General features: G+C 67.9%; 425 protein-coding genes, 3 tRNA genes, 1 other RNA gene, 1 pseudogene and 2 riboswitches (2 of these 432 cut by a window edge). Of the genes and pseudogenes, 193 read left to right on the forward strand and 237 right to left on the reverse strand.

Features of this window, described 5'->3' with window-relative positions; translation table 11 throughout:
* From N5I32_RS21335 to tssA, 13 genes and pseudogenes are all read right to left on the reverse strand, one after another.
* A protein-coding gene (locus tag N5I32_RS21335; RefSeq protein ID WP_369414293.1) for a type VI secretion system contractile sheath domain-containing protein crosses the window boundary here: on the reverse strand, window positions 1–1370 show its beginning. 2134 nt of this gene lie to the left of the window's left edge; 1370 of the gene's 3504 nt are visible here — the first part of the coding sequence; it begins with the start codon at window positions 1368–1370; the stop codon falls past the left edge of the window.
* A 60-nt stretch (window positions 1371–1430) separates the two neighbouring features.
* Window positions 1431–1916: pseudogene (gene tssB, locus N5I32_RS08000) on the reverse strand (type VI secretion system contractile sheath small subunit); the annotation flags it as partial.
* A complete protein-coding gene (locus N5I32_RS08005) occupies window positions 1909–2769 on the reverse strand; it encodes an ion transporter (protein ID WP_261494873.1) in 861 nt (286 codons plus the stop codon). The gene N5I32_RS08005 and the pseudogene tssB (N5I32_RS08000), both read right to left, overlap by 8 nt.
* Window positions 2770–2817: 48 nt before the next feature.
* The gene (locus N5I32_RS08010) at window positions 2818–3825 is read right to left on the reverse strand and encodes a hypothetical protein (protein WP_261494874.1); all 1008 of its coding nucleotides are present in this window, start codon (window positions 3823–3825) and stop codon (window positions 2818–2820) included.
* Between the two features lie 21 nt (window positions 3826–3846).
* Window positions 3847–6558: a type VI secretion system ATPase TssH gene (tssH, locus tag N5I32_RS08015; protein ID WP_261494875.1), complete on the reverse strand. Its 2712-nt coding sequence runs from the start codon at window positions 6556–6558 to the stop codon at window positions 3847–3849.
* Between the two features lie 41 nt (window positions 6559–6599).
* Complete coding sequence (gene tssG / locus N5I32_RS08020; RefSeq protein ID WP_261494876.1) at window positions 6600–7622, reverse strand: type VI secretion system baseplate subunit TssG; 1023 nt, start codon at window positions 7620–7622, stop codon at window positions 6600–6602.
* Window positions 7586–9463, reverse strand: coding sequence for a type VI secretion system baseplate subunit TssF (gene tssF, locus N5I32_RS08025; RefSeq protein WP_261494877.1), 1878 nt, complete (start codon window positions 9461–9463; stop codon window positions 7586–7588). The genes tssG and tssF overlap by 37 nt, the downstream gene beginning before the upstream one ends.
* 1 nt (window position 9464) lies before the next feature.
* A complete protein-coding gene (tssE, locus tag N5I32_RS08030) occupies window positions 9465–9962 on the reverse strand; it encodes a type VI secretion system baseplate subunit TssE (RefSeq protein WP_261494878.1) in 498 nt (165 codons plus the stop codon).
* Window positions 9955–10782, reverse strand: coding sequence for a type VI secretion system accessory protein TagJ (locus N5I32_RS08035; RefSeq protein WP_261494879.1), 828 nt, complete (start codon window positions 10780–10782; stop codon window positions 9955–9957). The genes tssE and N5I32_RS08035 overlap by 8 nt, the downstream gene beginning before the upstream one ends.
* Window positions 10783–10860: 78 nt before the next feature.
* Window positions 10861–11388, reverse strand: coding sequence for an Hcp family type VI secretion system effector (locus tag N5I32_RS08040; RefSeq protein WP_261494880.1), 528 nt, complete (start codon window positions 11386–11388; stop codon window positions 10861–10863).
* Window positions 11389–11462: 74 nt separating this feature from the next.
* Window positions 11463–12956, reverse strand: coding sequence for a type VI secretion system contractile sheath large subunit (gene tssC, locus N5I32_RS08045; protein ID WP_261494881.1), 1494 nt, complete (start codon window positions 12954–12956; stop codon window positions 11463–11465).
* 3 nt (window positions 12957–12959) lie between these two features.
* Window positions 12960–13478, reverse strand: coding sequence for a type VI secretion system contractile sheath small subunit (tssB, locus tag N5I32_RS08050; protein WP_261494882.1), 519 nt, complete (start codon window positions 13476–13478; stop codon window positions 12960–12962).
* A 59-nt stretch (window positions 13479–13537) separates the two neighbouring features.
* Window positions 13538–14572 (reverse strand): type VI secretion system protein TssA, encoded by a 1035-nt coding sequence (gene tssA, locus N5I32_RS08055; RefSeq protein ID WP_261494883.1) that lies wholly within the window; start codon window positions 14570–14572, stop codon window positions 13538–13540.
* Between the two features lie 256 nt (window positions 14573–14828).
* On the opposite strand from tssA, the gene N5I32_RS08060 reads away from it, so the two are divergent.
* The 6 genes from N5I32_RS08060 (at window position 14829) to N5I32_RS08085 (ending at window position 22623) form a co-directional block, all read left to right on the forward strand.
* The gene (locus N5I32_RS08060; protein ID WP_261494884.1) at window positions 14829–15254 is read left to right on the forward strand and encodes a hypothetical protein; all 426 of its coding nucleotides are present in this window, start codon (window positions 14829–14831) and stop codon (window positions 15252–15254) included.
* A 2-nt stretch (window positions 15255–15256) separates the two neighbouring features.
* Window positions 15257–15889, forward strand: a complete 633-nt coding sequence (locus tag N5I32_RS08065) for a MotA/TolQ/ExbB proton channel family protein (RefSeq protein ID WP_261494885.1) — start codon at window positions 15257–15259, stop codon at window positions 15887–15889.
* A 21-nt stretch (window positions 15890–15910) separates the two neighbouring features.
* Window positions 15911–16330: an ExbD/TolR family protein gene (locus N5I32_RS08070; protein ID WP_261494886.1), complete on the forward strand. Its 420-nt coding sequence runs from the start codon at window positions 15911–15913 to the stop codon at window positions 16328–16330.
* Window positions 16327–16731: an ExbD/TolR family protein gene (locus tag N5I32_RS08075; protein WP_261494887.1), complete on the forward strand. Its 405-nt coding sequence runs from the start codon at window positions 16327–16329 to the stop codon at window positions 16729–16731. Before N5I32_RS08070 ends, N5I32_RS08075 begins: the two co-directional genes overlap by 4 nt.
* On the forward strand, window positions 16731–18053 hold the full coding sequence (locus N5I32_RS08080; RefSeq protein ID WP_261494888.1) for a DUF4384 domain-containing protein: 1323 nt from the start codon (window positions 16731–16733) through the stop codon (window positions 18051–18053). The genes N5I32_RS08075 and N5I32_RS08080 overlap by 1 nt, the downstream gene beginning before the upstream one ends.
* Window positions 18054–18180: 127 nt before the next feature.
* The gene (locus tag N5I32_RS08085) at window positions 18181–22623 is read left to right on the forward strand and encodes a hypothetical protein (RefSeq protein ID WP_261494889.1); all 4443 of its coding nucleotides are present in this window, start codon (window positions 18181–18183) and stop codon (window positions 22621–22623) included.
* Between the two features lie 69 nt (window positions 22624–22692).
* On the opposite strand, the gene N5I32_RS08090 is transcribed toward N5I32_RS08085, so the two are convergent.
* Window positions 22693–24315, reverse strand: a complete 1623-nt coding sequence (locus N5I32_RS08090; RefSeq protein WP_261494890.1) for an amidohydrolase — start codon at window positions 24313–24315, stop codon at window positions 22693–22695.
* 188 nt (window positions 24316–24503) lie between these two features.
* Between N5I32_RS08090 and N5I32_RS08095 the strand changes: the two genes are divergently transcribed.
* The 9 genes from N5I32_RS08095 (at window position 24504) to mobA (ending at window position 35520) form a co-directional block, all read left to right on the forward strand.
* Window positions 24504–25625, forward strand: coding sequence for an ABC transporter substrate-binding protein (locus tag N5I32_RS08095; RefSeq protein WP_261494891.1), 1122 nt, complete (start codon window positions 24504–24506; stop codon window positions 25623–25625).
* A gap of 74 nt (window positions 25626–25699) precedes the next feature.
* Window positions 25700–26593 (forward strand): ABC transporter permease, encoded by an 894-nt coding sequence (locus N5I32_RS08100; protein WP_261495959.1) that lies wholly within the window; start codon window positions 25700–25702, stop codon window positions 26591–26593.
* Window positions 26594–26595: 2 nt separating this feature from the next.
* Window positions 26596–27399 (forward strand): ABC transporter permease, encoded by an 804-nt coding sequence (locus tag N5I32_RS08105; RefSeq protein ID WP_261494892.1) that lies wholly within the window; start codon window positions 26596–26598, stop codon window positions 27397–27399.
* Entirely contained in the window at window positions 27400–28488 is a 1089-nt protein-coding gene (locus tag N5I32_RS08110; protein ID WP_261494893.1) for an ABC transporter ATP-binding protein, read from the forward strand.
* 101 nt (window positions 28489–28589) lie between these two features.
* Complete coding sequence (locus N5I32_RS08115; RefSeq protein WP_261494894.1) at window positions 28590–29558, forward strand: carbon-nitrogen hydrolase family protein; 969 nt, start codon at window positions 28590–28592, stop codon at window positions 29556–29558.
* A 34-nt stretch (window positions 29559–29592) separates the two neighbouring features.
* Window positions 29593–32340, forward strand: a complete 2748-nt coding sequence (locus N5I32_RS08120) for an aminotransferase class I/II-fold pyridoxal phosphate-dependent enzyme (protein WP_261494895.1) — start codon at window positions 29593–29595, stop codon at window positions 32338–32340.
* The gene (locus N5I32_RS08125; RefSeq protein WP_261495960.1) at window positions 32337–33812 is read left to right on the forward strand and encodes a biotin carboxylase; all 1476 of its coding nucleotides are present in this window, start codon (window positions 32337–32339) and stop codon (window positions 33810–33812) included. Before N5I32_RS08120 ends, N5I32_RS08125 begins: the two co-directional genes overlap by 4 nt.
* 2 nt (window positions 33813–33814) lie before the next feature.
* Complete coding sequence (locus N5I32_RS08130; protein ID WP_261494896.1) at window positions 33815–34792, forward strand: C45 family autoproteolytic acyltransferase/hydrolase; 978 nt, start codon at window positions 33815–33817, stop codon at window positions 34790–34792.
* 62 nt (window positions 34793–34854) lie between these two features.
* Window positions 34855–35520 carry a molybdenum cofactor guanylyltransferase MobA gene (gene mobA / locus N5I32_RS08135; protein WP_261494897.1) on the forward strand — a complete coding sequence of 222 codons (666 nt, stop codon included), beginning with the start codon at window positions 34855–34857 and terminating at the stop codon, window positions 35518–35520.
* Here the strand turns inward: mobA and N5I32_RS08140 are convergent.
* A complete protein-coding gene (locus N5I32_RS08140) occupies window positions 35499–35726 on the reverse strand; it encodes a sulfurtransferase TusA family protein (RefSeq protein WP_261494898.1) in 228 nt (75 codons plus the stop codon). The two genes, mobA and N5I32_RS08140, sit on opposite strands and share 22 nt — an antisense overlap.
* 275 nt (window positions 35727–36001) lie before the next feature.
* Between N5I32_RS08140 and N5I32_RS08145 the strand changes: the two genes are divergently transcribed.
* From N5I32_RS08145 to N5I32_RS08165, 5 genes are read left to right on the forward strand one after another with little or no spacing between them, the layout of a single operon-like run.
* Window positions 36002–37615 carry a peptide ABC transporter substrate-binding protein gene (locus tag N5I32_RS08145; protein WP_261494899.1) on the forward strand — a complete coding sequence of 538 codons (1614 nt, stop codon included), beginning with the start codon at window positions 36002–36004 and terminating at the stop codon, window positions 37613–37615.
* Window positions 37616–37675: 60 nt separating this feature from the next.
* Window positions 37676–38599, forward strand: a complete 924-nt coding sequence (gene oppB, locus N5I32_RS08150) for an oligopeptide ABC transporter permease OppB (RefSeq protein WP_261494900.1) — start codon at window positions 37676–37678, stop codon at window positions 38597–38599.
* Between the two features lie 2 nt (window positions 38600–38601).
* Window positions 38602–39528, forward strand: a complete 927-nt coding sequence (locus N5I32_RS08155) for an ABC transporter permease subunit (RefSeq protein ID WP_261494901.1) — start codon at window positions 38602–38604, stop codon at window positions 39526–39528.
* 3 nt (window positions 39529–39531) lie between these two features.
* Entirely contained in the window at window positions 39532–40500 is a 969-nt protein-coding gene (locus N5I32_RS08160; protein WP_261494902.1) for an oligopeptide/dipeptide ABC transporter ATP-binding protein, read from the forward strand.
* Window positions 40497–41504 (forward strand): oligopeptide/dipeptide ABC transporter ATP-binding protein, encoded by a 1008-nt coding sequence (locus N5I32_RS08165; RefSeq protein ID WP_261494903.1) that lies wholly within the window; start codon window positions 40497–40499, stop codon window positions 41502–41504. Before N5I32_RS08160 ends, N5I32_RS08165 begins: the two co-directional genes overlap by 4 nt.
* Here N5I32_RS08165 and N5I32_RS08170 read toward each other — a convergent pair whose 3' ends face one another.
* The 11 genes from N5I32_RS08170 to N5I32_RS08220 form a co-directional block, all read right to left on the reverse strand.
* Complete coding sequence (locus tag N5I32_RS08170; RefSeq protein ID WP_261494904.1) at window positions 41505–41873, reverse strand: hypothetical protein; 369 nt, start codon at window positions 41871–41873, stop codon at window positions 41505–41507.
* Window positions 41874–41952: 79 nt separating this feature from the next.
* Complete coding sequence (gene rpoD, locus N5I32_RS08175; protein WP_261494905.1) at window positions 41953–43938, reverse strand: RNA polymerase sigma factor RpoD; 1986 nt, start codon at window positions 43936–43938, stop codon at window positions 41953–41955.
* Window positions 43939–44030: 92 nt separating this feature from the next.
* Window positions 44031–45971 (reverse strand): DNA primase, encoded by a 1941-nt coding sequence (gene dnaG, locus N5I32_RS08180; RefSeq protein WP_261494906.1) that lies wholly within the window; start codon window positions 45969–45971, stop codon window positions 44031–44033.
* A gap of 38 nt (window positions 45972–46009) precedes the next feature.
* Window positions 46010–46549: a sarcosine oxidase subunit gamma gene (locus N5I32_RS08185; protein WP_261494907.1), complete on the reverse strand. Its 540-nt coding sequence runs from the start codon at window positions 46547–46549 to the stop codon at window positions 46010–46012.
* Window positions 46542–49478 (reverse strand): sarcosine oxidase subunit alpha family protein, encoded by a 2937-nt coding sequence (locus tag N5I32_RS08190; protein ID WP_261494908.1) that lies wholly within the window; start codon window positions 49476–49478, stop codon window positions 46542–46544. The genes N5I32_RS08185 and N5I32_RS08190 overlap by 8 nt, the downstream gene beginning before the upstream one ends.
* Complete coding sequence (locus N5I32_RS08195) at window positions 49475–49801, reverse strand: sarcosine oxidase subunit delta (RefSeq protein ID WP_261494909.1); 327 nt, start codon at window positions 49799–49801, stop codon at window positions 49475–49477. The genes N5I32_RS08190 and N5I32_RS08195 overlap by 4 nt, the downstream gene beginning before the upstream one ends.
* A gap of 11 nt (window positions 49802–49812) precedes the next feature.
* Window positions 49813–51063, reverse strand: a complete 1251-nt coding sequence (locus N5I32_RS08200; RefSeq protein ID WP_261494910.1) for a sarcosine oxidase subunit beta family protein — start codon at window positions 51061–51063, stop codon at window positions 49813–49815.
* A 147-nt stretch (window positions 51064–51210) separates the two neighbouring features.
* Window positions 51211–52581, reverse strand: a complete 1371-nt coding sequence (locus N5I32_RS08205; RefSeq protein WP_261494911.1) for a pilus assembly protein TadG-related protein — start codon at window positions 52579–52581, stop codon at window positions 51211–51213.
* A 132-nt stretch (window positions 52582–52713) separates the two neighbouring features.
* Window positions 52714–54093, reverse strand: a complete 1380-nt coding sequence (locus N5I32_RS08210) for a pilus assembly protein TadG-related protein (protein WP_261494912.1) — start codon at window positions 54091–54093, stop codon at window positions 52714–52716.
* Window positions 54090–54503, reverse strand: coding sequence for a TadE/TadG family type IV pilus assembly protein (locus N5I32_RS08215; RefSeq protein ID WP_261494913.1), 414 nt, complete (start codon window positions 54501–54503; stop codon window positions 54090–54092). The genes N5I32_RS08210 and N5I32_RS08215 overlap by 4 nt, the downstream gene beginning before the upstream one ends.
* Before the next feature lie 306 nt (window positions 54504–54809).
* The gene (locus N5I32_RS08220; RefSeq protein WP_261494914.1) at window positions 54810–56240 is read right to left on the reverse strand and encodes a Glu/Leu/Phe/Val family dehydrogenase; all 1431 of its coding nucleotides are present in this window, start codon (window positions 56238–56240) and stop codon (window positions 54810–54812) included.
* A 322-nt stretch (window positions 56241–56562) separates the two neighbouring features.
* Here N5I32_RS08220 and N5I32_RS08225 point away from each other — a divergent pair, with 322 nt between their 5' ends.
* The 5 genes from N5I32_RS08225 to N5I32_RS08245 all read left to right on the forward strand — a co-directional run bounded on the left by N5I32_RS08225 (window position 56563) and on the right by N5I32_RS08245 (window position 61391).
* Window positions 56563–58251, forward strand: a complete 1689-nt coding sequence (locus N5I32_RS08225) for a Tad domain-containing protein (RefSeq protein WP_261494915.1) — start codon at window positions 56563–56565, stop codon at window positions 58249–58251.
* Window positions 58248–58805: a TadE family protein gene (locus tag N5I32_RS08230; protein WP_261494916.1), complete on the forward strand. Its 558-nt coding sequence runs from the start codon at window positions 58248–58250 to the stop codon at window positions 58803–58805. The genes N5I32_RS08225 and N5I32_RS08230 overlap by 4 nt, the downstream gene beginning before the upstream one ends.
* Before the next feature lies 1 nt (window position 58806).
* On the forward strand, window positions 58807–59406 hold the full coding sequence (locus N5I32_RS08235; RefSeq protein WP_261494917.1) for a TadE/TadG family type IV pilus assembly protein: 600 nt from the start codon (window positions 58807–58809) through the stop codon (window positions 59404–59406).
* Window positions 59407–59532: 126 nt separating this feature from the next.
* Window positions 59533–60444 (forward strand): pirin family protein, encoded by a 912-nt coding sequence (locus N5I32_RS08240; protein WP_261494918.1) that lies wholly within the window; start codon window positions 59533–59535, stop codon window positions 60442–60444.
* A gap of 107 nt (window positions 60445–60551) precedes the next feature.
* The gene (locus N5I32_RS08245) at window positions 60552–61391 is read left to right on the forward strand and encodes a methyltransferase domain-containing protein (RefSeq protein WP_261494919.1); all 840 of its coding nucleotides are present in this window, start codon (window positions 60552–60554) and stop codon (window positions 61389–61391) included.
* 137 nt (window positions 61392–61528) lie between these two features.
* Here the strand turns inward: N5I32_RS08245 and N5I32_RS08250 are convergent, their stop codons facing one another.
* The gene (locus N5I32_RS08250) at window positions 61529–62413 is read right to left on the reverse strand and encodes a proline iminopeptidase-family hydrolase (RefSeq protein ID WP_261494920.1); all 885 of its coding nucleotides are present in this window, start codon (window positions 62411–62413) and stop codon (window positions 61529–61531) included.
* Window positions 62414–62491: 78 nt separating this feature from the next.
* On the reverse strand, window positions 62492–63079 hold the full coding sequence (locus tag N5I32_RS08255) for a TetR/AcrR family transcriptional regulator (RefSeq protein WP_261494921.1): 588 nt from the start codon (window positions 63077–63079) through the stop codon (window positions 62492–62494).
* 122 nt (window positions 63080–63201) lie between these two features.
* On the opposite strand from N5I32_RS08255, the gene N5I32_RS08260 reads away from it, so the two are divergent.
* The 6 genes from N5I32_RS08260 to N5I32_RS08285 all read left to right on the forward strand — a co-directional run bounded on the left by N5I32_RS08260 (window position 63202) and on the right by N5I32_RS08285 (window position 68837).
* Window positions 63202–63429 carry a hypothetical protein gene (locus N5I32_RS08260; RefSeq protein WP_261494922.1) on the forward strand — a complete coding sequence of 76 codons (228 nt, stop codon included), beginning with the start codon at window positions 63202–63204 and terminating at the stop codon, window positions 63427–63429.
* Window positions 63430–63533: 104 nt separating this feature from the next.
* Window positions 63534–64820, forward strand: coding sequence for a homoserine dehydrogenase (locus N5I32_RS08265; protein ID WP_261494923.1), 1287 nt, complete (start codon window positions 63534–63536; stop codon window positions 64818–64820).
* 92 nt (window positions 64821–64912) lie between these two features.
* Complete coding sequence (gene glpX / locus N5I32_RS08270; protein WP_261494924.1) at window positions 64913–65878, forward strand: class II fructose-bisphosphatase; 966 nt, start codon at window positions 64913–64915, stop codon at window positions 65876–65878.
* Window positions 65879–65997: 119 nt separating this feature from the next.
* Window positions 65998–67710, forward strand: coding sequence for a single-stranded-DNA-specific exonuclease RecJ (gene recJ / locus N5I32_RS08275; RefSeq protein WP_261494925.1), 1713 nt, complete (start codon window positions 65998–66000; stop codon window positions 67708–67710).
* 80 nt (window positions 67711–67790) lie between these two features.
* A tRNA-Glu gene (locus N5I32_RS08280) sits at window positions 67791–67865 on the forward strand.
* Between the two features lie 339 nt (window positions 67866–68204).
* Window positions 68205–68837 (forward strand): NYN domain-containing protein, encoded by a 633-nt coding sequence (locus tag N5I32_RS08285; protein WP_261494926.1) that lies wholly within the window; start codon window positions 68205–68207, stop codon window positions 68835–68837.
* Between the two features lie 234 nt (window positions 68838–69071).
* Here the strand turns inward: N5I32_RS08285 and N5I32_RS08290 are convergent, their stop codons facing one another.
* From N5I32_RS08290 to N5I32_RS08340, 11 genes are all read right to left on the reverse strand, one after another.
* Window positions 69072–69401 (reverse strand): DUF4387 domain-containing protein, encoded by a 330-nt coding sequence (locus N5I32_RS08290; protein WP_261494927.1) that lies wholly within the window; start codon window positions 69399–69401, stop codon window positions 69072–69074.
* Window positions 69402–69409: 8 nt separating this feature from the next.
* Complete coding sequence (locus N5I32_RS08295; RefSeq protein ID WP_261494928.1) at window positions 69410–70768, reverse strand: acyclic terpene utilization AtuA family protein; 1359 nt, start codon at window positions 70766–70768, stop codon at window positions 69410–69412.
* A gap of 161 nt (window positions 70769–70929) precedes the next feature.
* Window positions 70930–71907 carry a sigma-54 interaction domain-containing protein gene (locus tag N5I32_RS08300; RefSeq protein ID WP_261494929.1) on the reverse strand — a complete coding sequence of 326 codons (978 nt, stop codon included), beginning with the start codon at window positions 71905–71907 and terminating at the stop codon, window positions 70930–70932.
* A 39-nt stretch (window positions 71908–71946) separates the two neighbouring features.
* Window positions 71947–73008, reverse strand: coding sequence for a C45 family autoproteolytic acyltransferase/hydrolase (locus N5I32_RS08305; protein ID WP_261494930.1), 1062 nt, complete (start codon window positions 73006–73008; stop codon window positions 71947–71949).
* Window positions 73005–74009 (reverse strand): ABC transporter ATP-binding protein, encoded by a 1005-nt coding sequence (locus tag N5I32_RS08310; RefSeq protein ID WP_261494931.1) that lies wholly within the window; start codon window positions 74007–74009, stop codon window positions 73005–73007. Before N5I32_RS08310 ends, N5I32_RS08305 begins: the two co-directional genes overlap by 4 nt.
* Window positions 74006–74995, reverse strand: a complete 990-nt coding sequence (locus N5I32_RS08315; protein ID WP_261494932.1) for an ABC transporter ATP-binding protein — start codon at window positions 74993–74995, stop codon at window positions 74006–74008. The genes N5I32_RS08310 and N5I32_RS08315 overlap by 4 nt, the downstream gene beginning before the upstream one ends.
* Complete coding sequence (locus N5I32_RS08320) at window positions 74992–75885, reverse strand: ABC transporter permease (protein ID WP_261494933.1); 894 nt, start codon at window positions 75883–75885, stop codon at window positions 74992–74994. The genes N5I32_RS08315 and N5I32_RS08320 overlap by 4 nt, the downstream gene beginning before the upstream one ends.
* On the reverse strand, window positions 75882–76889 hold the full coding sequence (locus N5I32_RS08325; RefSeq protein ID WP_261494934.1) for an ABC transporter permease: 1008 nt from the start codon (window positions 76887–76889) through the stop codon (window positions 75882–75884). The genes N5I32_RS08320 and N5I32_RS08325 overlap by 4 nt, the downstream gene beginning before the upstream one ends.
* A 21-nt stretch (window positions 76890–76910) precedes the next feature.
* Entirely contained in the window at window positions 76911–78452 is a 1542-nt protein-coding gene (locus tag N5I32_RS08330) for an ABC transporter substrate-binding protein (protein ID WP_261494935.1), read from the reverse strand.
* Window positions 78453–78621: 169 nt separating this feature from the next.
* A complete protein-coding gene (locus N5I32_RS08335; RefSeq protein WP_261494936.1) occupies window positions 78622–79944 on the reverse strand; it encodes an RNA polymerase factor sigma-54 in 1323 nt (440 codons plus the stop codon).
* 172 nt (window positions 79945–80116) lie between these two features.
* Window positions 80117–81688, reverse strand: coding sequence for a trimethylamine methyltransferase family protein (locus N5I32_RS08340; protein ID WP_439648179.1), 1572 nt, complete (start codon window positions 81686–81688; stop codon window positions 80117–80119).
* A gap of 92 nt (window positions 81689–81780) precedes the next feature.
* Between N5I32_RS08340 and N5I32_RS08345 the strand changes: the two genes are divergently transcribed.
* The gene (locus N5I32_RS08345; RefSeq protein ID WP_261494937.1) at window positions 81781–82692 is read left to right on the forward strand and encodes a LysR substrate-binding domain-containing protein; all 912 of its coding nucleotides are present in this window, start codon (window positions 81781–81783) and stop codon (window positions 82690–82692) included.
* A 29-nt stretch (window positions 82693–82721) separates the two neighbouring features.
* Here N5I32_RS08345 and N5I32_RS08350 read toward each other — a convergent pair whose 3' ends face one another.
* The 8 genes from N5I32_RS08350 to N5I32_RS08385 all read right to left on the reverse strand — a co-directional run bounded on the left by N5I32_RS08350 (window position 82722) and on the right by N5I32_RS08385 (window position 91366).
* Entirely contained in the window at window positions 82722–84353 is a 1632-nt protein-coding gene (locus N5I32_RS08350; protein ID WP_261494938.1) for a dihydroxyacetone kinase subunit DhaK, read from the reverse strand.
* Window positions 84354–84365: 12 nt separating this feature from the next.
* Window positions 84366–85361 carry an ABC transporter ATP-binding protein gene (locus N5I32_RS08355; RefSeq protein WP_261494939.1) on the reverse strand — a complete coding sequence of 332 codons (996 nt, stop codon included), beginning with the start codon at window positions 85359–85361 and terminating at the stop codon, window positions 84366–84368.
* Window positions 85354–86451 carry an ABC transporter ATP-binding protein gene (locus N5I32_RS08360; RefSeq protein WP_261494940.1) on the reverse strand — a complete coding sequence of 366 codons (1098 nt, stop codon included), beginning with the start codon at window positions 86449–86451 and terminating at the stop codon, window positions 85354–85356. Before N5I32_RS08360 ends, N5I32_RS08355 begins: the two co-directional genes overlap by 8 nt.
* A 2-nt stretch (window positions 86452–86453) precedes the next feature.
* Window positions 86454–86642 (reverse strand): hypothetical protein, encoded by a 189-nt coding sequence (locus tag N5I32_RS08365; RefSeq protein ID WP_261494941.1) that lies wholly within the window; start codon window positions 86640–86642, stop codon window positions 86454–86456.
* 48 nt (window positions 86643–86690) lie between these two features.
* Window positions 86691–87629: a carbohydrate ABC transporter permease gene (locus N5I32_RS08370; RefSeq protein WP_261494942.1), complete on the reverse strand. Its 939-nt coding sequence runs from the start codon at window positions 87627–87629 to the stop codon at window positions 86691–86693.
* Complete coding sequence (locus N5I32_RS08375; protein ID WP_261494943.1) at window positions 87626–88573, reverse strand: carbohydrate ABC transporter permease; 948 nt, start codon at window positions 88571–88573, stop codon at window positions 87626–87628. Before N5I32_RS08375 ends, N5I32_RS08370 begins: the two co-directional genes overlap by 4 nt.
* A 64-nt stretch (window positions 88574–88637) precedes the next feature.
* Complete coding sequence (locus N5I32_RS08380; RefSeq protein ID WP_261494944.1) at window positions 88638–89963, reverse strand: ABC transporter substrate-binding protein; 1326 nt, start codon at window positions 89961–89963, stop codon at window positions 88638–88640.
* A 374-nt stretch (window positions 89964–90337) separates the two neighbouring features.
* The gene (locus N5I32_RS08385; protein WP_261494945.1) at window positions 90338–91366 is read right to left on the reverse strand and encodes a LacI family DNA-binding transcriptional regulator; all 1029 of its coding nucleotides are present in this window, start codon (window positions 91364–91366) and stop codon (window positions 90338–90340) included.
* A gap of 276 nt (window positions 91367–91642) precedes the next feature.
* On the opposite strand from N5I32_RS08385, the gene N5I32_RS08390 reads away from it, so the two are divergent.
* From N5I32_RS08390 to N5I32_RS08400, 3 genes are read left to right on the forward strand one after another with little or no spacing between them, the layout of a single operon-like run.
* On the forward strand, window positions 91643–93064 hold the full coding sequence (locus N5I32_RS08390; protein WP_261494946.1) for a circularly permuted type 2 ATP-grasp protein: 1422 nt from the start codon (window positions 91643–91645) through the stop codon (window positions 93062–93064).
* Between the two features lie 5 nt (window positions 93065–93069).
* Window positions 93070–94008 carry an alpha-E domain-containing protein gene (locus N5I32_RS08395; protein WP_261494947.1) on the forward strand — a complete coding sequence of 313 codons (939 nt, stop codon included), beginning with the start codon at window positions 93070–93072 and terminating at the stop codon, window positions 94006–94008.
* Window positions 94009–94011: 3 nt separating this feature from the next.
* On the forward strand, window positions 94012–94809 hold the full coding sequence (locus N5I32_RS08400; RefSeq protein WP_261494948.1) for a transglutaminase family protein: 798 nt from the start codon (window positions 94012–94014) through the stop codon (window positions 94807–94809).
* Window positions 94810–94843: 34 nt separating this feature from the next.
* Here the strand turns inward: N5I32_RS08400 and N5I32_RS21340 are convergent, their stop codons facing one another.
* Complete coding sequence (locus N5I32_RS21340; protein WP_261494949.1) at window positions 94844–97369, reverse strand: DUF3131 domain-containing protein; 2526 nt, start codon at window positions 97367–97369, stop codon at window positions 94844–94846.
* 172 nt (window positions 97370–97541) lie between these two features.
* Between N5I32_RS21340 and N5I32_RS08410 the strand changes: the two genes are divergently transcribed.
* The gene (locus N5I32_RS08410; RefSeq protein WP_261494950.1) at window positions 97542–100892 is read left to right on the forward strand and encodes a glycosyltransferase; all 3351 of its coding nucleotides are present in this window, start codon (window positions 97542–97544) and stop codon (window positions 100890–100892) included.
* A gap of 6 nt (window positions 100893–100898) precedes the next feature.
* On the opposite strand, the gene N5I32_RS08415 is transcribed toward N5I32_RS08410, so the two are convergent.
* The 3 genes from N5I32_RS08415 to N5I32_RS08425 all read right to left on the reverse strand — a co-directional run bounded on the left by N5I32_RS08415 (window position 100899) and on the right by N5I32_RS08425 (window position 102955).
* The gene (locus N5I32_RS08415; RefSeq protein ID WP_261494951.1) at window positions 100899–101507 is read right to left on the reverse strand and encodes a hypothetical protein; all 609 of its coding nucleotides are present in this window, start codon (window positions 101505–101507) and stop codon (window positions 100899–100901) included.
* 288 nt (window positions 101508–101795) lie between these two features.
* Complete coding sequence (locus N5I32_RS08420) at window positions 101796–102437, reverse strand: ChrR family anti-sigma-E factor (protein ID WP_261494953.1); 642 nt, start codon at window positions 102435–102437, stop codon at window positions 101796–101798.
* Window positions 102434–102955: a sigma-70 family RNA polymerase sigma factor gene (locus N5I32_RS08425; RefSeq protein ID WP_261495962.1), complete on the reverse strand. Its 522-nt coding sequence runs from the start codon at window positions 102953–102955 to the stop codon at window positions 102434–102436. Before N5I32_RS08425 ends, N5I32_RS08420 begins: the two co-directional genes overlap by 4 nt.
* A 225-nt stretch (window positions 102956–103180) precedes the next feature.
* Here N5I32_RS08425 and N5I32_RS08430 point away from each other — a divergent pair, with 225 nt between their 5' ends.
* From N5I32_RS08430 to N5I32_RS08460, 7 genes are read left to right on the forward strand one after another with little or no spacing between them, the layout of a single operon-like run.
* Window positions 103181–104461 (forward strand): NAD(P)/FAD-dependent oxidoreductase, encoded by a 1281-nt coding sequence (locus tag N5I32_RS08430; RefSeq protein WP_261494954.1) that lies wholly within the window; start codon window positions 103181–103183, stop codon window positions 104459–104461.
* Entirely contained in the window at window positions 104458–105213 is a 756-nt protein-coding gene (locus N5I32_RS08435) for a DUF1365 domain-containing protein (RefSeq protein ID WP_261494955.1), read from the forward strand. The genes N5I32_RS08430 and N5I32_RS08435 overlap by 4 nt, the downstream gene beginning before the upstream one ends.
* Entirely contained in the window at window positions 105213–106358 is a 1146-nt protein-coding gene (locus N5I32_RS08440) for an SAM-dependent methyltransferase (RefSeq protein WP_261494956.1), read from the forward strand. Before N5I32_RS08435 ends, N5I32_RS08440 begins: the two co-directional genes overlap by 1 nt.
* Window positions 106351–106869: a hypothetical protein gene (locus tag N5I32_RS08445; protein ID WP_261494957.1), complete on the forward strand. Its 519-nt coding sequence runs from the start codon at window positions 106351–106353 to the stop codon at window positions 106867–106869. Before N5I32_RS08440 ends, N5I32_RS08445 begins: the two co-directional genes overlap by 8 nt.
* The gene (locus N5I32_RS08450) at window positions 106869–108089 is read left to right on the forward strand and encodes an MFS transporter (protein WP_261494958.1); all 1221 of its coding nucleotides are present in this window, start codon (window positions 106869–106871) and stop codon (window positions 108087–108089) included. The genes N5I32_RS08445 and N5I32_RS08450 overlap by 1 nt, the downstream gene beginning before the upstream one ends.
* A complete protein-coding gene (locus N5I32_RS08455) occupies window positions 108086–108634 on the forward strand; it encodes a DUF3833 domain-containing protein (RefSeq protein WP_261494959.1) in 549 nt (182 codons plus the stop codon). The genes N5I32_RS08450 and N5I32_RS08455 overlap by 4 nt, the downstream gene beginning before the upstream one ends.
* Window positions 108631–109365 (forward strand): SDR family NAD(P)-dependent oxidoreductase, encoded by a 735-nt coding sequence (locus tag N5I32_RS08460; RefSeq protein ID WP_261494960.1) that lies wholly within the window; start codon window positions 108631–108633, stop codon window positions 109363–109365. Before N5I32_RS08455 ends, N5I32_RS08460 begins: the two co-directional genes overlap by 4 nt.
* 8 nt (window positions 109366–109373) lie before the next feature.
* Here the strand turns inward: N5I32_RS08460 and N5I32_RS08465 are convergent, their stop codons facing one another.
* From N5I32_RS08465 to N5I32_RS08490, 6 genes are all read right to left on the reverse strand, one after another.
* A complete protein-coding gene (locus N5I32_RS08465; protein WP_261494961.1) occupies window positions 109374–111455 on the reverse strand; it encodes an oxidoreductase in 2082 nt (693 codons plus the stop codon).
* On the reverse strand, window positions 111452–112210 hold the full coding sequence (locus tag N5I32_RS08470; protein WP_261494962.1) for a nitrilase-related carbon-nitrogen hydrolase: 759 nt from the start codon (window positions 112208–112210) through the stop codon (window positions 111452–111454). The genes N5I32_RS08465 and N5I32_RS08470 overlap by 4 nt, the downstream gene beginning before the upstream one ends.
* 89 nt (window positions 112211–112299) lie before the next feature.
* On the reverse strand, window positions 112300–113316 hold the full coding sequence (locus N5I32_RS08475) for an extracellular solute-binding protein (protein WP_261494963.1): 1017 nt from the start codon (window positions 113314–113316) through the stop codon (window positions 112300–112302).
* Between the two features lie 19 nt (window positions 113317–113335).
* Complete coding sequence (locus N5I32_RS08480) at window positions 113336–114136, reverse strand: ABC transporter permease (RefSeq protein WP_261494964.1); 801 nt, start codon at window positions 114134–114136, stop codon at window positions 113336–113338.
* Window positions 114133–115050 (reverse strand): ABC transporter permease, encoded by a 918-nt coding sequence (locus N5I32_RS08485; RefSeq protein ID WP_261494965.1) that lies wholly within the window; start codon window positions 115048–115050, stop codon window positions 114133–114135. Before N5I32_RS08485 ends, N5I32_RS08480 begins: the two co-directional genes overlap by 4 nt.
* Entirely contained in the window at window positions 115050–116105 is a 1056-nt protein-coding gene (locus tag N5I32_RS08490) for an ABC transporter ATP-binding protein (protein WP_261494966.1), read from the reverse strand. The genes N5I32_RS08485 and N5I32_RS08490 overlap by 1 nt, the downstream gene beginning before the upstream one ends.
* Before the next feature lie 81 nt (window positions 116106–116186).
* Here N5I32_RS08490 and N5I32_RS08495 point away from each other — a divergent pair, with 81 nt between their 5' ends.
* The 8 genes from N5I32_RS08495 to N5I32_RS08530 all read left to right on the forward strand — a co-directional run bounded on the left by N5I32_RS08495 (window position 116187) and on the right by N5I32_RS08530 (window position 122401).
* On the forward strand, window positions 116187–116975 hold the full coding sequence (locus tag N5I32_RS08495; RefSeq protein WP_261494967.1) for a helix-turn-helix transcriptional regulator: 789 nt from the start codon (window positions 116187–116189) through the stop codon (window positions 116973–116975).
* Window positions 116976–117046: 71 nt separating this feature from the next.
* Window positions 117047–117418, forward strand: coding sequence for a hypothetical protein (locus N5I32_RS08500; protein ID WP_261494968.1), 372 nt, complete (start codon window positions 117047–117049; stop codon window positions 117416–117418).
* Between the two features lie 80 nt (window positions 117419–117498).
* Window positions 117499–118965, forward strand: a complete 1467-nt coding sequence (locus tag N5I32_RS08505; RefSeq protein ID WP_261494969.1) for a multicopper oxidase family protein — start codon at window positions 117499–117501, stop codon at window positions 118963–118965.
* 35 nt (window positions 118966–119000) lie between these two features.
* Window positions 119001–119471 carry a DUF411 domain-containing protein gene (locus tag N5I32_RS08510; protein ID WP_261494970.1) on the forward strand — a complete coding sequence of 157 codons (471 nt, stop codon included), beginning with the start codon at window positions 119001–119003 and terminating at the stop codon, window positions 119469–119471.
* Window positions 119472–119521: 50 nt separating this feature from the next.
* Window positions 119522–119747: riboswitch (cobalamin riboswitch) on the forward strand.
* Between the two features lie 67 nt (window positions 119748–119814).
* Window positions 119815–120483 carry an energy-coupling factor ABC transporter permease gene (locus N5I32_RS08515; protein WP_261494971.1) on the forward strand — a complete coding sequence of 223 codons (669 nt, stop codon included), beginning with the start codon at window positions 119815–119817 and terminating at the stop codon, window positions 120481–120483.
* Complete coding sequence (locus N5I32_RS08520; RefSeq protein ID WP_261494972.1) at window positions 120483–120797, forward strand: energy-coupling factor ABC transporter substrate-binding protein; 315 nt, start codon at window positions 120483–120485, stop codon at window positions 120795–120797. The genes N5I32_RS08515 and N5I32_RS08520 overlap by 1 nt, the downstream gene beginning before the upstream one ends.
* 3 nt (window positions 120798–120800) lie before the next feature.
* A complete protein-coding gene (gene cbiQ / locus N5I32_RS08525; protein ID WP_261494973.1) occupies window positions 120801–121541 on the forward strand; it encodes a cobalt ECF transporter T component CbiQ in 741 nt (246 codons plus the stop codon).
* On the forward strand, window positions 121538–122401 hold the full coding sequence (locus N5I32_RS08530; RefSeq protein ID WP_261494974.1) for an energy-coupling factor ABC transporter ATP-binding protein: 864 nt from the start codon (window positions 121538–121540) through the stop codon (window positions 122399–122401). The genes cbiQ and N5I32_RS08530 overlap by 4 nt, the downstream gene beginning before the upstream one ends.
* A 23-nt stretch (window positions 122402–122424) precedes the next feature.
* On the opposite strand, the gene N5I32_RS08535 is transcribed toward N5I32_RS08530, so the two are convergent.
* Window positions 122425–123237, reverse strand: a complete 813-nt coding sequence (locus N5I32_RS08535) for a helix-turn-helix domain-containing protein (protein ID WP_261494975.1) — start codon at window positions 123235–123237, stop codon at window positions 122425–122427.
* A 121-nt stretch (window positions 123238–123358) separates the two neighbouring features.
* On the opposite strand from N5I32_RS08535, the gene N5I32_RS08540 reads away from it, so the two are divergent.
* From N5I32_RS08540 to N5I32_RS08555, 4 genes are all read left to right on the forward strand, one after another.
* Window positions 123359–124105 (forward strand): aspartate/glutamate racemase family protein, encoded by a 747-nt coding sequence (locus tag N5I32_RS08540; protein WP_261494976.1) that lies wholly within the window; start codon window positions 123359–123361, stop codon window positions 124103–124105.
* Between the two features lie 96 nt (window positions 124106–124201).
* On the forward strand, window positions 124202–125074 hold the full coding sequence (locus N5I32_RS08545; protein ID WP_261494977.1) for an asparaginase domain-containing protein: 873 nt from the start codon (window positions 124202–124204) through the stop codon (window positions 125072–125074).
* Window positions 125075–125304: 230 nt separating this feature from the next.
* Window positions 125305–126735: an alanine/glycine:cation symporter family protein gene (locus tag N5I32_RS08550; protein WP_261494978.1), complete on the forward strand. Its 1431-nt coding sequence runs from the start codon at window positions 125305–125307 to the stop codon at window positions 126733–126735.
* A gap of 71 nt (window positions 126736–126806) precedes the next feature.
* A complete protein-coding gene (locus tag N5I32_RS08555) occupies window positions 126807–128189 on the forward strand; it encodes an aspartate ammonia-lyase (RefSeq protein ID WP_261494979.1) in 1383 nt (460 codons plus the stop codon).
* A gap of 36 nt (window positions 128190–128225) precedes the next feature.
* Here N5I32_RS08555 and N5I32_RS08560 read toward each other — a convergent pair whose 3' ends face one another.
* The 10 genes from N5I32_RS08560 to N5I32_RS08605 form a co-directional block, all read right to left on the reverse strand.
* Window positions 128226–128489, reverse strand: coding sequence for a hypothetical protein (locus N5I32_RS08560; protein WP_261494980.1), 264 nt, complete (start codon window positions 128487–128489; stop codon window positions 128226–128228).
* Complete coding sequence (locus tag N5I32_RS08565) at window positions 128446–129969, reverse strand: cytochrome D1 domain-containing protein (RefSeq protein ID WP_369414267.1); 1524 nt, start codon at window positions 129967–129969, stop codon at window positions 128446–128448. Before N5I32_RS08565 ends, N5I32_RS08560 begins: the two co-directional genes overlap by 44 nt.
* 88 nt (window positions 129970–130057) lie before the next feature.
* On the reverse strand, window positions 130058–131266 hold the full coding sequence (gene nirJ / locus N5I32_RS08570) for a heme d1 biosynthesis radical SAM protein NirJ (protein ID WP_261494981.1): 1209 nt from the start codon (window positions 131264–131266) through the stop codon (window positions 130058–130060).
* Between the two features lie 3 nt (window positions 131267–131269).
* Window positions 131270–131752, reverse strand: coding sequence for a siroheme decarboxylase subunit beta (ahbB, locus tag N5I32_RS08575; RefSeq protein WP_261494982.1), 483 nt, complete (start codon window positions 131750–131752; stop codon window positions 131270–131272).
* Window positions 131749–132222 carry an Lrp/AsnC family transcriptional regulator gene (locus tag N5I32_RS08580; protein ID WP_261494983.1) on the reverse strand — a complete coding sequence of 158 codons (474 nt, stop codon included), beginning with the start codon at window positions 132220–132222 and terminating at the stop codon, window positions 131749–131751. Before N5I32_RS08580 ends, ahbB (N5I32_RS08575) begins: the two co-directional genes overlap by 4 nt.
* A complete protein-coding gene (gene ahbB, locus N5I32_RS08585) occupies window positions 132219–133205 on the reverse strand; it encodes a siroheme decarboxylase subunit beta (RefSeq protein ID WP_261494984.1) in 987 nt (328 codons plus the stop codon). Before ahbB (N5I32_RS08585) ends, N5I32_RS08580 begins: the two co-directional genes overlap by 4 nt.
* A 2-nt stretch (window positions 133206–133207) precedes the next feature.
* Window positions 133208–134356 carry a cytochrome D1 domain-containing protein gene (locus N5I32_RS08590; RefSeq protein ID WP_261494985.1) on the reverse strand — a complete coding sequence of 383 codons (1149 nt, stop codon included), beginning with the start codon at window positions 134354–134356 and terminating at the stop codon, window positions 133208–133210.
* A complete protein-coding gene (locus N5I32_RS08595; RefSeq protein ID WP_261494986.1) occupies window positions 134353–134655 on the reverse strand; it encodes a c-type cytochrome in 303 nt (100 codons plus the stop codon). The genes N5I32_RS08590 and N5I32_RS08595 overlap by 4 nt, the downstream gene beginning before the upstream one ends.
* Window positions 134648–135439 (reverse strand): uroporphyrinogen-III C-methyltransferase, encoded by a 792-nt coding sequence (gene cobA, locus N5I32_RS08600; RefSeq protein ID WP_261494987.1) that lies wholly within the window; start codon window positions 135437–135439, stop codon window positions 134648–134650. The genes N5I32_RS08595 and cobA overlap by 8 nt, the downstream gene beginning before the upstream one ends.
* A 73-nt stretch (window positions 135440–135512) precedes the next feature.
* On the reverse strand, window positions 135513–137276 hold the full coding sequence (locus N5I32_RS08605; protein WP_261494988.1) for a nitrite reductase: 1764 nt from the start codon (window positions 137274–137276) through the stop codon (window positions 135513–135515).
* Between the two features lie 129 nt (window positions 137277–137405).
* On the opposite strand from N5I32_RS08605, the gene N5I32_RS08610 reads away from it, so the two are divergent.
* The 9 genes from N5I32_RS08610 (at window position 137406) to N5I32_RS08650 (ending at window position 147083) form a co-directional block, all read left to right on the forward strand.
* A complete protein-coding gene (locus tag N5I32_RS08610) occupies window positions 137406–139448 on the forward strand; it encodes a NosR/NirI family protein (RefSeq protein ID WP_261494989.1) in 2043 nt (680 codons plus the stop codon).
* Window positions 139445–140626 carry an NnrS family protein gene (locus N5I32_RS08615; RefSeq protein ID WP_261494990.1) on the forward strand — a complete coding sequence of 394 codons (1182 nt, stop codon included), beginning with the start codon at window positions 139445–139447 and terminating at the stop codon, window positions 140624–140626. Before N5I32_RS08610 ends, N5I32_RS08615 begins: the two co-directional genes overlap by 4 nt.
* A complete protein-coding gene (locus N5I32_RS08620) occupies window positions 140623–141489 on the forward strand; it encodes an FAD:protein FMN transferase (RefSeq protein WP_261494991.1) in 867 nt (288 codons plus the stop codon). Before N5I32_RS08615 ends, N5I32_RS08620 begins: the two co-directional genes overlap by 4 nt.
* A gap of 137 nt (window positions 141490–141626) precedes the next feature.
* Window positions 141627–142079 (forward strand): c-type cytochrome, encoded by a 453-nt coding sequence (locus N5I32_RS08625; RefSeq protein WP_261494992.1) that lies wholly within the window; start codon window positions 141627–141629, stop codon window positions 142077–142079.
* A 12-nt stretch (window positions 142080–142091) separates the two neighbouring features.
* Window positions 142092–143489, forward strand: coding sequence for a cbb3-type cytochrome c oxidase subunit I (locus N5I32_RS08630; protein ID WP_261494993.1), 1398 nt, complete (start codon window positions 142092–142094; stop codon window positions 143487–143489).
* Between the two features lie 5 nt (window positions 143490–143494).
* Window positions 143495–144301, forward strand: a complete 807-nt coding sequence (locus tag N5I32_RS08635) for a CbbQ/NirQ/NorQ/GpvN family protein (RefSeq protein WP_261494994.1) — start codon at window positions 143495–143497, stop codon at window positions 144299–144301.
* 9 nt (window positions 144302–144310) lie between these two features.
* A complete protein-coding gene (locus N5I32_RS08640; RefSeq protein ID WP_261494995.1) occupies window positions 144311–146263 on the forward strand; it encodes a nitric oxide reductase activation protein NorD in 1953 nt (650 codons plus the stop codon).
* Window positions 146263–146814, forward strand: coding sequence for a cytochrome c oxidase subunit 3 (locus N5I32_RS08645; RefSeq protein ID WP_261494996.1), 552 nt, complete (start codon window positions 146263–146265; stop codon window positions 146812–146814). The genes N5I32_RS08640 and N5I32_RS08645 overlap by 1 nt, the downstream gene beginning before the upstream one ends.
* Window positions 146811–147083: a hypothetical protein gene (locus tag N5I32_RS08650; RefSeq protein ID WP_261494997.1), complete on the forward strand. Its 273-nt coding sequence runs from the start codon at window positions 146811–146813 to the stop codon at window positions 147081–147083. The genes N5I32_RS08645 and N5I32_RS08650 overlap by 4 nt, the downstream gene beginning before the upstream one ends.
* Before the next feature lie 86 nt (window positions 147084–147169).
* On the opposite strand, the gene N5I32_RS08655 is transcribed toward N5I32_RS08650, so the two are convergent.
* The 10 genes from N5I32_RS08655 to N5I32_RS08700 all read right to left on the reverse strand — a co-directional run bounded on the left by N5I32_RS08655 (window position 147170) and on the right by N5I32_RS08700 (window position 156407).
* A complete protein-coding gene (locus N5I32_RS08655) occupies window positions 147170–147874 on the reverse strand; it encodes a Crp/Fnr family transcriptional regulator (protein ID WP_261494998.1) in 705 nt (234 codons plus the stop codon).
* Between the two features lie 84 nt (window positions 147875–147958).
* The gene (locus N5I32_RS08660; RefSeq protein WP_261494999.1) at window positions 147959–148972 is read right to left on the reverse strand and encodes a ligand-gated ion channel; all 1014 of its coding nucleotides are present in this window, start codon (window positions 148970–148972) and stop codon (window positions 147959–147961) included.
* 105 nt (window positions 148973–149077) lie between these two features.
* Window positions 149078–149833 carry a class II aldolase and adducin N-terminal domain-containing protein gene (locus N5I32_RS08665; RefSeq protein WP_261495000.1) on the reverse strand — a complete coding sequence of 252 codons (756 nt, stop codon included), beginning with the start codon at window positions 149831–149833 and terminating at the stop codon, window positions 149078–149080.
* Window positions 149834–149914: 81 nt separating this feature from the next.
* Window positions 149915–150853, reverse strand: coding sequence for an AEC family transporter (locus N5I32_RS08670; RefSeq protein ID WP_261495001.1), 939 nt, complete (start codon window positions 150851–150853; stop codon window positions 149915–149917).
* Between the two features lie 4 nt (window positions 150854–150857).
* The gene (locus tag N5I32_RS08675) at window positions 150858–151655 is read right to left on the reverse strand and encodes an MBL fold metallo-hydrolase (RefSeq protein WP_261495002.1); all 798 of its coding nucleotides are present in this window, start codon (window positions 151653–151655) and stop codon (window positions 150858–150860) included.
* A gap of 1 nt (window position 151656) precedes the next feature.
* Window positions 151657–152490: a TatD family hydrolase gene (locus tag N5I32_RS08680; protein ID WP_261495003.1), complete on the reverse strand. Its 834-nt coding sequence runs from the start codon at window positions 152488–152490 to the stop codon at window positions 151657–151659.
* A gap of 7 nt (window positions 152491–152497) precedes the next feature.
* A complete protein-coding gene (locus N5I32_RS08685) occupies window positions 152498–153628 on the reverse strand; it encodes a DNA polymerase III subunit delta' (protein ID WP_261495004.1) in 1131 nt (376 codons plus the stop codon).
* Window positions 153625–154251 carry a dTMP kinase gene (tmk, locus tag N5I32_RS08690; protein ID WP_261495005.1) on the reverse strand — a complete coding sequence of 209 codons (627 nt, stop codon included), beginning with the start codon at window positions 154249–154251 and terminating at the stop codon, window positions 153625–153627. Before tmk ends, N5I32_RS08685 begins: the two co-directional genes overlap by 4 nt.
* A gap of 7 nt (window positions 154252–154258) precedes the next feature.
* Window positions 154259–155419 (reverse strand): D-alanyl-D-alanine carboxypeptidase family protein, encoded by a 1161-nt coding sequence (locus N5I32_RS08695; protein WP_261495006.1) that lies wholly within the window; start codon window positions 155417–155419, stop codon window positions 154259–154261.
* Between the two features lie 19 nt (window positions 155420–155438).
* The gene (locus N5I32_RS08700) at window positions 155439–156407 is read right to left on the reverse strand and encodes an SPOR domain-containing protein (RefSeq protein ID WP_261495007.1); all 969 of its coding nucleotides are present in this window, start codon (window positions 156405–156407) and stop codon (window positions 155439–155441) included.
* 320 nt (window positions 156408–156727) lie between these two features.
* Between N5I32_RS08700 and N5I32_RS08705 the strand changes: the two genes are divergently transcribed.
* A tRNA-Ser gene (locus tag N5I32_RS08705) sits at window positions 156728–156815 on the forward strand.
* A gap of 115 nt (window positions 156816–156930) precedes the next feature.
* Here N5I32_RS08705 and doeB read toward each other — a convergent pair.
* From doeB to ehuR, 10 genes are all read right to left on the reverse strand, one after another.
* Entirely contained in the window at window positions 156931–157938 is a 1008-nt protein-coding gene (gene doeB, locus N5I32_RS08710) for a N(2)-acetyl-L-2,4-diaminobutanoate deacetylase DoeB (RefSeq protein ID WP_261495008.1), read from the reverse strand.
* Between the two features lie 3 nt (window positions 157939–157941).
* Window positions 157942–159123, reverse strand: a complete 1182-nt coding sequence (doeA, locus tag N5I32_RS08715) for an ectoine hydrolase DoeA (protein WP_261495009.1) — start codon at window positions 159121–159123, stop codon at window positions 157942–157944.
* Window positions 159124–159166: 43 nt separating this feature from the next.
* Window positions 159167–160150 (reverse strand): ectoine utilization protein EutC, encoded by a 984-nt coding sequence (gene eutC, locus N5I32_RS08720; protein ID WP_261495010.1) that lies wholly within the window; start codon window positions 160148–160150, stop codon window positions 159167–159169.
* Window positions 160147–161112 carry a hydroxyectoine utilization dehydratase EutB gene (gene eutB / locus N5I32_RS08725; RefSeq protein ID WP_261495011.1) on the reverse strand — a complete coding sequence of 322 codons (966 nt, stop codon included), beginning with the start codon at window positions 161110–161112 and terminating at the stop codon, window positions 160147–160149. Before eutB ends, eutC begins: the two co-directional genes overlap by 4 nt.
* On the reverse strand, window positions 161109–161873 hold the full coding sequence (gene eutA / locus N5I32_RS08730; protein ID WP_261495012.1) for an ectoine utilization protein EutA: 765 nt from the start codon (window positions 161871–161873) through the stop codon (window positions 161109–161111). The genes eutB and eutA overlap by 4 nt, the downstream gene beginning before the upstream one ends.
* The gene (gene ehuD, locus N5I32_RS08735; protein WP_261495013.1) at window positions 161870–162529 is read right to left on the reverse strand and encodes an ectoine/hydroxyectoine ABC transporter permease subunit EhuD; all 660 of its coding nucleotides are present in this window, start codon (window positions 162527–162529) and stop codon (window positions 161870–161872) included. Before ehuD ends, eutA begins: the two co-directional genes overlap by 4 nt.
* A gap of 1 nt (window position 162530) precedes the next feature.
* Entirely contained in the window at window positions 162531–163187 is a 657-nt protein-coding gene (ehuC, locus tag N5I32_RS08740; RefSeq protein WP_261495014.1) for an ectoine/hydroxyectoine ABC transporter permease subunit EhuC, read from the reverse strand.
* A 65-nt stretch (window positions 163188–163252) separates the two neighbouring features.
* Window positions 163253–164071 (reverse strand): ectoine/hydroxyectoine ABC transporter substrate-binding protein EhuB, encoded by an 819-nt coding sequence (ehuB, locus tag N5I32_RS08745; protein WP_261495015.1) that lies wholly within the window; start codon window positions 164069–164071, stop codon window positions 163253–163255.
* A 27-nt stretch (window positions 164072–164098) separates the two neighbouring features.
* Window positions 164099–164884 carry an ectoine/hydroxyectoine ABC transporter ATP-binding protein EhuA gene (ehuA, locus tag N5I32_RS08750; RefSeq protein ID WP_369414270.1) on the reverse strand — a complete coding sequence of 262 codons (786 nt, stop codon included), beginning with the start codon at window positions 164882–164884 and terminating at the stop codon, window positions 164099–164101.
* 109 nt (window positions 164885–164993) lie between these two features.
* Window positions 164994–166367 (reverse strand): MocR-like ectoine utilization transcription factor EhuR, encoded by a 1374-nt coding sequence (gene ehuR, locus N5I32_RS08755; RefSeq protein WP_261495016.1) that lies wholly within the window; start codon window positions 166365–166367, stop codon window positions 164994–164996.
* 69 nt (window positions 166368–166436) lie between these two features.
* Here ehuR and N5I32_RS08760 point away from each other — a divergent pair, with 69 nt between their 5' ends.
* The 3 genes from N5I32_RS08760 to N5I32_RS08770 all read left to right on the forward strand — a co-directional run bounded on the left by N5I32_RS08760 (window position 166437) and on the right by N5I32_RS08770 (window position 169921).
* Window positions 166437–166913 carry an Lrp/AsnC family transcriptional regulator gene (locus N5I32_RS08760; RefSeq protein ID WP_261495017.1) on the forward strand — a complete coding sequence of 159 codons (477 nt, stop codon included), beginning with the start codon at window positions 166437–166439 and terminating at the stop codon, window positions 166911–166913.
* A gap of 121 nt (window positions 166914–167034) precedes the next feature.
* Window positions 167035–168528, forward strand: a complete 1494-nt coding sequence (locus N5I32_RS08765; protein ID WP_261495018.1) for an NAD-dependent succinate-semialdehyde dehydrogenase — start codon at window positions 167035–167037, stop codon at window positions 168526–168528.
* 19 nt (window positions 168529–168547) lie between these two features.
* Window positions 168548–169921, forward strand: coding sequence for an aspartate aminotransferase family protein (locus N5I32_RS08770; RefSeq protein WP_261495019.1), 1374 nt, complete (start codon window positions 168548–168550; stop codon window positions 169919–169921).
* A gap of 271 nt (window positions 169922–170192) precedes the next feature.
* Here the strand turns inward: N5I32_RS08770 and N5I32_RS08775 are convergent, their stop codons facing one another.
* The 5 genes from N5I32_RS08775 to N5I32_RS08795 form a co-directional block, all read right to left on the reverse strand.
* Window positions 170193–170405 (reverse strand): hypothetical protein, encoded by a 213-nt coding sequence (locus N5I32_RS08775; RefSeq protein ID WP_261495020.1) that lies wholly within the window; start codon window positions 170403–170405, stop codon window positions 170193–170195.
* A gap of 305 nt (window positions 170406–170710) precedes the next feature.
* Window positions 170711–172099 carry a cytosine permease gene (locus N5I32_RS08780; RefSeq protein ID WP_261495021.1) on the reverse strand — a complete coding sequence of 463 codons (1389 nt, stop codon included), beginning with the start codon at window positions 172097–172099 and terminating at the stop codon, window positions 170711–170713.
* Window positions 172096–172254, reverse strand: coding sequence for a hypothetical protein (locus tag N5I32_RS08785; RefSeq protein WP_261495022.1), 159 nt, complete (start codon window positions 172252–172254; stop codon window positions 172096–172098). Before N5I32_RS08785 ends, N5I32_RS08780 begins: the two co-directional genes overlap by 4 nt.
* A gap of 72 nt (window positions 172255–172326) precedes the next feature.
* Window positions 172327–174783 carry a GcvT family protein gene (locus N5I32_RS08790; protein WP_261495023.1) on the reverse strand — a complete coding sequence of 819 codons (2457 nt, stop codon included), beginning with the start codon at window positions 174781–174783 and terminating at the stop codon, window positions 172327–172329.
* A 15-nt stretch (window positions 174784–174798) separates the two neighbouring features.
* Entirely contained in the window at window positions 174799–176310 is a 1512-nt protein-coding gene (locus tag N5I32_RS08795; protein ID WP_261495024.1) for an aldehyde dehydrogenase family protein, read from the reverse strand.
* 203 nt (window positions 176311–176513) lie between these two features.
* Here N5I32_RS08795 and N5I32_RS08800 point away from each other — a divergent pair, with 203 nt between their 5' ends.
* Entirely contained in the window at window positions 176514–177086 is a 573-nt protein-coding gene (locus N5I32_RS08800; protein ID WP_261495025.1) for a helix-turn-helix domain-containing protein, read from the forward strand.
* Window positions 177087–177149: 63 nt separating this feature from the next.
* Here N5I32_RS08800 and N5I32_RS08805 read toward each other — a convergent pair whose 3' ends face one another.
* The 9 genes from N5I32_RS08805 to N5I32_RS08845 all read right to left on the reverse strand — a co-directional run bounded on the left by N5I32_RS08805 (window position 177150) and on the right by N5I32_RS08845 (window position 185143).
* Window positions 177150–177761 (reverse strand): autoinducer binding domain-containing protein, encoded by a 612-nt coding sequence (locus N5I32_RS08805; protein WP_261495026.1) that lies wholly within the window; start codon window positions 177759–177761, stop codon window positions 177150–177152.
* 160 nt (window positions 177762–177921) lie between these two features.
* Window positions 177922–178674: a Phenylacetic acid catabolic protein gene (locus N5I32_RS08810; protein ID WP_261495027.1), complete on the reverse strand. Its 753-nt coding sequence runs from the start codon at window positions 178672–178674 to the stop codon at window positions 177922–177924.
* Window positions 178675–178681: 7 nt separating this feature from the next.
* Entirely contained in the window at window positions 178682–179758 is a 1077-nt protein-coding gene (gene paaE, locus N5I32_RS08815) for a 1,2-phenylacetyl-CoA epoxidase subunit PaaE (protein WP_261495028.1), read from the reverse strand.
* 14 nt (window positions 179759–179772) lie between these two features.
* On the reverse strand, window positions 179773–180306 hold the full coding sequence (gene paaD / locus N5I32_RS08820; protein WP_261495029.1) for a 1,2-phenylacetyl-CoA epoxidase subunit PaaD: 534 nt from the start codon (window positions 180304–180306) through the stop codon (window positions 179773–179775).
* Entirely contained in the window at window positions 180303–181094 is a 792-nt protein-coding gene (paaC, locus tag N5I32_RS08825) for a 1,2-phenylacetyl-CoA epoxidase subunit PaaC (protein WP_261495030.1), read from the reverse strand. Before paaC ends, paaD begins: the two co-directional genes overlap by 4 nt.
* Window positions 181094–181378 (reverse strand): 1,2-phenylacetyl-CoA epoxidase subunit PaaB, encoded by a 285-nt coding sequence (gene paaB, locus N5I32_RS08830; RefSeq protein WP_261495031.1) that lies wholly within the window; start codon window positions 181376–181378, stop codon window positions 181094–181096. Before paaB ends, paaC begins: the two co-directional genes overlap by 1 nt.
* Before the next feature lie 65 nt (window positions 181379–181443).
* Complete coding sequence (gene paaA / locus N5I32_RS08835) at window positions 181444–182442, reverse strand: 1,2-phenylacetyl-CoA epoxidase subunit PaaA (RefSeq protein ID WP_261495032.1); 999 nt, start codon at window positions 182440–182442, stop codon at window positions 181444–181446.
* A gap of 181 nt (window positions 182443–182623) precedes the next feature.
* Window positions 182624–183475, reverse strand: coding sequence for a PaaX family transcriptional regulator C-terminal domain-containing protein (locus N5I32_RS08840; protein WP_261495033.1), 852 nt, complete (start codon window positions 183473–183475; stop codon window positions 182624–182626).
* A gap of 150 nt (window positions 183476–183625) precedes the next feature.
* Complete coding sequence (locus N5I32_RS08845; protein ID WP_261495034.1) at window positions 183626–185143, reverse strand: bifunctional metallophosphatase/5'-nucleotidase; 1518 nt, start codon at window positions 185141–185143, stop codon at window positions 183626–183628.
* 142 nt (window positions 185144–185285) lie between these two features.
* Here N5I32_RS08845 and N5I32_RS08850 point away from each other — a divergent pair, with 142 nt between their 5' ends.
* From N5I32_RS08850 to arsC, 3 genes are read left to right on the forward strand one after another with little or no spacing between them, the layout of a single operon-like run.
* Entirely contained in the window at window positions 185286–185624 is a 339-nt protein-coding gene (locus N5I32_RS08850) for a DUF952 domain-containing protein (RefSeq protein WP_261495035.1), read from the forward strand.
* Window positions 185621–186688: a quinone-dependent dihydroorotate dehydrogenase gene (locus N5I32_RS08855; protein ID WP_261495036.1), complete on the forward strand. Its 1068-nt coding sequence runs from the start codon at window positions 185621–185623 to the stop codon at window positions 186686–186688. Before N5I32_RS08850 ends, N5I32_RS08855 begins: the two co-directional genes overlap by 4 nt.
* A complete protein-coding gene (gene arsC / locus N5I32_RS08860) occupies window positions 186673–187020 on the forward strand; it encodes an arsenate reductase (glutaredoxin) (RefSeq protein WP_261495037.1) in 348 nt (115 codons plus the stop codon). The genes N5I32_RS08855 and arsC overlap by 16 nt, the downstream gene beginning before the upstream one ends.
* A gap of 50 nt (window positions 187021–187070) precedes the next feature.
* Here the strand turns inward: arsC and N5I32_RS08865 are convergent, their stop codons facing one another.
* From N5I32_RS08865 to N5I32_RS08875, 3 genes are read right to left on the reverse strand one after another with little or no spacing between them, the layout of a single operon-like run.
* Window positions 187071–188372: an MATE family efflux transporter gene (locus tag N5I32_RS08865; RefSeq protein WP_261495038.1), complete on the reverse strand. Its 1302-nt coding sequence runs from the start codon at window positions 188370–188372 to the stop codon at window positions 187071–187073.
* Complete coding sequence (locus N5I32_RS08870; RefSeq protein WP_261495039.1) at window positions 188365–188874, reverse strand: PaaI family thioesterase; 510 nt, start codon at window positions 188872–188874, stop codon at window positions 188365–188367. Before N5I32_RS08870 ends, N5I32_RS08865 begins: the two co-directional genes overlap by 8 nt.
* A complete protein-coding gene (locus N5I32_RS08875) occupies window positions 188871–189278 on the reverse strand; it encodes a PaaI family thioesterase (RefSeq protein ID WP_261495040.1) in 408 nt (135 codons plus the stop codon). The genes N5I32_RS08870 and N5I32_RS08875 overlap by 4 nt, the downstream gene beginning before the upstream one ends.
* A 181-nt stretch (window positions 189279–189459) precedes the next feature.
* Here N5I32_RS08875 and N5I32_RS08880 point away from each other — a divergent pair, with 181 nt between their 5' ends.
* From N5I32_RS08880 to N5I32_RS08925, 10 genes are all read left to right on the forward strand, one after another.
* Window positions 189460–190602, forward strand: a complete 1143-nt coding sequence (locus tag N5I32_RS08880; RefSeq protein WP_261495041.1) for a putative manganese transporter — start codon at window positions 189460–189462, stop codon at window positions 190600–190602.
* A gap of 47 nt (window positions 190603–190649) precedes the next feature.
* Window positions 190650–191015, forward strand: a complete 366-nt coding sequence (locus tag N5I32_RS08885) for a MerR family transcriptional regulator (RefSeq protein WP_261495042.1) — start codon at window positions 190650–190652, stop codon at window positions 191013–191015.
* Window positions 191016–191227: 212 nt separating this feature from the next.
* The gene (locus N5I32_RS08890) at window positions 191228–191623 is read left to right on the forward strand and encodes a MerR family transcriptional regulator (RefSeq protein WP_261495043.1); all 396 of its coding nucleotides are present in this window, start codon (window positions 191228–191230) and stop codon (window positions 191621–191623) included.
* A gap of 16 nt (window positions 191624–191639) precedes the next feature.
* Window positions 191640–193424 carry an acyl-CoA dehydrogenase C-terminal domain-containing protein gene (locus N5I32_RS08895; protein ID WP_261495044.1) on the forward strand — a complete coding sequence of 595 codons (1785 nt, stop codon included), beginning with the start codon at window positions 191640–191642 and terminating at the stop codon, window positions 193422–193424.
* Between the two features lie 145 nt (window positions 193425–193569).
* Complete coding sequence (locus N5I32_RS08900) at window positions 193570–194208, forward strand: glutathione S-transferase family protein (RefSeq protein ID WP_261495045.1); 639 nt, start codon at window positions 193570–193572, stop codon at window positions 194206–194208.
* 13 nt (window positions 194209–194221) lie between these two features.
* On the forward strand, window positions 194222–195433 hold the full coding sequence (locus N5I32_RS08905; RefSeq protein ID WP_261495046.1) for an acetyl-CoA C-acetyltransferase: 1212 nt from the start codon (window positions 194222–194224) through the stop codon (window positions 195431–195433).
* Complete coding sequence (locus N5I32_RS08910; RefSeq protein ID WP_261495047.1) at window positions 195433–195897, forward strand: cupin domain-containing protein; 465 nt, start codon at window positions 195433–195435, stop codon at window positions 195895–195897. The genes N5I32_RS08905 and N5I32_RS08910 overlap by 1 nt, the downstream gene beginning before the upstream one ends.
* A 5-nt stretch (window positions 195898–195902) precedes the next feature.
* Window positions 195903–196373, forward strand: coding sequence for a cupin domain-containing protein (locus N5I32_RS08915; RefSeq protein WP_261495048.1), 471 nt, complete (start codon window positions 195903–195905; stop codon window positions 196371–196373).
* Entirely contained in the window at window positions 196370–196819 is a 450-nt protein-coding gene (locus tag N5I32_RS08920; protein ID WP_261495049.1) for a cupin domain-containing protein, read from the forward strand. The genes N5I32_RS08915 and N5I32_RS08920 overlap by 4 nt, the downstream gene beginning before the upstream one ends.
* Before the next feature lie 130 nt (window positions 196820–196949).
* A complete protein-coding gene (locus N5I32_RS08925) occupies window positions 196950–199151 on the forward strand; it encodes a 3-hydroxyacyl-CoA dehydrogenase NAD-binding domain-containing protein (protein WP_261495050.1) in 2202 nt (733 codons plus the stop codon).
* A 137-nt stretch (window positions 199152–199288) separates the two neighbouring features.
* Here the strand turns inward: N5I32_RS08925 and N5I32_RS08930 are convergent, their stop codons facing one another.
* Window positions 199289–200212 carry a DMT family transporter gene (locus N5I32_RS08930; RefSeq protein ID WP_261495051.1) on the reverse strand — a complete coding sequence of 308 codons (924 nt, stop codon included), beginning with the start codon at window positions 200210–200212 and terminating at the stop codon, window positions 199289–199291.
* 94 nt (window positions 200213–200306) lie between these two features.
* On the opposite strand from N5I32_RS08930, the gene N5I32_RS08935 reads away from it, so the two are divergent.
* On the forward strand, window positions 200307–201932 hold the full coding sequence (locus N5I32_RS08935) for an AMP-binding protein (RefSeq protein WP_261495052.1): 1626 nt from the start codon (window positions 200307–200309) through the stop codon (window positions 201930–201932).
* Between the two features lie 27 nt (window positions 201933–201959).
* Here the strand turns inward: N5I32_RS08935 and N5I32_RS08940 are convergent, their stop codons facing one another.
* A complete protein-coding gene (locus N5I32_RS08940; RefSeq protein ID WP_261495053.1) occupies window positions 201960–203444 on the reverse strand; it encodes an inorganic phosphate transporter in 1485 nt (494 codons plus the stop codon).
* 157 nt (window positions 203445–203601) lie between these two features.
* Between N5I32_RS08940 and N5I32_RS08945 the strand changes: the two genes are divergently transcribed.
* The gene (locus N5I32_RS08945; RefSeq protein WP_261495054.1) at window positions 203602–204624 is read left to right on the forward strand and encodes a hypothetical protein; all 1023 of its coding nucleotides are present in this window, start codon (window positions 203602–203604) and stop codon (window positions 204622–204624) included.
* A gap of 3 nt (window positions 204625–204627) precedes the next feature.
* On the opposite strand, the gene N5I32_RS08950 is transcribed toward N5I32_RS08945, so the two are convergent.
* From N5I32_RS08950 to N5I32_RS08980, 7 genes are all read right to left on the reverse strand, one after another.
* Window positions 204628–205521, reverse strand: a complete 894-nt coding sequence (locus N5I32_RS08950; protein WP_261495055.1) for an SPOR domain-containing protein — start codon at window positions 205519–205521, stop codon at window positions 204628–204630.
* A 64-nt stretch (window positions 205522–205585) separates the two neighbouring features.
* On the reverse strand, window positions 205586–206218 hold the full coding sequence (upp, locus tag N5I32_RS08955; RefSeq protein ID WP_261495056.1) for a uracil phosphoribosyltransferase: 633 nt from the start codon (window positions 206216–206218) through the stop codon (window positions 205586–205588).
* A complete protein-coding gene (locus tag N5I32_RS08960; RefSeq protein WP_261495057.1) occupies window positions 206211–207200 on the reverse strand; it encodes an adenosine deaminase in 990 nt (329 codons plus the stop codon). The genes upp and N5I32_RS08960 overlap by 8 nt, the downstream gene beginning before the upstream one ends.
* Before the next feature lie 93 nt (window positions 207201–207293).
* Entirely contained in the window at window positions 207294–208502 is a 1209-nt protein-coding gene (locus N5I32_RS08965) for a phosphopentomutase (RefSeq protein WP_261495058.1), read from the reverse strand.
* Window positions 208502–209809, reverse strand: coding sequence for a thymidine phosphorylase (locus tag N5I32_RS08970; RefSeq protein ID WP_261495059.1), 1308 nt, complete (start codon window positions 209807–209809; stop codon window positions 208502–208504). Before N5I32_RS08970 ends, N5I32_RS08965 begins: the two co-directional genes overlap by 1 nt.
* A complete protein-coding gene (cdd, locus tag N5I32_RS08975; protein ID WP_261495060.1) occupies window positions 209809–210222 on the reverse strand; it encodes a cytidine deaminase in 414 nt (137 codons plus the stop codon). The genes N5I32_RS08970 and cdd overlap by 1 nt, the downstream gene beginning before the upstream one ends.
* Before the next feature lie 124 nt (window positions 210223–210346).
* Window positions 210347–211429 (reverse strand): cupin domain-containing protein, encoded by a 1083-nt coding sequence (locus tag N5I32_RS08980; protein WP_261495061.1) that lies wholly within the window; start codon window positions 211427–211429, stop codon window positions 210347–210349.
* Between the two features lie 154 nt (window positions 211430–211583).
* Between N5I32_RS08980 and N5I32_RS08985 the strand changes: the two genes are divergently transcribed.
* Window positions 211584–213863 carry an NADP-dependent malic enzyme gene (locus N5I32_RS08985; RefSeq protein WP_261495062.1) on the forward strand — a complete coding sequence of 760 codons (2280 nt, stop codon included), beginning with the start codon at window positions 211584–211586 and terminating at the stop codon, window positions 213861–213863.
* Between the two features lie 35 nt (window positions 213864–213898).
* Here the strand turns inward: N5I32_RS08985 and N5I32_RS08990 are convergent, their stop codons facing one another.
* From N5I32_RS08990 to N5I32_RS09005, 4 genes are all read right to left on the reverse strand, one after another.
* Window positions 213899–214105, reverse strand: coding sequence for a cold-shock protein (locus N5I32_RS08990; RefSeq protein ID WP_261495063.1), 207 nt, complete (start codon window positions 214103–214105; stop codon window positions 213899–213901).
* A 255-nt stretch (window positions 214106–214360) separates the two neighbouring features.
* Window positions 214361–214446: transfer RNA gene (locus tag N5I32_RS08995), tRNA-Leu, on the reverse strand.
* 221 nt (window positions 214447–214667) lie between these two features.
* Window positions 214668–216032: a hypothetical protein gene (locus N5I32_RS09000; RefSeq protein WP_261495064.1), complete on the reverse strand. Its 1365-nt coding sequence runs from the start codon at window positions 216030–216032 to the stop codon at window positions 214668–214670.
* A 306-nt stretch (window positions 216033–216338) separates the two neighbouring features.
* A complete protein-coding gene (locus N5I32_RS09005; RefSeq protein ID WP_261495065.1) occupies window positions 216339–216803 on the reverse strand; it encodes an Lrp/AsnC ligand binding domain-containing protein in 465 nt (154 codons plus the stop codon).
* Between the two features lie 103 nt (window positions 216804–216906).
* Between N5I32_RS09005 and putA the strand changes: the two genes are divergently transcribed.
* Window positions 216907–220362, forward strand: a complete 3456-nt coding sequence (gene putA, locus N5I32_RS09010) for a bifunctional proline dehydrogenase/L-glutamate gamma-semialdehyde dehydrogenase PutA (RefSeq protein WP_261495066.1) — start codon at window positions 216907–216909, stop codon at window positions 220360–220362.
* A gap of 54 nt (window positions 220363–220416) precedes the next feature.
* Complete coding sequence (locus N5I32_RS09015) at window positions 220417–221160, forward strand: rhomboid family intramembrane serine protease (RefSeq protein WP_261495067.1); 744 nt, start codon at window positions 220417–220419, stop codon at window positions 221158–221160.
* 3 nt (window positions 221161–221163) lie between these two features.
* Here N5I32_RS09015 and N5I32_RS09020 read toward each other — a convergent pair whose 3' ends face one another.
* The 5 genes from N5I32_RS09020 to N5I32_RS09040 form a co-directional block, all read right to left on the reverse strand.
* Window positions 221164–221955: an inositol monophosphatase family protein gene (locus N5I32_RS09020; RefSeq protein ID WP_261495068.1), complete on the reverse strand. Its 792-nt coding sequence runs from the start codon at window positions 221953–221955 to the stop codon at window positions 221164–221166.
* 96 nt (window positions 221956–222051) lie between these two features.
* Entirely contained in the window at window positions 222052–223572 is a 1521-nt protein-coding gene (locus N5I32_RS09025) for an ABC-F family ATP-binding cassette domain-containing protein (RefSeq protein ID WP_261495069.1), read from the reverse strand.
* A gap of 230 nt (window positions 223573–223802) precedes the next feature.
* Window positions 223803–225221 (reverse strand): MFS transporter, encoded by a 1419-nt coding sequence (locus N5I32_RS09030; RefSeq protein WP_261495070.1) that lies wholly within the window; start codon window positions 225219–225221, stop codon window positions 223803–223805.
* A 24-nt stretch (window positions 225222–225245) separates the two neighbouring features.
* The gene (locus N5I32_RS09035; RefSeq protein WP_261495071.1) at window positions 225246–227480 is read right to left on the reverse strand and encodes a molybdopterin-dependent oxidoreductase; all 2235 of its coding nucleotides are present in this window, start codon (window positions 227478–227480) and stop codon (window positions 225246–225248) included.
* Window positions 227481–227539: 59 nt separating this feature from the next.
* Window positions 227540–228445, reverse strand: a complete 906-nt coding sequence (locus N5I32_RS09040) for a LysR family transcriptional regulator (protein WP_261495072.1) — start codon at window positions 228443–228445, stop codon at window positions 227540–227542.
* 90 nt (window positions 228446–228535) lie between these two features.
* Between N5I32_RS09040 and metF the strand changes: the two genes are divergently transcribed.
* Window positions 228536–229399, forward strand: coding sequence for a methylenetetrahydrofolate reductase [NAD(P)H] (metF, locus tag N5I32_RS09045; protein WP_261495073.1), 864 nt, complete (start codon window positions 228536–228538; stop codon window positions 229397–229399).
* A gap of 57 nt (window positions 229400–229456) precedes the next feature.
* On the opposite strand, the gene N5I32_RS09050 is transcribed toward metF, so the two are convergent.
* Window positions 229457–230536 (reverse strand): T6SS phospholipase effector Tle1-like catalytic domain-containing protein, encoded by a 1080-nt coding sequence (locus N5I32_RS09050; RefSeq protein WP_439648180.1) that lies wholly within the window; start codon window positions 230534–230536, stop codon window positions 229457–229459.
* Window positions 230537–230732: 196 nt separating this feature from the next.
* A complete protein-coding gene (locus N5I32_RS09055) occupies window positions 230733–231878 on the reverse strand; it encodes a type III PLP-dependent enzyme (protein WP_261495074.1) in 1146 nt (381 codons plus the stop codon).
* 222 nt (window positions 231879–232100) lie between these two features.
* On the opposite strand from N5I32_RS09055, the gene N5I32_RS09060 reads away from it, so the two are divergent.
* From N5I32_RS09060 to N5I32_RS09075, 4 genes are all read left to right on the forward strand, one after another.
* The gene (locus N5I32_RS09060) at window positions 232101–232532 is read left to right on the forward strand and encodes an Lrp/AsnC family transcriptional regulator (RefSeq protein ID WP_261495075.1); all 432 of its coding nucleotides are present in this window, start codon (window positions 232101–232103) and stop codon (window positions 232530–232532) included.
* A gap of 73 nt (window positions 232533–232605) precedes the next feature.
* Window positions 232606–233223, forward strand: coding sequence for an HD domain-containing protein (locus N5I32_RS09065; protein WP_261495076.1), 618 nt, complete (start codon window positions 232606–232608; stop codon window positions 233221–233223).
* A gap of 75 nt (window positions 233224–233298) precedes the next feature.
* Window positions 233299–236451, forward strand: a complete 3153-nt coding sequence (locus N5I32_RS09070; RefSeq protein WP_261495077.1) for a valine--tRNA ligase — start codon at window positions 233299–233301, stop codon at window positions 236449–236451.
* Between the two features lie 101 nt (window positions 236452–236552).
* Complete coding sequence (locus tag N5I32_RS09075; protein WP_261495078.1) at window positions 236553–236888, forward strand: DnaJ family domain-containing protein; 336 nt, start codon at window positions 236553–236555, stop codon at window positions 236886–236888.
* 4 nt (window positions 236889–236892) lie between these two features.
* Here the strand turns inward: N5I32_RS09075 and N5I32_RS09080 are convergent, their stop codons facing one another.
* Complete coding sequence (locus N5I32_RS09080) at window positions 236893–238572, reverse strand: MFS transporter (protein WP_261495079.1); 1680 nt, start codon at window positions 238570–238572, stop codon at window positions 236893–236895.
* Window positions 238573–238659: 87 nt separating this feature from the next.
* On the opposite strand from N5I32_RS09080, the gene N5I32_RS09085 reads away from it, so the two are divergent.
* Window positions 238660–239766 (forward strand): pyridoxal phosphate-dependent aminotransferase, encoded by a 1107-nt coding sequence (locus N5I32_RS09085; protein ID WP_261495080.1) that lies wholly within the window; start codon window positions 238660–238662, stop codon window positions 239764–239766.
* 64 nt (window positions 239767–239830) lie between these two features.
* On the opposite strand, the gene N5I32_RS09090 is transcribed toward N5I32_RS09085, so the two are convergent.
* The 9 genes from N5I32_RS09090 to N5I32_RS09130 all read right to left on the reverse strand — a co-directional run bounded on the left by N5I32_RS09090 (window position 239831) and on the right by N5I32_RS09130 (window position 247500).
* On the reverse strand, window positions 239831–240523 hold the full coding sequence (locus tag N5I32_RS09090; protein WP_261495081.1) for an FG-GAP repeat domain-containing protein: 693 nt from the start codon (window positions 240521–240523) through the stop codon (window positions 239831–239833).
* Entirely contained in the window at window positions 240523–240846 is a 324-nt protein-coding gene (locus tag N5I32_RS09095) for a 2Fe-2S iron-sulfur cluster-binding protein (RefSeq protein ID WP_261495082.1), read from the reverse strand. The genes N5I32_RS09090 and N5I32_RS09095 overlap by 1 nt, the downstream gene beginning before the upstream one ends.
* A gap of 147 nt (window positions 240847–240993) precedes the next feature.
* Window positions 240994–242490 carry a DegQ family serine endoprotease gene (locus tag N5I32_RS09100; protein WP_439648181.1) on the reverse strand — a complete coding sequence of 499 codons (1497 nt, stop codon included), beginning with the start codon at window positions 242488–242490 and terminating at the stop codon, window positions 240994–240996.
* A 97-nt stretch (window positions 242491–242587) separates the two neighbouring features.
* Window positions 242588–242791: a DUF2065 family protein gene (locus tag N5I32_RS09105; RefSeq protein ID WP_261495083.1), complete on the reverse strand. Its 204-nt coding sequence runs from the start codon at window positions 242789–242791 to the stop codon at window positions 242588–242590.
* A gap of 4 nt (window positions 242792–242795) precedes the next feature.
* Window positions 242796–243665 (reverse strand): protease modulator HflC, encoded by an 870-nt coding sequence (gene hflC / locus N5I32_RS09110; RefSeq protein WP_261495084.1) that lies wholly within the window; start codon window positions 243663–243665, stop codon window positions 242796–242798.
* Window positions 243665–244792: an FtsH protease activity modulator HflK gene (hflK, locus tag N5I32_RS09115; protein ID WP_261495085.1), complete on the reverse strand. Its 1128-nt coding sequence runs from the start codon at window positions 244790–244792 to the stop codon at window positions 243665–243667. Before hflK ends, hflC begins: the two co-directional genes overlap by 1 nt.
* 68 nt (window positions 244793–244860) lie before the next feature.
* Window positions 244861–246219, reverse strand: coding sequence for a glutathione-disulfide reductase (gene gorA / locus N5I32_RS09120; protein ID WP_261495086.1), 1359 nt, complete (start codon window positions 246217–246219; stop codon window positions 244861–244863).
* A 7-nt stretch (window positions 246220–246226) separates the two neighbouring features.
* Window positions 246227–247015: a ribose-5-phosphate isomerase RpiA gene (rpiA, locus tag N5I32_RS09125; RefSeq protein WP_261495968.1), complete on the reverse strand. Its 789-nt coding sequence runs from the start codon at window positions 247013–247015 to the stop codon at window positions 246227–246229.
* A 98-nt stretch (window positions 247016–247113) separates the two neighbouring features.
* Window positions 247114–247500 (reverse strand): VOC family protein, encoded by a 387-nt coding sequence (locus N5I32_RS09130; RefSeq protein WP_261495087.1) that lies wholly within the window; start codon window positions 247498–247500, stop codon window positions 247114–247116.
* A 97-nt stretch (window positions 247501–247597) separates the two neighbouring features.
* On the opposite strand from N5I32_RS09130, the gene N5I32_RS09135 reads away from it, so the two are divergent.
* Both N5I32_RS09135 and N5I32_RS09140 read left to right on the forward strand, forming a co-directional pair.
* A complete protein-coding gene (locus N5I32_RS09135) occupies window positions 247598–248896 on the forward strand; it encodes an adenylosuccinate synthase (protein WP_261495088.1) in 1299 nt (432 codons plus the stop codon).
* Window positions 248897–248900: 4 nt separating this feature from the next.
* On the forward strand, window positions 248901–249134 hold the full coding sequence (locus tag N5I32_RS09140) for a DUF2842 domain-containing protein (protein ID WP_261495089.1): 234 nt from the start codon (window positions 248901–248903) through the stop codon (window positions 249132–249134).
* Window positions 249135–249137: 3 nt separating this feature from the next.
* Here the strand turns inward: N5I32_RS09140 and N5I32_RS09145 are convergent, their stop codons facing one another.
* Complete coding sequence (locus N5I32_RS09145; RefSeq protein WP_261495090.1) at window positions 249138–250832, reverse strand: hypothetical protein; 1695 nt, start codon at window positions 250830–250832, stop codon at window positions 249138–249140.
* 141 nt (window positions 250833–250973) lie between these two features.
* Between N5I32_RS09145 and N5I32_RS09150 the strand changes: the two genes are divergently transcribed.
* Window positions 250974–251684 (forward strand): thiamine diphosphokinase, encoded by a 711-nt coding sequence (locus N5I32_RS09150; RefSeq protein ID WP_261495091.1) that lies wholly within the window; start codon window positions 250974–250976, stop codon window positions 251682–251684.
* On the opposite strand, the gene N5I32_RS09155 is transcribed toward N5I32_RS09150, so the two are convergent.
* The 4 genes from N5I32_RS09155 to N5I32_RS09170 all read right to left on the reverse strand — a co-directional run bounded on the left by N5I32_RS09155 (window position 251602) and on the right by N5I32_RS09170 (window position 255539).
* Window positions 251602–252546 carry a DMT family transporter gene (locus N5I32_RS09155; RefSeq protein ID WP_261495093.1) on the reverse strand — a complete coding sequence of 315 codons (945 nt, stop codon included), beginning with the start codon at window positions 252544–252546 and terminating at the stop codon, window positions 251602–251604. The two genes, N5I32_RS09150 and N5I32_RS09155, sit on opposite strands and share 83 nt — an antisense overlap.
* A gap of 90 nt (window positions 252547–252636) precedes the next feature.
* Entirely contained in the window at window positions 252637–253326 is a 690-nt protein-coding gene (locus N5I32_RS09160) for a helix-turn-helix transcriptional regulator (RefSeq protein ID WP_261495095.1), read from the reverse strand.
* Window positions 253327–253439: 113 nt separating this feature from the next.
* Window positions 253440–254816, reverse strand: coding sequence for an L-serine ammonia-lyase (locus N5I32_RS09165; protein WP_261495097.1), 1377 nt, complete (start codon window positions 254814–254816; stop codon window positions 253440–253442).
* 12 nt (window positions 254817–254828) lie between these two features.
* Window positions 254829–255539, reverse strand: coding sequence for a glutathione S-transferase family protein (locus tag N5I32_RS09170; protein ID WP_261495102.1), 711 nt, complete (start codon window positions 255537–255539; stop codon window positions 254829–254831).
* A 150-nt stretch (window positions 255540–255689) separates the two neighbouring features.
* Between N5I32_RS09170 and secG the strand changes: the two genes are divergently transcribed.
* The 15 genes from secG to N5I32_RS09245 all read left to right on the forward strand — a co-directional run bounded on the left by secG (window position 255690) and on the right by N5I32_RS09245 (window position 269753).
* On the forward strand, window positions 255690–256067 hold the full coding sequence (secG, locus tag N5I32_RS09175; protein WP_261495103.1) for a preprotein translocase subunit SecG: 378 nt from the start codon (window positions 255690–255692) through the stop codon (window positions 256065–256067).
* 159 nt (window positions 256068–256226) lie between these two features.
* Entirely contained in the window at window positions 256227–257870 is a 1644-nt protein-coding gene (gene pyrG, locus N5I32_RS09180) for a CTP synthase (protein WP_261495105.1), read from the forward strand.
* 168 nt (window positions 257871–258038) lie between these two features.
* The gene (locus N5I32_RS09185; protein WP_261495106.1) at window positions 258039–258377 is read left to right on the forward strand and encodes a hypothetical protein; all 339 of its coding nucleotides are present in this window, start codon (window positions 258039–258041) and stop codon (window positions 258375–258377) included.
* 409 nt (window positions 258378–258786) lie between these two features.
* Window positions 258787–259533: a glutathione S-transferase family protein gene (locus N5I32_RS09190; protein ID WP_261495107.1), complete on the forward strand. Its 747-nt coding sequence runs from the start codon at window positions 258787–258789 to the stop codon at window positions 259531–259533.
* Between the two features lie 440 nt (window positions 259534–259973).
* Window positions 259974–260168 carry a hypothetical protein gene (locus N5I32_RS09195; RefSeq protein ID WP_261495109.1) on the forward strand — a complete coding sequence of 65 codons (195 nt, stop codon included), beginning with the start codon at window positions 259974–259976 and terminating at the stop codon, window positions 260166–260168.
* A gap of 40 nt (window positions 260169–260208) precedes the next feature.
* Window positions 260209–260646, forward strand: coding sequence for a tellurite resistance TerB family protein (locus tag N5I32_RS09200; protein ID WP_261495111.1), 438 nt, complete (start codon window positions 260209–260211; stop codon window positions 260644–260646).
* Complete coding sequence (locus tag N5I32_RS09205) at window positions 260643–261392, forward strand: phosphate/phosphite/phosphonate ABC transporter substrate-binding protein (RefSeq protein ID WP_261495112.1); 750 nt, start codon at window positions 260643–260645, stop codon at window positions 261390–261392. Before N5I32_RS09200 ends, N5I32_RS09205 begins: the two co-directional genes overlap by 4 nt.
* Before the next feature lie 118 nt (window positions 261393–261510).
* Window positions 261511–262290 carry an ABC transporter ATP-binding protein gene (locus N5I32_RS09210; RefSeq protein ID WP_261495114.1) on the forward strand — a complete coding sequence of 260 codons (780 nt, stop codon included), beginning with the start codon at window positions 261511–261513 and terminating at the stop codon, window positions 262288–262290.
* A gap of 80 nt (window positions 262291–262370) precedes the next feature.
* Complete coding sequence (locus N5I32_RS09215; RefSeq protein ID WP_261495116.1) at window positions 262371–263087, forward strand: transporter substrate-binding domain-containing protein; 717 nt, start codon at window positions 262371–262373, stop codon at window positions 263085–263087.
* 42 nt (window positions 263088–263129) lie between these two features.
* Window positions 263130–264014, forward strand: a complete 885-nt coding sequence (locus tag N5I32_RS09220) for an ABC transporter permease (RefSeq protein WP_261495117.1) — start codon at window positions 263130–263132, stop codon at window positions 264012–264014.
* Window positions 264011–264817, forward strand: a complete 807-nt coding sequence (locus N5I32_RS09225) for an ABC transporter permease (RefSeq protein ID WP_261495121.1) — start codon at window positions 264011–264013, stop codon at window positions 264815–264817. Before N5I32_RS09220 ends, N5I32_RS09225 begins: the two co-directional genes overlap by 4 nt.
* Before the next feature lie 182 nt (window positions 264818–264999).
* A complete protein-coding gene (locus N5I32_RS09230; RefSeq protein WP_261495122.1) occupies window positions 265000–266334 on the forward strand; it encodes a glutamine synthetase family protein in 1335 nt (444 codons plus the stop codon).
* Window positions 266335–266401: 67 nt separating this feature from the next.
* On the forward strand, window positions 266402–267082 hold the full coding sequence (locus N5I32_RS09235; RefSeq protein WP_261495124.1) for a type 1 glutamine amidotransferase: 681 nt from the start codon (window positions 266402–266404) through the stop codon (window positions 267080–267082).
* 14 nt (window positions 267083–267096) lie between these two features.
* Window positions 267097–268455: a glutamine synthetase family protein gene (locus N5I32_RS09240; protein ID WP_261495126.1), complete on the forward strand. Its 1359-nt coding sequence runs from the start codon at window positions 267097–267099 to the stop codon at window positions 268453–268455.
* Window positions 268452–269753 (forward strand): NAD(P)/FAD-dependent oxidoreductase, encoded by a 1302-nt coding sequence (locus N5I32_RS09245; protein ID WP_261495128.1) that lies wholly within the window; start codon window positions 268452–268454, stop codon window positions 269751–269753. The genes N5I32_RS09240 and N5I32_RS09245 overlap by 4 nt, the downstream gene beginning before the upstream one ends.
* 26 nt (window positions 269754–269779) lie before the next feature.
* On the opposite strand, the gene phaR is transcribed toward N5I32_RS09245, so the two are convergent.
* The 3 genes from phaR to phaC all read right to left on the reverse strand — a co-directional run bounded on the left by phaR (window position 269780) and on the right by phaC (window position 272897).
* Complete coding sequence (phaR, locus tag N5I32_RS09250; RefSeq protein WP_261495132.1) at window positions 269780–270349, reverse strand: polyhydroxyalkanoate synthesis repressor PhaR; 570 nt, start codon at window positions 270347–270349, stop codon at window positions 269780–269782.
* 168 nt (window positions 270350–270517) lie between these two features.
* Window positions 270518–270979, reverse strand: coding sequence for a phasin family protein (locus tag N5I32_RS09255; RefSeq protein WP_261495133.1), 462 nt, complete (start codon window positions 270977–270979; stop codon window positions 270518–270520).
* A gap of 115 nt (window positions 270980–271094) precedes the next feature.
* Window positions 271095–272897: a class I poly(R)-hydroxyalkanoic acid synthase gene (gene phaC, locus N5I32_RS09260; protein WP_261495138.1), complete on the reverse strand. Its 1803-nt coding sequence runs from the start codon at window positions 272895–272897 to the stop codon at window positions 271095–271097.
* Window positions 272898–273001: 104 nt separating this feature from the next.
* Between phaC and phaZ the strand changes: the two genes are divergently transcribed.
* Window positions 273002–274261, forward strand: coding sequence for a polyhydroxyalkanoate depolymerase (phaZ, locus tag N5I32_RS09265; RefSeq protein WP_261495140.1), 1260 nt, complete (start codon window positions 273002–273004; stop codon window positions 274259–274261).
* On the opposite strand, the gene N5I32_RS09270 is transcribed toward phaZ, so the two are convergent.
* Window positions 274258–275004 carry an alpha/beta hydrolase gene (locus N5I32_RS09270; protein WP_261495142.1) on the reverse strand — a complete coding sequence of 249 codons (747 nt, stop codon included), beginning with the start codon at window positions 275002–275004 and terminating at the stop codon, window positions 274258–274260. The two genes, phaZ and N5I32_RS09270, sit on opposite strands and share 4 nt — an antisense overlap.
* A gap of 158 nt (window positions 275005–275162) precedes the next feature.
* Between N5I32_RS09270 and thrS the strand changes: the two genes are divergently transcribed.
* The 6 genes from thrS (at window position 275163) to N5I32_RS09300 (ending at window position 280186) form a co-directional block, all read left to right on the forward strand.
* Window positions 275163–277115 carry a threonine--tRNA ligase gene (thrS, locus tag N5I32_RS09275; RefSeq protein WP_261495148.1) on the forward strand — a complete coding sequence of 651 codons (1953 nt, stop codon included), beginning with the start codon at window positions 275163–275165 and terminating at the stop codon, window positions 277113–277115.
* A gap of 191 nt (window positions 277116–277306) precedes the next feature.
* Complete coding sequence (locus tag N5I32_RS09280) at window positions 277307–277600, forward strand: BufA1 family periplasmic bufferin-type metallophore (RefSeq protein ID WP_261495150.1); 294 nt, start codon at window positions 277307–277309, stop codon at window positions 277598–277600.
* 57 nt (window positions 277601–277657) lie between these two features.
* Entirely contained in the window at window positions 277658–278512 is an 855-nt protein-coding gene (gene bufB, locus N5I32_RS09285) for an MNIO family bufferin maturase (RefSeq protein WP_261495151.1), read from the forward strand.
* Window positions 278509–279237, forward strand: a complete 729-nt coding sequence (locus tag N5I32_RS09290; RefSeq protein WP_261495153.1) for an HvfC/BufC N-terminal domain-containing protein — start codon at window positions 278509–278511, stop codon at window positions 279235–279237. The genes bufB and N5I32_RS09290 overlap by 4 nt, the downstream gene beginning before the upstream one ends.
* A gap of 11 nt (window positions 279238–279248) precedes the next feature.
* On the forward strand, window positions 279249–279803 hold the full coding sequence (locus tag N5I32_RS09295) for a DoxX family protein (protein WP_261495154.1): 555 nt from the start codon (window positions 279249–279251) through the stop codon (window positions 279801–279803).
* Window positions 279804–279979: 176 nt separating this feature from the next.
* Entirely contained in the window at window positions 279980–280186 is a 207-nt protein-coding gene (locus N5I32_RS09300; protein ID WP_261495156.1) for a cold-shock protein, read from the forward strand.
* Between the two features lie 45 nt (window positions 280187–280231).
* On the opposite strand, the gene N5I32_RS09305 is transcribed toward N5I32_RS09300, so the two are convergent.
* Window positions 280232–280642 carry an ArsC/Spx/MgsR family protein gene (locus N5I32_RS09305; protein WP_369414272.1) on the reverse strand — a complete coding sequence of 137 codons (411 nt, stop codon included), beginning with the start codon at window positions 280640–280642 and terminating at the stop codon, window positions 280232–280234.
* A gap of 84 nt (window positions 280643–280726) precedes the next feature.
* On the opposite strand from N5I32_RS09305, the gene N5I32_RS09310 reads away from it, so the two are divergent.
* Entirely contained in the window at window positions 280727–280990 is a 264-nt protein-coding gene (locus N5I32_RS09310) for a hypothetical protein (RefSeq protein ID WP_261495158.1), read from the forward strand.
* A gap of 56 nt (window positions 280991–281046) precedes the next feature.
* Here the strand turns inward: N5I32_RS09310 and N5I32_RS09315 are convergent, their stop codons facing one another.
* Both N5I32_RS09315 and thyX read right to left on the reverse strand, forming a co-directional pair.
* Window positions 281047–281190, reverse strand: coding sequence for a hypothetical protein (locus tag N5I32_RS09315; protein ID WP_261495159.1), 144 nt, complete (start codon window positions 281188–281190; stop codon window positions 281047–281049).
* Window positions 281191–281240: 50 nt separating this feature from the next.
* Window positions 281241–282146: an FAD-dependent thymidylate synthase gene (gene thyX, locus N5I32_RS09320; protein WP_261495161.1), complete on the reverse strand. Its 906-nt coding sequence runs from the start codon at window positions 282144–282146 to the stop codon at window positions 281241–281243.
* 149 nt (window positions 282147–282295) lie between these two features.
* Here thyX and N5I32_RS09325 point away from each other — a divergent pair, with 149 nt between their 5' ends.
* The 3 genes from N5I32_RS09325 to N5I32_RS09335 are packed head-to-tail and all read left to right on the forward strand — an operon-like array spanning window position 282296 to window position 284087.
* Window positions 282296–282724: a VOC family protein gene (locus N5I32_RS09325; RefSeq protein WP_261495162.1), complete on the forward strand. Its 429-nt coding sequence runs from the start codon at window positions 282296–282298 to the stop codon at window positions 282722–282724.
* Entirely contained in the window at window positions 282691–283401 is a 711-nt protein-coding gene (locus N5I32_RS09330) for a DUF1194 domain-containing protein (RefSeq protein WP_261495163.1), read from the forward strand. Before N5I32_RS09325 ends, N5I32_RS09330 begins: the two co-directional genes overlap by 34 nt.
* Window positions 283398–284087, forward strand: a complete 690-nt coding sequence (locus tag N5I32_RS09335; protein ID WP_261495164.1) for a DUF1194 domain-containing protein — start codon at window positions 283398–283400, stop codon at window positions 284085–284087. The genes N5I32_RS09330 and N5I32_RS09335 overlap by 4 nt, the downstream gene beginning before the upstream one ends.
* A 19-nt stretch (window positions 284088–284106) precedes the next feature.
* Here the strand turns inward: N5I32_RS09335 and N5I32_RS09340 are convergent, their stop codons facing one another.
* From N5I32_RS09340 to N5I32_RS09360, 5 genes are all read right to left on the reverse strand, one after another.
* Window positions 284107–284901 carry a DUF2182 domain-containing protein gene (locus N5I32_RS09340; protein WP_261495168.1) on the reverse strand — a complete coding sequence of 265 codons (795 nt, stop codon included), beginning with the start codon at window positions 284899–284901 and terminating at the stop codon, window positions 284107–284109.
* Between the two features lie 46 nt (window positions 284902–284947).
* Window positions 284948–285589, reverse strand: coding sequence for a DUF1326 domain-containing protein (locus N5I32_RS09345; RefSeq protein WP_261495170.1), 642 nt, complete (start codon window positions 285587–285589; stop codon window positions 284948–284950).
* Window positions 285590–285838: 249 nt separating this feature from the next.
* On the reverse strand, window positions 285839–286336 hold the full coding sequence (locus tag N5I32_RS09350; protein ID WP_261495175.1) for a winged helix DNA-binding protein: 498 nt from the start codon (window positions 286334–286336) through the stop codon (window positions 285839–285841).
* Window positions 286337–286411: 75 nt separating this feature from the next.
* Entirely contained in the window at window positions 286412–286687 is a 276-nt protein-coding gene (locus N5I32_RS09355; RefSeq protein ID WP_261495177.1) for an FAD assembly factor SdhE, read from the reverse strand.
* Window positions 286684–287079 carry a helix-turn-helix domain-containing protein gene (locus N5I32_RS09360; protein ID WP_261495178.1) on the reverse strand — a complete coding sequence of 132 codons (396 nt, stop codon included), beginning with the start codon at window positions 287077–287079 and terminating at the stop codon, window positions 286684–286686. Before N5I32_RS09360 ends, N5I32_RS09355 begins: the two co-directional genes overlap by 4 nt.
* A gap of 83 nt (window positions 287080–287162) precedes the next feature.
* Here N5I32_RS09360 and N5I32_RS09365 point away from each other — a divergent pair, with 83 nt between their 5' ends.
* Window positions 287163–288365 (forward strand): pyridoxal phosphate-dependent aminotransferase, encoded by a 1203-nt coding sequence (locus tag N5I32_RS09365; protein WP_261495179.1) that lies wholly within the window; start codon window positions 287163–287165, stop codon window positions 288363–288365.
* A gap of 72 nt (window positions 288366–288437) precedes the next feature.
* Window positions 288438–288851: a hypothetical protein gene (locus N5I32_RS09370; RefSeq protein ID WP_261495181.1), complete on the forward strand. Its 414-nt coding sequence runs from the start codon at window positions 288438–288440 to the stop codon at window positions 288849–288851.
* Window positions 288852–288878: 27 nt separating this feature from the next.
* Here N5I32_RS09370 and N5I32_RS09375 read toward each other — a convergent pair whose 3' ends face one another.
* The 3 genes from N5I32_RS09375 to ppk2 all read right to left on the reverse strand — a co-directional run bounded on the left by N5I32_RS09375 (window position 288879) and on the right by ppk2 (window position 291986).
* Window positions 288879–290255 carry an MATE family efflux transporter gene (locus tag N5I32_RS09375; RefSeq protein WP_261495182.1) on the reverse strand — a complete coding sequence of 459 codons (1377 nt, stop codon included), beginning with the start codon at window positions 290253–290255 and terminating at the stop codon, window positions 288879–288881.
* Between the two features lie 79 nt (window positions 290256–290334).
* A complete protein-coding gene (locus N5I32_RS09380) occupies window positions 290335–290853 on the reverse strand; it encodes a GNAT family N-acetyltransferase (RefSeq protein WP_261495183.1) in 519 nt (172 codons plus the stop codon).
* 119 nt (window positions 290854–290972) lie between these two features.
* Window positions 290973–291986, reverse strand: coding sequence for a polyphosphate kinase 2 (gene ppk2, locus N5I32_RS09385; RefSeq protein ID WP_439648182.1), 1014 nt, complete (start codon window positions 291984–291986; stop codon window positions 290973–290975).
* Between the two features lie 161 nt (window positions 291987–292147).
* Here ppk2 and N5I32_RS09390 point away from each other — a divergent pair, with 161 nt between their 5' ends.
* Window positions 292148–292792: a glutathione S-transferase family protein gene (locus tag N5I32_RS09390; protein WP_261495185.1), complete on the forward strand. Its 645-nt coding sequence runs from the start codon at window positions 292148–292150 to the stop codon at window positions 292790–292792.
* A gap of 32 nt (window positions 292793–292824) precedes the next feature.
* On the opposite strand, the gene N5I32_RS09395 is transcribed toward N5I32_RS09390, so the two are convergent.
* The gene (locus tag N5I32_RS09395; protein WP_261495186.1) at window positions 292825–293418 is read right to left on the reverse strand and encodes an SAM-dependent methyltransferase; all 594 of its coding nucleotides are present in this window, start codon (window positions 293416–293418) and stop codon (window positions 292825–292827) included.
* Window positions 293419–293554: 136 nt separating this feature from the next.
* Between N5I32_RS09395 and parE the strand changes: the two genes are divergently transcribed.
* Both parE and N5I32_RS09405 read left to right on the forward strand, forming a co-directional pair.
* A complete protein-coding gene (parE, locus tag N5I32_RS09400; protein ID WP_261495188.1) occupies window positions 293555–295510 on the forward strand; it encodes a DNA topoisomerase IV subunit B in 1956 nt (651 codons plus the stop codon).
* A 215-nt stretch (window positions 295511–295725) separates the two neighbouring features.
* A complete protein-coding gene (locus N5I32_RS09405) occupies window positions 295726–296247 on the forward strand; it encodes a hypothetical protein (RefSeq protein WP_261495190.1) in 522 nt (173 codons plus the stop codon).
* Between the two features lie 314 nt (window positions 296248–296561).
* Here the strand turns inward: N5I32_RS09405 and N5I32_RS09410 are convergent, their stop codons facing one another.
* The 7 genes from N5I32_RS09410 to N5I32_RS09440 form a co-directional block, all read right to left on the reverse strand.
* Window positions 296562–298571: a putative 2-aminoethylphosphonate ABC transporter permease subunit gene (locus N5I32_RS09410; RefSeq protein ID WP_261495191.1), complete on the reverse strand. Its 2010-nt coding sequence runs from the start codon at window positions 298569–298571 to the stop codon at window positions 296562–296564.
* A complete protein-coding gene (locus tag N5I32_RS09415; protein ID WP_261495192.1) occupies window positions 298564–299694 on the reverse strand; it encodes a putative 2-aminoethylphosphonate ABC transporter ATP-binding protein in 1131 nt (376 codons plus the stop codon). Before N5I32_RS09415 ends, N5I32_RS09410 begins: the two co-directional genes overlap by 8 nt.
* A gap of 76 nt (window positions 299695–299770) precedes the next feature.
* Window positions 299771–300793 (reverse strand): putative 2-aminoethylphosphonate ABC transporter substrate-binding protein, encoded by a 1023-nt coding sequence (locus N5I32_RS09420; RefSeq protein WP_261495193.1) that lies wholly within the window; start codon window positions 300791–300793, stop codon window positions 299771–299773.
* 290 nt (window positions 300794–301083) lie between these two features.
* Window positions 301084–302433, reverse strand: a complete 1350-nt coding sequence (gene pbfA, locus N5I32_RS09425) for a (R)-1-hydroxy-2-aminoethylphosphonate ammonia-lyase (protein ID WP_261495194.1) — start codon at window positions 302431–302433, stop codon at window positions 301084–301086.
* Between the two features lie 62 nt (window positions 302434–302495).
* A complete protein-coding gene (gene phnY / locus N5I32_RS09430) occupies window positions 302496–303944 on the reverse strand; it encodes a phosphonoacetaldehyde dehydrogenase (protein WP_261495201.1) in 1449 nt (482 codons plus the stop codon).
* Between the two features lie 17 nt (window positions 303945–303961).
* Window positions 303962–305212, reverse strand: coding sequence for a phosphonoacetate hydrolase (gene phnA / locus N5I32_RS09435; RefSeq protein ID WP_261495202.1), 1251 nt, complete (start codon window positions 305210–305212; stop codon window positions 303962–303964).
* A gap of 33 nt (window positions 305213–305245) precedes the next feature.
* A complete protein-coding gene (locus N5I32_RS09440; RefSeq protein WP_261495203.1) occupies window positions 305246–306433 on the reverse strand; it encodes a 2-aminoethylphosphonate--pyruvate transaminase in 1188 nt (395 codons plus the stop codon).
* Window positions 306434–306582: 149 nt separating this feature from the next.
* Between N5I32_RS09440 and N5I32_RS09445 the strand changes: the two genes are divergently transcribed.
* The 4 genes from N5I32_RS09445 to N5I32_RS09460 all read left to right on the forward strand — a co-directional run bounded on the left by N5I32_RS09445 (window position 306583) and on the right by N5I32_RS09460 (window position 312557).
* Complete coding sequence (locus N5I32_RS09445; RefSeq protein WP_261495204.1) at window positions 306583–307491, forward strand: LysR substrate-binding domain-containing protein; 909 nt, start codon at window positions 306583–306585, stop codon at window positions 307489–307491.
* A gap of 154 nt (window positions 307492–307645) precedes the next feature.
* Window positions 307646–308917: a hypothetical protein gene (locus N5I32_RS09450; protein ID WP_261495205.1), complete on the forward strand. Its 1272-nt coding sequence runs from the start codon at window positions 307646–307648 to the stop codon at window positions 308915–308917.
* A gap of 23 nt (window positions 308918–308940) precedes the next feature.
* Window positions 308941–311841 carry a hypothetical protein gene (locus N5I32_RS09455; RefSeq protein ID WP_261495206.1) on the forward strand — a complete coding sequence of 967 codons (2901 nt, stop codon included), beginning with the start codon at window positions 308941–308943 and terminating at the stop codon, window positions 311839–311841.
* Window positions 311842–311861: 20 nt separating this feature from the next.
* A complete protein-coding gene (locus N5I32_RS09460; RefSeq protein WP_261495207.1) occupies window positions 311862–312557 on the forward strand; it encodes a CpXC domain-containing protein in 696 nt (231 codons plus the stop codon).
* A gap of 20 nt (window positions 312558–312577) precedes the next feature.
* Here N5I32_RS09460 and N5I32_RS09465 read toward each other — a convergent pair whose 3' ends face one another.
* The gene (locus N5I32_RS09465) at window positions 312578–313219 is read right to left on the reverse strand and encodes a GntR family transcriptional regulator (RefSeq protein WP_261495208.1); all 642 of its coding nucleotides are present in this window, start codon (window positions 313217–313219) and stop codon (window positions 312578–312580) included.
* Window positions 313220–313402: 183 nt separating this feature from the next.
* Between N5I32_RS09465 and N5I32_RS09470 the strand changes: the two genes are divergently transcribed.
* The 3 genes from N5I32_RS09470 (at window position 313403) to N5I32_RS09480 (ending at window position 315653) form a co-directional block, all read left to right on the forward strand.
* The gene (locus N5I32_RS09470; RefSeq protein ID WP_261495209.1) at window positions 313403–314047 is read left to right on the forward strand and encodes a pyrimidine 5'-nucleotidase; all 645 of its coding nucleotides are present in this window, start codon (window positions 313403–313405) and stop codon (window positions 314045–314047) included.
* A gap of 73 nt (window positions 314048–314120) precedes the next feature.
* The gene (locus N5I32_RS09475; protein WP_261495210.1) at window positions 314121–314369 is read left to right on the forward strand and encodes a hypothetical protein; all 249 of its coding nucleotides are present in this window, start codon (window positions 314121–314123) and stop codon (window positions 314367–314369) included.
* A gap of 84 nt (window positions 314370–314453) precedes the next feature.
* Window positions 314454–315653: a UbiH/UbiF family hydroxylase gene (locus N5I32_RS09480; protein ID WP_261495212.1), complete on the forward strand. Its 1200-nt coding sequence runs from the start codon at window positions 314454–314456 to the stop codon at window positions 315651–315653.
* A 4-nt stretch (window positions 315654–315657) separates the two neighbouring features.
* On the opposite strand, the gene N5I32_RS09485 is transcribed toward N5I32_RS09480, so the two are convergent.
* The 3 genes from N5I32_RS09485 to N5I32_RS09495 all read right to left on the reverse strand — a co-directional run bounded on the left by N5I32_RS09485 (window position 315658) and on the right by N5I32_RS09495 (window position 317791).
* Window positions 315658–316788 carry an aminotransferase class V-fold PLP-dependent enzyme gene (locus N5I32_RS09485; protein ID WP_261495971.1) on the reverse strand — a complete coding sequence of 377 codons (1131 nt, stop codon included), beginning with the start codon at window positions 316786–316788 and terminating at the stop codon, window positions 315658–315660.
* An 89-nt stretch (window positions 316789–316877) separates the two neighbouring features.
* Entirely contained in the window at window positions 316878–317336 is a 459-nt protein-coding gene (locus tag N5I32_RS09490) for an Lrp/AsnC family transcriptional regulator (protein WP_261495214.1), read from the reverse strand.
* Window positions 317333–317791 (reverse strand): Lrp/AsnC family transcriptional regulator, encoded by a 459-nt coding sequence (locus N5I32_RS09495; protein ID WP_261495216.1) that lies wholly within the window; start codon window positions 317789–317791, stop codon window positions 317333–317335. The genes N5I32_RS09490 and N5I32_RS09495 overlap by 4 nt, the downstream gene beginning before the upstream one ends.
* A 128-nt stretch (window positions 317792–317919) precedes the next feature.
* Here N5I32_RS09495 and ilvC point away from each other — a divergent pair, with 128 nt between their 5' ends.
* Both ilvC and N5I32_RS09505 read left to right on the forward strand, forming a co-directional pair.
* Complete coding sequence (gene ilvC / locus N5I32_RS09500; RefSeq protein ID WP_261495217.1) at window positions 317920–318942, forward strand: ketol-acid reductoisomerase; 1023 nt, start codon at window positions 317920–317922, stop codon at window positions 318940–318942.
* Window positions 318943–319049: 107 nt separating this feature from the next.
* A complete protein-coding gene (locus tag N5I32_RS09505; protein WP_261495972.1) occupies window positions 319050–319775 on the forward strand; it encodes a formate/nitrite transporter family protein in 726 nt (241 codons plus the stop codon).
* A 21-nt stretch (window positions 319776–319796) separates the two neighbouring features.
* Here N5I32_RS09505 and glmM read toward each other — a convergent pair whose 3' ends face one another.
* From glmM to N5I32_RS09545, 8 genes are all read right to left on the reverse strand, one after another.
* Window positions 319797–321140, reverse strand: a complete 1344-nt coding sequence (glmM, locus tag N5I32_RS09510) for a phosphoglucosamine mutase (protein WP_261495218.1) — start codon at window positions 321138–321140, stop codon at window positions 319797–319799.
* A complete protein-coding gene (folP, locus tag N5I32_RS09515) occupies window positions 321137–322150 on the reverse strand; it encodes a dihydropteroate synthase (RefSeq protein ID WP_261495220.1) in 1014 nt (337 codons plus the stop codon). The genes glmM and folP overlap by 4 nt, the downstream gene beginning before the upstream one ends.
* A gap of 43 nt (window positions 322151–322193) precedes the next feature.
* Entirely contained in the window at window positions 322194–323108 is a 915-nt protein-coding gene (locus N5I32_RS09520; RefSeq protein WP_261495221.1) for a dihydroneopterin aldolase, read from the reverse strand.
* A 73-nt stretch (window positions 323109–323181) separates the two neighbouring features.
* Window positions 323182–323865, reverse strand: a complete 684-nt coding sequence (locus tag N5I32_RS09525) for a cell wall hydrolase (RefSeq protein ID WP_261495224.1) — start codon at window positions 323863–323865, stop codon at window positions 323182–323184.
* Between the two features lie 202 nt (window positions 323866–324067).
* Window positions 324068–326608, reverse strand: coding sequence for a putative PEP-binding protein (locus N5I32_RS09530; protein ID WP_439648183.1), 2541 nt, complete (start codon window positions 326606–326608; stop codon window positions 324068–324070).
* 127 nt (window positions 326609–326735) lie between these two features.
* The gene (glyS, locus tag N5I32_RS09535; protein ID WP_261495225.1) at window positions 326736–328970 is read right to left on the reverse strand and encodes a glycine--tRNA ligase subunit beta; all 2235 of its coding nucleotides are present in this window, start codon (window positions 328968–328970) and stop codon (window positions 326736–326738) included.
* On the reverse strand, window positions 328971–329444 hold the full coding sequence (locus N5I32_RS09540) for a DUF6446 family protein (protein WP_261495226.1): 474 nt from the start codon (window positions 329442–329444) through the stop codon (window positions 328971–328973).
* On the reverse strand, window positions 329441–330361 hold the full coding sequence (locus N5I32_RS09545) for a glycine--tRNA ligase subunit alpha (protein WP_261495228.1): 921 nt from the start codon (window positions 330359–330361) through the stop codon (window positions 329441–329443). The genes N5I32_RS09540 and N5I32_RS09545 overlap by 4 nt, the downstream gene beginning before the upstream one ends.
* 154 nt (window positions 330362–330515) lie before the next feature.
* Here N5I32_RS09545 and N5I32_RS09550 point away from each other — a divergent pair, with 154 nt between their 5' ends.
* A complete protein-coding gene (locus N5I32_RS09550) occupies window positions 330516–332249 on the forward strand; it encodes a trypsin-like peptidase domain-containing protein (RefSeq protein WP_261495229.1) in 1734 nt (577 codons plus the stop codon).
* A gap of 37 nt (window positions 332250–332286) precedes the next feature.
* Here N5I32_RS09550 and N5I32_RS09555 read toward each other — a convergent pair whose 3' ends face one another.
* The 5 genes from N5I32_RS09555 to metZ form a co-directional block, all read right to left on the reverse strand.
* Window positions 332287–333867 carry a 5-guanidino-2-oxopentanoate decarboxylase gene (locus tag N5I32_RS09555; RefSeq protein ID WP_261495230.1) on the reverse strand — a complete coding sequence of 527 codons (1581 nt, stop codon included), beginning with the start codon at window positions 333865–333867 and terminating at the stop codon, window positions 332287–332289.
* On the reverse strand, window positions 333867–335315 hold the full coding sequence (locus N5I32_RS09560; RefSeq protein ID WP_261495231.1) for a TrkH family potassium uptake protein: 1449 nt from the start codon (window positions 335313–335315) through the stop codon (window positions 333867–333869). Before N5I32_RS09560 ends, N5I32_RS09555 begins: the two co-directional genes overlap by 1 nt.
* Window positions 335316–335365: 50 nt before the next feature.
* Window positions 335366–336814 carry a TrkH family potassium uptake protein gene (locus N5I32_RS09565; protein ID WP_261495232.1) on the reverse strand — a complete coding sequence of 483 codons (1449 nt, stop codon included), beginning with the start codon at window positions 336812–336814 and terminating at the stop codon, window positions 335366–335368.
* Window positions 336815–336883: 69 nt separating this feature from the next.
* A complete protein-coding gene (gene folE2 / locus N5I32_RS09570) occupies window positions 336884–337981 on the reverse strand; it encodes a GTP cyclohydrolase FolE2 (RefSeq protein ID WP_261495233.1) in 1098 nt (365 codons plus the stop codon).
* 96 nt (window positions 337982–338077) lie between these two features.
* Window positions 338078–339253: an O-succinylhomoserine sulfhydrylase gene (metZ, locus tag N5I32_RS09575; protein WP_261495234.1), complete on the reverse strand. Its 1176-nt coding sequence runs from the start codon at window positions 339251–339253 to the stop codon at window positions 338078–338080.
* A 44-nt stretch (window positions 339254–339297) separates the two neighbouring features.
* A riboswitch (SAM riboswitch) is annotated at window positions 339298–339376 on the reverse strand.
* 96 nt (window positions 339377–339472) lie between these two features.
* Between metZ and N5I32_RS09580 the strand changes: the two genes are divergently transcribed.
* A complete protein-coding gene (locus tag N5I32_RS09580) occupies window positions 339473–339727 on the forward strand; it encodes a hypothetical protein (protein ID WP_261495235.1) in 255 nt (84 codons plus the stop codon).
* Here the strand turns inward: N5I32_RS09580 and N5I32_RS09585 are convergent.
* The 4 genes from N5I32_RS09585 to ftsY form a co-directional block, all read right to left on the reverse strand.
* A complete protein-coding gene (locus N5I32_RS09585) occupies window positions 339715–340368 on the reverse strand; it encodes an NYN domain-containing protein (RefSeq protein ID WP_261495236.1) in 654 nt (217 codons plus the stop codon). The two genes, N5I32_RS09580 and N5I32_RS09585, sit on opposite strands and share 13 nt — an antisense overlap.
* 49 nt (window positions 340369–340417) lie before the next feature.
* Window positions 340418–341023: an inner membrane-spanning protein YciB gene (locus N5I32_RS09590; RefSeq protein ID WP_261495237.1), complete on the reverse strand. Its 606-nt coding sequence runs from the start codon at window positions 341021–341023 to the stop codon at window positions 340418–340420.
* Window positions 341024–341030: 7 nt separating this feature from the next.
* Window positions 341031–341930 (reverse strand): EamA family transporter, encoded by a 900-nt coding sequence (locus N5I32_RS09595; protein WP_261495975.1) that lies wholly within the window; start codon window positions 341928–341930, stop codon window positions 341031–341033.
* A gap of 81 nt (window positions 341931–342011) precedes the next feature.
* A complete protein-coding gene (gene ftsY / locus N5I32_RS09600) occupies window positions 342012–343178 on the reverse strand; it encodes a signal recognition particle-docking protein FtsY (RefSeq protein ID WP_261495238.1) in 1167 nt (388 codons plus the stop codon).
* A gap of 104 nt (window positions 343179–343282) precedes the next feature.
* Between ftsY and N5I32_RS09605 the strand changes: the two genes are divergently transcribed.
* Window positions 343283–344353, forward strand: a complete 1071-nt coding sequence (locus tag N5I32_RS09605) for an alkane 1-monooxygenase (protein WP_261495239.1) — start codon at window positions 343283–343285, stop codon at window positions 344351–344353.
* 58 nt (window positions 344354–344411) lie between these two features.
* Window positions 344412–344801, forward strand: a complete 390-nt coding sequence (locus N5I32_RS09610) for a hypothetical protein (RefSeq protein ID WP_261495240.1) — start codon at window positions 344412–344414, stop codon at window positions 344799–344801.
* Between the two features lie 4 nt (window positions 344802–344805).
* Here N5I32_RS09610 and xseA read toward each other — a convergent pair whose 3' ends face one another.
* A complete protein-coding gene (gene xseA / locus N5I32_RS09615) occupies window positions 344806–346308 on the reverse strand; it encodes an exodeoxyribonuclease VII large subunit (RefSeq protein WP_261495241.1) in 1503 nt (500 codons plus the stop codon).
* Between the two features lie 65 nt (window positions 346309–346373).
* Here xseA and purD point away from each other — a divergent pair, with 65 nt between their 5' ends.
* The 3 genes from purD to N5I32_RS09630 all read left to right on the forward strand — a co-directional run bounded on the left by purD (window position 346374) and on the right by N5I32_RS09630 (window position 350353).
* Window positions 346374–347636 carry a phosphoribosylamine--glycine ligase gene (gene purD / locus N5I32_RS09620; protein WP_261495242.1) on the forward strand — a complete coding sequence of 421 codons (1263 nt, stop codon included), beginning with the start codon at window positions 346374–346376 and terminating at the stop codon, window positions 347634–347636.
* A gap of 52 nt (window positions 347637–347688) precedes the next feature.
* A complete protein-coding gene (locus N5I32_RS09625; protein WP_261495244.1) occupies window positions 347689–348501 on the forward strand; it encodes a TIGR00282 family metallophosphoesterase in 813 nt (270 codons plus the stop codon).
* 73 nt (window positions 348502–348574) lie between these two features.
* On the forward strand, window positions 348575–350353 hold the full coding sequence (locus N5I32_RS09630; RefSeq protein WP_261495245.1) for an SLC13 family permease: 1779 nt from the start codon (window positions 348575–348577) through the stop codon (window positions 350351–350353).
* A 6-nt stretch (window positions 350354–350359) separates the two neighbouring features.
* Here the strand turns inward: N5I32_RS09630 and N5I32_RS09635 are convergent, their stop codons facing one another.
* Window positions 350360–352129, reverse strand: coding sequence for an SLC13 family permease (locus N5I32_RS09635; RefSeq protein ID WP_261495247.1), 1770 nt, complete (start codon window positions 352127–352129; stop codon window positions 350360–350362).
* A gap of 148 nt (window positions 352130–352277) precedes the next feature.
* Here N5I32_RS09635 and N5I32_RS09640 point away from each other — a divergent pair, with 148 nt between their 5' ends.
* Window positions 352278–353021 (forward strand): YebC/PmpR family DNA-binding transcriptional regulator, encoded by a 744-nt coding sequence (locus tag N5I32_RS09640; RefSeq protein WP_261495249.1) that lies wholly within the window; start codon window positions 352278–352280, stop codon window positions 353019–353021.
* Between the two features lie 36 nt (window positions 353022–353057).
* Here N5I32_RS09640 and N5I32_RS09645 read toward each other — a convergent pair whose 3' ends face one another.
* Entirely contained in the window at window positions 353058–353945 is an 888-nt protein-coding gene (locus N5I32_RS09645; protein WP_261495251.1) for a LysR family transcriptional regulator ArgP, read from the reverse strand.
* Window positions 353946–354029: 84 nt separating this feature from the next.
* On the opposite strand from N5I32_RS09645, the gene N5I32_RS09650 reads away from it, so the two are divergent.
* Window positions 354030–354632 carry a LysE/ArgO family amino acid transporter gene (locus N5I32_RS09650; RefSeq protein ID WP_261495253.1) on the forward strand — a complete coding sequence of 201 codons (603 nt, stop codon included), beginning with the start codon at window positions 354030–354032 and terminating at the stop codon, window positions 354630–354632.
* Window positions 354633–354668: 36 nt separating this feature from the next.
* A complete protein-coding gene (locus tag N5I32_RS09655; protein ID WP_261495260.1) occupies window positions 354669–355574 on the forward strand; it encodes a DMT family transporter in 906 nt (301 codons plus the stop codon).
* A 9-nt stretch (window positions 355575–355583) separates the two neighbouring features.
* Here the strand turns inward: N5I32_RS09655 and choV are convergent, their stop codons facing one another.
* The 3 genes from choV to choX form a co-directional block, all read right to left on the reverse strand.
* Complete coding sequence (gene choV / locus N5I32_RS09660; protein ID WP_261495262.1) at window positions 355584–356642, reverse strand: choline ABC transporter ATP-binding protein; 1059 nt, start codon at window positions 356640–356642, stop codon at window positions 355584–355586.
* Complete coding sequence (gene choW, locus N5I32_RS09665) at window positions 356639–357499, reverse strand: choline ABC transporter permease subunit (RefSeq protein ID WP_261495264.1); 861 nt, start codon at window positions 357497–357499, stop codon at window positions 356639–356641. The genes choV and choW overlap by 4 nt, the downstream gene beginning before the upstream one ends.
* A 95-nt stretch (window positions 357500–357594) precedes the next feature.
* Window positions 357595–358521 (reverse strand): choline ABC transporter substrate-binding protein, encoded by a 927-nt coding sequence (choX, locus tag N5I32_RS09670; protein WP_261495266.1) that lies wholly within the window; start codon window positions 358519–358521, stop codon window positions 357595–357597.
* A gap of 209 nt (window positions 358522–358730) precedes the next feature.
* Between choX and betI the strand changes: the two genes are divergently transcribed.
* The 4 genes from betI (at window position 358731) to N5I32_RS09690 (ending at window position 362622) form a co-directional block, all read left to right on the forward strand.
* The gene (gene betI / locus N5I32_RS09675) at window positions 358731–359306 is read left to right on the forward strand and encodes a choline-binding transcriptional repressor BetI (protein WP_261495268.1); all 576 of its coding nucleotides are present in this window, start codon (window positions 358731–358733) and stop codon (window positions 359304–359306) included.
* Window positions 359307–359311: 5 nt separating this feature from the next.
* On the forward strand, window positions 359312–360331 hold the full coding sequence (locus N5I32_RS09680) for a pyridoxal-phosphate dependent enzyme (RefSeq protein WP_261495270.1): 1020 nt from the start codon (window positions 359312–359314) through the stop codon (window positions 360329–360331).
* A 10-nt stretch (window positions 360332–360341) separates the two neighbouring features.
* Window positions 360342–361997 carry a choline dehydrogenase gene (gene betA / locus N5I32_RS09685; RefSeq protein WP_261495271.1) on the forward strand — a complete coding sequence of 552 codons (1656 nt, stop codon included), beginning with the start codon at window positions 360342–360344 and terminating at the stop codon, window positions 361995–361997.
* A gap of 85 nt (window positions 361998–362082) precedes the next feature.
* Window positions 362083–362622: a DUF1003 domain-containing protein gene (locus N5I32_RS09690; protein WP_261495273.1), complete on the forward strand. Its 540-nt coding sequence runs from the start codon at window positions 362083–362085 to the stop codon at window positions 362620–362622.
* Window positions 362623–362627: 5 nt separating this feature from the next.
* On the opposite strand, the gene N5I32_RS09695 is transcribed toward N5I32_RS09690, so the two are convergent.
* Together N5I32_RS09695 and N5I32_RS09700 are read right to left on the reverse strand one after the other, a co-directional pair.
* Window positions 362628–363254 (reverse strand): aminotransferase class IV family protein, encoded by a 627-nt coding sequence (locus tag N5I32_RS09695; protein ID WP_261495275.1) that lies wholly within the window; start codon window positions 363252–363254, stop codon window positions 362628–362630.
* Window positions 363218–364348 carry an aminodeoxychorismate synthase component I gene (locus N5I32_RS09700; RefSeq protein ID WP_261495277.1) on the reverse strand — a complete coding sequence of 377 codons (1131 nt, stop codon included), beginning with the start codon at window positions 364346–364348 and terminating at the stop codon, window positions 363218–363220. The genes N5I32_RS09695 and N5I32_RS09700 overlap by 37 nt, the downstream gene beginning before the upstream one ends.
* A 196-nt stretch (window positions 364349–364544) precedes the next feature.
* Here N5I32_RS09700 and N5I32_RS09705 point away from each other — a divergent pair, with 196 nt between their 5' ends.
* Entirely contained in the window at window positions 364545–364784 is a 240-nt protein-coding gene (locus tag N5I32_RS09705; protein ID WP_261495279.1) for an HP1242/YdcH family protein, read from the forward strand.
* A 2-nt stretch (window positions 364785–364786) separates the two neighbouring features.
* Here N5I32_RS09705 and N5I32_RS09710 read toward each other — a convergent pair whose 3' ends face one another.
* The 4 genes from N5I32_RS09710 to mgtE all read right to left on the reverse strand — a co-directional run bounded on the left by N5I32_RS09710 (window position 364787) and on the right by mgtE (window position 369507).
* Entirely contained in the window at window positions 364787–366181 is a 1395-nt protein-coding gene (locus tag N5I32_RS09710) for a helix-turn-helix domain-containing protein (RefSeq protein ID WP_261495280.1), read from the reverse strand.
* 63 nt (window positions 366182–366244) lie between these two features.
* Window positions 366245–367459, reverse strand: coding sequence for a multidrug effflux MFS transporter (locus tag N5I32_RS09715; RefSeq protein WP_261495282.1), 1215 nt, complete (start codon window positions 367457–367459; stop codon window positions 366245–366247).
* Between the two features lie 111 nt (window positions 367460–367570).
* Window positions 367571–368125, reverse strand: coding sequence for a 5-formyltetrahydrofolate cyclo-ligase (locus N5I32_RS09720; RefSeq protein ID WP_261495284.1), 555 nt, complete (start codon window positions 368123–368125; stop codon window positions 367571–367573).
* Window positions 368122–369507 carry a magnesium transporter gene (gene mgtE / locus N5I32_RS09725; protein WP_261495286.1) on the reverse strand — a complete coding sequence of 462 codons (1386 nt, stop codon included), beginning with the start codon at window positions 369505–369507 and terminating at the stop codon, window positions 368122–368124. The genes N5I32_RS09720 and mgtE overlap by 4 nt, the downstream gene beginning before the upstream one ends.
* Window positions 369508–369641: 134 nt before the next feature.
* Between mgtE and guaD the strand changes: the two genes are divergently transcribed.
* Window positions 369642–370922, forward strand: coding sequence for a guanine deaminase (gene guaD, locus N5I32_RS09730; protein ID WP_261495976.1), 1281 nt, complete (start codon window positions 369642–369644; stop codon window positions 370920–370922).
* Window position 370923: 1 nt separating this feature from the next.
* On the opposite strand, the gene N5I32_RS09735 is transcribed toward guaD, so the two are convergent.
* The 4 genes from N5I32_RS09735 to N5I32_RS09750 all read right to left on the reverse strand — a co-directional run bounded on the left by N5I32_RS09735 (window position 370924) and on the right by N5I32_RS09750 (window position 375043).
* Window positions 370924–372174, reverse strand: coding sequence for a flavin monoamine oxidase family protein (locus tag N5I32_RS09735; protein ID WP_261495288.1), 1251 nt, complete (start codon window positions 372172–372174; stop codon window positions 370924–370926).
* 148 nt (window positions 372175–372322) lie between these two features.
* Window positions 372323–373660: an 8-oxoguanine deaminase gene (locus N5I32_RS09740; protein WP_261495290.1), complete on the reverse strand. Its 1338-nt coding sequence runs from the start codon at window positions 373658–373660 to the stop codon at window positions 372323–372325.
* 151 nt (window positions 373661–373811) lie between these two features.
* Window positions 373812–374618: a histidinol-phosphatase gene (gene hisN, locus N5I32_RS09745; protein WP_261495292.1), complete on the reverse strand. Its 807-nt coding sequence runs from the start codon at window positions 374616–374618 to the stop codon at window positions 373812–373814.
* A gap of 62 nt (window positions 374619–374680) precedes the next feature.
* The gene (locus tag N5I32_RS09750) at window positions 374681–375043 is read right to left on the reverse strand and encodes a helix-turn-helix domain-containing protein (protein ID WP_261495293.1); all 363 of its coding nucleotides are present in this window, start codon (window positions 375041–375043) and stop codon (window positions 374681–374683) included.
* A 336-nt stretch (window positions 375044–375379) separates the two neighbouring features.
* On the opposite strand from N5I32_RS09750, the gene N5I32_RS09755 reads away from it, so the two are divergent.
* Entirely contained in the window at window positions 375380–376345 is a 966-nt protein-coding gene (locus tag N5I32_RS09755) for an NADPH:quinone oxidoreductase family protein (protein WP_261495294.1), read from the forward strand.
* Here N5I32_RS09755 and N5I32_RS09760 read toward each other — a convergent pair.
* On the reverse strand, window positions 376336–377196 hold the full coding sequence (locus N5I32_RS09760; protein WP_261495296.1) for a LysR family transcriptional regulator: 861 nt from the start codon (window positions 377194–377196) through the stop codon (window positions 376336–376338). The two genes, N5I32_RS09755 and N5I32_RS09760, sit on opposite strands and share 10 nt — an antisense overlap.
* Before the next feature lie 119 nt (window positions 377197–377315).
* Here N5I32_RS09760 and N5I32_RS09765 point away from each other — a divergent pair, with 119 nt between their 5' ends.
* Both N5I32_RS09765 and N5I32_RS09770 read left to right on the forward strand, forming a co-directional pair.
* Window positions 377316–377525, forward strand: coding sequence for a YjiS-like domain-containing protein (locus N5I32_RS09765; protein ID WP_261495298.1), 210 nt, complete (start codon window positions 377316–377318; stop codon window positions 377523–377525).
* Between the two features lie 112 nt (window positions 377526–377637).
* A complete protein-coding gene (locus N5I32_RS09770) occupies window positions 377638–378411 on the forward strand; it encodes a Bax inhibitor-1/YccA family protein (RefSeq protein WP_261495300.1) in 774 nt (257 codons plus the stop codon).
* Window positions 378412–378552: 141 nt separating this feature from the next.
* On the opposite strand, the gene rpmG is transcribed toward N5I32_RS09770, so the two are convergent.
* The 6 genes from rpmG to gatC all read right to left on the reverse strand — a co-directional run bounded on the left by rpmG (window position 378553) and on the right by gatC (window position 382320).
* Window positions 378553–378720 carry a 50S ribosomal protein L33 gene (rpmG, locus tag N5I32_RS09775; protein ID WP_017928995.1) on the reverse strand — a complete coding sequence of 56 codons (168 nt, stop codon included), beginning with the start codon at window positions 378718–378720 and terminating at the stop codon, window positions 378553–378555.
* Between the two features lie 149 nt (window positions 378721–378869).
* An RNA gene (gene rnpB, locus N5I32_RS09780) (RNase P RNA component class A) lies at window positions 378870–379266 on the reverse strand.
* A 12-nt stretch (window positions 379267–379278) separates the two neighbouring features.
* Window positions 379279–379947 carry an N-acetylmuramoyl-L-alanine amidase gene (locus N5I32_RS09785; RefSeq protein WP_261495302.1) on the reverse strand — a complete coding sequence of 223 codons (669 nt, stop codon included), beginning with the start codon at window positions 379945–379947 and terminating at the stop codon, window positions 379279–379281.
* A gap of 2 nt (window positions 379948–379949) precedes the next feature.
* A complete protein-coding gene (locus tag N5I32_RS09790; protein WP_261495304.1) occupies window positions 379950–380516 on the reverse strand; it encodes a hypothetical protein in 567 nt (188 codons plus the stop codon).
* Window positions 380517–380548: 32 nt separating this feature from the next.
* A complete protein-coding gene (gene gatA / locus N5I32_RS09795; RefSeq protein ID WP_261495308.1) occupies window positions 380549–382036 on the reverse strand; it encodes an Asp-tRNA(Asn)/Glu-tRNA(Gln) amidotransferase subunit GatA in 1488 nt (495 codons plus the stop codon).
* Window positions 382033–382320, reverse strand: a complete 288-nt coding sequence (gatC, locus tag N5I32_RS09800; RefSeq protein WP_261495310.1) for an Asp-tRNA(Asn)/Glu-tRNA(Gln) amidotransferase subunit GatC — start codon at window positions 382318–382320, stop codon at window positions 382033–382035. The genes gatA and gatC overlap by 4 nt, the downstream gene beginning before the upstream one ends.
* Before the next feature lie 95 nt (window positions 382321–382415).
* Between gatC and N5I32_RS09805 the strand changes: the two genes are divergently transcribed.
* Window positions 382416–383108, forward strand: a complete 693-nt coding sequence (locus tag N5I32_RS09805; protein ID WP_261495311.1) for a metal-dependent hydrolase — start codon at window positions 382416–382418, stop codon at window positions 383106–383108.
* 41 nt (window positions 383109–383149) lie between these two features.
* On the opposite strand, the gene N5I32_RS09810 is transcribed toward N5I32_RS09805, so the two are convergent.
* Together N5I32_RS09810 and N5I32_RS09815 are read right to left on the reverse strand one after the other, a co-directional pair.
* A complete protein-coding gene (locus N5I32_RS09810) occupies window positions 383150–383380 on the reverse strand; it encodes a hypothetical protein (protein WP_261495313.1) in 231 nt (76 codons plus the stop codon).
* A 383-nt stretch (window positions 383381–383763) separates the two neighbouring features.
* Complete coding sequence (locus tag N5I32_RS09815) at window positions 383764–384219, reverse strand: nucleoside deaminase (RefSeq protein ID WP_261495315.1); 456 nt, start codon at window positions 384217–384219, stop codon at window positions 383764–383766.
* Between the two features lie 106 nt (window positions 384220–384325).
* Here N5I32_RS09815 and N5I32_RS09820 point away from each other — a divergent pair, with 106 nt between their 5' ends.
* Together N5I32_RS09820 and N5I32_RS09825 are read left to right on the forward strand one after the other, a co-directional pair.
* On the forward strand, window positions 384326–385924 hold the full coding sequence (locus N5I32_RS09820; RefSeq protein ID WP_261495316.1) for a pseudouridine synthase: 1599 nt from the start codon (window positions 384326–384328) through the stop codon (window positions 385922–385924).
* A 110-nt stretch (window positions 385925–386034) separates the two neighbouring features.
* Window positions 386035–386991, forward strand: coding sequence for a DUF2927 domain-containing protein (locus N5I32_RS09825; protein ID WP_261495317.1), 957 nt, complete (start codon window positions 386035–386037; stop codon window positions 386989–386991).
* 4 nt (window positions 386992–386995) lie between these two features.
* On the opposite strand, the gene N5I32_RS09830 is transcribed toward N5I32_RS09825, so the two are convergent.
* Window positions 386996–387415, reverse strand: coding sequence for an Hsp20/alpha crystallin family protein (locus N5I32_RS09830; protein WP_261495318.1), 420 nt, complete (start codon window positions 387413–387415; stop codon window positions 386996–386998).
* 146 nt (window positions 387416–387561) lie between these two features.
* On the opposite strand from N5I32_RS09830, the gene N5I32_RS09835 reads away from it, so the two are divergent.
* Window positions 387562–388485 (forward strand): carbohydrate kinase family protein, encoded by a 924-nt coding sequence (locus N5I32_RS09835; RefSeq protein WP_261495319.1) that lies wholly within the window; start codon window positions 387562–387564, stop codon window positions 388483–388485.
* Window positions 388485–388928, forward strand: coding sequence for a D-aminoacyl-tRNA deacylase (gene dtd, locus N5I32_RS09840; RefSeq protein WP_261495320.1), 444 nt, complete (start codon window positions 388485–388487; stop codon window positions 388926–388928). Before N5I32_RS09835 ends, dtd begins: the two co-directional genes overlap by 1 nt.
* Here the strand turns inward: dtd and N5I32_RS09845 are convergent.
* The 4 genes from N5I32_RS09845 to N5I32_RS09860 form a co-directional block, all read right to left on the reverse strand.
* The gene (locus tag N5I32_RS09845; protein WP_261495321.1) at window positions 388925–389395 is read right to left on the reverse strand and encodes a CAP domain-containing protein; all 471 of its coding nucleotides are present in this window, start codon (window positions 389393–389395) and stop codon (window positions 388925–388927) included. The genes dtd and N5I32_RS09845 overlap by 4 nt on opposite strands.
* Before the next feature lie 52 nt (window positions 389396–389447).
* A complete protein-coding gene (locus tag N5I32_RS09850) occupies window positions 389448–390371 on the reverse strand; it encodes a DMT family transporter (RefSeq protein WP_261495323.1) in 924 nt (307 codons plus the stop codon).
* A 130-nt stretch (window positions 390372–390501) separates the two neighbouring features.
* Window positions 390502–391299, reverse strand: a complete 798-nt coding sequence (locus N5I32_RS09855) for a crotonase/enoyl-CoA hydratase family protein (protein WP_261495324.1) — start codon at window positions 391297–391299, stop codon at window positions 390502–390504.
* Between the two features lie 122 nt (window positions 391300–391421).
* Window positions 391422–392354, reverse strand: coding sequence for a LysR family transcriptional regulator (locus N5I32_RS09860; protein ID WP_261495325.1), 933 nt, complete (start codon window positions 392352–392354; stop codon window positions 391422–391424).
* A gap of 116 nt (window positions 392355–392470) precedes the next feature.
* Between N5I32_RS09860 and N5I32_RS09865 the strand changes: the two genes are divergently transcribed.
* Entirely contained in the window at window positions 392471–393697 is a 1227-nt protein-coding gene (locus N5I32_RS09865; protein WP_261495326.1) for a urate hydroxylase PuuD, read from the forward strand.
* Between the two features lie 118 nt (window positions 393698–393815).
* On the opposite strand, the gene N5I32_RS09870 is transcribed toward N5I32_RS09865, so the two are convergent.
* A complete protein-coding gene (locus tag N5I32_RS09870; protein ID WP_261495328.1) occupies window positions 393816–394727 on the reverse strand; it encodes a porin in 912 nt (303 codons plus the stop codon).
* Window positions 394728–395020: 293 nt separating this feature from the next.
* Window positions 395021–395818: a phytanoyl-CoA dioxygenase family protein gene (locus tag N5I32_RS09875; protein WP_261495330.1), complete on the reverse strand. Its 798-nt coding sequence runs from the start codon at window positions 395816–395818 to the stop codon at window positions 395021–395023.
* A gap of 84 nt (window positions 395819–395902) precedes the next feature.
* Between N5I32_RS09875 and N5I32_RS09880 the strand changes: the two genes are divergently transcribed.
* The gene (locus N5I32_RS09880; RefSeq protein ID WP_261495333.1) at window positions 395903–396790 is read left to right on the forward strand and encodes a LysR family transcriptional regulator; all 888 of its coding nucleotides are present in this window, start codon (window positions 395903–395905) and stop codon (window positions 396788–396790) included.
* Between the two features lie 15 nt (window positions 396791–396805).
* Here N5I32_RS09880 and hutC read toward each other — a convergent pair whose 3' ends face one another.
* Entirely contained in the window at window positions 396806–397543 is a 738-nt protein-coding gene (hutC, locus tag N5I32_RS09885; protein ID WP_261495334.1) for a histidine utilization transcriptional repressor HutC, read from the reverse strand.
* A 73-nt stretch (window positions 397544–397616) separates the two neighbouring features.
* On the opposite strand from hutC, the gene N5I32_RS09890 reads away from it, so the two are divergent.
* Window positions 397617–398159, forward strand: a complete 543-nt coding sequence (locus N5I32_RS09890; RefSeq protein ID WP_261495335.1) for a HutD/Ves family protein — start codon at window positions 397617–397619, stop codon at window positions 398157–398159.
* A 7-nt stretch (window positions 398160–398166) separates the two neighbouring features.
* Here the strand turns inward: N5I32_RS09890 and N5I32_RS09895 are convergent, their stop codons facing one another.
* Window positions 398167–399525 (reverse strand): formimidoylglutamate deiminase, encoded by a 1359-nt coding sequence (locus N5I32_RS09895; protein WP_261495336.1) that lies wholly within the window; start codon window positions 399523–399525, stop codon window positions 398167–398169.
* A 78-nt stretch (window positions 399526–399603) separates the two neighbouring features.
* On the opposite strand from N5I32_RS09895, the gene hutI reads away from it, so the two are divergent.
* From hutI to N5I32_RS09945, 10 genes are all read left to right on the forward strand, one after another.
* Window positions 399604–400809 carry an imidazolonepropionase gene (gene hutI / locus N5I32_RS09900; RefSeq protein ID WP_261495338.1) on the forward strand — a complete coding sequence of 402 codons (1206 nt, stop codon included), beginning with the start codon at window positions 399604–399606 and terminating at the stop codon, window positions 400807–400809.
* Window positions 400810–400811: 2 nt separating this feature from the next.
* The gene (hutH, locus tag N5I32_RS09905; protein ID WP_261495977.1) at window positions 400812–402341 is read left to right on the forward strand and encodes a histidine ammonia-lyase; all 1530 of its coding nucleotides are present in this window, start codon (window positions 400812–400814) and stop codon (window positions 402339–402341) included.
* Complete coding sequence (gene hutG / locus N5I32_RS09910) at window positions 402341–403144, forward strand: N-formylglutamate deformylase (RefSeq protein WP_261495339.1); 804 nt, start codon at window positions 402341–402343, stop codon at window positions 403142–403144. The genes hutH and hutG overlap by 1 nt, the downstream gene beginning before the upstream one ends.
* 11 nt (window positions 403145–403155) lie before the next feature.
* Complete coding sequence (gene hutU / locus N5I32_RS09915; RefSeq protein ID WP_261495340.1) at window positions 403156–404859, forward strand: urocanate hydratase; 1704 nt, start codon at window positions 403156–403158, stop codon at window positions 404857–404859.
* 121 nt (window positions 404860–404980) lie between these two features.
* On the forward strand, window positions 404981–406255 hold the full coding sequence (locus N5I32_RS09920; protein WP_261495347.1) for a 3-deoxy-D-manno-octulosonic acid transferase: 1275 nt from the start codon (window positions 404981–404983) through the stop codon (window positions 406253–406255).
* Window positions 406233–407201 carry a threonine dehydratase gene (locus N5I32_RS09925; protein WP_261495348.1) on the forward strand — a complete coding sequence of 323 codons (969 nt, stop codon included), beginning with the start codon at window positions 406233–406235 and terminating at the stop codon, window positions 407199–407201. Before N5I32_RS09920 ends, N5I32_RS09925 begins: the two co-directional genes overlap by 23 nt.
* Before the next feature lie 114 nt (window positions 407202–407315).
* Entirely contained in the window at window positions 407316–407783 is a 468-nt protein-coding gene (locus N5I32_RS09930; protein WP_261495350.1) for an NUDIX hydrolase, read from the forward strand.
* Between the two features lie 53 nt (window positions 407784–407836).
* Window positions 407837–408259, forward strand: coding sequence for a DUF1178 family protein (locus N5I32_RS09935; protein ID WP_261495351.1), 423 nt, complete (start codon window positions 407837–407839; stop codon window positions 408257–408259).
* A gap of 73 nt (window positions 408260–408332) precedes the next feature.
* On the forward strand, window positions 408333–408989 hold the full coding sequence (locus N5I32_RS09940) for an SDR family NAD(P)-dependent oxidoreductase (protein WP_261495353.1): 657 nt from the start codon (window positions 408333–408335) through the stop codon (window positions 408987–408989).
* Between the two features lie 102 nt (window positions 408990–409091).
* Complete coding sequence (locus tag N5I32_RS09945; protein WP_261495354.1) at window positions 409092–410348, forward strand: aspartate kinase; 1257 nt, start codon at window positions 409092–409094, stop codon at window positions 410346–410348.
* Window positions 410349–410365: 17 nt separating this feature from the next.
* Here the strand turns inward: N5I32_RS09945 and N5I32_RS09950 are convergent, their stop codons facing one another.
* The gene (locus N5I32_RS09950; RefSeq protein ID WP_261495355.1) at window positions 410366–410770 is read right to left on the reverse strand and encodes an ester cyclase; all 405 of its coding nucleotides are present in this window, start codon (window positions 410768–410770) and stop codon (window positions 410366–410368) included.
* A gap of 222 nt (window positions 410771–410992) precedes the next feature.
* Between N5I32_RS09950 and N5I32_RS09955 the strand changes: the two genes are divergently transcribed.
* The 3 genes from N5I32_RS09955 (at window position 410993) to yghU (ending at window position 415125) form a co-directional block, all read left to right on the forward strand.
* A complete protein-coding gene (locus N5I32_RS09955; RefSeq protein ID WP_261495361.1) occupies window positions 410993–411868 on the forward strand; it encodes a LysR family transcriptional regulator in 876 nt (291 codons plus the stop codon).
* An 89-nt stretch (window positions 411869–411957) separates the two neighbouring features.
* Window positions 411958–414204 (forward strand): phosphoenolpyruvate--protein phosphotransferase, encoded by a 2247-nt coding sequence (gene ptsP, locus N5I32_RS09960; RefSeq protein ID WP_261495364.1) that lies wholly within the window; start codon window positions 411958–411960, stop codon window positions 414202–414204.
* A 78-nt stretch (window positions 414205–414282) separates the two neighbouring features.
* Window positions 414283–415125 (forward strand): glutathione-dependent disulfide-bond oxidoreductase, encoded by an 843-nt coding sequence (gene yghU, locus N5I32_RS09965; protein WP_261495366.1) that lies wholly within the window; start codon window positions 414283–414285, stop codon window positions 415123–415125.
* A gap of 78 nt (window positions 415126–415203) precedes the next feature.
* On the opposite strand, the gene N5I32_RS09970 is transcribed toward yghU, so the two are convergent.
* The 3 genes from N5I32_RS09970 to N5I32_RS09980 all read right to left on the reverse strand — a co-directional run bounded on the left by N5I32_RS09970 (window position 415204) and on the right by N5I32_RS09980 (window position 417724).
* On the reverse strand, window positions 415204–415977 hold the full coding sequence (locus tag N5I32_RS09970) for an EcsC family protein (protein WP_261495367.1): 774 nt from the start codon (window positions 415975–415977) through the stop codon (window positions 415204–415206).
* A 104-nt stretch (window positions 415978–416081) separates the two neighbouring features.
* A complete protein-coding gene (locus N5I32_RS09975; protein ID WP_261495369.1) occupies window positions 416082–417224 on the reverse strand; it encodes an amidohydrolase in 1143 nt (380 codons plus the stop codon).
* 11 nt (window positions 417225–417235) lie between these two features.
* Window positions 417236–417724 (reverse strand): GNAT family N-acetyltransferase, encoded by a 489-nt coding sequence (locus N5I32_RS09980; protein WP_261495371.1) that lies wholly within the window; start codon window positions 417722–417724, stop codon window positions 417236–417238.
* A gap of 83 nt (window positions 417725–417807) precedes the next feature.
* Here N5I32_RS09980 and N5I32_RS09985 point away from each other — a divergent pair, with 83 nt between their 5' ends.
* Both N5I32_RS09985 and N5I32_RS09990 read left to right on the forward strand, forming a co-directional pair.
* Window positions 417808–418392 carry a flavin reductase family protein gene (locus N5I32_RS09985; RefSeq protein ID WP_261495373.1) on the forward strand — a complete coding sequence of 195 codons (585 nt, stop codon included), beginning with the start codon at window positions 417808–417810 and terminating at the stop codon, window positions 418390–418392.
* Window positions 418393–418462: 70 nt separating this feature from the next.
* Entirely contained in the window at window positions 418463–418882 is a 420-nt protein-coding gene (locus N5I32_RS09990; protein ID WP_261495375.1) for an OsmC family protein, read from the forward strand.
* A gap of 119 nt (window positions 418883–419001) precedes the next feature.
* Here N5I32_RS09990 and N5I32_RS09995 read toward each other — a convergent pair whose 3' ends face one another.
* Window positions 419002–419226 carry a hypothetical protein gene (locus tag N5I32_RS09995; protein ID WP_261495380.1) on the reverse strand — a complete coding sequence of 75 codons (225 nt, stop codon included), beginning with the start codon at window positions 419224–419226 and terminating at the stop codon, window positions 419002–419004.
* Between the two features lie 134 nt (window positions 419227–419360).
* Here N5I32_RS09995 and N5I32_RS10000 point away from each other — a divergent pair, with 134 nt between their 5' ends.
* The gene (locus N5I32_RS10000) at window positions 419361–420884 is read left to right on the forward strand and encodes a winged helix-turn-helix domain-containing tetratricopeptide repeat protein (RefSeq protein ID WP_261495381.1); all 1524 of its coding nucleotides are present in this window, start codon (window positions 419361–419363) and stop codon (window positions 420882–420884) included.
* A gap of 164 nt (window positions 420885–421048) precedes the next feature.
* Here the strand turns inward: N5I32_RS10000 and N5I32_RS10005 are convergent, their stop codons facing one another.
* A complete protein-coding gene (locus tag N5I32_RS10005; RefSeq protein ID WP_261495382.1) occupies window positions 421049–421741 on the reverse strand; it encodes a DUF6639 family protein in 693 nt (230 codons plus the stop codon).
* Between the two features lie 172 nt (window positions 421742–421913).
* Here N5I32_RS10005 and N5I32_RS10010 point away from each other — a divergent pair, with 172 nt between their 5' ends.
* The 3 genes from N5I32_RS10010 to N5I32_RS10020 are packed head-to-tail and all read left to right on the forward strand — an operon-like array spanning window position 421914 to window position 424028.
* Window positions 421914–422792 (forward strand): S-methyl-5'-thioadenosine phosphorylase, encoded by an 879-nt coding sequence (locus N5I32_RS10010; RefSeq protein ID WP_261495383.1) that lies wholly within the window; start codon window positions 421914–421916, stop codon window positions 422790–422792.
* Window positions 422786–423472, forward strand: a complete 687-nt coding sequence (locus N5I32_RS10015; RefSeq protein ID WP_261495385.1) for a hypothetical protein — start codon at window positions 422786–422788, stop codon at window positions 423470–423472. Before N5I32_RS10010 ends, N5I32_RS10015 begins: the two co-directional genes overlap by 7 nt.
* A 22-nt stretch (window positions 423473–423494) precedes the next feature.
* Window positions 423495–424028, forward strand: a complete 534-nt coding sequence (locus tag N5I32_RS10020) for an adenine phosphoribosyltransferase (protein ID WP_261495386.1) — start codon at window positions 423495–423497, stop codon at window positions 424026–424028.
* 153 nt (window positions 424029–424181) lie between these two features.
* Here N5I32_RS10020 and N5I32_RS10025 read toward each other — a convergent pair whose 3' ends face one another.
* The 11 genes from N5I32_RS10025 to coxB form a co-directional block, all read right to left on the reverse strand.
* Complete coding sequence (locus N5I32_RS10025; RefSeq protein ID WP_261495387.1) at window positions 424182–425594, reverse strand: FAD-binding oxidoreductase; 1413 nt, start codon at window positions 425592–425594, stop codon at window positions 424182–424184.
* Window positions 425595–425633: 39 nt separating this feature from the next.
* Window positions 425634–426455 carry an MBL fold metallo-hydrolase gene (locus N5I32_RS10030; protein WP_261495388.1) on the reverse strand — a complete coding sequence of 274 codons (822 nt, stop codon included), beginning with the start codon at window positions 426453–426455 and terminating at the stop codon, window positions 425634–425636.
* Window positions 426456–426521: 66 nt separating this feature from the next.
* The gene (locus tag N5I32_RS10035; protein WP_261495389.1) at window positions 426522–427106 is read right to left on the reverse strand and encodes a GNAT family N-acetyltransferase; all 585 of its coding nucleotides are present in this window, start codon (window positions 427104–427106) and stop codon (window positions 426522–426524) included.
* Complete coding sequence (locus tag N5I32_RS10040) at window positions 427106–428365, reverse strand: M16 family metallopeptidase (RefSeq protein ID WP_261495390.1); 1260 nt, start codon at window positions 428363–428365, stop codon at window positions 427106–427108. The genes N5I32_RS10035 and N5I32_RS10040 overlap by 1 nt, the downstream gene beginning before the upstream one ends.
* The gene (gene thrC / locus N5I32_RS10045; RefSeq protein WP_261495391.1) at window positions 428362–429750 is read right to left on the reverse strand and encodes a threonine synthase; all 1389 of its coding nucleotides are present in this window, start codon (window positions 429748–429750) and stop codon (window positions 428362–428364) included. The genes N5I32_RS10040 and thrC overlap by 4 nt, the downstream gene beginning before the upstream one ends.
* Before the next feature lie 10 nt (window positions 429751–429760).
* Window positions 429761–430444, reverse strand: coding sequence for an SURF1 family protein (locus tag N5I32_RS10050; RefSeq protein WP_261495393.1), 684 nt, complete (start codon window positions 430442–430444; stop codon window positions 429761–429763).
* Window positions 430445–430506: 62 nt separating this feature from the next.
* Window positions 430507–431307, reverse strand: a complete 801-nt coding sequence (locus N5I32_RS10055; RefSeq protein WP_261495395.1) for a cytochrome c oxidase subunit 3 — start codon at window positions 431305–431307, stop codon at window positions 430507–430509.
* Window positions 431308–431328: 21 nt separating this feature from the next.
* The gene (locus N5I32_RS10060) at window positions 431329–431907 is read right to left on the reverse strand and encodes a cytochrome c oxidase assembly protein (protein WP_261495397.1); all 579 of its coding nucleotides are present in this window, start codon (window positions 431905–431907) and stop codon (window positions 431329–431331) included.
* Window positions 431904–432071 (reverse strand): cytochrome c oxidase system small membrane protein, encoded by a 168-nt coding sequence (locus N5I32_RS10065; protein WP_261495399.1) that lies wholly within the window; start codon window positions 432069–432071, stop codon window positions 431904–431906. The genes N5I32_RS10060 and N5I32_RS10065 overlap by 4 nt, the downstream gene beginning before the upstream one ends.
* A complete protein-coding gene (gene cyoE, locus N5I32_RS10070; protein ID WP_261495404.1) occupies window positions 432071–433003 on the reverse strand; it encodes a heme o synthase in 933 nt (310 codons plus the stop codon). Before cyoE ends, N5I32_RS10065 begins: the two co-directional genes overlap by 1 nt.
* Window positions 433004–433054: 51 nt before the next feature.
* The gene (coxB, locus tag N5I32_RS10075; protein WP_261495405.1) at window positions 433055–433918 is read right to left on the reverse strand and encodes a cytochrome c oxidase subunit II; all 864 of its coding nucleotides are present in this window, start codon (window positions 433916–433918) and stop codon (window positions 433055–433057) included.
* Window positions 433919–434093: 175 nt separating this feature from the next.
* On the opposite strand from coxB, the gene tldD reads away from it, so the two are divergent.
* The 10 genes from tldD to N5I32_RS10125 all read left to right on the forward strand — a co-directional run bounded on the left by tldD (window position 434094) and on the right by N5I32_RS10125 (window position 445282).
* Complete coding sequence (gene tldD / locus N5I32_RS10080; RefSeq protein WP_261495406.1) at window positions 434094–435515, forward strand: metalloprotease TldD; 1422 nt, start codon at window positions 434094–434096, stop codon at window positions 435513–435515.
* A 359-nt stretch (window positions 435516–435874) separates the two neighbouring features.
* Window positions 435875–436936 (forward strand): DNA-processing protein DprA, encoded by a 1062-nt coding sequence (gene dprA / locus N5I32_RS10085; protein ID WP_261495407.1) that lies wholly within the window; start codon window positions 435875–435877, stop codon window positions 436934–436936.
* A gap of 133 nt (window positions 436937–437069) precedes the next feature.
* Window positions 437070–437525, forward strand: a complete 456-nt coding sequence (locus N5I32_RS10090) for a hypothetical protein (protein WP_261495408.1) — start codon at window positions 437070–437072, stop codon at window positions 437523–437525.
* Window positions 437507–438046, forward strand: coding sequence for a hypothetical protein (locus tag N5I32_RS10095; RefSeq protein ID WP_261495409.1), 540 nt, complete (start codon window positions 437507–437509; stop codon window positions 438044–438046). The genes N5I32_RS10090 and N5I32_RS10095 overlap by 19 nt, the downstream gene beginning before the upstream one ends.
* 87 nt (window positions 438047–438133) lie before the next feature.
* On the forward strand, window positions 438134–440713 hold the full coding sequence (topA, locus tag N5I32_RS10100; protein WP_261495410.1) for a type I DNA topoisomerase: 2580 nt from the start codon (window positions 438134–438136) through the stop codon (window positions 440711–440713).
* 79 nt (window positions 440714–440792) lie between these two features.
* Entirely contained in the window at window positions 440793–441497 is a 705-nt protein-coding gene (locus N5I32_RS10105) for a CoA transferase subunit A (protein ID WP_261495411.1), read from the forward strand.
* Window positions 441497–442138: a 3-oxoacid CoA-transferase subunit B gene (locus N5I32_RS10110; protein ID WP_261495412.1), complete on the forward strand. Its 642-nt coding sequence runs from the start codon at window positions 441497–441499 to the stop codon at window positions 442136–442138. The genes N5I32_RS10105 and N5I32_RS10110 overlap by 1 nt, the downstream gene beginning before the upstream one ends.
* A gap of 105 nt (window positions 442139–442243) precedes the next feature.
* On the forward strand, window positions 442244–443254 hold the full coding sequence (locus N5I32_RS10115; RefSeq protein ID WP_261495418.1) for a lysylphosphatidylglycerol synthase transmembrane domain-containing protein: 1011 nt from the start codon (window positions 442244–442246) through the stop codon (window positions 443252–443254).
* Complete coding sequence (locus tag N5I32_RS10120) at window positions 443235–444548, forward strand: FAD-binding oxidoreductase (RefSeq protein ID WP_261495420.1); 1314 nt, start codon at window positions 443235–443237, stop codon at window positions 444546–444548. The genes N5I32_RS10115 and N5I32_RS10120 overlap by 20 nt, the downstream gene beginning before the upstream one ends.
* Window positions 444545–445282, forward strand: coding sequence for an SDR family NAD(P)-dependent oxidoreductase (locus N5I32_RS10125; RefSeq protein WP_261495422.1), 738 nt, complete (start codon window positions 444545–444547; stop codon window positions 445280–445282). Before N5I32_RS10120 ends, N5I32_RS10125 begins: the two co-directional genes overlap by 4 nt.
* 3 nt (window positions 445283–445285) lie before the next feature.
* Here the strand turns inward: N5I32_RS10125 and N5I32_RS10130 are convergent, their stop codons facing one another.
* Together N5I32_RS10130 and N5I32_RS10135 are read right to left on the reverse strand one after the other, a co-directional pair.
* The gene (locus N5I32_RS10130) at window positions 445286–446716 is read right to left on the reverse strand and encodes a UbiA family prenyltransferase (protein WP_261495423.1); all 1431 of its coding nucleotides are present in this window, start codon (window positions 446714–446716) and stop codon (window positions 445286–445288) included.
* Between the two features lie 7 nt (window positions 446717–446723).
* On the reverse strand, window positions 446724–447590 hold the full coding sequence (locus tag N5I32_RS10135) for a lytic transglycosylase domain-containing protein (RefSeq protein ID WP_261495425.1): 867 nt from the start codon (window positions 447588–447590) through the stop codon (window positions 446724–446726).
* Between the two features lie 340 nt (window positions 447591–447930).
* Between N5I32_RS10135 and N5I32_RS10140 the strand changes: the two genes are divergently transcribed.
* A protein-coding gene (locus tag N5I32_RS10140; RefSeq protein ID WP_261495426.1) for a Flp family type IVb pilin crosses the window boundary here: on the forward strand, window positions 447931–448051 show its 5' portion. The gene runs 65 nt beyond the window's last position; only the first 121 of its 186 coding nucleotides appear in the window; it begins with the start codon at window positions 447931–447933; its stop codon lies beyond the right edge, outside the window.

Here is a 448051-nt window from a genome sequence, read left to right on the forward strand (position 1 = left end):
TCGGACACGACGTCCTCACTGCCGCCCGAGAGCAGAGCGTCAAGATCGGACGCGGCGTCTGCATCGGTGTCCGAGAAGAGAGCGTCGAGGTCGGAGGTATCCTCCGCTACCGGCTCCGGTGCCGTGTCGAGCAGAGCCACAAGCGCATCGTCTGCGGATGTATCTTCCACAGCCGCCTCGGGTGCCGCCGTCCGCAAAGCCGCAAGCGCGTCGTCGGCAGAGGTATCTTCCGCAGCGGCCTCCGGCGCCGAGTCCAGCAAAGCCGCAAGCGCGTCGGCGGCGGAAGTATCTTCCGCAGGCGTCTCTGGTGCCGAATCCAGCAGCGCCGCGAGCGCGTCGTCGGTGGACGTGTCCTCCTCAGCCGCCTCGGGTGTCGCGCCGAGCAAAGCCGCGAGCGCGTCATTGGCCGGTGTGTCCTCCGCTACCGCCTCCGGCGCCGCCGCACGCAAGGCCGCAAGGGCGTCATCGGCGGAGGTATCTTCCTCAGCCGCCTCCGGCGCCGCGTCCAGCAAGGCCGCAAGCGCATCGTCGGTGGAGGTATCTTCTGCCACCGCCTCCGGTGCCGCGTCCAGAAGGGCGGCGAGCGCGTCGTCGGTCGAAGTGTCCTCCACAACTGCCTCCGGCGCCGACGCTCGCAGGGCCGCTAGGGCGTCGTCGGTCGAGGCGTCATCCACAACCGCCTCCGGCGCCGAATCCAGCAGAGCCGCAAGCGCGTCGTCGGTAGAGGTGTCCTCCTCAGCCGCCTCGGGTGTCGCGCCGAGCAAAGCCGCAAGCGCGTCGTCGGTTGAGGTATCCTCCAAAGCCTCCTCGGGTGCCGCCGTCAGAAGCGCGGCAAGCGCGTCGTCCGTGAAGGTATCCTCCGCAACCGCCTCCGGCGCTGCCGCACGCAAGGCCGCAAGAGCGTCATCGGCAGAGGTATCTTCCGCAGCGGCCTCTGGCGCAGCCGCTCGCAAGGCCGCTAGGGCGTCGTCCGTGGAGTTTTCTTCCTCAGCCGCCTCCGGCGCCGAATCCAGCAAGGCTGCAAGCGCGTCGTCGGTTGAGGTGTCGTCCACAACCGCCTGCGGCGCCGCTGCCCGCAGCGCGGCGAGCGCATCGTCGGTCGAGGTGTCCTCTACAGCCTCCTCGGGTGCCGCCGTCCGCAGTGCAGCAAGCGCGTCGTCGGTTGAGGTGTCGTCCACAACCGCCTCCGGCGCCGCTGCCCGTAGCGCGGCGAGCGCATCGTCGGTTGAGGTGTCCTCCAAAGCCTCCTCGGGTGCCGCCGTCCGCAGCGCAGCAAGCGCATCGTCGGTCGAGGTGTCCTCTATAGCCGCCTCTGGCGCCGACGCTCGCAAGGCGGCCAGCGCGTCGTCGGCCGAGGTGTCCTCTGCCATCGTCTCCGGCGCCGCTGCCCGCAGCCCGGCGAGCGCATCGTCGGCGGAGACATCCTGCACGGCGGGCGCGGCGACGAGAGCGGCCAGAAGGTTGCGGTCGCCCAGAACGCGTTCGATCAGCGCCTCGGCGCCGGCCTTGCCGTCCATGTAGGTCAGGAGGTTCGAAAGCTGCGTGCGCGCTTCCAGCAGCGCGCGCAGCGGCTCCACCCGGGCGGCGATCGCGCCGGGCGAGAAATCCGCCATGCTCTCGAAGGTGAGGTCGACCGCCATGTTGCCCTCGCCGCTCAGCGTGTTCGGCACGGCAAAGCTGACGCGCGGGGCGATGGCGCGCATGCGGTCGTCGAAATTATCGACGTCGATCTCGACGAACTTGCGGTCCTCGATCGACGGCTGCGGCCGGGCGGACTTGCCGGCAAGATCGGACATCACCCCCATGACGAAGGGCAGTTGCACCTTCTTCTCGGCGCCATAAAGCTCCACATCGTATTCGATCTGGACGCGGGGCGCGCGGTTGCGGGCGATGAATTTCTGCGATCCGCTAGCCATCCGCCCTGCCCCGCAGACCCGCGATCTCGCGGCGCAGTGCCGCGATCTCGTCCTTCAGTTCCAGCACATGCGCATCGACCTGGTCGGTCTCGCTTCGCACGAGATCGCGCAGCACCTCGAATTCCTTCTGCTCCTCCGCCTCCACCGCGCCCTGCATGGTGTTGACCAGCAGACCGATGAAGAGGTTGAGGACCGAGAAGGCGGTGATGATGATGAAGGGCACGAAGAACGCCCAGGCATAGGGAAACTCCACCATGACCGGCCGGACGATGCCCATCGACCAGCTTTCCAGCGTCATGATCTGGAACAGCGAATAGAGCGATCGGCCGATGGTGCCGAACCATTCGTCGAAGACCGGGCCGAAGATGATCGTCGCCATCACCCCGAAGACGTAATACACGATGCCCAGCATGATGATGACCGCGCCCATGCCCGGAAGCGCGTCGAACAGCGCCTGCACGACCGCGCGCATCTGCGGCACGATCGAGAGAAGCCGCAGCGCCCGGATGACGCGCAGCGCACGCAGCGCCGAAAGGCTTTCGGTCGCGGGCAGAAGCCCGACGCTGACCACCACGAGGTCGAAGATGTTCCAGGCCGAGCGGAAGAACGAGAGCCGGTAGGCGAAGAACTTGAGCGCCAGTTCGCACACGAAGATGGTCAGGACCAGCCCGTCGATGAGCGAGAGCGCATCGCCGGCATGAGCCTTGGCCCAGCTCGACGTGGAAACCCCGAGCGTGACGGCATTGAAGATGATCACCGCCAGGATCGCGTTGCGCACGCTTTCGCGTTCGATGAACACGCGCACCGCCTCCCTCGCCGATCGGTCCTGCCCTGCGACTGCGTTGCCTTCCATCTTCACCCCCCGGGAAGCCGGGCCGGACCTGCCGGCGCCGGCATCTGTTCAGACTTTCAGTTTCTTCTCGATGCGCTTGAAATGCGCCGCAAGGTCGACGAATTCCTTCCGGGCCTTTTCGCCGGCGCTGTCGTGCTGCCCGGCGTCCTTCTCGAACTTTTCGCGCTTGCGGCCGATGTTGTCGCTGTCGTCCTTGCGGCTGGCGACATCGTTGTGGGCTTCCCCGAGTTCCACGTCGAATTCGTAAAGCTCGCTTTGCAGCTTGTTCAGCGACGAGATCTTCTTGTTCACGTCGTCGGCGAAATCCTGCAGTTCCTTCGCCTCGGCATCTTTCAGACTGTCGCGCAGGCCGACGACGGCATCGATGGCCGACTCGATCTGCTTTCTCGTGGCGCCATACTTCTTCTTGACCTGGTCGATCGAGCGTGCGGAGCGCGCGAAGGCGCTATCGCGCCGCTTGTCCGCCGCCTTGATGAGCGCCTTCTTCTTCTTGTCGTCGCCTTCGTCCTTGGCGAGCGCCTCGTCACGCTCAGCCTTCACAAGCTCCTTGTGGAGCGTGTCGAAGGCGGCGATGACCTCTTTTGCGGGATCGCTGAAGACGTCCTTCAACGAAACCGAGTTCACCTCGCGCACGACGTCGAGCCCTTCCTTCAGAACCTTCTTGTCCGCCCCCGCGCCGGAGGAGGAGGCCAGTTCCTCCAGCGCCGCCTTGCACTTCTTGCGGATCAGTTTCGCGGTGTCGGCCAGGGCCGCCGGCAGGTCCTTGTCGACCGTCTTCTTCATCTTCTCGGGCGACTTTTCCACCGACTTCATCGCCAGCGCGACCGCCGTGGCGATGTACTTGAGCTCGTAAAGCACAAGGCCCTCAAGGGCCTTGGCCAGCTTCTTCTCGCTCCACTTGCCATCATCAAGCTCGAGCGACTGGGAGTATTCAAAGTCCTTGGCAAACAGTTTCACAAGGTCCGAGTCGGACTTGACCCAGTCCTTCGACTTCTTGTCGAATTCCTTGCGCGGACTGACCTTCAGTTCCGCCAGCATCGTCTTCTTGCCTGCCATCGTCCTCTCCCTCCCGTCGTCTCAGTCGAAGGCGTAGGTGAATTCACCGTCCGCCACGCCGATGTCCACCTTGCGCACGTCCTCGCCCGCCATCATCCGCTTCAGGAACTCGCCCGAGATGTCGGGCAGCATCGTGTTGGTGACGATCGCGTCGATCATGCGGCCGCCGCTTTCCAGTTCCTGGCAACGTGAGACAATCGTATCCACCACCGCGTCCGAGTAGGTGAAGGGGACATTGTGGGTGGATTTCACCCGCTTCTTGATCCGGTCGAGCTGCAGCCGCGTGATCGCCGCGATCATCGAGGGCGACAGCGGATAGTAGGGGATCGTGACCAGACGCCCGAGCAGCGCCGCCGGGAAGATCTTCAGCAGCGGGTCGCGCAGCGCCTTCGCGATCTCCTCGGGGTCGGGCATCAGCTCGGGGTCCGCGCACATGTCCATGATCATGTCGGACCCGGCGTTCGAGGTCAGCAGGATCAGGGTGTTCTTGAAGTCGATCACCCGCCCCTCGCCGTCCTCCATCACGCCCTTGTCGAAGACCTGGAAGAAGATCTCGTGCACATCCGGGTGCGCCTTTTCGACCTCGTCCAGAAGGACGACCGAATAGGGCTTGCGCCGGACCGCCTCGGTCAGGACGCCGCCCTCTCCGTAGCCCACATAGCCCGGAGGCGCGCCCTTCAGCGACGATACCGTGTGCGCCTCCTGGTACTCGGACATGTTGATGGTGATGACGTTGTGCTCACCGCCGTAAAGCATTTCCGCCAGCGCCAGCGCGGTTTCGGTCTTGCCGACGCCCGAGGTGCCGGCCAGCATGAAGACGCCGATGGGCTTTGACGGGTTGTCGAGCCCGGCGCGGCTGGTGCGGATGCGCTTGGCGATCATCTTCATCGCGTGGTCCTGGCCGATCACCCGCTTGGCGAGGTGCTCCTCCAGATGCAGGACGGTGTCGATCTCGTCCTTCATCATGCGCCCGACGGGAATGCCCGTCCAGTCGCCGACGACGGTCGCCACCGCCTGCGCGTCGACGATGGGCAGGATCAGCGGGCTTTCACCCTGGATGGCGGTCAGCTCGGCGTTCTTCGCGCGCAGCTCCTCGACCAGCTTTGCGCGTTCCTCCGCGCTCAAGGGGCTGGCCTTCGCCGCTTCCTCGCCCGCCGCGTTGGGGGCGTCGACCGGCGCGCCGCCCTCGCGCAGCTTGGCGCGGATGGCGAGGATCTCCTCGACCACCGCCTTTTCCCGTTCCCAGCGTTCGGTCAGGGCGGCCAGCCGCGCCTCTTCCTCGGCCTTGGCATGGCTGACCGCGGCGCGCCGCTCGGTCACGTCGTAACCCGCGGTCTCGTCCCGGTCGATGATCTCGAGCTCGGTCTGGAGCCCCTCGATCCGCTTGCGGCTGTCGTCGACCTCGGCCGGCACCGCGTGCTGGCTGATCGAGACGCGGGCGCAGGCGGTGTCAAGGACGCTCACGCACTTGTCGGGCAGTTGGCGGGCGGGAATGTAGCGCGCCGACAGCGACACCGCGGCCTCGATCCCCTCGTCCAGAACCTGCACGCGGTGGTGCTTTTCCAGCATCGAGGCGATGCCGCGCATCATCCGGATCGCCTTCGGCACGTCCGGCTCCTCGACCTGCACGACCTGGAAGCGGCGGGTCAGCGCGGGGTCCTTTTCGATATGCTTCTTGTATTCGGCCCAGGTGGTGGCGCCGATCGTCCTGAGCGTGCCGCGCGCCAGCGCGGGCTTGAGCAGGTTGGCCGCGTCGCCCGTCCCGGCCGCGCCGCCCGCGCCGACAAGCGTGTGGGTCTCGTCCACGAACATGATGATCGGCACCGGGCTGGCCTGCACCTCCTCGATCACCTGGCGCAGGCGGTTCTCGAACTCGCCCTTCATCGAGGCGCCGGCCTGGAGAAGACCCACGTCGAGCGACAGGAGCCGCGCGTCCTTGAGCGAGGGCGGCACATCGCCCCGCGCGATGCGCAGGGCAAAGCCCTCGACCACCGCGGTCTTGCCCACGCCCGCCTCGCCGGTCAGGATCGGGTTGTTCTGGCGCCGCCGCATCAGCACGTCGACGACCTGGCGGATCTCCTCGTCGCGGCCCACGATCGGGTCGATCTTGCCGTCGAGCGCCTGCTGCGTCAGGTCGGTGCAGAACTGGTTCAGCGCCTCCTGCTTGCCCATCTGGGCAGGCGAACGCGCGCCCGACGCCTCGCCCGGCTCGACGCCGCCGCCCATGACGGACCCGTCCTGGGCGCGCAGCCCGTCCTCGGGCGAGCCTTCGACGGCGCGGGCGAAGTTCTCGGCAAGGTCGTCGGCCTTGATCTTGCCGAACTCGGGCGAGATCCCGGTCAGGATCGCGCGCAGGTGCTTCGTCCTCAGCATCCCGAGGATGAGAAAGCCGGTGCGGATCTGGCCCGAGTTGAACTGGAGCGAGCCGTAGACCCAGGCCCGTTCGGTGGCGTCGTCGAGGTGTTCGGACAGGTCCGAGATGGCGCTGGCACCGCGCGGCAGCGCATCGAGCGCGCGCGTCATGTCGGCGGCGATCCGGCCCGGATCGAGGTCGAAGTGGCGGATGATACGGTGGATGTCGCTGTCCTGCCCCTGCAGGATCTGGTGCAGCCAGTGGACAAGCTCCACGTAAGGATTGCCGCGCATCTTGCAGAAGACGGTGGCGCTTTCGATCGCCTGGTAGGCCAGGCGGTTCAACTTGCCGAACAGGGCGACCCTGCTGATCTCGCTCATCTCTCTCACTCCCTCCGCCTGGGCCGGATGCGCCGGTCCCGTTATCCCAATCGCGACCGCGGAACGACGCAAAGGTCATCCGCGTTGCCGGTCCTTGTCCGCTTGCCGATCCACGAGGTCTGGCCCAGCTGCGTGTCCGCACCAAGCCGCGCCACCGGAACCTCTTCCGCCTTCAGGATGAGGTTCACATCCCAGTCGAGCGTATCGCCGATGTAGTTCCGCACCACCGCCTCCACCCGCGCCAGCGAGGCGCTGCCGGGCAGGAGCCGCCGGTAGTCCGCAAGCGTCAGGGGGCCGATCAGGACGCGGAACTTGGCGCTGCGCGACCAGACCTTCTGGCCGACGCTCGTCGCCTGGCCCAGTCCCGCGCGCGCGCCAAGCTGCCAGCGGTCGTCGGGCTCGAGGTCGAGCCAGGCGCCGACGAACTGGCGCACATTGACGGGCACGCGGAAGAAGGCCGACAGGACCGAAACCAGCCCTTCGGCGTTCTTCGCGCCGACCGCCAGGTGGCCGGCGAAATAGCGCTTCGCCAGGTCGGGCATCGCGTCGCGTTCGGCCATGCCCTTGCCGACATGGCCCGAGATCGCCGCGACCTTGCGCTGGACGGGATCGTTCTCCGGCCGGTCGAACGAGGGCGCCGGCTGGCCCGCAGACCAGGCGCGGTAAAGCAGGCTCATCAGCCGGTGCGTCAGCATGTTCGCGAAGGCGACGAAGGTCGGATCGCGATGATTGCGCAGGCGGTCGCGGGCGTATTCCGTCATATGCAGCGGCAGCGGCCCGTGCGGGCCGAACAGCCCGAAGAAGCGGTTGGTGAGCCGGCCGGGGCTTTCGCCTGCCGGCGGATCGAATCCGGCGATGGTCGAGGGCGGGAACGCCAGTTCCGCCTCCTGCCCGAGCCTGACGCGGTCCTGCGCCGGGCGCCGGCTTTCGCCCAGCCGGGGCGCCTCGGGGAAGGCCGCCTCGATTACACGCAGCGCGTGGAAGATGTGGAAGGACTGGGGGTTGTCGGCCAGCTGCGCGAGATGCGTCAGATGATCCGGCCCAGTCCCTTTGCCGGACGCCATCGCGCGATCTCTCCTCTCTGGTGGGTGGTCAGCACGGTTTCGGTGAAACTGTTCATGGCCACGTATTTCTCGAAGAACTTCTGCAGGACCGCGCCCAGAAGATAGACGCTCGTGCCCTCGAAGAAGGATTCGTCGAAGTCGATCCTGATCTCGATCCCGCGGACCGCGGTCGACAGCACCTCGTCCTGGATGCGGCGCACGATCGGGCGGCTGGTGACCGACAGGATGCCCTCGAGCTGCTTTTCCATCACCCGGTCGCCCTGGGGCGCGTAGATGCCGATCAGTTCCTTCAGCGCGGCGATGCCACCACCCTGCGCGGTGTCGGCGACCGAGAGGTAATTGAGGCTGAGGTGGCTGATCAGTCGCCAGGCGGTGTCGCCCTGCGCAAGCGTCGGGCGGGGCCGCGTCGGCGGCACCGGCGTGCGCACCGCCTTGACCGGCCCGCCGTCGGGCAGGTGAAAGACGTTGTCCGTCCCTGTCGCCAGCAGAAGCGGCAGGTCGCGGTTGGTGCATTGTGCCGTCACCGCCAGCTGGGTCAGGTTTGCCGCGAAGGGCGCCTGCCGGCTGTCAACGAGGGAAACGTATAGCTCTGAACCGAGATAGGAGGTGCGCACCCCCCGCAGCCGCTCCTTCTCCGACCGCTGCCGCATCCGCCGGTGCTGGGTGTAATAGGCCGGCCAGGTGTCCCCCGCCGCGGTGAAGTCGTCGGAGGAATAGAACGGGCGGAACCGGACGTCGTCCTCGCCCTCGCCGCTGATCCCGGTCACGCTGTCGACGCGGTAGATCTCGTAGTCGAGCGGCGCGGTCCGGTCCGCGACGATGTGCTGTTCGACATCGGTCGCCTTGAGATGGATGCGGTCGCAGCGACGGGTGAAGAGGTTGACGGCGGGCGTCGCGAAAAGCGTGAACGCCGCGGGCGAGATCGCGGGCGCGAGGTTCGCGCGCCCCTCGCGCAACAGGATGTAGAGGTCAAGCTGGTCGTTCGAGGACTTGCGCACCGCCGGCGAAAGCCCGACGAGGTCCACGAAGTGGAACCGTTCGGGCATTGCGAAGTACTCCTGCAACAGCCGGTAGCCGTCGAAGGACCGGCGCGGCGTCGGCAAGAGCGCCTCAGCCCGGTCGAAGCCGCGCGGCTCGGCCCCGCCCTGGGGGAGTTGCAGCGTCCAGTCCGCCCGGCGGTCGGTGGACCGGCCGATCAGCCCGGTGACCTCGGTGCACAGCATCTCGTGCAGTTGCCAGTTCACGCCGGACTGGTTGTTGAGAAACAGCGTCAGCCGGTCGAGCGAGAGATTGGAAATGGGCTGCTGGCCAAGCGTGCGCAGCCTGAGCCGGATACCGGCCTTGGCCTCGACGTCCCTGGCGACGCCCGCCGCCACCAGCTCGCCCCGGCCGTCGATGTATTCCGCCTCGGCAATCTCGATCGGCCAGAGCTTGACATCGTGCGCGGTGCGGAACAGGCAGGCGGTCTGCGCCCCCTCGGCGATCTTGCTGCGCAGGTTGCTGCCGCGCGGAAGGGTGTAGCCGTCCACCATCGGCGCCTTGCCCGGATCGGGCTGGAACGCGGCGACAAGCATCGACGGGGTCGGCGCAAGATAGTGCGGGTAGACGATTTCCAGCAGATGCGAGGTCAGCGCCGGGAACTGAAGTTCCAGCTCCAGCTGGACGCGTGCCGACAGGAACGCCACCCCTTCGAGCAACCGCTCGACATAGGGATCGACGACCTCGATCCCCTCCATCCCCAGCCGGGCGGCGATCTTGGGGAAGGCCCTTGCGAACTCTCCGCCCATCTCGCGCAGGAAGGCAAGCTCCCCCTCGTAGTGACGCAGAAGCCGGGTATCCATCTCAGCCCCTCCGTTCCAGTTTCAGCTCGCCCGTGGTCACGTCCACCTCGGACCTGAGGTAAAGTTCCATCGGAACGGGTTGCGCCCACATGTCGGCGCGGATCTCGAAGGTGACGATCGACTGGCTGGCGTTTTCCTGGGGCAGAAGCTCCACGTCCAGCGATCCGGGCGCGATGCGCGGCTCGAACATCGAGATCGACCGGTTGATCGACGCGCGGATCATCTGGGCCCTTTCGACCGAGGAATATTCGCCCGTCACTTCCTTCAACCCGTAGTTCAGCACGGAGGACGCGGCATTGGGATAGCGCGTGGCGTCGATCAGCGTGTCGGCGTTCTGCGAATTCAGCAGCCAGGACAGGTCGCGCTGGATGATATCGCGCAGGCGACGGACATCGATCACCCGGCTGTCGCGGGTCTCGTTCGGGTTCGAGGGATCGGTGTCTGTCAGCCTGTCGAGCAGAGACGGCTGAAGCCGCTCGGTGATCGTCAGGTCAGCCATCGGCCCCCGCTTCCGCGCCCGCCCCACCGCCTTCGTGGCGGATGGACAGCGTCCTCAGCTCCATGATGGGCGTGTCGCCCGCATCCGTTGCCAGCAGCCGCTGCCCGACGCCGAGGAAGGTATCCGCCCCCGCGTCGCGCCAGTCGGTGGAGCGCGAAAGCCGTGCGGCGTCATCGCCCGCCGCGACCGTGCCCGCGTAGCGCGTGGGGATCAGCGCCACGACATCGCCGCCGTTGCGCAGCGTGAGCGTCGCCGGCATCCAGACGCAGTCGCGCAGATCCTTCGGCGGCTCCACGATCATCGAGCCGATGGCGGTGAAGGGCATCCAGAAGTAGCGCCCGTTGACGATGATCTCGAGCACGGGGCCAAGCCGCATGTCGGCGTCCGCGATCCAGTCGAAGGGCAGGCCGTTCAACTCGCCCGCTGCCGCAGGCGCGGCCTCGAAGGCGCGTTCGCGCAGCGATGCGGCCTCGGCCGGGCGCCCCTGCGCCAGAAGTTTCGTGGCCTCGACCAGAAGCGCCGCCCATTCCTGCGGCTCGCCGAAGATCAGCGGGGCCTTTTCGCCCGCAAAGACCTTTTCGCGGAAAACCTCGCAGATGATCGCCTCGCGGTAGGTCTGGGCCATCGGGACGGCGGACGGGTCAAGCTCGGCGGAAAGTTTCAGCTGCGCGACCGCGCGCGTCCAGTCGCCGCGCACGCACAGAAGCTGGAACAGGAAGATGCGCAGCTTCGGGTCCGAGGCGCGCTTGCGGATGTCGGCCTGAAGCTCCTGCAGGGCGCCGTCGAGGTCCCCCGATTTCAACAACTCTTCGGCGCGCATCCGGCGTCCTTCCCGCAAATTCACATGTCAATCGGCACCGGGCCATCGCAGGTCGCGACAGCCCGGCGCAGGTTTTCGTCAGTCCACAACCGAAGTGTTGTTGTTCTTGACGCGGTTCCACATGGCTTCCTTGGCGGTGCCCATCTTGCCCTTCGCGTCCTGCGGCTGGTACTGGATCTTGATCGCGCCGTACTGAAGGATCACCGTTTCCTCGCAGATGTCATCGCCGTCCGAACCGGACCAGGAAATGTCCTGCACCATCACCAGGCTCATCTCGAACTTCATGAAGACGCCGCCCGACTTGGTGTCCTCGGCGCCCGAGCGGCGCAGTTCGATCGTCAGGTTGGTGAAGTGCTTGCCGGTGCAGAGCGCATGGAACAGGCCGGTCGACGCCGTGTCGGTCTTCTTGGTGATGGTGAATTCCTTGAACGTCGCCTTTCCGGCGCCGCCGCCGCCCGAGATCGAGCCGATGTTGATGGTGTTCTCCGCGCCAAGCTCGAAGGACAGGACTTCGAAGGCACTCTTCGCCTTGTAGATTTCGTCCTGGGTCTCGCCCGGGATCTTGTCGCTGTCGGTGGTGGAGTAGCAGAAGGCGTCAAATGACATTGGGGATTCTCCTGAGGTTCATGGGGTAAGTATTTTCTTGTTGCAGGGCGACCCGGTGAAGGGTCGTCCCGGGTTCAGCCTTTCTCGGACGGCAGCTTCGAGACGAGACGAAGCGACACCGAGAGACCCTCGAGCTGATAGTGCGGTTTGAGGAAGAACTTCGACGTGTAGTAGCCGGGATTGCCCTCGACCTCCTCGACGACGACCTCCGCCGCAGCGAGCGGGCGACGCGCCTTTTCGGTTTCGTGCGAGGTTTCGGCCGAGAAGTCGACATACTGGTTGATCCAGTCCTGGAGCCAGCTCTGCATGTCGTTGCGGCTCTTGTAGGAGCCGATCTTGTCGCGGACGATGCACTTCAGGTAGTGCGCGAAGCGGCAGGTCGCGAAAAGGTAGGGCAGCCGCGCGGCCAGGTTGGCGTTCGCCGTCGCGTCCGCGTCGTCGTATTCGGCCGGCTTGTGCAGCGACTGCGCCCCGATGAAGGCCGCAACATCGGAGTTCTTGCGGTGGATGAGCGGCATCATGCCGTTCTTGGCCAGCTCCGCCTCGCGCCGGTCGGAGATCGCGATCTCGGTCGGGCACTTCTGGTCCACGCCGCCATCGTCGGTCGGGAAGGTGTGCGAGGGCAGGTTTTCGACCGCGCCGCCGGATTCGATGCCGCGGATGCGCGAGCACCAGCCGTACTGCTTGAACGAGCGGTTGATGTTCACCGCCATCCCGTAGGCCGCGTTTACCCAGCCGTACTTGTTGGAATCCGCGCCCTCGGTGTCTTCCTCGAAGGCGAATTCCTCGACCGGGTCGGTCTTGGAGCCGTAGGGCAGACGCCCCAGGAAGCGCGGCATCGCCAGTCCCACGTATTTCGAATCCTCGCTTTCGCGCAAGGACCGCCACGAGGCGTATTCAGGGGTCTGGAAGATCTTGGTCAGGTCGCGCGGGTTGGCGAGTTCCGACCAGCTGTCCATCTGGAAGAGCGTGGGCTTGGCGCCGGTGATCAGCGGCGCATGCGCGGCCGCGGCGATCTTGGCCATCTCGCCCAGAAGCTCGACATCGGGGGGCGAATGGTCGAAGTGGTAGTCGGCGACAAGGCAGCCGTAGGGTTCGCCGCCGAACTGGCCGAACTCCTCCTCGTAGACCTTCTTGAAGATCGGCGACTGGTCCCAGGCGGTTCCCTTGAACTTCCTGAGCGTCTTGTGCATGTCCTTCTTGGAGATGTTGAAGACGCGGATCTTCAGCATCTCATCGGTCTCGGTGTTGTTGACAAGGTAGTGGAGACCGCGCCAGGCGCTTTCGAGCTGCTGGAAATCCTCATGGTGCAGGATCTCGTTGACCTGTTCGGTCAGCTTCCTGTCGATCACCGCGATGATGCTTTCAATCGAGCGCAGCGCGTCATCGGAGATGAGCGCGGTATTCTCGAGCGCCTGCTGGGCAAGCGTCTTGACCGCCTGTTCGACGGCCGACTTGGCCTGGTCGGACTTGGGGCGGAACTCCTTCTGGAGGAGGTTCGCGAAGTCGGACGATCCGAAGGCGGTTTCCGCCGCGGCGCCGGACTGCTGGTGTTCTGCTTCGGCCATGTCTTACTCCGTCCCTTCCGCTTCATCCGCCTTGGGCGCCGGCGCGGCGGCCAGCGCCTTGAGAAGCGCCGGGTCCTGGATGATCTTGCCGATCAGGTTCTCGGCGCCGGTCTTGCCGTCCATGTAGGTCATCAGGTTCGACAGCTGCGTGCGTGCGTCCAGAAGCTTGCGCAGCGGCTCGACCTTGCGCGCGATCGCGGCGGGCGAGAAATCGTCCATGCTCTCGAAGGTGATGTCGACGGCAAGGTTGCCCTCGCCCGTCAGCGTGTTCGGTACGGTGAAGGCTGCCCGCGGCTTCATCGACTTCATGCGGTCGTCGAAGTTGTCGACGTCGATCTCGAGGAACTTGCGGTCCGCCACGCCGGGCTGCGGCGCCTCGGATTTGCCGGAAAGGTCGGACATCACGCCCATCACGAAGGGCAGCTGCACCTTCTTTTCCGCGCCGTAAAGCTCGACGTCATATTCGATCTGCACCCTCGGCGCGCGATTGCGCGCGATAAACTTCTGTGAACTTCCCGCCATCTAGAGCTCCCTCTCACCTTAAGCCGCGTCGGACCTTCCGGCCGGCGGTCAAAATTGCATCAATCGTCGTCCAGGCCACCGATCAGGTTGACGTTCTCGACGCCCCGCGGTGCCATATCCTTCATGATTGTCAGAAAATCGGCGCTGACGAGGCGCTTTGCACGCAACAGCAGCAGCGGCACCGGGCTCGAAGGCTCGCTGCGCTTGTAATAGGCAATGATCCGGTCAAGCGCGTTGGTGACGTCGTTGGGCGAGTTGATCGCCCCGCCCCCCGCAGCGGCCGGTGCGGCCGATCCGCCGCGCGCGGCCGCAACCGGCGCATCCTCCGCCCCGCCGGCGACCTCCTCGGCCGCAGCCTCGCCGCCGCCGCTCGCGCTTCTCAGCCGGGACACGATCTGGCCGACCAGCCGGATCAGCACGTCGAGGTCCGGCCCCTGGCCCGGCGTCTTGTCGTCGAACCGGTCCGAGATCGCCTTGATGTTGGCCGCCGCCGCCTCGGCCGCGGCGCGCAGCGCGCCAAGCTTCTCGGGGCCGGTGTCCTGGAAAGCCGCGCCGACAAGTGCCGTGTCGGGAACGCTCGCCTCGTCCGGTCCGGCGACGATCTCTCCCTCGGCGATCTGGATGTCGCGCAGCGTGATGCGCCCGAAGGCGCGGCTCTCGGTCAGCGGCGCGCGGCGCAGCCCCCGCAGGACGGTGTTCGCATCCGCAAGCGCCAGCACGGCGTTGACGCGCATGGTCGGGTCGTTGTCGTCGTCGGCATCGAGCTGCGGGTGGCAGGTATCCCAGTACTGTTCGAGGCAGCCGCGGATGTAGCCGGTGACATCGGCAAAGCCGGGCAGGCCGCGCAGCGCAAGCTCTGCCGTTGCCAGGTAGACCGCCGCCCGGATGTCGTGGCTCTGCTCCAGCACGGCCGTCGCCTTCTCGGCGACCTCGCGCCAGTCGGGCTCCTCTGCGGCAAGGACGCTGTCGCCCATCTGGCGTTCCTCGCCGGGAGCGGCGGCAAGCTCCATCTCGGTGAAAACCGGATCATACTCCAGGTTTTCGCCGCTGGGCGCCGCATCGCCGAAGCTTCGCAAAAGCGAAGTCACGTCCATGGTCCCTCCACTGGTCAATACATTCTGACGCGGCTGGCTTCCGCGCCACCGTTTCTTCTTACGTAACGTTAATGCCTACTATTGGCGAATTCATGACACGTTGGAAAGCCTTAAATGTGTTAAATTTAAGGCCGAGTCCTGCCTCGACAGCGTCCGTGCGATGGTCCTTGACCGAAGGCATGATCTCGCCGTTTCCTGTTTCGACAAGGGGTCCATCCCCATGAAACGACGCTACGTCACGACCAAGGAGCGAAACATGGGAAAAATCCGGGAAATTCTCACCGGTGCGACGTTGGCGCTGCTTGTGGCAGGTGCCGCTGCCGCCGAGGACGGGCGGCTGACGGTCGAGCTGAACAAGTTCGAACCGGCCGAGGGCGGCGGATGCCGGGCCTTCTTCCTGTTTCGCAACGACACCGACATGGCGCTAGAGGCGTTCGAGATGTCGCTGGCCGTGCTGGATGCGCAGGGCGTCATTGACCGCCTGCTGACGATCGACGCGGCGCCGCTGCCCGCCCGCCGCACCACGCTGAAGCTGTTCGAGATACCGGGCCTGGGCTGCGACCAGATCACCGAGATCCTGATGCACGACATTCCCGCCTGCAAGCCGCAGAACGCCGATCCGGTCGACTGCTATTCCTTCCTCTCGCTCGCCTCGAAGGCCAGCGCGCGCCTGGTGGAATGACCATGACCGGGCTTTCGTTCGAAGTCATCAGATCGGGCGGGCCGCTGATGGTCGTGCTCGCGATGCTGTCGCTGGCTTCGCTGGCGCTGATCGCGGTCAAGGTGCTTGACCTCTGGCACTGCCGGTCGGGCCAGAAGGGGCGCGATCAGGCGATCGCGAAATGGGCCGCGGGCGACACCGCCGGCGCACGCGCCGCGGTCACCGCGGGCCGGGCCCCGGCCGACCGGGTGACCACGGCGGCGATGGCGGCCCTTCAGGCGGGGATGCCGCGCGACCGGCTGATCACCGAGATGACGCGGCGCGGCAATGCGGAGCTTGACCGGATGACCCGCCACATCCGCCTGCTGGAGCTGATCGCCATGATCAGCCCGCTCCTGGGGCTGCTCGGCACCGTCACCGGCATGATCCAGTCCTTCCAGGAGCTTGCCGCGGCCGAGGGGGCGGCCAATGCCTCGGTGCTGGCGGGCGGCATCTGGCAGGCGCTCCTGACCACCGCGGCGGGGCTTCTGGTGGCCATTCCGGCAGCCGTGGCCGCCGCGCTTCTGTCCGGGCGGGCCGAGGGGGCGGCGGCGATGATCGAGCAGTCGGTGGGGGAACTTCTGGTCGCCGCCGACGGGCACCGGCTGGAAACCTGACCCGGCGGCGGGGAGGCGCGGATGGAACTCAGGCGCAGACCACGGGGGCAGCGGCTCATCTCGATGGTGCCGATGATCGACGTCATGCTGATCCTTCTGGTCTTCTTCATGGTGACGTCCAGCTATCTCGACCTCGACATGGTGCCGATGCTGGAACGTCAGGACGATACGGCCCCTGCCCCGGCGGCCACGGCGGCGACCGCAGGCCCCCTCTTCGTGCGCCTCGGCCCCGGGGGGGCGCTCCGGGTCGGCGGGCGCGACCTTGATGCGGCGGGCTTCGGTGGGCTTCTGGCCGGGCGGCTGGCGGCGGACCCCGGGCTGCAGGTACTGATCCTGCCCTCGGGCCATGCGCCGACGCAGGCGCTGGTGTCGGTGATGGACCTTGCGGCGCGCGCGGGCGTTCAACGCCTGCGCATCGTGCGACTGAAGGAGGCGCCATGAAGCTGCGCCGCGCCCGCGCCGGGACCGAGCACGAGACCATCGTCGCGCTGATCGACGTGGTTCTGTTCCTGCTCATCTTCTTCATGCTGATCGGGCGGATGGACGCAACCGCGCCCTTCATGGTCTTCCCCGCCACCTCGCTCTCCGGGCAGGACCTGCCCGCGGGGGGCGAGACGGTGGCGATCGCGCCCGACGGCCGGCTGGCGCTGAACGGGACCGAGATGGACGCGGGGGCACTCTCGGCGGCCTTGGCCGCGGCGGTGGCGCGCGACCCCGCGGTGGTCGTGCGCATCAACGCCCACCGCGACGCGGAACTGCGCCACACGCTGGCCCTGACCGGCGTGCTCGACGACCTCGGGGTGAAGGACATCGTCCTTGTCGTCACCCCGAAGGAGCCGTGATGCGCGGGCCGGCACTCTGGCTGTCCGGCGTGGCGATCTCGGCCGCGCTGCACGCGGGCGCGGTGCTCCTCCTGCCCGGTCTCTGGTCCCCTGAACCGGTCGAGGATCAGCCGATGCCCGAGGCGAAGCTGGAACTGACGAGCTACGAGGTCGCGCGCGGCCAGGCGATCCCGCAGGCGGCCGAGGGCGAGGCGGCGCCGGAGGCGGCGGCCTCCGGCACGCGGGCGCAGTCGGGCGCGGTGCCGCTGGAACGCGCCCGCCCGGCGGAGCCGCGGGCCGAGGTGGCGACGGCCGCGCCGCCGCCCTCAACCGCGCTTCCCCCCGTCGCCCCCCCTGCCCCGACCGCGCCCAGCGCGCCCGAGGCCCCCGTTGCGGCGGCCCTCGCCCCGTCGGGCGAGGCGCCGCCGGAGCTGGCGCCCGACAGCCAACCCCTCGCCGCCGCCGCGCCACCGGCCGAGGCGGCCGCCCAGCCCGAACTTCCCAGCGAACGCGCGACCGCCGCGCTGGCCTGGAGCGGCGGCGAGGGGGCCGCCGTCGATCCCGTCTCGCTCGCCGCGATCCAGTCGTTCATGCGGCCGGGTGATGCCGCCGCCTCGCAGTCGAACGCGGGCGACGTGCGCGACGCGATCGGGCAACTGCTCGCCTCGGTTCCCTGCGCGCGCCTGCAGGCCGCGTTCATCCCCGAGACGGGCGCACTGGAACTGCGCGGCCATGTCCCCGAGGACGGATTGCGCGGGCCTGTCCTCGACGCGCTCAGGGCGCAGGTCGGCGATGCCATTCCGGTCACCGACAACGTGCTGGTCCTGCCGCGCCCGCAATGCGGCGCGCTGGCAGGGATCGACGAAACCGGGCTGCCGCAGTCGACCGACCAGGACACCGACGAACGGCTGGTCGGCGCGAACGCGCATGCGCGGGAATACGGCTATGCCGAGGGCGAGCGGCTGACCTTCGACCTGGTGACGCCGGACTACCCGGCCTATGTCTATGTCGATTTCTTCGATGCCGACGGCAACGTGGTGCACCTTGTGCCCTCGCAATATGCCGCGCTGACGCTTCAGGAACCGGCGCAAAGACTGGTCGTCGGCGGCGACAGCGGGGCCGCCGCCTTCCGCATCACCGTGGCGCCGCCCTTCGGCCAGGAAATCGCGGCCGCCTTCGCCGCATCGGCACCGCTGGGCGAGGGCCTGCGCCCGCCGGTCGAACCCGCCGCGCCCTACCTCGAATGGCTCAAGGCCGCCGTCGCCGATGCGCGCGCGAAGGACCCGGACTTCAAGGGGGAATGGGTCTATTTCTTCATCGCGACCCGGCCCGCGACGAACTGAGGGCAAAACCGCAAGAAATTTCCCCTCTTGCAACGATTGACAGGTCCGGGGGCCGCCCCACAACATCCCGGGCAGAGCGGATGACGCCGCATGAAGCGACGGCGGTCCTGACCGTCGGGGGGGAACAATGGCCTATCTCAGCAAGAGCGACTGGAAGAAGCATCTCAACCTGAAAGAGCACAAGGCGGTCAAGAAGACCGGCATCTCCGACATCCTTGGCGATTACGAGTCGGCCGCGAAGAAGGGCGACAACGCCGCGCAGATTATCCAGCTGGAAAAGCTGCGCGACAAGATCCCCGAGGTGAAGCGCACCTGGTCCGCGCTCAAGACGCTGACGAGCTATCTCGACGGCATGGACCGCGACGCCAAGACCCAGCAGGACAAGATCCGCAACGCGCTCGACAAGGCGGCCGACGACGACGACCTCGAAGGCGTCGACTCGGCGCTGAGCGCCTCGCTCGAAAAGCTGCGCAAGGTGAGCGAGAACAACGCCCACAACTTCGTCCTTGCCCCCGGCCGCCCGTCAAGCGGGCTTGTCGTCAGCCGCAAGTCGGTCAAGCGCGAGCACATCAAGAAGGCGATGGAGATGCGCGGCAAGGCCGGCGTCTACTTCTCGGGCAGCTGCTTCTTCGACAGCGGCAAGTTCATCTTCGTCTTCCCCGAACAGCCCCCGCGCGGCATGGCCAAGGCGATCAAGTCGGCTGCGATGCTGCATGCGGAAATGGGCATCAAGGTGCGCGTGCGCGGCGGCGGGGTGGAGTTCGACGACGACGCGGACGAGGAACTGGGCGAAGCCGGCGAGACCGCGTCGGTCACCCAGGGCGCCTCCAGCTATCCCGATGCCGCGAAGTTCGATCCGCTGATCAACCAGGTGCGCCAGCTTCCGCGCGACAAGTGGGCGGGCGCGTTGTCGGGCATCGTCGGCAAGATCAACCAGCTCATCAAGCAGGCCGAGGGCGACGCGGCCCTGAACGGCACCCAGAAACAGGCGGTCATCGCCCAGCTCGGCATCGCGATGAGCCGGGTGCAGTCGGTGATCAAGGAAGCGGCGAACGGCCCGACCCAGCGAGGCCCCGCGGTCTATCCGACCCAGCAGGCGTGGATGGACCTGCTCGACAGATGCCTTCGCCAGCCCCCCGACAAGCGCCGCATCGCCATCGACACGTTGCAGAAGAAGGTCCTCGAGGTCATCAAGCAGGTTGCCGCCGACCCCGGCCTGACCGACCAGACCCGCCCGGTCGAGCAGAAGAAGCTCGACGATGTGCTGAAGGCGATCCAGGCGCAGGCGCGTGATGAGGCCGAGTCGGGCTCCACCCGCATCGGGCTGGAACTGGTGCGGCGCTTCCGGACGCTGCAGCTCGAATTCGACAAGGTGAAGGTCGACAAGGTCCTGCCCGGCGGCCTGCAGTCCGACATCGCCCGCGCGCTCGACGCCGCGCGCACCGCACTGACGCAGAGCGAGGTGGCGGCGGCCGGCGACGCGATGAACCGGGCCGAGGCGAAGCTGAAGGAGGCCAGGGCCTTCGACCCCCTCGCCAACGCCAGGGCCGACCGCGGCGCCAAGCAGACGCGCATCCACGACAGCGTCAAGCAGGGGGTGGAGGCCTTCCGCAAGGGCGCCTTCGCGGCCGGCACCGCCGACGCCCTGTTCCGCGACACCGGCCAGGTGACGATGGACAAGGGGTTGAAGAAGCTGGGCGAGGACTTCCGCGCCTGCGAGAAGGATCCCAGCCCGCAGAACCTGTCCGCCCTCAGCCGCGACGGCCAGACCTATCTCGCCGGGCTGGCCAAGGCCAAGGGCAAGCTCAAGCCCGAGAAGGACGGTGACAAGATCAAGGCGATCGAGGCGCAGGAGGCGCTTGCGCGCCAGGCGGTCCAGCGCGTGCGGCTGCTGGAACTGGCCAACGAGATGCACGCCATGGGCACCCCGCCCTGGGACGACGCCAAGGAAGAGCGCATGGCCGAATTGCAGGCCGCGTTCTTCTTCGAGGAGGGGGCGATCAAGAAGGGCGTGGCCGATTTCGGCGCGCCCACCTGGAAAGGCGGCGGCGAAGAGGGCGGCGTCAACGACGCCTGGGCGATCAAGCGCGTCGATCCGAAATGGGGCAACCTCACCACCGAGGAACTGAAGAAGATCGAGCGCGGCGAGGTCACGATCAACGGCCCTGACGATCTCGACCGGCTGGAGAAGATCCGCGACGAGACACGCACCTACATCTTCAAGGCCCAGCACCTCGAGGCGACGAACTTCGTCGGCATTCCCAAGAACGGCGGTGTCGCGCGCGAGGTCCTGGCCGCCAAGATCAGCGAGGAGATGAACGCCTTCGGCTTCGACGTCGGCGTCTGCCCCACCCATTTCGTCGAGATCGATTCCGCCAAGCTGGGCGGCATGCCGCAGGAGGAAGACCGCCCGCGCACGCTGGGCGCGATGCAGGAACTGGGGCGCAAGGACGCCGACCTGATCGACCTGCTGCGCGAGAAGGGCACGCAGGCCAAGGCCAACATCGACCACAAGAACATCTCGGACATCGTCGCCTTCGACCTGATGTTCCTCAGCCTCGACCGCCACGCCAAGAACGCGATCGTGAAGAAAGGGCAGAACGGCGAGAAGGACAAGCTGGTGCCGATCGACCACGGCATCGGCCTGCCCGACCCGGACGGCCTGGGCTTTGCGCGGTTCCGGCTTTTCGGCGCACAGAACTCCCTGAACCAGCCGGATCTGCGAAGCGACGAGCCGCTCGCGCCGGAAACGCGCGAGAACCTCAAGCGGATGGACGCGAAGGCGCTGATCGACGGCGTCAAGCGCCGTCAGGCCGATGCCGAGGCGCGCCATCCCGAAACCAAGGGCAAGGTCGACCCGGCCGAGTTCGACCGGATGGAAAAGCGCATCCTGTTCATGCAGGCCGCCGCCGACATCCTGACCGCGTCGGAGATGACCCAGGCCATCGCCTGCCACTTCCGCGAGATCAACGCCACCGCGCCCGACGGCATGGCCGCGCTCGCCACGGCGCTGAAGAAGCGCATCGACGCGACCCGCAAGGGTCTCGACGAATACCGCTCCTTCCAGAACAAGACGGATGCCGCGAACGCCCACGAGCGGCTGACCGACCTTGGCTGGTGCGCCGGCTTCGGTGTGGAAGGGATCAACACCTGGCTGACGGAGAACGCCGATTTCGCGATCAAGGTGCTGAAGGGGAACATCCAGAACCCGAAGGCCCGCGACGAGGTTCGCGAACTGGCCGAAAAGCTGAACGATCCCGCCATCAACCAGCAGCTTCCCGCCCTGACCCTGGGCGCGCGACTGGACCTGCTGCGCAAGGAAAGCGAACGCCGCCGGCGGCCGGCACCGATCCAGCCGGACAACGCGCTGAAGCAGGATGGCGACCGCGCGCAGAAGCTGTTCGAACAACTGGGCGGGCAGGATGAGCTGAACGCGCTTCTGGCCGTCTGCCCCGACACGCCCACGAATACCAACCCCGAGACGATCCTTGCGATGCAGCAATGGGCCGAGGTCAAGAAGCTGGGCGGCGCCGACGCGATCCGGGCGATGTCGGCGGTCTTCATGGAGGATCGGGCGACCGACATCCAGACGAACCTTGCCAACCTGCCGCTCTGGAAGGAATTCAACGACTTGGGCGGGGTGAAGGACTACGTCGCCTGCGGCGGCTGGATGGCGCCGCTGGCGACGGCGGTGCAGATCTTCCGCTCGCTCAAGCCGGTCTCCGGTCAGGGTGGGATCGTCGAGCGCATCCGCCAGATCGACGATGCGCAGATCGACCAGGAGCAGAAGAAGATCCTCGAACGCCTGAAGACCGAGGCCCAGCAGAAGTTCGCCATGTTGCAGGATCCCGACCATATCCAGGAAATCAAGGTGTTCCTGGATCAGGCGCGCGACTATGAGCAGAACGGCGACGCGACCCGGGCGCAGGGCCGGCTGATGGCGATGCTGGAACTGTGGAAGGTCAAGCACAAGACGGAGGCCGACCAGCGCCAGCTTCGCCAGCGCAAGGTCGATGCGGTGAAAAAGCAGATGGTCGACGCCGCCAAGGCGAAGCCCGACTTCGACCCCGGCCCCTACAACCAGCGCATGACCGGGATCGAGGACGAGCTTGTCCGCTACCAGCTGAAGGCGGTCGATGGCGGCCTTGCCAAGATGGAACTCGACATCGACCACGAACTGAACGGGCCCAATTCGCGGCAATCGAAGCTGAACGCCCGGGTTCAGGTCGTGGACAACGGAGTGAACCGGCTGAATGGCCAGCCGGGGGTGGACAAGGCCCAGACGCTGTGGCAGGCGGCCAAGCAGTCGCTGGCCACCTACGACATGGCGCGCTTCAACGCCGGTATCGACACGGTCGAGCTTTACCTCGGCGCGATTGGGCGCATGGCCCGGGTCGAGCAGATCGTGGGCGCGTTCCAGGGCGACCAGGCCGTCAAGAAGAAGCTCGATGATCTGGTGGTGTCGCTGCGGAAGGAACTGACCGACTTCACGCCCGCCGGGTTCAAGGGCAAGATCAACTCTGCCGTCGGCACCCACAAGCAGGTGCTGCCCGACGACTTGAAGATGTAGGATCCGCCCGGCCCCGAGGCGCCCCGGCCGTCGGGCCCGGGGCGCAGCGGGGCGGAAGGGCGGGCCGGCTCAGATGCCGCCGTGCACCGCCTGGCCTGCGAGATAGGTCGCCAGCACCTCGGTATCGCCGATGTCGCGCGGGTCGGTGGCCCAAAGGTCGCGGTCGATGACGATGAAATCGGCCCATTTCCCGGGCGCAAGCGATCCGGTGGTGGCCTCGCGCCAGCCCGCGCGGGCGGCGTTGATCGTGTAGCCCTCGACGCATTCGTCCAGCGTCAGGCGCTGTTCCGGCAGGAACACCGGAAAGTCGCCCTCTGCCTTCGGCGGCTGGCGGGTGATCGCGGTTTCCATGATCTGGAAGGGGTTCAGCGTCGACACCGTCCAGTCGCTCGACAGCACCGGCATCGCGCCGGCATCGACGAGCGAGCGGAAAGCATACATCCACCGGCCCCGCTCCTCCCCCACCAGCGGCAGGGCGACCTCTGCGACCGAGGGCTCCAGCCGCGCCCAGAGCGGCTGGATGTTGGCCACGACGCCCAGTTCGGCAAAACGCGGCACGTCGGCGGGGTCGATGCACTGGATATGCGCGATATGGTGCCAGCTGGGCCAGGGTGCGTTCGCGTGACGGGCGGCCTCCATCCCGTCAAGGGCCGCGCGCACCGCCAGATCGCCGATCGCATGGACGTGGATCTGGAAGCGCGCCGCGTCGAAGGCGGTGAACATGTCGATGATCTGGTTCGGAGAGAACATCAGCGCCGCATTGCCGCCCAGGGCGTCCGAGTAATCCTCGATCATCGCCGCCGTCCGGTTCTCGATCACGCCATCAAGGAAGAACTTGGCCGAATGAATGCGGAACATCTCGGACTGGTGGGCCGCACGCAGGGCCGTCAGCCGCGCCAGCGCGCCCTCGGTCGTCTCCGACGCCTCGACCCGCACGGTGGCCAGGATGCGCGCCGTCAGCGCGTCGCGTTCCACCAGCCGCTTGTAGACGCGCGCGTGCCGTTCGCCGATCGAGGCATCGAGAAGCCCGGTGAAGCCGTTGCGGTTCGCATGCGCCTGCGCGAACAGCACGCCGGCCTCGTAGGACGAGTCGGGCACCGGCGGCATCCGCGCCTCCGCCCACATCGTCGCCGTTTCATAAAGCAGCCCGGTCGGCACGCCGTTGGCATCGACGACGAATTGGCCGTTCTCGGGGTCGGGCGTGCCCTTGACCAGCCCCACCGCCTCGCATCCCCTGGTGTTGAGGCAGCCGTTGTGCCCGTCCGAGGCCATGATCAGGCAGGGACGGTCGGGCACCGCGGCATCAAGCGCCTGGCGGTTCAGGTTGTGCTCTCCCAGCACGCCCGAATAGTAGAAGCCGCCCAGAACCCACTTGCGGTCATGCGTCGCCGCGAAGTCGCGCAGGGTCTGCTGCAGCGCCTCGATTGTCATCGCCGCCGAAAGATCGGCGCTTTCGGCGTAGTGCTGGCCGCCGTCCTGGACGTGGATGTGGGTGTCGTGGAAGCCGGGCAGGACCTGCCGCCCCCCAGCGTCGATCACCTCGGCCCCCGGCCCCGCCAGCACGGTCATCGCCGCCTCGTCCCCCACCGCAAGCACCCGCCCGCCGGCGATGGCAAGCGCGCGGGCGCGCGGGCAGCGCGGGTCCATGGTGCGGATATCGGCGTTCAGAAGGATCAAATCGGCGCGGCGCATGCAGGCTCTCCTGTCGGGGGTCGCCGCATCTTCCGGCGGGAACCCATTGGCAGGCAAGCAAATCATGCGCCTGCCGGAAAGATTTTGAAAATTCCGTCAGAATGACGCGGCGCGGCGCGCAATTTGCACTTCCCAGACCGGATTCCAGTGCTACGCTTTGCACAAAATCACAACGGGGAGACGACGACATGAAGCGGATCAAGTTCATCGACCGGATGTCCCAGGGCAAGGTCAGCCGGCGCGACATGATGAAGGCGGCGGGCGCTTTCGGGGTGGGCACCATGGTTCTGCCGCGCGTCGCGAATGCGGCCGAGGTGCTGACCTGCCTCGAATGGGGCGGCTACGACGCGCCGGAGTACTTTCAGGCCTATGTGGACAAGTACGGCGCGCAGCCCAACTTCTCGATCTTCGCGGGCGAGGAGGATGCGCTGGCCAAGGTGCTGGCGGGCTTTGCCGCCGATGTCATGCACCCCTGCAACTATTCGGTGGCGCGCTTCGTCAACGCCGGCGTGGCGAGCGAGATCGACACCGCGCGCCTCAGCCACTGGAACGACATCTTTCCCGCGCTCCAGTCCGCCGAGGGCGTGATCTGGGAAGGCAAGACGGTGATGGCGCCGGCCGACTTCGGCAACTCCGGGCTGGCCTATCGCCCCGATCTGATCGGCGAGGAATTCCTGGCGAACCCGAGCTGGGGCATCTTCTACGACGAGAAGTATACGGGCCGCGTCGCGATGACCGACAACGAAATGGCGATCATCATCGGCGCCATGGTCGGCGGCATGCCCTATGAGGAGGCCTACAAGCTGGAAGGCGACGCGCTGGTTGCGGCGGCCAAGGAATGGGGCACCAAGGCCGTCAACGTCAGCCGGTTCCTGTGGACGGATTCGTCGGAAGTTCAGCAAGCCATGGCTTCGGGCGAGATCATCGCCTGCTACGCCTGGAACGACCTGATCGCCAACCTCCGGGCCGAGGGCATCCCGGTCGAGTTCGCCAAGACCAAGGAAGGGTCGTTCACCTGGTTCTGCGGGCTCACGCTCCTGAACACCGGCAAGGCGGACGAACAGGCGGCCTACGACTTCATCGACGCCTGGCTCAGCCCTGAAACCGGCAAGACGCTGATCGAGGGATCGGGCTACGGCCATGCCAACGTGAAATCCTTCGAGATCGCCGATCCCGAGGCGATCGCGAACATGGGCATCACCGACCCGGTCGCGATGATGAAGGATACGCTTGTCTTCCGCACGCCGACCGACGCGGTTCAGGAAGGCTTCAACAAGGTCTGGTCGGACACGAAGGCACTCAAGGGCTGACCCGCACCGTGGCCTTCGCTTCCGTACCCGCACGGGCGGGGTCGCAGCGCGACCCCGCCATCCTGCGCAGGCGCATGGCGGGCTTCGGCCTGCTGTCGCCCGCGCTTCTCCTCATGGTGCTGATGCTGGCGCTGCCGGTGATGGCGCTGATCCTGATGAGCTTCTGGACCCAGGACGGGTTCGAGCTTGACCGCACCTTCACGCTTGAAAACTACCGCCAGCTTGTCGCCACGACGGACGAACCCACCATCTGGTTCGGCATCCCCTTTCCCTTCGCCTATCCGGTGCCCGCGATCCTGATGCTGAAGTCGCTGGCGATGTCGCTGGTCGCCACCGTCGCGGTGATCGCCGTCGCCTATCCGATGGCCTATTTCATGGCCTTCCGCATCACCCGCCACAAGGCGCTGTGGATCATCCTCATCACCATCCCGTTCTGGACCAGCTACCTGCTCCGGGTGTTTTCCTGGAAGATCGTCCTTGGCTTCAACGGCGCGATCAACTCGGGCCTGAAATCGCTGGGCCTGATCGAGGAGCCGCTGGAGTTCCTGCTCTACAACCCCACCGCCGTCGTCATTACCCTCGCGCATGCCTGGGTCGCCTTCGCGATCCTGCCGATCTACGTCTCGCTCGAGAAGATCGACCGGACGCTGCTCGAGGCCGCGTCGGACCTTGGAGATTCCCGACTGAAGCGGTTCTTCCGCATCACCCTGCCGCTGTCGGCCCCCGGCACCATCGCCGCCTCGCTCCTGGTCTTCATCCCGACCGTGGGCGACTATGTCACCCCGGCGCTTGTCGGCGGGCCCGGCGGCACGATGATCGGCAGCCTGGTGCAGGACCTGTTCCTGAAGCAGAACAACGCCCCCCTCGGCGCGGCGGTGTCGATCGTGATGATGCTGATCATCGCGACGCTGGTCAGCCTGTTCCTGTGGGCGATCGGCTATCGCAAGCTCAGGTCGCGGAGGGCGTGAGGATGTTGAGGCGCCCCGATTTCCTCTGGGTCTATGCGGTGGTCTTCATCGCGTTCCTCTACGGCCCGGTGCTTCTGATGCCGCTGTTCAGCGTGAACGACGGCAACTTCGCGACCTTCCCGCTGAAGGGTTTCACGCTGCGCCATTACAGCTCCATGGCCACGAATACCTCGATGCTGCTCGCGCTTCAGAACAGCCTGAAGATCGCGGTGATCGTCTCGCTCCTGTCGACCGCGCTGGCGATCCCGGCGGCGCTTGCCATCACCCGTTTCCGCCTGCCCGGCGCCGCACCCATCGTCAGCTTCATGATGCTGCCGCTCGTCATCCCCTCGATCGTGATGGGCGTGGCGCTTCTGGTCATCATCCTGAAGTTCCTCGGCATCCAGCTGTCGCTCTGGACGGTGGCGGCGGGGCACATCCTGATCTGCCTGCCCTATTGCATGTCGGTCCTGATGTCGCGGCTCGAAGGCTTCGACCCCTCGCTCGAGGAGGCTTCGCGCGATCTCGGCTGCAATGCCTGGCAGACCTTCGTCCGCGTGACGCTGCCGCTGGCCATGCCGGGCGTCATCTCCAGCCTGCTGATGGGCTTCATCATCTCGTTCGACGAATTCGTCATCGCCTTCTTCCTCACCGGCACCGAAAACACCCTGCCGGTCTACCTCTACAGCCAGTTGCGCTTTCCGAACCGGCTGCCGGGCACGCTGGCGCTCGGCTCGCTGATCCTGATCGTCTCGGCCGTCCTTGTCGTTCTGGCCGAAATCATCCGCAAGCGCGGCGTGCCCTCGGGCAATCCCGGAGACCTCTGAATGACCGATGCCCCGATCATCGCCATGTCCGGCCTCGTCAAGCGCTTCGGAACGCTGACGGTTCTGCACGACATCACCTTCGACATCGAACGGGGGGAGTTCTTTTCGCTCCTCGGCCCCTCGGGCTGCGGCAAGACCACGCTCTTGCGCATCCTGGCCGGGATCGAGCAGCCGAGCGAGGGCACGCTCCTGATCGACGGGCAGCCAATGGCGGGCGTGCCCGCGAACCGGCGCCCGACCAACATGGTGTTCCAGAGCTACGCGATCTTCCCCCACCTCAACGTCGAGGAAAACATCGGCTACGGGCTGCGCAACATGGCGCTGTCGAAGTCCGAGGCCGCCGCCCGCGTGGCCGAGGCGCTGACGCTCGTCAAGCTCGAGGGGCTGGGCAAGCGCAACGCCCACCAGTTGTCGGGCGGCCAGCGGCAGCGCGTGGCGCTGGCGCGCGCGCTTGTCTGCCGGCCAAAGGTGCTGCTTCTGGACGAACCGCTTTCCGCGCTCGACAAGAAGCTGCGCGAGGAGATGCAGCTTGAACTGCGCGCGCTCCAGCGCACGGTGGGCATCACCTTCGTCTTCGTCACCCACGACCAGGAAGAGGCGCTGACGCTGTCGGACCGGATCGCGGTGATGGACAAGGGCCATGTCCTCCAGATCGACAGCCCGCGCGGGCTGTATGAGCGCCCCGAAAGCCGCACGGTGGCGGAATTCATCGGCTCGATGAACCTGTTTTCCGGCCGCGTTACCCAGGTCGACCCCGGCGGGATGGCGGAGATTGACGGGCCGGCGGGGCGCTTCCGGGGCATCGCCCGCCCCGGCCTGGCGCCGGGCGACGCGGCGGTGGCGGCGATCCGGCCCGAACGCATCCGCATCCTGCGCGCCGCCCCCGCCGACGGGATCAACGCGGTTGCGGCCGCGCTTCAGGCCAGTTCCTATCTCGGCGACCGCAGCCTGCATGTGCTGGTGGGGACCGCGACCGGGCAGCAGATCACGGTGCAAAGCGGGCCGGCCGCCGACGACACGCCAGAGGGCGGCGCGGCGGGGCTCTGGCTGGGCTGGGGGGCCGAGGCGGGGCTGATCCTGCCGGGCTGAGGTCGCGAAACCGTGCAGCTTTCGCGTTCAGCGCCTCTGGCACCCCGTGCCGATGTGTGCAATCACTTGGGAAACAGCGCGCAACCGGAGCAATCCCAAGCATGACGCCCTTCGCCATAGCTGGCATCCAGATGCATGTCGCGGCGGTCCATTCGAACGTCGAGGCCATGCGCCACAGGATCGAGATCGCGATGGCGCGGTTTCCCTGGACGCAGATGATCCTGTTTTCGGAGCTTGCCCCCTTCGGCCCGCTCGACCAGTTCGCCCAGCCCTTCCCGAACCAGGTGATCGACCAGTTCTGCGTCGACGCGCGGCGCTTCGGCATCTGGCTCATCCCCGGCTCGATGTTCGAGAAGGCCCCCGACGGGCGCATCTTCAATACCTCGGTCGTTATCAACCCCGAAGGACAGATCGTCGCCAAGTACTCCAAGATGTTCCCCTTCCGGCCCTATGAGGCGGGAATTTCAGCGGGGACGGAGTTCTGCGTCTTCGACGTGCCCGAGGTGGGCCGCTTCGGCCTGTCGATCTGCTATGACATCTGGTTCCCCGAAACCACGCGGCAGCTGACCAGCCAGGGGGTGGAGGTGCTGCTGCACCCGGTCCTGACCGGCACCACCGACCGCGACGCCGAACTGGCCATCGCGCGGGCGACGGCGGCGCAGTTCCAGTGCTATGTCGTCGACGTGAACGGCCTTGGCGCGGGCGGAGTGGGGCGGTCGCTGGTCGTCGACCCTACCGCCACGGTGCTCCACCAGTCCGCGGGCCAGGAGGACATCTTCCCCATCGAGATCGACCTCGACTACGTCCGGCGCCAGCGCGAGACGGGGATCAAAGGGCTGGGACAGGTGCTGAAAAGCTTCCGCGACCGCGAGGCGGAGTTCTCCGTCTACGACCGCACAAGCGGCACCGACGCCTACCTGCACACGCTCGGCCCGCTGGCGATGCCGCAGAAGGGGTCGCGCCTGGGTGTCCACGCCGGCAATCCGCGCAGCGCGCTTTCGGCGCTGACCGAGCGACAGACCAGCAGCGCGCAGGTGACCTACCTGAAAGAGAGGTCGGCCACCGACTGACCACATCGCCAGCGACGCCACGAAGGGAGGACGGATGAACGCTCAAACCCACGGCCGCAAGATCCCGAGCATCGGCGACTACTACAGCGCCACGCAGCTTCGGGCGGACAGATGGAGCGCGTTGCGCGAAGCGGTCGAGGCGTTGAGCCGACACGGAACCGAGGGGCGGCAGGGCAAGAAGATCCTCGCCACGGTCGAGGAACTGTTCGAGGCGCTGGCCCCGATCGAGCGTTACTGGGCCTTCCCCGGCGCCCATGCCTTCGACCACCTGCGGCGGGTGTTCGAAAACCGCAACTTCGACGACCTGACCACCCTGATACGCCGCGTGGCGCGCGCGCTGACCTCGGGCGCCTACCGCCGGCGGACCGTGCCGCTGATCGCCGAAGAGGTCGACGCGGAGGATTACGAGGACGAAAGCGCCATCGCGCCCGAGGCGCGCGCGCTTGGCCGGCCGTATTTCGAGGTGATGATCGTCGATCACGTCAACGAGCATCAGGAACGCTTCCTGAAGTCGAGCCTTCTGAGGATGCGCCGGCCCGAGGACGCCTTCATCTACGAACCCGTCATCGTCCCCTCGCTCGAGGATGCGCTGATCGGGATTCTCTTCAACCACAACGTCCAGGCCGTCGTGGTGCGCCCCGGCCTCACGCTCAAGTCCCAGAACACGCTGGAGATCCTGAACAAGTATCTGCGCCGGGTGGGCGAGGATGAGGATGTGGACGCGCTCGAACCCGCCGAATACGGGCCGGAGGCCTGCCGGCTGATCGCCAAGGTGCGCCCCGAGCTTGACGCCTATCTCGTCACCGACCGGTCGGTGGAGGAGATCGCGGGGCTGGACCTCGGCCGCTGCCGGCGCGTCTTCTACAACCAGGAAGACTTCCTCGAACTGCACCTGAACATCCTGCGCGGCGTCAACCGGCGCTTCAAGACCCCGTTCTTCAACGCGCTCAAGGAATATTCCAAGCAGCCCACCGGCGTCTTCCACGCCCTGCCGATCAGCCGCGGCAAGTCGATCAGTCGCAGCCACTGGATCCAGGACATGGGCGCCTTCTACGGCCCCAACATCTTTCTGGCGGAAACCTCGGCGACCTCTGGCGGGCTCGACAGCCTGCTGGAGCCGCGCGGGCCGATCAAGGAGGCGCAGGAACTGGCCGCCCGCGCCTTCGGCGCCAAGCAGACCTTCTTTGCCACCAACGGCACCTCGACCTGCAACAAGATCGTCGTACAGGCCCTGGTGCATCCGGGCGACATCGTGCTCATCGACCGCGACTGCCACAAGTCGCACCATTACGGCATGGTGCTGGCGGGGGCGAATGTCGTCTACATGGAAAGCTACCCGCTGCATCCCTATTCGATGTACGGCGCGGTGCCGCTGAGCGAGATCAAGGGCAAGCTGCTGGCCCTGCGCGCGGCGGGCAAGCTCGATCAGGTGCGCATGGTGCTGCTGACCAACTGCACCTTCGACGGCATCGTCTATGACGTCGAGCGGGTGATGTCGGAATGCCTGGCAATCAAGAAGGATCTGATCTTCCTCTGGGACGAGGCCTGGTTCGCCTTCGCCCGCTTCGGCCCCACCTACCGGCAACGCACGGCGATGAACGCCGCCAACAACCTGCGCGAAAGCCTGCGCAAGCCGGAAACCGCGGCGGCGCACGAGGAACAGGCAAAGGCCTTGAAAGGCGCCCCGGACGATGTCTGGATCAAGACCCGGCTGGTGCCGCCGCCCGATGCCCGCGTGCGCGTCTATGCGACCCATTCGACGCACAAGACGCTGACCGCGCTGCGGCAGGGGTCGATGATCCACGTCAACGACCAGGACTTCAAGGGCGAGGTGGAACAGAGCTTCCACGAAGCCTACATGACGCATACATCGACCAGCCCGAACTACCAGATCATCGCCTCGCTCGACGTGGGGCGGCGGCAGGTGGAGCTTGAGGGGTTCGAGTTCGTCCAGCGCCAGATCGAAAGCGCCATGGCGATCCGCCGCGCGGTGGCGACCCATGCGCTGCTGAAGAAATACTTCCGCGTGCTGACCGCGGGCGACATGATCCCGGCCGAATACCGCGAAAGCGGGATGAGCAGCTACTACGACCCCGAACAGGGCTGGCAGGACATCTGGCACAGCTGGGCGCAGGACGAATTCGTGCTCGACCCGACGCGGATCACGCTGGCCGTCGGCGGCACCGGCTGGGACGGCGACACGTTCAAAACCCGCATCCTGATGGACAAGTACGGGATCCAGATCAACAAGACCTCGCGCAACACGGTCCTGTTCATGACCAACATCGGCACCACGCGTTCCTCGGTCGCCTATCTGATCGAGGTGCTGGTGGAGATTGCGCGGGAACTGGACGAATTGCTTGACGACGCCTCGCGGATGGAGCGGCTGGCCTTCGACCGGCGGGTGACGAGCCTGGTCGAGCATGTCCCGCCGCTGCCCGACTTCTCGCGCTTCCACGACGCGTTCCGCAGCGCCGAGGGCACGCCGGCGGGCGATATCCGGGCGGCCTTCTTCCTCGCCTACGATGAAGAGAATTGCGACTATGAGGAACTGAGCGAGGCCCTGGTCGAGCGTGCCGAAGGCGGGGAGGAACTGGTCTCGGCCTCGTTCGTCATCCCCTATCCGCCGGGCTTTCCGATCCTGGTGCCGGGGCAGGTCATCAGCGCCGAGATCCTGGCCTTCATGCGCGCGCTAGACGTGCGCGAGATCCATGGCTACCGGCACGATCTGGGCTTGAGGGTGTTCAACAAGACGGCGCTTGAGCGCGCCGCGAAACGATAAAGCGAGACAGGGAGAACAAGATGTCCAAGAAGGAACTCCGCAACATTTCGGAAATCCGCCGCTTCTTCCACACCAACAAGGACCCGATCTATTTCGTCTCCGCCACCAATTTCAACCTGCTGGGCCTGGACGAATGGGTAAAGAATTTCAAGTACATAACCTACATCGACTGTTTCGACGGGCGCCATCCCAACGTCTTTGTCCCCTCCGAGGCGCCGCATGAGGAATTCCAGTCGATCGAGGACATCAACAACTACCTCCTGTCGCACAAGGAGGTCATCGACCTGATCCGGCGCCGCGGCGGCAAGCCGAAATTCGTCTTCCTGATGTTCAACCAGAAGACCGAGGAACTGGTGAAGCAGCTTGGCGGCGAACTCTGGTTCCCCAAGGCGAAGCTGCGCGAGTTCTGCGACAACAAGATCAACACCGTCCGCATCGGCAACAAGGCGGATGTTCCCTCGGTCCCGAACACGCTCTCCGAGGTCAAGAGCTATGACCACCTCGCCAAGGTGTGCGAGAAGGCGGGGCTCGGCTCCGACCTCGTCCTGCAATCGGCTTTCGGCGACAGCGGCCACACCACCTTCTTCATCAAGACCGCCGCCGACTTCCGCCGGCACGAGCACGAGATCGTCGGACAGGGCGAGATCAAGATCATGAAGCGGATCGACTGCCGGGGATCGGCGATCGAGGCATGCGTGACGAAGGAAGGCACGATCGTCGGCCCGCTGATGACCGAACTGGTGGGGTTCCAGGAACTGACCCCCTATCGCGGCGGCTGGTGCGGGAACGAGATCTTTTCGACCGCGTTCCCGTCGAAGACCCGGCAGAAGGCGCGGGAACTGACCTTCCGCTTCGGCGAACAGCTGAGGAAAGAGGGTTATCGCGGCTATTTCGAGCTCGATTTCCTCGTCGACAAGAAGACCGGCGACATCTGGCTCGGTGAGCTGAACCCGCGCATCACCGGCGCCTCGTCGATGACCAACCACGCGGCCTTTGCGCACGCCGATGCGCCGCTCTTCCTGTTCCACCTGCTGGAGTTCACCGGCAAGAAGTTCACCCTCGACGTCGAGGAACTGAACGGCCGCTGGGCTGACCCCGACATGATCGATTCGTGGTCGCAGATGGTGATCAAGCACACCGAGGATACGGTCGACATCGTCACCCACGCGCCGCAGTCGGGCATCTACCGGATGCTGGAAGACGGGCGCGTGGTCTACGACCGCTTCGACTATCACCGCCGCGCGGTGGAAAGCGAGAACGAGGCGTTCTTCCTCCGGATCGCGCGGCCGGGCGATTTCCGCTACGAAGGCGCGGACCTTGGCATCCTGGTGACGCGCGGTCGCTCGATGACCTCGGGCTTCAAGCTGACCGACCGGGCGCAGCGCTGGATTCACGGCATCAAGCAGGCGTTCTCGGCCCGGCCGCTGCCCGCCGTCAACGCCTTCCAGGACCACGCCTTCAAGATCATGTGACGATGCATCTGGCGTTCCGGGCGATATCGGAACCCCGGCCCGGCCCGCGATGGGCCGGGCTTTTCGCCGAATACTGGCCCGCCTATCGCCGCTGGTGGGCCAAGGACGGGCTGTCAGTGCGTCCCTCCTTCGCCGAGTGCCAGCGCGCGCTCCGGCGCCACATGCCCGAGATCCTGCCGCTGTGGGAGGAGTTGACCGAGCTTGCCGGGGGCGGCGACGACGCCGCCCGGTTTCTCAGCTTCTACGGGCCGCCCGCCTACCTTTCCGCCTGTTCGCAGGCGATCTGGCCGGGGGAGGAGCCGCTGCTGGTCAGAAACTACGACTACAGCCCGCGTGCCTTCGACGCGCTGATCCTGCGCAGCGAATGGCAGGGGCGCGCGGTGCTGGGAATGACCGACGGCCTCTTTGGCCTTGTCGACGGGATGAGCGACGCGGGGCTTGCGGTGTCGCTGACCTTCGGCGGCCGGCGCGAGGTCGGCGAGGGCTTCGGCGTGCCCCTGATCCTGCGCTATATCCTCCAGACCTGCGCGACCACGGCCGAGGCGGGGGCGGTGCTGGCACGCGTCCCCTCGCACATGAGCTACAATGTCACCGTGCTCGACCGCGACCGGCGCTACCTGACCGCCTATCTGGCACCCGACCGCCCGACGATCCTGACCCGCGCGGCGGTCGCCACCAACCATCAGGAGCGGGTCGAATGGGTGGGCTACGCCAACTTCACCGCCACCGTGGAGCGGGAGCGGTTCCTGCTGCAGCGCCTCACGCTCCACGTCGACCCGGAGGACAAGTTCATCGGCGCGTTCCTGCGCCCGCCGCTCTACTCAACCGCGTTCAGCCGCGGCTTCGGCACCCTCTATACCGCTGCCTACCGCCCGGCACGGGGGCTGCTCGACGTGCACTGGCCGGGGTCGGTGTGGCCGCTGAGCCTGGATGCGTTCGCGCAGGGCGGTCGGTCGATCGTGGTTCCCTCGATCGGATGACGGGGGCGCTTGTGGCGCGCGCCGCCGCACGCCAGAGTGGCGCGGACAGCCCGAGGACCGCGATGACCGCTCCAGAATCCCCCGCCCCGCAGACCGGGCAACCCGCGCCCCTTCCCGGCGTGATCCTGGCCGGCGGGCGCGGAACGCGCATGGGCGGAGCCGACAAGGGGCTGCTGCCGCTGGCGGGCGGGCGGCTTCTGGACCATGTGATCGCGGGCCTGGCCCCGCAGTGCGCGCCGCTGGCGATCAACGCGAACGGCGATCTCGCCCGGTTCGCGGACTTCGCCCTGCCGGTCCTGCCCGATCCGCTTCCTGACCATCCCGGCCCGCTGGCCGGGGTTCTGGCCGCGCTGGACTGGGCGGCGGGGCTTGGCGCGGGCGCCGTTGTCACCGTCGCGGCCGATACCCCCTTCCTTCCGCCCGACCTCGCCGCCCGTCTTGGCGCGGCCGCGGGGCCCGAAGGTCTGGCCGTCGCCGCCTCGCCCGACGCCGACGGGGTGGTGCGCGCGCATCCGACCTTCGGGCTCTGGCCGACGGCGCTGCGCCATGACCTGCGGGCCGCGCTTGAGGGCGGGCTGCGCAAGGTCATGGCTTGGGTCGACGGCCACCGTGCTGGTCAGGCCATCTGGCCCTCGCGTCCCTTCGACCCCTTCTTCAACATCAACACGCCCGAGGATCTGGCCGAGGCAGGGCGCATCGCCGCCCTTCAGCCGCGCCGGATCAGGTAGACCTGCGCGCCCGCCTCCTCGCCGGTCGAGATCAGCCGGTGCCCGGCCTCGGCGCAGAAATGGGGCACGTCCACCACCGCGACCGGATCGGTGGCGATGAGCCTGAGCACCGCGCCGGCCGGCATCGCGGCCAGCACCTTGCGCGCCTTGAGCACCGGCAGCGGGCAGAGAAGCCCGGCCGCGTCGATTTCCCTGTCCCAGGTCATGGGCCGGGCATACGCAATGCCGCGCCGGCTGTCCATCCTCGGGATCGGCGGAGAACGGAGGCCCGAGTGCCAGCAACCGCGCACGCCAGAGTGCGGGGTGTCCGCCGCGTTTCGCAGGCGGTCATCAGTCAGAATGCCGGGCAGAACTGGCAGATCAACGAATTGACCTAGGGTGAAGACGTCAGAATGGCCTTGTCTCAAGCGGTGCGGGGACTAGGCTCGGCCCATGTAGCGCGCCGGACACGAAGCCCGGCCAATCCAACAGGAGGGACGACATGAAAACCAACCTGCTGCTTTCCACGATCCTGAGCATGAGCCTCGCCTTTCCGGCACTGGCTGCACAGGTGCAGCCCGGCGAAACGCTGGCCGAGAACCAGGAATACACCTACTGGCTGCTGGACGCGATCAAGTCGATGGACCCCCAGATCAACACCGACGTCGAAGGCTCGGGCATCATGCGCTCGCTCTTCGAGGGGCTCTACAACGAGGATCAGAACGGCGGCCTCGTGCCCGGCGTCGCCACCGACTACGAACTCTCCGAGGACAAGACCGTCTACACCTTCCACCTGCGCGACACCGCCAAATGGTCGAACGGCGACCCGGTGACGGCGGGCGACTTCGTCTATGCCTGGAAGCGTCTGGCCGATCCCGCGACCGCGTCCGAATACGCCTGGTACATGGAACTGATGCAGGTGAAGAACGCCGCCAAGATCATCGCCGGCGAAGCGCCGGTGGACGATCTGGGCGTCAGGGCCATCGACGACCACACCTTCGAGGTGACGATCGACGCGCCCCTGCCCTACTTCCCCAAGATGCTCACCCACTCCTCGGTCTTCCCGGTCCATCAGAAGACCATCGAGACGCTCGGTGACAAATGGACCGAAGCCGGCAGCCTTGTCGGCAACGGCGCCTACGTGCTCAATGAGCACATCCTCGGCGAGAAGGTGGTGATGGAGCGCAACCCGCTTTACTGGGACGATGCGAACACGGTCATCACCAAGGCGACCGCGCTGACCATCAACGACGAGAACGCCGCCCTGACACGCTACCTGTCCGGCGAGCTTGACCGCACCCAGGTTCCCGCCGGCCAGTATCCGCGCCTGAAGTCCGAGTATCCCGACGAAGCGATCTCGGTCCCGCAGTCGTGCTCCTACATCTACATGTTCAACGTCGACACGGCGAAGGGCCCTGCGGCGCTTCAGGACATCCGCGTGCGCAAGGCGCTGTCCTACGCGATCGACCGCGACATCATCGTCAACAACATCCTGCAAGGCGGGCAGGCGCCGTCCTACAACTGGACCCACGCGGCGACCGAGGGCTTCCAGATGCCCCAGATCGACTATGCCAGCTGGACGCAGGAGGAGCGGACGGCGAAGGCGAAGGAGCTTCTGGCCGAGGCCGGATACGGCCCGGACAATCCGCTGAAGCTCACGCTCAACTACAACACGTCGGAAGCGCACAAGAAGATCGCCATCGCGGTCCAGCAGTTCTGGAAGGGCGTCGGCGTCGACCTCACGCTCAACAACATGGAGTGGAAGGTCCACACCGACAAGATGCAGAACCAGGACTTCGAGGTCGCTCGCTACGCCTGGTGCGGCGACTACAACGAGGCCTCGACCTATCTCGACCTGTTCACGAGCTACTCGGGCCACAACAACGGCAAGTTCTTCTCGGAACGCTATGACGAGCTGATGAAGCAGTCCAAGACGGCGGCCGATCCGAACCCGATGTATACCGAGGCCGAGCAGATCCTGGCGGACGAGATGCCGATGGCGCCGATCTACCAGTACACCAAGGTCGAGATGATCAAGCCCGACATGCGCGGGCTCGGCCTGAACAACCTGATGCAGAACTGGTACCTGAAGGACATGTACCGCGTCGCCAACTGACGCCGTCCGGGGGCGTGGTCCTGATGGGCCGCGCCTCCATCCTTGCACGGGTACCCGCAGATGTTTTCCTATATCGCCAAGCGCCTCGCCGTCGCCGTTCCGACACTGCTGCTGCTGATCGTGCTGTCGTTCCTGCTGATGCACGCGGCCCCCGGCGGGCCCTTCACGCAGGAACGCGCACTGCCGCCGCAAATCCTTGCCAACCTCGAGGCGAAGTACGGCCTTGACCAGCCTCTGTGGCGCCAGCTTGCCAGCTATGTCTGGGGGATCGTCGCGCATTTCGACTTCGGCCCGTCGTTCATCTACAAGGACCGGACGGTGAACGAGATCATCGCCCAGGGCTTCCCCGTCACTCTGCACTACGGCACGCTGTCCTTCCTCGTCGCCGTCCTTGCCGGTGTGTCGCTCGGCATCTGCGCGGCGATCTATCACAACAGCTGGCTTGACTATCTGGCCGTCGGCGTGTCGATCGGCGCGCAGGTGCTGCCGAACTTCGTGATGGCGCCGATCCTGCTTTTGACCTTCACCTACTGGCTGCGCTGGCTGCCCGGCGGCGGGTGGGAGGACGGGCAATGGCCCTATCTGGTGATGCCGGTCATCGCGCTTTCCACCTCGTTCATGGCCTCGATCGCACGGATCACGCGCGCCTCTATGCTGGAGGTGCTGACCTCCAACCATATCCGCACCGCCCGCGCCAAGGGCCTGCCGGAACGCCAGGTGATCCTGCGCCACGCGCTCAAGCCCGCGCTTTTGCCGGTGCTGTCCTACCTCGGCCCCGCCTTCGTGACGATGATCACCGGATCGGTGGTGGTGGATTTCTACTTCTCGACCGGCGGCATCGGCAAAAGCTTTGTCGATTCGGCCCTGAACCGGGACTACGCGGTGATGCTGGGCATCACCATCCTCGTCGGCGCGCTGACGATCCTTTTCAACCTCGTGGTCGATATCCTCTACGCCTGGATCGACCCGAAGATCCGGTACTGAGCATGATCACCGACAAGGCACGCCTGCAACGCTTCGGCGATCCAATGGCGGGGGAGGAGGTCCGGGGCCGCTCGCTCTGGGCCGATGCCCGCCGCCGCTTCATGCGCAACCGCGCCTCTCTGGGGGGCGCCATCATCCTGGTGCTGATCACCTTCCTCGCGCTCTTCGGCGACGTGCTCGCCGTCTGGTCGAACGAGGAGCTGGACTTCGCCGTCATGGGCCAGGTCGCCGACCTCGGCGGGCCCTCGATCGCCAACGGCCACTATTTCGGCACCGACGACCTCGCACGCGACCTTTACGCCCGCACACTGCAGGGCACCCGCATCTCGCTCATGGTAGGGATCGTGGGGGCCGCCATCGCGGTCGTCGTCGGCACCCTGTACGGCGCGGTTTCGGGCTATGTCGGCGGCCGGACCGACCAGGTGATGATGCGCATCGTCGACATCCTGCTGGCGATCCCGTTCATGTTCGTGATCATCCTGCTACTGGTCATGTTCGGCCGCTCGATCCTGATGCTCTTCCTCGGCATCGGGCTGCTCAGCTGGCTCAACATGGCCCGCATCGTGCGGGGCCAGACGCTCAGCCTCAAGCACCGCGAATTCGTCGAGGCCGCGCGGGCCACCGGCGTGCCGTCCTTCACCATCATCCTGCGCCACATCGTGCCGAACCTGCTGGGCATCGTCGCGGTCTATGCCACGCTTCTGGTGCCCGAGATGATCCTGATCGAAAGCTTCATCTCCTTCCTCGGGCTTGGCGTGCAGGAACCGCTCACCTCGCTCGGCGCGCTGATCTCGGAAGGGGCGAAGACGATCTACTACGGCACGCTCTGGCAGCTTGGCTTCCCGCTCGTCTTCTTCGTCCTCACGCTTTTCGCCTTCTTCTTCGTCGGCGACGGCCTGCGCGACGCGCTTGACCCGAAGGATCGCTGAGACATGGCCCTGCTTGAGATCACCGACCTGCGCGTCGCCTTCGACACCCCGGACGGAACCGTCAACGCCGTCAACGGCGTGACGCTCTCGCTCGACCACGGCCAGACGCTGGGCATCGTCGGCGAAAGCGGGTCGGGCAAAAGCCAGCTGGCCTTCGCCGTCATGGGACTGCTGGCGAAGAACGGCCGCGCGACCGGATCGGTCCGGCTTGAGGGGCAGGAGATCCTGAACGCGCCCGCCGCCGTCATCAACCCGATCCGCGCCCGCAGGATCGCAATGATCTTTCAGGACCCGATGACCTCGCTCAACCCCTACATGCGCGTCGCCGACCAGATGGCAGAGGTGCTGACGCTCCACATGGGCATGGGCAAGCGCGAGGCGGTGGACGAATGCATCCGCATGCTCGACGCGGTGAAGATCCCCGATGCGAAGGGCCGCATCCGGCTTTACCCGCACGAGTTCTCCGGCGGCATGCGCCAGCGCGTGATGATCGCCATGGCCCTGCTCTGCCGGCCCGAGATCCTGATCGCCGACGAACCCACGACCGCGCTCGACGTGACGGTGCAGGCGCAGATCATGGCACTTCTGGCAGAGCTTCGCCGCGACCTCCGCATGGCCACGATCCTGATCACCCACGACCTTGGCGTGGTCGCGGGATTTTGCGAGGAAGTGATGGTGATGTACGGCGGCCAGGTGATGGAAAAGGCGCCGGTCGATCCGCTCTTCGCCGCCCCCGCGCATCCCTATACGCGCGGCCTTCTGCGCGCCATCCCACGGGTGGACCACCACGGCGCCGACCTCGACGCGATCCCCGGCACGCCACCCAACATGACCCGCGCGCCGAAGGGATGCCCCTTCGCGCCGCGCTGCGATTACGTCCGCGACGCCTGCCTTGATGCGCGGGTGCCGCTGGTCGAATACGAAGCCGGCCGCTTCCGGGCCTGCAACCGGCGGGTGGAGGAACTGGCATGACAGACGCACTTCTGAGGGTCGAGGATCTGCGCGTCACCTTCGCACTTCGCGGCGAGGGCGACATGCCCTGGACCAGCCCGCGCCTTCTGCACGCGGTCAGCGGCGTCAGCTTCGACCTCGCCCCCGGTGAAACCCTGGGCATCGTCGGGGAATCCGGCTGCGGCAAATCCACGCTCGCGCGTGCGCTGATCCAGATGGTTCCGGCCACGGGCCGGGCGATCTGGCAGGGTAGGACCGACCTCCTGTCGCTGTCCCCGCGCGAGATGCTGCGCCATCGCGCCGACATCCAGATGGTCTTCCAGGACCCGCTGGCCAGCCTCAACCCCCGCATGACGGTGGGCCAGATCATCGCCGAGCCGCTCCGGACCCACCAGCACGGCCTGGGCCGCGACGCGGTCAAGGCGCGCGTGCAGGAGATGATGGATCGCGTCGGCCTCTTGCCCAACCAGATCAACCGCTACCCGCACGAGTTTTCCGGCGGACAGTGCCAGCGAATCGGCATCGCCCGCGCGCTGATCGTGCGGCCGAAGCTCCTGATCTGCGACGAGCCTGTCTCGGCGCTCGACGTGTCGATTCAGGCGCAGGTCATCAACCTTCTGGCGGAACTTCAGCGCGACCTTGGCCTGGCGATGATCTTCATCGCGCACGACCTTTCGGTGGTGAAGCATATCTCGGACCGGGTGATGGTCCTTTACCTCGGCCGGACGATGGAGATCGCGCCGAGGCACGACCTTTACGCCAACCCGCAGCACCCCTACACGCAAGCGCTGCTCTCGGCGGTGCCGATCCCCGACCCTGCTGCAGAGCGCGCCAAGCACATCATCCCGCTGGAAGGCGACCTGCCGTCACCGCTGCGCCCGCCCTCGGGCTGCGTTTTCCGCACCCGCTGCGTCCGCGCGCGATCACGCTGCGCCGACGAAGTGCCGGTGCTTCAGGGCGTGGACCATCGCACGGCCTGCCACTTCCCCGGCCCGGCGCCGGCGCTCAGGGCCGAACCCGCCTGATCAGCGGCGCAGCTTGCGAAACTCGCAAAGCGATTGCGCATGCCCGGCGGTGATCCCGCCGCCCTTCGCGCCAAGGACGAAAAGCCCTGACTTTTCAGCCGATTGGGCGGGATCGAGGGTGAAGCGCACAGCCTCGCCCGCGCCCCGCTTGGGCGGCGAGGCGCGATAGATGACTTCGGCCGGGTTCAGGTGAAGCACGCGGATCGCATAGTCGCCCGCCGCGCACCAGAAATCGGACGCCCCGGACCGGCCGCGCCAGGGCACGGTAAAGCCGGAGCCGTCAGGCTGGACCAGCAGGCCGTTCTGGGCGGTGAAGGCCTGGGCCGGCAGGGCGAGTGTCAGGGCAAGCAGAAGGGCAACGGGGCGCATGGGGCGGCCTTTCGGTTGTTCGCCCTGAAGATAGGCGCCGGGGCGGGCATTGCCAAGCGCCAGCGCCCCGTTGCGCCGCTCACTGATCGAGGAAGCTCCTCAGCTTCCGGCTGCGGCTCGGGTGCTTCAGCTTCCGCAGCGCCTTGGCCTCGATCTGGCGTATACGCTCGCGGGTGACGGAGAACTGCTGGCCCACTTCCTCAAGCGTGTGGTCGGTGTTCATGCCGATGCCAAAGCGCATGCGCAGCACCCGCTCCTCCCGCGGGGTCAGGCTGGCCAGGACACGCGTCGTCGTCTCCTTCAGGTTTTCCTGAATCGCGCTGTCGAGCGGCAGGACCGCGTTCTTGTCCTCGATGAAATCGCCAAGCTGGCTGTCCTCCTCGTCGCCGATGGGCGTCTCGAGGCTGATCGGCTCCTTGGCGATCTTCATCACCTTGCGGACCTTCTCCAGCGGCATCTGCAGCTTTTCGGCCAGTTCCTCGGGCGTCGGCTCGCGCCCGATCTCGTGCAGCATCTGGCGCCCGGTCCGCACCAGCTTGTTGATCGTCTCGATCATGTGGACCGGGATGCGGATGGTGCGGGCCTGGTCGGCGATCGACCGGGTGATCGCCTGCCGGATCCACCATGTTGCATAAGTGGAAAACTTGTAGCCGCGGCGGTACTCGAACTTGTCCACGGCCTTCATCAGGCCGATGTTGCCTTCCTGAATGAGATCAAGGAATTGCAAGCCACGGTTCGTGTACTTCTTGGCGATCGAGATGACGAGACGAAGGTTCGCTTCGACCATTTCCTTCTTGGCCTGACGGGCTTCCTTCTCGCCCTTCTGGACCTGGGAGACGATGCGCCGGAACTCCTGGATGTCGACGCCGACGTACTGGCCGACCTGCGCCATGTCCGCGCGCAGATCCTCGACCTTGTCGCGGCTTCTTTCCATCAGCGTCTGCCAGCCGCGGCCCGACTTGTCGGCCATCCGGTCGATCCAGGTCGGGTCCAGCTCGTAGCCGCGGTATTCGTCGACGAACTCGCGCCGGTTGATGCGGGCCGCGTCGGCCAGCTTCACCATGTTCGAGTCGATCTGCATGATCTTGCGGTTGATGCCGTAAAGCTGGTCGATCAGCGCCTCGATGCGGTTGTTGTGGAGGTGCAGTTCGTTGACCAGCAGCACGATCTCGGAGCGCAGCTTCTGATAGGCGGCCTCATCGGCGATCGAGAAGGTGTTGTCCTCGTTCAGCGTGGCCGACATGCGCTGGTCCTGCATCGCGGCCAGCCGGGTGTAGTCGCGTGCGATCACCTCGAGCGTCTCGAGGACGCGCGGCTTCAGCGTCGCCTCCATCGCGGCGAGCGACATGTTGGAGCCATCCTCGTCGTCGTCCTCATCCTCGACGCGCGAGATCGGGTTGCCGTCGGCGTCAAGCTCGGGCTCGTCGGTGGCGGCGCGGCGCGGCTGGGACACCGACACATCGCCCAGCACCGGCTCCTCCATCTCGCCCTCGCCGTCGAGGTTGCGCCCGAAGGTCGCCTCGAGGTCGATGACATCGCGCAGCAGGATCTCTTCGTTCAGAAGTTCGTCGCGCCAGATGGTGATGGCCTGAAAGGTCAGCGGGCTTTCGCACAGGCCCGCGATCATCGTGTTGCGGCCGGCCTCGATCCGCTTGGCGATGGCAATCTCGCCCTCGCGCGACAGCAGCTCCACGCTGCCCATCTCGCGCAGGTACATCCGCACCGGGTCGTCGGTCCGGTCGAGCGTCTCGCCCGCCGAAGTCGCGATCGCCACCTCGCGCGAGGTGGAGACCTCGGCCACCGCGCCGCCGCGGTTGTCGTCCTCCTCGGCCTCTTCCTCCTCGATGATGTTGATGCCCATTTCGGACAGCATCGACATCACGTCCTCGATCTGCTCGGAAGAGACTTGGGCCGGGGGCAGCGCCTGGTTCAGCTGGTCGTAGGTGATGTAGCCACGCTCGCGCGCATCGGCGATCATCTTCTTGACGGCGGCCTGGCTCATGTCGAGCGTGTGCTCGTTGTCGTCGCCTTCCGGTTTCTGATCGTCGATGTCTTTGGCGGCCATGGGCGCTCCTTCGGTCTTCAACGGGCGAATCGCGGCAGGCGAATCGTTCCCGGGTTTCTATCGAATCGCGGTGGCGAATCACAGGGCGGGCGTCAGTGTCGCTTCTTCTCCCACACGGCGCGGTCGATCAGGCTTTGCAACTGGGCCGACAGCGCGGCGCGGTCCTCTCCCATGTCGCTGTCGTCGTCAATCCTCGACCGCTCCGCGCGATGGCGGGCGGCCGCCGCCTGGCTGAGCCGCCAGGTCAGGCCTTCGTCGGCAAGGCCGATCAGATCCTCCATCGCTTCCTCAACCTCTGCCGCAGCGCCCCGGCGGGCCTCGAGCTTGGCCAGTTCCTCGGCCAGGCACATCGTCGCAAGTTCGGTATCCTCGAAATTGCGGACCGGAGGGGCGATGCGGACGTGGGCAAGCGCCATCAGCTTTTCAAGGTCGGCGCCGGCCAAAGCTGCGATTTTGTTACGGAATGCGTCCGGGTCGGCGGCCACGGCGGGCTCATGCGCCGCCCGAAGCAGCGCCTGGCGCAGCCGGTCGTGCCCGGCCTCCCGCATGGCGACGGTCTCAAGCTGGCTTTCGAAGCGGGCGACGCAGGCGGGATGGGTGACGCAGATCGCCAGGATCATCGCCTCGCGCAGGTGTTCCTCGACCTCGGCACCGCCGGCGGCGCCAAGAAGCGAGGTGCGCGTGACCGGCAAGGGGGCCTGCGGTTCGGCCGCGCGACGCGGCATACCGCGCCGCGACGCCGGGCGTGCGGCGCCGAACAGTTCCCACCTCAGCCGCTTGATCTCCTCGCCGTAGTGGGCGCGGATCGAGGGGTCGGCGATGCGGGTCAGCGTCGCGCGCAAGGCCTTGTCGAGCGTCGCGCGGCGTTCAGGGCTGTCGAAGACCTTGCCTTCGGTTTCCCGCTGCCAGAGCAGGTTGACCATCGGCTGCGCGGTTCCCAGCAGGTCGCGCATCGACTGCGCACCGCGCGCGCGGATCAGGTCGTCGGGGTCCATGCCCTCAGGCAGGATCACGAAGCGCAGACCATAGCCCGCCTCGAGCAGCGGCAGCGCCAGGTCGATCAGGCGCATGGCCGCGCGGATGCCCGCCGCATCGCCGTCCAGCATGATCAGCGGTTCGGGGTGGATGCGCCAGATCAGCCGCAACTGGTCTTCCGTGATCGCCGTGCCCAGGGGGGCGACGGCGGCATGGAACCCCGCCGTCACCAGCGCGATCACGTCCATGTAGCCCTCGGCGACGATCAACGGCGCCCCCTTGCCCGCCGCCTCGCGCGCGGGGCCGTGGTTGTAAAGGCTGCGCCCCTTGTCGAAAAGCTCCGTCTCGGGCGAGTTCAGATACTTGGCCCCATCGTTCGGGTCCATCGCGCGCCCGCCGAAGGCGATGCAGCGCCCGCGCGCGTCGCGGATCGGGAACATGATCCGGTTGCGGAAGACGTCGTAGGGCGCCTTGCCCTTGGTCGAGGGCTTGGCAAGGCCGGCGGCCAGGATCAGGTCGTCGGCGATGCCCTTGGCCTTGAGGTGATCCCAGAGCCCCTGCCAGCCGTCGGGGGCAAAGCCGATCTCGAAGCGGTCGCGGTCGGCCTCGGTCAGCTTGCGCCGGGTCAGGTAGTCGCGCGCCGCCGCCCCTGCGGTGGTGCGCAACTGCATCCGGTAATGCTGGACCGCGGCCTCCATCACCTCGGCCAGCTGGCTGCGCCGATCGGCCTTCTGCGCGGCCTGCGGGTCGCGTTCGGGCATCGGCATCCCGGCATCGCGCGCCAGAACCTCGATCGCCTCCATGAAGCCCATGTTCTCGGCCTCGCGCAGGAAGCTGACGGCATCGCCCTTGGCGTGGCAGCCGAAGCAGTAGTAATAGCCCTTGCGGTCGTCGACGTGGAAGCTGGCCGTCTTTTCCTGGTGAAACGGGCACGGCGCCCAGAAGTCGCCCTTGGCCTGGTTGGACTTGCGGTTGTCCCACGTCACCTTGCGCCCCACGACGCGCGAGAGCGTGGTGCGGTTCCTGAGTTCGTCGAGGAATCCGGGGGGCAGACTCATCTGGCGAATATCGGGCCTCGCGGGCCGAACGGCAAGCCTCAGAGGGCGGCGCGCGCGCTGACCGCCTTCATCGCGTGGTGGATCTCGTGCACGGCCGTCTCCGCCATCGAGCGGAACACCATGATGTCGAAGCTGCCCTTCTCCGGCGCGGTGAGGATCGCCATCATGTGGCCAAGCTGCGATCGTGCGGCCTGTCCCGGCGCGAAGCCGCGCAGGTCAAGCGGCACGAGGCGGGCCAGCACATCGGCCGCCCCCGGCCCCTCAAGCCGCATCCGCGCCCAGCCGTCGGACTGGTCGGTCAGCGCGGCCAACCCGTCGAGCCCCTCCGGGTCGGCCCCGATCAGGAACGCCTGGTCGCGCCCGGTCCAGAGAATGGCGGCCGTCGCCGACGCGATCGCGGTGTTGGGCGCGGGCCAACCCAGGCCCAGTTTCTTGAGCGCTGTCGCCAGCTTCGCCCCCTGCCCCTTCAGCGGCGCGACCGAGGTCACGCGGTCGCCCACGATCTCGCGCAGCGTCAGCGCGCCGCAGGTCACCGGCAACAGCGCCTCGCACGGGGTCTTTTCGATCAGCCTAATCACGGGCGCGCCCTCCCTCGGGGTCGAAGAACACCGGGTTCACCACCTCGCACGGGATGTCGGTGCCGCGCAGATGATCGACCAGCCGCACGACCTCGCCATGGCGCGCGCGGCCGTTCTTCAGGAACGCAAGCCCCAGATGCGTCTTCAGCGTCGGCGACCAGCAGACCGAGGTGACATAGCCCTGATCGTTGGCCGAAACCGGCTTTGCGTCCTTTTCGAACAGGTGCGCCCCGGCGCCGAAGCCCTTGGCCGGCTGCACCGGGCGCAGGCCGACAAGCTGTTCGCGCTCCGGCCCCGACAGGCCCGGCCGTTCGCCGGCGGCCTTGCCGATACAGTCCTTCTTCTTCGATACCATACCCTGAAGCCCGATGTCGAAGGCGGTGGTGCGGCCGTGGATCTCGGCGTGGGTGATGAATCCCTTCTCGATCCGGAGGACGTTCAGCGCCTCCATCCCGTAGGCGGCACCGCCCATGCTTTCGGCCCGCGCGACCAGGTCGCGGAACAACCCCTCGCCAAAGCGCGCGGGCACGGCGATCTCGTACCCCGCCTCGCCCGAGAAGGAGATGCGGAAGAGCCGCGCCGAGACGCCGCGAATCTCGATCCCGCCGCAGCCCATGAAGGGAAACGCGCCCTCATCGAGCGGCGCAAGCAGCATGGAGTTCAGAAGGTCGCGCGCGCGCGGGCCGGCGATGGCGAACTGCGCCCATTGTTCGGTGACCGAGATCATCCGCACGTCCCAGTCCGGGCAATGCGCCTGGTGGACGAACTCCAGATGGCGCATGACGAGGCCGGCGGCGGCGGTCGTCGTCGTCATCAGGAAGTGGGTTTCGCCCAACCGCGCCGTGGTGCCGTCGTCCAGCACCATGCCGTCCTCACGCAGCATCAGCCCGTAGCGGACGCGGCCCACCGGAAGGCTGGAGAAGGTGTTGGTATAGACGAAATCGAGGAAGCGGGCGGCATCACGCCCCTGGATGTCGATCTTGCCGAGGGTGGAGACATCGCAGACCCCGACCGCCTGCCGCACCGCCATCACCTCGCGGTCGCAGGCCTCGCGCCAGGTCTTCTCGCCCGGTCGCGGGAAGTAGGAGGGGCGATACCACAGCCCCGCCTCGATCATCGGCGCGCCGCGCTCCACACTCGCCCTGTGCGAGGTGATGAAGCGTTGCGGCGCGAAACCGGCGCCCTGCCCACCGGCCCCCATCGCGGCGATGGAGACGGGGACATAGGGCGGGCGGAAGGTCGTCGTTCCGGTTTCAGGGATCGCGCGGCCCGTCGCGTCGGCCAGAACGGCAAGCGCCGCGATGTTGGAGTTCTTGCCCTGGTCCGGGGCCATGCCCTGCGTCGTATAGCGCTTCATGTGCTCGACCGAGCGGAAGTTTTCCTGCGCCGCCAGCCGCACGTCCTTCGTCGTCACGTCGTTGGCGAAGTCGAGCCAGGCGCGCCCCTTGCCGCCGGTCACTTCCCAGAAGGCGCGGATGCGCGCGCCGCCGTTTTCTGCCTGCGGCAGGTCGACGGCCGCCGCCTCCCGCCCGAGGTCGGACAGCGCGGCCTCGGCGGCGCGGCGGCCGTCCGCCAGCGCCCCGGCGGTCGTCATCACGCCCGCCGCCGCGCCGCAGGCGGTCAGGCCCGGCACCATGCCCGGCTTCGGCACGAAGGCGGCGATGCCCTCGTCCCAGGCCGGGCGGCCGTTCATGTGGCAGGCGAGATGCAGCGCCGGGTTCCACCCGCCCGAGACGGCCAGGCAGTCGACCTCGATCTTCTCCTCGCCCGAGGGGGTGGTGACGGTGATCTCGCGCAGGCCCAGCCGGCCGCGGGTTCCGGTCACCTGCCCGCCCGCGATCAGGCGATAGCCCGCGGGCTGGGGCGCGTCGTCGCGCACGTCGATCAGCGCCGCCACCTCGACCCCCGCGGCAACCAGATCGCGCGCAGTGCGGTGGGCGTCGTCGTTGTTGCCGAATACCGCGACACGGCGGCCCGCGGCCACGCCCCAGCGGTTGAGGTAGGCGCGCACCGCGCCCGCGGTCATGATCCCCGGCCGGTCGTTCAACGGGAAGGCGATCTGGCGCTCGTGCGCGCCCGAGGCGAGGATGGCGCGCCGGGCGACGATGCGCCAGAAACATTCGCGCGGCAGGTCGGCGGGCGCGTTCGCCAGGTGCAGGCCCACCCGTTCCAGCGCGCCGAAGGTGCCGCCGTCATAGGCGCCCGTGACCGTGGTGCGGACCATCAGGCGCACGTTCGGCAGCGCGCCAAGCTCGTCCAGCACCTCCGCCACCCAGGCGTGGCCGGGCTTGCCGCCCACCTCCTCGGTCTCGGCCAGAAGCCGGCCACCCATGCGCGCGTCCTCATCCGCGAGGATCACCTCGGCCCCTGCCCGCGCAGCCGTCAGCGCGGCCATCAGGCCCGCCGGCCCCGCGCCGATCACCAGAAGGTCGCAGAAGGCGAAGGCCTTTTCGTAGGGCTCGTCGTTGTGCCTGCCCGACAGCGCCCCCAGCCCCGCCGCCCGGCGGATCAGCGGCTCATAGAGCTTTTCCCAGAAGGCGCGCGGCCACATGAAGGTCTTGTAGTAGAAGCCCGCGCTGAAGAACGGCGCCAGAAGGTCGTTCACCTCCATCGCGTCGAAGCCGAGCGAGGGCCAGCGGTTCTGGCTCTGCGCCATCAGGCCCTGGAAGATCTCCTGCGTCGTCGCGCGCACGTTCGGGACGGCGCGCGCGCCCTGGCCCACGGTGACCAGCGCGTTCGGCTCTTCCGATCCCGCCGTCATCACGCCGCGCGGGCGGTGATACTTGAACGAACGCCCGAACAGCCGGTTCCCCCCCGCCAGCAGCGCAGAGGCAAGCGTGTCGCCCTGAAACCCGGTGTATTCGCGCCCGTCGAAGCGGAACCCGACGGTCGTGCCCCGGTCAACAAGACCCCTGCCCGCGATCCTCATTCCGGCTTTCCTTTCCTGCGCGGTTTCGGCTCGCCTTCGCCCGAAGGCCCGCCCTCGCCCGTTTGTCCGCGCTCGGCGAGAAGCCGCGTCGCGAGCACCGCGTGGGTGACGGTGTTGCGCGTCACCTCGATCCAGGCCGAACAGCCCATCTCGTGATACCAGAGGTCGCGGGTCTCGCCCGCGGGGTTGTCGCGCAGGTGCAGGTAGGCGTCCCAGGCCTCAGGCGCCGCACCCTCGGCCGGGCGGTCGGCATAGACGGCGTCGCCGTAGTAATAGAACTCGCGCCGGTCACGGTCGCCGCAGAGGGGGCAGGTGATACGCATATCCTTGGCCTTCAATGCAGATTGTGCTGCGACCCGGTGCCTTCCTCGTCAAGAAGATGGCCCGTGGCAAAGCGGTCGAGGCGGAAGCGGCGGGCGACCGCGTGCGGTTCGCCCGTCGCCATCAGGTGGGCCATGCACCAGCCCGAGGCGGGCACGGCCTTGAAGCCGCCGTAGTTCCAGCCGCAGTCGATGTAGAGCCCGTCGACGTGGGTCCGGTCGATGATGGGCGATCCGTCGGGCGTCATGTCCATGATGCCGCCCCAGGACCGCAGGACCTTCGCCTTGCCGATCATCGGCATCAGCGTCATGCCCGCCTCCATGACGTGTTCCACCATCGGCAGGTTCCCCCGCGCGGCGTAGGAGGCGTAGAAATCGAGGTCGCCGCCGAAGACAAGGCCGCCCTTGTCGCTTTGAGAGATGTAGAAATGCCCCATGCCGAAAGAGACGACATGGTCGATGACGGGCTTCAGCCCCTCGGTCACGAAGGCCTGCAGGATGTGGCTTTCGACCGGCAGGCGCATCCCCGCCATCGCCGCGACCTGGCCGGAGCGGCCCGCCACGACGATGCCCACCTTCTTCGCCCGGATCGCGCCGCGCGTCGTCTGCACGCCGGTGACGCGTCCGCCCTCGATGTCGATCCCCGTCACCTCGCAGTTCTGGATCAGATCGACGCCGCGCCGGTCGGCGCCGCGGGCATAGCCCCAGGCGACCGCATCGTGGCGCGCGGTGCCGCCCCTGCGGTGCAAAAGCCCGCCATAGATCGGAAAGCGCGTCTGCTCGAAGTCGAGGTAGGGCAGATGCCGCCGCACCCCTTCGCGGTCCAGCAGTTCGGCATCGTCGCCCTGGTTGATCATCGCGTTGCCGCGCCGGGCGAAGGCGTCGCGCTGACCGTCGGAGTGGAAGAGGTTTATGAGCCCGCGCTGCGAATGCATGACGTTGTAGTTGAGGTCGGCCTCAAGCCCCTCCCACAGCTTCAGCGAGTGGGAATAGAATTCCTGGTTGCCGGGCAGGAAGTAGTTGGCGCGCACGATGGTGGTGTTGCGTCCGACGTTGCCGCCGCCGAGGTAACCCTTTTCCAGCACCGCGATATTGGTCAGCCCGTGGTTCTTCGCAAGGTAATAGGCGGTCGACAGCCCGTGCCCGCCGCCGCCGATGATGACGATATCATATTCCGCCTTCGGCTCGGGGTCGCGCCAGGCGGGGCGCCAGCCCTTGTTGCCGCCCAGGCCCTCGGCCAGGACCCTGAACCCCGAATATCGCATCGCTGCCTCCGCTTCGGCCACTTCAAGAGCCTAGGGCGCAGTGTTCCGTTCTGACAGATGCTTTCAAAAAACTTTGCGACAAATCGTGTCGCTTCCGGCACTCGGCCGGGAAAAACGCCGCGCCAGGGGCCGGCGCGGCGGTTCCTGTCAGTTCACCATCCGGAAATAGGACGCGTCATAGTTGTTGCCCATCCCCGCGCCCGCGCAATAGCCGTAGGCCCCGTTCGAGGTCACGTCGATCTCTCCGCCCGCGACAAGTGAGATGCCTTCGACGCCGTTGGTGTTCGCCGTCAGTGCGATGTCCTGCGCGGAAATCAGCTGGCTGCCGTAGAATTCCACCCCGCTCGTCATCTTGATCGACCCCAGGCTCAGGATCTGCACGTCGCCGCCCGGGGCGCAGCCGTCGTCCTTGCCGATGATGATGTTCTGGGACGAACTGACGGCGTTGTTCTTGTCGGTGTTGGTGGACAGGATCACGGCATCCTCCAGCGTGGTGCCGTTCGCGAACTTGATCTGGCAGTTGGTGACCAGCGCCATCTGCCTGAACCAGTCGCCGTCGATGGTCAGCGTGCCGTTGCCGCCGTTGCAGGTCACCTGGTGCACGCGCCCGGTCTTGAAGCTGGTGGAGATCGACTTGTTGCCCTTGGGTGCTGCGACCGTCAGCAGGCTGGCATTGGTGATGTAGGACCGGTAGTAGGGCGAACCCGGCGTCATGATCCCGTATTTCGGATGGTCGGGGTCCAGAAGCCCCTCCTCTATATGGTTGACGCGGTCGAGGACTCGCAGCGCGTAGGAGGCGTCGCGCAGGGCCCGTTCCAGACCGATGTTCGAATTGAACCCCGACGCGGGCATGACAAGGTTGGCCTTGTCCGGCATCGACACGACCGAGCCGGTCTCGAACACGCTGTTTGAGTTCACCTCGACATGGGTCTGCGAATGGACGCAGAAGCCCGGCAGGTAGGTGTTGTTGCTTTGGGTGTCCACGCGGCCCTCGGCCATGAAGCCCTCGCGCGCGCAGCCCGGCAGATAGGTCTCGAACACAGAGCCGGCGGCGATGTCGAATTCGTCCTGACCGGCAAGGCGCAGGAACCAGGTGCCCAGGCTGTTGTTGCGCGAGGCATAGCGGCGGGTCGAGACGAAGACGGCCCCCTTCGAAGTGGCGCTGGGCGTGAAGGTATCGGTCGCCGCGTTCCAGGAGCCGAAGACGATATCCTCGGGCGTCAGCACGTTGCCGTAGCGCGAGGGCGGCATCATGTTCTCGGCCACCTCGATCGCCTTGGCCTTGGCGGTGTCGGCCGAATTCCATTCCCGTGACCAGAGGGCCGCATGGGCGGCGGAATCCGCCGTCGCCTGCAACTGCGTCCAGGTCTGGAAAGCGTTGCCCACGTCCACGGCGAAGCCGCCGACGATCAGGCTGCACAGAAGCATCTGGAGGCTCAGCACCGAAATGCCGCCCCTGTCCCGCCGTGCCAACCGGCGGGCGTGGCGTCCGGTCCTTGCGGTTACTCCCAGTTGCATAATGTAACCTCCCGCTGCATTACTGTTTCCAACTCGACCCTAGGTAGAGTGATATTCCAGACTGAAGCCCGCCGATCCCATGCACCTTGCAGGGACCGGCGGGCTTAACCTTCTTTTGTTTCGACCCGCCTGTTACCGCACCATGCGGAAGTACGGCGCCTCGTAGTTGTTCGCCATGCCGGCCCCGCCGCAGAAGCCGAAGGAGCCGTTGGACGTGATGCTGGCCTCGCCGCCGGCAACGAAGGACGCGCCCTCGATGCCGTCGTTGTTGGCCGTGGCGTAGATGTCGCCCGCGGCGATGAACTGGCTGCCGTAGACGTAGATGCCCGATGCCAGGTCGATACCGCCCTTGGTCAGGATCTGGACATCGCCGCCGTCAGTGCAGTCGTCGTTCTTGCCGAAGCGCACTCCGGAGCGTCCGTAAAACGACTTGTCGTCCAGGTTCGTGTTCAGGAACACCGCATCCTCGAGCGAGGCGCCCTCGCCCAAGTCCGTCCCGAACTGGATGCGGCAGTTGGTGACGATCACCATCTTGCGCAGCCAGTCGCCCTTGACCTGCTTGTGCTGGTTGTCGTTCCTGCAGTCCAGAACGTGGACGCGCCCCTCTTTGAAGTCGCCGGGGTCAAGCATAGTCTTGCCCTGGCCGTTGACCTTCACGGTGACCTTGCTGGTGATGTAGCTGCGATAGTAGGGCGAATCCGGGTTCATGATCCCGTATTTCGCGTCGCTGGGGTTGAGGATCCCCTGCTCGATCTTGCTCAGGCGGTCGAGGATGCGGATCGCATAGGACCCGTCGCGCAGGGCCTCGAACAGGCCCTGGTTCTGCTCGTATCCGGAATCCGGGATCACCACGTCCGACTTGTCGGGCATGGATACGATGACGCCGGTGTTGAAGACGTTGTTGGAGTTGATCTCGACATGGGTCTGCGAGTGGATGCAGTAGCCGGGCTCATAGGTGTTGTTGCTTTGCGTATCGACACGCTCCTGCGCCACGATGCCTTCGCGGAAGCAGGACGCGTAATAGGTCTCCCAGATCGAGCCGGAGCCGACGTCGAAGGACTCCTGCCCCGCAAGGCGCAGGAACCACGTCCCCAGTTCGTTGTTCTGGGATTCATACCGCCGGGTCGAAACGAAGACCGCATTCTTGGACAGCGAATTGGGCGTGAACTTGCCTGTCGATGCATCCCAGTCGCCGAAGACGATATCCTCGGGCTTCAGCACCGTGCCGTATTTCGAGGCCGGCATCATGTTGGTGGCGACCGTGATCGCCTTGGTCTTCGCCACGCTTGCCGTATTCCACTCGCGCGACCAGAGCGCGGCATGAGCGGCGGAGTCCGCGGTCGCCTGCAACTGGGTGTAGGCCTGGAAGCCGTTGCCCACGTCGACGGCGAAACCGCCGATCACGAGGCTCGCGATCAGCATCTGGAGGCTCAGAACGGTGATGCCGCCGCGCTCGGCGGCGGCGCGGCCGGTCACGGCCCGGGCAAGCGCGGCAAGGCGGGATTTCCTCATTCGCTGAATCCTTCATCCAGTTGATCCGCCGTGACCCGCCAGTCGTTGTTGAAGGCATAGGCGATGCCCAACAGGTCCAGATCGGCCAGCGGCACGGTTACGGTGGTCGTGATCAGCCCGGCAACGTTCGTGGTGACCGCACTCGCGTTGGTGCTGATCGGCGCGATGCGGTTTTCGACATAGGTTTCGGTTTCGGCGTTGGTGGTCAGGCGGCGGATCGAATAGTTGCGGTTGCCGTCCTGGATGATCCGCATGATCCGCGACTGGTTGTTGAAGATCATCGAGATGTCGACCATCAGCGAAAACAGCCCGAGGAAGAACGGCAGCCACAGGATGACCTCGATCGTCGCGGCCCCGTTCTCGCGGTGCCAGAACCTGGCGACCCGACGATCAAGACGAAATGGCAACATCGACGTCTCCTCAAAGCTGCCGTCCTGGCAGCCCCCCACACCCCGTCGATTTGGCGAAGAAAATCTGGCTAAAATTTGTCTAATCCCGGCCGGAGTGACGGCAAGCACCAGAAGAATCCACATATGCGCGGAGAAATCGGAGGATTTGGGTGGGATTGGGGCGAAGTAGGCAACAGTGGATGTAAAGGATTTACAACCTGCAGTTGATACTCAACAACTCAGAGTTGCGCACGGCAGTCCGCGGCCGGGGGCGCGAATCTGGCCCGCCCCCGGCGCCTCTCTCCCCACGATTGAAAAGCGCCCCGATTACAATCCCTTGGAGCGGTATGTTGCGGCGACCCGGCTGATCGCGACGATGTAGGCGGCAACGCGCAGGTCCTGCACGTCCTGCCGCCCATGCCAAACCTCGCGCATCGCCTGGTAGGCGGTGCGCATGGTGTCGTCGAGACCGGAGCGGACCAGTTCCAGCTCGTCCGAGCCGCGCATGAACCTGTCCTTGAAGTCGGGGGCGAGTTCCCAGCCCAGCCCCTTGTCGGCAGACAGCCGCTCCAGCTCCTCCACGATCAGTCGGGAGCGCGCCTCCTCCGCCCGGCGCTGCATCCGGCCGAAGCGGATGTGGCTGAGGTTCTTGACCCATTCGAAGTAGGACACCGTCACCCCGCCGGCGTTGGCGTACATGTCCGGGATGATGACGGCGCCCTTGCGGCGCAGGATCTCGTCGGCGCCGAAGGTGATCGGGCCGTTCGCCGCCTCGATGATGAGGGGCGCCGCGATGCGTTCGGCGTTGCCGAGGTGGATCACGCCTTCCATAGCCGCCGGGATCAGGATGTCGCAGGCCTTTTCCAAGACGCTCGCGCCGTCCTCGACCAGTTCGGCGTCGGGATAGCCGCGGACGGAGCCGTGGCGGGCGATCCACTGGCGGACCGCCTCGACATCAAGGCCGCCGTCGCGCACCAGCGCGCCGTCCCGCTCGATGATCGCGGTGATGATGGCGCCGTCCTCCTCCGAGAGGAACTTCGCGGCGTGGTAGCCCACGTTGCCAAGGCCCTGCACCACCACCCGCTTGCCGTCGAGGTCGCCCGACAGCCCCGCCTTCGCCCTGTCGTCGGGATGGCGGAAGAATTCGCGCAGCGCGTATTGCACGCCCCGCCCCGTCGCCTCCACCCGGCCCTGGATGCCGCCGGCATGGGGCGGCTTGCCGGTGACGCAGGCGCGCGCGTTGATGTCGGTGGTGTTCATCCGCGCATACTGGTCGGCGATCCAGGCCATCTCGCGCTCGCCCGTGCCCATGTCGGGGGCGGGCACGTTCTGGGCCGGGTTGATCAGGTCGCGCTTGATCAGCTCATAGGCGAAGCGGCGGGTGATCTGTTCCAGTTCGTGATCGTCCCAGGCGCGCGGGTCGATGCAGAGCCCGCCCTTCGAGCCGCCGAAGGGCGTCTCCACCAGCGCGCACTTGTAGGTCATCAGCGCGGCCAGCGCCTCGACCTCGTCCTGGCTGACCGACAGCGCATAGCGGATGCCGCCCTTGACCGGCTCCATGTGTTCGGAGTGGACCGAGCGGTAGCCGGTGAAGGTCTCGATCTTGCCGCGCAGGCGCACGCCAAAGCGCACGGTGTAGGTGGAGTTGCAGACGCGGATCTTTTCCTCGAGCCCGGGGCTCAGATCCATCAGCGCCACCGCGCGGTTGAACATCAGGTCGACGGACTGGCGAAAGCTGGGTTCGTTCAAGGGGGACATCGGGCTCTCCTGACCTCGGCACGGGGCGTCGCCTTGGCGCGACAGCCCATCTCTAGCACGCCATCGCCGGAACGGACACAGGCCAAAGAAAATGCGACCGGGGAAGAATCGAGATGTCGTCACTCGCGGTATCGGGAAGGGCGCGGGGTGAGTCGGGGGGCGAGTCGGGGCCGATTCCGGAAGCGGGCGGTGACATTAGGCGCCAATGCGGCGAACCGTTTCCATGCCGACACAAAGCTGCCCTCATGCCACATTTCGGCCTCAATTCGCCGCCCCACTGGCTGCGTGTAGTTTTCCTGTTCACGAGTAACGGCAGTTCGCCATGTCCGACGCATGCCCCCGTGGCCCCCTGCGGGCCCCGCATTTCCCCCGTCACGACCGCCAGTTTCCGCTCGCCGCGCGACTTGCCCGGCGCGCCGCTTCCGAACGCGGCAGCCTCGTGGTCTTCTCGCTTTTCTGCTTTCTCTGCATGCTCATCCTCGCCGGTGTCGCGCTCGACGTGATGTATTTCGAGGAAAAGCGGACGCGGCTTCAGAACACGCTCGACCGCGCGGTTCTGGCGGCGGCAGACCTGAACCAGACCCTGCCGCCCGAGGATGTGGTGAAGGATTACTTCACCAAGTCGGGCCTGCGCGCCCCGCTCGATAGCGAGATCGAGGCGACGACGGGCGCCTCGGACGAATGGCGCTCGGTCCGGGTGAACCTGCGCGAGGGCGTACCCACCATGTTCATGCGGCTGGTCGGCACGCCGACGCTGACCGCGCCCGCGCTTGGCGCGGCAGAGGAACGCATCGGCATGGTGGAAATCTCGCTGGTGCTCGACGTCTCCGGCTCGATGAACTCCAACAGCCGTCTGGTGAACCTCAAGCCCGCGGCCAAGGCCTTTGTAGATCAGGTCTTCGACACGGTCGAACCCGGCCACCTGTCGCTCTCGATCATCCCCTATTCGACGCAGGTCAGCCTGGGGACCGGCTTCTCGGGCTATTTCAACCTGACCGACGAACACACCCTGTCGCACTGCATCGAGTTCGACCGCACCGACTACCAGACCGCCGCCATGGCCCCGAAGACCACGCCCCTTGGCGATGCGGCGGGCGCGGCCGATCGCGTCTACCAGCGCAACGGGCATTTCGACCCGTTCAATTCGGTGGTGCCGCCGTCGCTGACGAACTGCGCCGCCATGGCCAACCGCCGCATCCTGCCCTTCTCGGGCGACCGCGACGCGCTCAAGACCTACATCGACGCGCTGACCGCCTCGGGGAACACCTCGATCGACATCGGCATGAAGTGGGGCGCGGCTCTGGTCGATCCGTCGATTCAGTACACCGTCCGGCAGATGATCGCGGGCGGAGAGGCGCCGGCGGCCTTCGACGGACGGCCCGCGGCCTATTCGGACACGACGACGCTGAAGGTCGTGGTGATCATGACCGACGGCGAGAACACGACCGAATACCGCCTACGCGACGCCTATGACCACGGCCCCAGCCGCCTGTGGCGCAGCAATGACGCGCGCTGGACGAACGACCCCGCCAACCTGAGCCAGTATTCGCTCTTCGATGCGGGCCGCAACCAGTACTACTCCTTCGCGCTGGCCCAATGGCGGAACCTTCCCTACGGCGACGATCCCGCGGACCCCGGCGATGCGGTGCAGATGACCTGGCCCGAGGTCTGGGCGACGATGTCGATCGACTGGTTCGCGAACCGGATCATCTCGCCCATCTATGGCACCACCGTGCGCAACACCTGGCGGTCCGACAGCGTGGCCTCGCCGGTCGCGAACGAATACATCCGCGACGACAAGGACGCCCGCACGATCGAGATCTGCTCGGCCGCGAAGGAACAGGGCATCAAGGTCTTCGCGATCGGGTTCGAGGCGCCGACGCGCGGGCTCAACCTGCTCAGGACCTGCGCGTCCTCGCCCGCCCATTTCTACTCGGTCACCGGTCTCCAGATCGCCGACGCCTTCGCCGGCATCGCAAGCTCCATCAGCAAGCTGAGGTTGACGGAATGAAACGCTTCGCCCTTCGCAGGTTCCGCGCCAGCGCCCGCCGTTTCGCCCGTGCAGAGCGGGGCGCCGTGACCATCCCCTTCGTTCTCTTCGTCCCGGTGTTCATGGTCTTCATCCTGTCGTCGATGGAGCTTGGCTTCGTGATGATGCGCCATGTGATGCTGGAACGCGCGCTTGACATGACGGTGCGCGACCTGCGCCTTGGCCGGGTCGCGAACCCCACGCACGACGCGATCCTGGCCCGGCTTTGCGGCTATTCCGCGTTCCTGGGCGACTGCGAGGATACCGTGCTGCTGGAACTGCGGCCGATCGCGAAGAACAGCTGGACGCCATTCGACACCGGGCCGACCTGCGTCGACCGCGACGCGCCGGTGCAGCCGGTCACCGAATTCGCCGCCGGCGGCAGCGACGAGCTGATGCTGGTGCGCGCCTGCGCCAAGGTCAAGCCGCTGATGCCGACCACGGGGCTTGGCCTGCACATCACCACCGATGGCAGCGGCGACTATGCCCTGATCGCCTCCACCGCCTTCGTCAACGAACCCAGACCGGGGACATGACATGAACATCCTCAGCCTTCTTCGCCAGACCGGGCAACGTTTCCGCAGCAGCGAGCGCGGCACCGCGCCGGTCGAGGCCGTGATCGTCACGCCGTTGCTGTTCTGGTGGTATCTCGCCGCCTACCAGTACTTCGATGCCTTCCGCGAGAAGAACGCCAACCAGAAGGCGGCCTATGCGATCTCCGACATGATCTCGCGCGAGACCGCCGAAATCGACACCGCCTACATCGAGCGGATGGGCGAGGTCTTCGACTATCTGACGATGTCGCGCCAGCCGGGCTGGATCCGGGTGACCTCGGTCTACTGGGACGATGTCGCGGGCGTCTATCGCACCGCCTGGTCGCACGCCACTGACGGGCATGCGCCGCATACCGATGCGACCATCGCGACCGAGACGGCGCGCATCCCGGTGCTACCGGTCGGCGACACGGTCGTCCTGGTGGAAACCTCGACGACCTATCAGCCGTTCTTCCGCATCGGGCTGGAGGCGACGCAGCTCAACAACTTCGTCACCACGCGCCCGCGCTTTGCCAGCCAGATCGTCTTCGAGGGACAGCTCGCCCCCGAGGTCGAGCCGGTGCCGGACGTGGGCGGCGCCTGAGCCGCCCGGTCCCGCATCCGCGGTTGTGCAGCCGCAAACCGACCCTGTGAGCAACGGCGCCGCGCCCGGGGCTCGCGTTGTCGTGATCGCGGCCTATATTCGAGGCAAGCGAACAGGAGGCTTGCCATGTCCATCCGACCCATCCTCGAATCCCGCCGCGCCCAGCCCACGATGGAGGGCGCCGGGGTGAAACTGCACCGCGCCTTCGGGTTCCGCGACCCGAGCGAGCTTGACCCCTTCCTGCTTTTCGACGATTTCCGCAACGAACGGCCCGAGGATTACCTGCGCGGCTTTCCCTGGCACCCGCACCGGGGGATCGAGACGATCACCTATGTTCTGGCCGGCACGGTCGAACACGGCGACAGCCTTGGCAACAAGGGGCGCCTCGGCGCCGGCGACGTGCAGTGGATGACGGCCGGGTCCGGCATCATGCATCAGGAAATGCCGCTCGGGAACGCGAAGGGGCAGATGCACGGCTTCCAGCTCTGGGCGAACCTGCCGTCGCGGCTGAAGATGACGGCGCCGCGCTATCAGGACGTGAAGGCGGCCGACATCCCCGAGGTCATCGATGACGACGGCACGGTGGTGCGCGTGGTGGTCGGCTCCTTCTGGGGCCGGACCGGCCCGGTCGACGGGATTGCCGCCGATCCGCAATACCTCGACATCACGGTGCCCGCCGGGGTCAGGAAGACCTTCAAGGTCGACACCTACCGCCGCGCCTTCGCCTATGTGTTCGAGGGGGCGGGCCGGTTTGCCGACGCCTCGCGCCCCGAGGGGGTGCTGCTCGAGAAGGAGGTGATGGGCGAGGAGGTGAACATCCGCGACCTGTCCGGCGACCGCACGCTGATCCGCTTTGGCAGCGGCGACGAGGTGACGGTGCAGGCGGGTGAGCGGGGGATGCGGTTCCTGCTGATCTCCGGCGCCCCGATCGAGGAGCCGGTGGCCTGGCACGGGCCGATCGTGATGAACACCAAGGCCGAGATCATGCAGGCCATGACCGACCTCCGGAACGGCACCTTCATCCAGCCGGCGCACTGAGGGGACGACGCCCCCCCGTGATCCGGGACGAAGGCGATGAAGATATCCGAAAGCCCCGGAATCGGGTAAGCTCCGCCGCAAAAGCATGGGGGCTTGGGGGTCATCGGATGGCCAACGTGGATGAAAGCGCCGTTGCGGTCCACTACGGCGGCAATGAGCTCAGGTCCCGGCTCTTCGCGGCGATTGCGCGTTCCGGTCTGGACCTGAGCCGCCTTCGGCCTGTCGACCTTGCGCCGGTGGACGAGTTTCACATGGGCGGGCGCGCGGCCACGGCAGAGATTGTCGCGCGTGCCGGCCTGACCCCCGGCGACCGGGTTCTGGACATCGGCAGCGGACTTGGCGGTCTGGTCCGGTATCTGGCCAGCGAAGTCGGCTGCCGTGCCACGGGCCTTGACCTGACGCCGGAATACGTGGCCATCGCGCGGGAGTTCACGGACCTCACCGGACTGTCGGACAAGGCGGACTTCGTCGTCGGAAGCGCGCTAGCCCTGCCGTTCGACGACGCCACATTCACCGCCGCGCTGACGTTTCATGTGGGGATGAACATCGCCGACCGGGAAACGAAGTATCGCGAGGCCTTCCGGGTACTGCGCCCCGGCGCGAAGTTCGTGATCTATGACGTGCTGAAGGGCCCCGAGCCGGGGATGCGCTTTCCGGTCCCGTGGGCACAAACGCAGGAGACGAGCCATCTGGTTTCCGCCGAGGAGATGGGCCGCCTGCTGACGTCCGCCGGATTCTTGATCCTGCATGAGGAAGATCGAACGCCCGTGGTCCTGAAACACCACCGGGCACGGGTGGCGGAGATGTCGGCCGGAACCCCTCCGCCGCCGCTCGGGCTGCATCTCTTGCAGGGGGACACCGCGAAGGTGAAATCCCAGAACATGATCGAGATGGCCGAGGCCGGACAGATCGCGCTTGGGGCGTTCCTTGCCCGGAAGGCCGATTGAAGGACGCGTGCCGTCGGCCACCCCGCCGCCACGATACCTGGTGTTGACGCCGTTTGGCATGGCGATGGCTGCAAGCGCCACCGGCTTGGTGTCGGGCATAGGGGAAGGACCCGCGTCCTGCCCGGCCCGAAAGGCGATCAGGGAAACCGGCGCTCCAGGAAGTTCCGGACGGCGCCCAGAAAGGCGGGTTCGTCCTCGATGAACGACAGGTGCGCGACCTCGGGTAGCTCGACGACGGCGGCATCCTGCATGCGGCCCGCGAATTCCCGCAGCGTCGCGGGTCGGGCCTCGTCGTGCTCGCCGCAGACGTAAAGGACCGGTGCCGACACTTCCGCGAGCCGGGGCGAGCCGTCGTAGTCGCGGATGGTGCCGCGCGCGGTGAACTCGCTCGGCCCCCAGATGTGGGTGTAGAGGGACTGGTTGAACAACTCGCCCGACCTGACGTGATGCGGGGGACGTCCCCCCTTCCGGCGGAGATGCCGTGCCATGAACAGTTCGTTGGCGTGCTGATAGCCGGGGTTGGCGAAGTCGTCGCTGGCCTCGCATTCCCGGATGAGCCGCTGCGCGTAGTCGGGCAGCCCCGCGATCAGGGCGCGCGCATCCTCGGACCAGCGGGCGGCGTCGAGGCACGGGCTGACAAGGATCAGCCCCGCCGTGCTGCCGGGGTGCCTGAGCGCGTATTCATAGGCCAGAAGCCCGCCCCAGGAGTGCCCGGCCAGGATCAGCGCCCCGTGGCCAAGCGCCAGGCGCACCCTCTCGATCTCCTCGACGAAATAGCCGATCGTCCAGTTCGCCGGGTCGCCGGGCCGGTCGGAGTTCCCGGTGTCGAGCTGGTCGTAGAGCACGACCGGGTGACGGTCGCAGAGCGCCGTCAGCGGCATCAGGTAATGATGCGACATTCCCGGCCCGCCGGTAATGCCCACAATCGCCGGCCTTGACTGAGCCAGGCCGTTCTGCCGGAACCATGTGCGCCCGCCGGGGCCATCGACGTATCCGGCAATTTCCGGATCGGTCCAGCTCATCAGACCTCCGCGGCGCTTGGGTGTTCCCTGACAGGTGACACCCGATCGTCCGATGGGTCAACGCAATTCGGCGCGGCGTCACGCCGCGACGGCCTTCCGGGCCATGTCCCAGTAGATATCGCCGATGGCGGCGCGGCCCAGCCGCCCGCCCTCGCGATACCAGGTGTTGACGCCGTTCAGCATGGCGATGATTGCCAGCGTCGCCAGCTTGGTGTCGGGCACGGCGAAGTGGCCCGCGTCCTGCCCCGCCCGCAGGATCGCTTCCAGCCGGTTCTCGTAGTCGCGCCTCAGCCCCTCGATCACCGCGAAATTCTCCGGCCCGAGGTTCCGCAGTTCCATGTAGGACAGGAACACCGCCTCGGCGTGGTCGAGGTTGAAGGCGATGTGGAAGCGCACGAAGGCCTCCAGCCGTTCGACCGGGTCAGCGGAGGGTTCGGCGGCGTCCCAGGCGGCGATCAGTTCGTCCATGTGGTCGCGCAGCAGATCGACCAGCATCGTCTCCTTGTCGGGAGTGTAGAGGTAAAGTGCGCCGGCCTGCACGCCCACCTCGGCCGCGATCTGGCGCATGGAAACGGCAGCGAAGCCGTGACGCGCGAACAGATGCCGCGCCGCCGCGCGGATGCGCGGGCCGGTGATGTCGGAACGGGAGCCGGGTTTGCGTGCCATGGCGGCAGAGTATCTGAACGCCCGTTCAATACAATCCCCCCCGCTTGCCCCCCCGCTTGCGATCCCTCCGCTTGCGAACCCCCGCGGCGCCCCCTATCCTTGCCGCGCAGTCCGGAGGCAGCATGCGCGTCTTCCCGTTTTTCCTTGCGCTCGCCACCCTTTCGGCCTGCGCGCCCGGCGGTGACAGGCCGGCGCCGGCCGAGCGCGCGCCCTACCCCGCTCTTCTGCCGCTGTCCTCCCTCCAGGCGCCTGCGCCGACGCTCGACCCGGAGGCGACCGCCGCGGGCCTTCAGGCCGAAGCCGCGGCCCTTCGGGCCACCGCCGCCAGCCTTGCGGCGGACGGCGGCTGATGCCCCCGCCGCATCGGAAGGGTCCGGCCGGTCGCGGGTGCGTTGCAAGCCCTGCCGCAAACGGCTAACACCCGGCAAAACGCCTCATTCGCAAGGAGCCCCTCATGTCCCAACCGCTGCGTCTTGGCATCGCGGGCCTTGGCACCGTGGGCATGGGGGTGGTCAAGATCGTGCAGGCGCACGGCGACCTTCTGGCGCTGAGGGCCGGGCGGCCGATCGCCATCACCGCCGTCTCGGCGCGCGACCGCACGAAGAACCGGGACGCGGACCTGTCGGGCTATGCCTGGGAAACCGACCCGGTGGCGCTGGCCCGGCGCCCGGACGTCGATATCCTGATCGAGGTGATGGGGGGCGAAAACGGCCCTGCCAAGGCCGCGACCGAGGCGGCGATCGCGGCGGGCAAGGACATCGTCACGGCGAACAAGGCGCTTCTTGCCCACCACGGGCAGGCGCTGGCCGAGGCGGCCGAGGCCGCGGGCCGCGTGATCCGCTTCGAGGCCGCCGTCGCGGGCGGCATCCCGGTGATCAAGGCGCTGACCGAAGGGCTTGCCGGCAACGCCATCCGCCGCGTCATGGGCGTCATGAACGGCACCTGCAACTACATCCTGACGCGGATGGAAAGCGCGGGCCTGCCCTACGACCATGTGTTCGAGGAGGCGCGCCAGCTTGGCTATCTGGAGGCCGACCCGAACCTCGACGTGGGCGGGATCGACGCGGGCCACAAGCTGAGCCTCCTGGCCGCGATCGGCTTTGGCACCAGGGTGTCGTTCGGCGCGGTGGAACTGGAAGGCATCGGCCGCATCTCGATCGACGACATCCGCCGCGCCGCCGACATGGGCTATCGCATCAAGCTTCTGGGCGTGGCGCAGATGACCGGACGCGGGCTGGAACAGCGCATGTCGCCCTGCCTTGTGCCTGCCGACAGCCCGCTGGGCCAGTTGCAGGGCGGCACCAACATGGTCGTGCTCGAGGGCGACAGCGTCGGCCAGATCGTGCTGCGCGGGCCGGGCGCGGGCCAGGGCCCGACGGCCAGCGCGGTCATGTCCGACGTCATCGACATCGCCCGCGGCATTCGCCTGCCGACCTTCGGCCAGCCCGCCACGACGCTGGCCGAGCCGATCCCGGCCAAGGCGGCAGCACCTGCGCCCTTCTACCTGCGCATGGCGCTGGCCGACAAGCCGGGCGCGCTGGCCAAGGTCGCCACCGTGCTGGGCGAGGCCGGGATCTCGATCGACCGGATGCGCCAGTACGGCCACCAGGATCCGACCGCGCCGGTCCTGATCGTGACCCACCGCACCACCCGCGACGCGGTCGATCACGCGCTCTCGCGCCTACCCGCGACCGGCGTCGTGGTGGGCGATCCGGTGGCGATCCGCATCGAAAGCGTCTGATCCCGCGCGGGCGATCGACAGGCATCGCCCTTGCGGCCCCGGCGGCTGAAAGGCTATGCCGGAGGAAGACAGCAGAACCCCGGGGACCGATCATGGCCGACGTCAAGGATTTCAAGGACCGCATGCTCTCGCTCGGGCTTGCGCGCGTGAGCGAGGCGGCGGCGCATGCCTCGGCCCGCCTGATCGGGCGGGGCGACGAGAAGGCCGCCGACCAGGCCGCCGTCAACGCCATGCGCGAGCAGCTCAACATGCTCGACATCGCCGGGACCGTGGTCATCGGCGAGGGCGAGCGCGACGAGGCGCCGATGCTTTACATCGGCGAGGAGGTGGGCACCGGCCACGGGCCGGAGGTCGACATCGCGCTCGATCCCCTCGAAGGCACGACGCTGACCGCCAAGGACATGCCGAACGCGCTGACCGTCATCGCCATGGCCCCGCGAGGCACGCTCCTGCATGCGCCCGACGTCTACATGGACAAGCTGGCCATCGGGCCGGGCCTGCCGAAGGACGCGATCGGCCTTGAGATGAGCCCGACGGAGCGGGTGGTGGAACTGGCGCGCGCGAAGAAGTGCAAGCCCACCGACATCACCGTCTGCATCCTCGAGCGGCCCCGGCATGAGGCGATGATCGCCGAGGTGCGCGCGACGGGCGCGGCGATCCGGCTGATCACCGATGGCGACGTCGCGGGCGTGATCCATTGCGCCGAGAGCGAGATCACCGGCATCGACATGTACATGGGTATCGGCGGTGCGCCCGAGGGGGTTCTGGCGGCCTCCGCGCTCAAGTGCATGGGCGGGCAGATGTGGGGCCGGCTTCTCTTCCGCAACGACGACGAGCGCGCCCGTGCCGCGCGCGCGAGCATCACCGATCTCAACCGGATCTATTCCCGCGACGACATGGTGACGGCCGACGTGATCTTCGCGGCGACCGGGGTGACGAACGGTTCGATCCTGCAGGGGGTCCGGCGCGAGCCGCACTACATCCAGACCGAAACCATCCTGATGCGGTCGAAGACCGGCTCCGTGCGCCGGATGATCTACCGCAACCCGGTGAAGTGAGCGCCGCCGGAAGCGGCGGGAGCGGGGGCGCCGCCCCCGCACCCCCGGAGTATTTGGGCCAGACTGAAAGAGGGGCCGGAACGGAAGGCGGGCGTGCTTTCCTGGGCGTCGAGCGGTCGGTGACGGGGCGGCGTTGGGCCGGCCCCTCTGCCGAGGCCGACCGGCAGGCGGAGCGGCTGGTGCAGGACACCGGCCTGCCGCTGGCGCTGGCGCGCATCCTGGCCGCGCGCGGGGTGACCGCGGCGGAGGCGGCGGGCTTTCTGGAGCCGCAGTTGCGCGACCTCCTGCCCGATCCGCGGTCGCTGAAGGACATGGAGGTGGCCGCCGCACGGTTCCTGGCGGCGGTAAAGGCGGGCCAGCGCATCGCCATCTTCGCTGACTACGACGTCGATGGCGGCGCCTCGGCGGCGCTGCTGATCACCTGGCTGAGGGCGCTGGGCCGGGCGGCGACGCTCTACATCCCCGACCGCATCGACGAGGGCTACGGGCCGAACGTGCCGGCGATGCAGGCGCTGGCCGCAGCGCACGACCTGATCGTCTGCGTCGACTGCGGCACGCTGAGCCATGAGCCGGTGGCGGCGGCACAGGGCGCCGATGTCGTCATCCTCGACCACCACCTGGGTGGCGAAACCCTGCCCCCGGCGGTGGCGGTGGTGAACCCGAACCGGCAGGACGAGACCGGCGCGCTGTCGCATCTGTGCGCGGCCTCGGTCGTGTTCCTGATGCTGGTCGAGGTGAACCGGCGGATGCGCGAGGAGGGCGCGCGCGGCCCCGACCTGATGGCGCTTCTGGACCTCGTGGCGCTGGCGACGGTCGCGGATGTGGCCCCGCTTGTCGGGGTCAACCGCGCCTTTGTGCGTCAGGGGCTGAAGGTGCTGGCCCGGCGCGAGCGCATCGGCCTGAGGATGCTGGCCGACATCGCGCGGATGGACCAGGCGCCGACGCCCTATCACCTCGGCTTCCTCCTTGGCCCGCGGATCAACGCCGGGGGCCGGATCGGCGCGGCGGACCTGGGCGCGCGGCTTCTGGCAACCGAGGACGCGGCCGAGGCGAAGGCGCTGGCCGCGCGTCTGGACGCGCTCAACACCGAGCGGCGCGAGATCGAGGCGCGGGTGCGCGACGCCGCGCTGGCGCAGGCCGAGGCGCGCGGGCTCGACGCGCCGCTGGTCTGGGCGGCCGGCGAAGGCTGGCACCCCGGTGTCGTCGGCATCGTCGCGGCGCGGCTGAAGGAGGCGACGAACCGGCCTGCCATCGTCATCGGCCTCGCCGGGGACGAGGGCAAGGGCTCGGGCCGGTCGGTCGCCGGCGTGGACCTGGGCGCGGCGGTGCACCGCGTGGCGGCGGAGGGGTTGCTGCTTCGGGGCGGCGGGCATCCGATGGCAGCGGGCCTGACGGTCGCGCGCGACCGGATCGAGGCGGCGATGGCGCGGCTTGGCGAGTTGCTCGCCCGCCAGGGCGCGGGGGCGCAGGGCCCCGGCACGCTCCGCATCGACGGGCTGATCATGCCGGGCGCGGTCGGTGTGGAACTGGCCGAGGCGCTCGAACAGGCCGGTCCTTTCGGGCAGGGCGCGCCGGCGCCGCGCTTTGCGCTGCCGTCCGTCGAGATCGGCCACGGCCGCCGCATGGGCGAGACGCACCTGCGGCTGTCGCTGTCGGACGGGCTTTCGGCGCGGCTCGAGGCGGTTGCCTTCGGCGCTTTCGACGGCCCGCTTGGCCCCTTCCTCGAGGGGATGCGGGGCCGGCGCGCCCACCTGGCGGGGCGGATCGAGATCAACCACTGGCAGGGCCGCAGGACGGTGCAACTGCGCATCGAGGACGCCGCCGAGACCTGAGCCAAGCCCCGCGAGAAAATCGCAAAAAACCCCTTGCGAGTCACCCGCGCCTGGCCTAAACACCGCCCCACGCCAAACGTGGCCCGTTCGTCTATCGGTTAGGACACCAGGTTTTCAACCTGGGAAGAGGGGTTCGACTCCCCTACGGGCTGCCAGTTTTCATCACAATGCGTTGATTTCGCTAGGAAATTTCGGAAGGTAATTCCTCTGCCTAAGAAATACCTAGAGTTTTGCGGGGCACATTTCGACCCACAGCACCCCCGGAACCGCTCACGAAAACGTGAAGCGCTTAGCGCATGAAGCCGTACGAAAACAGCATGTTCACGAAAAATCTAGCCTCGCACGTCTGACGTGCATTGACTGTTAATACGCATAGCGTATATATGGCCGCATTAAGACCCGTCGGAAACCTGCCCGCCTTGTCGGTCACAGGGGACCGAACCTAATGACCCCGGGGGCGCGAGAGCGTCCCCGTATTCGTTTGTGGAGTACCTATGACGGCAACCCCGGCGCAGCCTGCTAAACCGCTTAGAGTACGCATCTTCGTAGACTTCTGGAACTTTAGCTTGTCGCTACGTCGTGCGGACAACGGCTTCATGGTCGATTGGCGACCCGTAGGCCCGTTGTTCGCAGCCGAAGCAGGCAAGCTTGTAGACCCTACCGCGCAAGCGGTGTTTGAGGCCATGCACGTCTATGGGTCGTTTGACCCGAACAAGCCGCAGGACGCAAAGCTAAAGAACTGGTTCACCAACACCTTGGACCGGATGCCCGGAACCCATGTGGTGCTTGTTGAGCGTCAACAGAAGATGGGCTATCCGAAGTGCCCACAGTGCCAGAGCGAAGTCACCCATTGTGGATCCTGCAACGCAGACATGCGCGGCACCGAAGAAAAAGGTGTAGATACGCGAATTGTGGCCGACATGATTAGCCTTGCTTGGGCTAACGCGTACGACGTAGCCGTACTCGTATCTTCTGACCGCGACTTCGTACCCGTGGCCGACTTCCTACAGACCAAAGGAATCAAGGTCGTACATGGCGCGTTCCCGCCGAAGGGTAGCAATCTATCTCAAAAGTGCTGGGCCAATTTCAGCATCATCGGGCTAATGCCGCAAATTAAGCGACCGTAGCAATCGTTGCTGCGTTCGGCATGAAAAAGCCCCGACCCGGTTTGGCGACGGGCCGGGGCGAGTAGCCGCACGGAACCCCCGCAACGCACGGCAACGCAAGCAAGGCGAATGAGGGTGCAGAATCCGGGCGGCACCCGCGCCCGCGCTGCACGAACGTCATTGCGGCAGGCGCGGTTGCACCTTCCGGCAACTCCGCGCCACCGGGAACCGGCAGGCAACCCCAAGCTCGCCGCCTTACGCGGATATGTCCACCTCGACGTCGAGAAACGGCGCGTATTGCTGGGCGCCGAAGATGTCTCCGTCGCCGGCGCTGCCCGAGGGGCGGTTGCGCAGGATGGTGAACTTGATCGCGTAGGCCGGGTCGTATTCGACGAAATCGGTCAGCCGCGCCGGATCGACGTTCAGGATGCGGCAGACGCTGTCGCGCGTCAGCACGCCCGCGCGCTTGACCATCTCGTAGGTGTCACGCTCGCGGAAGATGATGTCGAAGGTGATCTTGTCGGTGCCGGCGTTCTTCGACCGGATGGTCTTGGCCAGATCGGAAAGTTTCTTGCGGGTGTTCATCGCGCGCCTCAGCCGACAACGGCGGTATGGGTGGGGAAAAGCTCCAGCGGGTCGCTGACCGCCATCGTGTGGTTCAGCGTCCAGCGGTAGGCGGGGCTGGCCTGCATCACCTCGTCGAGCACGAAGGAGACGCCGCCCGCGGTGCCCTTCACGTCGGGCAGGCGCGCGTAGAACATCTGCCGCGTGCCGGTCATGCAGACCTCCTCGGCCATCTCGCGGGTGGGCGCGACGCCCTGCACCACGACGCACAGTTCGTGCCCCGGCTTGTCCTTCAGGGGCTCCATCTCGCCCATCACGCCGTTGCGGCCGAAGACGCTGTAGTGCAGTTCCCAGCCGTCGGGGCCGAAGCGTTCCTCGGTCTGCCGGCGCGCCCAGTCGATCACCGCGTCGACATTGGCGATCGTGTAGGGGTCGCGGATGCCGGCCATGCCGACGAAACGTTCGCCCACCTTGCCGGAGCCTTCCAGCTTGACCCGGAAATCCTCGGCCGGGACGAAGGCCATGCCGGTCACGCGGGTGGTCTTGTCGCTGACCTGTTCGTAGCGGCAGTCGGTCATGTCCAGTAGGCCGCCCGCGACATATTCGTGGAACGGGTTGGAGCGTTCGTACATCGCGTGCCCCGCGACCGAGGCGACGGTGCAGCGCTGCCAGGGTGCCATGGCGGTGACCGACACCGCCTCGGGCGTGATCTCGCCCATGACGGTTTCCTTGGCGCCGTAGGGTTCGGCGCAGAAGGAGGCGCATTCGAGGACCTTGCCGAGGTAGTAGCTCTGCGCCTCGGGAAACCCCTTGTGGAGCGCGCAGGCCGCGAAGATCGCGCTGTCGGACGACCGGCCGCCGATGATGACGTCGCAGCCCTCTTCCAGGAGCTTGACGAAGGGATGGACCCCCGCCATCGCGACGACGCGCGAGGTGGCGTCCAGTTCCGCCTCGATCAGGTCCTCGCGCGCGTCGAGGCCGCGGATGGGAGAGCCGCCGCGGATCTTCGCGCGGACAAGTTCGCGGTCCACCTCGGAATAGAACCAGCCGAGCTTGAAGGGCGCCAGGCCATGCTTCGCGGCGATGTCGCGGATGATCTGCACATACATGTCGACGCGGCTGTTGCTGCCGGTATCGCCGGCAGACCCGATCAGCATCGGCACACCGATGCGACGCGCGGCCAGCAGCATCTCCTCAAGGTCGTGTTCCTGCCAGGCCCGCGGGCTTGCGCAGCTGTCGTTGCCCAGCGGAACCGGGCCGATGTCGTCGCTGCCGCTGTCGGCGGCGATGAAGTCGGGGCGGGTTTCCACCGCAAGTCGGAAACTTTCGGTCTTGAGGGGCGCAAAGCCCAGGTGCCCGTTCGGGCAGATGATCCTGATGGACGACATGTCTTCCTCTCGCGCAGGGCGTGGTACCCTTTCCTATGCGCAAACCGTGCCAGTACCGCGCCAGATTTGCGGCGCCTGCGCAGGACGGCCGGGGCGCGCGCGCGCGAGACTCGCGCAGAGGTGTGGGGATCACGCGGCGTGGTGCCTGCGGAGGGTGCAGATCAGCCCTTCATGAGACCGAGCTTGATCATCTGGTGGCGCAGCGCATGGCGGGACAGGCCAAGCAGCCGCGCGGCCTCCTGCGGGTTGCCCGACGCGGCGGAGAGCGCCCGTCCGATCAGGTCGCGCTGGAACGCCTCGGTGGCAGCGTGATAGTCGGCGGGGCCTTCGGCCGGCGGCGCGGCGGTCTGGCCCGCCCCGCCGGTCACGCTGCGCAGGATGCGGTCCGGCAGGTGGCGCGGCAGGATCTCGTTCTCGTCCTCGAGGATGAAGATGCGCTCCAGCAGGTTCTCCAGCTCGCGGACATTGCCGGGCCAGCGGTAGCGCTGGAGGATGTCCTCGGCTTCCGGGGTGAGCCCGCGCACCGACCGGCCGTAAGCCCGGTTGAAGCGCGCGATGAAGTGCCGCGCCAGCGTCAGCACGTCGTCGCCGCGGTCCCGCAGCGCGGGCAGGTTCACCGCGACCACCTGAAGCCGGTAATAAAGATCCTCGCGGAACCGCCCCGAGGTCACTTCGGACAGCAGCACCTTGTTGGTGGCGGCGATGAAGCGGACGTCGACCTTCACCGGCTTGACCGCGCCCACCCGGCGGAACTGCTGCGTGTCGAGGAGCGTCAGCAGCTTGGCCTGCAGCGTCAGGTCCATCTCGCGGATCTCGTCGAGGAAGACGGTGCCCTGGTTGGCGGCCTCCACCAGCCCCAGCTTGCGGTCCACGGCGCCGGTGAAGGCACCCTTCTCATGCCCGAAAAGCTCGGACTCGAGAAGGCTCGCCGGCAGGGCCGCGCAGTTGATGTCGACAAAGTCGCGCGCCGCGCGGCTGGACACCTGATGGATCATCCGTGCCACAAGGCCCTTGCCGGTGCCGGTCTCGCCGTAGATCAGGACGGTGCGCGTGGGGCTGCGGCCGATCCGGGCCACCAGCCTGCGCAGGGACTCGATGGCCGGAGAGGTGCCGACCAGTTCATTGCTGTAATCCGCCATTCCGCCTTCCGGGTGCCTGCCCTGCCAGCGCCCGGCCCGTCAGCGGCAGGGCGCCATCGCCTGCCACCGGCCAAGGCAGGGCGTGCCTTCGCTGATCTCCATTTCGCCCAGCCTACACGAATACACGACCGAGGAAATGGTCTCGGCGCCGTCGTCGCCCGCGCCGTGCTGGCAGATCGGCGCGCCGTCGGGGCCGGGGTGGGTGGACATCAGGCGCTTCGCATCGGCGCGGGTCCAGTCACGGCCGGGCAGGACGCGGGCGAGGTGATCGAACCGGCTGTGAGAGTTTCCAGCGATCCGGTCGCCGTCGGCACCCAGCGTCTCGTCCCGGCAGGCGGCGGCGGTGTAGTGGTTGGTGCGCCATTGCAGGCCGCCCTCGGCAATCATCGGACCGCGCGCCGAAAGCTCGACCGAGGCGGTCGCGCCGGAGCGGTCAGCCAGCACCAGCGTGCCGCCGCCCGCATGGGGCAGGCTGCGGATCATCGCCAGCGCCTCGCCGACCGTCCGCGCCCGCGCCAGAAGGCGCGGCAGCAGGAAGTAGCGCAGCCAGCCGACGCGGTGGCGGTTGACCGCGACCTGCGTGTCGGCGACCGCCAGCCCCGCGGCATTGATCCCCGAGGACCAGGCCGACAGGCTGCCCAGGCTGCCAAGGCTCAGCACCTGCCCCGTCGCGATGTCCGGCCCCGCGTGGCGCAGCACGCATTGGATGCCGAGGTGCAGGCCCGAGAAATCGCGGTTCTTGAACACCAGCGGGCCCTCGGGGCCCTGCCCCACGGCCACCGCGCTGCATCCCTCGATCAGCGCCGTGCCGCCCTTCATGTCGCGCAGCGTGCCGAGGTGCAGATGCGCGAAAAGATCGGCCTCGGGCAGGCCGAAGGCATCGGCCACGCCCCGCAACTCCTCAAGCCCCTCGGGGTCGTGCGCGGCGTGAAAGCTCCGCTGCTGCGCCAGGTAGGCCTCGGCCGCGGCGTCGATCAGGCCGTCGGCCCGGGCCCCATCAACACGCGCCACCGTCGCGCGGCGCACGGTGTCCACCGGGGCCGCGCCCTGCTGCGCGCGCCCGCGCTCATAGGCGGTTCCGATGGCGGTGACCTCAATCATCGCGCGGCGTCCAGCAGGCTCAGATTCTCGTCCAGCCGGTAGCAGGCCGCGACATGGCCCGGCCCGACCACCCGGTTTTCGGGGGCTCGCGTCTGGCAGAGCGGGATGGCCAGCGGGCAGCGGGTGTGGAACTTGCAGCCCTTCGGCGGGTTCAGGGGCGACGGCAGGTCGCCCTGCAGACGCACCCGCGCGCGGTCGCGCCGGGGGCCGACCTCGGGCACCGCCGACAGCAGGCTTTGCGTGTAGGGGTGGCGCGGGTTGTCCAGAACCTCGGCCACAGGGCCGGTCTCGACGATCTCGCCCAGATACATCACCGCGACCCGGTCGGCGAGATAGCCGATCACCGAGATGTCGTGGCTGATGAACAGGTAGGTCAGCCCCAGTTCGCGCTTCAACTCCAGCAGGAGCGCGATGATCTGCGCCTGGATCGAGACGTCGAGCGCCGAGACCGGTTCGTCGCAGACGATGAATTCGGGGTTGGAGACCAGCGCGCGGGCGATCCCGATCCGCTGGCGCTGCCCGCCGGAGAACTGGTGGGGGTAGCGGTCAAGCTGGTTCGCGCGCAGGCCCACCCGCTCCAGCACGCGGGCGGTGATCTCCCGCGCCTCCTCGCCCGTGGCGATGCCGTGAAGCGCCAGCGGAAGCCCGACGATCTCGGCCACGGTGCGGCGGGGGTTCAGGCTGGCGTAGGGGTCCTGAAAGATGATCTGCATCCGCCGCCGCATCGCCTTCAGGTCCGGCGGGGCAAGTGCGGTGACATCGGTTCCGTCAAAGACGACGCGGCCGGCGGTGGGTTCGTGCAGCCGCAGGATGGCGCGGCCGAGCGTGGTCTTGCCGCAGCCGGATTCCCCGATCAGGCCCAGCACCTCTCCCCGCTCGACCCGCAGCGACACGTCGTTGACCGCCCGCACGACGCTTTGCCGCGTGCCGGTCAGGCGCTGCGCGAGCGACCGGCGCCCCTCGTATTGCTTGGTCAGGCCATCCACCTGCAACAGGGTCATGCCATCTCCTCCAGCCGCAGGCAGCGGGCGCGACGACCCGGCCCGGCATCCAGCATCGGCACCTCGACCAGGCATTCCGGCCGCGCCAGCGGGCAGCGGGAATGGAACCGGCACTGCGGCGGCAGGCCGACAAGGTCGGGCACCTGCCCGCGGATCGGGGTCAGCGGCTGCCCCCGGAGCGCCGGGCGCGGGATCGAGGCCAGAAGGCCGCGCGTGTAGGGATGGCGGGGCTGGCCGATCACCTGGCCTGTCGGCCCCTCCTCGACCACCTGGCCCGCGTACATCACCATGACGCGGTCGCAATGTTCGGCCACCACGCCCAGGTCATGGGTGATGAGGACGACCGCCATGCCAAGCCGGGCGCGGATATCGGTGATCAGTTCCAGCACCTGCGCCTGGATCGTCACGTCGAGCGCGGTGGTCGGTTCGTCGGCGATCAGAAGCTTGGGCCGGCAGGCCAGCGCGATGGCGATCATGATGCGCTGCCGCATGCCGCCGGAAAACTCGTGCGGATACTGCCGGAGCCGCGTGTCGGGCGACGGGATGCCGACAAGACCCAGCATCTCGACCGACCGTTCCCGGATAGCGGCGCGCCGCGCAAGGCGCCCGGCGGGCAGGGTTTCGTCATGCGCCACAAGCACTTCGGCTAGTTGTTCGCCCACCGTCAGCGCCGGGTTCAGCGCGGTCAGCGCGTCCTGCATCGTCATCGCGATGTCGCGGCCGCGGATCGCGCGCATCTCCTCTGGCGAGAGGTCGCGCAGGTTGCGGCCGTCGAAGAAGATCGACCCCTGGGTGACACGTCCCGGCGCGCGCACAAGCCCCATGACGCTGGAAAACGTCACCGACTTGCCGGAACCGCTTTCGCCCACGACGCCCAGGCATTCGCCCCGCGACACCCGGAGGTTCACACCGTCCACGGCACGGACCAGACCCGCGCGGGCGGTGAACTCGGTTTGCAGGTTGGTGACTTCCAGCAGCACACTCATTCGCTGAACCTCGGGTCGAAGGCATCGCGCAGGCCCTGGCTGGCCACGTTGATGGCCAGCACCAGAAGCAGGATCGCAAGGCCGGGGAAGGTCGAGACCCACCACGCCTCGAGGATGAAGGCGCGCCCGTCCGACACCATGCTGCCCCAGCTTGCGGTGGGCGGCTGCACGCCGAGGCCAAGGAAGGACAGCGAGGCCTCGAGGATGATGACGTTGGCCATGCGGATGGTGGAAACCACGATGACCGGCGACAGGATGTTCGGCAGGATCTCGCGCCACATGATGTGGCGGGGGCCGGCGCCAAGGGCGCGCGCGGCCTCGACGTATTCCAGTTCGCGCACGGCCAGCGTCTCGCCTCGCACGACGCGGCAGGGGATCACCCATTCCTTGTAGGCGAGCGCCAGGACGATGTTCATCAACCCCGGCCCCATCATCGCCATCAGGCCGATCGCGAAGATGAGGTAGGGAAAGCCCAGCAGGATGTCGACCACGCGCCCGATCACCACGTCCACCCAGCCGCGGAAATAGCCCGCGGCGAGCCCCGCGAGGATGCCGACGCCGGTGGCCAGCAAGATCACGGCAACGCCGATGAAGATCGAGATGCGCGCGCCGTAGACGATGCGGGAAAGGATGTCGCGGCCCAGCCCGTCGCAGCCGAGGGGAAAGGCCCAGTCGCCGCCCTGCACCCAGGCGGGCGGTTGCAGGCGCCGGAACAGGTCGGTGGCATTGGGGTCCTGCGGTGCGATCAGGGGTGCGGCGACCGCCATCACCACGAAGGTCAGCACAACGAGGACCGAGGCCATCGCCAGCCGGTTGCGGCGGAAGTCGCGCAGGTTCCGGCGGAACAGGGAATCGGCGCGGGCGGGCATGGCAAGGGTCGCGTCGGTCACAGCTTCACCCTCGGATTGAGCACGGTGTAGAGGATGTCGGCGATGAAGTTCAGCAGGACATAGGTCACCGCGTAGAGCAGCACCGCCGCCTGAACGAGCGGGAAGTTGCGCAGGAAGATGCTTTCCACCACCAGCCGCCCCAGCCCGGGCCAGCCGAACACCGTCTCCACGATCATGTTGCCGCCGAGCAGGCTGCCGGTCTCGATCGCCGCGACCGAGACGGTCGGGATCAGCGCGTTCTTCAGCGCGTGGCGGTAAAGGACGCGGCGGCGCGGCAGGCCCTTGGCCTCGGCGAAGGTGATGTAGTCCTGCCGCATCACCTCAAGCATGGAGGTGCGGGTGACGCGCATCAGGATCGCCGTCATCGGCAGGCCAAGCGTGATCGCGGGCAGGACAAGATAGCGCAGCGCCTCGCCGAAGGCGCCTATGTCGCCGGCAAGGAGCGTGTCGATCAAGAGGAACCCGGTGATCGCGGGCACCTCGCTGGCATAGCCGATCCGGCCCGAGACCGGCAGGATCTGCAGGTGCACGGCAAACAGCATGATCAGCAGGATGCCGAACCAGAACCCCGGCAACGACACCCCCAGAAGCGAACCGACCGTCGCCATCCGGTCGAAGATGGAGTTCTTGCGGATCGCCGCCAGCACGCCCAGCGGGATCGCCGTGGCCAGCGCCACGATCAGCGCGACAAGGCTCAGCTCGATCGTCGCGGGCAGGCGTTCGGCGATCACCTCGGCCACCGGGCGGCCGTGATAGAAGCTCTGGCCGAAGTCGAAGCGCACCGCGTTGGCCACGAACAGGAAGAAACGCTCCACCATCGGACGGTCAAGGCCCAGGTTGTGGCGCAACTCGGCTTCCTGCTCGGGGGTGATCGCCTGTTCGCCGACCATGATCTGCACCGGGTCGCCCGGGGTCAGCGCCAGCATCACGAAGACGATGAGGCTGACCCCGAGAAGGACGGGGACAAGCTGGATCAGGCGCTCCAGCAGCTTTCCGAGGCTCATCCCCGCTCCTCCCGGTTCAGGTCAGTTCAGGCAGGCGTCGTGCAGGTTGATGCGGCTGTCGGCGCTGGGCTGCCAGCCGGTCACGCGCCTGGAAACACCGTAGATGTCCTTCGGAACCCAGAGGTAGACATAGGGCTGATCGGCGTTGATCATCATCTCGGCGTCACGATACATCGCGCGGCGCTTGTCCACGTCCAGTTCCACCGCCGCCGCATCGAGAAGCGCGTCAAGCGCGGGGTTGGCGTAGCCGGCCGAGTTGCCGCGGTCGTTGGTCCGGTGCGTGGGCGTGAAGATGTCGAACGGATCGAGCGAGCCGTTGCCCCAGCTGGTGAAGTACATGTCGCCCGACTTCGGCGCGCCCTTGGTGCGCCACTTGTCGGACAGCTGCGCCCCCTCGCCCACCGCGACGGTGGTGCGGATGCCGGCGTTCGTCAGCATCGAGGCGATCGCCTCGGCGGTGTCCTTGAACGCCCCTTCGGTGTCCATCGTCACGTCGATCCCGTCGGGAAAGCCCGCCTCGGCCAGAAGCGCCTTGGCTTGTTCCGGATTGTAGCCGACCGAGGGCAGTTCGCTGGCGCCGAAGGCGGCGGGCGACAGGATGCCGTCGATGGGGGCTGCATTACCGCCCAGGATCTTGTCGATGATCAGGTTCTTGTCGATCGCCATCGCGGCGGCCTGGCGCACCTTCACGTCGTCGAAGTATTCGCCTTCCATGTTCATCGCGATGAAGAAGCTGCGGGTGCCGTTTACGGTCATCACCTGCGTGCCCTCGTTCGCCTCGACCTGCGCGATCGAGAAGGCGGGCAGTTCGTTGATGATGTGCACCTCGCCCGCCAGCAGAGCGGCGACGCGGCTGGCGCTTTCGGGAATGATCTTGAACACCACGCGGTCGACGCAGGCAGGGCCCACCGGCGGGATGTCGGCGGCGCCGCCATAGTAGTCGTCGAACCGCTCCAGGATCACCGCGTCACCCTTGCGCCATTCCACCAGCTTGAAGGGGCCGGTGCCGTTTTCGGCCGTGGCCACGCCCTCGTTGCCCATCGCCTCGACCCAGGCCTTCGAAACGATCTGCTGGTTGGGCAGCATCGCCGGCAGGATCGGCCAGGGCTCCTTCAGCGTGATCCGCACCGTATCCGGCGCCGTCACCTCGACCGAGGCGATGGGGCCCATCAGGCCCTGGCGCGGGCTGGTCACGCCCTCGCCCATGCCGTTGTCGAGGACCACGCGGTCAAGGGTGAACTTGACGTCCTCAGCGGTCATCTCGCTGCCGTCGTGGAACTTGATCCCCGGCCGCAGCTTGAAATCGTATTCGGTGGCCGAAACCTGGGTCATCGATTCCGCGATCTCGGGCACCACCAGCATGTTCGCGTCCCGCGTCAGCAGGCCGTCGTACATGTTCCGGATGATCGTTTCCGTCTCGCGCTTGCGATGGTTCGCCGGGTCGAGCGTGTCGGCGTCAAGGGTGAAGCCGACGATCAGATCCTCGGCGGCGACGGCGGCGGGAAAGAGGGTGGGCGTGGCGGCCAGCGCAGTGGCCATCAAGAGACGCGGAAGTGCCTTCATCTGATTTCTCCCATGTGATCATGCCCCGCTTTCTGGGTGCGTTGGTCCGGTTGGGGCGGACACCCGATGGGGATGCACAATGCGTGCCACACCCGGGATGCCCCCTGACCCCCGTTCGGCCGATGTCCGCAGCCGGCTCGCGTGATATTCACGCCGGCGTGTTTGACCCTCACGCCCCGCGACGGCGCTTCGCGCGCGGCGGGATTCCGGCAAGCGTCCGGTACTTCGCGACCGTGCGCCGCGCCAGGGCCGCCCCCTCGGGCAGGAGCCGTGCGGCAATCGCGCTGTCCGACAAGGGGCGCGCGGGATCTTCGGCGGCCACCATGGCGCGCATGCGTTCCAGCACCGCCTGAAGCGACAGCGGGTCTTCCTGTTGTCGTGCCAGCGGGACCGGCGCGCACATCAGGTCGCGCAGGCACATCGTGTGCCGCGGGGTCCTGAGGAACAGCGCCGCCGTCACCCGGCTGACGGTGCTCCGGTGCAGCCCCGTCGCGGTGGCGAGGTCGTTGATCGTCAGCGCCGCCAGCGGGCCCTGCCCGCGCAGGTGCGCATCCTGCCGGGACACAATTTCGGCGGTGATCGCCAGCACCGTCGCGTGACGACGTTCCAGCGCTTGAACCAGCGCCTTCGCCTCGCGCAGGGCCCCGGGAGCGACCCCTGACTGGGCCGGCCCGGCCGCCAGCCTCAGCTGCGGGGTTGTCCCGGCGTTCAGCTCGACCAGCCAGCCTTCCCCGTCGCGGCGCAGGATCAGGTCCGGGGCGCGCGCCACGGCAGGGGCCTGGCTGAAGGCGGCGCCGGGCTTGGGGTTCATCCGCCTGAGCGACCGCGCCATGTCCTGAACCGTGTCGGCATCGCAGCCGCAGGCCAGGGCCAGTGCGTCGATGTCGCCCGTGGCAAGAAGGCGCAGATTGTCCAGCAGGCGGTCGAAGGCGGGGGTCAGCAGCCCCTGCTCCTCGGCCTGAAGCCGAAGGCATTCGGCCAGCGAGCGGGCAAAAAGCCCGGTCGGCTCAGCGCCCTGCAACTGCCGCAGCACCCTTTCGGCGCGATCCGGCGTCACCCGCGCCTCCGCGGCGATCTCCGACAGGTCGGCACCCAGCCAGCCGGACGGCTCCAGCGCGCGCAGGAACGCCTGGGCGATCTGCCGGTCCCCCGGATCGCGCACCAGAAGCGGCAGTTGTGCCGCGACATGGGCAATCAGGCCGGGGTCCCCGTCGGCCACGCGCTCCGCCTCCAGGCCGCTGATGCCGGCCTGCGGCACCAGGGGCGGGCGCGATCTGCGCTCCGGCGGGGGGGCGACCTGCCGCATCAGCCCAAGCCAGGCTTCAGGTTCGGCGCCAGTTGCCGGGGCCAGCAGGCCGACTTCGGCCTGAAGGTCCGCGAGACGGGCCGAAAGCTCTGTATTGGACAGGGACAGAAAGCCGATCGCTTGCCGCAGCACCGGTGTCATGGCCAGTTGGCCGCGTTGCTTCAGCCCCAGGCCCAGTTCAAGCACGGTACTCTCCCCTTGCCCCCGTCACGGGGGTGCGCGGCCGCCGCAATGGCGCGGGCCGCCCATGGCGCCCGCATCGGCGCCCGGATCATGGCGTCACCCGATCACGGCCCGTCTGCCACCAGCATGATCGTCATTCGGCCGGCGGGCAACCCTTGACCGCGCCCGCGCGGGATCAGTACCACATGTCCGGCATCGCGGCCTTGCGGCGTGCCATGAAGTCGAGAAGCGCCTCGTCCGTGGCCTCGTCGAGCGGCGGGGCCACATACTCGCGCAGGAGCTTCTTCCAGCGGGCATTGGCGCGCTGGGCATGGTCGATACCGCCCTGTTCGTCCCAGGTTTCCCACGGCTGGTTGTCGTCCAGCGCGCTGTCCCAATAGGCGGTTTCGTAGTGCCGCAGCGTGTGCTGGGTGCTGAACAGGTGCTGGCCGGGCCCAAGCTCTGCCAGCGCATCGAAGCCCAGCGTGTCCTCGTTCACCGCCATCCCGTCGAGATAGGCATGGAGCGCGCCGCACATGTCGGTGTCCATCACCAGCTTCTCGTAGGACATCGACAGGAGCCCGTCGAGGAATCCCGCCGAGTGGAGCACATAGTTCGCGCCGCCCTGCACCGCAGACATCATCGACATCATGCTTTGCTGCATCGCCTGCCCGTCGGGCAGCTTCGACGTGCTGAAGTTCCCCGCGCAACGCAGCGGCAGGTTCAGGCGGCGGGCAAGCTGGCCCATCGCCAGCGATCCGATCGCCGGTTCCGGCGTGCCGAAGGTGGGCGAGCCGGAGCGGAGCGACATCGAGGAGAAGAACGAGGCGAGGATCGCGGGCGCGCCGGGGCGGACAAGTTGGGTCAGCGCACAGGAGGCCATGCTTTCCGCCAGACCCTGCGCCACCATACCGGCGGTGGTCAGCGGCGCAACCGCCCCACCAAGGAGGAATGGGAGGTGGATCGAGCCCTGATTAGCCGCCGCATAGGCGCGGATGCCCGCAGTGGTGACGCCATCGAGGACCAGCGGCGAGGTGGTGTTGAAGTTGCCCATCACCACGCAGTTGCGGTCGGTGAACTCCGTCCCGAAGACGATCCGCGCCATCTCCACGCTGTCCTCCGCCCGTTCGGCGGCGGTGATCGAGCCGAGGAAGGCGCGGTCGGAATAGCGGATGTGGGAATAGACCATGTCCAGATGGCGCTTGTTCACCGGCACGTCGGTCGGCTCGCAAACCGTGCCGCCGGAATGGTGCAGCCAGGGCGATGACTGGGAAAGCTTCACGAAGTTGCGGAAGTCCTCGATCGTGCCGTAGCGGCGCCCGCGGTCGAGGTCCATGACGAAGGGCGACCCGTAGGAGGGGGCGAAGACCACGTTCCGGCCGCCGATCCGAACGTTGTTGGCGGGATTGCGGGCGTGCTGGGTGAACTCGGCCGGGGCGATCTTCAGGATCTCGCGCAGCATGCCGGGCTCGAACCGGATCCGCCAGACATCGGCGGATTGTGCGGTCACCTCGGCCCCGGCCTGCCGGTAAAGGCGCATCGCCTCGGCGTCGTCGCGCAGCTCGATGCCGATCTCGGCGAGGATGCGGTCCGCCGTCGCCTCGATGGCGGTCAGGCTTTCGTCCGACAGGATGTCGTAGGTCGGGATGTTCCGCACGATGTAGGGGCGGTGGATGCCCGGTTCGACGCCGGCACGGGCGTCGCGGCGCTGCTGGCGCCCTCCGCGCTGGCGCCGCGCCTCGTCCCGCATGGTGTCGCCGTCTGCCATGATCCCGCCTTTCGATAAGCCGAAATCAGGCTAGTTTCTCGTTTCTGCGCTGTAATGCTGGAAAATTCTCACAAACTTGATAAGCATGATTTATGGACAATCTGCGCCGCCTGCTGCCTTCGATCAACAGCCTTGTCGTTTTCGAGGCAGCCGGGCGCCTGTCGAGCTTCACCGCCGCCGCGCGCGAACTGCAGATGACGCAGGCCGCGGTTTCCTACGCGATCAACCGGCTTGAGGATCACCTCGGCGCCGCGCTGTTCCTGCGCGAACACCGCCGCGTGCGGCTGAGCGAGGCGGGTGAGCGGTTTCATGCCGACGTCTCGATCGGGCTGTCGCACATCCATCGGTCGGCGCAGGACCTGCGCGCGGTCGCGACGGGCGGGCATGTGACGCTGTCCTGTTCCACCGCCTTCGCGGCCTTCTGGATGGTGCCGCGCATGGCACAGTTCCGAGAGGCGTTGCCGCACATCGACCTCAGGATCCAGACGGCGGATCGCGACCTCGACCTTGTGGGCGAAGGCATCCTCCTTGCCGTCCGCGGCGGCGATCCGGACGACTGGCCGCAGTACAACGCCGAACCGCTGGCGGCCGAGGAAATCTTTCCGGTCTGCGGGGCGGGCTACCTGGCCAACCGCCAAGCCCCCGAAGATGCGGCCGACCTTCTGGCGCACCACCTGATCCACCTGGAGGAGCCGTTCCGGTCGGCCGCGACGTGGCGCGACTGGTTCGCCGCGGCGGGGATCGAGGGGCGGCGCGTGCCGAAGGGCCTGCAGATCAACGACTACGTGCTGGTCGTGCAGTCGGTGATCGCCGGTCAGGGGGTGGCGCTTGGCTGGCGCCACCTGGTCGAGGACCTGGTGAGCACGGGCGTCTTGGTGCGCCTGACCGGGCACATGCTCTCCACCGGCATGAACTTCCACGTCATCTGGCCGCGCGAGGCGGCACTGACGCGTGCGGCGCAGGAGGTGCGCGACTGGCTTCTGGAGCAGCGGGACGCGCCGTGATCGCGCCGCCGGGGACCGGCCCGGCGGCCTCAGGCGGTGTCGATGGCGACCAGACGCTCGAACAGCCGCGCGACCGCCTCGGCGCCGGGGTCGTTGTTGCCTTCGAGCTTCGCGGCGCTGATGTAGCTGGCCCGCCCCGCCTTCGCCTTGGTGATCGTGGCGGTGAAGTCCGCCCCCCTGCGCGCGGCGGCGGCGGCGGCCGCAAGGCCCTGCGGCAGGGCCTCGATCGCGGGCAGCAGCGCGTCGATCATGGTCCGGTCGCCCTGCCGCGCGCCGCCCACCTCCTGTATGCGGTCGAGACCGGACCGCAGCGCGCCGAACGCGTCCTCTCCGCCGGACGAGGCATCGCCGGCGGCGGCGAAGAAGATCGCGAGCAGCACGCCCGACGACCCGCCCATGGTCTGGCTCAGTTCCAGCCCCACCGCGCGATAAAGCTGGGTCAGGTCGGCCAGCGGCATCCGGTCGAGCGCGTCGATGAGCGCACGCGACGCCGTGGCCAGCGTCGTGCCGGTGTCGCCGTCGCCGGATTTCGCGTCGAGCGCGTTCAGGTCGGCCTCCGCCTCGATAAGGATGCGGCAGCAGCGCTCGATGAAGCGGCGTGTCGCGTCGTTCCGCGAGGGCATCGGCAGGATCGGCGTCAGCCCGTCCGGTAGCGGCAATACCTCCACGGGGCCGACCGGCAGGCATCCGGGCCAGGCCGAAGGCGCCACCGGCGCCGACAGCGCGGCCTCGTCGGCCTTGGTGACCGGGAGGAGCGAGACCGAGAACCCCTGCATGTCGAGCGAGGTCATCAGGGGCGCAGGCCCGACCAGCCAGCGGACCTGATCGCCGATGCGCGACTGCACCAGTTCCTCCGCCAGCACCGCCATCTCCAGGGGCGTCGCGCCCCCGAGGTTGTTCAGAAGCGCCACATGCGGCCCCGGCCCGACATGCGGGGCCAGCCGGTCCACCACCATCGCCATCGCGTTGCGCGCATTGACGAAATCGACCTGCTCGATCCCCGCCTCGCCGTGGATGCCAAGGCCAAGCTCGGCCTTGCCCGGCCCGATCCGGTCCACCTTGGGCGAGCCCGGCACCGTGCAGGTGTCTAGCGACATGCCGATCGAGACGACACCCGAGATCACGCGTTCCGCCGCCTCGGTGACCGCCTCGAGCGAGGCGCCCCGGTCCGCCAGCGCGCCGGCGATCTTGTGCACGAACAGCGTCCCCGCCACGCCGCGCGCCTGCGGCAGGTCGGGAAGGGCCACGTCGTCGTCCACGATCACCATGTTGACCCGGCGCCCGAAGGCCCGCGCCCGCTCGGCGGCCAGGCCGAAGTTCAGCCGGTCGCCGGTGTAGTTCTTGACGATCAGCAGGCAGCCCGCCTTGCCCGTCACCGCAAGGATGCCCGCCAGCACCGCGTCGACCGAGGGCGAGGCGAAGACGTCGCCGCAGACCGCCGCCGTCAGCATCCCCTGCCCGACGAAGCCCGCGTGCGACGGCTCATGCCCCGAGCCGCCACCAGAGACGAGCGCGACCCTGGACTTGTCCCAGTCGGTCCGGACCACGACCTTGATATGCGGATACCCGTCAAGCCGCGCCAGCCGCCCGCCGCCGGTCCTGAGAGTGCCGTCGATCGCCTCGGTGACAAGGTTTTCCTTGGTGTTGATGAACTGCTTCATGGCCTGTCCTCCTCAGGCGACGCGCCGGCCGGCGGCGTCGAAATAGAGCGGATCGCGCGGAGCGATCAGGATGCGGTCGCCGGATTCGAGACCGCTGTGGGCGTCGGTCAAGGTCACGATCTCATGCCCGGCAAGCCTGAGATGCAGGCGCGTCTGATCGCCGAGATGCTCCATCCGGATCACTTCGGACGGCTGGCCCGTGCCTTGCAGGATGTGTTCGGGGCGAAGCCCGATGAAGCGCGCGCCCGACGGCGCGCCGGGGAAGAGGTCCGCCGGCAGGGTATTGATGCGCGGCAGCCCGAGGCGGGTCGCGACGTAAAGGCTGACGGGGTCCTCGTATATCTCGCGGGGGGGCGCGAACTGGACCAGCCGGCCCTGGTCAAGTACGCCGACATGGGTCGCCATCGTCATCGCCTCGATCTGGTCGTGGGTCACGTAGAGAAGCGTGGCGCCAAGATCCTCCTGGATCCGCTTCAGCTCGATCCGGAGTTCCGCCCTGAGCCGCGCGTCGAGCGAGGACAGCGGTTCGTCCATCAGATGGATTGCCGGATCGCGCACCAGCGCCCGCCCGATCGAGACGCGCTGCATCTCGCCGCCCGAAAGCTGCGTCGCCTTGTTGTCGAGCTTGTGGGAAATGCGCAGCACCTCCGCCACCGCGCCGACCTTGCGGGCGATCGCGTCCTCCGGCGTGCGCAGGATCGGCGAGCGGAGCGGAAAGGCGAGGTTGTCGCGCACGCTGAGGTGCGGATAGAGTGAATATTGCTGGAAGACCATGGTGACATTGCGCTGCGCGGGCGTCTCTCGCAGGACCGAGCGGCCGTCGATCAGCACCTCGCCCCGGTCGGGCGCCTCAAGCCCCGAGATCAGACGGAGAGTCGTGGTCTTGCCCGCCCCGGTGGGGCCGAGAAGGACCACGAAGGCCCCGTTCGGGATCGCCAGGGACAGGTCCGAGACCGCCTGGGTCTTGCCGAAGGATTTCGACACGTCGCGCAGCGTGACATCAGCCATGGGCCAGCACCCCCTCGTTCAGCTCTGACCTGAGCGCGCGCCCCGACTGCGCATCGAAGAGCGTCACGGTCGCCCCCTCGAACGCCAGCCCGACCATGTCGCCCGGACGCGCCGGCTGGTCAGACGGGATGCGCGCCTTGGCCTCTCCGTTCGGGGTCTCGATGGTCACGATCTGCGTGGTGCCAAGGTATTCGGCCGCGCGCACCCTGCCCCTGTAGCCCGCGCTGTCGGACAGCCGGATGAACTCGGGGCGGACACCATAAACGATGTCGCCCTCGAACGCCTCCCGCGCGGCGGGGATGGGCAGCGCCTGGTGATGGACCGAAACCCGGTCGGCGCCGGGGCGGACCGCACCGTGGAAATGCAGGAAATTCATTGCCGGGGAGCCGATGAAATCCGCGACGAACATCGTGGCGGGCTTGTCGTAGATGTCGCGCGGCGTCCCGAACTGTTCCACCACACCGTGGTTCATGACCACGATCTTGTCGCCCATCTGCATCGCCTCGAGCTGGTCGTGGGTGACATAGACGGTGGTCGCCCCCATGCGGTCGTGCAGCGCGCGCAGTTCCTGGCTCATGTGTTCGCGGAACTCCGCGTCGAGCGCGCCGAGGGGCTCGTCCATCATGAAGGCCTTGGGGTTGCGGACGATGGCCCGGCCAAGTGCCACGCGCTGACGGTCGCCACCCGAGAGCCCGCCCACCGGCCGGTCGAGGATGCCCTCGATCCCGAGGATGCGGGCAATCTCCCCCACCCTCGCGCGGACCTGGCTGCGCGGCATCCCCTGGCTGACCAGCGGGTAGGAAATGTTCCGGCGCACGTTCATGTGCGGGTAAAGCGCGAACATCTGGAACACGAAGGCGATGTCGCGTTCCGATGCCGGTTTCTGGCCCACCTCCTCGCCGTCGATCCAGATCTCTCCGCTGGTCGGCAATTCCAGCCCGGCGATCATCCGGAGCGTCGTCGTCTTGCCGCACCCCGAGGGGCCGAGGAGCATGAAGAACTCCCCGTCCTCGATCTTGAACGAGGACGAGCGGACGGCGGTGAAGGCGCCGAACTGCTTGCAGAGGTTCCTGATGACGATCTCGGCCATGGCTATTCCGGGAAATGGCTGACGATGACGAACATCACCGTTCCGGCCAGCGTGACTAGGAAGGACCAGGTGTAGGCCCAGAGCGCGAAGGGCTGCATCAGCATCACCACGCCAAGCGCGATGAGGATCGAGGCGACCATCTCCCACGGGCCGCGGCGCAGGCGCAGGAGTGCGGCGACAAAGCTAGCCATGGCGGCATTCCTTTCGTTCGGCGCGCGCCATCCGTTCCGGCCGCCCGCTCATTTGCGCACCGCCCCGAAGGTGATCCCGCGCAGGAGATGCTTCCTGAGGAGGATGGTGAAGACCATCACCGGCAGCAGGAACAGCGTCGCCCCGGCGGCCACGGCGGGCCAGTCCTTGCCCACCCCGATGATGGTCGGGATGAAGGGCGGCGCGGTCTGCGCCTGTCCCGAGGTCAGGAGCACGGCGAAGGCGTATTCGTTCCAGGCGAAGATCAGGCAGAAGATCGCGGTCGAGGCGATGCCGGTCGCGGCCTGCGGCAGCACCACCTTGTAGAACGCCTGAAAGCGGGTGTAGCCGTCGATCAGCGCCGCTTCCTCGTATTCGCGCGGGATCTCGTCGATGAAGCCCTTGAGCAACCAGACGGCGAGCGAGATGTTCACCGCAGTGTAGAGCAGGATCATGCCCAGATGCGTGTCCGAAAGCCCGAGCGTGCGGAACATCAGGAAGATCGGGATCGCGACCGCGATCGGCGGCATCATCCGCGTGGACAGGATGAAGAACAGGAGGTCGTCCTTCAACGGCACCTTGAACCGCGAGAACGCATAGGCCGCGAGCGTGCCGAGGAACACCGACAGGAAGGTCGAGCCAAAGCCGATGACGACCGAGTTCAGGAACCGCTCGCCATAACGCGAGGGGCCGGAGATGACCATGCCATACTGCCGGACGATCCCGTCGTACCAGGTTTCGGGCGGCCCCATCGCCTCCAGCGCCTCGGGCGTGGCGCGCGAACGGGTGGTGAAGAGGTTCACATAGCCTTCGAGCGTCGGATCGAACACCACCTTCGGCGGATAGGCGATGGCGTCGGCGGGCGACTTGAACCCGGTCGCGATGATCCACAGAAGCGGCAGGATGGTGATCAGCGCGTAAAGGACGACCAGCGTTCCGGCGATCCATTTCTGCCGGGGCGTGGGTTCGGTGATGGAATAGCCGCTCATCTTTCCTTCACCTTGTTCAGCGCCTTGACGTAGATCGAGGCGAGGCCGAAGACGGTCACGAAAAGGATGATCGCATAGGCCGAGGCATAGCCCGTGCGCCACTTCTCGAACGCCTCGCGCTTGAGGTTGATCGAGGTCAGCTCGGTCGTGGACCCAGGCCCACCGCCGGTCAGCTGCACCACGAGGTCGAACATCTTGAAGTTCTCGATCCCGCGGAACAGCACCGCCAGCATCAGGAAGGGCAGCACCATCGGCAGCGTGATGGTCCAGAACTGCCGCCAGGGCGAGGCGCGGTCGATGGCGGCGGCTTCGTAGATGTAGTCGGGGATCGAACGCAGCCCGGCCAGGCAGATCAGCATCACGAAGGGCGTCCACATCCAGGTGTCGACGATGACGATGGCCCAGGGCGCCAGTTCGACCGAACCGATCATCGAGAAGGACGACGGGTCGATACCCGTCACGAACGAGACCGCGTAGTTGAAAAGCCCGATCTGCGGCTGGTAGAGGAAGGTCCAGAAATTGCCGACCACGGCGGGCGAAAGCATCATCGGCAGCACGATGATCGTGGTCCAGAGGTCGTTGCCGCGGAACTTGCGGTTGATGAGCCAGGCCAGCGTGAAGCCGATCAGCACCTGGAGCAGGATGGTCCAGATCAGGAAATGCGCGGTCGCCTGCATCGTCTGCCAGATGTCCGGGTCGGTCAGGATGCGGGTGTAGTTGCGCAGGCCCACCCATTCGAGTTCCGCCCCCGCGCGGTTGGCGCGGTAGTTGGTCAGGCTCAGCCGGATCGTCCAGACAAGCGGGAAGATGTTGACGGCGAGCAGCAGGAAGATGGTCGGCGCCACGAAGATCCAGGCCAGGGTCCGGTCCGACAACCCCCTGACGCGGGATGCGATGGCCGGCGGCGTGGAGGCGGCAACACGCTCGATCGGGGTGTGGGACATGATGATCTCTCTGGCCGGGGTCGTCGGGGCCACGCGGGCGGCCCCGACGGCGAGGATAGGCGCTTTACAGCTTGCCGTCGTCCTCGAAGGTTTCGGTCCAGTCCTGGACAAGACCGTCCAGCGCCTCCTGCGCGGTGCCCTGCCCCGCGACCACATAGTCGTGGAAGCGCTTCTGCGTGTCCTGGAGGAGCGTCGCATAGGACGGCTCGGCCCAGAAGTCCTTCACGATGGCCATGGAATCGAGGAAGGTCTGCGCATAGGGCTGGCTGGCCGGGAAGTCGGGGGCGAGCGTCACCGCCTTCAGGCAGGAGAAGCCGCCCATCTGCCACCATTTCGCCTGCACGTCCGGCTGGGCGAACCACTTGATGTATTCGAGCGCGGCATCCTGCTTGGTCGAGTAGGACACGACCGAGATCCCCTGCCCGCCCAGCTGGGCGAACTGTTCGCCGTCCGGGCCGGCCGGGTTGGCGAAGTAGCCGGTCTTGCCGCCGCCCACGTTGGCATCGCTTTCAAAGCCGGGCCAGGTGAACGCGAAGTTCATCTGCATCGCCACCTGCCCCGACTTGAAGGCGTCGATCCCCTCGCTCATGTAGCCGTTGGACGACCCCGGCGGCACGCAGCAATCGTAAAGCGCCTTGTAGTATTCGAGGCCGGCAACCGCGCCGGGCGAGTTCACGAAGCCTTCCATATCGTAGGGCTTGTCCGGGTTCTCGTACTTGAAGCCGAAGGAATAGAGCACGTCCATCGCGCCCATGGTGATGCCTTCGGACCCCCGCTCGGTGTAGATCGAGGCGCCGTAGACGGTCTTGCCGTCGATGTCGCGGTTCTGGAAGAATTCGGCGATGTCCTTGAGTTCCGCGAAGGTCTTCGGCGCGGCGAGGTCGTAGCCGTACTTGCCCTTGAACTCCTCCATCAGCTCCGGCCGCTCGAACCAGTCCTTGCGGTAGGTCCAGCCGACCACGTCGCCGAAGGCCGGCAGCGCCCAGTAGTTCGGGGTGTTCTTCGGCCATTCCGAGTAGCCGGTCACGGTGGCATCGATGAAATCGTCCATCTTGATGCCGTTGGCATCGAAGAAGTCGTTGAGCTTGATGTAATGGCCGTTCTCGGCCGAGCCGCCGATCCACTGGCTGTCCCCTATCATCAGGTCGCAGAGCTGCCCGCCGGAGTTCAGCTCGTTCAGCATCCGGTCGGCGAAGTTGGGCCAGGGCACGAATTCGAAGTGCATCGTGTGGCCGGACTGGGCCTCGAAATCCTTGCTGAGCTCGACGAGCGCGTTGGCCGGGTCCCACGCGGCCCAGCAAAGTGTCAGATCCTCGGCCTGAGCCCCCGTCGCCGCGAAGCCCGCCACGGCCGCCATGCCGGTGACCGCCAAGAGTCCCTTGGTCTTCATTCCCTGTTCCTCCCGTTGTGAGGCCGGTCGGCGCACGGACAGCGGCGACTTCCGGTCATGGCAAGACGGTAAATGAGGTGCGTGCCTTCCGTAAAGGGATTTTTGAGGTGCGTACCTCATTTTGAGAATCCCCCGTCGCGACGCACAGGACGTGAATTCATATGTCTGATATTGAAAGACAATTCAGGGCGCCCTGAACCAGGCCAGACCCGCCCCTCCCTCGGCAGGATGTTACAGCCGGCCCGCCCTCCGGTCGCGATCGGGCTTGCGCGGGACGGATCGCAGCCCGGCCACGATCACGCGACAAAGGGATGATTCGCGGCAAACCTCCCGCGTCGACCGGCCGGCGCCCTGCCCCGCCGCGCCGCTGACGCTCAGGGCAGGTTTTCCTTCAGGACGATGTCGATGCGGATGCGTTCCTGCGCCTCGAAGATGGGCACGCCGTCGCACTTGGCGCGCAGGACGCGCAGTGCGCTGCGGACAAGGTGGCCGACGTTCTGGGTGATGACCGCATCGACCTCGTCCTCCAGAAGTGCCCGGTGGGTGACCGGGGTCAGTTCATGCGCGATGACGACCAGTCCCTTCAGGCGACCCGAGGCGCGCAGCGCCTGAAGCAGCGGCCGGTTGCCGGGCCCCATGGAATAGACGCCGACCAGATCGGGATGCGCCGCCGCGGCGCGGGCCACCACCATCTCCATCCGCGCCGGGTCGTCGCGGCTTTCGATCGAGGGAAGGATGGTGAGTTGCGGAAAGCTTTCCGCCATGACGGCATCGAAACCCAGACGCCGTTCGATACTGTCGCGCGCCAGCATGGAATTGGTTACAATCAATATCTTGCCCGGTCTGGCGCCGACGAAACGCCCCATCAGGACGCCCGCCGTGCGGCCCGCCGAAAGGCTGTTGATGCCGACGAAGTGATCCCGCCCCGAGGTGGGCAGGTCGGCCACCAGCGCCACCACCGAAAGCCCCGCCTGCTTCAACCGCGCCACCGCGTCGCGGACCTGCGGCGTCTCCGGCGCCATGATCGCGACACCGTCGAAATGGTCCGCGGACAGCGAGTTCAGCGCGCGCACGACCGAGTGCGGGTCCTGCGCCTGCACCGGGACGATGCGGACGATGACCCGGTCTGCCAGCTGCGCGGCCATCGCCTCGTGCAGCGCGGCCTTCAGCGTGCCGACGAACTGGCTGTCGCCCTCGGGCAGGACGAAGGCGAAGCGGTACTGCGTCTTGCGGGCAAGATTGGCGGCATAGGTGTCGCGCACGTAGCCAAGGCTGCGAACGGCCTCGTTCACCCGCTCGATGGTCTTTTCCCGCACCCCGGGGCGGGCGTTCAGCACCCGGTCCACGGTCGCCAGGCTGACCCCCGCCTGCCTTGCGATATCGTGCACCGTGGGCTTCGACATCATGTCCTCCGTCCAGGCAGGCTAAGGCAGAAGGCTGATGTACGTCAATCATTGCAGCGGCAGGTCCGGACGCAGGCCGGGGCCCGCCGCGGCACGCGCCACCGCGCCGGACCCGCATGCAGACGGCACCCCGACCGGGCGGCGCGCGCCGGTTCTGCCGAAAAATTGTGCATTCCCGCGAAGCGGCGGGCGATATTGCAACGATTTCGGGCGCCCCTGCCCGTCTGCCGCATTGAGCCATGGCCCTTTTCGTCAGGGCGCCGCTAGGATGCAGCCATGGGAAACGGTAGTGTCTTCGACGAGATGTGGGGCAGCGACGGCCAGCTGCGGTCGTCTTACGCGGGCGTCCGGGACTGGCTGGACAGCGAAACCCCCGCCCGGCTGCGCGCCAAGAGCCGCGAGGCGGAGGACCTCTTCCGCCTGACCGGCATCACCTTCAACGTCTACGGCCGGGCCGAGGCGGAAGAACGGCTGATCCCCTTCGACATCGTGCCGCGCGTGATCTCCGCGCGCGAATGGCAGCGCCTCAGCCGCGGGATCGAGCAGCGGGTGCGCGCGATCAACGCCTTCCTGCACGACATCTACCACCGGCAGGAGATCATCCGCGCCGGGCGCATCCCGGTCGAGATGATCGCGCGGAACGAGGCGTTCCTGCCGCAGATGATCGGGGTCACGCCGCCGGGCGGGGTCTACACCCATATCGTCGGCATCGACCTCGTCAGGACCGGCGACGACCAGTTCCACGTGCTCGAGGACAACGCCCGCACCCCCTCGGGCGTCAGCTACATGCTCGAGAACCGGGAAACCATGCTGCAGATGTTCCCCGAGCTTTTCGCCCGCAACCGGGTGCAGCCCGTGCAGACCTATCCGGCGAACCTGCGCCGGTCGCTGGCGGCTTGCGCGCCGCAGGCCAACGGCACGCCCACAGTCGCCGTGCTGACGCCGGGGATCTACAATTCGGCCTATTTCGAACACGCCTTCCTCGCCGACGAGATGGGCGTGGAACTGGTCGAGGGGCACGACCTGCGCGTGGTCGACGGCCGCGTGGCGATGCGCACGACCGAGGGCTACAAGCCGATCGACGTCCTCTACCGGCGGGTGGACGACGCCTTTCTCGACCCGCTCAACTTCAACCCGGAAAGCACGCTCGGCGTTCCCGGCATCATGGACGTCTACCGCGCGGGCGGCATCACCATCGCCAACGCGCCGGGCACCGGGATCGCCGACGACAAGGCCATCTACAGCTACATGCCCGAGATCGTGGAGTTCTACACCGGCGAACGCCCGCTGCTTGAAAACGTGCCGACCTGGCGCTGCCAGGATCCGGAGGCACTGGCCTATGTGCTCGACAACCTCGCCGACCTGGTGGTGAAGGAGGTTCACGGGTCGGGCGGCTACGGCATGCTGATCGGTCCGACCGCCAGCCGGAAGGAAATCGCCGCCTTCCGCGAAAAGCTGAAGGCGCGGCCCGGCAACTACATCGCGCAGCCGACGCTGTCCTTGTCCACCGTGCCGATCTTCACCCGCGCGGGCCTGGCGCCGCGCCACGTCGACCTGCGCCCCTTCGTGCTGGTCAGCCCCGGCAACATTCACATCACGCCGGGCGGGCTGACGCGGGTGGCGCTGAAGAAGGGCTCGCTGGTGGTGAACTCGTCGCAGGGCGGCGGCACCAAGGACACCTGGGTGCTGGAGGACTGACCGCGGTGCTGGGCAAGACGGCGAACGGGCTCTTCTGGATGTACCGCTACCTCGAACGGGCGGAGAACACCGCGCGGCTGATCGAGACAGGCCAGCGCATCGCGCTGACCCGGACGGGGGCGGGCGACGGGGAATGGCGGTCGGTCCTGCAGACCGCGGGCGTCTCGTCAAGCTACGATGCCGGCCACGGCAGCCTGACCAAGGATCAGGCGATCGACTGGATGCTGCGGTCCAAGGACAACCCCTCCTCCGTCCTCTCGTCGCTGGAAGCGGCGCGGCAGAACGCGCGCATGGTGCGCACCGCGCTGACCCATGACGTCTGGGAGGCGACGAACGGCACCTGGATGTGGGCGCGCGACCTGCTGTCGCGCAAGGTGGCCGAGCGTGACCTGCCCAAGGTGCTGCACGGGGTGCGCGAACGCGCGGCCCTTGTCCGCGGCGCCACCGACGGCACGATGCTGCGCAACGACATCTACGATTTCCTCCGCCTCGGCACCTTCCTCGAACGCGCTGACAACACCGCCCGCATCCTCGACGTGAAGTATTACGTCCTTCTGCCCTCGGTCGCGGCGGTGGGCAGTTCGATCGACAACGTGCAGTGGGAAACGATCCTCCTGTCGGTCTCCGCGCGCGGCGGCTTCCGTATGGAATACGGATCGAACGCCACCCCGCGCGACATCGCGCAGTTCCTCATCCTCGACCGGCGGATGCCGCGCAGCCTGCGCTTCTGCATCGGCAAGATGTGTGACAACCTCGGCTACCTCGTCACCAGTTACGGCAGCCGGCCGCCGTCGCACGACAGGATCGACGACCTGCGGGCCTGCCTTGAGGTCGACATCGAGACGATCTTCGACTCCGGCCTGCACGAGTTCATCCAGAAGCTGCTGCGCCGTCTCGGCGACCTCGGCCGCCAGATCGAGATCGACTACAGGTTCACCGAATAGACCATGCGCCTCAGGATCAGCCACACCACCCGCTACCGCTTCGACGAACCCGTGGGCTTCGGCCTGCAGCAACTGCGCAAGACACCGAAATCCAGCCACAACCAGCAGGTCGAGGCTTGGGCGACCACGATTTCTGGCGGCCGGAAGGAGCTTTCCTTCACCGACCACCACAACAACGTGGTCGAACTGATCGGCCTCGACCGCGGCGCCACCACGCTCGAGGTGACGAGCGAGGGCATCGTCGAGGTCGCCCAGACGCATGGCGTGGTCGGCCCCCATGCCGGGCCCGCGCCGCTCTGGCTTTACCGCACGGTCACGCCCCGGACCGAGGCGAAGGCGGGTGTCCGGGCGCTGCTGCGCCGGGTCGAGGGCGGGAACGATCTGGCCCGTCTGCACGGCCTGATGCAGGTGGTCCACGATGCCGTCGTCTACGAGACCGGCGCATCGCAGCCGGACTGGAGCGCGGAGGACGCGCTTTCGGCGGGCCGCGGGGTCTGCCAGGACCACAGCCACGTCTTCCTCGCCGCCGCGCGCGAGATGGGGTTCCCCGCGCGCTATGTGTCGGGCTACCTGATGCTCGACGACCGGGTCGCGCAGGACGCGATGCACGCCTGGGCCGAGGCGCATGTCGACGGGCTGGGCTGGGTGTCCTTCGATGCAGCCAACTGCGTTTCGGCAGACACGCGCTATGTCCGCGTCGCGACCGGGCTCGACTATGCGCAGGCCGCGCCCGTCATCGGCATGCGCACCGGCGGCGCGGGCGAGGCGCTGTCGGTCCAGATCGAAGTGGCCCAGCAATAGGGGCGGCGGCGCGGCGTCCGACCCCTTCGGCGCGTCACCGCGCCCTCGGCTTGCGGCCGCGCAGGATATAGGCGATCGCCTCCAGCACGATGCCGTTGGTGTTCACATCGGCATAGCCCGGCATGCCCAGCCCGCTTGCGGCGAAGACACCGGGCGCAAAGCCCAACCCCTCCAGCCGGGCGCGGTCGCGAACGTGGCGCACCAGCCGCGTCGCATAGGCGCCGGGCCGCGCCGCCGACCAGAGATAGGCCGCCTTGGTATTGACCAGCAGCGTCTCGCGCCGGAACTCCGGCGTGGCAAACCGGGGATCGTCCGAGGTGGCATTGATCAGCCAGCGTTCCCCGTCCGGGGCAAAGCCGAGGCCCTGATAGGTGAACCAGGGCGCGCGATTCAGGGGCGCCTCCGACAGGCAGTAAAGCGTGCCCGTGCCGTCGTATTCCCGCCGCTGCGCGCCGTCGAGCACATCGGCCAGAAGATCGGTCGCGTCCGTGGGACCCATCTCCAGCGCCTCCAGCAGCAAGGGTTCCGCCCCCAGGGGATCAAGCCCGGACAGCGATTCCAGTAGCCGCATCGCGCGGTCGGTCCAGGGCCCCTCGCCCGTCCCCTCATAGGGGGACAGGGCCTGAACGCCCCGGTCGCGGAAGGCGCGCGCGGTGTAATGGGCGCAGTGCGATCCGAAGCGGTCCACCAGCCGGCCACCGGACACGGAATGCACGTGCCCCGCGACCACCACGCCGGCCAGATCCCAGGCCGCGACCTTTTCCGCGGCGATCCCGGCGGTCAGCGGATGGGCGTCCAGCATGCGAAGGACGCTGAGTAGCCGGCCGGTGTCGCAGGCGTTGAAATCGCGCGACAGGACCGCCCCCGTGTCCGAGGAGATGACCGCCCCCGGCAACATCATGCCCCCGATCCGCGTGACCGGAAGCGCATCCACGACCAGCGCCGCCCGCGCGGTGAAATCCGCATCCCCGATCAGGCCCAGTTCATGCGCCGCCATCACCCCGGCCAGGACGCTGCCGATATCCCACATCGTCATTTCCCGGTGCAGCCAGGTTTCGTTTTCCTGCACGTCGACGGTGTCGATGGTCAGCCCCGTCCGGGCGACCGTGAACCGCTCGAAGAAGGCCCAGGCCTGGCGGGCATCCGACATGAGGTCATCGGCCGACAGCGGCTCCGGGTCCGGCCCCTCGGGCCCCTCCCGTCGCGTCTCGCGCAGAAGGGCGAAGACCGGATCGGGCGCGACCGTCGCCGCGTGGAACCCGGCCACGTCGACAAGCCGTGTCCCGTCCTCCTCGCGCAGCCGCGCGAGCGTGGCCAGCAGCGCCTGCCGGTCCGTCTCGGTCGCCACGTCCTCGGGCCCGAGGACAAGGATCGCGTCGCGCATGAGCCCCGCGTCGGACAGCAGGCCCGGCGCCTCAGAAAGGCGGGTTTCGCCGCGCACAAGGACACCCCGCCCGTCGAAGGCCGGATCGGCACCGGGCCAGAGCATCAGGTCGACCCTGTCCGCCTCCTCTGCCTCCAGTCCCGCGCCCGGCGCGTCCGCCGCAAGGCAGGACAGGCCGCGCGGCGGGGCGGCGGCGGCGATCCCGCCTGCCCCCTCCCCCTGCGGCGCGAGGGTTGCGCAGGCCGCGTCCGGCCAGGTCTCCCCCGTTCCGCGCGGCAGCGGAACGGAGCGAGTGTAGGGCAGGCCCAGGCTCTCCAGGTCGGACGCCAGCCGTGCCATGACCGCCTCCGACCCGGCCGGGGCGGAGCGCAGGCGGATCGCCACCTGCCGCAACTGGTCCGCGCCGAACCAGCGCGCGTGGTCGCGCGGCAGCGCCGCAAAGCGGCGGCCCGATTCGAGTTCGCGCGAGATCGCATCGACGGCCCGCAGCGCCCAGAGCCGCGCCTCCTGCGGCGAAAGCGCCGCGATCCCTTCCATCGAGAAGGTCAGCCGCGCCCATCCCGGCTCGGCAAGGGCGCGCTCGATCCAGGGTGTCGGGTCGGGCGTGTCGGCGAACGCCACCCGGCGCCCCCCGCTCAGGCAAACCGTCATCAGCGCGCAGCCCCCCGAAGACAGCGCGGACGCCTCGGGCAGCGCCAGAAGGCTGCGGATGCCCAGCGCGCGCAAGCCGTCGAAGTTCACCGTCTCGGCCCCCTCGGTCGCGATGCTCAGGGCCGCGGCACCGCCGGTCCCGCCAAGGACGCCGCGCAGGCGCCCGATCGCGTCGCTGACCGCCCGGCGCTGGAAATAGGGCGAAAGCCCGGCCAGTCCGGGGGCCTGAACGACCGGCTCGATTCGGGCGGGATCGGCCGCGAAGAGGCTTCGCAACTCGCCCGCCAGCGCCGGGTCCATCGCCGGCGCCGGCGGCAGGCCCGCAATCACGCCCACCGGAATGCGCGCGGCGAGGAAGGGGGCCGCGAAGGCCCTGAGCCGGTCCGCGGGTGTTTCCGGCCCGATTCCGTCCCACAGGACGAACAGCGCCTCGCCCGCACCCTCTGTGCGGGCCGGGCGGATCGGGAACGGCGCGAGCAGGGCCGACACCATCAGCCGCAGAACGGTTCTCCGGTCGATCGTCACGCGCGCCCCCTGCCCCATTCACCCTGACCTGCCCGCGAAGGGCCCCCGCGTCTCGCGATCCGCGCCGGCGCGCTGCAATTCTTCGGGTTGCCTTCCGTCCCGAACTCTATAGCAGTCGGTGAAGGAGGCGGACAGGCGACAATCGCGCGCGCCGAAGGCGACTGAAACACCGATGCCGGAACGATCGAACCACGGGACGATGCGAAGACGGTCGCACCAGCGCCATCCCGTCTTCCAGGACGCGCGCCACCGCCGCGCGCGGGTGCTGAAGATCCTCGCGACGCTGTCGGCCTTCACGCTCCTGACCTGGGTCACGGCCTTCGCCACTGGCATCTATTACATTGATATTCTTCCGGAAAATGCCAAGCTCGACCACATCCGGCTGGGCACCGCGACGGTCGAGGCGCCCGCGGCCCCCGGGCCCGCGCCGGAGTGCGTGGGCGACCCGCTGGCGGCAACCGACCTTCTGGCGGCGGGCGCCCGGGCACCGGTTTCGGCCTATCTCCGGGTCGTTCCGCCCGGCGCGCTGACCGCGCTTGCGGGGCATTGCCAGGACATTGACGGCGTGCTGGCCGAATGGCTCAGGATCGACGCGGCGACGCAGACGGCCGAATGGCTGGGCGAGACGGAGCCCGCGGCCGCGCTGTCGGAGGTGCGACAAAACGCACCCGACATCGGCATCGAACTCGTGGCCGTGCTGGCGTTTCCCGCGGTCGACGATGGCGGAACCGCGGTGCTGGACCAGCCCGCGGCACGGGCCCGCATCGCCACCGAACTGGCCGCGCGTGTCGCGGGCGGCGCCTATGCGGGCGCCTGCCTTTACCCCGCGCCGGGGCAGTATCGCGACCTGACGGGCCTGCGCGCGCTTCTGGCCGAGGTGGGGAAGGCCCTGCCGGACGGGGTGACAAGCTGTCTGGTCACCGATGCAGACGGCACGCTATGGCGCGATGCGGGCCTTGTGGCCGCGGTGGACACGCTGGTCCTGCGCGGCTTCAGCCCGCCCGGACCCGACACTCCGCCCGGCCCGCTGGCGCCGCAAGCCTGGTTCGAGGCGCTTCTGGCCGACGCGCTTGCGGCGGTGGGCCCGGACAAGCTGCGCCTTGCCCTTGGCTCGCTTGCCTATCGCTGGACCGATGGCGTGCCCGACCCGGCCCCGCTGTCCTTCGCCGAGGCGATGCGCCTGGCCCACCAGCACCAGGCGGTTATCGAGACCGACCCCGCCACGCTCAACACCCGCATCGCCTTCACCGACGCGGATGGCCGCAGGTCCGAAATCTGGGCGCTGGACGCCGTTTCCATCCATAACCAATTGCAGGCGCTTGGCGGGCAGGCGTTGGCCGGCATCGCGCTCTGGGGCGTCGGGCAGGAGGATCCGGGCGTCTGGACGCTCCTGCGGCGGGCGCCCGCGCTTCCGCCCGTATCGGCGATCGAGACGGTCTCCTTCGCCGATCAGGTCGTCTATGCGGGCGATGGCCCCTTCCGCCGCATCGCCGAAACCGCGGCCCCCGGCCAGCGCCGCTTCTTCCACGATCCAGCGACCGGCCTGATCACCGGCCAGGCCTGGGACATCCTGCCCCGCCCGGTCACGGTCGAACGCTATGGCGCGCGGACGGACCGGACGGTGGCGCTGACCTTCGACGACGGGCCCGACCCTGTCTTTACCGCCGACATCCTCGACATCCTGCACCGTTCCGGCGTTCCGGCCACGTTCTTCGTGGTCGGCGGCAACATGGCCGGCAATCCCGACATCGTCCGGCGGATGGTGGCGGAGGGGCACGAGGTCGGCTCCCACACCTTCCTCCACCCGGAGGGGGAGGATCTGTGGCTGATCCGGGCCCAGATCGAACTCAACGCCTTCCAGCGCCTGCTTGCGGGCGTGACCGGGCGCACCACCTATCTGTTCCGCACGCCCTACGGCCGCAGCGAGGGCCCCGTCACCGAGGCCGAGGCCACCCAGCAGGCCATCTACGAGACCGAGGGCTACGTCGTCGCCGGTGCCGATGTCGTGCCGCGCGACTGGGAAGGGATGACGGCGGGGGAGATCGCAGGCTATGTCCTGGCCGAGGTCCGCGACGACCGGGGCCAGGTGATCATCCTGCACGACGCCGGCGGCGACCGCTCCTCGACGGTGGCGGCGCTGCCTCTGATCATCGACGGCCTGCGCGAGCGCGGCTTCCGCTTCGTTCCCCTCTCGGCCTTCCTGGGGCTGACGCGGGACGAGGTGATGCCCATCGCCGCCGACCCGCTCACGCCGCTCGACCGCGCGTCCTTCGCCACCGCGGCGGGGATCGGCCATGCGCTGGTCTGGGTGTTCTGGGTCGCGGTCGTCGTCGGCGCCGCGCGCTCCTCGCTCGTCCTGCTGCTGGCGCTTCTCCGGCGCAGGCACCCTGCCCGCCTCTCCGACCCGCCGCCGGGGGTCACCGTCGCCATCCCCGCCTACAACGAGGAACTGGTGATCGCCGAGGCGGTCGGCGCGGCGCTGGCCTCCGGCTACCCCGGCCTCAGGGTGATCGTCGTCGACGACGGATCGACCGACGACACCGCGGGGGCGGTCCTGCGCGGTTACGGGCAGGACCGGCGCGTGCGCCTGATCCGGCAGAAGAATGGCGGCAAGTGGAGCGCGCTGAACGCGGCCCTCGCCGTGGCCGAGACCGAGATCATCGTCGCGGTCGACGCCGATACGCTTCTCGATGCAGGCGCGGTGGCCGCACTCGCGGCCCATTTCGCCGACCCGCGCATCGGCGCGGTCGCGGGCAACGTCAAGGTCGCGAACCGGCGCGGGTTGCTGCCGCGCTTCCAGGCGCTCGAATACATCACCGCGCAGAACATTGACCGCCGCGCCGCCGAACGGCTGAACGCGATCATGGTCGTCCCCGGCGCGATCGGCGCCTGGCGCACCGCTGCCCTGCGCAAGGTCGGGGGCTATTCGCCCGACACCATCACCGAGGACGCGGACCTGACGGTGTCGGTCCTGCGCGCCGGCTACCGGGTGGCGTTCGAGGAACGCGCGCTGTCGCTGACCGACGCGCCCGAAACCCTGCCCGCCTTCATGAAGCAGCGCCTGCGCTGGAGCTTCGGGATGATGCAGACCGCCTGGAAGCACCGCCGCGCGGCGCGCACCGCGCGCGGCGTGGGTCTTTTCACCCTGCCCGACCTCTGGCTGACGGGAATCGGGATGGGGCTGCTGGCCCCGCTGGCGGACGCCGTCCTGATCGCCGCCATCGCGGGCGCGGCGCTGGACGCGCTGCAGGGGCAGCCGCCCGCGCCGGGCGACGGCAGGCTTGCCATGATCCTCGGCTGGGCGATCCTGCCGCTGCTTGACCTTGCCGTCGCGCTGACAGCCTTCCGGTTCGAACGCAGGGAGCGGCTGTCGCTTCTCTTGCTCTTGCCGGTGCAGCGGGTGCTTTACCGGCCGCTCCTCTACATCACCGTCTACCGCGCGGTCGGCCATGCGCTGGCGGGTCGCATCGCCGCCTGGGGCAAGCTTGCGCGCAGCGGCGGCGTGGGAACCACCGCGCGCTGAGCGGGATCAGAGAAATACCTTGCAGCCTTCCGTCGCGATCTCTCCCTCGTGGACAGGCAGATCGCGCGGCGGGTTGATGATCGCCGACTGCACCGCGGTGATCCGGCGCGCGCAGGCGTCTGAGGCCGCGGGCGACACGCCCTTGCCGCCGATCCAGATGTCGAGCCAGGGATGCCCGTTGTGCCCGGTGTGGCAGGGGCCGCCCTGCGGGGTCGGGCCGTCGCCACAGACATCCTCGACGATGGCGTACTTGCGCAGGCGCGGCAGGTAGAACCGGGTGCCGGCCGGGTAGTCGAGCGTCTGGCGCCCGCCCACGATGCTGTGGCCGACCGCGATGGTGATCGGGCTTTGCCACGTCCCGTCGCCGCCGGCCCGCTGGCGAAGCACCGGCCGCGCGATGGCGGATGACCCCGGCGGGGTGTTGTCCCAATAGGTGTAGCCGGTGAGATAGATCGGGAACTGGCGCGATACATCGGCCGATCCGGATGCGGCCGGGGCCGGCGCGGCGGGGTCGATGCCAAGGCCCTTGGCCCGGGTGACCGGTGCGTCGGCACAGGCCGTAAGCGACAGGCAAGCCGCCGCCGTGAGAAGAAGACTGCTCAGATTGGGTCGCATCGCTCGGTCCTTTTTGCCTGTATTGCAGAAAAATCTTTTCTGTACCTGAACTGCCACATGCCAAGCCGGCATATGACTTTGCAACCATGGAAATTCTGTGGCGAAAATCTGGCAAAGTCCGCGAACCCCGGCCTCCGCATCGGCTACGATGTGCATGGTATTGCAGAAAAAGGAGAACTTTGCCGCGCCGCGCCCCTCGACCGGCCCCAAGGGGGTCGGCGAGTTTCCGCCACCGGCCTTTGCAAACCCCTTTCTGCGGGTGTCGGTGGGTGCAGGGCGCTCTGGCGATCAGATCCGGAAGTAGCGCTGCACCAGCCGCGGCAGCCATGCGCGGAATCGCAGCGGCGCGTCTGTGGCGGCCAGGCAGATGCAGGGCATCCCCGCCCCCGCGACCGGCGTATGTTCAAGGCTGCCATCGGCAACCTCCAGATCGCCGACACCGAAGCGGCCGGTCTCGTCGTCGAAGCTGCCCTGCAGCACAAGCGTCAGCTCGGTCCCGCCGTGGCTGTGTTCCGGCACCGCCTGCTCAGGTGGTATCGAGAGGAGCCGCACGCTGCCTGCCGTCCCCTCGTGCAGGATGCACTGGCGCACACCGCCGCCCATCGTCTGCCAGCGCGGCCCCGCGGCCCCCAGCGCGGCGGCGACCGGGCCGGGATAGATCCCCGACCTGCGATGGACGGGCCGGGGCTCCGCCCGAACCGGCCGGTCAAGAGCCGCCAGCGTGCGCGCCTTCAGGTCGCCCGAAACGGGCGCGGCCGCCGCCACCTCGAGCACGACACCACCGGCCGCCTCGTGCGCGGCCAGAAGCGCGCGGCATTCGTCGCACATCGACACATGCGCGGCGACGACAAGCTCGAACGGATAGCCGAGCGTTCCTGCGGCATAGGCCGCGATCATCCCATCGGGAACATGATGCGAGATGGCAGTCATGTCTCACGCAGTCCTTTCAGTTCGTGGCGCAGGCGGTCCAGCCCCAGCCGGATGCGCGACTTGATCGTGCCGAGCGGCAGACCCGTCTCTGCCCTGATCTCGGAATGGCTTAACTCCCCCAGATATGCCCGCTCGATCATCCCGAACTGTTCGGGCTTGAGCCGGCCCAGCGCGTCGCGCAACTGCCGCACCTCCTGGTCCAGCGCCAGGATCTGCGCCGGGTCCTCGCCGTGGCCCTCCTCGGTCTCGATCTCCTCGGGCAGGGGCTGGGCGGGGCGGCGCGACAGGTCGATCTGGCGGTTGCGCGCGATGCGGTAGATCCAGCCCGACACCTGCGACCGCGTCGGATCGAACTGCCCGGCCTTCTGCCAGACCGTCAGCATCGTGTCCTGCACGATGTCCTCGGCCTGCTGGGACCCCGCACCGGAGCGCACCGCCATCGCCTTCAGCCTCGGCGCGTAGAAATCGAACAGCCGCGCAAAGGCCGCGCGGTCGCGACGGTCGCGCACCGCCAGCATCCACACCGTCTGCTCGCTCGGCAGGGCATCGGTCGGGTCGGTCAAAGCTCCTCCGCCGCTCGCACGCAGGCGCGCCGCAAGGGGCGGGCGCACCGGGGCGAGAGTTGCAGGTTTGTCGGCAAGCTTCAACATGACCCGAATACGCACGATCTGCATGATCGGATCAAAAAAAGTGATCCACGCGCGGCGCTGGCCCGTATCCCTTGCAAAACAGGGGGTGACAGCATGTCCTTCGACCACGGGCCCGCGCGTCCGCAACGTATCGCGGTGATCGGCGCCGGCATTTCGGGGCTTGCCTCCGCCTATCTCCTCAGCCCGCTGAACCGCGTCACGGTCTACGAGGCCGAACCCCGGCTGGGCGGCCACGCGCGCACCGTGCTGGCGGGGCTGAGGGGCGATCAGCCCGTCGATACCGGCTTCATCGTCTTCAACTACTGCAACTATCCGCACCTGACGCGAATGTTCCGCGACCTCGACGTGCCGGTAGTGAAAAGCGACATGAGCTTCGGCGTCACCGTCGACGGCGGCCGGGTGGAATACGGCTTTCGCGACCTCGCCGCGATGCTGGGGCAGAAACGCAACGCGCTGCGCCCGCATTTCTTCCGCATGCTGCGCGACATCGTCCGCTTCAACGGGCGCGCCGAGGCGGCGGCGCAGACCGACGCCATGACCATCGCCGACCTGGTCGAGGAACTGCGCCTGGGCCGCTGGTTTCGCGACTACTACCTGATGCCGATCTGCGGCGCGATCTGGTCCACCCCCCCGACCGAGATCGGCGCCTTCCCCGCCCGAACTCTGGTCCGCTTCTTCCGCAACCACGCGCTGCTGGGGATCGCGGGCCAGCACCAGTGGTGGACGGTCGACGGCGGCAGCATCGAATACGTCCGGCGGCTGGAACGGCACCTGCGGCTGATGGGCTGCGACCTCAGGCCGGGAACGCCGGTCCGCTCCGTCCGGCGCGGCACCTCGGGCGTCACCGTCCAGGCCGCCGGCGGCGAGGCGGAGACCTATGACGAGGTCATCTTCGCCTGCCATTCCGATCAGGCGCTGCGGCTTCTGGCCGACCCCACGCCCGGCGAGCGGTCGGCCCTGTCGCGCCTGCGCTACCAGGACAACCGCGTGGTCCTTCACCGCGATATCGCCCAGATGCCGCGCCGGCGCGCCTGCTGGTCAAGCTGGGTCTACCGCGCCGACACCTCCGCGCAGCAGACCCGGCTGGGCGTGACCTACTGGATGAACCGCCTCCAGAACATCCCCGAAAACGATCCGCTGTTCGTCACGCTGAACCCCGCCACCGACATTCCCGACCGGCTTGTCTATGACGACACGGTGTTCCGCCATCCCGTCTTCGACGGCCCCGCGCTTGAGGCGCAGGCGGCGCTGCGGGCGCTGCAGGGGCAGAACCGGACATGGTTCGCCGGCGCCTACACCCGCCACGGCTTTCACGAGGACGGCTTTGCCTCTGCCGCGCGGATCGCGCGCGAACTTGAACGGCAGGACGCATGACGTTCTGGCCCGACCACATCAGCGGAGCCACCACCCATTCGCGGACGGGCAGGGTCAGCCATGTCTTCCGCTACGGGGTCGACTATGTCCTGATCGACCCGGCGTCGGCGAAGGGGCCGCTCCTGTTCTCGCGCAACCGCTGGAACCTCCTCTCCGTGAACGACCGCGACCATGGCGGCCAGCGGCGGCTGGGCCGTGGCGTCGACTGGGCGCGCGACATCCTTTCGGCCCGCGGACTGGCCCTTGGCATGACCGACCGCATCCTGCTGCTGACGCAGCCGGGATTTCTGGGTTACGTCTTCAACCCCGTCAGCTTCTGGCTCGCCTTCAGGGGCGAGGAACTCGTGGCCGTCATCGCCGAGGTCAACAACACCTTCGGCGACCGCCACAGCTATCTCTGCGCCCTGCCCGGCTTCGCGCCGATCGGCCCCTCGGACCGGATCGAGGCGACCAAGGTCTTTCACGTCTCGCCGTTTCAGGACATCGCGGGCAAGTACCGCTTCGCCTTCGATATCCGGCCCGATCGGATCAACATCCTGATCGCCTACCGCAACGGCGACGAGGGGGTGTTCGCCACCCTGTCGGGCCAGCGGCGGCCGCTTTCCAACCGTTCCGCCCTCGGCGCGCTCCTGCGCCGTCCGGCGGGTGCGCTCAGGACGATCCTGCTCATCCACTGGCAGGCGCTCCGTCTGGTTCTCAAACGCGCCGTCTACCGCCCCCGGCCCCTGCCACCGACCGAGGAGGTCAGCTGATGTTCACCCCCACACATCGCCGCCAGGCGGCCTTCCTGGCCGGTTGCGACCGGATCGCCCTGGGCTCGCTCCGCCTGCGCACGCCGGAAGGGGCGTGGCACGACTTCGGCCACGGCGACCCGGCGGCAGAGCTTGTCCTGCACGACTGGGTCGCGGTCACCGCTACGCTTTCCCGCGGAGCCGCGGGGCTTGCCGAAACCTATGCGGCCGGGCTTTGGGACACGCCGTCGGTCGAAAGCCTGGCCGCCCTCGCCTGCCTCAACCGCGACCGGCTTCGCGGCGCGCATCCGGCGGGGTTCTGGCAGGCGCTGCGCAGCCGGACGATGGGCTGGTTCACGCGCCGCGATGCGCGCGGGGCGCGCTTCACGCCCTCGGATGCGGGCAACGAGTTCTTCCAGCTCTGGCTCGATCCGGGGATGAGCTATTCCGCCGCGCTCTTCGCCCCCGGCGACGGCGACCTTCTGCGCGCGCAGAACCGCAAGCACGACCGCATCCTCGACCGTCTTGCCGCAGGGGGCGAGCGTCTGCTGGATCTTGGCTGCGGCTGGGGCGCGCTCGCCGAGCGCGCCGCCGACCGCGGCCATCGGGTCACCGGCTTCACCGCCCTGCCCGGCCAGCGCGGCTTTGCCGATGCGCGTCTCGACGGGCGGGCCGACATCCGGCTGGGCGGCCCGCACCACGCCTCGGGAACCTGGGACGCCATCGTGGCCGTCGAGATCGACACCTCCCTGCCCGGTGCCGACCGGCCCGCCCTGCTTGCCACCCTCAAGGCGTGCCTGGCCGAGGGCGGGCGGGCCGTGCTCCAGACCACCACCACGCGCGCCACGCGCGCCGGGGCCGGGCCGGGCGCCGGGCTTGCCGGCCTGCCGTTCCCCGCCTGGGCGCCACCGGCCGCAGAGGACGACATCCTGCGCGCGGCGGCGGCGGCCGGGCTTGCCTGCCGCGACCGCTTCGCCTTCGGCGCCGACTATGCGCGGACGTGCCGCCTCTGGTCCGAACGGCTTGACACGCAGGCCGGGCGCGCGCTCCGGCACGGCTATGACCAGCCGTTCCTGCGCCGCTGGCGGCTCGCGCTGGGCGCTGCCGCCGCCGCCTTCGCGACCGGAGAGGCCGACGTCGTGCAACTGGAGTTCACCCATGCCTAGAGCCGCCGTCCTCCTCCTGTCGCTGCTCCCGGCGCTTCCGCTTGCCGCCGAAACCGCCCCGTCCGAGGTCCACGCGCACCTCGGCGCGCCGCAGCCGCTGGGCCGGGCGGAATATCGCTTTCTCGGTGCCCGGCTTTACGAGGCGACGCTCTTCACCGCCGGCACCCCGCGCTTCGACTGGAACGCGCCGCTTGCGCTGCAACTGGTCTACGCCCGCAGCCTGAGCGGTCAGACCCTTGTCGACGCGACCATGGCGGAACTGGACCGGATCGAGGGGGCGGCCCCCGACCACGCCGATATCCGCGAAAAGCTGATGGCCTGCTTTCGCGACGTTGGCGACGGCGACCGTTATGTCGCGGTGGCCGAGGATGCCGACACCGTCGATTTCTGGCTGAACGGGCGCAAGACCTGCGGCCTTGCCCATGCCGAGGCCAAGCGGCGGCTTCTGGGGATCTGGCTCTCTGCCGAAAGCCGGTCGGAGCGGCTGGCGCGACAGCTCAGGGGCGAATGATGCTGGCGGGAAAGACCGCGCTCTTCGCCGCCCTGATCGCGGCGGCGGGCTTGCCTCTTTACATCCACCTGCCGCGCTTCGCGACGGCGGAACTCGGCCTGTCGCTCAGCGCAGTCGGAACCATCCTGATCGCGCTGCGCATCGTCGACTTCGTCCAGGACCCGGCACTTGGCTGGCTGGTGGATCGCCTGCCCCGGTGGCGCGCCGCGCTGGCCGCGGCAGCCGCCTTCGGGCTCTCCACCGGCTTCCTGCTTCTCTTCGTGGTCGCGCCGCCCGTCCGCGCCGACCTCTGGATGGCGCTCGCCCTGCTCCTGCTCTTCACCGCCTACAGCCTGGCCACCATCCTGCTTTACGGACAGGGGATCGCGCTGGCCGAGGCCACGGGCGGCTCCGGCCATCTGCGGATCGCCGCCTACCGCGAGTCGGGCATCATCGCCGGGGTGGTCCTGGCCGCGGCAGCCCCGTCGCTGCTGGCCCTGACGGCAGTCGACCCTTACCGCAGCTTCGGCCTGCTTCTTGCCGGGGCGGCGGCTCTGGTCTGGGCGGCGACGCGGGACCTGTGGTCGCTGCCGCGCGCTGTTTCCCCCGGCACCGGCCTTGCCCGGCTGCACGCAGCCGGCGCGGCCCCGCTTCTGCTCCTTGCGCTCGTCAACGCCCTGCCGGTCGCGCTGACCTCGACGCTTTTCCTCTTCTTCGTCGAGGATCGCCTTGCGCTGGCCGGAAGTGCCGGGCTGTTCCTGATCCTGTTCTTCGCCAGCGCCGGGCTTTCGGCCCCGTTCTGGGCGCGGGCGGCCGGCCGTCACGGTGCGCGCACGATCCTGCTGGCGGGAATGTCGCTGTCGGTCGCCGCCTTCATCGGCGCGGCGGGCGTTCCCGCAGGCGCGGCGGCGGCCTTCGCGGCGATCTGCATCGCCTCGGGCGCGGCCCTGGGCGCCGAGATGGTGGTGCTGCCCGCGCTCTTCTCCGCCCGACTGTCTGCCGCCGCGCTTCCCGGAGGGCAGGCCTTCGGTCTCTGGGCCTTCGTCGCCAAGGCCGCGCTTGCGCTGGCGGCGGTCACCTCGCTGCCCTTTCTCGAGGTCAGTGGCTACCGTCCCGGCGGGCCGAACCCTGCCGAGGCGCTCGCGGCGCTGACCTTCGCCTACGCCATCCTTCCCTGCATTCTGAAACTCGCCGCCATCGCACTGGTCGTGCGGCTTCCCGAAAGGGCCATAAAGACATGAAAACGCTTCTCGTCCTCCTGCTGCTGGCTCTGGCGATCCTGGCCGGGCAGCGCCTTTTCTTCAGCTTCGCCGCCCAGCGCGCAAGCGACTACGCCCGCACCGGCCCCGCGTTCGACCTGCGCCGGCACCTCGCGGGGCCGATCCTGTCCGAAGGGGTCATCTTCGGCCCCGACGGCCGCGTCGCCTCGCGCTTCGTGGCCGAGATGCAGGGCGACTGGGACGGCGACACCGGCACGCTTTCGGAACGCTTCCGCTACGCCGACGGCGGCGTGCAGGACCGGAAATGGAACCTCACCATCGGCACGGACGGCCGCTTCACCGCCACCGCCGACGACATCATCGGCACCGGCACGGGCGAACAGTCCGGCGCCACCGCCCGCATCACCTACCGGCTGAGGCTGCCCGAGGCGGCGGGGGGCCACGTCCTTGACGTCACCGACTGGCTTTACCTGATGGAGAACGGCACGATCATGAACCGCTCCGAGATGCGCAAGTTCGGCGTAAAGGTGGCCGAACTGATCGCGACGATGCGGCCTGCGCCGTGACGCGGAAGTTCCGCGGCAAGACCTACTGGATCGTCGGCGCGAGCGAGGGGCTGGGCCGGGCGATTGCCGCGGCCCTTGCCGCCGAGGGCGCGGACCTGATCCTGTCCTCGCGCAACCGCGACAGGCTCGCGGCGCTGGCCCGCGACCTCGGGACCGGGCGCGCCCTGCCGATGGACGTGACCGACAGCGCCTCGGTCAGGCAGGCCGTGGCCGAGGCAGGCGAGGTGGACGGCGTCATCTTCAGCGCGGGGCTTTATGACCCGATGTCCGCCGCCACATGGGACACCGAGGCCGCCCTGCGCATGTGCGACGCGAATTTCCTCGGCGCGATGCGGCTTCTGGGCGGGGTCGTGCCTGCGATGATCGCACGCGGCCAGGGCCATGTGGTTCTGATCGGCTCGCTCGCCGGGTATCGCGGCCTGCCCGGCGCGATCGGCTACGGCGCCAGCAAGGCCGCGCTGATGCACTTGGCCGAGGGCCTGCGGGGCGAGACGCTGGGGACCGGCGTGACGGTGCAACTGGCCAATCCGGGCTTCATCCGCACGCGCCTGACCGCCAAGAACACGTTCCACATGCCCTCGCTGATGACGCCCGAGGGGGCAGCGGCCGAGGTCCTGCGGCTGATGCGCGGCGGCCGCTTCCGGCGCGACTTCCCGCGCCCCTTCGCCTGGCTCTTCACCCTCGGCCGCTTCCTGCCGGAGCGGCTGTTCTACCGGCTGTTCCGGGGGTAGGCCAGGCCTCAGGGCGTGCGGGGATCGTGCGGCAGCAACTCCGCGATCTCGCGCCGGAATGGCAGGTCGTCGCCACGGTCGGGCGCGTCCAGTTCCTCCGCCCAGGTCCGCCCGGCATAGGTCGCCCAGGCGATCGGCCCCGGCGCCGCCGCATCCCCGATCAGCTTCAGCGACCGGATGCCGGCGCCCTGCCAGTCAAGCGCGCGGGTGGCGTGGTATAGCCCGTCGTCCGGGGTGCGCGACGTCACCATGACCACCGCTTCGGCCGCCAGCGCCGACTGCCGCCCCGTCCAGGTGCATCCCAGGATAACCTCTTGCGCGCCAATGACTTCCGGCGCCTTGCTCAGGTGAATCTCTACCCCGATCTCCAGCAGCCGCCGCATGATCGTGCCCTGCTCGAGCGTGTTGTCGGTCCACTCGGCCACCTTGACCGCGGGGGTGACGAAATCAACCTTGCAGCCCTTCGCGACCAGCAGTTCCGCCAGCACAGATCCCATGTAGAAATGATCGTCGTCATAAAGGGTTACGCGGCGATCTTCGGGCGCGTTCCCGGCCATCAGGTCGTCGGGTGTGTAAAGGGCCATCGCCGGGTCGGTCGGGATCGGGTGCAGGTGCAGACGCGCCACCGCATCGCGCCGCCAGCGGCTTCCGGTCGCGATGGCGACGTGTTCGGCGCCCATCGACAGGATATCCTCGGCCGTCAGGCGGCTGTCGCGGTAGATCTCCACGTTCGGCATCGGCGCCATCTGGCCGGTGCGGTAGTCCGCCACCCGACCCCAGGCCGACAGGCCCGGCAGCGCGCGTTCCCGCGCCACCCGCCCGCCCAGCGTTGTCGAGGCCTCCGCCAGCGTGACCTGGTAGCCGCGCCGCGCGGCCTGCAACGCGGCCTCAAGCCCCGTCGGCCCCGCACCGACGATCAGGACGCTTTCCGACGCGCCTTTCGGCCGGGCGCGGTCCGGGTGCCAGCCCTTGCGCCATTCCTCCATGAAGGCGGTGTTCTGGGTACAGCGACTGAGGCCCTGAGTCAGGTCTCCGCTGACGCAGATGTTGCAGCCGATGCACTCGCGGATCTCCTCGTAGCGCCCTTCCTCCACCTTCACAGGCAGGAACGGGTCGGCGATCGAGGGACGGGCGGCACCAATGAAGTCGAGGATGCCCGACCTGATCTGGCGGACCATCGCATCGGGCGAGGTAAAGCGGCCGACGCCGACGACCGGCTTCGGGGTCAGCGCCTTGATCCCCTTGACCAGATCCTCCTGCGCGCCCTCGGGCTTGAAACGCGAGGTGCCGGAACAGTTTTCCCAGGTTCCGTGCGCCAGGTCCCAGATGTCGGGCAGGTCCCCGTGCATCTCGATGAAGTCGCGCAACTCGGCGTTGGAAAAACCGTAGGCGCCCGCCTCGTGCAGCGACATGCGCAGGGAAACGGCCACTTCCCCCCTGGTTTCTTCCCTTGCTTCCTCAACCACTTCGCGCAGGAACCTCGCGCGGTTCTCAAGGCTGCCGCCGTATTCGTCGGTGCGGTGGTTGGTGGCGCGGGAAAGGAAATGCTGAAGGATGCCGAAGCCATGGGCGCCGTACAGGCAGACCAGGTCGAACCCCGCCTGCTGACTGCGGCGGAAGGCGTTGCGGAACCAGCGGCGGAGATCGCGGATATCCTCCCGGTCCATGGTGCGGGCCTGCACCGGGTCGGAGGTGAAGGTCAGGATCGGCCCGCCGGAGACCGCCAGCGGCACCTCGCGCGAGTAGAGGTTCGGCCCGTTGATGCCTGAATAGGCAAGCTGAATCCCGGCGAGCGCGCCGTGGCTCTTCATCGCCTCGGCCATGCGGGCGAGTGCGGGAATGTCGCGGTCGTCCCAGAGGTGCTGTTCGATGAAGGGGGTGATCTCCGAGGTCGGGTGAATCTCGGTCTGTTCGGTGAAGATCACGCCCCAGCCGCCCTCGGCCTTGGTGCGGCGCATCTCGACCACGGCGGAGGGGTCGCGGTAACCGCCGCCGTTGCAGTGCGGCACCTGGTAGAAGCGGTTCTTCGCCGTCTTGGGGCCGATCTGCATCGGCGTGAAGAGGATGTCGTGGGCGGGCAGACGGGTCATGGCAGAAGCCTCAGGTCGGCGGACTGGGTGGAAAGCCGCGCGGGGTCGCGCGGGGGGATGTCGGCGATCAGGAGCGCGGGATGGTCCCCGGCCTGGGCCAGCACCTCGCCATGCGGCCCGGCGATGAGCGAGCCGCCGACGTAAGCCAGGTCGCCCTCCGCCCCGCAGTAGTTCGCGTAGACGATGGAAAGGCCATGGTTTGCGGCCATCGCGGGGACGGTGTGACGCACGACATGGGTGAACGGTGCCATGTTCGCGGTCGGGTTCAGGATCACCGTCACCCCGCGGTCGGCCAGCGCCTTGACATGGGGCGCGAACTCCACGTCGTAGCAGATGAGGAGAGCGGCGGTCTTCCCCGCCAGCGGAAAGGTGACGTAGGCGTCGCCAGGCGTGTAGATCGCGCGTTCGCGCGGACCGTAAAGCTGGATCTTGCGGTAGTTGGCAAGAACCGCCCCGTCCGGCCCGAAACAGACGGCGGAGTTGAAGACGCGGGTGCCATCGCGTTCGGCGTAGCCCACCACCAGCGCGCAGCCGGCGGCGGCAGCCGCCCGCGCCAGCCGGCGCATCGGCGCGCTGTCGGGCGCCAGCGCCTTGCCGGGGATGCCGTCCTGATTGTAGCCGGGCAGCCAGACCTCGGGCAGCACCAGCGCCGCCGCGCCCATCGCCGCGGCCGCGGCCAGCGCCGTCTCGGCCGCGGTCAGGCCGGCTTCCAGATCGGATGCGGGCGAGGTGCCCTGCCAGAGTGCCAGTCGCATGCGTCACACGTCCGGACCGTCGCCGGTCCGGCTTCCCTGAATGAACGGGTGGAGGGTCGGGGGCAGGCCTGTCCCGCCCCCGGGCCGGATCACTTCTTGAGGTTGGTCCAGATCGCGTCGTAAAGCTTTTGCGTTTCCTCGTCGCAGGCCTCGATGAAGAAGCCCTTCTGGTCCGCCGGCGGGTTGTTTTCCGGGCTGTTCTTGATCTCGTCGGCCAGGAAGGGATCGACGCCGGTGACGCCCGAGGTATAGGCGGCGTAGTTGGTGACGGCGGCCGAGTTTTCGGGGTCGAGCAGGAAGTTCATGAACTTCAGCGCGTTGTCGCGGTTCGGCGCGTCCTTCAGCAGGACGACGTTGTCCATCCAGACGACATAGCCTTCCTTCGGGAAGGCGTATTCGACATTCGCGCCCTCGGCCCGCGCCTTGGCGGAGAAGCCGTTGTAGATCATGCCCGCCGCCGCGTCGCCCGAGACAAGCACGTCCTTGGCGGTGTCCGACCCGAACGAGGCCCAGTGCGCCTTCGCCGCGACGAGCATGTCGCTGAGCGCCTTGAGCTGTTCGCGGTCCTGCGAGCACTGCGGGATGCCGAGGTAGATCGAGCCAAGGGCCAGAACCTCGCCCTGGCTGTCGAGGACGTTGATCTTGCCCTGAAGCTCCGCCGGCGGGTTGAAGAGGATGGCAAGGCTGTCGATGTCGCCCTGATAGACGTCGCGGTTCACGCTGAACGCGGTGGAGCCCCACTGGTAGGGGATGGAGGACTTGCGGCCCGGATCGAAGGGCACGTCGAGCCACTGCGGCGCGATGTTGCCGAAGTTCGGCAGGTCTTCGGGCGCGAACGTGTCCAGAAGCCCCTCGTCGCCCATGATCTTGACCATGTAGTCGCCGGGGACGGCCACGTCGTACTGGCCGATCTTGCCGGCCTTGAGCGCGGCCAGCATCGCCTCGTTGCTGTCGTAGGTGTCGATGGTCACGTCGATGCCGGTCTCGGTCTCGAATTTCTGGACCAGCTCCTCGGGGATGTATTCGAACCAGTGGTAGACCTTCAGTTCCCCTTCCGCGAAGGCCGGGGTGGCCAGAAGGCAGGTGCCGAGCAACAGTTTCTTCATCGTGGTCTCCTTGTCGGGATCAGGGGATCTTCTGCCCCTTGCGGTTGACGAGATAGGCGGCGGTGACGAAAAGGACGCTGACGCCCAGCATCAGCGTGGAAATGGCCATGATGTTGGGCTTGATGCCCTGCTTGACGCTGCCGAAGATCGCCGTGGGCAGAGTCTCCATCCCGGCGCCCTTGACGAAGTTCGTGATGATGAAGTCGTCGAGCGAGATGATGAAGGCCAGGAGCCAGCCCGAGACCACGCCCGGCATCATCAGGGGCAGCAGGATCAGCCGGAACGCCTGCGCGCGGGTGGCGTAGAGGTCGCGGGCGGCCTGTTCGTAGGTGCCCTCAATCCCTTCGAGCCGGGCGGCGATGGGCAGGTAGGCGAAGGGGATGCAGAAGGTGATATGGGCCAGAAGGATCGTCAGGTAGCCGGTGGTCAGGCCGACGGTCGAGAAGAAGATGAGCGTCGAGACGGCGATGACGATCTCGGGCACCATCAGCGGAAGGTTGATCAGGGCGAAACTGGCCTGGCGGCCATGGAAAGCGCCGCCTCGGATCATCGCCAGCGCGGCGGCGGTGGCGATGGCCGCCGCCGTGGTCGAGGCGATGAGCGCTATGGTGAGCGAGTTCCATGCCGCCTGACCGAAGCGCCCGGCCTCGGGCCCGGTGAAGACATCGCCGTACCAGCGCAGCGAGAAACCGCCCCATTGCGTGATCGAGGTCGAGCCGTTGAAGGAATAGACCGCGACGACCGCGAGCGGCGCGTAGAGCACCAGAAGACAGGCCAGCGTCATCGCCAGAAAGCCGGGATAGTGGCGCACGCCCTTCATCGCCCCGCCCTCCCCTGTGCGCGGGCATAGGCCAGCAGCACCACCATGACCATGCTCATCAGGATCATGCTGACCGCCGCGCCGAAGGGCCAGTTGCCCTGGCTGCCCTTGAACTGTTCGTCGATCAGGCTGCCGATCATGAAGGTCTTGGCCCCGCCCAGAAGGTCGGGCGCGAGGAAGGCGCCAAGCGAGGGCACGAAGACGAGGATCATGCCGGCGACGATCCCCGGCCTGACCACTGGCAGCACGATCTCGCGCAGCGTCGCCCAGCGGCTGGCGTAGAGGTCGGCGGCGGCCTCGGAGAGCGCGAAGTTGTAGCGCTCGACCGCGGCGTAGATCGGCAGCACCATGAACGGCAGGTAGCTGTAGAACAGCCCGAGTTGCACGGCGAGGTTGGTATTGACCAGCGGCAGCGGGCTGTCGATCAGGCCGATCGCCATCAGGCTTTCGTTCAAGGGCCCGGTCTCGCGGATCAGGAACTTGAGCGAGACGGTGCGGATCAGCAGGTTGACCCAGTAGGGGATGGTGATCAGGAACAGCCACACCCCGCGCGTCCGTGCCGGCCGGGTGGCGATGAACCAGGCGGTCGGGAAGCCGATCAGAAGGCAAAGCCCGGTCGCGAGCGCGGCCTGCCAGATGGACCGGGCGAAGATCGTGATGTAGGTCCATTCGATCTGCGCAGGCTCGTCCCCGAAGAGGCCGCGGGTGACGAAGAACTGGTCATAGGCGGCCAGCGTGAAGTCCCATTCGACGCCGCCGCGGAATTCCTTCGTCAGGAAGGAGTAGACCGCCATGAGCGCCACCGGCACCACCATCAGGATGCCGATCACGACCCAGGTGGGCAGCAGCAGCGGACGGACAAGGCCCGCATAGGCCGCATCGGCCGGTCCGCGCGAGGGGCCTGGGCCAGCCATCAGTCGGCCAGAAGGCGCGCGGCGCCTTCCTCCAGGTGAAGGCCGACGCGGGCGCCGGGTTCGGGGGCGGCGACGCGGGCCGCGTTCTGCAGGCGCAGGGTGAAGGGCGTGCCGCCGTCAAGCCGGGCGATGACCTGAAGATCGGTGCCGAGGTAGACCACGCGTTCGACCGTCGCGGTCAGGTCGGCGTCCTGCGACAGGGTCAGCCGCTCGGGCCGGATCGACAGGTGGTGGCGGCCGGTGGCCGAGGTGGCCGAGGGGCAGGTCAGGCGGTGGCCGCCGGGAAGGGCGACGGTGGCGACCCCGCCGGCCACGGCCTCCACCTCGACCTCCAGCAGGTTGGTCTCGCCGATGAAATCGGCCACGAAGCGGTTCACCGGCGCCTCGTAGATGTCGCGCGCCGTGCCCACCTGCTGCACCCGGCCCTCGGACATGACCGCGATGCGGTCCGACATGGTCAGCGCCTCTTCCTGGTCGTGGGTGACGAAGATGAAGGTGATGCCGGTGTCTTCCTGCAATTGCTTGAGTTCCACGCGCATCGCCTGCCGGAGCTTGAGGTCCAGCGCCGAGAGCGGTTCGTCGAGCAGGAGCACCTTGGGGTCAGGCGCCAGCGCCCGGGCCAGCGCGACGCGCTGCTGCTGGCCGCCCGACAGTTGCGCGGGGCTGCGATCGGCGAAGGCAGAGAGATGCACCATCTCCAGCATCCTGCCCGCGCGGTCGCGGCGGGTGGCGGCGTCCACCCCTTTCATCTTCAGCCCGAAGGCCACGTTGTCGATCACGCTCATGTGCGGAAAAAGCGCGTAGTGCTGGAAGACGGTGTTGACCGGGCGGTGGTTCGGTTCGAGCCGCGCGATGTCGTCGCCGAAAAGCCGGATCTCACCCTCGGTCACGTCCTCGAACCCGGCGATCATGCGCAGGAGCGTTGTCTTGCCGCATCCGGACGGGCCGAGGAGCGTGAAGAACTCGTTGTCCGCGATCGACAGGTCGACCCGGTGCAAGGCTGTCACGCTGCCATAGCGCTTGACGGCACGGCGGATTTCCACGGCTGCGGTCATTGTTGCGTTCATACCCCCCAACTGGCAGAGACAAGGCTAGAACCAAGCGTTCCGGGTGGTATATACCCCTAGAGAGGTATCATGGCCGGCCTGCCGAACATCGCCGAATCCCAGTTGGCCGAAACCATCCGCCGGATGGGCCGGCCGGGCTTCGAAAGCGCGCTTCTCGCGTTCTTCCGAAGGATCGTCGCGCCCGACAACCTGATCATCCTGGCCTACCGCGACGCCGGCCCGCCGCAGGTCCTGTTCCGCCAGACCGAACTGCCGCAGGTCTTCGCCCAGCTTGACGACACCTATCTGGGCGGGGCCTATCTGCTTGATCCCTATCACGATCTGCATGTGAGCCGGGTCGCGGCCGGGGTCTACCGGCTGACCGACATCGCGCCGGACGCGTTCCAGCGCAGCCGCTACTTCACCGAATACTACCGCCAGACGACGCTGATCGACGAGCTGACCTTCATCGCCTATCCGGTCGCGGGCGTGTCGCTGAACATCTGCATCGGCCGCGACGCCGCCTCGGGCCGGGTGTTCTCTGCGACCGAGGCCGCGACCTGCCAGCGCATCGCGCCCGTGGTCGTGGCGCTGGCCGAACAGCACTGGGCGGGGCTTGCCGCCGAAACCGGGCCCGCCGACGACGTGGCGGGCGACCTGATCGCCGCGCTGAGAGAGCACGGCATCGACATCACGCCGCGGCAGGCGGAGGTGGCGCTCCTGATCCTGCGGGGGCATTCCACCGCCTCGATCGGGCTGCGGATGGGTTTGTCGCCGCAGACGGTCAAGGTCTTCCGCCGCCAGCTTTACGCGCGCTGCGGCCTGAGCTCGCAGGCAGAGTTGTTTGCCCTGATGCTGCCCCTGCTGCGGGGGTCGTGAGGGCAGGCGACTGCGAGAGGCCCCCCGCGCGCAGGGGTCGCAGGGGGCCACAGTGGACAGGGGGCCGGAGCGTGTCTATCTTCGCTGCCATGGTCCGGCGTCTTGTCACCCTGATTGCGGTCATCGCCATTGCCATCGTCTCGGTGGCGACGGTGGCGCATGCCGCGCGCGTGCCGGCCGATCCCGGCATGGCGCAGGGTCACGTCACCGCCGCCGCAGCGGCGGACGCGCACGATTGCTGCCCCGACACTCCGACCCGGCAGCCGCCGCACGACGCGCTCTGCGCGCTGTCCTGCGCCGGCCTCGTCGGGAACCTTCCGGTGGAACCGGATCAGCCGGCGCGCGCGCCGGCGCTGGTGCAACCGCCGCTGCTGCCCGCGGCGCTGGCCCGCGGGCTGAGCCCCGGGTCGGACGAACGCCCGCCAAGGGCGCCTCTCCTCTGATGTCACCGGGGTGCGGGTTCGCCGTGCCCAGAACGATCCGATGACGCGGGGCGCGCGCACTGCCCCACTTGGAGAGACCCATGACCATCCTGTCCCGACGCGGCTTTCTGGCCGCAGGCGCCTCGGCGCTGACCCTTCCCTGCCTGCCCCGCCCGGCTTTGGCGCAGACGCCGCCGATTTCCCTTGCAGCCGCGCGCCGGACCCTTGACATTGACGGGCGCGCGGCGACCGTCTTCGGCCTTTCCGGTCCGGCGGGTCAGGGCCTGATCCTCGACCCCGGCCAGCGGTTCCGCGTGGACCTGACCAACACGCTGGACGTGGCGACCATCGTCCACTGGCACGGCCAGATCCCCCCGAACGCCCAGGACGGCGTGCCCGACGCGCCGATGCCCGCGCTCGCGCCTGGCGAGACGCGGTCCTACGACTTCGACCCGCGGCCCGGCACCCACTGGATGCATTCCCACATCCCGACGCAGGAGATGCAGCTTCTGGCCGCGCCGCTGATCGTGCGCGCGCCGGAAGACCTGGCCGAGGACCGGCAGGAGGTGGTCCTGTTCCTGCACGACTTTTCCTTCAAGGCGCCCAAGGAGGTGCTGGAGGAGATCACCGGCGGCCACGGCATGGCGCATGCCCACGGCAGCGCCGGGGGCGGCGGCGAACCCGGCGCCGCGGGCGGCGGGATGGAGGGCATGGCCATGGGCGACATGGCCATGGGCGGGATGGCGATGGACCTGAACGACTACGACTGGGACGCTTACCTGGCCAACGACCGCACCCTGACCGATCCCGAGGTGGTGCCGGTCGAGCGGGGTGGGCGCGTCAGGTTGCGCGTCATCAACGCGGCGGCGGCGACCGTCTTCTGGATCGACACCGGCGGACTGCCGGCGCGGCTTGTCGCGGTGGACGGGCACGGGGTGGAGCCGGTCGCGGGCACGCGATTCGGCCTGGCGATGGGGCAGCGAATGGACCTGCAGATCGACCTGCCCGCCGAGGGCGGCGCCTGGCCGGTCCTTGCGCTGCGCGAGGGCGCGCGGGAGCGCACCGGGATCGTCCTGGCCACGCCGGGTGCCGAGGTGCGCCGGATCGAGCCGCAGGCCGAGGCGGAGGCACCGGCCTTCGACACCGACCTGGCGCAGGAATCGCGGCTGGTGACGCGCGACCCGCTGCCCGTCCGCGCGGCCGACCGCAGCCGGGTGCTGATGCTCGGCGGCTCCATGCAGCCCTATGTCTGGACCATCGACGGCGCCACCTGGGGCCGGCATTCTCCGGTCGAGGCGGCCAGTGGCGAGCGGGTGGACCTGTCGTTCCACAACATGTCGATGATGGGTCATCCGATGCACCTGCACGGCCACGCCTTCCAGGTCATCGGCGTCAACGGCAAGGCCATCGCCGGCGCGCGGCGCGACACCGTCTATGTGCCGCCGATGTCGATGGTCACCGTCGCCATCGACGCGGGCGAGGCCGCGCGCTGGATGCTGCACTGCCACCACATGCCCCATCTCGCCACCGGCATGATGACCGAATTCGTCGTCACGGCCGCTGCCTGATCTCCGGGCACTGAGATACCCCGAAAGGAAACCCGATGAAACCGTTTGAACTTTCCCGCCGCGCCGCCCTTTTCGGCGCCTGTGCCGCGCTGGCGCTGCCCGGCATTGCCCGGGCGGCAGGCCCGGTGATCCACGTCCTCAAGGACCCCGACTGCGGCTGCTGCGGCGCCTGGGTCGCCATCCTGCAGCAGGCGGGCTTCGACGTGACGGTCGAGATGAGCGCGGGCACCGCCCTGATGCGATACAAGCAGGACAGCGGCATTCCGGAGACGATGATCTCCTGCCACACCGCCCGGGTGGACGGCTACATGATAGAGGGCCACGTGCCGGTCGCCGACATTCGCCGCCTGCTGGACGAGCGCCCCGACGCGGTGGGCCTTGCCGTGCCGGGCATGCCCTACGGATCGCCGGGCATGGGACCGGAGGAGGAGCGCGACGCCTATGACGTGTTCCTGATCCGGCGCGACGGCACGACCGAGGTCTTCAGCCACTACGACGCCGCCTGAGGCGGCGGCATGCGCGCCGGGCCGTCCTTGCTTGACAGGCAGGGGTCCGGCGCCATAGTTGATCCGATGGTTCCCGAAGCAAGGGATTAATAGGGAACACGGTGAGGATTACCCATCAGGGGCCGAATCCGTGGCTGCCCCCGCAACTGTGAGCGGCAAGAAGACGGTCGATATGCCACTGGCTGCCCCTGCTTCCACGGGGGGAACCGAGCCGGGAAGGCGACCGGACTTCCACGACCCGCGAGTCAGGAGACCTGCCATCCGGTTGTGCGCGTGAGCCAGTTCGGGCGGGGCGTCCGGATTTGCAGGATCACGCCACTTTTGACGTGGAAGGACCATTCACATGCATATCATGGAAGGCTATCTCCCCGCCTCCCACAGCCTGGCCTGGTATCTGGCCTCGGCCCCGTTCGTCGTCGCCGGCACAAAGCGCGTGCGCACCATCGTGCGCGAGCGTCCGGAGGCGCGGATGACGCTGGCCGCCTCCGGCGCCTTCGCCTTCGTCCTCTCGGCGCTGAAGATCCCCTCGGTGACCGGGTCGTGCTCGCACCCGACGGGCACCGGCCTTGGCGCGGTAATTTTCAGGCCGTCGGTCATGGCGGTACTCGGGGTCATCGTGCTCCTCTTTCAGGCGCTGCTCCTGGCCCACGGCGGGCTGACGACGCTGGGCGCCAATGCGTTTTCCATGGCGATCGTCGGGCCCTGGGTCGCCTGGGGCATCTGGCGGCTGGGCCGGTCGGCGGGGCTGTCGATGGCTTTGACGGTGTTCCTTGCGGCAGCACTCGGCGATCTTTCCACCTACCTCTTCACCTCGTTCCAGCTGGCGCTCGCCTATCCCGACGCGGTGTCGGGCGTCCTCGGGGCGATGGTGAAGTTCGGCGGCATCTTCGCCATTACGCAGATCCCGCTCGCGATCGCCGAAGGGCTGCTGACCGTCGTCGTGATCGACGCGCTGACGGGCAAGGTGCGCGACGCCGACAAGATCGGCGTGCTGGCGGGGGAGGTGCGCTGATGCGGTTCTCGCGGTCTTCCTGGATGCTTCTGGGCGTTGCGGCCCTGGTCATCGTCCCGCTGCTGATGGGCGGGGAGTTCGCCGGCGCGGACGGTCAGGCCGCCGCCGCGATCGAGGAAGCGAACCCCGGCTTCACCCCCTGGTTCACGCCGATCTGGACCCCACCCAGCGGCGAGGTCGAGGGGCTGTTCTTCGCGCTGCAGGCCGCCCTCGGGGCGCTGATCGTCGGCTATGCCATCGGGCGCCGTCACGGCCGCGCCCAGGCCGAGGCTGAGCGGGACGGCCCCACTCCGCCCGAAACGCAGAAAAGCTGAGCCATGTCGATTTCCCTGATCGACCGCGCAGCGGCGCTCAGTCGCTGGCGGCGCCGGCCGCTTGCCGAGAAGGTGACGACCGGCCTGGGCTTCCTGGCCCTCGCCATCGTGCTGCCGCCCTGGCCGGGCGCGGCGATGGTCGCGGCCGTCATGCTGGCCCTCACCTTCGGCGGGGCACGGGTGCCCTTCCGCCTCTGGCTTCCGGTGACGCTGTTGCCCTTGGGGTTCCTTGCCACGGGCGCGCTGGTGCTGCTGGTCGAGTGGGGGCCGGTTGGCCTTGCCCCCGCGGCGGGCGGCGTGGCGGCGGCGGTGCAACTGGTGCTGCGGTCCGGCGCGGCGGTGACCTGCCTGCTGTTTCTCGCCTTCACCACGCCGGCGGCGGACCTGCTGTCCGGCCTGCGCCGGGTCGGCGTTCCGGCCGAGATCGTGGAGATCGCGCTGCTGACCTACCGCTTCGTCTTCCTTCTGGGCGACGAGGCGGTGGCCATGACAACCGCGCAGCGCGCGCGGCTTGGCCATGCGACCCGGCAGCGCTGGCTGCGCTCGACCGCGATGGTGATCGCCAACCTGCTGCCCCGCGCGATGGACCGCGCGCGGCGGCTGGAAACCGGGCTGGCCGCGCGCGGCTGGCAGGGGGAGATGCGGGTACTGCACGACCGCCCGGCGGCCTCTCCCCGCATCCTGGGGCTGATCGTGGCGCTTCAGGGCGCGGTCGCGATCCTGGCACTGGCGGTGGCGCCATGACCCCGATCCTGACCGCCGAAGACCTGCGCTTCTCCTTCCCCGGAGAGGTCGCGGCGCTGCGCGGCCTGAGCCTTGCGGTGCCGGAGGGGCGGAGCCTTGCGATCCTCGGCCCCAACGGGGCGGGCAAGTCCACGCTGCTTCTGCACCTGAACGGCACGCTCCGCCCCGGATCGGGCCGGATCACGATGGCGGGCCAACCGGCGGACTATTCGCGCAAGGGGCTGGTCCGCTGGCGCGAGCGCGTCGCCCTGGTCCTTCAGGACGCCGACGATCAGCTTTTCGCCGCCACCGTGTTCGAGGACGTGTCCTTCGGCCCGCTCAACCTCGGCCTTGGCGAGCCCGAGGCGCGCGCCCGGGTCGAGGAGGCGCTGGCCGCCCTTGGCATCGCCGACCTGCGCGACCGGGCGACGCACATGCTGTCGGGCGGGCAGAAGAAGCGGGTCGCGATCGCGGGTGCGCTGGCGATGCGGCCCGAGGTGCTGCTGCTGGACGAGCCGACCGCGGGGCTGGACGCGGAAGGGGCGGCGCAACTGGTGACGACGCTGAAGACGCTGGCCGCGGACGGCGTGACGCTGGTCTTTTCGACGCATGACGTGGAACTGGCCTGGATACTGGCCGACGACGTGGTGCTGTTTCGCGACGGTCAGGCCATGGCGCAGGGGGAGGCCACGGCGATCCTGACGGACCGGGCGATGCTGGCGCGCGTCGGGCTGCATCCGCCGATCCTGGCCGACCTTGCGCTTCATGCGCGCGACAGCGGCCTGATCGCCCCCGCCGAGGCCCTGCCCCGCTCACGCGAGGGGCTGAAGCAGGCGATGGCGGGCTGGCAGCGCAAGCCCGGCACCCCCGGCGGGGCGTAGAAGCCCCCGGGGTCCGGGCCGGGTCAGTCCGGCGCGTCGGCGAAGGCCTCGAACACGTGGGGGCCGGACCGGCTGTTGTCGATCATCGGCAGGACGCGCGCGGGGATCTCGGCGCTGTCGGGGTCGAACAGCCCGCACCGGCGCAGCGCGCCGAACAGCGGCAGGCGTGGCGGCGTCCGTTCCATGTAGGTGCGGACGCAGCAGGGAACGTGATCGCGATTGGCGGAGACCCCGACCTTGACGCCATGAAGCCGGGTCCAGCGGTGCGAGTAATCCGGGTAGAGGACGGTCTGGGTGATCTCGATCCCGGCGGAATACTCGTAATCGTTCAGGAACACCCGGTCGCCGGTCATCAGCGCCGCGCCCTGATAGCGGTAGTGCCGCGCGCAGGGGCGGTCGGCCGGGCCCATCCGTTCCAGCCGCCGGTAGAAGATGTGATCCTCCTCGATCGAGAAGACGACAAGCGCGCGCACGATCTGCCCGCGCGAGGACATCGAGGCGTAGTATTCGAAGAACATCCCCGATAGGTTGAAGATCCGCGGATCGTTGCGGGCGAAGATGCGGTCGAAATGCTGGCGCAGGGTGCGCGTCACGCTGTCCGACGACAGGCCGCGCAGCTTGACGATGCGGGCGAATTCCTCTTCGGGCAGCAGAAGTTCGTAGGGTTCGACGCCGAAGTAGTCGCAGATGCGGCGCATCAGACCTTCGCGCGGGTAGGAAGTGCCGGCGAGGTAGCGGTTGAGCTGGCTGCGGTTCAGCTTGAGGTCCAGCGCCACCCGCGAGATCGAGGGCCGGTAGCCGCAAAGCAGTCTCAGGTTCTGGCTGAAGGGCTGCATGATGCATTCCGATGCTTTTTCGGCGTCTTGTTGCGCCAGTTCATGCATCTCTGCATACTTGTCCCAAGTCTCGCCGGTCAAGAGATTAGGGCATGCAGCGGCGTAGAGACGGGGAAGAGCGATGCGGATCGGAAAGGCGGAAAGGCGCGCAACCATCGGCATCGTCGCCGGGTCGGGGCCGGAGGCGGGGCTTGACCTCTGGGCCAAGGTTCTCAGGCACAATCAGGCCGCCTTCGGGGCGGCGTTTCGCGGCGATCTCGATGCGCCGCGCGTCGTCGTGGTGTCGGAGCCGGACCTGGGCCTGTCGATGGACCTTGCGGCCAACGACGCGGCCGTGTGGGCGGCCTTGCAGCGGGTGCTTTCGGCGCTGTCGCCGCAGGTCGATGCCTTCGCGATCGCCTGCAATACGCTGAACTGGTACGCCCCGCGCATCGCCGCGCTGGATCTCGGCGCCGAGTTCATATCGTTCCAGTCGGCGATCGCGGACTGGATCACGCGCACGGGCACTGCGCGCGTGGCGCTGCTGGGTGCCGCGCCGGTGACCGCGATGGGCGACTGGTCGGCCTATCGCGACCTGCGCGACCTGGTGGAGGTTGAGGTGCCCGCCGACAGCGCGGCGCTGCACCGCCTGATTGAGGATGTGAAACGGCTTGGCAGTGCGGAGGCGACGTTGCGGCCGCGCTTCCGGGCGCTGGTCGAGAACCTTTCGGCCGATGTCGTGCTTCTGGCCTGCACCGAACTGCCGCTGATCGCGGATATCGGCACCGACCGGACGCTGGTGGACGTGACCGATCTTGTCGCCGCGAAACTGGCGGAACGGTCGCTGGCACCCACGAAACTCCGGGTGGGGGACGCGGGCTTGCGGTGACGTCGGGGCGCGGTGCGCATGGCAAGGATTGCGCCGCCGGGGCGCGTGGTGAAAGCTGGCAAGGCGCGGAATGGAAGCGAGACAGGGGATGCGTTGGTGACGGAGATTCTGGTGATTCATACCGGCGGCACCATCGGCATGGCGCCGGGTCCCGAGGGCCTTACCCCGCAGGCGGGCGTGGTGGAGCGGGCGCTGGGAAGCCTTGCGCCCGAGGGCGCGCGGATCACGGTCAATGCCTTCGACCCGCTGGTGGACAGCGCCGAGATGGGCCCGGTGGAGTGGAACCGGATCATCGCGGCCGTACAGGGGTTCCGGGGTGCCGGGGTCATCGTCACCCATGGCACCGACACGATGGCCTACACGGGTGCTGCGCTGAGCGAGGCGCTGGCGGGGATCGCGGTGCCGGTCGTGCTGTGCGGAGCGATGCAACCCCTGAACACCGGGGGCGACGCCGAGGCCAACCTGGCCCTCGCCCTCGACATCGCGCTGAAGGGGGCGGCCGGGGGTGGGGCAGGCGTCTGGCTGGCCTTCGCCGGCCGGCTTCTGCCGGGGGCGGGGTTGGTCAAGCACGATTCCCACAAGGCCGATGCCTTCCGTGCCGTGCCGCAGGTGCCGACGCCCGGGCCGATGCGGCCGCGCCGCTTCGCCGACCGGCGGGTGGCGATCCTGACGCTGTCGCCGGGGATGCCGGTCCCCGCCCTTGCGGCGATGCTGGACAACCTGGACGGCGCCGTGCTGCGCGTCTTCGGCGCGGGCACGGCGATGTCCGACCCCGCGCTGCACGCCACCCTTTCCGCAGCCATCGCGCGGGGCTGCCGCCTCCGCGCGGTCAGCCAGTGCGAGAGCGGCGGGCTGGAGCCAGGCGCCTACGCCGCGGGCGCCGCGCTCTGGCGCGCGGGCGTCGAGAACGGCGGGGCGGAGACGCCCGAAACCGCGCTGGCGCGGCTTTGGCTTGCCCTGTCGGAGTGACCGGGCCGCGCGCCTTCGGTGCCGCCTTCCCTGCCCTTCCCCACGGCCCCGGCTCCAAAACGGGGCGTGCACCGGGCTGATCCCACCCCGCATTGATGCTATTTGGCGCATTTAATGACTGCAACCGCATCCATCTGACCCGCTTAGCGCAATAGGGAATGGCGGCCCCATGCGTTACCATGCGCGAAAGGGAGAACCGCGGCAGACGCCGCATCCAGAGGGAGGGACAGATGGAATTCCTGCAATCGCTGTTCGGCTATGTCGACAGCCTGACCTGGGGGTGGTCGCTCATCCCCATCCTGGTCGTCTTCGGCGTGTTCATCACCATCATGTCGGGCTTCGTCCAGATCGAGTTCTTCGGGCGCATGTTCCGCGTGCTGTCGGGGCGCAACCAGAACACCGACCCCAACGCGATCAGCGCGCGCGAGGCGCTGCTGGTTTCGGTCGGGGGGCGCGTCGGCGGCGGCAACATCGCGGGCGTCGCGGTGGCGATCACGCTGGGCGGGCCAGGCGCGGTCTTCTGGATGTGGTGCATCGCGCTCGTGGGCATGGCGACGAGCCTTGTCGAATGCACGCTCGCGCAGATCTACAAGCGCACCGACGGCGAGCATTCCTTCCGCGGCGGGCCGGCGGACTATATCCGCCACGGGCTTGGCGCGCGCTACCGGTGGCTGGCCATCGTCTATGCCATCTGCCTTCTGGCGGCCTTCGGGCTGGGCTTCAACGCCTTCCAGGGCAACACCGTGGCCGGCGCGGTCCATGACTCGCTCGGCATCAGCCGCCTGATCACCGGGGCGGCGCTGACCGCCGTGACCGGCATCGTCATCTTCGGCGGCATCAAGCGCATCGCCAAGGCGGCCGATGTCGTCGTGCCGGTCATGGCGATCGGCTACCTTGCCCTGGCGCTTGTCGTCATCCTGATGAACATCGGAGAGATTCCGGGCGTCATCGCGCGGATCGTCTCGGGCGCCTTCGGCTATGAGGAGGCCATCGCCGGCGGCATGGGTGCCGCGATCGCGCAGGGGCTGCGCCGCGGCCTTTTCTCGAACGAGGCGGGCCTTGGTTCGGCGCCGAACGTCGCCGCCACCGCGCTGGTGCGCCACCCGGTCAGCCAGGGCGTCACGCAGTCCTTCTCGGTCTTCATCGACACCATCGTGATCTGTTCGTGCACCGCCTTCATCATCCTGCTGGGCGATGTCTACGTGCCGGGCGCCGAGGGCGTGGACGGCGTGGCGCTGACGCAACAATCGCTGGCCAGCCACTTCGGCGAATGGTCGCGCTATGCGCTGACGCTGGCGATCCTGCTGTTTGCCTTCTCCTCGATCATCTACAACGTCTACCTGGGCGAGAACGCGCTGGCCGCGATCACGCCGGCGCCGCAGGCGATCCTCGTGCTGCGCGTCCTCATCCTCGGCCTGGTGTTCATGGGGGCGGCCGCGCCCTCGGCGACCTCGGTCTTCTTCTTCTCCGACCCGATGATGGGGGTGCTTGCGCTCGTCAACCTGGTCGCGATCCTGATGCTGTTCCCCGTCGCGATGCGCGTCGTGGACGACTTCCGCGCGCAGTTGCGTGCGGGCGTCGAGCGGCCGATCTTCGACCCGTCGAAGTTCCCCGACCTCGACCTTGACCGTGAGGCCTGGAACCCGGGCCGCTGGAAATGACAGAAAAGGGGCCGCCTTCGGGCGGCCCTTCCATCAGGCGGGAGCGATCGCCCGCCATACCGGAGACAGACATGACGACCGACCTGCGCACCGAAGAAGACAGCCTGGGCACGATGGATCTGCCGAAGGACTGCCTCTGGGGCATCCACACCCAGCGCGCCATTGACAATTTCCCGATCTCGGGCATCCCGCTGTCGCATTTCCCCGAATTCGTCCGCGCGCTCGCCTGGGTGAAGAAGGCCGCGGCCGGGGTGAACCGCGCGCTTGGCGCGCTCGATGCGGGCAAGGCCGAGACCATCGCGGCGGTCTGCGACGAGATCATCGGCGGGGCGCATCACGACCATTTCCGCGTCGACATGATCCAGGGCGGCGCCGGCACCTCGACCAACATGAACGCGAACGAGGTGATCGCGAACCTCGGCCTGATTCGGATGGGGCACTGCCCCGGCGACTACGCGCGGCTGCATCCCAACGACGACGTCAACCGATCCCAGTCGACCAACGACGTCTACCCGACGGCGATGCGGCTGGCCATCGTCAGCCAGTGTGCGCCTTTCCAGGCGGCGCAGCGGCGGCTTTCGGCGGCCTTCAGCGAACGCGCGGGCGCCTTCGCGCAGGTGCACAAGATCGGCCGCACGCAGCTGCAGGACGCGGTTCCGATGACGCTTGGCCAGGAATTCGCGGGCTTTGCGGCCACCATCGACGAGGATGTGGAGATCATCGGCCGCCTGTCGCAACTGCTGCTGGAGGTGAACCTCGGCGGCACCGCGATCGGCACCCGGGTCAACACGCCCGAGGGCTATCCCGAACGCGCGATCGCCGAACTGGCGCAGGTGTCGGGCTTCGAGGTGAAGCTGGCCGCGAACCTGATCGAGGCATCGTCGGACGCGGGCGCCTATGTCACCTTCTCGGGCGTCTTGAAGCGCATTTCGGTGAAGCTGTCCAAGATCTGCAACGACCTCAGGCTGCTGTCCTCGGGCCCGCGCTCGGGCTTCAACGAGATCCGCCTGCCCCCGGTGCAGGCCGGGTCATCGATCATGCCGGGCAAGATCAACCCGGTGATCCCCGAGGTGGTCAACCAGGTCGCCTTCCAGGTCATCGGCAACGACCTGACGGTGACCATGGCGGCCGAGGCGGGGCAGTTGCAGTTGAACGCGATGGAGCCGATCATCATCCTGAACGTGCTGCAGTCCATGCGCATCCTGATGCAGGCGATGGACACGCTGGCCGAACGCTGCGTGAAGGGGATCGAAGCGAACGTGGCGCAGTGCGAGGGGATGCTGGAAAACAGCCTCGTGCTGGCGACGATGCTGGTCCCGCACATCGGCTACGCCAAGGCCGCCAAGGTCGCCAAGACCGCGCTGGCCAAGGGGCAGAGCGTCACAGAGACCGCCGTCGAACTGGGCTTCGGCACGCGCGAGGAGATCGCGGCGATGATCGCGGCGCAGATGTAGCGATCCTGACGCGGGGGGCCGGGCGGGCCCCCTGCCCTACCCTTCGGCCTCGTCGATCAGGTGGCGGACCCAGCGCGCCGCGGCCCAGGTCGCGGGCAGGCCGAGCGGAATGGACAGGATGAGTGCGGCATGGGGCGACAGCGCGGGCAGGCCCAGCGCCTGCCCCATCAGGCCCAGCAGGAAGAGGTTGATCGCCACGGCCGCCGCCGTGAACGGATAGAGCACGACCCCGAGCTTCCAGAGCGGCCAGCGCCCCTCAGTGGGATGTGCCTTCCTCGAAACGGGTCTTGTTCCAGACATTGTATTTCCCCGAGGGCTTGCGCATCGGCAGGCGCCTGACTTCTTCCAGCGTGCGGGCGTCATAGACGATCACCGCGCCGTCATCCTCCCAGACCGAGACCAGCGCATGCGATCCGTCGCGGGTGAATTCCACATGCGCGACGGTCTTGCCCGGCGCGGGGTCGAGCGTCCTGACGATCTGGAGCGTTTCCTTGTCGATGACGTGCATCTTGTCCTTGTTCGGGCCGAAGAAGACATCGGCCCAGACATAGGGCGAATTTTCATGGCTGCGCAGGAAGAAGCCGGGGCCGGCGGTCGGGATCGTGGCGACGACCTTCCAGTCGGCCACGTCGATCACGCTCAGCATCCCCTCGCGAAGGTGGGGCGTGGCCATGACCCGGCGCCCGTCGCGCATCCAGCTGATGCCCGACCCCAGATGCGGCATGCCCGGCAGCGGTAGTTCAGCGATCTCTCGCCCGACGTCGAGGTTGACGACCACGCCCTTGTCGCCCTCGCGGTTGGTGCCGATCAGGTTGCGGTAGGCGGGGCCGAAGAAGAAATCGTCGATCGGCGCGCCGACCATGATCCGGCGGCGGGCGAACAGGCCCTGCTCGGCGGCCAGGCTTTCCTCCATCCCGGCCTCGTGGCTGTGCACGAAGCCGTCGTGATAGGGGCCGGCGTCGGGATCGGTCGCCACCTCCCATATCTCCGGCACGTCCTTCAGCGCGAGGACGAAGCTCTTGCGGTCGGGGGCCTGATAGACGGCGGAGACACGGCTGGGCGTGCCATCGCGCCCGGTGACGTCGATCACCCGCGCCACGCTCAGGTCGGCGGTGGACAGGATGGTGAGCGTCCGCGGCAGGTAGTTGGCGACCGCCAGCCACTGTCCGTCATGGCTCATCGCGATGTTGCGGCTGTTCAGGCCCGCGCGGACGCGACCGACCTCGTGCAACGACCAGATATCGTATTTCTGCACCCAGCCGTCGCGCGACATGATGAAGACGAAACGGCCGTCGGGGGTGAACTTCGGCCCGCCATGCACCGCGAAGGGGGTGGCGAAGCGGTCGAGCACGTCGAAGCTGTCGCCGTCGAGCACGCTCACATGATGGTCGCCGGTTTCCACGACAAGGGTGATGTTCAGCGGGTCGGCGGTGAAGACGGGGGCATCGGCGGCGACGTAATCCGCCCGGAACTCGCGCGTGGCGTCGATGTCGGCGGTGGTCCAGTCCGGCGTTTCGGCCAGGGGTTCGGAGATGTAGGCGGCAAGGGACGCGATCTCTTCCGGCGTCAGTTCGCCCGCGAAGGCCGGCATCTGCGTGGCCACCCGGCCCTCGGCGATGATCGCGGCCAGATCCTCGCCCTTGATCCGGCCCAGCGCCTCGGGGATCAGGGCCGGGCCGGTCCCGCCCAGGCGCGTTTCAGCGTGGCAGGCGGCGCAATGCTCCGAAAAGAGCGCGGCGGCATCGGGCGCGGCCTGCGCGGGCGCGGCGAGAAGTGCCACGGCGGTCGCCAGAACGCGCAGGGCGCCGGCACAAGGCGCTTCCCTCCCCACGGGGCGGGGCGGCGGCGCAGAATGGCGACGGCGCGGGTCAGAAGAAACGATGTGCCGGATCATGGCTCTTGCCCCGGAAGGGGGTGACGGCCAGGCGGCCTGCCTCCTCCACCCCGATTTCCTCGTTCGAGAGATAGCAGGCGGGATCTTCGGCCCAAGGGTCGCCCGTGACCTGCAGGGCGCGGATGCGGGTGTTGCCGCCGCAGACCGACTGGAAGGCGCAGGCGCCGCAGCGCCCCTTCAGCGGGCGCGGGCGCTGGCGCAGCGTTGCCAGCATCGGATCGGACCCGGTCCAAAGCTCGGAGAACGGGCGCTCCTTGACGCTGCCCACGGTGTAGTCCGACCAGTAGGTGTCGGGATGGACCTTCCCCTGCGGGTCGATATTGGCCACGCCCAGGCCCGAGGAATTGCCGCCCCAGGCCTCCAGATGTTCGCGCAGATGGGCCACGCGGCGGGCGTCGAACCTGTCTTCGGCCCAGCGCAGGAACCAGACCGCGTCGGCGTCGTTGTTGCCGGTCACGATGTCGAGCGGGCGGCCGCCTTCCACCGCGTCCCAGGCGCGTTCGATCAAAAGGTCCATCGCGGCCCTTGTCCGGGCGTGCGCCGTATCCTCGCCCCGGTGCTTGTCGCCGCGCCCGGCATAGACGAGGTGGGAGAGGTAGAACTTGTCCACCCCCTCGCCCTCGCAGAGGTCGAGCATGTCGGGAAGGGTGTGGGCGTTGTCCTCGGTGATGGTGAAGCGCAGGCCGACCTTCACGCCGCGCGCCTTGCAGGCCCGGACCCCGGCCAGCGCCGCGTCGAAGGCGCCGTCGACGCCGCGGAACCAGTCGTTGACCGCGCCGATCCCATCGAGCGAGATGCCGACATAGTCGAAGCCCAGCGCCTCGATCCGGTCGGCATGCTCGGCCACCCGCGTGCCGTTCGTGGACAGGCTGAGGTGGCGGAAGTTGAGCGCGCGGGCGCGTTCGGCCAGTTCGAAGAAGTCGAAGCGGCTGAGCGGTTCGCCGCCCGACAGGATCAGCGCGGGGATGCCGAAGGCCGCGAGGTCGTCGAGCACGCCCATCGCCTGCGCGTGGTTGAGTTCGCCGGGAAACTGCACGTCGGCCGAGGTGGTGTAGCAGTGCCGGCAGCGCAGGTTGCAGCGCCGCGTCAGGTTCCAGATCACGACCGGCTTGACCGGCCCGGTGCGGCGGCGCACCGACGTCGGTTCCACCAGTTCGTGCATGTATTGCGTCAGCCGGAACATGTCCTAGCCCTCCCTCAGCCGCAGGCCGGTCTTCTTCAGGATCCGGGTTGAATAGAGGACATCGGAGGCCCGGCAGGCGTCGCCCAGAAGGGCCGCGATCTCTTGCCGCTTCGCCTCCACCGCGGCGCGGTCGTGGCCGTGGATCATGGCGAAGAGATTGTAGGGCCAGTCGGGCAAGGCGCGCGGGCGCAGGTAGCAGTGGCTGACGAAGTCGAGCGCGCCGACCCGTTCGCCCAAGGCCTCGGCCCGGTCGTCGTCGATGTCCCACACGCTCATCCCGTTCGCGGTCACGCCCAGCGCATAGTGGTTGGGCGCCAGCGCGATGCGGCGGATGACGCCGCTTGCCTGCATGGCGGAAAGCCGTGCGATCACCTCGGCCTCGTCCAGGCCAAGCCAGCGCGCGACCTCGGCATAAGGTGCGGGCGCCAGTGGCAGCCCGCCCTGCGTGGCGGCGATGATGCGGCGGTCGATGGCGTCCAAACTCATGCCTGCACCCGGAATCCGATGAAGAATTCCCTCAGTTTCGGAAAGCGCAGGACCTTGAGACCGGTTTCGCCCTCGATCGCCCGCGCGGTGGTTTCGATGCCCTTGAGACTGTCGGTGGCCAGAACGAACCACATGTTCAGCCGGTGGGCACGTTCATAATTGTGCGCGACCTCGGGATGCGCATTGACCAAAGTCACGACCTCGTCGAAGCGGTCGGCGGGCACGGCCATGGCGCAGAGGCAGAAGGCCCCGCCCATCGCCTCGGCGTCGAAAAAGGGGCCGAAACGGGTGATGGCGCCCTCTTCCCGCAGGTTCTGGATGCGCGCGATCAGGTCCGATTCGTCGATGCCAAGGGCGGCGGCTGCGTCGCGGAAGGGGCGCGGCGTCAGCGGGAACCCGTCCTGCAGCGCGTTCAGGATCGCGCGGTCGGTCGCGTCGAGTGCATCGGCGGGAAGCGGCGCGCGTCTCATGCCGCGTCCCCCTGCAGGAGCGCGCCCTGCTGCTTGAAGCAGCGGGTGGAGAAGAGGACGCGGTGGCTGGCCCCGGCCAGGTCCGGCAGGGCCACGGCGCCGGCGAGGGTGTCAAGCGCCTCGGCCCGGCTCTGGGCGTGGATCATGGAGTAGAGCGGAAAATCCCAGACGCCGGGCACCGTTTCCCGCCGGTAGCAGAGCGTCACGCCCCGGTGGCTAGCCAAGGCGCGGCCCGCCGCCTCGATCCGGCCCTCGGGCAGGGACCAGACCACCATCGCATTCGCCGTCCAGCCGATTGCGCGGTGGCGGACGATGATGCCGACGCGGGTCAGGAGGCCCGCATCGGCAAGGCGCGCGACGGTCGCGATCACGCCGGATTCGGTGCGGCCCAGCGCGTCGGCCACGGCCAGGAACGGGCGCGGCACCAGCGGCAGGCCCGCCGCCAGCGCCTGAAGGATCGGGCGATCGCCCGCATCCAGCGCGTCAAGCCGCACCGTCCGCGCCTCGGGCATCGGCGCGCGTCCGCCGGCGCCCAGCCGGAAGCCGAGGTCGATGTTGAACGGCCGCACGAGCCGCAGGTCGAGCACGCGAATGCCGGTCCGGCGCGCGATCCGCGCCAGCGCGGCGTCAAGTTCGGCTCGGTCGGGCGCGGTGGCGACGAACCAGAGGTTCCAGTCATCCTCGCGCAGGTAGGAATGGTTGACGCCGGGTTCCGCACCGACGATGGCCGCGACCTCATCGATCCGCGCCTCCGGAACGGCCATGGCGGCAAGCGTGGAGGCGCCCGCGGTGTTGGGCCGCACGGTGGCGCCCACGCGCGACACCTTGCCCTGCGCGTGTAGCGCCCGAAGCCGCGCGATCACCTCGCCCTCGGCCACCCCAAGCACGTCGGCGAGGACGGCGAAGGGGCGCGGGACCAGCGGCAGGTCGCGCTGGAACTCGTCCATCAGGCGGCGGTCGACGGGGTCGAGGCGGTCGAACATGGTCAGAGCCCCGTCCGGTGCGCGCGCGCGGTGAAGAAGATGCCCGACGGGCTTTCGGCCGCGATCTCGCCCACCCTCTCGAAGGTGCGGGTGTCGTAGATGGCAACGGTGTTGTCGTCGCGCGCGGAAATCCAGACCTCTGCCCCGCGCGGGGCGAATTCCATGTGCAGGACCGCCGCGCCGGGGGTCAGGGTCTGCACCACCTCGTGCGTGCGGCTGTCGACCACCTGCACGGTGTCGTTCAGGGGCGTGGCGAAGTTGACCCAGACGTAAGGCGAGGCCGGCTGTTCGACGATGAAGACCGGCTGGCCGTGGACGGGTGTGCGCGCGACCTCCTCAAGGCTCTCGCTGTCGACCCACAGAAGCTCATGCCGGCCCACAGCGGGCAGGACATACTGGCCTTCGGTGAAGGCCCAGCCCTGAAGGTGCGGCATCTTGTAGACCGGCAGGTCGTCCTCGGTCTTGCCGTAGTCCTGCAGGAAGCGGACGGGTTTCGGCACCTCGTCCCAGAGGTCGATCGCGGTCACGCCCTTTTCGCCGAAAAGCCCGATCAGATAGGTATGGGCATCCTCGGTCAGCACCGCGTCGAAGGGGTTCTTGCCGACGTCGCCCAGTTTGTTCACCACCATCTCGGGGCCGGAGAAGTCGGCCAGGAACGCCTCGCCGGTTTCCCAGGTGGTCCAGGCGAAGCGGCGGCCGGGCACGTCGACCAGTCCGATGGTCTTGGCACCCGCCGGGATGTCGGCGATCTGCTCCAGGGTCTCCGCGTCGAAGACCTTGACGCCGCCCGGCTCGTAGTTCGAAACCGCAACCAGCCTGCCATCGTCCGAGATTGCCCCGCCGATGGAATTTCCGCCCTGCACGATGCGCTTGACGATCTTCTGCGCCAGGATGTCGATCTTGGTCAGCCCGCCGTCGCGGCCGAAGACATAGGCGAAGCGTTCATCGGGGCTGTAGGTCAGCGCCGCGTGGGACAGGTCGCCCAGCCCGTCGATCCGGCCGATGGCGGCACGGTCGGAGCGGTCGACGATCAGCACCGACCCGGTCGCCCGTTCGATCACCACGCCAAGGTCGCCGGTGGCGCGAAGGCCGTCGAGCGCGAGGGCGGGACTTGCCGTGACGAGCGCGAGCGTGAGGATGAGCGCCTTCATTCCGCACCTTCCTTCAGATAGTTGGCGATCCAGAGCGCGTCCGCCTCGCTCAGCACCGGGCGCCAGGACGGCATCGCCGTGCCGGGAACGCCGTCGAGGATGATGAGCGCGAGGCCATCGGGTTCGGCATGGGCCAGCGCGTCGGGCGTGAGCGGAGAGCCGAGGCCGCCCCGCATCGTCAGCCCATGGCACGACCCGCAGTCCTGGATGAGCATGTGTTCAAGGGTTGCCGCCCGCTCCGGGCCGACCTCTGCCATCGCGGGCAGCGTCAGGAGGAGAAGGGCCGCAAGGCTACGCATAGGCCGCCATCCCCGCGCCCTCGCAGGCCAGCGCGTCGGCCAGCGCGACGCTGTCGTAAAGCGACACGACCCGGCCGATGACGAAGAGGACCGGCGCCTCGGGTTCAGTCGTGGCGATGTCGGCCGCGATGGAGCCGAGCGTGCTGGCGATGCGCTGTTCGGCCGGGGTCGTGGCCGAGGCCACGGCGAGGACCGGCAGGCTCGCCGGGAGCCCATGGCGCATCAGCTGGAAGGCGATTTCGGCGATGTTCGCAGCCCCCATGTAGACGACGAGCGTCGTGTCGAGGCTGGCCAGAGAGGCCCAGTCAAGGTCGAGCCGCGCGTCGCGCGCCCGGTGGCCGGTGACATAGCGCACGCCCGTCGCCAGGCCGCGATGGGTCAGCGGCACGCCGGTCGAGGAGGATGCGCCCTGCGCGGCGGTGATGCCGGGCACATAGCTGACGGCGATGCCTGCGGCGCGCAGCACCTCCGCCTCTTCCGAGCCGCGCCCGAAGATGAGCGGATCGCCGCCCTTGAGCCGCACCACCGTCAGCCCCTCGAGCGCGAGGTCGACGAGGATCCGGTTGATGGCGTCCTGCGAGACGCGGTGGCAGCCGGGCATCTTGCCGACGTCGATGCGGCGCACGCCCGCCGGGACAAGCGCCATGATCTCCTCGGACACCAGCCGGTCGAAGACCACGACATCGGCCGATTGCACGAGCTTGAGCGCCCTGAGCGTCAGAAGGTCCGGGTCGCCGGGTCCGGCGCCGACGAGGAAGACCTTGCCGGGAATGAGATCTTTCATGGCCGTCATCCTGTGAGAGGGAACGGGCGAGGGGTTCGAAGGGACATAAGAACCCCCCGCCCGCCAGTCGGCGTCAGTAGACGTCGTTCCGCGTGTTGTAGACGTTGAACTTGCCGGTCGGCGTGACCAGGCGCGGATCCTTGATCACGGTCTTCAGCTCAAGCGTCTTGTCGTCGACCACGACGATGGCCGATTCCTTCTCCTTGCCGTTCCAGACAGAGAACCAGATCTCCGATCCGTCCTTGTTGAACTCCGGCTGCACCACGCGCGGCTGGCCGTCCGCGATGCCCGCCCACTCGCCGATCGGCAGGGTGGTGAATTCGGGGTCCACGTTCGGATCGCCGCCCATCGCGGCGATGTCGAAGACCGCCACACTGGCCGAGATTTCCGCATCCGGGTTCAAGGGCGCGTCGACGTAGAGGTGCTGGCTGTTCGGGTGGGTCTTGATGAACAAGGACCCGCCGCCCAGCGCATAGAAGCTGTCGACGATCTTCCAGGCCTGGTCGGCATGCCCTTCCGGGTCGGTCCCGAGCAGCGCCACGCTTTCGTCGCCAAGGTGCGAGGTCGCCCAGACCGGCCCGTAGACCGGGTGGGTGAAGTTCGCGCCGCGGCCCGGGTGCGGGGTCGCCCCGCCGGTTTCCACCAGCGCGGTCAGCTTGCCTTCCTTGGTGTCGACGACGGCGATCTTGCCGCGCGCGTTGGCCGCCACCATGAAGTAGCGGTGCGTGCTGTCGAGCCCGCCGTCATGCAGGAAGCGTTCGGCCTCGATCTCGGTGGTCTTGAGGTTCTTCAGGTCGGAGTAGTCGACCATCAGGATCTTGCCGGTTTCCTTCACGTTGACGATGAATTCCGGCTTGAAGTGCGAGGCGAGGATGGAGGCCACCCGCGGTTCGGGGTGATAGATCTGCTCGTCATAGATGTTGCCGCGGGTCGAGACGATCTTGAGCGGCTCAAGCGTGTCGCCGTCCATGATCACGTACTGCGGCGGCCAGTAGGCGCCGGCGATGGCGTACTTGTCCTCGAAACCCTCGAACTTGGAGGTTTCGATCGAGCGCGCCTCGGAGCCGATGCGAATTTCCGCAACCGGGGCCGGGGTTTCCATCCACAGGTCGATCATCACCACCTTGGCGTCGCGGCCGATGACGAAGAGATAGCGGCCCGAGGCCGAGATGCGGCTGATGTGCACCGCATAGCCGGTGTCGATCACGGCCTTGATCTCGTAGGTGCCGCCGTCGATGAGGGCGATCTGCCCGGCATCGCGCAGCGTCACCGACATCAGGTTGTCGATGTCGATGTCGTTCATCTTCTCGGTCGGGCGCGCGCTCGGCTCGACAAGAACCTTCCACGAGGCGCGCATCTCGGGCATGCCGAATTCCGGCGGTGCCGGCGGCTCGAGCAGCAGATAGCGCGCCATCAGGTCGACGTCGGCTTCGGACAGTTCGCCCGAGGTGCCCCAGTTCGGCATCCCCGCGGGCGAGCCGTAGGTGATGAAACTTTGCAGGTAGTCGTAGCCGTTCTCGCGCGTGATGTCGGGCGTCAGCGGCTTGCCTGTCGCGCCCTTGCGCAGGACGCCGTGGCAGCCGGCGCAGCGCTCGAAGTAGATCTGCGTGCCGCGCTGGAATTCCTCCTGCGTCATCACCGGGTCGTCGGCCTTGCGACCCGGAATCTCGACCTGGATCTGGCCCAGGGTGGTCATCGACGGCTCGTAGGCCGCGGCCGGCCCGTCGGTATGGTCCTTCGGCTTGTCCTGGGCAAGCGCGGGGCCTGCGATCAGGGCAAGCGCCAGCGCGGCGCTGCTGAGCAGCACGCGTCTGGCACGGTTGGCTCGGAATGTCATGGGGTTTCTCCGTTCCGCTGGTGAGGCTGAGGGGACCATGCGGCGGCGGCGGGCGATCTTCCTTGACTTTCGTTAAGGCGGCGGAACGATTGCCGGGACAGGGTTCCGGGCAGGATCCGGACCCCTGACATGCGCGCGCTCATCCTCCTCCTCCCGTTTCTGGCCTGGCTTGGCTTGCCCGCCTTCGCGGGGGGCATCGGGCTGTCGCCCGCCGCGCTGGAGCCCGCCGCCCCCGACGCGGCCCTGGCCGGCGGGATGTTCGGGCGCGAGGGGGTGGTTGTGCAGCGCGTGGAGGCGGGCGTGCCGGGCTGGACCGTGCGCGCCGAGGGCCGCATCGTCGGCCATATCGGATCGACCTGGGAAATCGCCGGGTCGGTGGGTTATTCCGGCCGCCCGCTTGATGTCCTGGTCGCGATCACGCCGGAGGCGCGGATCGCGGGCGCGCGCCTCATGGTGCACAACGAGCCGGTGCTGACGCTCGGCATCTCGGACGCCGACATCGCCGCCTATGTGGACGGGTTCGCGGGCTACGACCTGACCCGGCCGCGCGACGCGGCGCTGGCGGGCACGCCCGGCCTGCCCGACGTGATCTCGCGCGCGACGGTCTCGACCGGGGTCATCCGCGACGGCATCCTGCGCACCGCCCGCACGCTGGCGATCGGGCGGGGCCTTCTTTCGGCGGGCGACCGCATCGACCGGCTGAGCTTTGCCCCCGCCGACTGGCCTGCCCTCGTGGCCTCCGGCGCGCTGTCCGAAGTCCGCGTCGGCATGGACGAGGCCGCCGGGCGCCTGGAAGGCGCGAAGGTGCCGGTGACGCCCGGCCCCGGCGATTTCCTGCACCTCTGGACCGGGCTGATCGACCCGCCGACGGTCGGACAGAACCTTCTGGGCCAGCAGGGCTACACCGCCGCCGTCGGCGCGCTTGGCGCGGACGAGACGGTTCTGGCCGTCATCTCCTCGGGGCTTCAGTCCCACCGCGGCACCGACTGGCGCAAGACCGGCGTCTTCGACCGGGTGTCGGTCGTGCAGGGCGAGGCGCGCATCAACCCCGCGTCCGAAAGCTACAGCATGGTGAAGAAACTCGCCATCGTCGGCGCACCCGAGGTGAAGGAGATCAGCCTGTTCCGCCTGCCCGCCGCGATCGACCCGATGCAGCCCTTCCGGGTCGAGGTCACGGCGACGCGCCCGACCGAGGGCGGCAGCGTTTCAATGGTGGTGGCCGCCGACTACCGCCTGCCCGACGCCTACCGCCTGGCCCCCCCGCCCGAACCCGCCCCGCTCTGGCGCGAGATATGGGAGGAGAAGCGGGTGCAGACCGGCATCGTCGCAACGATGCTCGCCGTCCTCACGCTCATCCTTTTCGCGCAGGAATGGATCACGCGGCGGCCGAAGCTCTGGCTGCTCAGCCGGGTCGGGTTCCTGTCCACCACGCTGGTGGTGCTGGGCTGGGGGCTGAACGGTCAGCTTTCGGTCGTGCAGGTCGTCGCCTTCGTGCATTCGCTGCTGACCGGCTTCCGTTGGGAGACGTTCCTGATCGAGCCGGTGATCTTCCTGCTCTGGTCCTTCACCGCGCTCGGGATGCTGTTCTGGGGGCGCGGGGTCTATTGCGGCTGGCTCTGCCCCTTCGGGGCGGCGCAGGAACTGGCCAACCTTGCCGCGCGGCGGCTGGGGGTGCGGCAGGTCGCGGTGCCGCAGGCGCTGCACGAGCGGCTCTGGGTCATCAAGTACACGCTCTTCATGGCGCTGATGGCGCTGTCGTTCTACTCGATGCACGACGCGCTGGTGCTGGCCGAGGCGGAGCCCTTCAAGACCGCGATCTCGCTGCGCATGGTGCGCGCCTGGCCCTTTGTCGCCTATGTCCTTGTCCTGATCGGGGCGGGGCTGTTCATCGAACGCTTCTACTGCCGCTATCTCTGCCCGCTGGGCGCGGGCATCGCAATCCCGGCCAAGCTGAAGATCTTCGACTGGCTGAAGCGCCGCCCGCAATGCGGCCGCGAATGCCGCCTGTGCGAGACGAAATGCACCGTGGGCGCCATCGACCCGCTGGGCCGGATCAACGCCAACGAATGCGTCCTCTGCCTGCGCTGCCAGGTGATCATGAACGATGCCGGCATCTGTCCGGTGCTGAAGCGCCGCGCCCGCGGTGGTGCGACCGAAGGAGCGATGCCATGAGCGCTTTCATCCGCCTTCTGGGCGAGGGGTTCCGGGTCTTCTTCCTGTCGGCGGGCCTCTACGCGGTGGCGGCCATCGGCCTCTGGCTGGTCTGGCTGACCACACCCCTGACGCTGCCGACCGCGGCGCCCCCGGCCGACTGGCACGCGCACGAGATGGTGTTTGGCTACGGCGCGGCGGCGCTGGGCGGGTTCTTCCTGACGGCGGTGCCGAACTGGACCGGCGCGAAGGCCGCGCGGCATGTCTTCATCGGCGCGGCTGCGGCGATCTGGCTGGCCGGGCGGATCGCGGTCGCGTGGTCGGGCCACCTGCCGCCCGCGCTGGTCGCGGCAGCGGACCTTGCGTTCCTGCCCGTCCTCGGCGCCAAGATCGCGACGCAGCTGATCCGCCGGCCTAAGCCGCAGAACGTGATGTTCCTGGCCCTGCTCGCGATCCTGTGGGCCGCGAACCTGTCGGTCCACCTCGAATGGACCGGCGTGACCGGGGACACGGCGCGGCGCGGCCTTTACGCGGGGCTTTACCTTCTGGCGGCGATGATCGCGGTTCTGGGCGGGCGGATCACCCCCGCCTTCACCCGCAACGCAATGACCCGGACGGGGCGTGAGGCCGGGCTTCCCCGCTCCTTCGCGCCGCTTGACGCGGTGGCCATCGCGACCGCGATCGCCCTGCCCGTGGCAACGCTTGCCGCGCTGCCCGAAGCCGTCACGGGTGCCATCGCCCTGGTGGGGGGTGCGGCGCAGATCGCGCGGCTTGCCTTCTGGCGGCCGGGTTTCACCTGGGGCCAGCCGATCCTGTGGTCGCTGCACCTGTCGTTCGCGCTGGTCGGCCTTGGCCTTGTCCTGACCGGCCTTGCCGCCTTCGGCCTTGGCAACCCGGTGGCGGCGGTTCACCTCCTGGCGATCGGCGGGGTCGGTGGCATGACCCTTGCGGTGATGTCGCGGGCAAGCCTTGGCCACAGCGGCCGCCCCCTGATCGCGCCGCGCCCGGTGGCGATCGCCTACCTTTGCCTGCCGCTCGCGGGCCTCTCCCGCTGGGCCGCCTCGACCTTCGCCGTCCTCTACCTGCCCGCGACGCTGACGGCCGGGGTGCTGTGGACGGCGGCCTTCGTGCTTTACGTGGCGGCGCTCTGGCCGGTCTTCTGGGGGCCGCGCCTGCCCGCGGAGCGGGGCGCGCCATGAACCGCCGCCGCTTCCTGACTATCGCCGCCGCCTTCGCCGCCTGCCCGGCGCGGGCCGGGGTGCCGCAGGTCTGGACCGGCCGCGCGCTCGGGACCGAGGCGCGGATCGTCCTTCACGGGGCCGACCGGCAGACCGCGGCAGGGATTTTCGCGCGGGTCGAGGCGGAGCTTGCCCAAATCGAATCGCATTTCTCGCTCCACACCGATTCGGCGCTGGTGCGGCTGAACCGCGACGGCCGCCTTGGCCATCCCGCGCCCGAGGTCACGGAGCTTTTCGCGCTGGCCGGGCGCATCCACGCGGCGACCGGGGGCGCCTTCGACCCGACGGTCCAGCCGCTGTGGCTGGCGACAGCGACCGGGGGCGACACCGAGGGCGCGCGGCGGCTGATCGGCTGGCACCGCGTCCGCGTGGCGCCCGAGGAGATCCGCCTGTCGCCCGGCATGGCGCTGACCTTCAACGGCATCGCCCAAGGTCACGCCGCCGACCGCATCGCCGCACTTCTGCGGGGCGCGGGCTTCGGGGACGTGCTGATCGACGTGGGCGAGGTCGCCGCACTGGGCCGCAATGGCGCGCGTGAATGGGAGGCGCTGATCGCGGCGCCTGACGGGGCGGAACTGGCGCGGATCGGACTTTGCGACCGCGCCCTTGCCACATCGTCGCCGATGGGCACGCGGATCGGCGGCGGTGCCGCACACATCCTGGACCCGAGGGGCGGCAGGCCGCACTGGTCAACCGTCTCGATCTCGGCCCCCGACGCGGCGACGGCGGACGGGCTGTCGACCGCGTTCTGCGTCATGGACCGCGCCGCCATCGACCGGGCGCTGGCGGGATTCCCCGGCGCACGGATCGAGGCCATCGCCTGACTTTCCCCGCCCGACCTTCCCCACCCGACCTTCCCCACCCGACTTTCCCGCGCTCGTTTGACTTTCGTTAAGGACCGCGGGCCCCGTCGCGGCGATGGTGCCGGCACGATCAACCGCTCCGCGAAGGAGAATGCGCAATGCGCGAAGTCATGACCAAGAGCATGGCCCGCAATATCTTTTATGGCGGCTCCCTGTTCTTCATCATCATCTTCGTCGGATTGACGGCGCAAAGCCACCGTTACATCCGCACGACATCGACCGACGCGGCCGGGCTGACCGACAGCGTCGCGGCAGGCAAGCACATCTGGGAAGAGAAGGCCTGCATCAACTGCCACACCATCCTTGGCGAAGGCGCCTACTTCGCGCCCGAGCTTGGCAACGTGATGACCCGCTGGGGCGTCGCGGACGACCCGCAGGCCGCCTTCGAAACCCTCAAGGGCTGGATGGACGCCATGCCCACGGGCATCGAGGGCCGCCGGCAGATGCCGCAGTTCAACCTGAGCGACGAGGAATACCGCCAACTGGCCGACTTCCTGCTGTGGACGAACAAGATCCGCGCCCAGGACTGGCCGCCGAACGACGCGGGCTGAGGAGACACGCCGATGAAATACCAGACACAGAAAATCGCGCTCGCCTACTTCGTCGTGGCGATGGCGCTCTTTGCCGTGCAGGTCTCGCTGGGGCTTGTCCTCGGCTGGATCTATGTCGACGGCAACTTCCTGTCGGAAATCCTGCCCTTCAACATCGGCCGCATGCTGCACACCAACAGCCTGATCGTCTGGCTGCTGCTGGGCTTCTTCGGCGCGGCCTACTATCTGCTGCCCGAGGAAAGCGAACGCGAGATCTATTCGCCGACGCTGGCCTGGATCCAGCTTGCGATCTTCGTCCTCGGCACCGCGGGCGTCGTCGTGACCTATTTCTTCAACCTGTTCGAGGGCAACTTCCTGCTCGGCAAGCAGGGGCGGGAGTTCCTTGAGCAACCGCTCTGGGTCAAGGTCGGGATCGTCGTCGCGGCGCTGATCTTCCTCTTCAACGTCTCCATGACGGTGCTGGCGGGGCGCAAGACCGCGATCACCAACATCCTGCTGCTCGGCCTCTGGGGGCTGGCGCTGCTGTTCCTCTTCGCCTTCTACAACCCCTCGAACCTCGCGCTCGACAAGATGTACTGGTGGTATGTCGTCCACCTCTGGGTGGAAGGCACCTGGGAACTGATCATGGCCTCGATCCTGGCCTTCCTGATGCTGAAGCTGACGGGGGTGGACCGCGAGGTGGTGGAGAAATGGCTTTACGTCATCGTCGCCGCCGCGCTCTTCTCGGGCATCCTCGGGACCGGGCACCATTACTACTGGATCGGCACGCCCGGTTACTGGCAGTGGATCGGCTCGATCTTCTCAAGCCTCGAAGTGGTGCCGTTCTTCGCGATGATGGCCTTCGCCTTCGTCATGGTCTGGAAAGGCCGGCGCGATCACCCGAACAAGGCGGCACTCCTCTGGAGCCTTGGCTGCGCCACGCTCGCCTTCTTCGGCGCCGGCGTCTGGGGCTTCCTGCACACGCTGCACGGGGTGAACTTCTACACCCACGGCACGCAGATCACCGCCGCCCACGGGCACCTCGCCTTCTTCGGCGCCTATGTGTCGCTGAACCTCGCGATCATCAGCTATGCCATGCCGATCCTGAAAGGGCGCGACCCCTACAATCAGGTGCTCAACATGGCGTCCTTCTGGCTGATGTCGGGCGGCATGGTCTTCATGACCTTCACGCTGACCTTCGCGGGCACCGTGCAGACGCACCTGCAGCGGGTGATGGGCGAGGCCTACATGGACGTGCAGGACCAGCTCTGGATCTTCTTCGCCATGCGCTTCGGCTCGGGCGTGGCGGTCGTGCTCGGCGCGGTGCTGTTCATCTACGCCGTGCTGGTCCCCCGGCGCGAGATCATCGAGCCTGGCCCGCTGGAACAGGACCGGATCGCGCATGATCCCGACCACATGGCCGCGGAGTGAGAACGATGGATGGAACCTTTGACCTGAAGGGGGCGGCGGACGCCCCCTTCTACCTGCCGCAGGGCGACGAGTGCGACATCTTCGCCGCCGCCTACCGCAACTGCCTTCCGGTTCTCCTGAAAGGGCCGACCGGCTGCGGCAAGACCCGCTTCGTCGCCCATATGGCCGCGCGACTGGGCCGACCGCTCTACACGGTGGCCTGCCACGACGACCTTTCCGCCGCCGACCTGATCGGGCGCTATCTGCTGAAGGGCGGCGAGACGGTGTGGGTCGACGGCCCCTTGACCCGCGCGGTGCGCGAGGGCGCGATCTGCTACCTCGACGAGGTGGTGGAGGCGAGGAAGGACGTCACCGTGGTCCTGCACCCGCTGACCGACGACCGGCGCATCCTGCCGATCGACCGGACCGGCGAGGAGCTGGAGGCCGCACCCGGCTTCATGCTCGTCGCCTCCTACAACCCCGGCTACCAGAACATCCTCAAGACGCTGAAACCCTCGACCCGCCAGCGTTTCGTCAGCCTCGACTTCACCTTCCCGAAGCCCGAGCACGAGATCCCCGTCGTCGTCCGCGAAAGCGGCCTTGCCGAGGACCGCGTGAAGCCCCTTGTCCGGCTCGCCAACAAGTTCCGCGCGCTCAAGGGCCAGGACCTGGAGGAAGGCACCTCGACCCGCCTCGTCGTTTATGCGGCCACGCTCATCGCGCAAGGCATGGCGCCCGACCGCGCCATCCGCGCGGCGATGATCGAGCCGCTGACGGATGACGAGGATACAAGGCGCGGGCTCCTCGATCTCGTCACCGCCGTTTTCGGGTGAGGCCGGCAGATGTCCGGGATCGACTTCGAGCCATGGGAACCCGAGGAAACCGTCGGGAAACTGTGGCACGCCTATGCCAGCCGTCTTGACGCGCCAAGCGTCCACGACGGAGCCCGTGTCGGCCTTTCCGAGGTCGGCGGACGGCTGGCAGTCCTTTTCCGCGGCCTCGGCGGCAGTCCGGCCGTCGAGATCAAGCCGGTGGCGCCGGAACGATCCGCGCACCGGCTGTCGCTGCGCCGCCGCCTCGGCACCGAGGCTGAGGAAACCCCGCGCGCGAGCTTCGACGGCGAGGCGTTGCGCCTGCCCGAAAGCCTGGCCGTGTTTCCGGCCGCAGAGGCGAACGCCGCGCTCTACATCTGGTTGACGGCTGCCGCCGCCCATGCCGGCGCTCCGCGGACCGAGGATGACCCCCTTCGCGCCGACCTTGCCGCGCTGATCGCCGCGCAGGAGATGACGCGCGCGACGCTTGCCGACACGCCGGGCTTCGCCGGCCTTCACGCCGACCTCTGCAAGGCCCATCTCGTCACCCGCCGCGTGCCGCATCTGCCCGAGGCCGAGCGGACGATGGAGGCGGTGATCCGCCACCTGCTTGGCGATCCGGCGGCCCTGTCGCCCAAGGCGGAGCGGATGCGCCGCGCGCTTGAAACCGGCGATCTCGCCCCCTGGCGGGCACCCCGCGGCTACCGCCCCTTCCGCCCCGTGGCCCTTTGGCCGGACCTGCGCCCCCTCGCCTTCTCGGCCGCCACCGCCGTCGAGACGCGCGACACCGAGGGCGCGCCGGAACAGGGCGAGGGCCGCGCCCACCGCGCCCGCCGGCGCAAGTCCGACCAGATCGAACGCAACGACAGCTTCATCCTGCACAAGTTCGAGGCGATCCTGTCCTGGGCCGAGTTCATCAACCTCAACCGCCGGGTCGAGGAGGACGACAATGACGATGCGAAGAAGGCCGCCGACGACATGGACGAGATCGGCCTTGGCCAGATTTCCAAGGCGCCTGCGACGCGGCTGAAGCTGCACCTCGACCTCGCGCCCGAGGACGTGGACCGCGAGGCGCTTTCGGGCACCGCCACCTATCCCGAATGGGACGCCCGCACCGGCGCCTACCTGCCCGCCCATGTCCGCGTCCTGACCTCGGCCGTGGAGGCGAGCGATGCGGAGCCGGCGTTCCGCTCCGATCCCAGGGCGGCAAGGCGCATCCGTGCCGTCCGCCGCCAGTTCGAGGCGTTGCGCCCCGCCCGCATCCTGACCGCCGGCCACCGCGACGGGGACGAGTTGGACACCGACCGCGCGATCCGCGCCCGCGTGGACCTGCTGGCCACAGGCGAGGGCGACGACCGTGTCTGGCTCCAGAACCGGAGCGAGAAGCGCGACCTTGCCGTGTCGATCCTTCTCGACGTCTCGCGCTCGACCGAGGCGGCGGTGCCGGGCCACGGCCACGAGGGCCGCGCCGTCATCGACATCGAGCGCGAGGCGCTGGCTGCACTCTCCTGGGGTCTCGACGCCTGCGGCGACGATTTTGCCATCCACGCCTTTTCCTCGCTCAAGCGCGACCGCGTCTATCTCCAGACCGCCAAGCGCTTCGGCGAGCCGATGTCGGCCACGGTGGAAGCCCGCATCGCGGGGCTGAAGCCGGGCTTCTACACCCGCCTCGGCGCCGCGATCCGCCATGCCTCGGCCGGGCTTTCGCGCGAGGCGCGCAGGCGCAGACTCCTCCTCGTCATTACCGACGGCAAGCCCAACGACCTTGACCACTACGAGGGGCGCCACGGGATCGAGGACAGCCGCAAGGCGATCGAGGAGGCGCGGCGGATGGGCCACGCCGTCTTCGGCATTACCGTGGACCGCGACGGCAAGTCCTGGTTCCCGCGGCTGTTCGGCCAGGGCGGCTATGCGCTGATCCCGCATCCCGAAAAGCTGACGCAGGCGCTGCCGCAGATCTACCGCCAGCTTGTCGGCGCCTGATGGACGAGGCGCGGACCCCGTTCGACGACCTTCCCGGTGACCTGATGATCTGGGTGCTGATCGTCTCGGAACTCCTTGTCTTCGGCGCGGGGCTTGCGGCCTTTCTCGCGGTGCGCCTGACCGACCCCGCCGGTTTCGCCGCAGCACAGGACCACCTCCACCGCGCCGGGGCGGGCTTCAACACGCTCGTCCTCGTCACCTCGGGCTGGCTCGCGGCCCTGGGCGCCCGCGCGGTCGAGGTCGGGCACATCGCCCGCGCCCGCTGGCAACTGGCCGCCGCCGCGGCACTCGGCCTTGTCTTCCTCGCCATCAAGGGCGTCGAATATGCCGACAAGGCGGCACAGGGGATCGGGGTGGAGACGCATCCCTTCTTCACGTTCTACTACCTCATCACCGGCTTTCACGCGGCCCATGTCGCGGCGGGCGTCCTCGTCCTTCTTCTTGTCGCGCTCCGTGGCCGACCTCGCGAGGTCGAGGCGGGGGCCGCCTTCTGGCACATGGTCGACCTCGTCTGGGTGCTGGTCTTCCCGGTCATCTACCTGCTGCGATGAGACATCCCTCCCCCACCCGCGCCTGGGCCACGCTCATCGCGCTTTCCGCCGGATCGACCGCACTTGCGGTCGCCGTCACCGGGGGCGGCCTGGCCGGCGCGCCGCTTGCCGCGGCGGGCGCGGCGATCCTGACGCTGGCCTGGGCCAAGGCGCGCACGATCCTGAACGCCTATCTCCGCCTTGAAGAGGCCCCGGCCTTCCGCCGCGGCTTTGGCCTGACGCTCGCGCTCTACGCGGCGCTTCTCCTCGGGCTCTACCTCGCGGGTTGAGCCGCCTTCGCCGGGGCGAAGGCTGCGAGGGGAAAGGCATGCATCGGGCCCGCGGCCCGATGCGCCGCAGGATCCCCAGGACAGGGTCAGGCAGGCCGGTTCCAGGCCAGCGCCGGGTCTTCCTCGGCATAGTCGCGCAGGCGCGAGACATCGGCGATCTTCGCATGGTTCTGGTGCACGCTGACGCCGAAGCTCCTGAGCTTGGCGAATGCGCGGCTCAGGCTTTCGGGCTTCATCCCGAGGCGTCCGGCGATCAGCACCTTGTCATAGGGCAGCGTCACCGTGCAGGCGCCCTCGCGGCAGTCCGACAGTTCCAGCAGGAATTCGGCCACCCGCTGCGCCCCGGTCTGCGCCTTGAGCTGTTCGATCTGTTCCACCAGCCCGTGCAGATGGGCGAAGGTCGCGGCCAGGATCGACACCGCGATGCCGGGATTGTCCTGGAGAAGGCGCAGGACGCTGTCGGCCTCGATCCGGATCACCTCGCAGTCGGTGACGGCCTCGGCCGCGACCGGATAGACGTCATGGCGGAAGGCCACCGCCTCGCCGATGCTGCGGCCCTTGGTGAAGACGCCCACCACCGCCTCGGTGCCATTCGGGGCGATGCGGTAGAGTTTCACCCAGCCGCTGACCACGATGTAGATGGCACTCGCCCGCTCGCCCTGAAGGAAGATGGTGGCGCCGCGGTCGAAGCTGCGCAACCGCGCCTGCGACAGGACCTGCGCCGCGATCTCCTCCGACATCCCCCGGAAAAGCGTTGCGCGGCGCGCGATTTCCATCAGTTCGGGCTTCATCTGCGCTCCTTGCCTGTGCGGCGCCTCCGGGCTGCCCGCGCGCCACGGTTGACCCGAAGGCGCAGGGCAGGCTCGCCCCGCTACCTACACGAAGTGCAGCAAAAGGACCACCGCATTCAGGAGCACATAGCCCACGCCGATGATGACGAGCGACCAGTTGTCGAGCGTGACGGAGGCCTCGTCGCGTTCGACATAGCGCAGCCGCAGCGACCAGATCGAGATGAAGACGGTCAGGAAGATCGCCCCGACCGCGATCAGGTTGATCTGTTCGGCCAGCGTGATGTGGGTCGTCTCGGGCAGGCTGTCGGAAATCACGAAGGCGTTGGCAGAGGCGGCGAAGATGGAGCCCACGCCCATGCCGAAGCGCGCGTCGAGGTCGTCCGATTTCACCTTGAACGCCAGAAGGCCGAGGACGACCGCGAGGAACGAGATCCAGAACAGCTTGAAAAGCGGCGCGAAGCTTGTCCGTTCCAGCGTGATCGGCACAGAGAAGCGGGAATAGGCTGACTCGGCCACGCCTGAGCCTTGCAGGCCGTAGTTGGTGGGATAGACGTGGTTCGCCGCGCTCGGGCGGCCAAGGCCGACCTGCCAGCCCGCCACCTCGACCGTGGGGTCGAGCGCGGTGCTCGCATCCGGCACGTAGACGAGGTTGGAGGCGTCGTACTGCGCGTCCTCGATGTCGATGGTCAGAACGTGGTTGTCGAGCGGAAATTCCCGCACGTCGAACTGCTGGTAGATCGTCCCCTGCACGCGGACGGTGGCGTAGTTGAAGCCGTTGTCGTTCAGCACCTCGGTATCCGACCGGTTGGAGATCACGCCATTCGCAAGCTCGAAGGTCTGGTCGGGGCGCACATCGGTCCCCTGCCAGCGGAACCAGATCCAGAAATCGACGTCGAAACTGCCGTCGCGCGGGGAGACATTGGTCAGTCGCAGGACATAGATGCCGGTCTGCACCTCGGTCAGGCTGTCGCCCAGCGTCACGGCATCGGCGACCAGCGCGCCTTCAGTGGTTCCGTTCGTCTGCGCCAGACCGGGCAGCGCCGTCGCAAGCACCAGCCCCACCAGCGACAGAAACGCCAAGAAGCGTCTGAAAATCATGATTTCCCCCCTCGTGCCGCTTTCCTGCGGCCTCCCCTCGCGATCGGACTATGCCCTGCGACCGTATTTTCTTTCAAGCGGCTTGATCGCGGGGCGCTGACGCCACTAGCTGGCGTAGGCACTGCCCTCGGCGTCCAGAATGGCCTTGATCTCGCGCAGGTGCGCCTCGGCCTGGCCGGGGTAGTCGTCAAGCTCCTGCGCGGTCTTTTCGGCGATCTCGTGGCTGAGCACGCGCAGCGGCCGCCCGGTCTGGAGCGCGCGGATATAGGTCTCGGCAGCGCGCTCGAAGTAATAGAGCCGGTTGAAGGCGTCGGCCGGGTCGCGCCCGATGACAAGGACGCCGTGGTTACCCATGATCATCACCCTGATCTTCGGGTCGCAGAGCATCTTCGCACAGCGTGTCCCCTCCTCCTCGAAGGCGAGGCCGCCGTAGGCGTCATCGATCACGTAGCGCCCGTAGAACGTAGCGGTGTTCTGGTCGATCGGCGGCAGGGTGCTGTCGGCGAGGCTCGCCAGCACGGTCGCGTGGATTGAATGGACATGCATGACGCAGCGGGCGTGCGGGCAGTGCCGGTGGATCGACCCGTGCAGACCCCAGGCGGTGGGGTCGGGCGCATCGGGACGGTCGAGCGTGGCGGGATCGTTGGCGTCGAGCAAAAGCAGGTTCGACGCGGTGATGCGCGAGAAATGCATCTGGTTGGCGTTCATCAGGAAGCGGCTGCCATCGTCATTGACCGCCAGGCTGAAATGGTTGGCCACGCCTTCGTGCATGTTCAGCCGCTCGGTCCAGCGGAAGGTGGCGGCCAGGTCCACCCGTTCCTGCCAGTGGTCGATGTTGGCCTTCGGTCGCGTCACGCTCATCGCTCGTCTCCCTTGCCGTTGCGGCAAGTGTGGAACGGATCGGCCGCACTGGCCACGCCGAAAGCGACCGGTGCTGTCGTCTCAGGGCAGGATTGTCAGCCAGAACCACACCGTCAGGATGGCCAACCCGGTCCCGATCAGGACCGAGGAGGCCGCGACCCGCCGGGCAGCGCCGTACATCGCCGAGAAGAGGAAGGCGTTTACGCCGGGTGCGGCCGAGGCCGTGACCACCGCCGAGCGCAACTGTTCGACCGTCAGGCCGAAGACATGGCGGCCCAACCCCCAGGTGATCGCCGGATGCACCAGCAGCGACAGCGCGCAGACCATCAGGATGGTCTTCATGTCGCCTTCCGGGCGGTAGCGGACAAGCACGCCGCCAAGGCCGAACAGCGCCGCCGGCAGCGCCGCGCGCGCCATCATGCCGACCGCGGCCATGAAGGGTTCCGGCATCGGCACCCGGGCAAGGTTCACCGCCAGCCCGAGGGTGATGCCGATGACCAGCGGGTTGCGCACCAGCGACCCGCCGATCTGGCGCGCAAGCCGGCGCGCCGGAAGGCCGGTGCCATGGCTGCGAGCCAGTTCCATCGCGGTGACTCCCACCGCGTAAAGCATGGGCGCGTGGATCGAGATGATCGCGAAGTTGCCCGCCAGCGACTCGGTCCCGTAGGCGCGCTCCATGATCGGCAGGCCCAGAAGCAGCGTGTTGGAGAAGAGGCAGCAGAACCCGATGGCCACCGCATCGACGGGCGAGCGCCCGAAGAGCCGCCGCGCGCCGACATATCCCAGCCCGAAGCAGGCCATCGCCCCGGCGTAGAAGGCCGAAAGCAGGCCAAGGTCGAACTCCGCCCCCAGGTCGAGCGCGGCCATCGACTGGAACAGCAGGCACGGCACCGCGAAGTTCTGTGCGAAACGCATCACCCCGTCGACCGCATCGTCCGCGATCCAGCGCCGCCAGTTGGCGAGATAGCCGAACCCCACCAGCAGGAACACGGGCACGATGACCTCGAAAAGCGCCTGCACCCGGTCAGACCTCGTAGTCGATGGTCATGCCGTCGAAGGCCACCTCGACATGGTCGGGCGTTTCGGCGGTGACCGCCGCGTGATCGAGGTCGATGTGCACGTTGGTCAGGACCGCCCGGCGCGGCCGCGCGCGGGCAATCCATTCGAGCGCCCGGTCAAGGTGGATATGCGTCGGATGCGGCTTGCGGCGGAGCGCGTCGAGCACCCAGCAGTCGAGCCCCTCGACCGCGGCCCAGGCCTCCGCGTCCATGTCCGACACATCGGGCAGATAGGCGAGATCGCCGATGCGGAAGCCGAGCGCGTCGATCGCGCCATGTTCGACCCGGAAGGGGGTCAGCGTGACCGCGCCACCCGCGCCGTCGATGGTGAAGGACCCCGCGATCGTGTGCATGTCGCAGATCGGCGGATAGGACGACCCCGCGGGCTGCACGAAGGCATAGCCAAAACGGGAAATCAGCGCGTCCTGCGTCGCCCCGTCGGCCCAGACCGGCATCCGGCGGCGGGTGTTGAAGACGACCTGCCGGATGTCGTCGATGCCGTGGACATGGTCGGCGTGGGCGTGGGTGTAGACGACCGCGTCGAGTTCCCCCACGCCCACGGCCAGAAGCTGTTCGCGCATGTCGGGCGAGGTGTCGATCAGCACCCGCGTGGTGCCCTCGCCCGCGGTCCGCTCGATCAGCATGGAGCAGCGGGTGCGGCGGTTCTTCGGGTTGGCTGGGTCGCACTCTCCCCAAAGTCCGCCCAGCCGCGGCACGCCCCCCGACGATCCGCAGCCGAGGATGGTGAAGCGAAGCCGCGCCATCTCAGGCCGCCCCGGCCAGCGAGGAGGCACGCGCGGCCCTGGAAAAGAGACGCTCGAAATTCCGCTCGGTCTGCGCCGCGAAATCGGCGAGCGTCATCCCGAAAACCTCGGCCCCCGCCTTGGCGGTGTGGGCGGTATAGGCGGGTTCGTTCCTTCGGCCGCGATGAGGGGGCGGCGCCAGGTAGGGTGCGTCGGTCTCCAGCAGGATGCGGTCGACGGGGGCGGCGGCGAAGATGGCGCGCAGGTCGCCGCTTTTCGGAAACGCGGCGATCCCGGACATCGACAGGTAGAAGCCGAGGTCGAGCGCCGCCCGCGCCAGCCCCGCGCCCGAGGAAAAGCAGTGCATGACGCAGGAATAGGCCCCTGCCCGGTGCTCCTCTGTCAGGATGCGGGCCATGTCCTCGTCCGCGTCGCGGGCGTGGATGATGAGCGGCAGGCCGGTTTCGCGCGCCGCCGCGATGTGGATGCGCAGCGAGGTCTGCTGCACCTCGGCGCTGTCGGCGGTGTAGTGGTAGTCGAGCCCGGTTTCGCCGATGCCGACGAACTTCGGATGCCGCGCCAGCGCCACAAGTTCGTCCACCGTCGCCATAGGCTCTTCGGCCGCGCTCATCGGGTGGGTGCCGGCGGCGTAGAAGACGCCGTCATGCGCCTCGGCGATCGCGCGCACCTGCGGTTCGTTCCTGAGCCGGGTGCAGATCGTCACCATCCGGTGCACGCCGGCCGCCCGCGCCCGCGCCACGATCTGCCCCGTCTCGCCCGCGAAATCGGGGAAATCGAGGTGGCAATGGCTGTCGGTGATGCGCGGGGCGTCATGGGGGGGCGTGGGTTCGGTCATGGCTGCCTCATCGCGCGGCAAGCCTGCCTGCCGTCTCGTCGATCTTCAGGATCATATCGAGGAGAAGCGCGGCGGGGTCAAGGTTGACCGCCCGGCCGTGACGGGCGCGCGCGCCCAGGCTCTGATGCAGGTCCGCCCAGGCCCGACCTGCCGCGGGATCGGGGGAAAGGCGCGCACAAAGCGCCCCCTCGCCCGGTGCTGCCTCGGGCGCGGGCGGACCGGCGACCCCGGCCCGCGCCAGCCGCGCGAGGAACAGGTCGATGAGCGTCAGGAGAAGGTCGAACCGCGTCTCCCCCCCGCGCCCCGCGGCGCTGTCGGACAGACGGATCGCCGCCATACGGTCAAGCCGGGGCAGGCCCTCGAACAGCGCGACGATGGCGCCATAAGCCTCGATCCCGTCTAGGTTGATCAGCCGGACCGCCGCCCCGGCCGAACCGCCCGAAAGGGCCGCAAGCGCGTCGACCGAGGGCGTTTCGGCCCCGGCCTGAGCCAGCGCGGCGGCCAGATCGGCGGGCAACAGGGGGGCCAGCCGCAGTTCCCGGCAGCGCGAGCGGATGGTGGGCAGCAGGCCCGAAGGCTGATGCGACACCAGCAGGAACGTCACCCCGGTCGGCGGCTCCTCGAGCATCTTCAGAAGTGCGTTGGCGGCGTTCGGGTTCATCTCGTCGGCGGTATCGACGATGACCACGCGCCGCCCGCCATCGGCGGATGACAAGGACAGGAAGGACCTCAGCTTGCGCACCTCGTCGACGGTGACGACGGTCTTGAGCTTCTTCTTGTCCTCGTCCCAGGCGCGGCGCAGAAGGAAGAGCCGCCCTTCGGACCCCGCCGCGAGGCGCCGCGCGACGGGATGGTCCGGCGCGATGTCAAGGGTCGTGGGGGCCGCGGGCGCATCGCCGAACAGGCCGCCGCCGCCGGGTTCGGGCGTGGCCAGCAGGAACCGCGCGATGCGCCAGGCGAGCGTTGCCTTGCCGACGCCATGCGGCCCGGTCAGAAGCCAGCCATGATGGAGCCGCCCGCTGCCGTAGACATCGAGAAAGGCACGCTCCGCCGCATCCTGCCCGAAGATACGTGCCGTCTCGCGCGGGTGCGGCGCGCCCTCCACCCGGTCGGGCTCGGGGATGGCATCCTCGCTCATCGCGCGGGTGTCCAGGCGAGCGACTTCTGCGCGATGGCGGCAATCTCCGCGGCCACCGCCGCGGGGGGGCGGTCGCCGTCGATCACCCGGCAGCGGCCGGGGAATTCCCGTGCGAGCGCCAGGAAGCCCGCGCGCATCCGCGCCTGCAGCCCCTCGCCGAAATCCTCGAACCGTTCCTCGCTCCCGCCCCGCCCCTTCGCGCGCGCCAGACCCTTGGCCGGGTCCATGTCGATGACGAAGGTCAGGTCGGGCTCGCGGCCGATCATCAGGGCGTGGAGTTGGTCCACGATGGCGCGCAGGTCGCCCCGCGACAGGCCCTGATACATCCGCGTCGAATCGGCGAAGCGGTCGGTGATGACGACCTTCCCCGCCGTCAGCGCCGGCAGGATCGTGCGTTCCATGTGGTCGCGCCGCGCCGCGGTGAAAAGGAGGATCTCGGTCTCCGCCGACCAGCGGTCGGGGTCGCCCTCGAGCACGAGCCGGCGAATCTCCTCAGCCCCCGGACTGCCGCCCGGCTCGCGCGTGAGCACGACCTCGCGCCCCCCGGCGCGCAGGGTCTCCGCCAGGAGCCGCGCCTGCGTGGACTTGCCCGAACCGTCGATCCCCTCGAAGCTGATGAACATCGGCCGGTCAGTTGGCGAATTCGGTCATGGCGCGGGCCGAGAGGATGCCGAAGGCCGTCTTCAGCCGCGTCGCGAAGCCGCCTTTCGCCACCGCCTCCTCGGCCACCAGGGGGACCACGACCGGATCATGTCCGGGAATCTCGATCGTCATCCGCGCCAGTTCCTGTCCGGCCTCGACCGGCGCCTCGACCGGCGCGGCATAACTGATCTCGGCCTTCAGGCTGTCCTGCGCCAGCGACGGCAGGAGAAGCGTGAGGTCCTCCTGCACGACAAGGCCCACCTGCGATTTCGAGCCCATCCAGATCGGCGCGTCGGCGATCCGGGTGCCGGCCGTGGCGACCGTCTTCTGGACGAACTCGCGAAAGGCCCAGGACACGATCCGCTCCGCCTCCTCCGCCCTCTGCTGCTCGCTCTCGAGGCCCGAGACGGCGAAGACGACGCGCCGCCCGTTCTGCACGGCCGAGCCGACAAGGCCGTAGCCCGCTTCCTGGGTATGGCCGGTCTTGAGGCCGTCCGCACCGATGCCGAGCTTAAGGAGCGGGTTGCGATTGAAGCGGTTGTCGGGCGCGCGGTTGTCGAACGGATATTCGGCCAGCGCGAAATAGCCGTAGTATTCCGGAAACTCGGTGATCAGGCGCACCGCCAGAACGCCGAGGTCGCGCATGCTCATCCGCTGGTTCGGATGCGGCCAGCCCGAGGCGTTGGCGAAGGTGGACTGTTCCAGACCCAGCGCCCGCGCGCGTTCGTTCATCTTCTTGGCAAAATCCTCTTCCGTCCCGGCCAAACCCTCGGCCACGACGACGCAGGCATCATTGCCCGACAGCACGACGATGCCCTTGATCAGTTCCTCGACCGTGGGGCGGTCGGTCTCGTTCAGGAACATGGTCGAGCCGCCCATGGCCTTGGCGCGCGAGGATACCGCGAACCGGTCCTGAAGCGAGACGCGGCCATCGCGCAGCGCCTCGAACAGCATGTTGACCGTCATCAGCTTGGACATCGAGGCCGGCGGCACCGCCTCCTCCCCGGCCTTGTCCAGAAGGACGGTGCCGGTCGTCACGTCATAGACCCAGGCATGGCGCGCGCGGGTCTCGAAGGCCTCGCCACGGCCGGCAAGCGCCACCGCGACAAGGGCAAGCGCGATCACGAGCAGGCTGCGCAGAGGTCTCATTCGTGGTCCTTTCCAGTATTCAGCCGCCGACAGCGAAGGCGTCGGGGTATCCTGCCGACTTGACCCGCTCCAGCAGCGCGTCGCGTTCCGCGGCGCTGAGCGCGGGGCCGACGATCACGCGCCAGACCGAACCCTCGCCGGACTTGCGCACCACCGCGGACATGCCCGCCTTGGACAGATCCAGCGCCGCACGCTTTGCATTCTCCTCGCTGCTGAAGGTGCCGATCTGCACATAGGGTTGCTTCAGCACCCCCGAAAGCGGCGCCCCCTCCGCGGCCGGGGCCGCGGGTTCCGCCGCCGTTTCGGGCACGGGCGTCGCCGCCGCGGGCTTGGCCGGGGCGGGTTCAGGCGCGGGTGCAGGCGCGGCAGCCGCCGCCGGTGCCGCCGCGGGCGCGGCTTTCGCCGGCGCGGGTGCGGCCGCCGCGGGTTTGCGCGGGCGTGCCACCGGGCGGGCGTCCGCCTCGGCCTTGGCGATGGCGGCGGCGGCCGTGGCCGCGACCGGGTCGATCGCCTTTGTCTCGATCGCGTCCCCATCCTCGGGGGCGGCCGGCGGCGGCGCGACTTCTTCCATCCGCAGGGCGATGACGCTCACCTTGACCGGCTGGCCCGCCAGCGCGCCGAGCGCGGCGGCGGCATCCGAGGACATCTGGATCGACGGCCCCGGAAACTCCCGCTCGCGCCGGAAGAGCGCGCCCTTCACCGACTTGCCGTTTTCGGTGTTGCGGATGATCACCCGCTCCGGCGTGGTGACCGAGCCATGCGCGACCCAGATCCCGCCCAGCGACGGCCGCCCGTCCCAGAGTGCGGTGTCGGTCAGGCTGAAGGCCTCCGGCGCCTCGCGTTCCTCGGTCTTGCCCGGCCGTGCCGGTGCCTGCACCGTGGTCGGCTCGTCCCCGCCGCCGCCGAAGGGAGAGGTTCCCCCCACGCAGCCTGACAGCAAGACCGCCATCCCCGTCAGGGCCACCGCAATCCTTGAACTCACCGGCATCCTTGCCCCCATGTCGCGCGTGCCAGTTGCCACGCCGCCTGCCTCTTTGCCAAGGGACCGGTACCCGGCTGTTCCCGCCCGGGTCCGTCCGCTTCGTTCTGCCTCGCGCGGCATACTAGCCGCACGACGCGGGCAAGGAAAGACTGCGGCCGGCCGAGAGGGCCGGCCACGGGCGGATTTCGGCCTTTCAGAATCGCCGCGCGCGCCGTAAGTGCCGCGGAGGGTGCGCAATCCCGCTGCGCGCCCGCTCGCACCCGCGTCGGCACCGGACCGGAAGCCAGGCCGCACGGGTGAAGTCACTGGTTTCGAAGGCCAGCGACGGAAGGGTGGCAGAGTGGTCGATTGCAGCGGTCTTGAAAACCGCCGATGTGCAAGCATCCGTGGGTTCGAATCCCACCCCTTCCGCCAATGATTTGAATGGCATGCCATCGACATCAGCCCATCGCGCGGCCCCCGGAGCCGTCGCTCTGCTGACGGCGACGATCGGCAGGGCCCGGTCGTGGCCCTGCCTGCCCTGACAGGCTCAGCCCGCGATTTCGTCCGCGATCACCGCAACGCAATCGCCGGGCTTGACCAGTCCGGGGAAGTGCCGCGCCGTGAAAAGCCCCGCCCGGCGGGCCTTCAACTCCACCGGGTCGAGGCCGGTGCGGCCGGTCGGATAGATCATGGCCACAACCTGACCCTTTTCCACCCGTTCGCCCAGATCGGCCAGAAACCGGATCATCCCGGCATCTTCCGAGAAGGTGAAGCAGTCGCCGTCGGGCATGTCGAGCCACTGCGTCGGCCGGGCGTCGAGCTTGCCTTGCAGGATCCCCGCCGCGATCAGCAGGTTGCGGCACCCCGTCAGGGCGATGCCGGCCGTGCGCGCGCTCGCCGTGCCGCCGCCGCCCAGCTCGGTGGTGACGAAGACCTTGCCCATTTCCTCGGCCGCGGTGTCATACATGCCGACCGCGTCGATCTCGAGCATCCTGACGCTGTAGGGGGCGCCGAACGCGCGGACCAGGTCGAAGGCGCGCGCCTCCTGCACCTTGTCGGGCAGGATGTGGGCGGCGCAGAACGGCAGGAAATCCAGCGTCTTGCCGCCCGAGTGGAAGTCGAGCACCACATCCGCCATGGGCAGCAGAACGCGCTGGAAATAGTCGGCGATCTTTTCCGTCACCGTACCGTCGGGGCGGCCCGGAAAGCTGCGGTTCATGTTGCCCCGGTCGATGGGCGAGGTGCGGGTGCCGGCGGCGAAGGCGGGCTGGTTCATCGCCGGAACGATGATCACCCGGCCCGTCACCCGAGCGGCCTGCAAGGATCGCGCCAGTTCGAACAGCGCGATCGGCCCTTCGTATTCGTCGCCGTGATTGGCCCCGGTCAGCAGGGCCGTGGGGCCCTTGCCGTTCTTCACCACCGTCACCGGGATCATGACCGATCCCCAGGCCGCATCGTCGCGCGAGTAGGGCAGGCGCAGGAAGCCGTGCTGCACCCCGTCTGCGTCGAAGTCCACCGTCGCCGAGATCGGCGACGGTTTCAGGGTCTGCGTCATGGTTCAGTCCTTCACGAACAGCTTGCGGGGCACGTTCGACAGGCATTCCACCCCGGTTTCGGTAATCAGGATGGATTCCGTCAGCTCGAACCCCATGTCCTCCAGCCAGAGGCCGGTCATGAAGTGGAAGGTCATGCCGGGTTCCAGCACGGTGCGGTCGCCGGGGCGCAAGGACATGGTGCGTTCGCCCCAGTCGGGCGGGTAGCTGACGCCGATCGGATAGCCGGTGCGGTTGTCCTTGAGGATGCCGTGTTTTGCCAGCACGTCGAAGAAGCCGCGCGCGATGTCCTCGCAGGTGTTGCCGGGCTTCGCGGCGGCAAGGCCGGCCTCCATCCCCTCGAGCGTCGCCTGTTCGGCATCGAGGAAGGCCTGCGTCGGCTTGCCCAGAAAGACGGTGCGCGACAGGGGCAGGTGATAGCGGTGATAGCATCCGGCGATCTCGAAGAAGGTGCCCATGCCGGATTGCATCGGCCGGTCGTCCCAGGTCAGGTGCGGGGCTGAGGCATCGCGGCCCGAGGGCAGAAGCGGCACGATCGCCGGATAATCGCCGCCGAAGCCGTCGGTGCCGCGGATGCCGGCATCGTAGATCTCGGCCACCAGGTCGCATTTGCGCATGCCGACCTCGATCTTGTCGAAGATGCGGGCGTGCATCGCCTCGACGATACGGCCGGCCTTGCGCATGTAGTCGATTTCCTGCGCCGACTTCACCGCGCGCTGCCAGTTCACCAGCGCGGTCGCATCGACGAAGCGGGCGTTGGGCAGGTGCCGCGTCAGGCTGGCGAAGGCCGCGGCCGAGAAATAGTAGTTGTCCATCTCGACGCCGATGCGCAGGCCGCCCCAGCCCCGGTCAGCGAGGATGCCCGAGAGGTAGTCCATCGGGTGCCGCTCGGTCGATTGCACGTAATGGTCGGGATAGCCGAGGATGTTCTCCTCGCGCAGCCAGGCGGTCAGCCGGGCGCCGTTGGCATCCTGGCCCCGGCCGAACCAGATCGGCTCTCCCGCGGGCGGCACGATCACGCATTGGTGGACATAGAAGGACCAGCCGTCATAGCCGGTCAGCCAGTTCATGTTGGAAGGATCGGTCACGATCAGAAGATCGACCCCCTTCTGATCCATCGCGCGACGCGTCTTTTCCAGACGGGCGGCGAATTCGGCGCGGGTGAAGCGCAGGTCCACATCGGGCATGGGTCGGTCCTCCTCTGGGCGCGGGCGCCCGGTCTTTCGGGTCTCAGACGGTGAAACTCTGGCCAGCCCCCGCCGCGCGGGCGCGGGCGAAGGCAAGGGCGGCGATGGCGGTATCCTGGATGCCGGTGCCGGTCAGGTCGGCAAGCGTGATCTGGTCGGGGCGGCTGCGGCCGGGGGCGAGGCCGGCGATGACCTGGCCCAGTTCAAGGAAAACGCGGTCGGCCGGCACGGCGCCTGTGGCGATGGCGTGGTGCAACTCGCCCAGGCGACGGGTCTGCGACAGGCGGTCGGCGACATAGGTCGCGCGGGCCAGCAGCGCGGGCGCGACCTCGTTCTTGTGTTCGGCGTCCGAGCCCATGGCGGTGATGTGCTGGCCCGGCGCCGCGTCGTGCAGGACGGGCGAGGGCGCGGGCGTCGTCGTCACGATCACGTCCGCGCCCGATGTCGCATCCTCGACCGTCGTGGCGGGGGCCGCGGCAAGCCCGCGTCCGCGCAGCCGGTCGCAAAGTGCCGTTGCCTTGCCCGGATCGCGCGCCCAGATGCGGAAGGCCTGCACCGGGCGCACCAGCGACAGCGCGACCGCCTGCATCTCCGCCTGCATCCCCGCGCCGAGGATCGCCGCCGTCCGGCAGTCGTCGCGCGCCAGGTGCCGCGCCGCGACCGCCCCGGCGGCGGCGGTGCGCACGTCGGTCAGGTAGCCGTTGTCCAGGAGCAGCGCCTGCACCAGGCCGGTGCGCGCCGACAGCACCACCATCATCCCGTTGGTCGAGGGCAGGCCGATCTCGGGGTTGCTGAAGAAGCCGGGGCTGATCTTGATGGCGAAGGTATCGAGACCCGGCACATAGGCCGTCTTCACGTCGACCTCGCCCCGGTGTTCGGGAATGTCGAGCCTGAGGATCGGCGGCATCGCCACAGGTTTCGTCGCCAGCGCGCGGAAGGCGTCCTCGACGCAGTCGACGGCGGCCAGGTCCAGCGGCACCAGCGTGCGCAGATCGGCTTCGGTCAGAAGGATGACGGGGTCTCTCATGCGGCTTGGCCTTCCAGGATGCGGGCAAAGGTGGCAGGCGCGACATTGGCGCCGGAGAGGAGGCAGACGGTGCCGGCCACGGGGGCGATCCGGCCGGACAGAAGCGCCGCATGGCCCACGGCAGCGGCGCCTTCGACGGCATCGCCCGTGACCGCGTGGATATGGCGCATCGCGGCGGCGATCTCGTCCTCGCTCACCAGCACCACGTCATCCAGAAGGGCGCGGCACATGTCGAAGGTCACGCTGTTGTGCAGGCCGATGCCGCCGCCCAGCGAGTCAGCCAGCGTGGCCTGTTCCTGCACCTCGACCGGGCGACCTGCCGCGAGGCTTGCCGCCATCGCCGCACCCCGTTCCATGCTCACGCCGATCACGCGGGTCGCGGGTGAAAGCGCCTTGACGGCGGTGGCCACGCCCGCGGCCAGCCCGCCCCCCGAAAGCGGCACCAGGACGGCGGCGGGGGCAGGAAGATCGTCAAGGATTTCAAGGCCAAGCGTGCCCTGCCCCGCCACCACGGCCGGGTGGTCGAAGGGCGGCACCTCGGTCAGCCCTTCCCCGGCGACGGCGCGGGCGACCTCGTCCATCGCCTCGTCCTGGCTCTGGCCGGTGATCCGCACTTCGGCGCCCAGATCGCGCACCGCCTGCACCTTGTTCGCGGGCACCAGATGCGACAGGCAGACCACCGCCCGCACCCCGGCGGCCCGCGCCGCATGGGCCAGCGCGCGGCCATGGTTGCCGGTCGAGGCGGTGACGACACCCCGGACGAGCCTCTCGGGTGGTAGCGAGAGGAGCGCATTTGTCGCTCCACGCAGCTTGAAGGCGCCGGTTTCCTGCCGATAGTCCTGCTTCAGCCAGACGCCGGGAAGGCGCGGATCGGCCAGCATCGGGGTGCGCCGCACCCGGCCTGCAATCCGCTCCGCCGCGGCGCGGATATCGGCCAGCGTGACGGGCAGGGGCGCGGTCATGTCGGCAGGCCCAGCCGCATCAGATGGCCCGGCGCCAAGGCGCCATCAAGCCCGCAGATCCGCGCCACGTTCCAGGCCGCAGCATAGTTCGACGACAGCGCCGGGCGGCCTGTCGCGGCCTCGATCCGGTCGATCACGCCCGCCGCGCGAACCGCGGTGCAGGAGATGAAGAGCGCGTCGGAGGCCGGATCGGCGGCGCCGGCGGCAAGGTCCACCAGATCGTCCAGCGCGATCCGCGCCATGTCGCGGTCGTCGGTCATGTTCAGGCAGGTCACCCGGTCCAGCGCGAAGCCCTCGGCCTCGAACATCGCGGCCATCGGCCGGGTGGTTTCGACCGTGTAGGGCGTCAGCACCGAGAGGCGACGCGCGCCCATCGCGGTGAGCCCGTTCAGCGCGCCAGAGATCGGCGTCACCACCGGGCAGCCGGGCTTGCCCTTGGCCACCTGCGCCCGCACCGCCGCGTCCCCGATGCAGACCGAGGCCGAGGTGCAGCCGTAGATCACCGCGTCCAGCGCCTCGCCCGGCAGGATCAGGGCGGCGCCCTCGGCCAGGTCGCCCTCCATCGCGCGGAGCGTCTCGGGCGTGACGGGATTGGCGAAGGGAATGCGGTTCACGTAGATACCCACCCCCGCCGGGGCCAGGATGCGGGCGTAGTCCACCTCCGACGTGTGGTCGGTGGAAAGTGCCACCAGCCCGACGCGATGCGCCACCGGGCGCGGATCAAGGCGCGGGGCACGCGGGGAAACGACGATCTCGGTCATTTGCCAAGCCTTCCGTAGCGGCGTTCCAGCCAGCGCAGCATGACCACGGAAACCAGGCTCATGGCGAGGAAGAAGACGCCGACCAGCGTCATCGGCTCGACATAGCGATAGCTGGAGTTGGCGACCGATTTGGCCTGGTTCATCAGTTCCAGCACGGTGATGGCGGAGAGAAGCGGCGTTTCCTTGAACATCGCGATCAGGTAGTTCGCCAGCGCCGGGATCATCGGCGGCACCGCCTGCGGGATGACGACATGCACCCAGGTCTGCCGCATCGTCAGGTTGGTGGCCCGCGCGGCCTCCCACTGGCCCTTCGGCACATTCTCGATGCCGGCGCGATAGACCTCGGCGGTGTAGGTCGCGTAGTGCAGGCCCATCCCGATCACGCCCGCCACCAGCGGCGGAAGCAGGATGCCCGCGTCGGGCAGGACGTAGAAGATGAAGTACAGTTGTACCAGCAGCGGCGTGCCCCGGATGAATTCCACGAAAGCGCCCGTCGGCCGTGCGACCAGCCGGTTCGGAGAGCGGCGGGCGATGGCGAAGGCAAGCCCCAGGGCCGCCGCAACCATGGCCGACAGCAGCGTGATCAGCAGCGTCAGTTTCAGCCCGCTCAAGAGGGTCGGCGTGATCTCTGCGACGAAGGCCCAGTCCCACTGCATCCTAGCGTACCCCGTCCAGGCCGCGCGTCAGGCGGCGTTCGAGGGCGCGCACGCCCGTGGTGATGATCATGGCCATCGCGAAGTAGAGGATCAGGATCGTCGCAAAGGGGATCAGCGTGCTGCCCGTCTGGGCGCGCACGACCTGGGCCTGGAAGGTCATGTCGGTCAGCGAGATCAGCGAGACGACGGCAGTGGCCTTCAGAAGCTCGATCGCGTTGTTGCCGAAGGTGGGCAGCATCAAGGGCAGCGCCTGTGGCAGGATAACATGACGCATCCGCTGGAGCTTCGTGAGGTTCAGCGCGATGGTCGCCTCGTACTGGTCCTTCGGCACCGACAGGATGGCGCCGCGCACCACCTCGGCCGCGTAGGCGCCGACGTTCAGGCCCAGCGCCAGCACGCCGGCCATCAGGGGCGACAGGCTGATGCCGGCGAAGGGCAGCACGAAGTAGACCCAGAACAATTGCACGAAGATCGAGGTGCCGCGGAAGAATTCGATGTAGACCGTGGCCAGCCAGCGGACCGGCGCGAGCGGCGCGATCCGGCCCAGGCCGGCCGCAAAGGCCGCGACCAGCGCCAGGGCAGAGCCCATGACCGTCAGCTGCGCCGTCACCAGCGCGCCCTGAAGGATCAGGGCCAGATATCCGGACCAGTCGCCCATCGTTTCAGTGTTCCTTGCAAGGGGCGGACGGCGCGGGGGGTGCCGCGCCGTCCCCGATCAGGCCGTCACTCGCCGCAAAGCTGGGCGCGGCTCGTCGACATCGCCGCCGCGGCGGAGAAGCCGTAGGGCTCGATGATGGCGGCGAATTCGCCCGATTCCTTCATCTTGGCCAGCTCCACGTCGAAGGCATCGCGCAGGGCCGCGTCCTCCTTGCGGAAGGCCGCGCCGTCGCAATAGACCGGCGCGCCGATGACGGGGGCGACCATTTCAAGGTTCGCGTCCCCCGACTTGGCCATCAGGTCCGAGATCGACAGGACCGGCAGCGAATAGACGTCGATGCGGCCGTCCTGCACCATCTTCAGCCCCGACTGCCCATCGGGCACCACGATCACGCGATCACGCGGCACGCCGGCTTCCAGCGCCAGCTTCTCTTCCGTGCCGCCGCCGGGCGCGCCGATGGTGGCGGTGGCGTCGGCCGCGATGTCGGCATAGGAGGTGAAGCCCTTCGGGTTGCCCTTCGGAACCAGGAAGGCCTCGGCGTCGCAGAGGACCGGTTCGGAATAGGCGACGGCCTGGCACCGCTCGGGCTTCATGAAGAGGCCGGCGGTGATGGCGTCGTGGCGGCGGGCCTGAAGGCCGGGGATCATCGCGCCATATTCGCTGATCGAGGCCACGACCTCGGGCACGCCCAGCCGCTTGAAGATCTCGCGCGCGACATCGGGGGCGGCGCCCGAAACGGTGCCGTCGGCGGCCACCGCGGTGAAGGGCGGCTCGTTGGCGATGGCGATGCGGGCAAAGCCCTGCGCCTTCAGGTCATCGAGCGTATCGGCCATGGCGGCGGCGGGCGCGGCCAGCAGGGCAAGGGTCAGCAGGGTCTTTTTCATCTTTGGTCCTCTCTGTCGGTTTCGGGTTCAGACACGGTGCCCCGCGGCGATGATCTTGCGCAGGAAGGTTTGGGTTCGCTCCTGTGTCGGGTTTCGGAAGATCTGGTCGGGCGGGCCCTGTTCGACGATGCGGCCCTTGTCGAAGAACAGGACCCGGTCGGCGAATTCATGGGCGAAACCCATTTCGTGGGTGACCAGAAGCATGGTCATGTCGGTCTCGGCGGCCAGTCGCTTCATCACCAGCAGCACCTCCTCGACCAGTTCGGGGTCGAGCGCGCTGGTGACCTCGTCGAAAAGCATGATGCGCGGCTGCAGGGCCAGCGCGCGGGCGATGGCGACGCGCTGCTTCTGGCCGCCCGAAAGCTGGCTGGGCATGGCCCCGGCCTTGTCGGACAGCCCCACCATCTCCAGCAGTTCCCTTGCCCGTGCCTCCGCCTTTGCCTTCGGCTCACCCTTGGTCAGGACGGGCGCGAGGGTGATGTTGTCCAGCACCGACTTGTGCGGAAACAGGTTGAAGTGCTGGAAGACCATGCCGATGTGGCTGCGCATGTGGTGCAGGTGCGCCTCGTCCGCCGGCAGTTCCCGGTCGCCCCGCCGCATGTGGTAGAGCTGTTCGCCGCAGACTTCGATATGGCCGCCGCTTATGGTTTCGAGCGTCATCAGGATGCGCAGGATGGTCGTCTTGCCCGACCCGGACGGGCCGATGAGCGCGAGCTTTTCGCCGGGCATGACGTCGAAGGACAGCCCGTCCAGGACTTTCAATGTCCCGAAGACCTTGTCCAGCCTGTCGATGCGGATGATCGGTGCCGTCACGTCCAACTCCCCGGTGTTTGGTGCGGGGACAATTGTATCGACTTAAAATCATGTCAATTAATATATAATATCATGACAATTTTTCCCGCCTGCGGTTCGCTTGCGGAAATCAAATGGTCGGCAACAGCACTTCGGGGACATCGGAAAGCATCCCCGCGATGGTGGAAAGACCGCGGCGCAACTCCTCGGTGCGGGTGGAGCCCAGCGAAATGCGAATCGCATCGCGGCGCCAGCGCTCCGAGGCGCGGAAGGCATTGCCCGCCGCAACGGCCACGCCGCGATGGCGAGCCTGGGTCACGAATGTCTCCTCCGGCCAGTCTTCGGGCAGCGGCAGCCAAAGGTGCAGGCTGTTGTCGTGGCACACAGGCATGGCCGACCCGAGGACCGCGGATGCCAGCGCGTGGCGTTCGGACATGGCGCGGGCCTGCCAGGCGGCCAGATCCGCCACGGTCCCGTCCTCGACCCAGTGCGACAGGAGGTCGGCCATCGGCGGGGTAGCCATCCAGTTCGCGGCCAGATGCCGGTTGGCCATGGCCGTGGCATAGCGCTGCGGCGCGTGAAGATAGGCCATGCGCAGTCCGGGAACGGTGATCTTGGTAAAGCCGGATATGTGGAGCGTGCGCTCCGGGGCAAGCGCGGCGAAGGCCGGGGGCCGCTCCGGGATCATCACGTTCAGGATGTCGTTCTCGATGATGGCAAGGTCGTGCTGGCGCGCGATCTCGACCAGTTCCGCGCGGCGATCGGACGGCATCACCATGGCCAGAGGATTGACAACGTTGGGTTGCAGGTAGACGGCCCGGATCGTGCCCTTGCGCGCCACCTCGTGAAGGCCGGCGGGCAGCATTCCGAACTCGTCCATCGCCACTCCTTCCAGGTGAAGGCCCAGGTAGGTGCAAAGCGGCATCAGCAAATGGTGGGTCAGGGCCTCTGCCGCCACCCCCGCCCCTGGCGGCGCGACGCTCATCACGGCGGCCGCTATGGCCGGCGTGGCCCCATTCGTCAGCACGATGCCCTTTGCCTCGACCGGAATGCCCTGCCGCAGCAACCAGTCGGCCGCCACCTCGCGGTGATGCGGCATCACCATGTTCGGCCGGAAGGACAAGGCCGAAGGCGCGGTCAGGTTCTCGGCCAGCCAGGCGAACCCCTCGCGCATCCTGTCGAGGTGCATCGCCTCGACCACAGGCTTCAGGATCGACATATCGATCAACTCGCCCGGCCGTTCCGGCAGGTAGGGTTGCCGCGCCTCCGCGCCCGGACCAAGCACGAACGAGCCGCGCCCGACCTCGCCCGAGACCAGGCTGCGGCGGATCAGTTCATCATAGGCGCGGCTGACAGTCTGGACCGAAAGCCCCAGCGCGTCGGCAAGCTTCCGGTGCGGCAGGAGACGACACCCGATGGGCAGGGATCCATCCTCGATGGCACGGACGAACTGCTCGGCCAGCGACAGATAGACCGGTCGAGAAAGGGCTGCGGGATCAGGCATCCAGATTGTCATGATTGCCAATCTGAACAAATTCATATCAATCTGCAAACAGAGAGTTGCGAGGCGCCGATGAAACTGGACGCGATCGACCTGCGTATCCTTGATGCCGTGCAGAGGGATGGACGCATCACCAAGCTGAAGCTGGCCGAAGTGGTCGGACTTTCGCCCACGCCCTGCTGGCTGCGACTTCGCAGGCTGGAGCGGGCGGGGATCATTGCGAGTTGGCACGCGCGGCTTGCGCCACGTCGCATCGCCCCCTTCGCCACCGTCCTGGTGGAGGTGACGCTCGCCAACCACCGCCAGGCCGACTTCGAAAGGTTCGAACGCGCAGTGGCGGAGATGGAGGAGATTGTCGCCTGCTGGTCGGTCGGCGGCGGGGTGGACTATTTCCTGAAGGTGGTTGCCAGGGACATCGACGCCTACCAGCGTCTGGTCGACCGGATGCTGGCGCAGGAAATCGGGATTGATCGCTACTTCACCTATATCGTGACCAAGGTGGTGAAGGAGGACGGGGCGCTGCCGATGGCCCTTTTCGGGGGGGAATAGAGAATCTCTCCATGACGCGCCCGCTTCGCAGGTGTTTCGGGCCAGGGCGGAGGGGCAGATTGGTCCCCTTCTCTGCGCCGGCTGCGGCAGTCTGTGGGCACGCCATTCAGGAGCCTGCCCGATGAACACCTGCGTCCCGCTCTCTACCCATGCAGCCTTGTCGCGCCTGTCGGACCGATCGCTGCTGCGCACGCTCGGCCATATCGGCGGGCGCTGGACCGCTTCCCCCGATGCGGCGGACTTCGTCGTGACCGACCCGGCGAGCGGCGCGCCCGTGGCGCGCGTGGCATCGTTGGGATTGACCGAGACCGATGCCGCCATCGGTGCCGCAACCGCCGCCTTTCCGGGCTGGCGGGATCGGCTGCCGCAGGAGCGCGCCCGCATTCTTCGCAGGTGGGGCGAACTGATGCTGGCTGCGACCGAGGATCTGGCGCTGATCATGACGCTGGAGCAGGGCAAGCCGCTTGCCGAGTCGAGGGGTGAGATTGCCTATGCCGCCGAGTTCCTGGACTGGTACGCCGGCGAGGCGCCGCGCGTGAACGCCGAGGGGGTCACGCCGCATCTGCCGCAGGTCGAGATGATCGTCCGGCGAGAGGCGCTGGGGCCGGTCGGCGTAGTGACGCCGTGGAACTTTCCCTCTGCGATGATCACCCGCAAGGTGGCCGCGGCGCTGGCCGCGGGATGCACCTGCGTCGTCCACCCCTCGGCCGAAACGCCGCTCTCGGCGCTGGCACTGGCCGAACTGGCCGAACGCGCGGGCCTGCCGGCGGGTGTCCTGAACGTGGTGCCCGGCGATGCGGCAACCATCGTCGGCGCCATGTGCGCGGACAGCCGGCTTCGGGCGATGTCCTTCACCGGCTCGTCGGGAATCGGCCGCCTGATCGCCGCGCAGTGCGCGCCCTCGATGAAGCGCCTGGTGATGGAGCTTGGCGGCCACGCCCCGCTGATCGTCTTTGCCGATGCCGACATCGACCGGGCCGTGGCGATTGCGATGGATGCCAAGTTTGCCACCTCCGGCCAGGACTGCCTCGCGGCGAATCGGATCTATGTCGAACGCCCTCTGCTGGCCGCCTTCACCGAACGGCTGGCCGCGCGGATCGCGGCGCTGAAGGTCGGCCCCGGCCTTGACCCGGCAACCGAGGTCGGCCCCCTGATGCACGACCGCGCGCTGGCCAAGGTCGCCGCACAGGTCGAGGATGCGCGCCGCCACGGCGGGAGGATCGTCGTCGGCGGCCATGTCCACGCCGAGATGCCGCTGGCCTACATGCCCACGCTGATCACCGGGGCGGGGGAAGGCGCGCTGATCCATCGCGAGGAAACCTTCGGCCCCGTCGCCTCGATCCTGCCCTTCGACAGCGAGGCCGAGGTGATCGCCCGCGCCAACGACACCGAATACGGTCTTGCCGCCTATGTCGTCACCCGTGACGGCGCCCGCGCGCTGCGCCTGTCGCGCGCGCTGGAATTCGGCATGGTTGCCGTCAACCGCGTGAAGATCACCGGCGGCCCGATCCCCTTTGGCGGCTGGAAACAGTCCGGACTTGGCCGCGAGGGATCGCGCCACGGGCTGGAGGCCTTCACCGAACTGAAATACCTTTGCATCGACACCGCCGCCTGAGCGCGGGAAAGGAACCACCATGCTTGACCGCGACAACGAACTGAACGCCTGGGACCGCGATCACTTCTTCCACCCGTCGACCCACATGGGCGCCCACGCCCGGGGCGAGACCCCGCGCCGGGTTATCGCCGGGGGCGAGGGCTGCCACATCACCGACATGAGCGGCAAGCGCAGCCTTGACGCTTTCGCCGGGCTTTACTGCGTGAACGTGGGCTATGGCCGGACCGAGATCGCCGAGGCCATCGCCGAGCAGGCGCGTGAACTCGCCTATTACCACGCCTATGTCGGTCACGGCACCGAAGCCTCGATCACGCTCGCCCGCATGATCATCGAACGCGCCCCCGAACACATGAGCCGGGTCTACTTCGGCCTGTCCGGGTCGGACGCGAATGAAACCAACATCAAGCTGATCTGGTATTACAACAACATCCTTGGCCGGCCCGAGAAGAAGAAGATCATCTCGCGCTGGCGCGGCTATCACGGGTCGGGCGTGATGACCGGCTCTCTGACCGGGCTCTCGCTCTTCCACAACGCCTTCGACCTGCCGCGCGCGCCGATCCTGCACACCGAGGCGCCCTATTACTTCCGCCGCGAAGACCGCAGCATGAGCGAGGAGCAGTTCAGCGCCGATTGCGCGGCCAAGCTGGAGGAGATGATCCTTGCCGAAGGCCCCGACACCATCGCGGCCTTCATCGGCGAGCCGATCCTGGGCACCGGCGGCATCGTGCCGCCGCCCGCGGGCTATTGGGCGGCGATTCAGGCGGTTCTGAAGAAATACGATATCCTTCTGGTCGCGGATGAGGTCGTCACCGGCTTCGGGCGGCTGGGCACCATGTTCGGATCGGTCCACTACGGGATGGAGCCGGACCTTATCACCATCGCCAAGGGCCTGACCTCGGCCTACGCTCCGCTGTCGGGGTCGATCGTGTCGAACCGGATGTGGGAGGTGCTGGTGCAGGGTTCGGATCAGCTTGGCCCCATCGGCCACGGCTGGACCTATTCGGCCCATCCTGTCTGCGCCGCGGCCGGGGTGGCGAACCTCAGGCTGATCGACTCGTTGGGACTGGTGAAGAACGCCGGGGAAACCGGGGCCTACTTCCGCAAGGCGCTGACCGATGCGCTTGCCGGTCACCGCAACGTCGGCGAGGTGCGTGGCGACGGGCTGATGGCGGCGGTGGAATTCGTCGAGGACAAGGACGACCGCCGCTTCTTCGATCCTGCGCGCAAGGTCGGCCCGGCGATCTCGGCGGCCCTGCTGGAGGAAGGCGTCATCGGCCGCGCCATGCCGCAGGGCGATATCCTGGGCTTCGCCCCGCCGCTCTGCCTGATGCGGGAGGAGGCCGATCAGGTGGTCGCCGCCGCAACCCGCGCGGTGCGCAGGGTGCTTGGCTGAAAGGTGGCGATCTGCCATCGCGCCGATTGAAAGGCCCCTTCGGGGTCGGCGTTCCGGGCGGTTACACCTGCGGCAGGGGGGGACGGCCCCCCTGCCCGAACCGCCGAGCGCCGATCTTTTCCGCCCCTGCCGGCCGGCGCCCGAAAGGCGCCACCTGAAGCGACCTGAGCGTGCCGGCCCTCGATGCCCACATCGTCAATGTGCCCTTGCGTTTCAGATTGGGCGCGAATGCCGGCGTCGCGCGCGCCGTGCCGATGGCCCTGGTCGATCTTCAGACCGAACAGGGTATCGCCGACCGAAGCTGCACGTTTGACTGCACCGACGCCGCCACGACCGCATCGCTTCCGCGGGAGGTGAACGTCGCTTGCGGCGGGGTCGCCTGCCGGAAATGGTCCCCGTAGTCCCGCAGCGGGCGGAATATTCGCACCCGCGCGGCGGACCCGATCAGCGCCGGAAGGCCCGCCGCCGTTGGCACCGTCTTCATCCAGTGCCTGCCCGCCAATTCGAGCCTAGGGTGGGTGGCGTGCTTTCCGGGTAACTCAACCTTCTCCGGGCGACACGGGCGGACGCCGCTTTCATCGCGCGGCAGCAAGGTTCACGATGCCACGCGCCGGGCTTCCTGCCGGTCGCGGAGGGGCGGGCCTGGCGCAACCCGCCGGGGTGCGGCCGGGCCTTGCGCCCGCCCCCCGGGGGGCCGGGCTGCGGGTTCGGGTCGCGCGATGACCTGCCGCCGCGATGATCCCTTCCGGCGGAAAGAGATGCTCTCCGCCGGAAGGGACAGTGCCGTTCTCAGTACCCGCCCTTGCCGGCGGGCTTGTTCACCAGAAGCGTGACCGCGGCGTAGACGACCCCTGCCACGACCGCCGTCGGCAGCGAGGCGGTGAGGATGTCATAGGGCGCGCGGCTGGCATAGGAGACGGGGTTGAGCAGGTAGAGGTAGGTGAAGAACCCCGCGACCATGGCCAGGATCGCCGCCGGGTTGAACCCGGCCCAGTAGTGATAGTCCGTGCCCGGCCCGCCGACGAAAACCGCCCGGATCGAGATGCGCTGGCGGCGCAGGATCAGGTAGTCGGTGATCTGGATCGCGCAGATCGGCGCGAAGAAGACGCCGATGAAGGCGAGGAACGTGCCGAAGTTCGAGAAGAAGAGGTCCGGCACGACGAGGCTGACGAAGGCGACGGGGACCAGCGCGAAGAGCATAAGCGTGCTCCACCGCGACTTGGCGAGCGCGGGCACCTGCCTCAGCCCCACGGCAGTGGCATAGACGCCCGCAAGCGTGGTCCCGAGGTTGGCCGCGATCACGAAGACAAGCGCGATCACCCCGTAGGTCGACCCGCCCAGTGTGATGAGCCAGGCAGAGGGGTCCGACACCTGCAGCGCCAGGATCGCGGCAAGGCCGACGATGCTGAGCACCGGAACCGGCAGGCCCATGCCCAGCATCGCGGGCAAGGTGGCGGAATGGGCGTTCGGGGCCTTGCGGACCATGGCGCCGATATAGGGCCACCAGCTCAGCAGGCTGACGATCCCGATCTCGATCCCGGTAACGTAGTCCCAGCGCAGGCTTCCCGAGGCATAGGCGGGCGTGGCCGCAGCGATGGTGTCGGACTGGTTGGCCAGAAGCACCCAGACCATCCAGACGCCGATCCCGACGATGACGAAGAACAGGATCTGCGACACCCGCTCAAGCCCGGTGCCGCCGCGCATGAGGACAAGGTAGACCAGCGCACAGGCCAGCACGGTGACGATGCGCAGCACCCAGTCGACGCTGGCCGGGTCGATCACGCCGATGGCTTGCAGAAGCTGGCCCACCGACTTGCCGAAGAAGATCATCAGGAGGCAGTTCCAGCCGATGATCGAGGCGTATTGCAGGAAGACGGTGATGATCCAGCCGCGGTCGCCGAACTGCGGGCGGGCGGCGGCGATGCTGTCGATGCCGTAGCGGGTGGCGGTGGGCACGACGGCGAGCGTGACCATCAGCATCCCGATCATGGAGCCCGCCGTCATCGCGGCGATGCCCATCTTGAGGTTCAGGTAATACCCCACATACTCCCCGATGATGTAGCACCAGGTTGCGGCGGCGGTGACGAGGAGCACGGCGAAAAGCTGCCACTGGTTCCAGTCGCGCTCTGTGTGGGTCAGCGGCCAGCCGCTTTCGTCAGAGGTGTCGGGCGTGCTCATGACCACCCCCAGAGCAGAAGGAGCGCGGGGCCAACGACGCCAAGAACCATCAGCCAGACCCAGTCGATGCCGCCGAAGCCTGCCCCCTGGTTTTCGGGTTTCTCCAGAACGGCAAGCCGCCGTTCAAGCTCCGGATGGAGCGTCTCTCGTGCCATGTCATTCCCTCCTGTCCTGGTTGCGTGTTGTTGCGCCCGGATCGCGTGCACCCCGGGCGCGGGTGCATCCTGTCATCCCTTGATCCGCACCCCCTCCGGGTCGTACCAGGGGCGAAACTGCACGGCGACGGGGTGGCGTTGCCAGGCGATCTCCACCTCCCACCGGCCCGAGGCGAGCCAGGCGCCGCTGACGCCCTCCGGGTGGGCGACGTAGCCCATCCCGAGCGAGGCGCCGACCCGGTGGCCATAGGCGCCCGAGGTGACGGAGCCGACGATCTGCCCGTCCCGCAGGATCGGTTCGTTGTGGTAGAGATGCGGCGGGATGCCTTCGCCGGTCAGGCGAAGCTGCACCAAGCGGCGCGTCAGCGGGCCTTCCGCCTTCTGCCGCAGCAGTGCCTCGCGCCCGATGAAGCCGCCGGGCTTGTCCATCGCCACCGCAAAGCCGACACCGGCCTGAAGGGGCGTGTCCTCCTCGCCCATGTCATGGCCCCAGTGGCGGTAGCCCTTTTCCATCCGCATCGCGTTGATCGCGAAGAAGCCGCCCATCCGCAGCCCGAACGGGCCACCTGCCTCCGCCAGCCGGTCAAAGACATGGGTCGCGAATTCGGCGGGCATGAACAGCTCATAGCCCTGTTCGCCGACGAAGGTCAGGCGGCTGGCGCGGACGCGGGCGAAGCCAAGGTCGATCTCCCGGCTGGTGGCAAAGGGGAAGGCTGCGTCGGACAGGTCCGCGGGCGTGAGCGTGGACAGGAGCGCCCGCGCCTTCGGCCCCATCAGGGCGAGCATCGGCAGGCCCGAGGTCACGTCATGGGCAAAGCAATGCGCCCCTTCGGGGATGTGGCGCATCAGCCAGGCGAGGTCGCGGCGCTGCGAGACGGCGATGGTGACGACAAGAAAGGCGGTCTCGGACAGGCGCGTCACGGTGACGTCGGCCTCGATCCCGCCAAGCTCGTTCAGCCACTGCGTGTAGACCACGCGGCCCACCGGAACGTCGATCTGGTTGGCCGAGACGCGGTTGAGGACCGCCAGCGCATCGCGCCCCTCGACGCGGTACTTCACGAAACAGCTCTGGTCGAACAGCGTGACGTTCTCCGCGGTGTTGCGGCATTCCTCGCCGCAGGCGTCGAACCAGCTTTGCCGGCCGTAGGAATAGCCGATCTCCGGCGTCGTGCCGGGGGCGCCGAAGAAGCCGGGGCGTTCCCAGCCCGCGGCCTCGGTCATGGAGGCACCCAGCGCCTTCAGCCGGTCGTGGAACGGGCTGAGGCGGATGTCGCGGGCGGTGGCGAACTGGCGATAGGGCCAGTGCATGTCGAAGAGAAGGCCGAGCGTTTCGGTCGTGCGCTCCTCCAGATAGGCGCGGTTGCCCTGAAAGGACTGCATCCGCCGCACGTCCACATCCATCAGCTCGACCGGCGGGCGGCGGTCGCGGATCCAGTCCGCCAGCGCCTTGCCCACCCCGCCCGAAGACAGGATGCCGATGGAGTTGAAGCCGGTGGCGCAGAAAAGCCCCGGCACCTCGGGCGTTTCGCCCAGAAGGTAGCGGTCGTCGGGGGTGAAGCTTTCCGGGCCGTTGAAGAAAAGCTGGATGCCGGTGCGCTCAAGCACCGGCACGCGGCGTGTCGCCGCCTCGAGCAGCGGGGCGATGTGGTCGACATCCTCGGGCAGTGTCCCGAAGGCGAAATCCTCGGGGATGCCCTGCTGGCCCCACGGCTTCGCGTTCGGCTCGAAGAAGCCGACCAGGAGCTTGCCCGCGTCTTCCTTGTAATAGGTCCATTCGTCGCCGAGAAACAGCACCGGCAGATCGCGGGGCAGGCCCTCGACAGGTTCGGTGACGATGTAGAAATGTTCGGCGGCATGGAGCGGCAGGGTCACGCCGATCGCTGCGGCCAGGTCGCGCGACCACATGCCGCCGCAGATGACGACCGTGCTGGCGCGGATCGGCCCCTTGTCCGTCATCACCCCGGCGGCCTTGCCGTTTTCCACCAGGATGCGCGTGACCGCCGTATGCTCCAGGATCCGCGCGCCGCGCATCCGCGCGCCCTTGGCGTAGGCCTGCGTCACGTCGGCGGGGTTGACCTGCCCGTCCTGCGGGAACCAGAAGCCGCCGACGATCCCCTCGGTGCTGATCGGCGCCCAGCGTTCCTTGATCTCGCCGGGCGTGACCGGCTCGACCGGGAGGCCGAAGGTCCGGCCCATCGAGGCGCCGCGCGCCAGTTCCTCGTAGCGCGCGGGCGTGTTGGCGACACGCAGCGAACCGCGCCGCTTGAACCCGGTTGCCTGCCCGGTCTCCTCCTCCAGCGTGCCGAAAAGTTCGCCCGTATACTGCGCAAGCTCGGTCATGCGGCGGGTGGCGCGCAACTGCGTCACGAGCCCTGCCGCGTGCCAGGTCGTGCCGGAGGTCAGTTGCTGGCGCTCGCAGAGCACCACGTCGGTGATGCCGATCTTCGTCAGGTGATAGGCGACCGAACAACCGGCGACGCCGCCGCCGATGATGACGACCTCGGCACGATCGGGGAAATCTGCGGCCATCGCTGCCCCCTGCCCTCAGCGCGTGCCCGGATAGCTTTCCGCGCGCGGATAGGGGAACCACCAGAAGTCCTGCGTGCTGGCGCCGGGGTCGATCATCACGAACTTGGTGTTCTGGAACTGGTTCAGCCCCTCGGGGCCAAGCTGGCGGCCGTTGCCCGAAAGCTTGCGCCCGCCGAAGGGCAGCGCGTCGTTGTCCAGGAGCGGCGCGTTGATCCAGAGGATGCCCGACTGGATCTCGCGCACGGCGCGGAAGGTCTCGTCGGTGTCGCGGGTGTAGAGGTTGGCGCCAAGGCCGTAGTCGGAGCGGTTGGCCAGTTCGATCGCCTCGTCGAAGCTTTGCACCCGGCAGATCGGGGCGACCGGGCCGAAGGATTCGTTGCGCAGGATGTCCATGTCCGGCGTGACCTCTGTCAGCACCGCCGGTTCGACGAACCAGCCGGAGTTCAGGTCTGCGGGGCGTCCGCCGCCGGTCGCGACCTTTGCGCCCTGGCGGCGGGCATCCGACATCATCGCCTCGAACCGCTCGCGCTGGCGCCGCGTGGCCATCGGCCCCATGTCGACCTCGTGCAGGCCGTTGCCGATACGCAGTTTCCGCGCCTCCTCCACCAGCAGGCGGACGAAATCGTCGTGGATCGCGTCGTGGACGTAGAAGCGTTCCGCCGAGGTGCAGACCTGCCCGCAGTTCAGATAGGCCGCAAAGGCCGCGCCGCGCGCCGCGATGTCGAGCGGGGCCGAGGGCATGACGATGAAGGGGTCGTTGCCCGAGGCCTCGATCAGGCAGGGCTTGAATGTTTCGGCACAGGTGCGCGCGACGGCCTGCCCCACCGCGACCGAGCCGGTGTAGGCCACGCCATGCGTCTTGCGGCTGGCGATCAGGCGCTGGGCCACGCGCGGGCCGCCGGTCAGGCATTGCATCAGCCCGTCGGGCAGACCCCGGAACACCTCCATGAACTTCAGCGTGGTGATGCTGGTCTGTTCATGCGGCTTGACGATGACCGCGTTGCCGGCGGCCAGCGCGGCGGCGGCTTCCCAGCACAAGAGGACGAGCGGGTAGTTGAACGGCAGGATGATGACGACGGTCCCGAGCGGTTCCTTGACGGCAAAGTGGAACTGCCCCGGAACGGTCGTGCCGGCGATGCGGCCGGCCTCGTGCCGGGCAATCTCGGCGTAGTAGTCCATCGCGGTGGCGCACCACGACACCTCGTCGAGCGCTTCCTTGAAGGGCTTGCCCTCCTCGCGCGTCAGATACTCGGCATAAAGCGCCTTGTCGCGGCGCATTACCGCCGCGATCTCGTGCATCACCACGGCGCGCGAGCGCATGTCGATGGCGTTCCAGGCCCTGCCCGCGCCCAGCGCCACGTCCATCGCCTCGTCCACCTCGGCGTCGGTGGCGTCGGCGATCTGGCCGATACGGTCCTCGGTCGCGGGTTCGACCACGTCGAGATGGTCGGAGGCTTCGCTGCGGCGGTAGGCGCCGCCCACGAAAAGCTTGCCTGACAGGGCGGCGAAGGTTTCAATGGCGTTCATCGGCGGCGTCCCGTCTGTTTGAAATTTTATGAACTCTGTCACTAAAAATTTTACATTACAACAGATTTGTTGTCTCTTGGGTGCAGGCTGCCGGGCGGTTGACGCGATCCGGGGTTGCATGCATATCGCAAGGCGGTCGGCGGAATGGCGGAGAGCGGCGGGCGATGAACGAGCAAGGGCAGGCTTCCAGGCGGACAAGGACCGTGTCGCGGTCCAGCAAGGAAGCGTCCGAGCTTGACATCGGCGCCCGGCTTCGCGCGGTGCGCGAGAGGGCGGGGCTGAGCCAGCGCGACCTGGCCAAGCGGGCCGGGGTGACCAATTCCACGATCTCTCTGATCGAGCAGGAGGCGCATGCCCCTTCGCTCGCCTCGCTGCACAGGATCCTGTCTGCGGTGCCGATTTCGATCGCGGATTTCTTCGCCCTGCCCTCGTCGCAGCAGAACGTGCTGTTCTATGACAGCGACGGCCTCGCTGTCCTGACGCGGGGCGAAGCGGACCTGCGGGTGCTGGCGGCGGAGCGCGGCGACAAGACGCTGCAGATGTTCATCGAACGCTACCAGCCCGGCGCGGGAACGGGGGACGATCCGATCTCGCACGACGGGGAGACGGCGGCGGTGATCCTGCGCGGCACGGTCGAGGTGACGGTGGGCGATGTCACCCGGGTGCTGCGGCGGGGCGGTGGTTTCCAGCTGATCGGGCGCCAACCCTACACGCTGCGCAATATCGGCAAGACCGTGGCCGTGGTCGCCTGCGCCTGCACGCCGCCGATGTTCTGAAACCCTGGGGCGGCCCTCGGCGCAGGGGTGGTGCGGGCGCCTCTGGCGCCGCGCCGGACGATCTCAGATCAGTTTCGCGTCCCGTGCGCGGCGCAGCGCCTCTTCGGGCGTCGCCGCGAAGAGAACCGTGCAGAGGTCCCGGATCCGCGCCCGCGCCGCCGCCTCGGAGATGCCGAGCTCACGCGCAAGCCGGTCCGCGCCGCCGCCCGCGGCCAGCACCCCGAGCGCGGCAGTCAGCGGCGCGTCCAGCGCCTTCGGCGGCTCGGTCAGGGCGTGCAGGCGCAGCACGATCTCGCGCGCCTGGGCAATTTCCTCCTGCGTGGGCTCACGGTCCTGCCGGCAGATCGAACAGAGCGTCAGCGCGGTCCGCGGCCCGTGCGCGATCGAGGCGCCGTAGGTCAGACCGTGGCGCGCGGCATCGCGCAGGACGCCGAAGGGGTCGGGCAGGAAGGGCGAACTCCAGCGGATGGTGCCACCGATGGTCAGCGCCCAGGTCGTCACCGGGTCACGCATCATGTAGCCGTTTTCCATGTAGGTATCGAGCCAGTCCTGCGGGAAGGTCTTGAACACCATGAGCGGCGAGGCGCCGCGCACCCGAAGTGCCAGGAAATAGCCCGCAGGTGCAAGTTCGCCCAGTTTGGCAACCTCGCTGTCGATGCTTTCGATCGTGTTCACCATCGCCTCCGCCCGCCAACCGCCCGCAAATCGCCCACCCCCGCGAGGGCGGCGCCGGGCAACCTGCCGCCACCGTGAAAGCTCTACCCCCGAAACCCGCGGCGGTCCATGTTTCCGATCCCGGATCTGCGCGGCCCTTGTCCGGGGTTGGCGGGCGCCGTCAGAGCCCGATGGCGGCCAGGCGGTCCGCGGCAAGGGTTTCCCAGCGGGCCAGCAGGTCCTCGTTCGGGCAATGGCGCAGGCCAAGCGCGCGCAGCGCCGCGAACCGGGTCGAGCCGGCCAGCCCGAAGGTGGCCGCGACCCGCGGCCGCCAGTAGGCAAGCGCCGCCTGCGCCGCGTCACGTCCCGCGCCGGTCGCCACGATGCGCTCCAGCCCCTCCAGCCCCAGTTCGGCATGGCGCGCCTCGCGCGGGGCGATGTCGCGGAACACATCGGCGAGGGGGCCATAGGAAACGCGGGTCAGTTCGGTCATCTGGACGCCTGTCGCGATGCCCTGCAGCACGTTCATCACCACCGCGTCCACCCAGCCGGCGATCGGGTAGTGGAAGACCGAAAGCCGCATGTCCCCCGCCAGCCGGCTGCTGCCGAGGTCGGTGTCGCGGGCGACCCGCGCCGCCCAGTCGTGCTGGGACTGGTAGCGGAGGGCATCGGTTCCGAAGGTTTCCATCACCGCAAGGACACGCCCGGCATGGTCGGCCTTTTCCAGCGTGATACGGCTGGCCGCGATGCGTTCCTTGATGCCCGGCGCGAGGTTGATGGCATCGGCAAAGCCCGCAGAGGCCGCAAGTTCGCTGTCGACGAAGGTCGCCATCATCTGCATCAGCATGGCGCGGTAGCGGGCCGGGGCGTTTTCGGGCGCGGTCAGGACGCCGCCGCGGGCAAGGTATTCCTCGACGTTCATGGCTGCGGTCACGGTGCCCTCATTCGTCATAGGTGACAACGACACGGTCGCCAAGCGGGACCGCCTGGCACGACAGGACATAGCCCGCGCGCACCTCGTAATCCTCGAGCGCGTGGTTGACACGCATCTCCGCCTCGCCCTGCAGTACCTTGCAGCGGCAGGTGGAACAGACCCCGGCCCTGCAGGAATAGGGTGCGTCCATCTCTGCCGCGAGCGCGGCCTCGAGGATGGTCTGACCCTTCCCCGACATCGCGACGCTGCGGGTGGTGCCGTCCAGCGTGACGGTCGCCAGGATGCCGGTTCCCGGCGCCACCGGCACGGACGCGGCGGGGCGCGGCCGCGTGTGGCCGGGCTGGCCGGTCGCGAACAGCTCGAACCTGATCTGGGCGTCGCTCAGCCCGTGCGCGCGCAGGCTTGCCGCGATGTCGAGCATCATCGGCTCCGGCCCGCAGATGAAGGCGGTGTCGACGGTCGAGGCGTCGATCCAGCCGGACAGCAGCGCCTCGACCTTCGCCGCGTCGATGCGCCCGGTGAACAGGTCGATCTCCTGCGCCTCGTGCTTGAGGATGTGGATCACGGACAGGCGGCCCAGGTGCTGGTTCTTCAGATCCTCCAACTCCTCGCGGAACATGATCGAGCTGATCTGGCGGTTGGCATAGACCAGCGTGAAGCGCGACTTCGGCTCCCGCACGAGGACGGTGCGGATGATCGACAGGACCGGCGTGATGCCCGACCCTGCCGCGAAGGCCAGGTAGTGCCGCGCCGCGCCGGGGTCGACCGGCGCGTGAAAGCGGCCCGTCGGCGGCATCGCCTCGAGCACGTCGCCCGGCGCCAGCGCCTCGTTCGCCCAGGTCGAGAAGGCCCCGCCCTCGACCCGCTTGATGCCGACCCTGAGCACGCCGTCGTCCCGGCCCGAGCAGATCGAGTAGGAGCGGCGCAGTTCCTCGCCCCCGAAGATGCGGCGGAAGGTCAGGTACTGACCTTGGGTGAAGTCGAAAAGCGCGCGGTCCTCGTCGCCGGGCGCAAGCGTCACCACCACGGCATCGCGCGTCTCGCGGCGGACATCGGTCACTTTCAGCGGATGGAAGCGGGCCATGCGGGTGTCGTTCCTCAGATGCATTTGAAGTAATCGAAGGGTTCCAGGCAGTCGGTGCAGCGCCAGCTGGCCTTGCAGGGGGTGGAGCCGAACTGGCTGATCCGCTCGGTGCGGGTCGAGCCGCAACGCGGGCAGGCGACGGCGAGGTTGCCGCCGCCTGCCAGGCGCGCGATGCGCCCGGCGATCCGTCCGTCGGCGGCGGTGCCGTCGACGGGGGGCGCGATGCCGTAGCGGCGCAGCTTCTCGCGCCCTTCCCGCGTCAGCCAGTCGGTCGTCCAGGGCGGCGCGAGGCGGCGTTCGAGGCGGAGCCGTTCGACCCCCTTCGCGCGCAGCGCAGCCTCGATGTCAAGCGCGATCACCGACGTCGCCGGGCAGCCCGAATAGGTGGGCGTCACCGTCACCACCAGCGTCTCCCCCTGCCATTCCACCTCGCGGACGATGCCAAGGTCGGTGACGCTGATCACCGGGATCTCCGGGTCCGGCACCTCGGCCAGCCAGCGCCAGACCTCGGCCAGGTCGGGATGCGATCCTGCCGGCAAGGCAGTCACCAGACCGCCCCGGGATAGGCGCGCTGCAGGAACTGCATCTCGGCGAGGATATAGCCGAGGTGTTCGGAGTGGACGCCGCGCCGGCCGCCGCCCGCGCCGGACACGCCGTGCTGCCAGACCTCGCCCGGATGGTCGAGCGTCGCCGCCGCCAGCACCTCGGCCACCGTCGCCGCCCAGGCGGGCTTCAGGCCGGACGGCAGCGGCGCGATACCGGCAGCTGCCATGGCGCGATCCACCGCATCGTCCGCGAACATCTCTCCGGTATAGGGCCAGAGCGCCCTGAGCGCGGCGGCCATGCGGTCGTGGCTTTCCGTGCTGCCGTCGCCCAGCGCGATCACGAGGTCGGCGGAGCGTTCGAGGTGATAGGCGACCTCCTTCCCGGCCTTCGCCGCGATCGCGGCCACGCGCGGATCGGCGGAGCCTTCCAGCGCGCGCAGCATCTCGAAGTGGAAGGCGTCGAACAGGAACTGCCGCATCAGGGTATGGCCGAAGTCGCCGTTCGGGCGTTCGACCAGCAGCAGGTTCCGGAACTGCGCCGCATCGCGCAGATAGGCAAGGTCGTCGGCGCTGCGCCCCCTGCCCTCGACCTCGCCGGCGAGGGAAAGCCAGAACTGGCACTGCCCGATCAGGTCCAGTGCCTGGTTGGCCAGCGCGATATCCTCTTCCAGCACCGGGGCATGGCCGCACCATTCCGAGACGCGGTGGCCCAGCACCAGGCAGCTGTCGCCCATCCGGCAGAGCCAGTCGAAGAACGCGGCCCGGTCGACCGCTGTCGCCGCCTCGGCCATCACATGTGCCCCACTTCGTCTGGGATGTCGAAGAAGGTCGGATGCCGGTAGACCTTGCTGTTCGAGGGCTCGAACAGCGGCCCCTTGTCGGAGGGGCTGGAGGCGGTGATGTCGTTCGACCGCACCACCCAGATCGAGACGCCTTCGTTGCGGCGGGTGTAGACGTCGCGGGCGTGGCGGATGGCCAGTTCGGCGTCGGGCGCGTGCAGGCTGCCGACGTGGCGATGGTTCAGGCCATGCTGGCCGCGGATGAAGACTTCCCAAAGGGGCCATTCGCTCGACATCGGTTCCTCCCGGTTGTGGGTGCGGGGAGGCGGGCCGCCGGCCCGCCGCCATCATCAGGCAGCCGTCATTCGGCCGCGGTTCGCTCGGCGCGGCGGGACTCGGCCTTCCTCGCGTGCGCCATCAGCCCCTCACGGAACCAGGCGCCATCCTCCCAGGCCTTGACCCGGGCGCCCAGCCGTTCCTCGTTGCAGGGGCCATTGCCGCTGATGACCTCGAAGAACTCCGACCAGTCGGGTTCGGAGAAGTCGTAGCCGCCCTTGTCCGCGTTCCATTTCAGGTCCGGATCGGGGATGGTCAGGCCCAGGTATTCCGCCTGCGGCACGGTCTGGTCGACGAACTTCTGGCGAAGCTCGTCGTTGGTGTTGATCTTGATCTTCCACTGCATCGACTGCGCGGAATGGACCGAGTCCTTGTCGGACGGGCCGAACATCATCAGCGAGGGGTACCAGAAGCGGTTCAGCGCGTCCTGCGCCATGTCCTTCTGCGCCTGCGTGCCCTGAAGGCACATCTTCATCAGGATGTCGTAGCCCTGCCGCTGGTGGAAGCTCTCCTCCTTGCAGATGCGGATCATGGCGCGGCTGTAGGGTCCGTAGGAGGTCTTTTGCAGCTGCACCTGGTTCATGATCGCGGCGCCGTCGACCAGCCAGCCGACCGCGCCAATGTCGGCCCAGTTGAGCGTCGGGTAGTTGAAGATCGAGGAATATTTCATCCGGCCCGAATGCAGCAGCGCCAGAAGCTCGTCGCGGCTGACGCCCAGCGTCTCGGCGGCGGAGTAGAGGTAAAGCCCGTGCCCGGCCTCGTCCTGCACCTTGGCGAGCAGGATCTGCTTGCGTTCCAGCGTGGGCGCGCGGGTGATCCAGTTGCCCTCGGGCAGTTGGCCGACGATCTCGGAATGGGCGTGCTGGCCGATCTGGCGGATCAGCGTCTTGCGGTAGCCTTCGGGCATCCATTCCTTCGGCTCGATCTTCTCGCCACGGTCGATGCGGTCCTGAAACGCGCGTTCCTCGGGTGTCATCTCCTCGCGCGGGCGGGCGCCTTCGGCCTTGACCATCTGGGCATACACGGCGTCGTTCCTCCCTGTTCGGACGCTGCGAAGATCGCCGGAGTCCGGATCCGGCCCGGCGATTCCCAAGTTCGCCGACCGATTGGTCGATATATACGACAGAAAGCGTCACAGAGATAGTCACTTTCTTCGCTTTGGCGTGATGCATCTCACCCCCGCCCCACCGGAGGCGTGGACGGCGTCAGGCCATCCCGGCCAGGCGCGCCGCGCTTTCGGCGGTCCGGGCGGGTAGCGGGCCGGCCTCGCCCAGCAGGCGGGCGGCGATGTGGCGCTCGGCGCCCGGTGTCAGCCGCAGATAAAGACGGCGGAACAGGGCGCGGGCCTCCTGCCCCTTCCAGCCGCGGGGCAGTGCTGCCGGCGGCAGGCGGGGGTCGCGCAGGAGGACATGCCGGTAGGCGTGCACCAGCAGAAGCCGCGCCACCAGCGCATCGGCATCGACGTCCGCGTTCGCATCGGCCAGGGGCCGGGCCGGCAGGGCCGTGTCCAGCGGCAGGAACCGCGACAGCATCGCCTCATACCCCTGCTGCAGGCTCGACAGGTCCCAGAACTGCGCCAGCGGCGCGGGGTCGTCCGGTGCCGCGGCGTGCAGCAGGATCGCCCCGGGCGGCGGCGGCTGGCCACGGTCCGGCCGCAGGAACACCGACCCGCCCATATGCCCCATGCGGAGCCTGCGGCCCTCGTCCGGGGTCAGGCCGGGGATGTGGAGCACCTGCCATCCGCGCACCGGCAGGTCCGACCCGTAAAGAAGCGCCGCCGCCTGGTCGAAGACCGCCCTGGCCGAGGCGTCAAGCCGGTAGTAGCTGCGCCGCCCGACCCGCTCTCCCTGCAACTGATGCGCCGCCACCAGCCGGGACACCGCCGTCCGCACGAGTGATTCATTGATGCCAACGCGGGCGCAAAGCTCGATCAGCGTGCCGGTCCACAGCACCCCGCCGCGCGGCACGACGATGTCGCCATAGACCGTGACGATGAAGGCCGCCGCGTTCAGCCGCATGTCGCGGGAAATGGCGGCGATCCAGTCCGGCTTCGACATCAGTTCGGTCCTTTGGCGCGTCGTGAGGGGATCAGGGCGAGCTGATCGCCAGGAATGCGGCCCCGCCGCGGTCGGCCCGGATACGCGGAAAAGGGCCCGCAAGGGCCCTTCCCGGTCTTCCCCGGACCGCGCGCCGGTGCAGCGGCGGGCTTACTGGCCGAGCTTCTTGATCCGGCCCTCGACCGCCGCCTTGGCGCCGCCCTGGGCCTCGATATAGGCCATCACGTCGTTGGCCACGAGCTTGCCCTCGCTCACGTTGGTCAGGATGCGCCCGCCGCCAAGGGCGGCATAGCCATCGCCGCCACCGAGCACATAATCGTTGGTCGCCAGCGTGTAGAGCTTGTCCATCTCGAGCGGCGCGCCCGCCACGGTGACCGACGACACGCGGCTGCCCGGTTCGGCCGAGGGGTCGTAGACCACCTCCATCCCCGAAACGTGCGGGAAGCGGCCGGCGCCCTTCTCCACCTGGCTGAAGCCGTTTTCCAGGGCGGCCAGGATCTGCGAGCCCGGCAATTCGGTCACCTGGGTGACGTTGCCGAACGGCAGTTCCGTCAGGATGTCGCGGCGCGTCAGCATCGTGCCCGCGTCATAGGTCCGGTCGGCCCGGATGCCGCCGCCGTTCATGATCGCAAGATCTGCCCCCACCGCGGCCCGCATCGCGTCGGCGATCAGGTTGCCCATGGCCGATTCCTCGCCCCGCACCACGTTGCGGCGGCTGTCGAGCGGCCCTTCGGTCGCGCCGATTTCCACGTTCAGTGCCGCGTCGAGATCGGCGGTCAGCTTGTCGACGATCGCCTGCGTCTCGGGGTCGGGCTCCACCGTCGCGGTATCGATGAAGCGGAAGTTCGGCGTCCACTTCACCGTCTTCTTGCCGTCCTTCTCGCCGATCTCCACCGTCAGGTCGAGCGGCGCGACGATGCGCGCGTCAACCGAGGTGTCGATATAGGCGGTGATGCCGTCATAGGAGGTCGCATAGAAGTGGTCGTCCCCCGACAGGATCACGTCGAAGGCCTTGGAGGTGACCAGCTTGCGGTCGTTGTTGAGGTCGGTCTGCACCACGCCGATCACCAGATCCGCGCCCCCCTCGCGCGCGGCGCGGGCCGCATCGACCGCGGTTTCCACCGTCGGCAGGAACTTCAGGTCGCCGGTCGAAGAGACCTCGGGCGAGGTGTCCTGCGCCACCGGGATGAGCGCGATGTTGAGCCCGGCGATCTCCTTCATCGTGACCCCGCCCAGCCCCTCGATGGGCGTGCCGTCGGCATTGGTCACGTTGATCGCAGCCCAGGGGTAGTTCGACGCCTTCATCTTCTCGATGAAGTTCTCCGGCCCGAAGTCGAACTCGTGGTTGCCCGGAACCGCAAGGTCGAAGGGGACGACGGCCGTCAGGTCGATCGTGTTCTGACCCTTGTCGAAGCCGGAAATCAGCGAGGGCGACAGCATGTCGCCATCGAAGAGGTAAAGCGTGTTCGGGTTGGCCGCCCGCTCGGCCTTGACGATGGCGTTGAGACGCGCGAAGCCGCCCCGGGTGCCGTCGCCGTCATAGTCGTAGATGTCGCCGATGCCGATGATGGTCAGCTTCACGGTTTCCGCCGCGGCGCTCCCCGCGGACATCGCTGCAAGGGCGGCCGCCCCGACGAGCGTTGCGATTCCCTGTCTCTTGATCTGCATGTGGCACACTCCCGGTCTGACGATACGGGCGGGACTCTGCGCCGACACCCCGCTGGTGTCAAAGCCCTTTCGGCCACCAAGACACAGCTCGCGCGACGCGGCAGGCATTGACCCTGCCCCCGCCACAAGGCATGTCTTTGCCATGCTGATCCTGAAGATCTTCCGCCGCCACGAATGGGATGCCTTCCGCAGGGCGGGGGAAACCGTCGGCGCGCCGGTCGATCTCGCCGACGGATTCATCCACTTCTCGACCTCGGCGCAGGTGGCCGAGACGGCCGCGAAGCACTTCGCCCGCGAAAGCGACCTTGTGCTCGTCGCGGTCGAGGCCGACCGTCTCGGGCCGATGCTGAAATGGGAGCCCTCGCGCGGGGGCGCGCTGTTTCCCCACCTCTACCGCCCGCTCCGGCTGGACGAGGTGGTGTGGGACAAGTCGCTGCCGCTCGGCAAGACCGGCCACATCTTCCCGGAGGGAGTGCCGTGAATCCGCTGGAATGCGCGGGGCTCGCCGCGCTCCACCGGCTCGACCCGGAACGGGCGCACGGGCTGGCGATCCGCGCGCTGTCGCTCGGCCTTGTCCCCCTCGCCGGCACCGTCACCTCGCCCCGCCTCGCCACCCGCCTCCCGGGCCTTTCGCTGCCCAACCCTGTGGGCCTCGCCGCCGGCTTCGACAAGAACGCGACGGCCGCCGGTCCGCTCACCCGCGCGGGCTTCGGATTTGTCGAGGTCGGCGCCGCGACCCCCCGCCCGCAGCCCGGCAACCCGAGGCCGCGGCTCTTCCGCCTGACCGCGGACCGTGCCGTCATCAACCGCTTCGGCTTCAACAACGACGGCGCGGCCGCCATCGCCGCCCGCCTCGCGCGGCTGGACCGGCGCGGCGTGCCCCTCGGCATCAACCTCGGCGCCAACAAGGACAGCGCCGACCGCGCGGCCGATTTCGCCACCGTGCTTGCCGCCATCGGCCCGCATGTCGATTTCGCCACCGTCAACGTCTCCTCCCCCAACACCGAACGGCTGCGCGACCTGCAGGGGAAGGATGCGCTCTCCGCGCTGCTCACCGGCGTGCTGGCCACCCGCGACGGCCTCGCGCGGCGGATCCCCCTCTTCCTCAAGATCGCGCCCGACCTCACCGAGGCCGAACTTGCCGACGTGGCCGAGGCGGCGATGGCCGCGGGCATCGACGGGATCATCGCCACCAACACCACGCTCTCGCGCAAGGGGCTGACAAGCCCCCAGGCGAACGAGGCCGGCGGCCTGTCCGGCGCGCCGCTCTTCGAAAGATCGACCCGCGTCCTCGCGCGCCTGTCGATCCTGACCGGGGGCCGGCTGCCGCTGATCGGCGTCGGCGGCATCGCCTCGGCCGAGGACGCGCGGCAGAAGATCCTCGCCGGCGCCTCGGCGGTGCAGCTTTACTCCGCCCTCGTCTACGGCGGGTTGTCGCTGGCCGCGCGCATCGCCCGAGACCTCGACGCGATGCTCGCCCGCGACGGCATCGCCAATATCGCCGACCTCATCGGCCAGGGACGGGACCGATGGCTGAAACCGTGATCTGGCACAACCCGCGCTGCTCCAAATCGCGCGAGACGCTGCGGCTGCTGACGGATCGCGGCCTTGCGCCCGTGGTGCGTCTCTACCTCCAGGACCCGCCCGACGCGGACACGCTCGCCGCGGCCCTCGCCGCCCTCGGCCGTCCGGCCGCCGACCTCGTCCGCTGGGGCGAGCCTGCGGCGCGCGACCTCGGCCTGACCCGGTCAACGCCGGCGGCGGCCCTTGTCGCCGCGATGGCCGCGCACCCCGCCCTCATCGAGCGTCCCCTCGTCCTGCACCGCGGCAAGGCCGCGATCGGCCGCCCGCCGACGGCCGTCCTTTCCCTCTTCTGACCTTTCATTCTGGCTTAAATACTCCGGGGTCCGGGGCAGCGCCCCGGCCCTCAGGCCGCCGCCCGCTCGACCCGCCCGTAGACCGCTCCCAGCGTCACCGCCCGCGTCACGTTCATGACCATGAGCGCGGCCCAGAGCCCGTGGTTGCCGAAGCCCCACAGCGCCACCACGGCCACGGCGTAGACCAGGACCGAGATCGCCGCCGAATTGCGCATCTCGCGCGACCGGGTGGCGCCGATGAAGATGCCGTCGAACATCCAGCTGGCAATACCGATGACCGGTGCTGCGGCCGCCCAGGCCAGGTAGGCCCGCGCCTCGGTCCGGACGCCGGGTTCGGTCGTCATCAGGTCGATGATGGCAGGCCCCGCGGACCAGAAGAACAGCCCCAGCGCCAGCGCCCCGGCCACGCCCCACTGGCTGGTCACGACCGAGGCGCGGCGCACGCCCGGCGCCGAGCGCGCGCCCACCGCCTGCCCCACCAGCGATTCGGCGGCGAAGGCAAACCCGTCGAGCCCGTAGGCGGTGATCTCGAGAAACTGGAGCAGCACCTGGTTGGCGGCCAGCGTCACGTCGCCCTGCCCCGCCGACAGGAAGATGAAGCCGGTGAAGGCGCCCTGCAGCAGGATCGAGCGCAGCATGATGTCGCCGTTCACCTGCATCATCCGCCGCACCCGCACCCGGTCGAAGACGCGCGCCCAGTCGCACCACTGCCCGCCCGCGAAGGCACCGCGGCAGAGCCAGAGGCCCAGTCCCAGCCCCGACCATTCCGCGATGAGCGAAGCGGCGGCCACCCCCTCGATCCCCCAGCCGAGGCCCAGCACGAACCAGAGGTCGAGCGCGACGTTCACCCCGTTGATCCAGAGTTGCAGGACCAGGACCGCCCGCGTCCGCTCGACCGCGATGAGCCAGCCGGTAACGGCGTAAAGCGCGATGGTCGCCGGCGCCCCCCAGACCCGGATCGACAGGTACAGGTCCGCCAGCCCCTCGACCTCGCCCGAGGCGGGGGCGAGCGCGAAGGCAGCCGCGAAGAGAAGCGGGTGGGTCAGGACGAAGACCACCCCCGCCGCCAGCCCGATCAGAAGCGCGCGCATCAGGATCGCGCCGGTCTCAGCCGGGTCCTTCGCGCCGTGGGACTGCGCCACAAGGCCCGATGTGCCCATCCGGAGAAAGCCGAAGATCCAGTAGATCGCCGCCAGGATCACCGCGCCGACCCCAACCGCGCCGATCGGTGCGGCCTGCCCCATCTGGCCGACCACGCCGGTATCGACCGCCCCGATCAGGGGCACGGTCGCGTTCGACAGGACGATCGGCAGCGCGATCTTCAGGACCCGGCGGTGGGTGATCTCATCCATCGCGGCCCGACATCAGGAAATGACCCGTCGCCTGCGCGAAAAGACGCGCGCGGTTGTCCTGCCAGGCCTCGACATGCACACTGGCGTAGCGCCGGCCGGAGCGGTTGACCCGCGCCCGTGCATAGGCGTCGCGCGGCAGGCCCGAGCGCAGGTAGTCCACGGTGAAGTCGATCGTCTTCGGCAGCCGCGGCAGACGCCCCTCGCCCAGCGCCGCGGCGTCGAGCCGCCCGCTTTCCATCTCTTCCCAGATCATCGACCAGGCAAGCTCGATGATCGCCGTCACCTCAAGGAACGCGGCCGTCACCCCGCCGTGCAACGCGGGCAGGAACGGGTTGCCGATCAGCCGGTCGTCGAAGGGCAGGATCGCGGTCAGCTCGTCGCCGCGGCGATCGAACTCGATCCCGAGGAACTGGATATAGGGCACGCCGTGTACCAGCGCCTTCAGCGCCGCGTCGCGCCGCTGCTTGACCACCTGCACGGGTTCGGGGCGCTGCCGGGTCATGCGGATTTTTCCCGCTCGACCGTGAAGGCGCCCGTCGCCGTGGCCACCGGGCGGTCCGGATCCTCGTCATGCGCGGTGGCGCGGACGAAGGCGACCGAACGGGTGACGTTGTAGCATTCCGCCCGCGCGGTGATCCGCTGGCCGGGCGTCGCCGGGCGCATGTAGTCGATCCTGAGATCGAGCGTCGCGGTCGAGGACACGCCCGGATGGCTCATCACCGCGGCCCCGCCGCAGGTGTCCATCAGGGCAGAAACCGCGCCGCCGTGGATCACGCCGGTTTCCGGGTCGCCGACGAAGCGCAGGTCGTAGTCCATCGCGATCACCGCTTGGCCCGCGCCGATCTCCTCCAGCTTCATGCCGAGCGCCCGCGCATGCGGGATCGCCTCGATGAACTGCCGCGCCATCTGCCGTTTCCGGTCGTTCACCCCAGCCGTCCCCCAGCCCGCGTGGAAGCCCGCGCCCTCGCCCCTGCACCATCCGTGCGCGGGCCTGTGGGCAGGCCTGTGCCGGGGGCGATAAAAGGCGCTTGCGAAACCGGCCGCAAGTGCTATCTTCCGCAAATGAGAATTATTCGCAAGTGAGGTCATGCACAGCACCGCCCCCTCCGCCGCCCCGGCCATCGCCATCCCCGCCACTCCCCTGGTGTTCCGGCCCCGGCGTCTTGTCTTCGCGGCCCTGCTTGTCGCGCTCGCCGCGGCGCCGGGGGAGCTTGGCAACCTGACCCGCGGCCTGATGCACGATGCCTTCGTGCAGGTCTCCGTGTTCGTCGCGGCGACGCTCCTGATCTTCTACGGGCTCGAGCGGCTGTTCCGCTTCGATCTCGGCCACGCGATGGGGCGGTCGCGTGCGTTCCAGGTTCCGATCGCCGCCTTTCTGGGCGCCACGCCCGGCTGCGGCGGCGCGGTCGTCGTGGTGGCGGCCTATGCCTCGGGCAAGGTCAGCTTCGGCGCGGTCGTGGCCACGCTGACCGCGACGATGGGCGATGCGGCCTTCCTGCTGATCGCGACAAGGCCGGATGCCGCAGCGGTGCTGCTGCCGATGCAGTTCGCGGTAGGCATCGCGACCGGCTGGCTGATCGACCGCTTCGTCACCACCGACTACCGACCCAAGGGCGGCAGTTGCGAGATCGTGCCTGCGATCGGGCGGCTGCGCCCGCGCGATCTGGCCTACCTGCTGCCGGTCATCCCCGGCCTCGTGGTCGGCGCGGCCCAGATCGGCGCGGTGCAGATCGAAACCATCCTTGGCGTGCCGGTGGCCTGGATCGGCCTTGCCGGTGCCATGGCTGGGCTTGCGATCTGGGCGGTCTCGCCGGTAACCGCGATGACCAACCCGGCCGATCACCCGGTCACGCGCATGGCCGAGGAGACCGCCTTCATCTCGGTCTGGGTGATCGTCGCCTACCTCGCCTACGACTATGCCGCCCTCTATCTCGGGCTCGACATCAGGGCGATGTTCGCGGCCATCGCGCCGGTCCTGCCGCTGATCGCTGCCGCCATCGGTTTCGTGCCTGGCTGCGGGCCGCAGGTCCTTGTGGCCACGCTTTACGTCAACGGCGCGATCCCGTTCTCGGCGCTCGCCGCGAACGCGATCTCCAACGACGGCGACGCGCTCTTCCCGGCCATCGCGCTGGCTCCGCGCGCGGCCATCATGGCGACCGCCTTCTCGACCGTGCCGGCCCTTGTCGTGGCCTACGCGCTCTACTTCTTCGCGCCGGGATTCCTGAACTGAGTTGTGCGTCCGCGGCCAAGGCATTAGGCTTCGCGCGGAGGTTGCCGATGTCTGAGCCGCGACTGTCCTTCAAGGAGATGTGCGCGCGTTTCGACGTGACGCCGCGGACCTTGCGTTACTACGAATACATCGAGCTTCTGGCCCCCGAGAAGGAGGGGCGCGCCCGCTTCTACGGCGCGCGGGAGATCGCCCGCATGACGCTTATCCTGCGGGGCCGCCGCTTCGGCTTCAGCCTTGAGGAAATCCGCCAGTGGCTGGAAATCTACCAGCAGAAGGGCACGCGCGAGCAGAACGAGATCTGGGTCGAGATGGCCGATCGGCAACTGGGCGTGCTGACGCGGCAGCAGGCCGATCTCGCCGCGACGATCGCCGACCTCAAGGCGCTCCGCGACCAGGTTGCCGAACAGCTCTGATCCCGCCACCCGACCCGGCCACCCGCCCCCGCCACACGGACGCCAACGGTAACGAAGTTGCGTCTTGCCCGTGAAGGGTTTCCTGACGTTTCGTCACGCAATGTCTGACGTGACGTCACGGATGACCTTTACGTAAACCTTGCTTGTATGGTCGTCGGAAGCCGCCCCATCTCCTCGGTCATGACGCCATGCACACCGCCTTGAGGATCCTGATGACCGACGACCTGATGACCATCCGCCAGATGTGCGACACCTTCGAGGTGACGCCGCGCACGCTGCGGTTCTACGAAGCCAAGGAACTGCTGTTTCCGATCCGCGACGGGCAGAAGCGGCTTTTCACCCGGCGCGACCGCGCCCGGCTCAAGCTGATCCTGCGCGGCAAGCGCTTCGGCTTCAGCCTTGAGGAAATCCGCCAGCTTCTCAACCTCTACCACGCCGGCGACGGGCAGCGCAGGCAGCTGACGCGGACGATCGAACTGGCCCGGCAGCACCTCGACGGCATGCATCGCCAGCGCGCGGAGATGGAGACGGCCATCGGCGAATTGCGCGACCAGATCGACTGGGCGGAGCGGATACTGAAGGGCAAGTCGGCACAGGACGCCGCCTGAGCAGGAAGGGAAGACCATGACGAGTTACCGGGCACCGACGCAGGACATGCAGTTCGTCCTGCACGAGGTTCTGAACGTTACCGAAAGCGACACGCCCGGTTACGCCGATCTCGACCGCGACTTCACCGCCGCCATCCTCGACGAGGCGGGCAAGATCGCGCGCGACGTCCTTGCCCCGCTGAACGCCTCGGGCGATGTCGAGGGGTGCCGCCTGGAAAACGGCGTGGTCTACACTCCGAAGGGCTTTCGCGAGGCGTTCGCGGCGCTGAAGGCCGGCGGCTGGCCCGCGATCGACTGCGACCCGGAATACGGCGGCCAGGGCTTGCCCTACATCATGAGTTGCGCGACGGGCGAGATGTTCGTTTCCGCCAACATGGCCTTCAACATGTATCAGGGCCTGACGCATGGCGCCTATTCGGCCATCCACGCCCACGGCACGGCGGAACAGAAGGCGACCTACCTGCCGAAGATGGTCAGCTGCGACTGGACCGGCACGATGAACCTGACCGAGCCGCATTGCGGCACCGACCTTGGCATGATGCGCACCAAGGCCGAACCGCAGGCGGACGGCAGCTACCGCCTCACCGGACAGAAGATCTTCATCTCGGCAGGCGATCACGACCTGGCCGAGAACGTCATCCACCTTGTGCTGGCGAAAGCCCCCGGCGGCGGCGAGGGGACGAAGGGGATCAGCCTGTTTATCGTGCCGAAGTTCCTGGTGAACGCCGACGGATCGCTCGGACCGCGCAACGCCGTCTCGGTCGGCAAGGTCGAGGAGAAGATGGGCATCCACGGCAACGCCACCTGCGTGATGAACTACGACGGGGCGACCGGCTGGCTCCTGGGCGATCTGCACAAGGGCATGCGCGCCATGTTCACGATGATGAACGAGGCGCGGCTGTCGGTCGGCCTGCAGGGCTACGCGGTCGCCGAGGCCGCCTACCAGAACGCGCTGGCCTACGCGAAGGACCGCCTTCAGGGCCGCGCCGTGACCGGGGCGGAGAACCCTGACGGCCCCGCCGACCCGCTGATCGTCCACCCCGACGTGCGCCGCAACCTGATGTCGCAAAGGGCCTTCGTCGAGGGTGCCAGGATGCTCACCTTCTGGGGCGCATCGCTGGTCGATCAGGCGAAGCTTGGCGGCGACAATGCCGCCGACGGCCTGATCTCGCTGCTCACGCCGGTGATCAAGGGGTTCCTGACCGACAAGGGGTTCGAGGCATCGGTGAACGCGCAGCAGGTCTTCGGCGGCCACGGCTATATCGAGGAACAGGGCATGTCGCAATTCGCCCGCGACGCCCGCATCACCATGATCTACGAGGGCGCGAACGGGGTGCAGGCGCTCGACCTCGTCGGCCGCAAGCTCGCGGCCGAGGGCGGTAAGCCGATCCTCGCCTTCTTCGAGATGGTGAAGGGGTTCATCCGCGACAGCGAGGGCGCGGGCGATGCGGACCTGAAGGCACAGTTCCTCGAACCGCTCAAGGCGGCCTCCAAGGACCTGCAGGCGGCGGGCATGTACTTCATGGCCGAAGGCGCGAAGAACCCCAACGCGGCGCTGGCCGGGTCCTACGACTTCATGCATCTCTTCGGTCATGTCTGCCTCGGCCTGATGTGGGCCCGGGCGGCCCGCGCGGCACAGGCGGCGCTTGCGGCCGGAACGGGGGATGCCGAGTTCTACCGGGCCAAGCTGGCGACGGGCCGCTACTACATGGCGCGCGAACTGCCCGCGACCGCGCTGCACCTGCAGCGCATCCGCACGGGTGCCGAACCGGTCATGTCGTCCGAGGTCGCATGGCTCTGACGATGCCCCTGGCGCGGAAAGCCACGCAGGGCGCTGCCATTCGGGGCCGAAGCAGGCTAGCAATTCCTTCTCCAGGTTTGCGAAGATACTCCACGATGGCGACGGGGAGCGAACCCCCCGCCGCCGCCCGGAAAGGACGGACAGCATGACCGCGAAACTCCACTGCTTCGGCGAAAGCGGCAACGCCTACAAGGCGGCGCTGACCCTTGCGCTGGCGGGCTACGACTGGGAACCGGGCTTCGTCGACTACTTCGGCGGCGAAACCCGGACCGAGGCGTTCCGCCGTCTCAACGTCATGGGCGAAGTGCCGGTGCTTGAGGACGCGGGCCTCGTCCTGTCGCAGTCGGGCGTGATAATGTACCATGTCGTCGAACGGACCGGCCGGCTCGGCGGCGCCCCGGGCGAGGCCGCCGAGGTCCTGCGCTGGGTGCTTTGGGACAATCACAAGATGTCCTCGCAGGCGGGGATGACGCGCTTCCTGATGAACTTCCTGCCAGAGGAGAAGCGCCCGCAGGAGGTCATCGCCTTCATGCAGGCGCGCCTGCGCAACGCCTACGCGGCGCTTGACGCCCATCTCGGCGGGCGCGACTGGATCGTGGGCGGCGGCCCCACTATCGCCGACCTGTCCTGCTGCGGCTATCTCTTCTACCCCGAGCCCTTCGGCTTCGAGCGCCGGGACTGGCCCGCCATCGACGCCTGGCTGACCCGCATCGCCGCCCTGCCCGGCTGGAAACACCCCTACGACCTGATGCCCGGCAACCCCGCCGACCGGGCCCCGAAATGATCCGGAGGACACGATGAGCGAAGCCTACATCTACGACGCCGCCCGCACCCCGCGCGGCAAGGGGCGGCCCGACGGCGCGCTCCACGAGGTCACGTCAGTCGCGCTTTCCGCCCGGCTTCTCGACGCCGTGAAGGACCGAAACGGTCTCTCCGGCCACGCGGTCGAGGACGTGATCTGGGGCAACGTCACGCCGGTCGGCGAACAGGGCGGCTGCCTTGCCCGTTCCGCCGTCCTTCTGTCGGGGCTCGACGAATCCATCCCCGGCCTGTCGATCAACCGCTTCTGCGCCAGCGGGATGGAGGCGGTGAACCTCGCCGCCAACCAGGTCAGGGGCGGCGCGGGCGCGGCCTATATCGCAGGGGGCGTCGAGATGATGGGCCGCGTTCCCATGGGATCGGACGGGGCGGCCATCGCCGCCGACCCCAGCCTTGCGATGAAGACCTATTTCGTGCCGCAGGGCATCTCGGCCGACATCATCGCGACCGAGTTCGGCTTTTCGCGCGACGATGTCGATGCGCTGGCAGTCGAAAGCCAGCGCCGCGCGGCCCTGGCCTGGGAAGAGGGGCGCTTTGCCCGCTCCATCGTCCCGGTCACCGACCAGAACGGCCTGACCATCCTCGATCGCGACGAATACATGCGCCCGGGCACCGACATGCAGGCGCTTGGCCGGCTCGACCCTGCCTTCAAGGCGATGGGCGAGGTCATGCCAGGCTTCGACAAGGTCGCGCTGATGAAGTATCCGCACCTGGAACGGATCAACCACGTCCACCACGCCGGCAACTCCTCGGGCATCGTCGACGGCGCGGCGGCGGTCCTGATCGGGAATGCCGAATTCGGCCGCGCCCACGGGCTGAAGCCGCGTGCCCGCATCCGGGCGACGGCCAAGATCGGCACCGACCCCACGATCATGCTCACCGGCCCGGTGCCGGTGACCGAGAAGATCCTGCGCGAGGCCGGGATGTCGATCGCCGACATCGAACTCTTCGAGGTGAACGAGGCCTTCGCCGCCGTCGTCCTGCGCTTCCTGCAGGCCTTCGACGCCGACCCCGCGAAGGTCAACGTCAACGGCGGCGCCATCGCCATGGGCCATCCGCTGGGTGCCACCGGCGCCATCATCATCGGCACGCTTCTGGACGAACTGGAACGCACCGGCAAGGGCACCGGCCTTGCCACGCTCTGCATCGCGAGCGGGATGGGTGCCGCCACCATCATCGAGAGGGTGTGATGACCATCCTCCGCAAGGGCAGCGTGCCCGAAACGAACGCCGCGTCATCCTATCCCGACCCCTACAACCTCGGGGCAGGGAACCTCTCCTACCGCCACCTGACCGAGGCCGGCGGCCTCACCCAGTTCGGGGCGGCGCTCGAAACGCTTCACCCCGGCGGACAGTCGAGCCAGATGCACTGGGAAGATCGCGAGGATGAGTTTCTCTACATGCTCTCGGGCGAAATCACCGTCATCGAGAACGGCGAGGGCACGGTGATCGGGCCGGGCGACGCCTGTACGTGGAAGGCGGGCACGCCGGTGGCGCATTGCCTGCGGAATCATACCGACCAGCCCGCCACCTACCTGATTGTCGGCACCCGCGACGCGGCCAACATCACGCATTATCCCGGCCTCGACATGCTGGCGACACCGGCGGGTTACACCCGGCTGGACGGCACCCCCTATCCTCGGCGCAAGGAGTAAGCGCGATGCCGAAACTCGACCTCAGCAAGGTTCCGGTCAAGACCGGCTCGATCTATCCCGAACCCTACGCCAGCATGATGAAGGGCCGCTCCTCGCTGCGCCTGGGCGAGGCGGGTGGCCTGACACAATACGGGGTGAACCTCGTCACGCTCGAACCCGGCGCGCTGTCGTCGCTGCGCCACTGGCACCTGAACGAGGATGAGTTCGTCATGGTGACGGCGGGCGAATGCGTGCTGATCGACGATCAGGGCGAACACCCGATGCTGCCCGGCGACTGCGCGGCCTTTCCGGCCGGCGACGGCAACGGGCATCACTTCGTCAACCGGTCCGACCGGATCGCGCAGTTCCTCGTCGTCGGCACCCGCGCCCCGCGCGAGGTCGCGACCTATTCCGACGTCGACATGAAGGTCGAGATGTCGGGCGGCAAGGCGGTCTTCACCTACAGGGACGGCACGCGCTGGGACGGCCCGCGATGATCATCCGCAAGGGCACCGCACGGCAGGACACCGCCACCCCCGAACAGATCGCCCATCTCGGCGCCTTCACCGCCGAGCTGCTGTCGGACACCGGCGGGCTGACCCAGTTCGGCGCCTTCGTCGAGACGCTGGCGCCGGGCAGCGCCTCCTCCGACCGCCACTGGCACGAATGCGAGGATGAATTCCTTTTCGTCCTCGCCGGCACCCCGACCGTGATTGAGGATGACGGCCCCCACGACCTTTCGCCCGGTGACGCCGCCTGCTGGCCTGCGGGTATCGCCAACGGGCACCATGTGCTGAACCGCTCCGGCGCGGATTGCACCTACCTCGTGGTCGGCACCCGCGCCGCCTCCGACCGGGTGCACTACAGCGATATAGACCGCCTCTACACCCGCCGCGACGGCCAGGTCACGCGCACCCGGCGCGACGGAAGCCCGCTGCCATGACCCGCGCGCCCCGCTTCATTCTGGCCCAAATACTCCGCAGGGGTCGCCATCGGTGCGCCATCGGTTCGAGCGCCGATGGCGACGGGGCGCGAAGCCCCCGGCCCACAACGCCTGCCAAGGGAGACCCGAGATGACCGACTTCACCTCCACCACCGACGCCGACGGCATCGCCACGATCACCTGGGACGTGCCGGGCAAGTCGATGAACGTGCTCAGCCTCGACGGCATGGCGGAACTTGACGCGCTGATCGACGCGGCCCTTGCCGACGCCGGGGTCAGGGGCGTGATCCTGACCTCGGGCAAGAAGGACTTCGCCGGGGGCATGGACCTCAACATCATCGCGAAGATGAAGGAAAGCGCGGGCGCAGACCCGGCGCGCGGGCTCTTCGACGGGATCATGCGGTTCCACGCGCTCGAAAGGAAGATCGAGCTTGCGGGGATGGACCCGAAGACGAAGAAGGGGGGCAAGCCCATCGTCGCGGCGCTTCCCGGCACCGCGCTCGGCATCGGGCTGGAAATCCCGCTCTCGTGCCACCGCATCTTCGCCGCCGACAATCCGAAGGCGAAGATCGGCCTGCCGGAGATCCTCGTCGGCATCTTCCCTGGCGCGGGCGGCACCACGCGGCTCGTCCGCAAGCTCGGCCCCATGGCCGCCTCGCCCTTCCTGCTCGAGGGCAAGCTGTCGGACCCGAAGAAGGCGCAGGCCGCCGGCATCATCGACGAGGTCGTGGCCCCCGACCGGCTGCTCGCGCGCGCGAAGGAATGGATCCTTGCGGCGAAGGATGCCGATCTGGTGAAACCCTGGGACGACAAGGGCTACAAGATGCCCGGCGGCGCGCCCTATCACCCCGCGGGCTTCATGACCTTCGTCGGCGCCTCGGCCATGGTCCTGGGCAAGACGATGGGCGTCTACCCGGCCGCCAAGGCACTCCTCTCGGCGGTCTACGAAGGCGCGCTCGTCCCCTTCGACGCGGCCCTCAGGGTCGAGGCGCGATGGTTCACGCATGTCCTCATGAACCCCTCGTCCGCGGCGATGATCCGCTCGCTCTTCATCAACAAGGAGGCGCTGGAGAAGGGTGCGAACCGGCCCGCCGTCGCCGACCAGACGGTCAAGCGGCTGGGCGTCCTCGGCGCCGGAATGATGGGGGCGGGGATCGCCCATGTCGCGGCCAGCGCCGGCATCGACGTGGTCCTGATCGACGCCACGCAAGAGGCCGCGGACCGCGGCAAGGCCCATTCCGAGGGTCTGCTCGACAAGGGGATGAAGCGCGGCAAGGTCACGGCAGAGAAAACGGCCGAGGTGCTGGCCCGGATCACCGCCACGGCCGACTACGCGGCCCTTGCCGGCGCCGACCTCGTGGTCGAGGCGGTGTTCGAGGACCCGAAGGTCAAGGCCGAGGTGACGGCCAGGGCCGAGGCGGTGATCGGCAAGGACGCGATCTTTGCCACCAACACCTCGACCCTGCCGATCAGCGACCTGGCGAAAGCCTCGAAGCGGCCGGCGCAGTTCATCGGCATCCACTTCTTCAGCCCCGTCGACAAGATGATGCTGGTCGAGATCATCAAGGGCCGCGAGACCGGCGATGTGGCGGTGGCCAAGGCGCTCGACTTCGTACGCCAGATCCGCAAGACCCCGATCGTGGTGAACGACGCGCGCTTCTTCTACGCCAACCGCTGTATCATCCCCTACATCAACGAGGGGATACGGATGGTGGCCGAGGGGGTAGAACCCGCGCTGATCGAGAACGCGGCAAGGCTCGTGGGCCTGCCGCTCGGGCCGCTGCAACTGGTGGACGAGACCTCGATCGACCTCGGCGTGAAGATCGCGCGGGCGACGAAGGCGGCGATGGGCGCGGCCTATCCCGACGGGGCGGTGGACGCGGTGATCTTTGCCATGGCCGACCGCGGCAGGCTCGGCCGCAAGGCCGCGGCGGGTTTCTACGCCTATGACGACAAGGGCCAGCGGACCGGGCTTTGGGACGGGCTGGCCGATCTCTGGCCGGTGGCCGCCGATCAGCCGGAACTGAGCGAGGTGCAGCACCGGATGCTGTTCGTGCAGGCGCTGGAGGCGGTCCGGGCGCTGGAGGAGGGCGTGCTGACCGACATCCGCGAAGGCGACGTGGGCGCGATCCTCGGTTGGGGGTTCTGCCCGTGGTCGGGTGGCCCCTTCTCCTGGCTCGACATGATCGGGGCGGCGAAGGCGGTCGAGATCTGCGACCGGCTGAGTGCCGCGCACGGCGCCCGCTTTGCCGCGCCGGCGCTTCTGCGCGAGATCGCCGCGCGGGGCGACAGCTTCTACGGGCGCTTCGCACCGGCCGCGCGGGCGGCCTGAGGCGGCATCGCCCGGCCCTGCGGTCGGCGGCGGGGGGGGGGTCGCACCCCCTCGCCAGCGGCTCTGGAACCGGAAGCGCGCCGATGGCGACCCCGCGGAGCATTTCCGCCAGAATGAAGGGGCCAGAGGCCCTGGGCCTATTTCCCTCTCAGCGCGATGATCAGCCCGGCGAGGAAGATCAGCGCCATGCCGGCGGTGGCGCGCAGCGACAGGAGATCGCCCCAGATCGCCCAGGTCCAGAAGGCCGAGGCCGGCAGGATGACGTATTCGAAGACCGCCACCCGGCTTGCCTCGGCCATCTGGTAGGCCTTCACCATCATGCCCACGCCCAGAAGCGAGCCCGCGGCCTGCACGAAGGTCCAGAACAGGAACGTGCCCGTGGGCCAGACCGCGCCCCTGAGGATGAAGCCTTCGACCCCCTCGGGAACAGCCGGCTGCCAGATCGCCAGGACTGCAAGACCCAGAAGGCCGTAGACGCCGAGGGCGGCAAAGAACCCGGCCAGCATCGTCTCGGCGGTTTCGCCTGCGCACCACTGGCGGGTGGCGAGGTTGCCGAGCGCGTAAAGGGCGCCTGCGGCGACCGGCAGGATCGTCGCCGGGCCGATGGCCATGTCGCCCTCCGGCCCGAGAACCATCATGACGCCGATGAATCCCACCGCCACGGCAAGGATCCGGAACGGGCCGATCTGCATGCCGAAGGCGAAGCGCGAGATCAGGAGGACGAAGATCGGCGCGGTGAACAGGCCCGCCGCGACCACAGCGACCGGAAGGAAGGCGAGGCAGCCGAAATAGACGACCATGGCCGAGCCGTGGACGAAGCTGCGGAAGGCCACCGCGCCCCAGCTTTTCGGCCGCAGCCTCAGGCCGAGCGGAACCGACGCGAGGCCGAGCAGGGCGAAGGCCATGGCGGTGCGGGTGGCGTGGAACTGCCACAGGCCCGCGTCCGCGGCGATTTCCTGCACGAAGTTGTCGGTGAAGCCGATCAGCATCGCATAGACGAAGATCGCGCCGGCCGCGGCAATCGTGCGGTTCGCTGGAACGGTATCGGTCAGGGTCGTCATGCTGTTGTCCGGTGTCGTTTTCCGCTTCCCTTCAACCTGCAGGCGGCTCCATATTCGCGTCTGATAGCGACATGATCGGTCGGGGAGGCATTTCGTGGGCTGGCTGGCAGATGAAACGGGTCTTGGCAAGACCCCGGCGAATTTCGTGGCGCTGACGCCATTGTCGTTTCTCGCCCGCGCGGGCGATGTGCACACCGATCAGACCGCGATCGTCTATCGGGGCACCCGGCGCAGCTATGCCGAGTATCGTGCGCGCGTCAGCCGGCTTGCCTCGGCGCTCAGCCGGGCGGGGGTGCGGCCCGGCGACGTGGTGGCGACGCTTCTGCCCAATATTCCCGCCCAGGCCGAGGCGCATTTCGGCGTGCCGGCGGCGGGCGCGATCCTGAACACGATCAACACCCGGCTCGACCCCGACACGGTGGGCTATATCCTTGACCATGGCGAAGCGAAGGTCCTGCTGGCCGACACCGCGCTGTTGCCGCTGGCGGCCGAGGCCATCGCGCGGATGGAGGGCCCCGCGCCGATGATCGTCGAGGTGGCCGACGGCGAGGCCGGGTTCCAGCCCACCGGTGCGCACGCGGAGTATGAGGATTTCCTGACCACCGGCGACCCCGAAGCGCCCTGGCACCTGCCGCAGGACGAATGGGAAAGCCTCGCGCTCAACTACACCTCGGGGACGACGGGGCGGCCGAAGGGCGTGGTCTATCACCACCGCGGCGCCTATCTGCTGGCGATGGGCACTGCCGTCTGCTGGGCAACGGGGATCCGCCCGGTCTACCTGACCATCGTGCCGCTTTTCCATTGCAACGGCTGGTGCCACACCTGGATGATGCCCGCGGTGGGCGGCACGCTGGTCTGCTGCCGCGACATCACGGCGAAGAACATCTACGACGCCATCGCCGACGAGGGCGTGACCCACATGGGCGGCGCCCCCATCGTGCTGAACGCGATCATCAACGCGAAGCCCTCGGACCGCCGCCCCTTCGATCATGTGGTCGAGGTCTATACCGCCGGCGCACCACCCGCAGCGGCGACGCTGGCCGCGATCGAGCCGCTCGGCTTTCACGTCACCCAGGTCTACGGCCTGACGGAAACCTACGGCCATGTCACCGAATGCCTTTGGCACGCGCGCTGGGAAGGCCTGCCGCAGGACGAACGCGCCGCGATCAAGGCGCGGACCGGCGTGCTGATGCCGTTCATGGAGGATATCTCGGTCCATGACGAAAACGGCGCCCCGGTGCCGCGCGACGGGCAGACCCCGGGCGAGATCGCCATTCGCGGAAATTCGGTGATGAAGGGATATTACAAGAACCCCAAGGCCACCGAAGAGGCATTCCGGGGCGGCTTCTTCCGGTCGGGCGATGTCGCCTTCCAGCATCCGGACGGCTACATCAAGATCACCGACCGGGCCAAGGACATCATCATCTCGGGCGGAGAGAACGTCTCCTCGGTAGAGGTCGAGGGGGCGCTGATGCACCATCCGGCCGTCTCGCTCTGCGCCGTGGTGGCCAAGCCGGACGAAAAATGGGGCGAAGTGCCCTGCGCCTTCGTCGAACTGAAGGAAGGCGCCGGGGCGAGCGAGGAGGAACTGATCGCCTTCGCACGGTCCCGTCTTGCCGGCTTCAAGACGCCCAAGCGCGTGGTGTTCTGCGAACTGCCCAAGACCTCGACCGGGAAGGTGCAGAAGTTCGAATTGAGGGCGCGCGCGAAAGAGGTCTGAGGCCCTGGGCGGGGGCGGGCGGGCGCCCTACCCCGCAATCGCGCGGATGCCGTAGAAGAGAAGCGCCGACATCAGTGCCGCCGCGGGAACCGTGACGACCCAGGCCGCGATGATCGTCATGAAATGCGCGCGCCGGACGAGCTTGCGGCGGCCGCGTTCCTCGGGCGCAAGCACCGGCCGTTCCGGCATGTCGATCCGGTTGTTGCGGAGCCGCCGTTCGGCGTCCCATTCGCGGAAGAAGCCGACACCGAAGACGGCGCCCACCGCAATATGCGTCGAACTGACCGGCAGGCCCAGCCAGCTTGCGACGATGACGGTGACCGCGGCCGAAAGCGCCACGCAGTAGGCCCGCATCGGGTTGAGCTTGGTGATCTGGCTGCCCACCATGCGGATGAGCTTTGGCCCGAAGAGGAAGAGGCCGAACGAGATGCCGAAGGCGCCGATCACCATGACCCAGTGCGGGATGCTCACGTCGCCGCCGATCCCGCCCGACCCCGAGGCCTGGACGACGGCGGCCAGCGGACCGACCGCGTTGGCGACATCGTTCGCGCCATGGGCAAAGCTCAGCAGCGCGGCCGACACCACGAGCGGGATCCCGAACAGGACCTTGAGCGACTTGTTGCGGTTTTCGAGCCCGCGCGACTGGCGGCGGATCACCGGGATCATCGCCGCCCAGATCGCCACGCCGGCGATGAGCCCGATCAGCATCGCCTGCGACAGCGATATCTTGACCAGGTGCTTCAGCCCCTTGAGCGAGAGATAGGCCGCGAAGGCGCCCGCCATGATGCCGACCAGGACCGGAACCCAGACCCGCGCCGCCGCGATCTTGTCGTCCCGGTAGATCACGCGTGACTTGATGAACCAGAGGAAAGCCGCGGCGATCGCCCCGCCGAGCAGGGGTGAGATCACCCAGCTTGCCGCGATCGTGCCCATCGTGCTCCAGTTCACCGCCCCGAACCCGGCCGAGGCGATGCCGGCCCCCATGACGCCACCGACGACCGAATGCGTGGTCGAGACCGGCGCGCCGATCCAGGTGGCCAGGTTGACCCAGAGCGCCGAGGACAGGAGCGCGGCCAGCATCGCCCAGATGAAGGCGTCGCTCGTCTCGATGCTTTCGGGCGTGACGATGCCCTTCGAGATGGTGGTGACGACATCCCCGCCCGCGATCAGCGCGCCTGCGCTTTCAAAGACCGCCGCGATCGCGATCGCACCACCCATCGACAGCGCATTGGCCCCGACCGCAGGCCCCATGTTGTTGGCCACGTCATTGGCGCCGATGTTCAGCGCCATATAGGCGCCGAAGACGGCGGCGACCACGACAACCAGCGTGTTGCTGCTTTGGCCAAGGAATGCCAGCGCCGCAAAGCCGGCCAGCACGATGAAGACGAAGGCGATGCCCGGCCCTACCAGCGGGCGCGCGACATAGGCGGTCGCGGCCTCGAGGTTCTCGAACCGGCCAAGGTCGCGGTCGAGCGTCTCGAGGTGGCGCGCTTCGAAGTCGTTCCGGGCCATTGCGATCTCCTGCGGGGTCTCGCCCGGCTGGTTAGGCGGCTTTCGCGCGCAAATCAACAGCCCCGCGCGGCCGCGGCCGCCCGGCTTGCGATTGTTCGCGTTCCCGCAATGGTCTATCCTTCGCTCAGACGAGGCAAAGAGCAGGCCCGCACCGCCCATGACGGCGCTTACCGAATACCAGCGGCTGGAATCGACCGGCCTGTGGCGTGCCGCACCCGACGGGCAGCGGCGCGAGGTTGTCGTGGTCTTCGGCGATGCGACGCTGGTCATCTCCGATTCCCGCTCCATGGCCGCCCTTGCGCACTGGTCTCTGCCGGCGGTCGTGCGCCTCAACCCCGGCAAGCGGCCCGCACTCTACGCCCCCGGCCCCGAGGCGGGCGAGGAACTGGAGATCGAGGACGAGACCATGATCGCCGCGATCGGCAAGCTGCGCCGCCTGATCGAGGCGCGGCGCCCGCATCCGGGGCGGCTGAGGCAATGGCTTCTGGGCGCGGGCGTGGCGCTGCTTTTCGGGATCGTCGTCTTCTGGCTGCCGGGGGCGCTGATCGCGCACACCGCCGCGATCCTGCCCGATGCGCGGCGAGACGACATCGGCGCGCGCGTGCTGGCCGACCTGACGCGGCTGACCGGGGCGCCCTGCACCACGCCCGAGGGCGACGCGGCACTTGCCCGGCTGGCCGCGCGCGTTCTGGGCACGGGCCGGGGTAGTCTGCTGGTCCTGCCGACCGGGATGGATGCGCCGCGTGCGCTGCCCGGCGGTCGCATCGCCATTCCACGGGTGCAGGCGGAATCCGGGGCCCCGCCCGAGGTTCTGGCGGGCCATATCCTGACCGCGCGGCTGCGCGCGGAGCGGGCCGACCCCACGCGCCGTCTGCTGGACTGGGCGGGGCTCGGCGCCGCGCTCGGGCTTCTGACCACCGGCGACCTGCCCGAGGATGCCGTCCACGGCTATGCCGAAACCTTCCTGACCGAACCGCTCGACCCGGTCCCTTCCGATCCGCTGATCGCGGCCTTCGGCGCGGCCAAGGTGCCCTCGACCCCGTTCGCCTACGCGCTCGACCCCACCGGCGAGGCGACGCTCGACCTGATCGAGTCCGATCCGTTCCGCAGCGGCCCGCCGGCTGCGCCGGTCCTTGAGGACGGCGACTGGGTGGCGTTGCAGGGGATCTGCGCGGGCTGACCCTCAGCGATAGTAGGCGTCGGAATGGCCCGCCGTCCGGAAGGCCCGCCAGGCCGCGCGCAGGTCCTGCGCCTGCGCGAACGGCCCGATCAGAACGAGGGTAAGCGGCCCCGAGGCGCCCCGCCCCTCGCGCCGTTCGACCGGAAAGCCCAGGCGCACGGCAAGCGCCTCCATCCGGTCGGCATTCGCGGCCTGCGCGAATGCCCCGACCTGGAGATGGCGCGCGCCCTCGGGCGGCTCCGGAACGCGCCGGGGTGCCGTCAGGTATCCGTTCGCGACAAGGGCGGCCAGCGGGTCCTCGGCCGGTCCGGAGCAACGCACGGCGCGGCGCCCGTCGGAAAGCAGGTAGACCTCTGCTTCGGCCGCGCCGGTCGCGCAGTGCGTCGCGGCCAGCGGCACCCTCGCGATCTCCAGCAGCCGGACCGGGTCGCGCGGGGAGGACGCGGGCGCATCGGCCGGCCGCGCCGCGACGGGGTCGGGTTCCGGGGCAGCTTGCGGCGCCGCGGGCACGGGTGTCGGTTCGGGCGCCGCTGGTTCGGTCATGGGTTCGGTCGCGGATTGCTCCGGCTCGGCTGTGGGCTCAGGCGCCGGCGCGGATGGCACCGGCTCGGGCGCAGCCGCGGGGGCCGTTACGCTCATGTTGAGCGTGACAGAGGGCTTGTGGCCACACAGAAGCTCGCCCGCCGGCGTGGCGACCGGCGCCCAGGACAGCGACCCGTCAGCCGCGGTCACGCGCGCGAACATGCAGCCCTGGCTGTCGACGAACTGCCGTTCGGCGTAGCCATCGGGCGGCGGTTCGGCGGGGCCGTCGACCTCCGTCACCGGCACGGCGACGGCAGCGGTGGCCATCGCCCCCGCCATCATCGCCACCAGCCACTGCCGCAAACCGCTCCGCATCCGCATCCTTCACGCCCTGCGCACCAGAATGGCGCGCGCGGTCAAAGCCGTAAAGCCCGAGGGATCACCGCGTCCCGAACATCCGGTCGCCCGCGTCACCAAGACCCGGCACGATGTAGCCGTGCTCGTTCAGCCGCTCATCCACCGCCGCCGTCACGATGGGCACGTCCGGATGCGCCGCCTGCATCCGCGCGATCCCCTCGGGGGCCGCCAGCAGGCACATGAAGCGGATGTTCCTTGCGCCCGACTTCTTCAGAAGGTCGATCGCCGCGACCGAGGAGTTGCCCGTGGCCAGCATCGGGTCGAGCGTGATGACCAGCCGTTCCTCAAGCTCCGCGGGCACCTTGTAGTAGTACTGTACCGGCTGAAGCGTCTTTTCATCCCGGTAAAGCCCGACGAAGCCGACCCTGGCCGCCGGCATCAGTTCCAGCACCCCGTCCAGAAGCCCGTTTCCCGCCCTGAGGATCGAGATCAGCGCAGGCTTCTTCCCGGCCAGCGTCGGCGCCTCCATCGGGCCAAGCGGCGTCTCGATGTGCTTCGTCGTCATCTCCATCTCGCGCGTGATCTCGTAGGCGAGAAGCTGGCTGATCTCGCGCAGGAGCCTGCGGAAGGAATTGGTCGAGGTCTCCTTGTCGCGCATGATGGTCAGCTTGTGCTGCACCAGCGGATGGCGGACGACGTTCAGGTGCTCAAGCATGCGCGCTCTCCAGTTTCTTCAGAATCGTGTCTTTCGTGGCCGGGTCGCAGAATGCAGCCTCGGCCGAGGTTCTGGCAATGGTCGCGAACACGCCGGCGTCCCAGTCGAACGCATCGGCGAGGCGTTCGTATTCGCGCGCCATGGTGGTGTGGAAGAACGGCGGATCGTCGGTAGAGATGGTGACCTTCACGCCGCGGTCGAACAGGCGCCCGACCGGATGCTGCCGCCAGCCGGGGTAGAGGCCAAGCGCGATGTTCGACCCCGGACAGACTTCGAGTACGGTGCCGTGTTCTGCAAGTTCATCCACCAGCGCCAGATCCTCGATCGCGCGCACGCCGTGGCCGATGCGCTCGACGCCAAGGTCGCGGATCGCGTCGCGCACGCTGTCCGGGCCGCCCCACTCGCCGGCGTGGCAGGTCAGCCGCAGCCCCGCCTCGCGCGCGGCGTCGAAGGCCCAGGCGAAGTCCTTCGGCTTGCCGATCTTCTCATCCCCGGCAAGGCCGAAACCTACGATCCAGTCGCCCGCCGTCTCGGCCGCGCAGATCGCGGTTTCCTTCGCCTTCTCCGGGCCGAAGTGGCGGATCGGCGTGACGATCCCGCGCAGCACGATGCCGTCCTGCCGCTCGGCCTCCTCCGCCGCCTCGCGGATCGCGTGCAGGTATTCCTGCCAGGCGCCGACATCGCGCCCGCCGCAGAAATCGGGGCTGAGGAAGGTTTCGCAGTAGATTACGCCGCTTGCAGCACTTTCCTCAAGCACCGCGCGGGTCAGGCGGTGATAGTCACCGGGCGTCTTCAGCGTCTCGGTCGCCGCCTCATAGACCTTCAGGAAGTGCCAGAAGTCGATGTAGCTGTAGTTGCCCCGCGCGTCGAAGATGCCGGAGATGTCCATCTTCTTCTCCGCCGCCAGACCACGGATGAACGCGGGCGGCGCTGCCCCTTCGAGGTGCAGGTGCAGTTCGATCTTGGGCAGCGTGTCGGTCATCCGGTCCTTCCTCGTGCCGGGGCGGTCGCCCTGCGCTTCGCCTTCGGGGCGCCGGCGCCCGTCTTACGCGGGCGGCGCGCCCATGGCCAGACTTCAGAGAAAGCTCTTCCCCAGCCCTTGCGACTGCACGCCCAGATGTTCGGCGATCGAAGCGGCGACATCGACGAAGCCGACCTGCCCGATGGCGCGCGCGCCGGCGCCATGGCCAAGGACCGGCACCCTTTCGCGGGTGTGATCGGACCCGGCCCAGGTCGGATCGTTGCCGTGATCGGCGGTGAAGATCGCCAGATCGTCCGGCCTCAGCGCGGCCAGGAACTCCCCCGCGCGGCGGTCGAACCATTCGAGTGCGCGGGCATAGCCCGACACGTCGCGGCGGTGGCCATAAAGCGTGTCGAACTCCACGAAGTTCGTAAAGGTCAAGGAACCTTTCTCTGCTTCGGCGGAAAGCGCCATAAGATGTTCGAAAAGTGCAAGGTCATTGCCCTTGCGCACCTCGCTGATCCCGCGTCGGGAAAAGATGTCGCCGATCTTGCCGATGCCGTAGACCTTGCGCCCGGCCCCGGCAAGCCAGTCGCAGAGCGTGGGCGCGGGCGGGGCGATGGCGTAGTCGTGCCGGTTCGCCGTGCGGCGGAAGTTGCCGCAGGTGCCGGTGAAGGGCCGCGCGATCACCCGCCCCACCTTCATCGCATGGAGCGTGGGGGCGATATCCTCGCAAAGCTTCAGCAGGCGGGAAAGGCCGAAGGTCTCCTCGTGCGCGGCGATCTGGAAGACGCTGTCGGCCGAGGTGTAGCAGATCGGCCAGCCCGTCCGCATGTGCTCGGCGCAATGTTCCTCGATGATCGGCACGCCCGAGGCGTGGCAGTTGCCAAGCGTGCCCCCGGTTCCGGCCAGGCGGGCGACCTCGCCCATCAGGTCCTGCGGAAAGGCCGGGACGGTGTTGGGGAAATAGTGCCAGTCCCAGGGCACAGGCACCCCGGCCAGTTCCCAGTGACCCGAGGGCGTGTCCTTGCCCTTCGACACCTCGGTGGCCACCCCCCAGAGGCCCCGCGGTTCCGCCTCAAGCCCCGGCGCGGCGGCGCCGGAGGCAAGACGAATCGCGGCGCCAAGGCCCAGCGCGTCGAGATTGGGCATCGAAAGGGGGCCGCTCCTGCCCTCCTCCGCCCGGCCCGAGGCGCAGGCCTCGGCGATGTGGCCAAGGGTGTTGGCGCCGGTGTCGGGCAGGTCGCCGTTGAAGAAGGCATCCGCGTCGGGCGCGCCGCCGCAGCCGGCGCTGTCGAGGACGATCAGGAAGGCGCGCGCCATCAGCCCACCCGTTCGTGGATCAGGGGCGGTTCTTCCGGCGCCGCGTCGCAAAGGCGGAAGGCGGCCCGGACGGCGGCAACGGCGCGCTCGGCCTCCGCGGCAGTGGCGGCGTGCACCCGCGCCAGCGGCTCATGGCGGTCGACGGGTTCGCCCACCGGCAGAAGGTCCGAAAGCCCGACGGTCGGATTGATGCGGTCGCCGCCGCGCAGCCGGCCGCCGCCCAGATGGACGACGGCATGGCCCAGCGCCTCGGTGTCGATCTCGGCCACGAAACCGGCCATGTCGGCGGGAACGTCACGCACGATGGCGGCCGCGGGAAGGCGGTCCGGATAGCGTTCGACGAAATCCGCCGGTCCGCCAAGCGCCGCGACCATGCGCCCGAAAACCTCGGCCGCGCGGCCCGATTCCAGCGCCTCCTCGATCTGGTCCTCCCCCTCCTCGGCGGTGCCGGCAAGGTTGGCGAGAACGAGCGCTTCGCCCCCGAGCGCGACGGTCACATCCCAGAGCGCCTGATTGACGGAGGCGCCGGTCAGCGTCTCCATCACCTCCAGCACCTCGAGCGCGTTGCCCGCGGTCGAGGCGAGCGGCTGGCTCATGTCGGTGATCAGCGCCGCGGTCCGGCATCCGGCGCCGTTCGCCGTGGAGACCAGCGATTGCGCCAGCGCGCGGGCATCCTCCATCGTCTTCATGAAGGCGCCGGAGCCGACCTTGACGTCAAGCACCAGCGCCTCCAGCCCTGCGGCCAGCTTCTTCGACAGGATCGAGGCGGTGATGAGGTCGATGCTTTCCACCGTCCCGGTGACGTCGCGGATGGCGTAAAGCCGCCGGTCGGCCGGCGCGATGTCGGAAGAGGCCGCGACGATGGCGCAGCCGACCTCGGCCACGACCCGGTGCAGGTCATCCGCGCCAAGGTCGGTGCGGTAGCCGGGGATGGATTCGAGCTTGTCGACGGTGCCCCCGGTGTGGCCGAGGCCGCGGCCGGAGATCATCGGCACGTAGGCCCCGCAGGCCGCGAGCGCGGGCGCGAGCAGGAGCGAGGTTGAATCGCCGATGCCGCCGGTCGAATGCTTGTCGACGACCGGGCCCGGCAGGGACCAGGCCATCACCTGCCCCGAATCGCGCATGGCCAGCGTCAGGCCGACGCGATCCCCGGCCGAAAGACCCTTGAGGAGAACCGCCATCGCGAAGGCCCCCGCCTGCGCGTCGGTGACCTCGCCGGAGGCGAGCCCGGCCGCGAACCACCGCGCCGAATCGGCCGGAAGCCCGCGCCCGTCGCGCAGGGCCGCGATGATGCTGCGGGCATCCATCAGCTGCGGTCCATGTGGCTGGCGTCGAAGCGGCCGGGCAGAAGGTCGCCCACCGTCGTCAGGAGCGTGGTGCCGTCGGTCGTGGCCAGCATCACCGGCGTGTCGTGGCGCGCGAACTCCGCAAGCTTCTGGCGGCAGCCGCCGCAGGGGGGGACCGGCGCGGGACTGTCGGCGATGACGGCGACCGCCACGATCTCGGTATCGCCCGCGGCGATCATCGCGGCGATGGCGCCGGCCTCGGCGCAGGTGCCTTCGGGGTAGGCCACGTTCTCGACGTTGCAGCCGGAGTGGACGCGGCCCGAGGCGGAACGGACCGCCGCCCCCACCTTGAAACGCGAATAGGGCGCGTAGGCGTTTTCACGCACCGCGCGCGCGGCGGCGAGAAGGGCGAGAGTTTCGTCGTCTGCGGACATGGGCGGCCCCGTTCCTGACCATCCGGTCATGTATCGCCCCAATCCGCCGCCGGGGCAAGCGGCGAGGCCGGGGAGGCGCTGCCTCCCCGGACCCCTCCGGAGTATTTCCGCCAGAATGAAGGGGTCAGACGGGGGTGGTGGTGAAAGGACCGGGCAGCGAAACCTCGAGCAGTTCGAAGTCGGCGGTGGGATCGGCCCATGTCGTGGCCATGCCCGGCGGGATGACGAAGGCATCGCCCCGGGCGAGGCGGAAGGGCTCCTTGTCTTCGCCGTGAAGCGTCATTTCGCCGCCCATGACGAAGCCGAAGAGGATGTCTGCGTCGTGGCGCGCGGGCACCGGCGTGCCCTTGCCCCGGCGCACGACCTGCACGCCGGCAACGCCGCGGGTGTTGAGGGCGACGGTGGTGTCGCGGCAGATGTAGCCGGGCAGGCGGAAATCCTGCCAGGTCGCGTCCTTCGCGAGGTTGTGGACGAACTTCTGTCCGTCCCATTCGCGGTCCGGGCGGACGTCCGGGGTCGGCAGGTCCATCTCGTGGTCGATCTCGGTGATGTGTTCGGCCGGCACGCCGATCTCCACCACTTCTATGTCGTCGCCCGCCTCGACCACGCGGTGGCGGATGCGGGGAGGCTGGATGAAGCAGTCGCCGGCATGGATGCGCCGGAGCCCGCCCTGATCCTCGTAAAGCACGTCGACCCAGCCGTTGACGCAGAAGATGAGCTGGAAGCCGACCTTGTGGAAATGCACCATGTCCGGGACCTTGCCGTCCGGGACACGGATGTGGCTGGCGATGATCGCCCCGCCGAGGCGCGAGGGCACGAGGTCGCGGTAGGCCATGCCGGCGCGGCCGATGACCCAGGGGGCCTGGTCGGCGAGGCGACGGACGACGAAGGCATGTTCGGTCGGCGGCAACACGAGGGGCGGGTTCAACTCGTCGATCTCGACCGTGGTGCCGCCCGGTGCGGTCAGCCGGCGTTCGCCGCCCGCCACCGTGTCGGGGACGTCGGTCAGGATGCGCAGGTGGCCGGGCGCGGCCTTCGCCCCCTGATCGAGGCGCACGCGCAGGCCGTGGCCGGAGAAGACCGCGACAACGGGGTTGTCGGCGGGATAGATCATGTCCATCCTCATCCCGAGGGTCCGGGTGAAGAACGGCAGATCCTGCCGAAGGTCCGTCGTGGGCAACAGCACTTCGGCGCGGGTTTCGGTCATCTTTCGGCTCCTTCCCCGGCGGTCCGGTTGCGGGCCAGTGTTTCCGTGCGCGCGGCGAATTCAAGCAGATTCTTGTAGGCGCACGCGGGGGGACATGGTAAGGGCCGGAGAGGACAATGTTTTAGTTTAGCATTAAACTATAATGGGAGGGATCATGGAGGAAACGCGCCAGGACAACGCCCGCCAGGCGGCACTCGACTATCACGAGTTTCCCAAGCCGGGAAAGCTCGAGATCCGCGCGACCAAGCCGATGGCCAATGGCCGCGACCTGAGCCGGGCCTATTCGCCCGGCGTGGCCGAAGCCTGCCTGGAGATCCGGGCGGACCCCGCCACCGCCCGGCGCTATACAGCGCGCGGCAACCTGGTGGCGGTGGTGTCGAACGGAACCGCTGTTCTGGGCCTGGGAAACATCGGCGCGCTGGCCTCCAAGCCGGTGATGGAGGGCAAGGCCGTCCTGTTCAAGAAATTCGCCAACATCGACTGCTTCGACATCGAGGTGAACGAGGCGGACCCGGAAAAGCTGGCCGATATCGTCTGCGCGCTGGAGCCGACCTTCGGCGCGATCAACCTCGAGGACATCAAGGCGCCGGATTGTTTCATCGTTGAACGACTTTGCAGGGAACGCATGAACATCCCCGTCTTCCACGATGATCAGCACGGCACCGCGATCGTCGTCGGGGCGGCGGCGAGCAACGCGCTGCATGTGGCGGGCAAGCGGTTCGAGGAGATCAAGGTGGTCTCGACCGGCGGCGGGGCGGCGGGGATCGCCTGCCTCGACATGCTCCTCAAGCTCGGGGTGCGGCGCGAGAATGTCTGGCTTCTGGACCTGGACGGGCTGGTCTACCACGGCCGCAGGGAACAGATGAACCCGCAGAAGGCGGCCTACGCGCAGGGGGCGACACCGGCGACGCTGGACGAGGTGATCGAAGGTGCGGACCTGTTCCTGGGCCTGTCGGGTCCGGGCGTCCTCAAGCCCGCGATGGTGCAGAAGATGGCGCCCCGCCCCATCGTCTTCGCGCTGGCCAACCCGACGCCGGAGATTCTGCCCGATGAGGTGCGCGCGGTCGCGCCTGACGCGATCATCGCCACCGGGCGCAGCGATTTTCCCAACCAGGTCAACAACGTCCTCTGCTTCCCCTTCATCTTCCGCGGCGCGCTTGACGTCGGCGCGACCACGATCAACGACGAGATGGAGATTGCCTGCGTCGCCGGCATCGCGGCACTCGCCCGCGCCACCACCAGCGCCGAGGCGGCGGCCGCCTACCGCGGCGAGAAGCTGAGCTTCGGGCCGGATTACCTGATCCCGAAGCCCTTCGACCCGCGCCTGATCGGCGTTGTCGCCTCGGCGGTGGCGCGGGCGGCGATGGAGACCGGCGTGGCGACGCGCCCGATCGAGAATCTTGACGCCTACAAGCAGAAGCTGGACGGGTCGGTCTTCCGCTCCGCCCTCATCATGCGGCCGGTGTTCGAGGCGGCGCGGTCGGCCACGCGCAAGATCATCTTCGCCGAGGGCGAGGACGAGCGCGTGCTGCGCTGCGCCAACGCGATGCTGGAGGAGATGACGGACCGTCCGATCCTGATCGGCCGGCCCGAGGTGATCGAGCGGCGCTGCGAACGGGCGGGCCTGCCGATCCGGCCCGGCACCGATTTCGAGATCATCAACCCCGAGAACGACCCGCGCTACCGCGACTACTGGGGCACCTATCACCAGCTGATGGAGCGGCGCGGCGTGACGCCGGACATCGCCCGGGCGCTGGTCCGGACCAACACCACCGCCATCGCCGCCATCGCGGTGCACCGGGGGGACGCGGACAGCATGATCTGCGGCACCTTCGGCCAGTATCTCTGGCACCTGAACTATGTCACCCAGTTGCTGGCGCGCGACGGGCTGACCCCGCACGGGGCGCTGTCGCTGATGATCCAGGAGGATGGGCCGCTGTTCATCGCCGACACGCATGTGAATGCGGTACCCACGCCCGAACAGATCGCGACCACGATCTGCGGCGCGGCGCGCCATGCCCGCCGCTTCGGGGTGACACCCAGGGTGGCGCTCTGCTCGCATTCCAACTTCGGCAACCTCGACACCGACTCCGGGCGCCGGATGCGGGCGGCGATGGACCTGCTGGACGCGAGGGGGGCCGATTTCTGCTACGAAGGGGAGATGTCGGCCGATGCCGCGCTCGATCCTGACCTGCGGGCACGCATCTTCCCGAATTCACGGATGGAGGGGCCGGCCAACATCCTCGTCTTCGCCTATACGGATGCCGCGAACACCGCGCGCAACATGCTCAAGATGAAGGCGAACGGGCTGGAGGTCGGGCCGCTTCTGATGGGGATGGGGAACCGGGCGCATATCGTGACCCCGTCGATCACCGCGCGGGGGCTTCTGAACATGTCCGCCATCGCGGGCACGCCGGTATCGCTTTACAGCTGAGGGAGGGCCTGCGCCCTCCCCCCTTTTCGCGGGCTTCAGGCGAGCGCGATGTTGATCGCGCTTTCGCGGCCGTCCCGGCCGGCCTGGACATCGAAGGTGACCTTCTGTCCGTCCTTGAGTTCGCGGATCCCCGCACGCTCCAGCGCGGTGATGTGGACGAACACGTCCTTGTTTCCGCCTTCGGGGGCGATGAAGCCGAAACCCTTGGTGGCGTTGAACCATTTCACGGAGCCGCTGGCCATCGTGAATACTCCTGTCAAAACCCGCCCGCGGAATGCGGCGGTCCGGCGCAGTCAGTGCAAGATCGAGACTGGCCGAATACGGAGACAGTGGACGATAGAGGTAACGACGCGGCGCCCATATGCGATGATCCGGCCTTTCTGGCAAGGGGATTCGCGACCTGTGGCCCCCCGAAGGCGGCAGGGTCCGGGGCCGCGCACGCCTTGCTGGGGCACGCCGCAAGCCCCCGCGTGCCGGATCGCAGAGGCATGCCATGTTGGTACCCGCGGCCGGATTCGAACCGGCATGGCCTTCCGGCCTAGGGATTTTAAGTCCCCTGTGTCTACCGTTCCACCACGCGGGCCTGTTGTTTCAAAAGAACTTTTCTCTCTCGTCCAGTACCGTTTGTCTGCCATTCGGCCTGCCAGCTGCGACTGTTGCCTGCAGGGAACTTCGCGTGCCTGGCTACACCAAAGCACTACCGCCAGCATCGACGCCACTGCAAAAGACCACTTCTAGCGCGATTACAAGGTCATCGGGCTACGCAAGTCGCATCCAGCCGATGTCCGCCGCGATTTTTCCGGATCAGGATTTGAACCGATTGCGCAAGGTCTTGCCGGTTTCGACAACCGTGTCTGCCGATGTCTGAAGCAGTTGAGCCAGCGCATCGTTCTTGCTCGCGACACTCGCGGTTGCACTGGCAAGTGTCGAATAATCCTGGACGCAAAGGTTTGCGATCGACGGGATCGCCTTTGTGGCATAGGAAAGCCACCCGATGTTGGCGCGATTTGTCTTCAGGTCCGAGGCGAGTTGCTCAAATGCCGGCACCTTGGTGCCGAGAAGAGATCTGGCCTTCTTCTCATAGGCTTCGGCGCCGTCGACGACTTCATCCCGTCTGGCCTTCAATTCGGCGATCCTGGCTTTCATTGCCTTGATTTCACGCAGCAGGACACGCAGTTCCGCAGTCGAACTGCCATAGACATGCGCCTTGGCCATCGTGTCGTACTCTGCCTGCATCGCCTCCAGCAGGCGCTTCAATTCCTTGCTCTGCTTGTGATGCTCTGCGGCCTCGGCGGCCATCTTCGAGGCGGTCAGGATCATCACCTTTGCTACTTTCTTCAGGTTCTTCGTGTCCTGTTCCAGTTTCTTGATGCTGGGGATGTTTGTCGCGAAAAGATCCCGAATGACCTTGGCCGCCGCTTCCTGCGCCGTTACCGCGGCCTTCGAGGCGCCAACCTTGTTTTCGGTCCCGACCTTCACACCCTTGGCATCCAGCTTGTCCACTTCGCTGATCTCGAACGTATCTTTCAGCGTCGCCAGGGTTTTCTCTATCGAGGCGATGATGTCGTCGGCCTCTTTTGCCTGTCGCTTGAACTCGCGGACGCAATCCGTGATGGCCTTGGCTGCCCCGGCGATCGCCACTGCCGCCCCTGCGATGGCAACGCCCAGGGATAGAACCGCACCTGTGACCGCGACCGCGCTCGCCGCCGTCGCCCCGACGGCGGTGACCACGCACTTGTATTTCTTGACGCCTTGCTTGATCGCGATCTTCTTGCCTTCGTTCCGGTCAGCCATGTAATCCTTGATGACCGGAATGGCGGCATCGCCAATCTTGTCGTTGACCTTGACCATTTCGTTGTTGATGGTCTGCCACGCCCGGTCGATGCCGCTGTCCGTTTCGAACATTCCCTGGCTGCCGCAGGTGTCGATGAAACTTGCGATGTCATCCACAAGCTTCTCGTAGTGCTTGTCCGTGACGGCGCGCACCTTCCGCTTCAGAAGCATGTCGTCCTGAATGGCTTTCGGCGTGCTCACGTTGATGATGGATACGGTCTTGTGGAAGGGAAGCGCCCCGAACCCGATCTTGTATTTTGTCAGAATGGATTTGTAGTTCTTGTTGAGGTCCCGCCCGATGTCCTTGTCATAAACGACGTAGTCCATATCCGGCATTCGCTATGCTCCCCCATACACTGCCAGCAGAGAAGTGCCGATGGTCGACCTTGTCCGGCATTTCCCAAGCAACCTGCCGATAGGCGTCAAATTCTCCTGACGGGTTCGTGAGGGCAAGCATTTTCTGTTTCAGGCGTCCTCTGTTCTCGCAGGCTCGAAGGGCGACTTGGAACGAGAGCCCAACCGCCACGATCTTCTCCGTGGCTCACCCATGGTCCACCTCGTTCTGCCCCCCTCGGTTGGGCCGGGCCACCGTAGGACCCTCAGGCTTCTGCATCGGCAAATCGAGCCGGCCGCGTCAGCCACTCAGAGGCCGCGTTCCTTGACCGCCTCCATCACCACGAAGGTGGAGGTCGAGGCGACATGCGGGAGCGAGGAGATGCGTTCACCGAGGACGCGTCGGTATTCGCTGATGTCCCCGGTCCGGACCTTGAGGAGATAGTCGAAGCTTGACGCCATCATGTGGCATTCCTCGATCTCCGCCACGCCCTGCACCGCGCGGTTGAAGGCCTGGAGCGCGCTTTCGCGGGTGTCCGACAGGCGCACCTCGACAAAGGCGACATGGGCAAGGCCCATGCGGATCGGGTTCAGGACGGCGCGATAGCCGGCGATGACGCCCGCATCCTCCAGCCGCTTGACCCGCGCCTGGGTCGGCGTTTTCGACAGCCCGATCCGCCGCGCAAGCTCGGTGACGGGCAAGCGCCCCTCCAACGCCAGTTCGCGCAGAATCGCGGCATCGAAGCGGTCCATATCGGGAAGGTCACTTGGCATACGTTTTCCGCAAAAATCAGGCAGTCTGCCTATCCGTGGACATTCTTCGGGAAGAATGCCCTTCGGTCAAGCGATATCATGGGTCAAACGTCAGGAGGATTTCATGGACGCGCTCTGGCACAGGATCGAAACCGGCTCGCTTGCCCCCGAAGGCCCGCTGCTGGCGCGGCTGATCGCCGACGCCGGCCTTTCGGCCGAGGATCGCGGGCGCATCGTGACGAAGGGCGCCGACCTCGTGCGCCGCATCCGCGCGGACGTGCGGCCGGGGCTGATGGAGGTGTTCCTCGCCGAATACGGGCTGTCGACCGAGGAGGGCATCGCGCTGATGTGCCTGGCCGAGGCGCTGTTGCGCGTGCCCGACGCCGAGACGATGGACGCGCTGATCGAGGACAAGATCGCGCCGTCGGACTGGGGCAAGCACTTGGGCCGCTCCGCCTCGCCGCTGGTCAACGCCTCGACCTGGGCCCTGATGCTGACCGGCAAGGTGCTGGAGGAGAAGGAGCCGGGCGTCGTCGGGCACCTGCGCAACGCCGTCCGCCGGCTGGGCGAGCCGGTGATCCGCAAGGCGGTGTCGCGGGCGATGAAGGAGATGGGCAAGCAGTTCGTGCTGGGCGAGACCATCGCCGACGCGATGGACCGCGCCGCGACGATGGAGGCCGACGGCTACACCTATTCCTACGACATGCTGGGGGAGGCTGCGAAGACGGCGGGCGACGCACGCCGCTATGCCGACGCCTACGCCCGCGCAATCTCGGCAATCGCGTCGGCCTGCCGGTCCGACGACATCGGGGTGAACCCCGGCATCTCGGTCAAGCTGTCCGCGCTGCATCCCCGCTACGAGGTCGCACAGGAAGCCCGCGTCATGGCCGAGCTTGTGCCAGTGGTCCGCACCCTCGCGCGGCAGGCGGCCGAGGCGCGCATGGGCTTCAACATCGACGCGGAGGAGGCCGACCGCCTGACCCTGTCGCTGAAGGTGATCGAGGCGGTTCTGGCGGACGACGCGCTGAAGGGCTGGCACGGGTTCGGCGTGGTCGTGCAGGGCTACGGCCGCCGCGCCGGTGCCGTGATCGACTGGCTTCACGCACTGGCGGCAAGGCTCGACCGCAAGATCATGGTCCGCCTCGTCAAGGGCGCCTACTGGGACGCCGAGGTGAAGCGTGCGCAAGTCATGGGCCTGACCGATTTCCCCGTCTTCACCCGGAAAGAGGCGACCGATGTCTCCTACATCGCGAACGCGCGCCGGCTTCTTGGCCTGACCGACCGCATCTATCCGCAGTTCGCGACGCACAACGCCCACACCGTCGCCGCGATCCTCGACATGGCGGGCGACAAGGCGGCGTTCGAATTCCAGCGCCTGCACGGCATGGGCGAACGGCTCCATGACATCGTTCACCGGGACGAGGGCACGCGCTGCCGCATCTACGCCCCCGTCGGCGCGCATCGCGACCTCTTGGCTTACCTTGTCCGCCGTCTTCTGGAAAACGGCGCCAACTCCTCCTTCGTGCACCAGATCGTCGACATGGAGGTCGCGCCCGAGACGGTCGCCGCGGACCCGTTCGCGGCGGTCGAGGTGATGCTGCCCGAGGTGGCCAACCGCGTCATCCGCAAGGGGCCGGACCTGTTCACGCCCGAACGGCGCAACTCCGAAGGGTTCGATCTGACCGACGCGCCGACGCTGGCGCGGATCGACGCGGCGCGTGACGAACACTCTGCGACCGACTTCTCCGGCCAGCCGCTGATCTGCGGCAAGGTCAAGGGGCTGGCGCCGCGCGCCGCCTTGAACCCTGCCACCGGCGCGCGCGTGGGCCGCGTCACCGACGCCGCCCCCGAGGACGTGGAAACCGCACTGGCCGCCGCGCGCCCCTGGTCCGCCCCGGTCGAGGAGCGGGCGCGCATCCTGAACCGCGCCGCCGACCTTTATGAGGAAAACTTCGGCCCCTTCTTCGCGCTTCTGGCGCGCGAAGCGGGCAAGACCCTGCCCGACGCGGTGTCCGAACTGCGCGAGGCGGTGGACTTCCTGCGCTACTACGCGGCGCGCGCGAAGGCGATCACCGCGGCACCGGCGGGCGTTTTCGCCTGCATCAGCCCGTGGAACTTCCCGCTGGCGATCTTCTCGGGGCAGATCGCGGCGGCGCTGGCGACCGGCAACGCCGTGCTTGCCAAGCCCGCCGAACAGACGCCGCTGATCGCCACGCTTGCCGCGGGGCTTCTGCTGAAGGCCGGCGTTCCGGCCTCGGCCTTGCAGCTTCTGCCCGGCGACGGGGCGACGGTGGGGGCGCGGGTGACCTCGGACCCGCGCGTCAACGGCGTCTGCTTTACCGGATCGACCGAAACCGCGCTGATCATCCGCCGCGCGATGGCCGCGCATCTGGCGCCGGGCGCGCCGCTGATCGCGGAAACCGGCGGGTTGAACGCGATGATTGTCGATTCCACCGCGCTGCCCGAACAGGCCGTGCGCGATGTCATCGCCTCATCGTTCCAGTCGGCCGGGCAAAGGTGTTCGGCGCTGCGCTGCCTTTACGTGCAGGAAGACATCGCCCCCCATTTCACCGAGATGCTGTTCGGCGCGATGGAGGAACTGACGCTCGGCGATCCCTGGTCGCTTTCGACCGACGTCGGCCCCGTGATCGACGCCGAGGCCGAGGCCGGCATCCGCGCCCATGTCGAGACGGCGCGCCGGGAAGGCCGGCTCCTGCGGCAGTTGTCGGTGCCGCGCGGCGGTCATTTCATCGCCCCCTCGGTGATCCGGGTCCGCGGCATCGCCGACCTCGGGCGCGAGATTTTCGGCCCGGTCCTGCATCTGGCGACCTACCGGGCCGAGGACCTGCCCAAGGTCATCGCCGACATCAACGCCACCGGCTACGGGCTGACCTTCGGGCTGCACACCCGGATCGACAACCGCGTGCAGGAGGTGTGCGAGGCGCTGCACGTCGGCAACATCTACGTCAACCGCAACCAGATCGGCGCGGTTGTCGGCAGCCAGCCCTTCGGCGGCGAGGGGCTGTCGGGCACCGGGCCCAAGGCGGGCGGACCGGAATACCTGGCCCGCTTCACCCGGCCCGAGGCTGTCCCGCAGGCCGGGGCGGCGCAATCGGGGGCGGCGCAGGGAAGGGCCGAGCCGAAATCGGTGCAGGTCGCGCTCGACAAGGCGGGGGCGGCGGCAGAGATCGCGCGGATCGATCTGCCCGGCCCGACGGGTGAGTCGAACCGGCTGACGCTCAGCCCGCGGGCGCCTTTCCTTTGCCTTGGGCCCGGCGATGCGGCGCGGACGCAGGCCGAGGCGATCCGGGCGCTTGGCGGCCGGGCGATCACGGTGGACGGTCTGCTCGCGCCCGAGGCGCTGAAGACGCTGAAGGGATTTGCGGGCGCGCTCTGGTGGGGCGACGAGGGCACGGCCCGCGCGCTGGCGCAGGCGCTGGCCGCGCGTCCGGGGCCGATCCTGCCGCTGGTCACGGCGATGCCGGACCTTGGCCATGTGGTGATCGAGCGGCATGTCTGCGTCGACACCACCGCCTCGGGCGGGAACGCGGCGCTTCTGGCCGAGGCGGGGGCGGCCTGACAACCCGCCCGCCTACCCCTTGACGGCAGGGCGCGGATCGGAAAGCGTCGGGCGATGTTTCCGATCCGCGATCACAATCCGTCCGGCTCCACGCCCTGGGTGACCTGGGCGCTGATCCTTGCGAATGTCGCGGTGTTCCTGATCCAGATGCCCTACATGGGCAGCCCCGGCGCGCAGGCCGCGTTCTTCCGCGACTGGGCGCTTTATCCCGTCGCCGTGACGCTCGGGGGCGAATACGGCGGCATCCTGACCTCGATGTTCCTGCATGCAGGTTTCCTGCACCTGGCGGGGAACATGCTGTTTCTCTGGATCTTCGGCGACAACCTTGAGGATGCGCTGGGATCCTTCGGCTTCCTGGCCGTCTACCTGGCCGCAGGTGTCGCCGCCGCGCTGGCGCAGATCGCGGCCGACCCCTTGTCGGCGATCCCCACCGTCGGCGCCTCGGGCGCGATCGGCGGGGTGATGGGGGGCTATGTCCTTCTGTTCCCGCGCGCGCGGATCGACGTCCTGCTGATCTTCGTCGTCTTCTTCCGCGTGATCGCCGTTCCGGCCTGGCTCATGCTCGGCTTCTGGTTCGCGATTCAGGTCTTCGCTGGCCTCGGTACGCCCACCGATGGCGGGGGCGTGGCCTACTGGGCCCATGTGGGGGGATTCGCCGCAGGGCTGATCCTGACCCTGCCCGCCTGGCTCCGGCGCGGCGCGCGCGGCTACTGGCAAGTAACGCGGGGACAGCCACCGCACCCCGAGGCGGAATACACGGCGACACGGATCCCCCGCGTCAAGCGGCGGCGGTGGTAGGTGTCAGGCCGGTTCGCGCAGGAGCGTGGCGAGCGGTTCGTAAAGCTGGCCGTTCGCCGCGATCACCGAACCGCTGTCGAAGATCTCCTGCCCCTCGCGCAGGCCGGTGACGAAGCCACCCGCCTCGCGCACCAGCAGCAGGCCCGCCGCGATGTCCCAGGAATTGAGTTCGCGTTCCCAGAAGCCGTCATAGCGCCCCGCCGCGACATAGGCGAGGTCAAGCGCCGCAGCCCCCCAGCGCCGGACGCCCGCGCAGGCGGGCATCAGCCGCGCAAGGTCGCGCAGCGTGGCCGGCAGGGTCTTCTTGGTGCCGAAGGGCACGCCGGTGGCAAAGATCGCCTCGGCCATCACCTTGCGCCCCGAGACGCGGATGCGGCTGTCGTTCATCCAGGCGCCCGCGCCCTTTTCGGCCCAGAACAGTTCGTCCTTCGCCGGGTCGAGGACGACCGCCGACACGATCTCGCCCTTGTGCTCCAGCGCGATTGACACCGCCCAGTGCGGCAGGCCGTGCAGAAAGTTGGTGGTCCCGTCGAGCGGATCGACGATCCAGCGCCGGGTCGGGTCCTGGCCCGCCGCTGCGCCAGACTCCTCGCCCACCCAGCCATAGCTCGGACGGGCGGTCATCAACTCCTCGCGGATGATCTTTTCGGCGGCGATATCGGCGCGGCTGACGAAGTCGCCCGCGCCCTTCGCGGAGACCTGGAGATTCTCCACCTCGCGGAAGTCCTTGACAAGGCTGCGGCCCGCTTTGCGTGCGGCCTTGATCATCACGTTGAGGTTGGCACTGCCCTGCATCGCTGGCTTCTCCTGGATCAGCGCCTGCCTATACGCGGCCCCCGCGCGCTTGTGAAGGGCGGGGGGGCGAAAAGTTGCCGGGCGGGGCAGGTCGGCTCAGAGTGCGCCACCCTCGGCCTCGCGAAAGAAGTCCTCGGGCGAGTCCACCTCCTCAAGCCTTCTCCCCGCGATCAGCCAGAACCGCGTGCCCACCGCGCGGACGAAGGCGCGGTCGTGTGAGACGATGAGCGCCGCGGCCGCGTCCGTGGCAATTTCCGCCTCGAGCGCCTCCTGACCCTCGATGTCGAGGTGGTTGGTGGGTTCGTCGAGCAGGTAGAGGTTCGGCTTCTCGAACCTGAGGAGCAGCATCGCAAGGCGCGACCGCTGCCCGCCCGACAGTCGCCGCGTTGGCGCGGTCTGCCGGTCGATGGCGATGCCCGCCCCGGCCAGCGCCGCGCGGATCGCCTGATCGCCCGGCCGGAAGCGGTCGGCCAGCAACGCATGCGGGGTGCGGTCCAGGTCGATCTGGCCCAGATGCTGGTCGGCAACACCGGCGCGGACCGAAGGCGCCGCGCGGATCGCCCCGGCGTCGCCCTCAAGCGCGGCCCGCACGGCGGCCATCAGCCGGCTCTTGCCCGCACCGTTCGGCCCCAGCAACACCACGCGGTCGCCCGGCACGATCCACTTCCGCCCGGTGCGGAACAGAAGCCGCCCGTCCGGCGTTGCAACCGCGGCATCCTCGAAGGCCAGAAGCGCGCGGGCATGGCTGCCCGTCCCCTCCAGCCGGATCGCGCCCGCCGACCGGTCCCGGTGCGCAGGCCGCGCCGCGGCCTCGATCCGGTCGGCCCGTTCGGTCAGCTGCTTCGTCTTCGTCGTGAGAAGGTCGCTGCCGGAGTTGATGCCGATGTTCTTCAGTTTCGCGGCCTGCCGGCGCAGCTGCTGCGCCTCTTTCAGGCGGTTGTCGAAGGCGCGTGCATCCGCGGCGTCGGCCTCCTCGAGCGCTGCGCGCGCCGCCGAGAAGGGCAGCGCGAAAACCCGGCTGTCGCGTTCGCGCAAAAACAGCGTACGCGTCGTCGCCGCGTCCAGGAACGCGCGGTCATGGCTGACGATGATCGCCGCCACCGACCGCGGCAGCGCCGCGAGCCAGCGTGTCAGCACGCCGATCCGCGCGAGGTCGAGGTGGTTGGTCGGTTCGTCCAGCAGGTACAGATCAGGCTCCCCCACCGCCGCACGGGCCAGAAGGGCGGTGCGCTGCCAGCCCCCCGACAGCGCGGCCAGCGGCCGGTCGCGCAGGTCTTCGGGCACGCCCAGATCGTCCAGCGCCACATCGACGCGCCAGCCCTCGTAATCGCGCGCCTCCTCGGGCAGGCCGTCCAGCACCGCCGCGCGCAGCGTCAGTTGCAGCAGCGCGGCCGGCGGGTCCTGTTCCACCAGCGCGACCTTTGCGCCGCGGGCGCGGGTCACGCTGCCCTGCGTCGGCTCCGCCAGTCCCGCCAGCACCCGCAGGAGCGAGGATTTTCCCCGCCCGTTGGCCGCGACAAGCCCTGCGCGGTCGCCGGGGTGAAGGGTGAAGTCCAGGCCGGAAAAGAGGGGGTCGGCCAGGGTCAGGCCCAGATCGGAAACGGAAAGAAGGCTCATCGTGGTCTCGTCTGCCGGGGGTGCGGTCGCACCCGTTACCATCCTTGGCGGCGCGGAATTCCCGGCCGCCGGGGCAGACGAAGTTCGCTCAGACCTTCGCGCCGCCCCGCATCACGCCATGCGGGGCCCGGACAGGTCCGTGGGTCAGTCGCCGCGTCAAGCGGAATGTCATCGCGGCCTCCCCTTCCTGAGACGATCCAAGGGCAGCGTAGCGCGAGTGCCCTTGCCGGTCAAATCCCGCGTGCGGGCCGGAAGCTGACGAAGCGCAGCATCGCCGCCCAGCCCAGAAGCGCGATTGGCAGGCTGCCAAGGAAGATCGCGCGCGCGACCGAGGCGGCCTGATCGGCGCTGGCCGAGGCATCGAAACCCGCGCGATTGGCGAGGATGCCCATGGTCGAGGCGCCCAGCGCATAGCCAAGCCGCCCGATCGTCGGCAGCGCCGCGCTCAGCCGTTCGCCGTCCCCCTCTTCCGCCAGCCGCCCGGCGCGGCGCAGGATGAAGGACCAGGCCATGCCATAGCCCAGCCCCTCGAACGAGGCGAAGACGGCGATGAGCCACAGCGGCCCCGAAGGCACCGCATGTGCAAGGCCCGCGACGCTGGCCACCGCCAGGCTCATCCCGAGGACGATGAAGGAGGCGTCGCGCCGCTCCGGCTGACCCGAGACGGCCACGGCGGCGAGCGTCCAGGCGATCGAGATGCCTGCGACGATGTAGCCCGCGACCAGCGGTTCGGTGCCGTGGATGCGGTCCATCAGAAGCGGGCCGTAGGTCGCCAGGCCCATCATCGCTATGTTCATGGCCAGCACCATCACCAGCGCCGCGCCCGTCGGCCGCCGCACGTCAAGCGCCCCACGCGGCCAGAGCCGGTCCTCGCCGCTTTGCCCGTCAAGCCGGACGAAAAGCAGCAGCGCGCCGACCCCGCCGGCCAGCGACAGTACGGTCCAACCGGCCGAACCGGCATTGCCCGCGTAAGCCACGCCCAGCACCGCCGCGCTGAGCAGTGCCAGGCGCCGGGCGGGCAGGCGTGCCGCCCCGGTGGCTGGCGCCGGCGCGGCCGCGGCGGAAATGCCGAAGCGGAACCAGAGCGCCAGGGCCGCCGCCTGAAGCGCGAAGGCCAGGAACCCGGCCCGCCAGCTGCCCCAGGTCACGAAGACGCCCCCGACCAGCGGCCCGGCAAAGGCCGAGGCGCCCCAGGCCACCGACATGGCGGCGAAGGCCCGCGGCATCATCCGGCGGGGGAACAGCTGCGTCACGGCGACGAACGACAGAGAGGTCAGACCGCCCCCGCCCAGCCCCTGTGCGACCCGCCCCGCCAGCAGGACCGGCATCGAGGGCGCCGCGGCGCTGATCACGCAGCCCAGCCCGACCAGAAGGGCCGCCGCGACCATCGGCGCCCTGAGCCCGAACCTGAGCGCCACCAGCCCGCTCGCCGCCCCCGCCACGATCGATCCGGTATCGTACAGCGCGAAGTTCCAGGCCACGATCCGGTCGCCGCCGATCTCGGCGACGATGGCGGGCATCATCGTCGTGACCACCAGCGCGTCGGCCGCGTGCAGCCAGACGCCCAGGCAGCAAAGAAGCATCGCTGCGGCGTGGCGACCGCGCAGCACCTCGGCCCAGCTGACGTGATCGTCCCTTGCCGCCTGCATGGCCTGCGTCCCGCCCTGCCCGTGTCAGAGCGGCCGCAGGTCGACCAGGGTCGTCTGCGCCGTCGGCCCCTGCGCGATGCGCGAGGTGCCGATGTCGCGCGTCAGCACGTTCGGGTTGCCTTGCGTGTCGCGCCCCTGCCCGTCCGGACGATACCACGCGCCGGTGGGCAGGATCAGCACGCCCGGCACCACATCGGCGCTCAGCCGCGCGCGGGCCAGGCAACTGCCCCGGTCGTTGAATACCTCGACCAGCGCGCCCTCGGCGATGCCGCGCCGGGCGGCCTCGTCGGGGTGCAGGTTGACCCGCATCGGCCGCGCGTCGGGTTCATCCGCCAGCGCCGCCTCAAGCTGCGAATGCAGCTTGTCGGCGGGCTGCGGCGACAAGAGGTGCAGGCGGAACCGGTCGCGCGTACCGGCCCATTCGGTCGGCTCGATCCAGACGGCATGGCCCGGACAATGCGCATAGCCCATCGCCGCGATGGTGTCGGAAAAGACCTCGATGCGCCCCGACGGCGTCGGCAGGGGATGCGCGCCGGGATCGCGACGGAAGGCGGCGAGCGGGCTTTCGGCGGGCTGCGGGGCGGGATCGATCCGCGCCCAGTTGCGCGCCTTCAACGCCGCAAGGTCAGGCACCTCGACGCCCTCCGCCGCGCTTTTGGCGCGGAAATCCTTGTAAAGGCGGGCGATCCAGTCCGCGGCCGACAGCCCTTCGGTAAAGACCTCCTCGGCGCCCAGCCGCGCGGCAAGGCCCCGGAAGATCTCGAAGTCGTCGCGCGCCTCGCCCTGCGGCGCGATCAGTTGCGGCATGTGGAAGATGTAGGGATCGGTGCCTTCGCGCCCGAAATCCTCGCGCTCATAGGGGGTGGTGGCGGGAAAGACGATGTCGGCGCGACGCGCGGTCGCGGTCCACCAGGGATCGTTCACGATCACGCAATCGGGCTTGTCCCAGGCCCGCTCCAGCCGCCTGAGGTCCTGATGGTGGTGATAGGGATTGCCGCCTGCCCACATGATCAGCCGGATGTCGGGATAGGTCCGGTCCTCGCCGTTGTACTGGTAGGGCATGCCGGGGTGCAGGAGCATGTCGGCGATCCGCGCGACCGGAATCGTGGTTCCGACCGGGTTGCTCAACTGCGGCAGGGCGCCCCCGCCCAGCCGGCGGAAGGGCCCGGTGCCGCCGCCGTCCGTGGTGCCGTAGCCTTCGCCGAAGCCGCCGCCCGGCAGGCCGATCTGGCCCAGCATGGCGGCCAGCGTCGCCCCCGCCCAGTAGGGTTGTTCGCCGTTTTCCGCCCGCTGCACCGACCAGGACATGGCAATCAGCGTGCGTGTCGTGGCCATGCGTTCGGCCAGCGCGGCGATCTTGCCGGCGGGAACGCCGCAGATCGCCGCCGCCCAGCCTGCGTCCTTCGCCAGCCCGTCCGTTTCGCCCAGAAGGTAGGCGCGGAACCGGTCGTAGCCCGCCGCGCAGCGGTCGAGGAAGGCGCGGTCCACCCGTCCCGTGCGTTCCAGTTCATGCGCAAGGCCGAGGATCAGGGCGGTATCGGTCCCCGGGATGACGGGCAGCCATTCCGCGAAATCGGGGCTGTCGCCGCGCTGCGGGCTGACGTTGACGAGGCGCCCGCCGCCCGCGCCGAAGGCGCGCAGGTGCGCGCCCGTCCGGTGCGCGCCGGTGCCGCCGGGGTTCACCTGTGCGTTCTTGGTGTTGATCCCGCCGAAGGCAACCAGCGTTTCGGTATGTTCCACGATCGCGGACCAGCGTTCCTGTACCGCGTAGTGGAACTCGGTCTCGCTCCAGCCGAAGATGTGGGGGATCATCACCTCGGCCGCGCTGAGCGAATAGCTGCCCTTGTGCGCGACGTAACCGCCGATGCTGTTGAGGAAGCGGTGCAACTGGCTTTGCGCGTGGTGAAAGCGCCCCGCGCTCGACCAGCCGTAGGAGCCGCCGTAGATCGCGCCGTTGCCGTGGACGCGGCGGATGCGGCCGATCTCCTCAGCCGCGATGTCGAGCGCCTCGTCCCAGGGCATCTCGACGAAATCGTCGCGCCCCGCACCGCGCGCGCGGTCGCCCCGGAGCCAGCCCTTGCGGACCGAGGGGCGTGCCACGCGGTCGGCGTGGTGCACCGCCTTGGGCAGGATACGGGCGATGGGCGAGGGGTCCGGGTCTTCCTCGAACGGTTCGACGCGGACAATCCGGCCCCCTTCGGTGTAGACCCGTGCCGCACCCCAATGGGCCGACGTCACCTTGCCCAGATCGTCCGCCATGCCGTCCTCTCCCCGCGCTGTCGCGCCACACTCCCCCCGCGCGGGGGCAAGGTCAAGCGTCAGCCACGCTGAAGCTTGACCGCCTCGCTCCGCGCGAGTTTCAGGAAATGCGCCATGAAGGGCCGTGTCGCGTCCTCCTCGCGGGTGGCGGCATACATGCGCTTGACCACGCCCCGCTCGGTCAGCCGCCGCGTCACGTAGTCGGACTGCCGCTTCACGTCGCGCAGCACCCAGTCGGGCAGCACCGCCACCCCCCGGTCCGAGGCGACGAGCATCAGGATTACCGCGGTCAGTTCCACCTGCCTGAGCCCCCGCGGCTCCACCCGCGCGGGGGTGAGCAGGGTGGAAAACACGTCCAGCCGGCTGCGATCCACCGGGTAGGTGATCAGGACCTGGTCGCGCAGATCCTCCGCCTCGATCCAGGGCCGCGCCGCAAGCGGGTTCGAAGCTGCCGCGACGAGGGTCGGCGAGTAGTCGAAAAGCGGGTTGAAGACCGCCCCCGACGGCCCGTCCGGATCGGAGGAGATCACCAGGTCGACCTCCTCGCGCATCAGCGCGGGGAGCGCGTCGAAAGCCAGGCCCGCGCGGATGTCCACGTCCACCTCGGGCCAGGCGCGGCGGAACTGTTCGAGCACGGGGAAAAGCCAGTCGAAACAGGCGTGGCATTCCATCGCGATGAAAAGCCGCCCCGACCGGCCGGAGCGGAGCGCGCGGAACTCCTCCGACAGGGCGTCAAGCTCGGGCAGGATGCGTTCCGCCGCGCGCAGCATCCGCAGGCCCGCCGCCGACAGCCGCAAGGGCCGCGTGCGGCGCGCGAAAAGCTCCACCCCCGCCTGATCCTCCAGCCCCTTGATCTGATGCGAGAGCGCCGACTGGGTGATGTTCAGGATATCCGCCGCCCGCGCGAGGCCGCCCGTGTCGTGGATCGCCTTGATCGTGCGCAGGTGGCGCAGCTCCAGGTGCATCTTGTTGCAAACCTCATATAGATGATGAGTATTATGAATTTGTCTCACATCACAAAAACCGGCACAAGGGGCGCAAGCAATGAGGTTCCCATGACGCCCCGCATCTCCTTCGAATTCTTCCCTCCGCAGACGCTCGACGCCTCCTTCCGGCTTTGGGAAACGGCGCAAAGCCTGGCGCCGTTGCGCCCCAGCTTCGTCTCCGTCACCTACGGCGCGGGCGGGACGACGCGGAAGCTGACGCATGAGGCGGTGGGCGCCATCGGCCAGAACTTCGGCCTGTCCGTCGCCGCGCACCTCACCTGCGTCGAGGCGTCGAAGGCCGAGACGCTGGAGATCGCCGAGGCCTATGCGGCCGCCGGCGTGACCGAGATCGTGGCGCTGCGCGGCGACCCGCCGAAGGGTGCCGGCGCCTTCCGCCCCCATCCCGAGGGGTTCCGCGACACGGTTGAACTGGTCGAGGCGCTGGCCTCCACCGGCAAGTTCAAGGTCCGCGTCGGCGCCTATCCCGAACGCCACCCCGAGGCGGCCGACACCGCCGCCGACATCCTCTGGCTGAAGCGCAAGATCGACGCCGGCGCGACCTCGGCCATCACCCAGTTCTTCTTCGAGGCCGAAACCTTCTTCCGCTTCCGCGACGCCTGTGAAAAGGCCGGGATCGACGCGCCGATCATCCCCGGTATCCTGCCGATCCAGACCTGGGACGGGGCAAAGCGCTTTGCCCGCCGCTGCGGCGCCCACATCCCCGGTTGGCTCGAGGAGGCCTATGCCCACGCCGTCCGCGACGGGCACGAGGCGCTTCTGTCCACCGCGCTCGCGACCGAACTCTGCGACGACCTGGTGCAGGGCGGGGTCGAGGACCTGCACTTCTACACGCTCAACCGCCCCCAGATGACCCGCGACGTCTGCTTCGCGCTGGGACTGGCCCCCGAGGTCTCCCTGCAGAACGTGGCCTGAGCCGTCGTTGCTGCATTGGCCCCGAAGCATTGTCTTCGGGGCTATTTTCTTTTCGCCTCACGCCTCGCGGACGTGGCGGGCAAGGGCGCGGCGGGCCGCGCGGGAACGGTCGCGCGCGGTCGGATGGATCGCCTCGGACGGGTCCTGCCCCACTGCCCTGCGGGCGCGGAACAGGAAGGCCCGTCCCCAGCCGCGCCACGACCCGACCGAGGGCGCGGCCGGGTCGGTCGGGAAATCGCCGCGCCAGTCAACCGGCATCGGCAGGCCACAGGCTTCGGCCTTTTCCAGCATCCAGACCAGCGGAATGTTGGCCAGCGGACGCGCCCTGTCCAGACTGCCCACCTGCCCGCCCACATCGCCATGTGCGCCCCGGAACCACACCTGTTCGATCCGCCCCTCCCACGGGCTGCCTTGGGTGTCCCACAGGATCGGGTTGTAGGCGGCCCGCGTCTCGTCCAGCGCCAGCGCCTGGTAGCCGTGGCGGATGTGCGGGCCCAGCGCGTGGCTGTGAAACTCGTGCCTGGGCTCCGTCCACATCCACAGGAAGGGCAGGCGCAGGCCCAGCGCCTTGACCGTGTCGAAGACGCCGACCATCTCGATCGCGACCTCTGGGTGGCAGTGGCGCCGCACGAAGATGTCGCGGATGCGCGACGGGTCCGTGCGGCGGTAATAGCGGTAAGCCAGCCGCACGTTCCGTTCCGTCGCGCAGTCCGCGCGCAAAAGCCCCACCTGGTCGATGATGCCCGCCAGCGAACGGACCGCGAAGGCGCCGCGGGAAAACCCGAACAGGAACACCCGGTCGCCGGGGCGGTAGCGCGTGGCAAGCCAGCCGTAGGCGCGCTGGATCTGCCGGTTGATCCCCCGCCCCATCGCCACGTCGCGCGCGTCGCGCCAGCTGCGCCACTGCACGCCCGGTTCATAATAGATCGACATGCGGGTAGATCGCGGCACCGCGCAAAGCGTGCGGTAGATGCGGCCGATGTTGGTTTCCTGCCCCGGTTCCAGCGACGACATTGTGCCGTCGATCAGGATCACATGATCGGTGGGGCCCCGACCGCGCGGCGGGGTCTGCACCTCGACCGCCGCTTCGCGGCCGAAGCCGAGCATTCCCCACAGCCGCCGCGCGATGTCGCGCATGGTTCCGCCGTCTCCTTCCCGGATCGTGTTCCCTTGTGGTTCGTCCATCATTGCGCCACCACGCCGCCCCGTCCAGCCAAGATGCCGTGACAGTCTGCGCCGCAAGGATGAACGCGGTCTTTTGGGGCGGGGCGCCGGAAACGAAAAACCCGCGGGCAGGACACCCGCGGGCGAAGGGCCGGTCGTGCGCGGGTGCTCAGAGGCCTAGCGACATCACCGTGGCGATGGAGAGATCGCCGAAGCCGTTGAAGCGGGTGTTGGTCGCCGTCGAATAGGCGCCCATCCCGGCGAAGACGAGGTAGTCGCCCTCCTCCATGTCGGCGGGCAGCGGCAGTTCGCCCGGCAGCCGGTCGACCGAATCGCAGGTCGGGCCGAAGACGATGCGGTCGCGGCCCGCGCCGGTGCGGACGACGCCGCGTTCGGACAGGACCGTCACGCGGTCGATCGTGCCCATCAGCGGCAGTTCGTCCATCGCGCCATAGGCGCCGTCGTTGAGGAACACGTGTTCATCGTCGCGGATGCCCTTTACCCGCGCGGCGAGCGAGAAGCTTTCGGCGACAAGACCCCGCCCCGGCTCGCACACCAGCGCCGGGGGTTCGCCCGCGAAGGCCTCCTCTGCGACGCGGCCGATCAGCGCGAAGATCGCGTCAAGCTGCGGCAGTTCGGTGTGCAGCCGGTGCGAGGGGAAGCCGCCGCCGACGTTCAGCCGGCGCGCCTTCACGCCCGACAGGCGGCAGATCTCGGCCGCGGCGCGCAGGTAGGCGTCCCACGCCATCGGGTCGGTGCACTGCGTGCCCGGATGGAAGGTGAGCGAGGGGATGAAGCCCGCCGCCGCGACCGCGCGCAGCAGCTCCACCGCCTTTTCCACGGTCGCGCCGAACTTGGCTCCGAAGTTGTAGGTCGCGCCCGACACCGGCAGCTTGAAGCGCACGGTGATCTCGGTCCCCTTCGCGGGCACCAGTTCGACCAGCTTGGCAAGCTCGGAATGGCTGTCCACCGAGTAGGAGCAGACCCCCATGCCCACGGCATAGGTGATCTCGTGCCGCGCGCGGACGGGGTTGTTGTAGTGCATGGCCGCGCCGGGGGCGAGCCGCGCGATCATCTCGATCTCGGCGGGCGAGGCGACGTCAAAGCCCTTCACACCAGCGGCGACCAGATTCTGGATCACCATTTCCTCCGGGTTGGACTTCACCGCGTAGGTGACAAGCCCCGGGAAACCCTCGATGAATCGCCGGGCGGTCGCCTGCAGCACCGTCGGCGAGAAGAACATCACCGGCGCATCAGGCCGTTGCGTGCGAAGAAATTCGGACGGATTCGTCCAGATCGTCTTGGAAAGCCCCATCGGCGTGTCCCCTGCCAACAAGGCGCAGCCACCTCTTGCCCGGCACTACCGGCTGGAAAGCGCTTACGCATTTGACCAAACCAGGTAAGGTGCGTATGAGCCGCCCTTTTTCCTGAACGTGCGGGGCGATATGGGGCACATTCCGACCGATCGGAAGAGTGGATTTGCCGAAAAATCCTGTTAAAACGACGAAACTGACAATCACAACGCCGGTGTTGCACGATGGACGAACTCGACAAGGCCATTCTGGCCCAACTGGGCACCGACGCCCGCACCTCGGTGGCGACGCTGGCGCGCAAGCTGAAGGTGGCGCGATCCACCGTGCAGGCCCGGCTTGAACGGCTGGAAGGCACCGGCGTCATCGCGGGATATACCGTGAAGCTGGGAGAGGCCGCGCGCCAGGGCCGCATCCGGGCGACGATTCTCCTCAATATCGAGCCGCGCGCACAGGCGGCGGTGCTGGCGCGCCTCAAGACCATCCCGGAGGTCGAACGCGCCTACACGACCTCGGGCCGGGTGGACCTTCTGCTGCATGTCGCGGCGGCATCCACGACGATTCTCGACAACGTGCTGGACCAGCTGGGCGCGCTGACCGGGGTGAAAAGCTCCGAAAGCCTGATCCACCTGTCCACGAAGATCGACCGCGCCGCCTGATCCGCATTGTTTTCCTTGCGTCGCGGCGGAAAATCCGCTCCCCTCGCCGCCAGACAACGGCGGGGGTCTTCGAATGAAAACGGTCAGCTTCACCCAGATGAAGGACGGCACCAGGGAAGACTACGAATTCCTGACCGCGCACGAAATCGACCACACGAAACACACGGCCGACCGGCTCTTGGGCGCGCTGGTCGAACTGGACAAGAGCCTGTCGGGCTACCAGATCACCCGGCTGGGCCATTCGGTGCAGTCGGCCACGCGGGCCTGGCGCGACGGGGCGGATGTCGATTGGGTCGTCTCGGCCCTTCTGCACGACATCGGCGACATCTATGCGCCCTACAACCACGATGAATACGCCGCGACCATCCTGAAGCCCTTCGTGCGCGAACAATGCACCTGGGTCGTCCAGACGCACGGCGATTTCCAGATGCTCTACTACGGCCACCACCTTGAGGGCTTCGATCAGCACAAGCGCGAGCGTCACCGGGGCAACCCCTATTTTGACGACTGCGCCGAGTTCTGCGAACGCTGGGACCAGTCGAGCTTCGACCCCAGTTACGACACCCTGCCGATCGAGTTCTTCGCGCCGATGGTGCGCGCCGTCTTCGACCGCAAGCCCTATGACCCGGCGGTGATCCGGCGCGGCGAACGCGTGCCCCTGACCGACGCTGGCGTTGCCGCCACCCGCTGAGACGGCCCGCCCGCCCCTTCCCCTTCGCGCGCCCATTCGCTAAGGGAAACCCGAGATGTGACGGGACAGCGAACCATGCCGATGGAAAAGACCTTCAACGCCGCCGAGGCGGAACAGCGCCTTTACGACGCCTGGGAAAAGTCCGGTGCCTTCCGGGCCGGCGCCAACGCCTCGCGCGCGGAAACCTTCTGCATCATGATCCCGCCCCCGAACGTGACCGGCTCTCTCCACATGGGCCATGCGTTCAACAACACGCTGCAGGACATCCTCGTGCGCTGGCACCGGATGCGCGGTTTCGACACGCTCTGGCAGCCCGGCCAGGACCATGCGGGCATTGCGACCCAGATGGTGGTGGAGCGTGAACTGGCGAAAACCAACCGCCGCCGCACGGATATGAGCCGCGATGACTTCACCGCTCTGGTGTGGGAGCAGAAGCAGAAGTCCGGCAACACCATCATCGACCAGTTGAAGCGGCTCGGCGCCTCCTGCGACTGGTCGAGGAACGCCTTCACCATGTCCGGCGCCCCAAACGCGCCGAAGGGCGAAGAGGGCAACTTCCACGACGCCGTCATCAAGGTCTTCGTGGAAATGTACGACAAGGGCCTGATCTACCGCGGCAAGCGGCTGGTGAACTGGGACCCGCATTTCGAGACCGCGATCTCCGACCTCGAGGTGGAGCAGATCGAGGTGCAGGGCCAGATGTGGCACTTCAAGTACCCGCTGGAAGACGGCCAGACCTACGAATACGTCGAGAAGGACGAGGAAGGCCGCGTCACCTTCCGGGAGACGCGCGACTACATCTCCATCGCCACCACCCGGCCCGAAACGATGCTGGGCGACGGCGCGGTCGCGGTTCACCCGTCGGATGAACGCTACGCGCCAATCGTCGGCAAGCTTTGCGAAATTCCGGTGGGCCCGAAGGAACACCGCCGCCTGATCCCGATCATCACCGACGAATACCCCGACCCCACTTTCGGCTCGGGCGCGGTGAAGATCACCGGCGCGCATGACTTCAACGACTACGCCGTGGCCAAGCGCAGCAACATCCCCTGCTATCGGCTGATGGACACAAGGGCACACATGCGCGCCGATGGCGCCCCCTATGCCGAGGCTGCTGCCACCGCGATGGCAGTGGCCAAGGGAGAAAAGACCCTGACCGAGGCCGAGGTGGACGCGGTCAACCTCGTCCCCGACGACCTGCGCGGGCTTGACCGGTATGAGGCCCGCAAGCGCGTGATCGCCCAGATCAACGCCGAGGGGCTGGCGGTGACGGTCCTCACGAAGTCCATCGACAAGGAAACCGGCGCCGAGCACCTCGAACGCATCCCCCTGGTCGAGCAGAACAAGATGATGCAGCCGCATGGCGACCGCTCCAAGGTCGTCATCGAGCCGATGCTGACCGACCAGTGGTTCGTCGACACGGCCAAAATCGTCGAACCCGCGCTGGACGCCGTCCGCAAGGGCATGGCGGCGCAGGAGGCCGGGACCTTTGACGAAAAGGCCGGCTACACCCGCATCCTGCCCGAACGCGACGCCAAGACCTATTTCCACTGGCTGGAAAACATAGAGCCCTGGTGCATCTCGCGCCAGCTCTGGTGGGGTCACCAGATTCCGGTGTGGTACGGGCTCGGCATCCATCCGATCGTCTTTGTCGACGACGAGGCCGACGGCGCCCTCGATGAGGTCGAGATGTTCCGCCTCTTGCGCGAAGGCGCCTTCGACGGACAGGACCCCGCCACATACTGCGCCGCGAGCTTTGCGGCCGCAGCCGACAGGGCGCGCGACGACCTCGCGGCCCTGCCGACGCCGCTGCACGCGGCGCGCGTCGTCGAAGTTGCCGACAAGCATGAGGCCATGGCCGCCTTCACCGCCGCGCTCGGCGAATACGAGGTCACGCAGGACCCGACGCGCCTCATCTACCCGGTCTGGCGCGACCCCGGCGTCCTCGACACCTGGTTCTCCTCCGGCCTCTGGCCCATCGGCACGCTCGGCTGGCCCGAGGACACGCCGGAACTGAAGAAATACTTCCCCACCGATGTCCTCGTCACCGGCTTCGACATCATCTTCTTCTGGGTCGCCCGGATGATGATGATGCAGTTGGCCGTCGTCGATCAGGTCCCCTTCCACACCGTCTATGTCCACGCCCTCGTCCGCGACGAGAAGGGCCGGAAGATGTCGAAGTCCTTGGGCAACGTCATCGACCCCCTCGACCTCATCGACGAATTCGGCGCCGACGCGCTGCGCTTCACCCTCACCGCGATGGCCGCGATGGGGCGTGACCTGAAACTCTCGAAGGACCGCATCGCCGGCTACCGGAACTTCACCACGAAGCTCTGGAACGCCACCCGCTTCGCCGAGATGAACGCCGCCCTGCCCCGCGACACCGGCGGCGCCCGGCCCGAGCCGTCCCACACCGTCAACCGCTGGATCATCGGCGAAACCGCGCGCGCCCGGCTCTCCGTCGACGAGGCGCTGACGGCCTACCGCTTCAACGACGCCGCCAATACGCTCTACGCCTTCGTCTGGGGCAAGGTCTGTGACTGGTACGTCGAATTCGCCAAACCGCTGATGGACGGCGACCAGGCGGGCGAAACCCGGGCGACCATGGCCTGGGTCCTCGATCAGTGCTGCACGCTTCTCCACCCCTTCATGCCCTTCATCACCGAAGAACTCTGGGGCCAGACCGGCACGCGGTCGAAGATGCTCGTCCACGCCGACTGGCCGGCCTACGGCGCGGACCTGATCGACGCCGACGCCGACCGCGAGATGAACTGGGTGATCGCGCTCATCGAGGAGATTCGCTCCGCCCGGATGCAGATGCATGTCCCCGCCGGCCTCAAGCTCCCCGTCGTCATGACCGCGATGGACGACCGCGGCCGCGCCGCCTGGGCCCGCAACGAACCGATGATCGCGCGCCTCGCGCGGCTCGACGGCATGACCGAAGGCGCGGCCCCGAAAGGCTCGATCACCGTCGCGGTCGAGGGCGGCAACTTCGCGATCCCGCTCGAGGGCGTCATCGACATCGCCGAGGAAAAGGCGCGCCTGTCGAAGGCGCTGGAAAAGCTCGACAAGGATATGAACGGCCTGCGCGGGCGGCTGTCGAACCCCAAGTTCGTCGACAGCGCCCCGGAAGAGGTTGTCGAGGAAACCCGGGAAAAACTTGCCCTGGGCGAGGAAGAGGCCGCGAAACTCAAGGCGGCGCTCGCCCGCCTGGCCGAGGTCGGCTGACCCCACTTCTTCTTTTCCCAAGTATCCCGGGGGTCCGGGGGCAGCGCCCCCGGCCTTGCCGCGCTGCCTCGCCTTTCCCATATCAGGGCAAGGAGGTTGCCATGTCCAACTGGCTGAACCGTGTCGCCGAACGCCGGATGCTCAAGGCCCGCGCCGAAGGCAAACTCGACCATCTCCCCGGCGAAGGCCGCCCGCTCCCCGACCGCCCTGGCGATGCCTTCGTCGATCCCGGTCTCGCCGTGGGTTTCCGCATCATGGCCGAGGCCGGGGCACTGCCGCAGGAGATTGTTCTCAAGCAGGAGCTTGCCGCCGCGAAATCGGCCTACGCCGAGGCGACGACAGAAGAGGAGTGTCACCTGGCCATGCGCCGCATCGCCACGCTCGACCTCAAGATCGCGATCGCCGAGGAAGCCCGGCGCAAGTTCCTTAAGCCCTGACCGCTCAGGCGAGGTCGGAGGGCGCGATCGGGGGTGCGTCGTCGTGGCGCGGCACCGTCTGGCGCTCGATCTTGCGGGTCACGCGCGGCGGCTCTGCCCCCCGGTGCAGCGCGCGGATCGCCTGGTGCACGGCATCATCGGCCCGGGTACGCCGCGCCAGGTGGCGGGCGTAGTCCACCCAGGTCGGGACGTAGTATTTCTCGCTCCACTGCTCCGGCCGCTCCAGGTCGCGCAGAAGCGACCAGCGCCGCGCCCCGTCACGGATACGAATGCGGCGGCGCTCCTGCATCAGCGCCAGGAATGCCGGTACGTCGCCCTGCGCGATCTCGTAATCCACCATGATGAAGATCGGGCCGCTCCGCGCCCTGAGGTCGATCCGGGGCTCTGCCGCGGTCATCAGGCCAAGCGGCGTCAGGTCGAGCCCGCCGAAATCGCTGACCCGAAGGATCCAGCCCGCAAGGCCGCCCGCGACCAGAACCGCCGCGGCCAGGCCAAGCGCGGTGGCGATGCCCGCCTGATCGGCGATCCAGCCCCAGGCCCAGGACCCGCCCGCCATGCCGCCGAAGGTCGCCATCTGGTAAAAGGCCAGTGCCCGGCCCAGTACCCAGCGCGGTGTGGAGAGCTGCACCGTCGTGTTGAAGAGCGACAGCGCCATCACCCAGCAGGCGCCGGCCAGCAGGAGCGCCGGCACCACCGCCACCCTGACCGGCAGCAGCGCCAACGCCGCCGCCGCCAGCGCAAAGCCCAGAAAGCCGATCTCGACCACCCGCTCGTTCTTCAAGGCCGCCCGGAGCCGGGCATTCATCAGCACCCCGCCGATGGCACCGACCCCGAAGCAGCCCAGATACACCCCGTAGTCGAAGGCCGTGCCCGCCATCGTGTCGCGGGCATAGACCGGCAGAAGCGCCATGATGGAGGAGGCGCCGACGCCGAAGATCGCCGCCCGCGCCATCACCCGGAGAAGCGCGGGCGACATCGCCGCATAGCGAAACCCCGCGCCAATCGCGGGCGCCACCCCTTCGCGTGGCAGGCGCGCGTCGCGTTCCCCGCGCGGCAGGCGGGCAATGCCGATGATGAAGGCGACATAGCTCGCGGCATTGATCGCAAAGGCTGCGGCCACGCCGGCCGCGGCGACGATCGCCCCGCCGATCGCCGGGCCGACCGACCGCGCGAGGTTGAAGCCCATCGAGTTCAGCCCCACCGCACCCGGCACCTGCTCGCGCGGAACGATGTCGCCGATCGAGGCCTGCCAGGACGGGTTGAACAACGCCGTGCCGCAGCCGATGAGGAAGGTGAATGTCAGCAGCAGCCAGGGCGTCAGCCCGCCCGCCCAAGCCACAAGCGCCAGCGCGACCGAGACCGCGAACATGAAGACCTGCGCCGTCAGCATGATCCGCCGCCGGTCGAAATTATCGGCCAGTGCCCCGGACACCAGCGAAAAGATCATGATCGGCAAGGTGTTCGAGGATTGCACCAACGCCACCATCGAATGGCTCGCGGTCAGGCTGCCCATCGCCCAGGCCGCGCCCACCGCCTGGATCAGCGACCCGAGGTTCGACACCTGGCTGGCCAGCCAAAGCTCTCGGAAGCTCCGGTTGGACAGGGGCGCAAGGGTCGGGGGCGCAAGTGTCGGGGATGCGGCGATCTTCTGTCTCCTGACCCGGCGCGGGATGCGCCGACACATCATTACTGCGCCCGGCCGCGGGCAAGGGCAAGGGGACCCGGGCAAAGCCGCTTGCCGCGCCCGGGATTATCTGCTTCTCCTCGGCCCATGCCCGGACCCCGCTTCACCCCGCTCGCCCTCGGCCTTCCCGCCACCGTGCCCTTCGTCGGCCCCGAGACGCAGGAACGCGCGCGCGGCCGTCCCTTCGCGGCGCGCCTCGGCGCCAACGAGAATGTCTTCGGCCCCTCGCCCCGCGCCGTCGCCGCTATGGCCCGGGCGGCGGCTGATGTCTGGATGTACGGCGACCCCGAGAACCACGACCTGCGCGCCGCTCTCGCCGCCCATCATGGCGTGGCGCCCGGCAACATCGTCGTGGGCGAGGGGATCGACGGGCTGCTGGGCTATCTCGTCCGCCTGCTCGTCGCCCCCGGCGACGCGGTGGTGACCTCGGACGGGGCCTATCCCACCTTCAACTTCCACGTCGCGGGCTTCGGCGGGGTTCTCCACAAGGTCCCCTACCGGGGCGATCACGAGGACCCGGAGGCCCTGATGGCCCGCGCCGCCGAGACCGGGGCGAAGCTTGTCTACCTCGCCAATCCCGACAACCCGATGGGGTCCTGGCACGGCGCCGACAACATCGCCCGGATGATCGCCGCCGTCCCCCCCGGCACGCTTCTGGTGCTCGACGAAGCCTATGTCGAATTCGCCCCCTCCGGCACCGCCCCCGCGATCGACCCCGAGGACGCGAGCGTGATCCGCATGCGGACCTTCTCCAAGGGCTACGGCATGGCCGGTGCGCGCGTGGGCTACGCCATCGGCGCGGCCCCGCTGATCGCGGCCTTCGACAAGATCCGCAACCACTTCGGCATGGGCCGGATCGCCCAGGTCGGCGCGCTTGCGGCACTTGGCGACGGGGATTGGCTGGCGCAGGTGCAGGCGCGGGTCGCAGCCGCCAGGGAAAGCCTCTCGGCGGTCGCGCGCGACAACGGTCTGCGCCCCCTGCCCTCCGCCACCAACTTCGTCACCATCGACTGCGGCGGTGACGGCGCCTTCGCCCGCCGCGTGCTTGCGGAACTTGTCGCGCGCGACATTTTCGTGCGCATGCCCTTCGTCGCCCCGCACGACCGCTGCATCCGCGTCAGCGCCGGCCGACCGCAAGACCTTGCCGCCTTCGCGGCGGCACTGCCCGCAGCCCTCGCGGCCGCGCGCGCGTGACCCCTCTTCATTCTGGCGCAAATACTCCGGGGTCCGGGGCAGCGCCCCGGCCCTGCCGCCCTGCTCAGGAACAGCCGGCCGGCGTTTTCAGGCTGTCCGGCCCCCGATAGGGGCCAAGCCGGCGCGACACCAGGCGTCCGCCGACCAGTTCGGTCGCAACGACATGTTCCCAGCCGGCGTCGGCCGTGACGATGGCCGGGCGCCCGCCGCAGCGCCGGATGCCGCCTTCGATGGCGGGCTCGCCGTACCGATGGTTGGTCAGGCCCGCGGCCTCTGCCACCGGCACCAGCCGGTCGCCTTCCAGCCGCACGACCCGAAGGATCCGGCCCAGGTGCGGCGTCTCGACATAGGCGATCTCGACCGTCCCGTCGCCGTCGAGATCCGCCGCACCCACGGGCGCAAGCCAGCGATGGGTGCGGCCGATGTAGCCGGTGGCGGCGATCAGCCCGGCCTCGCCGTAGACCGACAACCGCGCCCCGCGGCCCATGTCGGTCTCGACCACGATGACCTCGGGGGCGCCGTCGCCGTCCAGATCGGCAAGGCGCGGCGCGGTGTCCTCGAAAACCCGCGCCTGCGGCAGCGTCAGGCGCAGCCGGCCCGCGGTCGTCGCCAGCACCAGCGCGCCGAATTCGAACCCGTCGCCAAGCGCGCCGTGATCGTAGCGCCCGGTCGGATCGGCATAGCGCGCGCCGGTGATCTCGGCGGCAGCGGAAGTGCCGGCCAGGACGACGGCCAGCACCATCGCCGCACCGCGCATCAGATCTGTTTTTCCGGCATGAAGACCTTCAGCCCGTCAAGCGCGTCGGAGACCTTGATCTGACACGTCAGCCGCGAGCGGACCGGATCGGGCTCGTAGGCGAAATCGAGCATATCCTCTTCCATCGCGTCCTTGCGCGGCAGCTTTTCCACCCAGGCGGCATCGACATAGACGTGGCAGGTCGAACAGGCGCAGGCACCGCCGCAATCGGCCTCGATCCCCGGAATGCCGTTGTCGCGCGCGCCTTCCATGACCGTCATGCCGTTGGTCACATCGACGACATGTTCCTTGCCGCCGAATTCCACGTAGGTGATCCTTGCCATCTTGCACCCTTGAAGACTCTGTCATTGGCTATCTAGTCCCGTGACGCGGCAGGTTCCAGCCCCCCTGCGACGGCACGATGTCGCTGCGGGCCTGCCGAAACGACAACGGGCGCCCCATGGGCGCCCGCCGGTCGGGTATTGCCGCACCTATTCGACGGTGAGCGCCACGAAGCGCGGGTCTCCGCCGCGCCGGATCAGCAGAAGAAGCGACTTGCGCCCGGCCTCCTTCGCCTCCTCGATGCGCGCCTCGAGATCGGCGACAGAGGCGACCGCCTGCTGGCCGGCCTCGGTGATCACGTCGCCCGACCGCAGCCCCTTGCCATAGGCCTCGCTCGTCTCGTCGATGCCGGTGACGACAAGGCCGCTGCTGCCCGCAGGAAGGCCGAGTTCGGAGGCCAGTTCGTCGGTCATTTCCGACAGCGTCAGCCCCAGGATGTCCTTCTGCACCGGGGCGGCGGGGGGCGCATCGCTCGTCCCCGTCTCCTCGGCCTCGGCCGCCTCGCGACGGCCGAGCGTGACCAGAAGCGTCTCGCTCTTGCCCTCGCGCAGGACCACCACGCGCACGGCCTTGCCCACGTCGGCGTCGGCCACGCGGCGGACGAGGTCACGGGTGTCGGTCACTTCCGCACCGTCGAAGCTGGTGATGAGGTCGCCCGGAAGGATGCCCGCATCCTTTGCCGGCCCGTCGGGAACGTCGCTGACCAGCGCGCCCTTCGCCGCGGCGAGGCCCATGGCCTCGGCCACGTCCGGGGTCACGTCCTGGATGCGCACGCCAAGCCAGCCGCGCCGCGTCTCGCCGAATTCGCGCAGTTGATCAACCACGCGCGACACCACGTTCGAGGCCATGGAAAAGCCGATGCCGATCGAGCCGCCGTTGGGCGACAGGATCGCCGTGTTCACGCCGATCACCTCGCCCGACATGTTGAAGAGCGGCCCGCCCGAGTTGCCGCGGTTGATCGCCGCGTCGGTCTGGATGAAATCGTCATAGGTGCCGCTGAGTTCACGATTGCGCGCCGACACGATCCCGGCCGAGACCGAGAAACCCTGGCCAAGCGGGTTGCCCATGGCCATCACCCAGTCGCCCACGCGCATCAGGTTCGAATCGCCGAACCTGACGAAGGCCAGCGGCTCCGGGCTTTCCACCTTGAGAAGCGCGATGTCGGTCTTGGGGTCGGTCCCGACCAGCGTCGCGTCCAGCCGCTTGCCCGAGAAGAACTCCACCTCGATCTCGTCCGCGCCTTCGATGACATGGTTGTTGGTGACGATGTAGCCGTCCTCGGAAATCACGAAGCCGGAGCCCAGGGCATTCGAACGGCGCGGGCCGTCGGGCCCCTGATTGCCGAAATCGTTGAAGAAATCCTCGAACGGGGAACCTTCGGGCACGATCGGTCCGCCCTCGGTCGGCGCGGCGACGACGGTCGAGGTCGTGATGTTCACGACCGCCGGGCTGACCTGGTCGGCAAGATCGGCAAAGCTTTCCGGCGCGGCGCGAGCACTTGCCTGAAGCGCCAGCGCCAGGGCAAGCATGAGCCCGGCGAACAGCGCCAGCAGGTACCGCGGCGCAGGCGCCACGAGGGCCCGACGCACCACAATGGATTTGGCCTGAGGTTCCACTCCACTTTCCCCTTGTCTTTCGCGGCGCATCCGGCGCCGCCCTACTCCGTCATACTAGGTAGGGTTGCCCCTGCAGGAATCAAACCCGCGCCCGCTGCGTCAAACACGCGTGAGCGTCGCCAGTGTCTCAGGCCGACAGAAAGCGGGCAAGCCAAATGAGCGCGAGACCGAGTGCGGCGGCGGCAATCCCCAGGTTGCGGCGCGTCTCCGCCGGCAGGCGGCGCAGCAGGTCGAGCGCATCCTCGATGCGCGAAGGGGCCAGCGCAAAGGCCAGCCCCTCCAGCGTCAAAACAAGCCCGATGCCCAGGAGAAGGAGAGCGAGGCCCCCCATCCGCCTACTGCCCCTTGTCGGACTTGAGATAGTTGAAGAACTCGCTGTCCGGCGCCATCACCATGGTCGAGTTTCCGCCCAGAAGCGAGGCGCGATAGGCCGCGAGAGAGCGGTAGAAGTCGAAGAACTCCGGGTCCGCGCCGTAGGCTTCGGCGAAGACGGCGTTGCGGCGGGCGTCGGCCTCACCCCGGATGATCTCGGACTGGCGCTGCGCGTCGGAGACCAGTTCTACCCTGGTGCGGTCGGCCTGGGCGCGAAGGCGCTGCGCCGCCTCCTTGCCGCGCGCGACCTCGTCGGCGGCCTCACGCTCGCGCTCGGCGCGCATGCGGGCGAAGGTGGCATCGAGGTTCTGCACCGGCAGGTCGGTCCGCTTGACGCGCACGTCGATGATCTCCACCCCCAGGGTCGCGGCCTCGGAACGCGAGGCATCGCGGATGCGCTGCGCAAGCGAGGCGCGGTCGGCCGAAAGGATCGCCGAAGACGTCACCGAACCCAGCACCTCACGCGTCTGCGCGCGCAGGATGGTGTCGATGCGGCTTTCGGCCAAAGACAGGCCCGCCGCGCCGACAGCCTGACGGAATCGCTGCACATCGTCGATGCGGTAGCGCGCGAAGGCGTCGACCACGAGGCGGCGGTCGTCGAGCGGCGTGACCTCGAGCGGTTCGACGTCGAGGCCGAGGATGCGGTCGTCGTAGCGCACGACTTCCTGGATCAGGGGGACCTTGAAGTAGAGCCCCGGTTCCTCGCGCACGGCCTTGATCTGGCCGAACTGCAGGACCAGCGCCTTTTCCTTTTCGTCGACGATGAAGACGGCAGACAAGGCACCGGCGATCACCAGCACCACAGCCGGAATGAGAAGTGCGGCACGGTTCATCAGTTGCCCTCCGCCACAGGCTTGCGGCCCAGTTCGTTCAGGGGAAGATAGGGCACGACGCCCTGCCCGGCCTGATTTTCGTCGATGATGACCTTGTCCACCCGGCCCATCACTTCTTCCATCGTCTCCAGATACAGGCGCTTGCGCGTGACCTCGGGTGCCTTTTCATATTCCGCCAGAACAGCGGAGAAGCGGCTGGCCTCACCCTCGGCCTGGTTCACCACCTGGGCGCGGTAGGCCTCGGCCTCCTCGAGGATCTGCGCGGCCTGGCCGCGCGCGCCGGCCACGACCGTGTTGGCGTAGGCGTCGGCCTCCTTCTGGAGCCGGTCGCGTTCCTGTTCGGCCGACTGCACGTTCTTGAACGCCTCGATCACCTCGCGCGGGGGGTCGGCGCGGTCGAAGTTCACGCGCACCACGTTCAGGCCGGAATTGTAGCTGTCGAGCGTGGTCTGGATCAGGTCCTTCAGCCGTTCGGCAATGGCGCCGCGGTCACGGTTGAGGATCGGGGCAAGCTGCGACTGCGCGATGATCTCGCGCATCGAGGCTTCGGCAACGGCGTTGATGGTCAGTTCCGGGTCGCGCAGGTTGAACAGGAACTTCTCAGGGTCGGAGACGTTCCAGACCACCTGGAAGTCGATGTCCACGATGTTCTCGTCCCCGGTCAGCATCAGGCCGCTGTCGTCGGCCCCGCCCCGGCCGACGCCGATATCCTCGGTCCGTTCGGTCGAAAGCTGCACCTTCTCGGGGAAGACGATGGGCCAGGGGGCGAAGTTCAGGCCCGGTTCGCCGATACAGGGCGAATTGCACTTGCCGAGGAACAGCTCGACCGAGCGTTCTTCGGGGCGGACGGTGTAGAAGCTCTGGTAGGACCAGAGCGCCACCGCGGCCAAAGCGGCCAGCGCGAAGGTGCTGCGCGGCAGGCCTGGCTGATCACCGCCGCCGCCCTGTCCGCTGCCGCCCCGGCCGCCCATCAGCACCCGGAGCCGTTCGGTTCCCTTGCGCATGATGTCGTCGATTTCGGGAATCTGTGCGCCGCCGGACGGACGACGGGGACCGCGGGTCGGCCGGTCGTCGTCATCTCCGCCGCCTGCTCCGCCACCGCCCCAGGGGCCTCCGCTACCACTCATCTATGCCTATCCTCTTTCTCGCACGTTGTGTTCATCCTGCATCCCAACTGGGTCGCAGGACAGAAAAATCAAGCCGTCCTGACCGGTTTGCGCAACGTGACCAGTTCTTCGGCCATGACCGGATGCACCGCCGCGGTGCGGTCGAAATCCTCTTTCGTGGCGCCCATCTTGATCGCGATGGCCACCAGCTGGATCATTTCGCCCGCCCCGGGTGCGACGATGTGGCACCCGAGGATCTTGCGCGTGGTCGCACAGACGATCAGCTTCATCATCACCCGGTCCGGGCGGCCGGCGAAGGCGGACTGCATCGGCCGGAACGCGGTCGCATAGACCTCGATCGGCCCCCGTTCGCGCGCGTCCTCCTCGGTCAGGCCGACGGTGCCAAGCTCGGGCTGGGTAAAGACGGCCGAGGCGACCAGTTCGTGATCGGGCTTCGTCGGCTTCGCTCCGAAGACGGTATCGGCAAAGGCGTGCCCCTCGCGGATCGCGATCGGGGTCAGGTTGATGCGGTCGGTCACGTCTCCCACCGCATAGATCGAGGGAACCGAGGTCTGGCTCCAGCCGTCGACGATCACCTCGCCCTTGCGGCCAAGCTTCACGCCCGCATCTTCCAGGCCGAGGCCGCGCGTGTTGGGCGCGCGCCCGGTCGCGTAGATGACCTTTTCGAACACCCGTTCGTGCCCGTCGGTCGACATGACCCAGGTCCCGCCCGCGGCGGCGCGCATTTCCATCACATCGGTGCCGAGGTGCAGGTTCACGCCCCCCTCGCGCATCTGATCGGCGACGTGGCCGCGGGCCTCGCCGTCGAAGCCGCGCAGGATCTGCTCGCCGCGGTAGAACTGCGTGACCTCGACCCCCATGCCGTTCAGGATGCAGGCGAATTCGCAGGCGATGAAGCCACCGCCAACGATCAGGACAGACTTCGGCAGCCGGTCCATCTTGAAGATCTCGTTCGAGGTCATCACGCCGACCGCGCGCGCCGCCTCGGGCACCGAGGGCTGGCCGCCGGTGGCGATCAGGATGTGTTTCGCGGTGAATCGTGCGCCGCCGGCCAACCGCACGGTGTGCGCATCCTCAACCACGGCGCGGTCGTCGTGGATGGTGACCCCCGCCTTCACCAGCCCCGCGCGATAGACGCCTTCGAGCCGGTCAAGCTCCACGTCGAGCTTCGCGCGGAAGGCCGTCCAGTCGAAGCCGCCCGGCGCCACGTCCCAGCCATAGGCGCGCGCATCCGACATCTGCCCGGCATAGGACGAGGCGAAGACCATCAGTTTCTTGGGAACGCAGCCGCGGATGACGCAGGTCCCGCCCATGCGGTATTCCTCGGCGATTGCGACGCGGGCGCCGTATTCGCTCGAGGCGATGCGGGCGGCCCGCACACCGCCCGAGCCGCCGCCGATGACGTAAAGATCGAAATCGAATTCCATGAAGGGTTCAGTCCCCGATGTTCGAGAATATGTTGCCGGTCTCCGCGATCAGTGTTTCCGACACCTCGATCGACAGGTCGTGGATGTCGCGCACCTCGACCCGGCCGTCGGCATGACCGATCACGATCCTGTCGCAGATATCCACGAAAAGCCCGTTTTCAACCACGCCGGGCACCTGATTGAGCATCAGCGCCAGTTGCCGGGGGTTTCCGATCCGCCCGAGATGCAGGTCGATGATGAGGTTGCCCTCATCGGTGCGGAACGGCTCGTCCCCGCTCATCCGGATCGTGGTCCGCCGCCCCATCACGTCGAAGGCGCCCAGCAGTTCCTCGACCAGACCGCGGGTGACCTCGGCGCCGAAGGGGATGACCTCGACCGGCAGCGGGAAGGCCCCGAGATGGGCAACTTCCTTGGCCGCGTCCGCGATCACGATCATCTTGTCCGAGGCGGTGGCCACGATCTTTTCCTGCAGGAGCGCGCCGCCGCCGCCCTTGATCAGGTTCATTTCCGCGTCGAACTCGTCAGCCCCGTCGATGGTCAGGTCGAGCCACTTCGCCTCGTCAAGCGTGATGACCCTGATGCCCACCTCGCGCGCAAGCGCTGCGGTGCGGCCCGAGGTCGGGACGCCGACGATCTGAAGCCCTTCGTCGCGGATACGCTCGCCCAGGCGGCGAACCATCCATGCGGCGGTCGATCCGGTTCCCAGCCCCACCTTCATGCCGCTTTCGACGAACTCGACCGCCTTGCGCGCGGCATTGGCCTTGGCCTGGTCGATCTGGGACAGGTTCTCGGGCATCGCATTCTCCTCGGGCGTGGCGCGCGCGTTATAGGAAATCTCGGCGCCGGGTGCGAGCGACATTTGCCGGGACACCGCGCGGCACGGCGTCCACCGCGTCAGGACCCCACGTCGCGGTCGCACACGGCAGAGATCTTGTTGCCGTCGGGGTCGCGCACGTAGCAGGCGTAGAAATGGGGGCTGTAGGGCCTGAGGCCCGGCGCGCCCTCGTCGGTGCCGCCATTCTGGAGCGCCGCGCGGTGGAAGGCGTCGACGGCCGCCCGGTCCGCCGCGTCGAAGGCCGGCATGGAGCCGTTACCCACCGTCGCGGGGCGCCCGTCGAAGGGCCGCGTGACCCAGAAGCGGATCCGCTCCCCCGGTTTGCGAAAGCCGATCTCCTCGTCAAGCTCCGCGCCGGATTCGAACCCGAGCGTGGGCATGACGGCGTCGTAGAACCGCTTTGCGCGTGCCAGATCGTTAGTGCCGATCGTGATGTAAAGAAACATGGCTCCCCCCGGCCCTCCTGCGGCCATTTTGCTGTTCCGTCCCGTGGACGCGGTCGCTATAGGATGCGGGGTTTGTCTCAGATGCAAGGACCGGATCATGGCCAATGTGGTTGTCGTGGGTGCCCAGTGGGGCGACGAGGGCAAGGGCAAGATCGTCGACTGGCTTTCCGAACGCGCCGACGTGATCGCGCGCTTCCAGGGCGGACACAACGCGGGCCACACGCTTGTCATCGGCGGCAAGGTCTACAAGCTGAACGCGCTGCCCTCGGGGGTGGTGCGCGGCGGCAAGCTGTCGGTCATCGGCAACGGCGTCGTGCTCGACCCCTGGCATCTGGTCAAGGAAATCGCCGCGATCCGCGAACAGGGCGTCACCATCACGCCCGACACGCTGATGATCGCGGAAAACACCCCGCTGATCATGCCCTACCACGGCGAACTTGACCGCGCGCGCGAGGCGCAGGCGACCGGATCGAAGGCCAAGATCGGCACCACCGGGCGCGGCATCGGCCCCTGCTACGAGGACAAGGTCGGCCGCCGGGTGATCCGCGTCGCGGACCTTGCCGACACCGCGACGCTGGAACTGCGGGTCGAACGCGCGCTGGTCCACCACAACGCGCTGCGCGCGGGGCTTGGCCTTGACCCGATCGACAGCCGCGCCCTCATCGCCATGCTGCAGGAGATCGCGTCGGAGATCCTGCAATACGCCGCCCCGGTCTGGAAGGTGATGAACGAGGCGCGCCGGGCCGGCAAGCGCATCCTGTTCGAGGGGGCGCAGGGCTCGCTTCTCGACATCGACTTCGGCACCTATCCCTTCGTCACCTCCTCCAACGTGATCGCCGGACAGGCGGCGACGGGCGTGGGCCTTGGCCCCAACGCCATCGACTTCGTCCTTGGCATCGTGAAGGCCTACACGACCCGCGTGGGCGAAGGCCCGTTCCCGAGCGAACTGCACGATGCGGATGGCGAGCGTCTCGGCACGCGCGGGCGCGAATTCGGCACCGTCACCGGGCGCAAGCGCCGTTGCGGCTGGTTCGATGCGGCGCTGGTGCGACAGACCTGCGCCATCTCGGGGATCAACGGCATCGCGCTGACGAAGCTCGACGTGCTCGACGGGTTCGAGACGCTGAAGATCTGCGTGGGCTACGACCTTGACGGCCAGCGGCTCGACTACCTGCCGACCGCCGCCGACCAGCAGGCGCGCTGCGTGCCGGTCTACGAGGAGATCGAGGGCTGGAGCGAAAGCACCGAGGGCGCGCGCAGCTGGGCCGACCTGCCCGGCGCGGCGATCAAGTATGTCCGCCGGATCGAGGAGCTGATCCAGTGCCCTGTCGCGCTGCTGTCCACCAGCCCCGAGCGCGACGACACGATCCTTGTCACCGACCCCTTCGCGGACTGAGCCAATGCTGTCCTACCGTGCGCGCCGCCGCCTGTCGCTTCTGATCCTGCTGGTCGGGCTGCCCGTCTACATCGTCGTTGCGGTGACGCTGGCCAACTGGCTTGGCGCCCGCTTCGGGCGGCTGCCGATCTGGGCCGAGGCGGCGCTTTACGTCGCCCTCGGGTTCCTCTGGGTGCTGCCGTTCCGGTCGGTTTTCCGCGGGGTCGGCAAGGAAGACCCCGACGCGCGCCGGGACTGATCGCTAGCGCGAGCCCCGCTTGGCATCGCTGAGAAAGCGCGAGGCCTCGGTGATCGTGAACTGGCCACGGCGGACCTTCTGGATCTTGCCCTGCCGGAGCAGCATGCCGAACGACCGCAGCCCGTCCTCGCGGCTGAAATCCGGTTTGTCGCTGACGGTCGCGACCTTGCGCAACAACTGCGGCCGCGAAAAGTGGGGCGTGCCCTCGATCGCCGCGGCATAAGCCGCCGCGGCTTCCAGCAGGTCCGACAGGTCGGACGCACCCAGCAGTTCGGCGAATTCCGCGAAACTTCCGGCGTCCTCCGGCCGGATGCGGCGGCGCGGAACGATCACCTCGCTCTCGGGCAGGATGCGGGTGGGAACCGAGGTGCGGCGGCGCGCGGCCGAGGGCGGCATCTCATCCGCGGCCCGGGCGATGCGCTGCTCGGACACGAGGACAAGCGGCGGCGCCTCGGGCGCGCGTGCCGGGCCGGCTTCGGGGGCCGGGGCCTTTGCTTCACCGGGGGCGGCGGACGCGTCCCTTGCCTCTGCCGCCTCCGGTGCGGGTTCGGGAGCCGAGGGCGCGGAGGGAGCCGAGGGCGCGGAGGCCGACGATGGCCCCGATCCGGCATCCGGCCCCGAAGGGCCACCGGCCGACGACCGCGACTTGGGGCGGACCACGCGCGAAAGATCCTCGCGGTAGCGGTCGAGATAGGCGTCCTCATCCACTTCGGGCGCGGCACTTTCGGCGTCGGACTTGAAACGACGATCCGCGACCGTGGCCGCGACGGCCGCCTTCATGTGCGAGATGGCGGACAGGCGCCGCCTGCTTTCCGGCCCCTCGAGCTTGCTGCGCGCCTCGTCCATGAGGCGGGCGACCGCCGTCTCGTCGTCGGCCGAGGCCTTTTCGAGGATGGAACGCCCGGGAACCGCGTCCGCGGCCGGCGTCTCCTCCTCCACCACCCTGCTTTCCTCGGTCACGCGGCGCAGCAGATCCTCATCCACCTTGGGCGTCGGGCGCGGGGATGCGGGCGGGCGCTGGCCGCCACGCAGATAGGGTGCCTCGGCCTCATAGGCGCGAAGGCGTGCGGCAAGATTGGGCAGCGTCGCCGGTCCCGCCGCGTCCGCAGCCGGGGGGGCGGCGCGCGCGGCACCCGTCACGGGGGCGGGAATTCCCGCGGCGTCCTCGTCCTCGTAGTACTCTTCCTCGTCGGCGTGCCCGGCCGCTTCAACTCCCGGCCCGCCGACATCGAGGTCATAACCGAAATCGACCGCTGGGGCCTCGGCCGGAAAGGCCGGCGCGGGCTCGGCCGCGGCCTCGGCGCCAAGGGCCGCCTCGGCTTCCGCCACGGCGGCGCGCAGGCGTCTGAGCTTTTCGGCGGCGGTTTCGGCAGGGGATGGGGCGGCCACCGGGGCTGCGACCTCTGGGGTTGCGGGCACCTCGCCCGCGGCTGTCTCGTCGGGTTCGGCGGCACGCAGCACGATGCCTTCGCCATCCACCCGCGCCTCGACCCGGCGGCGCACCTCGCGTTCGGCGATCCGGTGCAGCATCTCGGTATCCGGCGTGGGCGGCTCGGCACCGAAATACCGGTCCTGCGCGGCAAGGTCGCGGAAATACTCGGCAATGGCCCGCATCGTGCCGAACGGCTCGTCAAACCCCTCCAACGTGCAGGAGAAGGTTCCGTAGGACACCGTAAGGATCTTGTTCGCACTGACCATCGTCATTCTCGTCCGACACCCACCATGCCCCGGAAGGGCTTACCCGATACTGGCCCCTTTGAATGATGACATATAGGAAAAAGGAAGGATTCTTTCAGGCTCGGATTGCCTTTCTTTGCCCCAATCGTCATCAATTTGGCCATGTCACCCGTATTGCCCCCTTTCTCGCAACCGATCACGCTTCTGGGCGGCGGTGAGGTCGATCACGAGACCCTGGCGGAGGCTTTGTTGCTCGCTCCCGTGATCGTAGCGGCCGATGGTGGCGCGAATGTGGCATGGGCCCACGGACACAGCCCCGAATGGGTCGTCGGCGACCTCGACAGCGCGGATCGGCGGAAGCTGGCCGACATGCCCCCCGAGCGTGTGCTTTTTGTTGCCGAACAGGAAACCACCGACTTCGAAAAATGCCTTCGGCGGCTCGATGCGCCCTTCGTTCTGGGGTTGGGTTTCACCGGACCGCGATTCGATCATTCGCTGTCGGCCTGCAACGCGCTGGCGCGCAATCCGCGCAGCGCCTGCCTGCTTCTGGGCCGGCAGGACGTGATCTTTCACGCGCCCGCGCGCCTCGCGCTCGACCTTGATCCAGGCACGCGTGTGTCGCTCTTTCCGATGGCCGAGGTTACCGGCCGCTCCGACGGCCTGCGCTGGCCGATCGCCGGGCTGACGCTTGCGCCCGGCGGGCGGATCGGCACCTCGAACGAGGCGACGGGGCGGGTCGAGATGGAATTCGACAGCGCGGGGATGCTGGTGATCCTGCCGCGGGCCGCCCTCAGAGCGGCGATTGCGGCGCTGCGACCGGAGTGGGGTGATCCAGCCGCGCCTGCCGGACAAGCTGCCGCTCGCGGTGGATGACGTAAAGGCCCGAGCCCACGATCACGCCGATCCCCGCCCAGGTCAACCCGCCGGGGAAGTCGCTGAAAACCATGAAGCCGAAAAGGGTTGCGGTCACGATCTCGAGGTAGTGGAGCGGCGCCAGCGTCGATGAGGGCGCGAACTTCAGCGCGTAGGTCATGGCCATGTGGCTGACCGCCGAGGCCAGACCGACGCAGAACACCCAAAGCCAGAAGATGCCCCTTGGCGGCGTGAAGTCGAGCGACGGTTCGCCGGCCCAGGTTCCCAGACCCAGCAGCGGCAGGCAGAGAACACCGGCCACCAGCGCGGTGTGGAACTGCATCGGCACCGGATGCACCTCACGCGAGAGGCGGCGCGTCACCAGCATGTAGAGCGCGAAGCTGACCGCGGTGCCCAGCGGGAACAGCGCGACCGGGCCGAAGACCGCGAACGAGGGCTGGATCACCATGAGAGAGCCGCCGAAGCCCACCGCGCAGGCGATCAGGCGGCGCGGACCGACATGTTCGCCGAACACCAGCCGCCCGATCAGCAGGATGACGAAGGGCTCGACGAAGGCGATGGCGAGTGCGTCGGCAATCGGCATCACCTTGACGGCGGCAACGAAACAATAGGTCGACAGGATCAGCATCACCGCGCGCAGCGTCGTCAGCCGCAGCGCCGACGGCGTGAGCCGCAGCGGCAGGCCCAGCCACAGCACGACGGGCAGCATCAGCGCGGCCTGCACGACAAAGCGGCCAAGCGCGATCACGCCGACCGAGACCTCGGCGGCGGCAAGCTTGGAGGCAACGTCGATCAGCGGCGCAAAGACGCAAAAGCCGATCATCAGCGTGACGCCGGGCAGGATACGGTCGTTCGGGTTCATGGCTTCCCGCTACCGCGCCGCCGCAGGGCCGTCCATGGGGAAAATGTGCCGGATACAATCGTCCCCATGAACGCCCCCGCGAGGCGCTGGTCAGGCGGGCACGGGCGCCGTGGGCATGCGCGCGGCCCAGCCCGCCCTGAGCGCCGCGCCGCGCCCGGTGAAGCCGCCGCCGGGAAGCACGCAATCCTCGATCCGGTCCAGTCTGAAATGGCGGAAATCCTCGCGCAGTTCGCACCAGGCGGCCAATACGACCGCGTCGGCATAATGGATCAGCGCGACCGGCAGCACGGACCGGTGGGTCACCCGCCCGTCGGCGTCGCGGTAGGCGATGGCAAGCCGACGTTCTTCCCGGATTGCGCGGCGGAGGAGCGCGGGTTCGGTGGCGGCGGGCGGCATCCCGTGCCAGCCGGACGCGCCCGGAGACGCGCCCAAGCCGACACGCTTGCGCGCGGGCTGCGCGGCCGCGATCTTCGCCGCGACGGACTGCGCCGCCGCGACCTGCCCCCTGTCGCCGGTGCGCGGCAACAATGCCAAGCCGACGATGATCGCCTCGATCTCATCCGATGTGAAATTCAGCGGCGGCAGGTCGAAACCCGGACGCAGCACGTAGCCAAGGCCCGCCGCCCCGTCGACCGGCACCCCCATCGCCTGAAGGCTGGCGATATCGCGGTAGATCGTGCGCCGCGAGGCGCCCAGCCGCCCGGCGATCTCTTCGGCCGTCAGGGCGCACCGGTGCGCCCGCAAAAGCGCAATGATCTCAAGCATCCGGGTCGGTTTCATGGCGCCGGAGTTCCCCGCGATTCCCTGCTGACAATCAGATGTCAGCAGGATCTCTCGGGATGCGCGCCATGACAAGGGCGAGGCTGCGGCCCGCCGGACGACCAGTCACGACCTCAGCAGTTCGGCACGTTGACGGCGAGCCCGCCGAGCGAGGTTTCCTTGTACTTCTCGTGCATGTCCCGGCCCGTCTGCCACATCGTCTCGATCGCGGCGTCGAGCGGCACGAGGTGCTGGCCGTCGCCCCGAAGCGCCAGCGAGGCGGCGGAGACGGCCTTGATCGCGCCAAGGCCGTTCCTTTCGATGCAGGGCACCTGCACCAGCCCCTTCACAGGGTCGCAGGTCATGCCGAGATGATGTTCGAGCGCGATTTCGGCCGCGTTTTCAACCTGCTCCGGCGTGCCGCCCATGACCGCGCACAGCCCCGCCGCCGCCATCGCCGCAGCCGATCCGACCTCGGCCTGGCAGCCGCATTCGGCGCCCGAGATCGAGGCGTTGTGCTTGCAGAGCCCGCCGATGGCCGCTGCCGTCAGAAGGAAATCCCCGACCTTCGAAGGCGTCGCGCCCGGCACATGGTCCAGCCAGTAGCGGATGACCGCGGGCAGCACCCCGGCCGCCCCGTTGGTCGGCGCGGTCACCACCTGGCCGCCGGCGGCGTTCTCCTCGTTCACCGCCATGGCATAGACGCTCATCCAGTCGTTGATCGTGTGCGGCGCGGTCAGGTTCATGCCGCGTTCGGCCAGAAGCGCCTCGTGGATCGCCTTCGCGCGGCGGCGCACCTTCAGCCCGCCCGGCAGGATGCCGTCGGTTGCAAGGCCGCGTTCGATGCAGTCGTTCATCACCTGCCAGAGCCGCGCCATGCCTTCGTCCAGGTCGCGGGCGGAGCGGAAGTGCAGTTCGTTCGCGCGCTTCATCTGGGCGATGGACTTGCCCGATGCCTTCGCCATGTCGAGCATTTCCGCCGCGGTCTGGAACGGATGCGGACAGCCCGAGGGCTTGGCCGCGACCTTGTCGGCGCTGTCCGCCTCTGCCGCCGTCAGGACGAAGCCGCCGCCGATGGAATAGTAGGTTTCCTGTAGGATAACGTCGCCCTGCGCATCGGTGGCCATCAGGATCATGCCGTTGGCATGGCCGGGCAGCGCGGGGCCGTAGTCGAACGCCAGGTCCTTCGCGGGGTCGAAGGCCAGGACTGGCAGGCCGGGCGGCGTCACCGTGCCGGTCGCGGCGATGGCGGCAAGCGCCGCCTCAGCCTTATCGTGGTCGTAAGTTTCGGGAACGAAGCCCGCAAGGCCAAGGATCGTCGCCCGGTCGGTCGCGTGACCCTTGCCGGTGAAGGCGAGCGAGCCGTGGAGCGAGGCCCTGAGGCCCGCGGGATGGAAGGGCGAGGCGCGCAGGAGGTCCAGAAAGCGCGACCCCGCCACCATCGGCCCCATCGTGTGCGACGACGAAGGGCCGACACCCACCTTGAACATGTCGAAGACGGACAGAAACATTTGGCGATCCTTTCAGGTCGCGCTGCCCTCGGGCGGGCATGCGTAGGAGGGTGCGGTGAAGATCGTGTCGCCCAGCCCCTCGATCAAGGCGGCCTGGCGGGCGGAGGGCCGACGCTCGGTCGCGGCGGCGACGGCGTGAAGGGCCGGGTACCGCGCGAGGTCGAGCCAGCCCAGCGTCTCGGCCGGGTAAAGCGCCAGCCAGCGCAGGAGGCAGGAGACGTAGAGCGTCAGGACCGAGGGCACATCGGGCGAAAACCACGCGGGCCGGGTGGCCGCCATGGCGTCCAGCAGCGCGAGGTGGCCGGCGATGCGGTCCTGCGTTGCCGCCAGGAACGCCGCCACGTCCGCGCCCTGCCCCGCATGGCGGTCGGCGTAGAAGGCCAGCCGCGCATCGGCGTGAAGCGTGTTCGACACGAAGAACAGCCACTTGAGGAAATCGCCCCGCGCCGGGTCGCCCGGCTGCGGCGCGAGTGCCCCGTGACGCTCGGAGAGCCAGAGAAGGATTGCCCCGGTCTCGAACAGCGCCCCCTCGGGCGTTTCCAGTGCGGGGATCAGGCCGTTGGGATTGAGACGGCGGTAGGCCGCGCCGTCCTGCGCCCGCACGCGCCGGTCCACCAGCACCGCGCGATGGGGCTGGTCCAGTTCCATCAGCGCCAGCCGGACGATCAGCGAGGCGTTGTCGGGGGCGTAGTGCAGGACATACATGGCGGTCTCCCTGCCCATGCTTATCGCCGGACGAAAGGCCGGGGAGAAGCGCGAAAGCGACGTTTCTTGCCGCGATGGCGCACCTTGGCGGGGCACCGCTTCCGGGCTTGCGCCCCGGACGCCATGCGCCTAGATAGGCGCGTCAGCCCGAAACAGGACCCGGTCCCGATGGAAAACGTCATTCTCACCGTCCATCTGATCCTCGCGCTCATGCTCATCGGCGTGGTGCTGCTGCAGCGGTCGGAGGGAGGCGGGCTTCTGTCCGGCGGCGGCGCGATGAGCGCGCGCGGCGCGGCCAACGCGCTGACCAAGTTGACCTGGGCGCTGGCGATCGCCTTCATCACGACCTCGATCGCGCTGACGCTGATCGCGGCACAGAAGTCCGAAGGCACCTCGGTCGTCGACCAGCCCGTGACCGAGGCGCCGGCCGACGCGCCCGTGGCCCCGGCGGTGCCGACCGGCGACCTTCTGCCGCCCTCCAGCACCGACGGCACGCAGGCCCCGGCGGCCGGTGACGCGCCGCTGACGCCGCCTTCGCTCGACTGACCACAACCCTTTGATCCGGCCGTCCGGACGGCCCACTAGACCTTGCGGTCCTGTTGCGGGCAGGCTGCGAATCTGTTAAGGCTTGAATCCCGTGATGCCGAGGCCCCGGCGCTTTGGCGAAACCAAGAATCTTGAGGCATTCACGGGGGCATCCGAACCATGGCGCGTTACGTCTTCATCACCGGTGGCGTGGTCTCTTCGCTTGGGAAGGGGCTGGCCTCGGCGGCGCTTGGCGCGCTTCTGCAGGCGCGCGGCTATTCGGTGCGGCTCCGGAAACTCGACCCCTACCTGAACGTCGACCCCGGCACGATGTCGCCGTTCGAGCACGGCGAGGTCTTCGTCACCGACGATGGCGCGGAAACCGACCTCGACCTCGGGCATTACGAACGCTTCACCGGCGTCCATGCCCGCAAGACCGATTCCATCTCCTCGGGCCGGATCTATTCCAACGTGCTGGAGAAGGAGCGCCGCGGCGACTACCTTGGCAAGACGATCCAGGTCATCCCCCACGTCACCAACGAGATCAAGGACTTCCTCAGGATCGGGGAGGACGAGGTCGACTTCATGCTGTGCGAGATTGGCGGCACCGTCGGCGACATCGAGGGGCTGCCCTTCTTCGAGGCGATCCGCCAGTTCATCCATGAGCGCCCGCGCGGCCAGTCGATCCTGATGCACCTGACGCTGCTGCCCTACCTGTCCGCATCGGGCGAGTTGAAGACCAAGCCCACCCAGCACTCGGTCAAGGAACTGCAGTCGATCGGCCTTGCGCCCGATGTGCTCGTCTGCCGGTCCGAACACCCGATCCCGGACAAGGAACGCGCCAAGATCGCGCTGTTCTGCAACGTCCGGCAAGAGGCGGTGATCCCCGCCTACGACCTTTCCACCATCTACGAGGCGCCGCTGGCCTATCACCGCGCCGGGCTTGACCAGGCCGTGCTCGACGCCTTCGGCATCTCGCCCGCGCCGCGCCCGAACCTCGCGCGGTGGGAAGACGTGATGGACCGCCTGACCCATGCCGAGGGCGAGGTGCGGGTGGCCATCGTCGGCAAGTACACCCAGCTGGAGGATGCCTACAAATCCATCGCAGAGGCGCTGACCCACGGCGGCATGGCCAACCGCGTACGCGTCAAGGCCGAATGGATCGACGCCGAGATCTTCGAGCGGGAGGACCCCGCGCCCTGGCTCGAACGGTTCCACGCCATCCTCGTCCCCGGCGGCTTCGGCGAGCGCGGCACCGAGGGCAAGATCAAGGCCGCCCAGTTCGCGCGCGAGAAGGGCGTGCCCTACCTCGGCATCTGCCTTGGCATGCAGATGGCGGTGATCGAGGCGGCGCGCAACCTCGCCGGTGTGACCCGCGCCGGGTCCGAGGAGTTCGACCACGAGAAGGGCGAGAAGCGGTTCGAGCCGGTCGTCTACCACCTCAAGGAATGGGTGCAGGGCAACCACATGGTCTCGCGCCGCGCGGACGACGACAAGGGCGGCACGATGCGCCTTGGCGCCTATACCGCGCATCTCAAGCCCGGCTCGAAAGTGGCCGGCGTCTACGGCGCGACCGAGATCGAGGAACGCCACCGCCACCGCTACGAGGTGGACATCAAGTACCGCGAGAAGCTGGAAAGCTGCGGTCTGATCTTCTCCGGCATGTCGCCCGACGGACGGCTTCCCGAGATCGTCGAGTGGAAGGACCACCCCTGGTTCATCGGCGTGCAGTTCCACCCGGAACTGAAATCCAAACCCTTCGCCCCGCATCCGCTGTTTGCGGATTTCGTGCGAGCGGCGAAGGAGGTGGAGCGGTTGGTGTGAGGGGGGGAGATTTGTCGAGGCTCCGAAGTTCACCAGTATTCGAAAGGGCTGGGCAACTTTGGTTTTTAACTTCCCTTCGTACCAAATGCCGCTAATGTTCCAGGATCGGCAGCGACCAAATGTGATGCAACTTGGAGCAAAAACGTGAAGAGGAGGTATGGCGCGGCCGTGTGTCTGCTGGCGCTCTTCTCGGTGAATTCAGGTGGCTACGGCTACGCACAAACCATTCCCTATCAATCAGATGAGTTCAATGACCCGGACAGTCGCATTCCGGCGATATTCGCCTGCATGTTTGCTGGGCACCAATCGGGGCTTGATGTTGCGGCGACTGAAACTGCGGTCGACTTTCTTCTTGATTCAGGCATAGCGCCCGAACAGATAGACACATGGGCGCATGACGCGACGATCTATGTATCGCGGGAACTTGCAGAAACGGATATGGCGAGCTTCTGGAAGCGTGAGTGTGAAACGCAGTTCGCGAACATGCGCGCCGCCATGTCACAATAGTTCCGTAGCGAGCTACGCCCCGTAGGATACGTGTTCGTACGCACCATTCCGTTCCACGAATCGGCGCGTGAAGTCACGCATCCTGCGTCCCACTCTCGTCCGATTTCCCAACCGTCCGGCGCCAGCGGAGCCGCCCTTGCCCTGCGGCTTGCGCCTCCGGGCATTCGGACCGGGCGAAGGTCCACCGGGCCTTCGCCTGCCGGTCCTCGGGCATTCCGTCCGTGCGGGTTCTCCGCCCCGTCTGATCATCACAATCGCGCGAGACCACCCTCCGCGAGCCCGTTTCCGGGCCGTTCGGCCGGCAAGGCCGCCGTCCGCTCCCTAGCCAAACCGTCCTGCCCGTCGCATCCTTTCGCGCGGCGCGCGCCCCGGCTCGCCCGAACAAGACGCTTTGGGAGGAGCGCACCGCATGACCGACACGATCGAATTCCTGCATCACCCGACCTCGCAGCCCTGCCGGGCGGTGCATCAGCTCATGCTGGAAAACGACATTCCGTTCGAGGAGCGGATCATCAACCTGATGGACGGCGAGAACGAGACGGCGGAGTTCAAGGCGCGCTACAACCCGACCGGGCAGGTACCGATCATCGTGGATGGCGACTTCACGCTCTGGGAAAGCTCGGCGATCGGCTTCTACCTTTCCGAACGCTTCGCGATCCCCGGCAACTGGCTGGGCCGGACCATGCAGGAACGGGCGCTGATCCAGCAATACACGCATTTCCATTCGACCATGCTCCGGCGCGGCGCGGGCGCCTTCTTCTACACCCGCTTTGCCGAATGCATCTGGGGCCCGCGCGACTATTCCGCCGAGATCGCCATGGGCCGCTACATGCTGGCGCAGTCGATGCCGATCCTCGAGACGTGGCTGGGCCGGCACGATCACCTCTGCGGTGACGCGATCAGCTTCGCCGACCTCCTCGCATTCCACGAATTCGTCTCGCACGAGGCGGGCGCGATCATCCCGGCCTCGGAATGGGCGAAGTTCCCCCGCATCCGGGCCTGGTTCGACCGGCTGGCGGAGCGGCCCCACGCCAAGGCGGTCTCGGGCATGATCATGATGGTCGGCGCGATGCGGCAGGCGGGCGAGGCGATCCCGATGACGCGCAAATCCTCGCTGGCCAAGGGCACGCAGATCCGGCCGGACGAGGGGCACTGACCCGGCGGGGCCGCGGGACCGCGCCTGACAACCCCGCCATGCGCGCATCCGCCGAGGGGGGGCGCCATGAAAGCCCGCTGGCGTCTTCCTGCCGCCTTCCCGGTTGCCCCGACCGCGGCCGGGAATGGATGCACGCCCCCCCGGCGACCGTGAACCTTTCGCCCGAAACATACGTGAACCCGCCTGGCGGCACGGCAGTCGTCGACATCCGCGCGGCGCCCCCGCTGGCCCTTGGATGTGCCGTCGTCGGGGGGCGTGGCATCCGCTGCAAGTAACAAGCGCTTGCTTGCGGCCCCCGAAAGCGGATTTTCGGCCGCATTTCGCCTATGAGCAACCGTATCGAGCGCGCTTTTCCGCGCGCCAACAAAATTTTGCCCTAATTCCAAAACAAGCTGCTCTAGGATCACGAACTGACGCGGGGGCGCAGGATGTATCTTGGAATGCTGATTATCGGATGGACGATCGGGCTGGCCGCGGGGCTTGTCCTCACGATCGTTTACGGGGCTCCCCTGTGGATGGGCTTTCTCGTCTGGTCGCTGGGCGGCGCGGCGCTGACGCTGGCCGGGTTCGTCGGCCTGCATCTTCTGGCCGGAACGCCCGCCAAGGAAAGCCGGCAGGCCGCGCGCGTCGGCTGAACCGCTTTCCCTTGGCCTTCGGGGCCGCTATATCCAAGGCATGTTTGCGAAACTCCTGTCGGCGCTGATGGCGCCGTCCCCTTCCCTGCCCCGCCCCGATGCCCGGCTTGCGCTGGCCGCCCTTCTCGTGCGGATCGCGCGGGCCGATGGCCGCTATTCGGCCGAGGAGGCGGCGCGCATCGATCGCGCCCTGGCCGGCCGATACGGCCTGTCCCCGTTCGAGGCCGCCGACCTGCGCCAACAGGCCGAATTGCTTGAGGCCGAAGCGCCCGACACGGTCCGCTTCACCCGCGCCCTGAAGGATGCCGTCCCGCATGAGGATCGCATCACGCTGATCGAGGCGCTTTGGGCGGTGGCCCTGGCCGACGGCCGGCGCGACACCCACGAGGACGCGGTCATCCGGCTGGCCGCCGGTCTTCTGGGCGTGACGGATGCCGAAAGCGGCATGGCCCGGCAAAGGATGGAGCGGAAGGCATGATCGCCCTATTGCCGATGTACGACTGGGACGAGGTCCGCGATGCGACGGACCGCCTTTGGGGAGCGATCCGCGACGCGCTCGATGCCCGGGGGATCGCCGCGCCAGGGACGCTGACGCGCGGGGTGGACCTGTGGCAGGCCTGGCAAAGCCCCGACCTCGTCCTGGGCCAGACCTGCGGCTTTCCCTTCCGCACGCGGCTGCACGGCCATGTCGCACTGGTCGGCACGCCCGACTTCGCCCTGCCCGACGCGGCGCCGGGTTACTACTATTCCCAGCTTGTCGTCCGGGCGGATGAGACCCACACACTCGCCGAGGTCTTCGCCCAGCGCCTTGCGGCGAACGGCCGGGACAGCCAGTCGGGCTGGGCCGCGCCGCTGAACCACGCGGCGGCGCAGGGATGGATGGTGGGAGAGACGGTGCTGACCGGCGCGCATGTCGAAAGCGCGCGGGCAGTGGCCGAGGGCCGGGCCGATGTCGCCGCCATCGACGCGGTCACCTGGCGGCTGGTCGAGACGTATCGGCCCGCGCTGGCCGGGCAGCTGCGCGTGATCGCCCGAACGGCGCCCGCGACGCCCGGCTTGCCCTACATCACCGCGAAAGGCCGCGACCCCGCCGCCATCGCCGCCGCAGTGGACGACGCGGTTCGGGCACTTTCGGCCGCGGATCGGGCGTCGCTGGGGCTTGCTGGCCATGTGCGCATCCCCGAGGCGGATTATCTGGCCGTCCCGGTGCCGCAAGTGCACTGACGTTTTGCACAGCTTTCCTGGCCGAATTGCGCAAGATTGTCCAAAACGCTCCACATCGGGCGTTGCATGACGCCGTTTTTTTCGCACACTTGGTCGCTACACGGGGGGATAGGCGACAGTGACAGCGAACGAAGCACCGGTCATCGAGATCAGGGACCTGCACAAATCCTATGGCCAGCTCGAGGTGCTGAAGGGTGTCTCGCTTTCGGCACATCGGGGCGAGGTGATATCGCTCATCGGGTCGTCGGGGTCGGGCAAGTCCACGCTGCTGCGGTGCTGCAACCTGCTGGAAGACAGCCAGCAGGGCGAGGTCCTGTTCAAGGGCGAGGCGGTGCGCTGGCGCGGCCACGGGCTTGGCCGCCATCCCGCCGACCGGGCGCAGGTGATCCGCATCCGCACGAACCTGTCGATGGTGTTCCAGCAGTTCAACCTCTGGGCCCACATGACGATCCTGCAAAACGTGATGGAGGCGCCGGTGACCGTCCTGCGCCGCGACCGGCACGAGGTGGAGGAGGCGGCGCGCGGCTATCTCGCGAAGGTGGGGATCGGCGACAAGTGCGATGCCTATCCGGCGCAACTTTCGGGGGGCCAGCAGCAGCGCGCGGCGATCGCGCGGGCGCTCTGCATGGAGCCGACGGCGCTTCTGTTCGACGAGCCGACCTCGGCGCTCGACCCGGAGCTGGAGCAGGAAGTGGTCAAGGTGATCAAGGCGCTGGCCGAAGAGGGGCGCACGATGCTGATCGTCACCCACGACATGCGCCTGGCGGCGGACGTGTCCGATCACGTCGTCTTCCTGCACCGCGGCCTGATCGAGGAGGAAGGCGCCCCCGACACGCTGTTCGGCAATCCGCGGACGGAACGGCTGCGCCAGTTCCTGAGCGCGACCGCCCCGGCGTGAAGGCCTTGCAATCCCAAAGACCGTGGGCAAGTCAGGCCCCGGACAACCAGAAAAAACTCAAAACCACCAAGGAGAAACCGATGAAACATCTTCTGATCGCAACGGCGCTGGCGGCGCTGGCGGCCGGTGCGGCCCAAGCCCAGACGGTCCGCATGGGCACCGAGGGCGCCTACCCTCCGTACAACTACATCGACGATGCGGGCCAGGTTGCGGGCTTCGAGCGCGAGCTGGGCGATGAGCTTTGCAAGCGCGCCGGGCTGACCTGCGAATGGGTGACCAACGACTGGGATTCGATCATCCCGAACCTCGTGTCGGGCAACTACGACACCATCATGGCCGGCATGTCGATCACCGACGAGCGGGATGAGGTCATCGACTTCACCCAGAACTACACCCAGCCCGATCCGTCCGCCTACCTCGCCAAGGCCGGAGCCGAGGTCGATTTCGCCGGTGGCGTGATCGCCGCGCAGACGGGCACCATCCAGGCCTCTCATGTCGCCTCGTCGGGCGCGACGCTGCTGGAATTCGCTACGCCCGAGGAAACCATCGGTGCAGTGCGCAACGGAGAGGCGGACGCGGTTCTGGCCGACCGCGCCTATCTGGAACCGATCGCGGCCGAGGATGCGGAGCTCGACTTCGTGGGCGAAGACGTCCTGATCGGCGGCGGCGTGGGCATGGGCCTGCGCGAATCCGATGCCGAGCTGAAGGAGAAGTTCAACGCCGCCATCCAGTCGATGAAGGATGACGGGTCGCTGAACGCGCTCATCACCAAGTGGGAAATCGGCGCAACCTTCTGACCGGAAAGGGGGCGGGGCCGTGAGGCCCCGCTTCGGACCCTCATGTTCCCATATTGCTCGGACCCCAACGCCATATCGGGCCTGACGTGGCTGTCGTGCTACCTGACCACGGGCAAGCACACGTCGCTCTACCTGTCGTTCCTGACGGTGCTCGTCCTGCTGGCGATCACGGCGCCGGTGGCGCTTGTCTTCGGCTTCGGCGGCGCCACCGCGGCGCGGTCGCGCTTCGCGCCGCTGTCCTGGCTCGGCAAGGGCTACATCGGCATCGTCCGCGGGGTTCCGGACATCGCCTTCTTCCTCTTCTTCGTCATCGCGCTGGATCAGGCGTTCGAATATCTTCGCCACAAGATCAAGTGCCCCGACTGGGATCAGCCGATCCGGCAGGGCAACGATTTCGTCGTCTGCGCCGCGGCCAAGCTGCCCCTGGGTGACGCGCCGCAGTGGGTGCATGAAACCTACGGCTTCTTCCTGGCCGTCCTGACATTTTCCATCATCTTCGGCGCCTTCGCTGCAAACGTCCTTTACGGCGCGATGCAGGCGGTGCCGCGCGCGCAGATCGAGACGGCCGAAGCCTACGGGATGAGCCACGGCCAGAGCTTCCGGCGCATCCTTGTCCCGCAGATGTGGGTCTATGCGCTGCCGGGGCTGTCGAACCTGTGGATGGTGCTGATCAAGGCGACGCCGCTTCTGTTCCTGCTGGGGGTCGAGGACATCGTCTACTGGGCGCGCGAACTGGGCGGCACGAAGACGCCGAAGTTCACCGACTACCCGCACGAGGACTGGCGGATGTGGTACTTCGGCGCGCTTCTCGTCTTCTACCTTGTCTTCACCAGGGTCTCCGAAGTCGTGCTTGCGCGGGTCATGCGCCGCCTCACGCACGGGCAGGCCACCATGGGGGGCGAAGCCCAGAGAAAGGCCGCGGCATGAGTTGCTGGGACACCATCGCCGACTATGCGCTGCGCAGCGTGGGCGTGGGCGAGCGGCTTTTGCCGCGATCGGATTTCACGCTCTGCCAGCAGGTCACGCTGATCGGCTCGGGCATGATCTGGAACATCTATTTCGGCTTGCTCGCGCTCCTGTCGGGGTTCTTCCTGGCCACCGCGCTTGCGATGGCGAAGGCGGCGCATTCGCCCCTTCTGCGCAAACCCGCGGAATGGTTCATTTTCGTCTTCCGCGGCTCGCCCCTCTTCATCCAGTTCTTCTTTGCCTACTTCCTGTTCCTGAGCCTGAAGAACGTCTACCCAGTCTTCTCGCCGCTGACCTCGGCATGGCTCGGGGCGCTGGTCGTGCTGTTCCTCAACACCTCGGCCTACTCGGCCGAAATCTTCCATGGCGCGATGCTGTCGATCCCCAAGGGCGATGTGGAGGCGGCGGACGCCTATGGCATGTCGGGCTGGCCGCGGTTCCGCCGGATCATCTGGCCGACCATGCTGCGGCTGGCCTGGCCCGCCTACACGAACGAGGCGATCTTTCTGTTCCACGCCACCGCGCTCGTGTTCTTCTCCGGCTTTCCGGCGACGCAGCAGATGGGCGATGCGCTCTATTACGCGAACTACTTCGCGGACAAGACCTTCAACCCCTTCGTCCCCTACCCGATCCTTGCCGTCTACTTCATCCTGCTGACGCTTTCGGTGATCGGGATCTTCGGCATCGTGAACCGACGCCTGAACCGTCACCTTCCGCAAGCGGCCCGCGCGAGAATTCGCTTGCGTCCGATGCTGGTCCGGTAGTATCAATTATTTGATCAAATTCTTCGGGCGCGGAATTGCCGGCTCTGCCAGCTTCCGGGACGCCATGTCGGCCGCCGGATCGCGATTTGATCAGATGAACGGATGGAGAGTCGCCGGATCATTCCGCCCCCTGCCAACGGCGGCGCGTGGCGTGACGGAGGATCCGGCTTCCGGGTGAGATGATGAAGGACTGGCTTAGAAAGCACCCCCAGGTGCGCACGATCCGTGTGGCCGCCGCGGACCTGAACGGGCAGCCCCGCGGCAAGCGCATCCCCACGCGCTTTGCCGACAAGATTACCAATGACGGGACTCGGTTTCCCGTCTCAGTCCTCAACCTCGACATTTGGGGCGAGGACATCGAGGACAGCCCGCTGGTCTTCGACAGCGGCGATGCGGATGGTGTGCTGAAGCCCACCGAACGCGGCTTCATGCCGATGCCCTGGCTCGAGGCGCCGACAGCACTTCTGCCGATCTGGATGTTCCGTGAGAACGGCAAGCCCTATGAGGGCGACCCCCGCCATGCGCTGGCGCGCGTCGTCGAGCGCTACAAGGAACACGGGCTGACGCCCGTTGCGGCGATGGAGCTGGAATTCTTCCTGATCGACGACAGCGGCAAGACGCTGCAGGTTCCGCCCAGCCCGCGGTCGGGCAAGCGCCGCAAGGCGGCCGAGATCATGTCGATCCGCGCGCTCGACGCCTTCGACACCTTCTTCACCGACCTTTACGACGCCTGCGAGGAAATGGACATTCCCGCCGACACAGCGATCTCGGAATCGGGGCTCGGGCAGTTCGAAATCAACCTGATGCACCAGGAAGACGCGCTGCGCGCGGCCGACGACGCCTGGCTTTTCAAGATGCTGGTGAAGGGGCTTGCCCGCCGCCACGGCTTCGCCGCGAGCTTCATGGCCAAGCCCTACCCGGAATATTCCGGCAACGGCCTGCACACGCATTTCTCGGTCATCGACCGGGACGGGCGCAACATCTTCTCGAACGGCGGGCCGGAAGGGTCGCTGAAGCTGCGGCAGGCAATCGCGGGCTGCCTGGCCGCGATGCCGGATTCGACGCTGATCTTCGCCCCCCACGCCAACAGCTATGACCGGCTGGTGCCCGAGGCGCATGCGCCGAACGCTGTCTGCTGGGCCTATGAGAACCGCACCGCCGCGATCCGCGTGCCTTCGGGCAGTCCGGCGGCGCGGCGGATCGAACACCGCGTGGCGGGTGGCGACGTGAACCCCTATCTGATGCTGGCCGCGATCCTCGGTGCGGGACTGCTCGGCATGGAAAAGGAGCTGACGCCCCCGCCCCCGATCACGGGTAACGCCTATGCGATGGATCTGCCGCTGATCCATGACACCTGGGCCGACGCGATCGATGCCTTCGAGAAAAGCACGATCATGCCCGAGATCTTCCCGAGCGAGCTGATCCGCAACCTGGTCATGACCAAGCGGCAGGAACTGCACTACATGGCGGAACTGTCGCCGACGGAGCAGACCGAGATCTACCTCGACACCGTCTGACGCGATCCGCCCCTTGCCAGGCGGCGGGGGGCGGTCTATTTTGATCAAAAGCAGCCAAGAGACAGCCATGCTGATCGGCATACTCCAGACCGGACAGGCGCCCGACGTCCTCAGGACCGAGATGGGCGACTATCCGGACATGTTCATCCGCCTGCTTGCGAACCGCGGCCTGACCTTCAGGAACTACCACGTCGAGGGTATGGACTTCCCGAAGGGCGTGCACGACTGCGACGGCTGGCTGATCACCGGGTCGCGCCACGGCGCCTACGAGGATCACCCCTTCATCAAGCCGCTCGAGGATTTCATCCGCAAGGCCTACGCCGAGCGGGTGCCCGTCGTCGGCATCTGCTTTGGCCATCAGATCATCGCGCAGGCGCTCGGCGGCAAGGTCGAGAAGTTCAAGGGCGGCTGGGCGGTGGGCCCGCAGGAATACGACTTCGCGGGCACGCCCGTGAACCTCAACGCCTGGCACCAGGACCAGGTGGTGGAGCGCCCCGCCATTGCCGAACTGGCCGGCACCAGCGCCTTTTGCGAGAATGCGGCCCTTCTTTATGGCGACCGCGCCTATACGATCCAGGCGCATCCCGAATACGGCAATGACTTCATCGACGGGCTGATGCGCACCCGCGGCAAGGGCGTCGTGCCCGCCGACCTCATGGAGGACGCTCGCGCGCGCTTCTCCGATCGGAATTCCTCTGCCGCGGTCGCTGACCGGATCGCGGATTTCTTCAAGCAAAACCGTAACTGAAAAAGCGTGATCCCATGTCCGACTGGACCGAAAAACTGCCCGCAGCAGCGCGGGAGTATATTGCCGGCCGCCGCCTTGACGAGGTCGAATGCCTTGTCGCCGACCTTGCCGGCGTGGCCAAGGGCAAGGCCATGCCCGCCTCCAAGTTCGCCAAGCAGAAGTTCTTCCACCTGCCGAACTCGATCTTCGCGCAGACGATCACGGGCGACTATGCCGACATGCCCGACGAAAGCGAGTTCACCGAACCCGACATGGTTCTGGTGCCCGACTTCACGACCGCCCAGGCCGTGCCGTGGACGGCGGATGTCACGCTTCAGGTGATCCACGACGTCAACGACCAGAAGGGCAACCCGGTCACGATGGCGCCACGCAATGTGCTCAAGCGCATGGTGCAGCTTTACGCCGAACAGGGCTGGAAGCCGATCGTTGCCCCGGAGATGGAATTCTACATCGTCGCCCGCAACATCGACCCCAACCAGCCGGTCATTCCCCCCATCGGCCGTTCGGGCCGCCGGGTGATGGCGAACCAAGCCTATTCGATGTCGGCCGTCGACGAATACGGCAAGGTCATCGACGACATCTACGACTTCGCCGAGGCGCAGGGGCTGGAGATCGACGGCATCGTGCAGGAAGGCGGCGCCGGCCAGGTCGAACTGAACCTCGGCCACGGCGATCCGGTGGTGCTGGCCGACGATGTGTTCTACTTCAAGCGGCTGATCCGCGAGGCCGCACTGCGCCACGACGCCTTCGCCACCTTCATGGCAAAGCCGATCGAGGGCGAACCCGGATCGGCGATGCACATCCACCAGTCGGTGGTGGACCTGAAGACCGGGCGCAACATCTTTTCCGACGCGCAGGGCGGAGAGACCGAGGCGTTCCTGCACTTCGTCGCGGGCATGCAGAACTATCTGCCGGCAGTCGTCGCGCTGATGGCGCCCTACGTCAACTCCTACCGCCGCTACGTGCCGGACTTTGCCGCGCCCATCAACCTCGAATGGGGTCGCGACAACCGCACCACCGGCCTGCGCGTCCCGATCTCGGAACCCAACGCGCGGCGGCTGGAAAACCGCCTGCCGGGGATGGACTGCAACCCCTACCTCGGCATCGCCGCATCGCTTGTCTGCGGCTATCTCGGGCTGATGGAAAAGAAGATGCCGCGGCCGGAGAATACCGGGAACGCCTACATCAACGCCGACGAACTGCCGACGACGCTGGGCGACGCGCTTGACCTCTTCTCCGAATGCGCCCCGGTCCGCGAGGCGCTATCGCCCGATTTCTGCGACATCTACGAGGCGGTGAAGCGCAACGAATACAAGGAGTTCCTGCAGGTCATCAGCCCCTGGGAACGCGAACATCTGCTTCTGAACGTATGAACCTTCTTTTTGCGAACGACCGCCGGGGGGAATACCCCCAGAGCTACTATGCCGCGACCCTGGCCCCGATCGAGCGTTTTCCCGCGCTTCGGGGCGAGGTCACGGCAGACGTCTGCATCGTGGGCGCGGGCTTCACCGGCCTCTCCGCCGCGCTGCACCTGGCCGAGGCGGGGCTTTCCGTCATCGTGCTTGAGGCGCACCGCGTCGGCTTCGGCGCTTCGGGGCGCAACGGCGGGCAGGTCGGATCGGGCCAGCGGCTGGAACAGGATGCGCTGGAACGGATGTACGGGCTCGATACAGCGCGGCATTTGTGGGCGCTGGCCGAGGAGTCGAAGGCGCTGGTGCGCGACCTGATCTGGGCGCATGACATGCCCTGCACCTTCAAGCCCGGCATCGCGCACGCCTGCTGGACCGACGGCGAGGTGCGACATTCGCATGCCCAGGCCGAAAAGCTGGCGCGGGACTACGGATACGACCAGATCGAGCCCTTGGATGCAGCGGGACTGGCGGCGATCATCCCCTCGGGCGTCTACAAGGGCGGTGACATCGACCGCGGTGCGGGCCACATCCACCCGCTGAACTTCACCGTGGGCCTTGCCCGCGCTGCAACCGCGAAGGGCGCGCGCATCTGCGAAGGCAGCGTGGTTACCCGCGTCGTGCCGGGGTCCCGACCCGTGGTTGAGACCGAGGCGGGCCGCATCAGTTGCGGGCATGTGGTGCTGGCCTGCAACGGCTATCTGGGCGGGCTGGACCGGCAGGTGGCGGCGCGTGTCATGCCGATCAACAACTTCGTCATCGCCACCGAGCCGCTCGGCGAACGCGCGGCGGAGGTCCTGGGCCAGGACGTGGCGGCCCACGACACCAAGTTCGTGGTCAACTACTGGCGTCTGTCGGAGGACAAGCGGCTACTGTTCGGGGGCGGCGAAAGCTATGGCTACCGCTTTCCCGATGTGATCAAGGCCGTGCGCCCGCCGATGCTGAAGGTCTATCCCGATCTTGCCGATGTCAGGATCGACTACGCCTGGGGCGGCACGCTGGCGATCACCATGAACCGGATGCCCTGCTTCCTGCGGCCGGCCGAGAACGTCCTGTCGGCGTCGGGCTATTCCGGCCACGGGGTCGCACTGGCGACGCTTGCCGGCAAGATCCTGTCCGAGGCGATTCGCGGTCAGGCCGGCCGTTTCGACGTGCTTTCCGGGCTGAATCTGCCGCGCTTCCCCGGCGGGCCGGCGATGCGCTGGCCCATGCTGGTACTGGCGATGACCTGGTTCTCCCTGCGCGACCGGCTGGGAATATGAGAAAGGCCCCCCGGTGGGGGCCTTCTTCACAGCTTTGACAGCTTGTCCTGCAACTCGGCCAGCTGCTTCTTGATCGCCGCCAGATCCTCTTCGTCGCGCCCCTTGGCCTTGGGCTTGGCCGGTTTATCCTCCTCGGCCTCGCCTTGCGCCGCGCCGCTCCAGCCCCCCATGAGCGATTTGAGGAACGCCTGCTGCTGGCGCTGCAGCGCCTCGAATCCCGGCATGGAGGCCATCGGGTTCGGCAGCTGGCTCATGTTCTCCATCAGCTTCGACTGGCCTTCGCGCAGCATCTCGAACGAGGCCGCCAGGAACTGCGGCACGACGCTTTGCGCGCTTGTCGCGTAGCTGCGCACAAGATCGGTCAGAACGTCGATGGGCAGCACGTTTTCGCCACGGCTTTCGTGTTCGGCGATGATCTGGAGCAGATACTGCCGCGTGAGGTCGTCCCCTGTCTTCAGGTCGACGATCTGGACCTCGCGCCCCTCGCGGATGAAGGCGGCGATGTCTTCCAGCGTGACATAGTCGCTGGTTTCCGTGTTGTAGAGCCGCCGGCTGGCATAGCGCTTGATCAACAGCGGCTTGGCGTCTTCGGCCATGTCTTCCTCCCAGGGGGTGCGTTTTTTCGCGCTGCGGCGAGATTAAGCTGCGGCACGGAAAAAACAACTCCCGAAAGGCGCGGCCGCTTTTCTGCGGGCGCAAAGAAAAGGCGGGCCCGGAGGGGCCCGCCAGTCAACCAACCAACAGGGAGGACGTTGGTCGTCGGATTACTTCGCAGCGGCGGTCGCGACGGTCGCGGCCTTCTTCGCAGCGGTCTGGACGTCGGCGGTCGCCTTCTTCACCGCGGCGGTGGCTTCTTCGGAGAAGTCCTTGCCAGCGGCCAGCATCAGCTCGACGGTTTCGGTCTGGGCCTTCTTCGCAACTTCGGCGAAGGCGGCGAGGTTTTCGGCAGCCAGCTCAGCCGAGGCCGAGGCGAAATCGCTGAAGGCTTTGGTGTAGTCGGTCGGCTCGGACTTCGCCTTCGACAGCTCGCCGAACTTCGCGATGGTTTCCTTGGCCCACTTCGAGGAGATGTCGTTCGACTTCTCGGCGGCTTCCAGCGCGACCTTGGTCATCTTTTCGCTGAGAACGGCGGAGTTCTTGTAGACGTCCTTGAGGGCGGCGGTGTCAACCGGGAACTGGGAAACCATGTCCTGAAGGACTTTGGAGAAATCTTGCTGCTTCGTCATGGTGGTCACTCCATTTGCGACGGGGGGTGTCATTCGCTTCTGGAGCCTAGATACATGCTGCGGTGCAGCATTTCAAGTGTTTTCGCTGCACCGCAGAAAAAAATTCATCTGGCCGTTACGCGTCCGAAGCCTTCGGCGTCTCGGCCACGTAGGTCCCCGGCGCCGGGGCCAGGACCGGGTGGCTCGAATCGCCCAGGGCACGCGCCGCGACCATCTTGCCCGAACGCCCGGCCAGCCAGTCGCGCCAGCGCGGCCACCAGCTGCCCTTGTGGAAACCGGCGCCGTCTTTCCATTCCTCGGGGCTGCGCATCGGCCCTTCGTTGGTGTAGTGGCCGTACTTGTCCTTGCCAGGCGGGTTGACGATGCCGGCGATGTGTCCGCTTTCGGACAGGATGAAGGACTTCTGCCGCGACCCGAACTGACGGATGCCGTTGAACGAGGACTTCCACGGCGCGATGTGGTCGGTTTCGCAGGCGATCGCGCAGATCGGAACCTTCACGTCCTTCACCGTCACGCGTTCGCCGCAGACCTCGAACCCCGGCGCGATCAGCCGGTTCTGCTGGCAAAGTTCGCGCAGGTATTCGACGCACATCCGCCCCGGAAGGTTGGTGCCGTCGCCGTTCCAGTAAAGCAGGTCGAACGCCGGCGGCGCCTCGCCCAGCATGTAGCTGCGGATGGCCGGGGTGTAGATCAGGTCGTTCGCACGCAGGAACGAGAAGGTCCGCGACATGAAGAACTTGTCGAGATACCCCTCCCGCCGGACGGTCTCCTCGATGCCGCCGACGAAGTCGTCGTCGAGGAACACCCCGATCTCTCCGGGCTCGGAGAAGTCGGTCAGCGTGGTGAAGAAGGTGGCCGAATTCACCGACTTGTCGCCGCGCTTCTGCATCAGCCCGAGCGTTGCGGTCAGCGTCGTCCCGGCGATGCAGTAGCCCACTGCGTTGACCTTGTCCTCGCCGGTGATCTGCTTGACCTGTTCGATCGCGGTCAGGTAGCCGTCCTGCACATAGTCGTCCATGCCGACATCGGCATAGCTGGCATCGGGATTCTTCCAGCTGACCACGAACAGGGTAAAGCCCTGGTCCACCACCCACTTGATCAGGCTGTTGGCGGGCTTCAGGTCAAGGATGTAGAACTTGTTGATCCAGGGCGGAAAGACCAGAAGCGGCGTCTTGTGGACCTTTTCGGTCGTCGCCTTGTACTGGATCAGCTCGAACATGCGGTTGCGGAACACGACCGCGCCCTCGGTCGCGCCGATATTGCTGCCAAGCGTGAACGCCTCGCGGTCCGACAGCGTCACCAGCAGGTCGCCGCGGTGCGCTTCGACATCGCGCACGAGGTTCTCCAGCCCCTTGACCAGGCTCTCGCCCTCGGTCGCGACGGCGCGCTCCAGCGCGTCGGGGTTGGTGGCAAGGAAGTTCGTCGGCGCCAGCATGTCGACGATCTGGCGGGTGAAATACTCGACCCGGCGCTTGTCGGCCGGCTCAAGCCCGTCGAGGCCCTGGATGGCCTGTTCCATCGCCTCGACATTGGTCTGGTACTGGCGCTTGATGAAGTGGAAGTACGGGTTGGTGTCCCAGAGGGGATTGGAAAAGCGCCGGTCCTTCGGGCCCGTGTCCGCCGGGGGTTCGACTGCCTGCCCGGCCATCGCCTTCTGCATCTCGATATAATGTTCCAGCGACTTGCCCCAGAAGGCGACCTGCTGCTCCATGATCCGGGCCGGGTTGGACATCGCCTCGGTCAGGAAGGCGGTCATCGCCTTGCCGTAAAGCTCCGGCGCGGGCGCGTCGAGCGCGGGCGTATGGGGCTTCTTCTGCTGCAGTGCCGCGATCAACCGTTGCGTCAACTCCTCGATTCTCGCAAGGTTCGCGCTGAACTTTTCAAGGTTGCGGGAAGAATCAGTAACTTCTGTTGTCATCCCGATCGTTCCCTCCTAATCTTTCCTGCAGTGCAGCATATCCGCGCCCGCTGGGTGGCGAAAGAAGTGATTTGTGTGGGGCCTGCCCCATCGAAGGAGACGCGATGAAGGGCATGGCCACCTACGACCTGATGGAAAGCATCCGCAACACCAACGAATGGCTGGGTGCCAGCGCGCGGGCGATGGCATCCTACCCGGTCTGGGGGCTGGTGCCGCATCCGATGTTCAAGGTGATGTCGGCCTGGGGCCGGATCACGGAACGCAGTTTCGCGCGCATGGTCATCAAGCCCGACTGGGGCATCCGCACCATCCTCGGCCCGGACGGGCGCGACCACATCGTCGAGATCGACACGCTCGTCACCCGTCCCTTCGCCGATCTCATCCACTTCCGCGTCCAGGGCCGCGCACCGATGAAGCGCCGCGTGCTCCTCGTTGCGCCGATGTCGGGCCATTACTCCACCCTCCTCCGTTCCACGGTCAGAAGCCTCCTTCCCGACTGCGAAGTCTACGTGACGGACTGGAAGAACGCCCGCGACATCCCGGTTTCGGAAGGCAAGTTCGACATCGAGGACTATACCCTCTACCTCGTCGATTTCATCCGCTTCCTCGGCCCCGATCTCAACATCGTGTCGGTCTGCCAGCCGGTGCCGCTGACGCTTGCCGCCACCGCCTACCTCGCGGGCGAGGATCCGGCCGCGCAGCCGAAGACGCTGACGCTGATCGGCGGCCCGGTCGATCCCGACGCCGCGCCGACCGAGGTCACCGACTTCGGCCGCCGCGTGACCATGGGCCAGCTCGAACACATGGTGATCCAGCGCGTGGGCTTCAAATACGCCGGCGCCGGGCGGCTCGTCTATCCGGGGCTGATGCAGCTTGCCTCCTTCATCTCGATGAACATGGACCGCCACACCACCGCGTTCTCCGAACAGATCCTGCGCGCCGCCAAGGGTGAGGCGTCGGAGCGGGACGCCCACAACCGCTTCTACGACGAATACCTCTCGGTCATGGACATGACGGCAGAGTTCTACCTCTCCACCGTCGAGCGCATCTTCAAGAATCGCGAGATCGCGCGCAACGACTTCCGCGTCGCCGGCAAGGCGGTGGACTTCGGCAAGATCACCGATGTCGCGGTCAAGATCGTCGAGGGCGAGAAGGACGACATCTCCGCCCCCGGCCAATGCCTTGCCGCGCTCGACCTGCTCACCGGCCTCTCCGCCGACAAGAAGGCGCAGCATCTGGAGCCTGACGCCGGCCACTACGGCATCTTCGCCGGCAAATCCTGGCGCAACAACATCCGCCCGCTGGTCCTGAACTTCATCGACGCGAACTCGGGCCCGCGCAAGGCGCATGTCCGCGCGGTCTAACCCGCGCGGCCGCCCACCTTCAGGACCGTCGCCGCGACCAGCTTCAGGCACTCGGGCGTCGAGAAGCGGTGATCCGCGCCCTTGACAAGTGTCAGCCGGATGTCCGGCCCGGTCATGTGGTCAAGCAGCCGGAGCGCGACCGGAACCGGCACGTCGGCATCCGCCGTGCCCTGGAGCATCCGGACCGGCATCGGAAGATGCAGCGGCCGGTCGAATATCAGCCGCCCGCGCGCCTCCTCGATCAGGCGACGGGTAAAGATGTAAGGCTCCGGCGCATAGTCCGAGGGCCGCGCCACCCGTCCGGTCTGCTCCAGGGCGCGGCGCTCCTCCCCGGACATCTCCGCCAGGAGGCTTTCGGTGAAGTCGGGCGCCGCGGCGATGGTGACAAGCCCCGCGACCATCCCGGGGTGCTCGCGCGCCAGCAGAAGCGATATCCACCCGCCCATCGAGGATCCGACCAGGATCTGCGGCCCTTCGGTCAGCGCCCGAATCGCGCTCAGCGCATCCTCGAACCAGTCACCGATGGCGCCGTCCTCGAAGGCGCCCGACGACGCGCCGTGCCCCGAATAGTCGAAGCGCAGGAAGGCCCGGCCCCGCGCGCGCGCCCAGGCCTCAAGCGCCAGCGCCTTGGTGCCCTCCTTGTCCGACCGGAAGCCGCCCAGGAACACCACCCCGGGCCCCTCCCCCTCCACCCGGTCGAAGGCAATCTCCCGTCCCTGCGCTGTCCTCAGCCTGTCGCTCATCACCGAACCCTTTCCCCTTCTTCTTTTCCCAAATATCCCCGGGGGACCGGGGGTGGAACCCCCGGCGATTGACTTCCGCGTCGTGATCCCCGAAACAAGGCGCCGACATAACCCGCAACCGGGCGTTCCGTGGGCGCCAAACCGACGAGGAGCCGGCCATGAGCCAGATTTCCCTGACATTCCCCGATGGCAATACGCGCGACTACGCCAGGGGCGTGACCGCCGCCGAAGTGGCGCAGTCCATCGCCCCCTCGCTTGCCAAGGCCGCGATTTCCGCGTCCGTGGACGGCCGGCACTGGGACCTCCAGTGGCCGATCGAGCGCGACGCCGCGATCGCCATCCACACGATGAAGGATGACGCGCAGGCGCTCGAACTGATCCGACACGACTTTGCCCATGTGATGGCGCGGGCGGTGCAGAAGCTCTGGCCCGAGGTCAAGGTCACCATCGGCCCGGTGATCGAGAACGGCTGGTATTACGACTTCGACCGCGACGAGCCCTTTACGCCGGAAGACCTCGGCGCGATCGAGCGCGAGATGAAGGCGATCATCAACGAACGAGACCCGGTCCGGACCGAGGTCTGGGACCGCTCGCGCGCGATCGAGCACTACATCCGCAAGAACGAACCCTTCAAGGTCGAACTGATCGAGGCGATCCCCGGCGACGAGCCGCTGCGCATGTACTGGCACGGCCACTGGCAGGACCTGTGCCGCGGCCCGCACCTGCAGCACACCGGCCAGCTTCCCGCCGATGCCTTCAAGCTGATGTCGGTCGCGGGCGCCTACTGGCGCGGGGACCACACGAAAAAGCAGCTTCAGCGCATCTATGGCGTCGCCTTCAAAAACCGCGACGACCTCAAGGCCCATCTGACCATGCTGGAAGAGGCCGCCAAACGCGACCACCGCAAGCTCGGGCGCGAGATGGAGCTTTTCCACCTCCAGGAAGAAGCCCCCGGCATGGTCTTCTGGCACCCGAACGGCTGGACGATCTACCGCACGCTCGAGGATTACATGCGCCGGCGGCTGCGCCGCGCCGGCTACAAGGAAATCAAGACCCCCCAGGTCGTCGACCGCATCCTCTGGGAACGTTCCGGCCACTGGGAGGCCTACCGCGAGAACATGTTCATCGTCGAGGTGGACGAGGAAGGGGCGAAGGAAAAGCGCATCAACGCGCTGAAGCCGATGAACTGCCCCTGCCATGTGCAGGTCTACAACCAGGGCCTCAAGTCCTACCGCGACCTGCCGCTGCGTCTCGCCGAGTTCGGATCGTGCCACCGTTACGAATCCTCGGGGAGCATGCACGGCCTCATGCGGGTGCGCGGCTTCACCCAGGACGACGCCCACATCTTCTGCACCGAGGACCAGATCGAGCAGGAATGCGCGGCCTTCATCGGCCTTCTCTCCTCGATTTATCGCGATCTCGGCTTCACCAAGTTCGACGTGAAGCTCTCGACCCGCCCCGACGTGCGCGTGGGCAGCGACGAGATCTGGGACAAGGCGGAATCGGCGCTGGAAAACGCCGTCCGCAAGGTCACCAACGACTACCAGATCGACCCCGGCGAGGGCGCCTTCTACGGCCCGAAGCTCGACTTCAAGCTGACCGACGCGATCGGGCGGGAATGGCAGTGCGGCACCTTCCAGGCCGACTTCAACCTGCCCGTCCGGCTTGGCGCCGAATATGTGGGCGAGGACGGGGCCAAGCATCGCCCGGTCATGCTGCACCGCGCGATTCTGGGCTCGTTCGAGCGTTTCATCGGCATCCTGATCGAGAACTACGCCGGCCGGATGCCCTTCTGGCTTGCCCCCCGGCAGGTGGTTGTCGCCTCGATCGTGTCGGACGCCGACGACTACGTGAACGAGGTGGTCGCGAAACTGCGCGACGCCGGTCTGCGTGCCGAACCCGACACGCGCAACGAGAAGATCAACTACAAGGTGCGCGAGCATTCGGTGGGCAAGGTGCCGGTGATCCTCGCCATTGGCATGAAGGAAGTGGCGGAGCGGACTGTTTCAATCCGCCGGCTGGGCGAGACCCGGACCGATACGCTGCCGCTGGACGAGGCGACCGCGCAACTGGTCGGTGAATCCACGCCTCCGGACCTGGCAAGTGACTGAAAGAAAGGGGAACGGCACCGGAAATCCGGCGCCGTTCCGTGACCCGCGCCGCAATCCGTCCCTTCGCGGATTGTTACGGCCGCTCACAGCGGCGTGGCCCACGGCTTCGTGACTTTCCAGTGACGCAAGCGGCTGGCTAGAACAGTGCTGTCGATACCAAACGACGCCAACCATTCTCAAAAGGATTGACCATGTCGCACTCCATGAAGACCCTTGCCATCGCAAGCTCGCTGGCCGCCGCGCTCACCGCGCATTTCGCGGCCCCGGCTGCTGCCCAGGAAAACGAAAAGTGCTTCGGTGTCTCGCTGGCCGGTCAGAACGACTGCGCCGCTGGCCCGGGCACGACCTGCGCCGGCACGTCGAAGGTCGACTACCAGGGCAACGCCTGGAAGATGGTGCCCGCCGGCACCTGCACCACGATGGAACTGCCGGACGGCCGCATGGGCTCGCTCGAGGCGCTTGATCGCGACCTGCCGCAGGGCTGATGATCCCTTCGTCCCCCCGCGGATCGCGGGGGGACATCCTGACCGATAGGCGCTGCAATGCTTGACCGTTCCGCCAGCCAAGGTTTGCCGCCCTTGCCGGGCGTCGGCTACAAGGCCCAGCACTTTTCCAACATCATGGATGGCGCAGGCCCGGTCGCATGGCTGGAAATCCATGCAGAAAACTACATGGGCGATGGCGGCCGCCCACTGGCGCAGTTGCGCCACCTGGCAGAGCGATTCCCGATTTCCGTGCACGGCGTGGGCCTGTCGATCGGCGGCGAAGGCCGTCTTGACCGCAGCCACCTGTCGCGGCTGAAACACCTTGTCGGCTGGCTCGACCCTGCAAGCTTTTCCGAACACCTGGCCTGGTCGACCCACGGGGCGGAGTTCCTCAACGATCTTCTTCCGCTGCCCTACACCGAACGGACGCTTGCCCGCGTCATCGACCACATCGACGAGGTGCAGGAAACCGTCGGCTGCCGGATGCTGCTGGAAAACCCGTCCGTCTACGTCTCGTTCGCCGAGACTAACCTTGGCGAGATCGAGTTCCTCACCGAAATCGCGCGCCGCACCGGATGCGGGCTCCTGCTGGATGTGAACAACGTCTTCGTTTCCTGCACCAACCGGCGGACCGACCCGCAGGACTACATCGACAGCTTCCCGCACCGGCTTGTCGGCGAGATTCACCTTGGCGGCCATGACGAGGACAGCGACGACACCGGGCAGCCGCTCCTGATCGACGCGCATGGGTCGGCCGTCGTCGATCCCGTCTGGCAACTCTATGCCCGCGCGATCGCGGTGGGCGGTGCGAAGCCCACGCTGATCGAATGGGATAACGACGTGCCCGAATGGCCGGTCCTGGCTGCGGAGGCTGCCCGCGCGGCCCGCATTCTCGACAGGGTCCCGGCATGAGCCAGGGCGATTTTCGCGCCGCCTTGCTGGACCCGGACCTGCCGGTTCCGGCCGGCATCACCGACCCGGAGGGTCGGCCGGCGCCCAGGCGCTTCAACGTCTACCGCAACAACGTCACCGTCTCCCTCACCGAGGCGCTGCGCCAGGCCTTTCCGGTCGTTCGCGCGCTTGTCGGCGAAGACTTCTTCACCGCCATGGCACGGGTGCATCTGCGCGCCCATCCCCCGCGCTCCCCGCTCCTGATGCTCTACGGCGAGGATATGCCGGCGTTCCTCGAGGCGTTCGAACCCGTTCGCCACCTTGGCTACCTGCCCGATGTGGCGCGGCTGGAACTGGCGCTGCGCCGCTCCTATCACGCCGCCGATGCCGACCCGGTCCGTCCCGAGGCGCTTCAGTCGCTTCCTCCCGAGCGGTTTCTGGCCAGCCGCATCGCCTTCGCACCCGCTGCGCGGCTCTTGCGGTCGCGCTGGCCGGTGGCGACCATCTGGGCGGCCAACACCCGCGGCGGGCCACAACCCCGGGCTGCGGTGGCCGAGGATGTGCTGATCACGAGGGCCGGATACGACCCGGAACCCGCCCTTCTGCCAGCCGGGGCGGGGCCTTTCATCGCCGCGCTCATGAATGGCGAAAACCTGTCCGAGGCGCTTGAAAAGGCGCCGGAATTCGATCTGACCGCGACGCTCGGAATCCTGATTTCCGGCGGCGCCATCACTGGAATATCCTGAGGAGTCTCCCCATGAACGCCCTTCTGGCCGCCTACGACGGCTTGACCCTTCGTCTTTCCCGCCTGTCCTCGGGCGCGCTGCCGACGCTGGCGCGTCTTGGCTTTGCCGGTGTGCTTCTCGTCTACTTCTGGAACTCGGCGCGCACCAAGCTGGGGGAGGGCATCTTCGGCTTCCTCTCCCCTTCGCCCAGTGCCTACATCCAGATCTTTCCGAAGGCGGCCGAAGCGGCGGGCTACGACGTAAGCCAGTTCGGGCTGTTCCACTATGCCGTGGTGGTGGCTGGTACGCTCGCCGAGGTGATCCTGCCGGCACTGATCATCTTCGGGTTGTTCACCCGGCTTGCCGCGCTGGGAATGACCGGATTCGTGGTCGTCCAGAGCCTGACCGACGTCTACGGCCATGGTGTCGGCGGCGACGACCTCGGCCGCTGGTTCGACGCGGCGTCGGACGCGCTCATCTTCGACCAGCGCGCCCTCTGGGTGCTGCTGTTCGCCGTCCTCTTCTTCCAGGGCGCGGGGCCGCTGTCGCTTGACCGGTGGCTCAGCCGCCGCCGTGGCGGGGCATGACACTGGCGCTCTGTTCAAAATTCTTGATTTTTTGTGGAAATCGCTCATCCTTCGGGTCGCGTGACTGCAGACTTTCTACCGCTCCCTCGTTTCGGGGCAGCCGGACTGAGTGAAAGACCTGGCTGCACGATCCGGCCGCAATCTCGCGGGCGGAGAACACAACAGGGAGTTAACGGATGGCCACCGGCACCGTGAAATGGTTCAACACGACGAAGGGCTATGGCTTCATCGCCCCCGACGATGGCGGGAAGGACATCTTCGTCCACATCTCCGCGGTCGAGCGGGCGGGGCTGAAGTCGCTGAACGACAACCAGAAGGTTTCCTACGAGCTTCAGTCGGGCCGCGACGGACGGTCCTCGGCGTCGGACCTCAAACTGATCTGAGGCGCGCGAACGCCCTTGCGACGGCCCGCACCCCGCGGGCCGTTTTCATTTGAGCACCCGCGCCCTGACCGCGTCCGTCCAGCCAAGGATCAGCGCCCCGTCCACGTCGATCACCGGTCGCTTCATCAGCGTCGGATGCGCGGCCAGAAGGGCGGCGGGGCCAGCCGCGCGGGCGGTGTCGTCAAGCCCGCGCCAGGTGGTCGAGGCACGGTTGACAAGGCCATCGCCGAGGGCGGCAAGGAAGCGGGAAATATCTGCCGTATCAAGGGGTTCCGAACGAACGTCGCGGAAGGTGACGGGCCGGCCGGCGGCCGCTATTTCCTTCATCGCCTCGCGGCAGGTGTCGCAGGTGGGGATGCCGTAAAGGATCATGCGCAGGCTTTCGTCGTCATGGCGACGGCCATAGCAGCCGCCCCCCGGCCCGGCAAGCGCCGCCGAGCCGCAGCCTTTGTTCACGATCCCGTGATCGCGTGATCCGGACGGTCGCCCCGCCCGTAATCCACCTGTCGGACACAACGACGACATCCATAGGGGGTAGACATGAAGACGACATTCACGATCCTGACCGCGGGCCTTCTGGCCGTTGCCGCGCCGGCTTTCGCCGACAGCAACAAGGACGCGGCGCAGAACATGGCGGCGGCGCTGAAGGGCGGCGGCGGGGGCAACAACTCCCCGATCAAGGACGCGCTGGGGCTCGAGGGCAATGGCGGCGTGGCCAGCTATGTCTCGGGCGGCGGCAATGGCGGCTGGGGCAACGTCGGCAGCGGTCTGGTGGGCGACCAGGTTTCCAAGCGCAACAAGTAAGGGCCCCTGCCCCGACGCGGCCCCGCCACCACCCGGCGGGGCCTTTTTCCTGCGCCTCAGAACTCCTCCTCGACGATCCGGTATTCCCCGTCGCGGAGAATCTTCATCACGCCCCGGTCCTTGCGGTAATCGTCGGCCAGACGCTCACACCCTGTGAGGACCAGGACGGCAAGGGGGAGGAGGGCGGCGAGGGTGCGCATTTCGGTAACCTCGTTGGAAACATCCACTGCCGGACGAGCGGAGCCAGGCCTCACCCCCAGACCCCCTCGAACTCCCGCCACTCGCCCTTGCTCATGCCGGAGGTTTCCTGCGTCACGACCTCTCCCGCCAGGCGACGTTTCAGCACCTCGATCGCCTTGCCCGACAGCGTCGCGCCACCAAGCCGGTAATCCTCGAAGGCGCCGTAGGCGAGCGGCACCCAGTCCTTGACGATCTGGCACATCACCTCGGCATAGGCCCTGATCTCGTACTGGGCGTGCGCGTCGGCGCGCAGGCGCAGGAAGTGGAAGAGGTTGTGCAGGTCCACCTTCCAGTACCATTGCGTGTAGACGTTGGCGGGCAGGTTCATGCGGGCCAGTTCGCGCGCGAGGCCCTTTTGCCCCTCCTGGCTCAGCATCCCCTCGTAGTGGTCGTAGGCGCGCATCGCATCCTCGCGCAGGATGTCGAGGACGCGCGCTGCCTCCTCCCCCTCCAGCAGTTCGCCGCGGCCCTGGTTGTTGACGGTCGACTGCGCGGCCAGGTGTTCCGGCGCGGGAATGTAGAATTCCCGGTCGAGGATGGAGTAGCGGGCGGAGTATTCGTTCACGTTGGCGGTGCGGTGGCGGATCCACTGGCGGGCGACGAAAACCGGCAGCTTGACGTGGAACTTGACCTCGCACATCTCGAACGGGGTGGAGTGCCAGTGCCGCATCAGGTAGCGGATCAGGCCTTCGTCGTTCGAAACCGCCTTGGTGCCGCGCCCGTAGGAGACGCGGGCGGCCTGGGTGATGGCGGCATCGTCGCCCATGTAGTCGATGACGCGGACCAGCCCGTGGTCGAGCACCGGATGGGCGAGGTAGAGGCGCCGCTCCATCCCTTCCGACACGGCGCGCAGCGTGGGGCGCGTCTGGCTGCGGGCCTCGGCGATCTCGGCTTCCTGTTCGGGGGTGAGGGTCATGGGGTGCCTCCGCTTCTTCGAATCGAAGACCACCTTATATTGTTGTCCCCGCGCGGGACACCGCCACGGAATGTGTGCGACGATTTTTTCCCGATGGCTTGGCAATCGGGCGCGCGGTGCTAGTCTGGGGTCAGGAAAGGCAGGGAAAGATGACGATCCGATATCTGCACACGATGGTCCGCGTGCTGGACCTTGAAAAGTCGATGGCGTTCTATGCGCTTCTCGGGCTGAAGGAGACGCGGCGCTGGGACAATGAGGGCGGGCGCTTCACCCTTGTCTTCATGGCGCCGCCGGGGCAGGAGGACTGCCCGGTGGAACTGACCTGGAACTGGGACGGCGACCCTGGCCTGCCGTCGGACAGCCGGCACTTCGGGCATCTCGCCTATGAGGTGGACGATATCCATGCCACCTGCGCGCACCTGATGGCGAACGGGGTGACGATCAACCGGCCGCCGCGCGACGGGCGCATGGCCTTCGTCCGCTCGCCCGACAACATCTCGGTCGAGCTTTTGCAGAAGGGCGCGGCGAAGGCGCCGGCGGAACCTTGGGTCAGCATGGCAAACACCGGGCACTGGTAGCGGCGGCGGCGCTGGCGCTTTGGGCGGGGCCTGGCTGGGGTGCCTGCCGGTTGGCCCTTGCGCTCGGCTTCGACGTGTCGCGTTCGGTCGACGCCGAGGACTACGCGATCCAGAGCGACGGCATCCTCGCGGCCCTGGCTGCGCCTGAGATCGTCAAGGCGCTGCTGGGCTCGGATGACCATGTGGCGCTGGCGGTCTACGAATGGTCCGGGCAAGGGGCGCAAAGCCTGGTCGTCGGCTGGACTCCGGTCCGCAGCCAGGCCGACATTGACGGGATTTCGGCGCGGGTCGCCGCCCACACCCGGTCCGAGGACAAGCTGCCCACGGCATTGGGCGAGGCGTTGGACTTCGGCGCCGATCTTCTGGACCAAGCGGGGGAGTGCGCGGCGAGCACGCTCGACATCTCGGGCGACGGGCGCAACAATGCCGGCGAGGGACCGGAGCGGGTGCGGGAGCGGCGCGGCCTGGACGGTATCCTCGTCAACGGGCTGGCGATCGGCGGGCATGAATCCGACATCGCCGTCTATTACAGCCAGCGCCTGATCCATGGGCAGGGTGCCTTCGTCGAGGTAGCGCGGGTGCATGCGGATTTTCCCCGCGCCTTCCGGCGCAAGCTGGAACGAGAGTTGACCGAACAGCTTCTGGGCAAGGTCGCGCCGGGGGGCGGGGCGGGATGAAGACGCTGGCAGCCTTGGTTGCGCTTCTGGCAACGCCCGCGGCGGCGGATTGCCGGCTGGCGCTGGCCCTTGGCCTTGACGTGTCCTCTTCGGTCGACGCGCAGGAATACGCGTTGCAGCGCGACGGGCTGGCTGCGGCGCTTCTGTCGCCCGAGGTCAAGCGCGCGCTTTTTTACACGCCGGACCAATGGGTTGCACTTGCAGTTTATGAATGGAGCGGCCGCTGGCAGCAGGCGCTGATCCTGGACTGGACCGACCTTCGGGACGAGAGCCGCCTGACCGAGGCGGCCGAAAGGATCGCCGGGACCAGCCGCAGCTATCGCGACTACCCGACCGCGCTTGGCGCGGCGCTTGGCTTTGGCGCAGTCCTTCTGGACCGCGCCCCCGACTGCGAGCGCCGGACGCTCGACATATCGGGCGACGGGGTCAACAACGAGGCGTTCGCCCCCTCGGACGCCTATCGCGCCTTTCCGTTCGGCGACACGGTGGTGAACGGGCTGGTCATCACCGGATCGGACCCCGAGGTGGCGGGGTTCTACCTGTCGCAGGTCTTGCGCGGACAAGGGGCCTTTCTGGAAAGGGCCGGCGACTTCAGCGACTTCGAGGCGGCGATGACGCGCAAGCTGGAACGAGAGATCGGCTTTGCCGTCATCGGGGCGATGTCACCACTGCCTCCGGACCGGTGACCTGGCCCCGCGGTCACGCTCAGCCGCCCCACCCCGCGAGGATGAGCATGCCCCAGGCGATCAGCCCGAGGCCCGCCATGCGTCCGAGTGCCGCGCCGGACGGAACCAGCTTCTCGACCGCGACAAGGACGGCAAGGGCCACGATCCAGTACAGGTTCATGACCCCGCCGACGAACAGCAGCACCATCAGGAAGCCGCAGCAGCCGAGGCAGAAGGCGCCGTGCACCACGCCCATCCGGAAGGCGCCCGCGACGCCGGGGCGCATGTGGCGGGTCAGGAACTCGGCGGGCGAACGGCATCGACCAAGGCACGCCTGCTTGAAGCGCGAGAACTGGTAGACCCCGGCCGCGATCAGCACGAGCGCCCCCGGCACCGTGCCGAGCAAAGTCATCATGCCTGCCGAGACGAGCCCTGCCGCCTCGAGCGCCCACTGCGCAGCGGCGGCCAGAACCGAGAATCCGGCCCAGGCGGACAGGTAGCCGGTCAGAAATGCGGGCGACGCCCTGCGCAGGCGCGGCGAAGACGCGCTTCGCCGCAGCAACGCGGCGTGAAGCAGGACGGTGGGGGCGGCGCTGGGCAGCATCATGGCGATCATCATCACCCACCACATCAGGAAGACGAGCGTCGCGTAGCCCGCCGTCCACGCACCCGGCGGCGTGGCGCCCGGCATGTCCGGCATGGATCGCATGGCGGTCATGTCGAGTGCCGTCATCGGCATGCCCGGCCCCAGCACGGTATAGACCGAGGCGACAAGGAAAAGCACGCCGATCAGCGCGGCCAGGAGCCGCCCTTCGTGGCGCAGAAGCCTCTCCATACCTCCGGGTGTCGACGTCACCTCAGCCCCGCGCTTCCGGCGGCGATCACGCCCTTGCCGGAACCACACCCTTGTCGGAGAGATGGATCTCGGCCAGGTGGGTGTGAGTATCCCGGTTCGCGGGCAGGTCGATTGCACCACTCGTGCGGGTCGTCGCCTTCGCGATCTCGGCCACGCGGAACTCGAACCCGTTCGGCAGGTTGATGCGGGCGTGATGCTCGGCCCCGGTGACGGGGTTCCGAAGCGGCTCCGCCGTCGTCTCGAGGACGCCGGGAATGCGGATGCTGCCGGTGCGGGCGGCGACGTCGATCGCCATCTCGATCGGCTTGTACAGCGTCTCCAGCTTGTTCGGCGACATCGCGGAGAAGACCCACCACATCGTCGCCATGTCTTCGGTATCCGCGCCCGTCATGATCCGTTCGAGCGCGGCACGCTGTGCGGGGCTTGCGCGTTCGTCGATGATGATCTGCATGGTGCCGTTGCCCTCATGGATCGGACCCGGCCACTTGACCACCATCGCGGTCCGCGTACCGGCAAGATCCACGTCGCCGTGGCGGCCCGAGTCGAACTCGAACCCCGCCGCGGCCTCGCAGTTTCCGTGGGTGGGCAGCGACATAAACTGGCACGGGCATCCCGGCGCGCAATTGCAGTTGCCAAGCTCCCGGCCATGCAGTTCCCAACTGGTCATGACATAGCCTCCCCTGTCACTTTAAAGCCAAATCCTACCACGGATCGCAGCGTTCCGGGCAACAATGCGACCCCGACGGCCACGAACCACGCGCGCTGCGCGAATTCCGGACACCGTCCCATCCGCAGGACACGAAAATCGCGCCGAATCCTGCCCGGTTCGGGCCCCAGATGCCGGTGCCGGGGCGACTCAGTGGCGGCGCGCGCCGGATGTTCCCGGAGAAGGGAGCACCTGGCGCGCACGCCTCGGTCAGTAGATGTAGCGGATCTGATCGGTCCAGTAGCGTTCCAGCCGCTTCAGCGTCAGGTTCGTCTCCTCCGCCATCAGACGCGCGATCAGGCCGCGCGCCTCCATCGTTTCGGCGTGGCGGCGGAACAGCGCGGCGACGATGTCGCGAACCTCCGCCCCACGCTCGGTCAGCCGCACCCGGACCGACCTTCGGTCCACGAGGGAGCGTTCATGGTGCATGAAGCCGCCCTCCACCAGCTTGCGCAGGTTGTAGCTGACGTTGGAGCCCTGGTAGTAGCCGCGCGACTTCAGTTCGCCCGCGGTCACCTCCGCCCCGCCGATGTTGAAGATCAGGAGCGCCTGCACGGCGTTGACTTCCGGGATGCCGAGACGCTCGAATTCGTCCTTGATCAGGTCGAGAAGCAGCCGGTGCAGGCGTTCGACCAGTCCCAGAGTTTCGAGATAACCGGAAAGAAAGCCCGCCTGCGGCGTCTCCTGCATGGCTGCGTGAATCGTCATCCTGGCCTCCGCCGTCACCGCAATCGGGCAGAGACTGGCGGCAAAAGCCGAAATAACTGTTAAAACCGTAAAGGCTCAGCGCGCGGCGGCGTGGCGGCTGCGCAGGAAGGCGGCGACCTCTGCGATCAGCTCCGCATGCGCCGCCGGAGCGGGCATCGCCCCGGTCACCCAAGGGTAGAGATCCTGGTCGTTCTCGGAGAGAAGCGCCTCGTATCGCTCCAGCGTCTCGGGCGTCATCGCGGCAAGGCGGGCATCGGCGAAGGGGCCGAGGATCAGGTCCATCTCCTTCGTGCCGCGCCGCCATGACCGCATGGACAGACGCTTGAGCCGCGCCGCATCCGGCGCGCTCATGCCGCACGCCCGGCGATCAGCCGCTCCACCCGCGCCTCGAGCGCGGCGATGCGGCCCCGCATGCGGTCAGCGTCGCGGTGCAGGCCGCGCAGATCGCCAAGAAGCCGGGGCAGGTCGGCGCGCGTTTCCGCGTCGGGCGAGGCAACGCCCGGCCCCTCGCCGGTCAGAAGCCACATGATCGACACGCCGAACATGCCCGCAATCATCTGGAGCCGGTTGGCGCGCGGTTCGCGCACGTCGTCTTCCCACTCTCGCACGGTCCTGCGGCGGACGCCAAGGCGATTGGCGAACTCCTCCTGCGTCATCCCCTGCGCCTCGCGCGCGGCGGCCAGTCGATCGCCGAAAGTGGCGATATGGTCCGAATACCAGCTGTCATCGGTGACGTCGGGCATGGTTTCTCCTTTCGTTGCCGCTTGATCAGGTCAGGGGGTCAGCCTATGACATGACCCCGGCAATTACAAACCGGAGAACCGCCATGGCCTTCCTGTCCGACACGCTGGCGCGCGTCAAACCCTCGCCCACCATCGCGGTGACGACCAAGGCGCAGCAGTTGAAGGCCGAGGGCAAGGACGTGATCGGCCTTGGCGCCGGAGAGCCCGATTTCGACACGCCGCAGAACATAAAGGACGCGGCCAAGCGCGCGATCGACGCGGGGAAGACGAAATACACCGCCGTCGACGGCATCCCGGAACTGAAAGCCGCGATCTGCCGCAAGTTCGAGCGTGAGAACGGGCTGAAGTATACCCCAGCGCAGATCACCGTCGGCACCGGCGGCAAGCAGATCCTCTACAACGCGCTGATGGCGACCTGCAATCCGGGCGACGAGGTGATCATTCCCGCGCCCTACTGGGTGAGCTATCCCGACATGGTGCTGCTGGCCGGCGGCACGCCGGTGACGGTGGAATGCGGGATCGAGAGCGATTTCAAGCTGACGGCGGAAAAGCTGGAAGCCGCGATCACGCCAAAGACGAAGTGGTTCATCTTCAACAGCCCCTCGAACCCGACCGGCGCGGGCTACTCGGCGGCGGAATTGAAGGCGCTGACCGACGTGCTGATGCGCCATCCGCATGTCTGGATCATGTCGGACGACATGTACGAACACCTCGTCTTCGACGACTTCCGGTTCGCCACCCCGGCCGAGGTGGAGCCGGGCCTTTACGACCGCACGCTGACCTGCAACGGCGTGTCGAAAGCCTATGCGATGACGGGCTGGCGGATCGGCTATGCGGGCGGGCCGGTCGCGCTCATCAAGGCGATGGGCACGATCCAGTCGCAATCGACATCGAACCCCTGTTCGGTGGCGCAATACGCCGCGGTGGAGGCGCTGGACGGGCCGCAGGACTTTCTGGCGGAGAACCGCAAGACCTTCCAGCGCCGCCGCGATCTGGTCGTGTCGATGCTGAACCAGGCGAAGGGCATCAAGTGCCCGCGTCCCGAAGGCGCCTTCTACGTCTACCCCGACATTTCGGGCTGCATTGGCAAGACCTCGGCCGGCGGCCGTGCGATCGGCAATGACGAGGATTTCGCGACCGCGCTTCTGGAAGAAACCGGGGTCGCCGTCGTCTTCGGGGCGGCTTTCGGCGTGTCGCCGAACTTCCGCGTCAGCTACGCGACTTCGGACGCGGCGCTGGAGGAAGCGTGCCGCCGCATCCAGACCTTCTGCGCCGGGCTTCGGTAAGGCGAAGGCGCGCGGCGGTTTTGACAGCGCCGCGCGCCCTGCATAGTGTTGGCGAAGAACCGGGCGGGTGCGATGACAGATTTGCCGGACTACTATTTCCGCATCCGCGAGAATGGCGCCGCGGTGTTCCGGATCGATACCGCAAATCGCCAGCGCCGGATCGAGATGGACCAGATCGCGGTCGTCAACGTCAAGACCGGCGATATCCGCCCGCACGGGGGCCGGACGCTCTCGCAGGCCGATCTGCAGGCGATCGGCGACTGGCTCGCCCGGCGGCAGGACCTTCTGGCCGCGCGTGAAACCGACGACATCCTGCGTCTGGCCGACCAGATGAACCAGGTGGCGCACTGGGTTCAGTCCAAGGCGACCGAGGCGCAGGTCGCGGCGGTCTCGGACGCGCTGCTTCTGGCCATGCACGACTTGCGCGGCGTCCTTGTGCGCAAGCAGGCGGGCCGCCCAGATGCGCCGGAGGCGGAAGCGGGCTGAGACCCGCCCGCCGTCAATCTTCCGGGTTCAGGCGGGCGTGCCGCTGGTGGGCGCGCCGGGCTTGTCGGCAAGCCAGAGGCCGCGCCAGAACCGCAGCATCAGAAGGGATGCGGCGCAGACCAGCCCGACCACGAGGCCCAGCCAGAGGCCCACGCCGCCCATCCCGGCCTTGAAGGCCAGCAGATAGCTTGTCGGGATGCCGATCAGCCAGTAGCTGACCGAGGCGATGATCATCGGCGCGCGGGTGTCATGCACCCCGCGCAGCAGGCCAAGCCCCATGACCTGCGTCGCATCCGCCACCTGGAAAAGCGCGGCCACCGCCAGAAGCGCGGTGCCATAGGCCACGATGTCCCCCGCCTGCGGGTTCGAGGGATCCAGGAACAACTCGATCAGCGGCACCGGGAAGGCCAGGAACACGGCCACGACGACCACGCCGAAGACAAGCGACATCGCCATCGCCGTCGCGGCCCCGTCGCGCAGGCCGCGCACGTCGCCCTGTCCGTAGGCGCGGCCGATGCGGACGGTCGCGGCATTGGACAGGCCGAGGTGGACCATGAACGCGATCGCGGCCAGTTCCAGCGCAATCCCGTGCGAGGCAAGCTCGACCGCGCCGATCCAGCCCATCATGATCGCAGTCGCCGTGAACAGGCCGCTTTCGAACAGCCCGGTCAGCCCGATCGGCCAGCCCAGGCGGAAGACCTGCGCCATGGCTGGCGGGTCCGGCCGCCAGAAGCGGCGGAAGATGCGATAGGGCGCCAGCACCGGGTGACGGGCGGCATAGGCCACCAGCACCGCCAGCGTGAGGATCTGGGTTGCGACCGATGCAAGTGCGGCGCCCTGCACGCCCAGTTCCGGCGCGCCCCAGTTGCCGAAGATCAGCATCCAGTTCAGCACGATGTTCAGCCCCACCCCCGCCAGCGTGGCCCAAAGCACGATCCCCGCCCGCTCGAACGCCGACAGGAAGCTTTTCAGCACCATGATCAGAAGTGCCGGAATCATGCCGAAGCCCGCGGTGCGCAGGTAGTCCTGCCCCAGTCGCGCCACCTCGGGTTCCTGTCCAAGCGCGGCCAGCACCTTCCCGGACCAGAATGTCAGCGGCAGCACGCAAAGGCCGAACAGCACCGAAAGCCACATGCCCATGCGGGTATCGCGGCGCACGCGGGTTTCGTCCCCGCGCCCGAGCGCGGAGGCGACAAGCGGCGTGACCGCCAGCGCGAACCCCGACCCGAGGATGAAGATGATGAAGAAGGTCGACGAGCCCAGGACAACCGCGGCGAGTTCGGCGGTGCCATACCAGCCCAGCATCACCGTGTCGGTCACATGCAACGTCATCTGCGCAAGGTTGGAGCCTATGAGGGGCAACCCCAGCACCCAGAGCGCCCGTGCATGGGCAGAATATGACATCCTGTCGCGCATCCACCAGCAGTATCGCCGCGCATGGACAAGGTCCATACCCGGCGTGGCGCCGGTAACGCCATCCGCCTCAGAGCGCGATGACGCGCCCCGGCGCCACCAGCGCCAGACGATCCACCTGCCCGCGCAGGCGGGCATGAACCTCTGCAATGCCAGGATCGCCGCTTGCGACCGGTTCCATCCCGGCATGATCTGCAATGCGTTGCATCGCGCGGTTGGACTTGCGGAAAAAGAAGAAAAGGTCCGCGAACCCGCGCCGGCGCCCCTCGTCCAGGGCCCGGTCGACCAGGGCCTGGCCGATACCCGCGTGGCGGTGGCCCTCGTCCACCGAAAGCGCGATCTCCGCAGCGCCCGCCATATCCGGGCGGCGATAGACCTCCGCCACACCGATCACCGCCCCGTCTTCGAGCGCGTCGATGACGATCTCGGGCGCGGCGGTCGCGGCATAGCGTTCGACCTGCGCGTCCGAGACCCAGGCGAAGAAGCGGTTCACGCGGGAATCCGGCCCGAGGCCGAGGAGATGCACCTTCAGGCGGTCACGCCAGCCGGGCTCGGCGGGCGAATGGGCGACAAGACGGATCGCGGCCATGGCGGGCCCTCATGCAGACGCCGCGATGCTGCGGCGCAGCATGAGAATGGGGCCGGTCTGCGCCGCAAACCAGCCCCCCGCGCGCAGCACAGCCATGCGCGCCGTGCATCCCGGAACCGTCAGCGCTTGCTGCGACGCAGGTTCGGATGCAGCGAGGTGCCGAGGATGTGGTCAGCGTGATAGACGACATGGCTCGCCCGCCCGACGATCAGGGGGTCGGGTGCGGTGACGACCGAAAGATCCTTGTCGGGGTAGTCGAGCGAGGACAGGAAGTGCTTCATGCAGTTCAGCCGCGCTCGCTTCTTGTCGTTCGACTTCACGATGACCCAGGGCGCGTCGGCGGTGTCGGTGTAGAAGAACATCGCCTCCTTCGCCTCGGTGTAGTCGTCCCACTTGTCGAGCGACGCCTTGTCGATCGGGCTCAGCTTCCACATCTTCAGGGGATCGGTCTCGCGCGATTCAAAGCGGCGGCGCTGCTCCTCCCGGGTGACGGAAAACCAGTACTTGTAAAGCCTTATGCCGGATCGCACCAGCATCCGCTCGACCTCGGGCGCCTGGCGCATGAATTCGAGGTATTCGGTCGGCGTGCAGAAACCCATCACCCGTTCGACCCCGGCGCGGTTGTACCATGACCGGTCGTAGAAGACCATTTCGCCGCTTGTCGGCAGGTGCTGGATGTAGCGCTGGAAGAACCACTGGCCCTTTTCGACGTCCGAGGGCTTGTTGAGCGCAACGACGCGCGCAAAGCGGGGATTCAGGTGTTCCATGAACCGCTTGATGGTGCCGCCCTTGCCGGCGGCGTCCCGCCCCTCGAAGAGGATGACGAACTTCTGCCCCGTCTCCTGCGCCCAGATCTGCACCTTGAGAAGCTCGGTCTGGAGCTTGGCCTTTTCGGCCTCATAGGCCCTGGTCGCGAGCTGATGGGAATAGGGATACCTGCCGGTTTCGAAGGCGTGGCGGATCGCATCCGCATCGACGACGGGGAAGGTGCTTGGCCCCTTCGCCCGCTCCTCGGGCTTCGCCGCCGCGGGCTCGGCGGTGACGCCCTCCGGCGCCGCCGGCATCTGGGCATCCGCATCGACGGTTGCGTGTTCGCTGGTCAGGGCAGAAACGGCCCGCGTGCTTTCCGACATGTCCTCTCCCTCCGGTTTTCACTGGCAGGGTGAGTCTCGTGCGGTTTACGCAGCCGCACCATGATGCGTGTCAAATAACATTCCGGCGGGGAAGAAAAATTTACCGCTTTCGCGCGGAGGGCACAGCCGGTAGCGATGGGCAACCCAATCGGAGAGATCCCATGCTTCGCCTTCACGGTGTCTATCGGTCCCGCGCCGCCCGCAACATCTGGCTTCTCGAGGAAATCGGCGTGCCTTACGAGCATGTGCCGGTGGTCCAGCGCTACCGCCTGACCGACGAACAGGCGCAGGTGCATCCGCACACGCAGACCGACGCCTTCAAGGCGCTGTCGCCCGCGGCGGCCGTCCCGGTGCTGGAGGACGGCGACCTTGTCCTGTCGGAATCCATGGCGATCAACCTTCACCTTGCCCGCGCCTACGGCGGCGACCTTGGCCCGCGCGACGCGCGCGAACTGGCGCAGATGGAGCAATGGTCCTTCTACGCGCTTTCCGGGGTCGAACCGTTGACGCTTGACGTTCTCTATGCCGACCAGACGACCGAGGCCGGGCGCGCGCAGGTCGCGGCGGGCGCGGAAAAGCTGCGCCGCCCGCTGGCCGTGGTGGACGGCGCGCTGAAGGCCACCGGCTGGCTGGTCGGCGGGCGCCTGACCGTGGCCGATATCAACATGGCCGAGGTCGTGCGCTACGCCATGCCCGCGCCGGGCCTGATCGCCGGGTTTCCCGCCGTGGCGGCCTGGATCGGCAAGCTGCACGCGCGGCCCGCGTTCCAGCGGATGTGGCATGCTCGCGAGGCCGAGGCCCTGTGACCCGGTGGCCCGGCCCGGCCTTGCCCGGCGGGTCAGGCCGGCTTGCGCGCGATGAAGTCGATCAGCGCGGATCGCCCGGAATGGCCGCGCCCCTCGTCCACGTCGGCGTCGAAATCGGCCGCGCGCAGGACGTCCCACCCCGCGAAGGCGTCGTGCAGAAGGTCGAGCGTATACATGTTTTCCCGGTGCGGCGGCCCGCCGGTGCCGTAGCCGACCTGACGCGGCGCGTAGCCATGGAGCAGCAGCAGGCCGCCCGGCGCCAGCGCCCCGCCGATGCGCGCAAATAGAGTTTCGCGTTCGTCAGGACCGACGAACTGGATGAAGATGCCCGCGACCACGTCGAAGCGGCGCGACCAGTCCCATCCGTCTAGGTCGTTCAGGTGGAACTCCACCGCCACGCCCTGCGCGGCGGCCAGCCTGCGCGCCTTGGCCACGGCATTGGGCGCGGGATCGAAGGCGGTGACGGTCAGGCCCTGACCGGCCAACCAGACCGAATTGCGCCCCTCGCCGTCGGCAATGGCAAGGACCGTCTGCCCCGCGTGCAGAAAGGGTGCCGCGCGGCGCAGGAAATCGGCCGGCTCCGTCCCGAACAGGTAGTCATCGCCTGCGTAGCGATCATTCCACATCTCGCGCTCCCTTGTGTCCCGACCTTCCGCACCATCCATATTTCGTGCGGACCGCGTCCGGATCAAGCCCCGACCGCTTGCCCCCGGTCCGCCTGCGTGGTCTAATCCGCGGCCAACCAGAACGAAGAGCAGTGCCATGCCGAACGACCTTCTGTCCGCGCGGGCGGACGACTACAATGCCCATTCGATCGAAGTGCTCGAGGGGCTGGAACCGGTGCGCAAGCGGCCGGGGATGTATATCGGCGGCACCGACGAACGCGCGCTCCATCACCTTGTCGCCGAGATTCTCGACAACTCGATGGACGAGGCGGTGGCAGGCCACGCCACCCGGATCGAGGTGGAACTGCACGCCGATTTCGCCGTCACCATCCGCGACAACGGCCGCGGCATCCCCATCGACCCGCATCCGAAGTTCCCCGGCAAGTCGGCGCTGGAGGTGATCCTCTGCACGCTCCACGCGGGCGGCAAGTTCTCCGGCAAGGCCTATGAGACCTCGGGCGGCCTGCACGGCGTCGGGGCATCGGTGGTCAACGCCCTGTCGGATTCGCTGGTGGTGGAAGTCGCGCGGAACCGGGAGCTGTTCGAGCAGCGGTTTTCGCGCGGCATCCCGCTTGGCCCCGTCCGCAAGATCGGCCCCGCCCCGAACCGCCGCGGCACCTCCGTCACCTTCCACGCGGACGAGGAGATTTTCGGCCACCACCGCTTCAAGCCTGCGCGGCTGCTGAAGATGGTGCGCTCCAAGGCCTATCTCTTTTCGGGCGTGGAGATTCGCTGGAAATCCGCCATCGACGACGGCGAGACACCGGCCGAGGCCACCTTTCACTTCCCCGGCGGTCTGGCCGACTATCTGGGCGAAAGCCTGAACGGATCGACGACCTATGCCGACCGCCCGTTCGCGGGCAAGGTCGGCTTCCAGGACAAGTACGGCGAGCCGGGCAGCGTCGAGTGGGCGATCAACTGGACGCCCTCGCGCGACGGCTTCATCCAGTCCTACTGCAACACCGTACCCACGCCCGAGGGCGGCACGCACGAGGCGGGATTCTGGGCGGCGATCCTCAAGGGTATCCGGGCCTACGGCGATCTGGTCAGGAACCGCAAGGCGGAGATGATCACCCGCGACGACCTGATCGCGGGGGGCTGCGCGCTGGTCAGCTGCTTCATCCGTGAACCTCAATTCGTCGGCCAGACCAAGGATCGCCTGTCGACCGAGGCCGCCGCGCGGATGACCGAGGGCGCGGTCCGCGACCATTTCGACAACTGGCTGGCGGCGGACACGAAGTCGGCAGGTGCGATCCTCGACTTCCTCGTGCTGCGCGCCGAGGAACGCCTGCGCCGTCGGCAGGAGAAGGAGACGGCGCGCAAGACAGCCACCAAGAAGCTGCGCCTGCCCGGCAAGCTTGTCGACTGTTCGGCCACCAACCGCGAGGGGACGGAGCTTTTCATCGTCGAAGGCGATTCGGCCGGGGGCAGCGCCAAGATGGCGCGCGACCGGGCGACGCAGGCGCTGTTGCCCCTGCGCGGCAAGATCCTGAACGTCCTTGGCGCGGCCTCCTCCAAGATGGGCCAGAACCAGGAGATCAACGACCTTTGCCAGGCGCTCGGCTGCGGCACGGGGACGAAGTTCAACGTCGACGACCTGCGCTACGACAAGGTCATCATCATGACCGACGCCGACGTGGACGGGGCGCATATCGCCAGCCTTCTCATGACCTTCTTCTTCACCCAGATGCGGCCGATGATCGACAAGGGGCACCTCTACCTCGCCTGCCCGCCGCTCTACCGGCTGACGCAGGGCGCGCGCCGCATCTACGTCGCGGATGATGCGGAGAAGGAGCGGATGCTGGCCACCGGCCTGGGCGGCAAGGGCAAGATCGACGTGCAACGCTTCAAGGGCCTGGGGGAGATGGACGCCAAGGACCTGAAGGACACCACCATGAACCCCGCGACCCGCAAGCTGATCCGGGTCTCGATCGACGAGGACGAACCGGGCGAGACCTCCGACCTGGTGGAGCGCCTGATGGGCAAGAAGCCCGAACTGCGGTTCCAGTACATTTCGGAGAACGCGCGGTTCGTGGAGGAGTTGGATGTTTGAATGAACTTATGAACGAGTCGCAACAGAAATGCACGACCTGCGCGAAAGACATTCCGAGCGGGGCAAAGAAGTGCACTCATTGCAATAGTTATCAAGGCTATAGACGACATCTGGACTTCGGGAACGCGTCAATTGCATTGTTAATTGGGCTTTTGGGCATATTGACAACCTTGCCCAACACGGTCGCCGGCCTAGTTGGTATCGCGAATAAAATCATGACACCCAGCTATGAAGTCCAAGTCATTGACCTTAACGAGAAATTCATTAGAATTCTCGTTTCGAACAACGGAGCCTCGGATCTGCTTTTGAGCTCAATAGAATGCATGATGTTTTTTCCTATCGACCAAAGCACGCCATGGCGTAATTCACTTAAAGCGTTTTCGGATAGTAATATGGATGAGCAGCCCTGGCTCAGCCATGAAGAAACAATTAATCCGGTAGTTATTAGCTATGAGCAAGAGCCGGATTTGGTGAAATCTGGCGAAACCAAAGTGAGCTCGGTACCTTTTAGTCACGCGTTCATTGCTGTCGCAGATAGCGACTCCCCAGACCGGGTGCCAAGCATCTGCGCGATAGATTTCTCCGGGAGCATCCAGAAAGACAAAGTATCCACATTAGATATTCACTATTCGAAGTACCGCAATATCGACCTTCGGAAGATCATTTCTGAGGCTGAAATATTGCAAAGCTCTGGAATTTCCCGTGACGAGCTGCTTGAAAAACTAAAAGGTTATTAGGACCGCTGACACCAATGCAAGCAAGCGCTCTACAATAGGCCGGTAAATGCATGAAATTGCCGGCCACGCGAATGCATAGTCGATCGCTTTCTGTCCTTCTCCGCAAAGTCCTTGCCGCCCGATTTGTCCCGCGACAAATCGGGCCGCGCCTGCCTGCCCCCGGCAGGCGCGTTACCGCGCCCGCCCAGGCAGACGCGTCCCGATTACGGGCGAATGGCGATAGCGGATAGCCCCTTGCCCTTCGGCTTGCGCCTCCGGGCAATCGGACCTGCCGAAGGTCCACTGGACCTTCGGCCAACGGTCCTCTGAAGCGCCTACCTCACCCGCCAGGCCTGGGTGCGGCTCAGGATCCGCCGTGACGCGAGCGCGTGCAGCACCCTTGCGGTCGCGTTGGTGTAGAAGATCATCATGCCCATGGCGGCGGCAGGGGCGATGTCGCCCGCGTCGTCCATGTTGAGGACGGCGACGGAGGCGAGCGCGGTGTGGGTGGAATAGAGGAACACCACCGCCGAGACCGTCGTCATCGCGTTGACGAACATGTAGATCGAGATATCGAGGATCGCGGGCAGGCAGACCGGCACGGTGACGCGGGCAAAAAGCCTCCAGAACGGCTGGCGCAGCGAGGAGGCGACCGGCTCGAACTCGGCGTCGATCTGCTTCAGCGCGGTCAGCGCGGTCAGGTGGCCCACGGTGTAGAAGTGCGTGACGGTCGACACGACAAGGATCGTCATCGTGCCGTAGATCGGGTTCAGCGGATTGGCGGGGTCGTTGAAGAAGAAGATGTAGGCCAGGCCCAGCACCATCCCCGGAATCGCCATCGGCAGCATGGCAAGGAACTGGAACGCGGCGCGGCCCGTCCGGAAGCCGTCGATCTTCTCGACCATGTAGGCGCCGGTGAAGATGATCGCGGTGCCGATCACGGCGGTCAGCGCGGCCAGTTCCAGCGAATTCCAGTAGGCCCCCCAGCCGCCTCCGTCCATCCGGTTGAACTCGTAGTTCCTGAGCGAGAAGGTCAGGTCGTAGGGCCAGTAGTTGATCAGCGCCGCGAACTGGCAAACGCCGATGATCCCGGCGATGAAGACGCCCATGACCGCGCACCACGCCAGCATGGCAAGGTCGAAGCGGCGGTCGGGCCTCGGCTGATAGGGAACGGAGCGGGCGGAGAGGAGCGAGACCTGTTTCTTCTGCACCTGTCGGTCGACGATGAAGGCGATGACGGCGGGGATCAGCAGGACGACGGAGACGACGGCCCCCATCTCGAAATTCTGCTGGCCGATCACCTGCTTGTAGATGTCGATGGCAAGCACGTTGTATTGCCCGCCGATCACCTTGGGCAGGCCGAAGTCGGTGATGACAAGAGTGAAGGTCACGAAGGCGGCCGAGATCAGGCCATAGCGCGCGCCGGGGATCGTCACCGTCCAGAAGGTCCGCCACTTCGAGGCGCGCAGGGATTCGGCCGCCTCGTACTGCCGCTGGTCGGAGATCGAAAGCGCGGTCGAGATGATGATCAGCGCGTGCGGGAAGGTAAAGAAGACCGACCCGATGACGATGCCGAGCGGGCCGTAGATCGTCTGGCCGAAAAGCAGGCCCTTCAGGAAGCCCTGGTTGCCGAACATGTAGATCAAGGCGATCCCGGGCAGGAGCGAGGGAACGAGGATCGGCATCATCGCGATCAGCCGGAAGGTGCCCTTGTAGGGCATGCAGGAGCGGTTCAGCGCATAGGCGAAGCCGAAGGCGAACAGGACCGTCAGCACCGTCGAGATCGTCGCGATGAAAAGAGAGTTCTCGATCGAGGAGAAGAGCGCGGGGTTGGAGAAGTATTCGACGTAGTTCTGAAGCCCCGTGGTGGTGACAGGGCGCAGGTTCACGCGGCGGAAGGTGTTGCTGTCCAGCTCCCGCCACTCGGTCGAGTTCTGCAGGTCCAGCCCGACGAGATAGGGCGCGTTGTCGGTGGTGCCGCGGATGCGGTACTTGACCGGACTGCGGAAGCTGAAGTCGGGGAAGAGTTCCGTGACGGCGAGGCGCCCGTCGGAGCTTGAGCGCAGGTCGTCAGGGCCGAACCGGCCCAACTGTTCGTTCAGGGTGGCCGCGCTGACCGGATCGCCCCAGACGGTGCCGCTGTCGTCGCTGACCTGGAATTCGTAGCGCGAGAGGTCGAAGCCGTAGGTGACGAAGCTTTTCGACAGCATCGCGTACAGCGGCAGGGCAAGGGCCGCGATGAGGTAAAGCGCGATAACCGCCATGAAGGCGCGCTTGATCCAGCCGTCGCTGTCGATCCTGAGCCGGACTGCACGGCCGGCGGGAAGTCCGGCCGCCTCAGCCATGCTCGTCCCCCCGCGGAAAGACCAGAACCCGCTCGGCGGGCAGTTCCACGGTCATCTCCGCCCCGGTTCCCAGGCCAAGCCGCCGCACCGCGTTCATCGAGAAGTTGGCGACGAGCGGCGTGCCGCCCAGCGCGGGGCTGGTCAGATGGGTGCGCCAGTAAGAGCCAAGGAACTCCATCGCCCCGATGCGGACGTTGAGGTGGTTGGGCCGGGGCTCCGCCTCGTGTCCGACGGCGTGCGGCAGCACGTCCTCGGGGCGCACCGCAAGGGTGACGGGGGCGCCATCGGCAAAGCCCGCGGCCCGGGTCTGAAGCACGGCTTCGCCCAGCGTGACGGCGCCGGCGGAATAGGTCGTGGCGACGCGGTTCGTCTCGCCGATGAAGTCGGCGACGAAAAGTGTGGCGGGGTGGCGGTAGATCTCGGTCGGCGTGCCGATCTGCTCGATCACGCCATGGTTCATGACCACGATCCGGTCGGCCATCGACAGCGCCTCTTCCTGGTCATGGGTCACCATGATGGTGGTCACGCCCAACTTGCGCTGAAGTTCCTTGATCTCGTGGCGAAGGTGGACGCGCACCTTGGCATCGAGCGCCGAAAGCGGTTCGTCGAGAAGCAGAAGCCCGGGGTTGATCGCGATCGCACGGGCCAGCGCGATCCGCTGCTGCTGCCCGCCCGAAAGCTGGGCGGGGTACTTCTTCGCCTGATCCGGCAGCCCGACCAGCGCCAGCAACTCTGCCACCCGCGCGGCGATCTCGGCCTTGGGCCGCCGGGTGTTCTCAAGTCCGAAGGCGATGTTCCGCTCCACCGTCAGGTTAGGGAACAGCGCGTAGGACTGGAAGACAATGCCGTAGTCGCGCTGCGAGGCGGGCAGGCCCGACACGTCGCGCCCGCCCTGACGGATGGTGCCGCGCGATTGCGGGTCGAGCCCGGCGATGGCGCGCAGAAGCGTGGTCTTGCCGCAGCCCGACGGCCCGAGAAAGCAGATGAATTCGCCACGTGCAATGTCGAGGGAGACATCGCGAAGGGCAACGAAGTCGCCAAAGGCTTTCCAGAGCCCTTCGATCTTGAGGTAGGACGGATCGGCCGCGGCAGGTGCCGGCCCCTCCGCTGTGAGTTCGGTCATGCGTGTCATCCGGTGGGGTCAGCGCAGGAAAAGGGGCGCCGCGATCGCGGCACCCCGGCAAGCGGGGTTCGAGGGCTCAGCCCTTCGGTTCCGACTTGGCGTCGTAGCGCTTGGACCATTCCGCCAGGATCGCCTCGCGGTTGTTGGCGGCCCATTCGAAGTCGTTGTCGATCATCTTCTCCGGAATGTTGGCCGGGAAATGCTCCACCGGCTTGGCGATGCCGGGGATGCCCACGACGGCATAGCCGACGTTGTACATCTCCATCGCCTTCTGCGTGATCGACCAGTCGACCAGCGCCTGCGCCGCCTCGGGGCTGTCGGTTCCCGCGACGATGGCGGTCGCCTCCATGTCCCAGCCGATGCCTTCCTCGGGGATGATGATCTCGACCGGCGCGCCGGCGGCCTTTTCCTTGGCGCCGCGGAAGGCGAAGGAGACGCCCATCACGGTTTCACCCGCCGCCGCCATCTTGCAGGGCTTCGAGCCGGAGTGGGTATAGGCCGCGATGTTGTTGTGCAGCGCGTCCATGTAGGCCCAGCCGCCCTCTTCGCCCATCATCTGCAGCCAGCTTGAGACATCGAGGAACCCGGTGCCCGAAGAGGCCGGGTTCGGCATCACCACATGGCCCGCATATTCAGGCTTCGTCAGGTCCGCCCAGCTTGTTGGCGGGGTCAGGCCCAGCTTCTCGCCCTCGACCGTGTTGTAGCAGATGGCGGCCACCCAGGCGTCCATGCCGACCCAGGAGGGGGGCGTGTCGCTGTCGCGGAACTTCGGGTCGAGCGCATCGAGCCCTGCCGGCGCATAAGGCTCCAGCATGCCCTCGGTCTTGAGCACCAGAAGCGAGGTCGCGGCCAGGCCCCAGATCACGTCGGCCTGAGGATTGTTCTTTTCTGCCAGAAGCTTGGCGGTGATGACGCCGGTGGAATCTCGCACCCAGTTCACCTTGATGTCGGGATGATCCTCGTTGAACGTGGCGGCGTAACGCTCAAGATCCTCCGCCTCGATCGCCGTATAGACCGTCAGTTCGGTCTGCGCCCGAACCGCCGTGGTGCCGAGTGCCAGTGCCAGTGCGCCGAGTGTGAGTAGCTTCGATGTCGTCATGTTTTTCCCCAGTGTTGGCCAGTCAGTCTTCACTGCATGAGAGCCCGTTGGCGCCAGCGGCGTGTCAGGCTTCGTTAACGTCGGTATCCTGCCAATATGACACCCCGGTGAAACCGGAAGGCGTTCGGCAGGTCCCGGACTGAATTCTGCGGATCGAACAACAATAAGTAAAATCTATTTATCTTATATATACATCGAAATCATAGATGGGATGTTCTCCGCCGTCCGGCCTCGTCCGGGTGCAGGCGACGTGCCAGCCAGGCGAAAGGACGTTCGTCGGGAACGATCCGTCAGCCGCGTTCATCGGCAATCGCCCGGGCGACGATCGAAAGGGCACGGTCGAGGTCGTCCTGCGCGATGGTCAGCGGCGGCGACAACGTCAGCACCGACCCCGCGCTGATCTTGAAACTCAGCCCCGCCTCGAGACAGCGGTAGTAGATCCGCTCCGCCGCCGCCCTGTCCGGCGCCCGCGTCGAGCGGTCGGCCACGATCTCGACCCCGAACATCAGGCCCCGGCCCCGGATGTCGCCGACGCTGGCGCTGCCGCCGACCGTCTCGCTCAGCCGCTCCTGCGCATGGCGGCCAAGCTGCGCAGCGCGCTCCACCAGCCCCTCGTCCCGGATCACCGCCAGCGTTTCCAGCGCCGCGCGCGCGGTCACCGGGTTCTTCTCGTGGGTGTAGTGACCGATGGCGAAATCGCCGCAGACATCGAGATCGCGGCGCGCCACCACCGCGGCGATGGGCAGGATGCCGCCACCCAGCGCCTTGCCCAGCGTGACGATGTCGGGGACCACCTCGTCATGCTCGAAGGCGAACATGCGGCCGGTCTTGCCAAGCCCGGTCGGGATCTCGTCCATGATGAGCAGCGCGCCATGCCGGTTGCAGGCAGCGCGCACCGCCGCCCAGAACCCCGGCGGCGGCACGACAGGCACCGCGCGCATCGGCTCCGCGATTACCGCGGCCACGTCGCCCTCGCGCTCCAGCACGAACTCCACCATCCGCGCGCAGGCAAGGCCGCAGGCCTCCGGGCCGGGGTGGCCATAGGCACAGCGATAGCAGTTGAAGGGCGCCACATGTTCGGCCCCGGGCAGGAGCGGCCCCGCGATGTGACTGCGGAACGTGGCCTCGCCCCCCACGCTCGACGCACCGAAGCCCGCGCCGTGGAACGCATCCCAGAAGCTCAGCGTCTTGAACCGCCCCGTAGCCGCGCGCGCGATCCTCAGCGCCACCTCGTTCGCGTCCGACCCGCCCGTGGTGAACAGCACCTTGCCAAGATCGCCCGGTGCGAGCGCGCCCAGCGCCTCGGCCAGTTCTACCGACACCTCGTTGGTGAAGCGGCGGGGCGAGAAGCTCAGGCTGTCAAGCTGTGCCTTGATCGCGGCCACCACGCGCGGATGGCCGTAACCGATATGATGGACCGAGTTGCCGTGAAAATCCATGTAGCGCCGCCCGGCGGTATCCTCGATCCAGATCCCCTCGGCCTTCGCGATGGTCGAGACGCAGGGCGAGGACAGCGACTGGTGCAGGAAGGCGCCAGCATCGCGCGCGAGAAGATCGCGGGTTGCGGCATCGGGATGGCGCGCCGCCCAGGCCGCCCGCGCCTGAGAGGTGTTGGACTCGCCTTCGGTATGGGTGATCACGCCCGCCCCCTTCTTCTTTTTTCAAATATCCCCGCCGGAGGCTCCGACGCCCGCCGCCCGCGCTACCGCGGCCAAGGAAGCGAATAGGTTTTCACATTGGTGAAGAACTTCATCGCCTCGGTCACGCCTTCCTTCACGCCGTTGCCTGAATCCTTGATGCCGCCGAAGGGCGATGTCTCGATCCGGTAGCCCGGCTGTTCCCAGATGTTCACCGTGCCGACGTCCAGCCCCTCAATATAGGCCTGCATGCGGCGGAAATCGTTGGTGCAGACGCCCGAGGACAGGCCGAAGGGCGTGCCGTTCGAGATTCGCATCACCGCGGCGTCGTCATCGGGCACGCGGACGATGGGGACGATCGGCCCGAAGGTCTCCTCCATCACCAGTTCGCTGTCGTGAGGCACATGGTCCACCACGATGGGGGGCAGCAGCGCGCCCCGGCGGCCGGGATCATAGAGCACCTTCGCGCCCTGAGCCTCGGCCATGTAGACGCGTTTCTCGAAGAGTTCCGCCGCCCGTGCGCTGATCACGCAGCCAAGCTCGGTCGCGGGGTCCATCGGATCGCCGAACTTCAGCGCCTTCGCCTTCGCCAGCACCATGGGGACGAAGCGGTCGGCCACGCTTTCCTGCACGAGGATGCGCTTGATCGCGGTGCAGCGCTGACCGGAGTTTCCGGTCGCGCCCGCAACCGCGATGGTGGCAGCCTTCTCCAGGTCGGCCTCGTCGAGGTCGTTCAGCACGATCAGCGGATCATTCCCGCCCAGTTCCAGCGCCTGGCGCTTGTAGACGGCCTTGGCGGCGATCATCTTGCCGACCGGCACCCCGCCGGTGAAGGTGATGATGTCGATGTTGGGGTTGGTGATCATCTCGTCGCCGATGTCGGCAGGCAGGCCGGTGACCACCTGCAACATCTCGGGCGGCAGTCCCGCCTCGTAAAGGATATCGGCGAGCGTCAGTGCCGTCAGCGGCGTCAGTTCGGTCGGCTTCACCACCATGCAGTTGTTGGTGGCGATGGACGGCGCCACCTTGTGGCTGACCATGTTCAGCGGATGATTGAAGGGCGTGATCGCCGAGATTGCCCGCACCGGCTCACGCTTGGTGTAGATCTTGCGATCCTTGCCGTTGTGGGTCAGGTCGCAGGAGAAGATCTGCCCGTCGTCCTGCAACGCCTGCGCGGCGGCGAAGGTGTAGACGTCTTGCGCGCGCTTCGTCTCGTAAACCGCGTGCTGCCAGCAGATGCCAAGCTCCAGCACCAGCCATTTCGCCAGATAGTCGCGCCGCTCTCCGATCAGTTCGCCCGCGCGTTTCAGGATCTGGCTGCGCTCGTAGCGGCTGAGCCGGGACCGATAATTCGCGGCAATCTCGAAGGCGCGGGCGGCATGTTCGGCGGTTCCAGCCGGCACCGTGCCCACCACCTCGCCGGTGTAGGGATAGCGGACCTCGATCACCCGATCGGTAAAGACCTTCTCGCCGCCGATGCGCATGCCTTCGTGGCGGATGTCGCGCGTCGTCATGTCTGCGTCCCTCATCGTCAGAGTGCTGCTGCGGTGCAGGCGTAGAGGAAGGCGTCGAAGTTCCTCAGGACCGGCGCGCCGGGCAGGTCGATCCTGCGGTTGACGATGAAGGGTACCTCCTGCTCCGTCAGGCCGCCATGGCTGCGCAGGGGCTCCTTCAGCGCGGCAAGGTCGTGGCGGTGGGCCGAGGTGCCGATGGTCATGTTCTCGCTCGAGATCATCACGATGTCACCGATCCGGTCGGCCGGCAGTTCGAACCGCGTCACCGCCTCCTCGCGCGTGACGACCAGCGTAATGCCGTCCACGTCGCGCAGGCGGGCCATGATGCCGGCCCGATCCGCGCCGGCGGGAAGGTAGGCCGTCGCGAACGACCCCAGCGCGCCGTGGTGGACGACGTAAGGATCGGTGATCGGCAGGATCACGCGGGCGGCGGCCTTGCCCAGCCAATCGTCCAGCAGGTCCTGAACGTAGATCACCGCCGGGCTGCCGTGGGCATTGTGCTTGGGCTTCATGCCGTGGTCGGCGGTGACCACGATGGCCGCGCCCAGCGCGTCGAGTTCGGCCAGATAGCGGTCGAACATCGCATAGAAATCCTTCGCGCCCTGCTCCTCGGGGGCGAACTTGTGCTGGATGTAGTCGGTCGTCGACAGATACATCACGTCCGGCTTCCATTCGCGCAAGAGCTTCACGCCGGCGGCGAAGACGAACTCCGAAAGGTCGGCCGAATAGACCTCGGGCACCGGCCTGCCCAGCCAGGCGGAGGCATTGTCGATCCCGTGTTCGGCCTTTGTCGTCGTGTCGGACCGTTCGGAGGAAAAAGCGATGGCGCGGTCTTCGTCGAACTTCAGCCCGGCGCCCAGCAGCGCCCTGAGCTTGTCCTTTGCCGTGACGACCGCGACCCGCGCGCCCGCCTCGTAGAACCGGGCAAAGACCGTCGGCGCGCGCAGGAAGCGGACGTCGTTCATCATCACCTCCTGCCCCGTCTCCGGCTCATAAAGGTAGTTGCCGCAGATGCCGTGCACGGCGGGCGGGCGCCCGGTGGCGATCGAGAGGTTGTTGGGGTTGGTGAAGGACGGGATGACCGAATGGGCCAGCCGGTCGGTCCCGGTCTCGCGCATCCGTTTCAGCGTCGGCATCAGCCCTTCGGCGATGGCAACGTCCAGATAGGCGGGCTCGCACCCGTCAAGGCAGATCGCAACGGCGGGCACTTTCGGCCAGGGATAGACGCGGTCGTTCGCCGTCACGGGGGCGCGGTTGATCATGTTCATCTTCAGTCCTTCCGTCGGAATTTCGGGGCCGCCTCAGGCGGCAAGCTTGGCGCGTTCGGCGATGGCTGCCTCGGGCGGGGCGGCAGAGGCGACGCCCATTTCGGCCAGGGCCTCTTTCGCGGCCTGCACCACCTTGCGCATCACATGTTCGTCCATCCGGCCGATGCAGCCGATGCGGAAACTGTCCACCACCGTCAGCTTGCCCGGATAGATGATGAACCCTTTCGCCTTCATCAGCTCGTAGAATCGCGCAAAGACGAAGTTCGGATCGGCGGGGCAGAAGAAGGTCACGATGATCGGCGACAGCCAGCGGTCCTTCAAAAGCGTCTCGAAGCCGATGGCGCGCATCCCCTCCACCATCACGTCGCGGTTACGGACGTAGCGGGCGCCCCGGGCCGCGACACCGCCTTCCTCCGCGTGCAGGCGCAGCGCCTCGAGGAACGCCGCGACGACATGGGTGGGCGGCGTGTAGCGCCACTGGCCGGTCTTTTCCATGTAGGCCCACTGCGCGTGCAGGTCGAGCGCGAGCGAGTGGCTGTTGCCCTTCGCCGCCTCAAGTTCCGACCGGCGCGCGACGACGAAGCCGAAGCCGGGCACGCCCTCGATGCACTTGTTGGCCGAGGACACCATCGCCTCATAGCGGATCCGGTTCACGTCGAGGTCGATCGCGCCGAAGGCGGACATGGAATCGATCAGGAGCTTGCGCCCCCGCGCATAGACCGCCTCGGAAATCTCGGCGACCGGGTTCAGGATGCCCGAAGAGGTTTCGCAGTGGATCGCGATCACATGGGTGATGCCCGGGTCGGCGTCGAGCGCGGCACCCACCTCGTCGCCCCGGGGGGGCATGTAGTCGCCCTTGTCGATCAGGGTATGGGCACGCCCGAGATAACGCATGGTTTCGGCCGCGCGCAGGCCATAGGCGCCGTTGGCCAGCACCAGCACCTTGCCGTCCCGCGCCACGAAGGTGCCCAGCATCGCCTCGACCGAGAACGAACCGGACCCCTGCATCGGAACGCAGACGAACTCCCCCCTTGTATCGCCGGCAAGGGCGACCAGTTGATCGCAGATCGACTTCGTCATTGCCCGGAAATCGGCGTCCCACGATCCCCAGTCCTTCAGCATCGCCTCCTTGGTCGAAAAGGCGGTGGTCAGCGGCCCGGGCGTCAGCAGGTAGGGTTCGCCGAGACGAGGAGCGGGAAAGGGTGCGGCGGAAGCGGGCATCGGGGGGTCCTGGGTTCAGGTTGTGGCCTGATCCCGTATCTCCCACGCGGCTTGATATATGTAAAATCGTTAATTTGTATTGTCATATAAGTTTTGCTTACCGATAATGCCGCAAACCGCGGTCGCCGCGTCACCTTGGGGAAGACCGGATGCGCTATGTCCAGCTGCGCGCCTTTCACTATGTCGCCATCAGCGGCGGGTTTTCCCGCGCCGCGGATGAGCTTCACCTGACCCAGCCGGCCATTTCCGACCAGGTTCGCAAGCTGGAGGAGGAATATGACGTCCTGCTGTTCAACCGTCACAAGAAGCAGGTCGTGCTGACGCCCGCGGGCGATCGGCTTCTGGAGATCACACGCCGTCTATTCGACAATGAGCAGCAGGCGCTGGAGTTGCTGCTCGAATCGCGGGCACTCCGGGCGGGAACGCTGCGGATCGTTGCGGACAGCGCCCATCACCTGACGCAGATCCTGACGAAGTTCCGGGCAAGCTACCCGGGCGTCAGCATCTCCATGCGCACCGGCAACACCGACACCGTTATCGAAAGCCTCTACAGCTACGAGGCCGACATCGGCGTTCTGGGAGAGATCCCGCAAAGCCGCGATTTCGAAGCCATCCGCCTGAATTCCACCCCCATCATCGCCTTCGTGGCGAAGGGCCATCCCCTGGCCGTGCAGCCGTCGGTGACGATGGAGGCGCTTTCGCGGCACCCGCTTGTCCTGCGTGAAAGCGGATCGCGCACGCGCCAGAAGCTGGAAGCGGCGGCGCGTGACCTCGGGATCACCCTCACCGCTGCGATCGAGGCGGAAGGGCGCGAGGCGGTGCGCGAAATCGTCGCCTCGGGCGCGGGCGTCGGCTTTGTCTCGGCGGCGGAATTTGGCGAGGACAGGCGCCTTGTGCCGATCCCGATCGCCGGGGTCGCGATGATGCGGATGGACGAGGCGCTGATCTGCCTGCGCGAGCGGCGTGGCAGCACGCGGGTGGCCGCCTTCTTCGAGATTGCCCGCGCATTGACCGGGGCCAGCCCGGGTGAGGCGCCGGCGGCACAACCCATGCGATAGTTGCCTTTGGGGCACCGCATTTCCTCGACAGCCTCCGGGCGTTTCGGGATAGGCTTTGGAGGTTGGCCTCGGGCGGAACCGCGCGAATCGTTCGCCTGGGGACATGGCGCAGGACAGCCAAGCCAAAAGGCATTGAAAACGGGAGAGATTAGCCATGCCGATGAGTCCGGAGAGCCTGGAAGAACTCAGGTCCCTGATTGCGGTCGCACGGAAACGGCCCCTGTCCTTCGGCGTCTGTCTTGGCAAGCAGCCCGAGGGTGCGGTGATGGTCCTGCACCGCCTGAAGGAACCGTCGATCCTGGCGCGCCAGGCGAAAAAGGAAGGCGACACCCCGAAGGTCACCTTCGGCACCGTCGAGGTGAAGGGCAAGAAGATGATGCTGACCTGCGAGGGGGACGTTCTTCCCGGCATGTCGAAGCATCTGAAGCGGTTCCTGGCAAGCGCCGATCTGAAACTGAAGGTCGTCGCGCTCGACCCGACCGGGGCGCTTGCGGACGATGACGGCGAACCCGAGGAGGAGGCCGGCGAAGCGCAGGCGGAGGCGCCCAAGCCCTCCAGCCCCGAGGCCGAATCCTGGGCGAAGGTCGCGCCGGCGATGGCAGTTCTGGTCGGGCGCCTGCTCGATGCCGGTCACGAAAAGGCCGAACAGATCCAGGCCGCCTGGACGCGCGCCGAAAACGCGGCGGACGCCGACAACTTCACCGAGGCGCTGGCCATCGCGGCCAAGCTGAAGCCCCTGCTCACGGCAGCGCCCGCCCCGTCCGGCGGCCCGCAACCGCAAGGCGAGACGTCGGAAAGCCCGGACGCCAGGCGCTGGGCCGCCTTGCAGCCGGCCATGGCCAGGCTGTTCGAGACCGCGATGGGCTTGAACCCCGAAAACCGGAGCCAGTTGAACGCCGCCTGGGCGATGGCGGTCGAAAAGGCGGAAGCCGGCGATGCAGCCGCCGCGCTCCAGATCGCGGCGCGCCTCAAGCCGGCGCTTGAAACGGTGATCAGCAAGGGCGCAACCGGCACCGCGGCAGAGATCCCGAAGGATGTCGTGCCGTTCCAGAAATCGCGCGTGCTCTGGGCCGGCACCAAGTCGGGCATGATGGCCGAGATGGCGAAACTCGAAACGGCGATCGTGAATGCCTGCGCCGGCGACCCGGAACTCGCCCCCGTCGCGGCCGAGGCGACGGAGTTGCACAAGCGCCTTCAGGTCTTCGATTCCCGGCTTGAGGACGTGCTGGACCGGATCACCAACAGCCCCGAGGGCGCGCAGCGAACCGCGCTCAAGGCCGAGGCGCGGCTGGCGATCAAGGACTATTCGGACGCCCTCAAGGAAGACTTCTTCATGGATGTCGACAACGACAACGGCTTTGCACCCGTCGCGGTCGCCTCGACCGCGCGCAAGGCGCTTGATGCCATCGCCAAGGTCCTGGGCTGACCTGACCTGTTCCGGAGATACAGATGCCTTTTTCGTCACTCGATCCAAAAGCGCAGAAATTCGTCAAGAAGTACTTCAAGTCCGGGGGCCTGTTCGGCAAGGGCACCAGCGACGACCAGAAGGACAGGATGGCCGACGAATATCAGACCTGGCTGAATGCCCGGTCGAATTTCGTGCTCAAGCTGGGGGGCTTCCCGTCCTACATCGGCACCGAAACCATCGTTTCGGACTTCAAAAAGGCGAACCAGCTGGTCGAAGGCGACAAGAAGACCCTGAACGCCGATGCCGCGACGCGCGAGGTGGTGCGGCTTTCGAGTGCGCTCGACCGGGTCGGGCAGCAGTATGTGAACCGGCTTGAAACCGAGGCGGCGCAGTCGGTCACCCGGATGCAGGGCATGTTCGGCACCGTGCATCACCGCAAGAAGGCCGAAGACCGGCTGGGCGAACTCAGGACCGCGGGCGCCCGGACGCCGCCCGATTTCGACGCGGTGCGTTCGGCCCATGCCTTCATCCTGTCCGAAGAGATCCGGGTGAAGAAGGTCTCCGACGACTACAAGGTCGAATACGACAAGTTCAAGGGATGGCCGAAGATTGTCCGCGACCGGTATCCGGAGATCAACGACCCCTTCGTTGCCGGCGACAAGCAGGTGATCGAGGGCCTCGTCAAGGCAGCCGAAACGAAATTCGACGAACACGCGATATCGGTCGCGCGCACGCTGATCCGGGACGCCTACGGCAAGGTCGATGCCGCCAAGCGCCTGGTCAAGAACCGCAACGAGTACGAACAGGTCCGCATCGCCGCAGAGACCGAGATCAACAAGCTTCTCGCCAAGCGCAATCCCGGCGTCGAGGAAGAATGCGCCGAGATCGTGAGGCTTCGGGGGGAGGCGGCGAACCAGGCTGCCGCGCGCGACTTCCTTACCCCCTGGCACACCATGCAGGACCTGAAGAAGCGGGCGGTCGCAGCACTGCCCGCCGCGCAGGGCTATCTCGACTTCGAGGCGGCGGCCAAGACCGCGAGCGAGGCGATAGACGCGCTGGCGAAGCATCCGCAAAGCGCCTTCGCCGCGGGCCAGATCGCGGAAGCCAAATCCGTCTTCTCGCTGGCCGAGACCCTTGCCGGCGCGGGCAACTATGCCAACGCGGTGAACCGGCTGGGCATGATTCCGGACATGTGCAAGGCCGCCGGCGAGAAGGCGGCAGGCGCCGCGACATTCCAGAGCTTCGAGGCCGATGCCAAGTCCGAAGCGCCCGAGCGGATGATGCTGCGTGCGGACGCCCTCCTCAAGAGCCTGGAAAACCATCCGCGGGCGGCCCAGATCACGGAACCGATCAAGGAGCTGCGCAGCGGGTATGCCGCCGCAGACAAGGCGGTCGAGAACTTCGACGACAAGACGGCACGCGAGCGCCTCGAAGGTCTTGCGAAACTTGCCGGCATCACGCGCCAGTTCGCGGACTACGTCGACGCCTTGATGACCAGGGCGGAACAGATCACCCAGCGCGTTGCCGATCTGCGCGACACCCACGGCCAGGCGAAATACGCCGCCGAGAGCCTGAAAGAGGCATCGGAAGCCGCGAAGACCGGCCTCGACGCCGCCTCCAAGGGGCTTGACGCGGCGACGGGGCATCTGGACAAGGCCCAGAACGCCCTCGACCGCGCGCGCCGGCTGGCCGACGGGCAGGAGGTTTTCCTCATCCGCCGGGCCGAGGTGAAAACCGCGTCCGACGACGCCCTGAAGCTGACCTTCCCCGACAAGCCCGCCACGCAGTCGCGGATCGGCGATGCGTTCAGGCGGGCGGACGAATTCTCCAAGCAGCTCGACCCCGTCAAGGCCAAGGGCGCGCTTGAGGTGGTCATGGGCGAGGTAGGGGCGATCAAGTTGGCCGCCAAGGCAAAGTCCGGCACGCCGCCCACCAAGCAGGAAGTACTCGACATGATCGCGCTGCCGAACGGGCAGCGGATGCTCGACAACCTGATCGAGAAGCTTGGCCCGAACGACGTCACGCAGGAAGTCATGGTCGCCATGCTCGGCGCCCGCTTCGACATGGACGTGAAGATCTTCCGCACCAAGGACAAGCACGACCAAGGCGTTGCCAAGACGACGCTGACCGGGCCGGCGCCCAACCTGCTGGCCTACTACAAGATGATGACCAAGGTGCCGGACGCGCACACCAAGCTGAACGAAAGCCTGCTGCAGTTCGATGAGGTAGAGGGGCCGGGCGAAACGACTTCGTCCTTCAATTCAGGCGGCGGCAAGGTGGTCATGGGGGTGGCCCCGGTTCTGAACGTGGGCGCAAACGATCTCAGCAGTCCGGATCAACTCGAGAACATCGACCCCGATTGCGTCTGCGTCCCCGACAGCCAGAAAGCGAAACCCACGCACGGAACCTGGACCACCCTGCACGAGATCGGGCATGCGGTGGATGACGCCAAGAGCTTCATGAAGGGCAAGGCCGGCAACAAGGACTTCGGCGGCTGGACCGAACATGGCGCCGACTACCGCAAGATCGCGCTTGCGGTGGCCGCCGAATACGAATTCGACGCCTTCTACGTCGAGCGTCTGATTTCTGGCGGCAAGCCCGAGGACCCCGACCTGCCGGACGATCTGAAGGACAAGCCCGACGGCGCCACGACCTGGGAAGGACGCAAGCAGAAGGTGATCAGATGGTACAATGCCATGGTCACCGGCGCCGATCCCTGGTCGAACAAGCGCGCACCGACCGATTTCAACATCGGCGGCAGGGTCTATCACGAGGCCTACGACGATACCTGGGTGTCCTACGACGCCGCCGCACGCCGGAAGGGCATCACCGGCTACCAGTTCCGGGCGCCCGGCGAATGGTTCTCGGAGCTTTATGCGGCCTACCATACCGGCAAGCTCAACCCCAAGCATCCGGCGGCCAAGTGGCTCTCGGCGCTCTGACCCAGTGAAAGGACCACGCCATGTCGATGTTCACGAAACTGCCCGTGGCCTGCCCGAACTGCGGGACGGAGAACCAGATCGATATCTTCCAGAGCGTCAACGCGGACCGCAGGCCCGACCTCAAGGCCGCGATCCTCGAGGGCGGTTTCCAGGTCTGCACCTGCACAAACTGCGCGGCGGAGTATCGGCCCGACCCGGATTTCAACTATCTCGACGGCAAGGCGGGGCTTTGGGTATCCGCCCGCCCGATTCCGGCGCTGGCGAACTGGGATCAGGAAATCCTCAAGGCCTCCGACGATTTCGCGCTCGCCTACGGTGATCGCGCCGGACAGGCCGCGCGCGAGATCGGCCGCGGCCTGAAGGCGCGCATCACCTTCGGCTGGCCCGCGGTGCGCGAAAAGATCGTGATCGCGGACGCGGGGCTTGATGATGTCGCGGTCGAGGCGGTCAAGCTCGTGATCCTGCAGTCGCGGGCAGGCAACATCCTCGAGGAAGGCGTCGAACTGCGCCTGATTCAGGCGGACGATGAGAGGCTGACCTTCGGCTGGATCGATGTGGCCAGCAACGACATCCGGCAAAGCTTTGCCGCCCAGCGCGCGCTGCACGACGCGGTGCGCGACGGCGAGGACTGGGCCGAGACGCGCGCGGGCCTGTCGGGCGATATCTTCGTCGACATCCAGCGCAACTTCATCGTGCCGGAACCCGCCGGGGCCTGACACCGCCGCGCCGGTCCCGGTCAGCTCTCGCCGGCGCGCTTCGCGGAGGCTGCGTCGAGCTTCAGCCGGGTCTCGAACGCCCGTGAGATATGCGCGCGTAGCGCGGCCTGCGCGGCGGTCTCGTCCCCGGCAGCAATCGCCGTGACGATCGCCTCGTGCTCGGCCAGCGCCGCTTCCCCGCGCCCTTCTGCCGCAAGCGAGGTCGTGGCCAGAAGCGCCATCGAGCGATGGACGAGGCCCAGTTGCTGAACCAGAAAGCGATTGTGGGACGCAAGATGGATCTGCTTGTGAAACCGCCGGTTGGCACGCGACAGGGCCTCCGGATCGCCGAGGTGGGCGCGATCTTCCTCGATCATGCCCTTGAGAACGCGGATTTCCTCTTCGGTCGCGTGCTTCGCGGCCAGTCGCGCGGCGAGGCCCTCAAGTTCGGCCCGCACGACGTAAAGCTCGGCCAGCTGATTGTGATCGAGCGAGGCCACGATCAGCGATCGCCCGTCGCGCGTCAGCATCGATTGCGTTTCCAGCCGCTGCAGAGCCTCGCGAACGGGCGTGCGCGAGACACCAAGCCTGTCGGCCAGTTCCGATTCCACCAATCGGTCGCCCGGACGATAGGTTCCCCCCTCGATCGCTTCGAGGATGAGTGTATAGGCGTCTTTCTGCATCTGCCGTCCCGCCCCCCCTGTCCGCCCGTGGCCACGCGTGTGGACGGGGCGCAAACCTAGGCCGCCTGGGGGTATCGAGGCAAGGGGCTTTGCCGTCCACGGCGGATCGGAAAACCCCTGCCCCCACTTGCCCGCATCGGCACATCGTGAGAAAAAGCCCCTCCGCTCGTCTCGGGGACCGATATGCCGGCTGCCGATTTTTCCCATGTCAACTGCTGGGTCTTCGACCTCGACAATACGCTTTACCCGCCAGAAGCGCGGCTTTTCGACCAGATCGAGGTGCGGATGACGCGCTTCGTCATGCAGGCGCTGGGAATCGCAAAGGCTGAGGCGGACCACCTGCGCCGGCACTACTGGGCGCGCTACGGCACGACGCTCGCGGGGCTGATGACCGAACATGGCGTCGATCCCGGCCCCTACCTGACCGAAGTGCATGAAATCTCGCTCGACGCGCTGCGGCCTGACGACGCCCTGCGCGCGGCCATCGGCGCCCTTCCCGGACGGCGCATCGTCTACACCAACGCCTGCGCGCCCTACGCGCACCGCGTCATCGCCGCGCGCGGCCTCGACGGGCTTTTCGACGCGGTCTATGGCGTCGAACATGCCGAGTTCCGCCCCAAGCCCGAACGTGCCGCCTTCGAAACCGTCCTTGGCCGGGATGGAACCGACCCCGCCCGCGCGGCGATGTTCGAGGATGACGCACGCAACCTGGCCGAGCCGCACGCCATGGGCATGCGTACCGTGCACGTCGCCGCGGAGCCCGACCCCGCGCCGCACATCCATCACCATACCCGAGACCTGACGGCGTTCCTGCGCCGGCTCACCTGATCCCTGCGACGAAACGCCTTCTCCTGCACCTGCCGGCGCGGTCCTATCTGATCCCCGCGAACAGGAGTCTCAGATGACCGACATGCCGATTTCCCGGCCGCGCCCCGCGCGGTCCTGGTTCCATCACATACCCGTCGTGGGCTGGATCGCCTATGACATCGCGCACGGGGATTCAGACACGATCTGGTATGCCCTGGTGATCCTGCTCACCGCGCTTGTCCTTGCCGTGAAGACCTGGGGCCTTGTCGCCCTTGCCATGACGGCACTTGCCGCGGTGCCGGTGATCTTCGCGACGCTTATCCTGATCACGATCGGGAAATAGCATCCCGAAGCCGCGCGCAGGGACGGAATGCCGCTTGGCCACCGGCGGCGGATTTGTCTATGGTCCGCGCGAAGGAGCCATGCCATGCAGCCGGAGACGACCGACATCCTGATATCCGGCGGCGGCGTCGCCGGCCTGACGGCGGCGGCAGCCTTCGGCGCCGCGGGCTTCAGGGTCATCTGCGTCGACCCGGCCCCGCCCGTGACCGAGGCCGAGGCAGCCGGGGCGGACATGCGCACGACCGCGTTCCTCCAGCCGGCGCGCACCGTCCTGTCCGACGCAGGGCTGTGGGACCGCCTCGCGCCGCACGCGGCCGCGCTGCAGATCATGCGGATCGTTGATGCGGGCGGCGAGACGCCCGAACCCCGCATCGTCAAGGATTTCGACGCCGGCGAGATCGGCGATGCGCCCTTCGGCTGGAACTTTCCGAACTGGCTCCTGCGGCGGGAGATGGTTGCCCGCATCGCCGAACTGCCGAACGTCGATCTGCGCACCGGCATTGGCACCCGTGACGTCCTGACGCGGGAGGGCGAGGCGCGCGTGACGCTGTCGGACGGCTCACGGATCGCCGCGCGGCTGCTGATCGCCGCCGACGGCCGCACCAGCCCGGTGCGCGAGGCGGTGGGGATCGGGGTGAAGACCATCCGCTACGGGCAGAAGGCGCTGGCCTTCGCCGTCACCCACCCGATCCCGCATCAGAACGTCTCGACCGAGATTCACCGCTCGGGCGGGCCGTTCACGCTGGTGCCGCTGCCTGACCGCGACGGGCGCCCCTGCTCTGCCGTGGTGTGGATGGAGCGTGGCCCCGAGGCGGAGCGGCTGGCCGCCCTGCCCGTCCCCGAGTTCGAGGCCGCGATGTTCACCCGCTCCGCCGGGCTTTTCGGGCCGCTGACACTGGTCACCCGCCGTTCGGTCTGGCCGATGATCGCCCAGATCGCCGACCGGTTCGAGGCCGAGCGCACCGCCCTTATCGCCGAGGCCGCCCATGTGGTGCCGCCTATCGGCGCGCAGGGGCTGAACATGTCGCTGGCAGACCTGGCCTGCCTTCTGGAGCTTGCTAAGGCCGCCCCCGACCGGCTGGGGGAGCGGGCGATGCTGATGGCCTACCACCGCCGCCGCTGGCCCGAGGTGAAGGCGCGCGTGACTGGCATCGACCTGCTGAATCGCGCCTCGATGCTGTCGCCGCGCGCCCTGCGCGACCTGCGCGCGGGAACGCTCAACGCGCTTTACTCCCTGTCGCCGGTGCGCCGGACGCTGATGCGGGCCGGGCTCGGGATGCGCTGAGGCGTCAGGCGAGCGCCGCGTCAAGCGCGCGACGCACGCGGGCAACGGTGCCCTCGACGTCATAAAGCTTGTCGAGGCCGAAAAGACCGATGCGGAAGCTGCGGTAACCCTCGCCCTCGCCCACCTGCAACGGCACGCCCGCCGCGATCTGCGCACCCTGCGCGGCAAACTTCTTGCCGTTCTGGATCTCGGGATCGTCGGTGAAGCTGACCACGACACCCGGCGCGCCGAAGCCATCGGCCGCGACGGAGCGGATGCCGCGCGACGCAAGCTCGGCCCGGACCGCATCGCCCAGCGCCCATTGCGCGGCGCGCAGCCGCTCGAACCCGTAACCCTTCGTTTCCTGCATCGTGTCGCGGAAGGCCTTCAGCGCGTCCGTGGGCATGGTCGCGTGATAGGCATGCCCCCCGCCCTCATAGGCCGCCATGATCGCGCGCCACTTCTTGAGGTCGAGCGCGAAGCTGTCGGAGGCGGTCGTCTCCATCCGCTTCCCGGCCTCGTCGCTCATCATCACCAGACCGGCCGAGGGCGAGGCGGACCAGCCCTTCTGCGGGGCCGAGATCAGGACATCGACGCCCACCGCCTTCATGTCCACCCAGACGCAGCCCGAGGCAATGCAGTCGAGGACGAAAAGCGCGCCCACCTCGTGCGCGGCCGCCGCCAGCGCGCGGAGATAGGCGTCGGGCAGGATCATGCCGCTTGCCGTCTCCACATGCGGCGCGAAGACGACGTCGGGCCGCACCTCCGCGATCTTCGCGACGACATCCTCGATCGGCGCGGGGGCGAAGGGGGCCTGCGGCTCGTTGCCCGCGCGGCGCGCCATGGCGACGTGGGTTTCGGCAGCAAAGCCACCCGCCTCGAATATCTGGGTCCAGCGGTAGGAGAACCAGCCGTTGCGCACGATCAGCGCGCGTTTGCCATGCGCGAACTGCCGCGCGACCGCCTCCATCGCATAGGTGCCGCCGCCCGGTACCAGCGCCACCGCATCGGCGTTGTAGACTTCGCGCAGCATGCCGGAAATGTCACGCATCACGCCCTGGAACTGCCGGCTCATGTGGTTGAGCGAGCGGTCGGTGAAGACGACCGAAAACTCTTCGAGGCCGTCGGGGTCGATATGGGGCAGCAGCGCCGGCATGAGATCCTCCATCCTGTCTGTCTCCTCCGGTATCGCACGAGGAGGGCGAAGGCCAAGAGATTCACGACAGTAGTTGGCGCAAATCCGCATCAGCCCAAGGGGCCGGGCCGCCGTTCCTCGCTCAGCAGCACGTTCGCCTCGACGTTGCCGACGCCCGGCAGCGTCATGATCCGGCGCCGCAGCACGCGCTCGAAATCGGCGATGTCGCGCGCGGTGACCCTGAGGCGGTAGTCGTAAAGACCAAGGACGTGCTGCACCGTCTGCACCTCGGGGATGGCCGTTGCCGCGCGCTCGAAGTCCTCGAGGCTCACGCGGCCCTTGGTGGCAAGCTTCACGCCCAGGAAGACGGTGACACCAAAGCCGATTGCCGTGCTGTCGAGGTCGATCCGGCGGCCGGCGATCACGCCCGCCTCTTCCATCCGGCGGATTCGGCGCCAGGTTGCGGGTTGCGAAAGGCCGAGCGCCCGCCCGATGGCGCCCGCGCTTTGCGCCGCGTCGGCGACCAGCGCACGCAGGATCGAGCGGTCGGTGTCGTCAAGCGCGATCACAGTGGCAGGCTCCCGGTATCCTTGATGGTGGAGACGAGCATCAGGCTTTCGATATCGGCGATGTGCGGCAGGGTCAGGATGCGGTCGCGGTAGACCTCCTGATAGTGCCCCATGTCGCGCGCGATCACGTTCAGACGCACGTCCACCCGCCCGAGGAAGGTCTGGATCTCGATCACTTCCGGCACGCCGCGCGCTGCCGCCAGAAACTCGTCGAAGGCACGCGGATGGGTCTTGTCGAGCGTGAATCGCAAGGAGACTTCGACCGCCCAGCCCAGCGCGCGCCAGTCGATGACCGCATGCTGGCCGCGGATCACGCCCGCCTGCGCCAGCTTCTCGATCCGCCGCCAGGCGGTGGCCGCGGTCACGCCCGCCCGTTCGGCAAGCTCGGCGGAACCGAGCGAGGGTTCGGCCAGAAGTTGGCGCAGGATGCGGCGGTCGGTGTCGTCAACTTGCATGATCGTTCCACAAGTATGAATTATCGCGAATGATAATTCTTACTTATCTGCCTTTTTATTAACATTTGCACGGGAAATTCTACGAAACCTTCTATGGTCTCCGTCAGCAACAAGGAAAGGAGCGCCCGATGCGCGTCTATTACGATCGCGACTGCGATATCAACCTTATCAAGGACAAGAAGGTCGCCATCCTCGGCTATGGCAGCCAGGGCCACGCCCATGCGCTGAACCTGCGCGATTCGGGCGCCAAGAACGTCGTCATCGCGCTGCGCGAAGGCTCGCCCTCGGCGGCCAAGTGCGAGAAGGAAGGCCTCAAGGTCATGGGCATCGCCGAGGCCGCCGCGTGGTGCGACCTGATCATGTTCACCATGCCCGATGAGCTGCAGGCCGCGACCTACAAGAAATACGTCCACGACAACCTGCGCGAAGGCGCCGCCATCGCGTTTGCCCACGGTCTGAACGTGCACTTCGGCCTGATCGAGCCGAAAAAGGGCGTCGACGTCATCATGATGGCCCCCAAGGGCCCCGGCCACACCGTCCGCGGCGAATACACCAAGGGCGGCGGCGTCCCCTGCCTCGTCGCCGTCCACCAGGACGCCACCGGCAAGGCGATGGAAATCGGCCTCTCCTACTGCTCGGCCATCGGCGGCGGCCGCTCGGGCATCATCGAGACCAACTTCCGCCAGGAATGCGAAACCGACCTCTTCGGAGAGCAAGCCGTGCTTTGCGGCGGCCTTGTCGAGCTGATCCGCATGGGCTTCGAGACGCTGGTCGAGGCCGGTTATGAGCCCGAAATGGCCTACTTCGAGTGCCTGCACGAGGTGAAGCTGATCGTGGACCTGATCTACGAGGGCGGCATCGCCAACATGAACTACTCGATCTCGAACACCGCCGAATATGGCGAGTATGTCTCGGGTCCGCGCATCCTGCCCTATGACGAGACCAAGGCGCGGATGAAGGCGGTCCTCAGCGACATCCAGACCGGCAAGTTCGTGCGCGACTTCATGCAGGAAAACGCCGTCGGCCAGCCCTTCTTCAAGGCGACTCGCCGCATCAACGACGAGCACCAGATCGAGAAGGTCGGTGAAAAGCTGCGCGCGATGATGCCCTGGATTTCCAAGGGCAAGATGGTGGACAAGTCGCGGAACTGACGCCAATCTGCCGGGGAGTTCACGCTCCCCGGCACAACTGCGAGGCTGCCATAGATCCGCTTCATCCCACCGGCATCGACGCCTACAAGCCCGGCGAAATCGCAGGCCTGGTCGAGGCGGCAGGGGTCGCCAAGGCACGTCTGCCCCTCATCTCCATGCTGACGCTCGCGGTTCTTGCGGGGGCGTTCATCGCGCTGGGCGCGGCGGCCTACACCATGGTGATGACCGGCGCGGACCCCGGCTTCGGGCCGCACCGGTTCCTGGGCGGCGTGGTCTTTTCGCTCGGCCTTGTCCTTGTCGTCGTCGGCGGGGCCGAGCTTTTCACCGGCAACGCGCTGATGACCATGGCGGCCGTCGACGGCAAGATCGGCCTGCGGGAGCTTTCGCGCGCCTGGGCCGTCGTCTATGCCGGCAACCTCGCCGGGGCGCTGGCGATCGCCGCGCTTTTTGCCGGGACGGGTCTTCTGAACGGGCCGATGGGCGAGACCGCGCGCGCCATCGCCGAGGCCAAGGCCGCGCTGGACCCGGCCGCCGCCTTCTTCCGCGCCATCCTCTGCAACGTGCTGGTGTGCCTTGCGGTCTGGCTGTCGCTCGCCTCGCGCAGCGCCTCGGGCAAGCTCATGGCCGTCGTCCTGCCGGTCGCGGCCTTCGTCCTGCTTGGCCTTGAACACAGCATCGCCAACATGTTCTTCTTCCCGCAGGCGCAGTTTGCGGGCGCCGATATCGGCCTCGGTGCGATCCTGTCGAATCTTGCCGTGGTGACGCTGGGCAACATCGTCGGCGGCGCGGGCGGTGTCGCGCTCAGCTATCGGCTGGCCTACCGGCCGGCCTGAGGACGGCAGCCGCGCGGGATGTCAGGCCGCCGCTTCCACCGCGGCTACGATGCCACCCACGACCTCGGCCAGCAGCGCTTCGTCCTCGCACTCCGCCATGACCCGGATCAGCGGTTCGGTTCCCGACTTGCGGATCAGCAGACGGCCTTGGCCAGTCAGGCGCAGCTCCGCCTCGCCGATCACTTTTCGAACATTCTCGGCCGACAGCGGCTCCTGTCCGGCCGCATATCTTACATTCTTCAACATCTGGGGTACGGTATCGAATTGCCGGACAAGCTCGGACGCCTTCTGGCCCGTCTCGGCCATGGCGGCCAGGAACTGAAGCCCCGCGATCAGCCCGTCGCCGGTCGTCGCGTAGTCGGTCATGACGATGTGGCCGGATTGCTCGCCGCCGAGGTTGAATCCGCCCTCGCGCATCCGCTCCACCACATAGCGGTCACCCACCGCCGTGCGTTCCAGCCTGAGACCGCGGGCCTGAAGGAACCGCTCCAGCCCCAGGTTCGACATCACCGTGGCGACAAGCGCGCCGCCCCTTAGGCGCCCCGCCTCGGCCCAGCGTCCTGCAAGCAGCGCCATGATCTGATCGCCGTCGGCGACCCGCCCCGTCTCGTCAAGGATCATCACCCGGTCGGCGTCCCCGTCGAGGCTGATCCCGAGGTCCGCGCCATGCGCGACCACCGCCTCGGCCGCCGTCCGGGTATGGGTCGAACCGCAATCCTCGTTGATGTTGAAGCCGTTCGGGGCGACGCCGACCGGGATCACCTCGGCCCCAAGTTCCCACAGGACCTGCGGCGCGGCCTTGTAGGCGGCGCCATTCGCGCAGTCGATCACGATCTTCAGGTCCGTGAGCTTGCCCCGTGCGGGAAACGTCGTCTTGGCATATTCGACATAGCGGCCCAGCCCGTCGTCGATCCGCTTCGCCCGGCCAATGTTGCGGGGCTGTGCCGGTTCGATCACGCCGGCGACCAGGCGCTCGATCTCGGCCTCGGCCTCATCAGAAAGCTTGAAGCCGTCGGGACCGAAGAACTTGATGCCGTTGTCCTCGGCCGGGTTGTGGCTGGCCGAGATCATGATGCCCAGGTCGGCCCGCATCGACCGGGTCAGAAAGCCCACCGCCGGCGTCGGCACCGGGCCGAGCAGCAGGACGTTCATCCCGGTCGAGGTAAGGCCCGCCGTCAGCGCGTTTTCCAGCATGTAGCCGGAAAGCCGCGTGTCCTTGCCGATGACGACCTGATGGCGGTTGCGTCCGTCGGTGCGGAAATAGCGCCCCGCCGCAGCCCCCAGCCGCAGCGCCATCTCGGCCGTCATCGGATAGGTGTTCGCGGTTCCCCTGACCCCGTCGGTGCCGAACAACTTGCGCGTCATCTGCCCTCTCCTGCCGCGACGGCCTGCCAAAGCCGGACTGCCTGCCTGGTTTCGCCGATATCATGGACCCGGTGCCACTGCACGCCCTGTGCGATCCCCGCCAGGGTCAGGGCGATCGTGCCGGGCCCGCGGTCGGCGGCCCGTTCGGCCCCGCCGATGGTCCCGATGAAGCGCTTGCGCGACACCCCCAGAAGAATGCCGCAGCCCAGGCCGTGAAACAGCGACAGCCCCCTGAGCAGCGCCAGGTTGTGCGCCTGCGTCTTGCCGAAGCCGATGCCGGGGTCGACCAGGATGCGCGCGCGCGGGATGCCGACGGCCTCCGCCTCGCGCACACATTCGGCGAGGTAGTCGTAGACGTCCAGCAGCACGTCCGCATAGCGCGGGTCGTCCTGCATGGTCGCGGGCGCGCCTTGCGCATGCATCAGGCAGACCGGCACGCCGCGCGCGGCGACCAGATGGCCCAGCGCCGCGTCGTAGGCAAAGGCCGACACGTCGTTGACCATCGACGCCCCCGCATCCAGCGCGGCGCAGGCGACCGGCGCCTTGCGCGTGTCGATGGAGATGGGCGTGGCCAGACCCGCCTGCCGCAAGGCCGCGATCAGGGGAACGGTGCGTTCGGTCTCCTCGGCAAGCGGCACGTCTGCGGCACCGGGGCGGGTGCTTTCGCCCCCGATATCAAGGATGTCCGCCCCGGCGCGCGCCATTTCGACGGCACGCTCCCGCGCCGCGGCCGCCTCGGCGTAAAGCCCGCCATCGGAAAAGCTGTCGGGGGTGACGTTGAGCACCCCCATGAGGCGTGGCTGGTCCATCGCCATGCCCAGAAAATCCGGCCTTGGCGCGCTGAGGGTCTTGCGCACGTCCGGCGGCAGGTCAGCAACCGGGACGACCCCGCGTGAGCCGGTGCGCGCCAGCACCTCCACCCGGTCGAACCAGCACCAGCCGCCCGCTAGTGCAAGCGCGCCTTGGGGTCGGGCGGTGTCGGTCATCGCGATCGGTCTGAAGTAATCCATGGCCGTGGTTCTCCGACGAAGCGGCGCAGTTGGCAAGCCCGCGTCAGGCGCGTTCCACCGGCACGCGGCTTCCCGCCGGGATCGTGACAGTTCCGTGAGCGACCACCCGCCGGGCGCCCAGCAACTCCGCCAGCCAGAGTGCCAGCGCCCAGCCGTCGGCCGCCTTGTCCAGAGGGGCACCGGGCGTGTCGAGCACGATCTTCGAGGGAGCCCAGACCGCCGCGCGGCCATGGCGAAGCGCCCAGTCCAGTTCGGTACGGGTGGCCACGACCTTCAGCCGCGCATCCCGCGCGGCGAGCGCCCAGGCGCGCTGCTCGATCGCAAGAAGCGCGATGCGGCGGCGCGCCTCTTCGGTCACCACATCGGGGCGCGTCGCGGGGCGCGTCTCGGGGTGCGTCCCGGGGGGCAAGCCAAGCGCCAGGATCAAGGGGTCCGGGCCGGAACCGTAACGATCAAGCAGGGCGGACAGGTCGATCGTCTCCGCGACCTCGGGCGCCAGATACACCACCACCGGGCACGGCGCACCGGCCCCCGCAATCGGCAGGGCAGCCGCATCGCGCACGATCTCCACCCCCAGCGCGAAGGGGCCGCGATCCAGCTTCTCGATCCGGAGGAAGACCCGCCGCGCCTGCGGTTCGGCCAGGATGCGGGCGGCCACGCCTTCGGCCAGCGTCTCGAGCAGGTTGAGCCGCGAGCCCGCAAGTTCTGCCTCGACCGCCTCGATCAGCCGGTCATAGGACAGGATGCGGTCGACATCGTCATCCAGCCCCGCCGGCAGCGGGGCGATCTCGACGACGATGTTGAAGCGCAGCCGCTGGGTTGCGCCGCGCTCCTCCTGAAAGGCGCCGATGTCGGCGGACACGACGAAGTCCCGCAGCGACAGCCGGTCCGGCAAGCCGCCGGCCGCGCTGGCACGAGCTTCGGGATGATCGAATGCGGTGGCGATGTCGTCTGTCATGGTCTGCCCCTGAAGCCCGCGCCATCGTAGCGGTGGACGCCGGGAAAGGGCAGCCCGGACGCGACCTGCCCGATCAGTTCAGCGCCGTCCTGAGCGGCGGGCGATAGAAGAGGTGGGAGCCGATCCTAGCTGTCAGTTCGAACCGCTTGGACCAGCGGGGCGTAACCATCGGCGTGTGGAAGAAGGTCGCCCCTTCCGTCAGAAGGCGCGGTGCGCCCCCCAGCATGGCCCCGGCGATCTTGGCCGATCGCTTCCAGGCCTCGGGCTCCGATATGACCTCGGCGCGGCCGTCGCAGGTGTAGGAGAACTGGCATCCGCCGTCACCGCCCTGATTGACGACACCGCACACGGACTTGGGAAAGGCCGGGCTGTCCACGCGGTTGAGGATGACCTCCGCGACCGCCGCCTGGCCCTTGATCGACTCGCCGCGCGCCTCGAAGTAGAGCGCCTCTGCCAGGCATTCGAGTTCCTTGCTCGCCTCCGGCCGCGGCAGCTGCGCAAGCCAGGCCGCATCGTAGGACATGACCGGCTTGCCACGGGCCTTGCCGTTCCCGGACGACGCTGTTGCGACGGCGGCGATGGCCTCGGCATCGAGCGAACCGATCGCGACGCGCTCCTGCCCCAGAAGCGCCGTCATGTGTACGTCGATCGACCCGTCCGGGTCGTTCGATTGGCTCACCGTCATCTCGGCGTGAACGCCTCCGGCAAGACCGAAGAGCAGGACGACAGAAGCCGCCCAGCGCATCAGCACTGACATTGGTGGTTTCCCGAATTGCTTCGACGAGCCACAGCCCCCAGGCAATGACCGTCGGCGGGCATAGCGCAATCCGGTCAGGCTGTCCACCCTTGGGTCAGAACGGCAACAAAGCGCGCCGAGTCCGGCAGTTTGTTGCCGATTCGCTCGCGCCGACTTTCCGCGGCCCCAGTCCCGCCAGAAGGGCCTAATTACCTGAAAATATTCACGCTTCGGAGTCGCGCCGCGGTTCGAGCAGGGCAAAGTGCGCCGCCGCAAGCCGCGCCACCGGCACCCGGAAGGGCGAGCAGGAAACGTAATCGAACCCGGCCCGGCGGCAGAAAGCGATGGATTCGGGGTTGCCGCCATGCTCTCCGCAGACCGAAATCGTGACCTCGGGGCGCGCGTTCCGCCCCCGTTCGGACCCGATCAGCAGCAACTCGCCCACCCCGTCGCTGTCGAGCACATGGAACGGGTCTTCCGGATAGACGCCCTGCTGCACATAGGCGCCCATGAAGCGGCCGGCATCGTCGCGCGACAGGCCATAGGTCATCTGCGTCAGGTCGTTGGTGCCGAAGGACAGGAAGGCCGCGTGCTGCGCGATCTCGCCGGCACGCAGGGCTGCGCGCGGGGTCTCCACCATGACCCCCAGGCGATAGTCGAAATCGGTCTTGTGTTCGGTCCGGACCGCCGCCGCGACGGCATCGATCCGCGTCTTGACCAGTTCGACCTCGCGCTTGGCCGAGACAAGCGGGATCATCACCTCCGGCACGACCGCGGCGCCACGGCGCGACGCCTCGACCGTCGCCTCGAAGATGGCGCGCGCCTGCATCTCGTAGATTTCCGGAACGGTGATGCCCAGCCGGACCCCGCGCATGCCCAGCATCGGGTTGAATTCAGACAGCGCCTCGACCCGGCGCATCACTTCGGACAGGGGCCGGTCCAGCGCCTCGGCCAGTTCGCGCATCCCCTCGCGGTCCTGAGGCAGAAACTCATGCAGCGGCGGGTCGAACAGGCGGATGCAGACGGGCAGCCCCGCCATGATGTCGAAAAGCGCGATGAAGTCGGCGCGCTGCATCGGCAAGAGCCGGTCGAGCGCCACCTTCCGGTCCTTGGCGGTGTTGGCGAAGATCATCTCCCGCATGACGGTCAGGCGGTCTTCGTCGAAGAACATGTGCTCGGTCCGGCAAAGCCCGATGCCCTCGGCCTCGAACATCCGCGCGGTACGGGCATCGTCGGGCGTGTCGGCGTTTGCGCGCACGCCGATGTCGCGCACGTTGTCGGCCCAGTGCAGGAGCGTGCGGAACCATTCGTCGAGCGCGGGCTCCAGCATTTCGGCGGCGCCCGACAGAACCTCGCCGTTGGTTCCGTCGATCGTCACCACGTCGCCCTCGCGGAAGACCCGCCCATCGCGGGCGGTGAAGCGTCGCTCGCGCAGGTCGAGCGTCAGGTCGGAGGCGCCGACGATGCAGGGAAGGCCCAGCCCGCGCGCGATCACCGCGGCGTGGCTGGTGATGCCGCCGCGTTCGGTCAGGACGGCGACGGCAGCGTGCATCCCGCGGATGTCCTCGGGCGCGGTCTCGCGGCGGACGAGGATGCAGCGTTCGTCGCGGGCGGCGGCGGCCTGCGCGTCGGCGGCGGAAAAGACAATCCGGCCCGAGGCCGCGCCGGGGCTGGCCGCGATGCCGCGGGCGACACAGTCGCGCGGCACGCGCGGATCGACCTGGTAGTGCAGAAGCTCCGATATGGCGCGCGGCTGCACGCGCAGGATCGCCTCCTCGCGGGTGATGATCTTTTCCGTCGCCAGGGTGACGGCGGTCCTGACCAGCGCGCGGGCCGACCGCTGCACGCGCACCGCGTCGATGATCTTGAGCGCGCCGTTCTCGACCGCGAACTCGATCAACATCTCCTCGCGCAGCTTCTCGCGGCAGCGGCGGCAATGATCCTGCAGGGTGGCGAAGACCTCGGGCGCCACCTCTTCCAGCGACTGCCCGCGCTTGTCGCGGACAAGGTAGAGCGTTTCGCCGGTCTTGCGGTTGGCCGGGTTGAGGCCGCGGAAGCGCCCCGTCACCTGCGGCGCGCCGGTGACGGGCTCGATCAGCTGGATCGTCCCCGCGCCCGAAAGGCCCGGCCCGATCGCCTGGGCCATTTCCTGCACCACAAGGCCCAGCGTCGCGTCCGAAGGCGCGCCCTTGGCCTCTCGCAGCAGCCGGGCGGTCGTGCCTTCCCAGGCGCGCGCCATCGAGCGCAGCACCTCGGTCAGCTGGCGCGCCGGGGACTGGGGGAACTCCTCGTCCATCTCCGCCTCATAGGCGGCAAGTGCGGCGGCCAGTGCCTCGGACGAGGGTTCGGCGGTGAACATGTCAGGGTCGAGCCGCGCGACATGAACGGCATAGGACTGCACAAAGCCGAGGTAGATCGCATCGGCGAAGCGCTGGCCCTGGGTGCGGACGAATTCGGCGTGCTTGGCCGCGTTCATGCCGACGTTCAGCACCGTCCCCGGCCCGCCCCATTCGGGGTTCGCGGGGCTGGGGCGGATCGAGACCAACGCACCCTCGAACAGGGCCGCCAGCCGTTCGGTATCGGGCATCAGGCCCGAGGCGATGGCGCGCACGGTGTCGCAGGGCAATGCCACCGTCTTCGGCACCGGCAGGCCGAGGCGGACGAGCCGTTGCAGGCACTTGGCGCGCCAGCCGTGGCGTGCGGCCTCGATCCCCTCGGCGGGGGTAATTTCGGTGAACTCGGCGAAGTCCGTATGTTTCTGCACTGCGGCATACCTTTCGAGGGCCGCAGAATACGCCCTTCGCGCCACTTGTCCAGCGCCACGAGGGCGCCGACGCGCGGGGGCGCTGCCCCCGCGACCCCCGGAGTATTTCCGCCAGAATGAAAGGGGCTTAGCCTTCGAGCCTGGTCAGGTCGGCGACGGAGAGGCAGATCTGGCGGATGCGGGAGAGGAGGTTCAGCCGGTTGCGGCGCACGACCGCGTTGTCGGTGTTCACCTGCACCGCCTCGAAGAAGGCGTCGATGGGGGCGCGAAGGGCCGCCATCGCGGACATGGCGGCGGCGAAATCCTCGGCCTTCATCGCGGGGGCGATGGCGGCCTCGGCCGTGTCGAGGGCGGCGAAGAGGGTGCGTTCGGCCTCTGCTTCGGCAAACTTCGGATCGGCGCCGAAGGAATATTCGACCCCGTCCTTTGCCTCGGCCTGGGTCAGGATGTTGTTGGCGCGCTTGAAGCCCTGGAGGAGGTTTTCGCCGTCGTCGGTCTTGAGGAAGGCGGCGAGCGCCTCGGCCCGCCGGACGAGGAGGGTGAGGTCGTCGTTGCCGGGCATCGCGAGCGAAGCGTCGATCACGTCGTGGCGGATGCCCTCGTCGCGAAGGTGAACCTTGAGGCGGTCGTGGAAGAAGGCGAGGAGGTCGGAAGACTTTCGATCCATTTCAGAAAGTACAACCTCTTGTCGCCTCGGGTCGTCTGATATGAGTGCGTCCTTTCGCATTCGTTCATACGCTTCCTGGCCCAGATCATCGTAGCCCATATCAGCGAGCCTATCGCGCAATTGCCGTGCGATCGCAGAGCCATCCCGCCCAACGATCTGCCCCATGTGACTAATCACTCTCAATCTCAATTGGCGGGTCATCGGCCAACGCACCCCATTCCCCAGTACCAACCGGATCACCCCAAGCGCCGCCCTACGCAGCGCGAAGGGGTCCTTGCTCCCCGTCGGTTTCTCGTCGATCGCCCAGAAACCGGTCAGCGTGTCGATCTTGTCGGCGAGTGCCACGGCGACGGAGACCGGGTCGGTCGGGACGTCGTCGGAGGGCCCGAGCGGCTGGTAATGCGCCTTGCAGGCCGTCGCCACGGCCTCCGGCAGGCCCGCCGCTCGGGCGTAATAGACGCCCATCGTGCCCTGCAACTCGGGAAACTCGCCCACCATCGCCGATTGCAGGTCGGCCTTGGCGACCCGCGCGGCCTCTGCCGCAAGGTCAGGCTTGGCGCCGACGAGGGGTGCGATCTCGCGCGCCAGCGCCTCGATGCGGGCGATGCGGTCGGCCTGGCTTCCGAGCTTGTTGTGGAAGGTGACGTGGGCCAGGCCCGCGGCCATGCCTTCCATCCCCACCGCCTTGACCGTGCGCAAGTCATTCTCCCAGAAGAACTTCGCGTCGCTGAGCCGCGCGGAGAGCACCTTCTGGTTGCCCTTCAGGATCGTCGCGCCGTGGTCGGCGGTCTCGGTGTTGGCGACGGTCACGAAGCCCTCGATCCGCCCTGTTTTCGGGTTGCGGCAGGAAAAGAACTTCTGGTGTTCGCGCATCGAGGTCTGCAGCACCTCGGGCGGCAGGCCCAGGAAATCCTCGCCGATCCGGCCCATCAGGACGACGGGCCATTCCACCAGCCCCGCGACCTCGGCCAGAAGGCCCTTGTCCTCAACCACCTCCAACCCGGCGGCAAAGGCCATGGTGGTGGCGTCGTGCCAGATGTGGTCGGCGCGGTCGTCGGGCGACAGGATCACATGCGCGCGCTTCAGCCGTGCCGCGTAGTCGTCAAAGCCCGTCACCGCGAAGGCGGCGGGCGCAAGGAAGCGGTGGCCGCGCGTGGTGTTGCCCGACACGATCCCGTCGATGTCGAGCGGCACGACCTCCGCCCCGTGGTCGTCGGTGAGGATGCAGAGGATCGAGTGGAGCGGGCGGACCCAGCGCAAGGTGCCCGCGCCCCAGCGCATCGACTTCGGCCAGGGGAAGGTGCGGATCGTGGTCTCCAGAGCCTCGGCCACGATCGCGGCGGCCTTGCGACCGGGTTTCTCGACCACGGCGAAGTACGCCTGCCCCTTGCCCGCATCGCGAACCTCAAGCTGGTCGAGCCTCAGCCCGGTGGCGCGCAGGAAGCCCTGCACCGCCGCCTCGGGCGCGGTCGTCGCGGGGCCCTTGCGCTCCTCGCGCACGGGCCGGCTTTCGGCGGTCAGCGCCTCGATCGCCAGGGTCAGGCGGCGGGGCGTGGAAAAGGCCTGGGCGGCGCGATAGGTCAGGCCGGCCTCGACCAGCCCGTCGGTGACGAGCTTTTTCAGGTCCTCGCGCGCCTTGGCCTGCATGCGGGCGGGGATTTCCTCGGAAAAGAGTTCGATCAGAAGGTCGGGCATTTACTTTTCCGCGCTTTCGTTCAGCTGGTGCCAGGCATAGGCCCGGCCATCGGGATAGACCGCGACGACGCGATCCACGCCGGGGTGGATGTTCTTTTCGGACAGGAAGGCGAGTGCGGCGCCCGATTGCAGGTCATCGCCGATCGCCTCGGCGTCAAAGCAGTCGAACCACGAGGGCGCATTGACCGGCGTCGGGTTTTCGTAGGGCTCGAATGTCTCGCTCAGCATGGCCAGCGTCATCGGCGTGACGAAGCAGCCACGAAAGCGCAGGGGGGAACTGTCGGCGTCGATCCCCTCGAAATCGGAGGTCAGCATCGCCTCCTGCGCGCCGCCCAGCGACACCAGCCGGATAGCGGCGGTGGGCGAGGAGACCTCGACCGGGCGGTAGAAGGCGTAGACCTGCAGGTAATACATCGCGGCTCCCGCGACGAGGGCGCTCAGCACGAGGAAACCTCCGACGATCTTGCCATTCACGCCGCCACCCCGCCCGCCTCGGTGGTCACGAAGGCGTCGGCGCATTTCTTCGCCAGCGCGCGGACGCGGCCGATGTAGGCCTGGCGTTCGGTCACCGAGATGACGCCGCGGGCGTCGAGAAGGTTGAAGAGGTGGCTGGCCTTGATGCACTGGTCATAGGCGGGGTGGGCCATGACGATCCGCCGGCCCGCCTTGTCCTCGGGCGCGGCGGCGAGGATGCGCTCGCATTCCGCTTCGGCGTCCTCGAAATGCTTCAGGAGCATGTCGGTGTCGGCCTGGTCGAAGTTCCAGCGGCTGTATTCCTGTTCGGTCTGGCGGAAGATGTCGCCATAGCTCAGCGGGATCGGCGATTGCGGGTCATTGAAGGGCATGTCCATGACGTGGTCGATACCCAGCACATACATGGCAAGCCGTTCGAGCCCGTAGGTCAGTTCGCCCGAGACAGGGTGGCAGTCATGCCCGCCGACCTGCTGGAAGTAGGTGAACTGCGAAACCTCCATGCCGTCGCACCAGACCTCCCAGCCGAGGCCCCAGGCGCCCAGCGTCGGGCTTTCCCAGTCGTCCTCGACAAAGCGGATGTCGTGGAGGTGCGCGTCGATGCCGATGGCGGCGAGCGAGCCCAGGTAGAGATCCTGGAGGTTCGGCGGCGAGGGTTTGATCAGCACCTGGTACTGGTAGTAGTGCTGAAGCCGGTTCGGGTTCTCGCCATAGCGCCCGTCGGTCGGACGGCGCGAAGGCTGGACATAGGCCGCCGCCCAAGGGCGCGACCCCAGCGCGCGCAGCGTCGTTGCCGGGTGGAAGGTGCCCGCCCCCACCTCCATGTCGTAGGGCTGGAGAACGGCACAGCCCTGCCCGGCCCAGTAGGATTGAAGCCGCAGGATGATCTCCTGGAAGGAACGCGGGGCGGTCTGGGTCATGTCGGGCCTGTTCTCGGGCGAAAGCGCGTTCTCAATAGGCAACAGGCCGGGGGCGGTCAATCGGCGCGAGGGGTTTTTGGCGTGACCTCGCCGCCCATCCTCTCTAGTTTCGGCCCCGGATTCGTCCGATCGGAAACAAAGGGAATTTGTGGGAATGCGTCAGGCGCTGTGGTTCTTGGTTCTGGCTTTGTCGGTCATGGCGGCGCGTGCCGCCGTCGCCCAGGAGACCTGGGTGCAGATCGAGGCACATTCCACCCTGGCCGAGGCCGAGGAACGCGCGCGCGCCTACGCGGGGGCTTTCCCGAACGTCGCGGGCTTTGCCATGACGACAGGATGGTACGCGGTGGCGCTTGGCCCCTATTCCGCCGAGGAGGCGGGCGCTGCGCTGACGCGGTTGAAGACAGACCGGCTGATCCCGGACGACAGCTATGTCACCGACGGGTCGCGGTTCCGCCAGCGGTACTGGCCCGTCGCCGGTGCCGAGACCCCGACGCCGGAACCGGCGATCGAGGCCGCCGCGCCCGTGGTGACCCCCGACCCTGCGACCGCGCCCGAACCTGACGAGACCCAGGCCGAGGCGCGCGCCTCCGAAGCCGCGCTGACCCAGGGCGAAAGGGAACTTCTGCAGACCGCGCTCCAGTGGTCGGGCCATTACGAGGGCGCGATCGACGGCGCCATCGGTCAGGGCACGCGGCGCAGCATGGCGGAATGGCAGGCGGCGGCCGGCCATCCCGCGACCGGGGTGATGACCACGCGCCAGCGGGCCGAACTGATCGGCGCCTATCAGGCCGAACTCGCCGCCTTCGGCTTTGCCGCGGTGAAGGAGATCGAGGCAGGCATCGAGATCAGCCTGCCGCTCGGCCTTGTCGCGTTCGACCGCTACAACCCGCCCTTCGTCCACTATGGCGAAAAGGACGGCTCGGGCTTTCAGGTCTTCCTGATTTCCCAGCCGGGCGACCAGAATTCCCTGTTTGCGCTCTATGACCTGATGCAGACGCTGACCATCGTTCCGCTGGAGGGCGAACGCGGGATCGAGCGCAACCGCTTTACTCTGTCCGGCGCCAATGGCGATGTCGCGTCGTATTCCGAGGCGCGGCTGGACGGCGGTCTGATCAAGGGCTTTACCCTGGTCTGGCACCCCGCACAGGCGGAGCAGGCCGCCCGCGTTCTCCAGACGATGAAGGCCACGTTCAAGCCGGTGGGCACGCAGGCGCTGGACGACAGCCTGGGCCAACCGCTGGCCGAACCGCGCGAAGACCTGATCGCCGGGGTCGAGGTGCGCCGGCCGGTCCTCTCGCGCAGCGGCTTCTACATCGACGGCGCCGGAACGGTCCTGACCACATCAGAGGTGCTGAACCAGTGCAGCCGCGTGACCCTTGACGGCACGCACGAGGCCGACGTGGCCTATCAGGACGCGGCGCTCGGCATCGCGATCCTGAAACCGCGCGAGGCGCTTCTGCCGATGAGCCATGCCGCCTTCCGCGCCGACCTGCCGCGCCTCAACTCCGAGGTGGCGGTGGCGGGCTATTCCTATGGCGACGCCCTGACTCAGCCGGTGATGACCTTCGGCACGCTGGCCGATGGCAAGGGCCTGGACGGCCAGCAGGACCTGGCGCGCCTGGCGCTCCGGGCGCTGCCGGGCGATTCGGGGGGGCCGGTGTTCGACATGGGCGGGTCGGTCGTCGGCATGCTGCTGCCGCGCGAAGATGAAAACGGCCGCGTCCTGCCCGAGGATGTGGGCTATGCACTCGAAACCGGCGCCATCGCGGCGGCGCTCTCCGCCCAGGGCATTACGCCGGCGGCGACCGACCGTTCGGGGGCGCTGGCCCCCGAGGACCTGACGCGCCTTGCCCAGGGCATGACGGTCCTCGTGTCCTGCTGGAATTGAGCGGCGGGCGGCAAGCCCGCCCCCCTCAGGTCCCCCGTCAGGCCATGTCGGGCGTCATGTGGATGAGCGTCGGGCGGTCCGCGGCCAGCGCCGCCGTGACGGCCGCCTGAAGCCCCGAAAGCGTGTCGGGGCGCACGGCATGGGCCTCGTAGGCTTCGGCCAGCCTCAGGAAGTCGGGGTTGCGCGCGACCACCGCGTTGGGCGCGATCTGCGAGCGCACCATGCTTTCCTCGATCTCCTTCAGCTTGCCGTTGTCCCACACGAGGATCGGCAGCGGCAGGCCAAGCTCGACCGCCGTGCCAAGCTCCTGGATCGTGTACTGAAGCCCGTAGTCCCCGGCGATGGCGACGACGGGATCATCGGGAAGGCCCACCTTGCCGCCGATCGCCGCGGGCATGGCGTAGCCCAGCGTGCCGAAGCCGTAGGGGTGGTGCCACAGCCCCGGCTCCGCCATGTCCCAGACCTCCTTCGCGACATAGGCGAACTGGGTCATGTCGGAGAATATCCGCGTCCGCGCGGGCAGGCAGGCGTGCAGTGCATCGGCGATGCGGACGATGCCGGGGCGTTCCGCGTCGGTCTCGGCGCGCCAGCGGGCGCGCGTGGCCGCGATCTCGGCCGCGTCCCAGCCGCTGGCCGGGCGGGCGGGCAAGGCCGCCGCCAGCGCCTCGAGGAAGGCCGCGGCATCGCCCAGGACGGGCATCTCGGCCGCGTGGCCGTCGCAAAGCTCCGCCGGGTCGATGTCGACGCGCACCAGCGGCACATCGGGCAGCGCCTGCGGGCGCCAGGCATCGACCTCGGACAACTCGGTCCCGACCGCCACGATCAGGTCGGCCCGCGCGAGGATGCGTTCGGCCTCGGGGCGCGCGAAGAAACTGCCGAGGTAGAGCGGGTCACCGGGCGCCACGATGCCGCGCCCGGCATAGGTCACGATACTGGCCGCGCCGGTGGCTGCCAGCACGCGCCGCGCCGCCTGCCAGCCGCCGCGCGCACCGCCGCCGAAGACGAAAAGCGGCCGCCGCGCTGCCCCGATCCGGGCGGCAACGGCGGAAACATCCGGCGCGACCGGCAGCGCAGGCAGCGCGCGGGGCGGCGCGAATTCGGGCGCGAGCGCGCCCAGAACCTCGATCGGAACCTGCATGTGCTTCGGCCTCGGGCGCGCGGCGGCGAACTCGGCAAAGGCGCGGTCGACCAGGTGATAGGCGCTTTGCGCGTCCATCGCCGTCTTCGACCAGTCGCAGACCGTGGCTGCCGCCCCTTCCTGATCCTTCATCTCGTGCAGCCGTGCCCGCCCGATCCCCAGATCGGCCCGGTTCAGGCACGAGGAAATGGCAAGCACCGGCACGCTGTCCGAATAGGCCTGGCCAAGCGGCGTCAGGATGTTCGTCAGCCCCGGCCCGGTGATGACATAGGCCACCCCCGGCCGGCCCGTCGCGCGGGCATAGCCGTCGGCCATGAAGCCCGCCCCCTGTTCGTGGCGCGCCAGCACATGGCGCAGGCCCGCCTCCTCGATGCCCCGGTAAAGCTCGACGTTGTGCACGCCGGGAATGCCGAAGATCACCTCGACCCCGCGCGATTTCAGCATGTGGGACAGCTGCGCCCCCAACGGACGTTCGACCATCAGACCCTCCAGAACCGGGGAAGAAAGAGCACGAGCACGACCAGCAGTTCCAGCCGGCCGAGCAGCATGGCGAAAGTGAGTATCCATTTCGCCGTGTCGTTCAAGGGGGCAAATGTCCCCGCCGGCCCGATCGTCTGGCCAAGGCCGGGGCCGATGTTGGCAATCGCCGTCGCCGCCCCCGACACCGAGGTGACGAAATCGAGCCCGGTCATCCCCAGAAGCACCGCCGTAATCCCGAGCGTCAGGACGAAGACGCCGAAGAAGGTCGCGACCGAGCCCAGGACCGCCTCGTCCACCGGCCTGCCGTCGTAACGCAGCAGAAAGACGCCGTTGGGGGCATGAAGCCGGCGCACCTGCTGCGCGACCGCGCCCAGAAGGATCTGGTAGCGGAAGATCTTGATCGAGCAGCAGGTCGATCCGGCGCATCCGCCGATCAGTCCGATGAAGAAGAAAAGAACGACCGGAAAGCCGCCCCAGAGCTGGTAGTCGACGCTGGCATAGCCGGTGCCGGTGATGATCGAGGTGACGTTGAAAAGCCCCTCGCGCAGCGCGTGTTCGAAATGGTCGCCATTGGCGAGGACCCTGTAGGCCGCGACCGTCGCCACGAGGATGGCGATGGTCCAGAGAAAGCCGCGCACCTGCCGGTCCTGGAGTAGCGGCCGGGTCTGGCCCGCGATGACCTGGACAAAGCGGACGAAGGGCAGGCTCGCCAGCACCATGAACAGCGCGGCGACGTATTCCGGGGCCCCCTGAAACGCCCCGAACGAGGCGTCCGAGGTCGAGAAACCGCCGGTCGAAAGCGTCGTCAGCGCGTGGTTGATCGCCTGGAACCCGTCCATGCCGACCGCAAGGTAGGCGAAGTGGCACAGCACCGTCAGCCCGACGTAGACGACCGAGATGTGGGCCGCGATGGCCGCCGCGCGCGGCAGCACCTTGCCCCCGGTATCGAACGCCTCCGAGCGGAATATCTGCATGCCGCCGACGCGCAGTTCCGGCAGGAACACCATCGCGACCACGATGATGCCGACGCCGCCGAACCATTGCAGCATCGACCGCCAGAGCAGCAGCCCCGGCGGCAGCTCCTCCAGCCGGACGAAGACCGTCGATCCGGTCGTCGTCATGCCCGACATCGCTTCGAAGATCGCATCGACCACCTTCGCGTCGGTCGCGCCGATCAGGAACGGCAGCGCCCCGAAGATCGGCAGCACCGCCCATACACCCGTCGCCAGCAGGAATGTTTCCTGCGTCGTCAGCCGGGGACGCACGCCGCTTGCGCAGGCAAGCGCCATGACAACGCCGGTGAAGACGGTGATCAGCCCGCTTTGCAGGAAGGCCCGCCAGTGGTCGTTTCCATGCCAGAGGTCGGTCGCCATCGGGACGAACATCGTCGCCCCGAAGATCGCAGCCAGAAGGCCGATGACATATCCGACGGGGCGCAGGTCCGGCATGGGTGTCAGCTTGTCGAGACGCCGCGCCGTGTCAAGACGATCCTTGCCGCTCAGTCCCGCCAGAACCGCGGCAGGATCACCACGAACACCGACAGGAGCGACAGGCGCCCCATGATCATCGCGAGGATCATCAGGAGTTTGGAGACGTCGGGAAACTCGACGAAGGTGCCGGTCGGCAGGACCATGGGGCCGAACCCGTAGCCGATATTGCCGATCGAGGTCCAGGACGCGAACACCGCGCTTTCAAAATCCACCCCGCTTTGCAGGATCAGCACGGCGATGACGCCGAAGCCGAGGATGTAGGCGCCGAGGTAGAGAACCATCGCGTCGATCGTCTCCATGTCCACCCTGCGGCCCTGATAGCGGATGGGCGACACCCTGTGCGGCGCATGGATGCGCTGGATTTGCTGCTTGAGCGCGGCAAACATCAGCTGGACGCGGAACACCGACAACCCGGCCGCACTCGACCCCGAGCAGGCGCCGATGATGCCGAGCCACATCGCGACGATGACGGCAAAGCCGCCCCAGACCGGGAAGGTGCCCATGCCGAAACCGGTGCTCGACATGATCGAGACGAGGTTGAACAGGCTTTCCCGAAAGGCCGCCTCAGCCGGCTGGTCCGAGGTCGCGACCCGCCAGATGCTGACCGCGATCACGGCCGACGCGACCCACGTCAGATAGCCACGCACCTGCGCATCGCGCCACAGCGGCAGTGCGCTGCCCTGCACCAGTTGCACGTAGCGGATGTAGGGCAGACTGCCGAGCAGCATGAACAGCGCGCCGGCATAGTGGAGGCTGGCGGAATAGTCCGCGAAAGAGGCCGCGCGGGGGGAAAATCCACCGGTGGCGATCGTCGCCAGCGCATGCTCGACGGACTCGATGCCGCTCATCCCGAGGGCCGCGTAGGTTCCCATGCAGGCCAGCGTCAGGCTCAGGTAGATGAAGAAGAGTTGCCCCGCGATGTCGGTGGCGCGCGGAAGGATTTTGCCGAAGGTGTCGAAGCCCTCGGTGCGGAAGAACTGCATCCCGCCGACACGCATGACGGGCAGGAAGATCATCGCGATGAACGCGATCCCGAGGCCGCCCAGCCAGTTGAGCATCGCCCGCCAGAGATGGACCCCGACCGGCAAGTCGTCCATGCCGACGAAGACGGACGACCCGGTTGTCGTGATGCCCGAAACCGCCTCGAAATAGGCGTCGATCAGGCGGACCTCGGGGGCGCCGATGATGAAGGGCAAGGCGCCGAAGGCCGGCACGGCAAGCCAGATGCAGATGGTCAGGAGAAACGCCTGCCGGATCGACAGGCTGCTCCCCGCCCGGTTCTGGCAGGCCATGGTGGTGATCAGGCCGGCGGTCACCGAGATCAGCGCCGCCTCGAAGAAGGCGCCGGCGTTGCCGGTTCCCGCCAGCGCATCGACAATGCCCGGAACCAGCATCGTGGCCCCGAGGACCGAGACGATGAGGCCGATCACATATCCAACGGGGCGCAAGTCGATCATGATGGCAGAGGCTTGGAACGCGGCGCGCGGCAAGTCAAGGGCGGGCAGGCGCCTGCCCCGCCGCCACTCTCAGCCGGTCTTGTGCAGCGTCGCGAACAGCCGGGGATCGATGCTTTCGGAGACGAAGGTCGGCCCCTCGGTCAGGATCGACACCGCGTCATGCGAATGCAGGCTTTCCTGATGGCTTGCGACCACGCGGAAATCACCGATGCGCTCATCCGCCAGCAGACGCTCCGCAAAGCTGCGCGCCGCATCCTCGACGAAGATCGGGTTCGCCGCGTTCAGTTCGGCAAAGGCCTGTTCGTCCTCGCGCTTGACCATCACCTGCGTCTCGGTCGGCACGGCCGCGCGCGCCAGGTCGATCAGATCCTCGTACCAGAGCCGCCGGCCGCCGCTTTCCACCGCCGAGATCCGCGCCACCGAGCGTTGCGAATGCGGCGTGGCCAGTTGGCCCCGCGCCTGCCGGGCATGTTCGCTGAGTTCGAGCGAGCACGGACAGGTCGAGGAATAGACGTAGTCGAGATGGATGATCCGCTTGCGCGCGCCTTCCCGCTCCATCAGTTCGAGGGCGAGGTCGTAGTACTGCCAGCCGGACAGGCCGGAGCGCAGAGATTCCACCCGCGCCGGGAAGGAAAACCGCATCATCAGGCGGGCATCCACGCTGTCGTGGTCGGTCTTGTAGTCCGACAGCACGGCTTCAAGCACCGAGAAGGAGAAGGTCCGCTCCGCATGGGCATAGAAGGACCGCATGATGCGGCTCATGTTGATGCCCTTCTTCTCGCCGATCAGGCTGACGGTTCCGGTGACGGAAGTCTCGAGCGTGATGTCGCCGCCGTCGCGGGTGTGGAACCGGATCGGCAGGCGGAAGTTGGAAATGCCCACATGCTGGATCTGCGCCTTAGCGCCGACGATCAGGCTCGACGGGCCGTTCTGGAGGTCGGGCATCGAGGCGCGATAGGCGGCGTCCGCCCGGAAGCCCTCGGGGTAGACGCGCGACAGGTCTGGATAGTTCCCGACTTCGCGGCCCGGAAGCAGCCGCGCGATCGCCGGATCAAGCCGGGCAACCTCGGTCGGGTCGGCGTGTTCGGCCCAGCGCCGGAGCAGGCGAAGCGCCTCTTCGGCATCGGCGCGATCCGGCTCGCGGTCAATCTCGCCCACGAAGTTCATCGGCACCTCCCTGGCCCCGAGGGGACTGTCGCATTATGTGGGCGCGGGGTGGCCCTTGTCCAACCCTACGCGAACCCTTGCGACGATATTGCGACCTCAGACCGCGCCGAGCGCACGGGTCAGGTCGCCGATCAGGTCCTCCGGATCCTCGAGCCCGACCGACAGCCGCACGAGGCCCGGCGTGATCCCGAGAAGCGCCTTCTGCTCGGCCGGAAGACGCTGGTGCGTGGTCGTCGCGGGATGGGTGATGATCGACTTCGCGTCGCCGAGGTTGTTGGAGATCAGCACGATTTCGAGCGCGTTGAGGAAGCGGAACGCGCCCGCCTGCCCGTCCCTGACCTCCAGCGTCACCACCGTGCCGCCCGAACCCATCTGCTCCATCGCGATCGCATGCTGGGCATGGTCCTTGAGCCCGGGGAACACCACGCGGGCAAGCTTCTCGTGCCCCTTCAGCGCCCGCGCGATCTGAAGCGCGCTGTCGGCCTGCTGGCGCACCCGCAGGTCCAGCGTCTCCAGTCCCTTCAGCATCACCCAGGCGTTGAACGGGCTGAGCGCCGCGCCGGTGTGCTTGAGGTAGGGCTCGAGCACCTTGCGGATGTAGTGCTTGCTGGCGCAGACGATCCCGCCAAGGCAGCGGCCCGATCCGTCGATATGCTTGGTTGCCGAATAGACGACGACATCGGCGCCAAGTGCGACCGCCTTGGAGTAGGTGGGGGTGGCGAAGACGTTATCGACGATCACGGTGGCGCCCACGGCGTGCGCGATCTCCGCGACCGAGCGGACGTCGATCACCTCGAGCGTCGGGTTGGAGACGGATTCAAGGAAGACCGCCTTGGTGCCCGCGCGCACCGCCGCGCGCCACTGGTCGAGGTCCGTGCCATCGACCAGCGTCACCTCGACCCCGAAACGGCCAAGAATTTCAAGGACGTAAAGGCACGACCCGAACAGCGCCCGCGCCGCGACGACATGATCGCCCGCCTTCAGCATGGCGGTCAGCGCGCCGTTTACTGCTGCCATCCCGCTGGCAGTAGCAAAGGCATCCTCGGTCCCCTCGATCGCGGCCATCCGTTCCTCGAACATGCGCACGGTCGGGTTGCCGTAGCGGGCATAGATGAATTCGTCCGGCCCGGTCTCGATGAACCGCGCCTCGGCCTGTTCGGCGCTGTCGTAGACGAACCCTTGCGTCAGGAAGATCGCCTCGGACATCTCGCCATACTGGCTGCGGCGGGCGCCGGCATGGATCAGTTTGGTTCGCGTCTTCCACTCGGTCATGGCCGTTCCTCCGGCAACGAAAAGCCCCCACCGGGACGGGTGGGGGCCAGAGGCCTCCGACCTTTTTAGCGGCTTGTTTAACGTGGCCCGCAATCCGGTGAACAAATCGCCACGAAGCGCGCGATAGCGCGATCCGGAGGCAGGGTCAACCGCCAGCGGCGGGTCTTGCCCCTTCCGCGCCGATCGGGGAGACTGCGGCGAACCGCTTGAGGAGCCGCCATGTCCCTTTTTCGTGCCCTTGTCCTCCTGCCAGTCGCGGCCTGCGCGGCGGGCTCCCCCGGCCCCGAGGTCGGGTCTGTCAGCTACGGTGGCGAGACTTACGCGATCCATGCCCGGGCCGACGACCCGTCGGTCTGGCGCATGCAGGCGGACGGGCAGACCGTCCTCTGCCGCGCCGCGACCGAGGCGGACTGCTACTGGTCGCTCAGGTTCTTCCTCGCCAGCCGGGCCGCGCTCGACGATCAGGAAGCCTGAGCGGGTGCAGGTCGGGTTGCGGGCGCCGTGTCGCCCGGTCCGTCGAGGTCGAGCCAGAGCGCGCCATCGCGATAGCCGCCGCGGATAAGGTGCCCCGGCGTGGCGACCTCGGGGTGATCGGCCGCCCAGTCGCGGTAGCGGTCGTTGGTGACGATCCGCGCGCTCAGGTCCCGCGCTGCCGAGAGGATCACGGGGTCGGCCGGGGTGCCCTTGCCGACGACCAGGATGCGGCTGACGGGCAATCCCAGCATCTCGCTGAAGGCGCGTTCGTTCATGTACCGGCCCGAGATCAGGTAACCCGCGTTGGCGTCGAAGGCGACGCCCGGCGCATATCCGCGCGACGTGAGCGCCAGAACCACGTCCCGCACCACGGCGATGTCGGCCACATTGTCGCGCCAGTGCATGACGTTCGACCCGTCGATGACGAGCGGTGGTGGTGGCGGCGTCCGGGGCCGCGACACAAGCGCGCGGGGCCGTGCGAGGAACTCGCGGGGCCGTGCGAGGAACTGGCGGCAGAGGATGTAGGCCGCCGCCAGGGTGCAGGGCGCGGCCAGGATCACCAGGTCGGCCCAGCCGGGCACGACGAAGGCTGCAATCAGGGCAACCAGAGAAGCGACAAACAAACCGGCAGGCACAATCATGCGGCGAACCTAGCGCGCGCCATGTTCCCTTGCAATCGCAGACGCCGGATCAGGCTTCGGGACCGTCCCCGGTGCCGTAGCGCTTGAACAGCCTGCCCTGGGCCATGAAGAAGACGAAGATCGCGGCGGTCAGGCCGAAGGTCTTGAAGTTGACCCAGGCCGCGTCCGACATGGTGCGCCAGATGACCTCGTTCAGGACGGCGAGGGCCGCGAAGAACGCGGCCAGCCGGCGCGTCAGGATCAGCCAGCCGGCCCGCTCCATCGGCAGCGCATCCTCCATCACCAGCGCGAGGTAGGACTGGCCGCGCAGGAGCCCGAAGCCGAGAACGCCGGCGAACAGCAGGTAGATCATCGTCGGCTTCATCTTGAAGAAGCGTTCGTCGTTGAACCAGACCGACAGCCCGCCGAAGACGAGGACGAGCACGAGCGTTGCGATCTGCATGGGCGCGATGCGGCCCGTCAGGCGCCAGAGCGCCACCGTGGACAACACCATGAGCGGAATGAAGAGCGCGGTCGCAAGGATGAAGCCGCCGTAGCTGACCCCGCCGACGACGACCGAGACGTCCTTGAACCGCGTGAAGGCGACGAAGAAGGCCAGGACGGGGCCAAGTTCGAGCGTCAGCTTCAGCCAGGGATTGATCTTGCGCGCCGCCATCCGTCCGTCACCCCGCCAGTTTCACCACCGCGGCCCCGGCCGCGATCAGCACCATCAGGCCCAACCTGCGCGGGCCGACCCGTTCCCCCAGCATCAGCCAGCCGATCAGCGCGGCGAAGACGGTGGAGGTTTCCCGCAATACCGCCGCCTCCCCCACCTTGTCGAGCCTTGTCGCCAGCATGAAGGCACCGAAACTCGCCCAGGCGACGACGGCGCCCAGAAGGCCGAGCCGCAAGAGCGCCGGGACGGCCGCGGCGGGCAGGTGCCGCCAGCGGCGGAACGTCAGTGCCGGCATGAAGAGCCCGTCGAGGAGGAAGAACCAGGCCAGGAAGGTGAAGGGATCGGCGGTCGCCCGGATGCCCCAGGCGTCGTAGGTGGAATAGAGCGCGACGAAGCCCCCGGTGACGACGGCAAGGGCGAGCGCGGGCAGGAGCGTGTCGCGCCCCACGGTCAGCGTGCGGAGGTTGTAGAGCGCGAATCCCCAGATCCCGGCGACCAGGATCGCGACGCCGGCCCACTGGCCGGGGGCGAAGTGCTCGTCCAGGAACAGGCTGGCGCCCGCGACGGTGAAAAGCGGCGCGGTGCCGCGGACGACCGGATAGACGACCGTGTAGGCGCCCCGCGCATAGGTCGCGGCCTGCGCGGTCTTGTAGCCCGCGTGGATCACGAAGGCGCCGGCGAGGATCGGCCAGAGGTGCGGCTCGGGCCAGGGCACGACGAAAAGCGCCAGCGGCAGCGCGATCGCGGAATAGCAGGCGTCGATCGCGGCGCGTGCGATCCAGGGATCGTGCCGCCCCTTCTGGAGCGCCCCGAAGAGCGCGTGGCTGAAGGCGGCCCAGAGTGCCAGGCCCATGGCCAGGCGGTGGCCCGCCCCGGTGCCTTCGAGCGAGATCAGCCAGTCGCTCAGCAAGACCCGCGCGCCGGGGGCGCTGCCCCCGGACCCCCGGAGTACTTGGGCCAGAATGAAGGGGGTAGTTGCATGGGCAGCTCAGCCGCCGGCCGCCTCGAGCCCGACGAGCGCTCGGGCGAAATCCTGCGGGTCGAAGGGGGCGAGGTCGTCGATCTGCTCGCCCACGCCGATCGCGTGGATCGGCAGGCCGAAGCGGTCGGCAAGTGCGACGAGGACGCCGCCCTTAGCCGTTCCGTCGAGCTTGGTCATGACGAGGCCCGAGACATCGGCGAGCTTGCGGAAGATGTCCACCTGGCTGAGCGCGTTCTGCCCCGTCGTGGCGTCGAGGACGAGAAGCGTGTTGTGCGGGGCGGAAGCATCCTTCTTGCGGATGACGCGGACGATCTTGGCAAGCTCCTCCATCAGGTCCTGCCGGTTCTGGAGCCGTCCGGCGGTGTCGATGAGCAGGAGGTCGGCGCCGTCCCGTTCGGCCTGGTCCATGGCGTCGAAGGCGAGACTTGCCGGGTCCGACCCTTCCGGCGCGGTCAGCACGGGGACGCCCGCGCGCGCACCCCAGACCTGGAGCTGTTCCACGGCGGCGGCGCGAAAGGTATCGCCCGCGGCGATCACCACCTTCTTGCCGGCGGCGCGGAACTGGCTGGCGAGCTTGCCGATCGTCGTGGTCTTGCCCGATCCGTTGACACCGACGACCAGCACGACCTGCGGCTTTTTCGCGTAGATCGGCAGCGGGCGGGCGACGGGCTCCATGATGCGGGCGACCTCGTCCGCCAGAAGGCCCTTGATCTCGGGCACCGACAGCCTTCGCCCCATCCGGCCCTCGGCGAGGTTCGCGGTGACGCGCAGCGCGGTCTCCACCCCCATGTCGGCCTGGATCAGCACCTCCTCGAGGCTTTCGAGCATCGCGTCGTCGAGTACCCGGCGGGGAGCCGCGCTTTCGCCGCGGCCGAAGAGGCGGCCGAGGATACCGGGCCGGGTCGCGAGGGGCGCATCCGTCGCGACGCCGGGTGCGGGAAGTTCGGGCGGCGGCCCGGCCGGGGTTTCCGCCGGCGGGGTGGGAACCTCGGCCGGTGGCGGCGGCAGTTCGGACGGCGTCGGCGCAGGCGTTTCTGTCGGGGGTGCGGGCAGTTCGGAGGGCGCGGGTTCGGGGCTTTCGTCCGGCGCCTCGGCCACGACCGCCTCGAGCCCCTCGCCGAGGCGGGAGGAGGATTTGAAAAGCCGTTCCTTGAGCTTGTGGAAAAAGGCCATGGATCACCGCGTGGTTCGTTGTTCTCCACCTAGTCTTTTTGGCCCCGGGATGGAAGAGTGGGGGACGAAACCGCAATCCCGGCGATGTCAGGACCGTGAGACCGATGCAGCCAGAACCCGTCCCTTCGGCCCGGACACCGCTTGCCCGGTTCTGGGCGGCGAGCGCGGTTCCGGTCGTGCTGCTGATCCTCGCGGCGATTTTCGGGGGCTGGTTCGGCCTTGCCGCCTTCGCCTGGATGGCGGGCGTGATCTTGCTGCTCGACGAGGCGGAGATCATTCCGCGCGGGATCATGGGCGGGGCGGAGGACGCGCGGCTGACGCTCTGGCTGCCGGTGGCGCTGGGGGGCGCGCATGTCCTGATGATTCCGCTGGCGCTATGGTCGCTGACGAACCCCGGTGGCGGATTCTGGGGCTGGCTTGCGACCTTCCTCGCCTTCGGGCTGTGGTTCGGGCAGGTCTCCAACGCCAATGCGCACGAACTGATCCACCGGCGCGACCGGCGCCTGTTCCGGCTGGGCATGTGGATCTACATCTCGATGCTGTTCGGCCATCACACCTCGGCCCACCGCAGGGTGCATCACCGCTTCGTCGCCACGCCGGACGACCCGAACAGCGCCGAGCGCGGCGAGAGCTTCTATGCCTTCGCCCTGCGCGCCTGGCCGGGGGCCTTCCGGGCGGGCTATGAGATGGAGCGGTTCCTGATGCGGCCGCGGCTGGGCCGCAAGGCGGGGCGGATCAACCCCTATGCCATCTACATCGGCGGGGCCGCCGCGGTGCTCATCGCGATCGGCGCCATCTTCGGGCTGGCCGGGGTGCTGGTCTGGATCGCGCTTTCGGCGCATGCGCAATCGCAGATCCTGCTGTCGGACTATGTCCAGCACTACGGGCTGAGGCGGGCGATCCGGCCGGACGGCACGCCGGTGCCGGTGGGCCCCGAACACAGCTGGGACGCGCCGCAGGGGTTCAGCGGGCTTGGCCTTCTGAACGCCAACCGCCACGCCAGCCACCACCTGCGGCCGGACCTCAGCTTTGCCGAACTGGAGCTTTCGCCCGGCGGGAAGGCGCCGCTCCTGCCGCATTCCCTGCCGGTGATGGCGACCATCGCGCTGTTTCCGCGCCTCTGGCGCCGGATCATGGACCGCCGGCTGCCGCCCGAAGGGCAAGTCCGCCCCTGACGCCTTCCCCTGCCCCGCGTTGCGTGCCATCCTTGGCCGGAACCGTCGCGGGGGAAAGATGCGCGCCTGGCTTTTCCTTCTGCTGCTCGCGACCCCTGCCCTTGCGGGAGAGGGGGCGCCGCTTACGCCCGAAGAGTTCGAGGCGCTGACGACCGGGCGCACCATCACCTATTCGAGCGGCGGCACCTACTACGGGACCGAGCAGTACATGCCCGGCCGCCGCGTGATCTGGACCTTCGGCGACATCTGCCAGCAGGGCCACTGGCAAGCCGAGGGGGAGATGATCTGCTTCACCTACGACGACAGCCCGGAGCCATCGTGCTGGATCTTCCGCCGGCATGGCGGCGGTCTGGCGGCGTGGGACGACGACGACCCGGAAGGTGAGCCGCTGGTCTCGACCTATCAGAGCCGGGCGCCGATGGCCTGCGGGCCGCGGGTGGGGGTCTGAGTCCTCAGAACAGGCTGCCCTGGAACGGCGGCGGATCGCCCTTCGGCTTTTTCGGCTTGGACGCATCGCCCGAGGTGGCCGGCAGGCGGCCGTCCTGGAACTCGATCTCGAACGTCCCGGCGGCTTCGGCGGCCGCGCGCGTGGTCAGGACGCCGCCCTCACCCCTGACGACGGCATAGCCACGCCGGAGCGTTTCGGTATAGCCAAGCGTCAGGCGCATGCGATCCAGCGATGCCAGGCGCTCGGACAGCGTTTCGAACCTCTGGCGCATCGCGGCGGCCTGGCGGGTGCCGATTTGGGCAATCTCTTCCCGGCGGCGGCCAATTTCGCGCCCGGCGTCGCGCGCCAGCCGCGCCAGCGCCGGGGAAAGCCGGCCCGCCCGGTCCGCAAGCAGCCGCCGCTCGCGCCCGATGTAGCCGGTCAGGAGCGCGGGCTGCATCCGCGCGGCCGACGAGTTGAAGGCCGCCCGCTTCCGGGTCGCGGCCGCCAGCAGCGCCGGGCCCAGCCGGTCGGACCAGTTGTCGAACCGCTGCCGCGCGGGATCAAGCAGCGCCTCGGGCCGGCCAAGCGCGCGCGACAGGTCGGCCAGGCGCTGCGCCCTCTGGTCCTGCCGCAGCCGGGTGGCGCGGGTGAGCCGCGCGCCCTGTTCCGCAGCCCAGGCCAGCAGTTCCATCCGGACCGGCACCGCCATCTCCGCGGCCGCCGTCGGGGTGGGGGCGCGGCGGTCGGCGGCGTGGTCGATCAGCGTGGTGTCGGTTTCGTGCCCGACGGCAGAGATCAGCGGGATCCGGGACGCCGCGGCGGCGCGCACGACGATTTCCTCGTTGAAGCCCCAGAGATCCTCGATCGAGCCGCCGCCGCGCGCGACGATGATCAGGTCCGGGCGCGGCACCGGCCCGCCCGGTGCCAGCGCGTTGAAGCCCTGGATCGCGGCCGCCACCTCGGGCGCGCACTTCTCGCCCTGCACTGCGACCGGCCAGATCAGGACGCGGCGCGGGAAACGGTCGCGCAGGCGGTGCAGGATGTCGCGGATCACCGCACCGGAGGGCGAGGTGACGACGCCGATCACCTCCGGCAGGAAGGGGATGGGCTTCTTGCGGGCGGCATCGAACAGCCCCTCGGCCGCCAGTGCCGCCTTGCGCTTTTCGAGCATCACCATCAGCGCGCCGGCACCCGCCGGCACGATGTCCTCGACAATCAGCTGGTATTTCGACTGGCCCGGAAAAGTGGTGAGCCGGCCGATGGCGATGACCTCCATCCCTTCTTCGGGGCGCACCGTCATGCGCGCCGCCTGCCCCTTCCAGCTGACCGCCGCGATGACCGCGCGGTCGTCCTTCAGGTCGAAGTAGAGATGCCCAGACGACGGGCGCGACACGCGCGAAACCTCTCCGCGCACCCGGACATGGGCGAACTCGCCCTCGATCACGCGTTTCACCGCGCCCGAGATTTCCGAGACGGTATATTCGGGTTGGTTGCCGCGCGGGGCGTCGTCGTCGAGAAGGTCCATGGCGCTTGTATCCTTTGGTCCCCCACCTTAGAACGCGCGCGGACGAAGGCCAAGGGAGCGGGCGCATGAACATCCTCATCCTCGGCGGCGGCGGGCGGGAACATGCGCTGGCCTGGGCCGTAAAGCAGAACCCGAAATGCGACCGCCTGATCGTGGCGCCCGGCAATGCCGGCATCGCCGCCATCGCCGATTGTGCCGACATCGACATCCTCTCCGGCCCGACCGTCGTCACCTTCGCCGAGGAGAACGCGGTCGACTTCGTCATCGTCGGGCCCGAGGCGCCCTTGGCCGCAGGCGTCGCCGATGCGCTGCGCGCGGCGGGCATCCTGACCTTCGGCCCGTCCGCCGCGGCGGCGCGGCTGGAGGCATCGAAGGCCTTCACCAAGGAGATCTGCGATGCCGCGGGCGCGCCCACGGCCGCCTACGCCCGCTTCACCGACAAGGCGGCAGCCACCGAATACATCCGGCGCATGGGCGCGCCCATCGTCGTCAAGGCGGACGGGCTGGCGGCGGGCAAGGGCGTGGTCGTCGCCATGACCCTGGACGAGGCGCTCGCCGCGCTGGACGACATGTTCGGCGGCAGCCTTGGCGCGGCCGGGGCCGAGGTGGTGATCGAGGAGTTCATGGAGGGCGAGGAGGCGTCGTTCTTCGTCCTCTGCGACGGGACCGACGTCCTGCCCGTGGGCACCGCGCAGGACCACAAGCGGGTGGGCGACGGCGACACCGGACCCAACACCGGCGGCATGGGGGCCTATTCCCCTGCCCCGGTCCTTTCCGACGCGATCGCGCGGCGCGCGCTCGACGAGATCGTGAAGCCGACCGTGGCCGAGATGGCCCGGCGCGGGACGCCGTTCCAGGGCGTGCTTTACGCCGGGCTGATGATCCGGGACGGGGCGCCGCGACTGGTCGAATACAACGTCCGCTTCGGCGACCCCGAATGCCAGGTGCTGATGATGCGGCTCGGGGCGCAGGCGCTCGACCTGATGCTCGCCTGCGCCGAGGGCCGGCTGGCTGCGGCATCGGTCAACTGGGCGGCGGACCACGCGCTGACGGTGGTGATGGCGGCCGATGGCTATCCGGGCAGCTACCGCAAGGGCAGCGCGATCCGGGGCCTCGACGCCCTGCCCGAGGACAGCTTCCGCATGGTCTTCCACGCCGGCACCGCCGAGCGGGAGGGGCACATCGTTGCCACCGGCGGGCGCGTCCTGAACGTCACCGCGCGCGGTCAGTCCCTGCGCGAGGCGCGCGACCGCGCCTATGCGATGGTCGACGCGATCGACTGGCCCGAGGGGTTCTGCCGCCGCGATATCGGCTGGCGCGCGCTGTAGAGCCACCGCGACGGCGCTTGCCCTTCGCTGGCCGTGGCCTTAGGCAAGGGGCATGAGACTCCTTTTTCTCGGCGATGTGATGGGGCGCGCGGGCCGCGCGGCGGTGACCGGGCGGCTGAAGGCGCTCAGGGCGGACTGGGGCCTCGACTTTGTCGTGGTCAACGGCGAAAACGCGACCTCGGGCGCCGGGCTTTCGCCCGAGCATGCGCGCATTTTGCTCGATGCCGGGGCCGATTGCCTGACGCTGGGCGATCACGCCTTCGACCAGAAGGGGATGCTGTCCTTCATCGAGAACGAGCCGCGCATCCTGCGCCCGCTCAACTATGCGCGGCTTGCACCGGGGAAGGGCGCGCGGATCTTCGCGGCGCCGGGCGGGCGCAAGGTGCTGGTCACGCAGGCGCTGGGCCGCGTCTTCATGAAACAGCCCTTCGACGATCCGTTCTCGGCCATCGACGCCACGCTGCGCGCCCATCCGCTGGGCGGGGCGGTACAGGCGGCGCTGGTCGATTTCCATGCCGAGGCGACGAGCGAGAAGATGGGGATGGGCCACTGGTGCGACGGGCGCGCCAGCCTTGTCGTCGGCACCCACACCCATGTGCCTACCGGGGACGCGCAAATTCTCATGGGCGGGACCGGCTATCTGAGCGATGCGGGCATGTGCGGCGACTACAATTCCATCATCGGGATGGAAAAGCTCGAACCCATGCGCCGCTTCGTCACCGGCATGGTCAAGGACCGCTTCACCCCCGCCGCCGGCGAGGCGACGCTGTCGGGCGTCTTCGTCGAGACCGACGACCGCACCGGACTTGCACAGAAAATCCGCATGATCCGCCTTGGCGGGCGTCTTGAGGCGGCCGCGCCGTGACCCCAGCGCCGCGTCGCGCTTGCATGGTCACGCCGTTTCTGTATGCCTCTGCCTCATCCGACCGGGAGGAATGATGCTCCACCTCGACCTGCCCCAGACCGCCGAGGCGATCATCGCGCTTGCCATCCTCGCCACCATGCTGGTGATGTTCGTGCGCGAAAGCTTCCCGGTCGAGGTGGTGGCGATCGGCGGGGCGGCGGTGATGCTGGTGCTGGGGATCCTGCCGCACGAGGCGGTGTCGGGCGTTCTGTCGAACAACGCGCCGTGGACGATCGCGGCCATGTTCATCATCGTCGGCGCGCTGGTGCGCACAGGCGCGCTTGAAACGCTGAGCACCGTGGCCACACAGAACGTGGAACGCCACCCGGTCCGCACGCTTGCGGGCGTCGGCCTATTGGCAACCGGGCTTTCGGCCTTTCTCAACAATACGCCCCTTGTCATCGTGATGATCCCTATCTTCATCACGCTGTCGAAGAAGCTTGCCGTCGCGCCCTCGAAGATGCTGATCCCGCTCAGCTACATGACGATCCTCGGCGGCACGCTGACGATGATCGGCACCTCGACCAACCTCGTCGTCGATGGCGTGGCGCGCGCCAGCGGGATCGAGCATTTCGGCATCTTCGAGATCACGCCGCTCGGGCTCTGCGTGGCGCTGGCCGGTCTGGCCTATCTCGCGCTGTTTTCGCGGCGCCTGCTGCCGACGCGCGATTCGATGTCGGCCCTTCTGGCCGACAAGTCGAAGATGAAGTTCTTCACCGAGGTCGCGGTACCGGAGGAGTCGGAACTTCTGGGCAAGGCGCTGGACGAGGTCGACATCTTCAAGCGCGGCAGCGTCCGGGTCGTCGACGTGTTGCGCGGCGATGCCTCGCTCCGGCGCGATCTGTCCGCCGTCCGGCTTCAGTCCGGGGACCGGGTCGTGCTGCGCACGCCGATGTCCGAGGTGCTGGGCCTGCAATCGAACAAGCAGGTCCGCATCGTCGACAAGCTGTCATCGGTGCAGACCGAGACGGTCGAGGTGCTGATCACCCAGGGTTGCCACATGGTCGGCCGCTCGCTTGGGTCGATGCGCCTGCGCCGTCGCTACGGCGTCTATCCACTGGCCGTGCACCGGCGGAACCAGAACATCGGCCGCCAGCTTGACGACCTGATCGTTCAGGTGGGTGACACCCTGCTTCTGGAAGGCGCGCCCGAGGACATCGGCCGGCTTGCCGCCGACATGGAACTGGTCGACGTCGGCCGCCCGACGCAGCGCGCCTATCGCCGCAAACACGCCCCCGTCGTGATCGGCGTTCTCGCCGGGATCGTCCTGCTGTCGGCCTTCGATCTCGCGCCGATCCAGCTTCTGGCCTTCGTCGGCGTCGCGGTCGTGCTCGTGACCGGCTGCATCGACGCGGAAGAGGCGTTCTCGGCAGTCGACGGGCGCCTGATGGGGCTGCTGTTCGGGATGCTGGGCGTGGGCGCGGGGCTTGAGAATTCAGGGGCCGTCGATCTGATCGTTGCCTGGGCGGCGCCGGCGCTGAAAGGGTTGCCGCCCTATGTGCTGGTCTTCCTCGTCTATGCCGGCACCTCGTTCCTGACCGAGATCGTTTCGAACAACGCGGTTGCGGTGATCGTCACCCCGGTCGTGATCGGGCTGGCGCAGACGATGGGCGTAGACCCGCGCCCGCTGATCGTTACGGTGATGATCGGCGCCTCCGCCTCCTTCGCGACCCCGATCGGGTATCAGACCAACACGCTCGTCTATGGTCCGGGCGGCTACCGGTTCACCGATTTCGTGCGCTTCGGGGTGCCGCTGAATGTCATCAGCGCCATCGTCTGCACCATTGTGGTGCCGCTGTTCTACGATTTCTGAGCCCGCTCAGAGCGGCCAGAAGACGAGGATGGCAGGAAGGCCGGTCGCAATGACCAGCACCTCGAGTGGAAGGCCCATCCGCCAGTAGTCGCCGAAGCGGTACTGGCCCGGCCCAAGGATCAGCATATTGTTCTTGTGCCCGATCGGCGTCAGGAAGGCGCAGGATGCGGCGACGGCCACGGCCATGAGGAACGGATCGGGCGAGGCGCCCAGCGCATCGGCCATGGCGATGCCCACCGGCGCCGCGACGATGGCGGTCGCGGTGTTGTTCAGCACATCCGAAAGCGTCATCGTGACGATCATGAGAAGCCCGACCGCGACCCATGCCGGGGCCCCAGCGCTGAGGTCGAGGAGCGCCGAGGCGATCAGCGTCGTGCCGCCCGAGGACTCGAGTGCCGCACCGAGCGGGATCATCGACCCAAGCAGGACGATCACCGGCCATTCGACATGGTCGTAGACCTCGGCCAGCGGAAGGATGCGATAGCCGACGTAGCCGGCGACGACGCACCCCAGGGCGACCGGCAGATCGACAAGCCCGATGCTGGCGGCGATCACCGCCAGAGCGAAGATCGCAATGGCGGCGAACGTGTGTTCGGGGCGGGTCGTCGTCCGGTTGCCTTCGGCCATCGGCAGGCATCCAAGCCAGTCCAGCACCTGCCCTGCCCGGTCCGCCGGAGCGAGCAGCAGCAACACGTCGCCGGCCCGGACGGCCGCCTTCCGAAGCGGGCCCGTGACCGCGCGCCCCTGCCGCGACAGGCCCATGAGCGCCGTGCCGTGGCGCCAGATCAGGCCGACCGACTCCGCGCTTTTGCCGGCGATCCGGGCGCCGGCGGGGACGGCGGCCTGCACCAGCACAAGACCCGCGCGTTCCGCCTCTAGGTAATGCTTGCGCCGGCTGTCCGCGAAGTCGAGTTTCAGGCCGGCGCGCAGGCTGTCCAGCGCCTCCGACCCCGCCTCAAGGCGCAGGACATCCCCCGCACGAAGCTGGAAATCTGCCGGCGTCGCGGTGCGCGCGCGGCCGTCGCGGACGATGGCCACAAGCGTCGCGCCGACGCGGTCGGCCTCGTCCTGCAATCGTGACAGCGGTTGACCGGCAATGGATGCCGCTTCGGAGACCACCAGTTCTGCGACGAAGGCGGCGACGTCGGGGCGGGCGTCGCGCTCCTCCCTCAGGGGGATGAGCCGCCAGCCGACAAGCGCGACGAACATCACGCCCGCCAGAGCGACGATGCCCCCGACCGGGGCGAAATCGAACATCGCGAATGGTGCGCCCAGCGCATCACCGCGGATCGTGGCGACGATGATGTTGGGCGGCGTGCCGATCAGCGTGATCATGCCGCCCAGGATGGTCGCGAAGGACAGCGGCATCAGCGTCCGCCCAGGCGCGCGACCCTCCTGCCGCGCGGTCGAGACGTCCACCGGCATCAGGATCGCGAGTGCGGCGACATTGTTCATGAACGCCGACATGAGCCCGCCGATCGCACCCATCATGGCGACATGCGCGCCCAGGGCGCGCCCCGGCCGAATGAACCGGCGGGTCAGCATCAGCACGGCCCCCGCCCGTGTCAGCCCGGCCGAAACCACAAGCACGAGGGCGACCACCAGCGTCGCCGGGTGGCCGAACCCGTCGAAGGCGGTTGCGGCGGGCACCACGCCCAGAAGCACGGCCGCCAAGAGGGCGGCAAAGGCCACCGCATCGTATCGCCAGCGACCGGAGATCAGCGCCGCGAACACCAGCGCGAACAGGGAAAACAGGATGATCTGCTCTCGCGTCATGGCGACGGCCTCCTTCACCCATTGAAACCGCCCGCATTGGCGCCGGCAACCCCGCTTTGCCCCTGCCCCGCGATATGTCGCGCCGGGGTTGCGGCCCCCCCGGCGCGTGACATATAGAGGCGCCTGCGAAATTCCGACGGAGAAGGTCATGGCCGGCCATTCAAAATGGGCCAACATCCAGCACCGCAAGGGGCGGCAGGATGCGGCGCGCTCGAAGCTGTTCTCGAAACTGGCGAAGGAAATCACCGTCGCCGCGAAGATGGGCGACCCGGACCCGGACAAGAACCCGCGCCTGCGCCTGGCGGTCAAGGCGGCCAAGGCGGTGTCCTGCCCGAAGGACGTGATCGAGCGCGCGATCAAGAAATCGCTCGGCGGCGACGCCGAGGACTATACCGAGATCCGCTATGAGGGCTACGGGATCAACGGCATCGCCATCATCGTCGAGGCGATGACCGACAACCTCAACCGCACCGCGTCGAACGTGCGCAGCTATTTCACCAAATGCGGCGGCAACCTTGGCCAGACCGGGTCCGTCAGCCACAGCTTCGACCGGGTGGGCGAAATCTCCTACCCCGTCTCGGCGGGCGATGCCGACACGGTGATGATGGCGGCCCTCGAGGCGGGCGCGGACGACGTCGAATCCGACGAGGACGGCCACTGGATCTACTGCAAGGTCGAGGACCTGTCCGAGGTCTCCGACAAGCTTGAGAAGATCCTCGGCGAATCGACCGAATCCAAGCTGATCTGGAAGCCCCAAAGCCGGACCGAGGTCGATCTGGAGACCGCCAACAAGCTCATGCGGCTTGTCGACATGCTGGAAGAGGACGACGACGTCCAGACGGTGACGCACAACTTCGACATGTCCGAAGAGGTGGCGGCGCAACTCGCCTGAGGCTGGAAACCACTACCGGGCCCGCACGCCGCCGGATCAGCCCACAGGCAACAGAGAAGCTGCGGCAGCCCTGCGGACCGCCTGTGTAAGGGGTTTGAGGGCTGCGGCCATGATGCGCCCGACCTGCCAGTAAAGCGGAACGTCGAGCGGCCGGTCGGGGCGCAGCGAGACGAGCCGTCCCGCCTGGATAGGATCGTGCACCAGCGCTTCGGGGAATACGCCCCAGCCTAGCCCGAGCAGGGCCGCATCGACGAAGCCCTGGCTTGACGGAAGATAGTGCGTCGGCAGGACGACAGGCCGCCCGGCCAGATCCTGCGCCCAGATCGACTGAAGCCGGTCCTTCTGGTTGAAGGTCAGGGCGGGGGCGCTTGCCAGTGCCTCGGCTGTCGGCGGCCCGCCCGGGAACCACTTGCGGACATAGGCCGGGCTGGCGGCCGCGAGGAACCGCTGGCGCCCCAGCGGATAGACGTTGCACCCCGGCACAGGTTTCGCCTGACCGGTGACCGCGCCCTGCACCTCGCCCCGGCTCAGCCAGTCGGTGGAGTGTTCCTGATCGTCGACGACGATGTCGAAAAGGGAACCGGGCATGCTGCACAGCGCGGGCAGGAACCAGGTCGCCAGGCTGTCGGCATTGACGGCGATGCGCAACGTCGGCGGGGCGTCCGGGGCGAAGCCTGCCACATCCTCGGCAAGCGCCTGCTCCAGCAGGCTCAGATCTTCGGCATGCCGCGCCAGCCTTGCGCCAAGCGGCGTGGCCACGCAAGGCACGCCCCGCAGCACAAGGGGTGCGCCCATGCGATCCTCCAGCGCCTTGATGCGCTGTGAAACGGCCGAGGGTGTCACGCCGATCACCGCTGCCGCAGCCTCGAAGCTTCCGTGCCGCAAGATCGTGGCAAGCGTCCGGAGTTGGACGGGATCGATCATTAGAAAAACTTAATCTCCATCAGAATGATGATTTAGACTAAATCACCTTTGCCAGGTATTGCGAAGGAAAATCGGAGAAAATACATGCAATTCGCCTATCTTTCCGGATTCCAGCTTGGTCTTGGCCTGATCGTCGCGATCGGGGCGCAGAACGCCTTTGTCTTGCGGCAGGGCTTGCGGGGCGAGCATGTCTTTGCCGTGGCGCTGTTCTGCGCGCTGTCCGATGCGATCCTGATCGCGCTCGGCGTCTCTGGCTTTGCGGTCGCAAGCCGCGCCCTGCCCTGGCTTGGCCCGGTCCTGCTCTGGGGGGGCGTCGCGTTTCTGGCGGCCTATGGCGCGCGCGCGGCCTGGCAGGCCCTGCGCGGGGGCGGCGCGCTCCGGGCCAGCGGCGACGCGGGCACGGCGCTTCTTCCCACCCTTCTCGCCATCGCCGGCATGACCTGGCTGAACCCGCATGTCTGGCTCGACACTGTGGTTTTCCTCGGCTCGATCTCGGCGCAGTACCCCGACCGGCAGACCGCCTTCGGCCTCGGCGCAGCCACGGCGTCCTTCGCCTTCTTCTTCGCGCTCGCCTATGGCGCGCGTCTGCTGCAGCCGGTCTTCGCCCGCCCCGGCGCCTGGCGCGTGCTCGACATGGCCATCGCCGTGGTCATGTGGTCGATTGCCTGGAGCCTCGCCGCGGGGTGACTTGCGGAGGGCGGCCTTTTGCGGTCATGTCGGCGCATGTCTGTCCCGGATGCCAACCGCCCGCTTCAGGGCATCAGCTGGATGCTCGTCTCGGGGCTGAGTTTCGTGGCCGTGAACGCGACCGTCCGGCATCTGGGCACCGCCCTTCCGGCCGCCGAAAGCGCCTTCATCCGCTTTGCGTTCGGCCTTCTGTTTCTGGCGCCGTCGCTTCTCGGGGCGCTGCGCGCGGGCCTTCCGCGCGCCGCCCTGCTGCTGGTCGCCGGACGCGGCGCGCTGCACACGCTGGCGGTGATGCTCTGGTTCTTTGCCATGGCGCGCATCCCGCTGGCCGAGGTGACCGCGATCGGCTACCTGAACCCGATCGTGGTCACGGTGGGCGCGGCGCTGTTCCTGGGCGAGCGGATTCACCTGCGCCGGATCAGCGCGATCGCGGTGGCGCTTGTCGGCGCCCTCGTCGTGCTCCGGCCCGGCCTGCGGGAGATCGCGCCCGGCCACGTCGCCCAGCTTGGCGCGGCGGTCTTCTTCGGCCTGTCCTACCTGATCGCGAAGCGGCTGTCGGCGATGGTGCCGGCGGCGGCGCTTGTCGCCTTCCTGTCGCTGACGGTAACGGTGGGCCTGGCCCCATTCGCCGCCGCCGTCTGGATTCCGCCGACGGCCGCGCAGACGTTCTGGCTGAGCATTGTCGCGGTCTTCGCGACCTTCGGGCACTACGCCATGGCGCGGGCCTTCGCGGCCGCGCCCCTGACCGTGACACAGCCGGTCACCTTCCTGCAACTGGTCTGGGCCACGCTTCTCGGGGCGCTCGCGTTCGGCGAAGGGGTGGACCCGTTCGTTCTTGCCGGGGGCGGCATGATCATCGGCGCCATCAGCTACATGACCTTCCGCGAGGCGCGTCTGCGCCGCCGCGTGACGCCCCCCGCCCCCGAGGAGGCGCGACCCTAGCCCGAGGTTTCAGCCGCGCGGGTCGAGCAGGCGGGCGATGACCGTCCGCCGCGACACCTGCCCAACGACCCGGCCATGCTCCACGACCTCAAGCGCGCGCGTCTCGTCCCGGAGGCGCGCCATGACGTCCTTGATCGGCGTGTCGATGTCGGTCTGGCCATCGGTCGGCGTGGCGTTCGGCGTCGGCTCGATCGCGTCGCGCGCGGTCAGGACCGACAGCGGGTTCATGTGGTTGACGAAGTCCGCGACATAGTCCGACACCGGGTTCGCGATGATCTCGCGCGCGGTGCCGCACTGGACGATCCGCCCGCCCTCCATCAGCGCAATCCGGTTGCCGATCTTGAAGGCCTCGTCCAGATCGTGGCTGACGAAGATGATGGTGCGGTGCAGCTTTTCCTGAAGCTCCAGCAACTCGTCCTGAAGCCGGGTGCGGATCAGCGGGTCGAGCGCCGAGAAGGGTTCGTCCATCAGAAGGATCGGCGCCTCGGTGACGAAGGCGCGGGCCAGGCCCACGCGCTGCTGCATGCCGCCCGAGAGTTCGCCCACTTTGGCGTCCGCCCGTTCGGAAAGCCCCACGAGCGCAAGTTGCGCATCGACCTTGTCGCGCATCTCGGCCGGATTCATCCCGGCCAGTTCAAGCCCGAGGCCCACGTTTTCCCGCACGGTGCGCCAGGGCAGAAGGCCGAACTGCTGGAAAACCATCGCCACGATCTCGCGCCGGACGCGGAGGAGGTCGACGGAATTGGCCGCGCCGACCTCGCAGTTCCAGCCCCGGTCATGGACGGTGACGGCGCCGCGACAGACCGGGTTCAGGCCGTTGACCGCGCGCAGAAGGGTGGACTTGCCCGATCCGGACAGGCCCATCAGGACAAGGATTTCCCCCCGCGCCACGGTCAGCGAGCAATCATGTACGCCGAGGATCTGGCCGGTTGCCTTCTGGATTTCCGACCGGCTCAGCCCCTGGTCCATCAGCGGCAGGGCGCGTTCGGGATGGTCGCCGAAGACGATGTTGACCTTGTCGAACTCGACGGCGATCTCGGGCGCGGTGATCTCGGAGGCGGCGTTCATTTGGCGTCTCCCTTGCGGAGCATGCGGTCAAGGACGATGGCGATGACCACGATCACGAAGCCCGACTCGAACCCGAGCGCGGTGTTGACGGAGTTGAGCGCGCGCACCACCGGCACGCCAAGGCCGTCGGCCCCGACCAGCGCCGCGATGACCACCATCGACAGCGACAGCATGATGGTCTGGTTGAGACCGGCCATGATCTGCGGCAGCGCATAGGGCAGTTCGGCCTTGAACAGCACTTGCCGCTTGGTGGCGCCGAAGGCCGTCAGCGCCTCGGTCAGCGCCTTCGGGGTATTGGAAACGCCCAGATGCGTCAGGCGGATCGGCGCGGGTACAACGAAGATCACCGTTGCGATCAGGCCCGGCACCATGCCGAGGCCGAAGAACACGATCGCCGGGATCAGGTAGACGAAGGTCGGCAGCGTCTGCATCAGGTCCAGAACCGGCTGCATGCCCGCGTATAGGCGCGGACGGTGGGCTGCGGCGATGCCGATGGGCACGCCAAGCCCCATGCAGACCACGCAGGACGACAGGATCAGCGTCAGGCTTTCCATCGTCTCGTCCCAGTAGCCCTGATCGAGGATGAACAGGAAGCCGAGACCGACAAGGACGCAGATCTTCCAGTTGCGCTGGAGATACCAGGTCAGCGCGACGGCCAGCGCGATCAGGACCAGCGGATGAGGCGCCTCGAGCACCCAGAGGATGCCCGCAATCAGGCCCTCCATCACGTCGGAGACCCCGTCGAACAGCCATTTGAGGTTGGCCTTCATCCAGTCGAAGATCGCCTTCGACAGCTTTCCGACGGGTATCTTCTCGTCAGTGACGAGACCCAGCCAGATCTGTGTCAGCCAGTCCATCCTGTCCCCCGCGTTGCGCGCTTGTGTGTGTAAAGTTGCGGCAACGGGTTTCGTTGCCGCAATCAGTTGGTCCGGGCGTCAGCCCCGACAGGGAGTTACTGAAGCGCCGCCGTGACCGCGGCCATGGCGTCGCCGCCGTCCTTCGTCGTCACGCCGTCGAGCCAGGGGCCGAGCACGTCCTGATGCGCAGCAAGCCACGCCTTGGCGGCATCCATGGGATCTTCGCCGTCGTTCAGGATGGCGCCCATGATCTCGTTTTCCATGGCCAGCGAGAATTCGAGGTTCTGCAGGAGCTTGCCCGTGTTCGGGCATTCGGCGACGTAGCCCGCCCGCACGTTGGTCGCCACCTCGGCCCCGCCGAAGTTCGGGCCGAACCAGTCGTCGCCGCCCGAAAGGTAGGTCATCGTGTAGTTGGCGTTCATCGGGTGCGGTTCCCAGCCGAGGAAGATGATCGGCTTGCCGTCCGCGTTGTGCTTCTCGACCTCGGCGAGCATCCCCTGCTCCGAGCTTTCGACGACATCGAACCCTTCGAGGCCGAAGGCGTTTGCGGCGATCATGTCGAGGATCAGGCGGTTGCCGTCGTTGCCGGGCTCGATCCCGTAGATCTGGCCTTCGAGCGCGTCCTTGTTGGCGGCGATGTCGGCGAAATCGGCGATGCCGAGCGCGGCACCGGCCTCGTTCGTGGCCAGCGTGTACTTGGCGCCGACAAGGTTCACGCGCACCGTCTCGACCGTGCCTGCATCGCGATAGGGCGCGATGTCGGCCTCCATCGTCGGCATCCAGTTGCCCAGGAAGACGTCGATGTCGCCTTCGGCAAGGCCGGTATAGGTCACCGGAACGGAAAGAACCTTGATGTCGGTCTCGTAGCCGAGCGCATTGAGGATCGTCGAGGTCACCGCGGTCGTGGCGGTTATGTCGGTCCAGCCGACGTCTGAGAAGATCACCTTGTCGCAGCCCTCGGCCAGGGCCGGGGCGGCGGCGAGGAAGACCGCGCCTGCAATAAGGGTCGAACGAAGGGTCATCTGGCACTCCCTGTTTTCTTGATTGGCGCGTCAATTAACCGCACCTTAGGCGAGTCTGGCAAGCGGAATCTTTCGTTTCCCGCTGCATCCCGCCCGCAAAGCCTAAGCGATCATGGCGCGTGAGGCAAAGCCGCAGTGATGCGCGATTTTTCTTGATTGACGAGTCAACAAACGGTCTTGTAGCGCTATCGGGAGCAAGGGAGAGCGGTATGCCCAAGATCGGGATGGAACCGATTCGCAAGGAGGCACTGGTCCGGGCGACGATCGTCGAGATCGGCCGGACCGGGTCGCTTGACGTGACGGTCAGCCAGATCGCCAAGCGGGCGGGCATGTCCTCGGCGCTGGCGCACCACTACTTCGGATCGAAGGAGCAGATCTTCTTGGCCGCCATGCGCCACGTCCTGACGCTTTACGGCGCCGAGGTTCGCGGCGCGCTGACGGCCGCCGAAGGGCCGAAGGCTCGGATCGCGGGCATCATCCGCGCCAGTTTCTCCACCACCAATTTCCGGCGCGAGGTCATCGGGGCCTGGCTCAACTTCTACGTCCTTGCGCAGACGATCCCCGAGGCCAAGCGGCTGCTGTCGGTCTATCACCGCCGGCTGCATTCCAACCTCTGCCACGAATTGCGCCCGCTGATCGGCCCGCGAGCGGACGCTGTCGCGCGCCACGTCGGCGCGCTGATCGACGGGGTCTACCTGCGCGAGGCGCTGCGGTCGACCTCGCCCGACGCGACTGCGGCGGCCGAAGAAGTCCTGTCCTACATCAAGCTGGAGCTTCGGGGCTGAATGACATGACCGCGCCAGCCCAGCCCCTTCCCCGGATTCCCTCGCCCGCAGAACTGGCAGAGGCCTTCGCCGCGACAGGTCGAGTCACGGTGCGGACGCCGCTCATTTCCTCGCCCGCGCTGGCCGAGGCGGCGGGTGCGACCCGCGCCTTCGTCAAGGCCGAATGCCTGCAGACCGCGGGATCCTTCAAGATCCGCGGCGCGACCTGGCGCCTGACGCGGCTGTCGCCGGAGGAGCGGCGGGCCGGTGTCGTCGCCTATTCCTCGGGCAATTTCGCGCAAGGTCTGGCTGCGGCGGGCCGGGCAGAGGGCGTGCCGGTGACCATCGTCATGCCCGTCGACGCGCCCGACGCAAAGCGCCGCGCGACCGAGGCCATGGGTGCCCGCGTTGTCCTGTCCCATCACGGCGACCGCCCGCGGGAAGAGGCGGCATCTGCCCTTGCGCGCGAGATCGCGTCGGCCGAGGGACTGGTCCTGCTGCACCCGTTCGACGATCCGGCGATCGTCGCGGGCCAGGCCGGGGCGGCGCTCGAAGCCCTTGAACAGCTTGCGGAACTGGGCGCGCGCGCCGATGTGGTCGCCTGCCCGGTCGGCGGCGGTGGCCTGATCGGCGGGGTGTCGCTCGCCTTTCGCGCGGCCGACCCCGACGTTCGCCTGATCGCTGTCGAACCCGCGGGATACGACGCGATGGGGCAATCTCTGGCCGCGGGGGCGCGGCGGCGCGTCGCCTCGGGCACGGCCACGATCTGCGATGCGCTGCAGGCGACCGAACCCGGCGCCGCGCCCTTTGCGGCGGCCCGTCATGCCGGCGTGACCGGCCTTGCGGTCGGCGACGACGAGGTGCGCTGCGCCATGCTTTTTGCCTTCGAGCGGCTGAAGATCGTGGTCGAACCTTCGGGCGCGGTGGCGCTTGCGGCGGCGCTGGCGGGCCGTCTGCCCGTCGCCGGAAAGAACCTGCTGGTCTTCGCGACCGGCGGCAACGTGGCCTTCGAGGGCTTTGCCGCCCTGGTCGGCGAGAAAGGCTAGGAACGGAACGATGGAAGCGGATTATGTGATCGTGGGCGCGGGGTCGGCCGGCTGTGCCATGGCCTACAGGCTGAGCGAGGCGGGACGATCCGTGATCGTGATCGAACACGGCGGGTCGGACGCCGGCCCCTTCATCCAGATGCCGGGCGCGCTGTCCTATCCGATGAACATGCCGATGTACGACTGGGGCTTCCGCACCGAGCCGGAGCCGCACCTGGGCAACCGGACGCTGGCCACGCCGCGCGGCAAGGTGATCGGGGGCTCGTCCTCGATCAACGGCATGGTCTTCGTGCGCGGTCATGCGCGCGACTTCGACCACTGGGCCGAAAGCGGCGCGGCGGGCTGGTCCTATGCCGATGTGCTGCCCTACTTCCGGCGGATGGAGACCTGGCACGGCGGCAACGGCGAGCCGGGCGAGTTCCGCGGCACCTCCGGCCCGCTGCATGTGACCCGCGGGCCGCGCACCAACCCGCTTTTCCATGCCTTCGTGGAAGCGGGCCGTCAGGCCGGCTACGAGGTGACGTCGGACTACAACGGGCAGAAGCAGGAAGGCTTCGGCGCGATGGAGGCGACGATCTTCAAGGGCCGTCGCTGGTCGGCGGCCAACGCCTATCTGAAACCCGCACTGAAGCGGCCGAACTGCACGCTGGTGCGGGCCTTCGCCCGGCGCGTGGTGATCGAGGGCGGCCGTGCCACCGGGGTCGAGGTCGAGCGCGGCGGGGCGGTCGAGGTGATCCGGGCGCGGGCCGAGGTGGTGCTGGCCGCCTCCTCGATCAACACGCCGAAGATCCTGATGCTCTCGGGGATCGGCGCGGCGTCCCATCTGGCCGAACACGGGATCGCCGTGGTGGCGGACCGGCCCGGCGTCGGCGCGAACCTGCAGGATCACCTTGAAATCTACATGCAGTTCGCCTCGCGACAGCCGATCACGCTTTACAAATACTGGAACCTGTTCGGCAAGGCATGGGTCGGCGCGCACTGGCTGCTGACCGGGGGCGGCATCGGCGCGTCGAACCAGTTCGAAAGCTGTGCCTTCATCCGCTCAGACAAGGGCGTCGACTATCCCGACATCCAGTATCACTTCCTGCCCATCGCGGTGCGCTATGACGGCAAGGCGGCGGCCGAGGGGCACGGGTTCCAGGCCCATGTCGGGCCGATGCGTTCGAAGTCGCGGGGCGCGATCACGCTGAAGTCCGCCGACCCGAAGGCCGCGCCGCGGATCTTCTTCAACTACATGTCGCATCCCGACGACTGGAGCGAATTCCGCAAATGTGTGCGGCTGACCCGCGAAATCTTCGCGCAGGAGGCCTTTGCGCCCTTCGTCCGGCACGAGATCCAGCCCGGCGCCGCGGTCGCGAGCGACGCGGAGATCGACGCCTTCATCCGCGAGCACGCCGAAAGCGCCTATCACCCCTGCGGCACCGCGCGGATGGGCAGGCGCGACGACCCGATGGCGGTGGTCGACCCGGAATGCCGCGTGATCGGGGTGGAGGGGCTGCGCGTTGCCGACAGCTCGATCTTCCCGCGGATCACCAACGGCAACCTCAACGCCCCCTCGATCATGGTGGGCGAAAAAGCGTCGGACCACATCCTCGGCAAGGGCACGCTGTCGCCGGCGAACTCGGAACCTTGGACCAGCCCACACTGGCGCACGGCGCAGAGGTAGCGTCAGCGCCGGGGCCGAAGCGTCGTATTTTGTGCCTCCGTCCGATTTGCTAGCATGACGCCCGTGCGGGATTGCGGAGGCAGGGATGGACGAGACGGTGCGCGAACTGGCCGAGCGCCTGCTGAGCCGGGGCTATGAGGATCTGCCCGAACGCGAGCAGCGCGTTCTGCGGCGGATCGCGTCCCGCGCCGCCATCTCGCGCAACGTCAACGAAAGTTTTCACGAACGGCTGACGATGGGCCAGCGCATCGCCGACCGCGTCGCGGCCTTCGGCGGGTCCTGGACCTTCATCCTGCTGTTTGCCTGCGTCATCCTCGGGTGGGTCGGGGTGAACGCCTGGCTGTTGACCGTGCCGCCCGATCCCTATCCGTTCGTGTTTCTGAACCTCATCCCGTCGATGCTGGCGGCCGTGCAGGCGCCGGTCATCATGATGTCGCAGAACCGACAGGCGGCCAAGGACAGGCTGGCCGCGGCGCATGACTACGAGGTGAACCTGAAGGCAGAGCTTGAGATCATGCGCCTGCACGAAAAGCTCGACGCGCTGCGGCAGCATGAGCTGGTGGAGCATTTCCGCACGCTCGAGGCGCGCATCGAGGCGATGGCCGACCCCCGGCGGCAGTCCTGAGCCGGTCAGCCGGCGGCGACCGCCGGAATGAGACCGCGCAGCGCATTCCCGATGAAGACCCGCGCGCCGAACAGGTCGTCGCGCCGCAGCACCGCTTCCCGCGCCCGGCCGGAAGCGAGAAGCTCCGCGCGCAGCACCCCGGGCAGAAGCCCGCAGGACAGGGGCGGCGTCAGCAGCGCCCCGTCCCGTTCGACGAAGACATTGGTGATCGTCCCCTCGCAGACCTCGTCCCGCTCGTTGAGAAAGATCACCTCGTCCAGGCCCTCGGGCAGGGTCGTGCGCACCCGGTCGTAGATCGCGCGTTCCGTCGTTTTGTGACGCAGGAGCGGCGCGTCCGACGCCAGGCGTTCCGCCGCAAGCCCGACCATCCACCGGGCCGGGCCGGGGGACAGCGGCGCGGTCGTCACCTGCGCGTCACCCGCGCGGCCGATGGTCAGGCGCACCCTGAGCGGGACCGGCCCCTTCACCTCCGCAAGGACTGCGGCAATCCCTTCGCCGTCCCAACGAAAGCCGAGGGCCGAGGCCGAGGCCCGCGCCCGCGCCAGATGCGCCTCCAGCCGCAGGAAGCGCGCGCCGTCCCAGCCAAAGGTTTCGATCAGGCGGGTGCCAGGTCGGCAAAGCGGGCTTTCCACAGCGCCTCCTCCCATTCTCCGTCGGCGGTCGAATCGATCACGATACCACCCCCCACGCCGAAGGTTGCCATGCCCTCGCCCATCGTCAGCGTGCGGATCGCCACGTTGAAGGCCGAGGCGCCATCCGGACCGATCCAGCCGATCGCGCCGCAATAGACGCCGCGCGGGCCGGCCTCAAGCTCGCGGATGATCTCCATCGCCCGAATCTTGGGGGCGCCGGTGATCGAACCGCAGGGAAATAGGGCGCGGAACAGGGCAGAAGGCGTCGTGCCGGGCAGCAGTTCCCCGGTCACGTGGCTGACCATCTGATGCACTGTCGCATAGCTTTCGATGGCGTAGAGCGCGGGCACGCGCACCGACCCGACCCGCGCGATGCGCGAGATGTCGTTGCGCAGGAGATCGACGATCATCAGGTTTTCGGCGCGGTCCTTTGCGCTTTCCTGCAATCCAAGCTTCAGCGCAGCGTCATGGGCGGGGTTGGAGGCGCGGGGCGCGGTGCCCTTCATCGGGCGCGTCTCCATCCGCCCCGTGGCGTCGGTGGCGAAGAACAGTTCCGGCGAGCGGGACAGGATCACCGGCGCGTCGGGAAGGGCAACCACGGCGCCATGGGCGACCGGCTGGCGCTGCCGCAAGGCCCCGTAGATGCCAAGCGGCGTGCCCGAAGCGGCGACGGTCATCTGCATGGTCAGGTTGACCTGGTAGACATCGCCCGCCGCGATGTAATCCCGCACGCGGCGGACCGCCCCGGCATGCGCGGTCCTGTCCCACGCCGGGACCGGATGACCAAGCGCGGCGCCCGGCGCCTCGGCCCCCGCCTGCGCCAGCGCCGCGACGGCCGATACGGGCGCGTCGTAGACACCGAAGTGCAAGAGCGGGCCGCCGGGCCGCGCGGGCATCAGCGGCGCGAGCTTCGGTTCAAGCGCGAGGCCCAGTTCGTAGCTTGCATATCCCGCGAGCCAGGCCCCGCCTGCCCGCGCCGCGTCAAGCGCATCCAGCGCCGCGTCAACCTCGTGAGCCGCATCGGCGCGGATCACGCGCGCCGGGCCGGCAAACAGCGCGGCTTCGCCAAGGGGTCCGTTTTCAAGAAGGATCATCGGTCGACTTGGGCACCCGGTGCCGGATGGGTGGGGCAGGTTCGCGCGGCACCCTCGCCCGCCCGCGTCCGCTTCGCAAGCATGCTCACGCCGCTTTTGCGCGCATTCGCGGCGTTTGCGATTTGACCCGTGTCAAAGTGGCCCGCCACGGCGCCCACTAGGATACTAGCGAAGACATGGATGACAGGAGAACGCGATGTCCAACACCCCGCACGAACTGGCCGAGGAATTTCCGGGCCTGGTGGAGAAGATCCACGAACTGAAGACCGCCAATGCCCACTTCGCGCGACTTGCGGACGAGTACCACGACCTCAACCGACAGGTGCACCGGGCCGAAACGAATGTGGAACCGGTGGATGGCATGACCGAGACGCTGATGCGCAAGAAGCGCGCCGCGCTCAAGGACGAGATCGCGAAGATGCTCGCCGACGCCTGAGGTCACTCCACCTCGTAAGGCAGAAGGCCGCGCCGGTCGGGATCGACCCGAAGCCTTCGCTCGAGCGGCGGGACAGACCGCTGATGGCATCCCCGCCGCTCGCAGATTCGGCAGGAAATCCCGATGGGCTCGTAGGCGCGTGCATTCGACAGGTCGAGGTCGTCGGCATAGACCAGCCCCTTGGCGTGGCTGATCTCGCAGCCAAGACCGATCGCGAAGCGCCGCACCGGGGCGTTGAAGGACCCGCCCGCCTTCGAGATGTCGCGCGCAAGGCACAGATAGCGGACACCGTCCGGCGTTTCTGCCAGTTGGCGCAGGAACCGGCCCGGCGTCTCGAACGCCTGATGCACGTTCCAGAGCGGACAGGCGCCGCCGAAGCGGGCGAATTGCAGGCGCGTGGCCGAATGGCGCTTGGTGATCGTGCCCGCCTGATCGACCCGGACGAAGAAGAAGGGGATGCCCTTCAGCCCCGGCCTTTGCAGGGTGGAAAGCCGGTGCGCGACCTGCTCGATCGAGGCGCCGAAGCGGTCGGCCAGCCGTTCCAGATCATGCCGCGACTCGCCCGCGGCCTCCAGGAACGCGCGGTAGGGCAAAAGGGCGGCGCCGGCGAAGTAGTTGGCCAGTCCGATCTTGGCGATCGACCGCGCCGCCTCGGACTGGAAGCGGGCCAGATCGAGGGTCGCCTCGATGAGGTCGTCGTGGGTCAGAAGCGCCAGTTGATGCAGGATCTGGAACCGCTGCGTGGGCGCCGCCGCGCGCGTCGATACGGTCAGCCGTCCCGCCTCGGCCATGCGCAACGCAGGCGCATCGGCGAACGCAACCTCCACCCCGCGTGACGCCATCACCTCGACCGCCCGCGCAACCGGGTCTGCGGGCCACCCGTCGGAGGTCGCGAACCGTTCCGCAGCGCGGTCGACCGCGTCGATGTAGTTGTCGCAGTAGTGGAAGAAGTCCCGCACCTCTTCCCAGGGCGAGGCGAGCGAGGCGGCATCCTCGCGACCCAACGCCTCGTCCAGCGAGGCGAGGCGTTCGTGGCTTTGCCGATAGGCGCGGTGCAGTTCCAGGAAGGCCCGCGCGAAGGCCGGCGCGTTCGAGGCCGTCAGCCTCAGGTCCGCCAGCGGCGGGGCAATGTCGGCAAAGACCGGATCGGCGAGAGCTTCGCGCATGTCGGTGACGATGCGTTCGGCATCGCCCGAGGAAAGCTCGGTCACGTCAAGGCCGAATTCGCCCGCCAGCGCCAGCACCACCGCCGTCGACACCGGGCGATGGTTGTTTTCCATCTGGTTGAGGTAGGGCAGCGAAACGCCAAGCTTCTGCGCAAAGGCCCGCTGCGTCAGCCCAAGCCTGCCGCGCGTCTCCCTCAGCTTGACGCCGGCATAGAGCTTTCGCGTGGCCATGGGTGTCTCCGGGTGGGTTTGCCAAACCGGACGGTAGGCTTTGCAAACCCTCCGCGCAAGCGGTCAGCGTCCGATCGCCCGCCGCCGCGCGATGACGAGAAGCGCGGACAGGACCGCGGCGGCCGAGGTCAGCGCCATGATCCACTGAAGCGGCGCGGCCCCGGTTCCCGGCGCCAGAACCGCCCCGGCGAGGGCCGAGAGGATTGCCCCGCCCCCGAGCATCATCGCCCCGCCAAGGCCCGAGGCGGTCGCGGCCAGATGGGGGCGCACCGACAGCATGCCCGATGTGGCGTTCGGGATGACCATGCCGTTTCCGAGGCCGACGAAGGTCATGAATCCGAAGAAGGTCCAGGCGTTGGTGGCACCCGCATAGGTCAGGAGCAGCGACAGCGCGGTCCCGGCAAGCGTGATGATCGCGCCCCACAGCACCATCCGGTCGATCCCCGCCTGACGCGAGAAGCGGCCCGACAGGTAGTTGCCCAGCGCATAGCCCAATGCGGGCGCGCCGATGAAGTAGCCCAACCGGTCGCTGGCCAGGCCGAACACCTCGGTTCCGACGAAGGGCGCGCCGCCCAGATAGGCGAAGAACGCGCCCGAACAGAGTGCGGAGGCCATGCAGTAGCCCCAGAACCGCGGCGAGGCGAGAAGTTCGGGATATTCGCGCATCTGGCTGGCCAGACCCGAGGGGCGGCGGGCCTGCGTCTCACCCAGATCGGCCCAGGATATGAGCGCGATCGCGGTCCCCGCGATGGCCAGCGCCCAGAAGCTTGCCTGCCAGCCGAAGGCGCGGTCCAGCTCGCCCCCGATGGCCGGCCCGATCATCGGCACGATCGCCATGCCCATGGTGACATAGCCGATCATCGAGGCCGCCTCCTCCGGCGGAACCATGTCGCGGATCATCGCGCGCGACACCGCGAAACAGACCGCGATCACCGCCTGCACCATCCTGCACATCAGGAACAACTCGATGGTCGGGGCAAAGACACAGCCGAGCGTGGCGAGGATGAAGATCGCGAGCCCGGCAAGGATCACGGGCCTACGCCCGACCCTGTCCGCGACCGGCCCGATCAGCACCTGCAAAAGCGCGTTGACCCCGAGATAGCCGGCAATGGCGAGGTTCATCACATGCGCATCGGTCTTGAACGTCTTCGCCATCGCCGGGAGCGAGGGCAGGAAGATGTTCATCGACAGCGCCGATATCCCGGCGATCAGGATCAGGGTCGTGATGTGCGGCGGCGTGGCGCGGTTCAGAAACCGGATGTGGGGGCGCGTTTCCATGGCTGACTGCTAGGACCGTGCCCCGGTCTTGTCCACAGCGAATTCGCCGGCGTGCCCCGTTCCGGCCAGCCTGCCGCCGGCGTCACCGGGCCGCGGGAGGGTGGAGCCGCGTCAGCGCCCCGGCGCTAGCACGCCGCGTTCGGTCACGATCAGATCGAGCGGCTGGTCGGTCGCCTCGATCGGAACTTCGGCCATTTCCTGCGCGGCAAAGGCAAAGCCGATGGCCGTGACCTGTCCCTTCCCGCGCAACCCTTCGAGCGTGCGGTCATAGAATCCGCCGCCGTAACCCAAACGGAATCCGCGCCGGTCGAATGCCAGAAGTGGCACGATCAGCACGCGTGGTTCCACCCAGTCCCCGGTTTCGGGGATGAGCGCGCCGAACTCCCCCGCGACCATCTCCGCGCCGGGATGCCATTGCCGGAACTTCAGCGCCTGCCCAGCGCCAAGGATGACCGGCACGCCCACCGGCCCGGGGTGCGCCGCCATCGCGGGCAGGCAGTCGATCTCGGTCCGCATTGGCATGTAGCCGGCCAGCGGTTCGCCCGCGTGGTCTTCCAACACCTCTCTCAGGAAGCGGCAATCATCTGCGGACCGCTCCGCGAAGGCCGCCTTGCGGCGCCCAAAGGCCTCGGCCCGCGCCGCCGCCTTGATCTCTGACAGGGTCATAGAAGGATCACCGTCGCCAGCCCCAGGAAGACGAAGAAGCCGACCACATCGGTCATCGTGGTCACGAACGTGCCCGAAGCCAGCGCCGGGTCGAGGTCGAACCGTTCGAGCGTCAGCGGCACCAGAACGCCCGCCAGCGCGGCGACGACAAGGTTGATGACCATCGCCGCCCCCAGAACGCCGCCCAGAAGCCAGGAGCCGTAGGCAAGGTAGCCGACAAGCCCCATGATCAGCGCAAAGACGAACCCGTTGATCGCGCCCACCATCGCCTCACGCCGGACGACCCGGCCCGCGTTGGAGCCGGTCAGGTCCTTGGTGGCCAGCGCCCGCACCGCCACGGCCAGCGACTGCGTCCCCGCATTGCCGCCCATAGAGGCGACGATCGGCATCAGGGCAGCAAGGGCCACCACCGCCTCGATCGTATGGGCGAACTGGGCGATCACCAGCGCGGCGATGTTGGCGGTGAACAGGTTGACCAGCAGCCACGGCGTCCGCTGGCGCACCGTATCGATCACCCCGTCCGAGATGGAGCTTTCCTCGCCCACGCCGGCCAGACGCAGGACGTCCTCCTCGTGCTCCTCGTCCAGGACGGCCATCGCGTCGTCGATGGTGATGACACCGGCCAGCCGCCCGTCCCCGTCCACGACCGGCGCCGAGATCAGGTGATACTGGTTGAAGGCATAGGCGACGTCGCCTTCCTCCTCCAGCACGCCCATGGTGCGGAAGCTGTCCTCGGTAATGGCCATGAGCGGCACGTCCCGGCGCGACGACAGGAGCTTGCCCAGCGTGACATAGCCCACCGGGTGCCAGCGCGGATCGACAAGGATGACGTGGTAGAACTGGTCCGGCAATTCCTCGGCGGTGCGCAGGAAGTCGATCGCGTCGCCCACCGTCCAGTGTTCGGGTGCGGTTACGACCTCACGCTGCATCAGGCGGCCGGCGGAATATTCCGGATAGGTCAGCGATTGTTCGACGGCCGCGCGGTCGCTGTCCTCCAGCGCCTCCAGGACCCGCTCCTGCTGCGGCTCCTCAAGGTCTTCCAGCAGGTCGACGACATCGTCGGAATCCAGCTCGCGGACGGCTTCGGTCAGAACCTCCGCCGGTAGCGCCTGGATCACCTCCTCGCGGATGGACTCGTCGAGTTCGGACAGGATCTCGCCGTCGATCCCACGCGACCAGAGCGCCAGGAGCGCGGCCCGGTCCGACGACCCGATCTGTTCCAGCAGGTCGGCGATGTCAGCCGCGTGAAGCGGCTCCATCAGCGTGTCGATCGCGGCGGCATCGCCCGCGCTGACCGCATCGAGAATCGCGCTCACGACCTTTTCGTCGAGCGCATATTCATCCTCGTCGCGGTCAAGCTCGATCTCTTGCGCGTCCGTCATTCATCTCCCCCGCGATTGGCGCGACATTATCGGAAGGACTTTCAAAGAAACAGGGGCAAAGGGCGGATTCCCCCGCAACCAACTTGGCCCTAGACTGCCCGCGCGACAGTGACATGACAGGGACGGCGCACGACATGGCGGAACTTCTGATTGGCCAGACCCTCCGGTTCGAAGGCAACCCCACGACCGAAGGCCCTGGCGCGGCGCGGCATTCGGCGCGCGGCGGCGTGCTGATCGAGGGAGGCCGCATCGCCGCGGTGGGCGAGGCGGACGACCTGCGCCGCGCTCATCCCGACGCCCGCGTGACCGACCACGGCGACGCGCTGATCTCGGCGGGCTTCATCGACGCGCATGTGCACTATCCCCAGACCGCGATGATCGCCAGCTGGGGCAAGCGTCTGATCGACTGGCTGAACAGCTACACCTTCCCCGAGGAGATGCGCTTTGCCGACCCCGCCTATGCGGCGGCGATCGCGAAAACCTATTTCAACCTGACGCTGGCGAACGGCACCACCACGGTCTGCTCCTACTGCACCATCCACCCCGAAAGCGTGGAGGCCTTCTTTGCCGAGGCGGAGCGTCGCGGGGTGCGCGCCTATGCGGGCAAGACCTGCATGGACCGCAACGCGCCCGAGGGGCTCCGCGACACGCCGCAATCGGCCTATGACGACAGCCGCCACCTGCGCGACCGCTGGCACGGGGTCGGGCGGCTGAACTACGTCGTCACCCCCCGCTTCTCCCCCACCTCGACCGAGGCGCAGCTTGAGGCGATGGGGGCGCTCTGGTCCGAAAGCCCCGGCTGCCTGATGCAGACCCACCTGAGCGAGCAGACCGACGAGGTGGCCTGGGTCCGATCCCTTTTCCCGGACGCGCGCGACTATCTCGACACCTACGAACGCTTCGGCCTCGTCGGCCCCGGCGCGCTTTTCGGCCACGCGATCTATCTCGAACCGCGCGAACACGCGCGCCTGAAGGAGGCGGACGCAAGCCTGATCCACTGCCCGACCTCGAACACCTTCATCGGCTCGGGCCTTTTCGACATGGACGGGATGACCCGCGGCGGCTACCGCGTGGGGCTGGCCACCGACACCGGCGGCGGGTCCAGCTTCTCGATGCTCAGGACCATGGCGGCCGCCTACGAGGTCGCGCAACTGCGCCATCGCGCGCTGCACCCGGCCGAGCTCTGGTGGCTGGCCACGCAAGGATCCGCCCGCGCGCTGCGCGCCGACGACCGCATCGGCAACCTCGCGCCGGGGATGGAGGCCGACATCGTCGTCATCGACCTCGCCTCGACCCCCGCCATCGCCCAGCGCGCCGCCCGGGCGCGGGACATCTGGGAAGCGGTGTTCCCGACGATCATGATGGGGGACGACCGGGCGGTGAAGGCGGTGCTTGTCGGCGGCAGGCCCGCCTGAGTCACGCCCGGCGCAGATACCCCGACGCAAGGCGCGCGGCGACGTCACGCCCGCTCTGGTAGGCGCCGTGCGCAGTTGCCTGCCAGTGACGAGAGAACGCCTCCCCCGCAAAGGCGATCCGGCCCGCGTCGGCCTCGATCATCCGGTCCCGACTCTCCGCACGGCCTGCGGCGGCATAGCTGTAGCCGCCCCTCACCAACGGATCTTGCCCCCATCCCGTCACGGCCGTCGCTGCGACAAGGTCACCGAACCCCGCCCCGAATGCGCCCTTCAGCACCGACAGGGCAAAGTCGGTCATGGCGGCCTCGCCATGACCGGACAGCTCGCGCGCCAGATCGCCCGCCATGTGCAGGATCATCTTCGGCGCCTCGCCCGGCAGGACCTGCACATAGGGCGCCCGGCCGGGCTCACCTGTATCCACGGCGATGCCGTCCGTCTCGCCAAGCCCGTCGGGTAGCCGCCGCAGCGCGACGGCGACCTTCTCGTAGCACCCGCAGGGCACATCGGCCATGAGGTCGAGGACACCGCGCACCTCGCCCTTGGGCAGGGCAATGGCACCTGAAAGCAGAACGTTCGTCGACACCGTGACGATCGCCGCGCGGGCATCGACCGATCCGGCCGAGGTCTCCACGCGCACCCCGCCCGGCCGCTCCGCGATGGCCCGGACAGCAACGCCCGTACGCACTCCAAGCCCCTCGGCCATCCGTTCGACCAGCGCGCCGTAGCCTGATCGCACGATCCAGTTCACGCCCGTATCCGCATAGGCCGCATAGCCCCGCGCCGACACCCGCTCCGGCTCGTCGCAGGCCATCAGCCGTATCATGTAAAGCAGGAAGGGATCGTCGTGGCCGCCCTCGGCCAGCGCCGCCGACACCGGCATCTCGCGACCTTGCCGGGCTGCGGCATAGACAGCCTCGAACCCCGCGTCGGTGCGGGCGTCGATCTGCGCCGACTCTGCCTGCGACAGCCGCCGCCCGCCACGCCAGTGCGCACGCCGTGTGCGCGACTGTGCGCGGTCATATGCCACTCCCAGCCGGTCGGCCCAGGGCACCAGGGGGTTGACGTCGGCGCAATGCAGCCACTGGCACCCCCGGTCCCAGTGACCGGGCAGCGACCGGCGATCGGTGAAGGCACGCCCGCCAATGCGGTCCGCCGCTTCGAGAACGACGCAGGACATGCCCCTGTCGCGCAGCTCGAGCGCCGCGCCAACGCCGGCGGCCCCCGCCCCGACGATCACGACATCGGCCGTCATCCTCACCCCCCTCGCCGCGCCCGCAGCGGGCGCCTGCGACCTTTTTAGGCGATGGATGCAGGTGGCCGCAACCGCGGCATGCCGCCCTGCCCCCTTCTACTTTTCCCAAATATCCTCGGGGGGTCCGGGGGGCAGACGGCCCCCCGGCCTACCCGGCCAGCCGCCGGGCGAGGCGGTTCTGGGTTTCGACCAAACGGCCCAGATCGACGGTCGCGACATGCCCGTCCCGGACCACCTGCCGACCCTCGACGAACAGGTCGCGCACCCGTGACGGTCCGCACAGGATCAGGGCCGCCACCGGGTCCCAACTGCCCGCCGCCTCGATGCCCGATACATCCCAGACGGCGATGTCGGCGCGCTTGCCGGGCTCCAGCGACCCGCAGTCACCACGCCCCAGCACCCGCGCGCCCCCCAGCGTCGCGATCTCCAGGGCCTCGCGCGCGCTCATCGCGTCCGCCCCCCGCGCGACACGCTGCAAAAGCAGCGTCTGGCGCGCCTCCGCAATCAGGTTGCCCGCGTCGTTCGAGGCCGAACCGTCGACGCCCAAACCCACCTTCACGCCCCGGTCGCGCATCCCGCGCACCGGCGCGATACCGGAGCCAAGGCGACAATTCGAACATGGACAATGGGCAACCCCGGTCCGGCTACGGGCAAAAAGTTCAATTTCCGAACCATCGAGCTTGACGCAATGGGCATGCCAGACATCGTCGCCGGTCCAGCCCAGATCCTCGGCATACTGGCCCGGACGACAGCCGAAGCGCGACAGCGAATAGGCGATGTCCTCGTCGTTCTCGGCCAGATGGGTGTGCAGCATCACACCCTTGTCGCGCGCCAGAGCCGCCGCCTCGCGCATCAGGTCGCGGCTGACCGAGAAGGGGGAACAGGGCGCCAGCCCCACGCGCACCATCGCGCCCTCGGCCGGGTCATGGAAGGCGTCCACCACCCGCTCCATGTCCCGCAGGATCGCCGCTTCCTCCTCGACCAGCGCATCGGGTGGCAGGCCGCCGGCACTTTCGCCGATCGACATGGCGCCGCGGGTGGGGTGGAAGCGCAGCCCGATCTCGCGCGCGGCGTCGATCGTATCCTCGAGCCGCGCCCCGTTGGGATAGAGATAGAGGTGGTCGGAGGTCATCGTGCAGCCCGAAAGCGCCAGTTCCGCCAGCCCCGCCAGCGCGGATATCCGCATCTCCTCGGGTCCGAACTGCGCCCAGATCGGATAAAGCGTCCTGAGCCAGCCGAAAAGAAGTGCGTCCTGCCCGCCGGGGACCGCGCGTGTGAGGGTCTGGTAAAGGTGATGATGCGTGTTGACGAGGCCGGGTGTCACAACGCAGCCCCGCGCCTCGACGACCTCGCCGCTGGTGGCCAGCCCCTGCCCCACCGCGGCGATCACGCCGCCGCGCAGCAGCACGTCAGCCCGCGCGATTTCCCGGCGCGCGGCATCCATCGTCACTACGACATCGGCATTGCGGATCAGGATTTCGGACATGCGTTCCCCTTTTCGCCACCCCTTCGGCGGATCGGGAACGGCCGGGCGACAGAAGGGGGAAGGACTCGCCCGGCAGCGCCATCATAGAGGGACGGCGCGCGATCTTCTACCCGCAAGCCGCGCAAATACCTTCTGCGGAAACCCGCAAATCTCACCCGGCAAGCAGGGCCAGCGCCTCGGCGTGCACGGCCGGGTTCGCCGCCGCGATCGCCCGCCCGCCCGCATGGGCAGGCCCGCCCTGCCAGTCGGTGACGATGCCCCCCGCGGCCTCGATCACGGCGATCGGGGCCTGGATGTCGTAGGCCGAAAGCCCCGCCTCGATCACGAGGTCGATCTGCCCCGCAGCCAGAAGCGCGTAGGCGTAGCAGTCCATCCCGTAGCGCGTCAGCCGGGCGTGCGCGGAAACGCGGCGGAAGGCGGCCCCTTCTTCGGGCGTGCCGACCTCGGGGAAGGTGGTGAAAAGCACCGCATCCGAAAGCGGGCGCGGCGGCCGGGTCGCCAGTTGCTGCCGACCTTGTGGACCCCGGACTTCGGCCAGGCCGAGCCCGCCCACGAACCGCTCGCCGATGAAGGGCTGGTCGATCACCCCCAGAAAGGGCCCATCGCCGTCGGACAGCGCGATCAGCACGCCCCAGGTCGGCGTCCCCGACATGTAGGCGCGCGTGCCGTCGATGGGGTCGAGCACCCAGGTCAGGCCGGAGGTGCCCGCGCTGCGGCCCATCTCCTCGCCGAAGATCGCATCGTCCGGACGTTCCTGGGCCAGGATCGCGCGCATCGCGGCTTCGGCCGCGCGATCGGCCGCCGTTACCGGATCGAAGCCGGATGCGAGCTTGCTTTCTACCGTCAGGGTTGGGGAGCGGAAGTGGGCCAAGGTCTCGCGGCGCGCCGCATCGGCGATGCGATGTGCAGTCGCAATCACCGAGCGGCGGCCATCGGGAGAAAGGGTCAATCTGGCCATCTGTTCCTCGGCGTTGTCACGCCGGGGGTAGTGTTCGTGTCGTCTGGCGTCAATGCCTCTCCTCAGGCGGCGTCGGAGAGAACCTTGGCCAGATCGAAGAGACGGCGGCGTTGTGCCTCGGGGATCGCATAGTAGGACCGCACCAGGAGCAGCGCTTCCTTGTCCGCCAGGATATCGCCGGCAACGTCCTCGGCCGGTGCGATGCGGGAATCGAGCCCTTCGAAGAAGAAGGCGATCGGCACCGACAAGGCATCCGCGATGTCCCAGAGACGCGAAGCGGAGATGCGGTTCATGCCCGTTTCGTATTTCTGGATCTGCTGGAACTTGATGCCCACTTTGTCAGCCAGTTGCTGCTGGGTCATTCCGACCATCCAGCGGCGATGACGGACGCGCTTTCCGACATGGACGTCAACGGGATGCTTCATCTTCTACTCCATTCCCCTCTCGGCGCTGCAGGCAGCGCATACCCATATAGAAGCAAGGATCGTGCCAAATGCTGACAACAGTCCAAAAGAGAGTTCAAACCGGGTTGGTAACTGGGCAAGTTGCTTAACGATCAATCTCGTCCTGACCTTTTGTATACCGGATCGCGCACTATCCAGAAACGAATTCTGAATCTGCAACGCTCACGTATAGGCAGATTATCATTTTGCAATACAAAACGCAAAAATCTCCCATAGGATGTTTTGCATTATGCAAATATTCTTTGCTTGGACCTTTTTCTGCACTGCGGCTATCTTTCGCCAAAGCACGGAGTACCCATGAAAAGCCTGCAGATTTCAGACTTCGGTTCCCTTCCCGCGCTGGTCGACACCCCCGAACCGCAGCCCGGCCCCGGCGAAGTGCGTATTCGCGTAACCGCCTGCGGGCTCAATTTTGCCGACCTGCTGATGATCGACGGCACCTACCAGGACTGCCCGCGCCCGCCCTTCACTCTGGGCATGGAGGTCGCAGGAACGGTGGATGCAGCAGGCCCGGGCACCGCGGGACCCCCGCCCGGCACCCGGGTCGCCGCCTTTGCAGGGTCCGGGGGGCTTGCCGGCCATGTCTGTGTGCCTGGCTCTGCCTGCGTAGTTCTGCCCGACGGCATGCCTTTCGAACAGGCGGCGGGCTTTCTTGTCGCCTACGGCACAAGCCATCTGGCGCTGACCCACCGCGCCCGCATCCAGCCCGGAGAGACGCTGCTGGTCCTGGGCGCGGCGGGCGGGGTGGGCCTGACCGCCGTCGAGGTCGGCAAGATCCTGGGCGCGCGGGTGATCGCGGTCGCGCGGGGGCAGGACAAGCTGGCGGTCGCCGCGCGGGCGGGCGCCGACCATCTGATCGACGCGACGGCCGATCTGCGCGCCGAGGTCAAGGCGCTGGGCGGGGCTGATGTCGTCTATGACGCCGTCGGCGGCGACCTGTTCCAGGCGGCGCTGCGCGCGACGCGGCCGGACGGGCGGCTGCTGGCGATCGGGTTCGCATCGGGGAAGGTGCCGCAGGTTCCGGCCAACCACCTGCTGGTCAAGAACCTGACGCTGATCGGCTTCTACTGGGGGGGCTACCGGACCTTCCGCCCCGACCTGCTGTCCGCCTCGCTAGCGGAACTGATGCGCTGGTACGAGGCCGGGCGGCTGCACCCGCATGTCAGCCACGTGCTGCCGCTTGAGCGCGCGACCGAAGGGCTGGCCCTGCTCAGGGACCGCCGCTCCACCGGCAAGGTGGTGATCCGGGTCGATCAGCAATAGGCTTGGCAGTACGCCCGCCGCAGATCGGCCTTGAGCGCCTCGACGACGGGCCCTTTCTGGGCGCCGGCGTCGTAAAGCCCGATGCGCGCCCTGCCCAGCGGCGGAAGGCCGCAGGCCTCGCCTATGTCAACGGCGTCGCGCGGCTCGCTGCCCCGCATGCGGACGGTGACCGCCAGATCGGCGGCGACAAGCGCAAGTGCCGCCTCGTTGGAGCGGCCGGTGAACCCCATCTCCCAGGGGATGCCAGCGGCGTCGAGCGCGTTCTGCGCCAGCGCGCGATAGCGGCAGACCTCCTCGAACCCCAGCCTCAGCGGCCGCCTCTGCCCGGCTGCCCCGCCCTCGACGCCGATCCAGATCAGATCGCGCGCGGCCAGTTCCTCGCCCCGCGGGTCGATCGCCTCCTCCGTGGTCAGCATCAGGTCAAGTTCGCCGCGCACGAAGGACTCGTGCATCAGGTTGGTGAATGACGACACCAGGTTGATGCGCACGCGCGGGTAAAGCGCGGCGAACCGGGCTAGGATGCGCGGGATCGCCGGATAGACGATGTCGTGGGGCACGCCCAGCCTGAGTTCGCCTTCGAAGGCGCTGTCGGTCAGCCGGCTCAGCGCCTCGTCGTTCAGCTCGAGCATCCGGCGCGCATAGCCCAGAAGCTGCTCGCCCTCCGGCGTCAGCGTCAGTCGGCGCGCGGCGCGGGCGAAGAATTCCTGTCCCAGCGACTGCTCCAGCCGCTTGATCTGCATAGAGACGGCGGACTGCGTCAGGTTCAGAAGCCCGGCAGCGCGGGTAACGCCGCCGGCGTCGGCGACGGTGGCGAAGGCCCTGAGCGAGGTGAGGTCAAGGTTTCTGGGCATATCACGATCCGTGATGAAGTCAGCAACGAACATTCATTTTCAAAATAGACCACGATCGCCGATATTAATCAAGAACGATCATGCAAGTGATCGCATCCATCACAAAAGGAGAAGTTGAAATGGACCTTCACCTCACCCGTTCCGCCCCCACCCGGCGCCGGCCGGGCCTTCTGCGCCGCCTTTCCCTGATGTTTCCCCTGGCCCGTCAGCGCCACGCGCTCCGCGACCTCGACGATCGTCTTCTGGAGGATATCGGCCTGACCGCGGACGAGGCCCGCGCCGAAGCCGCGCGGCCGGTCTGGGACGTTCCGAAGACATGGCTCAGGTAAATCCGCCCGGCGGCCCGGAAAAACTTGAAATCGAGGGCAGGCTTCCCGATATTCCGCTGGAAGGGGTGGCCCGAAAGGGCCGCCACCAAAGGAAACGCAGCAGGAGGCTTTGATGGCTGATTTTGACACGATCCGCGCTGGCCGGGTGGGGACCGGTGCGCTCGCGATCGACGAAGGGCTTCGCGCCCATATGAACAAGGTCTACGGACTGATGTCCGTGGGCATGGTGCTGACCGCCGCGGCCGCATGGGCCCTTGGCGGACTGACCGTGACGGATACACCCACCGCCTACCAGATCGGGGCCACCCGCTATCTGACCGATGTCGGCTATGCGCTTTATGCCTCGCCGCTCAAGTGGGTGATCATGTTCCTGCCGCTGATCATGGTCTTCGCCTTCGGCGCGATGATCAACCGCATCTCGGCGGCCGGCGCGCAGCTTTTCTTCTACACCTTCGCCGCGGCGATGGGCGTGTCGATCAGCTGGATCTTCGCCGTCTTCACCGGCGTGTCGATCGTTCAGACCTTCCTCATCACCGCGATCGCCTTCGCGGGCCTGTCGCTTTGGGGATACACGACGAAGAAGGACATCTCCGGCTGGGGATCGTTCCTGATCATGGGCGTGATCGGCCTGCTTCTGGCCTCGATCGTGAACATCTTCCTCGCCTCCTCGGCGATGCATTTCGCGATTTCGGCGCTTGGCGTCCTGATCTTCGCGGGCCTCACCGCCTACGACACGCAGAAGATCAAGACCACCTACATCGAGCACGCCCAGCACGGCGATCAGGAGTGGCTGGCGAAGTCGGCGATCATGGGGGCGCTGAACCTCTACCTCGACTTCATCAACATGTTCATGTTCCTGTTGCAGTTCATGGGCAACCGCGAGTGATCGCGGGGAACACCGCAATGACGATGGGCCGGGGATTTCCCCGGCCCTTTTCGTTTGTGCAGCGCCCGCGTCGGATCGCGCCCCCCGCAAAGCAAAAGGCCGCGCAAACGCGCGGCCCCTGATCCTGCGGACGGGCAGATCCTACTTGATCTTGCCTTCCTTGTATTCGACATGCTCACGCTTGACCGGGTCGTACTTCCGCACGACCATCTTTTCGGTCATGGTGCGGGCGTTCTTCTTGGTCACGTAGAAGTGCCCGGTGCCCGCCGTCGAGTTCAGACGGATCTTGATCGTCGTCGGCTTCGCCATTGTCGTTCTCCTGCTTCGGACATGGCACGATCGGCGCAGCCCGCAAATTCCTTGAAGCCCGCCTTTTACGGATGGCAGCGGCAGAGTCAACAGCAAAGCGCGGGTTTTCCGCCGCTTTGCGCGGGCCCCCGATCCGGGCAGGGGCGAAGGTGCGCGGATGGCCTGTAAGCCGGATTCTGTCCGGGGACTTTCGCCCCCTGGATGACCATTCCTCTGGTCCCGCCGTTACCGGCGGGATCAAGCTGCCAACCCGGGCCTCTCGGGCTGAAGCGTCCCTGCGGCGATATCGGTTGCCCGATCAGCCCGCGCGAGGCCCCTATTTGGCATTGCTCCCGGTGGGGCTTGCCGTGCCGTCCCTGTTGCCAGGTCCGCGGTGGGCTCTTGCCCCACCGTTTCACCCTTGCCCGCGCGGACGCGGGCGGTCTCATCTCTGTGGCGCTTTCCCTCGGGTTTCCCCGGCCGGGCGTTACCCGGCACCGTCGCTTCAGGGAGTCCGGACTTTCCTCGTGCCGCCCGAGGGCGACCCGCGGTCATCCAGCCATCCGCGCAAGCAGGGAGTTAGGGGCGCCGGGGCCCGGCGTCAACGGGAAAACGGGCGGCAAGGTCGGCAATCATCGCGCGATCCTCAGGCGCCTCGGGGCCGCTGGCCCAGGGACGAAAGCGCAGGCGGAAGGCCGGAAGGATCACCGCAGCCGGCAGATCGGGATAGCCGAAGGCCCGCGCGCTGGCCAGAAAGTCGGCGCGCGCATCCCCCTGCCCCGGCCAGACCGACAGCCCCTGCAGCGCCAGCCGCCGCCAGTCGAAGCGCGGGCCCGGGTCGCCCTTGCGGTCGGGCGCCATGTCGGAATGGCCGATGACCCGCGCGGGCGGGATCGCCCAGCGCGCCATGACGGCCGCCAGCAGCCGTTCCAGCGCGGACATCTGCGGTTCGGGAAAGGGCGCGTCGCCGGGATTGGCCAGTTCGATCCCGATGGAGCGGGAATTGACATCGCTGACCGCGCCCCAGGCGCCCGCGCCGGCGTGCCAGGCGCGGGCGGCCTCGTCCACCAACTGTTCGGCGGCCCCGTCCGCGGCGATCAGCCAATGGGCGGACACCTCGGCCGCGGGGTCGCAAAGCCGCGCTCGTGCCTCGGCAAGGGTCGGCATCGCGGTGTAGTGCAGGACGACAAGATCGGGCCTGGCCCCGTCGCGGCGCGGGCCGCAGTTGGGCGAGGGACAGGCCGCCACCGCTAGCCGCGGACCTTCTGGAACGGGGTCGGGTCCCAGGTGCAGGCGAAGCCGTCGCCATCGGGGTCGAGGTTCCTGCGGTCGCGCTCCGGTCCGCCGGACTTGAGGAACGCGAGTTGCGCATCCTCGGGCGACTGGTAGCGGGCGCAGGCGCGTTCGTTGCTCGACAGCGCCAGCCCGCCGCGCTTGTAGTAGGGCTGCCCCAGCCGGTTGGGGGCGTTCAGCGCGTAGGAGATCAGGTTGGGGGCCGATGTCTCGGTCCGCTCGGGCAGCGCGGTGGGCGCGATCACCTGGTATTGTGCGCGGTTCTGGGCGATGCGTTCCTTGTCGCTCTCGATCGTTTCGCGCGATGCGACGGCGGAGAAGTCCTGTTCGTCCGAAATGCCGGCGTGACTTTCGGCCGCGGGATCAGCCGCAGCCTCGGCAACCGCAGCATCCGTCGCGCTGGCACCAGGGGCCAGCCCGGACTGGTAGTCGCGCTGATACTCGGCATAGCTCCCCCCCGTCGTCGCGGGCGACGCGCAGGCGCCAAGCAAGGTAAGGGCAGCAAGGGCGGCAGGTAGACGCATTCTGATCCCCGAATAGGTTTCCTGTGGCGCGCTTACCACCATTTGCCCGGCTTGGAAACAAAGCCTGCGGCCTGTTCCAGCGCGTAGGCATGATTCAGCAGATCGCCTTCCTCCCACGGGCGGCCGATCAGCTGAAGGCCCAGCGGAAGGCCCTGCCTGTCCAGCCCCACCGGAACCGCGATGCCGGGTAGCCCGGCCAGGTTCAGCGTCACCGTGAAGACGTCGTTGAGATACATCGCGACCGGGTCGCTGTCCGCGACCTCGCCCAGGCCGAAGGCCGCCGAAGGGGAAATCGGCGCGAGGATGGCGTCGATGCCATCGGCAAAGACCGTCTCGAAGTCGCGCTTGATCAGTGCGCGCACCTTCCGCGCCCGGTTGTAATAGGCATCATAGAAGCCCGCCGACAGCACATAGGTGCCGATCATCACCCGCCGCTGCACCTCGTGGCCGAAGCCCTCGGCGCGGGTCTTCTCGTACATCTCCACGATGCCGTCGCCCTGCGCCAGTTTCGCGCGATGGCCATAGCGTACGCCGTCGTAGCGCGCGAGGTTCGATGACGCCTCGGCCGGGGCGACCACATAATAGGCGGGCAGCGCGTATTTCGTGTGCGGCAGCGTCACGTCGACGATGGTCGCGCCGGCGTCGCGCAACATCGCCGTGCCCTGGTCCCAGATCGCGGCAATCTCGGCGGGCAGGCCCTCGATCCGGTATTCGCGCGGAATGCCGATCTTGCGGCCGCGGATGTCGCCCGTCAGCATCGCCTCGAAGTCCGGGACCGGGATATCGGCGCTGGTGGAATCCTTCGGGTCGTGGCCTGCCATTGCCCCCAGCATGATCGCCGCGTCGCGGACCGACTTCGTCATCGGCCCGGCCTGGTCGAGCGAGGAGGCATAGGCGATCACCCCCCAGCGCGAGCAGCGCCCGTAGGTCGGCTTGATCCCGACGATGCCGGTGAAAGCCGCGGGCTGGCGGATCGATCCGCCGGTGTCGGTTCCGGTCGCGGCAAGGCAAAGATCGGCCGCCACCGCCGCGGCCGAGCCGCCCGACGATCCGCCCGGCGTCAGCGGTGTTGCGTCGCCCGCGCGCCGCCAGGGGTTGACTGCCCGCCCGTAGCAGGAATGTTCGTTCGACGAGCCCATGGCGAACTCGTCCATGTTGAGCTTGCCAAGCATCACCGCGCCCGCGTCCGCAAGGTTCTGGGTGACGGTGGACTCGTACTCGGGTCGGAAGCCCTTCAGCACGTTGGACGCGGCCTGCGACGGCACCCCTTTCGTGCAGTAGACATCCTTGATGCCGACGGGAATGCCGCACATCGCGGGCGCGTCCCCCGCCCGGATGCGCGCATCCGCCGCCCGCGCGCGCTCCAGCGCGATGTCGGGCGTCTTGTGGACGAAGGCGTTGAGCGGGTCGGATGCGTCGATCGCGGTCAGGCAGGCCATGGTCAGATCGACGGCGGTGGCCTCGCCCTTCAGCAGGAGGTCGCGCGCCCCGGCGATGGTCAGTTCGTTCAGCATGGTCATTCCACCACCTTCGGCACGGCAAAGAACCCTTCGCGCGCGTCGGGCGCGTTGGACAGGATACGCTCCGCCATGCCGCCGTCGGTCACCACGTCGGCCCGCCGTTTCAGCCGCATCGGCGTGACCGAGGTCATCGGCTCCACACCCGTCACGTCGACCTCGTTCAACTGCTCCATGAAGGCCAGGACCGCGCTGAGTTCGCCCGCAAGCGCCGGCAGGTCGTCTTCCTTCACCGCGATCCGCGCCAGATGCGCGACCTTGCGCGCGGTGTCGATGTCGATGGACATGGGGTAAACTCCGTCCTTAGATCGGGGCAGGGTTTAACCGCCGGCCGGCCCGCCCGCAAGGGACTAGGGCGGGGCGACACGCAAGGGAGACGCGCATGAACATCATCTGGCTTGGCCATTCCGGGTTCCGCATCGAGATCGAGGGCGCGGTGATCCTCGTCGATCCCTGGCTGAGCGGAAATCCGATGTTTCCCGCCGCACGGCGGGCCGAGGCGATCCGGGGTGCCACCCATCTGCTCATCACCCACGGTCACGGCGACCATACCGGCGACGCGATCGCCATCGCGAAGGAGCTTTCGATCCCTGTCGTCGGCATCTACGACCTGATGAGCTGGTGGGAAGGTGCGCATGGCATCGCCACCGTCGGCTTCAACAAGGGCGGTACCGCTGACCTGAACGGCGCGAAGGTGACGATGGTGAATGCCTGCCATTCCTCCTCGGCGGGCGGAGAGAACGGCCCGGTCTATGCCGGGCACGAATCCGGCTACATGATCGCGGGCGATGGCCATGTCGTCTACGTATCCGGCGACACCGACATTATGGCCGACATGGACTGGATGGGCGAATACCACCGGCCCGACGTCGGCATCCTGTGCGCCGGCGGGTTCTACACCATGGACATGAAGCGCGCGGCATTCGCGGCCCGGAAATACTTCGATTTCCGGACCGTGATCCCCTGCCATTACCGGACCTTCCCCGCGCTCGCGCAGGACGCGGCGGAGCTGAAGGCCGGATTGCCGGGCGTGAACGTGATCGAGCCCGAAGTGCTGGTCCCGATCACGCTCTGACCGCGCCGGCGGTGCCCGACCCTGCCTGGGTCGGCCGCCGGTCACAGCCGGATGTCCCAGTGCCGCGGACTGGGCGGTTCCCATCTGAGCCCCACGTCGCGGCGCAGGTGCGCGGGCAGGTCGTCGGCGGTCACCACGGGCGCCCGGCGGGCCCGCCGGGCCAGCGCGAGGGCCAGCGCCGCCATGACGCGCAGGACGCCGTGACGGTCCAGAAGCGCGCCGAGATCGGCCGAAGGGGACCGGCGGCGGTCGGAATCGAGTTCCAGAATCATCTTCGTCTCCATGGCCGATGCCGGAACGGCAGAGGGCCCAAAGGGTTTGGAAGGGGACCGGACAGGTGCGGAAGGCACGAAGGCCCGCGGCGGAGAAGCCCGGTCAGTTCGGTTGGTGGTGAAGGAAGCCGACCGTCAGGGGGCGGCGTGATCCCGTGTCAGCAGAAATTCGTGCCGATGCCGGGGAGGCGAGACAGGCGCAGGATTCCCGCACGCTGGCGCAGAGCATTGCCGTAGTCAGCCATGTTACGCCCTCCTGTCTCCGGGTTGCGGGGTGTCGGCACAATAGCCGAAAACAGCTTGGGACAAAGTCGCGGATTGTACCAGCGCCGCAAAAGGCATTGTATGTGTCAGTGACGACACAATCGCGCAAAGGGGATGCGTCATTCCCTGCGGCCGGCGAAGAATGCCCGCAGGAGGCGGCCTGCCTCGACCTCGGCGATGCCGTCGTACACCTCGGGGGCGTGGTGGCACTGCGGATGCGAAAAGACCCGCGCGCCGTGGGCGACACCGCCGGACTTGGGGTCAGCCGCGCCGTAGTAGAGCCGCGCGACGCGCGCGAACGAGATGGCGGCGGCGCACATCGGGCAGGGTTCGAGCGTCACGTAAAGATCGTGCCCCGGCAGCCGCTCCGACCCCGCCGCGGCACAGGCCGCACGCAGGGCGAGGATTTCGGCATGCGCCGTGGGGTCGCACAGTTCCCGCGTGCGGTTGCCTTCCGCGGCGACCACGCGGCCGTCCGGCGCGACAACGACCGCGCCAACCGGCACCTCGCCCCGCAGGGCGGCCGCCCGCGCCTCTGACAGCGCCCGGTCCATGTGGCTCAGAAACCCGCTCATGCCTTCCTCTTGCCGCGCGCGATCCTCACGCGCAACCGCTTTCCGTTTGACCGAATCGGCGCTAAGGGGTGCGCTTCGACTCATTCCCGTGCCGAAAGGGCCCCGCATGACCGACGACGCGAAACAGGGCGAACGCATCGCCAAGGTGATGGCCCGGTCAGGGGTCGCCTCCCGCCGGGATGCGGAGCGGATGATCGTGGAAGGCCGGGTCAAGGTGAACGGCAAACCCGTCACCAGCCCAGCGATCGACATCCTGCCCTCCGACAAGGTCACGCTTGACGGCAAGCCCATCGACGCGCCCCAGCCCGCACGTCTCTGGCTTTACTACAAGCCCTTGGGCCTCGTGACCTCGACCAAGGATGAAAAGGGCCGCCAGACCGTGTTCGACACCCTGCCCGAGGGCATGCCGCGGGTGATGAGCGTCGGCCGTCTCGACCTCAATTCGGAGGGGCTCCTGCTGCTGACCAACGACGGCGAGCTGAAGCGGCGGCTGGAGTTGCCGTCGACCGGCTGGCTCCGGAAGTACCGCGTGCGGGTGAACGGGCGCCCGAACGATCTGACCTTCGATCCCCTGCGCCGCGGCGTGACCATCGAGGGCGAGGAATTCCTGCCGATGGAGGTGACGCTCGACAAGCAGCAGGGCGCCAACGCCTGGCTGACGGTGGGCCTGCGCGAGGGCCGGAACCGCGAAATCCGCCGCGCCATGACTGAGGTGAACCTGATCGTGAACCGGCTGATCCGCGTCAGCTATGGCCCGTTCCGCCTGAACCAGATGAAGCCGGGCGAGGTGGTCGAGGTCAAGCGGCGGATCCTGCGCGAGCAGTTGGGGGCGCTTTATGACGGCCTGGCCGGGGCCGAGGGCGAAGGCGCCGCCGGGACCGGGGGACGCGCGGCCGGCGACCGCAGCGAACGCCCCGCCCGCAAGCCCCGCGCCGAGGGCGGCTTCAGCTCCGGCCCCCGCGCCGAGCGGCCCTATGCGCCGCGCAAGCCACGGTCGCAGGACGAGGGCGAGGCGCCGCGCAAACCCCGCTTCGACCGTGAAGGCGGCGGCGACCGGGGCGAGCGTCCCGCGCGCAAGCCCCGCGCCGAGGGCAGCTTCAATTCCGGCCCCCGCGCCGAGCGGCCCTATGCGCCGCGCAAGCCACGGTCGCAGGAAGAGGGTGAGGCGCCGCGCAAGCCGCGCTTCGACCGTGAAGGCGGCGGCGACCGCAGCGAACGCCCCGCCCGCAAGCCCCGCGCCGAGGGCGGCTTCAGCTCCGGCCCCCGCGCCGAGCGGCCCTATGCGCCCCGCAAACCCCGCCCGCAGGGCGAGGGCGAGGCGCCGCGCAAGCCGCGCTTCGACCGTGAAGGCGGCGGCGGCGACCGCAGCGAACGCCCCGCCCGCAAGCCCCGTGCCGAGGGCGGCTTCAGCTCCGGCCCCCGCGCCGAGCGGCCCTACGCGCCGCGCAAGCCCCGGGCGCAGGGCGAGGGCGAGGCGCCGCGCAAGCCGCGCTTCGATCGCGAGGGCGGCGGCGACCGCAGCGAACGCCCCGCCCGCAAACCCCGCGCCGAGGGCGGCTTCGGCTCCGGCCCCCGCGCCGAGCGTCCCTACGCGCCCCGCAAGCCCCGCCCGCAGGGCGAGGGTGAGGCGCCGCGCAAGCCGCGCACACCGCGCAACGACGGGCCGAAGCGCGGGCCGAAGCGCGGGCCGAAAAAGCCGTCCTGAGCACATCAACGGGAGAGCCTTCCAGCAAGGGTATTGGCCACGCGCCTCGGGCGTGGCACTCTGACCGCAAAACGGGGGCAGGTTTGGACGGATCGGTTCGGCGATGGTCGTTGCGCGACGCGGGCGCTGCCGCCGCGATTGTCCTGTCCGGCGTTCTGGCAGGCTGCGACGGAACCGCACCCGCGGGCCTTTCCACCCCGGCCGGCTCGGCCTCCGCCCCGGCCGAACCCGCCACGCCGCCGCTTTCCGCCGAAAGCCTGGCCGCACGTGCCTATTACCAGCGCATCGAAACCGCGGCCCTTGCCCGCGGGCAGTTGCGCACCGATGGCGGCGGGACCGACACCCCGTTCAGCGCCGAGGATCTGGCGCGCAACTTCGAGCGCATCGCCTTTTTCGACGAGTTCCAGCGGCGGGGCGGCCAACTGGTCGCGCAGCAGCGCGAAAGCACGCTGCATCGCTGGCAAGGCTCCGTCCGGGTCGAGGTCGCGTTCGGGGACACGGTTCCGGCTGAACAGCGGGCGCGGGACCGCATGACCATCGCGTCCTATCTTGTCCAACTCAGTGACCTGACCGGACTGCCGATCCGGATGACCGGCTTTGCGCCCAACTTCACCGTCTTCATCCTGAACGAGGAGGAGCGCCGGCAGGCCGGGCGCCTGATCCTGAGCCTCGCTCCGGGAATGGACCCCGAGGCGCTGTCCTCGGCGCTGGAGATGAAGCCCGACACCTACTGCACGATCTTCAGCTTTGCGCCTGCCGGCAGCGCGGTCTATTCCCGCGCGCTGGCCGTGATCCGTGGCGAACTGCCCGAGATCCTGCGCCTTTCCTGCCTGCATGAGGAGATTGCCCAGGGCCTCGGCCTTGTGAACGACAGCCCGCGCGCGCGGCCTTCGATCTTCAATGACAACGACGAATTCGCGACGCTGACGCGACAGGACGAACTGATGCTGCGGATTCTCTACGACCGCCGGCTCGCGCCGGGGATGAGCCTTTCGCAAGCCGCGCCCACCGTGTCGTCGATCGCCGCCGAACTGATGGGCGGCGAGATCATCGCCGCCCTGCCGTGACCGTTCAGCCCTTGCCGATGGGCACCTTGCGCGCCTTGCCGGCCGCATCCGGCGCCAGCTTCGGCACCGTCAGCGTCAGCACACCGTCCTTCAGATGCGCCTCGATCTTTGCGGCATCGGCGTCCGCCGGCAGGCGGAAACTGCGGCTGAAACTGCCGAACTGGCGTTCGCTGAAATACCAGGTCTCGCCCTTTTCCTCGCGCGATGTGCGCTTCTCGCCCTTGACGGTCACCATCCCCTCGTTGGTGGTGATGTCGATGTCCTTTTCCTCCACCCCGGGAAGTTCCATCGCGATGCGATAGACCCTGTCGTCGGACGAGGCTTCGGAGGCAGGTGCCACCCATTCCGCCAACCGCGCGCCGAAGCTGCGGAAGGGCTCGTAGATTGACGGCCAGAACGAGCTGGCAAGCGATTTCTCAACCATCCGGTTCTCCTTTCTCTGGCGTTTCCCGGCTAGGATTGTGGGAAATCGGCGCGGGCGTTTCCATGACATGCGTCAATTTGGACGGCGAGGCGGTTGATGGTAGCGCCAACGCCCGCTAGGAAGGGCCGAACTGACCGGAGGTTTCCATGATCCTGTGCTGCGGAGACGCGCTGATCGACATGCTGCCGCGCGAAAGCCGGGAGGGAGAGGCCGCCTTTGCCCCCTATCCGGGGGGCGCGGTCTTCAACACCGCCATCGCGCTGGGGCGCCTTGGCGCGCCTGCCGGGTTCCTTGCGGGCCTCTCGACGGATCTCTTCGGCGAGATGCTGGCCGGCGCGCTGGCGGCGTCAAGAGTATCGTCCGGGCTTTGCCCAAGGTCCGACCGCCCTACGACGCTGGCCTTCGTGCGGCTGGTGAACGGGCAGGCGAGCTATGCCTTCTACGACGAAGGCACTGCGGGCCGGATGCTTGCGCCCGACGACCTTCCCGAGGTTCCCGCCGAGGTTTCCGCCCTTTTCTTCGGCGGTATCAGCCTGGTGTCGGAGCCCTGCGGGACAGCCTACGAGGCGCTGATGCTGCGCGAGGCAGGCAGGCGGGTGACGATGATCGACCCGAACATCCGCCCCGGCTTCATTCGGGATGAGCGTGCCTATCGCGCGCGGATCGGCCGCATGATCGGCGCCGCCGACATCGTCAAGGTCTCCGACGAGGATCTGCGCTGGATCCTGGGCGCGGGGGCGATCGGCGATCTGGCCGCAAGGCTCCTGTCGCTGGGGCCCCGGATCGTCTTCGTCACCGAAGGCGCCACGGGGGCGCACGCCTTCAGCGCGGCAGGGGCGCAGTTCAGGCCCGCGCGCAAGGTCACGGTCGCCGACACGGTGGGTGCGGGCGATACGTTCAACGCGGGCGTGCTGACCGCGCTGCATGAGGCCGGCGCCCTGTCGCGGGACCGCATCGCCGCCCCCGATCCCGGCCTGATCGAGGCGGCGCTCGACCTCGGGATTGCCGCCGCGGCGGTCACCGTCTCGCGCCCCGGCGCCAACCCGCCCTGGCGGCGGGAGGTTCGCTGATGCGCGCGCTGATCCAGAGAGTGTCGCGCGCCCGCGTGACCGTCGCGGGCCGCATGACCGGAGAGATTGGCGCGGGTCTCCTGATCCTGGTCTGCGCGATGCAGGGCGACACCGAGGCGGAGGCCGAGAGGCTGGCGCAGAAGATCGTCAAGCTGCGGATCTTCAAGGATGCGGCCGACAAGATGAACCTGTCGCTGGCCGACACCGGCGGCGCGGCGCTGGTGGTCAGCCAGTTCACGCTGGGTGCGGACACCTCGCGCGGGAACCGGCCCGGCTTTTCCGCAGCCGCCGCCCCGGCCGAGGGCGAACGGCTTTACACCTTCTTTTCGGATCGGCTGCGCGCGGTTGGCATCAGTGTCGCCAATGGCGAGTTCGGCGCCGACATGGATGTGGAACTGGTCAACCAGGGGCCGGTGACGATCTGGCTCGACACCGCCGCCTAGCAGGCGTTCGCCACGTCGAAGACCCAGTAGAGCCGGCCGCTGCCTTCGTCACGCGCAACGCCGAGCCCCACACGCCGGGCCTTGGACAACAGCAGGATGGTCCGGTGCGGTGGCGACTCCATCCAGGCCTGCACCACCTCGGGGGCGTTGCGCTGCCCCATCGCGATGGCTTCTCCGGTCAGCCGCGCATTGCACCCGGCCTTTTTCATCCGCCGCTTCGGCCCGCCGTTGCCGTCGTGGGTCAGATCGCCCCTTGCCGCCATGTCGCAGGCATGGCCCTGCGCCGCGGCGTCGATCAGACCGTCGCGCGACAGCGCGTCACGCCCCTTGGCCTTGCGATGCGCGTTGACCGCCGAGAGGACGGCCTGAAGCTCTGCCTCGCTCCCGCCCGGAAGCGCGCATTGGCGCGCGGACGCGGCCCCTGCGGAGAGGAGCAGGACAGTGCAGAGGATAGTCAGCCGGTGCATGGTCGACTCCGCCAGGGAACTCGCGCAAGGCTAGGGTGGAACCGCGTCGACCTCAACCCTGCGGTGTCATCGATTGGCGTTGCCGCGCGCGTTCCAGCCCAAGCTGGCGTTCGCGCCAGATGATGAGAATGCCGGCGGTGACAACGATGCTGGCGCCGGCCAGGACGACCAGCGTCGGCACCTCGGCGAAAAAGAACCAGCCGACCGCGATTGCCAGGATCATCGAGGCATATTCGAACGGTGCGACGACCGAGGCATGGGCATGGCGGTAGGAGGAGGTGAGGAACACCTGTCCAACCCCGCCCATCAGCCCGGCGAGGATCAGCCGCACCGCCTGCCCGGCATCGGGAATGACCCAGCCGAACGGCAGGGTGATGAGCGAGATCACGGTGGCCGTCAGCGAGAAGTAGAAGACGATCGCCGTCACCCGCTCGCCCACCACGAGCTTGCGGACGAAGACCTGCGCCAATGCGGAGAATACCGCGCCGGTGAGGGTCAGGATCGCGCCCAGCGCCTCGGCATTGCCGAGGTCGCCCGCGGAGAGGCCCGACAGGCGCGGCGACAGGATGATGAGGACACCGATCATCCCCATCGCCACGGTCGCGATGCGGAACAGCCGGACCTCCTCGCCCAGGAACATCGCGGCGAAGATCACCGTCAGCAGGGGTGCGGCATATCCGATCGCCGTCACCTCGGGCAGCGGCAGCAGCGCCAGCGCGGCAAAGCCGAGGCCCATCGCGGTCGTTCCGCAGAGGCCGCGCCAGACATGGCCCAGCGGATTGCGCGTATAAAGTCCCTCGCGCAACTGCCCGCGCCAGATCAGCCAGACGACGATGACGGGGATGGCGAAGGCCGAGCGGAAGAACACCACCTCTCCCGCCGGCACCGCGCCGCCGATGGACTTTATCACCGACGACATCGCCATGAAGACAACGACGGAACATATCTTGAGCGTGATGCCGAGAAGGGGGTTCATGCGACGGACCTCTGCCCGCCACAAAAGAAGCAGCGGCGGGGAAAGGCAAGACCCGACCGGCCGTTTGCGGGCGATGCACCCGGCCCGCCGGGCGAGTGCCCCCTACGCCCGCCCCCTCGCGCCGGCCCCCTTACTCGGGGCGGACGCGTGCGGCGGTCTTGTTGGCAAAGGCTTCCAGCCGCCCGCGCGAGGCGGGCTGGGTATTGACGATGCCGGCCACCACCGCTTCGGCGTAGGCGGCGTCGAGCGCGGACATGTTCTGCATGTGGCTGATGGCGGAACAGATGGCGAAGTTCGACAGCGGCGGGTTTTCCGCCGCCGCGCGGGCAAGGTCCAGCGCCTTCGCCTCGGAATCCTCGACAAGATACTGGCAAAGGCCGACCGCCACCGCCTCGTCGCCCTTGTAGACGCGGCCGGTCAGCATCATGTCGATCATCCGCGCCTTGCCGACAAGGTCCGCGACCCGGATCGTCGCGCCACCACCGGTGAACAGGCCCCTCTGGCCCTCTGGCAAGGCAAAATAGGTGCTGGCATCGGCGACGCGCACATGTGCGGCCGAGGCAAGTTCCAGCCCGCCGCCCACCACCGCGCCCTTCAGCGCGGCGATGATCGGGATGCCGCCGTATTCCATCTTGTTAAACGCCTCGTGCCAGCGCAGGCAGATATGCATGAACTCCGCCGGGGTGCGATCCTCGCGGTGATGCTCGACAAGGTCGAGCCCGGCGCAGAAGTGCGGCCCCTCGGCCCGCAGGACGACGGCCCGCACGCCGGTCCTGGGCAGCAGGCCGAAAAGCGCCACCATCTCCTCGACCGTCGCCGCGTCGAGCGCGTTGCGCTTGGCCGGACGGTTCAGGCTGACAGTCGCAATCCCGGCATCGTCCACCGTGACCCTGAGGTTCTTCAGATCCAGATCGTCGATCGCTTGCATCGCATACTCTCCTCCCGGGCGCCTGCGCACCCTGCCAGAAGCGATCCGCCGCGATCAATCTCGGCCGCCGTCTGACGCTGCGTCATGGCGCGCTGGCGCAGGTCCGCCGCCCGGACGCCCCCTCACTCCGGCAGTTCGAGCCCTTCGGTCGCCCGTGCCAGATCGGCGCGACACCGGGCGATGATGAAGTCGGTGAAGACCCGGATCTTCGGATCGCGCAAGCGCCGGTGCTGGGTCAGGCAGGTCAGCTGCACCGGCAAGGGCGGCGTCGCCCGCGCCACCGGCACCAGATGCCCGCTGCGCAGGTGTTCGGCCACCTCGAAGATCGGTTTCAGGATGATCCCCCGCCCGTCCAGCGCCCAGCCGGTCAGAACGTCGCCGTCGTCGGTCTCGAACGGGCCCGACACCTCGAACCGGCGCGGACCTTCGCGTGTGATCAGCGTCCACTGGAATTCCCGCGCGCCCGGAAAACGCAGGTTCAGGCAGGCGTGCCCGTCGCGGATCAGCGCCTCTCCGTCCGCGGGGCTGCCCCGGCGCACGATGTAGGACGGCGCGGCGCACAGGATGCGCGGGCAATCCGCCACCAGCCGCATCTTCAGCGTGCTGTCCTCCAGCAGGCCGAGGTGAAAGGCCATGTCGAGCCCTTCGCCGATCACGTCGATGGTGCGGTCCGACAGGCGCAGCCGCACGTCGATCTGGGGGTATTCGTCCTTGAAGGCCGGCACATGCGGGGCGATGAAGCGGCGCCCGACGCCCAGGGGGGCCGCCACGAAGATCGTGCCGCGCAGGTTCTGGGTCGACGTCATGACCGCCGCCTCCGCCTCGTCGATCGCATCCAGAACCCGCCGCGCGCCGTCATAGAAGAGCCGTCCGTTCTCGGTCGGCTTCAGCCGCCGTGTCGTGCGGTTGAAGAGCCGGATGCCAAGGTGCTTTTCAAGGTCCGCGATCCGGGCCGACGCGACGGCGGGCGACGTTCGCTGGTCCCGCGCGGCGGCACTCATGTTGCCAAGCTCGAAGACCCGCACGAACATTTTCAGGTTGTTGACGTAGGACATAGCGCCCCTCCCGCCGCATTCTTTGCCTATGGTTGAAAGTTCTGCGACATTCCAAGGATTATCAGGAAGATCGCTTTCGGTATAGCGTAAAGCGAAACGCCGCGGAGGGACCTGGCATGTACGACTTCATCGTCTTGGGCGACTGGCTCGAATTCGCGGTGCGCTGGCTGCACGTCATCACCGCCATCGCCTGGATCGGGTCCAGCTTCTACTTCATCGCGCTTGACCTTGGCCTGCACCGCGACCGCAACCTTGCCAGCGGCGCCGACGGCGAGGAATGGCAGGTCCACGGCGGCGGATTCTACCACATCCAGAAATACCTGGTCGCGCCGGACCAGATGCCGGGCGACCTGATTTGGTTCAAGTGGGAAAGCTACGCGACCTGGCTGTCGGGTTTCGCGCTGCTTTGCCTTGTCTACTACCTCGGCGCCGACCTTTACCTTGTCGATCCCAATGTGGCCGACATCGCCGTCTGGCAGGCGATCGGCCTGTCGGTCGGCTCGCTTGCCCTCGGCTGGCTCCTCTACGACACGCTCTGCAAGTCGCCGCTGGGCGAGAACCCGACCACGCTGATGGTGCTGCTCTACCTCATCCTGGTCGCGCTGGCCTGGTTCTACACGCAGGTCTTCACCGGGCGCGCGGCGCTTCTGCATCTGGGCGCCATCACCGCGACGATCATGTCCGCGAACGTGTTCATGGTCATCATCCCGAACCAGAAGATCGTCGTCGCCGACCTGATCGCAGGCCGCACCCCGGATCCGAAGTACGGCAAGATCGCCAAGCTGCGGTCGACCCACAACAACTACCTGACGCTGCCCGTCATCTTCATGATGCTGTCGAACCACTATCCGCTGGCCTTCGCCACCGACTACAACTGGATCATCGCCAGCCTGGTGTTCCTGATGGGTGTCACGATCCGGCACTGGTTCAACACCCGCCACGCCCGCAAGGGCAGCCCGACCTGGACCTGGGCGGCGACGGTGGTGCTGTTCCTGATCGTCGCCTGGCTTTCGACGGCGCCGATGTTCCGCGCCGAGGACACGGAGCAGGTGCAACTGACCCCCGCGGGCCAGAAATACGCCGCGGCCGGCGAGTTCGAGGAGGTCACGGACATCGTCCTTGGCCGCTGCTCGATGTGCCACGCGGCCGAACCGGGCTACGACGGCATCCCTTGGGCGCCGAAGGGCGTTCTTCTCGACAGCCCTGAACATATCGCCAACTGGGCGCGGGAAATCTACCTTCAGGCTGGGGTAAGCCACGCCATGCCGCCCGCCAACGTGTCCTTCATCGAGCCGGAGGAGCGGGCAAAGATCGTCAGCTGGTTCAAGGGCGCGGCGGGCTGAGGGTGAGGCCGGCGGAGGCCGGCGGAGGCCGCGCCAGATCGCGCCAGATCGCGCCAGATCGCTCAAACGAAAAGGCCAGGGGCACCACCCCTGGCCTTTCCCGTTCATGCAACCCGGATCAGAACGCGGACAGGACCGTCGAGGACAGGACCGCGTGGCTGGGGTTCAGGATGGAATCCGCGACGCTGTTGAGCGGGACCTTGCTCGCGTTCGCGCCGAAGGGAATGGTGAAGCCCAGCCGGATCGTGTCGATCGACCCGTCCCCGCCGCCCAGATCGGCCTCGGTCCGCGCCAGTTCGAGCGAGGCGATGCCGCCGAAGGATGTCGCAGCGGAGAAGTCGTAGCTGACGCCCAGTCCCATCGTGGTGATGTCGAGATCGGCCAGGTCGACCGACGTGCGGCTGACGCCTGCGAAGGCGGCCCACTGTTCGCTGAAGGCATAGCTGCCGGCCACGCCGATCATGTCCAGATCGACCGAAGTCCCGCCCGCAGACAGGTTGGTGCGGCCGAAGTTGCCGCCCAACAGGAACTGCTCGCTCGCGTTGTAGCGGAAGGTCAGGCCGTAGTCCTCTGCATCGATACCCGACAGGAGGTCGCTGCTCTTGTCGCCGTAGTAGCCGCCGAACTCCATCCCCGCGGTTTCGTAGCTGGCGCTGAGGCCGTAGGAGCGGGCCGACACGTCGCCGGGCACGCCGTCGATGCTGATCGAGGCGTCTTCCCAGTAGGCGCCAACGGCAAAGCCGTTGCCGAAGGCGTAGTCGAGCCCGAGACCGAAGAGATCGCCGGTCACGTCACCCGAGACCCCGTCAAGCGACCCGTCGATCCGGTCGAACCGGGCGCCAAAGCTGAACCCGTTGCCGAAACCGACATCGAGACGCCCGTCGAAGGTGCGCGTGGTGATGTCCTGGTCCACGTCGGAAACGTCGGAATCACCATAGCCCAACGTCACCGCGCCCGAAAAATCCTGGGCGTGGGAAATCGCCGGAAGCGCCGCAAGCAATGCGGCGGCCACAGATGTTGCGTAGGTCATGGTCCTGCCTCTTCTGGTTTTCGGCCCCGCCCACCCTCCGTGCGCGGATGCCTTGATCGGGGCCTCTTTTCGGCCCTCGGACTGCTGATGCGGGAAAGGCTACGCCCTTCGTCAGGCCGTCACAACACGGCGCGTTAACTTTTCGTTAACCATTTTGGCCTGTGGCAGTTAGGCCACAACCCCTTGAATCGAATAGAGTTGGCATTTCCGCGCCCGGCGCTTGCCGGGAGCGGACAGATCCTGACCGCTCTCGGGGCGGCTTGCAGTTAGCCGGTGAAGGGCCGCACCGCGCTTCAGGCCGGGCGCCGCACCAGATACGGAAACCAGTCCTCCCGCAGCCGCTCGCCCGGTTGCATGTCGTGCCCCGGGAAGGGCGGAGAGGTCCGGCCCGGCCGTTCCACGTAACGCGCATCCTCGCCCACGAGCCGCAGCGAAAAGGCGCGCCGGCGCGTCGCGGCGGTGTTTCCGCGCGCCCCGTGCAGGGTCTGGTAGTCGAAGGCGACCGCGTCGCCCGGCTCCATCGCCCATTCGCGGATGTCCATGCCTTCAGCGTCGGGGTCCGGCACCGGCATGTAGGCCTCGGGGTCGGCGTAGAAGTTCGTGTCGGCCAGCCAGCGCTTGGGCAGCACCTCCTTCGGCCAGCGGTGCGACCCCGCGACGCAGCGCAGCGTCGCCTCCGTCACCGGATCGACCGGCGACCAGAAGCTGATCGTCTGGCTGCCCTTGACGAAGTAGTAGGGCCCGTCCTGGTGCCAGGGCGTCGGCTTCGACGTACCGGGTTCCTTGACCAGGACGTGGTCGTGGAAGACCTGCACCGTCGGCGACCGCATCAGCCGCGCCGCCACCTCTGCCACGTCCGATTTCTCGATCACCTCGCGGAATTCCGGTATCCGGGTCCAGTTGCAGTAATCGTCGAAGAACCGCCCGCCCTCGCCGGGCTTGAGGTTTTCGGCCGCGTAGGGTCCGGGCTCGTCCATGTTGCGCTCGATCCCCGCCCGGATCGTCTCGACCCAGTCCTTCCACAAGCCCTTCACCAGCACGACGCCGTCGCGCTGAAAGGTCTCGACCATGTCATCCGTTACCTGTGCCATTCGGCTCCTCCTGTCGCTTGCGCGCAGACTGGTGGAAGGGCATCATAGATTCAAATAATATATATCAATGCAGGCCATAGCCCAGTGTTATCAATCACCCTGCGTCAACTCGAATATGCGGTGGCTGTCGCGCGCACCGGCGGCGTCACCGCTGCGGCCGAAACGCTCAACGTTTCCCAGCCTGCGCTGTCGGTCGCGCTGTCCCAGCTTGAAGCACAGCTGGGACAGCCGCTGTTCCTGCGCCGCGCCGGTTCCGCGGTGACGCCGACGGCCTATGGCCGCAGCTTCGTCGACGAGGCGGAGCGTCTTCTCCTCGGCATCGCGAACCTGACCCGCGGCACCGGCGCGCCGAGTCCCGTCACCCTTGGCTGCTTCGAGGATCTCGCGCCCATGGTGCTTGCGCCGCTGCTCGCGCGGATCGGCGCGGCGCTGCCGGGTCTTGCCATCACCCCTCGGGTCGGCAGCTTCGAGCGTCTGGCCGAGGACCTGTCACGCGGACGGATCGACCTTGCGCTCAGCTATGACCTCGGCTTTGACGAGCGCTTCGAGCGTGAAGAGATCGCGCGGTTGACACCCCACGCGGTGCTTTCGCCCGACCATCCGCTCGCCCTCGCGCCGGGCCTGAGGCTGGCCGACCTTGCCGATCAGCCGCTCGTCCTGGCCGATCAGGGGCCGAGCCTGGGGCACATGCAGGCGCTGTTCAGCCGCGCGGGGCTCATGCCGCGGATCGCGCATCGCACCCACTCGCTGGAAACGATGCGCAGCTTTGCCGCGAACGGCCTGGGCATCGGGCTCAGCTACACCCACCCCGCTCCGGGCCAAAGCTACGATGGCCGCCCCCTCGTCACCCGCCCCGTCACCGATACCGGCGCAGGGGAACCCATCGTTCTCGTGCGCCTTGCCGGAATGGCCAGCGCTTCTTCTACCAAGCGGGTTTCGGATTTCATCCGCAAGACCGCCCTGCCGTTCTGACCATTGGAGCGGCGGTCAGTAGCGGGTCGTCATCCGGTGCCCGCGCTCATAGGACAGGCGCACAAGGGTCAGCGCCGCGCCCGCCCACCAGGTCGTGCGTTCGACGGTAAAGACCGGCTCGCCGGGCTCCAACCCCAGGGCTGCGGCAACGCCCGGCGTCGCGGCACAGGCCAGAAAGCTGATCTCCACCTCGGAATAGGGCACCGCCTCCACCAACCATTCGTTCGGGCCGCGGGTCTGGAAATCGGCCGTTTCCGCCTGTGGCAGCGCGACCAGGCTGATCCAGCGATCCTCGTACTGATAGGGCACGCCATCGGCCGAATGCAGGCAGGTCAGATGCAGGGCGCGGCTGTCCGCGCGCAGCGCCAGCCGCGCGCAAAGCCAGGGCGGCGCCGCCTGAACCTCGCGCGAAAGAAGCGCATAGCGGTACTTCGCCCCCGCCCCCGTGATCTCGGCCCGGACCAGCGGGATCTCGAACCGGGCCTGACGCAGCGGCGTCATCCGCACCCGCGTTCCCGCCTTGCGCTTGCGGTCGACTAGGCCCTCCTCGGTCAGTTCGCGCATCGCGCGGTTGACCGTGGCGCGGGCGCAGCCGAACTCCTCGGCCAGTTCGACCTCTCCGGGCACGAGGTCGCCCGGCGCCCAGACGCGCTGTTCGATACGGCGGCGGATCTCGGCCTTCACGTCACGGAAGGATATCTTCTCGCCCCCGGCAGCGACGGGGATCGGTCGGGAGGGTTGGGCGTCGGTCATGGCATGGTTGTCGCTGGCTTTTTGCCTGAAGTTATGTTCCATTTGTATAGGTCTATCACGGACCGAGGCGCAAATGCGGATATTCCCCCCCGACGGATACGTGACCCAGCCATGGAAGAACGGGGGCGGCGTCACGCATGAAATCGCGCGCGAGGAATCGGATGGCGCGCTGCTCTGGCGTCTGTCGATCGCCGAGGTGACCTCGGATGGCCCGTTCTCGTCCTTTCCGGGCCTGGCCCGCATCCTGACCGTGATCGAGGGGGCCGGGCTGCACCTTCACACGCCCGAAGGCCGGATCGACGCGCTGCCGCTCGCGCCGGTGGGTTTCTGCGGCGACACGCCGGTCGACTGCAAGCGAATCGCCGGCGCGGTCCATGACTTCAACGTCATCTACAACCCCGCCCGCCTTTCCGCCCGTGTCGGACGGCCCGCGACAGGGATCACCGACTGCCTTCAGGGACCGGGCCGGTTCTACGCCTGTCTTGCCCTGTCCACCGGCGTTTCGGTCGATGGCGTCACCGTTCCGCGCTGCGGCCTGGCCGAATTCGACCATGGCCGCGTTCAGTGCCCTGCGGGGGTCGCGGCGCTGCTGGTCCGGTTCGCCCCGCCGCTCTGACCCGGCCTTAAAGCGAGGAGAGGAGCGCACCGACCGCCTGCCGGTAGCGTGCGGCGATGCGGTCGCGGGCGATGTGCCGGCGCTCGCGCACCTTGTGCCGCCCCGCCGCCCAGACATCCGTCACCACCGCATCCGGCGCGGCAAAGCAGAGCCCGTCAAGGATCTGGTCCTCCGACAGCGCGCAAAGCGCGGGATGGTCCGCGTCGATCGCCACCAGATCGGCCAGCCGGCCCGGCGCGATCTCGCCCGCATCGCGGCCAAGCGCCTGTGCGCCCCCCCGCGCCGCGCCGGTATAGAGGAACCCGCCCACCGAGCCTTCGCCCGGCACCAGCACGTTGCGGGCTAGGTCGCGCAGACGTTGGGAGTATTCGAGCGTCCGAAGTTCCTCGGTCAGCGAGATGCGGACGTTCGAGTCGGACCCAAGGCCGAAGGCGCCCCCGGCGGCGATCCACCCCGGACCGTTGAAGGGGCCATCGCCCAGGTTCGCCTCGGTGATCGGGCACAGTCCCGCGACGGCCCCCGACCGCGCGAGCGCCTCGGTTTCGGCGTCGGTCATGTGGGTCGCGTGGATCGGGCACCAGCGGCCATCGACCGGCGCGTTCGCGATGAGCCATTCGACAGGGCGCGCGCCCAGCCAGGCGGAGATGTCGGCCACCTCCTTCGGCTGTTCGGCGACATGGATGTGGACGGGAGCCCGCGCCGCAAGCGGCAGCGCCTCGGCCAGATCCTCCGGGCAGGTCGCGCGGAGCGAATGCGGCGCGATCCCAACCAAGGTGTCACCCGGCAGCGCCCGTGCCGCGGCGCGCGCGGCCTCCATGAGTCGGGCAAAGCCGGGCACATCGTTGCCAAAGCGCAACTGCCCCCCGGCCAGCGGCACCTTGCCAGCGCCGCCGTAGCTGTAGAGCACGGGCAGATGGGTCAGCCCGATCCCGGTTTCCGCCGCCGCCGCCATGATCCGCACGGACATCTCGGCCACGTCGTCATAGGGCGCGCCGCCGGGCCGGTGGTGGACATAGTGGAACTCCCCCACCGCCGCATAGCCCGCCTCCAGCATCTCGACCTGCACCTGCGCGGCGATCGCCTCCACCTGCTCCGGCGTCAGCCGGTCGAGGAAGCGGTACATGAGGTCGCGCCAGGTCCAGAAGCTTTCTCGCCCGGCCGCGCGATATTCGGTCATGCCCGCCATCGCCCGCTGGAAGGCGTGGGAATGCAGGTTTGACAGCGCCGGCAGCAGCGTGTCTACCGTGGCGTCGCCCGCGGCCGGGGCCTGCCCCGCCGCAACCGCGGCGATCCGCCCCTGATCGACCGTCACCCGCACATTCCCCGCCCAGCCCGAAGGCAGGAGCGCCCGCTTCGCGAAGATCATCGCTTGCTCCATTATGTATAGACATATATGCTATAGCCGCATACAAGCCGACTCGGCAACCCGATTCCGCGAAAGACCATGCGCCAAGCCAACAGCCTTTTCCTGAACTGCCGCGCCGCCACCCTGACCGGCCCCGACTACGGCCTGATCGAGGGTGCCGCGATCGCCACGACGCCCGACGGCATCCTCTGGGCCGGTCCGGCCGACAGCATCCCCGCCGCCGTCGCGGCCTTTCCGCACCATGACCTCGGCGGGCGGCTGGTGACGCCCGCGCTGATCGACTGTCACACCCACATCGTCCACGGCGGCCACCGTGCCGGCGAGTTCGAGATGCGGCTCAAGGGTGCCAGCTACGAGGAGGTAGCGCGCGCCGGCGGCGGCATCGTCTCCACCGTCCGCGCGACCCGCGCCGCCTCGGAGGAAGACCTGATCGCCTCGGCCCTGCCCCGGGTCGACGCGCTGATCGCCGAAGGGGTCGCCGTCATCGAGATCAAGTCGGGCTACGGCCTTGATGGCGATACCGAACTTCGGATGCTGCGCGCCGCCCGCCGCATCGGGGAGTTGCGGCCGGTCGAGGTGCGCACGACCTTCCTTGGCGCCCACGCCACGCCCGCCGACTACAAGGGCCGGGACGACGCCTATATCGACGAGGTCTGCATCCCCGCGCTCCATGCCGCCCATGCCGAAGGGCTGGTCGATGCGATCGACGGCTTCTGCGAGGGCATCGCCTTTTCGCCCGCCCAGATCGCGCGGGTGTTCGATGCCGCGCAGGCCCTCGGGCTGCCGGTCAAGCTGCACGCGGAACAGCTTTCCAATCTCGGCGGGGCGGCCCTTGCCGCGCGCTACGGGGCGCTGTCGGCCGACCACCTCGAATACCTGGACGAACCGGGCGTCAAGGCCATGGCCGCGGCCGGCACCGTCGCGGTGATCCTGCCCGGCGCCTTCTACACGATCCGGGAGACCAAGGCGCCGCCGATCGACCTGTTCCGCGCCCATGGCGTGCCGATGGCGGTCTCGACCGACATGAACCCTGGTTCCTCGCCCATGTGCTCGCTTCTCTTGGCCATGAACATGGTCTGCACGCTGTTCCGGATGACCCCGGAGGAGGCGCTGGCCGGCACAACCCGCAACGCCGCCCGCGCGCTCGGGCTGTCCGACCGCGGCACCATCGCCCCCGGCCAGCGCGCCGACCTGGCGGTCTGGAACCTCGACCACCCGGCTGAACTGGCCTACCGGATCGGCTTCAACCCCCTTCACCAACGCATCATCGGAGGCCGCAGTTGAGCGTGCTGACCCTGACCCCCGGCGCCGCATCGCTCGCCGACCTGGCCCGTGTCTATTTCGAGGAACTGCCCGTCCGGCTTGACCGCGCGGCCAGGGCCGGCGTGGATCGCGCCGCCGCCGCGATTGCCGCCGCCGCGGCGGGCGAGGCGCCGGTCTACGGCGTCAACACCGGCTTCGGCAAGCTCGCCAGCCTTCGGATCGCGCCGAAGGACACGGCAACGCTGCAACGCAACCTGATCCTCAGCCATTGCTGCGGCGTGGGGGAACCGATTGCCCGTGGCCATGCCCGCCTGATGATGGCGCTGAAGCTTCTGTCGCTGGGCCGCGGCGCCTCGGGCGTGCGGTGGGAACTGATAGAACTGCTGGAGCAGATGCTGGAACGCGGCGTGACCCCGGTCATCCCCGCGCAGGGCTCAGTCGGTGCCAGCGGCGACCTCGCGCCGCTCGCCCACATGACCGCCGTCATCATCGGCGCGGGCGAGGCCGACTATCAGGGCCGCGTCATGCCCGGTGCCGAGGCGCTGGCGGCCGCCGGCCTCGCGCCCATCCCGCTGGGGCCGAAAGAGGGGCTCGCGTTCATCAACGGCACCCAGTTCTCCACCGCCTTCGCGCTTGCGGGGTTGTTCGAGGCCTGGCGTGCGGCGCAGGGGGCGCTGGTCATCTCTGCCATGTCCACCGACGCGATCATGGGCTCCACCGCGCCCCTGCAACCCGAAATCCATGACCTGCGCGGTCACGCCGGCCAGATCGAGGCCGCCGCGACGATGCGCGCGCTTCTGGATGGCTCGGAAATCCGTGAAAGCCACCGCGAGGGCGACAGCCGCGTGCAGGACCCCTACTGCATCCGTTGCCAGCCGCAGGTGACGGGTGCGGCGATGGATGTGCTGCGCATGGCTGCTCGCACGCTCGAGGTCGAGGCCAACGCCGCCACCGACAACCCGCTGGTGCTGAGCGAGGCCGGGCTGATCGTCTCGGGCGGGAACTTCCACGCCGAACCGGTGGGCTTTGCCGCCGACATGATCGCGCTGGCGGTCAGCGAGATCGGCGCCATCGCCCAGCGCCGGGTGGCGCTGATGGTAGATCCGACGCTTTCCTTCGACCTGCCGCCCTTCCTGACCCCGAATCCGGGCCTGAACTCCGGCCTGATGATCGCCGAGGTGACGACGGCGGCGCTGATGAGCGAGAACAAGCACCTGGCTACACCCTGCGTGACCGACTCCACGCCGACCTCGGCCAACCAGGAAGACCACGTCTCCATGGCCGCCCATGGCGCGCGGCGGCTGATGCGGATGGTCGCGAACCTAGACCGCATCCTGGGCGTGGAACTTCTGTGCGCCGGGCAGGGGATCGAGTTTCGCGCCCCCCTCACCACCTCCGCCCCGCTCGTCCGCGCGCTGGCCCGCCTGCGCCGCGACGTCGCGACGCTGGGCGAGGACCGCTATCTTGCGCCTGACCTCGAAGCCGCCGCGCGCCTCGTCGCCAGCGGAGAGGTCGCGATGTCCGCGGGCGTCCGGCTGCCGGAGCTGTGGTGATGGATGTCTTTACCGTCACGCCTGGCGACGGCCCGGTGATCCTCGGGATGCCCCACGGCGGCACCTGGCTGCCCGACGACCTGACCGCCCGGCTCAATCCCACCGGGAAGGCGCTGGCCGATACCGACTGGCACATCGCGCGGCTTTACCACGGGCTCCTGCCCGGCGCGACCGTCGTCTCCTCGAACGTCCACCGCTACGCCATCGACGCCAACCGCGACCCGGCGGGCGTCTCGCTCTACCCCGGGCAGAACACCACCAACCTCTGCCCGCTGACCGATTTCGACGGCAACCCGATTTGGCAACCGGGGCAGGAGCCTTCCGCGGACGAAATCCTCGCCCGGCGCGCCGCGTTCCATGCGCCCTATCATGCGGCCCTTGCGGCCGAGGTCGAGCGTGTGAAGGCCCGCCACGGCGTCGCGGTGCTTTACGACTGCCATTCGATCCGGTCGCTGATCCCGTTCCTGTTCGACGGGCTCCTGCCGGTCTTCTCGATCGGCACCAACGACGGCGAGACCTGCGCTGCCGCGATCGAGGCCGCCACCCATCGCCACTGCGCCGCAGCGCCGGGCTTTTCCCATGTGTTGAACGGCCGCTTCAAGGGTGGCTGGACCACGCGCCACTACGGCCGACCCGCCGAAAAGGTCCACGCGATCCAGATGGAACTGGCCCAGCGCGCCTACCTGTCCGCCGAACACGCCCCCTGGGCCTATGACCCCGCCCGGGCCGAACCGCTGCGCGCCACCCTCGGCGCGATCCTCACCGACCTCGACACGCTCGCCCGTTCGGGCGCCCTTTCCTGACGGAGACCTCCATGGCCGACCTCGACCGCAAGAACACCCGCGACATCTTTCCGCCGACGGGCACCACGCTTAGCGCGAAAAGCTGGCAGACCGAGGCCGCGATGCGGATGCTGATGAACAACCTGCACCCCGACGTGGCCGAGAACCCGCACGAGCTTGTCGTCTACGGCGGCATCGGCCGCGCCGCGCGCACCTGGACCGACTTCGACCGCATCGTCGCGACGCTGAAGGACCTCGAGGCTGACGAAACCCTCGTCGTCCAGTCCGGCCGGCCGGTCGCGGTCGTCCGGACCCACGCCGACGCGCCGCGCGTGCTGATCGCCAACTCGAACCTCGTGCCGCACTGGGCCACCTGGGACCATTTCAACGAGTTGGATAAGAAGGGCCTGATGATGTACGGCCAGATGACCGCCGGGTCCTGGATCTACATCGGCACGCAAGGCATCGTTCAGGGCACCTACGAGACCTTCGCCGAAGCGGGACGCCAGCACTATGACGGCAACCTGACCGGCAAGTGGATACTGACCGGGGGCCTCGGCGGCATGGGCGGCGCGCAGCCCCTCGCGGCGGTCATGGCGGGCGCCTGCTGCCTGGCCGTCGAATGCGACGAGACGCGGATCGACTTCCGCATCCGCACCCGCTACGTCGACGCCAAGGCCCGCACGCTCGACGAGGCACTGGCGCTCATCGCCGACTGGACCGCGAAGGGAGAGGCGAAGTCCGTGGGCCTTCTCGGCAACGCGGCCGAGGTTTTCCCCGAACTTGTCAGGCGCATGAAGGCGGGCGGCCATGGCGTTCCGAACGGGCGCCCCGACATCGTCACCGACCAGACCTCGGCGCACGACCCGTTGCACGGGTACCTGCCGCTGGGCTGGACCGTCGCGGAATGGCGCGCGAAGCAGGAGACCGACCCCAGGGCCGTCGAGAAGGCCGCCCGCGCCTCGATGAAGGTGCATGTCGCCGCGATGGTCGATTTCTGGAACGCGGGCGTGCCCACGCTCGACTACGGCAACAATATCCGCCAGGTCGCCAGGGACGAGGGGCTGGAGAACGCCTTCGCCTTCCCCGGCTTCGTCCCCGCCTACATCCGGCCGCTTTTCTGCAAGGGCATCGGCCCCTTCCGCTGGTGCGCGCTCTCGGGCGACCCGGAGGATATCCGCAAGACCGACGCGGCGATGAAGCGGCTCTTCCCCGACAACCATCACCTGCACCGCTGGCTCGACATGGCGGCAGAGCGCATCGCCTTCCAGGGCCTGCCCGCGCGCATCTGCTGGATCGGGCTCGGTGACCGCCACCGCGCCGGGCTGATGTTCAACGAGATGGTTGCCTCGGGCGAGCTTTCCGCCCCCGTGGTGATCGGGCGCGACCACCTCGACAGCGGATCGGTCGCCAGCCCCAACCGCGAGACCGAGGCGATGAAGGACGGGTCTGACGCGGTTTCCGACTGGCCGCTCCTCAACGCGCTTGTCAACACCGCTTCGGGCGCGACCTGGGTGTCGCTTCACCATGGCGGCGGGGTCGGCATGGGGTTCAGCCAGCACGCGGGCGTCGTGATCGTCGCGGACGGCACGCCCGAGGCCGCCCGGCGGCTGGAACGCGTTCTCTGGAACGACCCGGCCTCCGGCGTCTGGCGCCATGCCGACGCGGGCTACGACATCGCGCTCCGGCACGCGAAGGACATGGGCCTGCGCCTTCCCGCGATCCTCGGGAACTGACCGGCAAGCCTCTTCGGCGCGCAAATACTCCGGGGCTGCATGCAGGCCCCGGCCCGGAGAGGGGGCAGCGCCCCCTCCCCCGCTTGCCGCGGGGCGCCAGCCGTGCAAGATCGGCACGACCATGTGGCTTTACCGTCTGATCCTGACGCTTTTCGTCCCGCCTGCGCTTGTCCTGCGACAGGCCTGGCTGACGCTCGCGGGGCGGGGCGAGCCGCATGGACTGGCCGAACGCCTGGCCCTTGCCCCGCCCTGGCCCAGCCCCCCCGCGATATGGGTCCATGCCGCCTCGAACGGGGAACTGGCCTCTGCCCGGCCGACGATCCGCGCCATCCTCGACCGGCACCCAGGAACCGGTCTTGTCATAACCACCAACACCGCGACGGGGCGCGAGCTTGCCGAAAGCTGGCGCCTTGAGGGCGTGACCGCGCGGCTGGCACCCGCCGACACGCCCGGCGCCATCCGCCGTTTCCTGAGGGTCGCCCGCCCCTCCGCCCTGATCGTCGTGGAGAACGAGTTGTGGCCGGAGCGTCTTGGCCAATGCGCGGCGCGCGGCATCCCCGTGCTGGTCCTTGGCGCGCGCATGTCGGAGAAAAGCCATCGCAGCTGGTCGCGCTTTCCGCGCCTTGCCCGCCATGTCACGGGTGCGATCGCCTGGCTTTCGGCGCAGGACGACGACAGCGCACGCCGCTTCGTGGCGCTCGGCCTGCCCGAGGACCGGCTTGGCCCGGTCCTGAACCTCAAGGCGGCCTTCGTGCCCCGCAGCACCTCCGCCGCGCTGCCATTTCCGCGCGCGACGACGCTGCTGGCCGCCTCCACCCATCCCGGCGAGGAAGAGATCATCCTGGCCGCCTTCCGGACCGCGCTGGCCCGCAACCCGGCGCTGCGGCTGATCCTGGCCCCGCGCCACCCCCGGCGCAGCGCCGAGATCGCGCGCCTGATCGCAGCCACGGGCCTTGCCTTCGCCACCCGTTCGAAGGGCGAGGTGCCGGGCGCGGATACCGCCGTCTACCTCGCCGACACGATGGGCGAGATGGACCTGTGGTATGCGGGCGCGGGCATGACCTTCGTCGCAGGATCGCTGACGGACCGGGGCGGCCACACGCCCTATGAGCCGGCGGCCCACGGATCGGCAATCCTGCACGGGCCGGATGTGGCCAATTCAGCGCCAGCCTATGCCGCGCTTCATGCCGCGGGGGCTGCCGTCCGCGTGACCGGCGCAGGTGACCTGGCCGAACAGATCCTCCGCCTCGCCGACCCGGCCACGCAGGCCGATCTTGCCGGGCGCGCGCGTGCGGCCCTTCGGGGTGCCGATGCCGCCGCGCTCTCCCCGTTCCTGTCCGCGCTTGACGCGGCGCTGTCCCGAAGGCCCCGCGATGTTCACCCTGCCCGAACTTGAGACCGCCGCCCGCCTTGTCCACCGCCACATGGAGCCGACGCCGCAATACGCCTGGCCGGCGCTTGGCGCCCGGATCGGCGCCGAGGTCTGGGTCAAGCATGAGAACCACGGGCCGACCGGCGCCTTCAAGGTCCGGGGCGGCATCACCTTCATGGACTGGCTCGCGCGCGAACATCCGGGCTACGGCGGCATCGTCACCGCAACGCGCGGCAACCACGGTCAGTCGCAGGCCCGCGCCGCCTCGGCGCTGGGGCTGCGCGCGGTCGTCTATGTGCCCCGCGGCAATTCGGTCGAGAAGAACGCCGCCATGCGCGCCTTCGGCGCCGAACTGCGCGAACATGGCGACGACTTCGACGAGGCGCGGCTCGAAGCGATGCGCGTGGCCGAGGTCGAGGGCCTGTTCCCGGTTCCCCCCTTCCACCGCGAGCTTGTGCGCGGGGTTGCGAGTTACGCGCTCGAATTCTTCAGGGCAGCGCCGCGGCTTCACACCGTCTATGTCCCGATCGGCTGCGGATCGGGCATCTGCGGCGTGATCGCCGCGCGCGACGCGCTGCGCCTGCCGACCGAGGTCGTGGGCGTCGTCGCCGCCAATGCGCTGACCGCCAAGCTGTCGGCCGAGGCGGGCCGGCCGATCCCGACCGACAGCGCCCGCACCTTCGCCGACGGCATGGCGGTGCGCGTTCCGGTCGAGGAAGCGCTGGCGATCTACGGCCCCGGAGCCGCACGCATCGTCGCCGTCAGCGAAGACCGGATCGCCGAAGCGGTCCGCCTCTACTTCACCGAAACCCACAACCTGGCCGAGGGGGCCGGCGCCGCCGCCCTTGCCGCGCTCATCGCGGAGAGGGAGCGGATGCAGGGCCGGCGCGTGGGGGTGATCCTGTCGGGGGGCAACATCGACACCGCGCCCTACCGCGCGATCCTGGGCGGGGCGACGCCCGCGGCGTGACGGTAGAATCCCGGCCCCTTTCATGGTAACAAGGGGAAAAGCCCGCATCAGACGGGCAGACGGATGGCAGGACTGAAACGGAAGGCGGGGCGCGCAAGGGCCCCGGATCGCGCAGTGAAGACAGCCGACGGGACAAGCCCCGGCGCCGAAGAGGCGCTGACACAATACGCGGCCCTTTGCCATCGCAGGACGGCGAAGGGCGGCACCGAGGTGCTTCTGATCACCAGCCGCGACACCGGCCGCTGGGTCATCCCCAAGGGTTGGCCCATGAAAGGGAAGTCGGGCGCCGAATGCGCGTTGCGCGAAGCCTTCGAGGAGGCCGGCGTGGAGGGCGACCCGGACGCACGGTGCAGCGGGCTTTACGCCTATGACAAGGTGCTCAAGGACGGGACGCGGCAACCCTGCATCGTCGCCGTCTATCCCGTCCGCGTGCGCCGGCTGAAGGACGACTTCCCCGAGAAGGGACAGCGCGTGCGCAAGTGGTTCAGCCCGAAGAAGGCGGCCGCACGGGTGGCAGAACCGGAACTGGCGCTTCTGCTTGCAGAGTTCGACCCGGACCGGCAAGCTGGCGAGGACGGTTGACTTCGCCGTCGCCGTCCATAAGTCAGTGGTATCCGTCCCGATCGAACCGCACCATGATCCGCTACACGCTCACCTGTGACCGGAACCACGGCTTCGAAAGCTGGTTCAAGTCGGCCGAGGCGTTCGACACGCTTCTGGCCGCGGGCCATGTCACCTGCGGCGTCTGCGGATCGGCGAAGGTCACGAAGGACCTGATGGCGCCGGCCGTCCGCCCCGCGCGCAAGGCCGCCGAACGGCCGCTCTCTGCCCCCGGGACTGACATCGAGAAGGCGCTGGCGCAGATGCGGCGCGAGGTCGAGGAGAACTCCGAATATGTCGGGCTGAACTTCGCCTCGGAAGCTCGACGCATCCATTCGGGCGAGGCGCCGGACCGTTCAATCTACGGCGAGGCGCGGATCGAGGAGGCGAAGAAGCTTCTGGAAGACGGCGTGCCGGTCGCGCCCCTGCCCTTCATGCCCGCCCGCAAGACCAACTGAGCGGACGCAGGCCCACCTGCACCCTGCGGGCGCATCCCCCCGAGAGTATCCGGACAACGAAGAAGGACGGACCATGCGCGTTCTGATCACAGGGGCGAAGCGCGGCATCGGCAGGGCGCTGTTCGACGCCTGTGCCGCGCGTGGCGACGAGGTGCACGGAACGGCGCGGGAAGCGGCTTCGGGCGATCCTGACGGCTGGCATCCCGTTGACGTGACGCGGCCCGACACCCTGCGCATGCTGGGGGAGAGCTGGGGGGCAAAGCCGCTTGACCTGCTGGTGTGCAACGCCGGCATCTACATCGACCAGGGCGAGAGCATCGACACCGGCTATCCTTCCGACGCCTGGGCGGAAACCTTCGCGGTCAACGTCACCGGCGTCTTCCTGACCGTGCAGGCGCTTCTGCCGGGGCTTCGCGCGGCGCGGGGGCGCATCGCGATCCTGTCCTCGGCGATGGGGTCGGACGCGCGCGCACCCGGCGGCAGCTACATCTACCGCGCCTCCAAGGCCGCCGTCCTGAACCTCGGGCGCAACCTTGCCACCGACCTGCGGGCCGAGGGCATCGCCGTCGGCATCTATCACCCCGGCTGGGTCATGACCGACATGGGCGGGTCGGGTGCCAACGTCCCGCCCGCGGTGTCGGCCCGCGACCTGCTCGCCCGTTTCGACGCGCTCTCCCTTGCCACTTCCGGCTGTTTCGAGAACCACGACGGGCAGCCGATCCCGTTCTGAGCCGCAGGCCCTCAGGAACGCCCTTGCCCTTCGTCCCCCGCGCGCCTATGAAGCGCGCGGTTTGACTCGGGCGCCGGGCGCGCGCAACTTGGGGGGGCCGGAATGCCGCTTCTCGTGATGAAATTCGGCGGCACCTCGGTGGCCGATCTCGACCGCATCGCCAACGCCGCCGAGAAGGTGAAGCGCGAGGTCGAACGCGGCTACGACGTCATCGTCATCGTCTCGGCCATGTCGGGCAAGACCAACGAACTCGTCGGCTGGGTCGAGGCGACCTCGGCGCTTTACGATGCGCGCGAATACGATGCGGTCGTCGCCTCGGGCGAGAACGTCACCGCCGGGCTGATGGCGCTGCGTTTACAGGAGATGGGCATTCCCGCCCGGTCCTGGCAGGGCTGGCAGGTGCCGATCAACACCACCTCGGCCCATGGCGCGGCGCGCTTCGTCTCGATCCCGCGCGAGCACCTTGACGCCAAGTTCGCCGAAGGCTTCAAGGTCGCGGTTGTCGCGGGCTTCCAGGGCATCTCGGCCGAGGGACGCATCACCACGCTGGGCCGCGGCGGCTCCGACACGACCGCGGTCGCCTTCGCGGCGGCATTCGCCGCCGAGCGCTGCGACATCTATACCGACGTGGACGGCGTCTACACGACCGATCCGCGCATCTGCGGCAAGGCGCGCAAACTTGACCGCATCGCCTTCGAGGAGATGCTGGAACTGGCCTCGCTGGGTGCCAAGGTGCTGCAGACCCGCTCGGTCGAACTGGCCATGCGCTACAAGGTGAAGCTGCGCGTCCTGTCCAGCTTCGAGGATACTGACGAAAACTCCGGAACCCTGGTCTGCGACGAGGAGGATATCATGGAATCGAAAGCCGTCTCGGGCGTCGCCTACAGCCGCGACGAAGCCAAGATCACGCTTGTGACGGTCGAGGACCGGCCGGGCATCGCCGCCGCGATCTTCGGACCCCTGGCCGAAGCCGGGGTCAACGTGGACATGATCGTCCAGAACATCTCCGAAAAGAACTACGAGGGCCATACGGTAGCTGTCACCGACATGACCTTCTCCTGCCCGACCAACCAGGTCGCGCGCGCGAAGAAGGCGATGGAGGACGCACGCGAGAAGGGCACGATCGTCTATGACGACCTCGTCGTGGATACCGACGTCGCCAAGGTTTCGGTCGTGGGCATCGGCATGCGTTCCCAGTCCGGCGTGGCGGCAAGGATGTTCGCGGCGCTGGCCGCCGAGAACATCAACATCAAGGTCATCGCGACGTCGGAGATCAAGGTCTCGGTCCTGATCGACCGCAAGTACATGGAACTAGCGGTCCAGGCGCTCCACGACGCGTTCGAACTGGAAAAGGCCTGAGGGCCAGGTCTGCTTGGTCAGAGACCAAGCTGTTCCGCCATGGCGGCGGCGTCGATGACGCCCCAATGCTCGGCGATCCGGCCATCCTGCATGCGCAGGATGTCGATCGCCTCGACATTGAAGGTCTTGCCGCTTGCCGGCGCCCCCATGAACGCGCCCAGTTGCGAACCGCTAAGGGTGAAATGGGTCGTCAGCATGTCACCCTCGGCCACCGTGCGCTGCACCTCGACGCGCAGGTCGGGAAAGGCCGCGACCATCTCGCCAAGACCGGCGGCAAAGCCCGCTGCGTCGGGGCTGTGGCCGGGCCAGGGCGCATGGTCGACGAAATCGGCGGTGAACAGGTCCGCCGACCCGGTCAGGTCGTGGCCGTTGAGGACGGCTTCATAGCGCGAGACGAATTCAGAGATCTGGGTATCGGTCATCGTGGCCTCCCCGGCCGTTGAGTGGGTTGGAAGAGCGGTGCATGCGGCAATCCCGCAGGCCGCAAGAATTCGGCGCATTCGCATAATACTGACTCCATTCCTTAATTTTCTTGTTTTATATCAGTTGTTTCACTTGGAAACGCCCCGTGACGCAAAGTATGCCGCCAAGCCTTCCACGGAAAAAGAAGTGATTTCTCTGCTCAGACATGCATAAATGCAGGGATGAACTGGGACGACCTGAAATACGTTCTCGCGGTGGCGCGCGCGGGATCGCTCGCATCGGCGTCGCGCGATCTCGGCGTCGATCCGACGACTGTCGGCCGCCGGATCGTCGCGCTTGAATCGCATCTCTCCACACGGCTCTTCGACCGCATGCGCGACGGCTTTCGCCCGACTGCGGCGGGCGAAATCGCGGTGGCGCGGGCCGAGGAGATGGAATCGCAGGCACTTTCGCTGGAAACCCGGCTGAGCGGCAGCGATGCCCGCGTCGAAGGGCCGGTGCGGCTTACCGCGCTCGACGGACTGATCGACCGGCTCGTTCTGCCGGCTTTGCCCCGCCTCCTTTCGCGCTATCCGCTTCTGAACGTGACCGTCATGTCGGGCGTGAAGACGCTCCGCCTCTCACGGCGCGAAGCCGATATCGCGCTTCGCCTGTCCCGTCCGACCGAACCTGACGCGGTGATCCGCACGATAGGCCCCTTCGCCATGGCGACCTATTGCGCCAAGGACAGCGACTTCGGGCCGGTCCCGCCGATCATTTCCATGCCGCAGGAACCCGACACTGCGGGATTCACGGGCCAGATCGCCCGTCTGTTCCCGGGCAGCCGCATCGCCCTGCGCGCCAATACCGAAGGCCACATGGTCACGGCGGTTCGCGCCGGCCTCGGGGTCGCGCTCATCGATTGCTTCATCGGCGACAGCGATCCGGAACTCAGGCGCTACTGGCCCGAGGTGGTCGGCACGGCCGATCTGCTGGCCATCACCCATGTCGACGTCCACAGGACACCACGGGTTCGCGCGGTGATCGATTTCCTGATCGGTTTGCGTAAAGAAAAGGCAGAACTGATCGAGGGGCGGGCGCCGAGGACCCGTTTGTGACGTGATCGGGCGGTGCATCTCGGTGTTCCGTTTTGCAATGCGCTATGCTCTAAGGAGGCCAGTACCCCCCGGGGCGCCTTGGAGACTCGATGCCCGAACGCACCGAAAGCGAAAGCCGCAAGCTTCTCAGGCGCTTGCGCGACACCCTTGCCGAGGCTGGCGCGGGGCAGGAACGGCTTGACCGGATCACCCATCTGATCGCGGATTCGATGGGGACGGAAGTGTGCTCCATCTACCTTTTCCGGGATGACGAGACGCTTGAACTCTGTGCAACCGAGGGGCTGAAGAAGGAATCTGTCCACCAGACCCGCATGCGCCTGGGCGAAGGCCTGGTGGGACGCGTCGCAAAGACCTCGAACCCGATCAACACCGCGAACGCGCCCGCCGAAAGGGGCTTTCGCTACATGCCCGAGACGGGGGAAGAGATCTATTCCTCCTTCCTTGGCGTGCCGATCCAGCGGCTTGGCGAAAAGCTGGGCGTCCTCGTGGTGCAATCGAAGCAGGCGCGCGCCTTCTCCGACGACGAGGTCTATGCGCTCGAAGTCGTGGCGATGGTCGTGGCCGAGATGACGGAGCTTGGCGCCTTCGTGGGCGAGGGCGAGGCGCTGGCGGCGTTGCACAAGCAGCCGGTGATGTTCCGCGGCGCGACCGGGCAGGAAGGCAGCGCGGAAGGCCACGTCTGGCTGCACGAGCCGCGCGTGGTCATCACCAACCCGGTGGCCGACGATCCCCGCAAGGAGCTTCGGCGACTGAAGGACGCGGTGGCGCAGCTTCGGCTGTCGGTCGATGCGATGCTGACGATGACCGATGGCGGCGACAAGGAACAGCAGGACATCCTCGAAGCCTACCGGATGTTCGCCAACTCCCGCGGCTGGATGCGCCGGATGGAAGAGGACATCGCCCGCGGCCTGTCGGCCGAGGCGGCGGTGGAAAAGGAACAGTCGGCCGCCCGCGCCCGGCTCGAGACCGTGCCGGACCCCTATCTTCGCGACCGCCTGCACGACCTCGACGACCTGTCGAACCGGCTCCTGCGCATCCTGACCGGCCAGGGCGCGGACACCGGGGCGGAGATGCCGGCGAACCCGATCCTGGTGGCCCGCAACATCGGGCCGGCAGAGCTTCTGGACTACGGGCGCCGGCTGAAGGGCGTGGTGCTCGAGGAAGGGTCGGTCGGGTCGCACGCCGCCGTGGTGGCCCGAGCGCTGGCCATCCCGCTGGTCATCCACGCCGAACGGATCACGACCGAGGCGTTGAACGGCGACCGAATCCTTGTCGACGGCGATCAGGGGATCGTGCACCTGCGCCCGGAGGACACGGTCGCCAACGCCTTTCGCGACAAGATCGCGATGCAGGCCGCGGCACAAAGCCGCTACGCCTCGCTGCGCGATCTTCCGGCCGAGGCGCGCTGCGGCACGCGGGTGGCGCTGCACATGAACGCGGGCCTGATCGCCGACCTGCCGTCGCTTGCCGGGTCGGGGGCCGAGGGCGTGGGCCTTTTCCGCACGGAACTGCAATTCCTGATCCGCGCGCATGTGCCCAAGCGGTCGGAGCTTGTCGCGATCTACGCCCGCGTGCTCGAGGCGGCGAAGGGCAAGCGGGTGGCGTTCCGCACGCTCGACATCGGCTCCGACAAGGTGCTGCCCTACATGAAGCGGGTGGAGGAACCGAACCCCGCCATGGGCTGGCGCGCGATCCGCGTGGGCCTTGACAAGCCGGGCATCCTCAGGATGCAGCTTCAGGCGCTCATCCGCGCCGCGAACGGGCGCCCGCTGGTGGTTATGTTCCCCTTCGTGGCCGAGATGGACGAATTTCGCGCAGCCCGCCGCCACCTGCTCGACGAGATTGAGCGTGAGCGTCAACTGGGCCACATACTGCCCGAGAGGATCGAGATCGGCGCCATGCTCGAAACCCCCTCGCTGGCCTTCGCCCCGCGGGAGTTCTTCGAGACCGCCGACTTCATCTCGATCGGCGGCAATGACCTGAAGCAGTTCTTCTTCGCGGCCGACCGAGAGAACGAAACGGTGCGCCGGCGCTACGACATGCTGAACACGAGCTACCTCAGCTTCATCGAGCAGATCGTGTCGCGCTGCGCCGAGGGGGGTGCGCATCTGTCCTTCTGCGGCGAGGATGCCGGGCGGCCGATCGAGGCCGCCTGCCTGGCCGCGATGGGGCTCAGGACGCTGTCGATGCGCCCCGCCTCGATCGGGCCGGTCAAGCACCTGATCCGCCGGATCAGCCTCGAGGGTCTGCGCGACGTGATCCTGGGTGCGCGCGCCGAGGGTGCCGTCAATGTCCGCGCGCCCGTCATGGCATGGCTTTCCGCACAGGACATCTGATCCTCCGCACAACGGCCGGCTGTCTGCTGCCCTTGCCGCTCATCCATTGCGCACCTAGCTTGAACCTGACAAGAGCAAATGGAGGCAGTAGTGGGCTACACCCCCCCGAAGGTCTGGACCTGGCAGAAGCCGAACGGCGGCGATTTCGCCGCCATCAACCGTCCCATCGCGGGCGCCACCCACCAGCGCGACCTGCCCGTGGGGCGCCATCCGTTCCAGCTTTATTCGCAGGGCACGCCCAACGGACAGAAGGTCACCATCCTGTTCGAGGAACTGCTTGAGGCGGGCCATGCCGGCGCCGAATATGACGCCTGGCTGATCGAGATCGGCAAGGGCGACCAGTTCGGATCGGGCTTTGTCGCTGTGAACCCGAACTCCAAGATCCCCGCGCTCATGGACCGGTCCGGGGCCGAGCCGATCCGCCTGTTCGAAAGCGGATCGATCCTCTTGCACCTTGCGGAGAAGTTCGGCGCGTTCCTGCCGCGTGACCCGGCGGGTCGGGCCGAAACGCTCAACTGGCTGTTCTGGCAGATGGGTTCGGCCCCCTACCTCGGCGGCGGCTTCGGCCATTTCTACGCCTATGCGCCCGAGAAGTTCGAATATGCCATCGACCGCTATTCGATGGAGGTGAAACGCCAGCTTGACGTTCTGGACCGGCTGCTTGCGGATCGCCCCTACGTCGCCGGGAAGACCTACACGATCGCCGATATCGCCATCTGGCCCTGGTACGGCAACCTTGTGCTGGGGCGCAGCTACAACGCTGCCGATTTCCTCGACGTCGCAAGCTATGCCCATGTCCTGCGCTGGGCCAAGGCCATCGACGCCCGGCCGGCGGTTCAGCGCGGTCGCCTTGTCAACCGCACCTCGGGCGGCTTCCGCGAGCGTCACGAGGCCGCCGATCTTGCGGAACTGCCGGCCTGAGCGGGCGCGGCAGTGCAGGCAAGGCCGTGCCGGGCACGGGATCGGTCGGTCTGAACAGGGGGCGCATCGCCCCCTTTTTCATGCCCCGGCCAGCGGCAGCGCCCGGCTGCGCCAGGCGCTGAGGACGGCCTCCTCTCCGTGGATCTCCGACAGCCGCTTCAGCGCGAAGCGCACGCGTGCCATCTCCTCGTAGTAGCTCATGTACGCGTAGTTGATCGCCGCCCCCGAGGCGGCGCCGAGGACCGGAACCGCCTGCCCGGCCAGCTTGCGGCCCAGTGCCGCCGCCACGCCCGGCGCGACCTGCCGGATCAGCGCCTGCACCGTGACGCCGTTGACGCTTAGGCGCGTGCCCAGGAACGCGGTGTTGACGCCGTCATCCCCACGCCCCGGCCCGCCCGCACCGAAGATGTCGAGGCAGAGCATCCGCACCTCTTCCGAGGCGGGATCGAACCCCTCGCGCGCGGCCGCGCGCTGCATCGCCCCGAAGATCAGCGCGATCGTCGCGGGCAGTTCGACCATTGCCGTCCCGATCCCGCCCAGCCCGCCGAGTGCACCTCCTGCGGCGGCCGCAACCCGGTGCGTCCAGTCGCCCGCCTCGGGCACCTGGCGCATCGACCCGACTGCGCCGGCGGTACGATAGGCGCCTTCCAGAAGCCCCGTCATCCCCGCGTCCAGGGCACGACGCATGCCCGCGGGCAAGGCCCCGGCCTTGGATTCGAGCGATCCGCCCACGCTGTTCAGCGCACGGATCACCGGCCCGTTCGCGCGCGACGCGCGGGTGACGAGGCCGGCGATCTCCACCTCGGCGGTGGCGGGCAGTTCGGGGTAGACCTCGGGCAACGCATCCGTCATCTGTGCCTCCCTGGCGGGCATGCTTCCATGCATCTGGGGGCTGACCGCCGGAAATCAAAGGGGAACCGGCCGCCCCCGCTCCCCTTCCCGTCCAAGATGCAGCCTCAGCCCAGGACGTCCCGGATCGCGCGGACGAAGATGCCTGCGCCGACCGGGATCAGGTCGTCGGGAAAGTCGTAATCCGGGTTGTGCAGTTGCGCGCGCTCCTCGCCCGCGCCAAGCAGGAACATCGCCGCGGGCCGATCCTGCCCGAACCGGCCGAAATCCTCGGACCCGCGCATCGGCGGAAGGGCCGACACGGGCACACCCGCGCCCACGCAAGCGCGGCGCAGCACGGCCACGGCCTCGGGCGCGTTGCGGCAGGCGGAAAAATCGTCGTGATAGCTCATCGCGACCTCAAGCCCCTCCTGCGCCGCGACCTCGTGGACCAGCGCCTCCGCCTCGGCGCGCAGCGCCGCCATGTCGTCGTCCTCCAGACAGCGCAGGGTCGCCATCAGACGCGCGGAGCCCGGCGCGATGCCGAACGCAGGTTCACCCATCCCGGCATGGGTGACCGTGACCATACGGAACCCCGGCTCCAGCGCCCCGCCCGCGCCAAGCGCCGTCAGTTCGGGCATCAGCCGCACCAGCGCCCGCATCGGCGATAGGCCGGTTTCGGGCATCGAGGCGTGCGCGGTCCGCCCTTCCAGGCGGATCTCCAGCCCGCAGGAAGCGCAGTTCGCAGGACCCTCGTCCAGCCCGACATGGCCAAAGGGCACGCCCGGCATGTTGTGCAGCGACAGCGCCATGTCCGGCGCGATGGCGGCGAACGTCGGGTCGGCCAGCACCGCCGCCGCCCCCTGCCCGGTCTCCTCGGCCGGCTGGAACAGGAGCACGGCGCGCCCCCGCGCCGGGCGCTGGCGCGCCAGCACCCGCCCGACTGCGCAGAGCATGGTCATGTGGCCGTCGTGCCCGCACAGATGCCCCCGGCCTGCAACGCGGCTCCGGTGGTCGTGGGTGCCCTTCTCCTCGATCGGGAGGGCATCAAGCTCGGCCCGGATCATCAGCGTCGGCCCCGCCCGGCCGCTGTCGTAGACCAGCGCCACGCCGGTGCCGCCCAGACCCGTCAGCACCCGGTCCGGCCGGGTCGGTTCCATGAAGGCGACCACCCGCCGGGCTGTATCCTCCTCGGCCCCCGAAAGCTCGGGCCAGAGATGCAACTCGCGGCGGAACGCCCTCAACTCCGCAATGTCGGCATTCGTGAACATGACACCCCCCGTCAGCCGGTGAATTTCTCGACCCTGCCCTGCACACCCTCCCAGGCGCCGGGCTGAAGCTCCAGCCCCAGCACCCGGTCCGGGTTGGTGGGCGGCGGCATTTCGACACCGTCAAGCCTGCGAAACCCGAAGCGCCGGTAATAGGGTGCGTCGCCCACCAGCAGGACGCGTTCCCAGCCAAGCCGCCGCGCCTCGCCCAGGCTTTCGTTGATGAGAAGCCCGCCCAGCCCCTCGCCCTGCCGGGTGGGATGCACGGCCACAGGACCCAGCAGCAGGACGCGCCTGCCCGCCACCATCACCGGCCAGTAGCGGATCACCGCCGCCAGCACCCCGTCATGATCGCGCAACACATGACATAGCCCCCTGACCTGTTCCACCCCGTCCCTGAGCCGGTAAGAAGACAGCGCCGTCCGTCCCGGCGCGAAGCAAAGGTCATAAAGCGCCTCCACCTCCCACCAGTCGTCCTCGGTCTCTTCCTCCAGCCTGTACACGGGTGCGTGCCTTTCGACGAATCTGCTGGAATCGCGCCTAGCATGGCCCTAGGTCAGGGGCAAACCCGCGAAAGGGGAAACAGATGTTCTACCGACCCGAGGACGGCCACGGCCTGCCCCACAACCCCTTCAACGCGATCATCACGCCGCGCCCGATCGGCTGGATATCGACCCGTGGCAGCGCGGGCGACAACCTTGCCCCCTATTCCTTCTTCAACGGCGTGGCCTACACCCCGCCGCAGGTCGTCTTCTCCTCGACCGAGGCGAAGGATTCGCTGCGCAACGTGCAGGAAACCGGCGTCTTCGCCGTCAACATCGTCGAGTTTGCGATGCGCGAGAAGATGAACCTGACCTCGGGCAGCTATCCGCCGGGGACCGATGAATTCACCCTTGCAGGGATCGGCAAGGCCGAGTGCGAGACCATCGACTGCCCCCGGGTTGCGGGGGCGCCGGCGACGCTGGAATGTCGCGTCGTCCAGATCGTGCAGCTGCTCGGCAAGGCCAATTTCCTGACCATCGGCGAGGTGACGGGCATCCACCTGCGCGATGACTGCGTGGTCGACGGCCGCTTCGACATCACCCGCTTCCAGCCGCTCGGGCGGCTCGGCTACCGCGACTACGCGGTGGTGACCGAGGTGTTCGAAATGATCCGGCCCGGGCAGGCATGATGCCGCGCCGCCCCTTGCAGCCGCGCGGCCGCTGCGGCTATGCCTGTCGCGTCAACCAGAGGGGAGACCCATGAAAGCGCGCGTCAAATGGGCTGAGGCCCGCACCTTCGTCGGCGAGGCCACGACCGGCCACAAGATCGCCTTCGGCACCGCCCACGGCGACGGACAGAAGCCGGGGCCAAGCCCGATGGAGCTTGTCCTCATCGGCACAGGCGGCTGCGCGGCCTGGGACGTGGTCGCCATCCTCGAGAAGGGCCGGGAGAAGGTCGAGGACGTGGTGGTGGAACTGGACGCCGACCGGGCCGAAACCGAGCCCAAGGTCTTCACCCGCGTCCACATGCATTTCATCGTCAAGGGGCGGGGCATCGACCCGAAGAAGGTCGAGCGCGCGATCGACCTCTCGATCGAAAAATACTGCTCCGCCTCGGCGATGATCGCCAAGACGGCCGAGATGAGTCACGACTTCGAAGTGATCGACACTTCTACCTAGGGCTTCGGCGAAGCGGCGAACCTAATGACGGCCCCCGCTTCAACCGGCCGATGTGGGCGCCCGCCGTTTTCCAGAAAGCGTCAGGTAGCGGCACCCACCAGGCCCAACGGTCCGCGCCTTCACCATGACGGGTCGCGCCCATTCAGGTCCTCGTCTGGGACGGAGGTTTTCTTCGGCTGATGGCAGTGGAACGGCGCCGCGTAGACCATGCTGTAGGCGTCGCCGAGGAACAGAAAGAGCGGTTCGAAAACGGATGCGATCCTGACACGCGGCAGGTGCAGGCGCAGGCGCGACAGAGAGCAGCGGCGGGCAGCGATCGGGGTGGCGGTGGTCGTTTCGGTCATGGCGTCCTCCTATGCCCCCAGAATGACAGTTGCACCGGCACAGGTCTTTGGCGCCGACCTGAAGAGTCCTGATCCTTCCTGATGTTCGCTTTCGACCGGGTTTCGGCTATCGTGCGGTCGAGAGGGGGCGCCGAATGGATCTGCAATTCGGACCGTATCGGCTAAAAGTTGAAGAGCGGCAGCTTCTGGGGCCAGAGGGAGCCGTGGATCTGTCGGCGCGCGCCTTCGACATTCTCGCCCATCTGCTTGCAAAACCAGACGAGGTCGTCGCGAAATCCGACCTGTTGGACGCCGTCTGGCCCGGCCTGACGGTCGAGGAAAATACCCTTCAGGTCCATATTTCAGCCCTGCGCAAGGCGCTCGCTGACAGCATGATCGCAACGGTTCACGGGCGGGGTTACAAATACGCCGGCCCACGGCCCGTGGCGGCCAGGGCCGCCGGCGGCGTTGCGCCTGGCGGCCGGGATGGATCCAGCCCCGCCGTCCCGCCAAAGCCCTCGATCGCCGTCCTGCCATTCGAAAACATGAGCGGCGATCCCGACCAATCCTATTTCAGCGATGGCATTACCGAGGACATCATCGCCGAAATTGGCAAGTTCAAGGAATTCCTGGTCATCGCCCGGAATTCCTCGTTCCAGCTGCGGGGCGCGACACGCGACCTAGGCGAAACTGCGAAGCAACTGGATGTCCAGTACATCGTCAACGGTAGCGTACGGAAAGTCGGCAACCGGGTGCGTGTATCGGTGCAACTGACCGACGCACTTGAATCGGCACACCTTTGGGGCGAACACTACGACCGCGATCTGACCGATGTCTTCACCATTCAGGACGAGATAACCCAGATGATCGCCACTCGACTGGCGCGCCAGACCCGGACCGCCATTGCTGCGCGCGCCACGAACCGACCGACGCAGAACATGACAGCCTACGACCTCTACCTGCGGGCGCTGCCCCATCTCTCTTCCTATTCAACCTTCGAAGAGGCAGAGCCGTTCCTGCGGCGGGCCATCGCGCTCGACCCGGACTTCGCGGCGGCCCACGCCATGCTGGGTTTCCTCCAGTCGGTGAAGTTCTGCCTGCTGGTCTACGATGCCTCCCTGCTGCACGTCGGGCTCGATCTCGCGGCAACCGCGCTTCAGCTTGACCCAGATGAAGCCTACGGACATCTGGCGACCGGCTTTGCCTGTATCTACCTTCGCCGGTTCCGGCAGGCTGAAACCAGCCTGAACCGCGCGCTTGCACTGAACCCCAACGATCCGTTCATCCTGACGATCCGGGGGCTACTTCATAACTACACCGCACGTCCCGAAGCGGGCCTGGCCGATATTGCGGAGGCGCAGCGCCGCGATCCCTTCGCAGTGGAATGGTATGATGACTTTCGCGGCATTATCCTGACCAGCGCAGGCCGCTTCCGCGAAGCGATAGACTGCTACGAAGGCATCGAAAACCTCTCACCCTGGTCGTTGGGTTACCTGACCCTTTGCTATGCGGAACTGGGCGAACACGCCCGGGCCAAGGACTGCCTTGCACGATTCAAGTCCTGCAGGCCCGAACAGGACCTGGATCAGACCATCACCAACGAACTGGATTTCTTCGAGGATCCCGAAGTGATCCGCCGCTATCGCGCCATCCTGCGCCGCCTGGACACGGGGACCTGACCGCCAGCGCGCCGATGGTCAGGATCGCCTTGGCATGGATCGCGCTCAGGTTCTCGCCAGCCCCGAAGATCGCCACGCGCCCGTCCGGCAAAGCCATGTCCCGCCTCGAAAAATGCCTTTCGCGGGATCATCCGCAAAAGCCGGGGCAAGTTCAAGCGCGGCGCTCAGTGTGCTGGAAACAGGAACTTGCCGTCGATGATCCTCTGAATGAGGTCGCAGCCGTTGCCCTTGGCCTGGAACACGCGCCAGGCGTTGTTGGCGAAGGCACGGGGCGAAAGCGCGTAGATCGTGGGGTGCACCACGCTCAGCGCGCCCGGCGGATCGACCGGATGCGCCTCCAGCAACAGCTCCCGCCCCTCGGGATCGAGGGTCATCATCTCGAACACATTGGCGATGAACTCGTGCTCCGCGGGGCCGATCTTCACGCCCACCGTCGATTGCGCGACGAAGGCATGAGACAGTTCGTGCGCCATGATGGCACGGAAAAGAACGTCAGGCGGCAAGGCGGCGCGCGCGTCCTTGCCCTCAAGCAGCGACAGGATGCCCTCGGGCTCGGTGATCTCAAGGCAGCCCGTGGCCTTGTCGTAGGTCGCAAGGCAAGTACCGAAGCCCGGATGCCGCGCGGTCTGGACGACCGAAATCTGCACAGGGGACTGCTGGGCCAGCCCGCAGGTCGCCATCAGCGCCCGCGCGTCCTCCGCCGCGGCGCAGGCCGTCCGGGCCAGCGCCTCGTCCCGGGCCTCGACGGTGATCCGCGGGTCGTCGCAGGCAAGCCCGACCGCGGTCGCGGGCACCATGGCCAGAAGGCCGATGAACATGCCCCAGAGGACATGCCTGCCGATCCCGGTCCCCGTCATCCTGCCCCCGGCCTCATGCGCCCGCCCTCATGCCGTTTGAGGCTACTACACCCGCCCCCGGCAAGGCCAGCACCGCGCGCGGCGCGGGCCCGCCCCCAGCGATCCGGGGTTTTGCCCTTTTCCTCGGCCATCGCCCCGCATAGGCTGCCGCCCGCAACCAGGGAGTGAGCGGATGAGCGAACCGGTGATCGGCATCGTCGGCGGTTCAGGCGTCTACCAGATCGAGGGGCTTGAAGAGGCCCGCTGGCAGGCGGTCGACACCCCATGGGGGCCGCCCTCTGACGAGATCCTGACCGGCAGACTTGGCGGCGTCCGCATGGCTTTCCTGCCCCGGCACGGGCGCGGGCACGTCCATGCCCCGTCCGAGGTGCCCTTCCGCGCGAACATCGACGCGCTGAAGCGGCTCGGCGTGACCGATGTTGTCGCCGTCTCCGCCTGCGGATCGTTCCGGGAAGAAATGGCGCCGGGCGATTTCGTCATCGTCGACCAGTACATCGACCGCACCTTCGCCCGGGCGAAGTCCTTCTTCGGCACCGGCTGCGTCGCCCATGTGGCCTTTTCCCACCCGACCTGCGCGCGCCTGTCCGGGGCGGCGGCAGCGGCGGCGCGCGCCACGGGCGTCACCGTCCATCAGGGCGGCACCTACCTGGCGATGGAGGGGCCGCAGTTCTCCACCCTCGCCGAAAGCCGGATGTACCGAGAGGTCTGGGGCGCCGACGTCATCGGCATGACCGGCATGCCCGAGGCCAAGCTCGCGCGGGAGGCGGAGCTTTGCTATGCCTCGGTCGCGATGGTTACCGACTACGACTGCTGGCATCCGGGGCACGACGCCGTCGATGTCGCCTCGGTGATCCGGACGCTGACGCTGAACTCCGCCAATGCCCGCGCCCTTGTCACGCACCTGCCGGGGGTTCTGACGGACCGGCCGACGCCCTGCCCCTGCGGCTGCGACCGCGCGCTGGAGCACGCGGTGATGACCGCACCGGACAAGCGCGACCCCGCGCTGGTGGCCCGCCTCGACGCGGTGGCGGGGCGGGTGCTGAAATGTTGACCACGAAGCACCGATCTCCGGCGCTCGTCGCCCCTTTCATCTTCGTCATGACGACTGCAGTGTCGGCAGCGCAGGACTTCGTCGCAGCCAATGGCCAACTGCGAGACGATGACTTCTACCGACTGGTCGCCTGTGGTGCCCCGCCAGGAGGGAACTGCAAGACGCCATTTGTCCGCTGGTCGCGACGGGCCGCCCTTGACGTTTCAGTAGGCATCGCAGGCGTAGACGAGGGATATCCACCGGGTCTTCGGGCAAGGATAGAGGCGACGCTCGACCCGACACTTCAAACCCTGAACGAACTGGGTGCGAAGCTCCGCTTCACCAGAGCCTCCCCAGATACGAAGCCCGATATCCGGATATTCCTTTTGGATTTGCCACGTTCCAGCAATGTTCGGGGAACCGGACTCTCCTGGCTGGATGGCCATCCCCTGCAGGCCGCCAGGTTCCAACTGCGCACCCGCGGCGACGGGACCGTGATCGAATGTGCCATCGCCCTCAGTCGTGACGTAAAGTCAGGGATGGTTGAGCGCTTGCTTTTCGAAGAGATCGTTCAGTGCAGTGGCCTCATGACGGACGTCAGCGGTTCTTACTATGAAAACCGATCCATCTTTTCTGAGACGGGTGCCGTCAATGCACCCGGAATACAGGATATCATGGCCCTGCGCCGTCACTATCCCTGAGCGCCAAGAGGTTGCCGCCCAAATGAAGAAGACCGTCAAGGATTACATCCGCACCATCGCCGACTTCCCGCACGAGGGGATCCTGTTTCGCGACGTGACCTCGCTTTTCGCCGATGCGCGGGGATTCCGGATGGCGGTGGACCAGCTTCTGCATCCCTACGCGGGCGAGCGGATCGACAAGGTCGTCGGGCTCGAGGCGCGGGGCTTCATCCTTGGGGGCGCGATCGCGCATCAGTTGACCAAGGGCTTCGTGCCGATCCGCAAGAAGGGCAAGCTGCCGGGCGCGGTGATCAGCCAGGCCTACACGCTCGAATACGGCGAGGCGGTGATGGAGATGCACGACGACGCGCTGCAACCGGGCGAACGGGTTCTGATCGTCGATGACCTGCTGGCTACGGGCGGCACCTGCGAGGCGGGGATAAGGCTCTGCGAACGGCTTGGCGCGGAAATCGTCGGCTGCGCCTTCGTCGTCGACCTGCCGGAACTGGGGGGCCGCAAGCTGCTGGAGCGGCTGGGCATGAGCGTCCATGTGCTGTGCGAGTTCGAGGGCGCCTGAGATCGGCGCGGCCCCGGCTGCATCCACGTTAACGATTTCTTCGCCAATTCCGGTCAGGGTCGGATTCGGCCGATACGCTCTCCGGCCCTCCGCGCCGCAATGGCCGAAACGCTCTCAGGAACCCCGCCGGATTCTCCACCGGCGGGGTTTTCGTTACCGGCGCAGGACGGCGCCGGGGTTCATGATGCCAAGGGGGTCGAGCGTGGCCTTGATCGCCCGCATCGCCGCCAGCTTGGCCGGATCACCCAGACGCTCCAGCTCCGCCACCTTCAGCCGGCCGATGCCGTGTTCGGCGCTGATCGAACCGCCGCGCGCCACCACCATCGCGTGCACACATTCCATCACCGCGGGCGCAAGGTGGCGCAGCGCGTCCGCCTGCCCCCCCTGCGGCGGAAAGACGTTGAAGTGCAGGTTGCCGTCGCCCAGATGGCCAAAGCAGTTGATGCGCAGCTCGGCGATGGCGGCGATGCGCGCGGGTGCATCGTTGAGGAAGCCCGCAATCTCGGACAGCGGCAGGGAAATGTCGTGCGAGGAGATCGCGCCGATGCGCCGGTTGCCTTCGGGCAGCGCTTCCCTCAGCGCCCAGAAGGCGTCCCTCTGCGCCAGCGATCCGGCGATGACGCCGTCGCCCACGGTGCCCGCCTCCTGCGCCTCGGCGAACAGGGTGGCGAGCGTGTCGCCCGGGTCAAGGCCGGCCGGAAGGCCGATTTCGAGCAGAACCATCCATTCGGGGCGCTCGGCGAAAGGCTGGCGCACCTGCGGCAGAACCTCGTCCAGGAACAGGAGCCCCTGCCGGTGGATGAGTTCGAAGCTGGTGACGCCGCCGAAGGTCATGGCCTGCGCGCGCGCCAGCAGGTCGAGGGCCGCGACCGGATCGGCGACGGTGAAGAAGGCTGTGCCCACACCGGCCGGGCGGGGAAACAGCTTGAGCGCGGCAGCGGTGATGATGGCCAGTGTGCCTTCCGATCCGATCAGAAGATTGCGGAGGTCATAGCCGGTGTTGTCCTTCCTGAGCCGGGTCAGGCCGCGCAGGACCGACCCGTCGGGCAGCACCGCCTCGACCCCCAGGCAGAGGTCGCGCGCGTTGCCGTAGCGCAGCACGTTGACGCCGCCCGCGTTGGTCGCAAGGTTGCCGCCGATCCGCGCGCTGCCTTCGGATGCCAGCGACAGCGGGAAGAGCCGCCCCGCGGCCATCGCCGCCGCCTGCACCTCGGCAAGCGTCGCGCCCGCCTCGGCGACGATCACGTTTTCCTCCGCGTGGACGGCGCGGATCTGCCCCATGCGCTCCAGCGACAGGATCAGGGGCGCCGGGCCTTCGGGCATGACCTGGCCAAGGACAAGGCCGGTGCCGCCGCCCCAGGGTACGATCCCCACGCGCGCGGCGGCGCAGGCGCGGACGATTGCCGCGACATCGTCCACGGTGCGCGGGCGGGCGAGCGTGGCGGCCGGCGTCGCGCCCCTGCGGCGCGGTTCTTCCAGATACGCCGGACCGGCGGGGCTGATCGTGCCCTCCGGCAGGGCGGCGGCCAGCGTCCGGGCAAAGGTTTCGTCGGCAGGGTTCAGCATGATCCCGGATGAAGCACGGCCCGTCACGCGCGACAAGCCCTATTGCAAGGGGCGCGGGGGCAGGACGATAACCGTGGGCCGCGCCGGAAGCGCCGCAAGCGACAGTTCCACGAACGGCTGATCCCGCCGCTCGATCGCAAAGTCGCCCTCCATGCCGGCGAGAAAGGCGCCAAGCGTGCCGTCCCCGAACCAGTGCATCGGTAGCACCACGGAGGCGCGCAGGCGCTTCATCACGCCGATCATCGTCGGCAGGTCCAGCGTCATGCCGCCATCGACCGGCACCATCACCACGTCAAGCCGGCCAAGCGCCGCGTACTGTTCCGGCGTGGGTTCGTGGTGCAGGTGGCCGAGGTGGCCGATGCACAGGCCCGCCACCTCGAACACGAAGATGGAGTTGCCGTCAGGGATCACGCCTTCGACGCCGCCCCGGATGTCCGTCGGCACATTGCGCACCAGCATCTCGCCCAGGTCGAGGTGATGGTCCGCGGGCTCTCCGCTCCAGTCCCAGCCGGGCAGGACATGGGGGATGCGCGGATCGGGCTCCGCCGTCCAGTGCGAGGAATGGGCGCGGTTCATCGTCACCACATCGGGCACCACGTCCGCCGTGCCGAGGATGCCGGTAAAGTCGGTGGCGACCGACAGCCCGCTCGGCGTTTCGAGGAAATAGGTCGAATGCCCGACATAGCTGAGGCGGACGGTGTCGGCAGCCAGCGGATCGCCCCAGCCCGCGCGCCAGATCGTTTCCGGGCCCTCAGGCAAGGCGTCGGCAATGGCGATGCAGTGGCTGGGGGTGCGGGTCTGGCCGGACGCCGGGGCGGCCAGGAGCAGGGCGAACAGCGTCAGAATGCTAATGGCAGGCATGGCGGCACCTCTACCCCCAGTCTAGCGCGGCTGGCGTGATTTCCGAACCGGAAACCGGGCCCGCGATCAACCCGCGTCGGTGCGGCCGCGCCGGTCGGTCCGCAGGTTGGCGTAAAGGACATGGTTGCGCCAGCGCCCGTTGATCTGGAGATAGCTTTGCGCCACGCCTTCGTACTTGAATCCGGATTTTTCAAGCACCCCGCGCGATGCCGCATTCTCGGGCAGGCAGGCGGCCTCGATCCGGCTCAGGTCCAGTTCGGTGAAGGCGTAGTGGACAACGGCGCGGATCGCCTCGCGCATGTAGCCCTGGCGGGCAAAGCGGGCGCCGACCCAATAGCCCATCGTCCCCGCCTGTGCGGGGCCACGCCGGATGTTGTCAAGCGTCAGCGCCCCCAGAAGCGCCTGATCGTCGCGCCGGATCAGGAAGACCGGAAGCGCAGTGCCCCCGCCCGCGGCGCGCGCGGCCCAGTAGACCCGGTTGGTGAAGGCCCGCCGCGTCAGGTGGTCCGAGGCCCAGGTCGGTTCCCAGGGGATCAGGAAATCGCGGCTTTCGTCCCTGAGCGAGGACCAGGCCCGATAGTCGGAGTGGGCGGGCAGGCGAAGCGTCATCCGCTCCGTCTCGATCCGCACCTTCCGACGGCGTATCAGCATCAGGCGGCAAGCCTTGCGCGCAGCGCGTCCAGCCCTGGCGCGTCGCCGATGGGCCCGTAAAGCGCCAGCGCCGCCGCGCCCTCGGTCATGCGCCCGGCGAAGTCGCGCACGGCCTGCGTCGTCACCGCGTCGATCTTGCCCACCGCCTCGGACAAGGGCGGCACGCGGCCCCAGATCGACATGTAGCGCGCCAGCCGCTCGGCCCGCGATGTCGGGCTTTCCAGCCCCATGACCATGCCGGCCCTGAGCTGGGCGCGCGCGCGGGCGACTTCGGCCTCGGTCATGTCGTCGGCCGCTCGCTTCAGCTCGTCCATGGTCAGCCGGCCAAGCTCTCCGATTTCCTCGGCCGAGGTGCCGGCATAGAGCGTGATCATGCCGGTTTCGTCATAGCTGCCGGCCTGCGCGTAGATGGAATAGCACAGGCCGCGTTCTTCCCGAATCTTCTGGAACAGGCGCGAGGACATGCCGCCGCCCATGGCGGTCGCATAGACCTGCGCGGTGTAGAGGTCGGGGTGGCGGTAGCCCGGGCCTGCGAAACCCATGGCGAAATGGACCTGCTCCAGGTCCTTTTCCTCGCGCCGCTCGGCCCCTTGCCAGCGGGCCGGCTCCGGGGTCCGGTCGCCCACCGCCTTGAGATGGCCGAAGGTTGCCTCGGCCGCCCGCACGATCTGATCGTGATCGACCGCGCCGGCAGCGGCCAGGATCATCTGGTCGGGGCCGTAGTGGTCGGACACGAAGCGGCGCAGCTCCTTCCGCCCGAAGGACGACACCCGCTCGGCCGGCCCTAGGATCGTGCGCCCAAGCGCCTGGTCGGGGAACGCGGCCTCTTGCAGCCAGTCGAAGATGATGTCGTCCGGCGTGTCGAGCGCCTGGCCGATTTCCTGAAGGATCACGTGGCGCTCGACCTCGATCTCCTTCTCCTCGAACAGCGGGTTGAGGACGATGTCGGAGATCACGTCAAGCGCCAGCGGCACGTCCGCTTCCAGCACACGCGCGTAATAGGCCGTCATCTCGCGCGAGGTGTAGGCGTTGATGTAACCGCCCACATCCTCGATCTCTTCAGCGATCTGGAGCGCGGTGCGTCGCTTCGTTCCCTTGAACGCCATGTGTTCAAGGAAATGCGCGATGCCGTTCTGGTCTTCGTGCTCGTGCCGGCCGCCCGCATTGACCCAGAGCCCGACCGCGGCGGAGCCGAGCGCGGGCATCCGTTCCGTCACGATCCGGAGGCCGTTCGGCAGTGTGGTCAGGTGTGTCTTCACCGGGCGCGCCTTTCGTGGACGATGGCTTCCAGGGCAGCAAGGTCGTTCGGGACGCGGGTCACCCGCTCGGGCCGCTCGAAAAGGCCGGCCATGCGCGGCGGCAGGGCGGGCCGGATACCTGTTGCGGCCTCGACCGCGTCGGGGAACTTGGCCGGGTGGGCGGTGGCGAGCGTGATCATCGGCACGGTGCCAAGATGATCCTTCGCGACCTTAACGCCCACAGCGGAATGCGGGCACAGAAGCTCCCCCGATGCCGCACGCTCGTCCGCGATGGAGGCGCGGGTCTCGTCCTCCGACACGCGGCCCGAGGCGAAGGTGTCGCGCAGCCAGCCAAGCGCGCCCTGGCTGACGGCGAAGCCGCCCCGCGCCTTCATCTCGTCCATCAACTGCGCGACCGCCCCGCCGTCGCGCCCGTAGGCGTCAAACAGCGCGCGTTCGAAGTTCGACGAGATCTCGATGTCCATCGACGGCGAGATCGAGGGCTTCACCCCGCCCATCTCGTAGCGCCCGCCGGTCAGGCAGCGGTGCAGGATGTCGTTCTGGTTGGTGGCGATCACCAGGCGTTCGATCGGCAGGCCCATGCGCTTGGCGATGTAGCCCGCGAAGATGTCGCCGAAGTTGCCGGTGGGCACGGTGAAGCTGACCTTCCGGTGCGGCGCGCCGAGCGACACGGCAGAGGTGAAGTAGTAGACGACCTGCGCCAGCACCCGCGCCCAGTTGATTGAGTTCACGCCGGCAAGCCCCACCGCGTCGCGGAACTCGAAATGGTTGAACATGTCCTTCAGTCGCGACTGGCAATCGTCGAACGTCCCGTCAAGGGCCAGCGCATGGACATTGGCCTCGGTGGGCGTCGTCATCTGGCGGCGCTGCACCTCGCTCACCCGGCCGTGCGGGAAGAGGATGAACACGTCCACGTTGGAAAGGCCGCGGAACGCCTCGATCGCGGCCGACCCGGTATCGCCCGAAGTCGCGCCGACGATCGTCACGCGCCGCCCGTCACGCTGGAGCGCGATCTGGAACAGCTGGCCGATCAGCTGCATGGCGAAGTCCTTGAACGCCAGCGTCGGCCCGTGGAACAGCTCCAGCAGGAAGTGGTTGGGCGCCAGCTGGACCAGCGGCGCGCGGGCGGCATGTCCGAAGCCCGCATAGGCCCTGGCGATGGCGGCCCGGAAGTCTTCGTCGCTGAAGGCACCTCCGACGAAGGGGCGCATGATGCGGAAGGCGGCATCCTCGTAGGACAGCCCGGCGAGTGCGACAATCTCCTCCTTGCCGAGCGCGGGGACGGTCTCGGGGACATAAAGCCCGCCGTCGCGGGCAAGACCCGTCAGCATCGCCTCGCCGAAGCTCAGAACCGGGGCCTGGCCCCTTGTGGAAACATAGCGCATTCGTCCGTCCTCAGATCGTTCTCCGCCTGATACGCCAGAGCAGGTAGAGTGTCATCCCCGCCCAGACGCCCGCCAGCGAAAACCAGGTGATCGCATACTCCAGGTGGTCGTTTACGATGCCCGACGTATCGACCGGCCGGGGCACGATACCCTGCGCATCCCCCTCTGCCTTCCGGATCACGACCATCAGCGGGTCGGTTTTCAGGCTTTCAGCCATTGCGGCGACGTCGCGGGCAAACCACAGGCCCGTCGTGGTATCGGGCGGCGGGGTGTAGGCGTCGGCCTCCTGCGGCCAGTGCAGGTTGCCGGTGATGGAAAGCGCGACCGGCGGGCGCGGGGCGTCCCGCGCCTCCTCACCGATGAAGCCCCGGTCGATCAGCATGCGCCGGCCTGCGTCCGTTTCGAAGGCGGCAATCACTTCGTACCCCGCGCCAACGCCCTTCTGCCCGGACAGGACCAGCAGTTCCTCGCCCGTGGTGGCGCCGGAGACGGTCACCGGAAGATAGAGTTGCGTCTTAGGCTCGGGGTCGGTGACCGTTGCGAGAGCGACGGGCGCGGCCTCGATGCGCGCAGAGATTTCCGCGATGACAGCCTCCTTCCACTCCAGCCGGCGCAATTGCCAGAAGCCGAGCGACAGCAGGATGGCGAGGCCACCAAGGCCGAGGATCAGGGGAAATGCGATGCCGCGCATCATGACCTCAAAGCGAAAGCGCGGGGTCTCCCCCGCGCTTGTTGGTTCGGTTGCGGGTGCAGCCGTTACTGACCCCAGACATAGACCGCGGCGAACAGGAACAGCCAGACCACGTCGACGAAGTGCCAGTACCAGGCCGCCGCCTCGAAGCCGACGTGCTGTTCCGGGGTGAAATGCCCCTTCATCGCACGGATCATGCAGACGAGCAGGAAGATCGTGCCGATGATCACATGGGCGCCGTGGAAGCCCGTCGCCATGAAGAACGAGGCGCCGTAGATGTTGCCGGCGAAGCCGAAGGCGGCGTGGCTGTATTCGTAGGCCTGAAGCCCGGTGAAGCAGACGCCGAGGAACACCGCCAGAGCAAGGCCGTTGATCATGTCCTTGCGGTTGTTTTCATGCGCGATCGCATGGTGTGCCCAGGTCGCGGCGGCACCGGAGCACAGAAGGATCAGCGTGTTGATCAGCGGCAGGTGCCAGGGGTCGAAGGTCTCGATCCCCGCCGGCGGCCAGACCCCGTCGATGGCCGGGCTTTGCGGCCCCATCGGGTAGAGCGCGTGCTTGAAGAAGGTCCAGAACCAGGCCGAGAAGAACATCACCTCGGACATGATGAACAGGATGAAACCGTAGCGCAGGCCGATCCGCACGACCGGCGTGTGGTCCCCCGTCTCTGCCTCGTGAACGACGTCCGCCCACCAGGCATACATGACGTAGGCGACAAGGGCGAAGCCGATCAGGAAGACGAAGGGCGTGACGGCATGCATCCACAGGACGGCGCCGAAAAGCATGATGAAGCCACCCACGGCGCCAAGGAACGGCAGGAGCGAGGGCTTCAGGATGTGGTAGTCGTGGTTCTTCGCGTGCGCCATGTCGGTTTCCCTGATTTGGCCTCAGTTATAGTCGGGCCCTTCGGCCGGCGGAAGGGCCGCCTGCGTCTGGGGCAGTTCGGTTTCGTAGAAGGTGTAGGACAGGGTGATGTCGCGGATGTGCCCCGCATCGCGGTCCGAGACGATTTCCGGATCGACGTAGAAGATCACCGGCATCTCGACCCGCTCGCCGGGTTGCAGCACCTGTTCGGTAAAGCAGAAGCACTGGATCTTGGTGAAGTAGTACCCTGCCAGATCCGGCGCGACGTTGTAGCTGGCCGTCCCGGCGACCGGCTTGTCGGTTGGGTTGTAGGCCTCATAGAAGGCCATGCCGGTTTCGCCGATCTTCAGCGTCACCTCGTTCTGCATCGGGCGGAACTGCCAGGGCATGTCGGGCGCGGTGTTCGCGTCGAAGCGGATGGTGACGGTTTCCTCGAGGATCTCGGACGATTCCGAGGAGGCGGTGTTGGTGGTGCCGCCGTAGCCGGTCACGCGGCAGAACCAGTCGTAGAAGGGCACTGCCGCCCAGGCGAGCGCGCCCATCGTCACGACCACGCCCACCAGCAGCACGGCGACCCGGTTGTTGCCCTGTCCCCGGTTCATCGGCTCGCCTCCGTCCCCGGCGGGTTGCCGTGTTCGTCCTGGCGCGAGACCTTCACGATGGTCAGGCCGAAGACGAGCACCACGAACGCGGCCAGAACCAGCCCGAGGCCGAGGTTGCGGCTCCAGCGCCGCCGATGCAGTTCGTGTTCGGGACTGATCGCCATCACCACCCCCCCAGTCCGAAGGGCCTGAGGCTGGCCTCGACCAGAAGCGCGCCGAAGTGCAGGAACAGATAGGCGAGCGACAGCTTGAAGAAGGCGCGTTCGGCCTTGTAGCGGTCGGCCTCCGCCCGATCCTCGTCCCGGCGCAGGATGAGGTAGGCGCCCCGGATGAAAAGCGCGTTCAGCACCAGCGCCGCCGCCAGCGTCACCGGCCCGCCGATCGGGGACAGCGCCAGCGCCAGCGCGCAGGGCGCGAGAAGGAGCGTGTAGACGAAGATGTGGCGCCGCGTCACCCGGCGACCGTGGGTCACCGTCAGCATGGGCACGCCCGCGTTCGAATAGTCGTCCTTCATGAACAGCGCGAGCGCCCAGAAATGCGGCGGCGTCCACATGAACACGAGCAGGAACATCAGAACGGATTCGACCGAAACGCCGCCCGTGGCGACCGCCCAGCCGATCATCGGCGGGAACGCCCCGGCCGCGCCGCCGATGACGATGTTCTGCGGCGTCGAGCGCTTCAGCCACATCGTGTAGACGACGGCGTAGAAGAAGATGGTGAAGGCGAGAAACAGCGCCGCGAACCAGTTCGCCGCAAGGCCCAGCATCACGACCGAGATCGCCGACAGGGCAAGCCCGAAGCCCAGAGCCTCGCCCTCGCTCACGCGGCCGGCGGGGATCGGGCGCCCGCGTGTGCGGCGCATCACACGGTCGATGTCGGCGTCATACCACATGTTGAGCGCGCCGGACGCGCCGCCGCCCAGCGCGATGAACAGGATCGCTGTGAAGGCGACGAAGGGATGAACGGAGACCGGCGCGACGATCAGCCCGACCATGGCCGTGAACACCACGAGCGACATGACGCGCGGCTTGAGGAGTTGGACGTAATCGCCAAACCCCCCGTCCTGCGTCTGTTCATAGGCGCTCAGATCGCTCATCGCTTCCCTCCGGGGCCGGGCGCGCGCGGGCGCGCACCCACCCGCAAGCCCTTACTCGGTCGACGCCACCTGGATCGGCGCCGTGGTGCCGAGCGCGGCGGTCTTGGTGCGCGCAAGCCAGTCCGCATAGGCCGCTTCGCTGACGACCTTGACCGTGATCGGCATGTAGGCGTGATCCTTGCCGCAGAGTTCGGAGCACTGGCCGAAGAACACGCCTTCCTTCTCTGCGGTGAACCACAGCTGCGCGATACGGCCGGGCACGCCGTCCTGTTTCACTGCGAAGGCCGGGATCGTCCAGGCATGGATCACGTCTGCGGCGGTCACGTTGACGACGACGGTCTTGCCCACGGGCACGACAACGGCGTTGTCGGTCGCGAGAAGATATTCGTCCTCGGCATAGCCGTATTCGGCCAGCGCCTCCCTGCCGAGCATGAAGCTGTCGAAGGCGATCCCCTCGTCGGGGTATTCGTAGGACCAGAACCACTGGTTGCCGGTCGCCTTGATCACCACGTCCCCGTGCGGGATCTGCTGCTGCTTGAAGAGCACCGGCAGCGAGTTTGCGCCGAGAACGACCAGGATCAGTACCGGGATCAGCGTCCAGGTGATTTCCAGCGGGGTGTTGTGGGTGAAACGCGCCGGCTTGGGGTTCACCCGGCTGTTGAAGCGCAGGATCACCGTCAGCAGCAGGATCATCACCAGCGCCGACACGGCGATGCACAGGTACAGCAGGATCTGGTCAAGCCACTGCTGGTCAACCGCGAGACTGGTCGCGGCGGGCTGGAACCCCGTGCCCTTCGCCAGCGGCTTGCCGATGGTTTCAAGGCCGGTGATGCCGTCCTGGGCAAGAGCCGCCCCGGAAGCGAGGGTTGCGGAAATGACGGCCCCGAGGCCGGAAAGCTTGGTCGCAAAGCGCATGTCGTTTTCCCGTTCCTTCCGCGGCTTGTCATGCCGCCTCCCGGCCCGCCCTTTCCCTGACCTGGCCGGTTGTATACGCGACCTCTAAAATCATATTAGAGGCAAGGCGACAAGCGAAACCAACGCGGCACGGCGTCGCTTTTGATCGATATCAAGGACAGGAAAGCGACCTTACATGGATGATGCCCGATTTTCCCCGTTCGAAACCCATCTGGATGCGGACAGGGCGCTCTCGATTCTGCGCGAGACGGTGGCCGGGGCCGAGGACGGCGAGATATTCCTTGAACGTCGCCGGTCCGAAGCGCTCGTCTTCGATGACGGCAGGCTCAGAAACGCAAGCTACGACGCCTCCGAAGGGTTCGGGCTGAGGGCGGTCAACGGCGATGTCGCGGGCTATGCCCATTCCACCGAAATCTCCGAAAGCGCGCTGCGCCGGGCGTCCGAGACGGCACGGCTGGCGGTCGGCGCGGGCGGCGGCACGCTGGCCGCCCCGCCGCAGGGCACCAACCGCAGGCTTTACACCGAGGCCGACCCGATGGCGGACGCAGCCTTCGGCATCAAGGTGGAAACGCTGCGGGAAATAGACGCCTTCGCCCGCGCGCTCGATCCCCGCGTGGTTCAGGTCTCGGCCACCATCGCCGCGTCGCTGCAGGAGGTCTTCATCCTGCGCCCCGAAGGCGGTCTCGTCTCTGACATCCGGCCGATGAGCCGGCTCAACGTTTCGGTCATCGTGGAGGAGAACGGGCGGCGCGAAAGCGGCGGGCATGGCGGCGGCGGCAGGTCCGGCCTCGCCGCGCTGATGGTGCCCGACCACTGGCAATCGGTCGCGCGCGAGGCGCTCAGGATCGCGCTCGTCAACCTGCGCGCGGTTGCGGCACCCGCTGGCGTCATGGACGTGGCCCTGGGCGCAGGCTGGCCCGGCGTGCTGCTGCACGAGGCGGTGGGCCACGGGCTTGAGGGCGATTTCAACCGCAAGGGCACCTCGGCCTTCGCGGGGCTGATGGGACAAAGGGTCGCAGCCCCCGGCGTGACGGTGCTGGACGACGGCACCATCCCCGACCGGCGCGGGTCGATCACGATCGACGACGAGGGGACGCCGTCGGGCCGGAACGTCCTGATAGAGGACGGGATCCTTGTCGGCTTCATGCAGGACCGGCAGAACGCCCGCCTGATGGGCGTTACCCCCACCGGCAACGGGCGGCGCGAGAGCCATGCCCACATCCCGATGCCGCGGATGACCAACACCTACATGCTGGGCGGCGGCGCCGAACCGGGCGCCATCGTCGCCGACCTTCGCGACGGGATCTACGCCGTGGGCTTCGGCGGCGGGCAGGTCGACATCACCAACGGCAAGTTCGTCTTTTCCTGCACCGAGGCCTACCGGGTCAGGAACGGCGTGATCGGCGATCCGGTCAAGGGGGCGACGCTGATCGGCGACGGGGCGACCGCGCTGAAGAACATCCGCGCGATCGGCAACGACATGGCGCTCGACCCCGGCATCGGCAACTGCGGCAAGGCCGGGCAATGGGTGCCGGTCGGGGTGGGCCAGCCGACGCTCCTCATCAGCGGGCTGACGGTCGGAGGTTCGGCCGCCTGAGGGTATGGTTTTCCTCCATTGCGGCGTGGTTGACGTTGGGTTCTACCTTGGGTTGGCGCGCGGCTGCGTCGCCGGAGGAAGGTTATTGGGTGAACGGGTCCTGGTGCCTCCGGCCAGCCGGGGCGAAACGGGCCTTCCCCCTCAGTCAAACCCCCGATCCGAATATTTCGACTTTCGCGCGATCCGGCGGCGAATCGTAACCATTGGTTAACCTTGCCCGGTCATGTTCAGCCTTGCGAATGAGGCGAAGGCGCGAGGGAAAAGGTTTGTTTTCTTACCCCACCCCCTTCACCCCACCCACCACGGAAGATGACAGACTGTCGTGGCTCCGTCTCATTCGCTCCCACCGCGTCGGCGTGGTGACCTTCAATCGGCTCCTGGCGGAACACGGATCGGCGCGGGCCGCGCTCGATGCGCTGCCCGATGTGGCACGATCGGCCGGGGTCGCGACCTATCAACCCTGCTCCGAGGCGTCGGCGTTGAAGGAACTGCGCGCGGGCCAATCGGCCGGCGCACGTCTTCTCTGCCGGGGTGAGCCTGCCTATCCCGCCGCTCTGGCCGAGATCGCCGACGCCCCGCCGGTGATCTGGGTCCTGGGCGATCCGGCCTTGACCTTCCGCCCCATGGTGGCGCTCGTGGGGGCACGCGGGGCCTCCTCTCTGGGCACGCGGATGGCGCGTCGCCTGGCCGAGGGGCTGGGCGGCGAGGGCTTCGTCATCGTCTCCGGCCTGGCCCGCGGGATCGACGCGGCGGCCCATGCCGCCTCGCTTGCCACCGGCACCGTCGCCGTGATGGCCGGCGGCGTCGATCACGTTTATCCGCCCGAGAATGCCGCCCTTGCCGCCGAAATCTCCGCGCGCGGCCTGCGCGTCTCGGAACAGCCGCCCGGGCTGGAACCGATGGCCCGGCACTTTCCGCTGCGCAACCGCATCATCTCCGGGCTGGCCCGCGCCGTCATCGTGGTCGAGGCGGCGGCGCAGTCCGGCAGCCTGATCACCGCGCGGCTTGCCCTCGACCAGGGGCGCGAGGTGCTCGCGGTGCCGGGCCACCCCTTCGACGGGCGCGCCTCGGGCTGCAACATGCTGATCCGCGACGGCGCGACGCTGGTGCGGGGGCCGGAGGACGTGATCGCCGCCATCGGAAAGCCCGAAGGCCTTTCCGCCCCCGCCCATGGCGTCGCCTCCACAAGCCCCGGAGCGGCGACGGTTGCGGCAAACCCGGCGGCCGGGTCGCGCAGCTGGCGCGATCAAAGTGCGCTCCACCGTCGCATCCTCGACCGGCTGGGGCCAAGCCCGGTGGCCGAGGACCAATTGATCCGCGACCTCGCCATGCCCGCGTCGCAGATTGCGCCGGAACTCGTCATGCTGGAGATGGACGGACAGATCCAGCGTGCGCCGGGCGGGCTCCTGTCCCGGGTATGACGGCAGGCATCCGCCGGGGACGTGACGGCCGGGCTTGGCAGATGACGCTACGTCATGCATCATCACGCTGAAGGGGTCCGTGCCGCGCGGGACGCCGGACCGCATGGGCCGATCTTCCCGTCGGGGGAACCTCATGGGCACCCAGAACATCGCATCGCTCAAGCTGTCATCGAAGGCGCGCAAGGCGGCGGAAGCGCTGCTCGAAAAGCACCCGGAAGTGGAATTCACCAGCGGCCTGCGCGACCTCAAGGGACAAGCGGACGCGATGGCAAGCAACGTGGTGAAGAACCGCAACTGGATCAAGCAGACCTACGCCACAAGCCGCGCGTCCAAGGCCTGCCAGAAGTGGGTCGACGACAATCCGGACGCGACGACCCGGAAGGACATTGCCGAGGGCCTGCACGAAACGCTCAAGGCACTGGGCAAGGCGGCCGGGGGCATTTCGTCGCACCTGACCGGGAATGCGTTCGACGTGCAACCTGTCAGCAAGAACGCCGCCGAGATCAAGAAGACGATCCGGGGGCTGCCCGGATTGCGGAAATTCCTTGAAAAGGAAGGCGGGCTGATCCGATGGCACGCGGAATTCTGATCGCCGCGCCCCGCAGGGCGGCATGGTCCGTATTGGCTTTCCTCGCGGCCTGGCCTGCCTTCGCCGAACCGGATCGCATCCGGTGCCGGGGCGGCGGGGCCGAGGGCCTGGACCTCGTGCGGGTGGCGGTCGCCTCGCCCTTCTATCGCTGGCTGGCGGCCCGGCACGGCACCGCCGAAACCTGCCGGATCAGGCGCTCCGACGGCCGTTATGACGCCGTTCTGGGCTTTGCCGACACGGCGGCAATGACGATCGTCGCGACACCGGAGATCGGCGCGGCCTCCTACGAGGCGTCGGCGACCACGCCCCCGACGGCGGCGGAGGCAGCGGCACTTCTCGCGGCGATGGATCACTGGGTTGCCGGTCCGGGCGGTTGTGGCCTGAGCCCCGCGCACCTGCGTGCCGCGGCCCGCTCGACCGCCCCCGAAACCGTGGTCGAGGGGCACGTCTGCAACTGCCGCGCAACCGTCCGGCGCGGTGCGGCGGGCATCGCCGCGCTCTCCTTCGGCTCCGCCTGCTGAGGCGCCGCTGCCGCGGTCATTGACAATCCCCGCCGCTGCCCCCCATGTTCCCCGGCCAAGTCGAAGAAGAATGAACGTGAGGCAGTCATGGCCGTCGTGGTCGTCGAATCTCCAGCCAAGGCCAAGACAATCAACAAGTATCTGGGTTCGGACTACACTGTCCTTGCCTCCTATGGCCATGTTCGCGACCTGCCTGCCAAGGACGGCTCGGTGGAGCCCGACGCCGGATTCGAGATGAAGTGGGAAGTGGCGCCCGACAGCCGCAAGCATGTCCGCGCCATCGCCGAGGCGCTGAAGTCCGACGATACGCTCATCCTGGCCACCGACCCCGACCGCGAGGGCGAGGCGATTTCCTGGCACCTGAAGGAGGCGCTGGCATCGAGCCTGAAGAAGGGCAAGACGGTGCGCCGGGTGACCTTCAACGCGATCACCAAGACCGCCGTGACCGAAGCCATGGCCCATCCGCGCGAGGTGGACATGGAACTGGTGCAGGCCTACCTGGCCCGCCGCGCGCTGGACTATCTGGTGGGATTCAACCTGTCGCCGGTCCTCTGGCGCAAACTGCCGGGCGCCAGGTCCGCGGGCCGGGTGCAATCGGTCTGCCTGCGGCTCATCGTCGAGCGGGAGCTTGAGATCGAGGCCTTCCGGGCGCGCGAATACTGGACCGTCACCGCCACGCTGGCCACCCCGCGCGGGCAGGAATACGAGGCGCGGCTGACCGTGCTGGGCGGGAAAAAGCTCGACCGATACGACCTTGCCAACGAAACCGCGGCCGAACTGGCGGTGCAGGCGGTCCGGTCCCGTGACCTGACGGTCAAGTCGGTCGAGGCCAAGCCCGCCTCGCGCAACCCCTACCCGCCCTTCATGACCTCCACCCTCCAGCAGGAGGCGTCGCGCAAGCTCGGCATGGGGGCCAAGGCCTGCATGTCGGCGGCGCAAAGGCTCTACGAAGCCGGGCACATCACCTACATGCGCACCGACGGCATCGACATGGCGCCCGAGGCGGTGATGGCCGCGCGCGACGCGATCCGCGCGCGCTTCGGGGCCGAATATGTCCCCGACAGCCCGCGGATGTACAAGAACAAGGCCAAGAACGCGCAGGAAGCGCATGAATGCATCCGCCCGACCGACATGATGCTGTCGCCCGACAAGCTGAAGGCCGAGGGCGAGCAGAGGGCGCTTTACGAGCTGATCTGGAAGCGGACGCTCGCCAGCCAGATGGCGGCCGCGCGGCTGGAACGGACGACGGTGGATATCGGCAGCGCGGACGGAGAGGTGGAGTTGCGCGCCACCGGGCAGGTCGTCCTGTTCGACGGCTTCCTCAAGGTCTACGACGAGGGCCGCGACGACGACGGCGAGGAGAACGGCGCGCGCCTGCCGCAGATCATGCGCGGCGAGGCGGCCGAGAAGCGCGCGATCGCGCCCGAACAGCACTTCACCCAGCCGCCGCCCCGCTACACCGAGGCGACGCTGGTCAAGCGGATGGAAGAACTCGGGATCGGCCGGCCCTCCACCTATGCCTCGATCGTGACCACGATCCAGGACCGCGACTATGTGCGCAAGGACAAGGGCCGGCTCATCCCCGAGGACAAGGGGCGGCTTGTCACCGCGTTCCTCACGAATTTCTTCCGCCGCTACGTCGAATACGACTTCACCGCCGACCTCGAGAACGAGCTGGACGAGATTTCGGCGGGCGACCGCGACTACAAGGAGGTGCTGGCCCGCTTCTGGCGCGATTTCACCGCCGCCATTGCGGAGACATCCGACCTCAGGATCGGCGAGGTGCTTGAGAAGATCGACGATTTTCTCGCCCCGCACCTTTACCCGCCGCGCGCCGACGGATCTGATCCGCGGGTCTGCCCGACCTGCGGCGAGGGGCGGCTGAACCTCAAGACCGCGCGCTCGGGCGGGGCCTTCATCGGTTGCTCGAACTATCCGGCCTGCCGCTACACCCGGCCGATTTCCGGACCCGGCGGCGAGGACGGCGCAAGCCCGGACGGCCGGTCGCTGGGCGAGGACCCGGCAGGCAACCCGATCACGCTCCGCGCGGGGCGCTTCGGCCCCTATGTCCAGCGCGGCGAGGCGACGGAGGAGAACCCCAAGCCCGACCGGGCAAGCCTGCCCAAGGGCTGGTCGGCCGACGGCCTGACGATTGAGCGCGCACTGATGCTTCTGGACCTGCCGCGGACGATCGGCCCCCACCCCGAGGATGGCGCGACGGTGGAGGCCGGGATCGGCCGCTACGGGCCTTACGTCAAGCACAACGCGACCTACGCCAACCTGCCCGAGGTCGAGGAGGTCTTCACCATCGGCATGAACCGCGCGATGGAGGTGCTGGCGCAGAAGGCCGCCCGCGGCGGGCGCGCGGCGGGCGCGGCGATCGCGCCCCTGCGGGAACTTGGCGCGCATCCCGATGGTGGCCCGGTGCAGGTGATGGCAGGCCGCTACGGGCCCTACATCAAGTGGGAAAAGGTGAACGCGACCCTGCCCAAGGAGCTGACCCCCGAGGCGGTCACGATGGAAGAGGCGCTCGCGCTGATCGCGGAAAAGGCGTCCAAGGGCGGCAAGGGCAAGGCGCGGCCGAAGAAGGCCGCCTCAGGCTCAGCCGCAAAACCCGCGGCGAAACCCGCGCGGGCAGCAAAGGCCCGGAAGGTCAAGGGCGCGTGATCGTCCTGCTGCGCCGCAGCGATTGACAGGGCCGCAACGCCGCGCCACTAATCGGCGTGGAATTTTCTGGGAGAGATCCATGAACAAGGTGTACGGCTCGGCGAAGGAGGCGCTCGACGGGCTCCTCTTCGACGGCATGCTGATTGCAGCGGGGGGCTTCGGCCTGTGCGGCATTCCGGAGCTTCTGATTGCCGCGATCCGCGAGGCGGGCACGAAGAACCTGACGGTGGCGTCGAACAACGCGGGCGTCGACGGCTTTGGCCTTGGCGTTCTGCTGGAAACGCGCCAGGTGAAGAAGATGATCTCCTCCTACGTCGGCGAGAACGCGGAATTCATGCGCCAGTACCTCTCGGGCGAGCTGGAGCTGGAGTTCAACCCGCAAGGCACGCTGGCCGAGCGGATGCGGGCGGGCGGCGCGGGGATCCCGGGCTTCTATACCGCGACCGGCGTCGGCACGGTGATCGCCGAGGGCAAGGAACACCACGACTTCGACGGCAAGACCTACATCCTCGAACGCGGGATCGTCGCGGACCTCGCCATCGTGAAGGCGTGGAAGGCCGACCCGTCGGGCAACCTCGTCTTCCGCAAGACGGCGCGCAACTTCAACGTGCCCGCCGCGACCTGCGGGCGCGCCTGCGTGGTCGAGGTCGAGGAGATCGTTCCGCTCGGCAGCCTCGACCCCGACACGATCCACCTGCCGGGGATCTACGTCCACCGGATCGTCAAGGGCCCGCACGAGAAGCGGATCGAACAGCGCACGGTGCGCAAGCGGGAGGCGGTGTGATGAGCGAGGCAAAGGGCTGGGACCGCAACGGAATCGCCGCGCGCGCGGCTCAGGAACTGCGCGACGGGACCTATGTGAACCTGGGCATCGGCATCCCGACGCTGGTCGCCAACTACATCCCCGAAGGCGTCCATGTGACGCTGCAATCGGAAAACGGGATGCTCGGCATGGGCCCCTTCCCCTATGAGGGCGAGGAGGATCCAGACCTCATCAATGCCGGCAAGCAGACGATCACAGAACTGCCGCAGACCGCCTATTTCGACAGCGCGACCAGCTTTGCGATGATCCGCGGCGGCAAGATCGCGATGGCGATCCTTGGCGCGATGGAAGTGGCCGAGAACGGCGATCTGGCGAACTGGATGATCCCCGGAAAGCTCGTCAAGGGCATGGGCGGCGCGATGGACCTGGTGGCGGGCGTCGGCCGTGTCGTCGTGGTCATGGATCACACGTCGAAGCATGGCGAATCCAAGGTGCTGCGGGAATGCACGCTGCCCTTGACCGGCAAGGGCGTGGTCGACCGGATCATCACCAACCTCGGCGTCCTCGACGTGGGCCACAAGGGCCTGCACATCGTCGAACTTGCGCCCGGCGTGACCGAGGCGGAACTGCGCGCCGCGACCGAGGCGACCATCGTCGGCTGATCGGACAAGGGCCGCGCGATCGGGCGCGGCCCTTCGTTTTACTGTGACGATTTTCGAAACAACTCCACAATCCCGCCCCATTCCGTTGCTAGACCGGCGGCAATGATGACCACGAACCCGCCCCTGTCGAAGCTATCCGTGTCGCCCAACCGGCGCCGGCGATCCGATTTCGTGATCGTCAGCGCATTGCTGCTGCTGTTCCTGGCGGGCCTCGTGGGGCTCGCCGCCGCAACCGGCTGGGAGGAGACGGCAGCGCAGGTCGCGCGGCTCTCGATGGTGCAGATCGCGGTTCTGCTTGGCCTGTCGATGGCGAACTACCTGCTGCGAACCCTTCGCTGGCACGTCTTTGCCCGGCGGCTCGGCCTGCCGGTTTCGCCCGCCCAGTCGCTTCGCCATTACCTGGGCGGGTTCGCGATGAGCGTGACGCCCGGTCGCGTGGGGGAACTGGTCCGGATGCGCTGGCTGGCGCGCGAGACCGGGTGGAGCGTGGAGCGCACCGCGCCGCTTGCCCTTGTCGACCGCGCGGCGGACCTTGCGGTGATGGCGCTGATCCTGGCGCTGGCGGTGTCGCTGGCAACCGGCGGCATGGGCGGCGGGCTTGCGGTGGCTGCGCTTGCGCTGCTCGTCGCCTTTGCCGCCACCCGGCCCCGGCTGGTGGCGGCCCTGGTCACGGCGGGCTATCGCCTGACCGGGCGCCTGCCGCGCCTGTTCGCGCGCGCCCGAATCGCCGCCCGCTCGCTGCATCGCTTCGGCCATCCGCCCGCGCTTGCGGCGGCACTCGCGCTCGGCTTTGCGGGATGGTTCGCGGAAGGCTACGCCTTTCATCTTCTCCTTGGCTGGATGGGCAGCGACATCGGCCTGTGGAAGGCCGTGGGCATCTTCGTCTTCGCCACGCTCGCGGGCGGGCTGACCGGCACGCCGGGCGGGGTCGGCGGCGCCGAGGCGGCGATGATCGCGCTCCTCGCGCTTGAGGGCGTGCCGATGGAGGTTTCGGTGCCGGCAACGGCGGTGATCCGGGTGACGACGCTCTGGTTCGCGCTCGCGCTCGGGATCGCCGCCTTCCCGCTGGCTGAACGGTGTTCGACAAGGGGGCGCGATGCGCTGGAAGACCGCTGAATTTGCCGGCTGGGGCCGTGCACTGAGCGCGCGGAGCGACGTCGCACGCCCCGAGCGGCGCCGCACGCTGGATGAGATTCTGGCCGATGGCCTCGTTCCCGCGATGGGGATGCGGCGCAGCTATGGCGACGCGGCACTCAATGCGGGCGGCCGCGCCGTCGACATGACCCGGCTCGACCGGCTGATCGCCTTCGATCCCGCGACCGGGGAGCTAGAGGCGGAGGCCGGGGTGCAGGTCGGCCAGCTGGCCGCAATCTTCGCGCCGCGCGGCTGGCTGCCGCCGGTCATGCCCGGCACCGGCTTCGCGACGCTGGGCGGCTGCATCGCGCAGGACGTCCACGGCAAGAACCACCACCACGCCGGCAGTTTCTGCCAGCACGTCACCGCGATCCGGCTCCGCACCGCCGCGGGAGTGGTCGAGGTGACGCCCGAGGGCACGCCGGACCTGTTCCGCGCGACCGCCGGCGGGCTTGGCCAGACCGGCGTGATCCTGTCGGCGACGCTGCGGCTGATGCCGGCCAAGGGCGACGTGATGATCGTCACCGAACGGCGGATCGACGACTGGGACGAGCACATCGCCATGCTCGACGCCTCGCGCGCGACCTACACAGTGGGCTGGATCGACGCGACGGCGACCGGCGCGGCGCTGGGCCGCGGGATACTCGAGGAAGGGGAGACCGGATCGGGTCTTGTGCCAAAGCGCGCAAACTCCCGCAAAGTGCCCTTCGATGCGCCGCGCTTCGCGCTTTCGGCGCCGGTGGTGCGGGCCTTCAACCAGCTTTACTGGCGCCGCGTGCCGGAATCCGGGCGCACCGTCGTCAAGCCCATCGGCGATTTCTTCTTTCCGCTCGACAAGATCCACGACTGGAACCGGCTTTACGGCAAGGCCGGCTTCCACCAGTTCCAGTGCGTCGTACCGCTTGCCGCGGCCGCGGACCTGCGCGCGATGCTGGAGGCGATCGCGGGCTCGGGCCTCGCCTCGCCGCTTGCCGTGCTCAAGCGCATGGGGCCGGGCCGGGCGGGATACCTGTCGTTCCCGATGGAGGGCTACACGCTGGCCGTCGACTTCCCCAACCGGGCCGGCGCGCGCGAACTGATCGCGCGCCTGATCGAGCGGACACGAGGCGCAGGCGGGCGGGTCTATTTCGCCAAGGACAGCCTGGCGCGGGCCGCGGACGTTCCGGCGATGTATCCCGAGCTTGACGCCTGGCAGGCCGTCGCCGCCAAGGCGGATCCGGATCGCGCGCTGTGCACCGACATCGTCCGGCGGCTGAAACTCAGGGGGGCGGCATGAACCGGACCTGGATCGTTCTTGGCGCCACCTCGGCGATGGCGTGCGCCTTCGCGCGGCAAGTCGCCTCCGATGGCGCGGCGGTGCTGCTCGCCGGGCGCGACGGCGAGGACCTGGCGGCCCTGGCGGCCGACTGCGCCCTGCGCGGCGCGCGGCTGGCGGAACCCGTCGCCTTCGACGCGCGCGATCCCGCGGGCTTCGCGGCCCTCATCGAGCGCGCGCGGGCCGAGGACGGGGAGATCAACGCCGCCGTCTTCGTCGGATCGATGCCCGCGCAGGGCGCCATCGACGCCGACCCCGCGCTGATCGACGGCACGGTGACCGACAGTTTCACCGGCCCCGCGCGGTTCCTGCACCTTCTCGCCCCGGTGATCGAGGAGCGCGGCATGGGCACCGTCGTCGGTGTCGGATCGGTCGCGGGCGACCGCGGACGGCTCGGCAACTATGTCTATGGCGCGGCGAAGGCGGGGTTCCACACCTATCTGTCGGGCCTCAGGAACCGGCTGACGCGCGCGGGCGGGCATGTGGTGACGGTCAAGCCCGGCTTCGTCGATACCGCAATGACCTGGGGCCTGCCCGGCATGTTCCTTGTCGCCTCGCCGGAAAAGGTGGCCGCCGACATCCTGAAGGCCGTGCGCCGTCGGCGCAACGTGATCTACACGCCCGCCTTCTGGGCGCTGATCATGCTGATCATCCGCCACATTCCCGAGCCCATCTTCAAGAAGATGAAGATCTGAGGCTTAACCGAACCACTGTTGCCACAGGCCGGCCGCCCAGAACATCAGGCTGAGGATCAGCATCAGCAGACCCAGCCCCACCGGATCGCGCAGGGCAAAGACGATGGGGTCGTAGTCCTGGCGCCCGTGCCAGGCCAGGTTGACCATCCGGACCATCCAGATCGCCATCGGCACCATGGCCGCCCACAGAAGCCATGTGGTGGGATAGAGCGTGGTCCCCTGATCGGACACCGAGTAGAGCAGGAAGATGACAAGCGCGCCAACGACACCGATGCCCGCGACGTTGCGCAGGTCGGCCAGGTCAGCGCGGCCGTATCCCCGCCCGGGCAGGGTCTCGTTACCGGTCGCCCGGGACAGTTCGGTGATCCGCTTCACGCAGCCGAGCGTGAAGAAGATCGGGAAAACGAAGATCAGCATGTAGATGGAGACCTCCACCGCCGCGGCGGAGGCGCCCGCCACGACGCGGATCGTATACAGCGCTGCCAGCATGGTGACATCGACCCATCGCGTCCGCTTCAGCCTGAGCGAATAAGCCAGCGACAGCGCCATGTAGAGCAGCGTCACCAGAAGGAACCCGGGCGAGAGGAGAACCGCGATCAGCAGGGCCGCGGCGCCAAGCCCGACCATCGCCGCCATGCCCACGCCGATCGGCACCGCGCCCGAGGCGAAGGCCCGGCGGCACTTCGTCGGATGCAGGCGGTCGGCCTCCAGGTCCAGAAGATCGTTGGCGATATAGATGGTCGATGCCGCCAGCGAAAACGCGGCCATCCCCCAGAGGATGGGAACAAGCGTGTCCAGCCCGAAGCGGTGCGAGGCCAGCATGGGCAGCAGCAGAAGGACGTTCTTCACCCACTGATGCGGCCGCATCGCACGCAGGAGCGCGCGGAAGGTCCAGCCGCCCGGAAGTTCGACGACGTTGTGCCCGTTGGCCGCCAACGCGCGGGCCGAGGGGACGTGGCCCACGACAAGCGCGTTTTCGGCCTTTTCCCAGACCGGAATATCCACCGCACCGTTTCCGGCATAGTCGAAGCCGCCTTCGCCGTAGGCATCGACCAGCGCCTTCGCCTTCGCGGGGCCCTTGAGGTTGGTCACGCCATCCGATGCGAAGACCCGCTCCGAAAAGCCGTAGTCCGCGGCCAGCCGGGCGACCAGACTGCGGTCGCCGGCCGAGGCCAGAACGACCTCGCGCCCGGCAAGGCGGCTTTGCAGCGCCAACTCGGCCACCTCGGCGTTCACCGGCAGCAGGTCGGTGCGCAAGGGCGCGATCTGCACCAGCTCGGCCTTGAGTGCGGCCGGATCGCGCAGATGGCGCAGGGTCGCCAGCAACGTGCGCAGCGGCGCGGTGCCCATGCCCGCCCAGAAATTCTCATGCAGCATGTCGGTGCGCAGGAACGTGCCATCCACGTCCAGAACCAGCGGCTTTTCGATGGTCATTCCGTCCTCATCCGTTCGCGGCGAACACGCAGCCGTCGGAGACCAGCTCCGGCGGTGTGACGCAAAGACCGCGCGCCACCATCCAGGCGGCAAGGACCTTGGGCACGTAGTTGCGCGTCTCGGCGTAGGGCGGCACGCCGCCCGCGCCCTTCACCGCGTTCTCACCCGCGTTGTATGCGGCCAGCACCATCAGGGGATCGCCCCCGAACTCTCCCATCAGCCAGTCGAGATAGGCCACGCCGCCGCGGATGTTGTCGGACGGGTCCATCCTGTCGACAACACCGAACCGCTCGGCCGTCGCAGGGATCAGCTGCATCAGCCCCGCCGCCCCCGCGTGCGAGACGGCATCGGTGCGGCCTGCGCTTTCGACCGAGATGACAGCAAGGGCCAGCGCCGGCGACACCTGCGTGCCGATGGTTGCGCGCATGATCTCGCGCCCGTGCAGAAGCGCGATGTCCTGGAGCGATTGCAGCCGCGGCGCACCCACCTGCGCGCCGTCCGGCCCCTGCGTCAACGCCAGCAGCGCCTGCGAAAAACGACCGGGGGAATCGGCGATCGCGGGGGAAACCAGTGTCCAGTACCACCCATAGTCGCCGCCGCCACCGCCGGAGGGAGGCACCGGCAGCAGGCCGGGAGCGGCCGCACCGCGGGGAATCGGGTTTTCAGGCGGGGGCAGAACGCCGGCCAGACGGCGGGATTGTTCGGCCGGATCGATCTGCACGGTGATTCTCTTCCGGGTTGAGGTTCCCGGCGCGCCGATTCGCTTGAAGGTGAACTGTTCGTAGCCGGAGGGCACGCCTTGCGCCGCATCCTGTGCCGCAGCGCCAGCGCATGACAGCACAACTGCAAGTCCCGAAAGGACAATCCGCTTCATCTGACCCGATCCGCCCGCTTGGCTTTTTCGGTGAATGTCCCAGAATCCGGCTGATTTTGCCAGCATTGAGATGCCGCAGCCCCGCAGATGCCCGTGCCGGCAAGCCTTTCGGCAACAGAACTCGTGTCAGTTTGCGGAAGGAATCGCGACAAACCGGATGACGAAAGTCGGATTACCACACGAATTCCCCTCAATGAGCGTGAAAATGTACCGGACGGAACAAACTCTTGCCACGGTTTGGGGGCGAAATGCACTTACACCGCAGGCGATCGGGCTTCAGGCAAAGCCACCCCGTGAGAACGCAGCGGATGGTCAAGAGAGCGAAACCTGGAGAAGTGACATGAAGCTGTTCAAACTCGCGAAGAAATTCTGGCAGTCCGAAGATGGTGCCGTGACGGTTGACTGGGTCGTTCTGACCGCCGCCGTCGTGATCCTCGGCATCCTCGCCCTCAACTTCGTCC

The organism is Albidovulum sediminis (assembly GCF_025380365.1).
Lineage (GTDB): Bacteria > Pseudomonadota > Alphaproteobacteria > Rhodobacterales > Rhodobacteraceae > Albidovulum > Albidovulum sediminis.

What these genes read in the sequence shown, in the direction of transcription:
- N5I32_RS08005 (WP_261494873.1), bottom strand. Translation starts at nt 2,769, where the DNA reads ATGGAAGGCAACGCAGTCGCAGGGCAGGACCGATCGGCGAGGGAGGCG.
- N5I32_RS08010 (WP_261494874.1), bottom strand. Translation starts at nt 3,825, where the DNA reads ATGGCAGGCAAGAAGACGATGCTGGCGGAACTGAAGGTCAGTCCGCGC.
- tssH (WP_261494875.1), bottom strand. Translation starts at nt 6,558, where the DNA reads ATGAGCGAGATCAGCAGGGTCGCCCTGTTCGGCAAGTTGAACCGCCTG.
- tssG (WP_261494876.1), bottom strand. Translation starts at nt 7,622, where the DNA reads ATGGCGTCCGGCAAAGGGACTGGGCCGGATCATCTGACGCATCTCGCG.
- tssF (WP_261494877.1), bottom strand. Translation starts at nt 9,463, where the DNA reads ATGGATACCCGGCTTCTGCGTCACTACGAGGGGGAGCTTGCCTTCCTG.
- tssE (WP_261494878.1), bottom strand. Translation starts at nt 9,962, where the DNA reads ATGGCTGACCTGACGATCACCGAGCGGCTTCAGCCGTCTCTGCTCGAC.
- N5I32_RS08035 (WP_261494879.1), bottom strand. Translation starts at nt 10,782, where the DNA reads ATGCGCGCCGAAGAGTTGTTGAAATCGGGGGACCTCGACGGCGCCCTG.
- N5I32_RS08040 (WP_261494880.1), bottom strand. Translation starts at nt 11,388, where the DNA reads ATGTCATTTGACGCCTTCTGCTACTCCACCACCGACAGCGACAAGATC.
- tssC (WP_261494881.1), bottom strand. Translation starts at nt 12,956, where the DNA reads ATGGCCGAAGCAGAACACCAGCAGTCCGGCGCCGCGGCGGAAACCGCC.
- tssB (WP_261494882.1), bottom strand. Translation starts at nt 13,478, where the DNA reads ATGGCGGGAAGTTCACAGAAGTTTATCGCGCGCAATCGCGCGCCGAGG.
- tssA (WP_261494883.1), bottom strand. Translation starts at nt 14,572, where the DNA reads ATGGACGTGACTTCGCTTTTGCGAAGCTTCGGCGATGCGGCGCCCAGC.
- N5I32_RS08060 (WP_261494884.1), top strand. Translation starts at nt 14,829, where the DNA reads ATGGGAAAAATCCGGGAAATTCTCACCGGTGCGACGTTGGCGCTGCTT.
- N5I32_RS08065 (WP_261494885.1), top strand. Translation starts at nt 15,257, where the DNA reads ATGACCGGGCTTTCGTTCGAAGTCATCAGATCGGGCGGGCCGCTGATG.
- N5I32_RS08070 (WP_261494886.1), top strand. Translation starts at nt 15,911, where the DNA reads ATGGAACTCAGGCGCAGACCACGGGGGCAGCGGCTCATCTCGATGGTG.
- N5I32_RS08075 (WP_261494887.1), top strand. Translation starts at nt 16,327, where the DNA reads ATGAAGCTGCGCCGCGCCCGCGCCGGGACCGAGCACGAGACCATCGTC.
- N5I32_RS08080 (WP_261494888.1), top strand. Translation starts at nt 16,731, where the DNA reads ATGCGCGGGCCGGCACTCTGGCTGTCCGGCGTGGCGATCTCGGCCGCG.
- N5I32_RS08085 (WP_261494889.1), top strand. Translation starts at nt 18,181, where the DNA reads ATGGCCTATCTCAGCAAGAGCGACTGGAAGAAGCATCTCAACCTGAAA.
- N5I32_RS08090 (WP_261494890.1), bottom strand. Translation starts at nt 24,315, where the DNA reads ATGCGCCGCGCCGATTTGATCCTTCTGAACGCCGATATCCGCACCATG.
- N5I32_RS08095 (WP_261494891.1), top strand. Translation starts at nt 24,504, where the DNA reads ATGAAGCGGATCAAGTTCATCGACCGGATGTCCCAGGGCAAGGTCAGC.
- N5I32_RS08100 (WP_261495959.1), top strand. Translation starts at nt 25,700, where the DNA reads ATGGCGGGCTTCGGCCTGCTGTCGCCCGCGCTTCTCCTCATGGTGCTG.
- N5I32_RS08105 (WP_261494892.1), top strand. Translation starts at nt 26,596, where the DNA reads ATGTTGAGGCGCCCCGATTTCCTCTGGGTCTATGCGGTGGTCTTCATC.
- N5I32_RS08110 (WP_261494893.1), top strand. Translation starts at nt 27,400, where the DNA reads ATGACCGATGCCCCGATCATCGCCATGTCCGGCCTCGTCAAGCGCTTC.
- N5I32_RS08115 (WP_261494894.1), top strand. Translation starts at nt 28,590, where the DNA reads ATGACGCCCTTCGCCATAGCTGGCATCCAGATGCATGTCGCGGCGGTC.
- N5I32_RS08120 (WP_261494895.1), top strand. Translation starts at nt 29,593, where the DNA reads ATGAACGCTCAAACCCACGGCCGCAAGATCCCGAGCATCGGCGACTAC.
- N5I32_RS08130 (WP_261494896.1), top strand. Translation starts at nt 33,815, where the DNA reads ATGCATCTGGCGTTCCGGGCGATATCGGAACCCCGGCCCGGCCCGCGA.
- mobA (WP_261494897.1), top strand. Translation starts at nt 34,855, where the DNA reads ATGACCGCTCCAGAATCCCCCGCCCCGCAGACCGGGCAACCCGCGCCC.
- N5I32_RS08140 (WP_261494898.1), bottom strand. Translation starts at nt 35,726, where the DNA reads ATGACCTGGGACAGGGAAATCGACGCGGCCGGGCTTCTCTGCCCGCTG.
- N5I32_RS08145 (WP_261494899.1), top strand. Translation starts at nt 36,002, where the DNA reads ATGAAAACCAACCTGCTGCTTTCCACGATCCTGAGCATGAGCCTCGCC.
- oppB (WP_261494900.1), top strand. Translation starts at nt 37,676, where the DNA reads ATGTTTTCCTATATCGCCAAGCGCCTCGCCGTCGCCGTTCCGACACTG.
- N5I32_RS08155 (WP_261494901.1), top strand. Translation starts at nt 38,602, where the DNA reads ATGATCACCGACAAGGCACGCCTGCAACGCTTCGGCGATCCAATGGCG.
- N5I32_RS08160 (WP_261494902.1), top strand. Translation starts at nt 39,532, where the DNA reads ATGGCCCTGCTTGAGATCACCGACCTGCGCGTCGCCTTCGACACCCCG.
- N5I32_RS08165 (WP_261494903.1), top strand. Translation starts at nt 40,497, where the DNA reads ATGACAGACGCACTTCTGAGGGTCGAGGATCTGCGCGTCACCTTCGCA.
- N5I32_RS08170 (WP_261494904.1), bottom strand. Translation starts at nt 41,873, where the DNA reads ATGCGCCCCGTTGCCCTTCTGCTTGCCCTGACACTCGCCCTGCCGGCC.
- rpoD (WP_261494905.1), bottom strand. Translation starts at nt 43,938, where the DNA reads ATGGCCGCCAAAGACATCGACGATCAGAAACCGGAAGGCGACGACAAC.
- dnaG (WP_261494906.1), bottom strand. Translation starts at nt 45,971, where the DNA reads ATGAGTCTGCCCCCCGGATTCCTCGACGAACTCAGGAACCGCACCACG.
- N5I32_RS08190 (WP_261494908.1), bottom strand. Translation starts at nt 49,478, where the DNA reads ATGAGGATCGCGGGCAGGGGTCTTGTTGACCGGGGCACGACCGTCGGG.
- N5I32_RS08195 (WP_261494909.1), bottom strand. Translation starts at nt 49,801, where the DNA reads ATGCGTATCACCTGCCCCCTCTGCGGCGACCGTGACCGGCGCGAGTTC.
- N5I32_RS08200 (WP_261494910.1), bottom strand. Translation starts at nt 51,063, where the DNA reads ATGCGATATTCGGGGTTCAGGGTCCTGGCCGAGGGCCTGGGCGGCAAC.
- N5I32_RS08205 (WP_261494911.1), bottom strand. Translation starts at nt 52,581, where the DNA reads ATGCAACTGGGAGTAACCGCAAGGACCGGACGCCACGCCCGCCGGTTG.
- N5I32_RS08210 (WP_261494912.1), bottom strand. Translation starts at nt 54,093, where the DNA reads ATGAGGAAATCCCGCCTTGCCGCGCTTGCCCGGGCCGTGACCGGCCGC.
- N5I32_RS08215 (WP_261494913.1), bottom strand. Translation starts at nt 54,503, where the DNA reads ATGTTGCCATTTCGTCTTGATCGTCGGGTCGCCAGGTTCTGGCACCGC.
- N5I32_RS08220 (WP_261494914.1), bottom strand. Translation starts at nt 56,240, where the DNA reads ATGTCCCCCTTGAACGAACCCAGCTTTCGCCAGTCCGTCGACCTGATG.
- N5I32_RS08225 (WP_261494915.1), top strand. Translation starts at nt 56,563, where the DNA reads ATGTCCGACGCATGCCCCCGTGGCCCCCTGCGGGCCCCGCATTTCCCC.
- N5I32_RS08230 (WP_261494916.1), top strand. Translation starts at nt 58,248, where the DNA reads ATGAAACGCTTCGCCCTTCGCAGGTTCCGCGCCAGCGCCCGCCGTTTC.
- N5I32_RS08235 (WP_261494917.1), top strand. Translation starts at nt 58,807, where the DNA reads ATGAACATCCTCAGCCTTCTTCGCCAGACCGGGCAACGTTTCCGCAGC.
- N5I32_RS08240 (WP_261494918.1), top strand. Translation starts at nt 59,533, where the DNA reads ATGTCCATCCGACCCATCCTCGAATCCCGCCGCGCCCAGCCCACGATG.
- N5I32_RS08245 (WP_261494919.1), top strand. Translation starts at nt 60,552, where the DNA reads ATGGCCAACGTGGATGAAAGCGCCGTTGCGGTCCACTACGGCGGCAAT.
- N5I32_RS08250 (WP_261494920.1), bottom strand. Translation starts at nt 62,413, where the DNA reads ATGAGCTGGACCGATCCGGAAATTGCCGGATACGTCGATGGCCCCGGC.
- N5I32_RS08255 (WP_261494921.1), bottom strand. Translation starts at nt 63,079, where the DNA reads ATGGCACGCAAACCCGGCTCCCGTTCCGACATCACCGGCCCGCGCATC.
- N5I32_RS08260 (WP_261494922.1), top strand. Translation starts at nt 63,202, where the DNA reads ATGCGCGTCTTCCCGTTTTTCCTTGCGCTCGCCACCCTTTCGGCCTGC.
- N5I32_RS08265 (WP_261494923.1), top strand. Translation starts at nt 63,534, where the DNA reads ATGTCCCAACCGCTGCGTCTTGGCATCGCGGGCCTTGGCACCGTGGGC.
- glpX (WP_261494924.1), top strand. Translation starts at nt 64,913, where the DNA reads ATGGCCGACGTCAAGGATTTCAAGGACCGCATGCTCTCGCTCGGGCTT.
- N5I32_RS08285 (WP_261494926.1), top strand. Translation starts at nt 68,205, where the DNA reads ATGACGGCAACCCCGGCGCAGCCTGCTAAACCGCTTAGAGTACGCATC.
- N5I32_RS08290 (WP_261494927.1), bottom strand. Translation starts at nt 69,401, where the DNA reads ATGAACACCCGCAAGAAACTTTCCGATCTGGCCAAGACCATCCGGTCG.
- N5I32_RS08295 (WP_261494928.1), bottom strand. Translation starts at nt 70,768, where the DNA reads ATGTCGTCCATCAGGATCATCTGCCCGAACGGGCACCTGGGCTTTGCG.
- N5I32_RS08300 (WP_261494929.1), bottom strand. Translation starts at nt 71,907, where the DNA reads ATGGCGGATTACAGCAATGAACTGGTCGGCACCTCTCCGGCCATCGAG.
- N5I32_RS08305 (WP_261494930.1), bottom strand. Translation starts at nt 73,008, where the DNA reads ATGATTGAGGTCACCGCCATCGGAACCGCCTATGAGCGCGGGCGCGCG.
- N5I32_RS08310 (WP_261494931.1), bottom strand. Translation starts at nt 74,009, where the DNA reads ATGACCCTGTTGCAGGTGGATGGCCTGACCAAGCAATACGAGGGGCGC.
- N5I32_RS08315 (WP_261494932.1), bottom strand. Translation starts at nt 74,995, where the DNA reads ATGAGTGTGCTGCTGGAAGTCACCAACCTGCAAACCGAGTTCACCGCC.
- N5I32_RS08325 (WP_261494934.1), bottom strand. Translation starts at nt 76,889, where the DNA reads ATGAGCCTCGGAAAGCTGCTGGAGCGCCTGATCCAGCTTGTCCCCGTC.
- N5I32_RS08330 (WP_261494935.1), bottom strand. Translation starts at nt 78,452, where the DNA reads ATGAAGGCACTTCCGCGTCTCTTGATGGCCACTGCGCTGGCCGCCACG.
- N5I32_RS08340 (WP_439648179.1), bottom strand. Translation starts at nt 81,688, where the DNA reads ATGGCAGACGGCGACACCATGCGGGACGAGGCGCGGCGCCAGCGCGGA.
- N5I32_RS08345 (WP_261494937.1), top strand. Translation starts at nt 81,781, where the DNA reads ATGGACAATCTGCGCCGCCTGCTGCCTTCGATCAACAGCCTTGTCGTT.
- N5I32_RS08350 (WP_261494938.1), bottom strand. Translation starts at nt 84,353, where the DNA reads ATGAAGCAGTTCATCAACACCAAGGAAAACCTTGTCACCGAGGCGATC.
- N5I32_RS08355 (WP_261494939.1), bottom strand. Translation starts at nt 85,361, where the DNA reads ATGGCTGATGTCACGCTGCGCGACGTGTCGAAATCCTTCGGCAAGACC.
- N5I32_RS08360 (WP_261494940.1), bottom strand. Translation starts at nt 86,451, where the DNA reads ATGGCCGAGATCGTCATCAGGAACCTCTGCAAGCAGTTCGGCGCCTTC.
- N5I32_RS08365 (WP_261494941.1), bottom strand. Translation starts at nt 86,642, where the DNA reads ATGGCTAGCTTTGTCGCCGCACTCCTGCGCCTGCGCCGCGGCCCGTGG.
- N5I32_RS08370 (WP_261494942.1), bottom strand. Translation starts at nt 87,629, where the DNA reads ATGAGCGGCTATTCCATCACCGAACCCACGCCCCGGCAGAAATGGATC.
- N5I32_RS08375 (WP_261494943.1), bottom strand. Translation starts at nt 88,573, where the DNA reads ATGTCCCACACCCCGATCGAGCGTGTTGCCGCCTCCACGCCGCCGGCC.
- N5I32_RS08380 (WP_261494944.1), bottom strand. Translation starts at nt 89,963, where the DNA reads ATGAAGACCAAGGGACTCTTGGCGGTCACCGGCATGGCGGCCGTGGCG.
- N5I32_RS08385 (WP_261494945.1), bottom strand. Translation starts at nt 91,366, where the DNA reads ATGTCGAAGCCCACGGTGCACGATATCGCAAGGCAGGCGGGGGTCAGC.
- N5I32_RS08390 (WP_261494946.1), top strand. Translation starts at nt 91,643, where the DNA reads ATGGGAAACGGTAGTGTCTTCGACGAGATGTGGGGCAGCGACGGCCAG.
- N5I32_RS08400 (WP_261494948.1), top strand. Translation starts at nt 94,012, where the DNA reads ATGCGCCTCAGGATCAGCCACACCACCCGCTACCGCTTCGACGAACCC.
- N5I32_RS08410 (WP_261494950.1), top strand. Translation starts at nt 97,542, where the DNA reads ATGCCGGAACGATCGAACCACGGGACGATGCGAAGACGGTCGCACCAG.
- N5I32_RS08415 (WP_261494951.1), bottom strand. Translation starts at nt 101,507, where the DNA reads ATGCGACCCAATCTGAGCAGTCTTCTTCTCACGGCGGCGGCTTGCCTG.
- N5I32_RS08420 (WP_261494953.1), bottom strand. Translation starts at nt 102,437, where the DNA reads ATGACTGCCATCTCGCATCATGTTCCCGATGGGATGATCGCGGCCTAT.
- N5I32_RS08425 (WP_261495962.1), bottom strand. Translation starts at nt 102,955, where the DNA reads ATGCTGGCGGTGCGCGACCGTCGCGACCGCGCGGCCTTTGCGCGGCTG.
- N5I32_RS08430 (WP_261494954.1), top strand. Translation starts at nt 103,181, where the DNA reads ATGTCCTTCGACCACGGGCCCGCGCGTCCGCAACGTATCGCGGTGATC.
- N5I32_RS08435 (WP_261494955.1), top strand. Translation starts at nt 104,458, where the DNA reads ATGACGTTCTGGCCCGACCACATCAGCGGAGCCACCACCCATTCGCGG.
- N5I32_RS08440 (WP_261494956.1), top strand. Translation starts at nt 105,213, where the DNA reads ATGTTCACCCCCACACATCGCCGCCAGGCGGCCTTCCTGGCCGGTTGC.
- N5I32_RS08445 (WP_261494957.1), top strand. Translation starts at nt 106,351, where the DNA reads ATGCCTAGAGCCGCCGTCCTCCTCCTGTCGCTGCTCCCGGCGCTTCCG.
- N5I32_RS08450 (WP_261494958.1), top strand. Translation starts at nt 106,869, where the DNA reads ATGCTGGCGGGAAAGACCGCGCTCTTCGCCGCCCTGATCGCGGCGGCG.
- N5I32_RS08455 (WP_261494959.1), top strand. Translation starts at nt 108,086, where the DNA reads ATGAAAACGCTTCTCGTCCTCCTGCTGCTGGCTCTGGCGATCCTGGCC.
- N5I32_RS08465 (WP_261494961.1), bottom strand. Translation starts at nt 111,455, where the DNA reads ATGACCCGTCTGCCCGCCCACGACATCCTCTTCACGCCGATGCAGATC.
- N5I32_RS08470 (WP_261494962.1), bottom strand. Translation starts at nt 112,210, where the DNA reads ATGCGACTGGCACTCTGGCAGGGCACCTCGCCCGCATCCGATCTGGAA.
- N5I32_RS08475 (WP_261494963.1), bottom strand. Translation starts at nt 113,316, where the DNA reads ATGAAGAAACTGTTGCTCGGCACCTGCCTTCTGGCCACCCCGGCCTTC.
- N5I32_RS08480 (WP_261494964.1), bottom strand. Translation starts at nt 114,136, where the DNA reads ATGAAGGGCGTGCGCCACTATCCCGGCTTTCTGGCGATGACGCTGGCC.
- N5I32_RS08485 (WP_261494965.1), bottom strand. Translation starts at nt 115,050, where the DNA reads ATGGCTGGCCCAGGCCCCTCGCGCGGACCGGCCGATGCGGCCTATGCG.
- N5I32_RS08490 (WP_261494966.1), bottom strand. Translation starts at nt 116,105, where the DNA reads ATGACCGCAGCCGTGGAAATCCGCCGTGCCGTCAAGCGCTATGGCAGC.
- N5I32_RS08495 (WP_261494967.1), top strand. Translation starts at nt 116,187, where the DNA reads ATGGCCGGCCTGCCGAACATCGCCGAATCCCAGTTGGCCGAAACCATC.
- N5I32_RS08505 (WP_261494969.1), top strand. Translation starts at nt 117,499, where the DNA reads ATGACCATCCTGTCCCGACGCGGCTTTCTGGCCGCAGGCGCCTCGGCG.
- N5I32_RS08510 (WP_261494970.1), top strand. Translation starts at nt 119,001, where the DNA reads ATGAAACCGTTTGAACTTTCCCGCCGCGCCGCCCTTTTCGGCGCCTGT.
- N5I32_RS08515 (WP_261494971.1), top strand. Translation starts at nt 119,815, where the DNA reads ATGCATATCATGGAAGGCTATCTCCCCGCCTCCCACAGCCTGGCCTGG.
- N5I32_RS08520 (WP_261494972.1), top strand. Translation starts at nt 120,483, where the DNA reads ATGCGGTTCTCGCGGTCTTCCTGGATGCTTCTGGGCGTTGCGGCCCTG.
- cbiQ (WP_261494973.1), top strand. Translation starts at nt 120,801, where the DNA reads ATGTCGATTTCCCTGATCGACCGCGCAGCGGCGCTCAGTCGCTGGCGG.
- N5I32_RS08530 (WP_261494974.1), top strand. Translation starts at nt 121,538, where the DNA reads ATGACCCCGATCCTGACCGCCGAAGACCTGCGCTTCTCCTTCCCCGGA.
- N5I32_RS08535 (WP_261494975.1), bottom strand. Translation starts at nt 123,237, where the DNA reads ATGCAGCCCTTCAGCCAGAACCTGAGACTGCTTTGCGGCTACCGGCCC.
- N5I32_RS08540 (WP_261494976.1), top strand. Translation starts at nt 123,359, where the DNA reads ATGCGGATCGGAAAGGCGGAAAGGCGCGCAACCATCGGCATCGTCGCC.
- N5I32_RS08550 (WP_261494978.1), top strand. Translation starts at nt 125,305, where the DNA reads ATGGAATTCCTGCAATCGCTGTTCGGCTATGTCGACAGCCTGACCTGG.
- N5I32_RS08555 (WP_261494979.1), top strand. Translation starts at nt 126,807, where the DNA reads ATGACGACCGACCTGCGCACCGAAGAAGACAGCCTGGGCACGATGGAT.
- N5I32_RS08560 (WP_261494980.1), bottom strand. Translation starts at nt 128,489, where the DNA reads ATGTCTGGAACAAGACCCGTTTCGAGGAAGGCACATCCCACTGAGGGG.
- nirJ (WP_261494981.1), bottom strand. Translation starts at nt 131,266, where the DNA reads ATGTTCCGGCTGACGCAATACATGCACGAACTGGTGGAACCGACGTCG.
- ahbB (WP_261494982.1), bottom strand. Translation starts at nt 131,752, where the DNA reads ATGAGTTTGGACGCCATCGACCGCCGCATCATCGCCGCCACGCAGGGC.
- N5I32_RS08580 (WP_261494983.1), bottom strand. Translation starts at nt 132,222, where the DNA reads ATGAGACGCGCGCCGCTTCCCGCCGATGCACTCGACGCGACCGACCGC.
- ahbB (WP_261494984.1), bottom strand. Translation starts at nt 133,205, where the DNA reads ATGTTCGACCGCCTCGACCCCGTCGACCGCCGCCTGATGGACGAGTTC.
- N5I32_RS08590 (WP_261494985.1), bottom strand. Translation starts at nt 134,356, where the DNA reads ATGAAGGCGCTCATCCTCACGCTCGCGCTCGTCACGGCAAGTCCCGCC.
- N5I32_RS08595 (WP_261494986.1), bottom strand. Translation starts at nt 134,655, where the DNA reads ATGCGTAGCCTTGCGGCCCTTCTCCTCCTGACGCTGCCCGCGATGGCA.
- cobA (WP_261494987.1), bottom strand. Translation starts at nt 135,439, where the DNA reads ATGAAAGATCTCATTCCCGGCAAGGTCTTCCTCGTCGGCGCCGGACCC.
- N5I32_RS08605 (WP_261494988.1), bottom strand. Translation starts at nt 137,276, where the DNA reads ATGACATTCCGAGCCAACCGTGCCAGACGCGTGCTGCTCAGCAGCGCC.
- N5I32_RS08610 (WP_261494989.1), top strand. Translation starts at nt 137,406, where the DNA reads ATGCGCGCGCTCATCCTCCTCCTCCCGTTTCTGGCCTGGCTTGGCTTG.
- N5I32_RS08615 (WP_261494990.1), top strand. Translation starts at nt 139,445, where the DNA reads ATGAGCGCTTTCATCCGCCTTCTGGGCGAGGGGTTCCGGGTCTTCTTC.
- N5I32_RS08620 (WP_261494991.1), top strand. Translation starts at nt 140,623, where the DNA reads ATGAACCGCCGCCGCTTCCTGACTATCGCCGCCGCCTTCGCCGCCTGC.
- N5I32_RS08625 (WP_261494992.1), top strand. Translation starts at nt 141,627, where the DNA reads ATGCGCGAAGTCATGACCAAGAGCATGGCCCGCAATATCTTTTATGGC.
- N5I32_RS08630 (WP_261494993.1), top strand. Translation starts at nt 142,092, where the DNA reads ATGAAATACCAGACACAGAAAATCGCGCTCGCCTACTTCGTCGTGGCG.
- N5I32_RS08635 (WP_261494994.1), top strand. Translation starts at nt 143,495, where the DNA reads ATGGATGGAACCTTTGACCTGAAGGGGGCGGCGGACGCCCCCTTCTAC.
- N5I32_RS08640 (WP_261494995.1), top strand. Translation starts at nt 144,311, where the DNA reads ATGTCCGGGATCGACTTCGAGCCATGGGAACCCGAGGAAACCGTCGGG.
- N5I32_RS08645 (WP_261494996.1), top strand. Translation starts at nt 146,263, where the DNA reads ATGGACGAGGCGCGGACCCCGTTCGACGACCTTCCCGGTGACCTGATG.
- N5I32_RS08650 (WP_261494997.1), top strand. Translation starts at nt 146,811, where the DNA reads ATGAGACATCCCTCCCCCACCCGCGCCTGGGCCACGCTCATCGCGCTT.
- N5I32_RS08655 (WP_261494998.1), bottom strand. Translation starts at nt 147,874, where the DNA reads ATGAAGCCCGAACTGATGGAAATCGCGCGCCGCGCAACGCTTTTCCGG.
- N5I32_RS08660 (WP_261494999.1), bottom strand. Translation starts at nt 148,972, where the DNA reads ATGATTTTCAGACGCTTCTTGGCGTTTCTGTCGCTGGTGGGGCTGGTG.
- N5I32_RS08665 (WP_261495000.1), bottom strand. Translation starts at nt 149,833, where the DNA reads ATGAGCGTGACGCGACCGAAGGCCAACATCGACCACTGGCAGGAACGG.
- N5I32_RS08675 (WP_261495002.1), bottom strand. Translation starts at nt 151,655, where the DNA reads ATGGCGCGGCTTCGCTTCACCATCCTCGGCTGCGGATCGTCGGGGGGC.
- N5I32_RS08680 (WP_261495003.1), bottom strand. Translation starts at nt 152,490, where the DNA reads ATGACCGAACCCACGCCCCCCCATGACGCCCCGCGCATCACCGACAGC.
- N5I32_RS08685 (WP_261495004.1), bottom strand. Translation starts at nt 153,628, where the DNA reads ATGAGCGAGGATGCCATCCCCGAGCCCGACCGGGTGGAGGGCGCGCCG.
- tmk (WP_261495005.1), bottom strand. Translation starts at nt 154,251, where the DNA reads ATGTTCATCAGCTTCGAGGGGATCGACGGTTCGGGCAAGTCCACGCAG.
- N5I32_RS08695 (WP_261495006.1), bottom strand. Translation starts at nt 155,419, where the DNA reads ATGAGACCTCTGCGCAGCCTGCTCGTGATCGCGCTTGCCCTTGTCGCG.
- N5I32_RS08700 (WP_261495007.1), bottom strand. Translation starts at nt 156,407, where the DNA reads ATGCCGGTGAGTTCAAGGATTGCGGTGGCCCTGACGGGGATGGCGGTC.
- doeB (WP_261495008.1), bottom strand. Translation starts at nt 157,938, where the DNA reads ATGACGCAGACCCTGAAACCGTCGCCGATCTCGGCGACGGTGGACTTC.
- doeA (WP_261495009.1), bottom strand. Translation starts at nt 159,123, where the DNA reads ATGCCCGATGTGGACCTGCGCTTCACCCGCGCCGAATTCGCCGCCCGT.
- eutC (WP_261495010.1), bottom strand. Translation starts at nt 160,150, where the DNA reads ATGAGAGACCCCGTCATCCTTCTGACCGAAGCCGATCTGCGCACGCTG.
- eutB (WP_261495011.1), bottom strand. Translation starts at nt 161,112, where the DNA reads ATGACCGCGCCCCTGCCCGTCACGCTGGCCGATATCCGCGCCGCGGCG.
- eutA (WP_261495012.1), bottom strand. Translation starts at nt 161,873, where the DNA reads ATGACCGAGATCGTCGTTTCCCCGCGTGCCCCGCGCCTTGATCCGCGC.
- ehuD (WP_261495013.1), bottom strand. Translation starts at nt 162,529, where the DNA reads ATGCAGTGGGACTGGGCCTTCGTCGCAGAGATCACGCCGACCCTCTTG.
- ehuC (WP_261495014.1), bottom strand. Translation starts at nt 163,187, where the DNA reads ATGGGCGACTGGTCCGGATATCTGGCCCTGATCCTTCAGGGCGCGCTG.
- ehuB (WP_261495015.1), bottom strand. Translation starts at nt 164,071, where the DNA reads ATGAAAAAGACCCTGCTGACCCTTGCCCTGCTGGCCGCGCCCGCCGCC.
- ehuR (WP_261495016.1), bottom strand. Translation starts at nt 166,367, where the DNA reads ATGCCTGATCCCGCAGCCCTTTCTCGACCGGTCTATCTGTCGCTGGCC.
- N5I32_RS08760 (WP_261495017.1), top strand. Translation starts at nt 166,437, where the DNA reads ATGAAACTGGACGCGATCGACCTGCGTATCCTTGATGCCGTGCAGAGG.
- N5I32_RS08765 (WP_261495018.1), top strand. Translation starts at nt 167,035, where the DNA reads ATGAACACCTGCGTCCCGCTCTCTACCCATGCAGCCTTGTCGCGCCTG.
- N5I32_RS08770 (WP_261495019.1), top strand. Translation starts at nt 168,548, where the DNA reads ATGCTTGACCGCGACAACGAACTGAACGCCTGGGACCGCGATCACTTC.
- N5I32_RS08775 (WP_261495020.1), bottom strand. Translation starts at nt 170,405, where the DNA reads ATGAAGACGGTGCCAACGGCGGCGGGCCTTCCGGCGCTGATCGGGTCC.
- N5I32_RS08780 (WP_261495021.1), bottom strand. Translation starts at nt 172,099, where the DNA reads ATGAGCACGCCCGACACCTCTGACGAAAGCGGCTGGCCGCTGACCCAC.
- N5I32_RS08785 (WP_261495022.1), bottom strand. Translation starts at nt 172,254, where the DNA reads ATGGCACGAGAGACGCTCCATCCGGAGCTTGAACGGCGGCTTGCCGTT.
- N5I32_RS08790 (WP_261495023.1), bottom strand. Translation starts at nt 174,783, where the DNA reads ATGGCCGCAGATTTCCCCGATCGTGCCGAGGTCGTCATCATCGGCGGC.
- N5I32_RS08795 (WP_261495024.1), bottom strand. Translation starts at nt 176,310, where the DNA reads ATGAACGCCATTGAAACCTTCGCCGCCCTGTCAGGCAAGCTTTTCGTG.
- paaE (WP_261495028.1), bottom strand. Translation starts at nt 179,758, where the DNA reads ATGGCCCGCTTCCATCCGCTGAAAGTGACCGATGTCCGCCGCGAGACG.
- paaC (WP_261495030.1), bottom strand. Translation starts at nt 181,094, where the DNA reads ATGGCCGAGGCGGCGACAGCGGTCGACCGGGCCGCGTTCTTCGACTGG.
- paaB (WP_261495031.1), bottom strand. Translation starts at nt 181,378, where the DNA reads ATGTCGAGCGAATGGCCCCTTTGGGAAGTCTTCATCCGCGGCCAGCAT.
- N5I32_RS08840 (WP_261495033.1), bottom strand. Translation starts at nt 183,475, where the DNA reads ATGTCGAAGCCGGACTGGATCGCCGCCATTTCCCGCGACATGCGGCTG.
- N5I32_RS08845 (WP_261495034.1), bottom strand. Translation starts at nt 185,143, where the DNA reads ATGCAGATCAAGAGACAGGGAATCGCAACGCTCGTCGGGGCGGCCGCC.
- N5I32_RS08850 (WP_261495035.1), top strand. Translation starts at nt 185,286, where the DNA reads ATGCTGATCCTGAAGATCTTCCGCCGCCACGAATGGGATGCCTTCCGC.
- arsC (WP_261495037.1), top strand. Translation starts at nt 186,673, where the DNA reads ATGGCTGAAACCGTGATCTGGCACAACCCGCGCTGCTCCAAATCGCGC.
- N5I32_RS08865 (WP_261495038.1), bottom strand. Translation starts at nt 188,372, where the DNA reads ATGGATGAGATCACCCACCGCCGGGTCCTGAAGATCGCGCTGCCGATC.
- N5I32_RS08870 (WP_261495039.1), bottom strand. Translation starts at nt 188,874, where the DNA reads ATGACCCGGCAGCGCCCCGAACCCGTGCAGGTGGTCAAGCAGCGGCGC.
- N5I32_RS08875 (WP_261495040.1), bottom strand. Translation starts at nt 189,278, where the DNA reads ATGGCGCGGCAGTTCATCGAGGCGATCCCGCATGCGCGGGCGCTCGGC.
- N5I32_RS08880 (WP_261495041.1), top strand. Translation starts at nt 189,460, where the DNA reads ATGCACAGCACCGCCCCCTCCGCCGCCCCGGCCATCGCCATCCCCGCC.
- N5I32_RS08885 (WP_261495042.1), top strand. Translation starts at nt 190,650, where the DNA reads ATGTCTGAGCCGCGACTGTCCTTCAAGGAGATGTGCGCGCGTTTCGAC.
- N5I32_RS08890 (WP_261495043.1), top strand. Translation starts at nt 191,228, where the DNA reads ATGACCGACGACCTGATGACCATCCGCCAGATGTGCGACACCTTCGAG.
- N5I32_RS08895 (WP_261495044.1), top strand. Translation starts at nt 191,640, where the DNA reads ATGACGAGTTACCGGGCACCGACGCAGGACATGCAGTTCGTCCTGCAC.
- N5I32_RS08900 (WP_261495045.1), top strand. Translation starts at nt 193,570, where the DNA reads ATGACCGCGAAACTCCACTGCTTCGGCGAAAGCGGCAACGCCTACAAG.
- N5I32_RS08905 (WP_261495046.1), top strand. Translation starts at nt 194,222, where the DNA reads ATGAGCGAAGCCTACATCTACGACGCCGCCCGCACCCCGCGCGGCAAG.
- N5I32_RS08910 (WP_261495047.1), top strand. Translation starts at nt 195,433, where the DNA reads ATGACCATCCTCCGCAAGGGCAGCGTGCCCGAAACGAACGCCGCGTCA.
- N5I32_RS08915 (WP_261495048.1), top strand. Translation starts at nt 195,903, where the DNA reads ATGCCGAAACTCGACCTCAGCAAGGTTCCGGTCAAGACCGGCTCGATC.
- N5I32_RS08920 (WP_261495049.1), top strand. Translation starts at nt 196,370, where the DNA reads ATGATCATCCGCAAGGGCACCGCACGGCAGGACACCGCCACCCCCGAA.
- N5I32_RS08925 (WP_261495050.1), top strand. Translation starts at nt 196,950, where the DNA reads ATGACCGACTTCACCTCCACCACCGACGCCGACGGCATCGCCACGATC.
- N5I32_RS08930 (WP_261495051.1), bottom strand. Translation starts at nt 200,212, where the DNA reads ATGACGACCCTGACCGATACCGTTCCAGCGAACCGCACGATTGCCGCG.
- N5I32_RS08940 (WP_261495053.1), bottom strand. Translation starts at nt 203,444, where the DNA reads ATGGCCCGGAACGACTTCGAAGCGCGCCACCTCGAGACGCTCGACCGC.
- N5I32_RS08945 (WP_261495054.1), top strand. Translation starts at nt 203,602, where the DNA reads ATGACGGCGCTTACCGAATACCAGCGGCTGGAATCGACCGGCCTGTGG.
- N5I32_RS08950 (WP_261495055.1), bottom strand. Translation starts at nt 205,521, where the DNA reads ATGCGGAGCGGTTTGCGGCAGTGGCTGGTGGCGATGATGGCGGGGGCG.
- upp (WP_261495056.1), bottom strand. Translation starts at nt 206,218, where the DNA reads ATGCTTGAGCACCTGAACGTCGTCCGCCATCCGCTGGTGCAGCACAAG.
- N5I32_RS08960 (WP_261495057.1), bottom strand. Translation starts at nt 207,200, where the DNA reads ATGACCGACACGCTGCCCAAGATCGAACTGCACCTGCACCTCGAAGGG.
- N5I32_RS08965 (WP_261495058.1), bottom strand. Translation starts at nt 208,502, where the DNA reads ATGGCGCGCGCCTTCCTGATCGTCCTCGACAGCGCCGGCTGCGGCGGC.
- N5I32_RS08970 (WP_261495059.1), bottom strand. Translation starts at nt 209,809, where the DNA reads ATGGATGCCCGCAGCATCATCGCGGCCCTGCGCGACGGGCGCGGGCTT.
- cdd (WP_261495060.1), bottom strand. Translation starts at nt 210,222, where the DNA reads ATGTCCGCAGACGACGAAACTCTCGCCCTTCTCGCCGCCGCGCGCGCG.
- N5I32_RS08980 (WP_261495061.1), bottom strand. Translation starts at nt 211,429, where the DNA reads ATGACCGAAACCCGCGCCGAAGTGCTGTTGCCCACGACGGACCTTCGG.
- N5I32_RS08985 (WP_261495062.1), top strand. Translation starts at nt 211,584, where the DNA reads ATGGAGGAAACGCGCCAGGACAACGCCCGCCAGGCGGCACTCGACTAT.
- N5I32_RS08990 (WP_261495063.1), bottom strand. Translation starts at nt 214,105, where the DNA reads ATGGCCAGCGGCTCCGTGAAATGGTTCAACGCCACCAAGGGTTTCGGC.
- N5I32_RS09000 (WP_261495064.1), bottom strand. Translation starts at nt 216,032, where the DNA reads ATGCCGGATATGGACTACGTCGTTTATGACAAGGACATCGGGCGGGAC.
- N5I32_RS09005 (WP_261495065.1), bottom strand. Translation starts at nt 216,803, where the DNA reads ATGCCAAGTGACCTTCCCGATATGGACCGCTTCGATGCCGCGATTCTG.
- putA (WP_261495066.1), top strand. Translation starts at nt 216,907, where the DNA reads ATGGACGCGCTCTGGCACAGGATCGAAACCGGCTCGCTTGCCCCCGAA.
- N5I32_RS09015 (WP_261495067.1), top strand. Translation starts at nt 220,417, where the DNA reads ATGTTTCCGATCCGCGATCACAATCCGTCCGGCTCCACGCCCTGGGTG.
- N5I32_RS09020 (WP_261495068.1), bottom strand. Translation starts at nt 221,955, where the DNA reads ATGCAGGGCAGTGCCAACCTCAACGTGATGATCAAGGCCGCACGCAAA.
- N5I32_RS09025 (WP_261495069.1), bottom strand. Translation starts at nt 223,572, where the DNA reads ATGAGCCTTCTTTCCGTTTCCGATCTGGGCCTGACCCTGGCCGACCCC.
- N5I32_RS09030 (WP_261495070.1), bottom strand. Translation starts at nt 225,221, where the DNA reads ATGCAGGCGGCAAGGGACGATCACGTCAGCTGGGCCGAGGTGCTGCGC.
- N5I32_RS09035 (WP_261495071.1), bottom strand. Translation starts at nt 227,480, where the DNA reads ATGGCGGACGATCTGGGCAAGGTGACGTCGGCCCATTGGGGTGCGGCA.
- N5I32_RS09040 (WP_261495072.1), bottom strand. Translation starts at nt 228,445, where the DNA reads ATGCACCTGGAGCTGCGCCACCTGCGCACGATCAAGGCGATCCACGAC.
- metF (WP_261495073.1), top strand. Translation starts at nt 228,536, where the DNA reads ATGACGCCCCGCATCTCCTTCGAATTCTTCCCTCCGCAGACGCTCGAC.
- N5I32_RS09050 (WP_439648180.1), bottom strand. Translation starts at nt 230,536, where the DNA reads ATGCGCGACATCGCGCGGCGGCTGTGGGGAATGCTCGGCTTCGGCCGC.
- N5I32_RS09055 (WP_261495074.1), bottom strand. Translation starts at nt 231,878, where the DNA reads ATGGGGCTTTCCAAGACGATCTGGACGAATCCGTCCGAATTTCTTCGC.
- N5I32_RS09060 (WP_261495075.1), top strand. Translation starts at nt 232,101, where the DNA reads ATGGACGAACTCGACAAGGCCATTCTGGCCCAACTGGGCACCGACGCC.
- N5I32_RS09065 (WP_261495076.1), top strand. Translation starts at nt 232,606, where the DNA reads ATGAAAACGGTCAGCTTCACCCAGATGAAGGACGGCACCAGGGAAGAC.
- N5I32_RS09070 (WP_261495077.1), top strand. Translation starts at nt 233,299, where the DNA reads ATGCCGATGGAAAAGACCTTCAACGCCGCCGAGGCGGAACAGCGCCTT.
- N5I32_RS09075 (WP_261495078.1), top strand. Translation starts at nt 236,553, where the DNA reads ATGTCCAACTGGCTGAACCGTGTCGCCGAACGCCGGATGCTCAAGGCC.
- N5I32_RS09080 (WP_261495079.1), bottom strand. Translation starts at nt 238,572, where the DNA reads ATGTGTCGGCGCATCCCGCGCCGGGTCAGGAGACAGAAGATCGCCGCA.
- N5I32_RS09085 (WP_261495080.1), top strand. Translation starts at nt 238,660, where the DNA reads ATGCCCGGACCCCGCTTCACCCCGCTCGCCCTCGGCCTTCCCGCCACC.
- N5I32_RS09090 (WP_261495081.1), bottom strand. Translation starts at nt 240,523, where the DNA reads ATGCGCGGTGCGGCGATGGTGCTGGCCGTCGTCCTGGCCGGCACTTCC.
- N5I32_RS09095 (WP_261495082.1), bottom strand. Translation starts at nt 240,846, where the DNA reads ATGGCAAGGATCACCTACGTGGAATTCGGCGGCAAGGAACATGTCGTC.
- N5I32_RS09100 (WP_439648181.1), bottom strand. Translation starts at nt 242,490, where the DNA reads ATGCGCCGCGAAAGACAAGGGGAAAGTGGAGTGGAACCTCAGGCCAAA.
- N5I32_RS09105 (WP_261495083.1), bottom strand. Translation starts at nt 242,791, where the DNA reads ATGGGGGGCCTCGCTCTCCTTCTCCTGGGCATCGGGCTTGTTTTGACG.
- hflC (WP_261495084.1), bottom strand. Translation starts at nt 243,665, where the DNA reads ATGAACCGTGCCGCACTTCTCATTCCGGCTGTGGTGCTGGTGATCGCC.
- hflK (WP_261495085.1), bottom strand. Translation starts at nt 244,792, where the DNA reads ATGAGTGGTAGCGGAGGCCCCTGGGGCGGTGGCGGAGCAGGCGGCGGA.
- gorA (WP_261495086.1), bottom strand. Translation starts at nt 246,219, where the DNA reads ATGGAATTCGATTTCGATCTTTACGTCATCGGCGGCGGCTCGGGCGGT.
- rpiA (WP_261495968.1), bottom strand. Translation starts at nt 247,015, where the DNA reads ATGCCCGAGAACCTGTCCCAGATCGACCAGGCCAAGGCCAATGCCGCG.
- N5I32_RS09130 (WP_261495087.1), bottom strand. Translation starts at nt 247,500, where the DNA reads ATGTTTCTTTACATCACGATCGGCACTAACGATCTGGCACGCGCAAAG.
- N5I32_RS09135 (WP_261495088.1), top strand. Translation starts at nt 247,598, where the DNA reads ATGGCCAATGTGGTTGTCGTGGGTGCCCAGTGGGGCGACGAGGGCAAG.
- N5I32_RS09140 (WP_261495089.1), top strand. Translation starts at nt 248,901, where the DNA reads ATGCTGTCCTACCGTGCGCGCCGCCGCCTGTCGCTTCTGATCCTGCTG.
- N5I32_RS09145 (WP_261495090.1), bottom strand. Translation starts at nt 250,832, where the DNA reads ATGGTCAGTGCGAACAAGATCCTTACGGTGTCCTACGGAACCTTCTCC.
- N5I32_RS09150 (WP_261495091.1), top strand. Translation starts at nt 250,974, where the DNA reads ATGTCACCCGTATTGCCCCCTTTCTCGCAACCGATCACGCTTCTGGGC.
- N5I32_RS09155 (WP_261495093.1), bottom strand. Translation starts at nt 252,546, where the DNA reads ATGAACCCGAACGACCGTATCCTGCCCGGCGTCACGCTGATGATCGGC.
- N5I32_RS09160 (WP_261495095.1), bottom strand. Translation starts at nt 253,326, where the DNA reads ATGAAACCGACCCGGATGCTTGAGATCATTGCGCTTTTGCGGGCGCAC.
- N5I32_RS09165 (WP_261495097.1), bottom strand. Translation starts at nt 254,816, where the DNA reads ATGTTTCTGTCCGTCTTCGACATGTTCAAGGTGGGTGTCGGCCCTTCG.
- N5I32_RS09170 (WP_261495102.1), bottom strand. Translation starts at nt 255,539, where the DNA reads ATGGGCAGGGAGACCGCCATGTATGTCCTGCACTACGCCCCCGACAAC.
- secG (WP_261495103.1), top strand. Translation starts at nt 255,690, where the DNA reads ATGGAAAACGTCATTCTCACCGTCCATCTGATCCTCGCGCTCATGCTC.
- pyrG (WP_261495105.1), top strand. Translation starts at nt 256,227, where the DNA reads ATGGCGCGTTACGTCTTCATCACCGGTGGCGTGGTCTCTTCGCTTGGG.
- N5I32_RS09190 (WP_261495107.1), top strand. Translation starts at nt 258,787, where the DNA reads ATGACCGACACGATCGAATTCCTGCATCACCCGACCTCGCAGCCCTGC.
- N5I32_RS09195 (WP_261495109.1), top strand. Translation starts at nt 259,974, where the DNA reads ATGCTGATTATCGGATGGACGATCGGGCTGGCCGCGGGGCTTGTCCTC.
- N5I32_RS09200 (WP_261495111.1), top strand. Translation starts at nt 260,209, where the DNA reads ATGTTTGCGAAACTCCTGTCGGCGCTGATGGCGCCGTCCCCTTCCCTG.
- N5I32_RS09205 (WP_261495112.1), top strand. Translation starts at nt 260,643, where the DNA reads ATGATCGCCCTATTGCCGATGTACGACTGGGACGAGGTCCGCGATGCG.
- N5I32_RS09215 (WP_261495116.1), top strand. Translation starts at nt 262,371, where the DNA reads ATGAAACATCTTCTGATCGCAACGGCGCTGGCGGCGCTGGCGGCCGGT.
- N5I32_RS09220 (WP_261495117.1), top strand. Translation starts at nt 263,130, where the DNA reads ATGTTCCCATATTGCTCGGACCCCAACGCCATATCGGGCCTGACGTGG.
- N5I32_RS09225 (WP_261495121.1), top strand. Translation starts at nt 264,011, where the DNA reads ATGAGTTGCTGGGACACCATCGCCGACTATGCGCTGCGCAGCGTGGGC.
- N5I32_RS09230 (WP_261495122.1), top strand. Translation starts at nt 265,000, where the DNA reads ATGAAGGACTGGCTTAGAAAGCACCCCCAGGTGCGCACGATCCGTGTG.
- N5I32_RS09235 (WP_261495124.1), top strand. Translation starts at nt 266,402, where the DNA reads ATGCTGATCGGCATACTCCAGACCGGACAGGCGCCCGACGTCCTCAGG.
- N5I32_RS09240 (WP_261495126.1), top strand. Translation starts at nt 267,097, where the DNA reads ATGTCCGACTGGACCGAAAAACTGCCCGCAGCAGCGCGGGAGTATATT.
- N5I32_RS09245 (WP_261495128.1), top strand. Translation starts at nt 268,452, where the DNA reads ATGAACCTTCTTTTTGCGAACGACCGCCGGGGGGAATACCCCCAGAGC.
- phaR (WP_261495132.1), bottom strand. Translation starts at nt 270,349, where the DNA reads ATGGCCGAAGACGCCAAGCCGCTGTTGATCAAGCGCTATGCCAGCCGG.
- N5I32_RS09255 (WP_261495133.1), bottom strand. Translation starts at nt 270,979, where the DNA reads ATGACGAAGCAGCAAGATTTCTCCAAAGTCCTTCAGGACATGGTTTCC.
- phaC (WP_261495138.1), bottom strand. Translation starts at nt 272,897, where the DNA reads ATGACAACAGAAGTTACTGATTCTTCCCGCAACCTTGAAAAGTTCAGC.
- phaZ (WP_261495140.1), top strand. Translation starts at nt 273,002, where the DNA reads ATGAAGGGCATGGCCACCTACGACCTGATGGAAAGCATCCGCAACACC.
- N5I32_RS09270 (WP_261495142.1), bottom strand. Translation starts at nt 275,004, where the DNA reads ATGAGCGACAGGCTGAGGACAGCGCAGGGACGGGAGATTGCCTTCGAC.
- thrS (WP_261495148.1), top strand. Translation starts at nt 275,163, where the DNA reads ATGAGCCAGATTTCCCTGACATTCCCCGATGGCAATACGCGCGACTAC.
- N5I32_RS09280 (WP_261495150.1), top strand. Translation starts at nt 277,307, where the DNA reads ATGTCGCACTCCATGAAGACCCTTGCCATCGCAAGCTCGCTGGCCGCC.
- bufB (WP_261495151.1), top strand. Translation starts at nt 277,658, where the DNA reads ATGCTTGACCGTTCCGCCAGCCAAGGTTTGCCGCCCTTGCCGGGCGTC.
- N5I32_RS09290 (WP_261495153.1), top strand. Translation starts at nt 278,509, where the DNA reads ATGAGCCAGGGCGATTTTCGCGCCGCCTTGCTGGACCCGGACCTGCCG.
- N5I32_RS09295 (WP_261495154.1), top strand. Translation starts at nt 279,249, where the DNA reads ATGAACGCCCTTCTGGCCGCCTACGACGGCTTGACCCTTCGTCTTTCC.
- N5I32_RS09300 (WP_261495156.1), top strand. Translation starts at nt 279,980, where the DNA reads ATGGCCACCGGCACCGTGAAATGGTTCAACACGACGAAGGGCTATGGC.
- N5I32_RS09310 (WP_261495158.1), top strand. Translation starts at nt 280,727, where the DNA reads ATGAAGACGACATTCACGATCCTGACCGCGGGCCTTCTGGCCGTTGCC.
- N5I32_RS09315 (WP_261495159.1), bottom strand. Translation starts at nt 281,190, where the DNA reads ATGCGCACCCTCGCCGCCCTCCTCCCCCTTGCCGTCCTGGTCCTCACA.
- thyX (WP_261495161.1), bottom strand. Translation starts at nt 282,146, where the DNA reads ATGACCCTCACCCCCGAACAGGAAGCCGAGATCGCCGAGGCCCGCAGC.
- N5I32_RS09325 (WP_261495162.1), top strand. Translation starts at nt 282,296, where the DNA reads ATGACGATCCGATATCTGCACACGATGGTCCGCGTGCTGGACCTTGAA.
- N5I32_RS09335 (WP_261495164.1), top strand. Translation starts at nt 283,398, where the DNA reads ATGAAGACGCTGGCAGCCTTGGTTGCGCTTCTGGCAACGCCCGCGGCG.
- N5I32_RS09340 (WP_261495168.1), bottom strand. Translation starts at nt 284,901, where the DNA reads ATGGAGAGGCTTCTGCGCCACGAAGGGCGGCTCCTGGCCGCGCTGATC.
- N5I32_RS09345 (WP_261495170.1), bottom strand. Translation starts at nt 285,589, where the DNA reads ATGACCAGTTGGGAACTGCATGGCCGGGAGCTTGGCAACTGCAATTGC.
- N5I32_RS09350 (WP_261495175.1), bottom strand. Translation starts at nt 286,336, where the DNA reads ATGACGATTCACGCAGCCATGCAGGAGACGCCGCAGGCGGGCTTTCTT.
- N5I32_RS09355 (WP_261495177.1), bottom strand. Translation starts at nt 286,687, where the DNA reads ATGAGCGCGCCGGATGCGGCGCGGCTCAAGCGTCTGTCCATGCGGTCA.
- N5I32_RS09360 (WP_261495178.1), bottom strand. Translation starts at nt 287,079, where the DNA reads ATGCCCGACGTCACCGATGACAGCTGGTATTCGGACCATATCGCCACT.
- N5I32_RS09365 (WP_261495179.1), top strand. Translation starts at nt 287,163, where the DNA reads ATGGCCTTCCTGTCCGACACGCTGGCGCGCGTCAAACCCTCGCCCACC.
- N5I32_RS09370 (WP_261495181.1), top strand. Translation starts at nt 288,438, where the DNA reads ATGACAGATTTGCCGGACTACTATTTCCGCATCCGCGAGAATGGCGCC.
- N5I32_RS09375 (WP_261495182.1), bottom strand. Translation starts at nt 290,255, where the DNA reads ATGTCATATTCTGCCCATGCACGGGCGCTCTGGGTGCTGGGGTTGCCC.
- N5I32_RS09380 (WP_261495183.1), bottom strand. Translation starts at nt 290,853, where the DNA reads ATGGCCGCGATCCGTCTTGTCGCCCATTCGCCCGCCGAGCCCGGCTGG.
- ppk2 (WP_439648182.1), bottom strand. Translation starts at nt 291,986, where the DNA reads ATGTCGGAAAGCACGCGGGCCGTTTCTGCCCTGACCAGCGAACACGCA.
- N5I32_RS09390 (WP_261495185.1), top strand. Translation starts at nt 292,148, where the DNA reads ATGCTTCGCCTTCACGGTGTCTATCGGTCCCGCGCCGCCCGCAACATC.
- N5I32_RS09395 (WP_261495186.1), bottom strand. Translation starts at nt 293,418, where the DNA reads ATGTGGAATGATCGCTACGCAGGCGATGACTACCTGTTCGGGACGGAG.
- parE (WP_261495188.1), top strand. Translation starts at nt 293,555, where the DNA reads ATGCCGAACGACCTTCTGTCCGCGCGGGCGGACGACTACAATGCCCAT.
- N5I32_RS09405 (WP_261495190.1), top strand. Translation starts at nt 295,726, where the DNA reads ATGACACCCAGCTATGAAGTCCAAGTCATTGACCTTAACGAGAAATTC.
- N5I32_RS09410 (WP_261495191.1), bottom strand. Translation starts at nt 298,571, where the DNA reads ATGGCTGAGGCGGCCGGACTTCCCGCCGGCCGTGCAGTCCGGCTCAGG.
- N5I32_RS09415 (WP_261495192.1), bottom strand. Translation starts at nt 299,694, where the DNA reads ATGACCGAACTCACAGCGGAGGGGCCGGCACCTGCCGCGGCCGATCCG.
- N5I32_RS09420 (WP_261495193.1), bottom strand. Translation starts at nt 300,793, where the DNA reads ATGACGACATCGAAGCTACTCACACTCGGCGCACTGGCACTGGCACTC.
- phnY (WP_261495201.1), bottom strand. Translation starts at nt 303,944, where the DNA reads ATGACGACGCGCGACATCCGCCACGAAGGCATGCGCATCGGCGGCGAG.
- phnA (WP_261495202.1), bottom strand. Translation starts at nt 305,212, where the DNA reads ATGAACATGATCAACCGCGCCCCCGTGACGGCGAACGACCGCGTCTAT.
- N5I32_RS09440 (WP_261495203.1), bottom strand. Translation starts at nt 306,433, where the DNA reads ATGCCCGCTTCCGCCGCACCCTTTCCCGCTCCTCGTCTCGGCGAACCC.
- N5I32_RS09445 (WP_261495204.1), top strand. Translation starts at nt 306,583, where the DNA reads ATGCGCTATGTCCAGCTGCGCGCCTTTCACTATGTCGCCATCAGCGGC.
- N5I32_RS09450 (WP_261495205.1), top strand. Translation starts at nt 307,646, where the DNA reads ATGCCGATGAGTCCGGAGAGCCTGGAAGAACTCAGGTCCCTGATTGCG.
- N5I32_RS09455 (WP_261495206.1), top strand. Translation starts at nt 308,941, where the DNA reads ATGCCTTTTTCGTCACTCGATCCAAAAGCGCAGAAATTCGTCAAGAAG.
- N5I32_RS09460 (WP_261495207.1), top strand. Translation starts at nt 311,862, where the DNA reads ATGTCGATGTTCACGAAACTGCCCGTGGCCTGCCCGAACTGCGGGACG.
- N5I32_RS09465 (WP_261495208.1), bottom strand. Translation starts at nt 313,219, where the DNA reads ATGCAGAAAGACGCCTATACACTCATCCTCGAAGCGATCGAGGGGGGA.
- N5I32_RS09470 (WP_261495209.1), top strand. Translation starts at nt 313,403, where the DNA reads ATGCCGGCTGCCGATTTTTCCCATGTCAACTGCTGGGTCTTCGACCTC.
- N5I32_RS09475 (WP_261495210.1), top strand. Translation starts at nt 314,121, where the DNA reads ATGACCGACATGCCGATTTCCCGGCCGCGCCCCGCGCGGTCCTGGTTC.
- N5I32_RS09480 (WP_261495212.1), top strand. Translation starts at nt 314,454, where the DNA reads ATGCAGCCGGAGACGACCGACATCCTGATATCCGGCGGCGGCGTCGCC.
- N5I32_RS09485 (WP_261495971.1), bottom strand. Translation starts at nt 316,788, where the DNA reads ATGCCGGCGCTGCTGCCCCATATCGACCCCGACGGCCTCGAAGAGTTT.
- N5I32_RS09495 (WP_261495216.1), bottom strand. Translation starts at nt 317,791, where the DNA reads ATGCAAGTTGACGACACCGACCGCCGCATCCTGCGCCAACTTCTGGCC.
- ilvC (WP_261495217.1), top strand. Translation starts at nt 317,920, where the DNA reads ATGCGCGTCTATTACGATCGCGACTGCGATATCAACCTTATCAAGGAC.
- glmM (WP_261495218.1), bottom strand. Translation starts at nt 321,140, where the DNA reads ATGACGCGCAAGTTGTTCGGCACCGACGGGGTCAGGGGAACCGCGAAC.
- folP (WP_261495220.1), bottom strand. Translation starts at nt 322,150, where the DNA reads ATGGATTACTTCAGACCGATCGCGATGACCGACACCGCCCGACCCCAA.
- N5I32_RS09520 (WP_261495221.1), bottom strand. Translation starts at nt 323,108, where the DNA reads ATGACAGACGACATCGCCACCGCATTCGATCATCCCGAAGCTCGTGCC.
- N5I32_RS09525 (WP_261495224.1), bottom strand. Translation starts at nt 323,865, where the DNA reads ATGTCAGTGCTGATGCGCTGGGCGGCTTCTGTCGTCCTGCTCTTCGGT.
- glyS (WP_261495225.1), bottom strand. Translation starts at nt 328,970, where the DNA reads ATGCCCGACCTTCTGATCGAACTCTTTTCCGAGGAAATCCCCGCCCGC.
- N5I32_RS09545 (WP_261495228.1), bottom strand. Translation starts at nt 330,361, where the DNA reads ATGACCCAGACCGCCCCGCGTTCCTTCCAGGAGATCATCCTGCGGCTT.
- N5I32_RS09550 (WP_261495229.1), top strand. Translation starts at nt 330,516, where the DNA reads ATGCGTCAGGCGCTGTGGTTCTTGGTTCTGGCTTTGTCGGTCATGGCG.
- N5I32_RS09555 (WP_261495230.1), bottom strand. Translation starts at nt 333,867, where the DNA reads ATGGTCGAACGTCCGTTGGGGGCGCAGCTGTCCCACATGCTGAAATCG.
- N5I32_RS09560 (WP_261495231.1), bottom strand. Translation starts at nt 335,315, where the DNA reads ATGCCGGACCTGCGCCCCGTCGGATATGTCATCGGCCTTCTGGCTGCG.
- N5I32_RS09565 (WP_261495232.1), bottom strand. Translation starts at nt 336,814, where the DNA reads ATGATCGACTTGCGCCCCGTTGGATATGTGATCGGCCTCATCGTCTCG.
- folE2 (WP_261495233.1), bottom strand. Translation starts at nt 337,981, where the DNA reads ATGAACTTCGTGGGCGAGATTGACCGCGAGCCGGATCGCGCCGATGCC.
- metZ (WP_261495234.1), bottom strand. Translation starts at nt 339,253, where the DNA reads ATGACCGAGTGGAAGACGCGAACCAAACTGATCCATGCCGGCGCCCGC.
- N5I32_RS09580 (WP_261495235.1), top strand. Translation starts at nt 339,473, where the DNA reads ATGTCCCTTTTTCGTGCCCTTGTCCTCCTGCCAGTCGCGGCCTGCGCG.
- N5I32_RS09585 (WP_261495236.1), bottom strand. Translation starts at nt 340,368, where the DNA reads ATGATTGTGCCTGCCGGTTTGTTTGTCGCTTCTCTGGTTGCCCTGATT.
- N5I32_RS09590 (WP_261495237.1), bottom strand. Translation starts at nt 341,023, where the DNA reads ATGGCGGCGCGCAAGATCAATCCCTGGCTGAAGCTGACGCTCGAACTT.
- ftsY (WP_261495238.1), bottom strand. Translation starts at nt 343,178, where the DNA reads ATGGCCTTTTTCCACAAGCTCAAGGAACGGCTTTTCAAATCCTCCTCC.
- N5I32_RS09605 (WP_261495239.1), top strand. Translation starts at nt 343,283, where the DNA reads ATGCAGCCAGAACCCGTCCCTTCGGCCCGGACACCGCTTGCCCGGTTC.
- N5I32_RS09610 (WP_261495240.1), top strand. Translation starts at nt 344,412, where the DNA reads ATGCGCGCCTGGCTTTTCCTTCTGCTGCTCGCGACCCCTGCCCTTGCG.
- xseA (WP_261495241.1), bottom strand. Translation starts at nt 346,308, where the DNA reads ATGGACCTTCTCGACGACGACGCCCCGCGCGGCAACCAACCCGAATAT.
- purD (WP_261495242.1), top strand. Translation starts at nt 346,374, where the DNA reads ATGAACATCCTCATCCTCGGCGGCGGCGGGCGGGAACATGCGCTGGCC.
- N5I32_RS09625 (WP_261495244.1), top strand. Translation starts at nt 347,689, where the DNA reads ATGAGACTCCTTTTTCTCGGCGATGTGATGGGGCGCGCGGGCCGCGCG.
- N5I32_RS09630 (WP_261495245.1), top strand. Translation starts at nt 348,575, where the DNA reads ATGCTCCACCTCGACCTGCCCCAGACCGCCGAGGCGATCATCGCGCTT.
- N5I32_RS09635 (WP_261495247.1), bottom strand. Translation starts at nt 352,129, where the DNA reads ATGACGCGAGAGCAGATCATCCTGTTTTCCCTGTTCGCGCTGGTGTTC.
- N5I32_RS09640 (WP_261495249.1), top strand. Translation starts at nt 352,278, where the DNA reads ATGGCCGGCCATTCAAAATGGGCCAACATCCAGCACCGCAAGGGGCGG.
- N5I32_RS09645 (WP_261495251.1), bottom strand. Translation starts at nt 353,945, where the DNA reads ATGATCGATCCCGTCCAACTCCGGACGCTTGCCACGATCTTGCGGCAC.
- N5I32_RS09650 (WP_261495253.1), top strand. Translation starts at nt 354,030, where the DNA reads ATGCAATTCGCCTATCTTTCCGGATTCCAGCTTGGTCTTGGCCTGATC.
- N5I32_RS09655 (WP_261495260.1), top strand. Translation starts at nt 354,669, where the DNA reads ATGTCTGTCCCGGATGCCAACCGCCCGCTTCAGGGCATCAGCTGGATG.
- choV (WP_261495262.1), bottom strand. Translation starts at nt 356,642, where the DNA reads ATGAACGCCGCCTCCGAGATCACCGCGCCCGAGATCGCCGTCGAGTTC.
- choW (WP_261495264.1), bottom strand. Translation starts at nt 357,499, where the DNA reads ATGGACTGGCTGACACAGATCTGGCTGGGTCTCGTCACTGACGAGAAG.
- choX (WP_261495266.1), bottom strand. Translation starts at nt 358,521, where the DNA reads ATGACCCTTCGTTCGACCCTTATTGCAGGCGCGGTCTTCCTCGCCGCC.
- betI (WP_261495268.1), top strand. Translation starts at nt 358,731, where the DNA reads ATGCCCAAGATCGGGATGGAACCGATTCGCAAGGAGGCACTGGTCCGG.
- N5I32_RS09680 (WP_261495270.1), top strand. Translation starts at nt 359,312, where the DNA reads ATGACCGCGCCAGCCCAGCCCCTTCCCCGGATTCCCTCGCCCGCAGAA.
- betA (WP_261495271.1), top strand. Translation starts at nt 360,342, where the DNA reads ATGGAAGCGGATTATGTGATCGTGGGCGCGGGGTCGGCCGGCTGTGCC.
- N5I32_RS09690 (WP_261495273.1), top strand. Translation starts at nt 362,083, where the DNA reads ATGGACGAGACGGTGCGCGAACTGGCCGAGCGCCTGCTGAGCCGGGGC.
- N5I32_RS09700 (WP_261495277.1), bottom strand. Translation starts at nt 364,348, where the DNA reads ATGATCCTTCTTGAAAACGGACCCCTTGGCGAAGCCGCGCTGTTTGCC.
- N5I32_RS09705 (WP_261495279.1), top strand. Translation starts at nt 364,545, where the DNA reads ATGTCCAACACCCCGCACGAACTGGCCGAGGAATTTCCGGGCCTGGTG.
- N5I32_RS09710 (WP_261495280.1), bottom strand. Translation starts at nt 366,181, where the DNA reads ATGGCCACGCGAAAGCTCTATGCCGGCGTCAAGCTGAGGGAGACGCGC.
- N5I32_RS09715 (WP_261495282.1), bottom strand. Translation starts at nt 367,459, where the DNA reads ATGGAAACGCGCCCCCACATCCGGTTTCTGAACCGCGCCACGCCGCCG.
- N5I32_RS09720 (WP_261495284.1), bottom strand. Translation starts at nt 368,125, where the DNA reads ATGACCCTGTCAGAGATCAAGGCGGCGGCGCGGGCCGAGGCCTTTGGG.
- mgtE (WP_261495286.1), bottom strand. Translation starts at nt 369,507, where the DNA reads ATGACGGACGCGCAAGAGATCGAGCTTGACCGCGACGAGGATGAATAT.
- guaD (WP_261495976.1), top strand. Translation starts at nt 369,642, where the DNA reads ATGGCGGAACTTCTGATTGGCCAGACCCTCCGGTTCGAAGGCAACCCC.
- N5I32_RS09735 (WP_261495288.1), bottom strand. Translation starts at nt 372,174, where the DNA reads ATGACGGCCGATGTCGTGATCGTCGGGGCGGGGGCCGCCGGCGTTGGC.
- N5I32_RS09740 (WP_261495290.1), bottom strand. Translation starts at nt 373,660, where the DNA reads ATGTCCGAAATCCTGATCCGCAATGCCGATGTCGTAGTGACGATGGAT.
- hisN (WP_261495292.1), bottom strand. Translation starts at nt 374,618, where the DNA reads ATGGCCAGATTGACCCTTTCTCCCGATGGCCGCCGCTCGGTGATTGCG.
- N5I32_RS09750 (WP_261495293.1), bottom strand. Translation starts at nt 375,043, where the DNA reads ATGAAGCATCCCGTTGACGTCCATGTCGGAAAGCGCGTCCGTCATCGC.
- N5I32_RS09755 (WP_261495294.1), top strand. Translation starts at nt 375,380, where the DNA reads ATGAAAAGCCTGCAGATTTCAGACTTCGGTTCCCTTCCCGCGCTGGTC.
- N5I32_RS09760 (WP_261495296.1), bottom strand. Translation starts at nt 377,196, where the DNA reads ATGCCCAGAAACCTTGACCTCACCTCGCTCAGGGCCTTCGCCACCGTC.
- N5I32_RS09765 (WP_261495298.1), top strand. Translation starts at nt 377,316, where the DNA reads ATGGACCTTCACCTCACCCGTTCCGCCCCCACCCGGCGCCGGCCGGGC.
- N5I32_RS09770 (WP_261495300.1), top strand. Translation starts at nt 377,638, where the DNA reads ATGGCTGATTTTGACACGATCCGCGCTGGCCGGGTGGGGACCGGTGCG.
- rpmG (WP_017928995.1), bottom strand. Translation starts at nt 378,720, where the DNA reads ATGGCGAAGCCGACGACGATCAAGATCCGTCTGAACTCGACGGCGGGC.
- N5I32_RS09790 (WP_261495304.1), bottom strand. Translation starts at nt 380,516, where the DNA reads ATGCGTCTACCTGCCGCCCTTGCTGCCCTTACCTTGCTTGGCGCCTGC.
- gatA (WP_261495308.1), bottom strand. Translation starts at nt 382,036, where the DNA reads ATGACCATGCTGAACGAACTGACCATCGCCGGGGCGCGCGACCTCCTG.
- gatC (WP_261495310.1), bottom strand. Translation starts at nt 382,320, where the DNA reads ATGTCCATCGACATCGACACCGCGCGCAAGGTCGCGCATCTGGCGCGG.
- N5I32_RS09805 (WP_261495311.1), top strand. Translation starts at nt 382,416, where the DNA reads ATGAACATCATCTGGCTTGGCCATTCCGGGTTCCGCATCGAGATCGAG.
- N5I32_RS09810 (WP_261495313.1), bottom strand. Translation starts at nt 383,380, where the DNA reads ATGATTCTGGAACTCGATTCCGACCGCCGCCGGTCCCCTTCGGCCGAT.
- N5I32_RS09815 (WP_261495315.1), bottom strand. Translation starts at nt 384,219, where the DNA reads ATGAGCGGGTTTCTGAGCCACATGGACCGGGCGCTGTCAGAGGCGCGG.
- N5I32_RS09820 (WP_261495316.1), top strand. Translation starts at nt 384,326, where the DNA reads ATGACCGACGACGCGAAACAGGGCGAACGCATCGCCAAGGTGATGGCC.
- N5I32_RS09830 (WP_261495318.1), bottom strand. Translation starts at nt 387,415, where the DNA reads ATGGTTGAGAAATCGCTTGCCAGCTCGTTCTGGCCGTCAATCTACGAG.
- N5I32_RS09835 (WP_261495319.1), top strand. Translation starts at nt 387,562, where the DNA reads ATGATCCTGTGCTGCGGAGACGCGCTGATCGACATGCTGCCGCGCGAA.
- dtd (WP_261495320.1), top strand. Translation starts at nt 388,485, where the DNA reads ATGCGCGCGCTGATCCAGAGAGTGTCGCGCGCCCGCGTGACCGTCGCG.
- N5I32_RS09845 (WP_261495321.1), bottom strand. Translation starts at nt 389,395, where the DNA reads ATGCACCGGCTGACTATCCTCTGCACTGTCCTGCTCCTCTCCGCAGGG.
- N5I32_RS09850 (WP_261495323.1), bottom strand. Translation starts at nt 390,371, where the DNA reads ATGAACCCCCTTCTCGGCATCACGCTCAAGATATGTTCCGTCGTTGTC.
- N5I32_RS09855 (WP_261495324.1), bottom strand. Translation starts at nt 391,299, where the DNA reads ATGCAAGCGATCGACGATCTGGATCTGAAGAACCTCAGGGTCACGGTG.
- N5I32_RS09860 (WP_261495325.1), bottom strand. Translation starts at nt 392,354, where the DNA reads ATGTCCTACGTCAACAACCTGAAAATGTTCGTGCGGGTCTTCGAGCTT.
- N5I32_RS09865 (WP_261495326.1), top strand. Translation starts at nt 392,471, where the DNA reads ATGTACGACTTCATCGTCTTGGGCGACTGGCTCGAATTCGCGGTGCGC.
- N5I32_RS09870 (WP_261495328.1), bottom strand. Translation starts at nt 394,727, where the DNA reads ATGACCTACGCAACATCTGTGGCCGCCGCATTGCTTGCGGCGCTTCCG.
- N5I32_RS09875 (WP_261495330.1), bottom strand. Translation starts at nt 395,818, where the DNA reads ATGGCACAGGTAACGGATGACATGGTCGAGACCTTTCAGCGCGACGGC.
- hutC (WP_261495334.1), bottom strand. Translation starts at nt 397,543, where the DNA reads ATGACCGACGCCCAACCCTCCCGACCGATCCCCGTCGCTGCCGGGGGC.
- N5I32_RS09890 (WP_261495335.1), top strand. Translation starts at nt 397,617, where the DNA reads ATGCGGATATTCCCCCCCGACGGATACGTGACCCAGCCATGGAAGAAC.
- N5I32_RS09895 (WP_261495336.1), bottom strand. Translation starts at nt 399,525, where the DNA reads ATGATCTTCGCGAAGCGGGCGCTCCTGCCTTCGGGCTGGGCGGGGAAT.
- hutI (WP_261495338.1), top strand. Translation starts at nt 399,604, where the DNA reads ATGCGCCAAGCCAACAGCCTTTTCCTGAACTGCCGCGCCGCCACCCTG.
- hutG (WP_261495339.1), top strand. Translation starts at nt 402,341, where the DNA reads ATGGATGTCTTTACCGTCACGCCTGGCGACGGCCCGGTGATCCTCGGG.
- hutU (WP_261495340.1), top strand. Translation starts at nt 403,156, where the DNA reads ATGGCCGACCTCGACCGCAAGAACACCCGCGACATCTTTCCGCCGACG.
- N5I32_RS09920 (WP_261495347.1), top strand. Translation starts at nt 404,981, where the DNA reads ATGTGGCTTTACCGTCTGATCCTGACGCTTTTCGTCCCGCCTGCGCTT.
- N5I32_RS09925 (WP_261495348.1), top strand. Translation starts at nt 406,233, where the DNA reads ATGTTCACCCTGCCCGAACTTGAGACCGCCGCCCGCCTTGTCCACCGC.
- N5I32_RS09935 (WP_261495351.1), top strand. Translation starts at nt 407,837, where the DNA reads ATGATCCGCTACACGCTCACCTGTGACCGGAACCACGGCTTCGAAAGC.
- N5I32_RS09940 (WP_261495353.1), top strand. Translation starts at nt 408,333, where the DNA reads ATGCGCGTTCTGATCACAGGGGCGAAGCGCGGCATCGGCAGGGCGCTG.
- N5I32_RS09945 (WP_261495354.1), top strand. Translation starts at nt 409,092, where the DNA reads ATGCCGCTTCTCGTGATGAAATTCGGCGGCACCTCGGTGGCCGATCTC.
- N5I32_RS09950 (WP_261495355.1), bottom strand. Translation starts at nt 410,770, where the DNA reads ATGACCGATACCCAGATCTCTGAATTCGTCTCGCGCTATGAAGCCGTC.
- N5I32_RS09955 (WP_261495361.1), top strand. Translation starts at nt 410,993, where the DNA reads ATGAACTGGGACGACCTGAAATACGTTCTCGCGGTGGCGCGCGCGGGA.
- ptsP (WP_261495364.1), top strand. Translation starts at nt 411,958, where the DNA reads ATGCCCGAACGCACCGAAAGCGAAAGCCGCAAGCTTCTCAGGCGCTTG.
- yghU (WP_261495366.1), top strand. Translation starts at nt 414,283, where the DNA reads ATGGAGGCAGTAGTGGGCTACACCCCCCCGAAGGTCTGGACCTGGCAG.
- N5I32_RS09970 (WP_261495367.1), bottom strand. Translation starts at nt 415,977, where the DNA reads ATGACGGATGCGTTGCCCGAGGTCTACCCCGAACTGCCCGCCACCGCC.
- N5I32_RS09975 (WP_261495369.1), bottom strand. Translation starts at nt 417,224, where the DNA reads ATGTTCACGAATGCCGACATTGCGGAGTTGAGGGCGTTCCGCCGCGAG.
- N5I32_RS09985 (WP_261495373.1), top strand. Translation starts at nt 417,808, where the DNA reads ATGTTCTACCGACCCGAGGACGGCCACGGCCTGCCCCACAACCCCTTC.
- N5I32_RS09990 (WP_261495375.1), top strand. Translation starts at nt 418,463, where the DNA reads ATGAAAGCGCGCGTCAAATGGGCTGAGGCCCGCACCTTCGTCGGCGAG.
- N5I32_RS09995 (WP_261495380.1), bottom strand. Translation starts at nt 419,226, where the DNA reads ATGACCGAAACGACCACCGCCACCCCGATCGCTGCCCGCCGCTGCTCT.
- N5I32_RS10000 (WP_261495381.1), top strand. Translation starts at nt 419,361, where the DNA reads ATGGATCTGCAATTCGGACCGTATCGGCTAAAAGTTGAAGAGCGGCAG.
- N5I32_RS10005 (WP_261495382.1), bottom strand. Translation starts at nt 421,741, where the DNA reads ATGACGGGGACCGGGATCGGCAGGCATGTCCTCTGGGGCATGTTCATC.
- N5I32_RS10010 (WP_261495383.1), top strand. Translation starts at nt 421,914, where the DNA reads ATGAGCGAACCGGTGATCGGCATCGTCGGCGGTTCAGGCGTCTACCAG.
- N5I32_RS10015 (WP_261495385.1), top strand. Translation starts at nt 422,786, where the DNA reads ATGTTGACCACGAAGCACCGATCTCCGGCGCTCGTCGCCCCTTTCATC.
- N5I32_RS10020 (WP_261495386.1), top strand. Translation starts at nt 423,495, where the DNA reads ATGAAGAAGACCGTCAAGGATTACATCCGCACCATCGCCGACTTCCCG.
- N5I32_RS10025 (WP_261495387.1), bottom strand. Translation starts at nt 425,594, where the DNA reads ATGCTGAACCCTGCCGACGAAACCTTTGCCCGGACGCTGGCCGCCGCC.
- N5I32_RS10030 (WP_261495388.1), bottom strand. Translation starts at nt 426,455, where the DNA reads ATGCCTGCCATTAGCATTCTGACGCTGTTCGCCCTGCTCCTGGCCGCC.
- N5I32_RS10035 (WP_261495389.1), bottom strand. Translation starts at nt 427,106, where the DNA reads ATGCTGATACGCCGTCGGAAGGTGCGGATCGAGACGGAGCGGATGACG.
- thrC (WP_261495391.1), bottom strand. Translation starts at nt 429,750, where the DNA reads ATGCGCTATGTTTCCACAAGGGGCCAGGCCCCGGTTCTGAGCTTCGGC.
- N5I32_RS10050 (WP_261495393.1), bottom strand. Translation starts at nt 430,444, where the DNA reads ATGATGCGCGGCATCGCATTTCCCCTGATCCTCGGCCTTGGTGGCCTC.
- N5I32_RS10055 (WP_261495395.1), bottom strand. Translation starts at nt 431,307, where the DNA reads ATGGCGCACGCGAAGAACCACGACTACCACATCCTGAAGCCCTCGCTC.
- N5I32_RS10060 (WP_261495397.1), bottom strand. Translation starts at nt 431,907, where the DNA reads ATGAACCGGGGACAGGGCAACAACCGGGTCGCCGTGCTGCTGGTGGGC.
- N5I32_RS10065 (WP_261495399.1), bottom strand. Translation starts at nt 432,071, where the DNA reads ATGGCGATCAGTCCCGAACACGAACTGCATCGGCGGCGCTGGAGCCGC.
- cyoE (WP_261495404.1), bottom strand. Translation starts at nt 433,003, where the DNA reads ATGAGCGATCTGAGCGCCTATGAACAGACGCAGGACGGGGGGTTTGGC.
- coxB (WP_261495405.1), bottom strand. Translation starts at nt 433,918, where the DNA reads ATGCGCTTTGCGACCAAGCTTTCCGGCCTCGGGGCCGTCATTTCCGCA.
- tldD (WP_261495406.1), top strand. Translation starts at nt 434,094, where the DNA reads ATGGATGATGCCCGATTTTCCCCGTTCGAAACCCATCTGGATGCGGAC.
- N5I32_RS10090 (WP_261495408.1), top strand. Translation starts at nt 437,070, where the DNA reads ATGGGCACCCAGAACATCGCATCGCTCAAGCTGTCATCGAAGGCGCGC.
- N5I32_RS10095 (WP_261495409.1), top strand. Translation starts at nt 437,507, where the DNA reads ATGGCACGCGGAATTCTGATCGCCGCGCCCCGCAGGGCGGCATGGTCC.
- topA (WP_261495410.1), top strand. Translation starts at nt 438,134, where the DNA reads ATGGCCGTCGTGGTCGTCGAATCTCCAGCCAAGGCCAAGACAATCAAC.
- N5I32_RS10105 (WP_261495411.1), top strand. Translation starts at nt 440,793, where the DNA reads ATGAACAAGGTGTACGGCTCGGCGAAGGAGGCGCTCGACGGGCTCCTC.
- N5I32_RS10110 (WP_261495412.1), top strand. Translation starts at nt 441,497, where the DNA reads ATGAGCGAGGCAAAGGGCTGGGACCGCAACGGAATCGCCGCGCGCGCG.
- N5I32_RS10115 (WP_261495418.1), top strand. Translation starts at nt 442,244, where the DNA reads ATGACCACGAACCCGCCCCTGTCGAAGCTATCCGTGTCGCCCAACCGG.
- N5I32_RS10120 (WP_261495420.1), top strand. Translation starts at nt 443,235, where the DNA reads ATGCGCTGGAAGACCGCTGAATTTGCCGGCTGGGGCCGTGCACTGAGC.
- N5I32_RS10125 (WP_261495422.1), top strand. Translation starts at nt 444,545, where the DNA reads ATGAACCGGACCTGGATCGTTCTTGGCGCCACCTCGGCGATGGCGTGC.
- N5I32_RS10130 (WP_261495423.1), bottom strand. Translation starts at nt 446,716, where the DNA reads ATGACCATCGAAAAGCCGCTGGTTCTGGACGTGGATGGCACGTTCCTG.
- N5I32_RS10135 (WP_261495425.1), bottom strand. Translation starts at nt 447,590, where the DNA reads ATGAAGCGGATTGTCCTTTCGGGACTTGCAGTTGTGCTGTCATGCGCT.